This window comes from Pseudonocardia sp. CA-142604 (genome assembly GCF_050948475.1).
In the GTDB taxonomy this organism is placed as follows: Bacteria; Actinomycetota; Actinomycetes; order Mycobacteriales; family Pseudonocardiaceae; genus Pseudonocardia; species Pseudonocardia alaniniphila.
This window is the reverse complement of record NZ_CP192045.1, coordinates 4,484,570-4,945,942: the sequence shown is the minus strand read 5'-3', so window position 1 is coordinate 4,945,942 and position 461,373 is coordinate 4,484,570. Positions and strand designations below refer to the sequence as shown.

The window sequence follows — 461,373 nt, the reverse complement described above, 5'->3', positions numbered from 1 at the left end:
CCGTGGGCGCGATCGAGGAGAGCGGCGCTCCGATGGTCTCCATCGCCGGCGGCGAGCCGCTGATGCACAAGGAGATCGACGAGATCGTCCGCCAGCTCCTCGCCCGCGGGAAGATCGTCTTCCTCTGCACCAACGCCGTACTGCTGCCCAAGCACCTGCATCGGTTCACGCCCCACAAGAACTTCGCGTGGATGGTGCACATCGACGGCCTGCGCGAGCGTCACGACGCCTCGGTGTGCAAGGACGGGGTCTTCGACCAGGCCGTCGCGGCCATCAAGATGGCGAAGGAGAAGGGGTTCCGCGTCAACACGAACACCACCTTCTTCACCACCGACACGCCGCACGACGTGATCGATGTTCTCGACTACCTCAACGACGAGCTCGGCATCGACAACATGCAGATCTCGCCTGCCTACGCCTACGAGAAGGCCCCCGACCAGGAGCACTGGCTCGGTGTCGAGCAGACCCGCGAGCTGTTCCGCAAGGCCTTCGACGGCGGCCGGCGCAAGAAGTGGCGGCTCAATCACTCTCCGCTGTTCCTCGACTTCCTCGAAGGAAAGATCGACCTCGCCTGCACGGCGTGGGCGATCCCGTCCTACTCGCTCCTGGGCTGGCAGCGGCCCTGCTACCTGCTCGACGACGGGTACGTGCAGACCTACAAGGAGCTGATCGAGGACACCGACTGGTCCGCCTTCGGTCGCGGCAACGACCCGCGGTGCGCGAACTGCATGGCTCACTGCGGTTACGAGCCGTCTGCCGTCTTCGCAACTCTCGGCTCGTTGCGGGAATCCCTGCGGGCCGCAGCGGGTAGTTGAGGAGAAGGGCATAGTGGGAAGCACGGTGGAAGGCGACGAAGGACCGGTCAGAACCGGACGATGAGCCCGTTATCGCCCCGTTACCGGCCTCAGTACACTGCTTCCACCCCGCGGCCGGCCGGAGAGGCAGAGGATGCTGCAGCACCGAATTACGGTTCACCTCCCGTCGATCGGGTCGCTGATCCGCCACGCAGGCACCCCGCTGCTGGAGTCGACCCTCGTTCCCCTTGCACTGTTCTGGGTGCTCTTCACCCAGGCCGGCTTCGACGCCGGACTGTTCGCCGCCCTCGGATGGTCCGGACTCGCCATCAGCCGCAGGCTGGTCCTGCGCAGGCGGCTGCCGGCGGTGCTCCTGATCAGCACGGGCCTGCTGATCGCACGCACCGCCATCGGGTTGTGGACCGGGAGCGCGTTCTTCTACTTCCTGCAGCCCACGGTGCAGAACTTCGTCTTCGCGCTGGCCTTGCTGCTCACGCTCGGGTTCGAGCGGCCGCTCCTGGCGAAGCTCGCCGACGACTTCTGCCCGTTCCCCGAAGCGCTCACCGGGCACCCGCGCATCAAGCGGTTCTTCAAGCGGGTATCGCTGCTGTGGGCCTTCGTCTTCCTGGTGAACGGGGCCACCACGCTCTGTGTGCTCGCCACCCAGACGGTCGGCAACTACCTCGTCGTCTCGACCGCCGGGTCGTACACGATGGTCGTGATGGGGATCGCCCTCTCGCTGTGGTGGTTCCGCCGGTCGCTGGCGGGCGAGGGCATCCGGCTACGGATCGGCGCCGCCCCGGCCGTGGTCTGACGGCTCGCGCGGGTTCATACCCGCATGGCGAGCGCAGCCAGCTCCGCATCGAGATCCGCGCGGCCGAACTCGGCCGCGCGGCCGGCCAGTGCGGCCCGCTCCCCCGGGTCGTCCTGCAGCCTGCGCACTGCCGCCGTCACCTCGGAAACAGTCGGGCAGACCACCGCGAGCCCCGCCTCCGCTGTCATCGCGGCGCCCGCTTTGCCGTGCCCCGGGATGGGCGCGGCGAACAGCACGGCCCGGCCCACCGCGAGCGCCTCGGTGGCGATCACCCCGCCCGCGGTGGTGACCACCAGGTCGGCGGCGGTTATCTGCTCGGCCACCCGATCCGTCCAGCCGAGCGCCACCAACCGGTCGGCAGGGAGTCCGCGGGCGAGCAGGCGCGCCCGCAGCCGCTCGTTGCGGCCGCACAGCGCCACGACCTGCACGTTCTCGCCACCGGCCAGCACCGCGCCGACCACCGTCTCGAGGCCGCCGAAGCCCAGCGACCCGCCTGTGACCAACACCACGAACGCGTCGGATCGCAGTCCGGTGGCCACCCGGGCCGCGGCCGGGTCGCCCGGATGGAAGCGCCGATCGACCGCCGCAGGGGCCAACCGGACGTCCGCCTCGGGGGCCACGGCCTTCGCCTGCTCCCGCGACGCGGGCAGCAGGGTCCACGTCTCGTCCAGCTCGGGCCACACCCAGAACGGGTGCACGGCGACGTCGGTCACCACCGCCACGGCGCGCCCGGGCAGCCTGCCGCGACGGCGCAGCCACGCCAGGCCTCCGGAGATCATCGGGTACGTGGAGACCACGAGGTCGGGGGCCAGGTCCGTGAGCGCCGGTTCGAGCGAGCGGCCGATGCCGCCTGCGGACATCGCCTTGAACACCTCAGCGGCCTTCGGGAACCGGACGAGAAGGTCGTATCCCAGCCCATAGAGCCGCGGGACGAACCGCAGCGTCAGGTCGTAGGAGACGCGCAGCAGCACGTCCCGCCACCAGCCGCCGCGCCCGGTGCCCTCCAGCTCCAGCACCTCTGCGGCGGGCCAGAGCTCGCGCATCCGCGCCGCGAGCGCCCGCGCCGCCGCCACGTGGCCCTCGCCCACGGGCGCGGAGAGCACGAGCACGCGCGCCGGACCGTCCGCACGGGCTGCGCCCACGTCGAAACGGTCCCTCTCGGCTCGGTCCACACCGGCACGCTAGCGCGGCACCGATCTCCCGGTGGGGTGGATTACGCCACGGTCGCGCTCGGACGAGCGCAGGATGACACCAGGATGAGCGCACGATGAGTGACACACGATGAGCACCGACACCGGCACGAGCACCAGCGCCGGCCCGCTGAGCGGTTCGTCCGCGAGCACCGCGGCGGCTCCGCGGCGCATTCTGCTGGTCACCGGGGGTATCGGCGGAGGGCACCACGCTGCCGCCCGCGCTGTCGAAGAAGGTGCGCGCCAGGCATGGCCGGGCGTCGACGTGGCGTGGACCGACACCCTCGACGGGATGGGCCGGGGCACCGGCCCGCTCTTCCGGGCCGTCTACGCCGGGTGCATGCGCCGGCTGCCGTGGCTCTACGAGCTCTACTTCTGGCTGCTCTGGCACGTGCTCCCGTTCCGGGCCGGTACCCGCGCGGTGATCGGGGCCTGGAGCGGGCGGGGACTGGCCGCGCAGATCGCCCGGCACTCCCCCGACCTCGTCGTGGCCACGTTCCCCGAGGGAATCACCGGACTCGGCAGGCTGCGCCGCCGCGGCGCGCTGCCGATGCCCGCCGTCGCCGTCATGGCCGACCCGGCGCCGCACCCGCTGTGGGTTGACCCCGCACTGGACCTGCACCTGGTGTCCACGAGCGACGCCGCCGCACTGGTGCGCCGTGCCGCACCGGCCGCACAGGTCCGGGTGGCCGCCCTGCCGGTCTCGAGCCGGTTCGGCCCACCCGAGGTCGAGGCCGTGCGGGACCGCCCGCTCGTGTACGTGTCCTGCGGCTCGATGGCGTTCGGCGACCTCGCAGCGGCCTGCTCGGCAGTGCTCGACGCGGGCGCCGACGTACTGGTGACCTGCGGACGCAACTCCCGTGTCCGGCTCCGCCTGCTGCGGCTCGCGCGCCGGCACCCCCGCGGTGCGGCGATGCGGGTGGTGGACTGGGTCGACGACCCCGCTGCGGCCACCGCCGCCGCCGACATCGTCGTCACGAACGCCGCGGGCGCCACCACCCTGGAGGCGCTGGCCTGCGCCCGTCCGCTGCTGCTGTTCGCACCCATCCCCGGCCACGGCCGCGCCACCGCCGTGCTGCTCGCGGACGCCGGACTCGCCCGGGTGTGCCCGGAGCCGGAGGACCTGCGTACGGCGGTCACCGAGCTTCGCGACGCCGGACCACGCGACGCCGTCGTCCGCCGACTGCGGGCGCACCTCACCGGCACCGACCTCACCGCCGACGTCGCCGCGCTCGCCCGGCTGGGGTCGCATTCCCCCGCCCCGCCCACGCCACGGGTACGAGCGCAGGACGCGCTCTTCCTGCACGCCGCGACGCCCGAGGTGCCCCAGCAGGTGGGTGCACGCATCCTGATGGAGGACCCGGCCAACCGGGACGACTGGCCCGAGCATCTGGCCGAGCTCGTCCGTACCCGGGTGCCGGACATCCCACTGCTCGGCCGCCGGCTGCAGCGGCCCCGCCTGGCACGTCCGTTGCGCTGGCTGGTCGACCCCGACCCGGATCCCGCCCGGCACGTACACCCCGGCATCGTCGAGATCGGGGCGAACGGCGCCGCACCGACCTGGGACGACGCCCTGACCACGTTCTTCGCCACCGTGGTTGATCCGGTGTCGACGGGGTGGGAGCTGCAGGTGGCCCGCGACCGGGCGGCGGGCGAGGTCGCCGTCCTGGCCAAGGTGCACCACGCACTCGGCGACGGGCTCGCCGTCACCGACGCGTTGATCCAGTTGCTGACCGACGAGACCCCACCATCGATCGCCGGCCGCACCCGCGACGACCCCGGCCCGGCACCGGGTGTGGCCGAGCGGGCACGCCGCGCCGCGGTCGTCGTCCGGGGCGTCGCGAGCCTCGCCCTCGCCGGAGTGGCCGGGCCGTCCCCGCTGGCCGGTCCGATCGCCGGCACCGCGCATCGCCGCGCCAGTGTGTGCTTCGACGGGGCACGGGTCCGCGCGGCGGCCCGGGCCCACGGCGTCGGCACCACGGTGCTGGTGCTGGCCGTGGTCGCCGAGACCCTGCACTCCCTCCTGACCGCACGCGACCCGCGCAGCGTGCCCGCCACGGTGCGCACGATGGTCCCGATGACCACCCGCACCAGCGCCACGGTGCGTAGCCGGGCGCTCGGCAACCGCACCGCGGCGGTCTCCATCGACCTGCCGACCGGCCCCATGACCCCGGCCGAGCGGGTCGCGCGGGTGGAGAAAGCGCTGGCTGAGGGATCGTCCGCGGGCCAGCCCGAAGGCGCAGCTGCAGTTCTGCGTGTCCTCGGGCTGTTACCTTGGGAACTGCAGGCTCTGCTGGTGCGCCGGATTTACGGGCGGCGGTTCTTCCACGCACTGGCCTCGGTGATGCCGGGTTCGCGGCGACCGCTGCACTCACGCGGCGGGGTGATTCGCGAGGTATATCCCGTGCTTCCGCTGGCCGACGGTGTGGGACTGGCGGTCGGGGCACTGCACTGGGGCCGCACAACAGCGATCGGGATCACGGCGGATCCACAACTCATACCCGAGATCGGGGGAATTCCCGATCGCGTTAGGGCGTCGTTAAGCGCTATGCAGGAACGTGTGGACTGACGGGGGGCGGAGGTGACGATGGACACGGGAACCGCGCTGGTGATTGCGGTGCCGGCCGCCGTACTCGGCGCCGCCGGGTTCGGGCTCGCCAGCGCCGCTCAGCAACGCGCCACCCACGAGGTGGCCGTCACCCCGACGCTGAGCCCGCGGCTGATCGTGGAACTGCTCGCGCGGCCGATGTGGCTGCTCGGGCTGGTCGCCACGATCGTGGCCCTCTTCTTCCAGATCGTGGCGCTGGCGTTCGGGCCGCTCGCCGTGGTGCAGCCGCTGCTCGTCACCGGCGTGGCCTTCGCCGCCGTGTTCGCCGCGCTGATGTCCGGCCATCGTCCCGACCCGCTGATCCTGCTCGGCGCGCTGCTCTGCGCCGCAGGGCTCTCCACGTTCCTGCTGCTCGCGCGGCCGACGGCCGGCTCGACCGACGGGGACATCGACCTGTGGGGCGGCTTGCCTCTGGCGATCGCCCTCGCCGTCGTGGTGGTCGGCTGCATCTTCTACGCAGCCAGCGTCGAGCACCCCTCGCGCGTACTGGCGCTCGCACTGGCCACCGGCGTGCTGTACGGCGTCACGGCCGGGCTGATGAAGGTCATCACGGGCCAACTGCGGCTGGGGCTGGACGAACCCTTTCGGCACCCGGTCCTCTACATCGTCTGCATCATCGGCCCGATCGGCTTCCTGCTGAGCCAGAACACGTTCCAGGCCGGCCAGCTCGTGGCCCCCGCCGTGGCCGTGATCACCAGCGTCGATCCGGTGGTCGGTGTCCTCATCGGTGTGGGCTGGCTGGGCGAGGAACTCGACACCTCCCCCGCCCAGCTCGCGGGCGAGTGCCTCGCCGCCCTTGTCGTCATCGGATCGATCGCGCTGATCGTCGCGCGAGGCCACCGGATCCTGCGGCATCGGGCGGCCATCGCCGACTCGGCAGCACACCAGCTCCCGACGTACCTGCCCCCACGCCGTGACGCCGGCGTACAGCACGGCCGCATCTCCGGATGACGCGACTACCGCGCAACGCGGTCGTCACCGGCGCCTCCTCCGGGATCGGGGCGGCCGTGGCGGAGCGACTCGCCCACCACGGCTGCCGGCTTCTCCTCGTGGGCCGCGACCGGGACCGCCTCGATGCCGTCGCCGTTCGCACCGGAGGGCGCGCGGTGGTCGCGGACCTGCGGAACCGTGCAGGGGTCGAGACGGTGTGCGACGCCGCTGACGGCTGGGCGGAGTTGCTGGTCCACGGTGCCGGTGTCGGCGCGGCCGGTCCCCTGGCCGAGACGCCGGCCGACGTCGTCGACGAACTGCTGGCGGTCAACCTCGTCGCTCCCGTCCAGATCACCCGGACCCTGCTACCGACCCTGCGCGCCGCGCACGGCCACGTCGTCTTCGTGGCCTCCGTCGCGGCGATCGGGGTGGCGTACGAGGCCACCTACTCGGCCACGAAGGCAGGCCTGCGCGGGTTCGCCGACGCGCTGCGGGTGGAGTCGGAGGTCGGGGTCACCACCATGCTCCCAGGAGCGGTCACCACCCCGTACTACGAACGGCGAGGGCAGCCCTACCACCGGCGCTTCCCGCGTCCGGTCAGCCCGGAACGCGTGGCCGAGGCGCTGGTGGAGGCCGTGCGACGGGACCGGGCCGAGGTGTTCGTGCCCCGCTGGCTCACCGTCGGTGCCCGCGTGCACGGGGTGGCGCCCGCCGTCTTCGCCCGTCTGTCGCGGCGAATGGACCGGCGGGCCGACACCCCGGCCGTCTGAGGCGGCGCTTCGAGACGTCGCCCGGACTGCCCGCGGTCAGGGCTGGGTGTGCATGGCGAAGCCGTCGTCGGTGCCGCAGCCGATCTGCCGGCTGCTGACCGGTCCTCCGGTGTCGATAGCGCAGGTCCACTTGCCGATCTCCCGGATGCGCGACGTTCCGTCGCCGGGGACCTGGACAGCCGCATCGTGGTAGTACTGCGTGATGACGTTGATCGCCTCCGTGCACCCCACCGTGCCGGCGTCGGTGGCCTCGGCGATCAGATCCACCTGCTGACCTCCCTCGGGGCCGACCTTGCCGCAGTTCACCGCCTCCGATTCGCTGTCCGGTGCGGCAGCGGGGAACGGCGCGGCAGCGGGTGCCGGCTCGGCGGGCTCGGCCGGTGCGGCGTGCCCGGCGTGCTCGGCCGGCACGGCGGGCTCGGCGGGCGCGCCAGGCCCGGCCGGCACCGCGGAAGCGGAAACGGCCACGGACGAGCCGGCCGGCGCAACGGTCACAACCGGCTGTTGGCCTGCGCAGGCCGATGCCAGTCCGACAGTGGCGAGCATCAGTCCGATGGTCAGCAGGCGAGCAGAGCGGGCACCCACGGGAAACTCCTCATAGTCAGGTCAGGTGCCCGGGCCTCCGCGTGGTCGCGGTCGTTCGCCGTGCACTGACGGGCCGCGCGTTCCGCGCCACCCGCTGGTGATCAACGCGGGGCGCGGGGACCCGGTTCACCGGATGGCGAAGATCGTCACGCGCGCTCGGTCGTGTCCGGACCGTCAGGGCTGGGTGTGCAGGGCGAGACCGTCAGTGCTGCCGCAGACGATGTACCGCTGGCTGACCGGAAGCCCGGTGTCGATCAAGCAGGTCCACTTCCCGACCTTCCGGATGCGGGCCGTGCCGTCTCCGGCGACGGGGGCAGAGGCTCGCTTGTAGTACTGGCTGATGGCGTTGATCGCGTCCGTGCACCCCACCGTGCCGGCGGGAGTGGCCTCGGCGATCAGGTCCACCTGCTTGCCGCCGGTGGGGCCGACCTTTCCGCAGTTCACCGGCTTGCCGTCGATGTCAGCCGCCGACGCCATGGGGGCTCGGACGCTCGCCGAGAGCGCGGCCAACGTCGACGGCGCGGACGGCATGACAACGGCCACGGGACCGGTCACGACCGGCTGACCTCCGCAGGCCGCGGTCAGCCCGACGGTGGCGAGCATCAGGCCGCCGGCCAGCAACCGAGCAGAACGGGCACGCACACGAAACTCCTCATCGTCCGGCCAGATGCCTGGGCCGCCGCATCTCGCGGCCGGTCGTCGGGGCACCGGCAGGCCGCGCGCTCACGCGCCGCCTGCCCGTCATGAACGTGACTCGTGGCGATGCGGTTCACGCGACTTCGAGGGTGTGCGCGAGCGGCACACCCGGCCGGTAGGGCAGGAATCGGTACGAGGGTGCGTCCAACACGGCCATATCGGCGCGAGCCCCCACCCCGAGGTGACCGATGTCATCGCGGCGCAGGGCGGCAGCGCCGCCCCGGGTTGCGGCCAGCACGGCCTCGACGGGCGTCATTCCCATCTCCCGCACCGCCAGCGCCACGCAGAGCGGCATCGACGACGAGAAGCACGTGCCGGGGTTGCAGTCGGTGGCCAGCGCGACCGTGACACCGGCTTCGAGCAGGCGCCGGGCGTCCGGGTAGGGCTGGCGGGTCGAGAACTCGACACCGGGGAGGAGCGTCGCCACGGTCCGGCCGGACGCGAGGGCGTCGACGTCCGCGTCGCTGAGGAACGTGCAGTGGTCGACGCTGGCGGCGCCCAGCTCGACGGCGAGCTGCGCACCAGGTCCGGGGCCCAGCTGGTTCCCGTGCACCCGCAGGCCGAGCCCAGCGGCCCGGCCGGCCTCCAACACGGCACGGCTCGCCGGGCCGTCGAACGCGTGCGGCGAGGCGGGCTCGCAGAAGACGTCGATCCAGCGTGCGTGGGGTGCGCATGCCGCCAGCATCGGCCCGGTGACCAGCGCCACGTACTCGTCCGCGCGACCGGCGTACTCGGGCGGCACCACATGCGCCCCCAGGAAGGTCGTCTCCGCGGTGACCTCGCGGGCCAGCCGCAGGGCGCGGGCCTCGTCCGCCACCGTCAGGCCGTACCCGCTCTTGACCTCCACGGTGGTCGTGCCCTGGGCACGCATCTCCGCGACGACACGTTGCAGCTGCGATCGCAGCTGCTCATCGCCGGCATCGCGGGTGGCCCGCACGGTGGAGGCGATGCCGCCACCGTCGTACGGGACACCGGACATCCTCGCCTCGAACTCCGCCGAGCGTTCCCCCGCGAACACGAGGTGCGCGTGGCTGTCGACGAAACCCGGCAGCACGGCCCGTCCGCCGACGTCCACACGAGCGTCGGCCGGAGGTGCGGCACCTGCCGGGCCCACCCAGGCGACAGTGCCGCCCTGCACTACGAGAGCCGCATCGGGCACCAGCCCCAGTGGCCCGGCCCCCAGCTCCGGGTCGTTGCTGACGAGCTCGGCGACGCCGGTGATCAACGTCGCTGCATGAGTGGTCATGTCCCGCTCCAGAGGGGCTCGATCGCGGCGCGCAGCAGGGCGCCGACGTCGCCGAGCCGGTGTACCCCGCCCGTGACCACCGGCACGCCGCCGACCAGCACCGTGTCGACGTCCGCGGCGCCTGCCACCAGCACCACCTGAGCGGGGTCCGACCCGGCCGTGCGGGGGCTGTCGAGGCGCACCGCGACCAGGTCGGCCCGCTGCCCGGGTGCGATGCAGCCGGCGTCGGGCCAGCCGAGAGCGGCGTGTCCGTGCGTGGTGAGGGCGCCGAGGAGCGCGACCGGCGTGAACCGGCCCCGCTCGCCGGCTGCCAGCCGCTCGTGGCACTCGACGAGCCGCGCCTCCGCCAGCAAGTCGGCGATGACGTGCTGGTCGCTGCCGACCGTCAGCGGCGACCCGGCATCGCGCAGTGCACGGAACGGCCCGATCCCGTCGGCGAGGTCGGCCTCGGTGCTCGGGCAGGCGCACACGGTGGTGTGCGAACCGCCCAGCAGCGCGACGTCCTGCTCGGTGAGGTGGGTGGCGTGCACCGCCGTGGTGGCGGCCCCGAGGACGCCGCGCTCGGCGAGCAGGGCAGTGGGCGTGCAGCCGTAGAACGCGAGGCAGGCCTCGTTCTCCTGCGGCTGCTCGGAGAGGTGCACGTGGAGCGGACGACCGGACGCGGCCGTCGCCACGTGCGACAACCGGGGAGCAGGCACCGCCCGGACCGAGTGGATCGCCGCGCCGATGCGCAGTGACTCGCCGTCCGACAGCAGGTCGACGCGCTCGGCCCACCCCGCCGTGTCCCCGTCGGAGAACCGGGCCTGCACCTCGTCGAGCGGGGTGTGGCCTGCGGCGGTCAGACCCCCGGCCAGGTAGCAGGTGTCGAGGAGGGTGAGCCGCACCCCGGCGTCGGTGGCCGCCTGGGTCAGCGCGTGGCCCATCGCGTTCGGGTCGGCGTACGGGGTGCCGCCCGGGCCGTGGTGCAGGTAGTGGAACTCCCCGACGGTGACGACACCCGCCAGCGCCATCTCGGCGTATGTCGCCCGGGCCAGCGCGAGGTAGGAGTCCGGGTCGAGCCGCCGCGCCACGGCGTACATCCGCTCCCGCCAGGTCCAGAACGTGCCGCCGCGGTCATGGGTGCGGCCACGCAGCGCGCGGTGGAAGGCGTGGCTGTGGGCGTTGGCGAACCCGGGCAGCACCATGCCGGGAAGCCGTTCGTCGCCGGGCGCGGCGTCCACGCCGGTCTCCACCGCGGTGATCCGGCCGTCCCGGACGCCGACACGCACGCGGGATGCCGGACCCTCGCCGATCCAGGCGTGCTCGCACCACCACGTCTGCGCCGGCGATGCCACCGTCACCCGAGCTCCTCCAGGACCCGCACGAGAGCCTCGACACCACGATGGCAGTCATCCGGGTAGGCGTGCTCGTACGGGGAGTGGGACACGCCGGTCGGGTTGCGCACGAACAGCATCGCGGTCGGGACGCCGGCCGCCGAGAGGATCCCGGCGTCGTGGCCCGCACCTGTGGGCAGCACGGGAGCCGGTGCTCCGTCCTCGCCCAGCAGAGCGGCGAGCCGGTCCCGCAGCGCCGTATCGAAGTCGGTCGCCGCGGTCCAGGACTCCTCCACGGGCTCGCTTCCCGCCGCGAGACCCACCGCGGCGACGACCGCGCGGACGTCCTGCTCCAGGGGCCCGCGCGCGTCGAGCCAGGCCGTGACGGCCGACGGGATGGCGTTCACCCCGTTCGGCTCCACCGAGAGCTTGCCCACCGTGGCCAGCGCGGCATACCGCTCCGCCGCGCTGCGGGCGGTGCCCACGACCGCGGCGAGCGCGAGCATCGGGTCGTCGCGGTCGGCCAGCCGGGTGGTGCCGGCATGGTCGGCCCGGCCGCGCAGGTCGAGTCGCCACCGGCCGTGCGGCCAGATCGAGCTCGCCACACCCACCGGTGCGCCCTCGCCCTCGCGCGCGTCGACCAGGCCCTTGCCCTGCTCGACGTGCAGCTCGACGAAGGTGGCGACGCGGCGCAGGGCACGTTCATCGGGGCCGACCTGAGAGGGGTCGTGACCGGCAGCCGACATGGCCTCGGCCATGGTGGTGCCGTCGGCGTCACGCAGCGACCGGGCGCGGTCGGCGCCGAGGGCGCCCGTGATGATCCGGCTCCCGGCGCAGGCCACCCCGAACCGCGCGCCCTCCTCGTCGGAGAACACGGCGACGCCCAGCGGTCGCTGCGGCGTCCATCCCCGGGCCCGCAGCGCGTCCACGGCGGCGAGCGCCGACACGACGCCGAGCGGGCCGTCGAAGGCTCCGCCGTCGGGCACCGAGTCGAGGTGGCTGCCCACCACCAGACCGGGCCCGTCGGCGTCGGGATCGCCCCACCAGGCCCAGAGGTTCCCCGCCCGGTCGCTGGTGACGTCGAGCCCGCGCTTCTGCGCCTCGCCGGTGAACCACTCACGCAACGCGGCGTCCGTCGCCGTCCAGGCGAAGCGCCGGTATCCACCGGAACGACCCTGGCGGCCGACCTGCTCGAGATCGCTCCAGAGCGCATCGAAGCGCTGTCCGGATGATGATTCGCTCGCAAGCTCACTCATCGCACGTCTGCTTCTGCGGCGAGCGTTCCGGGCGGATAGGTCATCTCGGCCGGCACGTCCGTGGTACGCCTGGCCCACGGGTAGTAGACGGCAGCGGTGACGGCCAGGCCCACGAGCCAGGAGATGTCCGCACCGCCGAGCGCCTCGGTGACGGGGCCGGTGTAGAGCTCCTGCGCCATGAACGGGATCTGAACGAGCACACCCACCGCGTAGGAGACCAGCGCGACGACGTTCCACCGGCCGTAGCGGCCGTCGGGGTCGTAGAGCGCCGGCACGTCGACCCGCTCCCGCGAGATCAGGTAGTAGTCGATCAGGTTGATCGCGCTCCAGGGCGTGAAGACCATCAGCAGAGCGAGCATGAACTGGCGGAAGTTGTCGAGGAAGTTCGCCGAGGCGAGCAGCGCGATCAGCACGGACGCCAGGAGGAACCCCACGATGAAGGCCATCCGGCCGGCCCGCGACACCCGGGACGCCCGCGTCATCGAGGTGACCGTGGTGAGCATGCACATGAACCCGCCGTAGGCGTTGAGGCAGTTCACGGTGAGTTTGCCGACCACGATCACGAGGTAGATCGCGATCGCGGCCACTGCGCCGCCGGCAAGCTCGCCGAGGAATCCGACCTGCTGGTCAAGGAAGCTCCCACCGGCCGCAGCCGGGATGGCGGCGATCAGCGCGCCGAGCGTCATCGACCACTGGGAGCCGAGCACGCTCCCCCACAGCGTCGAATGGAACGTCACGCTCTCGCTGGTGTGGCGGGGCAGGTAGCGCGAGTAGTCGGCGACATAGGGGCCGTAGGTCAGCTGCCAGGCTGCACCGAGGGAGATGGCGAGCAGGAACGTCGCGACGTCGAAGGGGATCACCCCGAGCAACGCCCCCACGTCGTACTGCGTGACGAGCATGATCGCGAGATAGGTGAACCCCAGGATTCCGACGACGGTCGCCACGCGCCCGAGCATGTGGATGTAGCGGTACCCGAGAATCGCCACGATCCCGGTGAGCAGCCCGAAGACGATGATCCCGACAGCAGGCGCGTCGACGTGCACGATCTCGTTGATCGCCTGCCCGGCGAGCACCGTGCCCGTGGCGGCGAAGCCCAGGTACAGCAGCACGACGAGCACGAGCGGAACGATCGCACCGTAGACCCCGAACTGAGCGCGGCTCGAGATCATCTGCGGGAGTCCGAGCCGCGGACCCTGCGCCGAGTGCAGGGCCATCACAGCCCCACCTGCGATGTTGCCGATCAGGAGCCCGACGATCGCCCACAGGGCATCGGCCCCGAAGACCACGGCGAGTGCGCCGTCCACCATCGCGGTGATCTGCATGTTCGCCCCGAACCACAGCGTGAACTGGCTCACCGGGGAACCGTGCCGTTCGGCGTCGGGCACGACGTCGATGGACCGGCGTTCGATGCGCGACGGAGCGCTCACCGATCGGCTCCGACGTCCGCCATCGGCACGCGCAGGGCGTGCGCGGTCGCCACCTCCGACGCCCGCTGGTATCCGGCGTCGGCGTGGCGCAGCACGCCGCTGGCCGGGTCGTTGGTGAGCACACGCTCGATCTTGCGGGCGGCCAGCTCGGTGCCGTCGGCCACCGTGACCTGCCCGGCGTGCAGGGACCGCCCGATCCCGACCCCGCCGCCGTGGTGGATCGACACCCAGCTCGCCCCCGACGCGGTGTTGACCAGCGCATTGAGCAGCGGCCAGTCGGCGATGGCGTCCGACCCGTCGACCATCGCCTCGGTCTCCCGATACGGAGACGCCACCGAGCCGGTGTCGAGGTGGTCACGGCCGATCACGACGGGTGCGGAGAGCGCACCCGAGGCGACCATCTCGTTGAACCGCAGCCCGGCGCGGTCCCGCTCGCCTTGGCCCAGCCAGCAGATACGGGCCGGTAGGCCCTGGAACGCCACGCGGTCGCGAGCTGCCCGGATCCAGCGGTGCAGGCGATCGTTGTCGGGGAAGAGCTCCAGCACGGCGTCGTCCGTGGCGTGGATGTCGCCCGGGTCGCCCGAGAGCGCCGCCCACCGGAACGGGCCCTTGCCCTCACAGAACAGGGGCCGGATGTAGGCCGGGACGAAACCGGGGAAGGCGAACGCGCGCTCGTAGCCGCCCCGCCGGGCCTCGTCGCGCAGGGAGTTGCCGTAGTCGAACACCTCGGCGCCCGCGTCGAGGAAGCCCACCATGGCCTCGACATGGCGCGCCATCGACTCCCGCGCCCGGTCGGTGAACTCCTCGGGCTTCGACGCCGCGTACTCGGGCCAGTCGTCGAGATCCACGCCGTCGGGCAGGTAGGACAGCGGGTCGTGCGCAGAGGTCTGATCGGTCACGATGTCCACCTCTACGCCGCGGCGTAGTAGCTCCGGAAGGACTGTCGCACAGTTGCCGACCACTCCGACCGACCACGCCGTGCCCTCGTGCCGGGCGCGCTCACAGCGCGCCACGGCGTCGTCGAGGTCGTAGGACAGCTCGTCGAGGTAGCGGTGCTCGACCCGGCGCCGCAGCCGGGCCGGGTCGACGTCGACCACGAGGCACACCCCGCCGTTCAGGGTGACAGCGAGCGGCTGAGCCCCGCCCATTCCGCCGCAGCCACCGGTGACGGTCAGCGTGCCCGTGAGCGAGCCGCCGAACCGCTTGGTGGCGATGGCGGCGAACGTCTCGTAGGTGCCCTGCAGGATGCCCTGGGTGCCGATGTAGATCCACGAGCCCGCGGTCATCTGCCCGTACATGGTGAGGCCGAGCCGCTCCAGCCTGCGGAACTCGGGCCACGTGGCCCAGTCGCCGACGAGGTTGGAGTTGGCGATGAGCACGCGCGGTGCCCACTCGTGCGTGCGCAGCACCCCGACCGGACGCCCGGACTGCACCAGCATCGTCTCGTCGTCGGCCAGGGTGGTGAGGGTGCGCACCATCGCGTCGAAGGACGCCCAGTCGCGCGCCGCGCGTCCGGTGCCGCCGTAGACCACGAGGTCGTCGGGCCGTTCTGCCACCTCGGGGTCGAGGTTGTTGCAGAGCATCCGCAGCGGCGCTTCGGTCTGCCAGGACCGCGCAGTCAGGGTCGTGCCACGGGCGGCTCGGACGGGACGGGCGCCCTCCATGGCGTTCCTCCTCGTTCGTCGGGTCGGACGTGGTTTTCCTTCGCGATACGAGTAGTGCCCTGACGAGCGCCTTGCGCAAGCGCCGTCAGCGCAACGGGCCGACCACCGACTCCGCCGCAACCAGGGCCTCGCCGCTGTCCACCAGCCGGACGGCGGCGTCGATCTCGGGGGCCAGCCACCGGTCCGGGCCAGGTCCTGCGACCTCGACCCGCAGCCGGTCACGCACGGCCGCGGTGGCCGGGGCAGGCGCCAGCGGGCCGCGCATGTCCAGGGCGCGGGCGGCGGTGAGCAGCTCGACCCCGAGCACCCGTGTCAGCCCCTCCAACGCCCGTCGCAGCTTGCGGGCGGCGGCCCAGCCCATGGAGACGTGGTCCTCCTGCATCGCGCTCGTCGGGATCGAGTCCACGGAGGCGGGGACGGCGAGCCGCTTCAGCTCCGCCACGATCGACGCCTGCGTGTACTGGGCGATCATGTGCCCGGAGTCCACGCCCGGGTCGTCGGCGAGGAACGCCGGCAACCCCTGGTTGCGCGCCACGTCCAGGAACCGGTCCGTGCGCCGCTCACTCATCGATGCGAGGTCCGCCACCGCGATCGCGAGGAAGTCCAGCACGTAGCCCAGCGGGGCACCGTGGAAGTTGCCGTTGCTCTCCACCCGCCCGTCCTCCGTGACCACCGGGTTGTCGATGGCCGCGGACAACTCCCGGCCCGCCACCACCTCCGCGTGGCTCAGGGTGTCGCGGGCAGCGCCGTGCACCTGAGGGGCACACCGGAGCGAGTACGCATCCTGCACCCGCGTGCACTCGGGCGTCCGATGGCTCGCCATCACCTCCGACCCGGCGAGCAGCACCCGCAGGTTCGCCGCCGACTCCGCCTGCCCCGGATGGGGACGCAGCGCCTGCAGGTCCGGCGCGAACACCGCATCCGTGCCCAGCAACGCCTCCACACTCATCGCCACCACGACATCGGCCGTGCGCAACAGCCGCCGCAGGTCCGCACACGCCAGCACCAGCATCCCCAGCATCCCGTCGGTGCCGTTGATCAGCGCCAGGCCTTCCTTCTCCTCCAGCACCACCGGCGCGATCCCCGCGGCCGCCAGCGCGTCGGCGGCGGGCTGCCGCTCGCCCAGGGCGTTGCGAACCTCGCCCTCTCCCATCGCCGCGAGCGCGCAGTGCGCGAGCGGCGCAAGATCCCCTGAGCAGCCCAGCGACCCGAACTCCCGCACGACCGGCGTGATCCCCGCCGACAACATCCCGGCGTACACCCGTGCCGTCTCGGGCCGCACCCCGGTCCGGCCCGTCGCGAGCGTCGAGAGGCGCAGCAACATCAACGCACGCACCACCTCCCGCTCGACCTCCGGACCCGACCCTGCCGCGTGCGACCGCACCAGACTGCGCTGCAACTGACCCCGCAGCTCCACCGGAATGTGCCGGGTCGCCAACGCCCCGAACCCCGTCGACACCCCGTAGTGCGGCCGCACGTCACATGCGAGTGCCTCGACGGCCTTGCGACTTGCGGCGATCTCGTACTCCGCGTCCGCCGAGAGAACGACAGCGGCCCCCTCCCGGGCTACGGCGAGGATCTCTGTTCGGGACAGCGGGCCGGTTCCGACGGTGACTGGCTGCATCAGTGCATGGGACACCGAACGCCCACCTCGCCACCACATGCCACCCAAGATCACTGTCCGGGATCCCGGACAGTTGCTAGCGTCGCCTGGTGTCCGGTCAAGCGGTGAAGGTGCCCGCGGCGCACCAGGTGCTGGCGGTCCTGGGCTACCTCGCTCGACAGGCCACACCCGTGCCCGCGGCCGCGATCACCCGTGACCTGCAGCTTCCCCGCTCCACCACCTACCAGTTGCTCACCACGCTCGCCGAGAGCGGGTTCGTGGTACACCTCGCCGACGAACGGCGCTACAGCCTCGGAGTGGCTGCTTACGAGCTCGGCACGGGGTATGTCCGGCAAGCGCCGCTACAGCGCATTGCGAGGGTGCCGCTCGGACGGCTCGTCGACCGCACGGGGCACACGGCTCACCTGGCCGTGCTGCACGGCCGGGAGGTCATCTACGTCATCGAAGAGCGGGCGCCCGGTCGCCCGCCCCTCGTCACCGACGTCGGCGTGCGGCTGCCCGCGCACCTCACCGCCAGCGGCCGCGCCATGCTCGCGGCTCTGACCAGGGCACACGTGCGAGCGCTGTATCCGGAGCCCGACGCGTTCGTCACCCGTCACGAGGTGGGACCGCGGTCGCTGTCCGCGCTGCGCCGGATTCTGGTGGAGACCCGCCGCCGCGGCCACGCGATCGAGGACGGCGAGGTGACCCCCGGCCTCGTCTCCGTCGCCGTGGCGGTACTCGACAGCGCGGCCTACCCCGTGGCCAGCGTGACCCTCACCTTCCCCGACTACGCACCCGCCGAGGAGCAGACCGTGCTCGTCGCCGAGGTGAACCGCACCGCCCGGGCGGTCGCCCACCGCATCGGCGGGCAACTGCACTCGGCCACCGAGTGAGCCGGACGTGGAACCGGCCCAGCGGCCGGGACCCCGTCGCACGATGCGACGAGTCCGCGGACCGCCGGGCCGGCGTTCCCGGGCGTGGCGCGACCTCACGCCCCGTGGCGGTCACCCACTCCGAGCCGGGAGCACGTGGTCGCCGACCTTGTCGGTGCTGAGGCACAGCGAGCACACGTGAGCATCATGCGTGTGGCAGGCGACCATGTCGGGCCGCTCGAACTCCTGACGGCAGACGTGGCAGTCGAGCACCTCGCCGGACGGGTTGCCGTGCTCGTCGTACATCGGCTCGGCGATGCCGTCGTCGTCGCGCCGGAGGTAGTACTTCCCCCGGGTCGCGAGCGCGATGATCGGCGGCATGACAACGCCCAGGCCGATGGCGACGAGGGGCGAGAACGGCTGGACCGCCGCTCCGAGGCCACCGAAGAAGACGACGATCGACACGCCGGCGGCGATGACCATGGATCCGAAGCCGACCGGGTTGATCGCGTACAGCATCCCGCGACGGAACTCGGGCTTCTTCGGCGAGATCTTCAGCAGGTACTTGTTGATCGCGATGTCCGAGGCCACCACGACGACCCAGGCCATGCCGCAGTTCGCATAGAACCCGAGGATGGTGTTGAGGAAGTCGAACATGTTGGCTTCCATCAGGATCAGCGCGATCGCCAGGTTGACGCCGAGGAACACCAGGCGGCCCGGGTAGTGCTTCGTGACACGCGTGTAGGAGTTCGTCCACGCCAGCGAACCGGAGTAGGCGTTGGTGACGTTGATCTTGATCTGGCTGATCACGACCAGCACCACGGCGAGGGTCAGGGCGGCCCAGCCGGGCATGATGTCCTGGTAGATCTCCAGGAACTGGTGCACGGGCTGGTTGGCCACGGTGGCACCCTCGGCGACGTTGGCGATGATGTAGACGGCGAGGAACAGCCCGATGACCTGCTTGATCGCCCCGAAGATCACCCAGCCCGGCCCGGCGAGGATCATGGCCGTCCACCAGCGCCGTGAGTTCTCCGGCGTGCGGGGCGGCATGAACCGCAGGTAGTCGATCTGCTCGGCGATCTGGGCGATGAGCGACAGGCACACACCGGCCGCGAGCATCACCGATCCGAGGTTGGGCGCACCCTGCCCGTTCTGACCCTGGTAGGCGAAGAACGAACCGACCGAGTCGGGGTGCGTGATCAACAGGTAGGCGAACGGCAGCACCATCAGCACCAGCCACAGGGGCGTGGTCCAGACCTGCAGCTTCGAGAGCAACGACATCCCGTAGACGACGAGCGGGAAGATGATCAGCGTCGACACGGCGTACCCGAGCCAGAGGGGGATGTGCAGGCCGAGTTCGAGGCCCTGCGCCATGATCGAGCCCTCGAGCGCGAAGAAGATGAAGGTGAACGTCGCAAAGATGACGTTCGTGACCACCGATCCGTAGTACCCGAACCCACTGCCTCTGGTGATCAGATCGAGGTCCAGGTTGTACCGCGCTGCGTAGAATGCGAGCGGAAACCCGGTGGCGAAGATGACGACCGCGAACACCAGGATGCCCCATAGCGCATTCGTGGTGCCGTAGGAGATTCCAATGTTTGCGCCGATGGAAAAATCTGCCAGATAGGCGATGCCGCCGAGTGCGGAAACAGCCACCACGCCGGTGGACCACTTCCGGTAGCTGCGCGGAGCGAAGCGCAGCGTGTAGTCCTCCAAGGTTTCCCGGGCAGCGATACCCACATCGCCTGCCCCAGTTGCGGGTTTGGTCATCATGAGCGACGGATCATGCGACACGCACTGACCTCCGACTATTCACGCTGAGATACTCATGCGAGTATCAGTCAGCAATCGCCGGAGTCGGTTTCCACGCGATAATGGCTGTGTTAAGCCCGTGATCACGGGCGAAGCCACGGTCCAGGACCTGCGCCCATCGGCCGGCCGCCCCGGAGCGGACGCAGTCACCTCGCGGCGGCCCGGTTTCGCGGGCGACCGCCGAGGGGCGGCAGAGCCTCCTGGAGTCGCGGCCACCCTTGATCACCAATCGGGGACGGGCAACCGTGCCACACACTGCTGGACGTCCCGAAACGACGATCACCGCCCGGATCAGCAGGCACCGGCCGGACTCCCCCGACAGTCCCACCCCGGCGTTCGGTCCGGGGATGGGCCCCACCACCAGGCATGATCACCGACTGGGGACCGGCAACCGGGCCACACACGGCTCCGCGTCCCGAAGTGATGATCAACGTACGACGGCGACCGCACCACCCCCGTACCTGAGCCATGATCGCCAATCGGGGACCGACAACCGCACTACACGCGGCTCCAGGTCCCGAAATGGTGATCAACGACCGGGTCACATAGGGCAGGCCGGAGCCCCGGCCCGCACCAGGTCATGATCACCGACTGAGGACCGACGACCGGGCCACGCACGGTTCCGCGTCCCGAAATGGCGATCAACACCTGAGGCAGGGTGTGCCGGCACACGCCTGGGGCGCACCAACCCCAGCCTCTGGCCATGATCGCCAGCCGGAGGTCGGCAAACCGCGATACCAGCCTCCGACGCGCACAGTGCCGGAGAGCGAGCCAGGCGGTGGCGAGCGGCTCAGGGCGCGGCGCCGCTGGATCAGGCCTTCCGGTAGTCGACCAGCAGACCTGTCTCTGCGTCCCGAACGGCGATCACGACCGGCGGCGGGGCGACGGCGCCATGATCGCCATTCAGGGACCGGCTACCGTGCGACACACGGCCCAAAAGCCCGGCAACGGCGATCAACACTTGAGACAGCCGCGCCGGCATAGTCCCCAGGGCGCACCAGCCCGCGCCCCGGCCATGATCGCCAATCGAGGACCTGGAACCGCACCGCGCACGGCTCCGGGTCCCGAAATGGTGATCAAGGCCGGCCGGCGACCCCCGAACGGGCCGCCCGGCCGCCGCCCGGCCGCCGCGCAGCCCCACTCCAGGCCATGATCACCGACTCGGGACCGGCAACCGCGCCACACACGGTTCCGCGTCCGGTAACGGCGATCAACACCCGAGGCGACCGTGCCGGCACAGCCCCGGGAAGCGCCGGCCCCGCGCCGCGGTCATGATCGCCGACCGGGAACGGGGAACCGCGCCGCACACTGCTCTGTGTCCCAAATGGTGATCAACCTCCGAAAGGCACCGAGACCCCGCGGACCACCAACCCCCGTCCGCTGGCCATGATCACCGGTCCGGAACCGGCGGCAGGGCCACACACGGCTCCACGTCCCGGGATGATGATCAACGCGCGCGGCAGGCGCCCGCCCCTGCCCGCTGCGCGCCGGCAGCGGACAGGGTGACACTCGATCCCCATGTGCGCCGGGACCCCCGGGCTCGGTTTCGTCGGGCCGGACGCCAGCGGGCTTGTCGACCCGCCTGCCCCGTTGCCTCCCGGAAGGGGCGGCTAGCGACCCAGCCGGTAGCGGATCAGCCGCGAACTGTTGCTCACCACGGCCACGGACGACGCGTTGTGCAGGACGGCCGCCACCACTGGGCTCATCGCTCCCCCGGCCGAGACGACGAGGCCGGCCGCGTTGACCGCGATCGACATGCCGTAGTTCTGCCGGATCAGGCCGATGCTGCGCCGCCCGAGGTCTCGTAGGTCGAGGAGTTTGCGCAGGTCGTCGCCGGCCAGGGCGACGTCGGCGGTCTCGACCGCCACGTCGGTGCCCGCCACCCCCATCGCGATGCCGATGTCGGCGAGCGCCAGCGCGGGGGCGTCGTTGGTGCCGTCGCCCACCATCGCGACGGTGTATCCCTCGTCCTGCATGGATCGGACGAGATCCTGCTTCATCTCGGGCGAGACCTGCGCCCGGAACTCCTCGATCCCGAGCTCAGCGGCCACGGCGGCGGCCGTCTCCGAGTGGTCGCCGGTGAGGAGCACGATCCGGCGCACGCCGTCGGCGCGCAGCGCGTCGAGCACCTCGCGGGACTCCGGCCGCAGCGTGTCCCGCAGTGACACGAGGCCGACCAGGGTGCCGTCCACGGCCAGCAGCAGCGGGGTCTCGGCGGCCGCTTGCAGCCTGCGGACCCAGTGGTCAGCGGCGGCACTGATCGGGATCCCCTCCTGCGCCAGCAGCTCGCGGCTGCCGATCAGCAGGATCCGCCCGTCGGACTCCACCCGCATCCCCTGCCCGAGCAGCACCTCGCACTCCTCGTGCGGCGGGATCGTGATGAGCCGCTCCTCCGTGGACCGGATGACGGCCTGGGCCAGCGGATGCCGCGAGTGGATCTCCGAGCTCGCGGCGTAGGCGAGTACCTGCTCCGGTGTCCAGGCGTCGTGGAAGGAGACGACGTTGGTGACGATCGGGTGGCCGATCGTGAGCGTGCCGGTCTTGTCGAAGATCACCGCGTCCATGCGACCGGCCGCCTCGAGGTGCGCGCCGCCCTTGATCAGGATCCCGCGACGGGCGCCGTTGCCGATGGCCGCGCTGATCGCCGTGGGTGTGGCCAGCCCGACCGCGCAGGGGCACGCGACCAGCAGCATCGTCATGGCGCGCCGGACGTCACGGGTGACCAGCAGGGTGAGCGCCGACAGCGCGAACGACGTGGGCACGAAGCGGCGGGAGAAGTTCTCGCCCACGGTCTGGATCGGCGCCCGGTCCTGCTGGGCCTGCTCGACCCGGTTGATGATGCGCCCGATCGCGCTGTCGCGGCCCACCGCCGATGCCCGCACCACCAGCCGTCCGCGCAGCACCACGGTGCCTGCGTAGAGCGACCTGCCGGGCGCGACGGTGATGGGCAGCTGCTCGCCGGTGATCGCCGCCTGGTCGACGATGCCCTCACCCTCGACGATCACTCCGTCGACGGGCAGCACGACATGCTCGTGCACCACCACCTGGTCGCCGATTCCGAGCTGGTCGATGTCGACCTCGAGCTCGGTGCCGTCCGCGAGCCGGATCCAGGCCCTGGTCTGCGCGCCGGTGAGCAGCTCGGAGATCGCCCGCCGGCTGCGGCGCAGCGTCAGGTCCTGCAAGTATTCGCCGATGTTGAGCAACCACAGCACAGTGAGCGCGACGACGTTCTCCCGCAGCACAAGGCTGGCAACTGTGGCCGCGGAGACGAGTGCGTCGGTGCCGGCTCCTCTGCGGCCCGTGAGCGAGCGCAGGGCACCGCGCAGGAACGGGTAGCCGGTGAAGATCGTGACCCCGGTGGCGACCGTGCGACTGGTGGGCCCGAGCATCGGGGGCCTGCGCAGCCCGTACCGGCGCAGTCCCAGCCCGGCCAGCGCCAGCCCACCCACGACCAGGCGGACCAGACCGCCGTTGGTGGTGTCCGCCGAACGCGGAGTGCGCTCGGCGGTGGCCTGGGGGTCGGCACCCAGTCCCTTGCCGATCGCCTCGACGAGCTCGGTGCGGTCGCAGCGCTGCGGGTCGAACCAGACAACGACGTTGCCGGTGCGCGGGTAGGCGTACACCTGACGCACGTGCGGCACGGCGTCGACGGCATCCTCGACCGCGACGGCGAGGGGCGGACTACCGATCAGCTCCGGAGTATCGAACCGGACGCGGCCGGCCGCGTCCGAGACAACGGTGATCGCCACGCGTGCCTAGTGCTCGTGGTTGTGGATCGAAGCCGCTCCGCCGGGAGCAGGTGACTGTTCGCCGACCTTGTCCCGCGCCTCGCTGACGATGTCGGCGGTGGTGAGCCGGGCCTTCTCGGCTCCGGTCTCCGCGAGCCGCGCTCCTCGCAGCCCCCACGAGGTGACGGTGACCGCCGCGCCGTGGAACACGTCGCTGCGCATCAGTCGCTTGACCCCGTCGTAGGCGACCGCACCTACCGCGCCGCTGGCCACCAATCCTGTGGCCTTGCCCAGGAATCCGCCGATCATCTCACCAGCTCCTCGTCCGCAAGAAACCTGGTGAGCGTACGTGACAGCCTCCCGCATATTCGGCCTTCTCCGCCCATATGGCCGACCACAATGACATGATAACGATCACCATTTGCGGTCAGTAGTCGGTTCGTACCAGTCCGTTGAACCCGGGGACGGGCGCTCCCCTCGCCCATCTCCGGGAGTCACCGTTCAGCACAAAACACACACCGAATGTGATGGCGTTACAGCGGCGATTCCTTGCCGGCGCAGAAGAATCATGAAAATCCAGACTTAACGGTCGCCTCGCGGCCCGACCCGGGCGCTCCGAAGCGGTGGCCGCATGAGTACCCGGAAGAGCGCTCCGGGTGGACACCGCCCGGCGGCTGGGCAACGATGCCCGTGCGGGGTATAGGTATCAATCGAGTGAACGGAAGGAGTGCCGATGGCCGAGTTCCGGCCGGTGCTCGTCCTGCTCGGCGTCGTCGTGGTGACAGTGCTGCTGATCTACGGGATGTCCCGCATGCTCTCTGTACGCCCGCCGGCGCTGGAGGTCACCCCGTTCAGCGGCGGCCTGCCCCCGGCCCAGCACGCGTTCTCCCGCTTCCACGTCCGGTGGTACACCGTGACGATGGTCTTCCTGGCCTTCGACATGGAGATGGTGTTCATGTACCCGTGGACGCTCGTCGTGTCCCGGGTCGGCCCGGCCGCGGTGATCGAGATGTTCACGTTCCTGGCCATCCTGCTGGCCGGGGTCGTCTACGCGTGGCGGGAGGGAGCCCTGCAGTGGACCTGACCGCCCGCCTGCTGCGCTTCGCCGCCGCCCGGCCGCACGTGCTGGTCGTGCCGGCGGTCGGCGGCACCGCAGAGCGCCTGGCGGTCGAGGCCGAGCTCGCCAGGCGTGGCTGGCCCGTCGCTCCGAGTCCGGCCGACACCGATGTGCTCGTGGTGGCGGGAGTCCCCGGCCCGCAGCTCACAGCCGTTGTCGAACGGCTGTGGCAGCAGGTGCCCGCCCCACGTACCCGCGTGGACGTCGCAACGGCGAGCACAGCCGCGCCCGCGCTGGACCGAGCCGCAGCGGACCTCGCCGACACCGCTCGGCAACGCCGCGAACCCGCCTGGCCCTCCTCCCATGCCCGGCACGGAGAACACCGCGAACACCTGCCGAGCGAGCGCCGCGGCACGGAACACAGCGAGCACGAGCAGCACGAACACCGCGAGCACCAACCCAGCTCGCATCAGCACGCCGGTCATCAGCACGCCGGTCATCAGCAGGGCGGGCATCAGCAGGGCGGGCAGCAGCAGGGCGGGCATCAGCACGGCGGCGGGATGGAGATGCCGGGTGGGCTGCCGATGGCCGACGTCGGCCCGGACCGCGACGGGCTGATGCTCGACCGGTTGCACGTCCCGCTCGGCCCGGTTCTGCCCGACTGGCCCGCAGGCCTGGTCGTCGACGTGGTCCTCCAGGGCGATGTCGTGCAGGAGGCCAATGCCCGGGTCCTCGATCCGCCTGCCCACGACGACACTGCCCCGCCCGCGTTCTGGAGCGATGCGGACAGCAGCGCGGGGCACACGCGCCGTCGCGCGGCCCGCCACCTCGACGCCCTGGCCCGCCTCCTCGGCACAGCAGGCTGGGCCGACCCCGCGGCCACGGCCCGCCACCTCCGTGACGAGCTCCTCGCCGGCGCCCCGGCGGAGTCGCTACGTCCGCGTGCGGATGCGCTGGTGGAGAGGGTCCGGCGGTCGCGCATGCTGCGCCGGATGCTGCGCGGGGTCGGCACCGGCGCGGGCGATGTCACCGCGCTGCTCGCCGCCCGGCTCGCGGCTCTGCCGACCGCGCTGGCAGCCGTCGACAACCCTGCGCACGCCGACGACGACCCCGGCGACACGGACGCCCCCACTCCCGACGAGCTGGCCGGTCTGCTCGTCGGGGCAGAGCTCGCCGCAGCGCGGCTGATCGTCGCCGCCGTGGACCCGGACACCGACCGCGTCACCGTCACCCGAGCCGAACAGGCGCCGCATGGGTGAGCCGATGCCCATCGAGTTGCCCGGCGCTCTGCCCGTGTGGTGGGTCCTGCTGTTGCCGCTGCTCCTCGCGCTGGCGGCATGGGCGACCACCGCGTTCGACACCGCCCTCACCGCACGCGCCGCCGGGCGACCGATCGGTCCGGTCCCGGCCACGCTCGCGCCTCTGCGCGAGTCCGCGCGGCTGCTGGTCGGGCAGCGCCGTCGCACGGTCGCCGCGGATCCGGTGCTCTGGCGGCTCGGCACCGCGGTGCTGCCGGTGGCCGCGGTGCTCGCCGCCGCCGTACTCCCGCTCGGGTCGCGGCCCGTGGCCGATCTCGGGGTCGGTGTCGTCTGGTTCAACGCCATGGAGGTGCTGGCGTGGGCCGCGGTCTGGATGGCCGGGTGGGGACCCGACAGCGCGCTGAGCCTGGTCGGCGGCTACCGGTTCGTCGCACAGGGCCTGGCGTACGAGCTGCCGCACATGTTCGCGATCATCACTGCCGCACTGGGTGCGCAGAGCCTCCGGATCACCGACATCGTCACTGCCCAGCAGGGCCTCTGGTTCGTGGCGATCATGCCGGTCGCCTTCGTCGTGTACCTGGTCTCCGCCGCCGCCATGGCGTTCTGGGGCCCGTTCGACGCGCCGGTGGATCGCGGCGTCGCGGGCGGGGCCGCCGCGGAACTGTCCGGCGTCGACCGGCTCGTGTTCGCGGGCGGGCGGTGGCTGTTGCTGGTGGTCGCCGCCGCCATGGCGGTGCCGCTGTTCCTCGGCGGCGGCAACGGGCCGTGGCTGCCCGCCTGGCTGTGGGTGGCGATCAAGACCGCGGCGGTGCTCGGCGCCATGGTGTGGCTGCGCCACCGCTTCCCGACGATCCGGATGGACCGCTGGACCGAGTTCTCCTGGATCGTGCTGGTCCCGCTCATGATCGCCCAGGCGCTGGCCGTCGCGCTCGTCGTGCTCGGCCGCGGAGGAGGAGGGATGTGAATGGCCTCGACCGCCCTGTTCTGGATCCTCGCAATCGCCGCGGTGGTCTCGGGGTTCGCGGTGTTCCGGCTGGGCTCGATGGCACGGGTGACGTTCGCGCTGCTCGGCTCGTTCCTGGCCGTCGCCGGTCTCGTGCTGCTGCTCGGGCTCGGCTACCTCGGAGTGCTCATCGCCCTGATGATGGTGATCGAGATGGTCATCATGGCGGTTTTCATGATCATGTACATGATGAACCCTGCCGGGCTGATGCCGATGGCGATGTATCACAACAAGGCGGGCTCGATGGCGATCGCGATCGGCACCTTCGCCGCGCTCGCCGCCGGAATCCTGCTGGTCGACTGGCCTGTGCGCCGCGGATCACCGGCTCCGGACCTGACGTTCGCACTCGGCGAAGCCCTGATGGGTGGCCAGATGCTGACCATGATGACGCTCGGCGTGGCCCTCTTCGCCACGATCGTCACCTCCGTCGTGCTGGCCACGAACCGCGGCCGCTACGACCGGTTCGGCGACGACCTACGCACCCGGCCCGCCGACGACCCCGCGGCCGGGAGGGCCGGACGGTGATCCTCCAGCTGTTCCTGCTCGCCGCGGCCGCGCTCTTCGCGATCGGCCTCTACGGGGCGCTGTCACAGCAGTCGATCGTGATGCTCATGATGGGCCTGGAGCTGATGCTGAACGGCGTCATCCTCGCCACCGCGGCGTTCTGGTACTTCCTCGCCCCCGGCGGCACCGACGGCCAGGTCCTCATCGTCGTGATCATCACCGCGATGGCAGTGGAGATGGCTGCCGGGTTCGCGGTGGTCACCGCGATCTACCGTGCTCGCCAGGTCGACATGACCGACAGCGCGACCGACCTGCGGGGCTGACCGGATGCCCGCATCGGCGCTGTTGTGGTCGCTCGTCGCAGTCACGCTCGGGGCCGGTGGCGTCCTCGCCCTCGCCGGTCGCCGGGCCGACCGCTTCGCCGCGCCCGTCTCGATCCTGCTCGCGGCCGTCGTGCTGGCGCTCGCGATCGCCGCCGCGGTACTCCGCCCGACCGCCGATGCACCGCTGTTCGCCGGGATCCGCGCCGGGCTGGCCGTGGATGGGCTGTCCGCGACGATGGTCGTCACGGTCTCCGGCGCCCTTCTCGCGGTGCTACTGGTCGCGGCGGGCGAGCCCGGGCTGCGTACCGGCCGATTCGTCGGCCTGATGCTGCTGTTCGCCGGAGCGATGCTGGTGACGGTCACCGCCACCACTCTCGCCGTGCTGCTGATGGCGTGGGAGGTGATGGGCGCGACCAGCTGGGCGCTGATCGCCTACCACCGGGGTGACCCCGCTGCCGTCCGTGCCGCCCACACCGCATTTCTCACCACCCGCACCGCCGACCTCGGCCTGTACCTCGCCGCGGGTGCGGCGCTGGCAGGCGGGATCGGCTCGCTCGACCTCGCTGCCCTGCCCGCCACACAGGGCGGCTGGCTGCACCTGGTCGCCGCCGGTGTGATGGTGGCGGCGCTGGGCAAGTCGGCGCAGCTGCCGTTCAGCTTCTGGCTCTCCGGTGCGATGCGGGGGCCGAGCCCGGTCTCCGCGCTACTGCACTCGGCGACCATGGTGGCCGCGGGCGCGTACCTGCTGCTACGCCTGGCGCCGCTGCTCGAGGCGAGCGGATGGGCGGCCCCGGCCGTGGCCTGGACCGGTGTGGCCACCGCTGTGCTGCTCGGGCTCGTCGCGGTCGCCCAGACCGACCTCAAGCAGCTGCTCGCCGCATCCACCTGCGGGCAGATCGGCTACATGGTGCTCGCCGCAGGCGTCGGCGGAACGGCTGCCGGCACGCTGCAGCTGGTGGCGCACGCCGCCACGAAGAGCCTGCTGTTCCTCCTCGCCGGGGTCTGGCTGGTCACGCTCGGCACCCGCCGGCTGGACGGCCTGCGCGGCGCGGCCCGGCGGTTCCGGCTGGTCGGACTGACCTTCACCGTCGGTGCGCTGACCCTTGCCGGGATTCCGCCGCTCTCGCTGTGGGCCACCAAGGACGCGGTCCTGGCCGCCGCTCTCGAACGCTCACCCGCCCTCTACGTGGCCGGGCTCGCCGCCGCCGTGATCGCCGCCTGCTACAGCGTCAAGGCGCTCTGGTACGTGTGGCAGCCCGCTGTGTCCGGCACCGGGCGGGTCGAGCGGGAGCCTGCCGATCGCGTCGCCGCTGTGGTGCGTCCGCCGCTCGTCGTACTCGCCGTGCTCGCGGCAGGGCTCGGCCTGCTGCCCCTCCTCGCAACCGGCGTTCTCGCGCCCGTCCCGGCGCCGGCCGGATGGGAGCTGGCCGTGTCCGCGGTTCTCGCTCTCGGTGCCGCGGCGTTGACCTGGCGTCTGGCCTCGCGGCTCCCGGCACCCGCACTGCTGCACGGATGGCTCGGAGTCGAGCGCGCGGTGCACGCGGTGCTGGTGCGCCCGACACTCGCCCTCGCATCGGCACTCGCCCGGTTCGACGACCGGGTGCTCGACCGGGCCGTCGATGGTGCCGGCCGTGCCACGGTCCGTGCGGCGCGGATGCTGGACCGGCGGGCCGAGAACCCCCTCGACTCGGGTGTGGGCGCCATCGCCGCAGCTGCGCGGGCCCTCGGCCGGTGGGCCCGGCGGCCGCAGACCGGGCAGCTGCACCAGTACTACGCACAGATGGCCGTCGGCTTCGCCGTTCTGGCCGCGCTCGCCGTCGTGATCACGGTGCGGTGAGCGCGATGCTGTCGCTGATCGTGTTCCTGCCTGCCGCCGTCGCGGCAGCGCTGATGTGCGTGCCCGCCAGTGCCCCGCGCCGCGTGTTCGTCGCCGCGTGGATCGCCACCGGCCTCGCGGACATCGGGCTGCTCGTCGCCGTCTGGGTGGGGCTGCCCGACCCACCCGCATTCGGATTCGAGGAACAGCTCCCGTGGATCCCGACCGCCGGGATCTCCTACCACGTCGGCGTGGACGGCCTGTCGATCCCGCTGCTCATGCTCACGGCGGTGCTGTTCACGACGTGCGCGGTGTTCGCGCTGCGGGAGACCCGCCGGGTGAGGGCCTACGTGGCGCTGTTCCTCGCCCTGCAGACGGTGTGCCTCGGCGTGTTCGTGGCGCTCGACCTGATCCTGTTCTTCCTGTTCTTCGATCTCTCGATCGTGTTCATGTACTTCCTGATCGCCGGGTGGGGCCACGGCGAACGGGGGCGGGCGGCGGCGCTGAAGTTCTTCCTCTACACGTTCCTGGGCTCGCTGGCCCTGCTGCTCGGGTTCATCCTCTTGTTCCTGGCCGCCGAGCCGCACACGTTCGACATCCCGGAGCTGGTCGCGGCCAACCCGCTGGCGGGCGGCGGGCTCTACGCCGGTCTGGCGTTGCTCGCGATCGGTGTCGGGCTGGCGGTGAAGACCCCGACGGTCCCGTTCCACACCTGGCTACCGCCCGCTCATACCGAGGCACCCGCCACCGGCTCGGCGATCCTCGCCGGAGTTCTGCTGAAGCTCGGCACCTACGGGTTCGTGCGTATCGCGATGCCGGTACTGCCCAGCTCCTGGCGGCAGTACGCGCTGGTCGTGGTGGTCGTCGGGGTGGTGTCGGTGGTGTACGGAGCGCTGGTCGCGCTCGCCCAGAGCAACCTCAAGCGCATGATCGCCTACACCTCGGTCAACCACATGGGCTACGTCCTGCTCGGGATCGGCGCGGCGGGACTCGTCGCCGGCACCGACGAGCAGGCCCGCCAGCTCGCGACCACCGGAGCCGTGACCCAGATGGTGTCCCACGGACTGATCACCGGTGCCCTGTTCCTGCTGACGGGAGTCCTGTACGACCGCGGCCGCACGTACGACATGGCGGAGTACTCGGGGCTCGCGCCACGCACGCCCCGCTTCGCCACGCTGTTCGCGGTGGCCGCGTTCGCCTCGCTCGGGCTGCCGGGGTTCTCCGGGTTCATCGCCGAGTTCCAGATCTTCACCGGGTCGCTGTCCTCCGCGCCGGTGGCCACGGCGGTGGCGGTCACCGGCATCCTGGTCACCGCGGGGCTCTTCCTGCTCGCGCTGCAGCGGCTCTTCCTCGGCCCGCTGCGGGTTCCCGACGCTCCGGGCACTCCCCACCCGTTCCCCGACCTGCGCCCATCCGAAGCGGCAGCGATCATCCCGCTGCTCGTCCTCGCCACGGTCATCGGCATAGCGCCCCGGTTCCTGCTCGACGTCATCGAACCGGCCGCACTGACCGTCAACCAGCTGGTCTCGCGGTGAGCCGACGACCGGCACGGCGCGGGTGACGACGGGTGCCGATGACGAACGAGAACCCCGCCGCGCTGATCCCGGAACTGGCGCTGCTCTGCGGTGCCGTGCTCGGGCTGCTCGTGGGGGCGTGGCTCCCACGCCGGCACCAGCGGCCGGTCCGGCTGCTCGCCGCCGCAGCCTGCGTCGTCGGGCTCGTGGCGACCGGCGTGGCCGCGACCGCCCCGCCGCAGGTCGTGTTCGGCAGCAGCTACGCGGTGGACACCGCCACCAACGCCACCCGTGCGATCGTGCTCGTCGCCACGCTGCTCGCCCTCTGGCTCGCGGCCGACACGGTGGACGGGCACCCCCGGGAGAGCGAGTTCTCCGTGCTGCTGCAGCTCGGGGCGCTCGGGACGATCCTGCTGGCGGGCGCGGCCGACCTGTTGCTGTTGTTCGCGGCGTTCCTGCTGGCCAGCGTGCCGATGTATGGCCTTGCCGGATGGGCGAAGGCCGGGCGGGCCACCGAGGCCACGATGAAGTACTACCTGTCGGGTGCGTTCGCGGGCGTCGCGATGCTCACGGGCACCGCGCTGCTCTACGCGGCAGGCGGCGCCACGGGGTATGCCGCTCTGCGTGCCGGGCTCGGCACGGGTCCTGCCACCGTCGCCGCGGTGGGGCTGGTCGCCGTGCTCGTGGGACTCGCGTTCAAGGCGAGCGCCGTGCCCGCCCATTTCTGGGTGCCGGACGTCACCGACGGCACTCCGGCCCCGGTCGCGGCCGTGATCACCACGATTCCCAAGATCGGCGCGCTCGCCGGTGCCTACCGGCTCCTCGACGTCGCGATCCCCGAGCAGGTCGTCGACTGGCCACTGCTCCTGGCGGTGCTCTCCGCGCTGTCCATGACGCTCGGCAACCTCGCGGCCTTCTTCCAGAGCTCCGTGCAGCGACTGCTCGCCTACTCGACCGTCTCGCAGGTCGGATACCTGCTGATAGCCGTGAGCGTCGCCGGGCGGTCCGCCGAGGCACTTCCCGGGCTGCTGTTCTACCTCGCCGGCTACGCCGTGACGAACCTCGGCGCGTTCGCCGTGGTCGCCGCCCTGCCGGCCGCTCGCACGCTCGACGACTACCGCGGTCTGGCACGCCGCAGGCCCGGCCTGGCGGCGGCGCTCGTCGTGTGTCTGCTGGGGCTGGTCGGCACTCCGCCCACCGCGGTGTTCCTCGGCAAGCTGACCGTCTTCACCGCCGCCATCGACGGGGGCTTCGCATGGCTGGCCGTCCTCGCCGTGGTCAACACGGTGGCCAGCGTCTTCTACTACCTGCGCTGGATCGCGCCGGCATTCCGCGGCTCCGACCCGGAGCGTGCGGACGTCCTGAGCCCGGCCGGGATCCGCACCCGGAGCAGCGCTCTCACGGCAGCCGCCCTGTCGCTGCTGCTCGGGATCGCCGGTGGCGCGGTGCTGCCCGTTCTCACCGGTTCACTCCTCGGCTGACGCGTGATCATATCTGCGGCAGATTAACTCTGCTTCAGAGGTATATGCTCCCGAGCATGCCACCGCCCCGCACCCCTCCTACCAGCGACGCCGTCTCCGACGCGTTGATGCCCGCCATCGGCGCGCTGCGCAGGCTGCTGCGGCGGGCCGCCGGCCACATGTTCGAGCGCGACACGCTCTCGGTGTCGCAGCGGGAGGTGCTGGCGGCGGTCAGCAAGCGCCCCGGCAGCCCCGTGGCGGATGTCGCCCAGGAGCTCGGGCTGGCCCCCAACAGCGTCTCGACGATCGTCACGCAGCTCGTCGGAGCGGGTCACATGGTTCGCGAGACCGATCCGCTCGACCGACGCGTCGGGCGGCTCACCCTCACGCCGCGAGCACAGGAGAAGGCAACGCTCGTCAGGGAGCGGCGGCGCACCGTGCTGCACGACGCGCTGGACCGGCTCACCCCCCAGCAGGTGGCCGACCTGGCCACCGGCATCGACGCGCTGGAGGCGCTGGCCGAGGCGCTGCGGGTGCTGGAGCGCGAGCACGAACGCGAAGAGGTGAAGCCGTGAGCGAGTCGGCCACACGCTCGGACGAGGCGCCGGCGGGCGAAGCGCAACCGGCGATCGCGCTCGAGTGCACGGGGCTGGTCCACCGGTTCGGCGAGACCGTCGCCGTCGATCACCTGGACCTACGCATCAACGCGGGCGAGGTGGTCGGGCTGCTCGGCCCCAACGGGGCAGGTAAGACCACCACGATCCGCGTGCTGAACACGCTGCTCCCCGTGCAGGAGGGCAACGTCCGCGTCTTCGGGCTCGACGTCCGCCGCCATGCCACCGATGTTCGCCGCAAGCTCGGCTACGTGCCCCAGCAGCTCTCCATCGAGGCGGCGCTCACCGGGCGGCAGAACGTGATGTGGTTCGCCCGGCTGTTCGACGTGCCCCGGGCCGAGCGGCCGGCGCGGGTCGACGAGGCGCTGGCCGCGATGGACCTGCTCCCGGTCGCCGACCGCAAGGCAGGCACCTACTCCGGCGGCATGATCCGCCGGCTCGAGCTCGCCCAGGCGCTCGTGAACCATCCCCCACTGCTCGTGCTCGACGAGCCGACGGTCGGGCTCGACCCGATCGCCCGCGCCGGGGTGTGGCAGCGGGTGCGCCAGATGCGTGCTGACTACGGCATGACCGTGCTGCTGACCACGCACTACATGGAAGAGGCCGACGAGCTGTGCGACGTCGTGGCCCTCATGCACCGGGGCAGGCTGCAGGTAACCGGTTCTCCCGCCGCCCTGCGCGCCGAGATCGGCCCGGACGCCACGCTCGACGACGTGTTCCGCAAGTACGCCGGTGCTGATCTGGCCGACGCCGAGGAGCAGAAGGGAATGAGGGATGTCCGTCGCAGTCGCAACACCGCCCGCAAGCTGGGCTGAGCCCGTCCGCCTGCTCGGCGCGCGGACGTGGGCGCTCAGCCTGGTCGAGCTGCAGAAGCTCCGCAGCGACCAGACCGAGCTCGTCACGCGCATGGCGCAGCCGGTGCTGTGGCTGCTCGTCTTCGGCACGATCTTCAACCGCATCCGGGCGATCCCGACCGGCGAACTGTCCTACCTCGCGTACCTGACGCCCGGCATCCTCGCCCAGTCCGCCCTGTTCATCTCGATCTTCCTCGGCATCCAGATCATCTGGGACCGCGACGCCGGCATCCTCACCAAGGTCATGGTGACGCCCACGCCGCGGGCCGCGATCGTGCTGGCCAAGGCGTTCGCCGCGGGAGTGCGCGGGCTCGCGCCCGTCGTCGTGCTCGTGCCGGTGGCGCTGTTGCTCGGGGTGTCCATCACCGTCAACCCGCTCGAGCTGATCGGCGCCGCCGTCGCGCTGATGCTCGGTGCCGGCTTCTTCGCCTGCCTGTCGATGGCGATCGCGGGCGTCGCCCAGACCCGGGACCGTCTGATGGGCATCGGCCAGCTCATGACGATGCCGCTCTTCTTCGCGTCGAACGCGCTCTATCCGATCGAGCTGATGCCCACCTGGCTCCAGGTGATCAGCCGGATCAACCCGCTGACCTACCTCGTCGACGCCCTGCGCGGGCTGCTCGTCGGCGCGCCGGCCGACATCGGGCTCGACTTCGCGGTTCTCGTCGTCGCCGCCGTCGTGGGGATCATGGGGGCGGCATCGCTCCTGGGCCGACTGGTGCGCTGAACCGAAGCCGGCCGGGCCGAGAGGTCCGTGATCTGCCCCGTCGAGGTGCTGCCTGCCCGCCACCGAGCGGGCAACATCGGGGAGGTCCGGCCGGCCGAGAGGTGAGGGTGAGCGCGATGAGCACGGAGAACCCGTGGGTGGTGCGGCGGCGGATGGTGCCGCAGCCGCGACTGCGACTGTTCTGCTTCCCCTATGCGGGCGGTGGCGCAACCGTCTACCGGGACTGGCCGCGCCTGGTCCCGCCCGACGTCGAGGTGTGCGCCGTGCAGCCGCCCGGGCGGGAGTCCCGGCTCGGCGAGGACGCCTACAGCCGCATGCAGGACCTGCTGCCGCCGCTCGCGGGTGCGCTCGGTGAGTTCCTCGATGTCCCGTACGTGACCTTCGGGCACAGCCTCGGGAGCCTGGTCAGCTTCGAACTGGCCCGCTACCTGCGGCGCACCGGTGACCCGCTGCCACGGCATCTGCTCGTGTCCGGCCGCCGTCCGCCGCACGTCCGGAGCGACGAGCACGAGCCCATGCACAAGATGGACGACGACCGGCTACTGGACGCCGTCCTGGAGCTGAACGGGACCAGCCCGGAGATCCGCGAGCACCCGGAGCTGCTCGAACTCGCGCTCCCGCTGCTGCGCGCCGACTTCGCCATCAGCGAGACCTACGAGTACACGCCCGAGGCTCCGCTCCCCTGCCCGATCACGGCGTTCTCCGGAGCGGCCGATCCGCATGTCACCAGGTCGGAGGCGGGGGACTGGGCGCAGCACACGAGCGGCGGGTTCGAGCTTCGCATGCTGCCGGGAGACCACTTCTTCCTGACCACGGCCCAGGAGCAGTTGCTCGCCGACATCTCCCAGCTGCTCTCCGGGCTCCCCGGACAGCGCTGACCTGGCCACGTGATCCGATAGGCCACTTTCACTTCGGTGCTAGCATCGGTGCTGTCCGTTCAGCAAGGAGAAGGTGAGCAGGCACATGACCGAAGCACCGGCATTGCCCCTGCACATGCGGCGCGAGCAGTTCGACCCGGTCGAGGAGCTTCTGCAGGTCCGCGACAGTGGGGGCATCACGAAGGTGCCCACGCTCTTCGGTGGCCCACCCGCCTACCTGATCACCCGGTACGAGGACGTCCGCGAGGTCCTGTCCGACGCCGTCCGGTTCAGCAACGCCCGCACCCGCAGGTTCGAGCGGCCCGACGGCCCTCAGTTCACCGAGCAGGAGCTCGAGCAGATGCGGGCCGGGCAGATGCTCGCGTTCGATCCGCCCGACCACACCCGGCTTCGGCGGATGCTCACGCCCGAGTTCACCGTGCGCCGGATGCGCAGGCTGGAGCCCCGGATCGTCGAGATCGTCGAGGGCGCCCTGGACGACATCGAGCGGGCAGGCAAGCCCGCCGACCTGGTCGCCACCTTCGCCCTGCCGGTGCCGTCGCTCGTGATCTGCGAGCTCCTGGGTGTGCCCTACGCCGACCGCGCCGAGTTCCAGCAGCGCACCGGGCGCCTGCTCGACGTGTCGCTGTCCGCCGAGGATCGGGTCGCCGTGATGCGCGAGAACCGGGCGTACATGACGCGCCTGGTGAAGGGCGCCATGGCCGACCCCGGCGAGGACATGATCGGCATGCTCATCCGTGAGCACGGCGACGACCTGAGCTTCGACGAGCTGGTCGGCATCGCCTCGCTGCTCCTGATCGCGGGACACGAGACCACCTCGAACATGCTCGGTCTCGGCACGCTGGCGCTCCTGCGCCACCCCGAGCAGCTCGCGATGGTGCGCGACGACCCGGAGATGGTCACGCCCGCCGTCGAGGAGATGCTGCGCTGGCTGTCGATCGTGCACTCCGGCATCCCGCGCACCACCACCACCGAGGTCGAGATCGCCGGCCAGGTCATCCCCGAGGGCGAGCTGCTCGTCGTCGCGCTCCCGGCGGCCAACCGCGACCCGGGCTTCATCGAGGACCCGGGGCGTATGGACATCACCCGCGGTGCGCCCGGCCACGTCGCGTTCGGCCACGGGGTGCACCACTGCCTCGGGGCGCCGCTCGCCCGGATGGAGATGCACACCGCCTTCCCTGCGCTGCTCCGGCGCTTCCCGAACCTCGCGCTGGCGGTGCCTGACGACGAGGTCGACTTCCACGTGTACAACGCGATCTACGGGTTGCGCTCGCTGCCGGTCACCTGGTGAGCACCCCGACACGACAGACGGACAGGACGGAGTCACAGGAATGAAGATCGCTGCGGACCGCGAGACCTGCATCGGCGCGGGAATGTGCGTGCTCACCGCTCCCGCCGTCTTCGACCAGGACGACGACGGGATCGTCGAGCTGCTGGTCGAGGACGTTCCCGCGGGCGACGCCGACGCCGCTCGGCAGGCCGTCGCCCTGTGCCCGTCCGGTGCGTTACGCGCCCTGGACGACTGAGGACACGCGCCCACCACGTGGTTGTTAGCGTGCGCGGATGACGGCAACGGACGGGCACGGCCTACGAGCCGACGCCGCGCGCAACTACGAGCGCATCGTCGTCGCGGCCGGCCAGGCCTTCGAGGAGGCCGGGTCGGCCGTCACGCTCGAGGAGGTCGCGCGCCGCGCCGGGGTCGGCGTCGCCACCGTGTACCGCCGTTTCCGCAACAGGGAACAGCTCGTGCGGGCCGTCTTCCAGCACATCGTCGCCGCCGAGATCGAGCCCGCCATGGCGGTGGAGACCGACGACCCCTGGCGTGACCTGGTCAGTTCGCTGGAGGCCACCGTCGAGGTGCTCGCCGGGCGGAAGGTGGTGCTCGCGATCGCCCGCGAGACGCGCGCGCTGGACCTGGAGAGCATGCGCCGCTTCGTCGCCACGATGGACCGGCCGCTACGCCGCGCCGCCGAGGCCGGTGTCGTGCGCCCGGAGTTGGTGGCGCGTGACCTCGCCGCCGTCACGATCATGGCTCTGGCCACCGTCCACCCCCGCGATCCGGGAGGTGCCGACCGCAAGCGCTACCTCGCCCTGCTGATCGACGGGCTGCGCCCGGCCCCGACCGTTCTGCCACCGCCCTCGACCCCGGACGTGCACGGCGTCTGATGAGGACAAGACTGTCGGTAGGGGGCATGGTGGTGTGGGGCTAGCGTCGAGGTGGAGGGGACAGCCGTGGGTTTCTCGATCTGTCGGACATGCGCGGTGGAACACAGCGAAGCGATCGGGGTCTGCCGGATCTGCGCCGACGAGCGGCAATGGGTGCCGGCCGAGGGGCAGCAGTGGACCACTCTGGACGAGCTGGAGGCCGCAGGCCAGCGACTCGTCTTGGCCGAGCTGGAGCCTGACCTCTTCTCCATCACGAGCGACCCCCAGGTCGGCATCGGTCAGCACACCAAGCTGATCCGCACGTCGGAGGGCAACCTGCTGTGGGACCCGATCGGCTACCTGGACGAGGAGACCGCAGCGGTCATCCGCGAGCTGGGCGAGGTCGTCGCGATCGTGCCGAGCCACCCGCACATGTTCGGGGTGCAGGTGGAGTGGAGCCGGGCGTTGGGTGACCCCGAGGTGCTGGTCGCGGAGCGGGACATGGACTGGGTCGCCCGGCCCGACCCGGTCATCCGCCCGTGGTCGGGAAAGGTGGAGCTCCTGCCGGGTGTCACGCTGACGCAGCCGGGCGGCCACTTCCCCGGTAGCGCCGTCGCCCACTGGGCGGCGGGAGCGGCAGGCGCGGGCGTGCTGCTCAGCGGCGACACGATCATGCCCAACCCGGACCGGACGTCCGTCAGCTTCATGCGTAGCTATCCGAACCGCATCCCGCTCTCCGGCGCCGTGGTCGAGCGGATCGCCCAGGCGGTCGAGGGCTTCGAGTTCGACCGGCTCTACGGCAACTTCGGCCTGAAGATCGACTCCGACGCCCGGGCTATCGTGCGCCGCTCCGCCGACCGGCACATCGGCTGGGTCCGGGGTGACTTCGACCACCTGACGTAGGAGCGCGCTGAACGACTCCGCCCTACTGCGCGCTACGGGCGGAGTTGTCCGGCACCCTCCTGCCCGCCCGGGCCCCGTCCTACCCCGGCTCGGAGGGCCGCGGCGGCTGCTCGGGCCGATTGCCTGCCGGGAAGCCTCCGCCGACGACGAGCAGGTCGAGCAGGTGACGCAGCTGCCGGTTGTCACCGCGAAGCGCCGCAGCGGACGCGGCGACGTTGGTCGTGGGGTCCATCAGCGCCCAGCGGATGCGGTGACCGGCGTCGCGGGCGAGCTGGGCGAGGAAGGCACGCTGTGTCCGGCCGTTGCCCTCGCGGAACGGGTGCAGGTAGTTGACGTCGGCCAGCAGATCGGCGAGGCGGTCGACGAACTTCTCCCGATCCAGTCCGCGCAGGTACTGGGCGTGGGCGAGGCGGTCGAACACCTCGCTGCCGGAGGAGACGAGATCCCCCGGCAGGCAGAAGAGCCCGCCGCGGCCGATCGAGACGGTGCGCAGCTCCCCTGCCCAGTCGTAGACGTCCCCGAAGATCACCCGATGGAAGGACCGCAGGTGGTCCAGGTCGTAGTCACCGGTCAGCCGGGTGCGCTGCAGGTCGTAGAGCCGCGACGCCGTCAGGTCGGCCTCGGCCCGCGCGAGCTCCAGGCGGTCGCTGATCCCGAGCCGGTTGTGCAGGACGCCGGTGTCCAGGTCGAGGTAGGGATCCCAGCTCACCGGTGGTAGCGCGCCAGCACCCGCTCGCGGAGCTCATCGGTGTCGAGGTCGCCCGCCGCGACCGCCGTGAACAACTGCTGTGCCTCCGTGCTGGGCTCGAGCCCCTCGGCCCGCACCGAGGCCAGCGCCTCCGCCACGGCCTCGCGCCGCTCGGCGGCGGCCACGAGCGCCTCGTAGTGTGAGACGGACATGACCACGGCTTCCGGCCTGCGATGGGCGCCCACGAAGACGGGCTCACTCCCGGGGCTCTGCACGCGCTTCAGCGTGGCGGCGAGGCCGGCGCGGAACTCCCGGAACGACAGGACTTCCGGCGGTCGCATGTCCGCGAAGGTACACGAATGCGTACGCATCCCGGCGGCCTGGACGTGAGCGCATTTCTTGACAGCGACGCGAAGAGGATCTTAGCTCCGATGACCATCCAACTCGGACGACACGCATCTCGGGGACCACGGTGACGGCAGCACGGAGCGCTCCGGCGGAGCGTCGGACCGGGAGCCCACTGAGTAGATCGCCACGATGAGATCCCGCGAGACGCGCACTGCCTACCTGCTGCTCGCCCCGAGCCTGTTCGGCGTGGCGGCGTTCCTGGTGCTCCCGATCCTGGTCGTGGTCTGGCTCGCCATGCAGCGCTGGGACCTGATCGGCCCGCGCACGTTCGTCGGCTTCGACAACGTCGTCGAGGTGGCGCAGGACGGGCGGTTCGCGCGATCGTTGCTGGTCACCGCCGTCTTCGTGGCGATCGTGATTCCCGCCCAGACGGTGCTGGGGCTCTGTGCGGCGCTGCTGCTCAACCGTGGCCTTCCCGGCTCTGCCGTCTTCCGCGTGGTGTACGTGCTGCCGTGGATCTGTGCGCCGCTGGTGCTCGGCGTGGTGTGGCGCTGGATCCTCGCCCCCACCGACGGCGCCCTCAACGCCCTGCTCGGCCTCCGCGTGGAGTGGTTGGCCGACCCGGCGCTGGCGCTGCCGTCGGTCGCGGCGGTCACCGTGTGGACGCAGGTCGGGTACGTGGCCCTGTTCTTCGTCGCCGGGCTGCGCGCGATCCCGTCCACGGTGCTGGAGGCCGCACTGCTCGACGGCGCCGGCCCGTGGCAGACCTTCCGCCTGGTCACGCTGCCGCTGCTGCGCCCCACACTGTTCTTCGTCCTGGTGACCGGCGTGATCTCGAGCTTCCAGGTCTTCGACTCGGTCTACGCGCTCACCCCCCTGGGCGGCCCGCAGGGCGTCACCGACGTCGTGGCCGGACGGATCTACTACGAGGCGTTCGAGTCGCGGGCGATCGGGCAGGCAGCGGTGATGGCCGTGGTGCTGTTCCTGCTCATCGCGGTGATCACCCTCGTGCAACAGCGGTGGTTCGCCCGCCGCACGACCTACGACCTCTCGACGTGAGGGCCCCCGCCCGGTTCCGGCGGGCCGTCCCCACCGGCGCCACGTACCTGCTGCTCGTCCTCGGCGCGGTGGTGACCCTGGCCCCGTTCGTGCTCAGCATCATGACGGCGCTCAAGTCACCGCGGCAGCTCGCCTCCCAGCCGGTGCTCAGCCCGCCCGACCCGCCGACGGTGGCCAACTTCACCGACCTGTTCGGCGGGCGCTACGACTTCGTGTCGCCGATCGTGGTGACCGCGCAGGTCGTGGCCGTGATCCTGGTGGGGCAGCTGCTCTTCTCGGTGTTCGCCGCCTACGCGTTCGCCCGGCTGCGGTTCCCCGGCCGCGACGCGCTGTTCTGGGTGTATCTGGCCACGCTCATGGTGCCGCAGGCCGTGACGATCATCCCGCTCTACACGATGTTCGCCGACCTCGGCATGCGCAACACGTTCTGGGCGCTGGTGCTCCCCCAGGTGTTCGGCTCGCCGTACGCGATCTTCCTGCTCCGCGAGTACTTCCGCTCCATCCCCGGCGACCTCCTCGACGCCGCGAAGCTCGACGGCGCGGGGACCCTGCGAACGCTGCGCCACGTCGTGGTGCCGATCAGCAGGCCGATCCTCGCGACGCTGGCGATCATCACCGTGGTCACCCACTGGAACAGCTTCCTGTGGCCGCTGGTGATCACCACCGGGCGCCAGTGGCAGGTTCTGACGGTGGCCACGGCCGGGCTGCAGTCGCAGTACAACGGCAACTGGACCATCGTCATGGCGGCGACGACCGTGGCGATCCTGCCGCTGCTCGTGCTGTTCCTGGTCTTCCAGCGCCACGTCATCCGCTCGATCACCATCACCGGCATCCGGTGACGAACGCAGGAGAACCAGGAGTCCCAGCATGAGACTGAGCCGGCGGGCCGTTCTCGCGGCCACACTGCTCGTACCGCTAGCCGCGTGCTCTCCCGCGGGCCCGGACGACGGACCCGCGGCCGACGGCGTCACCACCGTCTCGATGCGGGTGTGGGACGACCAGGTCGCCGCGGCGTACGAGAAGTCGTTCGCCGAGTTCAGCACCCAGAACCCCGACATCCGGGTGCAGATCCGGACGGTGCCCTACGCCGACTACTTCACCGGGCTGACGCTCGACGTGGCCAGCGGCACCGCCGACGACATCTACTGGCTCAACACGTCCTACTTCGGCGCGCTCGCCGACGGCGGCAAGCTGATCGACGTGGGCCGGGAGCTCGCAGGCGAGAGCGGCGGCTGGGTGCCGGCCGCGGTGCAGCAGTACACCCGCGCCGGGACGCTGTGGGGTGTTCCGGCGCTCACCGACGGGCGCATCGTCGTCTACTACAACAAGGCGATGGTCGACGCCGCGGGCGTCGACCCGGCGAACCTGACCTGGAACCCGACGAACCCCGCAGCCGACACGTTCCTGCCCGCGGCCCGCCGGCTCACCCGCGACGGGGCGGGACGCACCGCGGACCAGCCCGGCTTCGACCCGGGATCCGTCACCCAGTACGGCTTCAACGCCGCGCGCGACCTGCAGGCGATCTACTACAACTTCATCGGCTCGAACGGCGGCCGCTTCCAGGCTCCCGACGACACGTTCGCGATGACCGAACCGGCCACCGAGCAGGCGTTCTCCTACCTCGTCGATCTGATCAACACCCAGCACGTGAGCCCGCCCGCTGCCGCCACCAACGACAACCCCGACTTCAGCCGCGATCAGTTCCTGCAGGGAAAGATGGCGCTGTTCCAGTCGGGCACCTACAACCTCAAGAACATCGACGACGGGGCCACCTTCGACTGGGGCATCGCGCCCCTGCTCGCCGGGCCGGCGGGTCGCGTCAGCGTCGTCAACAGCGTGATCGCCGCAGGCAACGCGGACAGCCCGCGGCACGAGGCCATCCTGCGCGTACTGCGCTGGCTCGGCTCCGAGCAGGGCGCCTCGTTCGTCGGCGCCGAAGGTGCCGCCCTTCCCGCCGTCTCCGCGGCCCAGAAGGGCTACTTCGACTACTGGACGGCGCGCGGGGTCGACACGCGGTACTTCGGCGCGGACGGCGGCACCGCCACGATCCCCGCGCCGTCGGGGCCGAAGTTCGGTGCTGGCGCCACGGCGTTCGAGCCGATCCTCAACGACGTGTTCGCCGGCCGGACGCCCGTTCCGCAGGGCCTGCAAGCTGCGCAGGACGCCGGCAACGCCGCGCTGCGCTGAACCGTTCCGTCTCCTGCGTCACCACCGGCAGCGCGAGCGAACCGGGGCGTCCTAGCGTCGAGGGCGGTCCGGATCCGGCCGACTGTCGAGGGAGGCGCCCCATGAGGCCAACGTTCGTCCATCCCACGACTCTCGGGCCGAACCGGTGAGCAGCCCCGATGCGGTGCCCGACTACCCGCACCAGCTGCGGCTGGACGGCCGTGTCGTCGTGGTGCTGGGCGCGGGCGCCGGGATCGGCCGCCAGTGCAGCCACGCGCTGGCACAGGCGGGCGCCACGGTCGTCTGCGTGGGACGGCAGATCGAGCCGGTGGAGGCCGTGGCGAAGGAGATCGGCGGGGTCCCCGTGACGGCCGACGTCATCCTCCGCGACGGCATGGAGCACGTCTTCGCCGAAGCGGGCCGGATCGGCCCGGTCAGCGGCCTCGTCGACATCGTCGGCAGGGGTCTGATGGGCCCGGTACTGAGCTACGACGAGGACCGCTACGACGACCAGTTCGACGTCGTCCTCCGGCACGCCTTCCTGGCACTGCGGGTCGGTGGCCAGGCCATCGCCGAGACAGGTGGTGGGTCCATGGTGTTCATCGGCTCCGTCGCCGGGCACACGTTCGCCCCCGGCCAGACCGTCTACGGCGCCGCCAAGGCCGCGCTCCACCGCATGGTCGAGTCGGCCGGACACGAGCTCGCTCCGCTCGGCGTCCGGGTCAACGCCGTGGCTCCCGGATTCACCCACACACCCCACCTCGACGCGCTCTTCGACGAGGCGGGCTGGGCCCGCGTGGACGCCAACATCCCCCGTGGCAGCGCCGGCCAGGCGTCCGAGATCGCGGGACCGGTGCTGTTCCTGATGTCCGATCTCGCGAGCTACCTCACCGGGCAGACGATCACCGTCGACGGCGGCATGACCGGCAACATCCCCCGCCTGTTCTGACCGATCAGCGCGGCCGCGCACCCTCCCGCGAGTCGCCCATTCCACACCCGCACGTCGTCCGCCGTCCGCCTCCCGGTCAACGCATCAACACCTGACCTGCGTGTTCCTAGCATCAGGAGCATGTGGATTGGGGGGCTGCCATGCCTTTGAAGGCCTACGGAGTGCTGTCCGGGCGTGTCGTCGACACACGCCGCGAGGGGTCGTCCGACTCCCCGCACTACCAGATCCACCTCGTCGACGACGGGGGTGTGCACTACCGGGCGGCCGTGAACGTCGAGTCGGCCGAGGCACCATCGGAGCTGCGTTACCTCGTCGTCGACGACTTCCGCCACCCGGTCACCGCAGCGCTGCCCGAGGCCGGTTCGGGTTGGACGCCACTGCACCCGGGACCGGGCGGGGCGAACCTCGACTACATCCGGGCCAACCTCTTCGACCCGGCGGCCATGCGGCTGCTGCCGCCGGATGCCAACGGGCCCGACAACGACCTCGCCGACCTGCTCGACCACTACGTCCTGCGCGCGAAGGCGAACCAGCAGGTCATCGCCTACGTGTTCGGCGAACGCTGGGGCCCGGAGGACCAGGCCGACCAGGTGTTCGGCTTCCGGCCCGGCAACGGGGTGCACGACATCCACATGAACCAGGGCAACTCCGCCCAGTTCGCACGCGACGACGGCGTCTGGCAAGACGGTGGGCTGCTCCTGCACCTCGCCGACGAGTCGCGGTGGGTGGCGATCTTCCTGGCGTTCCAGAGCCAGGCGTGGCACACCGACGACACCACGGGACACACGATCTCGGGAGCCGAGGAGCCCCATCCCGCCCCGGGCGACGGCGGGGCGGCACCGGCAGGCGATGGGGTGGCCCGCATCGTCGCCGCGCTGGTCAACCCGGTAGGCCCCGCGCCCGAGGCCGAGACCGTCACGCTGATCAACGCCTCTCCCGATCCCCTCGACCTCACCGGCTGGCAGATCGCCGACCGCGCGAAGCGGACGTGCGCCGTGCCCGGCGGACCGCTCGCCGCGGGCACGACGCTGGTCGTCGCCCTCACCGACGGGGTCACGCTCGGCAACAGCGGCGGCGCCATCACCCTGCTCGACCCGCAGGGGCTGAAGGTGCACGGGGTGTCCTACACGGCGGAGCAGGCGCACGACGAGGGCTGGACGCTCGTCTTCTGACCAGCAGTCGGCTCACTGCTCGCCCGGCTGCCGAGCCGGTGCGACGGCGGGTTGCGGGCCGTCGCCGAACCGGCCGGGCCGGAACTCGGTGAGCAGCCCCGACTCCTCACCGAACACCTCGCCCGCGACGAGACGTCGCAGCAGCGGGGCGAGCGTGATGCCGCTGTGGGTCGCGACGACGTAGAACCAGGCATCGCCGTCGGTGAACCCCGCCACCGTGAGGCCGTCACCGGGGAGCGCCCGCTGTCCCAGTCGGACGGTGGCGATCTCCGCGTCCGCGGTGGACCGGAGCACCTGGGCGAGCCTGCCGAGCAACTCCTTGCCCTCCACACCGCCCGGTGTCAGAGGGACAGCCGGGTCCGCCCGTGCATCGAGGTCGAGCCCCTGCAGCAGCAGCCGGCCGCCACCATCGGGACGGACGTTCAACTGCGGTCCGGTGAGCACCCGCGACAACCGCACCGCCACGGGCTCCGTGGCAGCCAGAAGACCGACGGCTGCCGATCCGGCCCGGGTGGCGTCGACCATGGGCACGTCGACCCCGGCCAGGCCGGCCACCGCGCCCGTCCATCGTCCGGTGCAGCTCACGACGACGTCGGCCGCATAACGGGCGCCGTCGGCCGTGCCGATCACCGCACCCGTCGCCGTGCGCTCGATCTCGACGACCGCGCTCCCGACCCGCACGCGCGCCCCTCGGTCCCGGGCGTCGCCGAGGAGCCTGCCGAGCAGCACGAGGGGCAGGACATGCCCCTCCTCCGGGAAGAACGCGAAGTCGACGTCCTCACCGGTCACCATCAGATCCGGTTCGAGCTCCCGGGCCTGCTCCGCGGTCAGCCGCTGGGCCGGGTAGCCCCGGGCGGTGAGCCGATCGAGCCTCGCCGCCAGCGACGCACGGTGCTGCTCGGTGACGGCCCACTCGAGGTTGCCGGTCGGGAAGAACCACGGCGAACGATCACCGGCGAACTCGTGGTGGGCGCGCACCCCGGCGTGGTTGAGCGCGTGGTAGTGCTTCGGCTCCTTGTTGGCCGAGTTCACCCAGGCGAACGACGTGCCGGACGTGCCGGCGCCGGGCCGGCCCGCCTCCAGCACCGTGACGTCGGCCCCGCGCTCGGCCAGCCCGAGGGTAACCGCCGCGCCCACGACACCGGCTCCGATGACGACGACCTGCACCGTCACACTCTCGCAGCCCGGTGGACCCGCACAGCGATCCGGCTCACCGGCCGCCGCCCGCACGGCCCTGCCGGGTCGCTCCGGTCCCGGTGCCGCCGGCCGCCGCGACCAGCGCGACAGCCTCATCGTTGATCGCTGCGGCCAGTACGTCGAGGTCGGCGATCACGCCCCGGTCACCACAGAGACCGAAGCACAGCCGGTCGGCCACCGAGACCACCGCCACGCGCAGCGCATGCCGCTCCCCCACCTCCGCGATCGAGTGGATCGCCTCGACCTCCGCACCGAGCACGGAGACATCCTGCCTCGGCCCGGGCACGTTCGACACGTTGAGAGCGAACGCGCGGGGGGCGGCCTGCAGTTCGGAGCACCAGCGCCGCAGCCGGGGCGACGCCCGCCCCAGCTTGTCGAGCAGCTCGGCCATCTCCTCGGCATCGTGGCTCGACTTGCGCAACGCCGTCTCGCGGCGCACCGCGCGGAGCCGCGCAACCGGCTCGGGCACGTCCAGCGGGAGACCGACGCAGAAGAAGGAGTCATGGTTACCGGCCGGCGCGCTCTCGTTCCGCAAGCTGACGGGCACCTTGACGCGGACACGGTGAATGGGCCCGTGCCGGTGCAGCATCCATGTCCGCAGCGCCCCGGCGAGCACCGCGAGTACGGCATCGTTCACAGTGGCACCCGCAAGCGACCGCGCCGCCGTCCGCAGTCGCGACAGCGAGGTCTGCGCGAAGGCGATCTGCCGGTCGGGACCGATCGGCAGGTCGAACGGCGAACGGCGCAGGCTGGGCAGGAACTCCCGTTCGATCAGGCCTGCGAGGTGGTGGCGGCGGCGGACGTCGTCGGCCGCGTGGGTCACCGGCGGCGAGGTCCGCGCGGCCGGTTGCGCGGGACCGATGTCCCACAGCACGCTGCGCGCCAGCCGCATCGCCGTGGTCCCGTCGGCCAGCGCGTGGTGCAGCCGCCAGACCAGCGCGGTGCCTCCGCCCACGAGCGGGCCGAGGAGATCCATGCGCCACAGCGGGCGGCGCCGGTCGAGGTGCTGCTCGAACAGCCGGGCCACCTCGGCCCTCAGCGCGACGCTGTCGAGCTCGGCGGGCGACCGGGTCTCCGAGATGTGGTCCCGGACGTCGAACGCCGGATCGACAGACCACTCCGGCTCGGTCGGAGGTCCGCTCAGCCGCCATGTCAGCCGGGGAGCGACTGCCAGCCGCCTGTCCACGGCGGCGTGCAGTGCGGCTGCCGTGGGCGCTCCCGGACCGAGCCTGATCACCTTGCAGGTGTGCCCGACCACCGTGGGCCCTTCCAGCTCGAGGATCGCCCTGTCCTCGGCCGTCAGCGGTGCCGTCATCCAGACACTGTCGCCCACCTGCGGCTTTGCGGACAAGACACCCGTGCGGGCGCCGTCACCCGATCACGTTCAGCCGCTGCCGATCAACTTTCAGTACCATGACAGGGTGACTTGTCCGAAATGTCGAAATGTCATGCACACCGTCAACCGCGGCGGCATCCACATCGAGCAGTGCCAGGGCTGCCGCGGCATCTTCCTCGACCGCGGTGAGCTCGAGCAGATCTCCAACGCCGAGCACAGCTACTACGGGCCGACGGGAGCCGCGCCGGGCCACTACTCGGACTCCCCGCCGCCCTACGGCTCGCACGGCCACGACCGGCACCACGGCGGCCACTACTCCGACTCCCCGCCGCCCTACGGCCACTCGGGCCACTCGGGCCACGGGCGGCGGAAGAAGAGCTTCCTCGAGGGGCTGTTCGACTGATCAGCAAGCCCACTCCTGTGGACCTTCAGATCTGCGTCGGTTGCGGCGACCGGTTCACCACCCCGGTGGTCGCACCCGACGCGGCGGTCCTGGTCTGCGCCCAGTGCGGTCACCGGCAGCCGTTCCGACGGCTGCCGCTCTTCGCGCTCACCGGCCCGAGCGGAGCCGGCAAGTCGACGGTCGGGCGGCTGCTCACGCCCGCCCTCGGCGACCTGGCCGTCGTGGTCGAGCAGGACGTCCTGTGGACGGCGGGACTGCAGGACCCCGCCGACGACTTCCGGCTGTTCCGCTCCACCTGGCTGCGGATGGCCGCGATGATCCACCAGAGTGGGCGACCGGTCGTGCTGGTCGGCACGGTCGTCCCGGCCCAGCTCGAACGCCTGCCCGAGCGGGCGTTCCTCGGCGACATCCACTACCTCGCGCTGGTGTCGGAGCCCGAGGCGCTTCGCGCGAGGCTGCGGGCGCGGCCGGCGTGGCGGGGCTGGGACGAGCGGCGCATCGACGAAACACTGGCGTTCAACGACTGGCTCCGTCGCGAGGCTCCGACACTCCGGCCGCCGGTCGAGCTGATCGACACCACCACGCTCCCCCAGGACGAGACCGTCCGCGCGGTCACGAGCTGGGTCCGGCAGGGCTGCGCCGACACCGAACAGCGAAGCCTTTCCGTCATGCGTCCGTGAGGTCGGCCTCTCCGCGCAGCCAGCGCCGGAGCAGCTCCTTGCGCACCTTTCCGATGGTGTTGCGCGGCAGTTGCGGCAGCAGTTCGAGGCGGGACGGCAGGTAGTAGTCGGTCATGCGCTGATCGCTCAGGTACTTGCGCAGCTCCTCGAGGCCGACCGGCGGCGTCGTCGCCGGACGGATCACCGCACACGCCAGCTCGCCACCCTTGCCGTCCGGGTAGCCGACCAGCGCGACGTCCGTGACGCCGGGGTGGGACAGCAGCAGTGACTCGACGTCGGTCACCGGGATCATGGCGCTGCCGCCGATCCGGTCCCCGACACGGCCCATCAACCGGATTCCACCGCGCCCGTCCGGGGCAGCCAGGTCACCGGTGTCGAACCAGCCGTCGTCGTGATCCGCGATGACGGTGAGCTTTCCGGAGTCGCGGCCCACGGTCGCCAGGCACACGCCGGGTCCCCGGACGAACAGCCGGCCCGGCTCGTCCGAGGTGACGACCGCGTCGGACCGGAGGGCGATCTCCGTGACGGGCTCCGGACGTCCGTCGCTGTGCGCGGCCCAGTCCACCGGGTCATCGGCCCGGGTCAACGTTCCCAAACCGATCTCGGTCATCCCGTAGGCCGCCCGCAACGGCACGCCGAGCGCGTCCCGCACCTCGGTCACGAGCTGCTTCGGGATGGTCGTGCCTGCCGCGATGACCACGCGCAGGGCCGGCAAGGCGGGGGCCCCTGCGCCCGCGGCCGCAACCAGGTCGAAGAAGTGGACCGGGGTCGCGGTGAACTGTGTGGTGCTCGACTCGGCGAGCACGGCCAATCCGGCCTCACCCGACCAGGCATCGAGCAACACGCTGCACGCCCCGGTGAGCAACGGGGTGAGAACGCTGTACACCACACCGAAGAGGTGGACGATCGTAATAGGCGTGAACAGCGCTTCTCCAGGCCCACCTCCGTCGATATCGACCAATTGGGACACACTGGAGTACAGGGTGTTCCAGGTATGCAGAATCCCCTTCGGCTCGCCCGACGTGCCGGACGTGAAACAGACGACGACGACCTGATCCGGATCCTCCTGCGCATCCTCCAATGCCACCGGATGACGTTGCTCCCACGGCGTGTCCTCGAAGAACGAGGTGAAGCCGATCGCGTCGCCTCCGGCCGGCCGGCCGAATACCACCCGACTCCGCAGTTGCGGCAACCGCGGCGCCATCTCCCGCACCGCAGCGGCGTGGTCGAAGTCCCTCCATCGGTCCACCGTCACGCAGAGGCTCGCACCCGTACCGGCCAGCACACGTTCCAGCTCGCGGGAACGGATGTTGGGAGGGATCAGCGTCAGCACCGCGCCGACCCGGGCGGCCGCCAGCATCAGCGCGTCGGCCTGCCACCAGTTCGGCAGTTGGAGCGCGACGACCTCTCCCGGCCGCACGCCCAGCTCGACCAATGCGCCTGCGAACCGCTCCACGTGACCAGCGAACTCGCGGTAGCTGATCTGCCGTTGCGGCTCTCCCGACCTGTGCGCACGAATCGCGATCGCATCCGGCGTCTCGTCACGCCACCAACGAAGATCCCCGATCGGCCCCGAATTGCGCCAGATGCCGGATGACCGGTATTCCTTCGCTCGCACCTCGGATGGTCGCACGGTGGAATACTGCACAGGACGAGCCCCCCACGGAAACGCGAATCGTGCTGCCGCCGAATGTCCAGCACATCAATGATCGGGATGCGCGATTTCCGTTGCCACAGTACGCCGGCGACCCCCGTGGCTGCCACGACGACAACGAGGGCCGAACCGGGCACAATTCCGTACGGCGTCGAATCGGTCGATGGACGAACGACGGCATTTCTCACCGCGGGGTCCGGCATTCAGCCGGTCAGGAGAAACCCAGCCTGCTGAGTGGCTCGACGAGCTCCCGCTCCTCGTACGAGAGGTGCGACAGCAGGGCGTCGGTGAGCAGATCCACGGCAGCGCGCAGCTCCTTCACCCCGTCCGGCCCGCTGACGAAGGAGACCAGGGCCCGGTCCACGCTGTCGAGAATGTCGTGGATGATCCCGTGCTCCTCCTGGAGCCGGTCGATCACGGGCCGGAGCCGATGGTCGGCCCTGCGTAGATGCCGGAACATGCTCTGGTCCTCGATCGTGTGGTGGACCGTGACGATCCGGCAGTACGACTCGCAGTACGCGCCGAGGGTCCAGTTGTTCTGGCGCATCGTCATGGCGTTGATGTGATCGCGCGCGGCGCCCGCATCCATGGTGCCGGCCGTGACCTGATCGAGGAGATCGTGCAGCTGCTGCAGCTCGGCACGCAGGTTGTCGTGCACCTGGACGAGGTGCCGGCCGGTGGCCTGCTCGTGGGCGGTGTAGGTGCGCCCGGGCTCGGGCGCGGGGCCCGTGGGGCGGGCGGACTCGTCCCAGACCCGGACGTCGCTGCGGCGGGTGCCGTCGTCGGGCGTGGGCACGGTCCGCAACGCAGAACGTGCCACCCCCCGGGCGGTCGGCCGCCGAGTGTCCGCACGCCTGGCCACCGGACGTTCGGTCGGGACCTCCGCGGAACCCTCGGCGGCCGCTGGCCGCACCGTTCCGGACACGGCGCCGCGCTCCGCCGCCACGATCTCCCGAACAGCAGGGGCCACCTCGGCAGCGAAACGGCGGATGACCTCGGCGTCGTCGGTCATGAGGAGGTAGGCGCTCATCCCCTGCGCCAGGGTCAGCTCGGCGAGCTGCTCGGCCCACGTGCCCGCCGGCCCCTGCAGGAACCCGCTCCCGCGCTCGGAGAAGGCGCCGGCGATGTTGTACAGCCGCCGAACCGCGGACGGCCGCCGCCCCGCCGACACAGCCGCCTCGTCGATCACGGCGTTCATCGCCGGGAGGGCGTCCGGTGCCGCGTAGGGGCTGCTGGGCAGCCATCCGTCCGCGAGGCGGCCGGTCATCGCGAGCATCCGCTGCTTGTACGCACCGAGCCAGATGCCGACGTCGTGCGCCGGGGCCGGACCGGGGTGAGCACCCCACACCCGGTGGTGGCGCCCGTCGACCCGCACGCTCCCGCCGTCCACCGCCCACATGGCGCGGATGACCGCGATCCCCTCCTCGAGGGCCCGGACGCTCTCCGCCGGGGTCAGCCGGGCGCCACCGTTGGCGGCGATCGCGTCCCAGAACGCCCCCGCACCCAGCCCGAGCTCGACACGGCCGTCACTGAGCAGATCCAGCGACGCCACGCTGCGCGCGAGCACCGCGGGCAGCCGCAGGGGCAGGTTCGCCACGTTCGGCGCGACCCGCAGCGTCACCGTCCGAGCGGCGATCACCGACAGCAGCGTCCAGGTGTCGAGGTACTTCGCCTGGTAGGGGTGGTCCTGCACCGTCACCAGGTCGAGACCGGCCTGCTCGGTGAGCCGGGCGAGCGCCACCACCTCCGCCGGCCGATCGGCCGCCGGCGTCAGGAACGTGCCGAACAGCAGGTCGTGGCCATGATCGGCCATGGGTACGCCTCGACTCTCTCGGGACGCGCACACGCGCGTCGATGCCGGTCTACATTTGGATGATATTCTATCCAGACGAGTTGCATCACAGACGATCCTGTCCGGCCGAGAGAGCCGAGGGAACCGGGCGTGGATCAGGCCTTCGGCTGCAGCACGAAGTCGTACTCGGCCGTCAGGAACGGCACCGCGGACTCCCCGCCGTCTGGCGTCGGGCCGGGCTCGTGCTCGGTGAAGGCGACGACCAGCTCCTGCTTGGTGCCGAACACCACGTCGCTGTCCAGGTACGGCGCACCCTCACGGAACAGGTGCGTGATCAGCGGCTCGTAGCCGGGCACGTTGATGAGGAAGTGGACGTGGGCAGGCCGGTTGGGGCTGATGTCGGTGCGCCCGATCAGCTCACCGACCGGGCCGTCCAACGGGATGCCGTAGCCGAGCGGGGCGATGGTGCGCACGCAGTACGCGCCGTCCTCGCGGGTGGTGTACTTCGCCCGCAACCGCGCCTCGTCGACGTCGAGCTGCGCCTCGTAAGCGCCATCGGTGTCGGCCTGCCACACGTCGAGCACCGCCCCGCCGACGAGCTTGCCGTCGAGGTCACGGACGGTGCCATGGACGTAGAGCGGAGTGCCGGGCAGGCCGTCGGACATGTCGGCGCCGTACTCCAGCTCCGGGGACCCGTCGATGTGGAACGGGCCCAGCACGGTGGCGGGCGTCGCGGCCTCGTCGAAGCGATGGTTCATCTGCACCACGAGCATCGACAGGCCCACCACGTCGGAGGCGAGGATGAACTCCTCGCGCTTCTCGTCGCTGATCTGCCCGGTGCGGGTGAGCCACTGCACGGCGGCCATCCATTCCGCCTCGGTGAGCCGGACCTCACGCGCGAACGCGTGCAGGTGCCGGACAAGTGCGGTCAGAACCTCGGCCGTGCGCGGGTCGCGGGCGGTGCCCCAGCGCGCCTCGGCGAGCTCCGTGACGTTGTCCTCGGTGACGAGCTGCATTCTCAGCGTCCCTCCTGGATCTCCGCGCGCAGGAGCGCCGCCGCGCCCGACATCGCGCGCATCTTCCCTGCAGCGGAGTCCCGCGGCAGGTACTTCATTCCGCAGTCGGGGGCGATCACGAGCTGCTCGGGCGGCAGGTAACGGAATGCCCGGCGCACGCGGTCGGCCACGATCTCCGCGGTCTCGACCTCGGGGTTCGACAGGTCGATCACCCCGAGGATCACGGTCTTGTCGGCGAGGTCGGTCAACACGCCAAGGTCGAGCCCGGACTGTGCCGTCTCGATCGAGACCTGCTGCACGGGGGAGCCTGCGAGCTCGGGGAGGAAGGAGTACCCCTCCGGCCGCTCGTGGATGATCGCGGCGTAGCCGAAGCAGATGTGCACGGCGGTGGTGCCGGTGACGCCGTCGAGCGCGGCGTTCAGGGCGGCGAGTCCGTAGGCGCGAGCGGCATCCGGACGGGCCTGCATGTACGGCTCGTCGATCTGCACGACGTCGGCACCCGCGGCGAACAGGTCCTTGACCTCCGCGTTGACGGCAGCGGCGTAGCCCATCGCCGCCGACTCCAGGTCGGGGTAATGGTCGTTCTGCGCCTGCTGGCTCATCGTGAACGGGCCCGGCACCGTGATCTTCACCGGCCGATCGGTGTTGGCCCGGAGGAACTCGAGGTCGCGCACCTGCACGGGGTGCGGCCGGTGGATCGGGCCTGTGATGCGCGGTACCGGGTTGGGGTGACCGCTGCGGTCGAGCGCCGTGCCCGGGTTGTCGACGTCCACGCCGTCGAGCGCCGTGGCGAAGTGGTTGGAGTAGCTCTCGCGGCGGATCTCGCCATCGGTCAGCAGGTCGAGCCCGGCCCGCTCCTGTGCCCTGATGGCGAGCTGGGTGGCGTCGTCCTGGGCCTCGGCGAGCAGCGCGGGCTCCACCCGCCACAGCTCCTTCGCCCGCACCCGCGGCGGGAACCGGCCCGCGAGCTTCGCGCGGTCGATCAGCCAGTCCGGCTGGGCGTAACTTCCGACCAGCGACGTCGGCAGGAACGGCAGAGGGGTCTCCGGAAGAGCTGTCACTGGGCCTCCAGATTTCAGGGCGTGAGAACGATCCGGCCGGTTGCCCGGCCTTCGGCCTGCCGGGCCCACGCCTGCGCGGCGTGGGCGAGTGGCATCTGCTCGTGCGCCACCGTCACATTGCCGGCGACGGCCTCGGCGACCACCCGGTTGAGGGCGTCGCTGCGCTGCTGCGGAGTCAGCGCGTTGTTGGTGTAGCCGAGCACCTGCACCAGTCTGCTCCGCAGCGTCGAGGAGTCGATCGGAGCGGTCTCGGCCGCCGAGCTGCCCAAGTTGACCAGCCGCCCCCCTGTCCGCAGAGTACGCACGGCCGCGGCGGCAGGGACGCCGAACACCGGGTCGAGCACGAGGTCGACCGGGCCGTCACATGCCGAAATCATCCGCTCCGCAAGGTCGTCGACGGTGTCCGACGCCTCCAGCGCGACCACCGCGTCCGCCCCGAGCCGAAGCGCCTCCTCGCGCGACTGCGCCGACCGGGCTGCGGCCACCACCCGTCCGGCTCCGGCGGCCCGCGCCAGTTGGACGCCAGCCTGGCCGACCACGCCACCGGCGCCGAGGACGAGCACCTGCTCCCCCGCCGCCAGCTCGCCCCGCCAGGTCAGCGCCATCCACGCCGCGACGGCGGAGAGTCCGAGGGCAGCGACGAGCACGGGGTCGGCCCCGTCCGGCAGCGGAACGACGTCGCGCTCGTGGACCGGCACCCGCGTGCGCATGCTCCCGTCACCGGGGCGCATCCCTGCCGTTGTGGCGAACCACACAGAAGTGCCGGGGGCGATCTGCCCGTTTCCCCGCTCCACGACGCCGACACCCTGCACCCCCGGCACGTACGGCGTCTCGGGGCGGCCGAAGTAGGACGTGCCGGAAGCACACAGCAGGTCGAGCGGGGTGATCGGGGCGGCGCGGACGGCCACCACCAGCTCGTCCGCGGCAGGCTCCGAGATGTCCCTGTCGACGACACGGGGCGGCGCCCCCAAGCTCTCGATGACGGCCGCGGGCACCGCGCTCACGGGGCTCACCGCGCGCCGTCCGAGGTCCACGGGTCCGGGGCGACCGAGCGGTTGTTCAGGTCGACCGACAGGAAGATGTCGTTGCCGACCGGGTGCCGCAGCTCCTCCGCGAGCTGCCCGATGAGCCCCGCCGTGCGGGCGAGCAGCGCGAAGCCGCGCAACAGTGGGAGCGGCAGCCCGAGATCGGCCAGCGCGGCCCCGCACACCCCGGCGCCGTTGAGCGGCAGAGTCCGCCCCAGCACCTGCGGGTGGACGCGGCCGATCGCCTCGAACAGAGCGAGGTGCGGGCCGAACTGGCCCTCCTCGCGGGCGATCTGCATCAGCCGCGGCGTGCGAGGGTCACCGTCCTTGTGCACGTGGTGCCCCAGGCCGGGCACGAACCGCTTCGCCGCCCGCTGCGCCGTGACGGTCTCCAGCGCGAGTGCGTCCCAGCCGGCGTCGTCGGACGGCACGTCCTGCGCACCGGCGAGCACGTCGTGCAGGAACCGGCCGGTGTCCTCGGTGACGCCGAGGAACCGCGAGCCGCCACCGAGCAGCCCGGCGGCGAGCGCACCTTGAACCGAGTCGGGTGCCGACAGGTACGTCAACCGCGTGACGATCGCCGTCGGCGTGAAGCCGTGGTCGGCGAGCGCGGCCAGCACCGCCTCGAAGACCCGGACCTGCCCCTTCGACGGACGTTCCTGCGTGGCCAGCCAGAACGCCAGCTCGCCGAACCCGACGTTGCCCATCACGTCCGCGGCAAGGTCCTGGCCGAGGAGCGTGATCGTGGTCGGCGTCGATGCGCCGAGCGCCGTCGGGTAGGTGGGCCGTTTCTGCTCAGCCACGCGCGTCCTCCTGCGTCGCCTGGTCCTGAGGGGTCGCGAGCCACTTGCGCAGCTCCGCGCCGTGCTCGTCCAGCTCCGGGGGCGGCAGCTCGTACCGGGCCGGGGTCTCGGAGAACCGGATGGGGTGCCGCGGGCTCGGCACGGCGCGTTCGCCCTCCCCGGCATGCACCACGGGGTCGAGCCCGAACCGCTCGGCCATGGCGAAGCCGCCGTCGATCGTCTGGATGGGCCCGCACGGCACCCCGACCGCCACCAGCGCGTCGAACCACTCCGTGGCACTGCGCTGCGCGAGTCGTTCCACGAGGATCGGCCGCAGCTCCTCCCGGTTGGCCGTGCGGTCGGCGTTGCGGGCGAACCGCGGGTCGTCGGCCATCTGCGGGATCTCGAGCACCTCGCACAGCTTGCGGAACTGCCGGTCGTTGGCCGCGGCGACGATCAGGTCGTCGTCGGCGGTCGGAAGCGGCTCGTACGGGAAGACGCTCGGGTGGGCGTTGCCCATGCGGTAGGGCACCACGCCGGCCGAGACGTAGGCCGAGCTGTGGTTGACCAGGCCGGTCAGCGCCGAGGACAGCAGGTTGACCTCCACGTGCTGGCCCTGCCCCGTGGCATCGCGGTGCCGCAGTGCGGCCAGGATCCCGATCACCGCGTGGTTGCCCGCCATCACGTCGAACACCGAGATGCCCGCCCGGTAGGGCGGACCGTCCGGATCGCCGGTGAGGCTCATCAGCCCCGAGATCGCCTGCACCATGAGGTCGTAGCCGGGGACGTGTGCCCCCTTCCCCGAGCCGAAGCCGCTGATCGAGGCGTACACCACCCCGGGGTTCGCGGCGCTCACGGAGGCGAAGTCCAACCCGAACTTCGCGAGGCCTCCCGGCTTGAAGTTCTCGATCACCACATCGGCGCGGCGGGCGAGCTCGCGGCCGAGCGCCGCATCGCCCTCGTCGCGCAGGTCGAGCGCCATCGACCGCTTCCCGCGGTTGACGCCCAGGTAGTACGTGGAGACCCCGTCGCGCACCGGGGGCATCCACGTGCGGGTCTCGTCGCCATCGGGGCCCTCGACCTTCACGACCTCGGCGCCCATGTCGGCCAGCAGCATCGTGGCGTAGGGGCCGGCAAGCACCCGTGAGAAGTCGGCCACGAGCACACCTGAGAGCGGTCCCGCTCCCCCGGCGCCCTCCGGCGTACCACCTGACATCAAATCGGCCTCTCCGTCCGCTTCACGGACGACCGTCCGCAGCTCGATCGTGACATATGCCTGGGGCGAGGCAAAGCCGTAGGGGCGGTCAGGACGCGGCGGTGCGGACCAGATGCGGCACCGTGTCGAGCCGGGCGAAGTCGGCGCTGATCTCTCCCGCGGTGTGCAGGAGAAGCGGCAGGTGCTCCTCCAGCAGTCGCTCCACCGGGGTCTCCGCCGCGTGGGTGTTGACGTTGATGCTCGCGACGACCCGGCCGGTGCCGTCGCGCAGGGGCGCGGCCACGGACCGGATGCCCAGCGCGAGCTGCTCGTCGGTGAGCGCCCATCCCCGTGCCCGCACCTCGCGCAGCTCCGTGTCGCGCTGGGCGCGGTCGGGCTGCCAGCGCGGGGTGAGCCCCGAGCGCGTGGGCTGCTCGAGCACCCGCTCGAGCTCGTCGGCCGGCAGCGCGGCGAGCAGCACCTTGCCCAGCGAGGTGGGCAGCGCGGGGAAGCGCGTGCCGATCTGCACCGACAGCCCGACGATCTTCGGCACCGCGACACGCGCCACGTAGACGATGTCCGAGCCGTCCAGCTGCGCGATCGAGCACGACTCCTCGGTGCGCGCGACCAGCTGCTCCATGTGCGGGCGCGCCACGTCCCACAGGCCGGTGGACCGGACGTAGGCGACCCCGAGCTCCAGCACGCGAGGAGTGAGGGTGAACCCGGCGTCTCCCGTCCGGACGTAGCCGAGCTCTTCCAGCGTCAGCAGGATCCGGCGGGCCGTCGGGCGGGCGAGTCCGGTGGCCGTGGCCACCTCCGTGAGTGACATGGCGGGCCGGCCCGTGCGGAACGCCGCGATCACCTCGAGACCGCGGGCGAGCGCCTCGATGAAGTCCGGTCCGGTCCCAGCCCGCGGCATGACTCACTCCCCAGCTCGATGTGGCGTCCCGATAGCGTAACGAACGTCCGTTGTGCGGACGCAGCACACGATAGGTGCCATATGGAGGGCCCCATCACGGCGGATTGACACCGCAACCACCGTCCGAGAAGGTGATCGGCAGCCCCCTGACGGCATACGGACAGGCGTCCGCAAATGCCACCCCTTGTTCGAAGGAGCGCCTGGAATGACGGACCCGCAGGATGTCGGCGCCGACCGCCCCGTGGTGCTGCGCGGCGGACTCGTCCTCACCCTCGACGACGCGCGCCGAGTGCTCCCGGACACGGACGTGCTGGTGGTCGGCGACCGGATCGCCGCCGTCGGCCCCGGGCTGGAGGTGCCGGAGGGCACCACCGAGATCGACGCCCGTAGCGGGATCGTCATGCCGGGCATGATCGACACCCATCGGCACATGTGGCAGACGGCCATGCGCGGCTACGGCGCCGACTGGACGCTCACGCAGTACTTCGTCTGGTACTACCTCGAATCGGGGAAGCACTTCCGCCCGCAGGACGTCCGCGCGGGCAACCTGCTCGCCGCGATCGAGGCGATCGACGCCGGTGTCACCACCACCGTCGACTGGTCCCACGGCCTGCAGACCACCGACCACGCCGAGGCCGCCGTCGACGCCCTCCGGGCCGTTCCCGGCCGGTTCGTGCTCGCGTACGGCAACATCCAGCAGGCTCCGTGGGAGTGGGCCACCTCCCCCGGCTTCCAGGCTTTCGCCCGCCGCCGGATCGACGCGGCCGACGACATGCTCGGCTTCCAGATCGCCTTCGACGTCACCGGCGACCCCGCTTTCCCCGAGAAGGCCGCGTACGAGGTGGCCCGCGAGCTCGGCGTACCCGTCACCACGCACGCCGGAGTCTGGGGCGCCACCAACGACGACGGCATCCGCCTCGCGCACGAAGCCGGCTTCCTCGACGAGCGCAGCGTCTTCGTGCATGCCGCCACCCTCTCGGCCGACTCGTACCACCGCATCGCCGCCACCGGCGGGTCGGTCTCCGTCTCCACCGAGAGCGAGCAGAGCGCCGGGCAGGGCTACCCGCCCACGTGGGCCCTGCGCGCACACGGCATCCCCGTGTCACTGTCGATGGACACGAGCGTCTGGTGGAGCGGTGACCTGTTCTCCGCGATGCGCACCACGCTCGGGGCCGATCGCTCGCGGGAGCACTTCGAGGCCCACGCCACGGGCGACACCGTCACCCACGTCTCACTGCGCGCCCAGCACGTGGTCGAGTGGGCCACCCGGGGCGGAGCCCACGCCCTGGGCCGCGACAGCGAGCTCGGCAGCCTCGAACCGGGCAAGAAGGCCGACGTCGTGCTGCTCAGGAACGACCGCTCGCCCGTGTCGTTCCCGGTGCTCAACCCCTACGGCCACGTCGCTTTCCAGGCCCAGCGCGGGGACGTGCACACCGTGATCGTCAACGGGCGCGTGGTGAAGCGCGACCACGAGCTCGTGGGCGTCGACCTCGCCGCCGCACGTCGCGAGGTGGAGGCCACTGTCGAGCACCTGCGGTCGGTGCTGGGCGAGGAGGCCTGGGAGAAGGGCATGAACCCCGACGTTCCCGAGACCACGATCCTCGACAACCCCTACACCTACACCGAGTACCACAGCGCCAGCACGCACGGGCGCTGATCCGCCGCAAAGATCGCCGCGAGATGCGGCTGCGCGCCCTCGTGAGGGCGGAAATCCGGATCTCGCAACGATCATGCGGCCTCTCGATCATGACCCCTACCGATCATGAGCGGGCGGAGGCCACGTCGTAACCTCCCGATCATGGAGCTGCTGCGGATGGCGTGCTGCGGCTCGTCCTGGGTCGGGGTCGAGCGAGCGCACTGCTGCAGGCGCACAGGCGGATGCGGGCACGTCTTCGACACAGCGCAGCTGTGGGACGCCCACCGCCCGCAGGCCGGGTGCATCGACCCGCGTTCCCTCGACCTCGTGCAGACCAAGAACGGCATCTGGCTGGAGAGCACCGCCTCCTGAGCGCGGTGCTCTCCGTGACCGCGGTGCCCCGCCCGGGCCGCCGGTAACGGCCCGGGCAGCGAGGTCAGTGCATCGCCACCTGCACCGTCGTGCCCTCCACGGCGGGCTTGCGGCCGAAGAAGAACGAGCCGGCGATCGCGATCACCGAGAGAACGGCGGCGACGACGAACGCGGTGTGCACCCCGCCCGCCGTCTGCTCGATCACGGACGCTCCCTCGGCGGCCAGATCGGCCGACCGGACGCTGAGCACGCTCACCAGCAGGGCCACCCCGGCCGCACCCGCGAGCTGCTGGGTGGTGCCGACGATCGCGCTGCCGTAGGAGTACAGCCGCGGTGCCACGGCGCCGAGCCCGGCGGTGAAGAGCGGGGTGAAGCTGAGCGCCAGCCCCAGGCTGAGCAGCAGGTGGAAGCCCAGCACCAGCACGACGGGCGTGCCGATGCCGAAGAGCGTGGTGGACCACAGCGCAGCGCTGGTGGCCACCGTGCCGGGCACGAGGAGCGCGCGCGCCCCGAAGCGGTCGTACAGCCTGCCCACGACCGGGCCGAGCAGGCCCATCAGCAGCCCGCCCGGCAGCAGCAGCAGACCCGTGGCGAGAGGCGTGAGCATCAGCACGCTCTGCATGTAGATGGGCAGCAGGATGATGGCGCCGAAGAGGGTGCTCATCATCAGCATCGTCATCACGGTGGCGACGGTGAACGTGCGCGCCTTGAACGTGCGCAGGTCGAGCAGCGCGCGATCGGTGCGCTGCAGCACGATCTGACGGGCGACGAAGAGCGCCAGCCCGACGATGCCGACGGCGAACGACACCCACACGGACGGCGACACGCCCGTGGCCGACTCGCCGATCGTGCTCAGGCCGAAGACCAGGCCACCGAAGCCCAGCACGGACAGCACCACCGAGGCCACGTCGATCGGTGTGTCGCTGCGCTCTCCCACGTCGGAGATCCGCTGCAGACCCAGCACCAGCACGGCGAGCGCGATCGGCAGGACGAGCCAGAACATGAAGCGCCAGCCGAGGACGCCGAGCACGAGCCCCGACACGGTGGGGCCGATCGCCGGCGCGACCGAGATGACGATCGAGATGTTGCCCATCAGAGCGCCTCGGCGTGCCGGTGGCACGAGCGTCATCACGGTGGTCATCAGCAGCGGGAGCATGATCGCGGTGCCGCCGGCCTGAACCACCCGCGCAACCATCAGGACCGCGAATCCCGGCGCCAGCGCGGCGATGAGCGTGCCGGCGCTGAACAGGGACATCGCGACGCCGTACAGCAGCCGCGTGGGCACGCGGCGGATGAGGAAGCCGGTGACCGGGATGACCACGGACATCGTGAGGAGGAACCCGGCGGTGAGCCACTGGCCCACGCTGGCGTCGACCTGCAGGTCGGTGAGCAGGACCGGCAGAGCGACGCTCATGATCGTCTCGTTGAGGATGACCACGAACGTCGAGACGAGCAACACGGCGATCACCGTGCGATCCCGCAGGCTGAGCCGGTCGGGTCTGTCGGGAGTGGACGCCGACGGATCGAGGACGTCGGATGGGTTGGTCACGATCTTCCTTCTGGGAGCGGGAGGCGCATGACCCGGGCGATCTGCGCCCGGGTCATCTGGTTCCAATCTATGAGCTAGGACCGACAGGAAGCGTCGGGTTAATCGCTCGGCGAACCGAGACCGGCGGTTCCAGGGAGCGCCACTGCCGCCCGGTGCGTCCCGCCGACCACTGAGAGCAGACGCAGGGCGCCTGGTCAGCCGCGAGATGCCAGCCGTGAGCCGAGCGTACGGGAGATCGACATCACAGACGTCCGTTCGACCGCTTCGAACCGGATCAGCGGAATCCGGCTACTCCACCCGGTTCTCTTCACCGTGTGCGATTGCGACCTCCGGCGAGGTGCCCACCTGCTCCACGCGACCCGAGGGGATCCTGCCGCCTGCTGCCGCTGCGAGCGAAAAGGAGTGAAGTTCTGCTTCATACCCACTGACGAGTGACGCGCTCCTCGGCGCAGAATGATCGAAATGCCGTCCGGCGCCCGGACGGCGCTGCGCAAAAGGGAGTGCCGCGTGTCCCAGCGGTGGGCCGTCGTCATCGCGACACTGGCGATCTTCGGCTGGGCAGCCGTATCGGTCGGGATGCTGCTGCACCGCCCCGACTCCCCGGTGCGTGCCCGCACCCGTGCCGCTCTGGCGACCGTGACCGCCCTCGTCGGGGTAGGAGCGCTCGTCGTGGTCTGGACACTCACGACATCCCCGCAGCCCGGCCCGCCGGTCGCTGCGCCCCGGCCGGCGAACGAGCCCGCCCCGTCGCGCACCACCGCAGCACCGGCTCCGTCGACCACGCCGGCACCGTCGGCGTTCGCGCCCCCGCCGCCTCCATCGCCTGCGCTCTCGCCGCCGGTGCGCTGGGCCGGCCCCACCGCCGGCCGGGCTCCGAGCGAGCGTCCGCCGCCTCCACCCGCTCCCGCGCCGTCGCAGGCCGGCGCGCTGGTCACCACCCCTGCGGCTGCTCCTGCCCCACCACGCCCGGTCGCACCCCCGCCTGCCGTGGCACGCCCCGAGCGGGACGACCCGCCGGCCGCAGCACCGGCCCCGGAGTACTCACCCGAACCACGACCACGGCCGCACTCGCCCGCCCCGCTGCCGGCCCGTCCATGGCCGCCGCCGGCCCCGCACCACCCGCATTCACCGCACCCGGAGCCTCCACATCCGGGCCCGCCCCGCCCGGCGCCACCGCATCCCGCTCCGCCGCAACCGGCACCTCCGAGCACGTCGACGCGCCCGCCTGCCCCGCCGACACCGCCCTCGACCACCAGGCCTCCGGTCACGACCCCGCCGTCCTCCTCCACCACCCCGGCTCCCCCGACCACCACCTCCGCGGCCCGGCCGACCACGACCCGGCCGACCACGCCACCCACCACGGCACCCACCTCGGCGCCACCCACCTCGGCGCCACCCACCTCGGCCCCACCGACCTCGGCCCCACCCGCCGGCACGACACCGGCCACGACGAGTCCGGTCACCTCACCGTCGCCACCGCACCCCACCCCGCGGCTTCCCCACCTCGACTGACGAGGCCCGGCGACCCGAACCACCACGCCCCGGCGGGTCCGTACCGCGACGGCGGGACGCGTTCAGCGGGTCGAGCGCGTTGCTCAGCGCATCAGCGACAGCACGCGCGGCCTCCTCCTCGGTCGCTTGTGACCCCGTCGCCTCGAGTGCCGCCTATTCGGAGATGGTCGCGGGGGTATGGCGACGGCATCGCTCGGAGCGTTGACGGCGTCGGCCGGTACGCGGCCGGGGTACATCCGGGCGATCAGGGCCTGGCGGTCATCGCAGGTCACGGGCTCGGAGCCGGGAAGCCGGGCCGGCGCCTCAGGTCCCTTCGACCAGCTGACGACGCAGCTGCGCCAAGGTCGAGCCCAGCAACCTCGAGACGTGCATCTGGGAGATCCCCGTGCGCTTTGCGATCTCGGTCTGGGTCATGTTGCCGTAGAACCGCAGCAGGACGATCTTGCGGCGGCGCTCCGGCAGCCTGTCGAGCAGGGGCGTGAGGGACTCGCGGTTGTCGACGAGGTCCAGCTCCGGATCGACGTCACCGACCGTGTCGGCGATGGGGGTGGCGTCGCTGCCCCCGTCGTCGTTGTGCCGCGTCTCGTCAAGGGAGGACGGGCGGGTCTCGTAGGCGGCCTGCAGCGCCTGGATCACCGACTCCAGGCTGACCCCCAGGTGGAGTGCGAGCTCCCTCGGCGTCGCGGCGCGTCCCATCTTCTGGCTCATCTCGTCGGCGACCTGGTACACCCGGACCTGCAGCTCCCTGATCGGGCGCGGCACCCGGATCGTGGAGGTGCGGTCCCGATAGTGACGTTGCACCTCGCCGTTGATCGTGGGAATCGCGAACGAGAGGAAGTCGACACCGCGCGCGGGATCGAACCGATCGACGGCGTTGATCAGCCCGATCGTCGCGACCTGCTCGAGGTCGTCCAGGTTCTCGCCCCGGTACTGATACCTGCGGGCGACGTTGCGCGCCACCGGCAGGTATCCCTTGATCAGCTCGGTCCGCAGCATCTGCTGCCGCGGATCGTCAGCGGGGAGCCGTACCCGCTCGGTGAACAGGGGCGCCAAGCGCGCGTAGTCGTCGTCACGGCGTCTCGGGTCCCGGGCGCCCCCTTCCACCGTCCGCTGCAGGGGAATCGCCGGTGTGAGCGCCTCCGCCACCGAGCCGTATGGCTCCAGGACCGCGGAGGCCCCGGTGACGCCGAGAATCCGCCGCACAACCGAGGGGCCGCCTGCGAGCCGGAACGAGACACCGTCCGCGTCGGCTCTGAGCTGTGCCTGGCAGAGGACCGCGACTCCCGCAGCGCTCATGAACCGGACACGGTCGAGATCCACGACGATCGACCGGGACCCCACACGGCCGGCGTCCGCCAGCGCGGCGGTGACGACGTCGTCCAGCAGGTCGACCGTGGCGAGGTCGAGGTCGCCGTCGGGCCGCAGCACGAGCACTCCGCGACGCGGCTCGTCCACGCCGACCGTCAGAGCGTTCCCCTGCCGGATCGCCCGCGGCTCGCCCTCGGACACCGCGACGCATTCGGGAAGCTCCGCCCAACCGCCCAGCACGGCGGCCAGATCACCGACCGCGGCACCCGGGACGACGTGGAGCCTCGTGCGCTCCGTGCAGGCCTGCCGGGCGGCCCGCGCCAGGGCCTCGAGACCACCGCAGTCGAAGAACGCGACGCCGCGGAGATCGACGACGAGCCGATCGGCTCCCACTGCGAGCCCGACGGACAGCGCCGCCGAGAACTGCGCCGCAGTGGACAGATCCACCTCGCCCTGGATCAGCAGACGCGTCTCCCGCCCGCGCCGCCCGACCGCCACCTCCAGCGGAGGCCGCGCATTCGACTTCGGTGTGGGCGCAGCGGCTCCATCGGCAGGCGACGCGGCGGAGGACAAGCCAGATGACATGGCAATGGCCCTTCCGGTCGGCACACGGTAGTGGTTGGCCCACTGCCGGACCGTACGAGGTCAGTCTACGGCCGGTCCTCCTCGCCGAGCCTCGTCCCGGACGCCGGAGAGGGCGATGCCGGACCCTGCACGGGAACGTCGCAGCTCGCGGGATCAGAGATCCACGGCGTAACGGTGATCACGGTCACTGCTGTTCCCGCGGTTCCGGGGCTTGCGGCCTGCTCGCATCGGTGGCCCGCGGTCCCGCTGCCTTCGTGGCCTGCTCCTCGTGCGTATCCGTGGTCGAGCCCTTCGACATAGCGGTGATCGTGAGCCACGCGGCCACGGCGGCGAGGATGGCAGGCGGCACGGCGTCATGGCCGCCGATGCCGACGAAGAGCGCGCCGAACAGCGCCGGGGAGAACAGCAGCCGCGTCGCGGCGGCCATACCGGCGGCCGCTCCGATCGCCACGGCGACGGTCGGTGACCGGTCGAACAGCAGTGCCGGGATCATCGCCGCGGCGATGCCGATGAAGATCGGCGGGAACACGGGTCCACCTCGGAAGCCACACCCCAGGCAGATGGCGTAGCCGATCGCCTTCGCGACCATGAGGATCACCAGTATCGGCACGGAGGTCGCCACGGCCAACGCCGGCAAGGAGGCCTGGCCGGAGAAGAGCACGTCCTGCGAGTCACCGCCGAGGGCACGGACGATCATGGCCAGCGCGCCCACACACAGCGCACCGATGAACAACGGGACCGCGATCCTCCCCTCCGATCGTGCCGCGACTCCCAGCGCCAGCCGGCGAGACGCTCCCACCACGACCGCGACCGCCACGCCCACGACGACGGCGATCACGAGATCCACGATGTAGGTCTCCTGGTAGGCGGGGAGGCCGGGCACCGAGAGCACCGTGGCCCCCAGCCCACCCCAGTTCCCCAGCCCGACGAAGATGAGGTAGCCGATAGCGGCCGCCACCAGGCCGGGCAGCAGCGCAGGGATCAAAGCCGCACCTGCCGCGATGCCGACCTCGACCAGGAGGAAGCTCGCGACGAGCGGGCCACCGAAGAGCGCCGAGACCGCCGAGAACGCACCCGCCATCGTGAGCAGCTGGGCCTGTTTCGGGTTCAAGCGAGCCAGCCCGGCCACCACCGCCCCGACGGCAGAGCCCAGGGCGATGAGGGGCGCCTCCGGGCCGAGCACGGCCCCGAAGACGAGCGTGCCGAACGCCGCGAGTGCAACGCTCGGCACGGCCCGCAGGGGCTGGCCCGCAATGCTCAACCCCTGGAGCGGCGGGTGCCCGCCGTCGCCCGGAAGCAGCTTCCGGGCCGCCACCACCAGCGCGGCGCCCACGAGCGGCAGTCCCATCACCAGGTACCACGGCGGCGACGACGCCCCGAGCGCGGCGGGCAGCTCGTTCCAGAGAACGTGCTCGACGGTGTGGACCAGCGCCAGGAACCCCGCCGCGACCAGCACGGCCGGCACGCCGACCAGCGCTCCGAGCACCACGAGCCGCAGGTATTGGCGAGAGCTGGGGAGCGCCATGTCCGTCGTCATCGTCGCGTTTCCCCTCGCCGGGCCCCTGCCGTGGCCCCTTCGTCGTGCCAGGTCGTGCGCCCGGGGACGCTCACGGCGGCGCCTGCGGCACGGGACGCGCCGAGACGACGGTGAGACCGAGTGCCCGCAGTTGCGCCACGATGCCGTGCAGGTGCGACTCGTCGATCACCGTGCCGGAGATGACCGTCTGCGCCGGGACCTCCTCGATCCGCATGTCGCAGAAGGCGTCGCGGCCCCATTCCGGTAGCAGGCCGTCCACCCGGAACTCGTAGTCCATGGACATCGCGCGGCGCTCTCTCGGTCGGTGCTCCCGGTCGGAGCTCTCACTGTCGGCACGCGGGACCCGCAAGGGTGGGCCGCGCGGCAGTGTCGAAGTGTCGATGTGCGAAGGCTCCGGTGGACCACCCGACGGGGGTGACTGTCGCCGCCGATGCACCCGGCACCACGCTTCCTCGCCTTTCCGGCGTCCGGAACCATGCTTCGTCGCCGGGTATCCCCACCATTCGCAAACCGGTTTCGGTTGCACCGTCACTCACTCGGCCGCAGCATTCTCCGAACGGCAGACACCGAGTCGACGTGGTGTTTGCGCGCGCGGTGACAGCGCTGGTCCCCCCGTTCCCGGTAACGGGTTCGCCGGCCGGTCGTGGCTGGTCCGCGGGCTGGACGGCCGGTGTTCGCGCTCTTAAAGTGACGCCACCAATCGCGTCCCGGTCCCCGACGCGCCGGCAGGGCTTCCCGCCCCCGCGCGTAATGGCGGAAACCCTCCGGATCCGTCACCGCCCCCGATCACGGGCGGAAGGGGGGTGTGATGGTCCACGTGCCGCGGTGCAAGACCACGCCCCCGGTGCCGCCGCCGGAATTCGTGGCGCGTCCGGCGCTCTCCGACATCCTCCAGCGCGGCCTCGAACGCCCGCTCACTCTGGTGTGCGCCCCGCCCGGTTACGGCAAGACGCTGGTGCTCGCGGACTGGGTCCGGAACAGCGAGGTGCCCAGCGCCTGGCTCGCGCTCGACGAGAAGGATGACGACCCGCGCAGGCTCTGGGGCGGTGTGCTCGCCGCGCTGCGCTGCTGCCCTGCCGTCCCCCCGTCGAGCCGGTTGTGCCTGCTGGCTCCCTCCCGCACGACCGTCGGGCTGGACTTCCTCGACGATCTCCTCGACGGCCTCGACACCCTGCCCGTACCCGTCCAGCTCGTCCTCGACGGCACTCACCACCTGCGCGCACCGGAGGCCCGGCACGGGCTGCAGGCGCTCGCGCGCGCCACCCGCAGCGGGCTGCGGCTGGTGCTCGCGGGCCGGGTGGATCCTGCGCTCCCGGTGGCCCGTCTCCGGCTGGAGGAGCGGCTGTGCGAGCTACGGGCGGAGCAGCTGAGGTTCTCCCCCGACGAGGCCGCGGCGCTGCTCGCGCGATGCGGGCTGCGCCTGACGCCGGCGCAGGCCGAGCTGCTGCACGCGCGTACCGGTGGGTGGGCGACGGGCCTGCAGCTCGCCGCACTCGCGCTGCGCGGGCATCCCGATCCCGACGCGTTCCTCGCCGAGTTCTCCGGGGACGCGCAGCCGGTGGCCGAGTACCTGGTCGGCGAGGTGCTGTCGCAGATCCCGGAGGACGAGCGGGAGCTGCTGCGCCGGACGAGCATCTGCGACGTCCTGCCGGCCGAGCTCGCCATCGAGCTGTCCGGGCGGGACGACGCCCCCGCCGTCCTCGATCGTCTCGAGCGGGACACGGGTCTCGTCGTCCGGACGGGCGGCCAGGGGGCGGATCGGAACGGCGGATACCGCACCCAGGAACTGCTGCGCTCCTACCTGCTCGCCGACCTGGAGCGGTGCACTCCGGGCGCGCGGGTCCGGCTGCACGGCCGCGCCGCCGAGTGGTCGGCGGATCACGGCAGGCCGTCGGTGGCCCTCCGGCACGCCGTGGACGCCGGTGACGCCGGTCGCATCGCCCGCCTGCTGCAGCACTCGGCCGCGGAGCTGGCGGCACGCGGGGAGCACACAGTGCTGCGCCACGCGCTCGATGCGGCGGGTACCCCGGCCGAGGGCTCCGGCGCGGACCCGCGGGCGGCGCTGGTCGGCGCTCTGCTGCACCTCGGACACGGCAATCGCGTTGCCGCCCGAGCCGCTCTGCGTCGTTCACGGAAGCCGCCCGACGACGGTGACCAGGTCGCCGCCGACCTGACGGTCATCCACCGCGCGGCGGAGCGGCTCGCCGGGATCGGCTCCGTGCCCTCGCCGGAGGAGCCCACGCCGGGCGATCCCGTTCTGGCGGCGTGGACGCTCGCCGGCCGGGCGGTCGCGTACCTCGCCACCGGAGCGGTCCTGGCCGGACAGGCGGAGCTGGAGGCGTCGCTGCAGCTCGCCCGGGACCAGCGCCTGCATCTGCTCGAGGTGCACTGCCTCACCCTCATCGGGGTGTCGGCGTGGGTACTGGGCGACCTGCCGGCCGCCGAGGCCGCCGCCACCGAGGCCGTCGACAGCGAAGCGGCAGCCGGGCACGGGGACTGCTCGGCGTGGGCCACGGCGGCACAGGCGGTGCGTGCGCACGCTGCAGTGCTGCGGGCCCGTCCCACCGTCGCCCTGCAGGCCACCGCCGACGGCCTACGTGCGGCTCCCGACGACATCGACCCGGTGGTCCGGTTCGCGATGCGCACCGCACGGGGCGCGGCGCTCGCCGACACCGGCGACCGGACCGCGGGATTGATGGAGCTGCAGCACGCCCGGACCGAGCTCGGGGAAGACCCGGTCCCGCCCCCGCTCGCCGCGGCTGCCGCGGTCCTCGAACACCGTGCCGCACTCCTGCTCGGCCACGCGACGGCCGCCCTCACCACCGCGGGCTGGTTGGCGGCCCACAGCCCCGCGTGCGGGGAGCTCGCCGTCATGCGCGCCTGGTCGGAGGCGGCATCGGGAACGGGCGCTGCCGCACCGGACGTGCTGCGGAGCGCGGTCGAGCCGGTGCTGGACGGGCGGATCCCGTCCCTGCTTCCGTACACGATCGTCGAGGCGTGGCTGGTCGTGGCTCGGGCGGCGATCGCCACGGACGAACGGCCCGCCGCCCGGCACGCGGTCCAGACGGCGCTGGAGCTCGCCGAGCCGCAGGACGCGCTGCGCCCCTTCGCCCTGGTCGGCCCCGAGCTGCGCGCGGTACTCGTCGACCAGCTCGGCGGGACGGAGGACCGCGACGCCTTCGCCGTGCGCGCGCTCGCCGCGGGCCGCGACACCGCACCACACCCCGCGGCCGAACTGAGCGCACGTGAGCGCGAGGTGCTGGCCCGGCTGCCGTCCCTGCACAACCTCGACGAGATCGCCGACGATCTCGACGTCTCGCTCAACACCATCAAGAGCCACGTCCGCGCGATCTACGGCAAGCTCGGCGTGAGCAGCCGCCGTACCGCGGTCCTCACCGCCCACGAACAGGGCCTGCTCACGTGATCGGGCACTCGCCGACCGGCACGACCCGAGGCGCCCGCGGCCATGCGGCGCGGATCCCGGGCGGCAAGACCACGGTGCCCGAACTGCCGGCCGAGTTCGTGCCCCGGCCCGCGCTGCTCGACCGGCTCGACGCAGCCGGCGCCGCGCAGCTGGTCGTGGTGAGCGCCCCCGCCGGCTACGGCAAGACGCTCCTGCTCGCCGACTGGGTCCGCAGCCGGGCGCTTCCCGACACCGCCTGGGTGTCGGTCGACGCCGACGACGACGATCCGGGCCGTTTCTGGTCGGCCGTGCTCACCGCGCTCGCCGCCCTCCCATCGGTGCCTACGGCCGTACGACACGCGGTCCAGGGCAGCGGTCCCGGCCACGACGTCCCGGACGGCGGCGTGCTCGACTGGCTGGGCGAGGCCCTCGACGTCGTCGACCCGCCGGTCCGGCTGGTGCTCGACGACCTGCAGGAGCTCACCGCGCCACGGCCGCTGCGCGAACTCTCCCGGCTCGTCGCCCGCCGCCCCGCGGGCCTTCGCCTGGTGCTGTCGAGCCGGGTGGACCCGCCGCTCGCGCTGCCACGGCTCCGGCGGGAGGGGCGGCTGCACGAGATCCGCGCCGAGCAGCTGCGGTTCGACGTGACGGACACGGTGACGCTGTTGCAGAGTGCCGGCCTGGACCTCGATCCGGTCGAGGTGGCGCTCCTGCACGCGCGCACCGACGGCTGGGTGGCCGCACTGCGGCTCGCGGCCCTGGCACTGCGGCGCAGCGAGGATCCCGCGGCGTTCCTGCTGCAGTTCTCCGGCGACGAGCGATCCATCGCCGACTACCTGACCGGCGAGATCCTCTCCGGCCTCGCCGACGACGCACAGGACTTCCTGCGCGCGGTCAGCGTGTGCTCCGTGTTGCCGACCCCGCTGGCCGTCGCGCTGTCGGACCGGCCGGACGCCGGGCGCCTGCTCGACGAGATGGGGCGGGAGACGGCGCTCGTGGAGCGGGCGGGGCCGGGTGAGCACCGCATACACGCCCTGCTCCGGTCGTACCTGCGCGCGAGCCTGCATCGGCACCGGCCCGGCCTGCACCAACGGCTGCAGACGGTGGCGGCCTGCTGGTGGGCGGAACGCGGCGAACACGTCCACGCGCTCCGCCACGCGGAACGCGCAGGCGACGAGAAGCAGCTCGCCCAGTTGCTCCGCTCCGCGGTGCCGTTGCTCGCGAGCGCCGACCTGACGCCGCTGCGCCGCGCGCTGACCGCCGTCGGCCCGACGGCCCGGGCAGCCGACCCATGGCTCGCCCTGGTCTCGGCGATCGCCCACCTCGAGGAGCGCGCGTTCGCGGCGGCCGCCGTCGATCTGCAGCACGCGCGGCTGACCTGGCCCGCAACGGCCGATCGCGAGCTCGAGGTCCTGCGCAGCACCGCCGAGCTGCTCGCGCCCGGCATCCCCACCCATGACGTGCCCGAGCCACCCGTGGCCGGCGACGGGTCGCCCGACGTCCGGCCGGAGCTCACAGCACTGCTGCACCTCAGCCGCGCTGCGGCCGAGCTGTCCCCGGACGGCCACGGGGACCTCGACGTCGCGGTCGCCGAGCTGGCGGAGTGCACGATCCTCGCGACGACCCACGACCTGGGCCGGGTCGAGGTGCAGAGCAGCACACTCGCCGCGGCCGTGGCGGCGCTCCGGCGCGACCACCGCGGCATGGTGGCCGCAGCCGGGAAGGCTGCCGCGGCGGCGCTGCGCCACAACCTCCACCCGTCCCGCTGGTCCGCCTGCGCCACGGGGATGCTCGCCTACGCCGACCTGCTCGAGGGCGACCCTGCCGGGGCACGGGCCCGTGCCGAGACCGCCCTCGCGGCATCGGACCCGATCACGCCGGAGGCCGCGTACGCATTGCGCACCGTGCGCGGCGCCGCCCTCGCCGACGAGGGCGAACGCGACCGCGGAGCCGCCGAGATGCGGGCGGCACGGCGTGAGCTGGGCGGCGCACCGGCACCGCGGGTGCTCCGCGCCGCGCTGGGCGTCCTCGAGCACCGGACAGCGTTGCTGCAGGGCAACACCCCGGCCGCCGCTGAGATCCAGCACTGGCTCGAATCCCGTATCGGCCCGACCGGCGAGGTGCTGCTGCTGCAGGCCTGGACGGAAGTGATCACCGGCCGCTACGAGATCGCACGGGCCACCGTCGACCCGGTGCGCGCCTGCGCCGTGCCCGTTCTGCTCCCTCACACCCTGCTCGAGATCCACCTGCTCGACGTCGAGTCGGCGCTGGAGAGCGGCGACGACGCCGAGGCCCACGGGGCACTCGATGCGGCACTGGCCGAGGCGGGCACGATCGGGGTCGTCCGGCCGTTCGCCCTCGCCGGGCCACGGACCCGCCAGTTGCTGGCCGACCGCGGCAGGCCCACCGGATCACCGGAGCTCGAAGCGCGGCTCGCCACGCTGGCGGTGCGCGCCGAACCGGCCGCTGTGCTCAGCGAACGCGAGCTCGTGGTGCTCGCGCTGCTGCCGTCGCTGCGCGGCGCCGGCGAGATCGCCTCCGAGCTGACCGTCTCGGTGAACACCGTCAAGAGCCACATCCGATCGATCTACGCCAAGCTCGGCGTTTCCACCCGGCGGGAGGCGGTGCAGCGGGCGTCCGAGCGCGGGCTTCTGCCCTGACGGGGAATCACCTGTGCCGGGGGAGGACGCGGCGCACGAACGGGACGATCGTTGTCGCTGTTCGGCTCTCGCCGGTGTGTCGGCCGGCGCGAGTGGGAGGAGGCCTGCCGTGCCGGGACGACGCTACGAGTTCCGCCTGGCGGGGCGGTTGTCGGAGCGCGCACGGGACGCCTTCGCCGGGATGGACGTGGTGGAGGTGCCGGCGCAGACCGTCCTCACCGGCACGGTCGACGACGCGGAGATGCACTCCGTGCTGGCACTGATCCAGTCACTCGGCCTGCAGGTGGTGTCGATGCAGCGGCTCGACGCCAACCGGGAGGACGAGGCCCGGGACGTCGAGCGGCCGGGATAGCGCCCGCGTGGTCCTTCACCCCGGCGGGGTGATGCCCGCGCGGTCCGCGGTCCGCAGAGTCGCCGCGACCGATCGCTCACGAGGAGGGCCCCACATGGCGACGCTGACGGTGTGGAAGTTCGACACGGCGGACGGTGCGCAGAACGCGCTCACCACACTCGAACGGCTGCAGAAGCAGGAGCTGATCCGCGTGGTGGACGCGGCGGTGGTGACCTGGCCCGCCGATCGGAAGAAGCCACGGACGCAGCAGTTGCACAACCTCACCGGCGCGGGCGCGCTCGGCGGGAGCTTCTGGGGTCTGTTGTTCGGCCTCATCTTCTTCGTGCCGCTGCTCGGCCTTGCCGTCGGTGCCGCCGTGGGGGCGTTGGCCGGTTCCCTCACCGACGTGGGCATCGACGACGACTTCATCAAGAAGGTGCGCGACAAGGTCACTCCCGGAACGTCCGCCCTGTTCGCGATGACCCAGGACGCCGTCACGGACCGTGTCGTCGACGCCTTCCGTGGCACCCGTGCCGAGCTCATCAGCACGAACCTGTCGGCCGACCAGGAGGCGAAGCTCCGGGAGGCCTTCTCCGAGACGGACCCCGAGAAGGTCTGATTCAGGCCCCGCCCACCGCCGTGGGCGAACGCGCCGCGGGTAGCCCGGCTCACCCCTCACGGATGAGGGGTGAGCCCTGCGGGCGAGACACGATCCCACCGAAACGCACGCCGAGGAGGAGTTTCGATGTCCACATCGCCTGAAGCCACTCCCACCAGCTCGACCGGCAGCGGCACGCCCGGCAGCGGGACCGGCAGCGGCACGGCCGGCACCGGCCCCACCGACACGACGAGCGGTTACGACAACACGACCGGTGCCGGAACGTCGCCCTGGAAGACCGGTCTTCTCGTCTTCGCCGGCACGATCATGATCGTCGGGGGCATCTTCCAGTTCCTGGCCGGGCTCGTGGCGCTGTTCCGCAACGAGGTCTACGTCGTCGGCCTGAACTACGTCTACTCCTTCGATGTCACGACCTGGGGCTGGATCCACCTGATCGTCGGCATCGTCGTCGCCCTCGCCGGTGCCGCGGTGCTCACCGGACAGATCTGGGGCCGCGTCGTCGGTGTCGGGCTGGCCGTGATCAGCATGCTGACGAACTTCATGTTCATCCCGTACTACCCGCTCTGGTCCCTCCTGATCATCGCTCTCGACGTCTTCGTGATCTGGGCGCTGTGCTCGGCCGACCGCAAGGCCCTCGCCATCTGATGCGCCGGTACCGGCACCCGGCCGCCGTCGACGCTGCCGGCATCGAGGTCCACCTCGCCGTCCCTCTGGAGGAGTGATGGTCGTCGAGTTCCTCCTGGCAGCGCTGCTGCCGCCGTCGATCATCGCGGGGGTGCTCGCGCTGGAACGGGTCGAGGAGCGTCTCGGCGGCCGGCCCGGCCGGGACGCCGGAGGGTCATCCGACACGACGCCCTCCTCCATCGGGCCCGCGACAACGCGCACGGACTGAGCCGCCCGGGACGGGCCGTGCCGAACGGGAGTGACAGGCCGAGCGGGAGTGACAGGAAGCATCGGTACCGCCGCGCTGTCGCGGTGAGCCTGCTCCGGTCGTTCCTGATGACGACGTTCCTGGTCGCCGTCTATTATCTCGCTCCGCTGCGGATGACACTCGACCTGCGCACCTGGCTCCGCTTCGCGCTCGTGCTCCTGCTGCTCGCCGTGCTCGCCGTTCGGCAGGTGCAGGCCGTGCTCAGGTCCGAGACCCCGCGGGTGCGCGCGATCGAGGCCGCCGCAACCGGGCTACCGATCTTCATTCTCCTGTTCGCCACGATCTACCTGGTGATCGCGAACAACCAGCCCGGCAGTTTCTCCGAGACGCTGGGCCGCACCGACGCGCTCTACTTCACGGTCACCGTCTTCACGACGGTCGGGTTCGGGGACATCGTGCCGCGCACCGAGGTCGCCCGGATCGTCACGACCCTCCAGATGGTCATGGGGCTGATCCTGGTCGGGCTCGTTGCCCGGATGCTGCTGAGTGCCGTGCAGGTGGCGGTACGCCGGCGCGAGCGGGGTGGCCCGGACGCCACGCCGCCCTCCGAGTGACCGGCGTCAGACGTCGGCCGCGACGAGCGGGCTCCCGTTGGTGCTCTCCACGACGACCATCGACACCTTGGCGGGGTCCATCAGCGCCGCGCCGTCCAGCGTGACTCCCTTGCTCGCGGCCTTTGCCGACACGAGCCAGCCTCCGGCCGTCTCCCGGTCGCCGTTCCGGCCGATCACGACCAGGTGGCACGCCTGACCCGCCGGAATTCCGCTCACGGCCGCGTTGAGTCGCACCCACCCGGGCGCCGGGACGAGGCGCACAGTCAAGCGGGCCCCTGTGCCCGGGTCCTGCGCGGTGACGAAGCGGGTGCCGGGCCTCATGGGAGTCGGGGACGGCACCGCGGACGCCATCTGCTGAGAGTCCGCCGTGGTCCAGCCGACGAGCACGCCGACGCACAACGCGACGGCCACGACGACCGCCGCCGCGGCAGCGGCCCACTTCGTGCGGCGGGCGGTCGTGCCCGTCTCCTCGGTCCGTACCTCGCGCAGCGTCCGCTGCAGCAGCAGATCCGCGTCGTCGGGTGGCCCGTCCAGCATCGCTTCCATCGGGACCGAGGCGAGGAGCAGCTGCACCTCGCGGAGCGACTGCACCTCCTCCCGGCAGCCGGGACACCGGGCGAGGTGCTCCTCGACGACGCGAACCTGATCCGGATCGAGCTCGCCGATCACGTAGCCGTCGATGTCAGCGTGATTGTCCGACAACCTCATCAGGCCGCTCCTTCCATGCCCGTCGGGCGCTTCGGGAAGAGGTCGCGAAGCGCCCGCAGCGCGTAGTAGGAGCGCGACTTCACCGTGCCGCTCGGGATGCCGAGTACCTCGGCCGTCTCCCCCACGGTCCGACCCTGCAGGTACATCTGCACGAGAACGTCGCGGTGTTCGCTGGACAGGCGCTCCAGCGCGTCGAGCACGACGATGTGGTCCACCACCTGCTCCGCGTGGTCACGTTCGACCGGCACGGTGTTCTGGGTCTCCGCGACCTCGGGTGGCCGTGCGTTCCGCGCGCGGGCCCGGTCGATGACGATGTTGCGGATCACGGTGAGGAGCCAGCCCCGCACCGACCCTTTGCTGTTGATCAGGCTGTCCGGGCTGCGCCACGCCCGCAGCATCGCTTCCTGCACGACGTCCTCCGCGGCAGCACGGTCGTTCGTCAGCCGCGTGGCGTAACCGAGCATGGCTTTCCCGTGCTCGTTGAACAACGAGCGGATGAGCGCCTCGTCCGCCATGTTCCGGCGGTCACGGGCTTTCGGCCCCGCCATCCCCCCACCACCTTCCCCCGCGATGCGGTCCCCTCGAGTCGTGCCTGAACGCGGCGCGGCGACGGCAGGCCACACGGCTTGCCGGCCGGCCTGTCGATCACGAACACCCACTTCGCCGCACGCCGAGCACCCAGCGGCACACGGGATGCGACTCCACCCAACGAGGCCCCGGCCTCTGGACGCGCCTGTGGAACGGAAGGGCTCCCCCGATCACCCCTGCGAGCACAGGACGTCCCCCGAAGGCGGTGGAACGAGCGCATCCACCTGCTCCGCCGCCCGGCCGGCAGCCGCCGATGCGGGCATGACGACAGGCGCGATCACGGGCAGCACCGCTCGGTGCGAGCGGCAGCCGAGTCACGGACGCCTTCATCGTTTCATCGCCCTTCGCGCATTGGCCCGATGCGAGCGGACGGGGAGCTGTGGAGCGCATCGCCTGAGATGACGGGCGCCGCAGCGAAATGGTTCACCGTCTTTCCGCGGTGACTGCGTCTACCGGCCGGTGACACCGCCACAGGAGCCCTCTCCGCGCTACTCGAACGGGACATGTCGGGCGTATTCCGGCGATTTCCCCAGATGTCGGTGGCAACACTCACGCCGTGCACTGCTGTCCGGAGTTGATGCACGAGACCACCCTGTCCATCAAAGAGTCGGGCATCACATCGATGTAGTCGCCGTGATCGCTGATGGGGCTGTGCTGTTCCTCCGGGAAACTGTCGATCGTGTAGTTGGAGCCCGGCGTGACCGTGTAGGCGATCTCCATGTGCAACTGGGGCACGGGGAACGTGTCGGACGGGCACGCACCGGCCGCGTCCGGGAACTGCAGATGCGCCCGGTGGTTCGGGCTGTCGGTCGTGCGCCCGTTCCAGCAGTTCGGGAAGTCGAAGATGCGAACCACCTGCTGGCCCAGCGGGCAGCGGGGGTACTGCTGCCGCGTGATGCGGTCCCTGGTTCCCGAACAGGTCCACTGCACGTGCTCGGAGTTGACACCGCCCTGACTGAACCCGTGGGGGTTGCCGGTGCTCGCTCGCAGGAACTCCGGCATCGGCACCACGGAGCTCACTGGGCTGCCGCGGTACTCCAGCAGCACCGAGTCCGGCACGAGGATGCGGCCCATGTTGTGGTCGGCCGAGTTGTCCAACCTGGCGGCATTGTCCGGACCGGGCTCGCGCAGCACCGGCCAGTAGTACGTCGACTTGTCGTCGTCGGGACAGGTCGTCGCCGCCGCGGCCAGGCTCTGGTCCGTGGACAACGCATTGGTGGAGACATTGCCTACATAGTCGTGGAAATGATGTGCTCCGCCGACGATTCCGGGGTCGGCGACCACGTTGTCCGAGTTGTGGATCCCCTGCATGTTGCGCCCGCAGTCGATACGCCAGGTGCCCGTCGAACCGCCCACCTGCACCGTAGGCGCGGGCGGCGCGACGGGAACCTGGGCGATGTCGACGTAGTCGGCGGGCGGAGCACCGGCGTCATCCATTCCGCCGGAATCGCCCGATGCGCTGCAGGCGGCCAGGGCAGCCACCGCCACGAAAACCACAAAGATGTGGATGAAGCTCCCGGACGATGAACTCCATGCCTCGATTCCCCGCACACTCATATTGTCGCAGAGTCACCGAGCCACAGTCCGCGCGCACTCTCGGTCACCAATTGACCCACAACATCCACGCCGATCATGGACATTTATGGCCGCCGGTCGCGGCCGCGCGTCACGTTCCGTCCGAGAAATTCACCCGTATCTCACCGATTCCGGCAAAGTTCCCGGCGTAGGCGCCCGACGGCAGCGTCCCGGGCTGCACGCGGGTGAAGCAACCCGTGATCACGCGCCCGCGTCGACGGCGGGACCGCCGCCACCTCGCCGACATCCCCGGGCCGGAGCCGCCCGCCCCGCCTCGGCCGGGCAGAGCGGACGACGTCCGGCAGGATCATGCGAACGAGATGTCGGCCCGATGTCGCGCCGACCGTCATCGCACGACCAACGAGACAGGTGATCGCATGCTCGCCGGCAGACTCGACGTGGCGACCCGGACCTTCGGGATCGATGAGCTGGCGGTACCCGACCCAGGGCCCGGCCAGGTGCGGATCGCAGTGAAGGCGGCCGGGGTCTGCCTCTCCGACGTCCACCTCATCGACGGCATGCTCAACCCGGCCCACCTCACCGGCGACTCGGTGACGCTCGGACACGAGGTGTCCGGCGTCATCGACGCGCTCGGCCCGGGGGTGACCGGCTGGCAGCCCGGTCAGCGGGTGCTGCTGCTCGCCGGCGAGCTGGACGCCGCCGGACGGGTTCTGACCAGGGGCGTCGACTACGACGGCGGGTGGGCCGAGTACACCCTCGCGTCGCAGACGACCCTCGTCGCCATTCCCGACGATCTGCCGTTCGAGCAGGCCGCGATCATCCCCGACGCCGTGTCCACGCCGTGGGCCGCCGTGACCGCGACGGCCGCGACCAGACCGGCGCAGGCCGTGGGGGTCTGGGGCACCGGTGGTCTCGGCGCTCACGCCGTCCAACTGCTCCGCATGATCGGAGCGGCGCCGATCATCGCCATCGACCCGTTACCTGCCGCCCGCGACCGCGCCCTCGAGTTCGGCGCCGACCTCGCCCTCGATCCGGACGACCCGGCCCTCGCGAAGCGCGTGTTCGCGGAGTCCGGAGGCCTCGCCGTCGCGTTCGACTTCGCCGGAGTGCCCGCGGTCCGCGAGCAGGCGGTCGGATGTCTGGCGCCTCAGGGCAAACTCGTCCTCGTCGGGCTCACGGACCAGCCCCTGACGATCACCGGCGGCACCCGCTTCAGCTACCTCCAGCAGCAGGTCCTCGGGCACTACGGCTCGCTCGCCGTGCACATCGAGGAGCTCGTCGCCCTCATCCGCCGACGGCGGCTCGATTTCTCCCGCTCGATCAGCGGCGTGCTCCCCCTCGCTAGCGCCGCTGACGCCATCGACCGGCTGGCCCACAAGAAGGGCAACCCGATCCGCCTGATCCTGCGGCCCTGATCTCTCGTCCGGATCAGGGCCGCAGGATCAGGGCCGCAGTCGGCGCTGTCGTCAGATCACCCCGCCGTTCACGTAGATCGTCTGACCGTTGATCCAGCGGGCGGGGCCGGCGAGGGAGGAGATGACCTCGGCGATGTCGGCCGGCATGCCCAGCCGCTCGATGGGGTTGGCCTTGGCCGCCCGGTCGATCGTCTCCTGGTCCTTGCCCTCGAAGTACAGGTCCGACGCGATCGGACCCGGAGCCACCGCGTTGACGGTGATGTTCCGCCCGCGAAGCTCCCTGGCCAGGATGAGACTGACCGCGTCGACGGCGCCCTTGCTGGCGGCGTAGGCCGCGTACGTCGGCAGGGCGAGCTTTGTGACCGTCGTCGAGAAGTTGATGATCGCGCCGCCGCTGCGCACCCGGCGGGCCGCCTGCTGGTTCACCACGAACGTGCCACGGATGTTGGTGCGGTGCATCCGGTCCAACGCGTCGAGGTCGAACTCGGCCAGCGGGCCGAGAAGCATGATGCCTGCGGCGTTGACGACGACGTCGACGCCACCGAACTCCTGTTCCGCCACGTCGAACGCGGCAGCGACGGCGTGCTCGTCGGCGACGTCCGCCTGCACGGCCACTGCCCGCGCGCCGGTGGCGATGATTCCGGTGACCGTCTCCTCGGCCGCTTCCTTGTTGCCGGCGTACACCGCGACCACGGCCATGCCGTCTGCGGCCAGCCGCTCGGCGGTCGCACGGCCGATGCCACGCGTTCCGCCCGTGACGATCGCGACGCGACGTGGGACCGAAGTGGTCATCTCTGTTACTCCTGTCGTGCAGAACCTTGGCTAACGCTTGAACGTTATCATTGTTACCGTAGCTTCGGTAATAAGCTAGTGTTAGCACTGCCAACACTCAGGAGTGGAGCGGTAACTTCGCCACATGTCCGTCGAAACCGACATCTCAGCTGCGCCCACCACGCGCGATCGGATCCTGCGGGCCGCGGCGGCCCTGCTCGAACGCGAGGGCCGCGACGCGGTGTCGACGCGCGCGGTGGGCACGGCCGCGGGTGTCCAGGCGCCCACGCTCTACCGCCTCTTCGGCGACAAGGCCGGCCTCCTCCAGGCGGTCGCCGCCTTCGGGTTCGAGTCCTACCTCGTGCAGAAGCACGGTCTCGACGAGTCCGACGATCCGGTGGCCGACCTACGGCGTGGCTGGGACATGCACGTCCAGTTCGGGCTGTCCCGTCCGGCGTTCTACACGCTCATGTACGCCGACTCCGCCCCCTGCCCCGCCGCACGGGAGGCGGAGGCCGTGCTGCTGCGCATGGTCTCCCGGGTCGCCGTGGCCGGTCGGCTCCGCTACAGCGTCGACCGGGCCGCCCGGCTCATCCACGGCACCGCCATGGGCCTGGTCCTCTCGCTCATCGCCACGCCCGAGGACGACCGGGACCTCGAACTGCTGACCATCGCGCGGGAGAACGTGCTGCGCGAGATCACCGTCGATGGCGTGCCGGACTCCCGGGCCGCGTCCGAACCCGGCGACGCCACCCGCACCCGGGCCGTCGCCCTCAAGGCAGCGCTGCGCTCCGAGCCCACGGCGGCTCTCAGCGCGGCGGAGCAGGCCCTGCTCGGCGAGTGGCTCGACCGGATCGCCGACGGAGCCGGCTGACCCACCGGGGCCCCGACGGCTCAGAAGTTGCCGCGACGGGCCTGTTCGCGCTCGATCGCCTCGAACAGCGCCTGGAAGTTGCCCTTGCCGAATCCGAGCGACCCGTGCCGCTCAATGAGCTCGAAGAACACCGTGGGCCGGTCACCGAGGGGCTTCGTGAAGATCTGCAGCAGGTAACCGTCCTCATCGCGGTCGACGAGGACGCCGCGCGACTGCAGTTCCTCGATCGGCACCCGCACCTCGCCGATGCGCGCCCTCAGCGCGGGGTCGGTGTAGTACGAGTCCGGCGTCGACAGGAACTCGACGCCCTTGGCCCGCAGCACGTCCACCGTGGTCAGGATGTCGTTCGTCGCCAGGGCGAGGTGCTGGGCGCCGGGCCCGCCGTAGAACTCGAGGTACTCGTCGATCTGCGAGCGCTTCTTCCCGGCCGCGGGCTCGTTGAGCGGGAACTTCACGCGGTGGTTGCCGCTCGCCACCACCTTGCTCATCAGGGCGGAGTACTCCGTCGCGATGTCGTCGCCCACGAACTCGGCCATGTTCGTGAAACCCATGACGCGGTTGTAGAACTCCACCCACCGATCCATGCGACCCAGCTCGACGTTGCCGACCACGTGATCGAGCGCCTGGAAGAGACGCTTCGGCTCGCCCGCCGGCTTGACGTAGCCGGAGCGGCGGGCGACGTAACCCGGCAGGTACGGGCCGGTGTAGCGGGACCGGTCGACCAGGCTGTGACGGGTCTCGCCGTAGGTGGCGATCGCAGCGATCCGCACCGTGCCGTGCTCGTCGGTGACGTCGTGCGGCTCCTGCAGCACCTGCGCACCCTCGCGGCGGGCGTGGGCGATGCAGCGGTCGACGTCGGGCACCTCGAGTGCGACGTCGACGATGCCGTCACCGTGGCGACGGTGGTGGTCGTGCAGCGGACTCGAGGGGTCCACCCCGCCCATGAGGACGAAGCGGACCGCCCCGGAACGCAGCACGTAGGCGTGATGGTCGCGGTTGCCCGTCTCGGGACCGGAGTACGCGACGAGCTCCATGCCGAAGACGAGCTGGTAGTACAGCGCCGCCTGCGTGGCGTTGCCGACCGCCCACACCACCGCGTCCCAGCCGGTGACCGGGAAGGGATCGCCCTCCGGGTCGTACTCGACCAGCCCCACGAGCTGGCGCAGCTGCTGCAGGTCCAGCTCGGCCGATCGCTCCTGGTCGGTGAGGGTGTGCTCAACGGTCATGGCCGCATGACACCGCGGCTGCCCGTTCTGAGCAAGAGCGGGGGATCCAAGTGGCAGGAGTGCCAGATGGGCGAGATCATTCGGTCATCTGCTGTGCATATCGACCAGATGAGGCAGGACGATGACAGCACCGCTCACGCTCGACGCCCTCGACGTCGACCTGCTCCGCGCGCTGCGTGACAGCCCGCGCGCGGGGGTCCTGGAGCTGGCGCGGACGCTGGGCGTCGCACGTGGCACGGTGGCGGCCCGGCTCGAGCGCCTGGAACGCGGCGGTGTGATCACCGGGTACGGCCCCGACATCGACGTGGTCGCCGCCGGATATCCCGTGCAGGCGTTCGTCACCCTGGAGATCGCGCAGGGCGCCCTCGACGACGTCGCCGCCGAGCTCACAGCGCTGCCGGCGGTGCTGGAGGCGTACGCGACGACCGGCACGTCCGACGTGCTGTGCCGGCTCGCGGCGTCGTCCCACGAGGACCTGCAGGACACGTTGCTGCAGCTCAACCATTCGCCCACGGTGTCCCGCTCGACGAGCGTGGTGGTGCTGTCGGTGGTGGTGGCGCCCCGCACGCTGCAACTGCTCGAGAACCGCCCCCGCACGGCCCCACGACGAGCCCCGGCATACCGCGCCACACCGTGAGTGAGCACGGCCGGCCTCGTCACTCGGTGGCCGGGAGGATCGCCACGTCGTACGCGGTGACGGCCTTGTCGGCCGTCACGATGGTGAGCCCCTCCACACGGGCCTGGGCCACGAGCATGCGATCGAACGGATCCCCGCGATGCTGGTATCGGGCTGGCACGAGCCGCGCGACGGGGCGTCCGTTCCGGGCGATGACGATCTCCTCACCCGCCTCGACGCTGCTCCAGCAACCGCGACAGATGGGCCTTCGCCTCGTAGACGTCGACCTGCTCATTGACCAGCACATGATGGCTGGCCAGGCCTGGTCAGGACCTCATGACTCTCCATCCGGCGCGTCCGGCTCGGGCCACTCCTACGCTGACGGTGTGGATCGAGTGGAGACGCGCGAGCTGAGCTATTTCGTCGCTGTGGCCGAGGAGCTGCATTTCGGGCGGGCCGCCGAGCGACTCGGCATCGCGCAACCGCCGTTGTCCCGGGCCATCAGCCGGCTCGAACGCCGGATGGGCGTGCAGCTCTTCGAGCGCACCAGCCGCCGCGTCACGCTCACGGCGGCCGGAGACGTCTTCCTCGCCGAGAGCCGCAAGGCACTCGACGCCGTGGACACCGCCGTGCTGCGGGCCCAGCAGAGCGGCCACCCGGACCGGCTCGTGCTGGCGGTCCGGCCGGGCACCGACCCCGGTCTGCTCACGGACGTGATCCGCGCCTACCGGAGGCAGCCAGGAGCCGCCGAACTCGAGATCGTCCTCACCCGTGACCCGATGTCGGCGCTGCGCGACGGCACCGCCGACATCGGGTTGATGTGCAGCCGCAACGACCTTGCCGGCCTGGATACGGTCGAGCTCACCGAGCAGAAGCCCGTCGCGCTGTTGCCGGCAGGACACCCCCTGACCGCCCGCCCCACCGTCACGGCCGCCGATCTCGCACGGGAGGCGGCATACCGCGACGACTGGCCCATCGAGTCCCTGGACCAGATCGTCGACCGGGTGGCGCTGGGAGACGTGATCGTGGTGGTCGGCGCGAACGTCTCCGACCGGCTCGGACGTTCTGTGCTGGCGGTTCCCGTGGTCGATCTTCCGCCCACCGTGCTGGTCCTCGGCTGGCCCGTGGGTGCTGCACCGGGCGCGCGCACCGCGTTCGTACGCACAGCGAGGAACATCGCGGCTGCGGCGGCACTCGACCGGGCCTCGTGACCGTGGGCGCCGAATTCACACCTGCGTGATTCCCCCGTCGACCACCAGCTCGACGCCCGTGACGTAGCTGCTCTCCGTCGAGGCGAGGAAGAGCGCAGCCGCGGCCTGTTCCTCGGGCTGGGACATCCGTCCGAGCGGCACGTCGGCCGCGTGGTTCGCCTTCCACTCGCGCCGCGCGGCCTCGTCCTCGGCGAACGTGCTGATCGCGAGGTCGACCGCAGGTGTGTCCGTGGCGCCCGGGGCGAGGGCGTTCACACGGATGTTCCGCCCGCGGAGCTCATACGCCCAGGTGCGCGCAAACGAGCGCACAGCGGCCTTGGCGGCGGAATAGACACCCAGTCCTTCCCGCCCCGTCGTGGCCGCCATGGAGGTGACAAGAACGATGGACGCCCCGTCGTTCACCAGCGGAAGCGCCTTCTGCACCGTGTTGAGTGCGCCCTTCACGTTCACCGCGAAAATCGACTCGACATGCTCGTCGGTAACGTCTTCGAGACGCGCGAAGCCACCACCGCCGGCGTTCGCGACGATGACGTCGATCCGGTGTCCGTTGTGCCGCACCGTGTCGTACACGCGTTCCATGTCCTCGGCCTTCGCCACGTCGCCCTGCACTCCGACGGCGCCGTGCCCGACCTTCGCCACTGCCGATTCCAATTCGGCCGGACGACGCCCGGTCAGGTAGACGAGGGCACCCTCCTCTGCGAATCGCTGCGCGGTGGCGAGGCCGATACCCGCGCTCGCACCCGTAACAATCGCGATCTTGCCGTCGAGCTTTCCCATGTGCCTGTCCCCGCTGAGGTATTCCGTTCCGGACACCACGAGTCCAGCAGCCCGCATACCCCCCAGCAATGACGATTCGGGTATCAGCACGATGTCGCCCGGGTATCGATCCCCGGAGTCGGGGTTTTGTCCGTTCTCGACCCGCAACGGACGATGCGACTGGAGCAAGCCGGCGGTCACGTTCGCGAGACGTCGGCAGAGAATGTCGTAGATGCACGCCGGAACGGCCGATTAACGAACACCCCGCGAATTGATCTTCGAAGGTCACAGATTAATGACCTGTCGCGCTTCTCAACGGTTATCGCGTACCGTTCGACCTGGCCACCGAGTGCACCAGCTCCCCGAAAGGATTCGTCATGGCCAACCCTACCGCGGACTATCCCCATCCGCCGCGAACTGCGTGCGGGCAAACCCGCCACACGGAAGAAATATTGCATCGCACGCTCCGGGCGTTCCGCGTCGTCACGGCGCAGCTCTGCTCGGCTATTGACCGCTATGCCTTCTTCGCCTACGGCGTGGCCACCGGTCTGGTTTTCGGTGAGCAGTTCCTCCCGTCCGACTCGCCGGTTGCGGCCGCGCTGGCCTCGCTCGGCACGTTCCTCGTGGGCTTCCTCTCGCTACCGATCGTGAGCCGGTTGATCACGGATGCCCGGTCACGCAACAGCGCTGCCTATGACCCAGCCCGCGTGGCGCGACTGCTGACACGGGTCGGTCAACTCGCCCGCCGCGTCCCGGCGGAGCTCGTCGCGGGCACCCTGGCGGCCACGATCGCACCCGCGGTCAGTCTCGTGCTCTACGTCCATCTCATCCCGCACGGGCAGCAGGTACTGCACGTCCAGATCACTCTGGCCATGCTCGTTCTCTCGGCGATCTCCGCAGTGGCCATCCTCGTGGCGATCCGGGTCTCCGCGTGGTGAGACCACCGAGCAGGCCGACCGGGCCGGGAAAGCGATCTCCGTCGGCGTGCCGGGCGATCACGGCGCGGATCACGCTCCGGTGCTCGTTCATCGCGGCCACAGCGGCGTCCTGGTCGCGCGCCCGCACCGCCTGGTAGCAGGTCGAGCTGCAGGGACTCCGCATCCAGCCGCAGTCCGGAGCAGGTGAGCACATCCTCCGGTGGCGTCACCGAGCGAGGCGACCGTGTTGCCGTCCAGCTCGGAGTACAGCCGGCTCACCTGCTCCGGTGACCTGGCCCTGGCGGCCTGCACAGCCGACCGAACACAGCATTTGCGACCTTTTTCCCGATCGATGTTTCGAGCGGTCACAGCCGCGTTTCCGCAGCGTAAACACAATATCGACCGTCCGATTCCACGTTTTCTCGCGACCTACAGTGCGCTGGTCCGACCAACGGATTTTCGATCCAGGTGACCACGCGAAGGAACTCCTCCGACATGCTCAACCGCCTGCTCCGGCCTGCCGCGCTCCTCGCCGCCGCCGGTGCCATCACCTTGCTGGCGACCGCCTGCGGCAGTGGCGGCTCGTCCCCCGCCCCCGGCGGCGGCGCTCCCGCTTACCCGGCGCTGGTGTCGTCACCGGCCTGCATGCAACTGCGCTCACAGAACCCCGATCTGAACGGCAAGACGCTGACCGACGCGATCAATCCGCACACACCCGGATACGAGTCGATCTCGGTGAACGACCCGACCAAGTACGAGGGCTTCGACATCGACCTCGCCGAGGCGATGGGGGAATGCCTCGGCTTCACGGTCGACTACCTGCCGGTGGCCTTCGACGCGCTGCTGCCGACCTTGCAGAGCGGGCAGGCCAACTTCATCGTCTCCGACATCTACGCGACCAAGGAGCGGGCTGCGTCCGCCGATTTCATCACCTATTCCAAGGTCTTCGACGGCGTCCTGGTCGCTGCGGGCAATCCGAAGAAGATCACCGGAATCGACGACTCGCTGTGCGGCACCACCACGGCGCTGAACAAGGGATTCGTCGAGGTACCGCTGGTGAACGCCCAGAACACCACGTGCCAGTCGAAGGGCAAGCCGCAGGCCCAGACGGCACTGTTCGACAACAACGCCGACTGCGAGCAGGCGATCCTCTCCGGCCGCGCCGATGCCTACATCAACGACGTCAACACGGTGAACCGGTTCGTCAAGGACCAGTCCGACAAGCTGGCCAGGGCCACCACCCTGACTCTTCCCTACTCGATCGGCATCGCCGTGCCCAAGGGCCAGACGCCGATCCGCAACGCCTTCACCGCGGCGCTCACCCAGATCCAGACGAGCGGCCTGCAGACCCAGCTCGCCCAGAAGTGGCAGCTGGACCAGTCCGCCATCCAGGCGCCGTCTCTCGTCACCGCGAGCTGATGAGCAGTTTCCTGCACTACCTGTCCATGCCCTACCTGCTGGGCGGGATCCTGGTCACGCTGCAGACGACGGCACTGGGCTTCTTCGGCGGGTTCGCCGGAGGCCTGGTGCTCTCGGGGATGGCGCTGAGCGGCAATCGCGTCGTCTCGGGGATCGCGCGTACCTACAGCGTGATCTTCCGGGGCACCCCGTTGGTGCTCCAGCTCGTCTTCGTGTTCACCGCGCTGCCGCACGCAGGCGTCGTCCTCAGCCCGGTCATGGCCGCCGGGGTCGCCCTGGCCGCGAACGAGGCCACTTTCTTCGCCGAGATCCTGCGCTCCGCGGTGCTCGGCGTCGACAGGGGCCAGACGGACGCGGCACGTGCGGTCGGGCTGCGGCCCTGGATCGTGATGCGCCGGATCGTCGGACCGCAGGCAGCGCGCGCGGCCATCCCCGCGATCGGGAGCGAAGCGGTTGCGACGATGAAGAACTCCGCGCTGGCCTCGATCATCGCCGTGCCGGAGCTGACCTTGCGCAGCAACCAACTCGCGTCGGCCACGTTCGACTACTTCAGCATCTTCTTCGCCTCCGGCCTGATGTACCTCGTGCTGACCGGGGCGATCACCGGCCTGCAGCTCACCATCGAGCGGGCCGCCGATCTCAGCCGGATCGGGAACCGGCGCCGCGGCAGACCCACGGCTCCGGACACCGGGGCCACCCCGGAGCCCGTGGAGACATCGGGTCCGCGGCCGATGAACGGCGCGGTGCGCAACGGTGCGGTCATCAACGGCAGAGTCATCAACGGCAGGGTCATCAACGGCGCGGTCACCAACGGTGCCGCTCCCGCAGGCGCCGTCTCCAGCGCTACCGTCGGCAATGGGGCCGTGTCCCGGGACGCCGCCGTCCGCCGGGCCCGGGTCGCGCTGACCATCACCGACGTCCACAAGTCGTTCGACGATCACGAGGTGCTGCGCGGCATCGATCTGGAGATCCGCAAGGGCGAGGTGGTGGCGCTGCTCGGTCCCAGCGGTTCGGGCAAGAGCACGCTCCTGCGCCTGATCAACCACCTCGAGACCCTCGATCGCGGCACGATCTCGTTCGACGGGATCGAGGTCGGCTACCGCGACGACGGCGCGACCTTGCCGGAGCGGGAGGTCGCCCGGCAGCGGGTGGACGCCGGCGTCGGCATGGTGTTTCAGCACTTCAACCTGTTCGGGCACCTCACGGCACGGGAGAACGTCGCCGTGCCGCTGCGCTGGGTGCACCGCGTGCCCAGGGACGAGGCGATGGCCGAGGCGGATCGCCTGCTGGACAGGGTCGGCCTCGCGGAGCGGGCGCACGCGCTCCCCCGCCATCTCTCCGGTGGGCAGCAACAACGCGTCGGCATCGCCCGGGCGCTCGCCGGGCGCCCCCAGGTGCTGCTGCTCGACGAACCGACCTCGGCGCTCGACCCGGAGCGGGTCCAGGAGGTACTGGAGGTGATCCGCTCGCTCGCCCTCGACGAAGGCCTGACGATGCTGATCGCCACCCACCAGCTGGGCTTCGCCCGGGAGGTCGCCGACCGGGCCGTCTTCATGGCCGACGGCCGGGTTCTCGAGCAGGGCGCGACCGCGGAGGTGTTGGACCACCCCAAGCATCCGGCCGCCGCCCGGTTCCTCCGGGCCGTACACACCGTGGAGGTCTGATCGTGATACCGCATCGGGAGTCCTTCAGCTTCACGCCCGAGCAGGGCGTGCCGCCGGCAGTGGCCCCGTTCTCCCACGTCACACGGTGGGGAACGCTGCTCTTCGTCACCGGGCAGATGCCGACCGACCCGGCCACGGGAGAGCTGGTGACCGGCGGCCTGCTCCCCCAGGCCGAGCAGGTGCGGCGCAACCTGCTCGCCTGCCTCGCACCGTTCGGGGTAGACATGGACGACGTGCTCATGGCGCGCGTCTATCTCACCGACTTCACCGAGTTCGAGGCGTTCAACGCCGCGTACCGCACCTGGTTCACCGGCGCCTTGCCCAGCCGCACCTGTGTCGGCACCACCGCGCTCGCCGTGGGCGCCGACGTCGAGATCGACCTGATCGTCGGCCTGCCGGGCCACGAGGCAGTGGACAACACCGGCCACGACAACCCTGGAGACCCCGCATGAACTCGACCTTGCTCCAGCCGGGCGAGGGCGCCATCGCCGGCCGCCATCTGCTCACCTCCACGACGGAGACGGTGAGCTGGGGCTGGCTCCCCAACGAGAAGTCCACCCCGTGCCTCACGATGGACTCGGGCGACACGGTCACGATCGACACGCTCAGCCACGAGGGAATCCTCCCCGACCAGGGGCGCAACCCCGTCGAGTTCCTGGGAAGCTACGGCGTCGAGGCCACGGACGTGCTGCACGACGCCACGGCGATCGCGGGTAGCGGTATCCCCCACGGCCCGGACGACGGGCCCCACGTCGTCACCGGGCCGATCGAGATCGCAGGCGCCGAGCCGGGCGACGTCCTGAAGATCGACGTCCTCGAACTCCTGCCCCGCACGCCGTACGGCTTCGTGAGCAGCCGTCACGGCTACAGCGCACTGCCCGACGAACTGCCCGAGGGTCCCGGAGCCACGTACGAGTTCTGCCGCGTCGGCCTCAGCGGCGGGCGGATGGTCAGTTGGATGGCTGCCTCCGACGGCAGGCAGGCCTGTTTCCCGCTGGACCCGTTCCTCGGCCTGATGGGGGTGGCCCCGGCAACCGACGAGCCGGTGCACTCGGTGCCGCCCGGCGACTTCGGCGGCAACATCGACGTGAAGTGGGCGCAGGTGGGCAGCTCGCTCTATCTCCCGGTCTCGGTGCCCGGTGCCCTCTTCTACACCGGCGACCCGCACTACGCGCAGGGCAACGGCGAGGTCGCCCTCACCGCGCTGGAAGCGTCCCTGCGCGCCACCCTCCGGCTCACCGTGCTCTCCGGGGCTGATGCGACGGCGGCGACGGGCAGTCTGCGCAACCCGCTGCTGGAGTCCCCGGGGTACTGGATCCCGACGGGCATGGACCCCGACCTCGGTGAGGCGATGCGGAAGTGCGTACGCCACGCGATCACGTTCCTGGTCGAGCGGTTCGGGTTCGAGCGGTCGACCGCGATGGCGTACCTCTCGGCCGCGGGCGACTTCGAGGTGAGCCAGGTCGTCGACAAGACCAAGGGCGTGCACTGCATGATCCGCAAGGCCGACTTCGCACAGTGGTTCTGACCTCGGTGGTTCTGACCTCGGCGGTTCTGACCTCGGCACCGGCCTCCGGGGCACCGCTGGGGTCGAGCACCGGGGTCCGGACGCCGGGCCCCCGATAGGCCGAACGACCTACGGATCCGGGACCACCGCCGCTGCCGTGGAGCATGCTCGCTCGCGAACCTGGAAGCGTCGAGCCGAGGAGGGGTCATGGCGGGCGCATGGCGACTCGCCCAACCGGTGGTCGTCGGCGTCGACGGGTCCGGTCCCGCACTCGCGGCCACCCGGTGGGCAGCGTGTGAGGCCGGGCGCCGGCGGGTCGGGTTGCGCGTGGTCAAGGCGTTTCTCGAACGGCCGTCCAAGCGCATCGGGGCACCCGGACCAGACCCTTATTACCGCGAGGTGATGCTGGAGGGCGCCCGGGCGGCCGTGGCGGAAGCGGCGACGGTGGCCGCGGCTGTGGCGCCCGGCATCGAGGTCACCGAGGACGTGGTCGACGGCCGTCCACTCTCGGTGCTCGTCGACGAGTCGAAGCACGCCGGGACGATCGTGGTCGGCAAACGCGGCCTCGGCGGGTACGGCGGACTTCTCGTCGGCTCGGTGGCCGTCGGGCTGACGACCCAGGCACGCTGTCCTGTGGTGGTCGTCCGTGGTGGAGAGCCGGAGCCTCCGCCCCGCGGACCCGTTGTCGTGGGCATCGGCATCTCCGCGACGAGCGACGCGGCACTCATCTTCGCGCTCGAGATGGCTGCTGCCCGCGACGTGCCGCTTGTGGCCGTGCACGCCTGGATGGAGTACATCGCCGACCCAGCGGTGTGGCCGGTGCAGGAATGGGGTGCGATCGACGCCGACCAGGACCAGATGCTCGCGGCGCGGCTGGCGCAGTGGGGCGAGAAGCAGCCCGACGTCGAGATCCGGCGGGTGGTGGCGAGGGACCGTCCCGCTCACGCGCTTCTCGAACAGGCCGCTCTCGCCCAGCTCGTCGTCGTGGGCTCGCGGGGGCGAAGCACCTTCCGCAAGCGGGTGTTCGGCTCGGTGTGCGACACGGTCCTGCAGCATGCGCCCTGCCCGGTGGCTGTCGTCCGCCCCCATCCGGCCGATCTGGTGGCGTGACCGTGCCGACCGACCGCCGACGACTCGCGGCAACGCCGGAGACAGCGGACGAGGACCCGCTGCTCACGCACCTCATGACCACTCGCGTGGTGGCCATCACCGCCGACGCCCCCTGCACGACGGCCCTGTACCTGATGGCCGCGACGGGCGTCCGGCACCTGCCCGTGCTCGACGGGAACCGCTGCTGCGGTGTCGTCTTCGAGATCGACCTCGCGCGCTTCGCCACGTCGGCCTGCTCGCCCCTCGTGCGCGCGACCTTCCGGGTCGGTGACCTGACCCGGCCCGCCGCGCCGCTGCCCGTGACGGCTCGCCGCTCCGATGCCGCCCGCCGCATGCAGGACGAGCACGGCGACGCCGTCCTGGTCTCCGACCATGGCCGCCTCGTCGGAATCGTGACGGCCACGGACCTCGTCCACTCACTCGCCGCCGGCTCAGGACCCGGCGACGAGGACCCGGACGAAGAGGGGTGATCCGGCATTTGACCAGGTCGTCGGGCGTGCGCGCGACCGGCAGGCCGGTACGGTGGACGGCACAGGCAGACCCGCCTCGGCTCGGAACGCCGCCCTGCCGGCCCAGGTGGGCGTCCACCGAGCGCAGGAGGTGCTCGTGTCGACCGACCACGGTGCACCGGTTCCTGAGGCCCACCGGCCGGCTGACACGCCCGCGCCGCGTGTCGACGGGCCGGGCGGCGCGGAAAGCGCTCGGGCCCGGTTGACCTTCCCGGACCTGCCGAGGCTGGAGCTGGACGAGCTGCTGGGCCAGCTCGTCGATCGCGCCCAGGAGGTGATGGCCACGCAGGGCCGGCTGCGCGGCCTGCTCCAGGCCAACCAGCTCATCATCACCGATCTGACGCTCCCAGTCGTGCTGCGGCGGATCGTCGAGGCGGCGCGGGACCTCGTCGGCGCCCGGTACGCCGCGCTCGGCGTGATCTCCCCGGCGGGCGGCCTGTCCGAGTTCATCCACATCGGGATGCCCCCGGACGCCGTCGAACAGATCGGCAACCTCCCGCAGGGCAAGGGGCTCCTGGGGGCGCTCATCCAGGACCCCCGCCCCATCCGGCTGGTCCGTATCGCCGAGGATCCCCGCTCGTGCGGCTTCCCGCCCGGACACCCGCCCATGAGCAGCTTCATCGGCGTGCCCATCCGGATCCGCGACGAGATCTTCGGCAACCTCTACCTCGCCGAGAGCACCAGGGGCGCGTTCAGCGCCGAGGACGAGGAGCTCACCACTGCGATCGCCGCCACGGCCGCGGTCGCCGTCGACAACGCCCGGCTCTACGCCTCCGCTCGCACCCGCGGCGAGTGGCTGCAGGCCTCCGCCGCGATCACCCGCAAGCTCCTGGCCTCCCCCGACGCGAGTACGAACAGCGAGGCCGTCCACCCGCTCCAGATGATCGCCCAGCGGAGCAGGGAGATCGCCGGCGCGGACCTGGTGACCGTCGCCCTCCCTCCGGGCGACAGAGATGCGGTCGGCGAGCTGAGTGTCGACGTCGCCGTCGGAATCGGGGCGGATCAGTTGACCGGCCGGTCCCTCCCGGTCGACGGATCGCTCGAGGGGCAGGTGCTCCTCACCGGAGAGCCACTGCGCCTCTCCCGCGCCGACGGCGACACCCGCCTCGGGTCGGTCGCACCGACCGTTCTGGACGTCGGCCCGATCATGGTCCTGCCACTGGTCGGTTCGCGGCGGGTCCAGGGAGTGCTCAGCGCCGCCCGGGTCCGCGGACGCGCCGCGTTCACGGCCGACGACCTGGACATGGCCGCCAGCTTCGCCAACCAGGGCGCCGTCGCCATCGAGCTCGCCGAGGCCCGGGCCGAGCAGCAACGCGCCGCCATGCTCGACGAGCGCGACCGCATCGCCGCCGACCTGCACGACCACGTCATCCAGCGGCTCTTCGCCGCAGGTCTGTCCCTGCAGAGCGTGGCCATGGGGCTCGGCCCGGGGCCGATGACCGACCGCGTGCTCTGCACCGTGGCCGACCTCGACGCCACCATCGGGCAGATCCGCACCACGATCTTCCAGCTCCACGACATTCCGAGGACGGACCCTGCCGGTCTGCGTGCCCGGATACTCGCCGTGGCCGCCGACGCCGCTCCGGCCCTGGGCTTCGACCCGGCCGTCCGCTTCACGGGCACGGTCGACGCCCTGCCCACCGAGGTCACCGAGGACCTCGTCGCGGTGGTGCGCGAAGCGCTCACCAACGTAGCCCGGCACGCGCGCGCCCGCACCGCGGAGGTCGACCTCGTCGTCCGGCCCGACCGGCTGGTCCTCACCGTCCGCGACGACGGCGTCGGCATGGTGCACGCGCGCCGTCGCAGCGGGCTCGCGAACATGCAGAGACGAGCCGAACGGCACGGCGGCAGCTTCGAGACCGGCGCCCGCGAGCCGAGCGGCACCGTGGTCATCTGGTCGATCCCGAACGGCTGAGGCGAGCACACGATCCCAGGCCCGACCGGGTCCGTTGGACAATCGACAGAGGCGTCCGGCCCTACCCCGGCGCGGTGACGGTCCGGGAAGCTCGACGCCGTGACCCGATCGGACCCGCGTGGCGCAGCCGCCGTCGCGGAGCTCGTGGAACTGGACCGCAGCGAATGCCTGAGGCTGCTGGCCCAGGTCGACGTCGGCCGGATCGTCTTCACCGAGGCCGCGATGCCTGCCGCGCTACCCGTGCATTACCTCCTCGAGGGTGAGGAAGTCCTCTTCCGCACCGGAGGCGGGCGCCACTTCGCGGCGGCCCGCGCGGCAGTCGTCGGTTTCCAGGTCGACAACCTCGACCCGGCGACGCGGACCGGGTGGAGCGTGCTGGGAGTCGGACAGGCGTACGAGGTGGTCGACTCCGCGCGACTGGCGGTGATCACCGGCGGTGTGCCCGAGGGGTGGGCGCCCGGCCCCGCCGCACACGTCGTCGCCGTCCCCCTGCAGCATCTCACCGGACACCGCCTCTGCCCTCGGCGTGCGGCCGCGGGCTGACGTTCCGATGACCACGGTTCCCGGCGCACTGGGCCTCTCCCCGGCTCAGGTCGCCGACGTGCTGCGGGCGGCGGGGCGAGCGCCCTCGCTGCACAACTCCCAGCCGTGGCTCTTCCGCGTGACGGACGACGTCATCGAGTTGCACGCCGACCCGGACCGCCGGCTCCCCGCGACCGACCCGCACGACCGCGAACTGCGTCTCGCGTGTGGCGCCGCGTTGTTCAACCTCCGCATCGCCGTGCACGGCTTCGGCTTCCGCCCGCGGGTCACCGTCCTCCCCGACCACGATCGGCCAGGCCTCGTCGCGCTCGTCCACCGTGGCGCTGCGGCTCCACCCTCGCCGGAACAGCTCCGTCTGCTCCGTGCGATCCCGCAACGGCGCAGCAACCGCCATCCGTTCAGCGACGTGCGGGTCTCCGCGGCCGAGCAGACGGAACTGTGCCGTGCCGCCGCCGAGGAGGGCGGCCGCCTGCACATCATCGAGCACCGTGGACAACGGGCGCAGATGCAGCGGATCGCGGCCGAAGCGCACCGCGTCCAGCTGGCCGACCCCCTCGTCCAGGCGGAGACCGAGCGATGGACGGGCGTCGCTCCGGACCGGTCGGACGGGGTACCCCTACCGGCAGGCGGCCCGCTTCCCGAGCCCCAGGACCGCTGGGTGCTGCGCGACTTCACGGCGGGCTCGGGCCGGGTGCGTGCGCCGGGCAAGGACTTCGAGCAGGAGCCGCTCATCGCCGTCCTGACGACCAGCCTGCCCGGCCCGGCGGGGGACGTGCAGGCGGGACAGGCCCTTCAGCATGTGCTGCTCACGGCGACCGCCGATGGTCTGGCCGTCTCACTCCTGTCGCATGTCGTCGAGGTGCCGCAGGCGCGCGCGGAGCTGGGCCGGCTCGTCGGCGACAGCAGGCCACCGCAAGCAGGGCTGCGGATCGGCCGTGGATGGCCCGTTCCGGCCACACGACGCAGGGACGTCGCCGATCTCCTTCTGACGTGATGGTCGTCCGGGTCGGGAGCGGGAGGCCAGGTGCCCGGGGGCCGGCGCTCCGTCGCTCCCCAACACGAAGCACAGCCCCCGGGCCTGTCGGAGGTGCGCGCGCGAGCCGTCCGTCACGCCTCGCGCCGCGTGACGCATCCGCGCCGTTCCGGCCGGGACGCTGATGCGACCGGCCGTCGGCCGGCGGGTGCTGCGTTTCCTCCGACACGTCGAGAATCGCTGGATCGGGCCGGAAACGAGCAGAGGCGAAAGTCCCTACTCACCAGGTGCAACTACCCGGTCGATGCCGATCGTCAGCTGATGGGCTTCGACCTCGCATTCTCGACCAACCGCGCGAACCGCTCCGCATACGCTTCCACGTCGACCGGGTATCGGGCCGTCACGATCAATCCGTCGACCACCACCAGCGGCTCCTGCCACGAGGAACCGTGCTCGATCCGGCCGGCAGGACCGACGGCGGCACGTACCTCGTCCTCGGTGTACGTCCGGTAGGTGCGGTAGCGGCGCCCGACTCGATAGAACGTCCTGCGGAAGGCGTACTGCTCGATCGGCTTGATCAGCGTGGTCACGGTACGCCCGGCGAGCAGGCTCTTTCCCGTTTTCTGGTTGCGTGCTCGCGCCGGGACGAGCACTCCGTGGCACACGGCGCCGATCGGTTTTCCGGCGGCGTCGAACGTGGCCACCTTCTCCTGCAGGAGCCGACTGTCCAGATACTGCTTCATACCCGGCGAGTGGCCGCCCGGCAGATGCACCGCGTCGAACTGCGAAGCGTCGATCTCCGAGTACCGGATCGGCCGTCGGAAGTTCGGGGAAGCCGTCATGCGGTGGTATGTGGCGACCACCGCGGGCTCCGCCGGGAACGGGTTGCGCCAACCCGGACCGAGAAGATGTCGGTCGCATTCCGCCACAGCACCGTGCTCGGTGGCGAAAACCACCTCGTGGCCCGCCGTGTCGAGCGCGTCCCACACCACCGAACTCTCGGTGGTGTCGAAGTCGCGGTCCGGCAGCGGGACCAGGATGCGACGTGGACGGTCGGTCATCGTCTCTTCACCGCTTTCTCTCGGAAACCGTGGGAAACCGGAATCAACCGTTCTCGGCGAGCACGCCGAGCCCGAGCGCCACGAGCACGGTGCCCGTGACGCGCTCCAGGACGCGCCGGACCTTCGCCCGGGAGAACAGCCCGCGGATCCGCCCCACCATCATCGCGACGAGCAGGAACCACGAGCCGTCGACGACCACCTGCACCAGGGCCAGCAGCAGCGTGCGGTGCACGATCCCGGGCCCGGCTGCGACGAACTGGGGATAGAACGCGAAGGTGAACACCGCGACCTTGGGATTGGCCAGGTTCGTCAGTAGGCCGGCGCCCGCGTCCCGCCAACGGCCGCGCGACGCCGCGGTCTGCGGCAACTCGTCGACGACGTCCTTCCGGGCGGCGCGCCAGGCCTGTATCCCGAGGTACACGAGCACGCAGGCACCGGCGATCTTCAGCCCCAGGAACGCCGCCTCGCTGACCGCCACCAGGGCCGCCGTGCCCACCGCCGTGGCGAACGCCCAGGTGAACAGCCCCAACTCCACGCCGGCGATCACCGGGACCGCTGCTGCCGGGCCGTGTAGCGCGCTGCGGCGGACGACCAGCGCGGTCGTCGCACCGGGCACCATGGCGCCGACGACGACCGCCAGCAGGAAACCACCCATCATCGACAAGCTCATGCGTCCCACCCGGATCTGTCCGACTCGAATCCGGTTGATCAACTCGGACTACATCGTGGGCCGATCACATTCGAGAGCGACAACCGGAGATGCTCAGTGTACGCACAACACTTATCGAGAAGCGATCACAATTCGCCCGGCCAATCCCACTCGTCACCTATCGGCTTCTCATGTCGCTTTTCAGCCGCAGGTTATCGGATCAGGGCTCTCATCCGGGCGAGGCGGTCCGCGTGATTACGAGGCGCGCACGGATTTCTGGGCCAGCAACCACCGAAGCGAGCGGTCGTCAGCGGCCTCGTACTCGTGCGGGAGCAGGTACACCGAGGCCCGCCCGTCGCTCACCCGGACGATGTCGCCACGGGCCCCGGGCGCCGCCGGCTGGCCCAGCGGGTTCTGCAGCAACCGCGTCGCCACCAGGTGTTGCACCATCGCCTCCACACATCACGTGCGTCCTGCCGTGGACGCCATCGATCCATCGGCACCACGTCGCACGGCGTTGCACCAGTGTGATCATGGTTGCTGCGGCGGTCACATATCGGCATCAACGCTTGCATGCGAGCAGCAAAAGGGATGTCCGCGCGTCAGGCGCGAACGTCGGCGAGGCGGGCAAGCCCGTCGAGAAGCCACTCCAGCACCTGCTCGAAGGAGTTCGGCGGCGGCTGGAAGCGACCGGGGTCGTTGGCCCACGCGATGAAGTGCGGGTAGCGGCCCTCGGCCGTGATCCGCTCCAGGTAGGGACGAGCGGCGGCGCCGAGCTGCTCGTCGGTGAGCAGGCCGACGCGCTCGCGCATGGCCCGCTCCTCGAGCAGCGCGAGCCCGGACGCCAGCGCCTGGCCGAGCACCGTGTCGATGAATCCCATGCGGGTCGCAGCGTCGAGGCGAAGCCCGGCGAGCCCGGCGAGCACCGCGTCGTACGTGGCGAGGGCGTGCGGTCCGAGCGGCGGACGACTGAAGGCGAGCCGGGCGAACCAGGGGTGCAGCTGCACGGCCTCCCACGTCGAGCACCCCAGGCCACGCAGGCACTCCCGCCAGTCGTCGGCCGGAGGCACGTCGATCTCGCCGTACACCTCGTCGACCATGAGGTCGACCAGCCCGTCCTTGCTGCCGACGTACCGGTAGAGGGCCATCGGACTGCGCACGCCGAGGCGGGCCGCGACCGCGCGCATCGTGACCTCTCCGCGCACCTCGGCGTCCGCGACGGCGATCGCGGCCGCCACGACCTTCTCGCGACTGAGTTGCTCCGTGGCGCGCGGCGGCGGGGGCTCGTCGAACCAGACGAGCCCGCCCGGCACCTGACTCGGATCGGTCGACGAGGACATTGCCGGCATCCTAGCCGTCGTGTACTAAGTACACCGTGAATGTACGACGTACACAGGTACTGGTCGCCGGAGGCGGGCTCGTCGGGTTGACGACAGCCCTCGTACTGCGCCACCACGGCGTCGAGGTGACGCTCGTGGAGAAGCGGGCCACCACGTCGCTGCAGCCCAAGGCGCGCCGATTCCACACGCGGACGATGGAGGTGTTCCGCGAGCTCGGGATCGCCGGCCTCGTGCACGAGGCCGCCCGCGACCTGGCCGAGCATCACCACATGGCCGTGGGGAGAACGCTCGCGGAGTCCGAGCAGCTGCCGCTCTGGCTACCGTCCGCTCCCGACGGGACGTACGTGGAGCCCGGTCCCGAGCTGCCCTGCCTCGTGGCCCAGGACGTCCTGGAGCCCGTGCTGCGTCGCGCGGCGGCCGAGGCCGGCGCCGACGTCCGGTTCAGCACGGAGCTGACCGGCTTCACATCCGGGCCGGACGGTGTGGTCGCCCAGCTCCACGACCGGGCGAGCGGACGGCACGAGCAGCTGCAGGCGCCGTTCCTCGTCGCGGCGGACGGCGCACGCAGCCCGGTACGTACCGCGCTCGGGATCGGCCTCTCCGGACGTGGGGCGATCGGCGGCCCCGCCGTGAACGTCTACTTCCGGGCGAACCTCGCCGACGTCGTGCACGGCCGGGAGTTCAACCTCTGTCAGATCGAGCACCCGGACGCTCCCGGCGCGCTCGCCTCCGTCGACGGTCGTTCCCGCTGGGTGTTCATGGCGAGCGGCGGGACCGAGCGGGACTGGCCGACTCTGCTTCGGACCGCGCTCGGCGTGCCCGTTCCCGAGCTCGAGGTTCTGAGCGTGCTCGCCTGGCAGCCGGAGATGCTCGTCGCCGACCGCTTCTCGGCCGGGCGGGTGCACCTGGCGGGCGACGCCGCGCACGTCATGCCACCGTATGCGGCGACGGGCGCCAACACCGGCATCGCCGACGCGCACAACCTGGGCTGGAAGCTCGCGGCCGTGCTGTCCGGCGCCGCGGCACCGGATCTCCTCGACAGCTACGACGCCGAGCGGCGCCCCGCCGGGTGGTTCGCCGCGGACCAGTCGAGCAGGCGTTCGGCCGACCTGCGCTCGGCGGCCACGGCCGACGAGACCCTCGCGCACCCGTTCGTGCTGGCCGCGGGCGGGTTCCAGTACCCGTCCGGCGCCCTCGTGGGCGGCCCCGACGAGGGCGGCGAGATCGAACCCGTCGACGTGTTCGCACCCGCGGGCCGCGTGGGCACGCGGGTACCGCACGAATGGCTCGACGAGGGCCACACGCGCTCGACCCTCGACCTGGCCGGTCCCGGATGGGCTCTCGTCGTGAACGGCGACCCGGCCGACTGGGAGCGCGGCGCCGCGGCCGCACCGCTGCCCCTGCCGGTGCACCATCTGGCGGCCGGGTTCCTCCCGGAGGGTTGCGCGCTGTTGCTGCGCCCCGACCAGGTCGTCTGCTGGCGCGGCACGGATCCCACGGCACCCGCCGCCGCTCTGCGCAGGCTCCTGACGGGCGCCGCCGAGCGCCACCGCACGAGCGGCACGGCGGTCCGGACCTGAGCGACGACAGCGCCGCTCGTACGACCGTCAGGTGGCAGACAGGCTGGTGGGACCACTCGCGAGCACGGCCGCGGCCAGCGCTTTCGCGGCCGGACGCTGCTCGGTGCGGGGGTTGGTGAGCAGCACGAGATCGATGTAGCCGAGCTCGGGAAGGCGATGCTGCGGACCGAGCGACGTCAGCTGCACCGGGACGAGGCTGCTCGCCAGCGCGGAGATGCCGATGCCGGCAGCGACCGCGGCGATCAGGCCGTTGACGCCCCGGCAGATACACGCACTGCGGTACGCGGTGTTGGTGCGCTCCAGCGCGTTCTGCATCGCCGAGCGACTGAGACTCGGCATCGGATAGACGACGAGCGGGAGCGGCTTGCCGAAGTCGAGCCTGGTGGAGCCGTTGCCCACCCACACCAGGCGGTCGCGGCGCACGAGCTGGCCACGGTGCTCGCCGCGAGGGCGCTTGCCCACGAACAAGTCGAGCCGGTCGTTCTCCAGCCTCCGGTGCAGGCTGCCGCTCTGGTCGACGGTGAGGTCGAAATCGACCAGGGGGTGGTCACGACGAAAGTCGCGCAGGATCTGCGGCAGCCGGGTGAGCGCAAGGTCGTCGGACATGCCGATTCGCAGCCTGCCGTGCGGGCGTTCGCCGCTGAAATAGGCGGCCGCCTGTTCGTGCACGGCGAGGATCGAGCCGGCGAACCCGATCATGGCCTCGCCGTCCGTGGTGATCGTGACCGAGTGCGTGTCGCGCTGCACGAGCACCCGGCCGGTGGCCTCCTCGAGCTTGCGGATGTGCTGGCTCACGGTGGGCTGGCGGATGCCGAGGCGTGCCGCCGCCTGCGTGAAGCTGCGGGTCTGGGCGACGGCGAGGAAGGTCTGGAGCTGGATCGGGTCGTACGTGATGGCCATAACGCCCCGCAATAACAGTAAGTCGGCTGATCGACGTTCACAATATCCCGTTCTCCTTCCAGACTGGAGGTGATCTTTCGACGCTATGAAGGGCTCTCTGTGACAACGGCTACGGCCGAAATACCCGCAAGCACCACCGCTACGACGCACCGCAGGGGCACATTCGCCGCGCTCCGCGTGCACAACTACCGGATCTACATCGTCGGCCACGGCGTCGCCAGCACGGGCACGTGGATGCAGAGCATCGCGCTGGACTGGCTGGTACTGGAGCTGACGGGCAGCTCCGCCGCCGTCGGCATCACGATGGCCATGCAGTTCCTGCCGATGCTCCTGCTCGGCGTGCACGGCGGGATGATCGCCGACCGCTACCCGAAGCGGGCCATCCTGATGGTCACCCAGGGACTGAACTGCAGCCTGAGCGGAACGCTCGCCGTCCTGACCCTCACCGGGCAGATGCGCGTGGAGTTCGTCTACCTGCTCGCACTCCTCCAGGGCCTGGTGATGGTTGTCGACAACCCGACCCGGCAGGTCTTCGTCAACGAGCTCGTGCCGACGCACTACGTCCGAAACGCGATCGCACTGAACGCGGCGGTCTTCCAGACCAGCAGGCTGCTCGGCCCGGCGGTCTCCGGCGTGCTGATCGGCACGGTCGGCACGGGGTGGGCGTTCGCCGCGAACGCGACGTCCTACGCGGCCCCGTTGATCGGACTCACGCTGATCCGCTCAGCCGATCTCGTGCCCGCTCCCGCCGTGCAGCGCGCCAAGGGCCAGCTCCGCTCAGCCCTGCGCTACGTCCGAGAGCGACCCGACGTCGCCTGGACGATCTTCCTCGTCGGAGTGATCGGCACCTTCGGCCTGAAGTTCCCGGTGGTCCTCACGGCCATGGCCGACACGACGTTCCACGGCGGGGCCGACCTCTACGGACTGTTCAACGTCGTGATCGCCGTCGGCTCGGTGGTGGGGGCACTCATCGCGGGCGGCCGGACGCACACCCGGCTGCGCACGCTGGTCGTCGCGGCGTTCGCGTTCGGCCTCGCCCAGACCGCCGCCGCGTTGTCACCGGAACTGTGGGCGTTCCTCGGCGCGCTCATAGTGCTGGGCGTGGTCAACCTGACCTTCCAGGCCATGGCCAACTCCTCGGTGCAGTCGTGGGTGGACCCGCAGATACGAGGCCGGGTGATGGGGCTCTACATGCTGGTGTTCGTCGGCGGCACGCCGCTGGGCGGCCCGATGATCGGGTGGATCACCACGGCGTTCGGACCGCGGGTCGCCATGGCGTTCTGCGGGATCGTCCCGGCCCTCGCCGCGGTGGCCGTGGGGCTCGTGTTGTGGCTGAAGGCACGCGGGCGGCTCGGGCGGCGCGGTCCGGTGCCGCAGGCCACGGGGTGATCGAGGGCCGGCGGAGCTACACCCGTGGTGGTACTCACGGGTCCTCCGCCGAGAGGACGCGCTGATCGTCGGCCGGGTCCTAGCGTCGCCGCCATGAGCGGTGACGGGCAGCCGATCGCACTCGGCGAGCGGGGCCTGCGGGTGAGCAGGCCCCGCTCGGCGCCGGGACCGGGGTGCGGAGCATCGAGCGCGCTGCGTACGTCGTCGCCGCACTGCTCGTCGCGAGTGGGCTCGTCCACCTGGGCGTACTGGTCGTCACCGACGGGCCCTGGCTGGGGCCGGTGTCCCTGCGCAAGGCACTGACGTTCGGGCTGTCGTTCGGACTGACGCTGGCCGCGGTCACCTGGGTGACGTCGTCCCTGGCGCTGCGGCCGGCGCTCCGAACGGTGCTGCTCGGAACGTTCACCGCGGTGAGCGTGCTGGAGACGGCGCTGGTCACGATGCAGGCCTGGCGCGGTGTCCCCTCCCATCTCAACTTCGCGACCGGATTCGACACCGCGGTCTCGATGACCCTCGCCGCAGGTGGCGGACTGATCATCGTGACGGTGCTGGGATTCGCCGCGGGCGCGGTGGTGGGCGCCCGCGGTCTTGGCCGGAGCATGCGCCTGGCGGTGCGCTCCGGGTTCGCTCTGCTGGTCGTCGGCCTCGTCGTCGGAGGCGTGATGATCGGCTCCGGCGTGACCGAGGCGCGGACGGGCAACGCGCAGCTCGCCTACAGCGCGATCAGCACACTCAAGCCGGTGCACGGCGTCGCTCTGCACGCGATCGCAGTGCTGCCCGCGCTGGCATGGGCGCTGGGACGCACGAGCTGGAGCGAACGCCGTCGCGTGCGGGCGGTTGCCGCGGCCGCCGTCGCTTACGCGATAATGGTCGCCGTTGTGGCGGTTTTCACCGGTTTGTAAGGAAATGGCGTCGCCGCCGGATCAGCCACATTTCTCCCTGCGCTTGATCAGACCCGCACAATTCCGCGCCGTTGTCAGCGCGCCGGGACCGTGCTAGCTTCATTTCCTACCGAACAGTCGGAAATACGGCGGCACTCCTTCACCTCACACGGGCTCGTCCACGCGGCGGGCCCGCGGACTGCCACGCCCGCTCCCAGCGTCGCGGTCGGCCGCGCGGCTCGAGCCATCGGAAGGTTTCTGATGACATCCACCTTCGACTACATCATCGTCGGCGCAGGATCAGCGGGATGCGTTCTCGCATCCCGGCTCTCCGAGCAGGACGACGTCAACGTCCTCCTGCTCGAGAATGGACCATATGACGTCCTGCCCGAGATTCGAATGCCGCCGATGTGGCCGACGCTACTGGGCAGCGAGATCGACTACTCGTACCGGACGACCCCACAAGTCGAGATGGGTGGTGTCCAGCACGACTGGCCCCGCGGAAATACCGTCGGCGGTAGCAGCTCGATCAACGGAATGGTCTACCTGCGCGGACATCGCAACGACTTCGATGCGTGGAGCAATGCGGGGGCTTCGGGTTGGGAATTCGACAATCTGCTCCCCTACTTCCGGCGCGCGGAATCGGTGCCCGATGGCAATCCGCGCTTTCGCGGCACGGACGGGCCCATGCGACCGGCTCCGGCGCAGGATCCGAACCCGGTGTCGGCGGCCTTCGTCGACGCGGCCGTCCACCTCGGCCACCCGCTCACCCCCGACTTCAACGCCGACGAACAGGAGGGAGTGGGGTGGCACGACCTCTCGGTCACCCAAGGGCAGCGGCAGAGCACGGCCGCCGCCTACCTGACCCCTGCCGTGCTGGAACGGCGGAACCTGACCGTCCTCACCCAGGCGCGCGCGATGACATTGCTGCTCCGCGGCGCCCGTTGCGACGGGGTGCTGGTGCGCCACGGTGGTGAGACCACGGAGATGAGGGCTGCCCGCGAGGTCATCGTGTCGTGCGGCACCGTCGACACTCCGCGCCTGCTGCTGCTGTCCGGGATCGGGCCGGGGGCGGAACTGCTCGACGTCGGCATCGACGTGGTGCAGGACCTTCCGGGCGTCGGCCGGAATCTCCACGACCATCCTCTGACGTCCGTGATCTACGAGGGGAAGAAGGAGATTCCGCCCGGAAGGACGAACCTCGCCGAGTCCTCGCTGCTGTGGCGCAGCGACGAGTCACTTGCCGGGCCCGACATGCAGATCATGTGCATCCATGTTGCGTTCCATGTGGCGGCGCTGAAGGTACCGCCGAACTCCTTCACCCTGGCTGTCGCAGCGGTACCGGACAGCCGTGGCAGGATCCGGCTCCAGAACGCCGATCCGGATTCGCCGCCGCTCATCGATCCGCGCTATCTGAGCGAACCTCGCGATATCGACCGCCTCGTCAACGGGCTGGAGGTGGCGCGCGCGATCGTCGCCGACAGCGCTTTCGACGACTGGCGCGGCCCCGAGGTGCACCCCGGGCGCTCCGTGACGGGCGCCGAGGACATCGAGGCCTTCGTGCGGCGCGGAACCGGCAGTTACTTCCATCCCGTCGGAACGTGCGCAATGGGCACCGGGGACGAGGCCGTGGTCGACCCGGACATGCGGGTGCGGGGCATGGAGAACCTGAGGGTGATCGACGCGTCCGTCATGCCCCGGATCGTCTGCGTGAACACGAACGCCGCGACGATCATGATCGCGGAACGGGGAGCAGAGCTCGTCAGGGAAGGAAGCTGACGAATGCCGTCGGCATGGTCGCGCCCGCCGCACCGCAGATCGCAGAACCTGCCCCGAGGCGTTGGAATAACATGTCTCTTGTCGCGACTTGTCGTGGGCGGTTGGCAGGTCGCAAGAGAGAGTTGGTCATGGCTGCAGTGGGCAGGCCCCGACAGTTCGACCCCGAGCGCGCGCTCGACGCCGCGCTGGAGGTCTTCTGGCGGCACGGTTACGAGGGCACGAGCCTCACCGACCTCACCATGGCCATGGGCATCAACCGCCCGGCCCTGTACTCCGCGTTCGGCAGCAAGAAGGAACTCTTCTTCCGGGCACTGGACCGCTACTACGCCGTCGACGCCGTCCACACCTTCCAGGCGCTGGAGGCCCCGACAGCACAGGAGGTCACGAGGCAGTACCTCCTGCGCAGCGTCGAGCAGCTCACCGACCCCGAGCGCCCGATGGGATGTTTCGTCCTCCAAGGTGCCTTTGTGTGCGGGCCGGAGAACCGCGACGTCGCCGACCATATGGTGGGGCTTCGCGTTGCGGCGGAACGCGCGCTCCGTGAACGGTACGAACAGGCCCAGGCCGAGGGAGAACTCCCTCCGGACGAGGATCCGGCGTCGCTCGCCCGCTACATCAGCGTCGTGCGGCACGGCCTCGCCGTGCTCGCGTGCGGCGGGGTGCCGCGCGCGGAACTGGAGGATTCCGCACACCGGGCCCTCGACGGCCTCTCCCTGCGTATGGCCGCCCGTAGCGCCTGACTTCTGCACAGCTCACGAAGTCAATTTCCGACCGAGCAGTAGGAATCTAGATCACACTCCTTGGTATGCGGGCAGTCATGCCGCGATACTCAGCACGTCTCGATCCGGCCGCTGACGCCCCGAGGACATCTATCTATCTGTTCCCGTGCAGCGTCTCGAAAAGCCGTTCAGAACACCGGCCTGCACGAGCTGCACGATCCCGCAGAAACGGACCTTACGATGGAAATGCCGAGATGGACCGACATGTCGACACCCTCACACACCGGTTCCTACATGCCCGTGTCCGACGACTCACACGGGAGGTGTCCCGCACCGGCATCGACCTGACGCCCACCGTTCACCAGCTGGAGTTCCCCGACGCAGGCATCGCGTTCTGGGAGAGCGGCGCGGGCGAGCCGCTGCTGCTGGTGCACGGAGGCCTGTGCGCCGACTGGTTCCTGCCGGTCGCGCGGGAGCTGCAGGGATACCGCGTGGTCCGCACGCATCGCGCGGGCTACGGCCGCAGCCGCAATTTGACCGGATCACTCACAGTGCTCGACCACGCACGCCACTGCGCCGAGGCATTGCGATCGCTCCGCATCGAACGGGCGCACGTGGTGGGACATTCCAGTGGCGCCAGCGTCGCCCTGCAGATGGCCGTCACGCACCCGGAGCTGGTCCGGTCGTTGGTGCTGATCGAGCCGGCTCGTCCGCACGCTCCGGACGAACCACCCGTTCCGGCGATGCCCCGCGCGATGAACGCGGTGGCCGGCGGACGGTTCGACGACGGGTTCGACCTCTTCCTGCGGGCGACGTGCGGGCCCGGCTACCGCGAGGCCTTCGTGCGGCAACTCGGCGTGGACGGGCTCGCGGAAGCGATCGGCAGCAGCGCGTACTTCTTCGGCCACGACCTTCCGGCGCTCACCGAGTGGACATTCGGGGTGCGGGAGATCGCGGCCGTCCGGCAACCGGTCCTCCTCGTCGACGGAGCCGAGAGCGTGTACTTCACCGCGTCGTACTCACAACGCAATCGCGCACTCGCCTGCGAGCTCCCGAATGCCGATCTGGTGTGCGTCCCGGGCGTCACGCATGCAATGCCGTTGCAGGACCCTGTTGCGGTCGCACGGACGATCGAGGGGTTCGTCCGTCGCTATCCGTTCACTGTCAGTCACACTGCTCGACGGTGAATGGCGATCTGTCCCCACCGGGAGCGACGGGCCACCGTAAGCACATTCACGATCGAGACCGGATCACCAGGGATCTCGCCGCACGACTGTGATGCCGACCGGCCCCGAGGCCGGGGCCGGTCGGCCGCCGGTTGAGCCCGACCTACTGACCGACCGCGAACGGGTTGGCCACGGGCGCCGACTTGCGCTTCTCCGCAGGGGCTTCCTTCTCCGCGGGGGCCTCCGCCGCCGCGGCCGACGGAGCAGCATTGCGCTGCTCGTAGGCTTCGAGCACGGAGTTGGGGATTCGTCCGCGGTCGGAGATCTCGTGGCCGTTCTGCCGGGCCCACTCCCGAACCGCCGCCGTGTGCTCGCGGTCGCTCGCAACCGCGCTCACGGCTCGACCAGCGGATCGGGTGGAGGTGGGGCGCTGACGGCCACCACTGCGCCGGGCTGCAGCGACGAACGACGCCAAGGAGTCGCGAAGCTTGGCCGCGTTCTCGCCCGACAGGTCGATCTCGTACTGGCGCCCTGCGAGTGCGAAGGTCACCGTCTCGTCGGCTTCGGAACCATCCAGGTCGTCGACAAGCCGGGTTTCAACGTGCTGCGCCACGGTCACTTCCGTTCGGTTAGATCTGTCCAGACCGGCCGATACTCTCCGGAAAACGCCGAGAACGTCAAGTTGGCATAGTGACACCCGGTACGCGCCCTGCGGCAGCACACGGAGCAACGGCAACTCCACCAGCCCAAAGCCGCCGATCATGCACTACGGCGGAGGTGCAGACGTGACGAAGTTGGTGCTCGTGGCGGAGTGCGTTCGCGCAGGTCAGACGGCCTGCGGAACAGCCTCGTGGTACCGGTGACACAATTGCGGCCCACCCAATCCGGACGAACGTCGGTGCACGAACCCGGCGTCGAGGTGTGACGGAGGCCGCCGACACTACAGGGTGCCGCGCCGGCAACGAGATGACGGTAGATGTTGCAGACGGGATTCGTGAACCAGTGCGCATCCGACGATAGCCGCCCGGCCCGTTCTCGGACTAACGGTGGCCCATGCGGGCTATCGGCAGCACTGATAGTCCGAGAATGTAGAGCACCCTCCTCCGCGGGAGCTCCTCAGAGCTCTCGGCGGGAGCTGATCCCGCGCTTCGTGAACACCTTCCGTAGGTGCCACTCGACCGTCCGGGGACTCAGGAACAGCTCGGCGCCGATCTCGTGGTTCGTGCGGCCCTCCCGGGCCAGCCGGGCGATCTGTGCCTCCTGGGCGGTCAGCTGGTCGCGCGCCTCGGGACTGCTCGGGGGCACGGCCTCGCCGCAGGCCAGCAACTCCCGGCGGGCACGCTCGGCGAACGCCACCGCCCCCATCTCACGGAAAGCGTCGTGTGCATGGCGGAGGTGCTCACGCGCAGCGCTGCGCCGGCTCTCCCGGCGCAGCCACTCGCCGTACACGAGGTGGGCGCGGACCAGTGAGAGCACCTCGCGGGTGCGGGCGAGCCGGTCGATGGCCTCCTGGTAGGCCGCTTCCGCGGCCGGGCCGTCGCTCAGTAGGGCGCGGCTGCGGGCCTCCGTTCCGAGGGCCCAATCGGTGCCGCTGGCGCGGGTGCGCTCGGCGAGGCGTCCGAGCGCGTCGGCCGCGGCGTCGGACCGCCCGCTCCGGACGGCGGCCTCCACCAGCTCGGCGAGCACCCAGCCGTACAGACTCAGATCGTCGTGCTCGCACGCCCGCCACGCGGTGAGGAACGCTTCCTCGTAGCGGCCGAGGCTGTTGTCGAGCATCGCGGCGGCGTAGTCCGCGATCGTGGTGGCACGTCCCTCACCCCTCGCGGTCGCGTCCCGGATCACGGCGCGGATCAGCTTTCGCGCCTGCCCCTCCTCGCCGCGCAGGGAGGCGAGCAGCACGGACGTGTGCCGCACCGGCGCGTTCCCGGTGATCCGCTGGATCGCCTCCACCTCGTCGACCAGCACCGAGGCCTGGGCGAACTCTCCGGCGAACACGTGAACACCTGCCCGGATCGAGCTCGCCAACGGAAGGACGGTGAGCATGCCGGCCTCACGCGCGAGCTCGACCTGGCGGCTTGCCACCTGCTCCCACGACTCGTCCTCCCACAGATCCGGCGCCACCCGGGACGCCAGCCCGTACCAGCGCAGGTCGTTTTTGCCGTGGCGCCCATCGTGCAGGAACGCCCGCACTGCTCGTCGGAGCGACGGCAGGGCCGTTGCGTAACCCTCGGTGAACCGTGTCGTCAGGCCATCCAGGAGCAGGTCGGCCGGGCGCGGCGGCGCCGGGGCCGGGGGTGCGGCGCGGGCGGCCTCGGCCACCGCGACGACTCCGTCGCCTGCCCCGAACCGGCCTGCGGCGATCGCCGCCTCGAGTGCTTCGAGATACGTCTCGCGTGCCTGCGCCGCGTCGAGTGGTGCGAGGCGCTCAGCGGCAGCGAGCAACAGCGCCGGAGCCTCCCGCCCTCCGGTTCACGGCGAACGCGATCCGGGCCCGTAGCCGACCGATCTGGGCGCGCTGGAGCTCGTCGAGCGGTCCCATCTCGGCCGTCGCGAGGAAGCCGGACGCAAGGTCCGGAGCGCCGGCCTCCAGCTCGGCCGGTGCTGCGGCGATCGCACGAACGCCGCGCAAGGATGGGTCGGGCGTCAGTTCGGTCGCTCGTCCCAGGAACGCGGCCGCCGCCGCAACGCCGCCGCGGGATTCGGCCCGCGCTGCCGAGCGCTCCAGCTCGCCTGCCACCGCTTCGTCGGGCTCAACGGTCGCGGATGCGCGATGCCAGGCCCGGCGGTCGGGGTCGGCGTCCGGATCGGTCGCCTCGGCCAGCGCGCGGTGCACCGTATGCCGGTCTCCGGTGGACGCCGCCTGGTAGACCGCCGATCGGACCAGCGGGTGGTGGAAACGCACCCGGGCGGCGCCGAAGTCGATCAGCCCGGCGTCCTCCGCCGCCGTCGCGGCATCGGGCGTGATGCCGAGCAGTCCGGCCGCGCGCCAGAGCAACATCACATCTCCGATCGGCTCGGCAGCCGCCGTCAGGAGAAGCCGCTGCGTGTCACCGGGGAGCGCCCGGAGCCTGCGGTGGAAGCTGTGCTCGATCCGGCTCACCAGCGGTTGTCCCGCCGGCACAGCGAATCCGCCGGCCAGCTCGTTCGCCGACAGCCCTCGGGGCAGCTCCAAGAGGGCCAGTGGATTGCCGCGGGTCTCCGCGATGAACCGGTCACGGACCCGCTCGTCCAACCCGCCCTGGAGCGCCGACTCCAGCAGCAGCCGTGCATCCGCATCGCCGAGCCCGGACACGACGAGCTCCGGGAGTCCGACCAGCACCGGGGAATCGCCGGGCTCACGCACCGCGAACACCATGGCGACCTGCTCGGCCATCACGCGCCGCGCCACGAACTCCAGCGCGTGCACCGAAGCCCGGTCCAGCCACTGCACGTCGTCGATCAGGCACACCAGCGGTCGCTCGACGGCCGCCTCGGCCAGGAGGGTGAGAACGGCCAAGCCCACCAGGAACCGATCCGGCGCACCCCCGTCACGCAGCCCGAACGCGATGCGCAGCGCATCCTGCTGTGGACCGGGTAGACCCTCCAGCCGACCCACCATCGGTGTGCAGAGCCGTTGCAGGCCGGCGTACGGGAGGTCCGCCTCCGACTCGACGCCCACGACGCGCGCAACGCGACACCCCGACGCCTGTTCGCTGACGACATCGAGCAACGCGGTCTTGCCGACCCCTGACTCACCGCGCAGGACCAGAACGCAGCTGTGGCCGGCCCGTACCGTGTCCAGCAGCTGATCCAGCGCCTCACACTCGCGGCGCCGACCGCGCAGCCCGGATCCGGGTGAGCTGATGGGCCTCACCATGCCCGATGGTAGGAGCGGGGCCCGTCCACCGGGCAACCGGACACCCGCGGCTGCGAGACGCCGCGATCTCGGATCGTCGCGCGCTTTGATCCCCGATTTCCCTCGGTGTCACCGGGAATTCGTCGCGGTTTCAGGTCCAGCTCCCGGATCGCCGCATCGATATGGCCGAGATCGAATCCGCACTCCAGCACGTGCCGGACGTCACTGCGGCCGCGGTCGACACGTTCGAGCCGGCATCGGACATCAGGGCACTCGTGAGCTATTACCGTGTGCACATATGCATCAGCTCCGCCCGAACCTACCAACATTTCCCTCCAGCCTGCGGGAACGGCTCCCGTCGTACATGATCCCCACGTGGTTCGAACATGTCGCCGCCATTCCGGCGACCCCGCAGAACATGGTCGGCCGGCGCGCCCTGCCCGCACCCGTCGACCGACTCGAGGCCGCCGCGCACGTCGCCCCGAGCCGATCCGGGCCCCGGACGTCACGCCCATCCCCGATCAGATGGCGCCGGTCCGAAGGGCGAGGAGCATCCGCACCACCCTGAGCAGCTTCCCCTCTGACCTGCTGGTCCACCTCGTCGCAACGGTCTGCGCGAACGTGGTGCGACCGGTGCTCGAGCAAGGCTTCGACCGGTCGGCGCTCGGACTCGACCGCTCGAGCGTCCTGGGGAGCGCGTTCGCCGTCCTCACCGCCCCAGGGCTCGCGGGACTGGTGTGCCTACTGGTACCTCTGAGAAGACAGCTCATTCACGGATAATGATGATCCTCCTATCCGGAACCGGGCGGACCTATCGCCGCTTTCCGACGAGGAGAATCTCGAGAGTTTTCGAGACCACCTGTTCACCCTGTTGGTCTCACTACTAGCACTAGGGCCGTCTTCACCCGTCAGCAAATCGAAATGAATTCTGGGCACATGCCAGAGCTGAGATCCTGCTCGATGCCACAAACAACTCCTCCCATGGACCGCGAATCCGACGAGGCGTCCGTGGCCGACCATCTGCTCAGCTCGCTCGAACGACTCGTAAAGCGGCATCGAACTCTCTTGCTGGGCGGTGGAGAAACCGCCGAACTGCACAGCGGGCTCCACGCCGAGCTCATCTCCGCCGAAGTGACGCACGAACTCGAACTGACCCGCAGAGCGTTGCATCGCCGGCTCCACCCGGCGCGCTGACTCCGCGCCGGCCCATATCGGCACGCCCGAGTTCCACCGTTCAGCCCCGGAACGGAAGAAAGGCATCTCTGCCCGGTTCCGGCGCGGTCACCTCGATCGGGATCGGCATGCTCCCGGCGGCCCGTCTCGACGACGGGCCGCCGCTCGTGCTGTTCGCCGACGGAGGCCGAGTTCATGCGCACCGGGCGTGTGATCGACCGGGGACCGCACTGCCGGAACGTGGCCTCTACCAGGGCAACTCTCGTCGTGCCGTGCACGCTGGGCATGGCCGCACCCGCCCACGGCGCGGCCGCGCCGGGGCGGCCGCCGACACCCTGGTCCGGCCCGCCAGGGTATCCACCAGGGACAACTCCTGGGTGGGAAAGCCGTCGCGGGCACCATTGTGGGACCCGCAGGCCGGCGGGCTCGAGTGACGAGTCGAGAATCAGGACCCCGAGCCGTCTGGAAACAGGAGAACAGGATGCGTCGTGGCAATGTCGTGGCCGCGAAGGGCGACTTCGTCGTGCTTCCGGACCATCGCGGGGCTCCCCCCTGCGACACGGACGAGCCGGGGCGCCGAGCGTGAATCCCGAAGCACGACAGCGCCATGAACTGGGCGCCTTCCTCAAGGCACGCCGCCGGCAACTCGTGCGCACCCAACTGGGCCTGCCCCCGGTCGTGGGGAAGACCGCGTCCGGCGTACGCCGCGAGGAGATCTCCTACCTCTCCGGCGTGAGTGTCACGTGGTACACGTGGCTGGAACAGGGCCGCGAGATCAAGCCGTCCCGGCAGGTGCTGGATGCGCTCGCCCGCACCCTGCGCCTGTCGGCCACCGAACACAACTACATCCTGTCGCTGGCCGGCTACTCCGCCCCCCAACCCCTGCCCGAGCCGGATTCCCAGGCCGCACCCGCACCCGTAAAGCGGCTGCTCGAGGCGCTCGGTGGATTTCCCGCTTATGCCATATCTCCGGACTGGGCGATTTCGGCTTGGAACGCGGCATACACAGCCCTCTACCGGGACCTGTCGACCATCCCGATCGCGGACCGGAACCTGCTGTGGCTGATCTTCACCGACCCCTACGTGCGCGAGATGACGCCGGACTGGGAGCGCGTGAGCCGCAGCCACCTCGCCCAGTTCCGCGCCGAGGCCGGACCGCGGTTGGGCCACCCGTCGTGCGCACGGCTGGTGAAGCGACTAATGGAGGCGAGTGAAGAGTTTCGCGCCGGTTGGGAGAACCACGACATCGAAGGGTTCTCCTCACGGGAACGGCTTCTTCACCATCCGGTCGTGGGCGACCTCCATCTGGAGCAGCACCGGCTCGCACCGTCGGACCACCCGCATGTGCGCCTGCTGATCTATACGCCGGTGCTGACCACCGACGCTCCCGAGCGGCTGCGGCGCCTGCTTGCCACGAACATCCCGAATCTGCAGTCCATCCCATCGACGGCCGAAAGAAGCGATGACCCACAACAAGAGTGAGATCCGTGACGGGATGCGTATCGAGTGGGATGTACCGATACCGATGGACGACGGCGTGGTGCTGCGGGCTGACGTGTTCCGCCCCGTGGCGGACGGCCGCTATCCCGTGATCATGACCCACGGCCCGTACGCCAAAGGGCTGTCGTTCCAGGACGGATTCCCGGGCATGTGGGAATCGCTGTCCACCCGCTACCCCGATGCCGTCACCGGAACGACCAACAAGTATCAGAACTGGGAGACCGCGGACCCCGAGAAGTGGGTGCCGGACGGCTACGTCTGCATCCGTGTGGACTCCCGCGGCGCCGGTCGCTCCCCGGGCTACCTCGACATCTTCTCCCCGCAGGAGACCCGCGACTACTACGAGTGCATCGAGTGGGCGGGCACCCAGCCCTGGAGCAACGGCAAGGTCGGGTTGCTGGGCATTTCCTACTACGCGATGAACCAATGGCAGGTCGCCGCGTTGCAACCCCCGCACCTCGCGGCGATCTGCCCCTGGGAAGGAGCCAGCGACTACTACCGGGAGTTCACCCACCACGCCGGCATCCTCAACACCTTCGTCTCCGTCTGGTACCCGGTTCAGGTGTCCGCCGTGCAACACGGTGGCGGCGGCCGAGGGGACCGGAACGCGAACACCGGAGAACCGATCGCCGGGTCCGCCATGCTCCCGGCCGAGGAACTGGTGGCGAACCGCGCGGACTCACCGGCCGAGCTGCTGGTCCACGGCTTCGACGACCAGTACTACCGGGATCGCTCCGCCGAGCTGGAGAAGATCACCGTCCCCGTGCTCTCGGCCACCAACTGGGCCCACCACCTCCACTCCCGCGGCGGTTTCGAGGGGTACCGCCGCGCCGGCTCGGAGCGGAAGTGGCTGGAGGTCCATGGCCTCGAACACTTCGCGGAGTTCTACACCGACTACGGGGTGGCCCTGCAGAAGCGGTTCTTCGGTCACTTCCTCAAAGGCGATGACACCGGCTGGGACCACCAGCCGCCGGTGGAGCTCAACGTCCGCCACGTCGACGGCACCTTCGAACTCCGCCCCGAACAGGAGTGGCCCCTCGCTCGCACCCGTTGGACGGAACTCCACCTGCACCCTCACGACCACCGCCTGGCCACACAGCCACCGACGGCCACCACCGGCGTGCGGTTCGAGGCCCTCGGCGACGGGCTGACCTTCACCACCGAGCCGTTCAGCGAAGACACCGAGATCACCGGACCCGCCGCCGCCCACCTCCACGTCTCGTCCAGCACCACCGACGCCGACCTCTTCCTCACCCTGCGCGTGCTCGACCCCGACGGCACCGACATCACCTTCCGCAGTGCGCTCGACCCCGCCGGCGTCGTCGGCGCCGGCTGGCTGCGCGCATCCCACCGCGCCACCGACCCCGACCGCAGCCTCCCCCACCGTCCCTGGCACGCCCACGACCAGCCGGCCCCGCTGGTTCCCGGGGAGACTGCGGCACTGGACGTCGAGATCTGGCCCACCTCGGTCGTCGTCCCGGCCGGCTACCGGCTCGCGGTCACCATCCAGGGCCGCGACTTCGAGGTACCCGGTGACGGGCCCTGGCCCGAGACGTACGGCGTGCCGATGAGAGGTCACGGCATGTTCCTGCACAACGATCCCGACGACCGCCCGGCCGCCGTCTTCGGCGGCATCACCACCCTCGTCTCCGGCCCCGACCAGCCCTCCTACCTTCTGCTGCCCGTGATCCCCCGCACCGCAGGGAGCCCCGCGACCCGCCGCGGACCGTTCCCCACGCCGAGGCCCTGAGGACCGAAGGAACTGCGCCGGCCTGTCGCTACAGCGCCAGTGCCCGGCGCAGTACCGCGACCTCCTCGGCGCGCTCGCGCTGAACGATCGCCGCCTGCTCCACCATTGCGGAGCCGTGGAACGTGCCCGGGAACAGGTGCAGCTCGACCGTGATCCCCGCGGAGAGCAGCGCCAGCGCGTAGGCGATCCCCTCGTCGCGCAGCGGGTCGAAGTGCATCACCGAGACGTACGCAGGCGGCAGCCCGGTCAGGTCGGTCGCGCGCGCCGGTGCGGCGTAGGGCGGGACGTCGGCGCTGCCCGCCACGCCGGCACCGAGGTAGGAGTCCCAGCTCACCACCGCGTTGGGCCGGTTCCAGACCGGCGTGTCGGTGTAGGCGACCATGCTCGGGGTCGACAGCCGGTCGTCGACCTCGGGGATGGCGAGGAACTGGAACGCGATGTCGGGACCTCCGCGGTCGCGCGCCAGCAGAGCCAGGCCTGCGCACAGCCCACCACCGGCGCTCACCCCGTGGATCGCGATCCGCTGGGCATCGACGCCCAGCTCGGCGGTGTTCTTCGCCGTCCAGACCAGCCCCGCGTAGACGTCCTCGAGCGGTCCCGGGTACGGGGTCTCCGGCGCGAGCCGGTAGTCGACCGACACCACGACGACACCCAACTCGCGAGCGAGCTCGAGGTTGCGCGCGTGGTCGATCTCCAGGTCACCGATGATGAACCCACCGCCGTGGACGTGGTAGATCGCCGCCGGGGCCGCCTGCCGCTCGGGGCGGTAGATCCGCAGGGTCACGTCGGGGTCGCCGTCGCGGCCGGGGACGGCCCGGTCCTCCACGTGCACGCCCGTCGCGTCGGGCTCGGGAAGCTCGGCCCGGAGCTCGGCGCCGCGAGCGCGGGCGGCGGGCAGATCGTTGACGTCGAGAACAGGCAACATCGAGATGGCGGCGGCGAGCTCGGGATCGAAGGCGTACGTCATGCGGGGATTCCTCCAGATCGATCACGGGACGACCCGATCATGCGCGCTCCCGTCAGCACCGGCATCCGCCACACGTCGGAAATTTCATTCATGATTACGCGGATTCACTCGGGCACCGCGGTGAAGAACTCGTAGCTGTGGCCGTCGGGATCGCCCACGTAGACGCCCCGGCCCCCGCAGAGCCGGTTGATCCGGCGGTCCCACCCGCCCTCAGGTCCGGATCCGAACGGGATCTGCGGACGGTCGTGAAGGCGCTCCAGCAGTACGTCGAAGGTGGCGTCGTCGACGAGGAACCCGAAGTGGCCTGCCGCCACCGGCCCACGGTGGTCGAAGTCCAGTGTCAGATCGGCGTTGACCTGAACCGGGGTGAACGGACCGACCGGCGCGCCGACGTCCAGGCCGAGCAGGTCGGCGAAGAACCGTGCGGCCCGCTCCTTGTCACTGGCACGGACGACGGTGTGGTTCAGGATGAGCGTCACGGTTCCCTCTCGGCACATCGCATGCGTATCGCATGCATATTATCTGCGATACGCATACGTTGGCTAGGGTGTGATCATGACGAGCGAGGAGGGAGGGCCGGCGCTGTTCCGGCTCGTGAGGTTCTGGTCTCGACGATGGGTCCGCGGTGTCGCTGCGGGAGCGGGCGACACCGCGCAGCACGTGCTCACCGTCGAGGCCGTCATCGCCTGCGCGCGCGGCGCAGGCGACCCGGACGGTGCCACGGTCGGTGACGTCGCCCGCCGGCTCGGCCTCGATCAGTCGGGAGCGAGCCGGATGGTGGCAGCCGCGGCGGCCGCAGGGTACGTCGAGCGCTCACGGGCAACGGCCGACGGCCGGCGCAGCGTCCTGCGTCTCACCCCCGCTGGGCGAACCCTGATCGACTCCTCGCACCGCTGGCAACGCGCCACGTTCGCCGAGCTCACCGCCACCTGGGACGAGAAGGACCGCGCGCAGTTCGCCGGGTATCTGCAGCGACTGGCGTCGGAGGTCGGGGCCTGAGCACGGGCTGACACGCGGCCGGGCGGGCGATCACTGCCGCTCATCCCGAGACGGCCGTGCATCACGTCGGCCGGTGCCGGAAGCCGGGACCTCGCCGCTGCGCAGAAGCGGGGATCGGGCCAGCACCGCCGTGGACGCCGCGATGACCAGGGCGCCGGCGACGGCGAGGGCGAGCCAGCCACCGGTGCGCACGCGCTCATCGAACACGACCACCCCGAACGCCATGGCGACCACAGGATTCGACAGCGTCAGTGCCGGTTGAGCGGCGACGAGACTGCCCGCCTGCAAGCTCTTCTGCAGCAGGAAGAAGTACGCCGGGCCGAGCACGATCAGCAGATAGGTCTGCGGTGAGCCGGCGACACCGCTCCAGCCCGACGTGGAGTAGACCGCGCTGATGCTGGTGAGCAGCACGGCGGTGAGGGCGAATCCGACTCCCGTGGCGAGTCCCAGGAACGCGGCTCGCCGCGATGCCGTGGAGCGGTACCCGATGACGGCGAAGATGGCGCTGACCGCGAACGTGACCCCGATGCCCAGGACCCAGGCACCTGCGGCGGCACGTGCGGGGTCTCCCCCACCGGGCTGCAGCGCGTACAGGAGGACGGCGAGCCCGGCGGACATCCCGATGACGGCGCCCCACTCGCGCCTGTGCAGCCTCGATCGGAACACCACCTGGGCGAGGATCAGGGCGAACGCCAGCTCCAGCACCAGGATCGGCTGCACGAGCGCGATCGGACCGGTCGCCAGCGCTGCCGCCTGGCACAGGAACCCGACGATGATCGCGGCGATGCCACCGAGCCAGTCGCGGCGGTGGGCGAGCCGCCAGAGCATCGTGATCGGGCCACCGGACTGGTCCTCCGGCAAGGCGGCGGCAGCCCGGCGTTGCAGCACGGAGGCGACAGCGTTGCCGATCGAGGCGAGCACTGCGAGGACGATGCTCAGCATCGGCGGCCGTTCCGGCGGCTCCCACGGCAGTGCGCGGAAAGATCCACGTGGCGTCCCTTCCCTCGCCCGAGCGCAATCGAAACAGCTGTGGCCGACATTCACCTGCTCGACACGAGGGCGACGGCGCCGGGCGGCGCTGCTGCGACCGGCCGGATGAGTCCACAACGGCCGGCGCGGGTAGCCGGGGGCATGACCGCAACCACTCGTGCGCCCACAGTCACCCCGCCTCCCACACAGTCGCGAACGCCCACCGCGTCCGAGCCGCCTGAGCCAGGGCCGAACCCGCAGCCGCCGCCGGTACCGGTACCGGTACCGCCCCCCGGGCCGGAACCCGGACCGCCGATCCCGGCGCCCGAGCCCCCCGGCCCGGATCCGGAACCAGGACCGCCCATTCCGACACCGCCACCGATCCCGGGTCCGGGACCGGTGCCGACACCTCCCGTCCCGACGCCACCGCCCGTCCCGACGCCGCCACCCATCCCGACGCCGCCACCCGGCCCCGGACCAGTACCCACACCTGTCCCACCGCCACCACCCGGTCCCGGACCACTCCCTCCGCCCGAGCCGGGCCCGGAGCCCACACCGCCCGTTCCGCCACCGGGACCGCCACCGGCCCCCGGACCGCGGCCCACACCGCCCATCCCGCCTCCTCGTCCCGGGCCGGAACCGGCGCCCGGGTGGCCCGGTCCTCCGCTGCCTGCACGACCCGCGGGTGCGACCGTGCTCGGACCGGAATGATCCGCCCGGAAAACACGCCGGCCGGGCCGGCACACGAATTGCGTCGCACCACGGCGGGTATGCCGCGGTCATACCGGTCCGAAGCGCGTGAACCGGAGGTGTTGTGACCGCTGAACGAGCTCGTGCCCTGATGGTCGAGCGGCTGCGCGCCGGCGGGATCGTCGATCCCCGGGTGCTCTGCGCGATGCGTGCACTCCCGCGGGAGCATTTCGTGCCGGTCGGTCTCGCGTCCGCGGCCTACCAGGACGAACCGCTCGACATCGGGCTCGGCCAGACCATCTCGGCCCCGATGATCGTCGCGTTGAGCACGGAGGCTCTGGAGGCCCGCGCCGACGCCCATGTCCTCGAGATCGGCACCGGTTCCGGTTACGGCGCCGCCGTGCTCGCGCGGTGCCACCGTTCGGTGGTGACGATCGAGCGTCATGCGGAGCTCGCGGAACGGGCGTGGGCATCGCTCGCAATGGCCGGCTGCCACAACGTCGAGGTTCGCACGGGCGACGGGTCGCTCGGCGCTCCCGACCGCGCCCCGTTCGACGGCATCGTGGTCACCGCCATGGCCGACACCGAACCGCCACCGGCGCTCCTCGACCAGCTCGCGCCGGGCGCAGCGCTGATCTGCCCGGTCGGGCACGGCCAGGAGGGGATCCTCGTCCGGTACCGCGACGGCCGCGCCGAAGAGCTCGCCGAGGTCGTCTTCGTTCCGCTGGTGAGCGGGCTGCCGGCGAGGCGTTGAGCCGTACCGCCGGCAACGCGCCGAGGATCAGTGCTCCTCCCCCAGTGCTCGCTCCACGTCGGCGGCGGACGTGAACCGCTCGTTCTGCAGGTTGCGCACGAGGCTCACGATCGCCTGGTCCGCCCCTTGCCGCCGCGCCCGGTCCACCAGCTCGTGCCGGCTCGCCGGGTAGTCACCCATGAGGTACTTCTGCACCACGGTGCTCGCCGTCATCGCCATGCGGATGCCTTACCCCCGGCGGCCATGCGCGATGCGGCATGGTGGTCGAGTGATCACCGGGCGCTGCCCGCCGCCTGGGGCTCGTCCACGCGGTCGCGCAGCTGTGCCCCCACGCCCTCGGCCTGCGCGCAGTGCACGCAGCAGAAGAACCTGCGGTCTGCCTGCACGCCGTGCCCGACCACCTTGCATCCGCAGTGCTCGCACACCGGTGCCATCCGGTGGATCGCGCACTCGAAGCTGTCGAACACGTGCACGGCGCCCTGGGCGTGCACCTCGAACGCCATGTCGTAGTCGTTCCCGCACACCTCGCACTGAGCCATCGCGGTGCCTCCGTTCGCTCGGCCGGGCCGCACGCCTCCGCGATGCGGCACGGACAGGGGTACCCGCGTCCGTCACCGGCAACAGCGAGGTCGCTCGATCGTGAGCGAATCACTCCCAGTGGATCGGCGGCTCGTCCGACGAGGAGCGCTCGGACAGGAAGACGCCCAGCTCGGACAGGGTGAGGGGCGCCGGTGGATCGACCCGGGGCAGGGCGGACAGCTCGCGGTGGAAGCGCCCGACGCCGCTGGTGTCCCGGGAGAAGGCGTCCGGATCGATGCCGAGGAACGCACCGCGGCGGCGGGCGCGGCCCATCAGATCCCGCCACCGTTTCGCCGGAGCCACGACGGCTTCCTCCGTTCCGGGTGGGAACAGCGTCATGAGGATCTCGTCGAAGGGTTCGGTGTGGTCGAGGTAGCGCTCGAGCGCGTCGGCGGACCGCTCCACGGGGAACTGCGACCAGTACGGCACCGAACCCGTCGCCAGCGCGAGGTGCGGGTCGAGCCGCACGAACGACTCGACCAGGAGTCGCTGCGCCGGGCGCCCTCGACGGAGGTACCACCAGCGGTAGAGGTCGGCGATCAGCGGGCTCAGCGCCGCGGGCTCGTCGAAGGCCACGCGGCGCAACCGCCATCCCCGTGCGGCCGCGAGGGCGGCCAGGTCGTCGCCGAGCGCCGCATCGAACCCCCACTCGGCCTCCGGGGCTTCCTCGTCGGCCGGTGGCACGTCCCACCCGCGGCACTCGCTCTTGCTGCGGAACTCCGCTGATGACGTGCCGCGTGACGCCCCGAACTGGAAGACATGCTGATCACCGAGCCGGGTGACCGGCCACCTCAGCCGGCAGTCGGCGACGAGCAGCGTCGCGCCCGGCGGCAGCGTCTCCGTGAGGAACCCGGTGAACGCGGCGCCGAGGCGGCGCCGCTTGAGACGGAAGTACGTCATGCGCGCCTGCGACAGCCGATCCTGGTCCGGATCGTGCGTGTGGTGCAGCGCCACCTCCGGGTTGGCGTCGAGCAACAGCTCGGCCGGGCCGATGCCGGCGGTCATGCCACCGCGCGGATCGTCCCGACCCACGTCCGGCCGCGCGACGGGGAGCAGGAAGGTCTGTGGGAGGAAGGGCGCGCCAAGGGCGGCGGCCAGGTGAGCCATCGCCCCGCTCGTCGAACCGACGATCGCCACGGGGTAGGACCGCCGCGGGTACTGCGCCACCATCCACCGCGCCACCGCCTCCGCGCTGACGGCGTGCAGCTCAGCGGGCGGCACGGCCTTGGTGCCGCGGCCGAACCGGTGCACCTGCTCCCGCACCGGGGCAGGCAGCGCGTCGATCAGCGGAAGTACCCGTTCGTGCAGCGGGGCGAGTGGCCGCGGCACGGCGCCGAGCGCTGGCAGGTCGTGGCCGTGCAGGGCGGTGGCCGCCGCGCGGAGGACGACCGTGGCGGAGTCGAAGGGGGCGATGCTGTCGGCCGCCTGCCGGGTGGTCGGCACGTCAGGACCAGGCGGCGGCCCACCGAGGAACGGCCCGATCGCCGCTGCGAGCGGCCCCGCCGCGGAATGACTGAGGCTGTGGCTCTGTCCGGGCAGCACGGCGAGCCGCCCGTCCGGCAGCGTCTCGGCGACCTCCTCGGCCCACCGCTGCGGCACGACGGCGTCGGCGCCGCCCCGCACCACCAGCACGGGGACCTCGATCTCCGGCAGGTCGTCCTCGATCGGGTGGGCGAGCGCGTGCCATGCCGTGGCCAGTGCCCGTCGGGCGCCGCACGCCAGGTAGTCCCTCCCCAGGACGATGGCGAGCGCGGGACTCTCGTGCAGGCCGGTGCGCAGCAGCCGGCTCACCTCGGCCACGGGGTTGCGGCCGCGCCGGTCGACGGTAGGGCTGATCAGCACCGCCCGTCCGAACGCTTCCGGCGAGCGACGCATCGCGGCGACGGCCACCTGACAGCCCACCGAGTCGGCGACCAGCGCAGGCGCGGTGAGCTCGGCGGCGTCGATCCAGGCCAGCAGGGCATCGGCGAGTCCGGGCACGTCCAGCGCCGCAGGCGGATGATCGCTGTGACCGAACCCGGGAAGATCGGGGACCGACGCACGGAAATGTGGCGCGAGCTCCCGGGCCAGCGGGAGCATGTAGCGGCTCGACACGCCCAGTCCATGGAGCAGCACGACATCCGGTGCACCGTCCGGAGCGGCCGTCGTCACCCTGGCATGCATCCGCAGTTCGTCCACCCGCGTCCAGCGACTCGAGATGCCGTCGCGCGTCCTCGGCCGCCCGGTCAGCTCCAGCACCGTCACCACATGCCCCCATCCGGTTCCACGGCCCGCTCCGGTCATCCGTGGACGACGTCGCGCCGTCCGAAACCTATGGGAGGAACGACCCGGGCGCGGGACGCCCCGACGGGCCACGCCGACGGTCGCGCCCTCGCGCGCCAGAATTCGGGTGCTGTCCGACGGGCCGTCAGAAGCTCGTTGCCGGGCGTGTTCGATCAGCCCCGAGCGGGTAGACCAGCTGAGCGCTCGCGGCGCCATGCGAGCGCGCGCCCGATACGACCTGCTGGGGGAGCCGTGAGGAAGCAGGAGAAGGTTCTGGTGCCGGCGCTCGTCGGGCTGGAGGTCAGTGACGCCCACCAGCTCGCCTTCACAGCGAGAGTTGTCGCCGTCGCGCCCGACCCCGACGATCCGTTGCCCATCACCGGCACCGTCACCGCTCAGGCCCCGGCGCCCGGCACCCGGGTGGAGCCGGCCGCGCCGGTCGTCATCGCCGTCGACCCCGGTGGTGGCGGCGGTGGTGGCGGCGGGAGCCTGGCCGAGCCGCCCCCGCCGGGACCGATGGATCCCGCCGGAACCAAGTAGGCCACCGAACCACCGGCACAGGTCGAACGGTGAGTGATCGCTCCCCCGGTCGCCGGGCCGCGACGGCACTGCGCCGGAACGCCGATGGGCGGCGCCCTTCTCGGAGGACGCCGCCCATCGTGCGGATGTAGCCGTCCGCTCAGGCGAACTCGGGCATGATCCGGTCGTGAATGAGCCGCAGCTGGGTGTTCACATCCGCGACCCCCTCGATCTCCCGGCCCATGAACGTCTTCACGAGGGTTGCGTCGGTGATCGCGAAGATCATGTGGTTGACCCCCGCAGCCTGGATCTCCTTGAGCTTGGCCACGCACTCCTCGGGCGTGCCGGCGATCGAGAGCGTCTCGCCGATCTCCGGCGTGGTCGCGTCGATGGAGCCCGCGAGGTCACCCGCGCCCAGCGCGTCGATGATCGGCTTCATCGCAGCGGGTGACACGCCGTTGCGCTCGAGTTGCTCGTCAGGCATGGCCGAGGCGTACAGGCCGACCATCGAGCGGGCCGCGTCCTTGGCGATCGCGGAGTCCTCGCCCGTCGCGAACACGACCCAGGCGCCGATGTCCAGGTCGTCGACGTTCTTCCCGGCGCGGTCGGCACCGATCTTCATGTTCTCGTACATGTACTCGTACGCGCCCCTGGTGTAGCTGAGCGCGTGGTGGCAGCCGTCGGACAGCTCCGCCGCCGCCTGGAACGACTTCGGGCCACGCATCGCGCCCATCTTGACGGGCAGCCGCTCCTGCACCGGGCGGGCGAAGCTGAACAGGCCCTTGTAGCTGAAGAACTCCCCGTCGAAGGTGATCGCGCCGTCGTCGAGCAGCGTGCGGACGACCTTCACGCCCTCCTTCGTCCGCGACAGCGGCTTCTGCGTGCTCCAGTCCATGCCGTACTGGGCGAGCAGCCCGAAGTTGCCCGAGGACAGCACGACCTCCGCACGACCGCCGGTGAGCTCGTCGAGGGTGGCCGCGGCCTGCGCAATCAGGCTCGGCTCGCGCAGCACGACCGGCGAGACGCTCGGACCCATGCGGATGTTGCTCGTCTTGTCGGCGGCAGCCGCGAACAGCAGCCACAGGTCCTTGTGCCACGTCTCGTCCGCCGCGTACACGGCGTGGAACCCGAGCTCGTCCGCGAGCTTGATCGACTCGATCGACTCGGTCAGCGGGTAGTCGGGCAGCATGGCGTAGCTGAACTTCACGATGAACTCCTGGTGGGGGGTGTGTCAGGAATCAGGGGAGCCGTCCTCGCCGTCGACCTCCGCGAGCAGCTCGGATCCGGAGAGGACCTTGTCTGCGAAGTGCCGGTGCATCCAGTCGAGGTGGTCGTGGCGTGCATTCATGATTCGCAGCGTGTCCCAGTTCGGGAAGGTTTGCTGCAGCACCCACCGCTGCATGAGTCGAGGGTCGACCTCGTACACGTGCTCGAACGTGGTAAGCGCGACATCACTCACTCGGTACGGTGCGGGTGGGGTGTGTTGCTCACCGTAGCGGTACCCGTTCGTCCCATTCATCCTGACCCTCCCCGGAGTGCGGCCAGTACCGTCTCGGCGTCGGGCGTGTAGGCGAGATCGAGGTGGTACTTGCCCGGGTTCATGATGTTGTGGGGGTCCAGAGCCCGTTTGACCTGCAACATCACCTCGAACCCGCCGCCCAGTTCCTGCGGCACGAGGTCGACCTCGCCCTCGCGGCAGGAGCCGTGGCAGGCGCTGATCGAGCCGCCGTGGCGCAACGCGGCCGCGGCGATGTCACGTTTCGCGTTCACCCACAGCTCCCACGCCGCATCACCTAGTTGCTGTTCCCAGATCCCGACGTCGATCTCCGTGAGGTAGTCCACGCCGGTGTCGGCGGAGGTGTAGGCGAACATCCCCCAGTCGTCGAACACGTCGGTGCGACGCCGGAGGTCGGCGACGATCTCGTGCCAGGCCTTCGTCACGGCAGGCACCTGCGTGTAGTTGATGGCGGCGTCCTCGCAGTGCCAGCTCATCGGCACCACCTGCCCGGCCTTGGTGCGCCCGTGCAACGGGGTGGCGTAGCGGTCGTGCCGCGCTGCCCAGTCGCCTTGCGAGATCTCGTCCCCCAGGTAGCGGGCCCCGTGCTGTTTCGCGATCCGGAACAGTCGCCGCCCGGCCGGGCGGACCTCGTCCTCGTAGCCGTAGAGCACCGCGCACACCAGCGCGCGCACGTCGGCGGGCTGGGGGATGTAGGCCTCGTCGTCGCGGCGCAGGTAGGCGACCTTCCACTCGTCGAACAGCACCCCACCGGCGAACGTCGCCACCCCCGCCCGGGCCAGTGCCCCGACACACCGGTAGGCGTCGTCGTAGTTGTCGAACGCCCAGAACGGCGAGAGTTCCGCTTCGGGCTTGGGGTAGAGCTTCAACGTGGCCCGGGTGGCTATACCCAGCGTGCCCTGATGCCCCATGAACAGGTGCTTGAGCTGGTATCCGCTGGAGGACTTGGAGATCTTCCCGCCGATCCCGTCGCCGACGTGGATGACCTCGCCGGTCGGCAGGACGTGGTCGAAGGAGAGCACCAGGTCGCGGGTGTGCCCGTAGCGGGCACCGATCAGCGACCAGCCCGAGGTGCCGATCCGGCCACCGACGAGCGAGCACGGATACGAGGCGGGATTGTCCGGGTAGATCAGCCCATGAGCGGCCAGCTGCTCGTTGAGCTTGAGCATGTTGATACCGGCCCCGACGGTCACCGTGCGGTTGTCCAGGTCCAGCTCGTGGATCTCGTTGAGCCGCTTGACGTCGACGACGATGCCGCCCCGCAGCGGAACGGCCCCGTCGGTCAGGCCGGTGCCCCCGTCCCGCGGCACGACCGGCACCCGCAGCTCGTTGGCGATCCGCACCACCGCCGCCACCTCCTCGGTGGAGGCCGGCAGGACCGCCAGATCAGGCACCCGCTCGGCCCACCGGTGCACCGGAAACGGCGCCGGCACCCGAGCCCGGTTGTAGCGGTCGGTCTTCGAGGTGAGGATCTGCTCCTCGCGCAGCACGGTGCGCAGCCGCTCGACGACTCGGTCGACCTGCTCAGCGGACAGGCGCTCAGGGGTGAGCGTCACGATCCGCACCCCCCCGCACCGCCGCAGTTCCCGCCGCCGCAACCGCCGCCCGACCGCCGGTCGCCGACCTCGCCGCGGCTCCCGCCGACCGTGATGCCGAGCGATTCGGCGAGCAGCTCGTGGATATCCACGACATCGATGTCGCGGGCCTCCCCCGCCGTGGAGAGCGGGCGCTCCGACCAGGGACAGGCACTTACGAGCGTGTCGACGCCGAGGGTTGCCGCGGCGTCGACACGCTGTTCGCTGATCGCCGCCGTCAGGTCGGGCTTCTCCACCGGCAGGCCCCCACCCCCGCCGGAGCAGTACGACCATTGGGTCACGCGATCGACGTCGTTGAAGGCCAGCCCCGGGATCGCGCGCAGGATCTCCCGCGGCTGCTGCCAGATACCCTTGCGCTTGTTGAGCCGGCACGGATCGTGATAGGTGATCGTGCGTTCCACCGGCACCGACGGCGTGATCCGCCCGTCGCGAAGCAGCTCTGCGAGCAGTTCCACCACGAGCACGATCTCGATGTCGAACTCCGCCCCGAAATAGCGCGGGTAGTCCTCGGTGAAGGAGATGTAGTCGTGCGGGTCGAGCACCAGCACCCGCCGCGTGCCCGTGGACCGCCAGTTGTCCAAGTTGTGGCGGGCGAACCGCTGCGCCTGCTCCACATAACCCATCTCGGCGGCCGGGCCCCCACAGCACCACTGCTCACCCATCAGCCCGAACTCGTACCCGGCCCGCTGCAGAGTCTGCGCCACCGCCCGGGGTACCGACGTGCGGTAGAACGCGGCCTCGCAGTCGACGAACAGCACCGTCTCACCGCCGATGGGCAGCTCCAGGCCGTCGGCCCAGTCCCGCACGGCGTCCTGGCTGACCTCGACATCCCCCAGCACCGGCTCATGGGTCCGCTCGTCGGTGCGCGCGTTCCAGGTACGCCACCCCGGCTGATGGACCCCCTTGTCCACCGCCAGCGCGCGCACCGCCTTCACCACATCGACCGTGCGCGTGCGGAACCGGTAGAAGTCCCCGGTGAACAACGTGTTCGGACACCGCAGCTCACACGCACCGCACTGCGTGCAATTCACATAGTCCGCGGCGATATCGCCCACCTCGAGCTCACCACGCTCCAACGCCACGATGTTGGCGTGAAACGCAGTGGGCGTCCAGGACTCGTTGCGCGTCACCTGCATCACCGGGCACACCTCCCGGCAGAACTTGTGACCCGACGAATAACAGTTGTACGAGGCGTTACGCCACTCCCCGACGAACTCACGCGTCTCACGATCGACGATCTCGACCTCGACCGGAGCCGCGACCGACTCGGGGTACGCGGCCAGGCCGGGGTCGTTGGACGCCATCCCGGGAGTGAACGGCCGCGTGAGCGCGTCACCAGCGAGATGCCCGTCGGGGTCGATCGGAGTCACGACGTCTCCTGGATGTGAGGTAGGACACGAGCACGCGAAACCTATGAGATCACATTTCAACGGTCAAGCCGCACACCGCCCCCGACCCACGCCCGGTCTCGTGCCAGACTCCACCGCGAGACGAAATGTGCGGGAGGTGCGCTGATGCGGCTGCTCCCCGGCGATGCGCGACAAGCGGTGTTCGCACCACTCGACGACGGCTCGGGACGCAGCGAGGCGGTGGTCCGCCGGCTGGGGAGCGCGATCGCGCTCGGCATCATCGTCGACGGCGAACAGCTGCCGTCCGAGACCCAGCTGGCCGCCATGCTGAACGTCTCCACCGTCACCCTGCGCGACGCACTGTCCGAGCTGCGGGCCCGCGGCCTGGTGTCGACACGTCGCGGCCGAGGCGGGGGCAGCTTCGTGCGCGCCTCGGAGGAGGCCCTCACCGAGCTGTCGCTCGGGCGGCTGCACGAGATCGGCAGCACCGACCTGCGCGAGCTCGGCGACGTGCACGCCGCGGTGGCGGGCACCGCGGCGCGGCTGTGCGCCCAGCGGGCCACCGCGAGCGAGATCGCCCGCCTGCGCGAGATCCTCGACCGGATGGCGGCCTCCCCGGAGGGCATCCAGCAGCGCCGGATCGAGAGCCGCTACTACATCGACACGGCAGCCGCCGCCCAGTCCGTCCGGCTCGCGCGCAAGGAGATCGAGCTGCAGGCCGAGCTGGGCCAGCTGCTGTGGGGCACCCCGCGCTCGGCCCCCGAGCTGGCGTCGACGGTGGCGCACCACCGGCAGGTCGTCGACGCGATCGAGGCGCGCGACGGCGACCTCGCCCGGCGGATCACCGAGGACCACATCGGCGAGGTCACCGGGCACCTGATCGACGTGCACCTCCGCCTGACCCGCCGAGGACAGCAGCACAGCGCCAGGCACGGTTCGCACTTTCCTCCCGCAGCGGCAGGGGCAGGGTGATGAGTGAGCATCAGGTGAGTACGTCCGACCGCGTGGACGACGCCGCTGCCCGGCAGGCGGCGGCGCTGATCGGCACCGTCGTCGAGCGTGTCTTCCATTCCGTGGCGACCGTGCGGGACAGCGTGCTGGACGCTCACCGCGCGGCGCGGGAGCGCGGCGAGCCGATGGCCGACCGCGACGTCACCGCGATGCGCGACACACTGGTGGACCTGCTCCATGAAAAGCGTGAGATCGCGGTCGGAATGGGCGTGATCGTCGCGCCGGGCTTCCTCGCCGATCAGCCGCTGCGCCTGGAGTGGTGGCAGTGCGAGCCGGAGCGGGGCGCCACGAGACAGCTCGAGGTCGACCTCAACCCCCACAGCGTCGGCTTCTACGACTACGCCGCGGCGGAGTGGTTCGTCGTGCCGCGCCGGACCGGCCACCGGCACGTCGTCGGCCCGTACGTCGACGTGCACGGCACGGACCGGTACCTGCTGACGCTCACCGTGCCCGTCGTCGCCGACGGGGAGTTCGTCGGCGTCGCGGGTGCTGACGTCCCGGTGGCGCGCTTCGAGACGCTGGTGCTGAGGGAGCTGTGCGACCTCGCCGTCGACGTCGTGGTGGTCAATCCCGAGGACCGCGTGGTGCTGTCGACGTCGGCGCGATGGCTGGCGGGATCGCTCGCGACCCCCGGCGCCATGCAAGATGCGGACCGGGCCAGGACGGTGACGCTGGCCGATCCGCCGTGGCAGGTCGTGGTCTTCCCCGGCTGAGCCGTCGGCTCTCGCGCGTCAGGGCCGGGGGAACTCACCGCCCACGCGGCATCGCCTCCCTCTCCTCGACGAGCGCCGCGAGGTTGTCCAGCGCCATCCGCGTTCCCGTCTCGTTGTCGGCGGCGGGCACGCTGTCCGGAATCCCCTCGTGCACGATGAGGACCTCCGTGCCGCCGCCGGCATCGTGCAGGCTGGTCGTCATCGTCATGGTGCCGCCGAGTGCGGGGTCCACCGACTCGAACTCGAACACTTCGACCACCTGCTCATCCGGCACGAGCCTGGCGAAGTGCCCGTGATAGGTGTCGGTGTTCGAGTCGGACTTGCCGGTCCCGCTCGGAACGTCATAGGTGAGCGACACACGGAACGAGCCGCCCTCACGGGCGTCGAACTCGTGGACCTGACTGCTCATCCCGGCCGGAACCCGCCATCTCGCGATCGCGTCGGCATCCAGGAGTGCCCGATAGACAGCTGATCGAGGCGCCTTCACGTGGCGGGAGACCTGCGTCGAATACATGGCCGACGACCCTAAGGGAATGGGAGTGCACGCCGGGTATGTCGACCCCGAACTCGTGTCCCACATCCGCGGGCCCGGGATCTCCGCGAAGTCGGTGGCCGATCAGACGATGCAGGCGATCCTCAACGACCGGCCCGAGGTTCTCGTCGACGAGACCACGCGGTGCGTCAAGGCGACCTGTCGCCACATCGTGCAAAGCGTCGATCCGGTCGGCGCCGCAACGCGACAGCCGTTCGACGCTCCCGATCGGCCACGCGACGACGTCCGCCACAGCTCATTCATAGCCTCCCCCTCACCACCGTTAAACTAAACTAGTCGTTTAGTTCGTAATTCGGTCGATCCGCCATCAGCGACACCTCCTTGCACAACCACGCCGTAAGGCGGAGAGGTGATCCGCAGACGACCGGAACGGTCGCGGGAGACAAGGAGCACGATGGCCACTGCACGCGCCGAGCATGATTACGTGGTGGTGGGCGCAGGCTCATCGGGAAGCGTGATCGTCCGAAGACTGCTCGACCATGGCCACTCGGTCCACGTCATCGAAGCCGGGCCGGACGTCCAGAGCCCGCTGGTGACCAACCCGGCCAGCTGGCCGGCCCTTTTCGGCAGCGAATTCGACTGGACGGTGATGACCACGCCGCAGACGCACATCAACAACCGGTCGTTGCATTTTCCCAGGGGCCGGATCGTCGGCGGATCCAGTTCCCTCAACGGCATGATCTACATCCGCGGCGTCCGCAGCGACTACGACACGTGGGCCTATGAAGGAGCCACGGGGTGGGACTGGGATTCGGTTCTTCCGTACTTCCTCCGGTCGGAGGACCATGAGGACGGACCGGGACCGTGGCACCACAGCGGAGGCCCGCTGCACGTCAGCCGCGTCGCCGACCCACACCCGACGTCCACGGCGTTCGTCGAAGCCGGAACGTCACTCGGATTCCCGCTCACCGACGACTTCAACGGCGAGCAACCGCTGGGCGTCGGGTACCACCACTTCACCATCCGCGACGGGAAACGGGCGAGCGCGTGGGTGTCATTCGTGGAACCGGTGCGCGCAATGCCCTCACTGCACGTGACAGCGAACGCCCGGGCGCATCGGGTGCTGTTCGACGGCACCCGCGCCGTCGGCCTCGAATACGTCGTCGACGGTGAGATGCGTCAGGCCTACGCGTCCGGCGAGGTGGTGCTCAGCGCCGGCGTGATGGGATCACCGAAAGTGCTGATGCTGTCCGGAGTCGGACCGGCGGATCATCTGCGCGAGGTCGGCGTCGAGGTCAGACACGATCTCCCCGGCGTCGGGGAGAACCTGCACGATCACACCCTCGCCTCGAACCTCTACGAGTCGAAGCAGCCCATGCCGGCGGGGCGGTACAGCAGCATGGAGAGCAGCATGCTGTGGAAGAGCGACCCACGGCGCGTCGCGCCCGATCTGCAGCCACTGTTCCTGCACCTCGTCTACCCGGCAGACGGATATCCGGTACCCGAGCACGGATACACGATCGCGCCCGGCATGGTCCGGCCACTGTCCCGCGGCACGCTGAGACTGGCCTCCGCCGACCCGGACACCCCGCCACTGGTGGACCCCAACATGTTCGGCGAGCCGCACGACCTGGAGCGGATGGTCGACGCACTGGAGATCTGCCGGGAGATCGGCCGTGCCGACGCGTTCAAGGACTGGCGCAAGACCGAGGTGGCGCCAGGCCCCGACGCGAAGACTCGCGACGACCTGCGCGAGTTCCTGCGTCGCACCGTCTCCACCTACCACCATCAGTGCGGGACCTGCCGGATGGGTCAGGATGCGCTCTCGGTCGTCGACCCGGACCTGCGTGTGCACGGACTGCAGAACCTGCGGGTCGCGGACGCGTCGGTGATGCCGGCCGTGCCGTCCGGGAACACCAATGCGCCGTCGATCATGATCGGCGAGAAGGCGGCCGACCTCATCCTCGGCAGAAGCCCCGGCCAGGCTCCGTAGGCGAGCTTCGCCGTCGCGTGACTATACCCCCTAATTGGGGGTATATGTTGGGGGTATAGATCCGCGGCGGAGGTGGCCGGCGATGCCCAAGATCAACGTGTACCTGCCCGACGACCTGGCCGATGCTGTGAAGGAGGCGGGGATCCCCGTCTCCGCGGTCTGCCAGAGATCGCTGGAGGAGGCGGTACGCCGCGTCGCCGACGTGCGCGCAGCCGTTGCCGGCGAGCCGGCCCCCGAGGAGGCGCTCGCCCGGCTGACCGCACTCACGCCACGAACGCGCCAGGCGCTCACGCTCGCGATCGAGCAGGTCCAGGCCGACGATGTGCCCGCCGTCGACACCGGGCACATCCTGGGAGGGATCCTGTCCGAGGGCACCAACCTGGCCCTCCACGTACTGCGTGCCGTCGATGTGGACCTCGACCAGCTCGCGCGCGACCTCGGCTCGCGCTCCACGGCCGAACCGCTCGCGGGCGATGCCGCCGACGGCGTCCGGCGGTTCAGCGCCCCGGCCTCCGCTGCGTTGCAGGCGGCCGTCACGGAGGCGATCTCGCTCGACCACAACTACATCGGATGCGAGCACCTTCTCCTCGGGCTGGCGGCGGAGACCGACGGGATCGCCGGACGGGCGCTGCGTGCACAGGGAGCGGAGCACAAGACACTCCGGCGCGCGGTCGTCGCGGCCCTCGCGGGCTACGTCCATCTCCGTGCCCAGACCTCGGCGACCCCCACGACCGCCGAGGGCCTCGTCGCCGCAGCCGTGCGGCGCGAGCTCGCGCCCCTCACCGAGAGGCTCACCGTCCTGGAGCGCCACGTCGGCGTCGGCCGGCCCTGACCGCGGCCGGGCGGGGCCAGCTGGGGAGCCAGGCTCGGCGTCAGATCCGTTCCAGGATCGCGGCGGCGAACTCGCCCGGCGCCTCCAGAGGGGTGAAGTGCCCGACGCCGTCGAGCGACCGCACCTGGACGTCGGCGAAGTGGTCATCGAGCCGGTCGGACCACGCGCGCGGGAAGAGCGGGTCGTGCTCCTGCCACAGCACGGTCGTGGGCACCGCGATGCGCTCGGAGGGCGCGGGTGGACGTTCGGCGAGTGACATCGCCACGGTTCCCGACCCGGAGCGGTACCAGTTGATCGAGGCGACGAAGGCGCCCGGACGTGCGTAGACGTCGGCCAGCCGGTCCAGCTCGGCGGGGGCGGGCACGTAGTCCGGCCCGGACCAGTGCGTCCAGAAGTGCTCCAGGTACGAGCGCACTGCCGCCCGGTTCCCGTCCAGCAGTTGCTCGGCGAGCTCGAGGCGGTGGAACGCCTGGTACCAGAACTCGCGCTGTGCGTCGGGCGAGAGCACCCGGTCGCCCGCGCCCGGCAGTGGCGGCGAGACGACGAGCGCCCGCACGAGATCGGGTCGTGACCGCGCGGCGGCCTGCGCGATTCGCGAGCCGACGTCGTAACCGGCGATGACGGCCGGCCCGAGCTGCAGCTCGTCGATCAGACCCAGGACGCTGCGCGCCTGCGCGGCCGCCGCGTAGTCGGCCGGGGACGTGCCCTCCGGTGTCTCGGACGCGCCGAAGCCGCGCAGATCGGGAACGACGACCCGGCACCGGCCCGTCAGCAGCGGCACCACCGCACGGAAGTCGCGCCGGTCCCCCGGCCATCCGTGCAGGAGCACGGCGGCGGCCACCTCGGGAGATGCGTGCGGACGGTGATCGTCATAGGCCAGCCGGAACCCGTCGACGGCAGTGCTGCGCCGCATTTCCGTGGGCTGCATCCCCTCACCGTAGATCGTCCGTGGTGAGCGATCCGAGGAACCGAAGGCGAGGGGGCCGAGGGCGAGCCGGTCGCCCCGATGCACTCAGCTCCAGCGGCGCAACAGCCGGCGCTCGGTGAGGCCGAGCAACCCGTCGGTGACCTTCCCGATCACCGCGAGCAGCACGATCGCGAGGAGCAGGATGTCGGTGCGGCCGGTGTTCTGGCTGTCGATCAGGAGGAACCCGAGCCCGATCGAGGACGCAATCAGCTCCGCCGCCACCAGGAACAGCCATCCCTGGGCCAGGCCGAGGCGCAGCCCTGACAACGCGGCCGGGGCGATCGCCGGCAGCTGGACCTGCAGGAACAGCCGCACGCCGGAGCGTCCGTAGGCGCGGCCGACCTCGACGAGGTGGCGGTCGACGTGGGCCAGCGCGGCCGACACGGTGGTGTAGACCGGGAAGAACGCGCCGATCGCGACGAGCACGATCTTCGGGGTCTCGCCGATGCCCAACCAGAGCAGCAACAACGGCACCCAGGCCAAGGACGGCACTGCCCGGAGCGCCTGGATCGAGGGCGCCAACAACGCCCGGACCGGACGGGAGAGCCCGACCACACCGCCGAGCACGAGCCCGAATCCGGCACCCGCGGCGAAGCCGAGGAGCACCCGCTGGGTGCTGATCGCGATGTGCTGCCAGAGCTCACCGCGTGTCACCAGCTCCACGAGCGCCGCCAGTACCGCGCCCGGGGTGGGCAGCTGGGACGGCGAGAACTCCCCCGATGTCGCGAGCATCTGCCACACCAGCACGAAGAGCACCGGGACGAGCGCTCCGAGCACGATCGCGCCCGCCGCTCCCCTGACACGGCGCCCCCATCGGGGAGTCGAATCGCCAGGGGCCCGCGGGCTGCTCGGTGCAGGTGCCGTGGTGTCGGGGTCGGTGAGCGTCACGAGCCAGCCGCTCCACCGGCGGACGAGGTGCCCTTCGCCTGCTCGGCGAAGCGCGGCTCGAACAGGGATGCGAGCGCGGCAGTCGCCTCCTGCTCCGAGCGCACCAGCCCTTCGGCCACGAGCAGCGGCAGCAGCCGAGACAGGACGGCGTGCTGCGGTTCGCCGGGCACCGGGTCGATCGCGAGGTCGGTGCGCGTCAGGAGCTGCTGGCGGGCGATCTCCGGCTTGATGTTCGCTGCGGTCACGAGCGTCTGGACAGCCGCGTCAGGGTTCTCCGTGATCCATGCGCGAGCCCGCTCGTACGCCGTCACGACGGTCTGGGCGACCTGCGGCTTCTCCTGGAGGAACTTCTCGTTGGCGTTCAGCAGGCCGTAGGAGTTGAAGTCGAGGTTGCGGTAGATCAGCCGCGACCCGGCCTCCAGCTCGGTCTGGGCCATGAACGGGTCGAGGCCTGCCCACGCAGCGACGTCGCCGCGTTCGAGCGCGAGCTTCCCGTCCGAGTGCTGCAGGTTGACGATCTCGACGTCCGACGCGGAGAGCCCGGCCACGGCGAGGGTCTGCATCAGGAAGAAGTACGGGTCGGTGCCCTGGGTCGCCGCGATCTTCTGTCCACGCAGCTGTGCGGGCTCGGTGATCGGCGAGTCCTTCGCGACGACGATCGCCGACCACTCCGGTCTGCTGAAGACGTCGATCGCCCGGATCGGCGAGCCGTTGGACCTCGCGAGCAGGGCCGGGGTGCCCGCTGTGGAGCCGATGTCGATCGCGTCGGCCCGCAGGTTCTCGTTGGCCTTGTTGCTGCCCTGCGACAGCACCCACTCCACCGAGCCGGGGCCGAGCTCCTGCTCCAGCCAGCCCTGTTCCTTGATCACCAGGCTCTCGGGGTTGTAGTAGGCGTAGTCGAGTCGCACCTGGACCCCGGACGCGGCCGGTGCGCCGACGGAGCCGTCGGAGTTCTCACCGGAGACGCAGCCGGCGAGCACCCCCACGAGCACGGCGAGCACGCCGAGGCGGGCGAGGGCAGGCAGGGCACGGGGCATCACTGTCTCCTGGGTGGAGGCGGGTCAGGCGGGGAGGGGGCGCTGGCGGGGCACCCCGAGACGGTCGAGCAACTCCACGCGGAGCGCGGCGAGCACCGGATCCGCCCGGTCGCGCGGGCGCGCTCCGGGCACGTCGAGCAGATGGGCGATCCCGGAGCCGGCCGCGCGGTCGGCGCCCGGCGCCAGCACCACCACCCGGTCGGCCAGCTGCAGCGCCTCGTCCACGTCGTGGGTGACCAGCAGAACGGTGGCGCCGGTGGTGCGTTGCAGGTCGTCGACGAGATCCTGCATCCGCAGGCGGGTGAGCGCGTCGAGCGCCGCGAACGGCTCGTCGAGCAGCAACACGCCGGGACGCCGCACCAGCGCGCGGGCGAGAGCCGTGCGCTGCGCCATGCCGCCAGACACGGCCCGCGGGCGGTACCCGGCGAACGACCCGAGGCCGACGGTGTCGAGCGCGTGGGTCACCTCGCTGTGGCGCGAGGCCCTCGGGGAGCCGTCCGGCAGGCCGAAGGCAACGTTCTCGGCGAGCGTGCGCCACGGGAGCAACCGCGGCTCCTGAAAGACCACCGCCGCCCGCGCCTCGATCCCGTCGACCCTGGCCCCGTCGATCATGACCTGGCCCGCTGACGGCCGGTCGAGCCCTGCGACCAGGCGCAGCAAGGTCGACTTGCCGCAGCCCGAGGCTCCGAGCAGCGCCACCACCTCGCCCGCCTCGACGTCGAGATCGATCCCGCGAAGGACGTGGTGAGCGCCGTCGGCGGCGCCGAACGTGCGGTCGACGCCACGCAACGTCACGGTCACAGCGGCCACTCGCGTGGCGGTGGTCTGCACGAGGGGTTCAGTTCCTTGTCGGGGAGTGCTGAGGGGAGCGAGAACGTGCCTCAGGCCCGACAGGCAGCGCTGGCGGCGTAACCCAGATCCAGCCAGAGCCGCGCGGCGAGATCCTCGCCGACTCCGCGAACCGTGTGCGCCACGTGATCACGCTATGGGGTGACTGTTGAGCGGCGCAAGGCACGAACCGCCGGCCTCCGGTGACACGAGGAAGCGGCACCGACCGACGGGTTCAGTCGGTCACCGGTGCGACCGCCGTGTTGCGCAGGTGCTCGTAGACCACGCTCGTGCGCACGTCGGCGACCTCCGGCCGCTCGGTGAGCCGGTCGATCACGAAGGCGTAGAGGTTCTCGTTGTCCGCGACGGCGACGTGGATGAGGAAGTCCTCGCCGCCCGTGACGACGAAGACGCCGATCGTCTCGGGAAGCGCGCTGACCCAGTTGCGGAAGGCGTCGATGTTGCGGCGCGATGGCGGCCGGATACGCACCGCGATCAGGGCTTGCACGGGCCTGCCGATCTTGGCGAGATCGAGATCGAGGATGGCGCCGCGGATCACGCCGCGCCGGCGCAGTGCCCGCGTGCGGTCCAGCGCCGTGGTCGGGGAGACCCCCACCGCCGCGGCGACGTCGCGGTTCGTGCGCCGTGCATCTGCCTGCAGCTCGGCCAGGATCGCCGTATCAAGTTCGTCGAGATGCGACACGACGGTCTCCCTATCGGATTATATACGGATTTATTGATCCAGCCCCTTACGCCTTCATAGCATTGAGCTCGCTTCCCGCACAAATGGAGGTTCCAGTGGCAGCTGAGCTTGTTCCTGTTCATCACCGGCTCGGGTACGCGCCCCACGAGGTCGTCACCAGCGAGCCGACACGCTCGACGCGCCTGAAGTGGGTGGTCGTGGTCGACGAGTCGCTCTCGGCGGGACGAGCGGCGAACGCTGTCGCCTGTGTCGCCGCCACCACCGGCTTCGCTGTCGAGGGGCTGATCGCCCACGGCGGGCCGGACGCGTCCGGCGACGAGCACCCCGGCCTGCCCTGGGCAGGCTGCACGATCCTGGCCGCGACGGCCGAGGCACTTGCTGCCACGCGCACCGCAGCCGCCGCTGCGGACGGCGTCCTCGTGGTCGACATGCCCGAGGCGGCGCAGTCCCACCGCGTGTACGACGACTACCTTGCCGAGCTCGCAGACACGGAGCCGGAGAAACTCGCCTGCAGCGCCGTCAGCATCATCGGGCCGCGCAACCGTGTGAGCAAGCTGGTCAAGAAGCTCGCGCTGCTCACCTGAGCCGGGCGCCGGCTGCCACGTGAGACCTCGGGCAACCCGATCCGGGCACGGTCGCCTCCTGGCACCCGGCAATTGGGCCGATCTGGGTCAGCTCCATGCGGACGTCAGCGGCAGGAACCCGCGCGCAGGGGGTGTGCGGCGAGTTCACATACCGGGTTCAGGCCGTCGCTCGCAGGGCAAAGCCGGGTCACCGGACGGAACCGGTGGCGGTCGGGGCGTCCCCGCTGGTTGCAGCGGTCGTGCCCAGGGCCTTCCGCTTGAGCGTCTCGTACTCCTCGGCGGTGATGTCCCCGGAGTCGCGCAGGCGCTTCGCCGTGGCGATCTGGTCGGCCGGCTGGCCGGCGCTTCCCGCAATGGACCGGACATCGGTCTCGTACGCCTCACGCGCAGCCGCGTACTCCTTCCCGCGCCGTTCGGCCATCGACCTGCCTTGTGCGATCAGGTAGGTGAGGATGCCGATGAACGGGAGCACGATCACGAAGATCGTCCATCCCGCCTTGGCCCAGCCCGACATGTCGTGCCGGCGGAACAGGTCACTGAACACGACGATGAGGAGCCAGAACCACAGCACGAAGCCGAACAGGACGAACATGGTCCAGATCAGTTCGAGGAACGGGTAGCTGTTGTCCTGGTTCGCCGCCAGCACCATCTCGATCACTCCAGCCATTGAGCCGCAGGTGGATTTCGCCTCGCACCACAGTGGCCGCGCGGACGTCGTCCGACCTCACCCGCAACGGAGGAAACACGGTTCCGGCACCCGGCGGGACGGTTCCGCGGCTCGTATCGCCCGCTCGGGCCAGGGCCGAACCGGACACACCGGTAGACGGTCTCCCGCGATGCGCGCGCTCCGTGCCGGAGCGGTCACCCGCAGCGGGTGAGGCCGAACGGGTCGCCCGGCACAGATCCTCGTCTCGTCACGAGCTGGGGACCGTGCGCCGACGCCCTATCACCCGGCCCGGACGAGGCGGCCACCGAGTCGAGTGGCGCAGTCTCGGCTGCCGGTGTCAGTGGGAGGGGCTGGTTGGGATGACCGCCAAGCAGGCCAGGCGGATCGCGGAGTTCATCGACCCGCTGCGCGTGCGGCCGGGGAGAAAGGTGAACCTGGCGAAGGACTTCGACCCCGCCTTCCGGCCGCTCGGGCTCCGCCGGAAGAACTCCGCCGGGTTGCTCGACCAGGGGATCGCGCTTCTGGCGGATTACCAGCGGCGCCTCGCCGCCGAGAACACCCACGGCGTGCTCCTCTGCCTTCAGGCACTCGACGCGGGCGGCAAGGACGGCACGATCCGGCACGTCATGAGCGGGGTGAACCCCCAGGGCGTGCGTGTCGAGGGCTTCAAGGTGCCGTCGACCGAGGAGCTCGACCACGACTACCTGTGGCGCTACGCCTGCCGGTTACCCGCGCGGGGCGACATCGGGATCTTCAACCGGTCGCACTACGAGGAGGTCCTCGTCGTCCGGGTGCATCCGCAGAACCTGGACCGCCAGAAGCTGCCGCCGTCGGCGAAGGGCGCGGACGTGTGGGAGCGGCGCTACCGGGAGATCAACGACTGGGAGCGCTACCTGAGCGACAACGGGTTCTCCGTCGTGAAGCTGTTCCTGAACCTGTCGAAAGAGGAGCAGCGCACGCGGTTCCTCAAGCGGATCGACGTGCCGGAGCGGAACTGGAAGTTCTCGGCCGCCGACGTGCACGAACGCGGGTACTGGGACGACTACCAGCGGGCCTTCTCGGAGATGCTGTCGGCGACCAGCACGCCGTGGGCGCCCTGGTACGTCGTGCCTGCCGACCGCAAGTGGCTCGCCCGGATCTGCGCCGCCGCGGTACTCGTCCACACCCTGATCGGGATCGATCCGCAGTATCCGACCGTCAGCGACGAGGTCCGCCACGACCTCGCCGAGGCCCGCAAGGAGCTCGAGGCGGAGGCCCCGCGCGGCGCCGCGCGCGATCCCTACCTCGCAGAACACGAGGGCGCGTCACGTGACGGGAAGAAGGCCGAGAAACGAAATGCCGAGAAACGAAAGAAGGTGCGGACGTGACCGGGCCGGTCCGGCCCGCGTCGGAGACCGGCAGCGCCGACCGGGAGGAGTGGTACGCGCGGTCGCCGGACGCCGTGGCAGAGGCCGTCGGAGTCGACCCCGGGACCGGCCTGTCCTCGGCGACGGCAGCGGAGCGGTTGCGCGCGAACGGCCCCAACGCGCTTCCCGAGGAGCGCCGCAAGCCCGGCTGGCTGCGGTTCCTCGAGCAGTACCGCAGCTACATGCAGGTCATCCTGATCGCCGCAGCCGTCGTGTCCGCCGTGATCGCGGAATGGGGTACGGCCCTGCTCCTGCTCGTGCTGACCATCCTGAACGCCGTGGTCGGGCTGCGCCAGGAGGGCAAGGCCGAGAGCGCGATGAACGCCCTGCGGTCGATGATGAAGGCCACGGCCAGGGTGCGGCGCGACGGAGACGCGGCGGAGATCCCGGCCGAACAGGTCGTCGTCGGGGACGTCGTGCTCATCGCCGCCGGGGACCAGGTTCCGGCGGATGGGCGCATCGTCGACGCCAGTGCGCTGCAGATCGACGAGTCGTCGCTCACCGGCGAAAGCACGCCCGCGGCCAAGGACGGACGCACCCTCGACGGCAGCAGGCTCGGCCCGGGCGATCAGACGAACATGGCGTTCATGAACACACCGGTGACCCACGGCGGCGGCACGATGATCGTCACCGGTACCGGCTCCGCCACCGAGCTCGGCCGGATCTCGGCGATGCTCTCGGCCACGGCGAGGGAGAAGTCGCCGCTCACCAGGGAGCTCGACCGGCTGACCCTGTGGATCGCGGCGGCCGCCGGCATCACGATGGTCGTGATGTTCGTGCTGGGCCGCACCCGCGGTGAGGCCTGGGACGTGCTGTTCATCAGCGCCGTCGCGCTGGCGATCGCGGCCATCCCCGAGGCACTGCCGACCGTGACCCAGATGATCCTCTCGCTCGGCGGCGTCGACCTCGCGAAGCGCAACGCGATCGTGAAGGAGCTGCCGTCCGTCGAGACGCTCGCGTTCACCTCGGCGATCAACTCGGACAAGACCGGGACACTGACGATGAACCAGATGACGGCCGCGGAGGTGGTCACCCCGAGCGACCGCTACACCATCTCGGGAACCGGCTACAACCTGGAGGGCAAGGTCCACCACGCCGCGGGGACGGCGCCGTCGATCGAGGCCGCCGTTCTGCCCTACCTCGTCGCGAGCGATGCCCAGCTGGTGGACGGCCGGGTCGTCGGCGACCCGACGGAGGGGGCGCTGCTCGTGCTCGCCCACAAGGCCGGGCTCGACATCGACGCCACGCGCGAGACGCTGCCCCGCATCGCCACCCTGCCGTTCGACCCGATCTACAAGCTGATGGCCACGTTCACCTCCGCGACCGATGACACGGGGCGCCCGGTCGTGCGGTGCTTCGTGAAGGGCGCCGCACCAGCCGTGATGGCCCGGGCGGCGACCGCGCTGTGCCCAGGCGGGAGCATCCCGTGGGACGCCGGGCTCAAGGACCGGATGAACGCCCACATGAACCGCATGGAGCAGGACGGCAGGCGGGTGATGGCGGCGGCCGTGCGGGACATCGACCCCGCCCGGTTCGACCCGAACGGCGACCTGCTCGCGTGCGTCCGGGATCTCGAGGTGACGAGCCTGGTCGGCATGGTCGACCCACCCCGGGACGAGTCGAAGGGGGCCGTGTCCAGCGCGCAGGCCGCCAACATCCGGGTCCGGATGGTCACCGGCGACGACGTCACCACCGGTGCGGCCATCGCCGGGCAGCTCGGGATTCCCGGTGAAGCCGTCCTCGGCGCCGACTTCGCGGCGCTGCCCGAGCACGTGCGGCTCGCCCGCATCGACGAGATCGGTGTGGTCGGGCGGGTCGCCCCGGAGCACAAGGTGCTCCTCGTCGACACCTTGAAGAAGAAGGGCGACGTCGTCGCGATGACCGGCGACGGCGTCAACGACGCGCCCGCCATCAAGGCGGCGGACATCGGCATCGCCATGGGCACCGGCACCGAGGTGGCGAAGAACGCCGGGCGGATGATCCTGTCCGACGACAACTTCGCGACGATCGTCTTCGCGGTGGAACAGGGCCGCAAGATCTACGACAACCTGACGAAGTACATCCGGTTCGTGCTGATCCTGCTGGTCGTGTTCGTCCTGACGTTCCTCGGGGCCAGTTTGCTCAACATCGCCGCAGGCGAGCCGTTCACGCCCGCCCAGGTGCTCTGGATCCACTTCTTCGTCAACGCCGCGTTCGGGTTCGCGCTCGGCTTCGACCGCGAGACCCCCGGGCTCATGAGGATGAAGCCGCGTCCTCGCGGCCAGTCCGTGCTGACGCCGAGACTGATGATCACCGTCGGCCTCACCGGCCTCGCGATCGCGGTCGGGCTGCTCGGGCTGATCGTCGCCGGCACGACGCGCTTCGGTGACCTCGAGATCGGCCGATCCATCGCCTTCACGTCCTTCGCGCTCTGCCTGATCGTCGCGGCCCTGGAGTGCCGCAGCGAGACGGAGACCGTGCTGACCACGTCCACGTTCGACAGCAAGCAGATGAACTGGGCGATCCTCGGAGAGTTCATTCTGGCGGTGCTCGTCACGCAGATGGACGGGTTCCAGCGGCTGCTGGGCACCGTCGACATCAACTTCCAGCAGTTCCTGTGGGCCCTGGTGCCACCGGTGGGGCTGCTGATCCTGTGGGAGGCCGGGAAGTTGGTGGCGCGGCGACTCGAGCGGCAGACGACGACGCCACAACCGGTCGCGGCGTGACCGGGTGCCGTGCAGCCGGTGACGGGTCACAGGATGGCCGGCAGGCTCGAGTCGACCTTCGCCCCGGGGCTGGCGACGCTGTTCTCCTACGAGGCGCGCTGGCTGCCGAAGGACGTGGTGGCAGGCCTGGTCCTGACCGCCCTGCTGGTCCCTCAGGGAATGGCCTACGCGGAACTCGCCGGCCTGCCCGCGATCACCGGTCTGTACACGTCGATCCTGTGCCTTCTCGGGTATGCGCTGTTCGGGCCGTCGCGGATTCTGGTGCTGGGGCCGGACTCCGCGCTCGGCCCCATGATCGCGGCCACGGTGCTGCCCCTCGTCGGAGCGAACGGGGACCCCGCGCGGGCGGTCGCGCTCGCGTCTGCGCTCGCGCTCATGACCGGAACGATCACGGTGCTCGCGGGAATCGGGAAACTCGGGTTCGTCGCGGACCTGATCTCGAAGCCCACGATGATCGGCTACATGAACGGCCTGGCCCTGACGATCCTGGTCGGCCAGCTCCCCAAGATCTTCGGGTTCTCGGTGGACGCCGATAGTTTCCTCGGCGAGATCGCGGCATTCGTGGGTGGCGTGTCGAGCGGCGAGATGGTGCCGGCCGCCCTGGCGATCGGTGCAGGCGGGCTGATCCTGATCCTGGCACTCCAGCGCGTTGCTCCGCGGATCCCCGGTGTTCTGGTCGTGGTGGTGCTGTCGATCATCGCGGCAGGAGTGTTCGGTCTGGCGGCACGCGGAGTGGCACTCGTGGGCGTGCTTCCCCAGGGCTTCCCGCCGCTCACGGTGCCGCACGTCGGACTTTCCGACCTCGCGCTGCTCGTGGGGGGCGCCTTCGGGATCGCGCTCGTGTCGCTCGCCGACACGATCTCGACCTCCACCGCGTTCGCTGCCCGTGCCGGTCGGACGGTCGACGGGAACCGGGAGATGACCGGGATCGGGGTGGCCAACATCGCCGCCGGGCTGTTCCAGGGGTTCCCGGTCAGCACCAGCGGGTCACGCACGGCGGTGGCGGAACAGGCTGGCGCGAAGACGCAGGTCACCGGGCTGGTCGGGGCGGCCGCGATCACGCTCATCCTGCTGCTCGCCCCCGGGCTGCTCCGCAACCTGCCCCAGCCGACGCTCGCTGCCGTCGTGATCGCTGCGTCCCTCTCGCTCTCCGACATCCCGGGCACGCTCCGCCTCTTCCGCGTCCGGCGAACCGAGTTCTACCTGTCGATCGCGGCCTTCGCCGGCGTCGTGGCATTCGGTGTGCTCCTCGGCATCCTGGTGGCCGTCGCCCTCTCGATCGGCAATGTGTTCCGCCGCGCCTGGTGGCCGTACCAGACGATCCTCGGGCGGGTTCCCGGAATTCCCGGATATCACGACATACGCAGCTATCCGCACGCCGAGCAACTCACGGGATGCCGGATCTTCCGGTTCGACGCACCGGTATTTTTCGCGAACGCACGCACGTTCCGCGAGCAGGTGATCCGCATCGCGCACTCAGCGCCCCACTTGACATGGATAATCATCGCTGCCGAGCCGATCACCGACGTGGACACGACTGCCGCCGACATGCTCCGCGACCTCGACCGCACCGTGTCCGCGAGCGGAATCGCCCTCGTCTTCGCCGAGATGAAGGACCCCGTCCGTGGCAAGCTCGACCGGTACGAGCTCATCCCGACGATGGGCCCGTCGCACTTCTTTCCCACTCTCGACGCAGCAATCGACGCATTCCGCAAGCAGACGGGCGGGCAGTGGGTCCCACCCCGACCAGGTGCATGACCGGCATCACGCGGGTGGTCCCACCACGTGCCGGGTGCAGCATTCTGAAAACGCTCCGGAATTGCCGGAACAGGAAGGCTGGTGGACATGGGCGAGACGCAGACGGTGGCGGTCCCGACCGGAACAGCGGCCGCGGCTCCGCTGAACGACGCACAGCTACGCCGGATCGACGCCTGGTGGCGTGCGGCGAACTACCTGTCGGTGGGGCAGATCTACCTGATGGACAACCCGCTCCTGCGGGAACCGTTGCGCCCCGAGCACGTGAAGCCCCGGCTGCTGGGGCACTGGGGGACCACACCCGGGCTGAACTTCGTCTACGCCCACCTCAACCGCTGCATCGGCGAGCGGGACCTCGACATGATGTACGTGATGGGTCCCGGGCACGGCGGGCCCGGCCCGGTCGGGGCGTCGTGGCTCGAGGGCACCTACAGCGAGATCTATGCCGACGTCCCGCAGGACGAGCTCGGGATGAAGCGGCTGTTCACACAGTTCTCGTTCCCCGGGGGGATTCCCAGCCACGTGGCGCCCGAGACGCCCGGCTCGATCCACGAGGGCGGCGAACTGGGGTACGGGTTGTCCCACGCCTACGGCGCCGCGTTCGACAACCCCGGCCTCGTCGTGGCTGCGGTCGTCGGTGACGGCGAGGCCGAGACCGGCCCGCTCGCCACCAGCTGGCACTCGACGAAGTTCGTCGACCCGCAGCGCGACGGGGCCGTGCTCCCGATCCTGCACCTCAACGGCTTCAAGATCGCGAACCCGACGGTGCTCGCGCGGATCGAGCCCGAGGAGCTCGACCACCTGCTGCGTGGCTACGGGCACACCCCCTATGTCGTGGAGGGCTCCGACCCCGAGCAGATGCACCAGCAGTTCGCAGCCACTCTCGACCGCTGCCTCGACGACATCGCCGAGATCCAGCGCCGGGCGCGGACGGAAGGCGTCACCGATCGGCCGCGCTGGCCGATGATCGTGCTGCGCACGCCCAAGGGGTGGACCGGACCGAAGGAGGTCGACGGCCTCAAGATCGAAGGTTCGTGGCGGGCGCACCAGGTTCCGTTCAGCAACGCCCGCGGCAACGACTCCCACCGGGCCGTGCTGGAGCAGTGGATGCGCAGCTACCGCCCGGAGGAGCTGTTCGACGCCACCGGCGCCCCGGTGCCCGAGATCCGCGACCTGCATCCCGTGGGACATCGGCGGATGAGCGCAAGCCCGCACGCCAACGGCGGTGTACTGCTCCGCGACCTGCGGATGCCCGACTTCCGCGACTACGCGGTGCCGGTCGAGCATCCGGGCACGGGCGCGGTGGAGTCGACCCGGGTGCTGGGCGGCTTCCTGCGTGACGTGATGCGCGACAACATGACGAGCTTCCGGGTCTTCTCCCCCGACGAGAACAACTCCAACCGGCTCGACGCGGTGCTCGAGGCGACCGCGCGGACGTGGAACGCGCGCACGGAACCGGACGACGTCGGCCTCGCCGTGGACGGGCGGGTGATGGAGATCCTCTCCGAGCACACCTGCCAGGGCTGGCTGGAGGGCTACCTCCTGACCGGCCGGCACGGGTTCTTCTCCTGCTACGAGGCGTTCATCCACATCGTCGACTCGATGTTCAACCAGCACGCCAAGTGGCTGAAGACCACCAACGGCATCTCCTGGCGGCGCCCGATCGCCTCGCTGAACTACCTCCTGACGAGCCACGTGTGGCGCCAGGACCACAACGGGTTCTCGCACCAGGACCCGGGCTTCATCGACCACGTCGTGAACAAGAAGGCCGACATCACCCGGGTCTACCTGCCGCCGGACGCGAACACCCTGCTGTCCACCGTGGACCACTGCCTGCGCAGCCGCCAGTACGTCAACGTGATCGTGGCGGGCAAGCAGCCGCAGCTGCAGTACCTGAACATGGAGGACGCGATCGTCCATTGCACCAAGGGCATCGGGATCTGGGCGTGGGCCAGCACGGACGCGGGCACCGAGCCGGACGTCGTGCTCGGCTGCGCTGGCGACGTGCCGACGATGGAGGTCCTCGCCGCGGCGCAGCTCCTTCGCGGCTGGTTCCCGGACCTGCGGATGCGGGTGGTGAACGTGGTGGACCTGATGCGGCTGCAGGACGACCGGGAGCACCCGCACGGGCTGTCCGACCGCGAGTTCGACGCGCTCTTCACCACCGACAAGCCGGTGATCTTCAACTACCACGGCTACCCGTCGCTGATCCACCGGCTGACCTACCGGCGCAGCAACCACCACGAGTTCCACGTGCGCGGCTACGTGGAGGAGGGCACGACCACCACCCCGTTCGACATGTGCGTGCGCAACCGGACCGACCGGTTCAACATCGCCATCGACGTGATCGACCGGGTGCCCCGGCTGCGGCCGATCTCGGCCCACTACCGGGAGTGCCTGCGCAACAAGCTGATCGAGCACCGCCAGTACATCCACACCCACGGTGAGGACATGCCCGAGATCGCCGGTTGGCAGTGGTCACCGGTTTCGGAATCGGCCGCCGGCATCGCGAAGTCGCCGTTGCAGGAACCGGTGTAGCGATGCGGGTCCTGGTGGTGAACGCGGGCTCCAGCAGCCTGAAGCTCTCCCTCGTGTCCGCCGACGGGTCGGTTCACGCCGCGACCACGGTGGAACGCTGGGAGGGCCACGGCCACCGTGACCCGGTGAAGCAGTTCCTCGACGGCCTGGAGGGTGTCGACGCGGTCGGGCACCGCGTGGTGCACGGAGGCCCGCGCTATCGCGCCGCGGCGCGCGTCGACGAGGAGCTGCTCGACTACCTGGAGTCCATCCGGGACCTCGCCCCACTGCACAATCCCCGCGCGGTCGCCGGGATCCGGGTGGTGAGCGAGCTGTCGCCGGACGTACCGGCGGTGGCGTGTTTCGACACCTCTTTCCACGCCACGCTGCCGGCCGAAGCGTCCACGTACGCGCTGCCGAAGGAGTGGAACGCGCGCTTCGGCCTGCGCCGCTACGGCTTCCACGGTCTCTCCCACGCCTACGCCGTCCGTCAGGCGGCGGCGGTGGTCGGCGCGGCCGTGCCGGACCTGCGGATCGTCTCCTGTCACCTCGGTGCCGGAGCGTCGTTGGCCGCGGTCCGGGACGGCATCTGCCGGGACACGACGATGGGGTTCACCCCGCTCGCCGGCCTGGTGATGGTCACCCGTTCCGGCGACGTCGACCCGGGTCTGCTCCTGTGGTTGCTGCAGCACGGCGGCCTGTCCGTGGGCGAGCTCGACGAGGCACTCGAGAACCGGTCCGGCCTCAAGGGCCTCTCGGGCACCTCCGGTGACCTGCGCGACGTGCTGGCCGGCCGGGCGGCGGGCGACCCGGACTGCGCACTCGCCCTCGACGTGTTCGTCCATCAGCTGTGCCGGGAGATCGCGGCGATGACGGCCGCTGTCGGTGGACTCGACGTCCTCGTGATGACCGGCGGCATCGGAGAGCACAACCCGCTCGTCCGAGCCCTGGTGGCGAAGCGGCTGAGCTACCTCGGCGTCGACATCGACCCGGCCGTCAACGAGAAGGCCGATGCCGATGCCGACATCACCGGCCACGGGGCGGCGGCGTGCACCGTGGTCGTCGCGGCGCGGGAGGACGTCGAGATCACCCGCCAGGTCGCGGAGCTCGTGACCGGCGGCGCGGGTCCTGCGCACGCGGGCGAGGGTTGAGCGGTCCTACACGCCGGACTCGGCCTCGATCCGGCCCGAGGCGATGGCGTCCATCAGCGCCTGATGGTCCTGCTCGTTCTGGTCGGCGTACACACGGGCGAACTCGGCGATGGCTCGCTCGAACGTAGTGCCGGCGCCGAGATAGGAGGCGATCGCGACGCGGTCGCCGGTGCGGGCGTGCGCCCTGGCCAGCGTCCAGCCGCAGAGCTCGCCGTAGGCGAGCATCCCCTTCGGCACCATCACCTCGACGTCGGCCGAGCCCTTCCAGTCCCGTAGCTGGCGCAGGTAGAAGCTCCGGCTCTGCCCGTCGAAACCCTGCACGCGCACCCAGCCGAGGAAGATGTCGCTGACCGCCTGCATGAGACGCTGCCCGACGACCACCCGGCGGCCGGGGTCGTACTCGCTGGCCCCGACGAACTCCTCGAGCACCGACGGGCAGGCCTCCTTCGCCTGCAGGAACAGCGGGTCGCGGTCGTCGTCCCCGAGCAGGAGCGCGATGAACGCGCGGGTACCCACGCTGCCCACCCCGACGACCTTGCGGGCGAAGTCCACGAGCCGGTACTGGTCCAGCAGCGCGCGCCGCTCGGGTTCCAGGCACTCCCGGTAGTCCATCAACATGGCGGACAGCTGGCTCAACAGCTGTGCCGGATCCGCCCCGGCACCGGCGAGGTCGGAGATGGGCACGACCAGCGGCGGGTCGGCGAGGATCGCGGCCTGACCGTCCTTCACCCCCGCGTACCGGCCGAGCGCTCCGAGGTTGTCCCGCGTTCGCGCCTTCGCCATGCTGCGGGCGAGCCGCTTGCGCCGTTCGCGGTCGAGATGCTCGTCGACGCGGGCCTGCACGCTGTCCATGTCGGCGTGGGCGTACCAGACCTCCAGCGTGGTCGTGTCCGCGAACTCGCGCATCGCCCGCCGATACGCGGCCACCGTGGCGGTCACGATCTCCCGGCGCGTCTTCGTCTGGTAGCCGTTGTCACGTCCGGCGATCTCGATGCTCGTCGCGAGCCGTTTGACGTCCCACTCCCACGGCCCGGGCAGGGTCTCGTCGAAGTCGTTGACGTCGAAGACGAGACGGCGCTCCGGGGAGGCGAACACACCGAAGTTCGTCATGTGGGCGTCGCCGCAACACTGGACGACGAGCCCGGTGCTCTGGGTGCCGGCGAGGTCACTCGCCATCGGCAGTGCGGCTCCGCGGAAGTACGCGAACGGGGAGGCGGCCATCCGCCCATAGCGGATCGGGAGCAGTTCCTGCACCCGCTGCTGTGCCTGCTTCTCGAGGAGGCCCAGCGGATCGGGGCGGTCGGGGGCAGGCGTGAACTCCGCCTGGCTTGCCCGCGGGATGTCCCGGCGGGCCGACCGACCCCGTTCCATCCGCTCTTCCCGCGTCGGGCGGGTCGTTCCCTCCGAGTCGGAGACGTCGCGGAGTCGTGCGCTGGTCGCCTGGCCCATCGCCGGGTCCCTCCTCGGTCAGAGCCCCGTTCGCGCGGCTTCAGCGGGGCGGGCGCTCCCACACCGGACGCGCGGGTACCCACGGTGGGCCACGAACCGGTCGACGGCATCGTCCGCACCGGGTGAGGGCCGCGGTGCTGCGTGCGAGGTTCAGACGAGCACCGGTCAGACCCGGCCGGCTCAGCGGCCGGATCGAGCCGCAGCAACGTTGTTCGTGCTGCGTGCCCCGGATGATCCGGACGAGCTGCGGCCGGACTTCGTCGCTGCCGCCGGCTCCGTCACAGGCCTCGCCGCCGCAGCAGGCTTGACCGCAGCCGCCGCAGGCTTCCCGGCGGGCGCAGGCCTCGCCGAGGCCGTCGCAGGCTTGGCCGCTGCGGGAGGCTTCGCCGCAGCCGCCGGAGGCTTCCTGGCGGGCTCGGGCTTCGCCGCCGCACGCTTGGCAGCCGCCGAAGACCTAGCCGCAGCCGCCGCAGGCCTCCTGGCGGGTGCGCGCTTCGGCGTCGCACGCTTGGCAGCCGCCGAAGACCGAGGCGGGGTCGCTGCCTGCTTGGCCGCCGCCGCAGACTTGGCCGGGGTCGCTGCAGGCTTGGCAGCCGCCGGCTTCGCCCTCGACCACGTGAGTTCGATCTCCAACTCCACTTCATCGCCATCGACCTCCACCTCGACCTCGTAGCTGACCTGATCGGGGACATGCATCTTGAGAGCGCTCGCACCCAGCTCGACCTCGACGCCTGCGCCCTCGGAGAGCGCGGCGGCGAGCGCCGAGAGCCTGTTGGCCGCCTCCCGGCGGCTGAGGGTCTCGGTGCGGCTGACTTCGACGTCCGACATCGGGTGCTCCGTTCCGCGTGCGATGGCTTCCGGACCCCGCAGTGTCGGCCGGGCGGCGCCCGGCGGCATCGCCTGCTACGGATGGTCGAGCGTCAGTTGGGGGGATACAGCAGGCCGAGCACGCCGATGACGAGCAGGTAGCCACCCAGCCCGACGAGGAACACGATGGTGATGACGCGCTGGTGGCGCCGGATCCACGTACCGACCTCCGCGAGGCTCTGCTTCGCCAGCTCCGGGTGGTAATGCGCAAGTACGAGCGCCGTGATCGGAAGGCTGAACCAGATGGCGTTGTAGAGCACCACCTGCACCACCGCGTCCACCGTTCCCGTGGCATCGCCCACGATCGCGTTCAGCGCCGCCAGGTACACCAGGCCGGGCAGATGGGTCACCACGCCCGCCATCGCGGCGGCCGTCGGGGACAGGTGCTGCAGACGCTTGCGCATCCACTCCGAGCCGTTCCTGCTACCGGCCCGGCGCCGGGGAAGCCACCCGAACGCGGCGGCTGCGGCGTAGGCGAGCGCCAGCGCGCCCAGGGCGGTGTCGACATAGGGACGCCCGCCGGCATCCGTCGCCGGGCCGAGCCCCTGGACGAGGAGTACCACCACCGTGCCGACGGCCAGGCTGAAGGCGAGGCCGGCGACGATGTAGAACACGAGCAGGCGCCGCGGGTGCGCCGTCGAGAGCATCGCGACCACCGCGGCCGCGCTCATCGGACGGACCACCGTGGTCAGGGCGAGGACGAGCGCCTCCGTGCTCACGTCGCCCTCCTCGCTGACGCTCGTCGGTCGCGTTCGCAAAGCTGCTGTGTCTCATGGCTCGCTCGCAAGCTCGCTCACGCCGCCCGCACGGGTGTCAGGACCTCAAGCTCCCATCACTCTGCTGCCGCTCCGATCGCACGAGGTCAGGTCGGCGCCGGCGGCACGGGCGGCGCGGGCGGCAGGTCCGGCGCGGGCTGGCGTCGTTCGCGTCGCCGCTCGCGGCGCGACTTCTTCGGGGGCGCCTCCGGATCCGGTTCCGTCGGGCTGTCGCGCAGCAGCACGGCGGCCCACTTGGCCTGCGGATCGATGTCCACCAGCAGCGCCTTCGCCAGGAGGGTCAATGGGATCGCCAGGATCGCGCCGAGCGGGCCCAGCAGCCACGCCCAGAAGAACAGCACCAAGAACGTCACCGTGACCGACAACCCGACCGCGTCCCCGATGAATCGCGGCTGGATGATCGACTGCACCACGAAGTTGATCACGCAGTAGAGGACGATGACGATCACCATGAGCTTCGGGCCGCCGGTCAGCAGCGCCAGGAGCGCGGGTGGTATCACGCCGAGGACGAACCCGATGTTCGGGATGTAGTTGGTGATGAACGACAGCAGGCCCCAGGTGAACGCGAGCGGGATGCCCAGCAGCGCGAGCGCGATCGTGTCGAGGACCGCGACGATGAGCCCGAAGACGGTGGTGACCAGCAGATACTGGCGGGTGCCCCACGCGAAGTGCTCCAGCGCCGCGGTGATCCGCGGGCGGTCCGCCTCGATCTGGGCGAGCCGCTGGCCGTATCCACCGGACTCGACGCTGAGGAACAGCAGCAGCGCCAGCAGGAACACCAGGTTCGTCGCGAGTCCGGCCACGCTTCCCAGCAGCGCCGTGAGCACTCCCGTCAGGTTGCTGATGTTCAGCGAGCTCGCCGCCTTGTGGAGCTGCTCCGGGCCCACACCCCACCTGGCCAGCTCAGCGGTGGCCGACGCCACCAGGCCGTCGAACTTGTCGGCGTACTGCGGCACCTCCGTGGCCAGCCGGGCCACCGAGATGACGATCCCGAGGGCGAGCACGACCAGGATCCCGTAGACGAGCAGGATCACCACGACAGTCGTCGCCCATCCCGGCCAACCGTGGCGTTTGAGCCAGCCCTGCACCGGCGCCACAGCGATCACGATGATCAGCGCCATGAATGCCGGCCCGATCAGCCAGGCGACGGCCTGCACCCCTGCGGCGACGATGACCGCGGCGGCGATGCCGAGCAGGATGACGAGAGCACGGGGGAACACACTCCGCTGCCCGCTCTCCTCACCCGGGGGAGGAGCGTTGGGGACGACAGGTGTGGCCACCGCGAAACGGTAGGACCGGCGTCTGTCCGCCTACGTCACCCGCGACGGGCGAAACCGGGTACCGATGGTGTCCTCGCTCCCCTACCGCTGGGCCGCAGGCCGTGGCCCCGAAGTGCGGCCCGCACCGGAGCGGCCACCGCGCCCCCTGAACAGGGCGACCGCCAGCGCCGCCGCCCAGGACAACACCCACGCGGCGAACCGGAAGCCGCGACGGTAGGAGCTCTCGGGCTCGGCCGGGGGCGGGTCCTGGCCGTTGCGGCCACCCTCACGCTCGGCACCGACGACGGCCTGCGCGATGGGAGGCGCGGTGGGCGGCGGACCGTGCCCGCCACCGTCCTCCGGCAGGTCCGCCCGGGTCACGCGGTTGCGGAAGACGTGGAGCGTCCAGCCCTGGTAGATCAGGATGACCGGCAACAGCACGACGAGTACGACGGTCATCACGGCCAGCGCATAGGACCCCGATGCCGTACCGGCCACCGTCAGGTCGTTCGCGGCGCCGAGGCTCGACACCATCACGCGGGGGTAGAGCTCCGAGAAGAGCGACACCACCACACCCACCGTCGTGGCACACGTCGCGACGAACGCGGCGACCTCCCGCTCCACGTGCACCAGTAGTGCGGCGGCGATCACGACGATCGCGGTGGCGAGCTCGATCACCGACAGCAGCGCGCCCCCCGAGTCGAAGCGGGTCAGCGCGACCCAGGCGATGACGACCAGCGCGACGACGGGTCCGAGGATCTTCGCGACGCCCAGCGCCCGCATGCGGATGTCCTCCGTGGTGCGCATGGCGAGGAACACCGCGCCGTGCAGCAGGCTGACCAGCGTGATCGTCACACCGGTCAGCACGGCGTAGGGCCGGAACAGGTCACCGAACCCTCCGACGAACTCCTCTCGGGCGTCGATCGGGATCCCGCCCAGGAAGCCGCCGAGCATGATCCCGAGGCCGAGCGGCGCGACCAGGCTCCCGACGACCAGGGCGCCGGACCACAGGTTCTTGCTCCGATCCGACGTCGTGTGCGACCGGAACTCGAAGGACACCCCACGCAGGATCAGTGCCACCAGCACGATGAGGATCAACGGGTAGAAGGCCGAGAGCGCCGTCGCGTACCAGGAGGGGAACGCGGCGAAGGTCGCCGCGATGGCGACGATCAGCCAGACCTCGTTGCCGTCCCACACCGGACCGATCGTCCTGATGGCCAGCGACCGGCCCTGCTCGTCCCGGCCCACCACACGGTGCAGCATCCCGACGCCGAAGTCGAAGCCCTCCAGCAGCAGGAACCCCGTCCAGACCACGACCAGGACGATGAACCAGAAGATCTCCATCGGGCCTCCCGCTCAGTAGCTGGGCGCGTGGACCGGCTGCTCGGCCTCGTCCGGGGCTTCCTCGGGCTCGAGCTCCCGAGCGGCGTAGCGCGCCATCAGCGTCCAGTCCACGACGGCGAGTACGCCGTACAGCACGACGAAGACCACGAGGCTCACGACGATGGTGCCCGCGCTCACCGACGGCGACGCGGCGTCGCGGGTGAGCTGCAACCCCTGCACGATCCAGGGCTGGCGGCCGTTCTCGGTGAGCACCCAGCCCGCGGTGTTGACGATGAACGGCAGCGGGAGACTCCACAACGCCACCCGCAGGAACCACGGCGAGGACTCCAGCCGCTTCCATCGCCACAGGCCCCACAGCGATATCAGGAGGATGAGGCTCGCGAGGTAGGCCATCACCCGCATCGCCCAGTACTGGATGAAGACGTTGGGGATGTAGTAGCCCGGCCCGTACTGCTGCTCGTACTGGGCCTGCAGCTCGTTCATGCCCACCACCTTCCCGTCCCACGAGTTCGTGGCGAGCAGGGACAGGAGATGCGGGATCGCGATGATCTTGTCCGGGGTCTGGTCGTTGTTGCCGCCGCCGATCTGGAACATCGAGAACGAGCACGGCTGGCAGGTGTCCCACTGCGCCTCGGCCGCCGCGATCTTCATCGGCTGGAACTCGCCCTCGGTGACGCCGAGCTCGCTGCCGACCAGCAGGTTGATCATCGTGGCCGGCGCCAGCACCACCAGGGCGAGCTGCGCGGAGCGGCGGAAACCGGAGTCGTCGGGCCTGCGGCGCAGGTGCCACGCCGAGATCGCCAGCATGACGACGGCCGCGGTGATCAGCGACGCGAGCAGCACGTGCAGGTAGCTGCGCAGGAACACGGGGTTGGTCAGCACGGCCCCGATGTCGGTGAGCTGCGCACGTCCGGTGTCCGGGTTGATCGTGTAGCCGACCGGGTTCTGCATCCACGAGTTCGCCGCCATGATGAACGCGGCCGAGAGCACGCCACCGAGCGCGACCATCCAGATCGTCGCGAGATGCACCCGGCGCGACAGCCGGTTCCACCCGAAGAGCCACAGCCCGAGGAACGTCGACTCGAGGAAGAACGCGGCGAGCCCTTCCATGGCGAGCGGGGCGCCGAACACGTCGCCCACGAACCGCGAGTAGCCCGACCAGTTCATCCCGAACTGGAACTCCTGCACGAGGCCGGTGACCACCCCGACCGCCACGTTGATCACGAGCAGGATGCCGAAGAACCTGGTCAGGCGCAGGTACTCCGGCCGGTCGGTGCGGTACCACTGCGTCTGCAGGAGCGCGACGAGCAGCGCCAACCCGATCGTGAGCGGCACGAACAGGAAGTGGTAGATCGACGTGCTCGCGAACTGCAGGCGCGCCAGGTCGACCGCGTCCACCTCAGTCCCCCATCAGTGCCGGACGGCCCCGGTCGAGCGCCTCGTCGAGCGTGATCGCGGCGTCGATCAGGGCGAGGTGGGTGAAGGCCTGGGGGAAGTTGCCGATCTGCTCGCCGGAGAGGGCGATCTCCTCGGAGAAGAGCCCCACGTGGTTGGCGTAGGTGAGCATCTTCTCGAACGCGAGCCGCGCGTCCTCCAGTCTCCCCGCCCGCGCGAGCGCGTCGACGAACATGAACGAGCAGAGCGAGAACGTGCCCTCCGAGCCCCGCAGCCCGTCGGGCGAGGCCTCCGGGTTGTACCGGTAGACGAGACTGTCGGTGACCAGCTGGTCCTCCATCGCCCGGAGCGTGGAGGCCCACATCGGGTCGTACGGTGAGATGAACCCGACGCTGGACATCCGCAGCAACGAGGAGTCGAGCGTGTCGCTGCCGTAGTGCTGGACGAACGCCCGGCTCTCGGGGTTCCAGCCCTTCTCCATGATCTGCTCGTAGATCGCGTCACGTGCCTCGGTCCACCGCATGAGAGAGGCCGGCCGCCCGTGCACGGCCGCCATCCGGATCCCCCGGTCGAACGCCACCCAGCTCATCAGCCGCCCGTAGGTGAAGTCCTTGCGGCCGCCGCGGGTCTCCCAGATGCCCTCCTCCGGCTGGTCCCAGTGCTCCGTGAGCCAGTTCAGCAGCTCTCGCACCGCCACCCACCCGCGATGCCCGACCTCCAGACCGCGCCGGTCGGCGAAGAAGATGCTGTCGAGCGCCTCGCCGTAGATGTCGAGCTGGAGCTGGTCGGCCGCGCCGTTGCCGATCCGGACCGGGCGCGAGCCCCGGTAGCCCGACCAGTGGTCCAGCGACTCCTCCTTGAGGTCGGAGGACCCGTCGACGCGGTACATGATGTTGAGCGGGCCGCCCTCTCCACCCACTCGCTCGTCGGCACGGTCCCGCAGCCATTGGCTGAACTGCGCGGACTCCTCCAGGAACCCGAGCCGCAGCAGCGCGTAGACCGAGAACGACGCGTCCCGCACCCAGGTGTAGCGGTAGTCCCAGTTGCGCTCGCCGCCGACCTGCTCCGGCAGCCCGGTCGTGGGTGCGGCCACCAGACCACCGCTCGGTGCGTAGGTCATGAGCTTGAGGGTGATCGCCGAGCGCTGGAGGACCTCCCGCCAGCGTCCCTTGTAGGTGCTGCGGTGCAGCCAGTTGCGCCAGTGCCGGACGGTCTCGTCGTGCATCTGCTGGAACTCGGCCACCCGGATCTCCCGCGGTGGCCCCTCCGCGGCCGACTCCAGCACGACACCCCGGACATCACCCGCCTTCAACGCGACCGAGACGTGCAGGTCGTTCTCGTCGATGCGGACCTTCGCCAGCAGTTCGTCACCGGGCTCACGCACGACGTGCAGGGTCAGCGTCTGCGTGTCGGTGCTGAAGACCACCCCGTTGCGCGTCATCTCCGTGCGGTGGGCCTTGCGGCCGTAGTCGAAGCGCGGCGCGATGTCGAAGTCGAAGGTCATCTCTCCGCGGACACAGCGCACCATCCGGACGAGCCGGTGGTTCGCGGTCGCCACCTTGCCCGCCGGCGGCATGAAGTCGACCACCTCGCCCATCCCGCTCTCGGTGGTGAATCGGGTGATGAGCACGGCGGTGTCCGGTAGGTACAGCTGTCGCGAGTCGTAGTCGGCGTGCGGCCGGATCCGGAAGTGGCCGCCCTTCTCGTCGTCGAGGAGGGCGCCGAACACGCTCGGCGAGTCGAAACGCGGGCAGCAGTACCAGTCGACGGAACCGTCCGTGCTGACCAGTGCAGCCGTCTGGAGATCACCGATCAGGCCGTGGTCGGAGATCGCTGCCTCGGTCATGGTGGCCTCCTGCGTCGTGGAGCCGGCAGGCCAACCGTCGCGGTTACCGGTGCACCGATGCATCACCCGATAAGGAGGAGACCGGAGCGCGTACACCGCTGCGGGACCCGCCGCAATCCGACGCGGGTCCGCGTCGCTCAGGACGGGGAGGCCGTGTCGGCGTCGAACGCCTGCTGGTGGCGACGGATCTCGCCGTGCCGGTCGGCCGACCACGCAGCCAGCGCCAGCACGGTGGACAGCAACGAGGTGCCCAGCTCCGTCAGGGCGTACTCGACGCGCGGCGGGACCTCGGGGTAGGCGGTTCGGGTGACGAGCCCGTTGCGCTGCAGCTGCTTCAGCGTGAGTGTCAGCATCCGCTGCGAGATGCCGGGGATCAGGTCGGCTAGGTCGGAGTAGCGGGTCGGGCCCCGCTCGAGGGACCCGATGATCAACACGCTCCACTTGTCGCCGACCAGGTCGAGGATCTCCCGGATGAAGTCCGCGTCCTCGTCGTTCCAGTGCGCGCAGGGACCCGGCACCTCCCGCACAGCCCTCCGGACGCCGGTGCGTGCCGCTCGCACGGTCTTCCCGCTCACAGCTGCTCCCAGCTCGTCGCCGCCACGCACATGAATGTGCCTTTTGTAGGCCTGTCGAAACTAATAGAGGATGCGGCTACGCACAAATCGTAAGTAAGGAGCGAGATGAACATCGAATTCTGGTCGGACATCGTCTGCCCCTGGTGCGGGCTGATGGACCACCGGCTGCGACGGGCTGTGGACCGTTTCGAACACGGCGCGGACGTGCGGATCACTCACCGGTCGTTCCAGCTGCATCCCGACCTGCCACGTGACGGGGTCACGCAACGTCGGCTGTTCGAGATGTTCGGTGTGGAACGCGCCGCTGGTGAACAGCTCGTGGGATCGACCGAGAAGCTCGCCGCAGCCGAAGGCCTTTCGCCCTACCACGCGCTGGATCGCACGCTCGGCCCCACCGACTTCGCTCACGAACTGCTTGCGTACGCGGCCGAACAGGGCCGTGGCAACGAGATCTGGTCGGCGATGTTCCGGGTCCACTTCGGCCAGGCCCGGAAGCTGTGGACAGCCGAACAGGTGCTCGGCTTCGCCGAGGAGGTGCACCTGGATCGCGACGGCGCAGCCGAGGCACTGCACAGCAGGCGTTATCGCATGCAGGTGGCGGCCGACCAGGTCGCAGCCCGACGACGCGGCGCTCACGGCACGCCCTTCATCGTCCTGGACGGCCGGTACTCCCTCGCCGGCGCGATCGGAACCGACGAACTCCACTCGGCCATGACCGCGGTGTGGCAGGAGGTCCGTTCGACCGGCGTCACGCCGCTGCTGCCCGTGACCGGAGCCGACGGGGTGTGCACCCCGGACGGCTGCGCGACGTCCGCCGCCAGTGGCAACTGAGCCGGCGCGCCCACCGAGGAGCCGAGACATGTCAGTCGCATTCGAACCGACCACCGTCGGCCGCTACACCCTGCGCAACCGCGTGGTGATGGCACCGATGACACGCAATCGCGCGTACGGGCCGGGACGCGGCCCGACCCCGCTGATGGCGACCTACTACGCCCAGCGAGCCGGTGCCGGGCTGATCATCGCCGAAAGCGCTCAACCGTCACGGATCGGCCAGGCCCATCCGAACACGCCGGGCCTGCACTCCGGAGAACAGGTGGCGGCGTGGCGCGCGGTGACCCGCGGTGTCCACGAGCAGGACGGGTTGATCTTCGCCCAGCTGATGCATGCAGGCCGCGTCGGGCATCCCAGCCTGCACGAGGACAACCTGAATCCGGTCGGCCCGTCGCCGGTGAAGGCGGCCGGCACGACGTTCACCCCGGACGGTCCGCAGGAGTTCGTCACCCCACGAGCGCTGGACGCAGCGGGCATCCGGGCGACGATCGAGGACTACGCGGCGGCGGCGCGCAACGCGATCGCAGCAGGCTTCGACGGCGTCGAGGTACACGCGGGCTACGGATTCCTGCCGCACCAGTTCCTGTCGACGAATGCCAACCAGCGCGACGACGGGTGGGGCGGCACCGTTCAGGGGCGGATCCGGTTCACGGTGGAAGTGGCCACGGCGATTGCGGATGCGATCGACGCCGACCGGCTGGGAGTGCGGATCTCGCCGGTCAGCGGCTACCAGGACATCCTCGAGGACAACCACCGCGACACCTATCTCGCACTGCTCGATGCGCTCGGCCCGATCGGCCTGGCCTATCTGCACATCGCCGAGGGAACCGACACGGAGTTCACCGAACATCTGCGGGAACGCTGGAACGGAACGTTCATCCTCAATCCGTACACCCCGGGCGGATACACCGGACCGGAGGCATTGAAGCTCATCGAGACCGGCGCGGCCGACCTGGTGTCCTTCGCCTCGCTGTTCCTGGCCAACCCGGACCTGCCGCGACGGCTGCAGCACGGCGGGCCGTTGAACACCCCCGACTTCAGCCTGGCCTACGGCGGCGACCACAGGGGCTACACCGACTACCCGACCCTGTCGCACGCGACGCCTGACGACGACGGGCAGACCGGTTAGCCGAAACCAGCGGTCCCGCCCGGCCCGCGAACCGACCGCTCAGTCCACCGATTCCGACCACACCTGCGACGGCCGTGCCGTGACGGTGACGGCGCCGCCGCAGTTCCAGCAGCTCGGCTCCGACTCGGGATCACGGCCTGCGACGTCACAGGATCCGCAATGCCAATGCGCGACGATTCGAGCTGTCATGACCGCCTCCCTCTCGTTCTCGCCGACGACGTCACGACCGAGCATCCTCGACGGCGCATCTCGGGAGGAGGGAGGCCGCCCCCGATCCGGCGGGGTGTACCCACCTCCGTGGTGGTAGGGGTGCCCCACCACCACCGGGTGCGGGGAACGTCGCGGTCCGGTCCCACCCAGGGCCGGGAACCGACTGCCATGGGCCGGTGACGGCGGCTCCGGCTGCCGGATCCCGCTCACCTCACGCAGGTGATGTGCCGCCCCGCGGCCCAGCGCACCGTGGGCGCGCCCGCGCCACTCGCCGGCGCGCCCACCACGAGGAGGCCCGGTGCCTGAGGATCCGCGCTCCGACATCACGCCCTCGGCCACGACCCGCTCGGACGGCACCCACTACGACGTCATCGTCATCGGCACGGGTGCCGGCGGCGGCACGTTCGCGCATCGGCTGGCCCCGTCGGGCAAGCGGATCCTGATGCTCGAGCGCGGTGGCTACCTGCCACGGGAGCGGGCCAACTGGGACTCGACCGAGGTGTTCGTGAAGGGCCGCTACCGGGCGCCGGAGTTCTGGCTGGACAGGAACGGCAACGAGTTCCCGCCCGAGGTGAACTACTACGTTGGGGGCAACACGAAGTTCTACGGGGCCGCGCTGTTCCGGCTGCGTCCGCAGGATTTCGGCGAGCTGCACCACTACGACGGCATCTCGCCGGCCTGGCCGATCGCGTACTCCGACCTGGAGCCGTACTACACCGAGGCCGAGCACCTCTACGACGTGCACGGCCGCCACGGTGAGGACCCGACCTGCGGCGACGCGACCTCCGACTACCCCTTCCCCCCGGTCATGCACGCGCCCCGGATCCAGCAGCTGGCCGACGACCTCGAGAAGCAGGGCCTGCACCCGTTCCACCTCCCGATCGGGGTGCGGCTGACCCAGGAGCCGAACGGCGCCGCAGCCCACGGCAGCATCTGCATCCGCTGCGACCGGGTGGACGGGTTCCCGTGCCTGGTCGACGGCAAGTCCGACGCCCAGGTCATCTGCGTCGACCCGGCGCTGCGCCACGAGAACGTCCAGCTCATCACCGGCGCCCACGTGACCACGCTGGAGACGGATCCGAGCGGCCGCACGGTCACCGCCGTGGTGACCGAGCTCGGCAACGGCGAGGTCGTCCGCTTCAGCGCCGACATCGTGGTGGTCTCCTGCGGCGCGGTGAACTCCGCGGCCCTCCTGCTGCGCTCGGCGAACGACCGGCACCCTGACGGGCTCGCCAACGGGTCGGGCGTGGTCGGGCGGCACTACATGCGTCACAACAACCTGGCGCTGATGGCCGTGTCGAAGGAACCGAACCCCACCCGGTTCCAGAAGACCCTCGCGCTGCACGACTGGTACCTCGGCTCCGACGACTTCGACCACCCGATGGGCGGCATCCAGATGCTCGGCAAGTCCGACGCCGAGCAGATCCGGGCCAACGCCCCGCACTGGGCGGGACGGATCAGCCCGGAGATGCCCTTCGACGAGCTCGCCCGCCACGCCGTCGACTTCTGGCTCTGCGGCGAGGACCTCCCGCTGCCCGAGAACCGGGTGACCCTCGACCGCGACGGGCGCATCCGGCTCACGCTCGATGAGAACAACAACCTCGAAGGGCTCAAACGGCTGCGCAAGGAGCTCGAGTCACGGCTCTGCGACCTGGGGATGCACGAGAACCTGCTGCACCACAGCATCTATCTTCACAAGGGCATGCCTATCGGCGCGACGGCGCACCAGGCCGGCACGGTCAGGTTCGGCGTGGACCCGTTCGCCTCCGCGCTCGACGTGAACTGCCGGACGCACGAGGTCGACAACCTCTACGTCGTCGACACGAGCTTCTTCCCGAGCATCGGAGCCGTGAACCCGTCGCTGACGGCGATGGCGAACGCTCTGCGCGTCGGCGACCACGTGCTCGAACGCCTCGGCTGACCACATCGGACGGACAGGAGCACACATCATGGCGACGGACCGAGTCGACGCGTTGGTCATCTTCGGGGCGACCGGCGACCTGGCCAAGCTGGAGACCTTCCCCGCGCTCGTCGGGCTGGTGGACAGGGGCGTGCTCACCGTCCCGGTGATCGGTGTGGCGAAGAGCGGGTGGAACCTGGACCGGTTCCGCGAGTACGCGGCGCAGTCCCTGCGCGACAACAACATGGACCCGGCGTCACCGCCGGCCCGGAAGATGCTCGGCCTGCTCCGCTACGTCGACGGCGATCTCGACGATGCCGCCACCTACGAGGCGATGTCGCAGGAGATGGGCAAGGACTGCGGGCGTGCCCTGTTCTACCTGGAGGTTCCCCCCGTTCTGTTCGGACGCATCGCCGAGGGGATCGCGGGCGCGGGCCGGGCGGACGGAGCCCGGGTGATGGTTGAGAAGCCGTTCGGCACCGACCTGACGAGCGCCATCGCTCTCGACCGGACGATGCACGACCACTTTCCCGAGAACGCGATCTACCGGGTGGACCACTGGCTCGGCCTGGACCCGCTCAACGACGTCCTGGTCGCCCGGTTCGCCAACTCGATGTTCGAACCCCTGCTCGACCGCGACCACGTGGAGAGCATCCAGATCACGATGGCCGAGGCGTTCGACGTGGCCGACCGCGGCCGGTTCTACGACCACACCGGCGCGATCCGGGACGTCGTGCAGAACCACATGCTGCAGGTGCTCGCCACCGTCATCGCCGACCCGCCGGACGGCTCGGGGCCGGACTCGTGGCTCGACGCCAAGGCACGGGTGATCTCCGCGCTCCGCCCGCTGACCCCCGCCGACACCGTCCGCGGCCAGTACGAGGGCTACCACGACGTGGAGGGCGTCGACCCGCAGTCGACGGTGGAGACCTATGTCGCGGTCCGGCTCGCCCTCGACTCGTGGCGCTGGTCGGGCGTGCCGATCCTCATCCGCGCGGGGAAGACGATGCCTGTGACCGCCACGGAGGTGAGCATCCGGTTCCGGCCCGTTCCCTTCGACGTCTTCGGGGTCAGCCGCACTCGCCTGCGCAACACCTTGCGCTTCCGGATCTGGCCGAACACCGAGATCGGACTCGCCCTCGCGGGCAAGAAACCCGGCGCCGGACACGAGCCTCAGCTGCAGGACCTGGTGTTCGCGGAGGACAGCGGGGCGGACATGCGACCCTATGACCGCCTCATCGGCGCAGCGCTCGACGGAAACCGCGTGTTGTTCGCCCGTCAGGACACCGTGGAGGCCGCCTGGCGGGTGGTCGATCCGGTGCTGGGCGACGTCGTCCCGGTGCACCTCTACCAGCGGGGCACGTGGGGCCCGAAGGAGGCCGATAGCCTGCTGTCCAATGGCGACGACTGGCACGACCCCACGGGTTGACGGGCAGAGCAGGGAGTTCGGGTACGAGACCGGAGGACACCGTGTCGGCAGATGATCTGAGTCGGAGCACCGCACACCGTGTCGTGATCGTCGGGGGCGGCTTCGCCGGGCTGTTCGCTGCCCGCGCGCTGCGCCGCGGGGACATCTCCGTCACGCTCGTCGACTCCGCCCAGCACCACTTGTTCCAGCCGCTGCTCTACCAGGTCGCCACCGGGATCCTGTCCGAGGGCCAGATCGCCGCGCCCCTGCGCGACGTCCTGAAGCGGCACACCAACGTCGAGTGCGTGCTGGCGGAGGTCGTCGACGTGAACCCGGCGGGCCGCGAGGTCGTCGCTCTGCGCCCGGGCGGCGAGCGGATGACGCTGCCCTACGACGACCTGATCATTGCCGCTGGTGTGCAGCAGTCGTACTACGGGCACGACGAGTTCGCGCAGTGGGCACCCGGGATGAAGACCATCGCCGACGCACTGGACATCCGGCGCCGGGTGTTCGGTGCGTTCGAGCTGGCCGAGACCGCCTCGGACCCCGACGAGCAGCGGCGCTGGCTCACCTTCGCCGTGGTCGGTGCCGGGCCCACCGGGGTGGAGCTGGCGGGGCAGATCCGCGAGCTCGCCACCCGGACGCTGCGGTCGGAGTTCCGGCGCATCCGCCCGGAGGACGCCCGCGTCCTGCTCTTCGACGGCGGCACCGCGCCGCTCCCGTCCTTCGGCAGGTCGCTGTCGGGCAAGGCGGCCGAGGCGCTGCAGGAGATGGGCGTGGAGCTGCACTTCGGCTCGATCGTGAGCAACGTGGACGCCCGCGGCATCGACGTCCGGGACAAGGCCGGAACGACCGCCCGCTACGAGGCGGGCACCGTGATCTGGGCCGCGGGGGTGGAGGCGCCGCCGCTCGCCACCGCGCTCGCCGCCGCCACGGACGCCCAGCAGGACCGCGCCGGGCGCATCCAGGTGGGGCCAGATCTCACGATTCCGGGACATCCCGACATCTCCGTCGTCGGCGACATGATGAGCCGCGACGAGCTGCCCGGCGTGGCCGAGGTCGCGATGCAGGCGGGGCTGTATGCCGGGCGCCGGGTCAAGCACAAGGTCGAGAACCCCGGTGGCAGGGAGGTCGGCCCGTTCCGCTACCACGACCTCGGATCGGCCGCCTACCTGTCGCGCGGCAACGCGATCGTCTCCGCCGGGCCGCTGCGCTTCGCGGGGCTTCCGGGCTGGCTGGCCTGGCTTTTCATCCACCTCGCCTTCCTCACCGGCTACCGCAACCGGCTCAGCGCCGTGATCACGTGGGCCTCCTCCTTCATCCGCGACCAGCGCCACGAGCGCACCTACACCACGCAGCAGATCGACCAGCTGCGCGACGTCTATCAGGCGCAGCCGGGGCAGGGCCGGCCCGCCGTCGAACCGGCGCCCCGGCACACCCCGGCGAGCACACCGGACGGGCCTGCGCGCAGCCAGTAGGCGCCTAGCCTCCGGAGCATGCGCGTACTCGTCACGGGCGGAGCGGGCTTCATCGGCTCGCACGTCGCTGATCGCCTGACCGCCGACGGACATGACGTCCTGCTCCTCGACGCCCTCCTGCCCCAGGCCCACGCCGGTGCGCCGCCGGCGTGGGTCGAGGGGCACGAACTGGTGCACGGCGACGTCCGCGACGCCGAGCTGCTCGGCCGGCTGCTCCCGGGGATGGACGCCGTCTGCCATCAGGCCGCGATGGTGGGGCACGGCGTCGACCCCGCGGACGCACCCGACTACGTCGCGCACAACGACCTCGGCACCGCGGTGCTGCTCACCGCCATGTACAACGCCGGGGTGCGCCGGCTGGTGCTCGCCGGGTCGATGGTGGTGTACGGCGAGGGCCGGTACGACTGCCCGGAGCACGGCGTCGTGCGGCCCGGCCCGCGCGCCCAGGAGGACCTCGACGCGGGTCGCTACGAACCGAGGTGCCCGCGCTGCGGCCGCGACCTCGTGCCGGGGCTCGTCCCGGAGGACGCCCCACTCGATCCACGCAGCACCTACGCCGCCACGAAGGTGGCCCAGGAGCACCTGGCGGGAGCGTGGGCGCGGCAGACGGGCGGCAGCGTCTGGTCGCTGCGCTACCACAACGTCTACGGCCCGCGCATGCCACGCGACACCCCCTACGCGGGCGTGGCATCGCTCTTCCGCTCCGCGCTGGAACGGGGTGAGGCGCCCCGGGTGCTGGAGGACGGCCGCCAGCGGCGCGACTTCGTCCACGTCACGGATGTGGCTGCCATGAACGTGGCCGCCCTCTCCACCGAGCCGCCCGGACCCGGCGTGAACGCCGTGAACGTCTGCTCGGGTGAGCCGCACACCGTCGGGGAGCTCGCCGCTGCCCTCGCCGCGGCGATGGACGGCCCACCGCCCGTCATCGCGGGAGGCGCGCGGCCGGGCGACGTCCGGCACGTCGTTGCGGACCCGGCGAAGGCCGCCGCCGTGCTGGGTGTGCGGGCGGCGACGACCTTCGCCGAGGGCGTCACACGGTTCGCCCGCGATCCGATGCGAGCCCCGGCTGGATCATCCACAGGGGCATGACCAGCGCAGACGTCACGGATCGGTAAGGGCGGAATGGCCACACCAGACACTGATCCCGTCCACCATCAGGGTCGTGTACGGCTCTCTCGAGATCATCCTGCCCTGCCTCGACGAGGCTGAGGCCCTGCCGGCCGCGCTGGCCGGGCTCCCCGACGGCTGGCCGGTCCTCGTCGTCGACAACGGCTCCACCGACGCCACCGGCGACGTCGCCCGCGCCTGTGGTGCCCGCGTGGTGGTCGAGCCACACCGCGGGTACGGCGCCGCGGTCCACGCCGGCCTGCTGGCGGCGCGCGCCGACGTCGTCGCGGTCCTCGACGGCGACGGCTCCCTCGACGCCGGTGTGCTGCCCGCGATGGCCGACGCCGTCCACTCCGGTAGGGCCGACCTCGCCGTGGGGCGCCGGGTTCCGGACTCGGCCTCGGTGTGGCCGTGGCACGCGCGCGCCGGGAATGCGGCCATCGCCGCGGTGCTGCGTCACCGCGGCGTTCCGGTCCACGACATCGCACCGGTACGGGTGGCGCACCGGCAGGGCCTGCTCGACCTGCAGATCACGGACCGCGCCTTCGGCTACCCGCTCGAGATGCTGCTGCGGGCCGGAGCGGCCGGCTGGCGGATCGAGGAGATGCCCGTGCCGTACCGGGCGCGCGCCGGGGGGCGGTCGAAGGTGTCGGGATCGGTGCGCGGTTCCCTGCGCGCCGCGAGGGACATGGCCGGGCTGCTCCGGTGAGCCCCGCGAGACCCGGCGTCGCGCTCCTGGTGCTCGCCAAGGCACCGCAGCCACACCACGTGAAGACCCGGCTCTGTCCCCCCGCCACCCCCGACGAGGCCGCGTACCTGGCCGCCGCGGCGCTGCTGGACACGCTCGACGCCGTACGTGCGGTCCCCCGCGGCTGCCCGGTCGTCGCGATGACGGGGAAGCTCGCGGAGTCCGCCAGGGCACGGGATGTCGGCGCGGCACTGTGCGGCATCCCGATCGTGATCCAGCGCGGCTGCGACCTGGGACACCGCATCGCCGCCGCACACGACGACACAGCCGCACTGGCCCCCGGGCTGCCGACGCTGCAGCTCGGGATGGACACCCCGCAGGTGGATGCCGCCCTGCTGAGCGACTCCGCCGCCCCGCTGATCGCCGACGGCCCGAGGCCCGTCGACGCCGTTCTCGGCCCGGCCGCCGACGGCGGCTGGTGGGCGCTGGGCCTGCGGGACCCGCGCGCCGCGGCCGTCATCGCCGACGTGCCCACGTCCCGGGCCGACACCGGCGAGCGGACGCTGCGAGCGTTGCAGGACGCCGGGCTTCGGGTCGGTCTGCTGCCGATGCTCACCGACGTCGACACCGCCGCCGACGCTCTGGCCGTGGCCTCGGCTGCCCCGGCGACGAGGTTCGCGGCGACTCTCGGAGCGATCCCGGCATTCCGTACCGCGAGGGGCTCGTGCTGATCGCAGGCTTCGACCCCGCGCTCACCGGTGCAGCGGCGCGGCTCGTCCGCAGCGACGGGATCGAGGTCGAGCTCGCTGTGCATCGCTGGCGGCACCAGGCAGGGGGCGAGGACCGGTGGCTGCTCGACCACTGCACGGGCCCCACACTCGACCTGGGCTGCGGTCCCGGCCGGCTCGTCGAGGCACTGGTCGGCCGTGGTCTCCCGGCGCTCGGCGTGGACATCTCGGCCGTGGCGGAGACCGCGTGCCGCAGGCGGCGGGCACCGATGGTGCGCGCCGACGTGTTCGGTCCTCTCCCTGCGGAGGGGCGGTGGGGCCACGTACTGCTCGCCGACGGCAACATCGGCATCGGCGGCGACCCGCTACGCCTGCTCAGGCGGGCCGCCCAACTCGTGCGCAGGGGCGGCACGGTACTCGTGGAGACAGGCGGCCGACCGGAGGAGTTCTGGCGCGGAACGGCCCGCGTCCACACCGCCGCGGTGGCGGGCGCTCCGGTGCCGTGGGCGGCGGTGGGCGCCCGCGCGGTCACCCGGATCGCCGCGGAGGCCGACCTGTGCCTGACCCGGTGCCACACGGGGGCGCGCAGCTTCGTGGAGCTGACGGTCGGCCGCGGCCGTCAGCCGGTCACCAGACGGTGAGCAGCAGGTGGTTCACGGCCAGCGCGAGCAGTGCCTGAGCGGCGAGCCAGTACCCGATCTGGCGCCGGGGCAACAGCCCGCACGGCACCACCAGCCACACGGCGAACGGGAGCCAGATCCGCTCGACCTCGCCCTTGGACATCCCGGAGACGTCGGCGAGGAGGACCGCGGCCACAGCGGCTGACGCGAGCAGCGCCGGCCCCGCGGGCAGGGCTCGCGGGGCGGCCGCCGCGCGGCGCAGCCCGGCGACGACGGCAGGCCCGACGGCGAACGCCAGCGCGGCGAGATCGGCCCACACGAAGTACCAGTAGGGACGGGTCTGCGCGATGCTCGCCGCATAGATGACGCGGACGTCCTCATACCCGGTGAACCACCAGAACCCGGCCGCGGTGAACGCGGCCACCACGAGCGCCGCGCCGAGCACCGCGAAGCCCGCCGACCGCCACGCGCGGGTCAGTGCGACGACGACGAGCGGAAGCAGTCCGCCCAGCGCGAGACCGTAGGAGAGGTAGAGCACGTAGCCGAGCAGTAGCCCGCCTGTGAGCGCCGCCCCATCGGCGCGGCGCCCCCGGCGGGTCGCGCCGAGCGCGAGCAGCGCCACCCCCCAGGCGAGCACACCCGCGAACATCCCGTCGGCCGAGACCCCGACCCACACCGCACCCGGCAGCAGTACTCCGAACGGCAGCGTGCGCCGGGCCAGGTCCTCGGCGCCGAGCGCGCGCAGCGCGACCGCCACCGCGACGCAGGCCGACGAGCCGACCAGAATCACGAACAGGCCTGCCGCCCCTCCGCCGCCGAGCCCGATCCGGTCCAGCAGGACGAAGAGCAGGAACACGCCCGGCGGGTGGGCGCCCACATGGGTCGTCCAGTGCACCGGCTGGTTCGTGAGGATGTGGTCGGAGAACGTGCGGAGCATCCCGAGCACGCTCCCCACCTTGGGAACGTCGTAGAGGTACTCCTGGTCGCTGGTCAGCCGCCCGACCACGCCGCGCTGCCAGCCGTCGACGAGCGCGAGGGAGAGGGTCCAGACCACCGCGGTGCCCCAGGCGGACGCCGCGAGCAGCCGCCAGTCCATGCGCGCGGCGAGCCGGGGCCCGTGTACGACTACGAGCAGGGCCGTGACCAGCGCGACCGGAGTGCCCGGGCCCACGTGCGGCAGCCATTGCGCCAGCAGGGGCGGGAAGCCCAGGAAGATGTTCACACCTGCGTGCAGCAGCTGCCATCCGACCAGCGCCGCCGCAGCGACGAGACCGGCGGCGGCGCCGACCGCCATCAGGTCCCACCGCAGGTCCGGAGTCCGGGTCACGCGCGCGGCCCGGGTGGCAGGTGCACTCACACCAGGACGCTAATGCGGCGGCACCGGGGCAGGCGGGCTCGCCGGCGATCCGTAAGGATTTGCGAACCCACTGATCTCCGTCGACGGGCGACGTCACACGTCCGTGCAGAAGCCGCCTTCCGCGGGTGTTGTGCCAGGTGGCACATCCCCGGTAGGCGGAGGGGTATGGCGGCGAACCGGAGCGGGGCGGTGGCTCGGCGGCTGCTGCACCATGCCCCGGCCGTCCGCGGATTCATCGGGCTCGGCGCCGCGATCGGGGTGGTCACGGCCCTGTTGGTGATCGCCCAGGCCGAGCTGCTGTCGAGCACCGTCGCCCGGGCGTTCCTCGGTGGCGCCGGTCTCGCCGAGCTCGCGGTGCCGCTCGTCGCCCTCCTGGGTGTCGTGGTGGGCAGGGCGGCGCTGGGCTGGGGCGGGGAGGTGGCGGCCCAGCGGGCGGCGGCGGGCACGGTCGCGCAGCTGCGGGCCGCCGTGCTCGACCACGTGCTGCGGCTGGGGCCGCGCCATCCCGGGCTGCCGCCCACCGGGGAACTGGCGACGCTGGCGAGCCGCGGGGTGGACGGTGTCGACGGGTACGTCGGGCGCTATCTCCCCCAGCTGGTGATCGGCGCCATCGTGCCGCTCGTCGTCGCCGTGCGAATCCTCACGGCCGACTGGGTCTCTGCGCTGGTCGTCGGCGTCACGATCCCGCTGATCCCGCTGTTCATGGTGCTGATCGGGTTGCACACGAAGGCCCGGACGGCCCGGCAGTGGCGTGCGCTCTCGGTGCTCGGCCACCACTTCCTCGATGTCGTGGCCGGGCTCGACGTGCTGACCGCGTACGGGCGCGCGCGGCGGCAGCGCGGGCAGATCGCGGAGATGTCGGAGCGGTATCGCGCCGAGACGATGCGCGGGCTGCGGGTGGCGTTCCTCTCGTCGCTGGCATTGGAGCTGTTGGCCACGCTCTCGGTGGCGCTGGTCGCGGTGTCGGTGGGGCTGCGGCTCGTGGGTGGTGACCTGGACCTCGCGACGGGGCTGCTGGTGATCGTCCTGGCTCCCGAGGTGTATCAGCCGCTGCGGGCCGTGGCCGCCCGTTTCCACGACAGTGCCGAGGGCGCCGCCGCCGCGGGGAACGTCTTCGCGGTGCTCGACACCCCCGTCGACGCGCCGGCGCCGGGGCAGGCCGCGGCCGCACCCGACCCGTCGACGGGGCCGGTACGGCTGGACGCGGTCGGGGTGAACGGACGGTCCGGCCCGGTCCTCGACGCCGTGACGATCGCGATCGCCCCTGGTGAGGTTCTCGGCATCACCGGTCCCAGCGGGGCGGGCAAGTCGACGCTTCTCGACCTCCTGCTCGGCTGGCGGCGTCCGGACGCGGGGGTCGTGTCCGTCGCCGGGACCGACCTCGCCGACGTCGACCGCGACGCCTGGCTGCGCCATGTCGCCTGGGTGCCGCAGCGTCCGGTGCTGGTCGCCGGCACCGTCGGGGAGAACCTGCGGCTGGGTGCCCCCGACGCCACCGACGCCCAGCTCAGCGCCGTCGCTGCGACGGCCGCGCTGGACCTGCCGCTCGACACCCCCGTGCACGAGCGCGGCGAGGGGCTCTCCACAGGGCAGCAGCGGCGCGTCGCGCTCGCCCGGGCGCTTCTCGCCGACCGTCCGCTGCTCCTGCTCGACGAGCCGACAGAGGGCATCGACGCCGACACGGAGTCGGCCCTGCTCTCTGCCCTCCCTGCGGCGCTCGCCGGGCGCACTGCCGTGGTGGTGAGCCATCGGCCCACGGTGCTCGGCCTGTGTGACCGGGTGATCGCGCTCCCCGGCGCACCCGCTCCCCCGGGCCTGGCCCCTCGCGAGCCGGCGCCCAGTCCGGGCGCAGCGGCGCCGACCCGCCCGCCGGATCCGGTCCTCGCCGAGCCCCCCACGCCGGATGCACAGCGAGCGGGACGCAGCGGTCTGCTCGCCCTGGTTCGCCCCCACCGCGGGCGGCTCGCCCTCGCGGTGCTGGCGGGCAGCGGGGCGCTGGGAAGCGCCGTTGCGCTCGCGGCCACCTCGGCATGGCTGATCTCGGCCGCAGCGCTGCACCCTCCGGTGCTGACGCTCATCGTGGCGATCGTCGCGGTGCGCACGTTCGGGCTGTCGAAGGGCATCCTCCGCTACGCCGAGCGGCTGGCCTCCCATGACGTCGCACTGCGGGTGCTCGCAGGCCTGCGGGTCCGGCTGTGGGACGCGCTCGTGCGGATGGGGCCTGCGGTGAGCGCCCGGCAGCGGTCCGGCGAGCTGCTGTCGCGGATGGTCGGCGACGTCGACGCGCAGCAGGACGTGCTGGTTCGAGGGCTGGTGCCCGCGGCGTCGGCCGCGGTGGTGGGCGTGGGCACCGCAACGCTGCTCGGAGTGCTCCTTCCGGAGGCGGGAGTCGTGCTCGCGGCAGGCCTGGTCTGCGCCGGAATCATCGCGCCCGCCGTCACCGTGGCGCTCGCCCGGCGGGCGGCCCGGCGCACCGCGGCGGCCCGGGGCGCGGTCGTGAGCGCCGTCGTCGAGTTGCTCGACGGGGGCCCCGACCTGATCGCCTTCGGCGCCGCGGGCGAGCGCCGCCGCGCGGTGGCCACGCTCGACGGGCGGCTCCTCGCGCTCCACCGGCGGGCGGCCACCGCCACCGGCCTCGGGATCGCGCTGACGGTGCTGGCCGTCGGGGTCGCCACCGTGTGCTGCACGGCGCTCGGGGTGGCCGCGCTGCGGGCGGGCGTGCTGCCCGGCACGGCGCTGGCCGTGCTGGCACTCACCCCGCTGGCCACCGCCGAGCTGGTGGCGGCACTGCCGGACGCCGCGATGCGCCTGGCCACAGCACTTCCGGCCGCGCGCCGGCTGGCCGAGCTGGAGCGGGCTCCCGCTGCCGTGTCGGAACCGGACGACCCGCGGCCCGCCCCGCCCGGGCGACGACTGGACACCCGCGCCCTCGCCGTCCGGTGGCCCGGCTCCGATCGCGACGCCGTGACCGGCCTGGACCTGCGGCTCGGCCACGGCGAGCGACTACTCCTCACCGGCCCGACGGGCAGCGGCAAGACCACCGTGCTCGCCGCGCTCCTGCGCACCCTCGACCCGTCGGCCGGGGCCGTGCACGTCGACGGCGTCGACACGCGCGAGGTGCTCGGGGACGACCTGCGCGCCCGCATCGCCTGGTGCGGCCCCGCCACGCACCTGTTCGACAGCACACTGCGGGAGAACCTGCTGCTGGCCCGGCCCGACGCCCGAGAGGACGAGATCACCGACGCCCTGCGCCGCGCCGGGCTCGGCGACTGGTCGGCCGCCCTGCCCGAGGGACTCGACACCCGGGCGGGGCTTCACGGTGGCGCCGTCTCCGGTGGGGAGCGGCAGCGGATCGGGCTCGCCCGGGCCCTCCTCGCCGACCGCCCGGTGCTGCTCCTCGACGAGCCGACCGCACACCTCGATGCGGACACCGCCGCACTCGTGTGTGCCGACCTGCTGCGCGTGACGACCGGGCGCACGGCACTCGTGGTCACCCACCGCCCCCAGGAGCTGCCCGGACTCCCGAGGGTGTACCTGCCCGTCCGGCACGAAATCCCTGCGGGGATCGGCCAGGCGTCCGGTGCGGACCGCTCCCCTGTCTCGGGCAGCGGTCACGACGACTCCAGGTCAGAACGAAAATGACTGGAACGGGTTGGCAGCGCCCGCTGCGCTCAAATTGTCGGCGGAATTCGCGGCGTCGAGGTGGGCGGTCCGCTCCACGATGTGGGTGTTCTTGAACGGGTTCGCGGATCCGGGTTTGACCTTCCGGGTCCGACCGTCGAGGAAATCGCGAATCTCACGCCGGTCGATCAGCAGCGCTGCGGGATTCTCGGCCTCGACGAGTTCCAGCGTCTTCCGCCCTATCCAGTCCCGACCCGTCGCGTTCACGTCGTATCCGGCTGTGTGCTTCGTCTCCACCTGCCTCGCGAGATAGTTCGAGAAGTCTCGCCAGCTCTGCGGACTTGCCGTGCTGAACGACGAGATGAATGGCGTCTGCACCTCCCGCTCGAGGTCGGGGTGGGCATTACCTGCTCCATCGACGAGGTAGTCGAGCTCGTCGTCGATGGCGTTCCTCCAGGTGTCGCCACGGCCGGCGAGTTCGAAGTTGACCTTGAGTCCGTTCAGGTCCGCCTCGATCAAGGTTGCCCATTCGTCCCATTCGATGGCGAGCGCGCGTGCGGCCACGTAATACTTCTGCGCGCGCGCCTGCTCGAATGCAGGCATGGGCGGGCCGCCCATCGAGCGGGGCAGGTGCGGGGCGAACACGCTGCCCGTGCGCACGGCCTCTCCTCGGTTGAGGGCGTTGTGCATCTCCCACATCAGGTTGCTCCGCAACGCACTGGGATGCGCCCCACCGGCGGGCGCCAGGATCGCATGCTGGTTCCCGACGTAAGCGACCGTGCCACGCTGTCGCCCGGCAAGTTTCAGGGAGTCCATGAGCCGAATCTGCCCGTGCGACTCCGTCAATTGTGCATCGAGCGATCGAAACGTTGGGGAGCGCACCAGTAGCTCGTCATAGATGGCCTTCAGATCTGAGTCTGAATCCTCCGTGGCGGCCCGCTGGATCGTGCAGGAGTTCGCGTGGGTCGACAGGAGGGTGGACGACATCGACGTCAGCGGCGCGGACCGGGGCTCATGCTCCGACGACGACACGGCGGGGCCGTCATCCATCGTGCCTTCGAGCGCCCTCACCGCGGCGACGACCGAGGCATTTCCCGCCGATCGTTGCAGAGCCAGAATCCGGCGGAAGCGATCCGACTCGCTCCCATACCTCCGGCGTGTCGTGCCACTGTGATGCAGTGCTCTGTCCGCGTCGCGTTGTATGCGCTCCATCGCCATTAATGTACGCACCCTCCTACTGGGCCCATCATGATCTTAGGTCCAGGGGAAGAAGAGAGGATTCTGTGGGCGCCGTCACAGCAACGCAGGGCCACGGATACCGTCCCGCACCAGTCATCACGTCCGATGCCGAACGTTTCCGTTCATATCCGGCAGACCGCACGTAGACGCATTCTCATGGTGTTCCCCGACGCTCGGCCTATCCACCCAAGGCGACTCGGATGTCGGGACGCCGTCAGGCGAATCGGGCGAACACCCAGTCCCGTGGAAGCCGGCGAGGGTTTCCAGCGCGCCGAGCCGCAGCAAGCCACCGTTCGCCTCTTGAGACCGCGCACGAACAGGGACGGCCTCGAAGGTCCTAGATCTCGAACGTCACGTCATCGCTTCCCGCGCGACCGCGGGGAGTAGCCGGACCGCTCTGCGTCGCTCCACGCTCCCGCGCCTGCCCCCATCGCCGCCCTCGCCTGTCGCCACTTCAGGTTCGCGATCTCGTGGGGCGGCAGGTCCACGCGCTGATACCAGCGTCTGCTCGCGGTGATCACCGCGATGCCGCACATCACGAAACCGGCCAGCCCGGCGATGCTCGCGACGGCGAGCGCCACACCGGCGCCGAGCAGCAACGTGCCGTCGAGATCCTGCAGGGACGGGTCGGTCCTGCGGTCAGTCATCTCCCGCCTCCTCTGGTTCGGCACCATCACGACGCGCGGCAGACCCGCTCCGCCGCTCAGACCCTCGCAACGACTGCCGCATGTCCGCATCACCCGGCAGGGATGACCAGCGCAGCGGCGGACGGGTGGGCGAAGCCCGCAGTCCGAGCCGGTCGAGCCAGACCACGAGCTGGTGATGCACGGCGTCGGCCCCGACGAGGGACGATTCGACCGGCCACTCCGCCGGGTGGATCAGTACCGCGCGGGACTGCCAGCCGCCCAGCCCGCCGTGACAGCCGACGAGCTCCTCGAACGCGGCCACCTCGGCGGTGGAGGCGTCGATCCGGCTGTTCACCAGGATGTCCCCGACGTGCGGCAGCCCGTCGTGGCGGCGCAGGTCATCCGCCGCGTAGAGCCCGAACGGCACGAGTGGGTCCACGCCCTCCACGTGGTCGTCGTCGAGCCTGCGGATGCCGGCAGAGCCCAGCACGAGCGGACCGTGGGTGCGGGAGCGCACCATGACGAACCCGATCCCGGGATGCGCCGCCAGCCCGCTGAGCAGCCGCGGATGTGACTCCTGGATGTCCTCGAGCGTCAGGCGTCCCGGCACCCTGGGGAAGTAGACGAGGCCGAGGTTGCCGGACGCGGCCACGACGAGCTCCGGGAGCGGACCGTCCGGCGGCGGCTCCGCAGGCGCTCGCGTCACCGCGTGCGCGCGGCGACGCCGCTGGACGCGCCCGGGCAGACCGGCCGCCATCCCACCCTCCGCGCCCAGCTCGTCGATCAGTGTGTTGACCCGTCCTTGCTGTTCGCTCGTCTCCTCGTCCGCCGCGGTGAGCACGTCGGCCTCCGAGCTGAGCAGTTGTCGCACGACATCCTCCAGCCGCTCGCCGTAGCGCTGCAGGAACGTGGCTCCTTGGCTCTGCCCGTGGTCGGACAGCACGACGAACCGGTACGGCCGGGGCGAGGCCAGGGCGATGCGCTCCAGGGTGCCGAGCACCCGGTCGATCCCCTCGAGCGAGGCGAGCGACTCCGGCCGTGTCGGACCGGCGTGGTGCGCGATCTCGTCGTAGTCGACGAAGTCGCAGTAGAGCACCGGCACGCCACGCCGGAGGTGCTCCGCGACGAGGTAGGTGTTCAGCTCCCGCAGCAGCACGTTCGTCACGCCGCGCAAGAGCACATAGGTCCCGCCGCGGTGGACGCGTGGCTCGATCCGGTGCGCCCGCTGGCGGCGACCCTGGTAGAGCTCCTTCACCATCTCGCCGCCGGTCAGCACCAGCGAACGGGTCAGCCCGAAGGGGTCCATGACGTACGTCGAAAGCGACCGGGCGGGCCCGCGGCGTGCCCGGTTCGCCTGGACCGTGCTCATCGTCAGCATGCTGGTGGCCGCGTCGCCGGAGAAGATGTTGGAGAGGCTCACCCCGCCGTCGGCGAGCAGCCCGCGGCCGTCGGACATCCGTGACTCGAGCAGCGCGCTGTCCCGCGGGTGGTTGGTGACGACCAAGCGCCCCGACCTCTTCTCCCACCAGCGGAACGCCGGGACCTGCGCGCTCGCACCGTGCAGGAGTCCCGCCTGGCTCGCCGGCGTGGTCGCGGGAAGCTCGGCGTGCCACTCCGCGAGCAGGTGGCCCCCCGACCGGATCCAACGGCTCAGCGTCGGCAGGTTGCCCGCCTGGACGGCCCAGCGTGCGAGCGGCGCGGACAGCCCGTCGATCTGGATCATGACGACGCCGGGGACGTCCGTCCTCGGGGCTGTGCGGGTGGACCTGCGTGTGCTGCGCAGCAGGTGCGCCGCCACAGCGCCGTCGTCGCCCGCGGTGACGAACCAGCTCACGATGCTGACCAGGATCGCGTACAGCCACGATGCCCAGAAGGCGTCCCAGAACCCGTCGACCCGCATGCCCGGCGTGACGGAGAGGACCAGGTACATCAGCGCGGCCTGGGTCAGGAGCCAGGCCACGAAGACCCCGGCCCACCCGAGCCACGCGGCCACCGCCGTGAAGACCGGGCGCAGCGTGGCCGCGAGCACTCCGAGGAACGCAGCGGCGAGGAGGACGTCCCATTCCGCCCGAGCGGACACCCCCGGTAACAGCGCGATGGTGAGTGCGAGTGCGCCCCATCCGGCGAGGAGCAGCAGGACCACACGGAACACCGCGGCCCCGAACTCCCGCCGCCCCGGCCACCAGTCGGACGGCACGGTCAGGTCGCGCCCACGCGACACCACGTGAACAGGCACACCGTGGTCCTCCCCGGGAATGGCGCGCCGACCGGCCACGCGCACGTTGCGAACCGATGCTGCGGCGCCGGCCCGCTGAACGCCTCATCCCTCGCGGATGAGGCGTTCACGCGGCGCTCACTCCACGAACCACACATCGGCCAGGTCTACGGCCGCCATGCCCTGATCGGTGGCGATCCGCTCGAGGGCGGATGCAAGTTCCAGCGACAGTCCCACGACGACGTCCGCCAACACGACGGCACCGGCTTCCGCGACGACGGCGGCGGCGACGCGCCGGGCCGCCGCGACCCCTTCGGCGTAGTTGTGGTCGTCCGAGAGCACAGCCCGTACCGACTCGTACGCCCGCGCCCGGACGTAGACATCGACCGACTCGTTCCGACCTGTGCTGTTCTCGCTCACGGCGCGCTCCTTCGGGCCGGTCACGACCACCGGCCCGGCGCGGGCGGCCCCCGCGCCGGGCGGACACGTCGTTCACCCGCGACGCCTGCTCACTCGCCGGGCAGTCCTTCGCGCGGTGCGTCGCGCAACCCTGCGTGATCCGAACATGGTCCACCTCCTCTCGATGTCCGTCGGGCCGGCCCCGGGGCGAGGCACTCAGGAACTGCCGACGCCGGCGGTCTCCATGGCGTGCATCTCCGCTGCCTCGGCTGCGGACACCAGCCCGACCGCGACGAGGTCGAGTGGGCTGATGAAGCCGTCGCCGATGCGGAAGCCGCCCGCGGCCGCCACCGCGTTCCGGAGCGGGATGGCCCAGGTGTGCTCGAGCAGCAGCAGCGCCGCCGCCGAGCCGTTGGGGATCTCGTCCAGCACGTCCCATGCGTCCTCTTCGGAGAACACGTCGGCGCCGCCCTCGGCCGCAGCCATGGCACCGGCCTCGGCACCGGCCTGCATACCTTCCTCACCGTCGATCCCCAGCCCGATCAGGGCGCCGACGACACTGCCGAGCTCGATCGCCTCGTCCTCGGTGAGGTTGCTGAGATGGGCTACCTCGACCTCGCCGTCGGCGTCCTTGTGCACCGCGAGCGCGTCGATCACGCGAACGGTGTCGGTCTCCCGCAGGCGCTCCAACTCGGCGATGATCTCGCCGTGGAAGTTCGGTTGCGGGAAACCCAGCACGATCAACTGAACAGGTCCGATACTCATATCTCTCCTCTCCCTGGGGCCGGTCGATCCGAGCCACGAGATCGGACGACCGGGCACAGTCAGGATCACCGAATACCGCCTCCCACGCCTCATCCACGTCAGGTGAGCCCTCATCGGACGTACCTGTCCCGGCCGCCCCGAAACGGCGACAAAGGGAACTACACAGCGAATCGTCCGCCACGGAAAGTGTTCCCACGGTGACGGAGCGGACATGCGCAGGAGACCTCTCACCGCGGCGTAACGTGCCCCCTCCGACCTGCGAGTTCACAGCGAACGCTCCGTAGTCACACGTCGACTACTAGGCCGAAAGTCGCAATTTTCCGATGCATGGACATCACTCGCGGATCGCTATAACCTGCTCGCCGGGGGTTACTGCCGTATAGATCGAGTTGCTGATCCGGACCGCCGAAAGATCTATTCGAAGGCCGCACCACGAAATTGCACCGACAGCGGGGCCGGACGATCAGTTCAGGGGATGATCGCCGTGCCGCTCGTGCCGCAGGCAAAAATTGCGGTTCCACCACTCCCGTCCGAGTTCGTCGTGCGCACAGCGCTCCGTTCGGCCCTTGACGCCGGCGCCGCTGCCGACGTTTCCCTCGTCTGCGCCCCCGCCGGTTACGGCAAGACGCTGCTGCTGGCGGACTGGTCGCGCTCGAGCACTGATGTGGACACCGCATGGGTGTCTCTCGATCGCGACGACAACGACCCGGGGCGACTCTGGGCGGCGATCGTGGCGGCGCTCTCCGCATGCCCGTCGATCCCCGGCGGGAACCGGCTCCGCGACTCGTGGGTCTGGCACCACGACGAGCTGCCGGAGTGCCTCGCCGAGCTGGTCCACGCCATCGGGGCCCTGCCCCGGCCGATCCGGTTGATCCTCGACGACGCCCACGAGCTGGTCGAACCCGATGCCCTGCACAGCATCGGGGCCCTCACCCGCAACCGGACCGCGGGCCTGCAGCTGGTGCTCTCCAGCCGACGCGATCCTCCGCTGTCCCTGCCACGGCTGCGGCTCGCGGGCCGACTCTGGGAGCTGCGAGCGTCGCAGATGCGGTTCACCCCCGCCGAGGCGGCCACGCTGCTCGAGAACTCGGGCCTGCAGCTCACGCCGGCCCAGATCGAGACGTTGCACCGACGCACCGGTGGGTGGGCGGCCGGGCTGCGCCTGGCCGCGCTCGGAGTGGCCGAGTCCGCGGATCGTGACGCGTTCCTCGCGCAGTTCTCCGGCGACGAGCGCTCCGTCGCCGACTATCTCGTCGGTGAGATCCTCTGCGCGCTACCGGACGACGTGCAGGAGTTCCTGCGGGTGATCAGCATCAGTCAGCCGGTGCCCACCAGGCTCGCCACCGCTCTGTCGGGCCGCGAGGACGCGGGCTGTCTGCTCGACCGGCTCGAGCACCAGACGTCCCTGCTCTCGCCGATCGGCAGGGGGCGTGACTCCTACACCATCCAGGAGCTCCTCCGCACCTACCTCCTCGCCGATCTCCGCAGGCAGGGCGTGAACCGGGCGGAGGCGCTGCACGCCGTGGCCGCACGGTGGTGGGCGGCCGAGCCCGAACCGGTCCGGGCCCTCGATCACGCCGCACAGAGCCACGACAGCGACCTATTGACGGACATGCTGCGTCGGCTCGCGATTCCCCTCCTCCTCTCCGGCGACCACACTCCGCTGCGAGAGGCGCTGACCTGCGTCAGCGCCCAGACCGTGGCGGCGGACCCATGGCTCGCGCTGACCTCGGCCATGATCCGGCTCGAAGCAGGAGAGCTCCCGGCCGCCCGCAGCGATCTGCGGCACGCACAGCAGGTGTGGCCCACCGACGGCCCGGCCGGCCTGGCGGTGCTGCGTGACATGGCGGAGCAACTCACCGCGGGCGTGGCCGATCCCGCACAGCCGGGCTCGTCGCATACGGCCGTCGGCTACACCGGCGAACTACCCGCCGAGCCCGAACTGGAGGCGCTCGCCCGCCTCAGCCGCGGCATCTCCCACCTCGAGTGCGGCGACCGCGTCGATGCGCGCGTGGAGTTCGAGGGAGCGCTGTACCTGAGCCGCATCCATCGTTTCGACTACGTGACGATGCAGAGCCTGGCCCTGCTGGGCATCGTCGAGGGCGGCACGGGCGACATGCACTCGATGCGGGCGGTGAGCATCGAGGCCGCGGCCACCGCGGCCGAACACGGCTGGGAGAACTCCATCTGGGCCGCGGTCTCCACGGCGATGCTGGCCTACACCGCTCTGATGCGCACGGACACCGCCGACGCCGAGCGATCTGCCGCGGAGGGCCTGGCCCTGGATGTCACGGCGTCCTCGCCTCGGCTGCGGTTCGCCCTGAAGGCCATACACGGCGCCGCCGCGTTCGACGCCGGTGGCCGTGCCAGTGGGCTGGCCGAGCTGCAGCAGGCCCGCTCGGAGTTCGGCGGCCGTCCGGCACCGGCGGAGCTGGTCGCCGCGCTCGCCATGCTCGAGTTCCGCACGGCCCTGCTGCTCGGACACTCCGCGGCGGCGCGCACCGTGCAGAGCTGGCTCGCCGAACGCACCGGTGACACCGCCGAGCTCCTGATGATGCAGGCATGGGCCGAGACGGCCGGATGCCGCCACGACCACGTGCGATCACTCCTCATGCCGGTGCTGGAAGGGGCAGCCACCATGGTGCTCCCGCAGACCGTGGTGGAGGCGTGGCTGCTGGAGGCGTCGCTCGCCGTCTCCGCGGGCAAGCGATCCGCCGCCCGCGCGGCCCTCCGCAGGGCGCTCGCCGTGGCCGAGCCGCTCGACGCGCTCCGGCCGTTCGCGTACGCCGGGCCGAACATCCGGGAGCTTCTCGTGCACCAGCGGGGCAGCTTCGGGGCATCGGACGCGTTCGCCGAGCGCGCGGTGGCGGCGGGTGCAGGTGGTCGCGGGAAGCGTGAACCCATGCTCAGCGAGCGCGAGCTCACGGTTCTCGGGCTCCTTCCGTCGTTGCTGTCGCTCGACGAGATCGCCACCGATCTCGCCGTATCGGTCAACACCGTGAAGAGCCACGTGCGGTCGATCTACACGAAGCTCGGCGTGAGCAGCAGGCGTCTGGCGGTGCTCGCCGCCCACGAGCACGGCCTGTTGAGCGGCGGCGTGCGGCAGGCGTGACCCACACGGCCGCTCGCGGTCATTCGACTGCTGTCATTCGAGGTGCGGCTCGCCCGACCCGGCGATCGCGTGCTGGATCCAGCGGCGAGCACCGGGCTCCAGCGTCATCTCCTCGACCTGCTCCGGTTCGAACCAGCCCGCGTCGACGGTCTCGATCTTGTCCGGGCGAGGCGACCCCCACTCGGCCACGCCGTGGAAGCACACGACGAACGGCTGACGAATGCCGCCGTCAACAGCCCGGATGACGAATGCCGGATCGCTGAACAGCCCCACCAGCCCGGTGATCCGCACGCGCACCCCCGCCTCCTCGGCGGTCTCGCGCACCGCAGCCGCCATGGCGGTCTCCCCCACGTCCATGCGGCCCCCGGGAAACTCCCATGCCCCACTGTCGCAGCGTTGCACGAGCAGGAACCTGCCCTGTCCGTCATGGACGGCGACGAATACGGAGGGCGTGACGATGGTGGCCGCCGGGGCGTCGGGATCATGGAAGTGCACGCTCCGCACCGCCACCTGCTCATCCCACGTGAACTCGGGCCCCACGTCCATCTCCGTCATCGCCTGCCGCCTCCCTCTGCTCCATACGACGGCTGCATGCCAACGGTCACCCTGAGGATGAAGCGGGACATCCCCTATCTGAGGTGACTCTCGACTCATTCCGGCCGGGTGACGACGGAGGGATACCGGAGCGCCACCGTGGGGTCCGATAGCACCGGGAGCCCGTGGCGGACATCCGTGGCATTCGGATCGAGGAGGTCGGCACCCATGAAGCTCGGCGAGGCGGGCCGCACGCCCCCTGACCTCCGACGACGAGCGGCAGCCGCTTTGGCGCTGGCCGCGCTCCTCGCCGCACTCGTGGTCGTGATCGTGCACGTCCTGCAGAACCCCGGGCGAGTCCTGCTCGCGCTGGCCCTGGTCGTCATCGCGGTGATCGCCGGATGGACCGCGCTGGTGAACCGCCGTGGGCGCCGGATCGCGGCAGCGGCCGCGGGGGTCCTGGCGCTTGCGGGGATCGTCGTGCTGCTGATCGGCTCGGTGGCGGAGCTCGCGGTGCTGATCGGTCTGGTGGTCCTGTCGACGGTCTCCGCCCGGGCAGCACTCGGCCGGGACCTGGCGCCCGTGCGGAAAGGTGCCCGGTCGGTCGGGCCCTCCCGCCACGGCGTCCTCCTGATGAATCCGTGGTCGGGCGGCGGGAAGGTCAAGCACTTCGCCCTGGAGGACGAGGCGATGCGCCGGGGCATCAGGCCGGTCGTCCTGCACCACGGCGACGATCTCCGGTCCCTGGCCGAGCAGGCGGTGGCCGACGGGGCGGACGTGATCGGCATGGCGGGCGGTGACGGCTCACAGGCGCTGGTCGCGGACGTGGCGCGACAACACGACGTGGGGTTCGTCTGCGTACCCGCGGGCACCCGCAACCACTTCGCGCTCGACCTCGGGCTCGACCGCGACGACGTGGTGGCCGCGTTGGACGCCTACGACACGGCGGTGGAGTGGCGCGTCGACCTCGCCATGCTCGGCGAGCGCGTCTTCGTCAACAACGCCTCGCTCGGCGTCTACGCCACCGTCGTGCAGTCCGACGCCTACCGTGACGCCAAGCTCGCGACCACGGCGCAGTTGCTCCCCGAGCTGCTCGGACCGAACGCACAGCGCTTCGACCTGCGCTTCACCGGCCCCGACGGTGCGGACACCCGCTCGGCCGACATCGTTCTCGTCTCCAACGGCGTCTACCGGCTCGACCGGCTGTCCGGCTTCGGCACCCGGGAGCGGTTGGACGCAGGCGTCCTCGGAATCGTCTCGATGACGGTCGACCGCGCCCGTGACGTCCCGGGCCTGATCGCGGCCGAGGCCACAGGACGCATCGCGGACTTCCGTGGCTACAAGGAGTGGACGGCACCGGAGTTCGTGGTGCGTTCCGGCGACGAGCTCGTCAACGTCGGCGTCGACGGGGAGGCGCTCGCACTGCCACCCCCGCTGGTCTTCCGCTCGCTTCCGGGCGCGCTCCGCGTGCGCACACCCCTCCATGCGCCCGGTGCATCCCCCGCGGCCGTCGCGGCGCCGGGGATCTGGGGTGCAACCGCCGCGCTCACCCGGGTGCTGGCCGGACGCCCGGCGGGACGGCCGGCTCCGGCGGACGCCTGACCTCGTCGAGGACGACCCCCAGTCGATGCGCCGGACGCACCGATGGCGTGTCCGATCTGTCCGAACTGCTCTGTTGAAGTGACTTGATCCGTTCGTTCGTCTGTAACCACACAGTGTCTGGCCGGGCATGCGACCGCTCCACCCTCGCTGCCGTCCGCTTCCGGCGCGCCACCAGCGCGCAGCGGACGTGGAGGAGCCACGATGGGATTCACGGTCCGACGTACCGCCGCCGCGGCAGCGGCAGGCGCTGCGCTACTCGTGCTGAGCGCCTGCGGTCAGAGCGCGGTCGAGAGTTCAGGGGCAGCCGGGGGCGAATCGGGCACCGTGGTGTTCGCCGCCGTGCCGTCCGAGGAATCGACATCGCTGCAACAGAGCTATCAGTCGGTCATCAGCCTGCTCGAGAAGGAGACCGGCCAGAAGGTCCAGTTCCAGAACGCCACGGACTACGCGGCGGTCATCGAGGGCATGCGCGCGGGTCAGATCGACATCGCCGGGTTCGGCCCGTTCTCCTACGTGCTCGCCAAGAACCAGGATGCGGGTATCACGCCGGTGGCGGCCCTGGTGGACAAGAAGGGCGACGAGCCGGGCTACCAGTCCTACGCGATCACGGTGAACGACTCCCCCATCACCGATCTCGCGGGATTCGCCGGACAGACGGTCTGTTTCGTCGACCCGAACTCCACGTCCGGATACCTCTACCCGACGGCAGGCCTGATCGAGGCGGGGGTGAATCCGGCCACGGGCGTCACTCCCGTCTTCGCCGGCGGACACGACGCGTCGGCCCTCGCCGTTGCGAGCGGGCAATGTGCGGCGGGCTTCGCCTACGACTCGATCGTCGACACCCAGCTCATCGAGTCCGGGCAGTTGAAGCCCGGCCGGCTGCGCACGGTGTGGAAGTCGGAGACGATCGCCGGATCGCCCGTGGCGGTTGCCAGTGACGTCGACCCGCAACTACGGCAGAAGATCGCCGACGCCTTCACGCAGAAGGCCAACGTCGACTACCTGACCGCCAACGGATTCTGCGCCTCGGCGGACACGTGCGAGGTCGGCGAGGAAGGCGGCTGGGGCTACGTCACCGTCGACGATGCCTTCTACAACGGCGTGCGCCGCGTCTGCGACATCACCAAGGCCGAGTCCTGCACGAGCCTGGGCTGAGCCCGGTGCCGCAGGAGGGGATTCGCATGCACGGCGACAGCATGATCGAACTGACAGATGTCGGTAAGCGATTCGCGCCCGACGTCGTCGCATTGGACGGTGTCTCGCTCAGCGTCCGCGCCGGGGAGATCGTGGTGTTGCTCGGGCTCTCCGGTTCAGGGAAGTCGACCCTGCTGCGGCACATCAACGGTCTGCACCAGCCGTCGACCGGGACGGTGCGGGTGCTCGGCAGCGATGCCGGCCGCGCCCGTGGTGCGGAGCTGCGCCGCTTGCGCACCCGCATCGGCTTCGTGTTCCAGCAGTTCCACCTCGTGGGGAGCGCGAACGTCCTCGAGAACGTCTGCACCGGCGCACTGGGTGGGCTGCACGGACCGCGTCTCGGGCTGCTGAGCTACCCACGGCGTATCCGCCGCGCCGCGCTCGAACAACTCGACCGTGTCGGGCTCGCGGACCAGCGGTTCCAGCGCGCCGACACGTTGTCGGGCGGGCAGCAGCAACGCGTGGCGGTGGCGCGGGCCCTGCTGCAGCGGCCCCGGATCCTGCTCGCCGACGAGCCCGTCGCCTCACTCGATCCAGAGTCCTCCGCACAGGTCATGCAGCTGATTGCCGACGTCAGCCGCGAGGACGGCCTCACCGTGCTCTGCAGCCTCCATCAGGTCGAGGTGGCGTTGTCGTTCGGCGAGCGGATCGTCGGGTTGCGGTCGGGGCGGGTGGTGCTCGATCGGCCTGCCGAGGACGTCGGCCGCTCCGAGGCGATGGCCGTCTACGCGGACGCGCCATTGCCTGCCGTGCTCGCCGGTGCGGAGCGATTCGGCCGGTGAGCGCGCTCGGCACCTCGCCGCCCGATCCGCGTCCCCGCCATCCGGGCACAACGGTCGCACCGCCGTCGCGGACGGGCACCGCGGCCGCCCTCGTCCTCCTCGTGCTGCTGTGTGCGGCGGTCTGGTCGGTCGGCGAGCTCCGGCTGAATGTCGCCACGCTGGTGGACAGCGTGGGCAACGCGGCCGATTTCCTCTCCATAACCCTGCCGCTGGACTTCCCGCCGCTGGGCGAGCTCCTGTCGCTGACCGGGCAGACGATCGCGATCGTCGTTTGCGCGACCCTGCTGTCGGTGCTGGTCAGTGTGCCGATCGCGGTGCTGGCCGCGGGCAACACCACGCCCGCGCTCGCCGCACGCTACGGCGGCCGCACCGTGATCGTGGTGGCCCGGGCGGTGCCCGACGTCGTGCTCGCGATCGTGTTCTTCCGCCTCTTCGGCCTCGGCACGCTCGCCGGCGTGCTCGCGATGGGCCTGCATTCGGTGGGCATGGTCGGGAAGCTCTACGCCGATGCGATCGAGCAGATCGACGAAGGCCCACGCACCGCCGTCCGCGCGACGGGAGCGCGCCCCGTGCAGGAGCTGGTGGCCGGCGTTCTCCCGCAGGTGCTTCCCGCGTTCGTGGCCACGGCCCTGCATCGTTTCGACATCAACCTGCGGATCTCCGTGCTGCTCGGGTTCGTCGGGGTCGGCGGCCTGGGCTTCGAGATCGCGAACGCGCTGCGCCGGCTGGACTACCAGCGGGGTGTCGCGCTCGCGCTGGTCGTCCTCGCCCTGTGCGTGGCCGCGGAACTCGTGTCCGGAGCCGTCCGCCGAGCCCTGCTCGGTGGGCACGGTGAACAGGCCCACCGGCGGGGCGGTGTCGCCCGCGCCGTGGGGCGACGCATCGACACCCTGCGCGCGCACCCGCTGCCGGGACCGGGCAGGGCCGTGCCCGATGCCGGACGGGTGACCCCGCCGTGGACACCGCACCGCGTGCGGGGCGCGCTCTTCGGCGGGGTCACCGTGCTCGTCGTCGTCGCGTCCGTGGCCGGGGCGGACCTCTCGCCGTGGCGGATCGTCACGGGCCTCCCGGACATGGTCGACACGCTGGCCCTGTTCTGGCCGCCGACGACGGGCGGGATCCTGCCCATCCTGCTCGCCGAGCTGGCGGTCACCGTGCAGATCGCACTCGCGGCGACGCTCCTCGGCGCCGTGCTGGCGCTGCCCGTCGGTGCGTTCGCCGCGCGGAACGTGAGTCCCACTCCGGAGACGGCCGCCGTGTTCCGGATGGTCATCGTCGTGGTGCGGGGCGTGCCCGAGCTCGTGCTGGCCATCGTCTTCGTCGTGATCACCGGCCTGGGGCCGGTGGCAGGAGCGCTCGCGCTGGCAATCGGCGCAACGGGGTTGCTGGGCAAGCTCGTGGCCGACTCCCTGGAGGAGACCGACGTGCACGTGCAGCAGGCCGTGCGGGCATCGGGCGCGTCCCGTTCGCAGGTGTTCGTCGCCGTGACGCTGCCCCAGGCGGCGCCCGCCATCGCGGCGCACCTGCTCTACCAGCTCGACGTCAACATCCGTTCGGCCACCCTCCTGGGCATCGTCGGCGCGGGCGGGATCGGTTTCTACCTGCTCAATGCCTCGCGAGTGATGGAGTTCGGCGTCGTCACCACGATCACGTTGATGGTGTTCGCCACGGTCATGGCCGTCGAACTGCTCGCGCTGTGGCTGCGCCGTGCGGTGTCGTGATCCCGCGGCGCTACGGCGTCGCGGACTCGGCGCGCACGCTCTCGATGATCCGATCGATGTCCTCCGCGCGCTCGGCGGTGGCGCCGCCGTCTCGGGAGTACGTGTCGAGCTCACGAGCCGCGTAGGTGACCAGCTCGTGGACGTTGCGCCTGTCCTGCGCACCATCGCCGGCGCCGTGAGCGACGGCGTCGAGATGGAGCCGCCAGCCGTCGAGTTCGAGCCGGGAGCAGTGGACGAAGAGCACCTTCTCCAGCTCCGCCCCGTCATCGCCGGGATCGGTGGTCCGGGCGATCTCGGTCCGCAGGTCGTCGAGGCCGATGTCGAGACGCGCCCGATAGTCGGCCCAGTCCTGGTCCACGACGTCCTGGCAGCGGTCGTGGGCCCGCACGAGGTGCGTCAGCAGGGTGTCGAGGGCCGCTCTCACGCGCCCGGCCGCCCTGGTGTCGGAGGCCCCGTCAGCCGCAGCCCGGACAGCGCGCGTGACCTCCGCCAACCGATGTTCCCGCGGATCCGGCGATGACGAGATCGTGGTCACGAAGAGTGAGAATATGACGACCGCGCGAGCAGATACCACGACGGAAAGCTGAACAATGGATGACGGGAAGCGTCCGATCAGTACACGTAGGACTGTCCGGCTGGCGTAGTACCAGTGGCGCCGTTCGGACAAATAGTGCTACTCCGCATGTCGGCAGCCGGTATGTCCGGCCGGATCGCCTTTATGTCGGTCATCGGACCCGACGGGAAACCACCCTGGGCTGCGGTGCGCCCGCTGTTGACAGCGCGGCCGTGGTCGTCACAGGCTCTGCGTCGCCGGCTCAAGCAGCGAGGATGGGATTCGATTGACTTCCGTTGACCAGATCGTGAGCTCGTTTCGCCAAACGCCGCGGGCCGCGGGTCACTCCGAGCGGACCCGCCGGGAGCTCCGGGACGCGCTGGCGGCCGTCGACCTCCTCGACGGCCTCGACGATCTGACGATCCAGGAGCTCGACGACGACGAGGTTCTTCTCATGTCGCGGGACGGGCGCGAGATCGCCACCTGGCAGCAGGACTACCCCTACGACGAGCGGATGACCCGCGACGAGTACGAGATCCGCAAACGCGCGCTCCAGATCGAGCTGCTGAAGATGCAATCCTGGGCCAAGGACACCGGGCAACGGATCGTGGTGCTGTTCGAAGGCCGCGACGCCGCCGGTAAAGGCGGCACGATCAAGCGATTCATGGAGCACCTCAACCCGCGTGGCGCCCGGGTGGTGGCCCTCGAGAAGCCGTCGCCGCGCGAGCAGTCGCAATGGTACTTCCAGCGCTATTTCAGCCAGCTGCCCTCGGCAGGGGAGATAATTCTCTTCGACCGCTCCTGGTACAACCGCGCCGTTGTCGAACCCGTCATGGGATTCTGCACCGACGACGAGTACGAGGAGTTCATGCAGCAGACGCCCGCGCTCGAGGAAGCGTTGGTGGGCACCGGCATTCATCTGGTGAAGCTCTGGTTCTCCGTCTCCCGCGCCGAGCAGCGCACGCGATTCACGGTTCGGGTCATCGACCCGCTGCGGCAGTGGAAACTCAGCCCGGTCGACCTGGCGGCTCTGGAGCGCTGGGACGACTACACGCGGGCGAAGGAGAGGATGTTCGCCCGCACCGACACCGCAGTGTCGCCGTGGACCGTCGTGAAGAGCAACGACAAGAAGCGCGGCCGGATCGCCGCACTGAGCTGGGTACTGTCCAACCTGGACTACCCCACGAAGGACCCGGACGTCGTCGGCACGCCCGACCCGCTCATCGTCGGGTCGCCTTCCGACGTCTACGAGGTCAGCGAACGCCCCTCGTAACCCGCGCTCATCGTCGGGCCGGCTTCGGTTTGGTGCCGTTGTTGCGCAGGGATCCGAGCCGGTTCAGGACGTCGAACCAGAACGGGGCACCGAAGGCGGCCGCAACCGCGGTGAAGGCGAGTCCGAGGGCTGTGGCGAGCCAGTCGGTCACGCCGGGTGCCGCCGCGGTGCTCGTTCCGGGCTCGCGGACACACGCGGCAAGGTCCAGCGGACAGCCCGCAGGCCAGCCCACGGGAAGTCCGACCGTGTCGAGCTGCTCCAGAACGCCCCGCGCGCAGTCGGCCGCTCCCGACCCGGCGATCTCCTCCCCCTCCCCGTCGCCGGGGTTCGCGGCCGGCGCGCCGCCGGTCGGCGGTGGGGCCGGGGTGCCGCATACGGCCGGGTTGGCCGCCACCTGTGCGACGGCTTCGCGGACGATCCCGTCGCCGTAGAGGGCGGCGGCGATCCGGACCGAGTCGACGTTGAACGCGATCGCGATCAGCACCCCGACCACGACGATTCCGCGCTTCGTCCAGCGCTTGTACCAGCCCGACACCCGCTCCATCTGCGACTCGTACCAGTGTTCGATCGCGGTCAGGAACTGCTCAGGGTCACCCTGCGCGCGCTTCCACAGCCCGTCGAGCGAGCGGGCCAGCGCCGGCGAGTCGAGCCCGGCGATCCGCTCCTCGATCCGGCCATCGGTCACTCCACCCAGCAGGACATCCACGAGGGCGGTGGCCACATCGGAGGCCGGGAGGTAGGACGGTAGCCGGGTGTAGCGGCCGTCCGGACCGCTCTGCCGCCGGGCCCGCAGCAAGGGATGGGCCATCACCCGCACCAGATCCGACTCCGCCGCCTGCCCCACCGTCGGACGGAGCACCGACTGGTAGAGGGCATCCTCCGCCCGGGCCGCCTCGAACAGCGCGAGCGGCGACCACCAGTACCGCGGGCGGTGGCCTCTGTCCTCGACGAGCATCGCCTGGACGCCGCGCAGCAGGAACTTCGCACGCTTCCGTTGCAGATTCGCCCACCACTCGATGACCGCCGAACTCAGCAACGCCACCAGGAAGAACACGAACGACAATCCGATGACGGTGTCCAGGACCGCCGAACCCAGCACACCCACCCCCAGCATCCCCGCGGCCGGTTCGATGAGCAGAGCAGATGCGGGTGCGCGCCGTTAAGGCAGGTCTCGGCCCGCAAACGGCTCGTTCACGCCCGTACACCTGCACACCATGGATCGGCAATCTGTGCTGATGCGGGGCGCGTTTCATCGGTGGGCCGCAGCCACCGAGTAATCAGGAGCGCTCGGGTCACGATCGCGGAGTGCGGTCGATCTCGGGTAGCCAGTCGCGCCTCGCATCGAACCGCCGGTTTGCGCGGTCGATCGCGAGCAGACACCGGAGGAAGCGCGCGAGAACCGGGTCGGCGTCGTCGCGTCGCCACACCACCGACCAGGGATACCGAGGCACCGGGTCGACCAGCCGGACGACGCGGCACCCCGACCCCGCCGGGACGGGAATGTCGGCCGGTACGAGCGTCATCATGTGCGCTCGCTCGCCGAGCTGCCTCACCACCTGGTCGATCCCCAGGTTCGTGCCCGTCGCGTCGACCCGGGCCCCGAACGATTCGGCGAACCGGCGGATGTAGCCGCTGAACTCCGGGGCGTCCCGGGTGGTCGGCGCCCACAACGTGGTGCCCTCGAGATCGGCCGGCCGGAGGCTCGTGCCGGCGAGTGGATGCTCGTCACGCAGGAGAACCCCCTGAGCGTCCAGATGCACCAGGGCATGCCGCAGTGATCGTGGCCATGGCGTGCCGAGGTCGTGCACCCTGCCGAAGGCGGCGTCGACCTCGCTGCGCAGAAGGGCGGCAGTGGCTGCGGCGAGGCCACGCCGCATGCTCGGCTCGACCTCGAGACCGTCGTCGGCGTCGAGCACGCGGCCGACCAGGCGCAGCGGGGCGAGAAGCTGGCCCCAGACGTCGACGCGCAGCCGCGCGTTCCCGTTGCGTGCCGTCGCGGCCGCGGAATCGGCGAACACGAGGAGCCGGCGCGCCTCGGGGAGGAATCGTCTGCCGGCGTCGGTGAGCTCGACACTGCGGCCGCTCCGGGAGAAGAGCGGACCGCCCAGCGCGTGCTCGAGGCGTTGCACCCGCTTCGACAGCGCCTGCTGGGTGAGGTGCAGATGGGCGGCCGCGCGGCTGAAGTTCAGCGCATCAGCGGCCGCGACGAAGGCGCGGACCTGCGCAAGGTCGAGATCCACCTGGCCGTCGCGCACGCTTCTACTCCCCCCGCCACCGCCCGGCGGATGTCTACGCGGACAACCGATGGTTGTGCAAGCGGCCGGAGATCTGTTGGACGCCGCGCACTCGCCGTTGCTTCGCTGGACGCGGCGGTCCGGGACGGTCCGCGTGACCCGCGAGGAGGTGGCCCGGTGGCCGAGCGAGATGCACGTGTTCACACCGTGGTGCTGGGGGCCGGCTACACCGGAACGCTGACGGCGATCCGCCTCGCGCGTCGCGTGCGGCGGGGAGCGGTCACGCTCGTGAACCCATCGCCGCTGTTCACCGAACGGCTGCGGATGCACCAGCTCGCCACCGGCCAGCGACTCGCCGAGATCGCGCTGCCCGACCTCCTGGCCGGGGCGGGCGCCACTTTCGTCCAGGGCCGGGCACGCGGCATCGACCTCGCCGCCCGGCGTATCGACATCGACACCGCCGAGGGAGTCACGCAGATCGGCTTCGACCACCTCGTCTGCGCGACGGGCAGCGCAACCAACAGTGCGGCCGTGCCAGGGATCGCCGAGCACGCGCACACACTAGATGGGCCGAGCGCTGCCGCGGCCCTGGCCGCCCGCTTACGCGATCTGCCCCGGGGCGGGGCCGTCGTGGTGTGCGGCAACGGGTTCACCGGCGTCGAGGCCGCCACGGAGATCGCGGAGTCGTTCCCGCACCTGCGGGTGATGCTGCTCGGTCGGGGAGAAGCCGGCGCGACGATGGGTCCGGGGGCCCGCGCCCACCTCGACGCGGCCCTGAACCGTCTGCGTATCGGCGTGCGCAGCGGCATCGAAGTACGGAAGATCCTCCCGGACGCGGTGGAGCTGGCGGGCGGTGAGCTCGTGCGCTTCGACGCGTGCCTCTGGACGGGCGGGTTCGTCGCCCCGCCCCTGGCCCGGGACGCGGGCCTCCACGTGGACGGGCAGGGTCGCGTGATCGTCGATGCCTTCCTCCGCTCCGTCTCACATCCGGAGGTCTTCGCCGTCGGCGACTCCGCCGCCGTGACCATGCCCTGGGGTGTGGTGCACGGAACCTGCCAGAGCGGGATCCCGTCCGCCGCCCACGTGGCGGACAACGTGGCACGCACGATCGACGGGAAGACTCTGCGCCCGTTCCGGTTCGGGTACATCCATCAGCCGGTGAGTCTCGGCCGGCGAGATGCGGTCATCCAGTTCACCCGCCCCGACGACAGCCCGCGCCGCTGGTACCTCTCCGGAAGAGCAGCGGTTGCGTACAAGGAGCTCGTGACGAGCAGCCCGCCGATCACCTTCCGGCTGTCTCGTCACCTCCGCGTTCCACAGCGGCTTCTCGCGTCCCGTGGCGGGAGAACGAGCGGCTGAGGCCTCTCACCGCTCTCACGGGACGAGGACGGCCGCGCCGGTCACGCGGCCCGCCGCGAGGTCGGCGAGCACGCGGTCGGCCTCGGCGAGGGGATGCGGCGTGACGGTGGCCTGCACCCCCAGCGCGACCGCGAGCTGCAGGAACTCCTCCCCGTCTGCTCGCGTGTTGGCCGTGACACTGCGCAGCTGCTTCTCCCGGAACAGCTCCTCGGCGTAGCCGAGACGCGGGATATCGGACAGGTAGATCCCCGCCACGGCGAGGGTGCCGCCCTGGTCGAGGGCCCGCATCGCCACCGGCACGAGCCCACCTGCCGGCGCGAAGAGCACGGCGGAGTCGAGCGGCTCGGGCGGCGGGTCGTCGGACGATCCGGCCGAGGCGGCCCCGAGGTCGAGGGCGAGCTTCCGCGCCTGCGCCGATCGCGTGAGCACGTGGACCGTGGCTCCCTGCGCGATCGCCACCTGCGCGACGATGTGCGCGGACGCCCCGAAGCCGTAGATCCCCAGCCGCCCGCCCGGAGGCAGCTCAGCGCGCTTCAGCGCCCGATACCCCACGATCCCGGCGCACAGCAATGGGGCCGCCTGCGTGTCCCCGATCCCCTTGGGCACCCGGTAGGCGAACGCCTCGGGCACCACGGCGTGCTCGGCGTAGCCGCCGTCGGCGTCCCAGCCGGTGAACGTCGCAAACGGGCAGAGGTTCTCCCGGCCGGTGCGGCACCACCGGCAGCGGCCGCAGGTGCCCCGCAGCCAGGCGACCCCCACGCGATCGCCGACCGCGAACCGATCCGCGCCTGCGCCGAGCGAGTCGACCACTCCGACGACCTCGTGGCCGGGCACCGTCGAAGGCCGTCGCGGCGGGAGATCACCCTCGGCGAGGTGCAGATCCGTGCGGCACACCCCGCAGGCCAGCACCCGCACCCGTACCTCTCCCGGCCCGGGCTCCGGCTCGGGCAGATCGACGGGACGCAGCGGACCGGTCTCGATCGGCCCGGGCTGTTCCACCACCCATGCACGCATGTCACCACCATGCCCGGTGACACCGCCGCGCTGTATCACCGCAGGCAGCACGCCACTCCTCCCCCTGATCCACCCGCCGACAGGGGGTCGAGATGTCAGCACCGGGCAATCGCGTACGGCTGGCAGTCGTGACGCTCCTCAGTGCGCTGGCGCTGGCCTGCGGCGCCGCGGCCGAGCCGGCTGCGGCGCCGCTGCCGAGAGCCTCCGATGTCGCCGCAGCAGAAACGACCGGCGTCGCCCCGCCGGAGCCACCCCCGGAAAGCCCGGCGCGGCCGGGAGGCGCACCTGTCGTCCCGCGACCGGGGAGCGGCCAGGGGCGGCCCGGCGGTGCCCCGCCCGGAGTGCGGCATGACATCCCTCAGCCGGAGAGCAACCTCGCCGACCAAGAGAACTGGGAGGCAGCAGCGAGGGACGCCTGCACGGAAGCAGGCTACGAGCCAACCTGCGTGACGCTCACGTACGACGTCCACTCGATCGACGGGCAAGGGACACGCCGGTCCATCCCGAACCCGGACCGGGCTACTTCGAGATGGAGCCGCAGCTCTACTACTACTGCGCCGTGGAAGCGATCTCCCCGCCGACCGGGGACGGTGTGAAGGTGCCTCCCGACACCCGGGTCACCGTCACCGTCGGATGCGAGGCCAACGATCCCGTGGGGCCCACAACCGATCCGATCCCGACCGACGAACCCACCGAGACGACCGCGACCACCGAGACGAGCGAGACAAGCGAGTCGGCCGGATGACCGCGGGCACGAACCAGACCGCAACCGCGCGCTCGGCTCCCGAATCCGGACCGGTCGACGCACCCGCCGCGCCCCCTCACCCGGTCGTCGAATCCTCTCCCCCCGGGGGACTCGACACGGCCGACACATTGCCGCGGGTGCTACGGCTCGTCGGCTCGATCGTCGCTCCGACGACGTTGCTGACCGGGCTGCTGTTCTACTTCGGGCTGCTCTACGCGGTCGGCTACTACCGCCACCTCGGCCTGAACTTCACGGCCCTCGACCTGCCTGCGCAGGCCTACCTGATCAACAGCGCGGACGCGGCGGTGGTTCCGCTGGCCCTCCTCGCGGTTGCCACCCTCGTAGCCATCTCGATCCATCGGCTGCCTGTCGAGCGCTGGTCGGGTCGGCCCCGGCGCGTGGCGCTCTGGGGGCTGCTGCCGGCAGCGGGCCTGCTCGGCACGGCGCTGCTCGCCCTCGTCACGGCCGACGCGATCTTCGCCCTGCCCGTGTTCCCGGCCTCGTTCGCAGAGGCAAGGGGCGTCAGCCTCACGGTCGGCGTGCTGCTCCTGGGATACGCCGCTCGGCTGTGGCGGCTCCTCGGCCCGGCCCGCCCGGGCCTGCGCACCTCCGACCCGCTGGCCGTCGCGAGAGCGGGCTGCGTCTTCCTCCTGGTGAGCATCGGACTTTTCTGGACCGTGGGGACCTACGCGGTCGGTGTCGGCATCGGGAAGGCACAGGCGTTCGCCGCGGATCTGGCATGTGTCGGGGACGTGGCCGTCTACAGCGAGACGAGCCTGAACCTGAGCACCGCAGGGCTGACGGAGGAGCCGGCGCCGAACGGCGCCGGGTTCCGGTACCCGGGTCTCAAGCTCGTGCCCCAGGCCGGGTCGCGGTACTTCCTCCTGCTCCCGGCCGACTGGGCACAGGGCCACCGACCGGCCATCCTCCTGCCACGATCGGACAGCCTTCGGCTGGAGTTCCTCCCGCTGCCGGCTGATCGCGTCGCGTCCTGTTGACCGAGCGGCCAGAGGTGATCACGGGGTTAGAGTCGGATCTCGTGCATCTCGATCGACGGGTTCCGGCATGACCGGCTACGCCACCTACCCGAGCCTGCGCGACGCCGTGGTCCTCATCAGCGGAGGTGCGAGCGGCCTGGGCGCGGAGTACGTGGCCCAGTTCGCGGCGCAGGGCGCGCGGGTCGGATTCGTCGACATCCAGACGCAGGCCGGGGACGCGCTCGTCGAGCACGTGACCGCGCAAGGCCACCCCCGGCCCCTCTTCCGCGAGTGCGACATCCGCGACCTCGACGCCTACCGGGCAGTGATCCGGGAGATCGCCGCCGAACTGGGCGACGTGCAGGTGCTCGTCAACAACGCGGGCAACGACACCCGCCACGCAGTCACCGAGATCGAGCCTGCGTACTGGGACGAGCGGATGCGGGTGAACCTCGACCACATGTTCTTCGCCGCGCAGGCCGTCGCCCCCGCCATGCGCGCCGCGGGGCGCGGATCGGTCATCAACATCGGCTCGATCAGCGCTCACATCGACTTGCTCGACCTCACCGCTTACATGACGGCCAAGGCCGCCATCGAAGGCCTCACGAGGTCCTTGGCCCGCGAGTTCGGCGCCGACGGTGTGCGCGTCAACTGCGTGCTGCCCGGCTCGGTGATGACACCACGGCAGCGGGAGACCTGGCTGACCCCTGAGGCGGACGCCTTCCGTGCCGCGGCCCAGGCCCTGCCGCACGTCCTTCATCCCGACGACATCGCGCGCATGGTGCTGTGGCTCGCCGCCGACGACAGCCGGGCATGCACGGGCCAGCGCTGGATCGTCGACGGCGGGTGGATGCACATGTAGGGCGAATTCGGTCGCGGCGCCGGCGGCGGCCGCCCTAACGTCGCGGCCGTGACCTACCGGCCCGCTATGTCCGACGACCGGATCGCGGACCTCCGACGCTGGCACGAGCGCGCCTACCGCGCGATGAGCAGCGCCGGGGAGCAGCGGTTGTCCTACCTCGGGCTCGACCTCGTGGTCCCGCCAGGCGTCTTCGCCCCGACCCCCACGTCCGACCTGCTGGGCCGGGCCGTGCTCGACGAGGTACGCGCCGGCGACCGCGTGCTCGACATGGGCACCGGTTCCGGGGTCAACGCGATCCTCGCGGCCGGCGTCGCGGCGGACGTCGTGGGTGTGGACGTCAACCCCGCCGCTGTCGAGGCGGCGACGGCGAACGCCACCCGCAACCGAGTGCACGCCACGTTCTGCGTCAGCGACGTGTACTCGGCTGTGGAGGGCAGCTTCGACCTCATGGTCATCGATCCACCGTTCCGCTGGTTCGCCCCGCGGGACATGCTCGAGTGCGCGATGGCCGACGAGGGCTACGCCGCCGTGGGCCGGTTCTTCTCCGGCATCGATGCACGCCTGCGGCCGGGCGGTCGCGTGCTGATGTTCTTCGGCACGTCCGGTGACCAGGATCATGTGCTCGGCCTCGCGACGGCGGCCGGGCTCCGGACCGAGGTGATCGCCTCCCGCGACCTGACGTTGCGCGGGGCGACGGTGACGTACTCCACCTTCCGTCTCGCGCGCTGATCCCCGGCCCGGGGCTTGACCTTGTCGCAACGTCAGGGTTTGTGATTGCTGCATGCGCATCGGCGAGCTGGCGGAGGCGGTCGGGGTGTCCACCCGCGCCGTCCGCCATTACCACCGCATCGGGCTGTTGCCCGAGCCTCCACGGCGGGTCAACGGGTACCGGACCTACGGCGTGCGTGACGTGCTGCGGCTCGCCCGGGTGCGGCGCCTCACCGAGCTGGGACTGAGCCTGGACGAGGCGGCCGACGTGCTCGCCGACGACGAGGGCCGGGAGCTGGGCGAGATCCTCGCCGAGATCGACGCCGACCTCGCCCGTCAGGAGGTGGAGATCCGGCGGCGCAGGGAGCGGCTGGCGGAGCTGCTGCGCCGGGCCGCCGATGGCCCGCTGGACGCCGACGACGCGGTGTCGGTGCCCACCGCCGAGCTGCTCGACCGGATGACCACGGCGTTCCCCGGAAGCGACGCCGCCCGGCGCGACCGGGAGTTCCTCGCGCTTCTCGACACCAGCGGGGCCGCTGCGCTCGTCGCCGAGCAGTATCGAGAGGTCCTCCATGATCCCGAGGTGGTGGCGCGCACGGCGGAGCTGTACCGCCGGTTCGACCAGCTGACGACGCGGTCCGTCGACGACCCGGACGTCACCGAACTCGCGCGGGACTTCGCCGCGGCCGTCCCCGCCGAGCTCGTGGCCGGAATCGACCCGGGCCTGGACCTCGACGCCCATCCGTTCGCCGCCGCCTTCCTCCGCGACCTCGCCCCGGCGCAGGCCGAGGTCGTCCGCCGCGTGTACGGGATCTGGAGCGGGCGATGACTCCCCTACCGATCCTTGCGCGGCGCGCCGCGGAGTTCGAGGTCGCCGGGTGGCGCAGCCTCGCCCGGTGGGTGCTGCGGCGCCCCGACGCCGGGCCCGGCGACGCGGCCTTCGCCTACCACGGTCCGATGCTGGCGCCGATCGTGGTGATACTCGTCCTGTCGGTCATCGAGGTCGTGGCGCTGGACCTGATGGTGCCGTGGCCGTGGCAATGGTTGCGCGTGGTGTTGCTGATCCTCGGCGTCTGGGGCGCGGTGCTGGTGCTCGGGATGCTCGCCGGGGTGATCGTCCACCCGCACACGGCGGGGTCGTCGGGGTTGCGCGTGCGCTACGGAGCAGGCCTCGACGTGCGCATCCCGTGGGACGCGGTCGCGGGTGCCCGGCGGGTGCGCCGCAGCCGCGACGGCCGCACGGTGCAGGTCGATGGAGCCACCCTGCACGTCGTGGTGTCCAACCAGACCACGGTCGAGGTCACGCTGAACCGGCCCGTCACCGTCGCGCTGACGGGGGGTCGCACGGCGGAGATCACCGAGCTCCGCTTCCACGCGGACGATGCCGCCGGGCTCGTGGCGGCGATCCGGGCACGAGCGGACGTGATCCCGGACCGAGCCGCCTGAGAACTCCTCGCCGCACCTGCCAGGTACGAGGTGGTGGTACGTCGAGGCCGGCCGCAGCACAGACGCTCCGGCCGGCCCCGGTGATCCGGTGCGGTGGCCTCAGGCCTTCGGACCGCCGGCCGCGTACACGACCTGGCCGGAGATGAACCCGGCGCCTTCGCTCACGAGGAACGACACCAGGTGGGCGATGTCCTCGGGCTGGCCGACCCGCCCCACCGGGATCTGCTTCGCGGACGCGGTGATGAAGTCCTCGAACGGCACACCCAGCCGATCCGCGGTGGCGCGGGTCATCTCGGTGGCGATGAATCCCGGCGCGATGGCGTTGGCGGTGACGCCGAACTTGCCCAGCTCGATCGCGAGCGTCTTGGTGAAGCCCTGTAGACCGGCCTTGGCCGTGGAGTAGTTCAGCTGGCCGCGGTTGCCCAGCGCCGACGTGCTCGACAGGCTGACGACCCGGCCCCACTTCGCCTCGACCATGTGCTTCTGCACGGCCCGGGTCATGAGGAACGCGCCGCGCAGGTGCACGCCCATCACGGTGTCCCAGTCGACCTCGGTCATCTTGAACAGCAGGTTGTCGCGCGTGACGCCGGCGTTGTTCACCAGCACGGTGGGCGCGCCGAGCTCGGCCGCGACACGGTCGACGGCCGCCTGCACCGCCTCGGGGTCGGACACGTCGACGGCCACCCCGAGCGCCCGCCCACCGGCGGTGACGATCTGCTCGGCCACGGCCTTCGCCCCGGGCTCGTCGAGGTCCAGCACAGCGACGGCCATCCCGTCGGCAGCGAGCCGCTGCGCCGTCGCGGCCCCGATGCCACGCGCTGCTCCGGTGATGATGGCGACACGGTTCGTCGCAGTGGTCATGCTCTTCCCTCTCGTCCTCCCCGCGCGCCGTCGCAGCGGGGGTCCAGCCCCGGTGGTCGCAGGCTCCAGCACAGCTCCAGGCGGCCGTGTTCGATCCCGGCCGTCCCCGACATGATGATGCGCGAGGCACGTGCCTCGCATGCCGGTACGTCCCGGATCAGACCCTGCACTGCGCTGCTGGTCCATATGCCGTGGTCGAGATCACCGGTTTCGCGGGCCTGCGACGAGCACTGACCGCTCAGCACCGCGAGATCCGGGCACGACCTCCGGGAGCAATCGCCGGACTCGTGCCCGGAATCCGGGCGACGCGCGGGCTATTCGGCGCCGGTAAGGCGGGCGAGCTCGTGGCGCCACGCGGTGGACTCGGTGAACCCGCTGCCGAGATCGGGGAGCTCGGCGAGGTCGGCGTCGGGGAGGTCGACGGGTGTACCGCCCGCGTTCGCGACGGCGAGCGCCATGCGGGCGAGGGTGTCGACGCTGATCGCGCGCAGCACCGCGTGTGCCGGGTTGTCCCCGGTGCTGGTCAGCCCGTGCCCGCGCAGGACGACCACGGGCCGGTCGCCCATCGACGCCACCATCTCGGCCGCGAGGCGCCGATCGCGCACCAGGACGGCCCGCGGGTGGACGGGCACGCCGCCCGCGGCCAGGTGGGCGCCCGGGATGTCGTAGGCCCCGAGCATCGGCCGGATCGCCAGGCCTGCGAGGTCGGCTGCCACCACGGCGAAGGGATGGGCGTGCACCACCGAACGCACCTCGGGCCGGCTGCGCAGCACCTCGGTGTGCAGCGGCAGCTCGTTCGGGACGCTGTAGCCGCCGTCGAGGTCGCCCTCGCCGTCGAGGTTCACCAGCCGGACGTCGGCGGGCTCGGTGAACGCCAGGCCCCGCTCGCGCGGGCCCCGGCAGCGCACGAGGAGGTGCTCGGCGTCGACGCGCACGCTCACGTGTCCCAGCACGCCGTCGGCGAGCCCGCGGGCGGCCATGACGCGACACGCGTCGGCGATGTCGTGGCGGACCGCCTCCAGATCCATCGTCGCCGTCCCCATCAGATCACGTAGCTCTCGAGGGTCTCGCAAACGAAGAGCTCGTCCGGCGTGAGGCGGCGTGCGGTCAGGCCCTGCTCGTGGGCGTAGCGCAGGAACACCTCGAGGGTGGCGCGGTTGCGCTCGAGCCCGTACGGCCAGAAGTCGGGGCCGAGGACCCGCCGGGTGCGCTCGACCTCGTCGTACTGCCACGGGAGCATGTAACGGTTGGCCGCGGTCTCGGACATCCGGCTCTCCGTCAACGCCTTGGCCTGCTCGAACGCGGCGAACAGCGACTGCGCCACCCACGGCCGCGCCTCGTACACGTCCCGGCGCACCACCACGACGTGCATGATCGGGAAGATCCCTGTCTCGGCGGCGTACTGCTCCTCCACGGCGCGCGGGTCGGCGAACAGGCGCCGGACCTCGGGCCGCCCCTCCAGCAGCGGGCGCGGTGTGCGCGGGGCGTAGAGGGCGTCGATCTCGCCCGTCACCAGCATGTCGGCGAGCGTCCGGTCCGGCGCGATCGGCGCGATGTCGATCTCCGGCGGCAGGTTCAGCGCCTGCTTCTCCACCCGGCCCGGCTGGTGCATCCCCCCGGTCCGGTACTTCACGGAGGACACCGGCACGTCGTGGTGGTCGGCGAGGATGCCGCGGATCCACACCACGGCCGTGAGCTGGTACTCGGGCACGCCGACGGTGCGGCCCACGAGGTCGGCCGGCTTCTCGATGCCGCTCCCGCTGTGGATGTAGATCCCGTTGTGCCGGAACGCGCGTGAGGGGAACACCGGGATCGCGACGAACGCCGTGCCGTCGGGATCAGCGGCCAGGTTCGTGACGTAGGACCCCAGGGACATCTCCGCCGCCTCGAACTCGCGGTGGCGCAGCATCCGGAAGAAGGTCTCCTCCACCGGCAGGCACAGGTAGGTGAGGTCCAGCCCGTCCGGACGGACCGATCCGTCGGCGAGCGCCTGCGTGCGGTCGTAGTCCCAGCAGGCGAGGGTCAGTGGGATGCGGCTCATGCGGCTCCTTCGTGGAGAGGGGAACGGGAGGACGGTCCGGCGTCGCGGACGGGTCGGAGCGCGGCCGCCGCACCGCCGCCCACCAGGCATGCGGCCGCGAGCACGGCGAACACGCCGACCACGGCCCACGCGGCCGCGGCCAGCGCGCCGACGACGAGAGGGCCGGCGAACGAGCCGACCCGGCCGATGCCCAGCGCCCATCCGACACCGGTCGAGCGGATCGCGGTGGAGTAGGCCACGGCGGCGAGCGCGATCACTCCCGAGCTCGCGCATCCGAGCCCGAGGCCGACGAGCACCTCCGCCGAGGCCACCCCTGACGCCGACGGGGCGAGCACACCGACCCCGACGAGCCCGATGGCGGCGAGCAGGAACGCGGCCGGCAGCACGCGGCGCGCGCCGTAGCGGGTGATCAACCAGCCGCCTGCTGCCGTGGCGACCACACTGCCTGCGTTGAACAGGGCGAGTGCCAATGCCGTGCGGGCGACCGGCAGCCCGAGGGGTGCGAGCAGGGTGGGCGCCCACGACGTGTTGACGACGAGCACGCCGAACGCCACGAAGGACGCGGTCCACAACAGCGCGGTCCCGAGCCGGCGGTCGGCGGCGAAGAGGCGGGCCACCGGAGCGCCCGCGGTGCGGTCACGCGCGTCGGCCACCAGCAGCGAGGGATCGATGGAGACGTCGGGCGCCACCCGGGCCATCGACCGCGCGACGCGCCGACGCGGTGCCCGGCGGGACACCAGGAAGATCAGCGACTCGGGGAGCGCAATCACGAGCACGACGGCCGTGAGCAGCGGGCCGACGCCGCCCACCACGAAGAGACTGTGCCAGCCGCTGGCCGGGATCAGGGCACTGCCCAGCAGCCCGGCGAGCACGCCGCCGAGGGGGAAGCCGGCGAAGAGGAGCCCGGCGACCGCGGCACGCCGCCGGGCCGGAACCACCTCGGAGGCGAGACTGATCGCGCAGGGCACCGCGGCGCCCAGTCCGAGGCCGGTGAGGAAGCGGTAGACCAGCAGTGTCGTCACCGTGTTCGCGGTGATGGTGGCGAGCGTGAACACGCCGAAGGTCACGACCGCGGCCACCAGCACCGCCTTGCGGCCCAGGCGGTCGGCCCACGGCGCGATCACGAGCCCGCCGACGGCCAACCCGGCGAGGGCGACGGAGAACACCGCGCCCAGGGCTCCCACCGGGATGTGCATCGTGGCGGCGATGGAGGGCGCGGCGAGCCCGATGATCTGCAGATCGAGACCGTCGAACAGGGCGACCAGCGCGCAGAGCGCGACGCAGAGCACCCGGACCGGGTTGAGCCGGGCCTTCTCGATCACCTCGCCGACGTTCACGGTCGCCGTTCCGGTCATCGTCGACCCTCCCGTTGCCGCCGCCGACATGAGTCACCGTATACGTAAAGACGTACATAAAACAGTGCCGGGGAGCACCGTCGCTCGCGGCGGAATCAGGTGGTGGACCGTTTCGGCGGGGTCGGGCGGTTGACGGTCTCGTCGGCCGGGAGTCCGGTCTCGCTCTCGAGCCGATCGACCAGCTCCAGCCCCTGCCGGGCCCACCGCACCTCGGTGTGGGCCCGCTCGGTCAGGCCCCGGTACACGTGCACCTTGAAGGCGACGATCGCGGCCTGCGCATGCCGTGGCGCATGCGCGAGGCGCTGTCGCAGCAACAACGTGTCGCGCCGTTCGAGCTGGTCGGCGTGCAGCTGCCACCGCACCGCCATCCGCTCGTAGTGCTCGAGGTGGCTGCGCAGGTGGCGGCGCGCCAGGTCGAACGAGCCGAACTCGAAGTAGGTGGCCTTGAGGTACGCGGCATCCCGCTCACGGGCGGGCTCGGCCACCTCGGAGACCCAGCGCAGGAGCTCGTCGCACCCGAGGTCGGTGATGAAGTAGTGCCGCTTCGTCGCGCCGGCTCCCCGCGGCGCCTCCTCGGCCTCGACCAGTCCGTCGGCCTCCATCCGGCGCAGCTCCGTGTAGATCTGCGGATGGTGGGCGTGCCACACGTAGGCGGCCGAGGCGTCGAACTGCCTGGTCAACTCGTAACCGCTCATCGGCGTGGCCTCGAGCAAGGCCAGCAGTGCATACCGCAACGCCACGGGGTCGACCTCCTGCACTCGCGCGTGGGCCACGATCCTGGCACGCGGGCGACATCCACCCATGCTGCCCACAGCCGTGTGACCGGGCTTTTCCGCCACGGCGGCGTGACGCCGCTCCACATCGGCAGGCGCCCGGCGCCCGTGACAAGATCGCGGACCCGCCCGATTGACCAGGGATCGGAGCCGGGCCAACCGGTGCCAGGTGAGTGTGGCCTTATCATCAGGCCATGAGCGCTCACTCCGACGCACCTGACACGTCGGCGCCCGACCGGTACGGCGACATGTTCAACCGCGTGAACGCGGGGCGGGTCTCGAGGCTCATCGTCGACCAGATCCGCCTGCTGATCCGCGACGGCCAGCTCAAGGCCGGCGATCGCCTACCGTCCGAGCGGGAGCTGGGCGAGCGGTTCGGCGTGAGCCGGGTGACGGTGCGCGAGGCGCTGCGAGGTCTCGAGGCCAACGGTCTCGTCACCATCCGCGTGGGCGCCCGCGGCGGGGCGTTCGTCACCGCACCGACGAGCGCACTTGTGGGAGAGGGCATCTCGGACCTGCTCACGTTCTCCGTGATCGAGCCCGGCGACGTCACGGAAGCCCGGCAGGTGTTCGAGGTCGGGATCGTGTCCCTCGTGTGCCAGCGTGCCGACGAGACGGACATCGCCGACCTGCTGGAGATCTGCGACCGCGCGGAGGCCCACCTGAAGGCGGAGAACACCTACCCCGCGGCGCTCTCGGCCGAGTTCCACGTCCGGGTTGCGCGCGCCACCCACAACGCAGCCGTCGAGATGCTCGCCCGGTCGTTCCACGGACCGATGCTGATGTCGCTGATCCGTGCACAGGAGGAGGACCCCCACGTCGGGATCCGCGGCACGGCGGAGCACCGCGAGTTCGTCCTCGCGGTGCAGCGCAGGGACGAGGCCGCAGCCGTCGCGGTGATGACCGAGCACCTCGCCCGCACGGCCCAGCGTCTCAGGAACGACCGCTCGGCTCACAAGGACGGGGGCTCGGCCACCGACAGCTAGGAGCGCGCTGAGCAACTCGGCCCTACTGCGCGGCGCCCAGGCGCGCCCTCGCGGCGTTGTCGTCGGGCCCGATACAACAGCGGTATCGGCCCCTCCTCCGCCTCGCGATCGCCCGGGCGCGGGCGTCCCGCAAGGACACTGCACCTGGATCACCGCTCGCTACGGGCGGAGTTGCTCAGCACCCCTCCTGATATGTCGGCCGGTTTTGTCAAGTGGGCAAGGTGGGGCGGTGTCCACGGCGCGCCGCTGTGGACACCGCCCCGGGGCCCGGATGGGTCAAGCTGGTGACGAGCGTGTCGGTAATCGACGCGTCGTCAGTCTGATATTCGCGGGTTGGTCACCGCAGGACGGACTGTTCGGCTCGAGCGGGGACCGCGGGTCTAGTAGCGAGCGTCGCCCCCTCGCGCTCCCCAGCGATGGGTGTGGGTAGGGGGGTGCTCATAGGAGGGTCGCGGGTCTCGCTCGCAGGCGCTGCCGTCACCGGCTCGGCTTATCCGGACGTGTGTGAGGTCCGCGGGTTAGTCGTGCAGGACGGCCAGTGACCAGCACCAGCCGGCCAGTTCACGGGCGATTGCGGTGTTGGCTATCACGGGTTGCTTGTGGCGGGCGTCGAAGCGGGCCCAGCGGGTGTGCAGGCGCTGGTTGGCGCGCTGGCCGCGGTCGCGGGCGGCCGGGGTGGCCCGATCCTGTCGGCGCCGCAGCGCCGCTGCGGGCCGGTAGCGGCGGCGGTGGTGCCAGGCCGCTTCGATCAGCAGCCGGCGGGCGTGGGCGTTGCCGGTCTTGGTGATCGAACCCTGCGACCGCGACGCCCCGGAGGAGGACTCGGTGGGCACCAGCCCGAGATAGGCCCCGATCGAGCGGCCGGTCAACCGCTGCCAGTCCCCGATCTCTACCGCGAGCCCGAACGCGGTCAACGTCGAGACCCCACGCAGGCACCCGAGCCGGGTCACGACCGGAGTGAACACACTGTCGGCGGCCATCTCGGTGATCGCGGCGTCGAGCCGGTCCCGACGTGCAACCGTGGCCAGCAAGGTGTCGTAGGCGATGTCAAAGGCCAGCCCCAACCCAGGCGCGGTGAACACCTGCGAGCGGCGTTGGGCGCGCAGCCACTGCTCGTGCACACCGGTCCACGGTTTGCCGCCGTAGTAGACGATCCCTTGGCGCAGCAACAGCTTCGACAACCGGTGCCGCGCCGACATCAGATCCCCGCGCACATCGTCGCGGGCCCGGATCAGATCGCGTGCTGCCTCCCGCTCCACGCTCGGCACCGTCACCGTAACGATCTCCCCGAGGTGCAGCAGCCGGGCGAGGTGCCGGGCGTCACGCTTGTCTGTCTTGACCCGATCCCCCGACGGCCGCTGCAGCTTGGAGGGCGCCGCCACCCAGCACTGGATCCCTTGCCCGGTCAAGAACCGGGCCAGCCCGAACCCGGTCGGCCCGGCCTCATAGGCCACAGCGACCGGGCCCGGCAGCAACCGCAGCCATCCGGCGATCTCGCCGTGATCCGGGGTCAACCGGCGCTCGAACAGCTGCCCGGTCTCCGCGTCCAGCCCGCAGGCCAGCACCGAGCGTGCGTGCACGTCCAGCCCGACACTCGTACGATTCCGCTCCACTGGGGCCTCCCACATCTTGTGGCTCTACCGGCCAGGACCCACTCCTGCCCGGCAACCCACGCTCACATGTGGTGAGGCCCCAGCCCAGGCCTCCATACCGTCTAACGCCCCGCGGCGGTGAGTTGGGCGTCGAGTCGTGGGTAGACGCGGCGGGTGTTGAGTTCGAAGATCTTGCGTCGGTCGTCCTCGGTGAGGCCGAGTTGGTCGATGTAGCGTTTGGTGTCGTCCCAGTGGTGGCCGGTTTCGGGGTCGATGCCGCGGACGGCGCCGATCATTTCCGAGGCGAACAGGATGTTGTCGGTGTCGATGACCTCGTGGAGCAGGCGCACGCCGGGCAGGTGGTAGACGCAGGTGTCGAAGAAGACGTTCTTCATCACGTGTTCGTGCAGTGGGGGGCGGCCCAGTCGGTCGGCCAGTCCGCGGTAGCGGCCCCAGTGGTAGGGCACCGCGCCGCCGCCGTGGGGGATGACGAATCGCAGGGTGGGGAACCGGGTGAACAGGTCGCCTTCGATCAGCTGCATGAACACGGAGGTGTCGGCGTTGATGTAGTGCGCGCCCAACGCGTGGAAGGCCGGGTTGCACGAGGCGGAGACGTGGATCATCGCCGGGACGTCGAGCTCGACCAGTGCTTCGTAGATCGGGAACCAGTAGGGGTCGGTCATCGGCGGTGAGGTCCAGTGCCCGCCGGAGGGGTCGGGGCTGAGGTTGGCCCCGACGAACCCGAGCTGTTCCACGCACCGGTGCAGCTCGGTCACGGAGTCATCCAGGGATCCGCCGGGGGTCTGGGGCAGTTGGCAGACTCCGATGAAGTGCTGGGGGAACAGCCCGACGACCCGGTGGATGAGGTCGTTGTTGACCCGGGCCCATTGGCGGGCGACGTGGGGGTCGGGGACGTGGTGCTGCATGGCGGATGCGCGTGGGGAGAAGATCATCATGTCGCCGCCGCGTTCGCGCAGCAGCTTGAGTTGGTTGTTCTCGATGGCGTCGCGTACGGCGTCGTCGCTGGGGTCCGACAGCGCGGGCTCGGGTAGCGAGGGGTCGGCCAGGCGGGCCAGCTGGGCGCTGCGGAAGTCGGTGTGATCGGTGGGGACGGTGGTGAAGTGTCCGTGACAGTCGATGATCATCGGGCCGTCTCCTGTCCGGTGGGCGCTACGACCGCGCCGTTGCTGTCGGGATGATCGACATAGCGCAGGCCCTTACGTGCCAGCGGCTCGCGCATCCCCTGGACATCCAGGCTCAGCTCGCCGTTGCGATAGCGCTGGCGGGACTGGGCCTCCTTCTCCTCCCGCGCCACCGACGCCGCGACCACCACCTCCACCTCGCGGCGGGGCACGACGACCACACCGTCGTCGTCGGCCACCACCACATCACCGGGGTTCACCAACTGCCCGGCACACACCAGCGGGACGTTCACGCTGCCGAGGGTCTCCTTCACCGTGCCCATCGCCGAGATCGCGCTGGCCCACACCGGGAACCGCATCTGCGTCAGCTCCGCGATGTCCCGGCACCCGGCATCGATCACCAGACCCCGCACGCCCCGCGCCGCCACCGCCGTGGCCAGCAACTCGCCGAAATACCCCGCATCCGAACGCAACGTCGGCGCCACCACCAGGACATCACCCTCCTGGCACTGCTCCACCGCCACGTGCAACATCCAGTTGTCACCCGGCGGCACGCTCACCGTCACCGCCGTTCCCGCGACGTGAGCCCCCGGATAGATCGGCCGCAGCCGCGGCTCCAACAACCCCGTACGACCCTGCGCCTCATGAATCGTGGCAACACCGAACCGCGCCAGCGCTGTGACACTGGCCCCGTCGGTGCGCGGAGGGTTCCGGACGACGATCGACATCTGACTCCTCACCTGCTCGCTTCGTTGCGGATCTTCTTATCCGACCACGGAAGGAGTGAGACATGCACGACACCGTCGTCCACCTCACCCCCGACCGCCCGGATTGCCCGATCGACGTCGTCGAGCCCGAAGGTGTGGGTGGTCAGCCGCTCCAAGGGGAAGCGCCCCGACGCCAGCTGCTCCAGCGCCAGCTCACACGCCCGGTAGCTGTGCCCGCGGGCGCTCTTGATGGTGATCGCCTTCTCGGTCATCTTCTTCATCGGGAAGTCCGGGAAGGCCGCGAGCTCGCCCTGGATCACCATCGTGCCCTCCCGGCGCTTGAGCGCGTCCACGCCCAGGAGCACCGGCGCCACTCCGGCCCCGGCGGTGCAGTCCAGCACGACGTCGACGCCCTTGCCGTCGGTGATCTCCTTGATCCGCGTGAGGGGATCCTCCTGGCGGACGTCGATCGTGTGATCGGCCCCGAGATCGGTGGCGAGCTGCATGCGGACCGCGTCGCGGGTCGTGCCGGTCACGATGATCTGCGAGGCGCCTGCCTGCTTGCAGGCGACCACCTGCGAGAGCCCCTGCTGTCCCGGCCCCTGGATCAGCACGGTCGAGTTGTAGCCGACCCCGGCGGCGAACAGCGCCCACTCGATCCCGTTCGACAGCGGGGTGACGATGCCGGCGAGCTCGGCCGAGACCCCGTCGGGGACCTTGTGCAGCACCGCGTTCCACGGCAGGTACAGGTACTGGGAGAAGCCGCCCCAGAGGTGGAAGGGATTCTCCGCGGACGTGTAGCCGTACCGCCGGGCGTCGGGGTTGGTGCGCCAGTCGGTGTTCTCGCAGTGCCGGTACTCGCCCCGGTGGCACCACTCGCAGTGGAAGCAGCCGACGTAGTGCTCGACGAACACGCGGTCGCCGTCGACCACGCCGTGGCGCCGGGTGAAGTCGCGGCCCGCGTAGGCGATCGTCCCGACGTTCTCGTGCCCCATGATCACCGGGTCGGGAAACGGGGGCTTGGCGTACATCTTGACGTCGGTCCCGCAGATGCCCGCCACCTCGACCTTCAGCAGGGCGCTGTCGTCGGGGACATCCGGCATCGGGAAACTGCGCATCTCGGTCCTGCCGGGAGCCATCCGCACGGCGGCCAGGACGTCCTCAGCCATCACGATCCTCACTCCCGGGCGGTCACGCCGCCACTAGTTCGGTCTTATGGTCTGCTGTCTTACCATAATGTGACCAAGCGAGCACGAGAGGAAGCCGATGCCGGCACTGCAGCTGAGAACCGTCACGCGCACCCAGGGCAACAACGCGGCGCTCAAGGACGGCACGGTCGCGCCCCGCGGGCTGGTCTTCGACTTCGAGGAGGTGCCGGTCCTCGTCTCCGCATTCCGCCGCATGGTCCGCTCGCTCGAGTTCGACGTCTCCGAGATGGCGTTCACGACCTACCTGGTGGCGAAGGCGCACGGCGTGCGGTTCACGGCGCTGCCCGTCTTCCTCGTCCGGGCCTTCCACCACGGCGCCATCCGCTTCAACACCGCGGTCGGCATCCGGACGCCCACGGACCTCGAGGGACGGCAGGTCGGCGTCAACCGCGGCTACACGGTGACCACCGGCGTGTGGGCACGCGGCGTGCTGGCCGACGAGCACGGCGTCGACCTGGACAGGGTGACCTGGGTGCTCTCCGGCGACGAACACGTCGCCGAGTACCGCCCACCGGCCAACGTCGTGCCGATGCCCGCAGGTGGCGACCTCGCCGCCATGCTGGGTGCCGGCGAGATCGCCGCGGGAATCGGGGTGGACGGCGACCTCGCGGACGTCGCCCCACTGATCCCCGACGCGCGGCAGGCCGGACTGGCCGCGCTGCGCCGCAACGGGTACTACCCGATCAACCACCTCGTGGTGGTCAAGGACGAACTCCTCGAGCAGCACCCGCACCTGGCACGGGACGTCTTCACGGCGTTCGCGGAGTCCAAGAATCTCTACGTCGACCGTCTGCGGACGGGTGCGATCACCGACCCGAGCCCCGTCGACCGCCTGCACGAGCAGGTGATGGCGGTGACGGGAGCCGACCCGCTCCCCTACGGCATCGCCCCGAACCGGAGCAACATCGAGAAGCTGCTCGACCTCGCCGTGGCGCAGAAGATCCTCGACCGGCGTCCCGCTGTCGAGTCCCTCTTCGCCGCGGGGACCCACGACCTGACCGCCTGAGCCGCGGGCCACTCAGACCCCGAGCGACCCCACGGTGTCGAGGAGCCGCACGGCGTCGAGGAACCGGAGCACGCGGGCAGGCGCCGTCTCCTCCGTCTGGTCGGCCACGGGTACGTCCCAGTACTCGGAGCCGGCCAGGCACTCGTGCAGGTACCGCGCCGCCGACGTGGCGTGCGACCTGTCCTGTCCCGGCACCACCAGCGTGGGCACGTCGAGCTGCATCAGGTCCTCGGGCTCCGGGCCCGGCACGGTGTCGCGGTCGAACATCGTTCGCACCAGTCCACTCAGGATGAACTGGTAGCGAGCCTGGTCGAACGTGGCGTAGCCGGCCGCGAACTCGGGATCCGTGCGGATGACGGTGGCCCATGGCCCGACGCAGGGGTCGTCGCTGAAGCTCGCCGTCGAGCTTTTCGCGCGGTCGACGACCTGCTCCAGCCCGTGCTCCGCGACGAACGCCGCATGCTGCTGGAACCGCGAGTGCTGCGTGAGGCGGTATTGGGCGCCACCTGCCGGCGAGTACAGCACCATGCTTGCCGCCGTGCCGGGGTGGGTCACGGCGAAGCGGGCGGCGATGGAGCACCCCACGCATCCGCCCATCAGGTGTGCCCGCGCGATGCCCAGGTGGTCGAGCAGCCCCTTGCCCTGCCGCACGTAGTGGCCCCAGGTGACCCGCTCGATCCGCCCGCCCGACGATCCCGACTCCCGGCGGTCGAACGTGATGCACGTGTACCGCTCGGTGAGGTGCGCGAGCATGTTGGTGCGCCGGTAGATGCCGTGGGAGGCCCAGTTGCCGAGAGTGGCGTTGAAGCCGCCCGGGGAGAACATCAGCAGCGGCGGCCCGGTGCCGCTCACCTCGTAGTGCGTGGTGATGCCGTCGATCGTGGTGCTGGGCACGAACCTTCCTCTCAGGTGACGGGGATGCCGCCTCTGATCTGCTGCCCCGCCCGGACGTCCGCCGCGTACTCGGCGATCGCGTCGTGGGCGATCCGGGCCACGTTGGCGTAGGTGTCGGGCGGATCGTCCACGCCCGAGGCACCGTAGCCGATCGCCGCGGTGGCCAGCCGGATGCGTCCGTCGAGCCACGGGCCACCGCCGTGCCCGCCGAGCACCGGTATCGAGACGGCCCGGACGACCTCGGGGCCGACGACCGCGCCGGAGTTGGTGAAGTTCAGCAGCGCGGCCCCCGCCGCCTCCAGGCTCTTCGCCTGGGCCACCATCTCGTCCGTCATCTCGACCGGCACCTCACTGCCCTTGCCGGGGGTGGCGCTGTAGGTGATTCCGAAGCGCAGCGCCGTCTGCGGGGTGATCCCGAACTGGGCGAACACCGGGATCCCGGCTCGGTTGACCGCGGCGACCGCGTCGAGGTGATCGGCTGCGCCGTCCAGCTTGACGAGGTCGACACCGCCTTCCTTCACGAGCCGGATCGCCGCGCGCACGGCGCTGTCCGGGCCCTCCTGCAGCGGCCCGAACGGGAAGTCGCAGGACACCAGCGCGCGCTTCACCCCGCGCCGGACGGCCTGGCAGACCACCAACAGCTGGTCCATCGTGATCTCGAGCGGGTTGGGCTGGCCCCACAGGTTGATCCCGACGGTGTCGCCGACCGAGACGATGTCGACGCCGACGCGGTCGACGATGCGGGCCATCTGGTAGTCCCACGCGACCACGCAGACGATCTTGCGCCGCTCGCGCTTCATCGCCTGCAGCCCGGGCAGGGTCACCTTCTCGTCCATCGTGCCTCCGTCGTCCGGGGGTCGGGCAGGGGAAGAGTCGCTCACGCCCTGAGCGCGGTCAGCACCTCGTGCACGTCCTGCTCGTCGGCGGTCACGAGCAGGACCTGGGCGTACGGCCGGAGGGCGACGACGACGTCGCCGACCTCGTGGCGGTCACCGAGCACCAGGCCGGCGGTCATGATGCCGCGCCGGGCGCAGGCACGCCCGATCGCCGAGGCGGCGGCCGCCGCGCCGCCGTCCGCGGTGGCGAGCATGACCGCGACGTCCGCGGCCATGAGCTCGTCGGCGAGCCGCGTGTCCGTGCCGTTCGTGCGGTGCAGGGGCATATCGTCCGGGTCGTGGCCGACACCGTTCCGGACCGATCCGGCGCCGGCCACGAGGGTGAAGAACCGGGCGCCGTTCCACTGCTGCAGGGCGAGACGCCGGACGATGGTCGCGGCGTCGTCGTCCAGGGCCACCACCCGTGCGCCCCGGCGGCCCTCGATCGGCACGTCGATCCGGAACCGCGCCTCGGCGGCGGTGGTCGCCTTGGCGCAGCTGCTCAGCAGCACGGGTCGCATCGTCATATCACTGTCTTCCCAGGACGTCGGGTCGCTCAGACGGTGGCGTGCGGCTTGCCGGGAGCGGCCGTGAGCGCGTCGCGGCTCGACTCGATGAAGGACTCGTCCCGCGGCAGGACGACGGCGGCCGAACGCACGCGGTGGTGCTGCGGGTCGACACCGGGGGGCACGACACCCTCCTCACGCAGAGCGAGCGCGGCCTTCCGCAGCTTCTGCCGGGCCTTGATGATGCCGGCGTCGGCGGAGACGAGCCGCTCCTTGGACCTGTTGACGATCGGCCCCATGCTCTCCTGCAGGGAGGAGTCCTGAATGGCGATGCCCTTGATGCCCGAGAAGTACTCGCCCCGGCGCTGCGCGTCGCGGTCCATCAGGTAGTCGTTGTCCTTGTTGGCCGTCGGGCGGTAGGTGCCGGGGATGTTCTCGCTGTGCACGCCGTGGCCCGCCTTCATGTTCTCGACCTCGGTGGTCGTGAGCGCGCGGGTGGGGTGGTAGTCGAACGAGTAGGCCCAGCAGTTCTCGTCGTCGATCGGGATCCACCAGTGCCCGTGGACGGGGTGGTCGGCACGCGGCGCGATCATCGTGAAGCTGGGCATGACCCACGGGGTGATGCGCCAGTAGTAGCTGTCTGCCTCGGCGTTGCGGCGCGCTCCCACGAACAGTCCGCCGTCGGCTTCGGCGACCTCGAAGAACGGCTTGAAGTCCGCGAGGTTGTACTCGTTGCCCTTGGAGCCCTTGAACAGCGGGTCGTTCTTCAGACCCCCTGCGTGCAGCCAGGACACGTGGCTGGAGTCGATGCCGCCCTCGAAGGCCTGCAGCCAGTTGCACTCCTGCCAGCGCTTCGAGATGTAGGTCTGCTCCGGTGCCACCTGGGCGAACTCGAACTCCGGCAACGGAGGCCGCTTGTCCGGGTCACCCATGTGCGTCCAGAGCACGTCACCGATCTTCACGAGCGGGTAGGACGTGAGCTTGACGTGCGCGCAGAAGTTGCCGTTCTCCGACTCGGACGGCACCTCGATGGCCTGGCCGGTCACGTCGAACTTCCACCCGTGGTAGGCGCACCGCAGTCCGCCCTCCTCGTTGCGGCCGAACCACAGCGATACACCGCGGTGGGCGCAGAACTCGTCGATCAGCCCGTAGCGGCCCTCGCTGTCGCGGAAAGCGATCATGCGCTCCGAGAGGAGCTTCACCCGGACCTGCGGACAGTCGTTCTCGGGAAGCTCCTCGGCCAGGAGAGCCGGTATCCAATACTGACGGAAGAGGTCGCCCATCGGAGTTCCCGGCCCCGTCTGCGTCAGAAGCTCGTTGATCTCCTGCTTGAGCACCGTTGGCCTTCCTTTCGCCTGCTGCATCGCGGGGTGGTCCGTGTCGTCCGGCGTGCGCCGGGCGGGTCACTCTCGAATCTCGAAAACAATAAGACCATTAGACCCTTCTCGTCCACCTGTGGGAACACCGTGCTCACGGTCGGGTCACGGCTGGTCCGGCGGGATCTCGACGGCGAGGCCGTCCAGCTCCTCGGTCATCACGATCTGACAGGACAGCCGGCTGCCCGCTCGCCGTTCCGTCACCGCGAGGTCGAGGAGGTCCTCCTCGACGTCACCCGGCTCCCCCACCCGCTCGACGAACTCCTCGCGGACCCAGACGTGACATGTCGCGCAACTGGCGTTGCCGCCGCACTCCGCCACGATGCCGGTCACGCCGTTCTGGGTCGCCGCCGTCATCACGGAGTCGCCCACCCTGGCGTCGACACCGGTCTCGGTGCCGTCGGCGGAGATGAAGACAACTTTGGGCACGGCGCCCCCCTCATCAGATCGGGCCGACGCTGCGGCATTGGTCTAACATCATACCTCAGACCGGCGAGGGGAGCATAGATGCGCGCGATACGGCCGCGACCCGGCGGCGCACACACGCTGCTCCTGTTGCGCCACGGGCAGAGCGCGGCGAACTCGGAGGACAGCTTCAGCGGCTGGCTGGACGTACCTCTCAGCGATCGCGGCCGGCGGGAAGCGGCGCGCGCCGGCGAGCTGATGACGGAGCAGGCCCTCCTCCCCGACGTCGTACACACCTCGGTGCTGACACGGGCGATCCACACCGCGGACATCGCACTCTCGACGATCGGACACCCACGGCTGCCGACGAGGCGCAGCTGGCGCCTGAACGAGCGGCACTACGGCGCCCTGCAGGGCCGCAGCCGCACGGCGGTGCGCGCCGAGTTCGGGGACGAGAGCTACGCGCTCTGGCGCCGCTCGTACGAGCACGCGCCACCGCCGCTGCCCGAGGACGACCCGTCGAGTGCCCGGCACGACCGCCGCTACGCCGGCGTGCCGGCTCGCGAGCTGCCCCGAACCGAGGCGCTCTCCGACGTGTACCGCAGGGTCGTGCCCTACTGGCAGGACGCGATCGCCGCCGATCTGCACGCCGGTCGCGTCGTCCTCGTCGTGGCACACGGCAACTCCCTGCGGGCGCTGTGCATGCACCTCGACGCCCTCACCCCGCGCGAGGTGGAGACGCTGAACATCCCCACCGGAGTGCCGTTGCACTACGAGTTGGACCACGAGTACCGGCCGCACGTGCGAGGCGGCACCTATCTCGATCCCGCCTCGGCGGCGGCGGGCATCGCCGAGGTGCTGGCCCAGGGCACTCGCAGGCCGCCCGAACGCGACTCCGCCTGAGTGCGGCGACGGATCACCCGGGCACAGCGAGTCGTGTCCCCGCAGGTCCCGCCGGTTCCGGCTGCGAGCACCTGCACCTGCCATGAGCGAAGTATTGCATCGGTATGACGTCAGTCCGTAGCCTCCGATTCATGTCCCGCAGACGTGGCCTGGCGGTACCGCAGTTGGTAGGGGTGTCCTCCGGACCACGGCGGGCGGGAGCCGGCCCGTCGCGTCCGGCCCACCTGACGGCGTCGAACGTCCGTATCGAGTACCGCGCTCCGGGCACGGCCGACTCGGACATCACGCTCGCGGTCGACAACGCGAGCCTCGAGCTGTCGCGCAGCGACTTCGTCTGCATCGTCGGGCCGTCCGGCTGCGGTAAGACCACGTTCCTCAACGCCATCGCCGGCTTCATCCCGATCAACGGCGGCACGCTGCAGCTGGACGGCGCCGACATCCCCGGTCCGGGGCCGGACCGCGCGATGGTGTTCCAGCAGGCCAGCCTGTTGCCCTGGCGCAGCGTTCTCGACAACGTCACCTACGGCCTGGAGCTCGGGAGGAGGATGAAGCGCTCGCAGGCACGGGACCGGGCACGCGGCCTGCTCGACCTCGTCGGGCTGTCGGGCTTCGCCGACCGGTACCCGGCGCAGCTCTCCGGCGGTATGCAGCAGCGGGTCAACCTGGCGCGGGCCCTGGCCGTCGAGCCGGAACTGCTCCTGCTCGATGAGCCGTTCGCCTCGATCGACGCGCAGACCCGCGAGGTCATGCAAGCGGAACTGCTGCGCGTCTGCACCGCACAAGACGTCACGGCGCTGTTCGTCACGCACGACATCGCCGAGGCGGCCTTCCTCGCCGACCGCGTCTGCGTCTTCAGCCCCCGGCCCGGCCACATCGTCCGCGAGGTGGCGGTCCCGTTCGAGCGGCCCCGCCACCAGCGGCTCCGCCGGTCACCGGAGTTCCTCGCGCTCGTCGACGAGATCGCCGACGTGCTGTACGGCGGTGGCGCCGAGGACGAGCCGGAAGCCGCCGCGTCCGAAGGAGACGTCCACTGATGGCCCCACCGATCGCCACAGCCGCCTCCACCAGGCCGCCGCGCGTACCCACCGCCCGCAAGCGCGCCCCGTCACGGCGACCGAGCCCGCAGCTCCTGTACGGGACCGCCGCCGTCGTGGTGGTGCTCGGCCTCTGGCAGCTCGTCGCCGCGCTGCGGGTCAAACCGGCGATCGTGCTCCCGGGGCCGCTCGACGTCGTGGGGGCCTTCGAGCAGCTGTTCAGCAGCGCCACGATCTGGGACGACCTGCTGACCAGCGGCAAGGAGCTGCTCTACGGCCTGGTGATCGCGACCGTCATCGGACTGCCGCTCGGGCTCCTGATCGGCTGGTACCGCAGGCTTTCCTACGTCGCGAACCCGCTCGTCACGTTCCTGTACGCGACCCCGCGCATCGCGCTGACGCCGCTGCTGATCATCTGGCTGGGCATCGGCGACACGTCCAAGATCGCGATCGTCTTCCTGATGGCGGTCTTCCCCATCCTGATCAACTCGGCCAGCGGCGTGCAGAACCTCGATCCCGCGGTGCTGCGGGTGGCCCGGTGCTTCGGCGCGGGAGACCTGCAGATCTTCCGGACCATCGCGCTTCCCGGTTCCGTGCCGTTCATCATCAGCGGGCTGCGGCTCGCGGTCGGGCAGGCCCTGATCGGCGTCTTCGTCGCCGAGCTCAGCGGGGCCATGCACGGCGTCGGCATGTTGATGAACAACGCGGGCCAGCAGTTCCAGACGTCCGTCGTGTTCGCCGGGCTGTTCATCTTCGCCATCACCGGTGTGGTGCTGACCGGCCTTCTACGCCGCGTCGAGCAGCACTTCGCCGCATGGCGCCCCGATCGCTGACGACAACCACTACAGGCAATCCACCGCTCCCACCACCAAGGAGATCGACGATGACGTCGCACGCCCGGCGAAGGAACTTCGTCGGCGCCCTCCTCGCCGGCACCGTGGCCCTGTCGATGACGGCCTGTGGCGGTTCGGGGTCCTCGGACGCCGACGCCAACACGATGACGGTGAGCTACAGCCAGGTCGTCGCCGACCAGCTCCCGCTCTGGATCGCGGACGAGTCGGGCCTGTTCACGGCCCAGGGCCTCAAGGTCACGCTCACGAACCTCAGCGGTTCGGACGGCTTCCCCGCCCTGGTCTCGGGCCAGACCCAGCTCGCGTCGATCGGCGGGTCCGAGATGGTCTCCGGGGCCGCGTCGGGCGGCGAGGTGAACTACCTCGCGACCCTCACCCCGGTCTTCCCCTACGAGCTCTTCGCCAAGGTCGCCGACCCGCAGCAGCTGAAGGGCAAGCGCATCGGCGTGACGTCCACCAGCGGGTCGCTGTACGTCGCCACGCTCGAGGCGCTGAAGCAGATCGGGCTCTCGCCCTCCGACGTGCAGCTGACGCCCCTGGGCTCCGTCACGAACGTCAACAACGCGCTGGTCGCCGGCACGATCGACGCGGCGCTGTCACACCCGCCGGCGACGACCCAGATCGAGGCCGCGGGTTACCACTCGCTGGTCGACCTGGCCAAGGACAAGATCCCCGCCTCCAACGTGGGCATCGCGGCCACGACCGACTACGTGAACGGCCACGGCGACCAGATCCGGCGGTTCCTCGCGGCCGTGCAGCAGGCCATCACGCGGGAGAAGTCCGACGAGGCCTACTCGACGAGCGTGCTGTCGAAGCATCTCAACGTGACGGACCCGGCGGCGCTGCACGAGACCTGGCAGTACTACGCACAGGAGGCCCTCCCCGACGTCCCGACCCCCACCGTGGCGCAGCTGCAGACGTCGGTGACCGAGCTGGCGCCGTCCGTGCCCGCCGTCAAGAGCCTCGACGTCGCGAAGATCGTGAACACATCGTTCGTCACCCCCGCGGGATGACTCCGAGAAAGGTTCGAACACAGTGACTTCTGCTTCGCGTACCACCACTGAGGTGACGCATTACCACATTCAGAAGAAGCGTCGAGCCGCCTTCGTCGAGGAGTGGCGCAACTACCAGAAGACCGTGATCGCACTCGCTGACGTCGACATGGCGGAGACCGCTCGCGGCACCCGCGTCGGCGTGTACGTCAGCGAGGACGGTGACCGGCCGACCCGCACGATGGACGCGTTGGCGCACGAGATCGACCCGGGCGTCACCTCGACGATCCACCGCCACTCGTGGGACGCGATGGTCCTCGTCGTGGCCGGGCGGGGCTGGACGGAGATCGACGGGCAACGGATCGACTGGGGCCCGGGTGACTCGCTGCACCTGCCCGCATGGTCCTGGCACCGCTCCGGGAACGACGGCGCGGAGACCGCCCGGTACCTGAGCTTCTCGAGCGAGCCGATGCTCGCCACGATGGGCATGTCGGTGCTGGAGGACCAGGGGCACACGCCGTTCGCGAACCTTCCCGGCCGCCCGGCCTTCTCCTCCGAGATCGACGGTGCCGACCCCTATTCACGGCGGATGCGGCGGCTCGCCCGCGAACAGCGCAAGCGGCGCAGCGGACGGCTCCACACGAACTGGGACGAGCTGGAGCTGCTCCCGACACCGCGCGGCACCCGCACGACGTTCCTGCTGGACCGGGCGATCGGCTACGAGGCGTCCGGGATCACGATGGCCATGTTCGAGATCGGACCGGGCCGCGGCCAGTCCATGCACCGCCACCCCGGCGAGGCCTGGCTCTACGTGCTCGAGGGCGAGGGCCACAGCTACATGGGAGAGGAGCCGGAGGGCGGGAAGAACCACCCCTGGCGCAAGGGCGACCTCATCGTCGTCGACCACTTCCTGTGGCATCAGCACTTCAACGACTCCCCCGACGGCACCGCCAAGGTCGTCCGGATCCACATGTTCGACAGCCTGCTCGAGACCATGCGCGTGCTGATGGACCCGAAGGTGCTGTTCGAGGAACCGCCGGACCACATCCGGGACGCCCAAGCCGGCAACCCCCACGACATCGACTGGCCCGCCGTCGAACGGCCGACCTGGCCGTGACCACCGCGCATCTCCCCCCGGGTCTCCTGTCGATTCACGTCCTGCCTGCCGACCATCACGACGGGCCGTGGGACCACATCCTCGTTCCGCCCGGCACCAAGGAACGGCTGCTGAACCAGACGCTGCTGCGGCTGCGCCACGGCCGGGCACTCGCCACGTTGCCGGGGCTCCCGCACGGCCTGATCGTCCTGGCCGGTCCCCCGGGTACGGGGAAGACCACGCTGGCCAGAGGCCTGGCGCAGTCGGCGGCCCGCGCACTGGCCCCGCACGGGTCCACGACCTACGTGGAGATCGATCCCCACGCCTTTCCGAGCGAGATGCTCGGCGAGAGCCAGCGCAACATCACGCGGCTGATGACGGACACGCTGCCCGAACTCGCCGCGCGCCGACCGCACACGGTGGTGCTGATCGACGAGGTCGAGAGCTTCGCGGTACGCCGGTCGACGGCATCGTTCGGCAGCAACCCCGTGGACGTGCACCGCGCGACGGACGCCGTGCTGGCCGGGATCGACTTCCTCGCCGAATCCCACCCGCGCATCGCCTTCGTCGCGACGACCAACTTCCCCGAGGCCGTGGACGAGGCCTTCCTCTCGCGATCCGACCTGGTGCTCACCCTCGGCCTGCCGGACGAGGCGACCATCGCGGCCATCCTGCAGCGTTCGCTGGCGGAGCTGGCCGGCATCTGGCCAGGCACCCGCCCGCTCGCGGAGGACACCGTGCTGCACCGCAAGCTCGCCGCCCACAGCGCCGGGTGGGACGGGCGCCGGGTGCGCAAGATCGTGCTCACGGCGCTGGCGCAGCGACCCGAGGTCGCACTCGACCCGAACCTGCTGGAACCCGCCGACCTGCTCGCCGCCGTCGAGGCGGCCTGACGGGTCGGCCCGTGCCGAGAGTGGAGGAACACCATGGCCCGCGGTGACAGCGAGGCAGCGCAGAACACGGTCGGTGTGATCGGACTCGGGGCGATGGGCCTGCCGATCGCGGGCCACCTCATCCGGTCCGGGCTCGCCGTGACCGTCCACGACACGGATGCGACGCGCAGCGAAGCGGCGGCCGAGCGCGGCTGCGACGTGGCGGCCGACGCGGCCGGGGTCGGCGCGACGAGTGCGGTGACGCTCGTCCTCGTACCGACCGACCACGACGTACGTGCCGTCTGTCTCGACGTGCTCGACCGGGCACCGGGCTCGACACTCGTCATCTGCAGCTCGGTGCACCCCGCGACGATCCGCGAGATCGCGGCGGCGTCGGCGGAGCGACCCGGACACGGTGGAGTGCTCGACGCCGCCTTGACCGGCGGGGTGCGGGCGGCGGAGGACGGACGGGTCAACCTGCTCGTCGGCGGGGAGAGCGCCGACCTCGCGCGGGTGCGGCCCGCTCTCGACCCGTGGTGCGCGTCGGTTCACCACCTCGGTGGGCTCGGAGCGGGTCAGATCGCCAAGAGCGCCAACAACCTCGTGCACTGGGCCCAGATCTGCGCGATCGAGGAAGCCCTCGACCTCGCGCGCAGCCACGGTCTGTCCGTTCCGGCGGTCCGAGCGGCGCTGTTCGACGCGCCCACCGACAGCCGGACGCTGCGCGAGCTCGAACGGATGCGGCTCACCTGGTGGGCGAAGGATCTCGACTCCGTCGAGCGGCTCGGCCACGAGATCGGCCGTCCGATGCCGGTGGCGGACATGTGCCGGGCGCGGATGCCCTCGATCACGGTCGGCAGCCTCGCCGAGCTCCTGGTGTGGGAACCGACCGACGACCCGACCCCGGAAATCCGCGATTCCACGCCATAGCAGACGAATTCGCGCAGTTCCGTGACGAACTCGTGTGGGTCGACCGCAGCTATGCTTGCCGGAGCGGAATCCGGCAATGAGGTGGGGTCGAAACGTTGATGAGATGTGTGGAGATCGTCGCCTGCGGTTCGCCCCCCGCACGAGGAATCAGCGAACTCGTGTCGCTGGCCAAGGCCGACCGGTGGGACCCATTCGTCACATTGTCACCGAGCGCCACGAAATGGGCCTCCATTGCCCATCTGGAACGGCAGACCGGTTATCCGGTGAGAACCGAGTTCCGCACCCCGGACGAGGAGTTGCCCGTTCCCGCGAGCGATGCCGTCGTCGCCTGCCCGGTCACGGTCAACACCGTCAACAAGTGGGCCGCGGGGATCTGCGACACCCTTGCTCTGGCGACGCTCGTCGAGGCGATCGGCCGGGGTGTACCGATCGTTGCCGTGCCGTTCAGCAACCCCGCGCATCTCGCGCATCCGGCGTTCCGCAGGAACCTCCGCGAGCTCAGCGACTGGGGGGTACGGGTGGTCATGCTCGACTCGCCGTACATGGACAGCAGCGTCTGGGACAGCGGCCGCTCGCCCGACCAGACGCAGAGCCCGTGGGAGATCGCCATCGCCGAACTGCGGCGAGCGGCCGGCGATGGCGTCCCCCCGAAGGCGCCCCTCTGACGCCCACGCAACGCCTAGGACGCGATCGCGTCCTGGAGGACGAGCGCCTCCGCGAGCTCGCCCCGCTCGGCCGAGCGCGCGTCAGCGACGGGCAGCAACTCGAAGCTCACGATCGTCTGGTTGGACAGGGACATGTACTCGGCGCGAACAGCCTCGTAGAGGTGGCCTTCCTTGTTCGGCCCGACCCACTTGCCGACGACACCTTCGGTCCGGTTGCCGAGGTAGATCAACTGCATCTTCATCAGTCCTTGATCAGTTTCCCGAGGATGGGGACGGTAATGGAGCAGGCATCAGCGCCACACCGATGCCTTGGAGCACAGCGGTAAAGCCCCGGGGAGCCCGGCTTCCCTGCCAGGTCGGCAGCACCGCCGATGCGCGTGAGCGCCTCGCCCTCCGTCAGGCCCGCGTCGGCCTCGGTCAGGACTTGAGCTTCGACCACTTGGATCTGATCCGGCCGGACGGCCGGAGATCTTGACGAGCACGGCGCCCGTGCCGTCCTCCCGGAAGTCTAGGCCGCCGACCGACGCCTTTTGCACCGATCTCGACGATCCAGCCGGTGTTGTCTGTCACCTGAACCTTGACGCGGCCCCGCACGTTTACTAGGCAACCCGTCGATTCTTCGGCGCATCGTCCTCGGCGGTGCAGAAATCCAGCACAAGGTCATTCACGGTGCTCGACGGAATCGAACGACAGCCGATGCGTCGCCGTGAGAAGGCGACGTGTGCCGACGGGACCTCGATCAGGCTGTAGCCCTACCCGCGGACCCATGTGAGTCCTGGACCTGCGACGTCGTGCGCTCGAGCGGCATGTGCCGCGAGCAGGTGCAGGTCGACAAGGGCAGGTCGGGCGCGAACAGCTCTCCGGACGCGCCGCCGACGTCGACGAATCCGCGACTTCTCGCCGAAGTGACAGCCGGCGGCGATTCCGCAGTTGGTCACGCGCTCACCGAAACCACTCGCGGGAGGCGGCCGTGGATTCGGCCGCCTCCCGCGGGATGCGATCAGGAGGCGATCAGGTCAGATTGAGAACGGCCTCGACGTTCGTGGATCGGATCCGGGCGTGCTGCTCGTCGCTCAGCCCCGCCTCCTCGAGGACGCCGACTGCCGCTTTCGGGCTCCAGCACGGGTGGTCGGTGCCGTAGATCACCTTGTCCGGCCCGTAGAACTCCAGTGCCGTGCGCACCGTCAGTGCCTGCGGCGTGACGGTGTCGACGAAGATCCGCTTCAGGTAGTCGCTCGGCGCCAGCGGCAGGGACTCCTGCCGGGCGTTCTTGTCGATGCGGCCTGCCTGGTACGGCAGGAACCCACCGCCGTGCGTCTGGATGATCTTCAGGTCCGGGTACCTCTCCATGACGCCCGCGAAGATCAGCCGCAGGACGGTCACGCTGGAGTCGAACAGCCGGCCGACCGTGCGCTGGAGGGCGTCCCCGTAGTCGGCCAGCATCTCGCCGAAAACCAGGTCTGTCGGGTGGATGATCAACGGCACGCCGAGCTCGGCCACCCGCGCGTAGAACGGCTCGAGCCGGGCGACGTCGATCGGGTTGCCCGCGGTCACCGGCGGGAGGTTCACCGCGCGCAGGTCCAGCTCCCGCACCGCGTGGTCGAGCACGGACAGAGCCAGCTCGGTGTCCTGCAACGGCACGGCCGCCGTGCCGAAGAACCGGTCGCGGTGGGTGCGTTGCGCCTTGGCGATCTCCTCGTTGTAGGCGTAGGCCGTGTCGATCGCGTCCTTCGCGGGCAGCTGGTCGAGCAGCCCGCTCAGCACTCCCGTCGTGCAGACGACAACCGTCTCCGGGCCCGTCGCCGCCTCCGATGCGGCGAGCCCGGCGTCGAGGTCGAACCAGATCGCGGGCAGCGGCAGGAAACCGCGGCCCTCGTTGTAGTAGTACCGGTAGCCGTCCCCGACGCGTTCGGTGCGCGGGTGCTCCGCACGCGCGGCCATGTGCTCGAAGTGGGACCGGGGGAACCAGTGGAAGTGCGAGTCGACGGTGCGCAACGAGAGCTCCCTTTCCTCAGACGTCTCCTCGGTGGGCCGCGAGGATCTCCGTGAACAGTTCGGCGGCGGCGGGTTCGTACCGGGCGTGCAGCGTGCGGAACAGCTCCTGGCACCGGCCCGCCGGCCAGTCGGAAGGCACGTGCTCGGCAGGCAACCTGGGCGTCTCCCTGAGCAGCTGGCGCCACGTGCTGATCAGGAGCAGTTCCCGGCCGAGCTCGTCGGTGGCGGCCGGGGCCGGGGCCGGCACGTCCCACTCCCGCAGGAACTGCTCGTAGAGCTGCACGAGCTCGTCGAGCGCCCAGACGCGGGAGACCATCTCGTGCACGTCGGCGAACTTCGGGTAGCCGGTGAAGGCGTCGATGTGCTGGTCGATGCCCATCTCCGCGAGCCCCTTGCGCAGCTCGGTCAGGTCCTGGTCACCGGGCGCGATCCATACGCCGTCCCGCAGCAGGCCGAACCCCTCCCATGCGAGCCGGCGCCGCAGCAGGTGCCGCTCCTTGCGCTGGGCCTCCGGGATCGTGAAGCTCAGGATCGTCCAGGCGCCGGCGGGACCAGGAGTGCCGCCCTGCTCGTGGAAGGTGTGCGCCTCCTGGTTGCGGACCACGGTCAGTCCCACCTCGGTGGCGCGGAAGAACGCGAGCCGTCCCCGGCGCAACCGCTCCAGCAGGCCCCGCTCGGTCATCCGGGACAGGGTGAGCCGGCTCGCCTGCTCGGCCAGCCCGATCCGCGCCAGCACCTCGATGTAGCCCTGGGTCGAGATGGCCGGGTTGTCCGGGAGGCAGTAGCGCCCGAGCATGGTCATCAGGACCGCCTGCGGTGTCGGCGCGCGGACCTCTCCCGCCATCAGACCTCCTGAAACGCGTGCGAGCGGTGCAGCAACGGCAGCACCACGTCCAGGAGCGCCGTCCGCGGCGCCACGCCTTCTGCGCCGAGCAGGATGCCCACCAGGTCTCCCGCCGGCCCGTCACCGAGCGAGGGACCGGCCAGGGTGACGAACTTGGCCACCAGCTCGGACGTGCTCAGTTCATGGCCGGGGTCGCCCCGGGCGTCGCGGCGCTCGACGCGGACCGTACCGGAGGGGGTGCTCACCTCCAGCCGCGCGCCCCAGCTGGCCGGATACGCCGCGGAGAGATCATCAGCCGGGACCACCGTGACGCGCTCGGCCAGGCCGACGATCTCCGCGTCCGCCAGCAGTTCCGGTCCGAACTCCCACGGTGAGCAACGCCCTCGCAGCACCGAGACGGCCAGCATGAACTGCCCGCTGGCCAGAGCGTTGAGGGACGAACGGAACGGCGGGGGCCGGTCCACGGGACGGACCAGCTGCGCGGGGAGTGCACATCGGATGCCGAGCACCCCGCCGGCGACGTCCACGGTGGATACCGCGTCGATCGCCGCCTGCATGTGCTTGGCGCCGGCGTGGACCTTCATGCTCGTCTCCGGCAGCAGGAAACCGCTGCGCAGCGCACTCTGCCTGCGCATCGGCGACCTGATGTCGTCCAGGACGTCCACCGGGCCACGCCACCCCGCCCCCACCGCCAGGACGGCACCGACAGCGCGGTCGGCAGCCATGCCGCTGAGCAGGTAGCGCCCGTCGGCGGCGGCCGTGCTCCCTGCGACCACCCCGCCGGCCTGCTGCGCCGCCAGCCCGATGGCAGCGGCGGTGTGTTCCGGAGGGTGACCGAGCAGGAGGGAGACGGCGGCGGCACCACCGAGCGGCGCGACGAGCGCCGTCGGCCACCAGCCCTCGGCGATCAGCTGGTCGCCGCCGATGGCGAGTGCCGCGGCGAGCGCGACCTCGTAGCCCGCCGCGTAGGCACGCAGGAACTCCTCCCACGCCACGTCGGGCCGCAGCTCCAGGGCGGCCAGCGCGGCGGGCAGCACCACACAGCCCGGGACCAGCACCGCGCCGCGGTGGATCCCCGCCACCTCCCATGCGTTGGCATAGATCCCGGTGATGAAGGCGGTGCGGCGGGGCCCGGGCCGCAGACCCACGCCGTCGGCAAGCCGCCGGGCCGGCTCGTGCAACGTGGTGTGGCCGGCGAGCACCGCCCCCACCGTGTCGGCCAGGTGCGCCCTGGTGGCCTCACGGACCCGCTGGGGAAGCGGGTCGCAGGCCATCGCGTGCGCACGCTCGGCCAGCTCAGTGACGAGCGACATCGGCCGCCTTGCGCAACGCCTCTGTGGCGGCCACATCGACCTCGCCGGCCTCCGAGACGACCACGCCGTACTGCTCCCGTGCCGCGTCGCGCGAGACGAACCCGTCCAGGACGTCCTCGAGCACCTCGGCGACCGGACGGTCGAACGGGATGCCCCAGCCACCGCCGCCCGCTGTGCGGAAGCTGATCGACGAGCCGGGCTCCAGCCGCAGCCCCGTGTGCTTCTTGACGTGCACGGGCTCGGCACCGGGCTGGACGACGACCGTGTCGTTCACCGCGCCGGGCTGCCCACCGTGCAGACCCCACGGCGGGCAGGTGGTGCGCTCGTTGGCGATGTTGGTGAACACCACCTGCTGCGGCAGCGCCTCGATCTCCAGCCCGAGGCCACCCCGGTGCTGCCCCGCACCGCCGCTGTCGGACCGCAGCTCCTGCTTGGTGAACACCAGCGGGTAGCGCGACTCCTGGATCTCGATCGGGATGTTGCGGACATCGCCCTGGCACACCGAGACGCAGGCACTCGGGCCGTCGCCGACGGGTCGCCCGCCCCAGCCGCCGCCGTTGATGTTCAGGCAGACGAACCGCGAGCCGCTCCGCTCGTCGACGCCGTAGAAGGTGAACCCCGACATGTCGCCCTTGTGCCCGGCGGGCACCTGATCCGGCAGGGCAGGGGCGAGCGCCTTGATGATCGTGTCCACAACGGTCGGCAGCGAGATGCTCCACTGGCCGAGCGCGGCCGGCGGCTTCGCGTTGAGCAGCTTGCCCTCGGGCAGGATGACGTGGAGGTTGCGGAACGACCCCTCGTCCACGGGGTGCGTCGGCAGGGTCAGGGCCTTGAACGCCACGCGGGCGGCCGCGACGCCGCCCGACTTCCCGGAGTTCAGTGGGCCCTGCACCTGCTCGGCGATTCCGGAGAAGTCGATGGTGAGCTCCTCGCCCGCCACCACCACCCGGATGTCGAGGGTGATCGGCTGGTCCAGCTTCTGCCCGTCGTTGTCCATCCACGACGAGGCGAAGTACTCGCCGTCGGCCATCCGTGAGACCGCGTCACGCGAGAGGCGTTCGGACTGGTTGCGCATCTCCTCGATGCAGGCCATGACGGTGTCGAGACCGTAGCGCTGCGCGAGCTCGGCGATGCGCCGCTCACCCAGGCGGCAGGCTGCGATCGCCGCGCGCAGGTCACCCAGCGAGGACTCCGGCATCCGGATGTTGTCCTTGAGGATCTGCATGACGTCGTCGTCCCACCGGCCCGCCTTGAGCACCTTGATCGAGCGAAGCTGCAGGCCCTCGGCGTAGATGTCGGTGGTGGCGGTGGAGCCGAAGCCGATGCGGGAGCCGCCGATGTCCACCCAGTGCGCCCGCACGGCGGGGAACGCCACGACCTTGCCGTCGACGAAGATCGGCGTGTAGACCACCACGTTGTTGAGGTGCTGGCCGGCGACGTACGGGTAGTTCATCACGATCGCGTCGCCGGGCTCGAACCCGTCGAGCCCGTAGCGCGCGATGCCGTCGGCGACCGAGACACCGAGGTCGGCCAGGAAGATCGGCAGCCCGCCGAGGTTCTGCGCGATGAGCTCGCCCGCCGTGTCCACGAGGCCGACGCAGTAGTCCTGGACCTCGAAGATCATCGGGTTGTACGCCGTGCGACGCAGGGCAGAGGCCATCTCGTCGGAGTACGCGACCAGCGCGCATCGAACGACCTCGAGGGTGATCGGGTCGGGTGCGGTCGCGGTGGGCGGGGTGGTAGTGGGCACGGTGGTGGGCGCGGTCATGCCGGGCTCCCTACTGCGATGACGAGTGACTGGTCGGGAGCGACGGTGAGCACGTCGCCTTCGTAGAAGACCACCGACGAGGTGGCCTCCTGCACCACTGCGGGGCCGGTGATCCGGTGACCCGGGCCGAGGGCCTCGCGGTCGTAGACCGGGCAGAGCACCGGGTCCGGACCGCCACCGTGGAGCACGACCGGCCGAGTGTCGACCGGAACAGCAGGCCCGGCTGCAGGCGCCGCAGCGGGCATCTCGCCTGCGCTGCCCCCCAGCGGCAGGGAGATCACCGTACGCACGCCGATCGCCTCGACGGCCTCCTCCGGGGCCTGGTGGCCGTAGAGCCGGTCGTGCATCGCGTCGAAGTCCGCGCGGACGGCCGCGTACGTCGCCGTGGACAGCCCGTCTTCCGGAACCGGCACCGCGATCGTGAACTCCTGGCCCCGGTAGCGCAGCTCCAGGAAGTGGTGCACGGCCGGGGTCTCGGCCGGCTCGCCGACGTCGGCCCGGAGCCGGGCGGCCGCCTCGGCGGCGAGCGACTTGAGCGTCACCGCGTAGTGCTCGATCGTGGCCGGCTCGAAGGCCGCCAGCTGCGTCCTGGTCAGGTCGTGGCGCACCTGCGAGGACAGCATGCCCTTCGCGGAGAACTGGCCCGGCAGCACGGGCACGACCACCGTGCCGATGCTGAGCTCCCGGGCGATCGAGACGGCGTGCAGCGGGCCCGCTCCTCCGGTGGCCACGAGCGCGAACTCGCGAGGGTCCTCGCCCTTCTCCACCGACACGGCCCGCACGGCGAGCGACATCTGCGCGTCCGCGATCGTGACGATGCCCCGGGCCGCGGCGACGACGTCCAGCCCGAGCGGCTCGGCGACGTGCTCGCGGATCGCCGCCTCGGCCGCCGCGCGGTCCAGCTGCATCTCACCGCCGAGGAACCGGCTCGCGCCGAGGCGTCCCAGGATCAGGTTGGCGTCGGTGACCGTCGGGCGGTCACCGCCCAGTCCGTAACAGGCGGGGCCGGGCGACGCGCCGGCGCTGCGGGGACCGACCTTCAGCGCGCCCGCCGCATCGACCCACGCGATGCTCCCGCCGCCGGAGCCCACCTCGACGATGTTCACCACGGGCAGCGACATCGGATGCCCGGTGGCGTAGCCGCCGATGTAGTAGCCGGGGCTGATGTCGACCTCGCCGTCCTTGACGAGGCTGGTCTTCGCGGTGGTCCCGCCCATGTCGAAGGGGATAAGCCGCGGCCTGCCCAGCGCATCTGCGAGCGCGGCCGCACCGATCACGCCTGCGACCGGGCCGGACTCCATCATCCGCACCGGGCTGCGCCGGGCGGTCTCGACGGACATGATCCCGCCGTTGGACTGCATGATGAGCAACCGCCCACGGAAGCCCCGCTGGGCGAGCCGGTCGGTGAGCGAGTCGAGGTAGCGCGAGACGACCGGACCGACGTACGCGTTGAGCACCGTGGTCGAGGTGCGTTCGTACTCGCGGTACTCGCGCATGATCTCGTGCGAGAGCGTCACGTACGCCTCGGGCCACAGCTCGGCGAACAGGCGGCCGAGCGCGAGCTCGTGCTCCGGGTTGGCGTAGGAGTGCAGCAGGCACACCGCCACCGACTCGACTCCGGTGCCCCGCAGCTCCTCGATCAGCGCGGTGGCCGCTGCGATGTCCAGCGGGGTGCGCACGCTGCCGTCGGCGAGCACGCGCTCGCGGACCTCGCGGCGCAGCCTCCGCCGGACCAGCGGCGTCGGCTTCCCGAAGAACAGGTTGTACGGGTCCGAGCGGTTACCGCGTCCGATCTCGTAGACGTCCCGGAACCCCTCGGTGGTGATCAGGGCGGTGTTGGCGCCGACCCGCTGCAGCACCGTGTTGATCGCGATGGTGGAGCCGTGCAGGAACAGCTCGGTGTCCGGCAGGTGCGCGCCGAGCTTGTCGAGCCCGTCCAGCACACCGACGGCGTGGTCGTGCGGAGTGGTCAGCGTCTTCGCCGTGCTGAAGACGCCGTCCCCGTCCACCCCCGTCAGGTCGGTGAACGTCCCGCCGATATCGGCGGCGATCTGCTTCATCGTCTTTCTCCTGGGTCAGTCGAGGTCGGCACGCCACGAGTCGGCGAGGCCTTCCAGCCGCCGGGCGAGCAGGTTGAGGGCAACACCGGCGACGACCACGACGAGAACGGAAGCGAGGACGTCGGTGGTGCCGAGATGGCCGGCGAAGGAGCTGATGTTGTAGCCGATCCCACCGTCGCCTGCGAAGAACTCGCCGACGACCACGCCCACGAGCGCACGTCCGACGCCGAGTCGCAGGCCGGCCATGATCGTCGGGATCGACGCCGGGAGGATCACCTTGCGCAGCAGGGCGGTCTCCCCTGCGCCGAACGACCTGGCTGCCTGCACGAGCTTCGGGTCGACGTTGCGCACGCCCTGCATCGAGTTGACGATCACGGGCACCACGGACATGAGGAACGTGATGGCGATGACGGTCGGGCTGCCGAGCCCGAGCAGCAGCACGAGCAGGGGGAACAGGGCGATGATGGGGGCCGAGTACAGCAGCCAGACGTACGGCTCGATCGCGTACTCGACATAGCGGTAGCGGCCCATGACGAGGCCGAGCACCACACCGACAACGGCGGCGACGACGAACCCGACCAGCAGTTCGACCGCGCTGGTGCCGATGCTCTTCAGGAGCAGTCCCGAAGTGGCCTGCTCGACGAGCGACTCCCCGATCAGCTGCGGCGACGAGGTGAGGAACGAGTTCACGAGCCCGAGGGACACCACAAGCTGCCAGACGACGGCGACTGCGACGAGGAAGCCGCCGCCGAGCAGCACCGGCACGAACCGGTCGCCGCGTCCGGTCGCCTGTCTGGTCGCCGCTTCGGCCGAGGCTGCCATCACGCCGCCTTCCAGGAGGAGACCCTGCGCTCGGTGGCCCGTAGCACCGTGGTGACCGCGTAGCCGAACACGGCGACGAGCAGCGTGAGGAACAGCAGCGGCGCGATGATGAAGCTCTGTCCGTAGGTGGAGATCTGCAGACCGAGGCCCTGCGTACCGCCGTAGAGCTCGGCGACGATCACCGCGATGACACCGCGTCCTGCGCCCAGGCGCAGGCCGGCCACGATGGTGGGGAGCGCGCTGGGGAAAAGCACCTTGACGAACACGTCGAGGTCGCCGGCACAGAACGACCGCGCCGCCCGGACCAGCCGCGGATCGGTCTCGCGGATGCCCGCCATCGAGTTGACGACGATGGTGATCACCGCCTCGACGAACACCATGGCGATCTTGGACACCGGCCCGATGCCGAGCGCGAGCACGATCAGCGGCAACAGGGCGAGCGACGGGGTGACGTAGAGCGCCACGAGCGCCGGTTCCAGCGTCTGGCGCAGCCGCAGCCGCCAGCCCATCAGCATGCCCAGTGGCACCCCGACCACGACGGCCAGCACGAACCCGACGATGAACTCGATGAGGGTGATCTGCGCGTTGCTCCACAGCTCACCGGAGCCGGCCATGTCCACACCGGCCTCGACGATCGCCAGCGGCGTGCTCGTGTAGCTCGTGTCGATCACCGCGAGCATGCCGGCCGCCTGCCAGACGGCCAGGACCACGACGACACTGCCCGTGATCCACCTGGCCTGCACCGGAATCCGTGCGATCACAGCGCCACCGGGGCCTGCACGGCTCCGCCAAAGAGCAGGCTCGCCAGATGCGTGCGGTACTGGCCGAACGCCGCGCTCGCCCGCACCGCGGAGTCGCGGGGCCGTGGCAGGTCGATCTCCATCACCTCGGTGACCCGGCTCGGGCTGCCGCCCATGACCAGCACGCGGTCCGCGAGGAAGATCGCCTCGTCGATCCCGTGCGTCACGAACAGCACCGTCTTGCGGTCGAGATCCCAGATCCGCAGCAACTCGCCTGCCATCAGCTCGCGGGTCTGCGCGTCGAGTGCGCCGAAGGGCTCGTCCATCAGCAGCACGGCGGGATCCATCGCCAGTGCGCGTGCGATCCCGACCCGCTGCCGCATTCCGCCGGACAGCTGGTGCGGGTGGCTTTCCTCGCGCCCGCCGAGCCCGACCAGTTGAACGAACTCCCGCGCGGTGCGCAGCCGTTCCGCCTTGCCGACGCCGGTGAGCTCGAGCCCGAATGCGACGTTGTCCAGAACCGTGCGCCACGGCATCAGCGAGGCGTCCTGAAAAACCATCGCCCGGTCCGGGCCGGGCTTGGTGACCTCGGTGCCCTGAATGCTGATCCGCCCGCCCGAGATCGGGATCAGACCGTCGGCGGCCATCAGCACACTCGACTTGCCGCACCCGCTCGGGCCGACGATCGTGACGAACTCGCCCTCGGCGATGTCGGCGTCGAAGCCGTCGACCGCGACGAACGAACCAGCCTTGCCCGGGTACGAGATCTGCAGTTTCTCGAAGGTGATGTGTCCCATTGCGACCCCCTCAGCTCGCCGCGGGCAGGAATCGGGGGTCGAGCCATTTCTCGTCCGGGATCCGGGATTCGAAGAGCTTGCCCTGCAGGCCCATGTTCCAGAACGCGTCCATCGCCTCGGCCGACGGCATGCGTCCGTCGGGATAGAGCTTGTCGATCCACTCGCTCATGCTGGCCTTCGCGTCGTCCAGGGAGATCTTCATCGCCCCGGCCATGGCCTGAGCAGCGACGTCGGGCTGATCCTTCGTCATCTGCATCGCCGCGCTGAGGGTATCGACGAACCGCTTGGCCCGGTCCGGGTTGCCGTCCACGAAGGACGAACTGCCCCAGGCAACGTGCATCGGGTAGGTGTCGACGACGTCCTTGAGGTCGAGGATCTTGTTGTATCCGGCCTTCTCGGCGAACACGGTCTGCGGCTCGGTGAAGATGTTCGCCTGCAGTTGTCCTGCCTGCATTGCCGCCAGCCGGGCCGCCGACGCGCCGCCCTGGATGATCTTGATGTCGGTGTCCGGGTTCAGTCCGGCCTTTGCCGCCGCATACCGGGTGAGCAGGTCGGTCGAGGAACCGAGCGTGGTCACGCCCCAGTTGCGGCCCTTGCCTTCGGCGACGCTGTGAATCTCCGGAATGGCGAACCAGGCGAAGGCCGGCATGTCGAAACCGCCGTAGAACACCTTCGCGTCCTGGCCTGCCTCCACGGCCGTGAGCGGGCCGGTGAGCGAGCCGATGGCCACGTCGACGTCACCGGAGAGCACCGCCTTGGCCAACTCGGCATCGCCCTTGAACGTCACGACCTTGACGTCCAGGCCGTGCTGAGCCCACATGTTCTTGTCGTCGGCCAGATACACCGACGCCAATGTGGTGGCCTCGACCGGCAGGCCGAGCGTGATCGAGTTGCCGGTGTTCGCCGACCCGCCCCCACATGCGCTGAGAGCGAATGCGAGCGCAGCGGCGATCAGGATCACGGGCGACCGGACGAGCCAGGACGACCTTCGAAAAGGCATGACGAAACCCCGTTCTGTCCACGGAGAAGAGCGAGGTGCCGGACACCGTGGGTCCTACGGGGGAGCACCTCGTCGTGTGCGGCACATGTTGCACGCGATCGCGACGACCGTCAAGATCCTGATAAACGTGACGTGGACCGACGGGAACCCAGACGGCACACACCTTGTGGCCACCGTGCACACGTTCGGACATGTGCGCGGTGGCCAACTGGTGTGTGCGGTGCGGGCCTACTGTTGGGCCGGGACGGCTTCGATCAGGCTGTTTCCCATGGCCAGCGGCATCACTTTGCTGATCGTGAAGCCCGCCGACCCGAGCAGGTCCCGGAACTGCAACTCGGTGCGCTCCAGAGCCGCGTGTGCCACAAGCATGTGCAGGTCGGCGCGGGCGAGCAGCCGGTGCTCCGGGCTCGGTTCCATCACTTCCGGAACGAGCCGTTCGATCACCAGCAGCTTCGACGAGCCGGTCATCGCACGACGGCAGGTGGTGAGGATGTCGTGGCTGTGCTCGTCGTCCCAGTCGTGCAGGACGTGCTTGAGCATGTAGGCGTCGGCATCCGCGGGCAGTTCCTCGAAGAAATTGCCCGACAGGAGCGTGCTGCGGTCGGCGACGCCGCATTTCTCCAGGTACGGGCCGGCCTTCTCGATCGCATGCGGGAGGTCGAACAGCACCCCCTCGACGCTGGGGTTGGCCGTCAGGACGGCCGCGAGCAGCTCCCCGTACCCGCCGCCGACGTCCACGATCCGCGACGTGGCGCTGAAGTCGTAGCCGGTGACGATGCTGCGCGTGGCCAGGCGGGTGTTCTCGGCCATCGCGGAGTTGAAGATCGCGGCGCGAGCCGGATCGTCGCGCAGGGGGTCGAAATGCGCGCTCCCGCTGACGAGCTCGCGGGCGCTGCGGCCCGTGGTGACGCTCTCGAGCAGGTGGGCCCACTCGGGCCACACCTCGCGGCCCCAGTAGATGGTCCAGGAACGGACCGTGCCGTCGGCGTCGGTGCGGAGCAGCTCGCCCATCGGCGTCAGCTCGAAGGTGCCGTCCGCGTTCTCACGGCAGATGTCGAGCGTCACGAGGGCGCGCAGCAAGCGATGCAGCGACGGGGCGTGGGTGTTCGTGGCCGCAGCAAGATCGTCGGCCGTGCACCTGCCCGCGGCGATGAGATCGGGCAGGCCGAGCTCGGCAGCCACGCGGGTGGCCTGTGTCATCCAGCTGGCGTTCACGATCTCGAGCAGCCGCGACGCATGCGACAGCACGTCGTCGCTCGGGTCAACCTCCGACATGTGGGCTCCTCTCCCCCTGCGGCAGTGCAGTCGACCCATCCTCAGTTCGGAGTGGACAGCAGCCAAGCCCTGTTCCGCATGGCGACCGTCACGATCTCGGCGAGCATCGCATCCGGGTCGGCATGCTGGCCCGGTGAAGGCCGTGATGAACGACGTGACGGTTCGGCCGGCAGACGTCGCCGACCTGCCCGTGCTGGCCGAGCTGCGCTGGCAGTTCCGCACCGACGGCACCGAGCCGAACGAAGATCGCACGGCGTTCGAGAAGCGCTTCTGCGAACGGGTGAGTCCCTCCTTCGAGGACGGCAGCTGGCGGGCGTGGGTGGCCACGGACGACGGTGAGGTGGTCGGCCACATCTACGCCTCGCGGATCGCGAAGCTGCCGAACCCGGTGGACGAGGCCGAGACCCACCTCTACCTCAGCAACCTCTACGTCCGCCCCGAGTACCGGGGGCGTGGTCTCGCGGCGGCCCTGCTCGATGCCGCGCTCGCCGACCTGGATGACATCGACGCCACGATCCTGTGGGCACGCCCGGGGACGGCGGGCCTCTACGCGCGTTACGGCTTCGGCGAGTCACCCGAGATCCTGGAGCGCCGCCCCCTCACCGCGACCGTCGACGGCTAGGCCGGGGGCCCACGGTCAGGTGCTCGTTCCGACGGAGCTCGCGGGCGACCTGTCGCCGCCGGTCACCTCCGGCCGCATCCGCAGAACGGCTCGGGCCCGGGTGACGTCGAAGTCCTTCTCCCACTTCCCCACCACGATCGCCGCGACGGCGTTGCCGAGAACGTTGATGAAGACCCGGCCCTCGTTGAGCAGACGGTCGACACCGACGATCAGCGCGAGCGCCGCGAGCGGCACGTGCCCGATGGCGGTGACGCTGCTGGCCAGCACGATGAATGCGCCACCTGCGATCCCGGCGGTTCCCTTGCTCGTCAGCATCATGATCCCGACCATCGTCAGCTGCTGCTGCCACGACAGGTCGATCCCGACGGCCTGCGCGAGAAAGAGCGAGGCCATCGTCAGGTAGATCGCCGAACCGTCGAGGTTGAAGGAGAACCCGGCGGGAATCGTGATGCCCACTACGGGACGGCCGACGCCGAGGGCTTCGAGCTTCTGCACCACCTGCGGGAGCACCGCCTCGCTCGAGCAGGTGCTCAGCGCGACCAGCAGCTCGGCCCGCAGGAAGCGCATGAGGCCGAACAGGCTCAGCCGGCACGCCCGCATGATCGCCCCGAGCACCACGACGATGTAGACGACGCACGTCGCGGTGAACAGGACGACCAGGTAGCCGAGCTGTTGCAGGCTGGCCGCGCCGTACGTGCTGACCACCGTGGCCAGCGCTCCGAACGTGCCGATGGGCGCGAGTCGCATCACCCACGAGACGATCTTGAAGACGACCTCCGACAGCGCCCCGATGCCCTGGGTGAGGATTTTCGCCCGCTCGCCCGAGACGTTGAGGGCCACTCCGAACAGGATCGACACCAGCAGCGCCGAGAGGATGTTGTCGCCGGTGAGCGCGCCGAACAGCGTCTCCGGGATCAGGCTCGACACGAAGTCGGTGAAGCTCGCGTGTCCGCCTCCGCTCACGCCGGGGATGTTGCCCGCGTCGAGGGTGGCCGGGTCGATGTTCATCCCCGAACCGGGATGGAACACGTTGGCCACCACGAGGCCGATCACCATCGACACCAGCGAGAAGACGATGAAGTAGACGATCGCCTTGATCCCGATCCGGCCGGCCTTGCGCAGATCCTCCATCGCGGCGATACCCGTGGTGACGACGCAGAAGACGACCGGGACGACGATCATCTTGACCAGCGCGATGAACCAGTCGTTCAGGGGTTTCATCGCGGCGCCGAAGCCGGGGAAGAGAACGCCGACGGCGATTCCGAGCACCGCACCCAGGACCACCTGGAACCACAGCTCACGCAGCAGCCGGACGGGGCGGGACCGAGATGGAGGGTCGGCGACGTTCGACTGGGACATACCGAACTCCTTGCACAGCAGTGTGTGGCGTTTCAGCAGGGAAGGCAGAGAAGCGCGTCAGCTGTGCAGCTCGCGCAGCACCGGGTGGAACGCGGCCTTCGCTTCGAGGCCGATCCCCGGCAGGTCCGTGAGGCCGATGTATCCGTCGCGCACCACGGCGCCGTCGGCGAAGCCGCCTGCGGGCTTGAACTCCCCGGGATAGGACTCGTTGCCACCGAGCTTCAGTGCGGCCGCGATGTGCAGGGAGAACTGGTGGCCGCCGTGCGGGATGCACCGGCGGGAGTCCCAGCCGTGCTGCCGCAGCATGTCCTGGATACGCAGGTACTCGACCAGCCCGTAGCTCAGGGCCGGGTCGACCTGGATGGTGTCGCGGTCCGGCCGCATCCCCGCGTACCGGACGAGGTTGCGGGCGTCAGGCAGCGAGAACAGGTTCTCGCCGGTGGCCAGCGGACCCTGGTAGTGCTCGGCCAGGGTGGCGTGCAGGTGGTAGTCGAGCGGGTCGCCGGGCTCCTCGTACCAGAACAGGCCGTAGGGCTCGATCGCGCGGCCGTACTCCAGGGCGGTCTCCAGGTCGAAACGGCCGTTGACGTCCACCGCCAGCCGGGATCCGTCGCCGCCGACGACGTCGAGGACGGCCTCGATCCGCCGCAGGTCCTCCGCCAGGTCGGCGCCGCCGATCTTCATCTTGACCACGCGGTAGCCGAGTTCGAGGAAGCCCTTCATCTCGTCCTGCAGTTCGCGCAGGCCCTTGCCGGGCGCGTAGTAGCCGCCGGCGGCGTAGACGAAGACCGACTCGTCGGGCCTGCCGTCGCCGTAGCGCTCGGACAGGAACCGATAGAGCGGCTGCCCGGCGATCTTCGCGGCGAGATCGAACAGCGCCATGTCGACGGCGCCGACCGCGACCGAGCGTTCACCATGACCGCCCGGCTTCTCGTTCCGCATCATCACGTCCCACGCCTTCGCGGGATCGACGAAGGTGCCGTCGTCGGCGAGGAGATCGTCCGGGGAGGCCTGCAGCAGCCGCGGCAGCATGCGCCGGCGCAGGATCTCCCCCGCGCTGTAGCGACCGTTCGAGGTGAACCCGTACCCCACGACGGGCTCACCGTCGCGGACGACGTCACTGACGACCGCGACGATCGAGCAGTCCATCGAGCTGAAGTCGATCCACGCGTTGCGGATCGACGAGCTGATCGGCACGACACCCTCATGCACGGAGACGATCTTCATTGGCGCTCCTCGTAACTTATAAGATGTTCCAGACGCTAGGCTCCGTATGAGTCCGAACGCAAGGGCGACCTGGTCACGACAAGAAGTGGTGGGCCGATGGCCAGCACGAACGTCTTCTCGAGCAAGAGCGAGGTCGCGTACGCCGAGATCCGCGACCGCATCCTCTCCGGAGCCCTCGCCCCCGGCTCACGACTGGCACAGTACGAACTCGCCGAGTCCCTGAACATGAGCATCACGCCGCTGCGTGAGGCCATCCGCCGGCTCAGCAGCGAAGGCCTGATCGACCTCGACACACACCGGGACGCGCGCGTCGCCCGCATGGACGCCGCCGAGGCCCGGCAGCTCTTCGAGGTGCGCCTGTCGCTCGACCCCTCGGCGGTCGAGCTCGCGGCCGCCCGCCGTACCGAGGCCGACATGGACGCGATGCGGGCCGCCGCCGAACGACTGTTGCCCGTGACCAGGCAGTGGGGCGAGGAGGCGCTCACCGCGCACCGGGAGTTCCATCAGGCGCTGTACCGGGCGTCCCGCAACGACGTCATGGTCCGGCTGCTCGACGACCTGTGGGACAAGTCGGACCGCTACCGGCGCATCGGTCTCGTGCTGCCACCGGGCGACGAACCGCGCACCCGCGACCTCGACGAACACCGTCAGATGATGGAGCTCGTGATCCGCGGTGACGGCGAGCGGGCGGCCGAGCTGATGCGCAACCACATCCGGCTGAGCCTCACGGCGTCGGCGATCGAGGTGCTCGAAGCCCGCTGAGGGGGTCAGCGTCCGGTCGGCAGCCGCGCTGCGTTTCCGATGTGTCCGAGCTGGCCGGAGAGCTGCGCGGCGCCCTCGGTGACCAGCTGCGCCCATTCCATGTCGCTCTTGTGGTCCCAGCGGCTGGAGGGCACCGAGATGCTCATGGCGGCCACCATGCTGCCGCCGTGGTCGTAGACCGGGGCGGACACGCACGAGACGTCGTCATTGGACTCGCCGTGCTCGAAGGCCACCCCCTCGGCGCGGATCCTCTCCAGCTCGCGCTCGAGCTTGCGGACCGAGGTCAGTGTTCGGGGTGTCAGCGCCGGCAGCGGCCGGTCCTGGGGCAGACGCGCGCGTACCGCGCTCGACGGCAGCCCCGCGAGCAGCATCTTGCCCACCGCCGAGCAGTGGGCGGGCAGCCGGCGACCCACGGCGGAGACCATCCGGACCGATCGCGTGCTGTCGACCTTCGCGATGTAGACGACGTCACTCCCGTCGAGCACGGCCACGTGCACCGTCTCGTCGCAGCGGCCGGCGACCTCCGCGGCCACGCGCCGGCCCTCGCGGGCCAGGTCGAGCCGCTCCGAGTAGGCACTGCCGAGCTGGAAGACCCGCACGCCGAGGCGGTAGCGCGAGGAGTCCTCGCCGGCGCGGGTGAGGTAGCCACGCGAGACGAGGGTGTTGAGCAGTTCGAAGACGGTGGTCCGGGGCAACCCGAGCCGGGCGGCGAAGTCGCGCGGGCTCAGCTCCGCGTCGGCGTCGAGGAACAGCTCCAGGATGTCCATGGCGCGGACGACCGCGGGGACGGTGCGGGTCATGATCGGCTTCCCCCGCTCGTCGTCGACGTCCGGCAGATCGTCGCTGGTCGCCCGATGTCGAACTCCTGACTGCGCAGTTCGGACATTCCCTCCCCCACTCGTCAGCCCGTTGACCTCTGCAGCCCGCACGATCTACCGTCGAATTGGTCGATCTGCCGACACACGTTCGAAATATCGAACGCGTCGGGCATCGTAGCCGAGGTGGACGGGAGCACCGTGGATCCCACTCCGTACGAACCAGGAGGAAGCACACCGCTGATCGCCCGGGAGGTGCGGGCGTGACCGAGCGGCACAACGACGTCGTGTACGAGGTCGACGAGCACGTCGCCTACCTGACCATCGACCGGCCCGAGCGACGTAACGCGATGAGCACCGGTGTGGCGAGCGAGCTCGTGCGGCGGTTCAGCGAGGCGAGCATCGACGACGACATCTGGGCGGTCGTGCTCACGGGAGCAGACGACAAGGCGTTCTGCGCCGGTGCCGATCTCAAGGAGTTCGACGAGCTCGCCCGGCAGGGCAAGCAGATCCCGGTGCCGATGACCGGCGCCGAGCGCAACGTGTACGAGACGATCACCGAGACGTACAAGCCGACGATCGCGGTGATCAACGGTCCGGTCCTGGCCGGCGGCTGTGAGCTCGCGCTGGCCTGTGACCTGCGCATCGCCGCTGATCACGCCGTCATCGGCATGCCGGAAGCCAAGCGCGGCATGGGCGCCAACTTCGCGACGGTGCTGCTCCCCCGGCTCATCCCGCGGGCGGTCGCGCTGGAGATGCTCTACACCGGCGAACCGTTGAGCGCCGAGGAGGCGCTCAAGTGGGGCCTCTACAACAGGGTGGTCCCCTCGGCCGACCTGCGTGATGCGGCCGAGAAGCTGGTGCGCTCGGTGGTGGCCAACGCGCCGCTCACGCTGCGCCGCTACAAGGAGATGGTCACCAAGGGCTGGGAACTGCCGGTGCACTCCGCATTGCGGCTCTCGGTCGGTCCCAACCCCTACCTCTCCCAGGACCGCGAAGAGGGCATCCGCGCCTTCCTGGAGAAGCGCCCGCCGAACTGGCAGGGCCGCTGACCCGGTCGGACCACGTGTCCTGACTCCCGCGATCAAAGGTGATGCGAAGGAGGCCGATCCATGCGCGTGCCCAGATCCGCGGCAGCGTGGATGGCGTGTTGCATGGCGCTCGCTCTCGCCGGCTGCGGTGCCGACAAGGTCGAGGCCAGTGGAACCACCGACGAGAACGGCGCGTGTGTGCTCACGATCGGCACATTGGGCCCGCTCGCCGGGCCGGCCGCCGACTTCGGGCTGTCCATGAAGGGCACGGCCGACCTAGCTGCGGCGGAGGTGAACCAGCAGGGCGGTCTTCGGGTCGGCGAGCGGACCTGCCACGTCCGGGTGTCGCCCTACGACACCGGCTACACGAGCGCCGGGGCCGCCAACGGGGCGGGTGAGTTCATCGGCCAGGGCATCCGGTTCGTCATCGGACCGATGGGGGCCACCGAGGTCACCGGAATGAAGCCCCTCGCGGGGCGCAACGACATGCTGCTGGTGGCGAACGGGTTCGGGCGCGACGCACTGCAGCCCCGGTACCCACTGGTGTTCCACGTCGCCCCGGGGCCCTCGGTGTGGGCGGCCCCGATCATCGCCGAAGCGCGCAAGCACTTCAGCTTCAGCAAGGTCACGATCGTCGCCACCAGCGACCAGAGCGGCTCGGACATCGCCGACGTGAACGAGATCCGGTTCACGCAGGCCGGGCTCCCGGTGAGCCGCGAGAGCTACCAGCGCGGGACGCAGGACTTCGCACCGATCGTCTCGCGGATCCTCGGCCACGACCCCGACCTCGTCGACCTGGCGTCCACGCCCGCGGCCGACGCGGGCACGATGGTCAAGCAGCTGCGGCAGGCCGGCTACACGGGCACCTTCTGCCGGTTGGGCGGCGAGAGCACGGCCGAGATCGCCCGGGTCGCGGGCGGCAACGACGTGCTCGGCAACTTCTTCTACTACTCGATGGTCGATCTCAGCGACCCGAGGATGCAGCAACTGTCGGCCGAGTACGAGCAGATCGCCGGCCGCCCGGCCACCTCGCTGACGCTGGGCTGGTTGCCGGCGGCACGCGCACTGCTGCGGGCGATCTCCGCCGCCGGCACGACGACCGACACCCAGGCGGTCGCCGCACGCCTGCGTCAGGATCCGCTCGAGGACCCCGACCTGGGACGTGGCGTGTGGACGGGGCAGCAGGAGTTCGGGGTCGACCAGGAGATGTCGTTCCCGTTCTACATGGGCTACATCCGCGACGGTCAGCCGCAGCCCCTGGTGCGTCTGGAGGCGACACAGCCGTGAGCGATGTGCTGCAGGCCGTGTTCGGAGGGCTGACGCTCGGCGCCCAGTACGCCCTCATGGCGCTCGGATTCTCGATGATCTTCGGGATCCTCCGCGTGATCAACTTCGCGCACGGCGCCTTCTACACCCTCGGCGGCTACATCGGTTACTACGTCTCCACGGAGATGGGGATGCCCTTCGTCGTGGGACTGATCGTCGCAGCGCTCGTCACCGCCCTGCTCGGGTACGCCTTCGAGATCACGGTCATCGAGCAGCGCATCGACGACCACCTGGCAACGATCGTGCTCACCCTCGGGCTCGGCCTGATGATCACCGCGGGGGTGCTGATCCTCTTCGGTCCCCAGGCCGTGGCCTACAACTTCCCGCTGGACGGCACGCTGCGGATCGGCGGGGCGGCGGTTCCCTACGGCCGCCTGGTCGTGATCGGGGTCGCCGTCGTTGCCGTGATGCTCATCCACCTGTTCCTCTATCGCACGCAGACGGGGCGCGGGCTGCGCGCGATGGCCGACGACCGTCACATCGCGGTCATCCAGGGGATGCGGCCGAAGATCCTCTTCCCGCTGGCGTTCGGCATCGCCACGGGGATCGCCGGGCTCACCGGCGCCCTCGTGACGCCGTTGTTCTCGCTGGCACCCTCGATCGGCGACCAGGTCCTCATGGTCTCGTTCCTCGCGGTGATCCTCGGTGGGCTCGGCAGCCTGTCCGGGGCGGTCCTCGCCTCGTTGCTCATCGGGATGGTCGAGTCTTTCGCCGGGATCTACATCGGAGGCACGGTCGCGCCGCTCCTGCTCTTCTGCCTCGTTCTGGTGCTCCTGGTGGTCCGGCCGACCGGGCTGCTGGGCCGGGAGGTGAAGCATGTCTAGCGCCGAACTGACCACGCGGCCGCGACAGCTCGGCCGGCTCGCCGGCGCCGAGGTCGTGGCGCTCGCGCTGCTGCTACTGGCGTTCACGCTGCCGAAGATCACCGCCGACCCGTTCCTGCTGTTCTTCACGCCGACCGTGATCGTCGCGGTGCTGGCGACCCTGCACGTGTGGATCCTGCTGCGCGTCGACCTGCTCTCGTTCGCCTCGCCGTCGTTCATGGCCATCGGCGGCTACTGCGCCGCACTGACCGCGACCCATCTGACCGACAACGCGATCGCGCTGGTGGTGCTCTGCTTCGCGATCCCGGCCGTGGTCGCGCTGCCGATCGGGGCGCTGGTGCTGCGGCTGCGCGGCACCTACTTCGCACTGGTGACGTTCGTGCTCGCGCAGGTGACGGTACTGGTCATCCAGATGAGCCCCGCCTGGCTCGGCGGCAACAGCGGTATCTCCGGCTTCCCGGCAGCACAGCTCGGAACCGAGACGTTCGGGGCACGCGGACCGCTGCTGCGTTACTCCGTGATCATCGGCATCGTCGGCGTGCTCGTCGTCGCCGCCGTGACGATCCGGTGGCGCAGGCACTTCGCCGGCATCAAGGAGAACGAGCCGCTCGCCGCCAGCTTCGGGCTGCTGCCGTGGTGGCACAAGACGCTGGCCTTCGTCGCGGGCGCCGGAGTGGCAGGGCTTGCCGGGCTGGTGCTGGTGAACCAGATCGGCAACGCCCACCCCGAGTCGTTCAGCCCGTTCAGCGCGGTCAACCACGTTGCCGGGGCGGTGGTCGGCGGGGCGGGGTCGATCCTCGGCCCGATCGTCGGTGCAACCGTGCTCTCCTGGCTCACGCACACCTTCGCCGAGGAGGCCCAGTACGCGCAGCTGCTGCTCGGCGGGGTGATGGTGCTCGTGGTGCTCTTCGCCCGCGATGGCCTCACCGGGCTCGTCGCCGCGGCCGCCCGCGTGCTCACCCCGGCGACGGCGCACGAGCGTCCGACACCGACGCATCAACCTGTGGCCGTTACCACCGAGCAGCCGACGCCTGCAGGCGCGCATCCGGACCGGCCGCCGGTGCTGGACGTCGAGGGGATCGCGAAGAGCTTCGGCGGGGTCGCGGCGGTCTCCGGGATCAGCCTCGGCGTGGCGCCCGGCGAGGTCCTGGGCGTGATCGGCCCGAACGGCGCCGGCAAGACCACGCTCGTCAGCATGCTCGCCGGACAGCTCACCCCCACCGCGGGCACCGTGCGTCTCGCAGGCCACCGCGTCACCGGGATGTCGTCGGGCAGGCTCGCCCGCCAGGGCATCGCGCGCAGCTACCAGCACGTCTCGGTCTTCGCGGCGGTGACGGTGCGGGAGAACCTGGCCCGCGCGCGGGCGTACTCCTCGCGCTGGATGGACGCCGCCGACCTCGACCGCCTCCTGGCCCGGATGGGGCTCGCCGAGCGGCTCGACGACAGGGCGGGAGACCTGCCGTACGGGCTGCAGAAGACCCTCGGGCTGGTGATGGCGCTGGCGATCGAACCTCGCGTCCTGCTGCTCGACGAGCCCGCGGCCGGGCTGGAGAGCTCCGAGCGGCGCCGCGTGGACGAGATCGTGGCGTGGGCAGTGGCGCGCAACTGCGCGGTGCTCCTGGTGGAGCACGACATGGACCTGGTGCGCCGGATCTGCGATCGCGTACTCGTGATGGACACCGGACGGCCCCTCGCCGCGGGCGTCCCGGACGACGTGCTCGCCGACCCCGCGGTGATCAGCGCCTACCTGGGTACAGACGAGCCGGAGGTCGTCCGGTGACCGCGCTGCTGGAGCTGGAGAACGTCGACGTCCGCTACGGCGGGGTGCACGCCGTGCAGGGGCTCTCGCTCACGGTGGCGCAAGGCGAGACGGTCGTACTCATCGGTGCCAACGGCGCGGGCAAGTCGAGCGTGCTGCACACCGTGATCGGCACCGTCAGGGCTGCCTCCGGCGCCGTGATCTACCGCGGCCGGGACATCACCCGCTCCTCGACCAACCACCGGGCATGCAACGGGATCCGACTGTCCCCCGAAGGCCGGCGGGTCTTCGCGAGCCTCAGCGTCGAGGACAACGTGTTCAGCGGCTGCTACGGCACCTCGCGTGCCACGCGTCGGGCGACGCTCGACTGGCTCTTCGACACGTTCCCCCTGCTCAGGGAGCGGCGGCACCAGGCCGCCGGAACGCTCAGCGGCGGCCAGCAACAGATCGTCGCGCTCGCCAGGGCTCTGGCCGCCGCACCGGACCTGCTGCTGCTCGACGAGCCGTTCCTGGGCCTGTCCCCGATCGCGATCCGGGACACCAGCGCGGCCATCCGCGACGTCCAACGCCGCGGCACGGCGATCCTGCTGTCCGAGCAGATGGCCCGCCCGGCGCTCGCGCTCGCCGACCGGGGATACGTGCTGCGCACGGGGTCGCTGCGGCGCAGCGGGCCGGTGGCGGAGATCCGCGGTCTCGCACTTGCGGAGGACTACCTGTGACGACACCACTGGGACGACACCACCTGGGACGACACCACCTGGGCACCGAGCCGGAAGGATGGACGTGGACTTCGAACTGACCGACGACCAGCGGGCGATCCGGGACGCCGTCGCCGAGCTGTGCTCGCGCTTCCCGTCGGAGTACTGGCGGGAGCGCGACGCGAAGCTCGAGTACCCCGTCGAGTTCGTCGACGCGCTCGGCAAGGCCGGGTGGCTCTCCGTGCTGATCCCCGAGGAGTACGGAGGTGGCGGCGGAACCGTCGCGGACGCGGCGCTCATCCTGGAGACGATCAACCGCTCCGGCGGCACCGGGGTGCCGGCGCACGCGCAGATGTACACGATGGGCACGGTGCTGCGGCACGGCAGCGACGAGCAGAAGCAGCGGCTGCTGCCCGAGATCGCGGCCAACACCCTGCGGCTGCAGGCCTTCGGCGTCACCGAGCCCGACGCAGGCTCCGACACCACCCGCATCCGGACGTTCGCCGCCCGCGAGGGCGACCACTACGTGGTGAACGGCGCGAAGATCTGGACCTCGCGCTTCCAGCACTCGGACTACATGCTCCTGCTCACGCGGACCACCCGCTACGAGGACGTCGAGAAGAAGACCGACGGCCTGTCCGTGCTGCTGGTGGACCTGCGCGAGGCAGGCGATGCCATCTCGGTGCGGCCGATCCGGACGATGACCTCGCACGAGACCAACGAGGTCCGCATCGAGAACCTGCGCGTGCCGGTGCAGAACCGGATCGGCGAGGAGGGCAAGGGGTTCCGCTACATCCTCTCCGGACTCAACGCCGAGCGGATCCTGGTCGCCTCCGAGGTGCTCGGCGACGGTTTCTGGTTCATCGACCGCGCCACGGAGTACGCCCGCGAGCGGGTGGTGTTCGGCCGCCCCATCGGCCAGAACCAGGGCGTGCAGTTCCCGCTCGCGCAGGCCTACGCCGATCTCGAGGCCGCGAGCCTCGTGCGATGGAAGGCGGCGGCGAAGTTCGACGCCGGGGAGCAGCCGGGGTTCGAGGCGAACGCGGCGAAGCTGCTCGCCTCCAAGGCGAACTGGGCGGCGGCCAACGCGGCCATGGACACCTTCGGCGGCTACGGGCTCGCCGAGGAGTTCGAGATCGAGCGCAAGTTCCGCGAGGCCCGCCTGCCGATGGTGGCGCCGGTGAACAACAACCTGATCCTCGCCTACATCGGCCATCAGGTTCTCGGCCTTCCGAAGTCGTACTGAGCCTCGAGAGGAAGACAAGCATGGATCTCGGCCTGACGGACAAAGTCGTCGTCATCACGGGGGGCAGCAGCGGCATCGGACTCGAGACCGCCCGGCACTTCGCGTCCGAGGGCGCCCGGGTGGTGATCGCGGCGCGCCGTGAGGAGCAGTTGGCCAAGGCGGCGGCCTCGATCGCCGAGTCGACGGGCGCGACGGTCGACACGCTCAGCACCGACGTCACGAACCTCGCCGACCTCGACCGGCTCGTCGCCCACGTGACGACGACCCATGGCCGGATCGACGTGCTGGTCAACAACGCCGGCAACGGCACCTACAAGCCGTTCCTCGAAGTCACCGACGAGGAGCTGGTGCAGGGTATGGAGATCAACTTCTTCGCCCAGTTCCGGCTCACGCAGCGGTTCGCGCCGATGATGATCGAGCAGGGCGGCGGCGTGGTGGTCAACGTGACCGGCGAGACGGCGATCCGGGTGACCCAGCCGCCGTTCCGCTCGTCGTGCACCGGTCCGGCGAAGGCGGCGGAGAACCGGCTGAGCAAGATCCTCGCCACCGAGCTGGGTGAGCACGGCATCCGCGTGGTAGCCGTGGTGCCCGGGTTCGTCAACACCGAGGAGCGCTTCGCACGCTGGGGCGAAGGCCTCGGCGATGGGCTCGACGCGCAGAACGACCGAGCGGCCGCCGCCGAGCGCAGGCGGGAGTGGGGCCGCGGCATCGCGCGTCCCGGCCACGAGTGGGGCACGCCGCAGGAGCTGGCCGACCTCATCGTCTTCGCCGCCTCGAAGCGGGCCACGTTCGTCAACGGCGCGGTGCTCGTCGCCGATGGAGGGGATGACAAGTCGTGACGGTCAAACTGAAGATCCACGCCCTGCCGGCCGGGGTGCTGCGGGGGTTCCCCGCAGCCGCATTGCAGTACCAGCGCGGCTGGGGCGAGTTCCACGACGTCCCGCAGATGATGTTCGTGATCACCGGCGGCGACCACCCGATCATCGTGGACTCCGGCACACCGGAGCCCGAGTTCGTGCGGGAGCACCACGGGTACGACTTCCACCGCTCGCCCGACGAGGATCCACTTCGGACACTGCGGGGAATCGGCGTGGATCCCGAGGACGTGCGGACCATCATCCACACGCACCTGCACTGGGACCACTGCGGCAACAACCACCTGTTCCCCAACGCGAAGTACGTCGTGCAGAAGGCGGAGCTGCTCTACGCCGTCGACCCGGCCGCCCCCACGCGCACCGCGTTCGAGAACACCGACCGGATCAGCCCGCCGTGGGCGCCGATGCTCAACCGCTTCTCGACGGTGACGGGGGACGTCGAGATCGCGCCCGGAGTCGAGGTCGTGGCGCTGCCCGGGCACACGCCCGGCTCGCAGGGCGTGCTCGTGACCAGCGGGGGCGAGCGGTACCTGCTCGCCGGCGACACCTGCGACACCCGGGCGAACTGGGAGGGCGACGACCGGCTCGCGCACATCCCGTCCGGGTCGTTCACCAATCTCCTGGACTACATGGAGTCCTTCGCGAAGATGGACCGGCTCGGCGCCGAGGTGATCCCCAGCCACGACCCGGCCGTGCTCGAGATCGCGGAGTTCGGCTGATGCTCGGCTCGCTCGAAGGGATCAGGGTCGTCGACGTCACGATGAGCGTGGCGGGACCGTTCGCCACGCTCATCCTCGCCGACCTCGGCGCCGACGTGATCAAGGTCGAACGCCCGGGAATCGGCGACGACACACGCAGCTGGGGGCCGCCGTTCTGGGAGGGCGAGAGCTGCCATTTCTCGGCGCTGAACCGCAACAAGCGCAGCGTCGAGCTGGATCTGAAGGACCCGGAGGGGGCGGCGCACTTCCGTGAGCTGCTCGCCTGCGCCGATGTGTTCGTACAGAATCTGCGGCCGGGTTCGCTCGCCAAGCTGGGCTTCGGCTACGACGACGTCGCCGCCATCAACCCGCGCCTCATCTACTGCGACATGACGGGCTACGGCTCGGACGGGCCGCTGGCCTCCTCCCCCGCGTACGACCCGCTGATGCAGGCGTTCAGCGGCTTGATGAGCCTGACGGGCGAGGACGGCAGGCCGCCCTCGCGGATCCCGGTGTCGGTGCTCGACCAGGGCACGGGGATGTGGACGGCGATCGCCGTGCTCGACGCGCTGCGCACCCGCGACCGCACGGGCCTCGGCACGCACCTGGAGACCTCGCTGCTCAGCACCGCGCTGATGTGGCTGCCCGGCCAGTTCACCGGCTACTTCGCGGCGGGAGAGGTACCGAAGCGCCTCGGCTCGGGCACCGTCGGCATCTACCCCTACGCGGCGTTCCCGACGGCCACCGGCCACGTGATCATCGCGGCCGGCAACCAGAACCTCTGGACCAGGCTCTGCACGGCGCTCGACCGCACCGACCTGCTGTCCGATCCGCGCTTCGACCAGAACGCCGACCGGGTGGACCACCGCGACGAGCTCTTCGCCGAGCTGTCGGCGACGCTCGCGAAGCACGACTCCGACCACTGGGTGGGCGTTCTCGGTGACGCCGGGGTGCCGATCACCCCGATCCAGACGCTCGACGAGGTGGCCGCACACGAGCAGGTGGCCGCGATCGGCGCGTTCCAGCAGGTGCCACACCCGCGGATCCCCGGCTACACGTCGATCGCGCTGCCCGTTCGCGGCCCGGAGGGCCGGCCCGAGTTCCGCATGGCACCGCCGCTCTTGGGCGAGCACACCGACGAGGTCCTCGCGGAGCTCGCCGGACGCCGGAAGGAGGTCGAGAAGTGACCAGCACCGAAAGCACGCTTCCCACCCCACTGCCGGGGACGATCGCCGGACCGCCCGGCTTCCCCGACGTCGTCCTGGTCGAGGAGGGCATGCGCGAGGGCCTGCAGATCGAGGACGCCGGTGTGCCGGTGAAGGACAAGATCCGACTCCTGGACGCGCTGTCGGCCACCGGCTTGCGGCGGATCGTCGTCGGCAGCTTCGTCAGTCCGAAGTGGACGCCACAGATGGCGGGGATCGACGAGATCGTCGAGGGCTTCACTCCTGCGCCCGGCGTCACCTACACCGCCCTCGCGCTCAACTCGCGGGGCGTGGAGCGGCGGGCTGCCTACATCCCGCACAAGCTCTCGCTCGAGGACGAGCGCCCGTTCACACGGGTGCACCTGTGCGACGTCTTCGCGCGGCGCAACACCAACCGCTCGCAGCAGCAGGAGATCGACACCTGGTCCGGGATCGTCGAACGTGCGGCGGCCGACGGCGTGACCGAGGCGGAGATGGGCGTCAACGCGGCCTGGGGCTCGAACTGGCTGGGCCCGTTCCGCCACGAGCAGCGGATGGAACTGCTGGAACGGCAGTACGCGATGTGGACCGATCACGGCATCGCGGTCACGAAGGTCTTCCTCGGCGACCCGATGGGCTGGAACCTCCCCCACCACGTCGAGGCGGACCTGCACGCGATCCAGGAGCGCTGGCCATCGGTCAGCACGTTCCACCTCCACCTGCACAACACCCGCGGCATGGCTCCGATCAGCGCGTACTCCGCACTGCGGACCGTCCACGAGCGGTGCACGGTGGTCCTGGACGCGAGCATCGGCGGCATGGCCGGCTGCCCCTACTGCGGCAACGGCCGGGCCGCCGCTCTCACCCCGACCGAGGACCTCGTCCACCTGCTGGACGGCCTCGGCTTCGAAACCGGCGTCGACCTCGACAAGCTGATCGAGACCGTGGCACTCGCCGAGGAGATCCTGGGCCACCGGCTGTACGGCCACGTGTCCAAGGCGGGCGGCCGCCCGAAAGCCGACGCGCTGTACCCGATGGACCTGCCGTTCATCGAGACGCTGGAGCAGGCGCAGCACTTCCGGCTCGGCCCGCCGAGCTACGAGGGGGCGATGTCGCCCTGGAAGGAGCCGATCACGTCGCCGTTCCGCACGGACTCCATCACGCCCCGGAAGGACGACGCCTGATGCGGCCCGGCGCCCGCGCCACCGTGCCCACGCTCATCACCACGACGCCTCAGGGAGGCAGCCGATGACCGAGAACGTTCCCGAGGTGACCCACGGCATCGCCGAGTACGCCGTCAAGGCGGACGTCTCCGCCGCACCACCCGACGTGCTCGACCTCGCCCGGCGCACCCTCGTCGACACGGTGGGGATCAGCATCGCCGCGCGCGGCGAGGAAGCCGTGCAGATCCTGGAGCGGACGCCGGGTACCGCGCCCGGCGCGGGCACGTCCACCGTGCTGCCGACGGGGGCCCGGACCGACGCACCCACAGCGGCGCTGATCAACGGCACGGCGGCGCACGCGCTGGACTACGACGACGTCACCGAGCAGATCTACGGGCATCCCAGCGTGGTGCTGTGGCCGGCGATCCTCGCTGCGGGCGAGCAGGCCGGGGCAGGCGGGCGCGATCTGCTCGACGCCTACCTCATCGGGTTCGACGTCGTGACGGCGCTGGCCGAGGGTTTCGCCTTGCGCGAGCACTACGGGCGGGGCTGGCACTCCACCGCGACGCTCGGCGTGGTCGCCGGGGCCGCCGCGGTGTCGCGCCTGCTCGGCAGCGACGTCGAGCAGACCCGCTCCGCGCTCGGTCTCGCCGCCACGATGGCGGGCGGGAGCCGGCAGAACTTCGGCACGATGACCAAGCCGCTGCATGCGGGCCTCGCCGCTCGCGACGCCGTGCTCGCGGCGTCACTGGCCGCGGGCGGATTCACCGCCGACCCTCAGCAACTGGAGTCGCCGCTCGGCTACTTCAACCTCTACGGCGACCGCACCCGGCTGGGCGGCGTGCTGGCTGCGCTGGAGCAGCCGTGGGCGCTGCGCCGCCACGGGATCAACGTCAAGAAGTACCCCGCCTGCTACAACACCCAGCGCACCGCGGACGCCACACTCCGATTGGTGGAGCGGGACCAGCTCGACCCCGCCGAGGTGCGCCGGATCCGCGTCACGCTGGAGCCCGGTGGGATGGACCCTCTGATCCACCATCGCCCGGCCTCCGGGTTGCAGGGCAAGTTCAGCGGCGAGTACGTCGCGGCGGCAGCGGTGCTCGACCGGTCGCTCGGCCTGCGCACGTTCACCGACGAGTCGGTCACCCGGCCCGAGGCGCGCGAACTCGTGGAGCGCGCGGAGCTGACCGAGTCGGCGACGCCGCCGGTGGGGGCGCCGGAGTGGGAGTACTCGTTCGCCGTCGTGGAGGTGGAGACCGTCGGCCGGGGCACGCTCAGCGAGCGCTCGGACGTGCCGCGGGGAGACCACCGCGCTCCACTGACGCGCGACGAGCTGGAGGCGAAGTTCCGTGACGCGGTGGACTTCTCCGGCACCGGATGGGACGCCGACGAACTGCTCACCCGCCTCTGGAACATCGACACGACCAGCCCGTTCGGTGGCCTCGTGAGCGTGTAGTCGCTCCCGTGCGGCGATGGGCGCTGGCGGCGGTGTCGCTCGCGATGTCGCTGCTGCTGGTCGGCTGCGGCTCGGCCGCGGCCGACCAGAACTCCGCCCTCGCCGGGACCATCGTGCAGGCGCTGCGGGCAGGCGGGCTTCCCCTGGACTCCGTGGGGCGCTGCGCCGCGGGTTCGCCCGGGGCTCCCGCGGATCCGGGCGCCGTGGTGGTGGCGTTCCACGACCGCCGCCTGCCGGGGCCGCAGGATCCCCGGCGCGTCACGGACGGCGGAGTGATCGAAGTACTGGCCGGCCCGCCACAGGCCGAGGCACGCCGGGCACAGCTCGCCGAGCAGGTCCTGATCGCCGGCGAGTTCGGGTACGACGAAGGCGGCCAACCACTCGTGGACGAGCACGTGGTGGTCACCGGCCGCGTGGTGCTGCGGCTGGCCGGAATCCTGTCGGAGGAGCAGGTGTCCGCCTACCGCACCGCACTCGCCCACCCGCCGCACGGGGACGACGAGCCCGGACCGTGGCCGACGATCAGATGCCTGACCTGACCGCGGCCGCCGGTCGACCGTCAGCCTCCGGCCTTCTCGCGTGGCGGATGAGCGTCGCTTTCCCCCGGCAAGACCGGTGTTGGAGACGATGTAGGCGTCGGCGAGATGCCGGTCGACCGCATTGACGAGGAACCGGTCGCGGTCGGCCGACGCCCCGACGGGCAGCACCACCGACGGGCAGCACCACGAGATCGAGCGACCGGGTGGCGAGCGTCTGCTGCAGGCCGTCGCAGAGGCTGAAGTAGAAGGTCTCGCCCATCTCGGTGCGCGCCGTGACATCAACAGCATCGCCGGCTACTTCATCGCGATCATCGACCGCGCCAACCTCGGGGTCGCGGCGTTGACCATGAACGCCGACCTCGGTATCAGCGCGGCCGCGTTCGGCGTGGCCGCCAGCGTGTTCTTCGTTCCGTACGTCCTGCTCGAGGTCCCGTCGAACCTCGCGCTACAGCGGTTCGGTGCCCGCTGGTGGATCGCACGGATCATGGTGACGTGGGGCATCCTCGCTGCGGCCCACTCCCTGGTCTGGGACGTCCCGAGCCTCTACGTCGCCCGCGCTCTGCTCGGCGCGGCCGAAGCCGGCTTCTTCCCCGGCGTGATCTTCTACCTGACGCTCTGGTTCCCCGCGGCCTACCGCGGCCGCATCATGGCGATCTTCACCGCGGGCATCCCGGTCGCGCTGATCATCGGGACCCCACTGTCCGGCCTGATCCTCGAGATGGAAGGCCTGCTCGGCCTCCACGGTTGGCAGTGGGTCTACCTCATCGAGGGCCTGCCGGCCGTCGTCCTCGGGGTCCTGATCCCGTTCCTCCTCCCGGCGAACCCCGACAAGGCGAAGTTCCTCACCGCCGAGGAACGCACGTGGATCACCGACACACTGGCCGGCGAACGGGCCGAACGTGAAGCGGCCGGCGGGCACACGGGGCACGGTCGCGCGGTCCTGCGGACGCTGCTCAGCCCGCAGGTGCTCATGTTCGCCCTGGTCTACTACGGCCTCACGAACCTCAACGGCGCCGTCAGCACGTTCCTCCCGCAGATCCTCCAGCCGTTCGGCCTGAGCACCACCGAGACCACCTTCGTGGCGGCGATCCCGTACGTGTTCGGGCTGATCGGGATGCTCGTGCTCGGGCGGCTCGCCGACCGGCCGGGCCTGCGCGCGGGGAGCGTCTACGTAGCACTCGGCATCTCGTTCGTCGGCCTCGTCTGCTCGGCGATCGTCGACGAGCCGATCATCAAGCTCGTGGCGCTGTGCGTGGCGTCCGTCGGAGTCTTCGGCGTCCTGCCGACGTTCTGGGGCGTGCCCACCGCCGTCCTCACCGGAGCGGCCGCGGCGGGCGGGATCGCCCTCATCAACGCGCTCGGCAACCTGTCGAGCGTGGTCAACCCGGCGGTCATCGGGGCCATCAGGGAGAGCACAGGTGACTTCAACGGCGGCCTGCTCTGGCTCGCCGCCATGTCGCTGGTGGCGGTGATCGCGCTGGCGATCACCCTCGCTGTCTGGAAGCCGGCGACGCAGCGCCCCGTACCGGCGGCGGAGAACGGAGTTCGAGCGTGATCATCTCGCAGGTCCGGCTGCGCCGCCTGACGAGCACGATTCCGACCGACGGCGACTACTGGGAGGAGCGCCTGGTCCGCCCGATCGACGTCTACCCCGAATACCGCTCCCGGGACGACCACGAAGGCGGCGTGCAGACCCCGGACGGTTTCGAGATCACCGCCCACTTCCTCGAGATCGAGACGGACGACGGCCTGGTCGGACGCGCCGGTCCCGTCCCCGAAACCGTCGCCTGGCTGGTCGCCCGCGAGCTGCGCCCTCTATTGATCGGACGTGACCCGATCGCCGGCGAGAAGCTCTGGGACCAGATGCACCGCAGCCAGGTCCACGGGCGCCAAGGCATCTCGATGCTCGCGATCAGCGCCGTCGACTGCGCGCTGTGGGACCTGCGGGGCAGGTGGCTCGGCCAGCCAGTGTACCGCCTGATCGGCGGCCCCACGCGCGAAGCCGTTCCCGCGTACGCATCCATGCTCGGGTTCTCGGTGCGCGATCCCGACCTCGTCCGCAAGCGCGCACTCGAATACCGCGACCTCGGCTACCCGGCGCAGAAGTGGTTCTTCCGCTACGGGCCCACCAGCGGCTACGAGGGGTTGCACGCGAACGTCGACCTGGTGCGAACCGTCCGGGACGCGGTGGGCGACGACTACGACCTCATGTTCGACTGCTGGCAGTCGATGGACGTCTCCTACGTCACCGCACTGGCGTCACGCATCGCGTCCTACCGTCCACGCTGGCTCGAGGAAGTGGTCATGCCCGACCGCGTCGACGGGTACCGGCGGCTCTGGGACCGATGCACCATCCCCATCGCCGGGGGCGAGCACGAGTACACGCGCTGGGGCTTCCGCCGGTTCATCGACAGCGGCGCGCTCGACGTCGTCCAGCCGGACATCTACTGGTGCGGCGGGCTGTCCGAGACGTTGAAGATCGCGGCCTACGCGACGGCCCACGATCTCGTGGTCATCCCCCATGGCCACTCGGCGGCAGCGACTCTGCACTTCTCCCTCACGCAGTCGCCGATGCACACGCCGTTCCAGGAAGACCTCGTCAAATGGAACGGCATCCACCAGTTCTTCCTCGCCGATCCGGTGGTGCCGGTCGCCGGGACGCTGCGTCCCACCGACACCCCGGGCATCGGCATGGATCTCGACACGTCCCGCGCGACCACCGACGAAATCGTCCTGGAGTGACCGCCGATACGTGGTGGCGGACGGCCACGGTCTACCAGATCTACCCCCGCAGCTTCGCCGACTCCGACGGTGACGGCGTGGGCGACCTTCGGGGAGTCATCTCCCGGCTCGATCACCTCGTCGCTCTCGGTGTCGGCGCCCTCTGGCTATCCCCGGTCTATCCGTCCCCACAGGACGACAACGGCTACGACATCAGCGACTACTACGACATCGACCCGATGTTCGGCACGCTCGACGACTTCGACGAGTTGCTCCGCGAGGCGCACGCCCGCGGGATCCGGGTCGTGATGGATCTCGTGGTCAACCACACCTCCGACGAGCACCCGTGGTTCGTGGAGTCGCGTGACCCCGAGAGCCCGAAGCGGGACTGGTACTGGTGGCGGCCGTTGCCCAACAACTGGGGATCGCGTTTCTCCGGGCCGGCATGGGAGTTCGACGACCGATCCGGCGAGTATTACCTGCACATCTTCTCCCGCAAGCAGCCGGACCTGAACTGGGAGAACGCCGATCTCCGGCAGGAGATCCACCGGATGATGCGCTGGTGGCTCGACCGTGGAGTCGACGGCTTCCGCATGGACGTCATCAACTTCATCTCGAAGCCGGTCGGCCTCCCCGACGCCCACCTCACCGACGGCGCCCTGTACGGCGACGCCGAGGCGCTCTACACCAACGGCCCACGGCTGCACGACTTCCTGCAGGAGATGCGCCGCGAGGTGTTCGCCGGTCGGGAGGCCGTGCTCCTGACCGTCGGCGAGACCCCCGGAACGTCGGTGGACGACGCGCGCCTGCTCACCGACCCGTCCCGCGGGGAGCTCGACATGATCTTCCAGTTCGACCACGTGGAGATCGACCAGGGACGGGACAAGTGGGATATCCGCCCGCTCGACCTCGTCGCGCTGAAGCGGACGTTCGAGCGCTGGCAGCACGGGTTGTCCGACACCGGATGGAACAGCCTGTACTGGAACAACCACGACCAACCCCGAGTGGTCTCCCGGTGGGGCGACGACACGACGTATCGGGAGGAGTCCGCGAAGCTCCTGGCAACGGTCCTTCACCTGCACCGTGGCACGCCCTACGTGTTCCAGGGCGAGGAGATCGGGATGACGAACACGCGTTTCCGCTCGATCGACGACTTCGCGGACATCCAGTCACGCAACTACTACACCGAGGCCGTGACGCGGCGCGGCGAGCCCGCGGACGTCGTGCTCGACGCGCTCCGCGCACGCTCGCGGGACAACGGCCGCACGCCGATGCAGTGGGACGACACCGAGAATGCCGGGTTCAGCACCGGCACGCCGTGGCTGCGGACCAACCCCAACTTCGTGCACATCAACGCTGCCGCGCAGCTCCATGACCCCGCTTCCGTCTTCGCGCACTACCGGGCGCTGATCGCCCTGCGCAGGACGGAACCGCTCGTCACGGACGGCGCCTTCACCCTGCTCCTGCCCGACGACCCGGCCATCTACGCGTTCACGCGCACCCAGGCGGAACGCGGACTGCTGGTGCTCGCCAATTTCTCGTCCGACGCCGTCGTCGTCCCGGACGGGGCGGTGGCCGGTTGGCCGGGATCGCGGTTGATCATCGGCAACTATCCCGACTCACCGCCGACGCTGCATCGCTCGGTGCGGCTGCGTCCGTGGGAGGCGGTCGTCGTGCGCCGCGACAACGGCTGAGACCGTTGCCGATCAGCTCACTGTCGGCAGAGTGCTCTGATCGGGTGCGCTACGAGCCGAAACAGGCCCTGCAGCCTGGGCATTCCAGGCAGCGACCGCCTGGGTGAAATCGGAGCTGGGCTTGTTGAATACTCGGAACGGCGTCACAGTGACCGTGAGATTCTCATCGACGGTGAAGCCCCAGAGAACAACCGCGTAGACCTTGCCTTCATCAGCGCCCTTGCGGCATACCACCGACGCTTCGAACTGGTAGTCGCGGTTGCCGCGATCCGAGCTCGGGCCGTCGTGCAGCCAGGCACGCGAGCTGCCACGCTTCCAGATCGAGCTCTTACGCACCCACACCTCGACGTTGTCGTAGGTCTTCTTCCCGTCGTTCTTCATGCCGTACCAGCCCTGGCTCATACCACCGGTACGGTCGATCGCCACGTAATTCGGGGTCATTCGCGCGGTCCCCTGGGAAGTGACGTTGTCACGGGTGACGGAGTCGACGACCCGTACGGTCTGAATGAAGCCGATCTCATCAGCGCAGGCGGCCGGCCCGGGCCGGAACTCGAACTCGAACACGTACTTGAACGGCGTCCGCCGCTGGGCGCGGGCATCACCGTGCTGAACCTTCGACACCAACACCCTGACCGTGCCGTAGCCCTCGCCAGGTTCGGCCTGCTCGGCACCTACACCGGCCGCGCTCAGCTGCGCTCCGATCGCGGTGCGAAGGCGGGAGCCCGAGAGGCCCGAACGCCGCACCGCGTCGTCGAGGTAGCGCAGCTGATCAGGTTCGAGTGACGCCAGCTTGCTGGTCTGCCATTCCTCGAGTCGCCGATCCGACGAGTCACGGATCTGCTCCGGGGTGGGCGACGATGGCAGCCCGGAAATCAGCTGGACGACGTGATCCCAGTCGCCGGCCGCGATCGCTGTCGTACACTCCGCTTCCGTCGCATCGGGCGCAGTGTCGACAACCCGCTGCACCGTCAGCCCGTTCTCCGGCGAATTGCTCGCCGGGAGTTCGCCACTGGTTCGGTCAGCCGAAAGGCGACGGAGGAGCTGCACGACAGCAGCGTTTCCCGCGCTGCGCTGCAGCGCCAGAATTTCGGTCGCCGACCCGGCCGTCGAACGCGGAAGCGGTGCCGCACGAACGGGCCGACCGTGCACCATTCCTCGTACATCAGGGTGATCGCGCCGCCTGACCACGTCGTTCATCGAGGCGACGGCTCTGCAGAAACGTGACTGCGGGCCACGCATCGAGAGTAACCGGACAACGGTCGGCAGAAAAGACAGCCGCAACAGCACCAGTTTCACTGCTAACACCGGGAAGACCTGTATGCCAGGCTGACCGGTGGGCCTCGACGACGGCGGAGGCCTGCAGCCGGCGTCAGACTCCAGGTGCTGCGGTCATCGCTCCGACGACCTTCGCCGGGCTCAGCGGCAGCTCGGTGATCCGGGCCCCGAACGGGCGCAGGGCGTCCTCCACGGCGTTGGCGATCGCGGCGGGCACCGGGATGGTGCCGCCCTCACCCGCGCCCTTGGCACCCAGCGGGTTCAGGGGGCTCGGGGTGTGCAGGTGCACCAGTTCGACCGGGGGCACCTCGACGGCGGACGGAAGGGCGTAGTCCAGGTAGCTGGTGCTCTGCGGCTGTCCCGCCTCGTCATAGAAGGGTTCCTCGTAGAGGGCGTTGCCGATGCCGTGGGCGAAACCGCCCAGCACCTGTCCGTCCACCAGCAACGGGTTGATGACCGTGCCGCAGTCGTGGCCGATCACGTACTTGAGGATCTCGATCCCCCCGGTCTCCGGGTCGACCTCGACGACCACGGCGTGGGTTCCGCTGGCGTACGCAGCTCGCTCGGGAGCGAAGTAGGAGGTGGTCTCCAGTCCCGGCAGGATCCCCGGAGCCAGCGTGATCCCGTGCTTGCCGACGTTCGCGGCCTGGGCGATCTCCCGCAACGACACGCCACGTTCCTGCTCGTCCGCCACGCAGATCCGGTCGCCGACGAGGACCAGCCCCTCCGAACTGGTCTTGAGCATCGCCTCGGCCACCAGGAAGAGCTTCTCGCGCATCTCGCGCCCGGCCTGCAGCGTGGCCGGGCCGGCGGTGGCGGTGTTGCGGGAGGCGAACGTGCCTTGGCCGAACGGGATCCGGCTGGTGTCGCCGGTGGTGACCCGGATCAGGTCCATGTCCATGCCGAGGGCGTCGGCGGCGATCTGTGCGTAGACCGTCTCGTACCCCTGGCCCTGCGGCGCGGCGGCGAGCGTCACGATGATCGTGCCGTCGTTGGCGAGCCGGAAGCGCGACCCCTCGTACGGGCCGAGGCCGCAGCCCTCCACGTAGGCGGCGAGGCCGATCCCGATCAGGCGTCCCTGTGCCTGCAGCTCGCGCTGCCGCTCGCGCTCGCCGTCGTAGTCCAAGCGGGCGAGCACCGCTTCGAGCAGTTGCGGATAGTCGCCGCTGTCGTAGGTGAGCGGGCTGCCGTCGCGGAAGGTGAGCCCGACCCGGTAGGGGAACTCGTCGGCAGGCACGAGGTTGCGGCGCCGGAACTCGGCGGGGTCCATGCCCAGGTGCTCTGCCGCGCGGTCCACCATCCGCTCCATGGCGACCACGGCCTGCGGACGGCCCGCGCCGCGCACGGAGCTGGTCGGCACCATGTTCGTGTAGCAGGCGATCAGCTCGGAGTGGATGTTCGGGATGCGGTACTGGCCGGGCAGGGTGCTCAGCGTGATCATGGGCACCTGCAGGCCCGCGCAGTACGCCCCCTGGTCGTGCTGGAAGACGTTGCGGACGGCCAGGATGTGGCCCTCGTCGTCGAACCCGATCTCGACGTCGTGCACCTGGGTGCGCTCCATCATCGTGGCGACGAAGTTCTCCTGGCGGTCCTCGATCCACTTGACCGGGTGCCGCAGGATCTTCGCGAGGTAGGGGATCACCGCCTCCTCGCCGTAGAACTGGGCCTTCGGCCCGAACCCGCCGCCGACGTCGGGAGGCGCGACCACGCGAATCTCGTCCTCGGGTACCTCGTAGAGGTAGGCGAGCTGGTTGCGCACGTAGTGCGGGGACTGCGTGGTGTCCCAGACGGTCAGCTGCCCGGTGGCGGCGTCGAAGGACCCGACGACCCCGCGGGTCTCCATCGAGTGCCCGCCTCCGCGCGCCACCGTGAACCGTTCGCGCAGCCGATGCGGGGCGGCGGCCAGTGCAGCGTCCGGGTCGCCCGCCGTCTGGATGACGTGCACCGCGACGTTGCTGTCCATCTCCTCGTGGACGAGCGGAGCGCCGTCGGCCAGCGCCGCCCCGGTGGACGAGACCGCCGGCAGCACGTCGTACTCGGCGTCGATCAGCTCGAGCGCGTCCTCGGCGACGTGCCGGGAGACGGCGACGACCACCGCCACCGGCTCCCCGACGAAGTGCACCGACTCGGGCGGGAGCGGCAGGCGGGGGATGTCCCGCAGCTGCGGGTGGGTGACCTTCGGCGGGATCCCCTTCGCGAGCACCCGCAGATCGGCGCCTGTCCACACTCCGAAGACACCGGGCAGGGCAGCGGCGGCGCTGGTGTCGATCGCGACGATGCGGGCGGAGGCGTGCGGGCTGCGCAGGAACGCCGCCTCGTAGCAGCCGGGCAGGTCGAGGTCGTCGAGGTAGCGCGCGGCGCCGGTGAGGAGCCGGTGGTCCTCGCGGCGCCGCAGCGGCGCGCCGATCTGCGGGTTCGCCACCCGCGCGGCGCGGTCAGGCGTGGCTGTGGTCAACACGCTGGTCATCGCGACCCTTCCCCTCCGAGACCTCGAGCAGCGCCGCAACCATCCCGGCGTAGCCGGTGCAGCGGCAGATGTTGCCCGCGAGCACCTCACGGGCCTCCGCGGCGGACGCGACCGGCCCTTCGCGCAGGGCGGCCGTGGTGCTCATCAGGAATCCGCTCGTGCAGAACCCGCACTGGACGGCGTGGTGCTTGCGGAACGCCGCCTGCAGATCCCCCAGGTCGCCGTCCTCGCCCGCCAGGCTCTCGACGGTCTCGATCTCGACGCCGTCCGCCTGGGCGGCGAGCAGAAGGCAGGACCGCACCGCCGCGCCGTCGACGAGCACGGTGCAGGCGCCGCAGACACCGTGCTCGCAGCCGAGGTGGGTGCCGGTCAAGCGCAGGCGGTTGCGGAGGAAGTCGGCCAGGCTGAGGCGGCTGTCGACGATCTCGTCGTGGCGAACGCCGTTGACGGTCGTGACGACCCGGACCACGTCGTCCTGATCGGACAGGTCAGGCGGCATGGCTTCGTCCTTCCCGGTTCTGCTCGCCATGAGAGATGTCGCTGAGCACCTGGCGTGCGAGGGCCGCGACCAGATCGCGTCGGTACTCCGCTGGGGCGTGGACGTCCCCGGTGGGCTCGACCTCCTGGCGCACGGCCCGCTCGGCGGACGCGAGCGCGCGGGGTTCGAGCCGGCTGCCGATCACGACCTGCTCGGCAGCGGTGAGCCGCTGGGGGGTCGCGCCGATCCCCGCGGCGACGAGCCGGCAGGCCGTCACGGTCCCGTCGTCGTCGCGGGCCGCGACGCCCGCCACGCCGGCGAGGGCGAAGTCGCCGTGCCGCGCGGCGAACTCCCGGAAGGCGGTCGCGGTGCCGGGCGCCAGGTCGTCGATCGAGACGCCCATGAGCATCTCGTCCTCCTCCAGAGCGGTCGTGAGGTGGAAGACGAAGAAGTCGTCGGCCGGCACCATCCGTTCCCCGCGCCGGGAGGCGATGTGCAGGTGCGCCCCGAGCGCCGTCATGACCGCAGGCAACTCGGCCGCCGGGTCGGCGTGGGCGAGGCTGCCGCAGACGGTGCCGCGGTTGCGGATCTGTGGGTGGGCGACCTGCGTGAGCGCCGTGCACAGAAGCGGAAGGTCGGCGGCGAGCTCTGCCGACCGCTCCACCACGCGCTGCCGCACGAGTGCGGGGATGTGCCATCCCGTGTCCGTCCGGACGGGCTGGTCGAGTCCGGGCAGGCGGTTGATGTCCACGAGGTGCTCGGGGGCCGCCATCCGGAAGTTGAGCAGCGGCATCAGGCTCTGCCCGCCCGCGAGCACCTTGGCCTCGCCTCCGTGGTCGGCGAGCAGGTCGAGCACGTCGGCCGTCGACCGTGGCGCGTGGTAGGCGAAGCGGCCCGGCTTCATGCGACCACCGCCGCATGTCCGGCCGCCCCGGCGAGACAGCAGGTGCCCACCGAGTCGGGTTCGGCCGGTTCAGCGCCGTCGAGGTGGGCTCGCACGAGCCCGGCCAGATCAGGGCGCTCCACGAGCGACAGGTGACGGAGCCCGCTCAGAGTGCGGTGACGCCCATCGGCGACGCCCTCGGCAATCTCCCGGCCCATCGGCACGGGCGTGGCGTAGTCCTCCTCGCCCGTCACGGACAACGTCGGTGCGGTGATGCCCGCCAGCAGGTGGCGCGCGTCGAGCCGGCCCAGCGCGAGCGACGCCTCCGCGTGCGCGCCGGAGTCGGTCTCGACGAAGATCCCGGCTATGCGGCGCACCTCGTCATGCCTGGTGCGCCGGAACCGCTCGGTGAACCAGCGGTCGACCTGGAACGGCACCTGCCGCCTGCGGGGCAGCGCGACCGCCCGCTCGGCGCGCTCGGTCCAGGCGCCCCGCGCCGTCTCGCCGTACCACGCGGTGGTGTCGGCGAGCACCAGCCGGTCCACGCGTGCCTGGTGCGTTCCGGCGAACTCGATCGCGACGCTGCCACCCATCGACATGCCGAGCACGTGGGCGCTCGGCAGCCCGAGCCCGTCGAGGAGGGCGGCTAGGTCGGCCGCGAGATCGGCCGTGTCGAACGGCCCGCCGTCCCAGCCGCTCCCGCCGTGCCCGCGGGCGTCCGGCGCGATGACGTCGAAGTGCGGAGCGAGCCGCGCGGCGTACGGACCCCACATGCGGCCGTCCAGGGCCAGCGAGTGCAGCAGCACCAGCGGATGCCCACGTCCCGTCCGGCGGTAGGCGATCGGGCCGACGGGCCCGTCCACGGAGTCCGGGTTCATGCCGAACGCGGCGGCGGGGGGTAGCAGCTGATCAGGCACGAGCATTCCTGGTGAGCAGCCGGTCCAGGTTGCCGCCGAGCACCGCGGTCGTCACGTCCGCTGCGAGGCCCGCCTCCCGCACCCTTTCGACGGGTTGCGGGTCGCCCAGCGGGAACGGGAAGTCGGTGCCCAGCAACACCTGCTCGGAGCCCACGGTGTCGACGAGGTACCGAATCGCATCCGGTGTCATGGTCACGGTGTCGAAGTAGAGGTCGCAGAGGTAGTCCGACGGCCGGTCCCGATCGATCGGGTAGGACGAGAGCCGCTCGCTGCGATGTGCCCCGTCCAGCCGCCCGCCCTGGTAGGGCAGGAAGCCACCGCCGTGCACCGTGATCAGCCGCAGCCCGGGGAACCGGTCCAACGCCCCGGACAGGATCAGGCGCGCGAAGCCGAACGTGGTGTCGACGAGCCGGCAGTAGGCGTTGGCGAACTCGGCGCTGTCGGGCAGCCCCTGGGCAGCCGGACCGATGCTCGGCGGGTGCACCAGCACCGGGACGCCGAGTCCCTCGACAGCGGCCCACAGCGGATCGAGTCGCCGGTCGGCGAGGTCGTGGCAATGAACCGGATTCGTGCTGAAGACGAGGCCTGCCATCCCGTCGTGCACGACAGCGGACTCCAGGTCCTTCGCCGCCTGCTCCGGATCGTCGAGCGCCACGACGGCGAGGGTTCCGGGCCCGGCTCCGCCCGCCTCGGCGAGGACCGCTTCGTTGACCCTGTGAGCCCAGCTGCGCGCGTCGGCAGCCGACATACCGGGGGCGGGCAGCACGCCGTCCCACGGTGAGAGGAGCTGCCCGTCGATGCCGGTCCGCGTGCGGTACTCCTCGCGGAGCTCGCTCTTGGACAGGAACGGGGCGACGACGGTCGGACCCGCGCCGGGAAACTCGATGGCCCATCCCCGCTCGAGCTTGCGAGCGCTGACGCCGTCGAGATCCGATCGTCGGGCGACCTCCTCCAGCAGGGCGAGGGGCACGGTGTGCGCGTGTGCGTCGACGACGCTGTGACCGATGCTCTCCACGACCCGACCGTATGGCCGCCCACGCATGCCGACCAGCGCGAAGATCTAATGCCGGAGATTAGCCTGGCTAATGAACTACGCCATACGCCCGTCGCGGAAACAGGCGCCGTCAAGGGTAGATCGGAAAGGACTGGTCACCAGGACCGGCGTGCTACCACGCGGCCGTCACGACCTCGACCGCGGCGATGGGCACGACGAGGACCGCCAGGGCGATCACCCCCCACCGCGCGCGCTTCACGAGGCTTTCGTGAGCTGACCATGCGGCCCGGTCCTCCAGCACCCACAGGAGCCCGTACACCGCGGCGAGGCCCACCGCGATCAGCAGAATCACGAACACGTTCATGGGACTCCTTCCGACGCTGCTGGCAGGAGCACCGGCGGAGCCGCCTGATACGTGACGCCCGGGCGAAGGGCTGCGGAGTCAGAGGCCTTCCGCGCCCGCGGCCAGTTCGACGGAGGCGGCCGACACCTCCCGCAGCACGTCGAGCAGTTGTCCGACCAGCGGGTCGCGGCGGGTCTCCGGCAACGTGGCGGCGTGGATCCGGCGGCTGAACGCCGGCTCGTCGAAGGGCACGGCAACCACGTCCGGGCGCTGCGCCACCAGCGACAGCCGCGGGGCGACCGCGAGCCCCACGCCTGCGGCCACAAGACCTTGCAGCGACGGGTAGTCCTCCGTGCGGAAGACGATGTCGGGCTCGAATCCGGCGATGCGGCACATCACCTCGAACGCATCGGTGTACGGGGCACGGTGCGGGCGCGCCACCCACGCCTCCGCGCCCAGGTCGCGCAGCCGCAGCGGCTCGGTGTGGTCGGCGAGCGGATGGCCTGCCGGGAGCAGCACACACATCGGGTCGTCGAGCAGGTGGTGGCGCTCCATCATGTCCAGCGGTCGGGGGGCGAAGTCGTAGTCCCACGTCAGGCCGACGGTGACGGCACCGTCGGCGAGCTGTGCCGCGAGCTCGTCGGGCTGGCACGGGTGCAGGACGAGACGTGTCTCGGTGTGGCGCTGGCGGTACTCCTGCACCACGAGCGGGATCAGGTACGCACCCGCGGTGGAGAAGACGCCGAGGTGCACCGACGCGGGGCGCTCACCGAGGCGGTGCAGGTCGTGTTCGAGGCAGGCCAGCTCGCTCAGCAGCAGTCGGGCGCGGTCGGCGAGCAACCGTCCCGCGGCCGTCAGCCGGATCCCGCGCGGGCACCGCTCGACGAGCGCCGTGCCGACCTCCCGCTCGAGGATCGCCATCTGCTGGGAGATCGCCGACTGCGTGAGGTGCAGCCGCGCGGCCGCAGCCGTGAACGATCCCTCCTCCGCCACCGTGCAGAAGATCCGCAGCCTCCTGGTGTCGAGCACGGCCTTCCTTCCCGGCGCTCAGCGGCGCCGCCGACGTTCAGCGTCCATCCGCTGATCCGAGCCCCGTCCATCCGGACCGTTCGATCGCGCCGAGCCCGCGCATGACCAGCCCGGACGTCAAGGCCGCGGCGAGGTCGGCGTCACGGTCCTCGTAGGCGCGCACGAGACGGTCGTGGTCTTCCACCGAACGCTGGATGCGGCCCGGGAGCGACAGGCTGACGTGACGCAGCTGCAGCATCCGCAGCCCGAGGCTGTCGAGCACCCGGCACAGCGTTCGGTTGCCGGCGATCTCCGCTTCGGTGTTGCGGAAGTGGACGTTGATCCAGAAGTAGCGGTCGACGTCGTCGTCCTCCACCGCTTGTTCCAGCTGTTCCTGCAGCACCCGCAGCCGCGCGATGTCGGCGTCGCCCGCGACCTGCACCACCTCGCGGCTGACCAGCGCGTACAGGTGCGCGCGCACGCGGTAGAGCTCCCGCACCTCCTCGATCCGCAGGGGCGCGACGCGCGGCCTGCGGTGGGCGGAGATCTCGACGAACCCTTCGCGTTCCAGCGTGAGCAGGGCCTCCCGCACGGGTGTGCGGCTGCTGCCGAACGTGCGGGCGAGCTCCACCGAGTTCAGGTCGTCACCGGGCAGCAGCCTGCCCTCGATGATGTCCGTTCCGACCTTCACGATGATCTCGTCGACGATGCTCGTGCCACCGGCTCGGTTCAGCACCCGGAGCAGCTCCCGCCGCCCCAGGCTGTGCACCGGACCCGACATCGTCGTCTCGGCCGTGCTCATCGCCACCTCCACATTCCCTGTTCCCGGACCCGCTCCCGCGTCAGCCGAGCACGTCCGGCCACTTCGCCAGAACCTGGTCGCGCAGCTCCCGGCTGGTCTCCGCCACCCGCGGGAATCCCGCGAGCCTCTCGAACGGCCGGCAGGCGTCGATGACCGCCCTCGTGTTGTAGGGCGGTGCGCCCGGCTCGCGCAGCGGGTCGACCCGGCTGCCCCAGGTATAGCGCTGGACGTCGATGTCACGCCCGGGCTCGGTGCGCGTGCACACCGCCCACATGACGTCGTTGAGGCTGCGCGGGTCGACGTCGCCGTCGACCACGATCACCAGCTTGTTCATGTACGCGGCGGCGGGCAGCTGGGCGGTGAGGTGCCCCGCCTGCCGGGCGTGCCCGGCGTAGCGCTGGTGCACCGAGACGGCGAGCAGTTGGCGCCCGCCGCCGACCTCGTGGGCCCACACGCCCTCCAGCCCGGCCAGACCCGTGGAGACGAGGGCGTCGTGGATCATCGCCGACTTCATCACGCTGCGCATGTAGGAGTAGTCGTGCGGCGGCTTCCCGGGAGGCGCGCCCAGCAGGATCGGGTCGTTGCGGTAATAGACGCGCTCGACGTCCATCGTCAGGATCTGCTCGGAGCCGCCGCTGTAGTAGCCGGTCCACTCGCCGAAGGGGCCCTCGTCGGCCTTGCGGTCCGGGTACAGCCAGCCCTCGACGGCGACCTCGGCCGTGGCCGGGATCGGCAAGCCCGTCACCTCGCCGCGGATGATGTCGACCGGCCTGCCGAGCACCGCACCGGCGTAGTCCAGTTCGGAGAGATCGCGGGGCACCTCGGTGCCGGCGACGATGAGCAGCAGTGGATCCTGTCCGAGCGAGGCCGTGACCGGGGCGCGTCCCTCCTTCGCGAACCACTCCCGGACGTGCATCGCGCCGTGCTTGCCGGCCTCGATGTTCACGCTCACCGCGCGGCCGTCGTCCTGCACCTGCATCCGGTACGCCCCGGCGTTGACCTCACCGGTGTTCGGATCGGTGGTGAAGACCGCGCACCCGGTGCCGATGTAGCGGCCGCCGTCGCCCTCGTGCCAGCGCGGTACGGGGAACTTCAGCAGGTCGACGGCATCTGCATGGTCGACGTTCTCCAGGACGGGCCCCGAGTCGACCACACGCGCCCGGTGGCGCGGAGCGTTCTCGATCCACTGGTTGGGCTTGCTCCGCAGCGCCTGCACCAGTGCCCGGTCGTCGAGGTCGGTGCCCAGGCGCAGCGTGAGGCCGAGCCTCCGGGCGTTCGACATGCTGCCGGAGAGCACGCGTGCACCCTGCGAGTAGCCCACGACACGGTCGAACAGCAATGCGGACGGTGACGTGCGCCGATAGTTCACGTCCGACGCCGCACCGATCTCCAGATCCCAGTGTGCGCCCTCGACGACCTTCAGCTCGCCGAGCTCGTTCACCAGTTCCAGCCAGCTTCGCAGGTCGTCGACCTGATCCAGCGAGGTTCCCATGATGCTCGTGACTCCTTGCTAAGGCTTCTTGTAGAGCGAGTCGATGAATCCGCTTCGCTGCAGGTCGTCGACCATCGTGTTGTCCAGGTAGGACGAGATGTCGGCCGGTGGTGGGTCGTGTCGCTGCGCCGCCGCGTCGTCGAAGGCCGCTTTCGCCAGCGCGGGATCCACGGTGGGCACCTTCGCCCACAACGGGTCGAAGAAGTCGTACGCGTACTCGGCCAGGCTCGGGTCCGTGGAGCCGCTGTGCTTGCGGATGCTCGCGATGGCGGCCGCCTTGTCGGTGTGCAGGATGGCCAGGCACTCCACCTCCGACTTGACGAACGCCGCCACGGCCGCGGGATGCGACTTCAGGAAGTCGGTCGTCGTCACGTAGGCGTTCGCCGCCGACGGGTACTGCGTGAAGTCCATGACCTTGTGGAAGCCCTGCGCGCGGGTCTTCGTCCCGGTCGGCGGCTGGGTCACGATCACGTCGACGGCCCCCGTCTGGAGCGCTGTCACCTCGGCCGAGGTGCTCTTGAGGAACGTCTTCTGCACGTCGTTCTCCGTCCAGCCCTTGTCGCGCAGCAGAGCGTCCACCGACGCGTCGCCGAGCGAGCCGGGAGAGCTCAGCCCGATGCGCTTGCCCTTGAGCTGGTCGGGTGAGGTGATGCTCGGCGGGCCCCACATCTCGAGGTAGTAGCGGGGTATCGGCAGGGCGATGTAGCTCAGGCCGAAGCCGGCGAGCGCGCCCGCCGCGGTCGTGCGGGCCTCACCTGCGCCGATCTGCACACTGTTGCTGGCGATGGCCGGAAAGAGCTGCGAGCTGCTGTTGAGCAGCGTCAGCGTGACGTCGAGGCCGTTCTTCGTGAACACCCCCTTGTCCTCGCAGACGTAGAGGTCGTCGTAGGCGGCGCCGACGGCGGTGTAACCGATCGTCATCGACATGTCCGACGAGGGGGCGGCGGCGCCCGCGGTGCCACAGGCGGTCGACGCGGCCGCGACGACGACAGCGACGGCGGTGAGGAGAAGTCGTGGACGGATGACGATGCCCTTCGTGCGGGGCGCAGCACTGCGCGCCGGGGTTGGCACGGGTCAGACCGAGCTGGACCAGAAGGTGAGGCGGCGTTCGAGCCAGGCGACGCTCCGCGTGAGCAGCACGGCGAGCACCGCGATCACGACGATCGCGGCCATGGCGTTGTCCATCTCGACGTTGGAGGTCTGCGTCTGCACGACGTAACCGAGGCCCGAGTTGCCCATGAACAGCTCTGCCACGATCGCCCCGACGAGAGCGCGGCCCACGGCCTGCCGCACGCCGGCCAGGATGAACGGCAACGTGGCGGGGAAGGCGATGGCGCGCAGCGTGAGCAGCCGCGAGGCGCAGAACACCCGTGCAACGTGCAGGTAGTTGCTGTCGATGTTGCGTGCCCCGGCGATCACGTTGATCAGGAGCGGGAATGCCGCGCTCCACACGACGATCACCAGCCGCGCCTCGGCACCGATGCCGAACCAGAAGATCACGATCGGGAGGAAGACCACGAACGGCACCGCGTACATGATGCTGACGACGGGCTCGGTGAGGTCGAAGAGAATCCGGCTGCGCCCGATGATCAGGCCGAGGGGAATGCCGACCACGATCGTGATGATCATTCCGTAGACCACGCTCGACACGGTGGACAGCAGCGGGAGCCACAGGTCCCCGGTCCGGATCATCTCGACGAGCCCACCGATGGCGCCGACGGGTGAGCTGGTGAACCTGTCGTCCACCACGCCGGTCCACGCGCAGAGCTGCCAGGCGCCCAGCACCACGACGAGCCCGATGAGGCCCAGCGTCCCCGACTTCAGCCGACGCTCGCGCCGCGGACGCCGGGGCTCCACCGGGGATGCCGCGGACCTAGCCGGCGAGACGTGCGTCGTCATCGGACGTCATCCTCCGTACGGGCTGGGACTGATTCATGACGAGACCGGTGATCTCGTCGACGAGTGCCAGGAACTCGGGCGACCGCTTCACCGCGGGAAGCCGCGGTCGTGGGAGCCCGACACGGATGTCCGCGACGAGGTGCGCCGGTCCTGTCGAGAGCACGATGACCCGGTCCGCGAGGAACACCGCCTCCGGAACGTCGTGCGTGATGAACATGGCCGTCTTGCCCGCCTGGATCCCGTCGGCCTGCCAGATGCGCGTCAGCTCCTCCTGCATGACCTCCCTGGTCTGGGCGTCGAGGGCCGAGAACGGTTCGTCGAGCAGAATCAGCTCGGGATCGGTGGCCAGCGCGCGGGCCAGGTTGACCCGCTGGCTCATCCCGCCCGACAGCTCGCGTGGGTACTTCTCACCCTTTCCCTCGAGCCCGACGAGTTCGAGCAGCTCCAGCGTCCGCCGCCGCCCGTCCGCATCGAGGCGGCCATGGGCCTTGAGGCCGAACTGGATGTTCTCGACGACGGTGTGCCACGGAAACAAGGAGGCCTGCTGGAAGACCAGCGATCTCTCCGTGCCGGGGCCGACGATCTGCTGCCCGTCGAGGCTGAGCTCGCCGGATGTGACGGGGGTCAGTCCGGCGACCGCGGTGAGGAAGGTCGTCTTGCCGCAGCCGCTCGGGCCGACGACGGCGATGAACTCGTTCGCCGCGACGTCGAAGGTCAGCCCGTCGACGGCGAGTGCAAAGGTGCCCTTTCGGCCCGAGCTGTGGCCGATCTGAATATCCCGAATGCGAAGTTTCGTCACGGCTGATGCCATGTGCTCGTCCTCCTTGATCGAGCTGGTCTTCCACGAGACATAAGTCAAAGTGTCGACACTTGAAGTGAATCACTCGGATTTCAACCCGTCCAGACCCGAGATGGCCGTCCAGACGCCGCATGGGACCCACAAGTGTCGACGCGACTGTAGGGTGACGAGATATCCCCAGCGACTCGAGAGGAGCCGAGGTGGACCGCGCGACGAGGGGCTGGAACCGCTTCCTCACCGAACAGGACACGCAGTTGCTCGCCCGGACATCGTGGGCCAAACGCGAACCGTTCGGGCTGGGCACGACTCCTGCGATAATCGTCGTCGACGCTTACCGCGCCGCGCTCGGCGACTCCCGCAGACCACTTCTGGAAGCGGTCGACGCCTGGCCGTCCGCGTGTGGTCCCGCGGGCTGGGCCGCCGTCGACCGCATCGTGCCGGTCCTCGCCGCCGCCCGCGACCGGCGTGTCCCCGTCTTCTACCTCACCGGCCTCGTCGCGAACCCGAACCCGTGGAACCGCAAGCGCCGCGACCGGCCGAGAGACCCCGTCCGAACGGCCCGGGACATGCGCATCGTCGACGAGCTCACACCCGCCGACGGCGACGTCGTTCTGGAGAAGTGCACGCCGAGCGGGTTCACGAGTAGCCCGCTCGACGCGCTGCTCACCGCCGCCCGGATCGACACGGTCCTGCTCTGCGGCGAGGCGACCAGCGGGTGTGTCCGTGCCACCGCGATCGATGCCTGCGTGCTCGGCTACCAGGTCGGCGTCATCGAGGACTGCTGCTTCGACCGGATCGAGGCCAGCCACTGGATGAGTCTGTTCGACCTGGACCAGAAGTACGGAGACGTGATCGACTCCGCCGCCGCCCTCCGCTACATCGAGGGAGCCGGCGCCGCGGCAGTGGGCGCCGACGAGGTCGGGGCATGAGGATCATCGTCGGGATGACCGGGGCCAGCGGAGCGCCCTACGGCGTGCGGATGCTCGAAATCCTCCGCGACAACCCCGCCGTCGAGACGCACCTGGTGATCTCACGGGCGGCAGCACTGACGATCCGCCACGAGTGCGGCCTCGACGTGCGCGCGGTCGAGGAGCTGGCCGACGTCGTGCACAAACCCTCCGCCGTCGGGGCGACGATCGCCTCCGGCTCGTTCCCCGTGCACGCGATGCTCGTTGCGCCGTGCTCGATCAAGACGCTGTCGGCGGTCGCCCACTGTTACGCGAACGACCTGATCTCTCGCGCGGCGGACGTCTGCCTCAAGGAGGGTCGCCCACTCCTGCTCATGGTGCGTGAGACACCGCTGCACCTCGGCCATCTCCGCACCATGACCGCGGCCGCCGAAGCGGGCGCGATCCTGATGCCCCCGGCCCCGGCGTTCTACGCCCGTCCGACCTCGGTGGAGGACATCGTGGATCACACGGTGCGCCGGGCCCTGGCCCGCGTCGGGGTTCCTGGCGCCGCTCCCGCCGAATGGGACGGCAGGGTGGAGAACCGGCAGGACCGAGGCGACGCCGATGACCCGGGCGACACCGCCAACGGACACGTGATCCCGTTGCGCGACGGCCGGTGACGCCGGTGGGCTGCTAGTCCACCCGTGCCGGCACGCGGCCGAGGGCGTCGAGTGCCTCGACCACGAAGTAGATGCCGCGGAAGAAGCGCAGGACGTTGCCGCGTTCGAGCCGGATCCGCCGGTACATCACGAGCTGCCCGGCGTTGGCGCCACCGACCAGCTCCCGCCACACCTCGTGCGGAGCGGCCAGGACGTAGTCCGCCCCTTCCACCTCGGCCGCATCCACCACCGCAGCGCGCACACAGCGCCCCTGCTGCCACTCCAACAGCAGATGCGCCGGACCGCCGCCCAGCGCGGCGGGCAACTCGGCGTCCGACAGCACCCACGTGGCGTCGTATCCGGCGCGGACCTGCTCGATCCACTCCCAGTAGGTGGGCAGCTTGCTCGCCCGTAGCTCCTCGCTCGGTTCGGCGTCGACGGCCTCGCGCACTGCCTGCGCCCACTCCGGGCCGAACATGTCGGGCGCCTGCGTCACGGTCGTGGTCACCGTCAGCCTCCGGCCAGTTCGGGCTCGATGCGCTGGATCATCTGCTGGATGTCGGGCGGGAGGTCGATGCCGACGTCGGAGAGCTTCATCGACAGCTGCCGGATCATCAGCCTGCGCACCTCCTCCGGTGTCCACCCCAGGGCCTCCAGCGCGAGTCGCCTGCTCACGGCCCCGTTCATGGACAAGATCGTGCGAAGCGTCTCGTGGATCTCACGCAGCTGCGCGGGATCGGACTGCACCGCGTCACGCAGGAACCGCATCCCGCCCTGCACATGGCGCGCCTCGTCCCGACAGGTGGCGGTGAACCCCGCATAGTAGGCGGGCAGGAACTTGCGGGTGCGGCAGTAGGTGAGGGTGATCTTCATGACCGAGAGCGCGAGCACGCCCTCGATCCACAGGAAATACGTGGTGCCGTACCGGGTACGTGCCGCGAGGTCCTCCGGATCGCGCCGCAGCTCGTCGGCCTGGTACGCGAGCAGCCCGAACGGCCCCACGAACGTCTCCGACACGTAGGGGTAGGAGGCGTCCAGCACCTCCTGCACCGTGCTGCCCGGGAGCGCGACGACCTCCCGGTAGAACCGGTCGAAGAACACCGTGTGCCGAGCCTCGTCCTCGATCTGGCTCGACATGTAGATCTTGGACTCTTCACTGCCGCCGAGCATGAACACCGGCAGTTCCACCTCGACCTGACGCTCGCCGTGGTGGAATCCCGAGGAGATCGCGACGAACGCGTCGCGCTCCTCCTGGCTCATGCGCGTGCGCCAGTCGACCACGTCCTGCGTGAAGTCCAGCTCGTAGACGTCCCAGCGCTGACGCAGGTACCGCCGGTAGAGCTCCATGTGGTCCGGCAGCCGCTTCAGGTCGGCGTGCACGTAGTCGAGCACGTCGTCGATGTCCACGGCACCGATCTGCGCCAGGCTGGATCGCTCCACCGCCTCCTGCCGCGTCTGCGCCGGCAGTGCCTGTCCGATGCTCATGCCTTACCCGCCCCCCTTCGAACTCGTCGATCCGGACTGCCGTCGGCGGCCGAATTCGGGCGTTCCACCCAATATCCCGCATCGCTCCGATATGCCGGGGAACGGACGCCGATAGCCGAACCCAGCAGATCATTTCGGCTCACGCCGCGCAATGGCCCTCGGGCGCTATCTCGCCGGCACGATGAGCGCCTTCACCACGCGCTGGGCGGCGACGTCCTCGAGCGCGGCCTGGGCGCTGTCGAGACCGTACTCCCTGCTGATCAGCTCGGTCCACGGGAACTGCCGCCCGTAGCGGGCCATCACCTGCACGGATCGGTACACATGGCCGACATCGCTTCCCCAGCACCCGCGGATCTCCAGATGCTTCTGGTTGAGATCCAGATGGGGATTGAACGTGGCGTCTCCCGCGTCGGTGTACTGCCCGACGACGACGTAGCGCCCCGCATCACGGGTGAGCCGCATTCCTTCGGGAACCGCTCCCGGCACCCCCGTGGCCTCGATGGTGACGTCCGCTCCCCGCCCCTGCGTCGCATCGCGGACGGCAGCGAGCCGCTCCTCCGGGGTGGTCGAGCCGATGTCGATGACGGCGTCGGCGCCGAACCGTGTTGCCGCGTCGAGCCGGACCTCGGGACCTCCGACGACGATCACGGACCCCGCCCCCCGCAGCTGCGCGAGAACGGCAGCGCACAGGCCGACAGGCCCGGCGCCCTGGACGACGACGGTGTCACCGAAGGCGATCTCGCCCAGCGTCACGGCGTGGAGCGCGGTCGGCATCCCGCATCCACCGGCCAGGAACGCGCGCCAGTCCAGCTCGGCGGGCAGCGGGACGACGTGCACGCCGGGCCGCAGGTAGATGTACTCCGACCAGCCCCCGAGGAGCCCGTCGTCGGCCGAGAGGGTGACTCCGTAGACCTTGCGGGACGGGCAGCGGGTGGTGGCGTGCCCGACGGTGCAGTACCAGCAGCGCCCGCACGTCCCGTACACGTCGAGGAACGTGACGATCTGCCCCACCTGAAGCGGCGCTCCCGACACGTCCCTCGCGACGTCCGCTGTCGGGCCGGCGGGGCCGAGCTCGGCGACCTGGCCGACGCTGACGTGCCCCGGGATGATCGGGTACGGCACGCCCGCGAGCTGCCCCTTCCAGAGGTGCGCATCGGTTCCGCACACCTCGCTGCCGAGGGTTCGCACCAGGACCCCGCCCGGCTCGAGCTCGGGGCGTTCGAAGGCGCGCACTTCGAGCGGGGCATCCGGGGCCGTCATCACCACTGCCGAGATCACGAAATTCCTGTTCCTTCCGGCCACCTGCGAACGTCTGGGACTGCGGGGCCGTCGAACAGCGCTGGTCTCGAACCCGGGGCGACAGTATCCGTGCTCGGAGTCGCCGCGGAGATCAGCGAGCCGTCACGCGGCCGAGAGCACCGACCGTCCGGTGTCGGTGAGGCGGGCTGCGACGCGCTGCCCGACAGATCCCGGCTCGGCCACGGCGATGAGCCCGGCGCGGAACAGCTCGTGCGCTGCAAGGTGGTCGCAGTATCGCTACCACGAATCCACCGGTTCATTCAGGCCAGACGCCGCAAAACCGCACCGAGCGTGGCGACTGCCTCCTCGATCTCCGAGACCGGGCGCGCGGCATAGCCCATGACGAGCCCGGGCGCCCCCGGGCGCTGGCGATGCCACGACAGCGGCTGCACCTTGACGCCCTGCGCGAGCGCCCCCGAGGCGAGCTCCATGTCGGGGACGTCGTCCTCGAAGGTGACGGTCAGATGCAGGCCCGCCGCGGCGCCGTGCACGGTGGCCCCCGGGAGCTGCGTCTTGATCGCGCGGATCATCGCATCGCGGCGGCGACGGTGGCGTCCGCGGAGCAGGCGCAGGTGGCGCTCCAGCTCCCCCGATTCCATCAGCCGGGCCAGCACCATTTGCGGTAGCACGGCGTTGCCGAGATCGGCGTTGCGCTTGGCCGCGACGAGGTCGTCCCTGTACTCGGACGGCGCGAGCAGCCAGCCGACGCGCAGCGCCGGAGCGAGCAGTTTCGAGACGCTCCCGGTGTAGAAGACCTGCCCGAGCATCGAGCGCAGCGCAGCGACCGGCGGGCGGTCGTAGCGGTGCTCGGCGTCGTAGTCGTCCTCGACGACCAACCCGCCCTCACCCGCCCACCGCATCAGCTCACCGCGGCGCCCACCGTCGAGGACCACGCCGGTGGGGAACTGGTGTGCGGGAGTGAGCAGAACCGCAGGGGCGCCGCCGTCGCGGAGGACGTCGACGCGCAGTCCGCCGCTGTCGACCTCGATCGGCGGGGTGTCGACGTTCCAGCTCTGCAGGTGCTGGCGGACCCCGAGGGACCCGGGATCCTCCACGGCGATCTCCGTGATGCCGCGCCGGCGCAGCACCTGCGCGATCAGGCCGAGCGCCTGGGTGACCCCGGCGACCACGACCACCTCGACGGGATCGACCCGGATCCCGCGGTTGCGCGCGAGCCAGCGGGCCACGGCGAGACGCAGCACCGCGCTCCCCCGCGGATCGCCGTATCCGAAGTTCGCCGCCGACAGCTCGGCGAGCACGGATCGTTCCGCACGCACCCAGGCCGACCGGGGAAAGGCCGCCAGGTCGGGGACGCCGGGTGTCAGGTCGATCCGGGCAGGGACGGCGCGCAGCGCATCGAAGATGTCCACGCCGGGCGGTGCAGCGAACAGCGCGGCAGGCGGGGCGGCGGGCTCCTCCGACAGGGCGTCGGTCGGGCACGCCACGGGCGCCGCGACGACGACGGTGCCTGCGCGACCACGCCCGGCGACGTGCCCGTCCTCGGTGAGGCGCTGGTAGGCCTCGGTGACCACCCCGCGCGAGACGTGAAGCTCGCTCGCGAGCACCCGCGTGGCCGGCAACCTGCTTCCCAGCGGCACCCGCCCGTCGGCGATGGCTTCCCTCAGCTGGACGGCCAGCCAGTCGGCCAGACCCCCGGCCGGGGCGCCGTCGACGTCGAGCTGGAGGAAGTCTGATCCCCGACTTATGGTCCGGTTGTCCGGCTCGCGTTTGGCCCTGCCCACAGGGCCATACTGGCATCAGGGTGACGGACATGGACACAACCACGCCGACCACCGGATATGTGCACGGGTACTCGACGCATGAGGCCCGCCGGTTGAGCGACCAGGCCGACACGCTTGCCGAGCTGCTGCACTCCGACACGTTCTTCCCGCCCGGCAGCCGCGTGCTCGAGGTCGGGTGCGGGGTCGGCGCACAGACCGTGCACCTGGTGAGGTCGAGCCCGGACGCTCATCTCGTCGCCGTCGACATCTCGGAGGACTCGCTCGCGCAGGCCCGGGCCCGGGTCGCGGCACGCGCCCCGGGGGCGACCGTGGAGTGGCACCGGGCCGACCTGTTCGACCTACCGTTCGCCGACGCGGCGTTCGATCACCTCTTCCTCTGTTTCGTGCTCGAGCACCTGTCCGATCCGCGGCGCGCACTGGCCGATCTCCGACGTGTCCTTCGGCCAGGAGGAACCATCACCGTGATCGAGGGCGACCACGGGTCGGCGTTCTTCCACCCCGACAGCCTCTTCGCACGTGCGGTGATCGACTGCCAGGTCCAGCTACAGGCCGAGGCGGGCGGGAACGCGCTACTCGGCCGGCAGCTCCAGCCCCTGCTGGAGGACGCCGGCTTCGTCGACGCCGTGACCCGCCCGCGCACGGTCTACGCCGACCACACCCGCCCGGCCCTCGTCGAAGGCTTCATCCGCAACACCTTCACGGCGATGATGGAGTCGGTGCGCGATGCCGCCCTGATCACCGGCCTCCTGGCCGCGCCCGCGTGGGACCGGGGCATCGCCGACCTGCGACGCACAGCAGAGCCCGACGGGTCCTTCCACTACACGTTCTTCAAGGCACGCGCGGTGAACCCACCGTCGTGCCCAGAAACACCAGCCGCGCAGGCAGGGAGATCGGGCCGTGGTTGACGAAGCTCGGCAGGTAGGGCTGCTGCTCGTGGGGAAGCAGCAATTCGACGGACTCGATCCGCTCGAGCAGGGCCTCCAGGACGACGCGGCTCTCCAGGCGCGCCAGTGACGCCCCGATGCACGCATGCGCGCCCTTGCCGAAGGCGAGGTGCGCGGAGCCGTTCCGCCGGTCCAGCACGAGGTGCGGGCATTGCTCCCACACCTGCGGGTCGCGATTGGCGGAGCCGTAGAACACCAGCAGGCGTGACCCGGCCGGCACGTCCACGCCTCCGACGAGACTGTCGACCGTGACCAGCCGGTAGAAGCACTGGATCGGCGCTTCGAGCCGCAGGGACTCCTCGATGAACCGTCCGATCAGCTGCGGCTCGCGGCGCAGCTGCTCGAAAAGGCCCGGCGTGCGACCGAGAAGGGCCATGTTGCTGGCGAGGTGGTGGGTGGTGGTGATGTTGCCGGCGATCAGGAGTTCGATCACGAACCTCACGCACTCGCGCCGCGAGAGCTCCCCCTGGCGCTCGGCCTCGCCGATGAGCGACAGGACGTCCTCACCAGGCGTGCCGTCGCGCTCGTCCAGCAGAGTGCCGATGTACTCGGTGAACTCGTTCTGCACTCGCTCGCGGCGGGCGGCGTCTCCGGAATGACCGCCCAGTGAGCTCGTGATCTCCTCCGACCACGCACGGAACCGGTCGACGTCGCGTTGCGGCACGCCGAGCACGAGGCTGATCACCCGGATCGGCAACAGGGCCGCCAGGTCCCGGACGAGATCGATGTCGGTGCGCCCCCGCAAGCCGTCCACGAGCCGGGCACAGACCTCGCTGATCTGCGGCTCCCACGCCGCCACCCGAGCGGGGGTGAAAACGCGGTTGACGATCGACCGCCGCCGGGCGTGCAGGGGATCGTCGGACAGCAGCAGGAGCGGCCGCAGGCCCGTGCCGTCGTCCTCCGGGCGCACGGGCGGGTTGCCGACGGTGTTGGCCGACGAGAACCGTTCCCCGTCGCGCAGCACCGCGACGACGTCGGCGTGCCGGCTGACCACGTAGGCGTCCACCTCGGGGGCGTAGTGCACCCCGCGCTCCCGCATCCGCTCGTACGCCTCAGCGGGGCAGCGCAGCCCGTCCTGGTCGAGGGCGACAAGATCCGCCAGTTGCACGGCCGCTCCTGTGAGGTCCGCGCGAAGGCCACTCCCCCGCACCCCGACGACTGTGATCGCCCGGGACCGGGTCGGGGAAGCATTTTCGGCAGAGAAGAACAGTCGTCGGGATTGCTCCGCAGGATGCGACAGGGCATTTAGTGTCCGCTCGTCTACGGCGGGCAGCTCGGCGAAGGGACACCCATGATCATCGACGTGCACGGCCACGTCAGCGCACCCAGCGAGCTCTACGCCTACAAGGCCGGTCTGCTCTCCCACCGTGGTGCGCACGGGCGCGGCGGCGCCGGCATCTCCGACGACCAGCTGCGCGTCGCTCTCGAAGCGCCCAACCCGAGTTTCGGCAACCAGTCCCACCTCGCCCACCTCGACGAGGCCGGCGTCGACCTGCAGCTGATCTCGCCACGGCCGTACCAGATGATGCACAGCGAGTCTCCCGCCAAACTCGTCGAGTGGTTCACCGCGGAGACCAACGACGTCATCGCCCGTGTCTGCGCGCTCGTACCGGGCCGGTTCCGCGGAATCGCCGGGCTGCCACAGAGCATGGAGCGCTCCCCGGCGGACTGGGTCGGCGAGCTGCGCCGCTGTGTCCAGGAGCTCGGATTCGTCGGTGCGACGTTCAACCCGGACCCCTACGAGGGCACTCAGCAGCCGCCGAACCTCGGCGACAGGTTCTGGTACCCGGTGTGGGAGGCGCTGTGTGAGCTCGACGTCCCGGCGTTGATCCACTCGGCAGGCTGCCGCGCGCCCGCTCGCGAGACGTACTCGTTGCATTTCATCCAGGAGGAGACGCTCGCCGTCGTCGGGCTGCTGAACTCCAGCGTCCTCACCGACTTCCCCGACCTGAAGATCATCGTCTCCCACGGCGGCGGCGCGATCCCCTACCAGCGCGGCCGGTTCCAGCCCGGGGCCATCCGCGGGGGCGGCCGGTTCGAGGACCGGCTGCGCAGGCTGTACTACGACACCTGTCTCTACACGCAGGACTCCATCGAGCTGCTGCTGCGCGCAGTCGGGGTCGACCGTTGCCTGTTCGGCACGGAGAAGCCCGGCACCGGCTCGGTCCGTGATCCCGAGACAGGCCGTTGGATCGACGACATCCACCACCTGATCGCGGACATCGACTGGCTGACCGCGGGCGAGCGCAAGCAGCTCATGGAGACGAACGCACGCGAGCTGTTCCGGCTCTGAGAGGCGAAGGGAACATGGCCGAGATCGTGGCCGGCATCGGGACCTCGCACGGTCCCCTGCTGAACACCCCGCCCGCGAGCTGGGGAGAGCGCGGCAAGGCGGACCGGCGCAACCCGGCGCTGGTCTACAAGGGGCAGGAACACACGTTCGCCGAGCTCGACCGGCTGCGTGGCGTCGGCACGTTCGCCGACGAGTGCCTGCCCGACGTCTGGCAGAACCGGCACGCCTCGTGCCGTCGGGCGATCCGCACCCTCGGCGACGTGGTGCGCGGCGCGGGGCTCGACGCGCTCGTGGTGGTGAGCAGCGACCACAAGGAGACCTTCGGCGACGAACTGCTCCCCGCGTTCGCGATCTATCACGGCGATACCGTCGAGCACGTGCCGTTCACGCAGGAGCACCTCGACGCGATGCCGCCGGGGCTGGCGATCGCCGAGGTGGCGAACGTCCCGGACGCCCCGATCACGCGCACGTGCCATCCGGAGCTCGCTCTGCACCTCGTGAAGCACGTGGGACAGGCGGGATTCGACCCGGCCGCCTCAAGCGCGCTCCCGGCCGGACGCTACGGCGACCACGGGATCCCCCACGGCTGGGGCTTCGTCTACCAGCAGGTGCTCGACGGCAGCGGGGAGATCCCGTTCGTCCCCGTCTTCGTCAACACCTTCTGGGAGCCCAACCCGCCGACCGCAGCGCGGTGCTACGCCTTCGGGCGCGCGCTCGGCGCAGGCATCGCGGCCTTCGCCGGCGCGGATCGAGTGGGAGTCGTCGCCTCCGGTGGGCTGAGCCACATGGTCGTGGACGAGGAGCTCGACCGGGCCTTCCTCGACGCCCTGGTCGAAGACGACTCCGAGTACATGACGCAGCTTCCGGACGCACTGCTGCGCTCGGGGACGTCCGAGCTGCGGAACTGGATCGTCGTGGCCGGCGCGATGTCGGGCACCGGTCTGCGTCCCGAGGTCGTGGATTACCAGCCCTGCTACCGGACCGAGGCGGGAACGGGATGCGCGATGGGTTTCGTCACCTGGACCCCCGTCGCGGCGGCTGCGGCGTGAGCGAGCCTGCGAGCGAACCGTCAGACACAGCAGCTCTGCGAACGTGGCCGACGAGCCTCAGCGAGGAGGCGACGTGAGCGAGCCTGCGAGCGAACCGTCAGACACAGTAGCTCTGCGAACGTGGCCGACGAGCCTCAGCGAGGAGGCGACGTGAGTGACCGGACAGAACCGAAGGTGGACCTCCTGAACCTCCTGGACCGGCTGCGGGCCCTGGACAGCTGCGCGGTCTCGGACGCGCTGGACACGCTGGGGCTCGCCGGAGCCACCACCGGCCTGCGGCCGCTGTGGCCGGTTCCGGGTGTCGTCGCAGGGTTCGTCCGGACCGTGCGCGCCGGACCCCGCCCGTCGGAGGGACCCGCCGACCACATCGCCACCGCGGCGATCGAGGCGGCCCACGCCGACGACGTGCTCGTGATCGCGAACGCCGGGCGCACGGACGTCTCCTGCTGGGGCGGCATCCTGGCCGTCGCGGCTCAGGGACGGGGCCTGCGCGGAGTGGTGATCGACGGGGCGTGCCGCGACATCGCGGAGAGCGAGGAGCTCGCATTCCCGGTGTTCGGCCGCGCTGTCGTACCGGTGAGCGCGCGCGGCCGCATCGTCCAACTCGCGATGGACGAGCCCATCGACGTGGCCGGCATCCGCGTCAGCCCCGGTGACCTCGTTCTGGCCGACCGCAACGGCGTGGTGTTCGTCCCCCATGACCGCACCGGGGACGTGATCGGACTCGCGGAGCGGATCGTCGAGCGTGAGGCGGCGATGGTGGCCGCGGTCCGCGCCGGGCGCCCGGTCACCGACGTCATGCACGACTCGCGGTTCCCGTCGATCGCGTCCGAGGAAAGTGAGCGATGACCACCCCACCCACTCATCCCCTGGCCGGGTTCTCCACCGCCACGGTCTCGGACGCACTCGACCGCCTCGGTCTGCCCGGTAGCGCCTACGGGCTGCGCCCGCTCTCCGACTCGTCGGCCCGGTTCTGGGGCCGTGCGTTCACCGTTCGATACGTGACGGCAGGGGCCTCGCCAGGCACGGTCGGCGACTACCTCGACGACGTGTCCCCGGGAGATGTCGTCGTGCTGGACAACGCCGGGCGTACGGACTGCACGGTCTGGGGCGACATCCTCACCACGATCGCGGCCGACCGGGGTGTCGCGGGCACTGTGATCGACGGGGTCTGCCGCGACGTGGCGCGGGCGCTTCAGCTCGGCTACCCCATCCACAGCCGCGGCCGGTTCATGCGCACGGGCAAGGACCGTGTCGAGGTGTCCGACGTGGGCGGCCCGGTGTCGATCGGGGGCGTCCAGGTGAAGGCGGGCGACCTCGTGCTCGGTGACCCGGACGGGGTCGTCGTCGTTCCCTCCGATGTGGAGGACACGGTGCTGGGGACAGCCACGCTCATCGCGGCGGGCGAGGAGGCGATCCTGGCCGACGTCCTCGCCGGCAAGTCGACGTTGGCCCAGGCCAGGGTGCGCCACGGCTATCACCACATGCAGCGGCCGGACGAGCGGATGTGACCACCCACCGCCCCGGAGGTCGAGGCCCGTCATGCCGAACCCGATCAATCGACTGTCCTCGGTGGACAACGCCCTCCACCTGCTCAAACTCGTCGCCGAACGCGGGCCGGTCCGGCTGTCCGACGCGGCGGACTCGCTCGGCGTCGCCCGCTCGACGGCCCACCGGCTGTTGTCCTCGCTGATGCAGCACGGGTTCGTCGTCCAGGACCGGCCCAACACCCCGTATCGGCCCGGCCCGGTGCTCGCCGAGCTCGGCTTCGCGGTGATCGGTCGCATCGACCTACGCACCGTGGCACGTCCTGCGCTCGAAGCCCTCAGGGAGGCCACGCACGAGACGGCGAGCCTGCTCGTGCTCGAGCGGGGCTGCGTGCGGTTCATCGACTGCGTGGAAGGCCGCCGCACCGTCCGGGTCGGCAGCCGCACCGGTGTTCTGCTCCCCGCCACGTGCACCGCGGGTGGCAAGTCGATCCTCGCTGCGCTGCCGACGGAGCAGCTCGCCCACCACGTGCCCGAGCTGGTCCTGCCGACTCCGACCCCGCATTCGCTGCGTACGTTCGACGAGCTCGGGGCCGAGCTCGAGGAGATCAGGCGACGCGGGTACGCGATCAACCGCGAGCAGGCGGAGATCGGCATCAGCGCGGTCGGCGCATGCCTGCGGGACCGGATAGGCACGCCGATCGCCGCCCTCAACATCGCCGTTCCGTCGACCCGCATGACCGACTCCGCGGCCGAACGCCGTTTCGCCGACGAGCTGCTCGCTGCGGTGGAAGACGTCCACCGGCTGATCGAGCAGTCAGGCCCATGATTCCTCCGCACCGAACTCACCGCCCGGCGCGACTTTTTTCTTCCATGCGGAAACCGACCAAGGCGTCTTGCCGCTGAAAGGAAACCGTCCGTAGCTTGATCCGGGAGTCCTCCCGTGTGGTGCTGCTCAAGGAGGAGCGATGACCGCGACGGAACCGCCTCGGGCAACTACGGCTCACGATCCCTTCGATCACCCACCCCGCTCGCGAACGGCGTCTCGCGCCACGCACGAGCAACTCGCCGCACCCGAATCCGCCGCGCTGCCGCCGTACGCGCTCGAGTCGGTGGACCGGGCCCTGCGCCTGCTCGCGCTGCTGCCGGAACAGCGGCAGCTCCGGGTCACCGACGTCAGCCGCGAGCTCGGCGTCGCCCCGTCCACCGCCCACCGACTGCTGTCGACGCTCGCCCACCGCGGGTTCGTCACGGCGGACGTGAACACGCGGACCTATCGGACCGGTCCGGCCTTCTGGGCCCTCACCACCGCGGCCCAGCCCGCAGACGATCTTTCCTTCCGGTTGCGCCCGCACCTCAGACGGCTCTCGGAATCCGTCGAGGAAACGATCACCTTGATCGTGCTCGACGGACTGTTCTGCCGATTCATCAGCGGCGTCCGCGGGGCGCGTCCACTCCGCACCATCGTTCGGGTGGGCACGGTCCTGCCGTGTCACACCGTCTCGGGAGGAAAGGCCCTGCTGGCCGAGCTGCCTCCACGGAAGCTGCGGGCCCTGTTCGCCGGCCACCGGCTGCTGCCGATGACCCGGCGGAGCATCGCCACACTCAACGAGCTCAGCGACGAACTGGAGATGGTGCGCGAGCTGGGCTACGCCACCAACGTCGGCGAGTCCGAGGACGGAATCACCGCCGTCGCCATGCCGGTCCGGCGCCCCGACGGTACGGCCCTCGCGGCGGTCGCCGTGTCCGCTCCCACCGCACGTATCGGCGCCGTGCCCACCCGCGCGCTGCTCGACCCGCTCCAGGAAGCCGTCTCCCGGATCGGCGAGGACCTGCTGGCCGACGCGGGTTCGCTGTGACGCCCTCCGCCCGTCGGGACGCGTACGCCGGCTGAGAGGGCCCGAAACCCGACTTATTCGCGCCAGCGGAAAACAGGGTCCGATCCACCCTGGACTGTTCCGCCTGCGCATACGTTTCCTTCATCCCGCAACGCCGGATCCGCACGATCCGCGCCGCGCCTCGATGTGGAGGAACCGCATGCCGGGTGGAACACCAGTGACCACCAGACCGCCGAGCCGTGCCCGCAAGTCCGCGTTGCCTGCGTCGCTGCGCCGCCGCGGTGCGCGGCCGCTGGCCTTCCTCGGGGCGGCCGCACTGGGTCTCGTGATCCTCGTTCTCTTCGTCTACCCGGCCGTCATGGTCGTGGTCGGCGCATTCCGGACCTCCTCCCCCGGTTTCCCCGGCGAGTGGTCGTTTCAGGGCTTCGTCGACGCCTACACCGAACCCGCCACGTACGAGCTGCTCTGGAACTCGACGGCCTACTCGTTCTCGGTGATGGTGATCTCGCTGGTCCTCGCCGTCTTCTTCGCCTGGGTGGTCACTCAGACGAACACGCCGGGACGCCGGTTCGTGACGCCGATGATGATCACGCTGATCACGCTGCCGTTCCTGTTCTTCGGGATCAGCTGGGCCATGCTCGGCAACTCGAGCACCGGCCTGCTCAACCAGATCCTGAGGCTGGTCGTGCCCGTCGAGGAGGGCCCGCTCGACGTGCGGTCCTGGCCCGGAATCGTGGCCGTCGCCGTCCTCAAGATCACGGCGATCAACTACATGCTCATGCTCGGCGTCTTCCGCACGCTGGACCCGGCGCTCCGGGAGGCCTCCCTGATGGCGGGCGTGAGCAGGACGGCGACGTTCTTCCGCATCGAGCTGCCGGTGCTCGCGCCGGTGCTCCTCGCGCTCGCGCTCATGGGGTTCGTGCGTGGGCTGGAGTCGTTCGACGTGCCGCTCCTGCTGGGAGCGCCGGCCGGTATCGAGGTCTTCTCGACCCAGATCTACGACTACCTGCGCAACCACTTCCCTCCCGCGTACGCCCAGGCGAGCGCCCTGTCCGTGCTGGTCATGGCCATCATGGTCGTCCTGGTCGTCCTGATGTGGCGCTTCCTCGGCAGGCGGGACTTCACCACGCTCGGCGGCAAGGGCCAGCGCATCGAGCTCCTCGACCTCGGGCCTCGCAAGTACCTCTGCACCGCGGCCGTCGTCGCCTTCGCGCTCCTGGCCCTGGCCTTCCCGCTGGTGCAGCTGGTGCTCGGCTCCGTCCAGTCCGTGTTCGGTGTGCTGTCCTCCGGGCTCACCCTCGATCACTACCGCACGGTCCTCGGCGAGCCCGGGGTCATCTCCGCGCTGCGGAACACGGCGTTCGTCGTGGTCGTCGGCGGGTTCCTCGCGGTCGCGCTGGCCACGCTCATCGCCTACATCGTCCAGCGCGGCACGTCGAAGCTGCGGTGGGTGCTGGAGGGCGCGACGTGGCTGCCATGGGCCGTCCCGGGTGTCGTGCTCGGCCTCGGGATGCTCTGGGCGTATCTCTCGGTCCCCGGGCTGCGCACGCTCTTCGCCTCGATCTGGCTGGTCATGCTCGGCCTCATCGTCGTGGCCACGCCGGTGGCCGTACGGCTGGCCAACGCGGCGATCGCGCAGGTGCACAGGCAGCTCGAAGAAGCCGCGCGCGTGCACGGCGCAGGCCGGCTGCGCGCCGTGATCGGGGTGGTCCTGCGCCTGATCCTGCCGAGCCTGCTGGCGGGGTGGCTGATCTGTGGTGTGGTGATGGCCGGCGAGCTGGCGGTTCCGGTGCTCCTCTCCGGACCGGGCAGCCAGACGGTCCCGGTCGTGCTGCTGGAGATGACCGAGTCCGGCCGCTCGTCCGAAGCGGCCGCCGTCTTCACGCTCATGCTGGCGGCGATGGCGGCGGTGCTGGTCCTCGCGCTCGCGGTGCGCGCGGTCGGCACCCGCGTGCTCCGCGCGCGGCCGGCACCGGCGACGCGCGCTGCCCCGACAGCCGAACCGTCCCCGCTCGCCGGGTCCGTTCCGACCGCTGCGCCGGCCCGGGAGCCGTCGCCTGCGGTGCCCATCCGCACGGCGGCCGAAGGAGACTAGCTGTGGCGCAGATCGACATCGCCGGACTCACCAAGCGGTTCGACAGCGGCGCTGCCGCCGTCGACGACCTCGACCTCACCGTCCAGGACGGCGAGTTCCTCAGCCTCCTGGGGCCGAGCGGCTGCGGGAAGACCACGACCCTGCGCTGCGTGGCGGGCCTCGAGCGGCCGACGAGCGGGGAGATCCACTTCGACGGCGAGCCCATGGTGTCCCGCGGTGTGTTCGTGCCGCCGGAGAAACGGAACATGGGAATGGTCTTCCAGAGCTATGCCCTGTGGCCCCACATGACCACTTTCGGCAACGTCGCCTATCCCTTGCGGCGGGCGCGCCTGGACGGCACCGCGGTGGCGGCTCGGGTCGCCGAGATGCTCGACGTGGTCGGGCTCGCCGAGTACGGCGAGCGGCTGCCGAGCAAGCTCAGCGGCGGGCAGCAACAGCGCGTCGCGCTCGCACGTGCGCTGGTCAACCGCCCCCAGGTGGTGCTCTACGACGAGCCGCTGTCCAACCTGGACAGCCTGCTGAGGTCCCAGATGCGCCGTGAGGTGCGGAGGCTGCACGACGCGCTCGGCTCGACGTCGATCTACGTCACGCACGACCGCACCGAGGCCATGGCGCTCTCCGACCGCATCGCGGTGATGCAGGCCGGTGTCGTCCAGCAGATCGGCACTCCGCGGGAGATCTACACCTGCCCGGCCAACCGGTTCGTGGCCGACTTCATCGGGTTCGACAACCTCCTGAAGGCAGAGGTGGTCGCCTCGGACCGGGACGGCGCGCTGGTTCGGCTCGGCGGCGACGGCCCCCTCGTCCGGTGCGCGACCACCAGCGTGCGCCCGCCCGGCAGCATCGTGGAGCTCGCGGCGCGGGCCGGTGCGTTCCGCCTCGCGCCGGCGGCACCTGAGCCCGGACAGTCGTTCCGCGCCCAGGTCACGACGGTGACCTACCTCGGAGAGGACCTCGAGATCCAGGTGCAGGCGGGCGAGGTCGGGCTGCTTGCACGGATCCGCGACGCGGACGTCCGGGCCGCCACCCAGGGCACGGTCCCGGTCAGCGGTGACCAGGTGGACCTCAGCATCCGGCCAGAGGAGCTCGTGGAGATCGGCGCCTGAGCGGAGCTCGTGGCGAAGAGAAGGCGCGACGGAGGAGACGGCGATGAAGTCGGCAGCGACGAAGCTGGGACGACGACGATCCCGCTGGTTCTCGGCAGCCGTGGCGGGGGCCGTCGGCCTCCTGCTCGCGGCGTGCGGATCAGGAGGAGACACGGGAGGGGGCGGCGGGCAATCGGCGGTCGGAGCGCCGGTCCAGGAGTTGTACGCCGCGGCGCAGGCAGCGGGTGAGGACAAGGTCGTCGTCTACGGGATCAAGGGCAACGCCTGCTACGACCGGTTCTCGGAGCGCTTCCCGGGCATCACCGTGGAGTCGCAGTACATGGTCGGGGAGACCCAGGCCCGGCTCGAGCAGGAGCACGTGAGCGGTCAGAACGTCGGCGACGTTCTCCGCACCGGCTCCACGACGATGCTCGCCCTCACCAAGAGCGGGATCCTGACGCCGTTCACACCCGCGGACGTCGACGGCATCCCGGAGGAGGCGTGGGGCCCGGACCATGGGTTCGTCGTCGACTCCAAGCGCGTGGCCGGGATCGCCTACAACACGGCCCAGCTCTCCCCGGAGGAAGCTCCGAAGAGCTGGACCGACCTGGCCGACCCCCGGCTCAAGGGCAAGATCGTGATGCCGGACCCGACCGGCCCCGGGGCCGGACTCAGCATCCTGCAGGAGCTCCTGCAGACCGGCGGCGCCACCGACGACGCGTGGCTGGAGCGCTACGCCGCCAACGAGCCCGCGCTGATCCAGGGCGTTCAGCCCGCCATCGAGGCGCTCCGCAGCGGCGAGTACGCGGTGATGATGGGCGGCCTGGACCAGATGACGGGACCGCCTCTCGCAGAGGGCTCCAGCCTGAAGTGGGTGTTCCCCGTGGCGGGCGCATCGCCGGTCACCGGCCATTTCATCGGCGTCATCACGAACGCCCCGCACCCCAACGCGGCCCGGTTGCTGGAGAGCTGGCTGCTCAGCGAGGAGGGGCAGACCTGCCTCTCCCAGGAGGGCAACGAATACCCGGTACGCGACGGCGTGCCCGGCCCGCCCGGCTTCCCCCCACTCGACGAGCTCGACGCCGTCACCCCGCCCCGCCCGGTCGACTACACCGAGCTGGAGCGTCAGCAGAAGTACCTCGAACAGTTCCAGACCGTCTTCGGGCGGTCCCGATGACACCGGCCACCTGCACGGGAGGACGCGCACATGCTTCGGCCTGAGGACAACAAGCTGATCACGGAGGTCGGGCCGGGGACCCCGATGGGCGAGCTGTTCCGGCGCTTCTGGCTCCCGGTCGTGGCGAGCGAGGACATGGAGGATCCCGACGGCGCTCCGGTCCGGCTCCGGATCCTCGGTGAAGATCTGGTCGCGTTCCGCGACACCGACGGGAAGGTCGGCGTCCTGTCGGCCTACTGCCCCCACCGGCGGGCCAACCTGTTCTACGCCCGCAACGAGGAGGGCGGCCTGCGGTGCATCTACCACGGCTGGAAGTTCGACGTGACGGGCCGCTGCCTGCACATCCCGTCGGAACCGGCCCGGTCGAACTTCAAGGACAAGGTGCGCGCCCCGGGATATCCCACGCAGGAGCGCGGCGGGCTCGTGTGGGCCTACATGGGCCCCCCGGACAAGCAGCCGGAGTTCCCGGAGTACGAGTGGGCCGAGGTTCCGGCGAACCAACGCGTGATCAGCGCGAGCCTCGTCGAGTGCAACTGGTTGCAGACCCTCGAGGGCGACATCGACACGGCGCACGTGTCCTTCCTGCACCGCACGCTCAATCCGGGCACCACGCTCAAGTGGGCGCGGTTCGTCGAGAACTTCACCGAGTACGTCACCAAGGACCGGTCGCCGTCCCTGACGGTGAAGAGCACCGACTACGGCTTCGTCTACGGCGGCCGGCGAGTCGGTGGTGAGGACGACTACTACTGGCGGTTCTCACACTGGCTCGTGCCGTCCACGTCGGAGACACCGGGGTCGGCCGAGCGCCCCGGGCGCATCGTCGTCCCGATCGACGACCACAACTCGATGTCGTTCTCCTTCGTCTGGCACCCGCACCGTGCGCTCTCGGCAGAGGAGGCCATCGCGAACGGGCGGAACAACGGACAGCCGCTGCATCCGTGGGAGCTCGCCGACGGGTACGTGATCGACACGCGCCGGTCCCCGCTCAACCGCGACAACGACTTCAAGATCGACAGGCACGTGCAGCGGACCAAGCGGTTCAGCGGAATCCTCGGGACGCCGCCCGAGGAGGACCGGGCGATGACCGAGACGATGGAACCGGTGCTCGACCGCAGCAAGGAACACCTCGGGACGAGCGACATCGCGATCATCGCGATGCGCCGCCGCCTGATCAAGATGGCCAGGGACCTCGCCGACGGGGTGGAGCCTGCCCTCGCCAAGCAGGCGTGGGCGTTCCGTACCCGGGGCTACGACGTGGTGTCGCAGCACGCCGAGTTCGAGGACGTGCTCGCGGAGCACATGTCCGAGCTGACGCCCGGGCGCGTGACGCCGGCATCGAGCGGATGAGCGTCCGATCGATGACCAACGGGGAGACGAACGGGGCCGACCCGTGGCACATCGTGGACGTGGAGACGCTGGACGTCGACACGGTCGCCCTGGTCATCCACCAGGTCGAGGTCTCGCCGCGGCCCGATCAGCTGGCCTACCGGGAGTCGGAGATCGACGCGCTCTGGACCCTCGCCGACATGGCGGCCCAGGCGGGCGACACGGATGCCTCCGAGTGGCTCGAGCTCCTCTGGCAGGCGCACGACCACGTCGGCGACGGCGACCGAACACAGGCGCTCGCCACGCTCACGCGCCTGCGGGACCGGCTCGCGGAGACGGAACGGAGGCGGGGCCGACACAGCGCATCGATGTGACTCCCGTTCGGGACCGAGCTTCTGCCGATTCAGCGAATTCCGCTTCGCTGTACATCGGTCGACGTCAGTGATTTCGGACCCGCCCCGGAAATCATTGTGATCACGCCGGCCGGGCCGTGACCGGAAGCGCGTGCAACGCGTTCATCAGCAGGCCCGGCTCGGCCACGATCTCGCGCGGTGGCACGGCCGGCCGCAGGCGCGGGAACCGGGTGAGCAGGCCGGTGAATGCCGTCTGCGCCTCCAACCGCGCCAGCGGCGCCCCGAGGCAGAGATGGATGCCGTGACCGAACGCGACGTGCTGGTTGGGAGAGCGGGTCAGGTCGAGATCCTCCGCGTCGGGCCGGGTGGTGGTGTCGCGGTTGGCCGCCAGCAATCCCACCAGCACGGTATCGCCCTCCTTGATCGTGACACCGGCGAACTCGAAGGTCTCCACGGCGGTCCGCAGCGTGCTGGTCTGCACCGGCCCGTCGATGCGCAGCAGCTCTTCTACCGCGCTGGGCACACGTTCCGGTTCCGCGCCCAGCAACGCCCACGCCCCCGGCCTGCGCAGCAGCGTGTACACGCCGTTGGCGATGAGGTTGACCGTGGTCTCGTGCCCGGCCACCAGCAGCAGGTAGATCATCGAGGTGAGCTCGTCCTCGGTCAGCTGGTCGCTGCCGTCACGGGCCCCGACCAGGGCCGATGTCAGATCGTCTGCGGGCTCCCGGCGCTTGAGCGCGATCAGGTCGCGCAGGTACTCGACGAACGCCGTGGCCGCCTCGGCGTACGCCTCGACCCCGATCACGGACGCGTTGACGTCGGCGAACGACCACTCACGGAATTTCTCCCTGCCGCTCTCCGGCACGCCGAGCAACTCACAGATCACCGCGACCGGCAGTGGATAGGCGAACTCCGCGACGAGATCGAACGAGGAATCGGCCGCCCGCGCCACGAGCGGATCCAGCAGTTCGTCGGTCAGCTGCCGGATGCGCGGAGCGAGCCGTTCCACCCGCCGCCGGGTGAACGCGGCGGCCACGAGCCGCCGCAGCCGGCCGTGCTCGGGCAGATCGACGTTGAGCATGTTGCTGTTGATGGCGGAGCGCAGGGCCGGATCCAGCTCGGCGGCGAAGGGCGGTCCGGCCTTGGCAAGCCGCGGATCGGTGAGCGCGGCGCGCGCCTGCTCGTAGCGGACGACGAGCCAGGCCCATTCACCGTGGGGCAGCACGACCCGGTGCACCGGGCCGGACCTGCTGAGCGCCCGGTACAGCCGATGACGCTCATCGACATCGGTGGTGAGAAAAAAGGGTGCGGGCGGGATGGATCCGGACAATCGAGCCTCCACCGATAAGCCTGACACCGATCCACGCTGAGCTGGTGACTTTCTGTCAGCATCTCAGGACGCCGGGATGCGACCGCACGGGATGCCCCGAATTCGCCGAGAGTCAATCGGTACCATTCCAGCCGAGAAACCGGGATGAATCGTCCATCACGGACGCATTGCGCTCTCGAAATCGGGCGAGGCGAGACGCCGGCCCGGTTGACGGTGCCCGACGCACTGCACGCCGTGATCGCGTAGCACCGTGCCGGCGTCCCACCCCGCGATGGAAGGCTGGGCGGGTGTCCGACGCGATGCCCGACCCGTACCTGGCCGCCGGTGCCCGCACGAGTCCCGAGATGCGGCGTGAGGCGGTACGGCGGCGGGTGGCCGAGTCGGGCTTCGTACGCGTGGACGTGCTCGCGGGCGAGTTCGGCGTGAGCATCATGACCGTTCACCGCGATCTCGACGAGCTCGAGGAGCGCGGTTTCCTGCGCAAGGTGCGCGGCGGCGCCACGAGCGCACCCACCGCCACCTTCCACGGCGACCTGCCGCACCGCATGCAGGCCGAACAGGTCGAGAAGCAGGCACTGGCCGTCGCGGCCCTCGCCGATGAGGTCTACGCGGGGCAGGTCGTGGCGCTCGACGACAGCACCACCGCACTAGCACTGGCCCGGCTCCTGCCGGAGAAGGCACCGCTCACGGTGGTCACCCACTTCCTGCCCGTCGTCCGTGCGCTCGCGGGCCGGGCAGGTGTCGAGATCATCGGGCTGGGCGGTCGCTACGACCCGGCGTACGACTCGTTCCTGGGCCAGGCCACGGCCGAGGCGGCCGCCGACCTGCGCACCGACCTCCTCGTCATGTCCACCACCGCGGTCACCGACGGCGTCTGCTACATCCAGTCACAGGACACCGTGATCACCCGCCGGGCACTCATCGCGAGCGCGGCCCGCACCGTTGCGCTCGTCGACCACACGAAGTTCACGAAGCGTGCCCTGCACCGGCTCGTCGAGCTCTCCACGCTCGACCGCGTGCTCGTCGACAGCGCGACGTCCCCCGCCGTGGTGTCGGGCCTGCGCGCCCGCGGGGCACGGATCGACATCGTCGCGCTCCCTTAGATGGGATCGGATGTGAAGTTCGGGCCCTGATCAAGGTCTCGATACCCCTCTGAGCTGCATATTATCGACGGCACTCGATCATCGGATGTTAAATATTGCGAAGTTGAGGCCATCGCCGGTCTACTGATCGTTGCCCCGCACCCGAGCGGGGGAACGGAGGAACCATCGATGACCTCGGACGCCGTGGCGGTCTGCGTGGACGCCGGCACCACCGTGATCAAGGCGGTCGTCTTCGATGCCGACGGCCGCGAGCTCGCCGTCACCCGCCGCGGCACGGCCGTGGCTCATCCCACGCGCGAACGCTCCGAACAGGACATGGGCGAGGTATGGGACGCCGTGGTCGCCACGGTGCGCGAAGCCGTGCAGCAAGTGGCGCGCCCTGTCCGGCTGATCGCCCTCACCGCCCAGGGCGACGGCGCGTGGCTGGTGGACGCGGCGGGGAGCCCTGTCCGGCCCGCCGTACTCTGGAACGACGGCCGCGCAGCCGACATCGTCGCAGGCTGGCGCAACGAGGGCGTGCTCGACGAGGCCTTCCACACCAACGCCTCGCTGACCAACGCGGGGCTCCCCAATGCCGTGCTCCGCGTCCTCGACGTCGAGGAGCCGGACGTCCTGGACCGGGCAGCGGCCGTGCTGACCTGCGGCAGCTGGCTCCTCCTGCGGCTGACCGGCGTGCTCGGGATCGACACGTCCGAGGCGTCAGCGCCGTGGCTCGACATCGGGCGCGGCACCTACTCCGACGCGCTCGTCGCGCTCTACGGGTTGGAGCACCGGCGCGATCTGCTCCCTCCGCTCATCCCCGACTCCGACCGCGTGCACCCGCTCAGCGCCGACGCCGCCGCTCAGCTCGGGATCCCCGCGGGCACGCCTGTCGTGATCGCACCCTTCGACGTCGTCGCCACCGCGGTGGGCAGCGGAGCCACCGATCCCGGCCAGGCCACGAGCGTGCTCGGCACGACGCTCTGCACCGAGTCGGTGATCGAACGGGCCGACACCGCAGTCGAGCCGAGCGGCCTCACGCTCGCACTCGGCCGTCCGCAGCGGCTGCTACGTGTCTTTCCGACGCTCGCCGGCACCGGCGTGATCGACTGGGCCGTCGCGCTGCTCGGCCTGCCTGGCCCCGCAGCGCTGTCCGACCTCGCCGCGCAGGCACCCCCGGGTGCCGACGGGCTGCGCATGCTGCCCTACCTCTCCCCCGCGGGCGAGCGCGCCCCGTTCCTCGACGCCGCGGCGAGCGGCCTGCTCACCGGTGCGACGTTCGCGCACGGCCGGGAGCACGTCGCACGGGCGGTGCTGGAAGGCCTCGCCCACGTGATCCGGGACTGCCTCACCGCCGTCCGCAGCGGCAGCGCAGGGCCTACCGAATCCGCTGCGCCCACCGACCTGCGACTCTGCGGCGGCGGCACAGCGAGTCCACTGTGGTGCCAGCTCATCGCCGACATCACCGGCGTCGAAGCCGTGTGCACCGAGGACACCGAGACCGGTGCGAAAGGCGCGCTGCTCACGGCGCTCGCCGCGCTCGGCGACCATGCGGACGTGTCCGCGGCCGCGGCGGCGCTGGTGCGCGAGCGGCATCGGTTCGTTCCGGACAAGACCGTCCAGGATCTGCACGACGCCGAGCACGCCGAGTTCCTCGCCACCCGGGCCCTCGCCGCACAGCGATGGGCGCACTGGCGCGCGGCCCGCCCGGGTGCGCTGCATGTCTGAGGATCTCGCCTGGATCGGCGTGGACCTCGGCACGCAGAGCGTCCGGGCGCTCGCCGTCGCCGACGACGGCACCCCGCTGGCCGCCGCGTCGCGGCCGCTCACCAGCCACCGTGCCGGTCCACGCCACGAGCAGGATCCTGAACAGTGGTGGTCCGCCACATCCGCCGCGCTGGCCGAGGTAACGGCCGCGATCGCCGCCACGGCGGACACGCGCGCGATCGGCGGACTGGCCGTCTGCGCCACGTCCGGGACCGTGCTGCTCACCGGACCCGACGGCACCCCCCGCACGCCCGGCCTCATGTACGACGACATCCGCGCAGGCGACCTGGCCGACGAGGCCCAGGACGCCGGTTCGGACCTCTGGGGCCGCCTGGCCTACCGGATGCAGCCCGCCTGGGCGCTGCCGAAGCTGCTGTGGTGGCGGGACCACGGCCTGCTGCGTGACGGCGCCCGCCTGGCCCACCAGCCCGACGTGATCACCACCCGGCTGGTCGGCCGTCCTGTGGCCGCCGACTCGAGCCACGCGCTCAAGACCGGGTACGACCTGCTCGACGAGTGCTGGCCCCTCGACGTGCTCGCCCGGCTGCACCTCGACCCCGCCGTGCTGCCGCCCGTGCAGCGGGCGGGCTCGTTGCTCGGGACCGTCGGTACCGCGGCCGCCGAGCGGACCGGACTCCCGCCCGGCACCCCGGTGGTCGCGGGAATGACGGACGGATGTGCCGCCCAGCTCGGTGCGGGCGCGCTGGAGCCCGGCGAGTGGAATGCGGTGCTCGGCACCACCCTCGCGCTCAAGGGGGTGAGCAGAACGCTTCTGCACGACCCGACCGGCGCCGTCTACTCCCACCGGGCCCCGCACGGGGATCTCTGGCTTCCCGGCGGTGCGTCCAGCACGGGCGCGGGCGTGATCAGCGAGCTGTTCCCGGACACGGATCTCGACCGGCTGACGGCGGCCGCCGCCCGGGTCCACGACGTTCCACTGTGTTATCCGCTGGCGGGCACGGGCGAGCGGTTCCCGTTCGTGGCGCCGGACGCGCGGGGGTTCGGCCTCGACATCCCGGACCCGGCCACCCGGTTCGCCGCCGTCTGCCACGGCGTGGCGCACGTCGAGCGGCTCTGCTTCGACCTCCTCCATCACGCCGGTGCCGACGTATCCGGCCCTGTGAGCACCACCGGCGGCGGCGCCCGCAACCCCTGGTGGAACCAGCTGCGCTGCGACCTGCTCGGCGTGCCCGTCCGGGTACCGGCCGACGCGGAGGCCGCGCTCGGCATGGCGGTGCTCGCCGCCGGCGCCCACGACAGGGACATCGCGGGCGCCGCGAAACGGATCGTGCGCCTGCATCGCACGCTCGAACCCGATCTCACCCGTACCGCCGCCCTCGCTCCCGCGCACCGCGCGTTCGTCGACGCGCTGGAACAGCGGGGGTGGCTCGACCCAGGGCTCGCCGGCCACGCGCGGGCACGCACCGAGAGGAACGACGCATGACCACCCGGGCTCGCGCCCTCGTCGCCGGCGACCGGTTCGTGCTGAACCGGTTGCTGGCGACGGACCTGGCCACCGAAGGAGCGTTCGACGTCCGCGAGCTCGAGCTCCCGTGGCCACACGTGCCCTTCGGCCCCGTCGCGGAGGTGGACGAGGCCTCCGGCTCCGAGGACGAGCTGATCACGGCTCTGCAGGGCGTCCGCGTGTGCCTGACGCAGATGGCGCCGCTCACCCGCCGGATCCTCGCGGCCTGCCCCGATCTGGAGCTGTTCGCCGTGTCCCGCGGGGGGCCGGTCAACGCGAACCTGGAGGCGGCCACCGAGCACGGCGTCGCGGTGACGTTCGCGCCGGGACGCAACGCCACCTCCACCGCGGAGTACGCCGTCGGCCTGGTGCTCGCCGCGATGCGCCGCATCCCGCAGAGCCACCTCGGCGTCGTCGAGGGGCGTTGGGAGAGCTCGCTCTACGCCTACGAGGAGACCGGGCTCGAACTGGAAGGGGCAACGGTCGGGCTCATCGGAGCCGGGGCGGTGGGCTCGCGGGTGGCGAGGATCCTGTTGGCGTTCGGTGCCGACGTGCTGGTGGCCGACCCCTACGCCGATCCGGCCACCCTGCCGGCCGGGGTGCGGCTCGTCGAGCTGGCCGAGCTGGTCGCGACGTCGCAGGTCGTCTCGCTGCACGCGCGCGTCACGGACGAGACCCGTGGCCTGATGAACGCCGCGCGCATCGCCGCGATGCCTGCGGGATCCGTGCTGGTCAACTGCGCGCGAGGAGCGCTGGTTGACCACACCGCGCTCGCCACGGCGCTGACCGACGGGCACCTGTTCGCGGCGGGCCTCGATGTGTTCGACGTCGAGCCGCTGCCCCCCGACCATCCGCTGCGCCAGGCCCCGCACGTCGTGATGACCCCGCACCTCGCCGGGGCCAGCCGCGCGGTCGCGGAGCGGGCGAGCCGGATGGTGGCGGCCGAGGCCGGCCGATGGCTGCGTGGCCGACCACCGCTGCACTGCGCGAACCCCGACGTCCTCGTGCGGGTCCGATGACCCTGCTGCTCGCCCGGCACGGGCAGACCGTCTGGCACGCCGAGAACCGCTACGCAGGCGGACACAGCGACATCGACCTCACCCCCGCGGGTGTGCTGCAGGCCGAGCGGCTCGCCTCCTGGGCCCGCAAGCGCGGCGTCGACGCCGTGGTCGCCTCACCGCTGCGCCGAGCCGTCGAGACGGCCCGCCCGAGTGCACTGGCCTGCGAGACCGAGCTGGAGATCATCGACGACCTTCGCGAGGTGGGCTTCGGCGTCGCCGAGGGGCACACGCTCGACGAGCTCGATCCGGATGTCGCCGCCCGGTTCCGCGCCGATCCGGCCGCCCACCCCTTCCCAGGAGCCGAGCATCCCGCCGCGGCCGCCCAGCGGGCCGCCGAGACGCTGCGTGCTCTCGCCGCGCGCAGATCCACCGTGCTGGTGGTCGCGCACAACACGCTGCTGCGGCTCGGGCTGTGCACGCTGATCGGCCTGCCTGTGGCCCGCTACCGGCACGTCTTCCCCCGGCTGGAGAACGGTGCCGTCACCGAGGTGGCCGTGCCCGCCGACCGCGCGGCCCCCGCTGCGCTGCTCTCCCTCAACGTCCCCGTCCCGTGATGTTCCCCGTCCTGTGATGTTCCCCGTCCTGTGGTGTTTCCGTGCAGAGGAGTGGTCATGAGCAGTGGTGCTCGCCGTAGTCGTCATCTGGGCAAGGCCCTCGCCGTCGCCCTAGCGGCCGTGGTGACCGCAGGTCTCACCGCGTGCGCGGACGTCGACGAGGGCGGCGGCACGCCCGCGGCGGGCGGCGGCGAGACGCAGAACGCGAAGGTCGCGTTCCTCATGCCCGACATCGCCTCCACGCGCTACGAACTGGCCGACCGGCCGTTGTTCGAGGCCAAGGTCAAGCAGCTGTGTGCGGGCTGCGAGGTCGTCTACGCCAACGCGAACAGCGACGCAGCCCAGCAACAGCAGCAGGCGAACTCGGCGCTTGCGCAGGGTGTCAAGGCGATCGTGCTCGACCCCGTGGACTCGACGGCGGCAGCGAGCATCGTCACCACCGCGCGAGCCCAGGGTGTGCCGGTGATCGCCTACGACCGCCCGATCCCGGACGTGCCTGCCGACTACTACATCTCGTTCGACAACGAGGCGATCGGCGCCATGATCGCGAAGTCGCTGGTGGACAAGCTCAAGGCCGACGGTGTGCAGGGCGGGCTGCTTCAGGTCAACGGCTCGCCGACCGACGCGGCAGCGGGCCTGATCAAGAAGGGCATCCACTCCTCGATCGACCCCAGTGGCCTGCCGCTGCTCGCCGAGTTCGACACCCCCGACTGGGAACCGTCCAAGGCGCAGGACTGGGTGAGCGGCCAGATCACGAAGTTCGGCCCGCAGATCGTGGGCGTCGTCGCGGCCAACGACGGCACCGGTGGCGGCGCCATCGCCGCGTTCAAGGCCGCGGGCGCCTCGGTGCCGCCGGTGACGGGCAACGACGCCGAGCTCGCCGCCGCGCAGCGGATCATCGCGGGCGACCAGTACAACACCATCTCGAAGCCCATCAAGATCGTGGCCGAGTCCGCCGCTGTCACGGCGCTCCAGTTCGTCAACGGTGAGCGCCCGGCCGGCAAGACCACCCTGTTCAACACCCCCAGCGAGCTGTTCACGCCGACCGTGGTGACCAAGGAGAACCTCAAGGAGGTGTTGATCGACTCCGGGGAGATCAAGGCCTCGGACCTGTGCACCCCCGAGTACGCCACCGCCTGCAGCCAGGCCGGGCTCGCATGACGGCCGGTGGTCCGGCGCTGGCGCTGCGCGGCATCAGCAAGAACTTCGGTGCGGTCGCCGCGCTGACCGATGTGGACCTGGACGTCGCACCGGGCCAGGTGGTGGCTGTCGTGGGCGACAACGGTGCCGGCAAGTCCACGCTGGTGAAGGTGCTCGCCGGCGTCCACCCACCCGACTCCGGAACGATCACGTTCGGCGGCGAGCCGGTGAGGATCACCGACCCGGCGGCGGCCCATGCGCTCGGGATCGCCACCGTGTTCCAGGACCTCGCCCTGTGCGAGAACCTCAACGTCGTCGAGAACCTGTTCCTCGGCCGCGAGCTCCGCCGTCGACGCCTCGACGAGGTCACGATGGAGACGCGGTCCTGGGAGCTCCTGCGCCAGCTCTCGGCGAAGATCCCCACCGTTCGCGTGCCGGTGGCGTCGCTCTCGGGCGGCCAGCGCCAGACCGTGGCGATCGCCCGGTCGCTGCTCGGCGACCCGAAGATCATCATTCTCGACGAGCCGACGGCGGCGCTCGGCGTCGCGCAGACCGCCGAGGTGCTCAACCTCATCGAGCGGCTGCGCGAGCGCGGCCTCGGCGTGATCATGATCAGCCACAACATGGAGGACGTCCGCGCGGTGGCCGACTCCGTGGCCGTGCTGCGGCTGGGACGCAACAACGGCGTCTTCGACGTCGCCTCCGTGACATCCGAGGAGATCATCGCCGCGATCACCGGGGCCACGGACAACGCCGTGACCCGTCGGGCCGCCGCGCAGGCGGGAGGCATGCCGTGACCGACATCCACAGTGGTCCCCAGGCCGCGCCGCCGGCCTCGGAAGAGGCGCTCGACCGGCAGGACGAACGGCTGCGCCGGTCCGTCGGGGTGCGTGGCGCCGTCGCCGGGGCATTGGAGCGGATCCGGTCCGGCGACCTCGGCGTGGTGCCCGTCGTGGCCGGGCTCGTCGTGATCTGGACGGTCTTCCAGGTGCTCAACCCGATCTTCCTGTCGCCGGCCAACCTCGTGAACCTCGCGATGGAGAGCGTCGCGGTCGGCGTGATCGCCCTCGGCATCGTGGCGGTCCTCCTCGTCGGGCAGATCGACCTGTCGGTCGGCTCGGTCAGCGGCCTGGCCGCGGCGATCCTCGCCGTGACGTACGTGAGCCGGCACCTGCCCGTGTGGGTCGCGCTCTTCGCCGCGGTCGCGGCGGGATGCGCGATCGGGTTCCTCTACTCGCAGATGTTCACGCGCTTCGGGGTACCGAGCTTCGTCGCGACGCTGGCCGGGCTGCTCGGCTTCCTCGGCGCGCAGCTCTGGCTGCTCGGCGCGGCAGGTGCGATCAACCTGCCCTTCACCTCCGGGTTGGTGTTCTTCGCGCAGCTCGCCTTCGTGCCGGAGGTGCTGTCCTACGTTCTCGTGCTGGCCGCGGCGGCAGGACTGTTCGCCAGCCGGTTCCTCCTGGCGCGGGAACGCCGACGGGCCGGGCTGTCGGCGCGCTCCACGCAGCTCATCGCGGCCGAGAGCGCCGCCGTGCTCGTCGGGCTCGGGGCGGCGGTCTGGTACCTCAACCGGGGTCGCGGGGTCGGCTGGATGTTCGTGCTGTTCGTGGCGCTCGTCGTGGTGATGCACTACCTGCTCAAGCGCACCGGGTGGGGACGGTCGGTGTACGCGGTGGGCGGCAACGTGGAAGCGGCCCGGCGCGCCGGCATCAACGTGAACCGGGTCTACATGTCGGTGTTCGTGCTCTGCTCGGGGCTCGCCGCGCTCGGCGGCGTGCTCGCGGCGGCGCGGCTGGCGGCAGCGAACCAGAGCAGCGGCGGCGGCGATGTCAACCTCAACGCCATCGCGGCCGCGGTGATCGGCGGCACGAGCCTCTTCGGCGGGCGCGGCAACGCGTTCGCGGCACTCCTCGGGATCCTGGTGATCCAGTCGATCTCCAGCGGCCTGACGCTGCTGAACCTCGACAGTTCGTTCCGGTTCATGGTGACGGGGCTGGTGCTCGCACTGGCGGTGGCCCTGGACTCGGTGGCGAGGCGCAGCCGCGCGTCGCACGGACGGGCGTGACCGGGAGGCACGCTCGGTCGGACGAGCGGGGGCGGGGGCCACGGGGGCGGCCACCGCCCCCGCGACGTCTCCGGCTGTTTCGGGCATTCCGGCAGCCGATGAACAGAGCGCACCGAAGAATGGTGATTCAGACAATTCTTCGACATTGACGCCGGGCCTGCCGGATGATGTACTGGAGAAAGTAAAGTACAGTATTTCACATTTCCCGGTGCAGGATTTCCCACAATGACGTCGAAGGCGGACCGTGTCGCGCAGTTCCTGGCGCCGTCCGTCGGGCTGCGCATACCGCAGTGCCCTCGCATTCCCCCGAACCCCCTCACCGGCCCGACGGCCGGACAGCACACGACCTGAACCGCCCACACCCGCATCAGCCGCGATTCGCCCCGCTGCACACGGACGTGCCAGGAGGATCAGCTCATGTTCAGAACCCGCAGGCGCTGGCTCGTCGCGGCCTTCGTTCTCGCGATCACCGCGATCGCGTACATCGACCGGGTCAACCTCTCGATCGCGGCTCCCGTGCTCACCGAGGAGTTCCACACCAACGCCGCGGTCATGGGTCTGCTGCTGTCGAGCTTCACCTGGACCTACACCCTGCTCAACCTGCCGGCGGGCATGCTCGTCGACCGCGTGCGCACGCGGATCCTCTACTCCGCGGCACTCCTGATCTGGGCGGTGTCGAGCTTCCTCACCACGCTGGCCGGGTCCGTGGCGGCGATGTTCGGCCCTCGCCTGCTCCTCGGCGTCGGCGAGGCGCCGTTCGCTCCCGCCGCCATCAGGACGCTCGCCGACTGGCTGCCGAAGTCGGAGCGCGGCACGGGGAGCAGCATGTTCATCTCCGGCGTCGCGCTCGGCACCGCGGTCGGACCGCCCGGGCTCGCCTTCCTGGTCAGCACGTACGGCTGGCAGAGCTGCTTCATCGCGTCCGGCACGCTGTCGCTGCTGGCCGCGGTGATCTGGTACTCCTGGTACCGCCATCCCCTCGAGGACAGCAGGCTGACCGGGCGCGAGCGCGAGCTCATCCTCGCCGATCAGGAGCCCCCACAGCAGGAGGGCCGGGCCCCGTGGAGCGCGATCATCAGGCACCGCGACATCTGGGCGATCACGAGCGGGTACTTCTGCCTGCTCTACATCCTCTACACGTTCATCACCTGGCTGCCCAGCTACCTGGTGCAGGACCGGGGCATGACGGTGCTGAGCTCGGGCTTCACCACCTCGATCCCGTGGATCTGCGCGTTCGTCGTCGGGCTGCTCGGCGGCCGGATCTCCGACGCCGCCGTACGCCGGGGTGTGTCCGCACTGGACGCACGCAAGATCGTGCTGGTCACAGGGATGCTGGCGGCACTGGCGATCCTGGGCACCGCGTTCTCCGCGTCGGCGGCCGTCGCGGTGCTCTGCTTGTCCGTCTCCACCTCCGGCATCATCTTCTCCAACGGCGCGGTCTGGGCCGCCACCACGGACGTCATGCGGAGCCTGAACCTGTCCGGTTCGGCCACGGGGTTCGTCAACGGGCTGGGCAACGTCGGGGGCATCCTCGGCCCGATCGTCACCGGGGCGCTCGTCTACGCGACGGGCTCCTTCGTCGTCCCGCTCGTGGTGGCGGCCGGGCTCGCGCTCGTCGGCGCGCTCGCCTGGGCGTTCGGCATGCGCAGCGCGCCCACGGCGGCGGTGGCGGGTCGACCGGTGGCGGGGATGGGAGACGCGCGGTCGAGCGCGGCCGGAGCCGGATCATGAGGAGGAATCGATGACCACCGAGAGCGCGCTATCCGGGATCCGGGTGGTCGACGCCGCTACCCTCGCCGCCGGACCGCTGGTCGCCACCTGGCTCGCCGAGTTCGGCGCCGAGGTGATCAAGATCGAGCAGCCCCGCGGCGGCGACCCGCTGCGGCAATGGGGCGCGCAGAAGGACGGCGTCGGGCTGATGTGGAAGAGCCTGGGACGCAACAAGAAGTCGGCCACACTCGACCTGCGCCAGGAAGCGGGACGGGACCTGCTGCGTGAGCTGGTGAGCCACAGCGACGTCCTGATCGTGAACCTGCGGCCGTCCACGCTGAACCGGTGGGAGCTCGACTATCCCCGACTGCAGGCCGACAACCCGGGCCTGGTCATGCTGCACGTGTCCGGGTTCGGGGCGGGCGGTCCCAAGAGCGACCGCCCCGGGTTCGGCACGCTCGGGGAGGCGATGAGCGGGTTCGCCCACATCACCGGGCATCCCGACGGCCCGCCCACGCTGCCCTCGTTCATGCTCGGCGACGGCGTCGCCGCGCTGACGGCCACCTACGCGGTGATGATGGCGCTGTACCACCGTGACGTGCACGGCGGTGGAGGTCAGCACATCGACATCAACCTGATCGAGCCCCTCGCCCGGCTCATCGAGCAGCCCGTGCTGACCTACGACCAGCTCGGCACCGTGGCCGGGCGCACGGGCAACCGCTGGGACATCAGCGCGCCGCGCAACGCCTACCGCACCAAGGACGGGTACTGGCTGGCGATGTCGGGCAGCGCGCCCACCATCGCGATGCGGGCCCTGCGGGCGGTCGGCCGCGCCGACCTGACCGAGGACCCTCGATTCGCCGAGGCGCAGCAGCGGCTGGCCAACGCCGCCGAGATCGACCGCGTGATGGCCGAGTGGATCGGCGAGCGCACCCTCGACACCGTGATGGACGTGTTCGACGAGGAGCAGGTCGCCGCCGCCCCGATCTACGACGCCGAGCAGCTCCTCGCCGACCCCCAGATGCAGGCCCGCGGTGTCTACGCCGCACATCCCGATCCCGAGCTGGGCTCGATGCGCATCCAGGGCCCGGTCCCCCGGTTCTCCGAAACACCGGGCCGGGTCGAGCATCTGGGTCCCGCGCTGGGCGAGCACAACGACGAGATCTACCTGAACCTCCTCGGCCTCGACGCCGACCGCTACCGCCGGATGCAGGCCGACGGTGTCATCTGACGCCGTGCCCGCGACAACGCCAGTGCCGAGGAAGAGGTGCGAGAGATGACCGTCCGGGCCCGCCGCTCCGAGCTCGCCACGCCCGCGAGCAACGAGTGGATGTTCGCGAAGGCCGCCGCCTCCGGAGCCGATCTGGTGTTCCTCGACCTGGAGGACGCCGTTGCCCCGGCCCAGCGGGAAGCCGCGCGGGGGAAGGCAGCTGCTGCTCTGCGGGATCTCGACTGGGGCCGCACCGTACGCGCGATCCGCATGAACGGCGTCGACACCCGCTGGGCGCACGGCGACGTGATCGAGGTCGTCACACAGGCGCGCGAGGCCCTCGACGTGATCATCGTGCCGAAGGTCCGCAGCGCCCGGGACGTGTGGTGGGTCGACGTGCTGCTCACCCAGCTCGAGGAGGTGCTGGGCCTGCAGAAGCGCATCGCGCTCGAGGCGCTCATCGAGGAGACCGAGGGCCTGCAGAACGTCGCGGAGATCACGACGGCCAGTGACCGGCTGGAGGCCGTGATCTTCGGTGCCGGCGACTTCTCGGCGTCGCAGGGCGCACGCGTCGACACCAACTTCGATCCGGTCGTCGACTATCCCGGCGACATGTGGCACTACGCCAGGGCGCGGATCGTCGTGGCCGCCCGGGCAGCGGGTATCGACGCGATCGACGCGCCGTTTCCCGCCTACCGCGATCCCGAGGCCTATCGCACCGCCTGCGACCGTGCCGCGGCGATGGGATACGTCGGCAAGTGGGCCATCCACCCCAGCCAGGTCGGGCCGGCGAACGAGGCCTTCGCACCCACGCATGACGAGATCGCACATGCCCGGAAGGTCGTGGCGGCCTACCGCGAGGCGGAGGCGACCGGCCGCGGCGCCACCGGGCTCGACGGGATGCTCGTCGACGCCGCCCATCTGCGCCTGGCCGACAACATCACCCGCCGCGCCGAACTGCTCGGGCTCTGACCAGGAAGGGGCGCACATGTCGTCAGCACCTCGGCAACGCCGGATGACCCTCGTCGGCTTCATGCAGGCCGGCAACGTGACCGTCTACTCCGGGTCCTGGCGGTACCCGTCCGCGGACCTGTCCTTCCTGGACCTCGGGTACTACCGGAAGATCGCGCGCACCCTCGAGGAGGGGAAGTTCGATCTCGTGTTCTTCGACGACCGGCTCGCCATGCCCGGCGTCTACGGCGACTCGGTCGCCGAGGCGGTCCGCTACGGTGCGCGGCCGATCAAGCTCGACCTGACGGCGATCCTCGGCGGGATCATCGGTGCCACCGATCGGATCGGGATCGGGGCCACCTACTCCACCACCTACTACGACCCGTTCCACGTGGCCCGCACGTTCGCCACCCTCGACCACCTCTCCCGCGGCCGGGCCGCCTGGAACGTCGTCACGTCGGTCAACGACTCCGAGGCACAGAACTTCGGGCTGGAGCAGCACCTCGGCCACGACGAGCGCTACGACCGCGCCCAGGAGTTCATCGAGACCGTGGTCGCCCTCTGGGAGTCCTGGGATGACGACGCCCTGGTCATGGACCGTGAGACGGGGATCTTCGCCGATCCCGACAAGGTTCACGAGATCAACCACCGCGGGAAGTGGTTCAGCGCCCGCGGGCCACTCACCGTGCCGCGCACGCCACAGGGCAGGCCCGCGATCCTGCAGGCCGGCCAGTCCGGTCGCGGCCGGGAGTTCGCCGCGCAGTGGGCGGACCTGATCTTCACCGGCGACCCCGGCCTCGCGGTCGCCCAGCAGCACTACCGCGACCAGCGCGACCGCATCGCCGCGGCGGGCCGCTCGCCCGACGACGTGAAGTTCCTCCCCATGGCCTACACCGTGATCGGCGAGACCGAAGCGATCGCCGCGGAGAAGGAACGGCTGTTCCTCGAGAGCTACGTCCATCCGATGGCATCGCTGACGCTGCTCTCCGAGGTGCTGAACTACGACTTCTCCCAGCACGATCTGGACGACGTCGTCACCGAGGAGATGATCAACGCCGCCTCGGGGATCCGCGGCCTGGCCGACGGCGTGCGCCGGCACCTGGGCCGTCCCGACGTCACGGTGCGCGATCTGGCCGCGCATCGCGCCACCCTGCTCCAGGGCCCGCGTTTCGTCGGCACCGCCGAGCAGGTCGCCGACCAGATGGAGGAGTGGTTCCTGGGCGGGGCGTGCGACGGGTTCGTCATCGCGGCCACCCACCTCCCCGGAGCGTTCGAGGACGTCGTGCGGATGGTGGTGCCGATCCTGCAGCGCCGGGGCCTCTTCCGCACCGAGTACGAGGGCGTGACGCTGCGCGATCACCTCGGGCTCGCCCGGCCCTCATGACACCCACGGCGTTTCCCGTGTCCGTGAAAGGTGTGGTGGTGCGGGCGAACCAGGTGCTGCTCCTGAGGAACGAACGTGACGAGTGGGAGCTGCCGGGCGGCCGGATCGAGATCGGCGAGACGCCCGAGGAATGTGTGGCACGCGAGATCCGCGAGGAGACCGGCTGGACGGTCAGCATCGGACCGATCCTCGACAGCTGGATGTACTACATCGGCACTGCCCCACGGCACGTCTTCATCGTGACCTACGGCTGCCGGCTCGACACCGACGCAGAACCTGTGCTCTCCGGTGAACACCGGGAGCTCGGGCTGTTCGGCCTCGACGAGACGGCGCGGTTGCGCATGCCCGCGGGGTATCGCCGGTCGATCGCTTCCTGGTTCGTGCGACTCGGCACCTGACGACTGGGCGCCCGAACGGACTGAGCCACGGTGCCGACGCAGGCAGCGTCGGCACCGTGGCTCAGTGGGCCCGATGTCCTAGCGGGAGCGTGGATCCGCGTCGGGCTGCGTCTCCCCCGCCGTGCCCTGCGCCGCCACCTCGTACGGCGACGGGCGGTGCCCGACGTGTGCCTCGTTGCGGAAGCGTTCGACGAGGTGCGGGTAGTGCAGCTCGAACGCCGGACGCTCCGAACGGATCCGCGGCAGCTCCGTGAAGTTGTGCCGCGGCGGCGGGCAGCTCGTGGCCCACTCCAGCGAGTTGCCGAAGCCCCACGGGTCGTCCACGGTCACCACACGGCCGTAGCGGTAGCTGCGGAAGACGTTCCAGATGAACGGAAGCGTGGAGGCACCCAGCACGAACGCACCGATCGACGAGATCGAGTTCAGGATCGTGAAGCCGTCGGTCGGGAGGTAGTCGGCGTACCGGCGCGGCATGCCCTCGTTACCCAGCCAGTGCTGCACGAGGAACGTCAGGTGGAATCCGATGAACGTGAGCCAGAAATGGACCTTGCCCCAGGTCTCGTCCATCATCCGGCCGGTCATCTTCGGGAACCAGAAGTAGATGCCGGCGTAGGTGGCGAACACGATCGTGCCGAACAGCACGTAGTGGAAGTGCGCCACCACGAAGTAGGTGTCCGAGACGTGGAAGTCCAGGGGCGGGGACGCCAGCAGGATGCCCGTCAGACCGCCGAACAGGAACGTCGCGAGGAAGCCCAGCGCGAACAGCATGGGCGGCTCGAACGTGATGTGGCCCTTCCACAGCGTGCCGATCCAGTTCACGAACTTGACGCCCGTGGGAACCGCGATCAGGAACGTGGTGAAGGAGAAGAAGGCCAGCATCACGGCCCCGGTGGCGTACATGTGGTGCGCCCAGACCGCCACCGACAGCGCGGCGATGCCGAGCGTGGCGTAGATGAGGCCCTTGTAGCCGAAGATCGGCTTGCGCGCGAACACCGGGAAGACCTCGGACACGATGCCGAAGAACGGCAGCGCAACGATGTAGACCTCGGGATGGCCGAAGAACCAGAACAGGTGCTGCCACAGGATGACGCCGCCGTTGTCGGGGTCGAACACGTGGCCGCCGAGGTGGCGGTCGACCAGCAGGCCGAACAGCGCGGCGGTGAGCAGCGGGAACGCGATGATGATCAGGATGGCCGTCACCAGGATGTTCCAGGTGAAGATCGGCATCCGGAACATCGTCATGCCGGGCGCGCGCATGCACACGATCGTCGTGACGAAGTTGACGCCGCCGAGGATCGTGCCCAGACCGGACACGGCCAGACCCACGATCCACAGATCAGCACCCGCGCCCGGTGAGAACGTCACGTCGGACAGCGGGGTGTAGGCGAACCAGCCGAAGTCGGCGGCCCCACCCGGCGTCAGGAAACCGCTGATGACGGTGAGCCCGCCGAACAGGAAGAGCCAGTACGAGAACGCGTTGAGCCGCGGGAACGCGACGTCGGGCGCCCCGATCTGCAGCGGCACGATGTAGTTGGCGAAGCCGAACAGGATCGGCGTCGCGTACAGCAGCAACATGATCGTGCCGTGCATGGTGAACAGCTGGTTGTACTGCTCGTTCGACAGGAACTGCAGCCCCGGTACGGCCAGCTCACCCCGGATCAGCAGCGCCATCGCGCCGCCTGCCAGGAAGAACCCGAACGACGTCACCAGGTAGAGGATGGCGATGTCCTTGGGGTCCGTGGTCCGCAGCATCTTGAGCAGCACGGAACCCTTGGGGGTGCGCCTCGCCGGGTACGGGTGTGCTGCGATCGGCTTCGGTGCGACCGCGGTCAAGGTGCGACCTCCTGCGCGAGGGCTGGTGTCTGCACTGGCATTGCCTCCTGCACTGGACCTCCGCTGCACTGCCCGGCGATCGGACATATCGGGTGATCGCAGCTTAGCTCTACCAGACGTAGAGAACCCAGCCGGGTCGGGGACGGATCGCCCATCCCTCGCCGAGGCCGCAATACAACCATCCCGCCCGGGGTGGGCCGCAGGGTGGTCACCCGCGACCGCGGTCGCAAGCCCCGGACAGGGGCACCTGTGGTGGACGAGCAGACCTACCGGGGCGCCTGGTCCAGACCGGCGAGCATGATGTCCAGCCCGCGGGCGAACAGCTCGTCGTCGCTCCACGCTTGGTCACCGAGGTGGCCGGAGGCGACCAGCGTCGGGTAGGTCGCCGGGCTGTCCTCGATGTGCCTGCGCGCTCCGCGGCGGGCGTCGGGATCGTCGGTGCGCCGCCATGTGGTCTCGGTGAGCGCGGATCCGATCACGTAGTTGGCGAGGCCGTGGGTGGCAGCCGCGAGCCCGACGCCCGTGAACCCGGCCCGCGCGAGCGTGGACTGGAGGTACTCGGTTCTGGCGAGCACGTTCGGTCCGAGCATCGGCCTGCCCAGCAGGCCGGGCGCCCACGGGTGACGCAACATGGCGGCCCGCCAGCCGTGGATCAGCCCCCGCGCGTCGGCCCGCCAGTCCTCGCTCACCTGCGGCAGCGCCACCTCGCCGAAGATGTGGTCCAGAGCGAGGTCGAGCACGTCCTCCTTGGTCGTGACGTGCCAGTAGACGGTGGTCGCACCCACGCCGAGATGCTCGGCGAGCCTGCGCATCGTCAGCCGGTCGGCGCCCTCCCCGTCGAGCAGTTCGACCGCACCCGCGACGATCCGGTCCCGGGTCAGCGGAGGCGAGTTGCGGTAGCGACGGGGCTCGCGCAGCCACACCGCACCGGCGGTCCCGCTGGTCCGCCCACCTCGTCCGCCGGCAGGTGAACGGGAATCGGTCGCGCCCACGCCCCACACCCTAGTACGGTGCACCGTCTCTAGACCAACGTTCGAGAACTAGTCCAACGTTCGAGGAGTGGAGATGACGCAGCCGTCCGGTCGATGGTGGGTGCTGGTCACGGCCGGCCTGGCCCAGCTGGTCGTGGTGCTCGACTCGACGGTCGTGACCATCGCGCTCCCGTCCGCCCAGCAGGACCTGGCGATGACCGATGCATCCCGCAGCTGGGTCGTCACCGCGTATGCCCTCCCCTTCGGCGGCCTGCTCCTCCTCGGGGGAGGGCTCGTCGCCCGCCTGGGGCAGCGACGCGCCTTCGTCGCGGGTCTCGCCGGTTTCGCCATCGCGTCGATGGTCGCCGGCTCGGCGCCCACCGCGGCGCTTCTCTTCGCCGGCCGGGCCGGGCAGGGAGTGTCCGCCGCCCTCCTGGCCCCGGCAGGCCTCGCGATCATCTCGACGGTGTTCGTCGAACCCCGTGAGCGAAGCCTCGCGTTCGGCGTGTTCGGCGCCCTGACCGGAGCGGGGGCCGCGGTAGGCCTGCTGCTCGGCGGACTGCTCACCGAAGCCCTGGGCTGGCGTTCGTGCCTCTGGATCAACGTCCCGATCGTCGCGGCCGCTGTCGCCGGCGCGTGGCTGGTCGTCCCCTGGTCGGCAGGACGCGCGGTCCGGCTCGACCTACTCGGCACGGCGACCAGCGCCATCGGGATGAGTGCTGCGGTGTTCGGGCTCACGGAAGTCGCCACACGCGGATGGACCGATCCGCTGGTGCAGGGATCTCTGGTGCTGGGGGTGATCGGCCTGGTCGCGTTCGGCGTCGCTCAACTCAGGGTCGGCGCGCCCCTGCTGCCACCCCACGTCGTTCTCGACCGGACGCGCGGCGGCGCCTTCCTCGCGATCGGGCTGCCCCAGCTGGCGATGTTCGGGTTCTTCCTCGTGCTGACGTACTGGTTCCAGGAGATCCTGGGGTACCGGCCCCTCCAGGCCGGTCTGGCGTTCCTGCCTCTCGCCCTCACCATCGCGATCGGCTCGACCGTGATCGCGGGCGGTCTCGGCCCCCGCCTCCCCACCCGCGTTCTCATCCCGGCGGGCCTCTTGGTCATGGCGGCAGGCACGGGGCTGCTGATCGGACTCGACCCCACCGATCCGGCTCTCTACCTGATCCGGTTCCTGCCGGCCGAAGCCCTCATCGGCCTCGGCCTGGGCTGCGCCCTCACCGCCGCGGTCAACGCGTGTACCCACGGTCTCCGGCCCGACGACACCGCAGCGGCGGCCGCCGCCGTCAACGCCGTGCAGCAACTCGGCGGATCCGTCGGAACTGCCCTGCTCAACACGGTGGCCGCCGTGGTCACGATGCGCGGACTACAGCGCTCCCCGGACTTCGCGTCCTCCGATCGCCTCGTCCCGGCCACCGTCGCCGGGTTCGATGCCGCGCTCGTGACCGCGGCGACCATCCTGGCCGCCACCGCCGTCACCGTCGGGCTGGTCATTCCCCGGCGCCCGCCCGCCGATCACCACTCGGCGGCCGCCCGCGACGAGAACTGACCGAGAAATCGGCTACGGCCACGTCCGTCCACGGCGAAGCACCGACGCAATTCGTCGAATTACGACCGATCGCGCATTCGATGCTCGCAGTGATTGACCTTGACGCCCCCCGCCACCTCCGGCATCGTCGGAACCGGCGTCGCCCACCGGAGAATAGCGCGCCACCAAACGAGCACCCATGAGCCGGTAATGCGCCCCTGCAATGAGGCAGCGGATCCGGCTCTTCGACCGGCTCCGGCAATCTCTTCGATCCGACCGAGTGGGTGCACGCGCAATCCGTCGTCCATGGCTACTGGAGGTAGTTCTTACATGGCCAGCACACTCGCCGCCGGCGCCGACGCCCTCCGTGCGGCGCTGACCGGACAGCTCGTCACCCCGGAGTCGTCCGAGTACGACGACGTCAGGCGGGTGTGGAACGCCGACACGGACGGCCACCCAGCGATGATCGTCCGGTGTGAGTCGGACGCCGACGTGGTGGCGGCGATCGGCTTCGCCCGGGACGCCGGCCTGGAGATCGCGGTGCGCGGCGGCGGCCACAGCATCGCCGGGTTGTCCACCGTCGACGACGGACTGGTCATCGACCTCAGCCTGATGAACAGCGTGGAGGTCGACCCGGCTGCCCGGCGCGTCACGGTCGGTGGTGGTGCGCTGCTCAGCGACATGGACGCTGCCGCCCAGAAACACGGCCTCGCCGCACCCGCCGGAATGATCAGCCACACCGGGGTGGCCGGGCTGACGCTCGGCGGCGGCCTGGGGTGGCTCACCAGGAAAGTCGGGCTGAGCATCGACAACCTGGAGTCGGTGCGGCTGGTCACCGCAGCCGGACAGGTGGTGCGGGCCGCCGCCGACGAGAATCCCGAGCTGTTCTGGGCCGTCCGCGGCGGTGGCGGCAACTTCGGGGTGGTCACGCAGTTCGAGTTCCGCCTCCACGAGGTCGGCCCGAACATCCGGTTCGCCATGCTGTTCTACGGCCAGGAGCAGGCCGCCGAGATGTTCCGGCTCGGCCGTGAGGTGCTGGCCGACCTGCCCCGGCAGTTCACGCTGCTGATGGCAGCCACGAACGCCCCGGTGGCTCCGTTCGTCCCCGAGCAGTTCCACGACCAGCGTGGTTACGCCATCCTGCTGGCCGACGTCAGCCCGGAGGAGCAGGGCGCCGAGGCGCACGACCAGGTGGTCGCCCGGATCCGGGAGCAGTTGCCGCCGCTGTTCGACTCGGTCGGTCCGATGCCCTTCGTCGAGCTGCAGAAGCTCTCCGACGAAAGGACGGCCTGGGGCCACTACTGCTACGAGAAGAGCGCGAACTTCACCGAGCTGTCCGACGAGGTCATCGAGGTCCTCGTCGAGCAGGCACCGCTGCGGACCTCACCACTGTCCATGTTCCTGATGGCCCGGCTGGACGGCGCCTACAGCGACGTTCCTGACGGCGACACCGCGTTCGGCGGTACGCGCACACCCCAGTTCGGCGTGTTCATCACCAGCGTGTCGCTCGATCACGAGCAGATGGCCACCGACCGCGACTGGGTGCGGTCCTGCTGGAAGGCTCTGCAGCCCCACGCCATCGGGATCGGCAGCTACATCAACGCGATGTCCGAGTTCGAGGACGACCGCGTACGGGCCTCCTATGGTGAGAAATACCCCCGACTGGCGCGGATCAAGGCCGAATACGACCCGCAGAACATCTTCCACCGGAACCAGAACATTCTGCCCGGCTGAGCGTCCCGCACCCCATTTCCGGACGCTTGCGAAGCGTTGTGGCGGCATAGAGTGGAGGGAAACCGCCGCACGAAACGGAGCACCCGGTGCCGGAGAACGACATCGCATCCGCACGGCCGCTGCAGGAACAGCTCGTCGGCGCATGGGAACTGGTGTCCTACGAAGCGCGCAGCGACAACGACGAGCAGACGGTCCATCCCATGGGCGACGACGCCTCGGGGTACGTCATGTACACCCCGGACGGTCACGTGTCGGTACAGATCATGCGACCCGGCCGGGTTCCCTACCAGGTCGCCGGCCCCGGCGAGGGGACGGCCGCGGAGCGTGCCGAGGCCGCGGGCGGGTACCTGGCCTACTCGGGCTCGTATCGCGTCGTCGACAACTCGGTCGTCGTCCACGAGATCGACGTGAGTCTCCTGCCCAACTGGGTCGGGGAATCCCTCCGCCGCAAGGTGACGCTCGACGGCCCGAGGCTGGAGCTGACCACGATCACGCCGATAGTGATCGACGGCAGGCCGCACACCGCGGTGCTGACCTGGGATCGGGCGGAGGCGTCCGGCGCACGCAACGGTGGTGGCGTCCGAGCGTCCGGGAAGCGCTGACCTCGCACATCGTGCTGGTCAGGGCCTCCCGGCGCTCCGGCCCAGCACCGGGCTCAGATCGAGATCGGCTGCGCCGAGCGGTGCGAAGTGCCTGTCGACCATCGCCTGTGTCACGTCGATCAGCCGCCCCGGGGACCAGACCGGGGATCGGCTCTTGTCGATCACCGCGGCGCGGATCCCCTCGACGAGGTCGGGGCCGTCCAGGAAGCGGTAGCTGACCCGGAGATCCTGGACGAGGGTCGGTCCGAGCGCGTCAGCCTTGCGGGCTTCGTCGAGCCCGCACCAGGTGACGCACAGCGCGAGCGGTGACATCCGCGTGATCGCCTCGGCCGCGGCGCGCGCGGCCGGCTCGCGGTGGGCGGCGAGCCGCTCGACCACGGCGGGCACCACATCGGCGTCGTAGCAGGTGTCGATCCAGGAGCGGTGCGCCTCGAGCTCACCCTCCCCCAGCGCCGACGGTGCGACGGCCAGCGTCGCGATCGCATCGGCCGGATCCATCCGTTGCAGCAGGGGCACGAGTTGCCCCAGCCGCTCCGACGGCACGACGGCGTCGGCGAACCCTGCGCGCACGGCGTCCACCCCGCCCATGCGGGCCGCCGTCAGCGCGAGGTGCGCGCCGAGCCTCCCGGGGGCGCGCGCGAGCAGGAGCAGCCCCCCGACGTCCGGGGCGAGGCCGAGCGCGACCTCGGGCAGCGCGAGCACGGACCGCTCGGTGACGATCCGGTGCCGGATGTGGCAGCCGATTCCGATCCCGCCGCCCATGGTGATCACGTCGAGGACGGTCACGACCGGTTTGCGGTAGTCGGCGATGAGGGCGTCGAGCAGGTACTCGGTACGCCACAGCCGTTCGGACACCCCGCGCCGGTTCTGTGCGTCCTCGTAGATGACCCGAATGTCCCCGCCCGCGCAGAACCCGCGGCGGCCGGTGCCGTCGAGCACCACGATGTCGATCTGCGGGTCGGCTTCCCAGCTGCGCAACACCGTGTCGAGGGTGGCCATCATGCGCAGGGACAGCGCGTTGATCGCCTCGGGGCGATCGAGGGTCAGTCTGCCGACCCGGCCGTGGCGGCGGACCCGGACGTGCCCGGGGTCGTCGCCGGCGTCAACGACATCGACGAATCCGTCGGATCCGCCGGAAGGCGCCGACGGGCTCAACCGGCTCCCGTTCCCGGAGCGGCCGCCCGATCACCCCGCGCGACGTGCTCCTCGTAGAAGCGCCTGATGTGTTCCTCGACGAGCCGGGAGGCGCGGACGCGGTCGCGCGCCTCGATCGCCGCGATGATCCCCTCGTGTTCGTCCACCAGTTGGTCGGCCACGGCCCGCCAGTCGTCGAGCAGGGTGAACGCCGCGACCATCTCCGACTTCACCGCGGCGCGCAGCGCCTGCATCAAGGTGGCGGCGAGAGCGTTGCCGGAGGTCTTGGCGATGCTCACGTGGAACTCGGCGTCCAGCTCGTTGAACTGGTCGGACGGGAGGCTGCGCGCCCGCATCCCGTCGTTGAGCTCGCGGAGCCGCGCGATGTCGTCGGCAGTGCTGTGCTGTGCGGCGCCTGCGGCAGCAGGCCCTTCCAGCTGCACACGGATCTCGATGAGCTCGCCGAGGCTGATCTCGGCCAGCGCGACGTGCAGTCGCAGAAGGTTGCCGAGAGCCTCGGACGAACGGCCGGAGACGACCGACCCCGAGTCGCGTCCGGAACCCGCCTGCGCATCGATCACGCCCATGGCCTCGAGCGCCCGCAACGCTTCACGGACGCTGGTGCGGCTCACACCGAGGATCTCGACGAGCTCGCGCTCACTGGGGAGCTTCGCCCCGATGCGCAGCTCACCGTCCAGGATCTTGTCCTGGATCTGCGCGAGCACCTGCTCGTGGTTACGAAGGCGCCGCACCCGCTCCCACCCCGTCTCGGCGGTCACGACGATCGCTCCACCGCAGGATCGGAGGGGCTGCTGGGCTGGATGAGCACGGTGGGCTCGCCTTCTGGGGCACGGGACCCGTTGCGGAGCTGTGACGGAACAGGACTCGGCAGCCCGCGACCCGACGGCTGTGGCGCGATCCGGCATTCCTGGCACCGTCGACGACTTCGGCAGCGTACATCAGGACCTCAGTGTGGTCTAACCACGCCTGGACAACCAGGCATGAGTCTCGCGCCGCGGCACGATTGGGGTGAGGTCCATGAGGCCGGATCCGTCGCCGCACCACCCCACCGGGAGCTGCTGCCGCTCGAGCAGCTCGCTCTCGAAGGCCAGAACGAGCAACAGCTCGGCGAGAGCGTCGAGGTAGGCGCCGGCACAGCTGAGGCTCGGCGCCGCCCCGCCGTGCTCGAGCCGGCGGACGCTACGGGCGGCCCGGCGCACCGTCATCCGCGCGAGCCGCAGGAGCCCGACGGCGCTGGTGCTGCCCCCGAGCACGGCGAAATCGGTCGGCACGGGTTCGCTGCGGTGCTCGTCGACGGCGGCGAGCACCCGCTGCACGGCCGCAGCGTCGATGGCGCGACCAGAGCCGTCCGATCCGACGGCGGACAGATCGGCCGCGAGAGCCAGCAGGTCGTTCTGCACGTCGCGCAACAGCAGGACGAACCGATCGGGCACCGTGCCGCTGCACAACGCCGCGCCGACCGTGGCGTTCGCCTCCTCGACCTCCCCCGCCGCGCCCTCACTCATCGCCGCGGCCGAGTGCGTGCCCGGCGCAGACATGCCCCGCTCTCCCTTCATCGCACGACCATCCACGACAGGACGGGCGTCGACTGGAGATAGACGAGTAGGCACATCGCCGCCACGAAGAGCGCCGTGGGAACGAGCACCCGGCGCAAGAGCTCGCCCTCGCGCCCGGCGAGCCCGACCGCGGCCGCGCCGATCGCGAGACTCTGCGGGCTGATCATCTTGCCGAGCACACCACCGGAGGTGTTGCCCGCGGCCAGCAGGATCGGCGAGATTCCGGTGCTGTGCCCGACGCTGGCCTGCAGGGCACCGAAGAGCGAGTTCGACGAGGTGTCCGAGCCGGTGACGGCTGTGCCGAACCAGCCCAGCAGCGGCGCGAAGAGCGCGTAGAGGCTGCCCGCTCCGGCCAGGAACAGGCCCAGCGTCGCCGTCTGGCCGGAGAGGTTCATGACGTAGGCCAGCCCGAGGACGGCCATCACGGTCACCCCGGCGCCGCGCAGCTGGTACAGCGTGTGGCCGTACGCCCGGACGAGACGGAGCGGCGAGATCCGCAGAGCCGCCCCCGTGAGGAGCCCTGCGATGAGCAACACGGTGCCGGAGGCGATCAGCCAGTCGAACTTGAACATCGTCAACGAGACCGGCGCCCCGCTGGGCGTGCGAACGTCCAGTCCCGGCCACCCGAACGTCACGGTCGGCGCGGAGAGCACCGCCTTCAGCACGGGGACCACCGAGAGCGCGAACAGCACGATGACGATCAGGTACGGCACGAAGGCGAGAAGAACCTGCCCGCCGCTGTCGCCGCCGGTGACCCCGGGTACCGCGGGCCGCGACGCCGCGCCCGGTCCCTCCGGTACGAGCCTGGCGCCCGCCGGCATGCGGCCGCCGTCCGGGCCGTCGTCCGGGATGCCTGCCGGCTGCCACACCTGCAGCAGGAGCAGCACGGAAGCCGCTGAGACCAGCGACGCCACGATGTCGACGAGCTGCACAGGCCCGTAGCTCGCCACCAGGAACTGCGCCACGGCGAACGTCACCCCCGCGACGAGCCCCGCAGGCCAGGCCTCCCGCAGGCCTCGCCTGCCGTCGAGCACCACCAGCATGACGAGCGGGACGAACACCGCGAGTATCGGCACCTGGCGGCCGGTCATCCCGGCGAGGTCGTCGAGCGGCAGGCCGGAGACCTGCGCGAGCGTGGTGATCGGCAGCCCGACGGCCCCGAACGCGACCGGTGCGGTGTCGGCGATCAGCGCCACCGCACCCGCCTTGAGCGGCTTCATCCCGATCGCCACCAACATCACGGCGCAGATCGCGACGGGTGCGCCGAACCCGGCGAGCGCTTCGAGCAGCGCACCGAAGGAGAACGCGATGATGACGCCCTGCACGCGCTTGTCCGCGCTGATCCGCGCGAAGGCGCGGCGCAGCACGTCGAAGTGACCGGACTCCACCGTCAGGTGGTAGATCCAGATCGCGTTGATCACGATCCACAGGATCGGATACAGCCCGTACGCCGCACCTTCCGCGGCAGCGTCCGCCGCAGCCGGGACGGGCATGCCGTCGACCAGCACCGCGATCACGAACGCGACCAGTAGCCCGATCAGCGACGCCAACCAGGCCCGTACCCGGAAGACCCCGAGGAGCAGGAAGAGCACGAGCAACGGGATCGCGGCGGCGAGGGCCGACCACCCGAGGCTCCCTCCGAGCGGGGCGATGACCTGCTGGTACACGACTACCTCCGACATCATCGGTGGAGTGCTGTGTCGGCCGTCGGCGCGGCCGAGGTGGGAAAGGTCAGAACACCGGCGTCTCGGTGTAGGAGCCGAAGACACCGCGCAGCGCGCCCGTGATCTCACCCATCGACAGGTGCGCGCGTACGGCCTCGATCGTCGCGGGCATGAGGTTCGCGCTGTCGTCGCGCGCGAGAGTGAGGAGACGCTCGAGCGCCGCCTCGGCCCGCTGCGGGTCGCGGTTCTCGCGCACCTGCTTCAGGCGGCTGATCTGGCGGGCCTCCGACTCCGGGTCGAGCTTGTGGACCTCGACCTTCTGGTCGTTCTCGGCGTCGACGTACTTGTTCACGCCGATCACCGGCCGGTCACCACTGGCCTTGCGGCGGGCGAAGTCGTAGGCGGTGTCGGAGATCTCGCGCTGGAAGAAGCCCTGCTCGATCGCCGCGACGACACCGCCCATCTCGTCGATCCGCGCCATGTAGTCGTCGATGCCCCGTTCGAGCTCGCTGGTGAGGTTCTCGACGTAGTACGAGCCACCCAGCGGGTCGATCACCGACGTCACACCGGTCTCGTCGGCGAGGATCTGCTGCGTGCGCAGCGCCACCTTCATCGCCAGCTCGCTCGGGATCGTGTAGGCCTCGTCCAGCCCGTTGGTGTGCAGCGACTGGGCGCCGCCGAGCACGGCCGACAGCGCCTGCAGTGCGGTGCGGACGATGTTGTTGAGCGGCTGGGGCTTCGTCAGCGTCGCCGCGGCGGTCTGCGCGTGGAACCGCAGCCGCATCGACTGCGGGTTCGTCGCACCGAAGCGCTCGCGCATCATCTTCGCGTAGTAGCGGCGCACCGCCCGGAACTTCGCGACCTCCTCGAAGAGGTCGGCCTGGCTCACGAAGAAGAACGACAGGCGCGAGGCGAACTTGTCGACGTCCACGCCTGCGGCGACGACGTCCTCCACATAGGCCCGCGTGACGGCCATGGTGAAGGCGATCTCCTGCAGCGCGTTGGCCCCGGCCTCGCTGATGTGGTAGCCGCTGATGTTGACCGGGTTGTACCGGGCCATGTGCTCCGAGCAGTAGACGACGGTGTCGCGCACGATCCGCATGCTGGGGCGGATCGGGAAGACCCACTCCTTCTGCGCGATGTACTCCTTGAGGATGTCGTTCTGGATCGTCCCGGAGAGCTTGTTCAGATCGCAGCCGCGGTCCTCCGCGACGGCCACGTACATCGCCAGCAGGATCCAGGCCGACGGGTTGATCGTCATGGAGACGCTGATCTTCTCCAGGTCGATCCCGTCGAACAGCGCCTCCATGTCCGGCAGCACGTCGATCGCCACGCCCTCGCGCCCCACCTCGCCGAGGCTCATCGGGTCGTCGCTGTCCAGGCCCATCAGCGTCGGCATGTCGAAGTCGACCGACAGCCCCGTCTGCCCCTGCTCGATCAGGTACCGGAACCGCGCGTTGGTCTCCTCCGCCTGCCCGAACCCGGCGATCTGGCGCATCGTCCAGTTCCGGCCGCGGTACATCGTCGGGTAGGGCCCGCGGGTGTAGGGGTAGCGCCCGGGCAGCCCGATCTCGTCCCAGCTGTCGGGGAGGTCGGCGGGGGTGTAGACGCGCCTGACCGGCAGCCCGCTCCCGCTGCGGTAGTCCGTGCGGGACTCCGGGGCGCGCGCCACGAACGCGGCGAGCTCGTCGCCCTCCCAGTCCGCCAGGTCGTCGTTGACGGCCTTGATCAGCTCGTCGCCCGCCAGCCTGCGGGTGGGGTCGGATCGGCTGTCGCTCATGGTGCTCCTCACTGATGTCTCGCCGCCTGAGATCAGGGCCTGCCGACCAGCCGCCGCGCTGCGCTCACGGGGTCGCACCGACGTTCGGTGACCGCGTCCACGGCGTTGTCGAAGTCGGGTAGGCCGGGCCGGAGCCGTTCGAGTACCAGCTCCTCGGCCATCCAGCGGATGCGTGTGGCAGCGTTGCGCCGCTCCCGCGCCAGCCCTTCTCCGCTGCGTTCCATCCACGCCCGGTGCTCGTCGAACCGGTCGGCCAGGTCGGGCACCCCCGCCGCCGTCGCGGCGACCGTCTGCACGATCGGCACGTTCCACTGGCCGGCCTCGCGATGGGAGAGCCGCAGCATCTCGCGCAGTTCCGCGACGACCTTGTGCGCGCCCTCGCGGTCGGACTTGTTGACGACGTGCACGTCGGCGATCTCCAGCAGGCCGGCCTTGATGGCCTGCACGTCGTCGCCCATCCCGGGCACGCTGACCACGGCCACCGACTGGGCCGCGCTGATCACGTCGACCTCGGCCTGGCCCACGCCGACCGTCTCGAGGATGATCACGTCCTTCCCCGCGGCGGCGAGCACGGTGATCCCGTCCAGGGCAGCGCGTGAGAGTCCACCCAGGGCGCCACGAGTGGCGATCGACCGGATGAACACGCCCCGGTCGCCGGACAGCTCCGACATCCGGATCCGGTCGCCGAGGATGGCGCCGCCGGTGAACACGCTCGACGGGTCGATCGCGATGATCCCCACGGTGCGGTCACGTCTGCGGTACTCAGCGGTCAGAGCGCTGACGAGCGTCGACTTACCGCTGCCCGGCGGGCCCGTGACGCCGAGCACGTGAGCGCCGCGGGCGACGGCATGGAGTTCGGCCAGCATCTCGTTCACCCCGGCCGAGCGCCGCTCGACGAGGGTCAGGGCCCGGGCGACGGCGGCCGGATCACCGTCCAGGATCCGGGCGACGAGGCTGCGCCCGTTGGTCATCATGCGGTGCCGCCGGCACCTGTTCGCAGGATCTCCCCGAGCAGGTCCCGATCGTCGATCACGCGCCGGGCCTTGAAGTCGGTGCGCGGCAGGGTGTTGTGCTGCACCGGGACGACGTTCGCCCCGACGCCGAGCACGTGCCGGAGCCGGCCGGAGAGCCGGTCGGCCCACTCCTGACAGGCGTCCGCGGCGAGCCCCGGATGGTGCTCCACCTGCACGGCCAGCACGTCCATCGCCGTCCCCCGGCTGATGACGATCCGGTGCTCCCCGCCGTAACCGGGATCGGCCATGACCACGTCGTCGATCGCGCTGGGGTAGATGTTCTCCCCGCGGATGATGAACATGTCGTCAATGCGCCCGTAGATGCCGCGGGGCAGGTACGGATAGGTCCGGCCGCGGTCGGGCGACGGGGCTTCCCAGCGCGTCAGGTCGTTCGACAGCAGCCGGATCATCGGCTGGCTGGTGCGTTCGAGGGTCGTGTAGACGGGCGTGCCCTCGCTGCCGTAGGGCACCCGCCGCATCGACACCGGGTCGCACACCTCGGTGTAGACGAGGTCCTGCCAGCACAGCACGCCCGGCTCGGTGGAGCCGGAGCCGAGGTGCATCCACGGGCTGACCTCGGCCATGCTGCCCGAGTCGTGGACGTCGGCGGCGAAGGCCTCGGCGATGCGCGAGCGGATCGACGGCACACTCGCTCCGGGTTCACCGGAGAAGAACAGCTTCCGCAGGCCCAGCCCGGCCGGGTCGATGCCCTCCTGCCGTGCCGTCTCCGCCAGGTGCAGGGCATAGGACGGCGTGCCGTAGAAGACGGTCGCGCCCATCTGGCGCATCCACTGGACGGTCCGCGCGGTCTGGCCCGTCTGGCCCGCCCCGAACGGGAACACGCGCGCGCCGAGTCGCTCCGCGCCGATGTAGGCCCCCCACGAGCCCCAGTACAGGCTCAGTGGCGACCCGACGATCACGGTGTCCTCCGGCCGGATCCCCATCGCCCACATCACCCGGGCATGGGCGTTGGCCACGCTGCGCCAGTCGCGCTCGCTGATCCCGAACGCCGTGGGCCGTCCCGTCGTGCCCGACGTGCCGTTGACGTGCTTGACCTCGGCCGGGTCGACGCACAGGTAGCTGCCGAACGGCTCGTGCGCCGCCTGGTCGGCGCGAAGCTCGACCTTGAGTACCACCGGGACCTTCTCGAAGTCCTCCAGCGAGGCGATCGACGACGGGTGGATTCCCGCCTCGTCCCACTTGCGCCGGTAGAACGGCGAGTTGTCCCAGGCGTAGCTCATCACCTCACGGATCCGGGCCAGGATCGCCTCGTCGCGCTCGTGCGCCGGCATCGTCTCCCGGCGGGGGAACCAGTGCTCCTGACCCGCGGGCGGACGGTAGGTCTCGTCGTAGCGCGGCGGCCAGGACCACTGCTCCATCACGCGTCCCTCCCCGTCACGCTGCCGACAGCCCGGTCGCGCGCGAGGCGCCGGATCGTCGTCACGATGGTGTCGGGGGTGGTGTCCTGCCCCAGGACCTCGGCCACGCCCATCTCGCGCAGCGCCGCTTCGTCCTCGTCCGGCATCACGCCACCGGCGACGATCGAGAACGTCGGCCGGTCGGGCATCTCGGCCAGGAGCGCGAAGATCTTCGTGAAGATCGGCATGTGGGCCCCGGACAGGAGGCTCACGCCGAGGACGTCCACGTCCTCCTGCACGGCTGCTTCGAGCACCTCCTCCGGACTCCGGTGCAGGCCTGTGTAGATGACCTCCATACCGGCATCGCGCAGCGTGCGGGCCACCACTTTCACCCCACGGTCATGCCCGTCGAGGCCGATCTTGGCCAACATTACGCGGATGGGCTGTTCTCCGTCGTCGGAGTTCACGGCGTCTCCTTACTCGGCCTGACCGCGATGTGGTTAGACCATAAGTGGCCGTTCACCTTCTCGCAACGGTGCGACGACAGTTGTGGTCAGACCACAGCGTTGCTAGCGTTCAGTCCACTCGATGGCAGCGTCCGGCCATGCCGAGGGAGGGGACGCGATGCTGCGGAATGAGCACGCGGAGGTGCGGAGGATCGCGCCACTGTCGCAGGTCGTGTCCGAGGTCGAGACGCAGCTCCTGCAGGTCGGACCGCGGGTGGGCGCAACGGCCCCCACCGAGGACGAGCTCGTCGCCGACCTGCGCGTGAGTCGCCGCAACGCCCGGGATGCCCTCGCGGTTCTCGAACTGTTCGGCGTCGTCGACGCCGGGGGCGCGCTCGCAAGCACGTCCGGACCGGAGAACGGGATCGGACGGCTGCTCCGGCTCTCGCTCCGGTGCGCACAGATCCCGGCCGACGAACTCCTCGCCGTCCGCACACGGCTCGAACGCACGGCATCCGCGCGCGCTGCCGTCAGCGCCGCGGACGACGACAAGGCCGAGCTGCGCCGGCTCGCCACGGAGATGGCGCACCCGAGCATCCCGCCGGACCGGTTCCAGGATCTCGACACGGCGTTCCATCTCGTGATCGCCCGCGCATCGGGAAGCCACTTGTGCGCTCAGCTCATGCTCGGACTGCGCGACGCCATGGCCGATCAGATGGCGTCCCGCTTCGCGGCCGTCGAGAACTGGCCGGAGACCGCGAGACGGCTCAGCCGTGAGCACCAGGGGGTGACCGTGGCGATCACCCACGGCCTCGACGGTCTCGCGGCGCGGCGCGTCGAAGCCCACCTGCACGGCTTCTACCAGGGATGGGGCTCGTCCCGATCGGCGTGACGGTCACGCGGTGCTCGGTACACGCCAGGCGTGGCGCTCTCGCGCCCTACCCCTCAGGCCAGCGCCACATGGGCACCTCGCGCAACGGATGCAACTGCTCGTCGGTCTCGGCATGGGAGTTCTGCATGGCGACGCGGGAGCCGAACTCGACGTGGGACCGCAGCGCCTCCCGGAAGGGGGCGTCATCGGGGAGCCCGGCGAGATCGGCCGCGCGCAGGTAGAGCTCGACGAACCGCTCGCGCTGCGGCTCAGCGATCTTCAGGCCGCGGTGCACCTCGATCAAGTGTGCGAACCCGCCCATCGTCAGGCTGAACTCCTTGGGGCCGCCGAAGGACTCGGCGTCGAACGCGGTGAGGTGGTCGACGTGCTCGGGACGCCCTTCGCCGAACAAGGGCTGGAGCACGGGATCGGCCAGCACGCTGCTGTAGAAGATGTCGACGAACCGGTGCAACGCGGCATACCCGCCGGCGTGGTCGTAAAGCGACGTCACGATTACATGGTTGCACCGGACGACGCCCGGCGGCAGGCACAATTCGATCTCCGCGGAGTCATCGGACAGATTCTGAAGGGCCTGACATGAGCATCGACGACGACGTCATCTCCGCCGAGCAGCACCGCAGCCCGGCCGATCAAGCGTCCGCGTCGGGCACTGCCGATCGCATCCACAGCCTGCGCCTGCGCACCGTGCGGCTACCGCTGCCGACGCCGATCAGCGACGCGAAGGTCCTCACCGGGCGCCAGCGGCCCATGACCGAGGTCGCGATGCTGTTCGCCGAGGTCACCACCACCGACGGCATCACGGGTCTCGGCTTCAGCTACTCCAAGCGCGCAGGCGGGCCGGCTCAGTTCGCGCATGCCCGCGAGGTCGCGCCGGTGCTGATCGGCGAGGACCCGAACGACATCGCCCGCCTCTGGACCAAGCTCGTCTGGGCGGGCGCCTCCGTCGGTCGCAGCGGCGCGTCCACGCAGGCGATCGCCGCGATCGACAACGCCCTGTACGACGTGAAGGCCAAGCGGGCCGGTCTCTCGCTGGCGAAGTTGCTCGGCTCGCAACGCGAGAGCGTCCGCTGCTACAACACGTCGGGCGGCTTCCTCCACACGCCGATCGAGGGCGTGCTCGAGAACACGAGCGCTTCGCTCGCCCGCGGGATCGGCGGCATCAAGCTCAAGGTCGGCCAGCCCGATCCGGCGATCGACCTCGCCCGCGTCGCCGCCGTACGGGAGCACGTGGGCGCCGGGGTGCCGCTCATGGTGGACGCGAACCAGCAATGGGACCGCGCCACCGCACTGCGCGTCGGGCGCACGCTCGAGGAGTTCGACCTGGTGTGGATCGAGGAGCCCCTCGACGCCTACGACGTCACCGGCCACGCCGGGCTCGCCGCGGCGCTCGACACCCCCGTCGCCTCCGGCGAGATGCTCACCAGCGTGCGCGAGCACGTCGAGTTGATCACCGCCGGAGCCGTCGACACGATCCAGCCCGACGCACCGCGCATCGGCGGAATCACGCAGTTCATGAGACTCCTGGTGCTCGCGGACGAGGCGGGCCTGGCGCTCGCCCCACATTTCGCGATGGAGCTCCACGTGCATCTGGCGGCCACCTACCCCACCGAACCGTGGGTCGAGCACTTCGAGTGGCTGGAGCCGCTGTTCGAGGAGCGCATCGAGATCGTCGACGGCCGCATGGTCGTGCCGAACCGGCCGGGTATCGGCCTCACGCTCAGCGACAAGGTGCCGGGGTGGACCGTCGGCGACGTCACGATCGCCGAGTAGGACGGGCGAACGGCGTGAGCCGGCCCCGGCGGGCGGCCGGCCGACGCACGAGCTACCAGGAGCCGAGCCTGCGTTCGAAGTCGGGCCGGAACCGGCGCATGTAGCCGGTGTCGTCGCGGGAGTGCAGACCGGACGCGAGGTACTGCTCGTGCAGCGTGCCGAGCGCGTCCTCGTCGAGCTCGACGCCCAGCCCTGGCCCGTCCGGCACGGCGACCGCGCCGTCGGCGAACGTCAGTGCACCGGGCCGCACCACGTCCTCCGTCTTCCATGGCCAGTGGGTGTCGCAGGCGTAGGTGAGGTTCGGGGTGGCGGCGGCGAGGTGCGTCATCGCCGCGAGCGAGATGCCGAGGTGGGAGTTCGAGTGCATCGACAGCCCGAGGCCGAACGTCTCGCAGGTGCCGGCGAGCAGCTGTGAGCGCCGCATCCCGCCCCAGAAGTGGTGGTCACTGAGCACGACCTGCACCGCATCAGCCGCGATCGCCGGTGGCAGCTGATCGAACGCCACGACCGCCATGTTCGTGGCGAGCGGCATCGGCGCCTCCGCCGCCACGCGGGCCATCCCCCTGATCCCCGGCGACGGGTCCTCCAGGTACTCGACGAGTCCCTCGAGCGCCTTCGCGACCCTGATACCGGTCTCGACCGTCCACGCGGCGTTGGGATCCAGACGCAGAGGCACGCCCGGGAACTCCGCGGCCAGCCCGTGAATCGTCTCGATCTCCTCGTCCGGCGGCAGCACCCCGCCCTTGAGCTTGATCGCGGTGAAGCCCCACCTGTCGATCATGTGGCGGGCCTGCTCGACGAGCTGCTCCGGTGTGAGTGCCTCGCCCCACTCGTCGGCGTCGGCGCCCGGATGCTCTGCCCACTTGTAGAAGAGGTAGGCGCTGTAGGGCACCACGTCGCGCACGCGGCCGCCCAGCAGATCGACGACAGGGCGTCCGGTCATCCTGCCCGCCAGGTCGAGGCAGGCGACCTCGAACGGCGAGAACACCCGGTCGACGGTGCTCGCGCCGTTGATCATGGCGGCCACACCGTCGCCGCCCGCGGAACCGGACCGGCCGAGCACGTCGCGCACGAGCCACAGCAGGCGGCTGGTCTCGAACGCGTCGACGCCGGGCAGAGCGGCCGCCACGGCGTTCAGGCGTTCGAGGTGGGCGTCGTCGGCGTAGGTCTCACCGAGGCCGACCAGTCCGTCGTCGGTGTGCACACGCACGATCGCCCGCAACGCGAACGGCTCGTGCACCCCGACCGCGTTGAGCAGCGGCGGGTCGGCGAACGCGACAGGCGTGACGTCGACCCGGCTGATCCGTGCGGTCGCGCCTACCCGCTCGGCCTGGGACAAGAACCGCCCGTTCATCCGCCCTCCTCGTCGCCCGGCCGCCGCCGGGCGGCATGTCCTCCACACTCGATGAGGATCTTGGCGAGCGGGAGGAGCACCACAAGCAACACGATCATCGCGATGATGCCATTGAGCGCGCCGCGTTGCCGATGCTGCGCGCGCATCATTCGATGCCGAGAAGCACTTAGACGGCCATCGGCACCCGACCTACAGTGACGTGACCGGCCGTTCAGCCCACGACGTCGTGACTTCCCGGAGGTAGGCACACGTGCCCGCACCAGCCCCTTCCGCACTGGCCGCAGCACTCGGTGCCGGGCTCCTGTCGTTCCCCGTCACGCACTTCACCACCGATCTCGAGTTCGACGAGCCCGCGTATCGCAAGCACCTCGGCTGGCTCGCGGGGTACGACGTGGCCGGCCTCTTCGCTGCCGGGGGCACGGGCGAGTTCTTCTCCCTCTCCCCCACCGAGGTCGACCGGGTCGTACGTGCGGCCGTCTCCGAGGTCGGCGGCGCCGTGCCGGTGCTCGCGCCCGCGGGCCACGGCACCGTGCTCGCCGTCGAGCAGGCAAGGGCGGCCAAGGCCGCCGGGGCCTCCGGCGTGCTGCTCTTCCCGCCCTACCTGACCGAGGCACCCCAGGACGGCATCGTCGCCCACGTCAAGGCCGTCTGTGCGGCCACCGACCTCGGAGTCGTCTTCTACAACCGTGCGAACGCCCGTATCGGCGTCGATGCCCTCGCCGAACTGGCCGATGCCTGCCCGAACCTCGTCGGGTTCAAGGACGGCGTCGGGGACATCGAGCTGATGACCCGGATCTATGCGCGCTTCGGCGACAGGTTCACCTACATCGGCGGCCTCCCGACGGCCGAGACGTTCGCCTTGCCCTACCTCCAGCTCGGCGTCACCACCTACTCGTCGGCGATCTTCAACTTCGTGCCGCGGTTCGCGCTCGACTTCTTCGCCGATGTACGAGCGGGCGACCGCGCCGCGGTCTATCGGAGGCTCAACGACTTCGTGCTGCCCTATCTCGACATCCGCGACCGCCGGAAGGGCTACGCGGTGTCGATCATCAAGGCAGGGCTCACCGCCGTCGGTCGGTCCGGTGGGCCCGTGCGACCGCCCCTCACCGACCTCACAGCCGACGAGAGGTCCGCGCTCACCGAGCTCGTCCGGCGCATTGCGTCGCAGGCATGACCGGCGGCAGGCCGACGCTCGACGCGGTTGAGGTCGTGCCGGTGGCCGGCCACGACAGCATGCTGCTGAACCTCAGCGGCGCTCACGGCCCGTTCTTCACCCGGAACGTCGTGATCCTCACCGACAGCACCGGCCGCACGGGCCTCGGCGAGACGCCGGGTGGCTCCGCGATCCAGCGCACCATCGAGCAGGCCGGGGCGGACCTGATCGGCGAGCCGATCGGCGAGTACCGCTCGCTGCTGCGCCGGGTGACCGAGCGGTACGGCCACCGCGACGCAGCCGGGCGCGGCGAGCAGACCTTCGACCTGCGCACCACCGTGCACGCCGTCACCGCCCTCGAATCGGCGCTGCTCGACCTGGCAGGCCAGCAGTACGGGGTGCCCGTGGCCGAACTGCTCGGCGACGGGCGGGTCCGCGACCGGGTGCCGGTGCTCGGATACCTCTTCTACGTCGGCGATCGCACGGCCACCGATCTGCCCTACGTCGCGGGCGACGAGGGCGGCGACACCTGGTCCCGTGTCCGCCGAGATCCCGCGCTCGACCCGGACGGCGTGGTGCGCCTCGCCGAGGCGGCGCGCGACCGCTACGGCTTCCGCGACTTCAAGCTGAAGGGCGGGGTGTTCACCGGCGACGCCGAAGCGGACGCGGTATCGGCGCTGAAGGAGTGCTTCCCCGATGCGCGGATCACCCTCGACCCCAACGGCGCATGGCTGCTCGACGACGCGATCCGGCTCGGCCGCCGGCTCAGGGACGTGCTCGCGTACGCGGAAGATCCGTGCGGCCGCGAGGGAGCGTTCTCCGGCCGGGAGACGATGGCCGAGTTCCGGCGTGCGACCGGGCTGCCGACCGCCACGAACATGATCGCCACGAGCTGGCGGGAGCTCCACCACGCCGTGAAGGCGGACGCGGTCGACATCCCCCTCGCCGACCCGCACTTCTGGACGATGGCCGGATCCGTGCGCGTCGCCCAGCTCTGCGCAGGCTGGGGTCTCACGTGGGGCTCGCACTCCAACAACCACTTCGACATCTCGCTCGCGATGCTCGCCCATGTCGGCGCCGCCGCGCCCGGCGCGATCACCGCCCTCGACACCCACTGGATCTGGCAGGACGGCGAACACCTGCTCACCGACCCGCCGAAGATCATCGACTCGCACCTGGAAGTGCCCGCCGGACCCGGCCTCGGCGTCACGCTCGACCGCGCGGCACTGACGAGGGCGCACGATCTGCACAGGGAACACGGACTCGGTGCCCGGGACGACGCTGTGGCGATGCGGCAGCTCGTGGACGGGTGGACCTTCGATCCCAAGCGCCCGTCGTTCGTGCGCTGACCTCTTCCAGCGTCTCGCCCGTCGGCGCGGACACCAGCGACGTCGCAGCCCGTCGCGCACCCTCGCAGCACGCCGGGGCGCTGCGAGGTGCCAGGGATGACCTGTGCGGTTCGTTTCGCCGGTGGCGGAAACGAGATCCGCGGCCCGTCGAGGTCTCTACGGTCGCCTGGCAGGCCACGAAACCGCTGGAGGACACATGGAAACGATCACCGGTACCGCGGCGGGCGTACCGTTCACGGCGCTCCCACCGACCGGCGCCACCGACAGACCCGCGCCGTTGATCGTGACCTGGCACATGCTGGACGCGCCCCGCACGGACGCGGCCTTCGCGGCCGCGTTGCCGATGACCGGGGTGCCCGCCTGGCGGGTGCACCTCGGCATGCCGATGTGTGGCGCACGGATGGTCGACGGCCGTGTCGACGCCATCCTCGAACTCGCCCGCAAAGACGCCTTGATGGCTTTCCTGGCCCCGTTCGTCCGCCAAGCCGCCGACGAGTTCCCGGCCGCGCTGGTCGCGCTGCGCGATCAGCTTCCCGTCGACGACGAGCCGATCGGCATCCTGGGCGGTTCGCTCGGCGGTGCCGTGGCGCTGGAGGTGCTGGCCACCCACCGAGCCCCGATCAAGGCGGTCGCGCTGGTCAATCCGGCTGTGCGGGTTCGGTCCGTCATCGGGCTCGTCCACCGCGACATGGCCGGTTCCGAGCAGGAGTATCCGTGGACCGCCGAATCCCGCACGACCGCAGACGAACTGGACTTCGTCGCCCACGCCGGAGACATCGCAGTGGACACTCCGCTGCTGCTCGTCAGCGGCGAGCTGGATCACCCCGCTCTGCGGACGGACGCGGCTGCCCTGGTCGACGCGCTACAAGGGCGGTACACGCGCCCGGACGAGGTCGAGCTGAGGACCGTGCCGGGCCTGGCGCACCCGCTGGCCGACGAGCCCGGCCTGGAACCGGCCCCGCAGCTGCCCACGGCCAAGGCGGTCGACGAGATCCTGACGCAGTGGTTCCTCCGGCAACTCACGGCGAAGTGAGCGACGCCGCGCGAACGTGGATCTGACGCACGGCAGTCACGGGCGGCACAGCAGCCGGATTTGTCGGTGACCGAGGTTAGACTCGAACATATGTTCGAACATGGTGTGGAGACTGCGCCCGACCCGCAGACCACACCGCTGTCCTGGTCCGGGTACACCCCCGACGGGATCATGACCATGCTCCTGGCCCAGGCCGAGCCGACCTCCGACCGGTTCGAACTGCTGGAACGGATCGGGGGCTGGGAGAAGATCATCGCCTGGGCCCAAGCACGCCAGTACGAGGAGATCGCCCAGTTCGTCGCCACCGCCGAAACCGCTCCTCCGCTGGGGCTGAACGCGGTGCAGGCGGTGGAGTCCGCGCAGGCCGAGGTCGCCTTGATGCTGCGGCTCTCCCCGGGTGGGGCGGCGTGGCGAGTGGGTGAGGCCCGCCAACTGGTGGAGGAGTTCCCGGCCACGTTCGCCGCGCTGCACGCCGGGGCGATCACGCTGACCAAGGCGCGGATCATCACCGACGGCTGTGCCGACCTCGAACCCGCCGCGGCGGCAGCGGTCGAACAAAAGGTGTTGCCGCGGGCGCCGGAGCAGACCAACGGCCAACTGCGCGCCGCGGTCCGACGCGCCGTCCTGCGCGTCGACTCCGAGGCTGCGCTGCGACGGCGGGAACGCAAGCGCCGCGAGCGTGGGGTGGTGCTCTACCCGGAACGCGGCGGCATGGCCACCCTCTCCGCGACCCTGCCCGCGGCCGAGGCGGTGGGCACCTTCGCGGTACTGGATCAACACGCCCGCGGCTGCGGCAGCACCGATGAACGACCGATGGCCGCCCGACGCGCCGACGCCCTGGTCGATCTGGTGCTGCGCGAGACCGGGTTCTGCAGCAACGCCAGCCAACGGACCGCCGAGAAGAGCACCGCCACCCCGCGACCGGGCTCGCAGAGCGGGACGGACTCCGACGCAACCCCGGCAACGACCCCGATCCCTGCCGCGACCGTCGCGAGCGGCTCCATTCCGGGCACAGCCCACTCCCGCCATGCCACCTCGACCGCCGCCAGGACCCGCGCAGCCACACCCGAGACCACGACAGCAGCCGCAACCACGACCACCGCCGGCGCTGTTCCACAGCCCGCCACCGCGACGAGCGCCGCGTCGACCACTCCCACATCTGCCCTCGGGCCCACCGAAACCAAGCGGAGTGGCGTCGGGGCAGCTGACACCCAGACAGCCGCCGCCCACACCCCAACCGACACCGCCACAACCCCGGCCAGCTCCCTGGATGACAGCCTCCCGATCACCGAGTCGGGCTCGCCGATACCGGGATCGGAGCGACTACCCGGAGTCGCACCCGACGGCGGGGTGCCCGCGGTGACCAACAAGGTGTCGGTGCAGATCCGGGTCACCGTCCCGCTCGACACCCTGCGTGGAACCAGCAACGAACCCGGCGAACTCGCCGGCTATGGCCCCATCCCCGCCGAACACGCCCGAGAACTCGCCGCCGATCCCGACAGCGTCTGGCGCCGACTGGTCACCGACCCCCTCAGTGGCGCCCTGCTCGACTACGGCACCACCCGCTACCGACCACCACCACACCTGACCGAACACCTCATCGCCCGCCACCAGCACTGCCAACACCCCGGCTGCCGCGTACCCGCACACCTGTGCGACCTCGACCACAACCAGCCCTACGACCCGGCCAACGGCGAAGGCCCCACCTCGGCCGCGAACCTCGGGCCGAAGTGCCGCCCGCACCACCGGTTGAAGGGCTATCCCGGGTGGAGCGTCACGCAGTACGTCGACGGGTCGATCGTCTGGACCACACCCAGCGGCCACACCTACCGGGTCGACCCACCACCACTCACCGAACCCCGCCCCACCACGGCAACCGACGATGAACCACCACCGTTCTGAGCACGCGGTGAACCGTGATGGGTCGACGTCAGGCGTCGATGTCGATCGCGAACGGTCGCTCGAGGTGGTGGCCGCCCGTCCACCTGTCCTCCAGCGCGTGCAACGCCTGTTCCTCGGTCATCTCGCCGAGCACGGGGCTGCCCCGGGTCGGGAGCCGCGGCGCCTGCCCGTGCACGACCTCCCGGATCAAGGACCGGTACTCGTCGGTCGAACCCGCGCCCGAGCCCCAGCCCGGGCGCGGCACGCCTCGTGCACCGGTCATCCGATCGTTGTCCGCGGCGCTGTCGTACCTGCCGCGCATCGCGTAGTTCGTCAGGGCCGACTGCACCATCACGTCGACGAGCAGCCGGCTGTTCTTCCCGGCCCTCGCTCCGAAGTCGTACTCGCGGAACAGCCGCCCGCCGTGCTCGCGGAGCGCACGCGCAGGGGCGCCCGCGTCGGGCTTGACCCAGATCCCCAGCTCGTTCTCGGAGATCAGGAGTGCGTTGAAGGTCCCCTCCAACCACAGCATCCGTTGCTTGATCACCTCGCGGCGAAGCGGCCGCACGATCCAGAACCCCATCACCGGCGAGGTGAGCCCTTCCACGATGCGCGCGTACTCGCCCGGCGTCTCGGAGATCAGAGGCAGGACATGAGCGGCAGAGACGCACGTCGTCGTGTCGAGCTGTCCGCCCGTGAACTCGACGTTCACGATCTGCGTGTTGCTCGCCGGGCGGTGGATCCGCTCGAGCAGGCCCCAATAGACATGGCGCCGGTCCATCCCCCGGGCGCGGGGCTCGGTCAGGCACTTCATCAGCAGCTCGGCCAGGGACTGGCCGGACTCCGCGGTGATCGGATGCAGAATGCCCCGGCGTTGGAGGACGTCGATCACCGGGCGGGACGCGGGCTCCAGACGCCGCAGTTCGCCGCAGTACTCGCGGCACATCAGTCCGCGCCCCAGTCGAGTGCCGCGTCGCCCCGTCCCACGCTCACGAGGAGCCGGATGGGCGAGATCGGACCGGAGACGAGGCTGACGAGATCACGGGCACTGCGCTCCTGGTCCACGGCGGTGCACTCGACCGCTGACCACGGTCCGTTACAGGGTTTCCACGCTCCGAACAAGCCACGCGCACGAAGTTATCGCGAACCGGACAAAACGGGTGTCACTTCGGGTCTTCTTTTTCACACCCTTCACGCCCGTATCCAGCAGATGGCCGCCGTCCGCCGGTTGTCACGAGCGGGTCGTCGTCCTCGGCCGCAGCCCGGAGGGGAAGGATGGGCGCTCATCACAGCTGATGAGGCGTCGAGACGACCAAGTCCGGCGCAGATCATGCCCACAGCTCGATCCGAAGGGCCCGATGTCGTGACCCCCTTGCCCGACTTCCAACTCGAGACCTACTTCTCGCGCTGGGAGTTCACGGCCCGGTACCACCTCACCGCGTCCGACGCGCAGACGATGACGATGACCGAGCTGCTCGCGCTGGCGGATGACCACGACCGCGCGGCGTGGGAGACGCTGTCGCTCGGGTACACCGAGACATTCGGCGACCCTGCGCTCCGGCAGGCCATCGCCGACATGTACTCGGCGGCCGAATCCGACGACGTCCTCTGCTTCGCCGGCGCCGAGGAAGGCCTCTACCTCGCGATGCAGGTGCTGCTCGGCCCCGACGACCACGCCGTCGTCATCACACCCAACTACCAGGCGGCGGAGACGGTGCCGCTGGCCTTGTGTTCCGTCACGGGTGTCGCCCTCAGACCGGAGAACGACTGGAACCTCGACGTCGACGAGGTCAAGGCCGCGCTACGACCCGGCACGCGGGTGGTCTCGGTCAACTTTCCGCACAACCCGACCGGCAAGGTCATGGACGCAGCGGAGTTCGCCCGGCTCGCGCAGCTGTGCGACGAGCGCGGAATCCATCTGTTCAGCGACGAGGTGTATCGCGGCCTCGAGCTCGACCAGCGCCGCACCCTCCCCAACGCGACCGACCTCTCGGAGCGGGCGCTCTCGCTGAACGTCACGTCGAAGTCGCTCGGGCTGCCCGGATTGCGCGTCGGGTGGATCGTCTGCCGGGACCGGGAGCTGCTCTCCCGCCTGGAGCGCGCCAAGCACTACACCACTATCTGCAACTCGGCGCCCTCCGAGATCCTCGCCCGCATCGCCGTGAAGGCGCGGGAGACGATCCTGGAGCGCAACCGCGCGATCATCGCCGCCAACCTTCCGGTCTTCGAGAGCTTCTTCACCGAGTTCGACTCGCTGTTCGACTGGCACGCACCGGACGGCGGGTGCGTCACGTACCTGCGTTACAAGGGTGCCGACGGGGTCGAGAAGTTCTGCGCCGACCTCGTGAACGAAGCTGGTGTTCTTCTCCTCCCGGCGAGCATCTACCGCTCACAGCTCACCGCGACCCCGCCCGACCATTTCCGGGTCGGCGTCGGCCGGAGTGATCCCGAGCCGGGGCTCGACGCGTTCCGCACCTGGCTGCGGGCACGGGCCTGAATCCTGCGGTGTGGGGGTGATGCCCCAGCGAGCGCATTCACCGAATCCGGTGATCCCCACCGGCGGTTGCGCCGGATCCCACAACTCGTCAGGCTTCTCCGTGGACGCGGAAAGCTTTCGGGGAATATTCCGCAGAAACGGAGTAACGGAAAGCAGATGGCACCCACAGCGGATCGCAGCGCGGACGAAGCAGAGCGAGCCCGGCAGCTGGTCGAGGCCGAGGAGAAGGCGGAGTCGCTGTTCGCCGAGGTCGCGCGGCGGGGCATCATCGCCCCCGGCCGCCGCGAGGCCCAGGTGAGCGACGACGTGCGGGATCTGGCCGCGGACCTGTTCGGGGTGAGCCGCCACTGGCACAAGCGGATCGTGCGTTCCGGCCCGAACACCCTGCAGCCCTATCGGGAGAACCCACCGGACCGCGCCCTCGCCGCGGACGACATCGTCTTCCTCGACTTCGGGCCCATCTTCGCGGAGTGGGAGGCCGACTTCGGGCGGACGTTCGTGCTCGGCGACGACCCGCGGAAGCTACAGCTGCAGGCCGACCTGCCGCGGATATTCGACGCCGGTCGCTCCTTCTTCGAGACGCACGACGAGATCAGCGGTGCGGAGCTCTACCAGTACGTCGTCGGGGCGTCCGAGGAAGCCGGGTGGCGCTTCGGGGGCGTGCACAGCGGCCACCTCGTCGGCGAGTTCCCCCACGAGACGATCGACGGAGAACGGATCGACAGCTACATCGCCCCGGGCAGCACCGGGCCGATGCGCAGGACCGACCGTGTCGGCCGGGTGTGTCACTGGATCCTCGAGGTGCACCTCGTGGATCCGGATCGTGGGTACGGCGGGTTCTACGAGCAGTTGCTCACCCTGCGGCGCCCCGCAACCGCGGCGGGCTGAGGGAGCTCGCTCTTACAGCAGGTCCTCCAGGCGGATGGGCAGGCGCCGTATCCGGCGTCCCGTCGCGTGGAACACCGCGTTCGCCACGGCGGGCGCCACACCCACCATCGAGACCTCGCCGAGGCCCTTCACGCCAGGCCCGTTGAGCAGCGGATCCGGCTCGTCGATGAACTCCACGTGGATGTCGGCCAGTAGGTCGGCGTTCACGGGCACGGGGTACTCCTCGAGCGAGGTGTTGAGGAAGCCGCCGTAGCGCGGGTCGACCTCGGTGGCCTCACGCAGCGTCGCGCCGATGCCCCAGACCACACCCCCGCGCACCTGGCTCTCGGCGGTGCGCGGGCTGACGACGCGACCGCAGTCGGCAACGCTGACCACGCGCGACACGCGCACCCGCCGCGTGGTGGCCTCGATCCTGACCTCCACGAAGTGAGCGATCCAGCTGTAGGAGCTGAACTGCGGGTACTCGGGCCCGGCGAGCGCCACAAGACCACGGCGCAACTGGTCGAGGCTCTCGGGTGGCTGTCCCGGCGCGGTGCGGGTGGTCTCCACCTCGACCGGTGCGCCGCCGAGCGCTGCCACCGCTGCGGCGAGATCGACGGGCCCCTGCGCCGGCACGCCCAGCTCGCGCCGTAGCTCGGCGAGGGCGTCCACGACCACCGGCAACGCGCTGGCGGTACCCCACGATCCGGCAGTGAGGTGCTGCGGCACCGAGCGGGTGTCGCCGACGACGACGGTGATGGTGTCGGTCGGGATCCCGAGGTCGGCCGCGACGGTGCGCACGATCGCCGTCCGGATGCCCTGGCCCATCTCGTGGCCACCCGCCTCGACGCGCACCGTGCCGTCCGCCTCGACGCGAGCCCTCGCGACGGCGGCGACCGTGTGGGCGGGATAGGCGCCACCGGCGACTCCCCACCCGATCTCGGTGCCGTCGGCCGCGCGCATCGATCCGGGCTCCGGGCTCCGTCGGGACCAGCCGAAGCGGTCGGCGCCACGGCGCAGGCACTCGGCGAGATAGCGGGACGAGAACGGGTGGCCGGTGACCGGGTCGGTGGCGGTGTCGTTGGCCAGCCGCAGCGCGACGGGATCGATACCTGCAGCGTAGGCGACCTCGTCCACAGCGGACTCGATCGCGAACGCGGCCGGGTGCTCGTGCGGGGCGCGCATGTACCCCGGCGTCTGTACGTCGGTGCGCACGAGCCGCTGCCGGCCCCGGAAGTGGGGGATGCCGTAGAGCCGGGATGCGATATCCGTGTAGGTGGCCGGGAAGAGGTCGTGACGCGAGGTCTGCTGGTCGATCTCGTACACGGCTGCGCGCAGCACGCCTGCCGCGTCGGCTCCGAGTCGCACGCGGTGCCTGCTCAACGGGCGGAAGCTCGCTGCGTGGAAGCACTGCTCCCTGGTCAGCACCAGCTTCACCGGGCGGTCGAGTCTGCGGGCGGCGACCGCGGCGAGGCAGGTGTGCGGCTGCAGCGAGTTCTTCTGCCCGAACGCTCCCCCGGCGGACGGCGAGATCACCTCCACCTGCGCGGGGTCGATGCCCAGCTGTGTGGCCAGCCCGTTCCGAACGGCGCCGCTGTTCTGGGTGCCCTCGTGCACCACGAGTGTGTCGCCCCGCCACTCGACGACGGTGTGGATCAGCTCCATCGGGTTCTGGTGCTGCACAGGCAGGTCGAACACGGAGTCGACCTGCACGGCGCACTCTCCGAGCACCGTGTCAGCGTTGCCGATCACCACGTCGGCGAGGAAGGGCAGCGGGATCGCCTCGGCCTGCACCAGCGTCTCGGCGCCCGGGGCGTCGAGGTCGAGGCTGCTGTCCTCGGTCTCGTACACCGCCTCGACCAGCGCGGCCGCCTCGTTCGCCGCGACGAGGGTGTCGGCCACCACGAGGGCGATCGGCTGGCCCCAGTAGGCGATCCGATCGTCGGTCAGCGGCTGCCGGCTCTGGAACCCGTACCCACCGCCCATGATGAAGCCACCGGACTTCACGCCGGGGTCGCTCTCGTGCGTGAGCACGAGGCGCACTCCCGGCACGGCCTCGGCGTTCGCGACGTCCAGGCGTGCGATCCGGCCCTTCGGCACCCGCGCGATGGCGAACGCGGCATACAGCACCCCGGGCGGGTTGCGGTCCGCGCCGTAGCGCAGCGCACCCGTCACCTTGGCGTGGGCGTCCACCCGCTCGGTGGGAACAGCGGCGCCGGTCGTCGTGGTGGTCATCGTGTCGCCCGCTCTCCGGCGATCCGCAGCGCGTCGGCGACGGTCCGGATCCCGAGTTCGATCTTGAAGCCGTTCTCCCGGCCCGGCCTGGCCGCTGCGAATGCCGCTTCGCCCGCCTGCCGGGCGGTCTCGGCGGTGAGGGGTTGCCCGAGGAGCGCCTGCTCGGCTTCGGCTGCGCGCCACGGCCTCGTGGCCACACCGCCCAGCCCGATCCGAACGTCCGCCACCGTTCCGTCGGCGTGCAGCGCCACCGCCGCCGCGGCGGACGCCAGCGCGAACGCGTAGGACTCCCGATCGCGGATCTTGTGATAGGTCGAGCCGCGCCCGGTCGGGGTGGCGGGCACCCGGATCCGCAGGAGCAGCTCCTGCGGTCGCAGGGTGGTCTCCAGGTCCGGGCGTTGCCCCGGCTCCCGGTACAGGTCGGCCAGCGCGACCGTCCGGGCTCCATCGGGCCCGAGCACGTCGACCTGCGCGTCGAACGCCAGCAATGCCACCGGCCAGTCACCGGGGAAGGTCGCGATGCACGCGTCGCTCGTGCCCAGCACCGCATGGGCACGGTCGAGCCCGCCGATCGCCGCGCAGCCGCTGCCCGGCTCGCGCTTGTTGCACGCGAACGGCTCGCCGTGGCGGAAGTAGGTGCACCGCGTGCGCTGCAGGAGGTTGCCGCCGACCGTGGCCATCTCACGCAGCTGCTGCGACGCCGCCTTGGCCAGCGACTCCGCCAGGGCCGGGTAGTCCCGCGTGACGACCGGGTCCTCTGCCACGTCGGCCATCCGAGCCCCGGCACCGAAGACGAGCTCATCCGTGCCGGTGCTGTCGATCTGCGACAGTTCGGGGAGACGGTGAACGTCGACCACAGCCGGCGGTGCTTCCACTCCCAGCTTCATCAGGTCATAGAGGGTGGTGCCGCCGGCGAGGAACTTGGCACCCGGCCCGGCGGCGGCGAGAGCATCGAGCGCGTCGGCGACGGTGTCCGGCGCGTCGTACGTGAACGGCCGCACGTCAGCCCTCCACGTCGTCGGCGACGGAGCGGACCGCGGCGACGATCGAGGTGTAGGCGCCGCAGCGGCAGAGGTTGCCGCTCATGTACTCGCGGACCGACGCGTCGTCCCGTGCGTGCCCTTCGGCGATGCATGCCAGCCCGGACATCACCTGCCCGGGGGTGCAGTAGCCGCACTGCAGCGCGTCGTGGTCGACGAAGGCCTGTTGCAACGGGTGCAGCTCGCCGTCCGGCCCGGCCACGCCCTCGATCGTCGTGACGGAGCATCCGTTGACCTGCACCGCGGGGGTCAGGCAGGACACCACCCGCCGGCCGTCGAGATGCACGGTGCACGCGCCGCACTGGCCGTGATCGCATCCCTTCTTGGTGCCGGTCAGCTCCAGCCGTTCGCGCAGAACGTCCAGCAGGGACTCACGGGTGTCGATCTCGACCTCGACGTGTTGCTCGTTCACACGGAACGAGGCGCGCACCGTGGTGGCCGGCGGGCCGGTCCGGGTGGGAGTAGCCATGCCCGAGAAGGTAAACGAGCTCTCCCGGCTGCGCATTTTCCGTATTGCTGCCGACCATCGCCGAATTGCGATCGGAAGTGAGGTGGACCACACCCCGCCCACCGGGTCGAGCGCCTGGTCGAGCACGGTTTGCTGATGCAGACGGGCTTGCCGGGTCCACCATTCGCCGCAACCGCGGAGGATTTACCGGACCATTACGCGCGGCGCGCTTCCGGACCGGTGGAGCGAATCGGACGAATTCGCGTCCCGGAGGTTCGGGAACGAACCGCGACCGCAGGGCTCCGATTTACCCGGGTGGAGCACTCGCGCGGCGAGCGACGAACACGAACTCGCGACAGGGCCGGTCGGGCGCGTCCCGGACCTCGTCCACGACGTAGCCGTGCCGGATCAGGTCGGATTCGATCTCGGCGCGCTCGCGGAAGCGCAAGGTGGAGTCCGAGGTCAGCACGGCGCCGTCGGAGCCGAAGACCCACGTGCCGCGGAAGCTGACCAGCGGCAGGGCCACCTCCGTCAGTTCGGTCCAGCATTCGACCCGGCCGACGCCGGCGATCTCGGCGACCCGGTAGGTGTCCGTGCGGTTCCACGTGCGCCACTGGCGTCGAGCCGGGTCTCGGCTCTCGACGACGAGACGTCCGCCGGGCCGAAGCGCGTGGTGCACGCCGCGGAGAGTGGCGTCCCAGCCGAGCGGATCGATGATCGCCTGGGCGACGTTCCCGGTCATCGTGGCGAGATCGACCGCCATCCCGGGAAGGGCTGCGGCGTCCCCGTGGATCCAGGTGACACGGTCCGCACCGTCTCGCCCGCGGGCGTACGCGTGTGAGCCCGCCGCGGGGTCGAGACCCGTCACCTGCACCCCGCGGGAGGCAAGGAGCAGCGCGAACGTGCCGGTGCCACAGCCGACGTCGAGCACGCTGCGTGCGCCGAACTCGTGCACGATCGCCGCGTACACGTCGAGGTCGCTGCGGTCGGGGTCGAGCGCGTCGTAGACCGCCACCAGGCGCGGGTGCTCGAAGATCGCGTCGGCCATCGACCTCGCCCTCGCGCCGGCAGGTACGTCCGGTGCCCTGCTCCGGCCGTGATCTTCACCCGGCTCCGCGGGGGCGGTCAACGCGATTAGCGCCGGAAGAGCTCCGGGTTCATCGCGACGTAGTCCGCGACGCCAGACGCGGGGCGTCCGAGGATCTTCTCGACGTCGTGCGTGGCGCGGTCGTAGCGGTTGGACCGGTGCAGCCGGGCCATCGTGCGGATGTGGTCGAGAACGTGGTCGGGGAGCTTGGCGGCTGCGAGTTCCTCGGTGAACTCATCGAACGGCACGTCCTCGTACACGACGGGCCGACCGAGCGCCGCAGAGAACTCCTCGGCCATGGCTGCCAGATCCCGCGACACGGGACCGGTGAGCTCGTAGGTCCGGCCGATGTGTCCGGCAGGCTCCGCGAGGATCGTCGTGACGACATCGGCCACGTCCTGAGCGCTCACCGGTGACGTGCGGCCCGCGCCGAACGGCAGCCTGATCTTTCCCGTCCTCGCGATGGACCCGTACGCGAAGATCATCATGAGCGGGTTCTCCATGAAGATCGTGGGGCGCACGTGCGTGACCGGAAGACCGGACCAGTCGAGCACCTGCTCGGCGAGCCAGTGCAACCGCTGGTGGCGCGACTCCTCGGTGCTGGTCAGATCCATCTGCGAGACGGTCATCTGGGACATGCTGACGACGATCTCGAGGTTCCCGGCTGCCCGTCCGGCGCTTGCCACGGTGGCGGTCGCCTCCAGGTACTCCGGCGACACCGACATCCCGAAGTACACGCGGCGGCATCCGTCGAGTGCCCGCACGACGTCGGGGGCGCGCGTGAGGTCCGCGACGACGACCTCGACCCCGCGTGCGCGAAGCGCGTCGGCGCGTTCGTCCTCGCGGTGGACGAGAGCGCGCACCGGAAGTCCGCGCTCCTGCAGCCGTTCGACCACCCGGCCGCCGATGCTGCCTACACCGCCGCCGGCCCCGGTCACGAGAATCGGCATTTTGCCTCCTCACGATAGTGAGGCTCACCAGCTGAGTCTCATCAGCAGACTAACCCAATGTCAGACGAGAACGGTCCCGCCGTCGACGGTCAGAACCGTGCCGGTGGTGAAGGTCTGCGTCATGCAGTACAGGTACGCCTGCGCGGCGTCACCGACCTCACCGATGCGGCCCACCGGAATCGCCTCCGCGATGTCCCGGTACATCTGCTCGCGTTCAGCCTCGCCCATCCCCGCCCACAGTGGGGAGCGAAGGACGCCCGGGCTCACGGCGTTCACCCGGACAGGCGCGAGCTCCACCGCCAGTGCCTTGGCCAGCGCCTCCACCGCACCGCAGATGCTCGCCGGCACGGCCCAGCCCGCGCCTGGACGGTCTTTGGCCGTGCCCGTGGTCAACGTGATCGAACCGCCCGGGCGCACCAGCGGTGCCGCGGCCGAGACCGCGGCGAGAGCGCCGAAGAAGCGCAGTCCGAAGAACCGGCGCGCCTGCTCCACGTCGAGCCCGATCACCGGCATCAGGGCCAGCGGCTCGCCTGCGGTGTAGACGAGATGATCGAGCTCACCGACCTCCTCGAGCACGGCACGGACGGTGGCCGGGTCACTCAGGTCCGCGACCCGGCCCACGGCCCCGCCGGGAAGCACCGAGAGCGCCTTGTCGACGCCGGAGCGGCGGCTGGAGACGACGACGACCTCGGCTCCGGCGGACCCGGCACCGGCCGCGACCGCGAGCCCGACGCCCGACGTCCCGCCCAGAACCACGACGCGCTGCCCGTGCAGATCCATGAGGAACCTCCTGGTGGCGTGCTGGTCAGACCCCTTCACGATGTGCCCGTGGGCGCCGCGACGTCCAAGACTCCTTACCGCGCCTGCAATACCCTGGGGGCATCCGGCCTCGTCGCGGACGGGAGGCGCGAGCATGGATGTGGACCTGCGCAAGCTGCGCTACTTCGTCGCGGTCGCCGAGCACCTGCACTTCGGCCGCGCCGCGGCGGCGCTGCACATCGCCCAGCCCGTGCTCTCCCGCCAGATCCGCGCGCTGGAACACGAGTTGAAGAGCCAGCTGTTCGACCGCACCAAACGCGCCACCGCACTCACCCGCGCCGGCGAACAGCTTCTCGCCGACGCCCGGCCCCTGCTCGCCGGCGCCGATGCCCTCCAACGACGGGTCCAGCGTGCCGCACGCGGCCCCGACCACTTCACCGTCGGGTTCATGCCCGGACTCATCGTCACCCCCGCCACGCGCGTACTGGCCGCGCGCCACCCGGACCTCACCGTCGACGTCCTGCGCACCGGCTGGGACGACCAGACCGAGGTCGTGCTCGACGGGCGTGTCGACGTCAGCTACGTCCGCCTGCCCGTCGACCAGCAGGGCCTACAGATCCGCCCGCTGCTCGCCGAACCTCGCGTGGCCGCGCTCCCCCTCGATCACCCCCTCGCGGCGAAGGACGGCATCAGCATCAGCGACCTCGCCGACGAGCACCTCCTGCAGAACCCCGACGCCGTGCCCGAATGGCGCGACATCGCCGTGGAGCTGCGGAGCGGCACAGGAGAACCGCCCCGACCCATCCGCACGGTGGAGGAGAAGCTCGAACACGTCGCGGCGGGGCACGGGCTGGTGGTCCTCCCGCTCTCCACCGCCACCTTCTACACCCGACCGGACGTCACCTGGGTCGCCATCGACGACATCGGACCCAACCGCGTCTGCCTGGCCTGGGACGACGCCCGCACCGACCCCCTCATCCACGAGTTCGTCGAGATCGCCACCGCCCAGGCGGAACAGCTCTCCGCCCCTGCCTGAGCGGCAGGGGCTCCGATCATGGGGTCCCGGCAGGCGCGCCGCCGTCGTGCACCGCGGCGCGTAGGGCGTCCGCGAGGCGGGCGGCGGGTTCGGCGAGCGGCTGCGGGAGTCGCGCCAGGAGGATGCGCCGCTGCTCGTGCGGGCCGCCGCGCACCGCGAGGACCCGCACTCCGGGCGGCACCGCGGGTACGAGAGACGCGGGAAGAGTGGTCAGCCCACATCCGGCCGCGACGAGGCTCAGCTTGGCCAGCCAGTCGGTGGCGGTGTGCGCGATCTCCGGCCGTTCGTCGAGCCCGGGCCAGACACCCAGCCGCTCCTGCTCTCGGGTGGACGGGCTCGCGATCCAGCGCTGACCACGCAGATCGGCGACGTCCACGGAGTCCGCCCCGGCCAGCGGGTGGGTGGCAGGCACCGCGAGGCGGAGGCTGCGTTCGGCGAGCACCTCGAACTCCAGGTGTGGCGACTCGGCGTCGGGCGGCCGGAACGGCGGCAGGGACGCCACCACCGCGAGATCGATGCTGCCGGCGCGCAGGGCGCGGACCAGTGCAGGCGTGCCGCCCTCCTGCGTGATGACGGTGATGGCGGGGTGGGTCCGGCGCAGCGCGGCGAGGGCGCGCGGCACCAGGAGAGCGCCGGCACTGCTGTACCAGCCGAGCCGGACCGTTCCCGCCTCGGCCGGCATGCCTGCGAGATCTCGCGCGGCGGCGTCGATCTCGTCGAGCACTGTGACGGCCCGGCGCAGCACGAGGTGCCCGGCTGCGGTCAGCCGCACTCCGTCGTGGCGCCGCTCCAGCAGGCGGGTCCCCGCCGCGCGCTCGAGCGAGGCGATCTGCCGGGAGACCCCGGACTGGGTGAAGCCGAGCGCCTCCGCGGCTGCGGTGAGCGTCCGGCGCTCGGCCACCTCGCGGAAGACTCGCAGCGCGACCAGCGAGACGTCGCCGAGGTCCATGAGCTTTACGCATACCAGGTCTGCGTAACTCGCGCTGGTCGCATGATTCTCACCTTTCTAGCCTGGCCGCGTGGTAGATACGCGAATTGCGCTGGTCACCGGGGCGAACCAAGGCATCGGCTTCGCGCTCGTCGAGGGGCTGGCCGCCCGACTGGATCCCGGCGATCTGGTGCTGCTCACCGGACGCAACGCGCAACGGGTCGCGGACGCCACCGCGATCGTCGCAGCCATGCCCGGCACGAGGAGCCGGGTGGAAGGCCGCCTGCTCGACGTCACCGACGCGGACGCCGTGGCGCGCCTGGCCACCGAGCTCGAGGAGCGCCACGGTGGGGTGGACATCGTCCTGTCCAACGCGATCGCCCGGATCACCCCGGATCGGCCCCAGTCCGAGCAGGCCGACGAGTTCATCGACGTCGCGAACGGAGGCACGCACGCGATGCTGCGCTCGTTCGGCCCGGTACTGCGCCCCGGCGGACGGCTGATCGTCGTGGCCAGCTCACTGGGAACGCTCGGTCGTCTCGACCCGAAGCTCCATCCCATGTTCGACGGGGCCTCGCTCGACGAGGTCGAACGCGCCGTCGAGTCCTGGCGTGCCGCCGTCCACGACGGAACAGCCGAGGAGACGGGCTGGCCGCGGTGGATCAATGTGCCGTCCAAGGTGGCTCAGGTTGCCGCGGTCCGAGCGGTCGCGGCGCAGCGCCGGGAGACCGATCTGCCCGCAGACACCCTGGTCGCGGCGGTCTGCCCCGGACTCGTGGACACACCGACCTCGCGGCCGTGGTTCGACGACTTCAGCCGGGCACTCACCCCGGCACAGGCCGCACAGGCCGTGCTCGACCTGGTGCTCGCGGACCACGTCGACCCGACCCACTACGGAGAGCTCGTCCGCTTCGGCCGCGTGTTGCCCTGGCACAGCGGAACGCCCAGCCGGGAACAGGATGAACTTCTCAGTACGTAAGAAGTTCTCGCCGAGTCCCTACTGGCCGCTGTCCGCTGACCACGGTGTGGTGCGACCAGCGGGACAGCCGTGTGGGTGGCATGCGAGCATTCCTCGCCGTGACCAGACCCGTGATCTTCGTCGGCGGCCCCCTCAATGGACAGGTCGCCGAACGCATCGGCGAACAATGGGACCAGTACCGCGACGACTCCGGCGACCCCCTCTCCCGCGAGATCGGCGAGAAGATCAGGTACAAGCAGCCGGCCAGCGAGCGGCAGCACTACTACCTGGCGTTCATCGCCGGACAGAGCGACGTCCTCGGCGACTGGGTGTACGTGCACCTGCCGCTCGTGGGCTACTACAACGCCGCCGGGACGTGGAAGGCCAGCCTCCACGCAGCGGTGGAAGCGATGCAGTCGGAGCAGGTGAAAGCCGAGTAGGCGGTTGCGGGCGTAACACGCTGGGCGCCGCCGGGCCGATCAGGTGCCCGGTGGGGCCAGGCGGGGCTCGACGCGCTCGGCGTGCTGTGCGACCGGCCGGCGCAGCGTTCCCCCAACCCGCCGTCCCGACCGGTCAATCGCGCACGTCTGCAGGTCCCCCTGGTGCGCCGAGATGACGAGGCCGGACGAAGCGCGACGAACCTGAAGATCATCCTGAGCAGACGGAGCAGTACTCTAGGCCGAACAGACCAGCGCCAAACCACTCATCGCGGCCCAAAGGGCGCACACCGCCGACCGGACTCAGCTTGGCAACCCCGACACCCCCCACCTCCCTAGATTTCCGCCGTGGCCGCACCTCCCTCCGTCCAGGATCCGCCCCTCACCATGACCAATGCCGGGCGCGTCGCCGCCTTCCTCGTGGTGCTCGCTCTCACCGTGGCGGGTGGTTGGCAGGCAGGCCGCATCCTCGATCCGCCGCCCCCGCCCGCCCCCGACTCCGCGCACGGCCACCCGTGACCGCGGTCCTGTCCGCACCGACTGCGGACACCGAGCTGATCGTCGAAGGCATGACGTGCGGAGCGTGCGCGGCGCGCGTCGAGCGGACGCTGCGCAAGCTCGGCGACGTGCAGGCGAGCGTCAACTACGCGACGGGCCGCGCGGCAGTCACGCACGGCGGCACCGTGAACGTCGACGATCTCATGGCCGCGATCGAACGCGCCGGCTACACGGCCCGGCAGCCGGAACCGGCCACCCGCGACGACGAGGCCGAGCTGGCCCAGGACCTCGAGCTCGACGGACGGCGGCTGCAGCTCGTCGCGTGCGCAGCGCTCGCCGTGCCGGTGATCGTGCTGTCGATGGTTCCCGCCATCCAGTTCCCGTACTGGCAGTGGACCGCACTCGGCCTCACCGCACCTGTCGTGCTGTGGGGCGCGCTGCCGTTCCATCGCGCGGCGCTCACGAACCTGCGACACGCGACCGCGACCATGGACACCCTGGTCTCGGTCGGGACGCTCGCAGCGTTCCTCTGGTCGGTCTACGCCATGGTCTTCGGCACGGCAGGCAGGCCGGGCCTCACGCACTCTTTCGACCTGACGCTCTCCCCGAGCCGCGCGCCAGGACAGATCTACCTGGAGGTCGCCGCAGGGGTCACGACGTTCGTGCTCGCCGGGCGTTACCTGGAGGCGCGGGCCCGCCGGCGCTCTGGAGCCGCGCTCCGCGGCCTGCTCGCGCTCGCCGCGACGGACGCCCGGCTGCTGGTCGACGGGCGGGAACACCTCGTGCCGGCCGAGCGGCTGGCCGTCGGCGACACCTTCGTGGTGCGACCAGGTGAGAAGGTCGCCACCGACGGCGTGGTGGTCGAGGGTTCCTGCGCGGTCGACACCGCGGCGATCACCGGGGAACCGGCGCCCGTCGACGTCACAGCGGGCGATGACGTGATCGGCGGGTGCGTCGTGCTCGGCGGACGCCTCGTCGTGCGGGCCACCCGTGTCGGGGCCGACACCCAGCTCGCGCGCACCGCCGCCCTCGTCGAGCGCGCGCAGACCGGGAAGGCCGCCGTGCAGCGGCTCGCCGACCGCGTCTGCGGCGAGTTCGTGCCGGTCGTGTTCATGCTCGCCGCCGCCACCTGGGGCTTCTGGGCCGGCTCCACAGCCGGAGCGGGCACGGCATTCGCCGCCGCCACGGCGGTTCTGATCGTCGCCTGCCCGTGTGCCCTCGGGCTCGCCACACCCACCGCACTTCTGGTCGGCACCGGCCGCGCCGCACAGCTCGGCGTGCTCGTCACAGGGCCGGCGGTGCTCGAGTCCACCCGCCGGGTCGACACCATCGTGCTCGACAAGACCGGCACGGTCACGACCGGCGAGATGAACGTGACTGCCGTCGTGCCCGTCGACGGCGAGGATCGCGACGACGTGCTCGCCGTGGCCGGCGCACTGGCCGGCACGTCGACGCACCCGGTGGCCCAGGCGGTCGCCCGCTACGCCGCCGAGCAGGGGGTGGACGCCACCGCCGAGGTGCGCGAGGTCGTCTCGCTGGACGGGCTCGGCATGCAGGGCGACATCGGCGGCAGCGAGGCGCTGCTAGGGCGGCCCCGCCTGCTGCGGGAGCGCGGCATCGCGCTTCCCGACGCCTTGGAGGGGCTGCTCACGGACGCCGCGGCGTCGGGACGAACGACCGTGGCCCTGGCCTGGGCCGGTCGCGCCCGTGCTGTGCTCGTCCTGTCCGACACGATCAGACCGACCAGCGCCGAGGCGATCGCCGAGCTGCGTCGGCTCGGGCTCGAACCCGTGCTCCTCACCGGCGACGGAGAGGGCGCCGCACGCGCGGTCGCCGACGCGGTCGGGATCACCACCGTCGTGGCCGACGCGCTGCCGACCGACAAGGTCGAACTCGTCGCGCGGTTGCAGTCGCAGGGCCGGGTCGTCGCGATGGTGGGCGACGGCATCAACGACGCCGCCGCGCTGGCTCAGGCCGACCTCGGCATCGCCATGGGCACCGGCACCGACATCGCGATGTCCGCCGCCGACATCACGCTCGTTCGCGCCGACCTCACGGCGGCCGTCGACGCCATCCGGATCTCCCGCCGCACCCTCACGGTGATCAAGGCCAACCTGGCCTGGGCTTTCGGCTACAACATCCTCGCCCTGCCCATCGCGGCCGCGGGGATGTTGCATCCCATGCTCGCGGGGGCCGCCATGGCGGCAAGCTCCGTCCTCGTCGTCACCAACAGCCTCCGGCTCGCCGGGCGGCGGCGCACCGCGTGACCACGGATCTCCCGACAGCGCGATGGGCGGCTCCCCGAGTGGGGAACCGCCCATCGGCAGCCCTACCGTGTTCGACGCGCGGTGTTCACCGTGTGGCCGACGCTGCCCTGCGCTTCGTCCAGATGTCGTAGGCGACCGCAGCGAGCAGCACGAGGCCCTTCACCAGCATCACGCGCTCGCTCGGAGCGCCGATGAGCGACATGCCGTTGTTGATCACGGCCATGATCAGGCCACCCGTGATCGCCCCGACCACCTTGCCGACACCGCCCTGCACCGCCGCACCGCCGATGAACGCGGCGGCGATGGCGTCGAGCTCGAAGTTGGTGCCCGCCGTCGGACCGGCCTGGTTGAGCCGGCCGGCGAAGATGACGCCCGCCAGCGCCGCCAGCACCCCCATGTTCACGAAGATCCAGAAGGTGACCGACTTGACCTTCACACCGGACAGGGTGGCCGCCGAGAGGTTTCCGCCGATGGCGTAGATGTGCCTGCCGAAGACGGACCGGGTGGTCAGCAGCGTGTACCCGAGCACGAGCACCGCGAGCAGCACCAGCACCCACGGCAGGTTCCGGAACCGCGCCAGCTGCACCACCACGGCCATCACGACGACGGCCGCTACGACGATCTTGAGCACGAAGATGGGCATCGGGTCGACGATCTGCCCGTACCCGAGCCTCCCCGCCCGCTGCCGCCACTGCGTGAAGGCGTAACCGGCCACCACCGCGAGACCCACCAGCAGGCTCAGCAGGTCGGCACCGCCCAGCGGACCGAGCCCGATGTTGCCCAGGTAGCCCTCGGTGAAGCCGTTGGACAGCGTGCGGATCGGGTCCGGGAACGGCCCGATCCCCTGGTTGCCGAGCACGGTGAGGGTGAGCGCCCGGAAGAGCAGCATCCCCGCGAGCGTCACGATGAACGCCGGGATCCCGAAGTACGCGACCCAGAATCCCTGCCAGGCCCCGACAAGGGCGCCCGCCACGAGCGTGATGAGCACCGCCAGCGGCCACGGCACCTCGAGGTTGACCATCAGCACCGCGGACAGCGCTCCCGTGACCGCCACGACCGAGCCGGCCGAGAGATCGATGTGCCCCGCGATGATGATCAAGATCATCCCGATCGCGAGGACCAGGATGTAGGAGTTCTGGACGATGATGTTCGAGATGTTCTGCGGCGTCAGCAGCGCGCCGTCGGTGAGCACCGAGAACAGCACGACGATCAGCACGAACGCGACGTAGATGCCGCTCTGCCGGGGGTTGATCGAGAACCGGCGCAATGCGGGTGACGACGGCGGGGCCGGGGGCAGGCCCGTCCCGCCCGGAGCGGCGGCCCCGATGTCTGCGGAGGTGGTGCTGGACATGGGTTCGCCTACTCCTGTTCCGTGGTCATGTACTGCATGAGCCGTTCCTGGGTCGCGTCCTCCCGGCTCACCTCACCGGTGATCCGCCCGCTCGAGAGCGTGTAGATCCGGTCGCACAGGCCGAGCAGCTCGGGCAGCTCCGAGGAGATGACCAGCACCGCTTTGCCCTCGGCGGCGAGACCGTTGATGATCGTGTAGATCTCGTACTTGGCCCCGACGTCGATGCCCCGGGTCGGCTCGTCGAGGATCAGCACGTCCGGGTCGGTGAAGATCCACTTCGCCAGCACGACCTTCTGCTGGTTGCCGCCGCTGAGCTTCCCGGTCACGCTCTGGACGTTGCGGGCCTTGATGTTCAGGCTGCGCCGGAACCCCTCGGCCACGCGGTACTCCTCGTTGTCGTCCACCCAGCCGCGGCGGGCGAGCTTGCCCAGCCGGGCTGCGGAGACGTTGCGCTTGATGTCCTCGATGAGGTTGAGGCCGTAGCGCTTGCGGTCCTCGGTGACGTAGGCGATGCGATGACGGATCGCGTCCTGCACCGTGCGCACCTGGATCTCCCGGCCGTCCTTGATGAGGCGCCCGGAGATGTTGGTTCCGTAGGACCGGCCGAACACGCTCATCGCCAGCTCGGTACGGCCTGCGCCCATCAGGCCCGCGAGCCCCACGATCTCGCCGCGGCGCAGGGCCAGGTTCGCGCCCGAGACCACGACCCGATCGGGCTGGCTCGAGCTGTGCACCGTCCAGTCCTCGATCCGCAGCACCTCCTCCCCGACGTTCGGCTCGTGGGGCGGGAAGCGGTTCTCGAGGGCCCGGCCGACCATCAGCGAGATGATCCGGTCCTCGGTCACCTCGTCGGCCTTCATGTCCAGCGTCTCGATCGACCGCCCGTCCCGGATGATCGTGATCGAGTCGGCGACGGCGGCGATCTCGTTGAGCTTGTGGGAGATGATCACCGAGGTGATGCCCTCGTCCCGCAGCCCGCGGAGCAGGTCGAGCAGGTGCTCCGAGTCGTCGTCGTTGAGGGCCGCGGTCGGCTCGTCGAGGATGAGCAGCCGCACCTCCTTGGACAACGCCTTGGCGATCTCCACGAGCTGCTGCTTGCCCACGCCGAGGTCCAGCACCGGGGTCACCGGGTTCTCCGCGAGACCCACCCGGGCCAGCAGGGCCGCCGCCTGGTGGTTGGTGCGGTTCCAGTCGATCAGGCCACGGGTCGCCTGCTCGTTGCCCAGGAAGACGTTCTCGGCGATGGAGAGCTGCGGGCACAGCGCCAGCTCCTGATGGATGATCACGATCCCGCGCTGCTCGCTGTCGCGGATGCTCGAGAACGTGCACAGCTCGCCGTCGAAGTGGATCTCGCCCTCGTAGTCGCCGTGCGGGTACACCCCGGAGAGCACCTTCATCAGCGTCGACTTCCCGGCGCCGTTCTCCCCGCAGATGGCGTGGATCTCCCCGCGGCGCACCGACAGGTTGACGTCCTCCAGCGCGGTCACGCCGGGGAACCTCTTGGTGATCCCCCGCATCCGCAGGATCTCGTCGACCATGACCCCTACCTCAGCTGGTCGGCGGTGTAGTAACCGGAGTCGATCAGCACCTTCTGGTAGTTGTCCTTGTCGACCACCACCGGCTGCAGCAGTTCCGAGGGCACGACCTTGTTGCCGTTGTCGTAGTCGGTGGTGTTGTTGACCTCGGGCTTACCGCCCTTGATCACGGTGTCGGCCATCTTCACGGTCACGTCGGCGAGCTGCCGGGTGTCCTTGTAGACCGTGGAGTACTGCTCCCCGGCGATGATCGACTTCACCGATGCGACCTCGGCGTCCTGGCCGGTCACCACGGGGTACGGGTGATCCTGGGTGCCGTAGCCGTTGCTCTTGAGGGCCGAGAGGATGCCGATGGACAGGCCGTCGTAGGGCGAGAGCACGCCCTGGACGGTGGCGCCGCCGCTGTAGGTCGAGGTGAGCAGGTCCTCCATGCGCCGCTGCGCCGTGGCCGGGTCCCACCGCAGGATCGCGACCGTGTTGAAGTCGGTCTGCCCGCTCTTCACGACCAGCGTGCCCTTGTCGATGTAGGGCTTCAGCACCGACATCGCGCCGTTGAAGAAGAAGGTGGCGTTGTTGTCGTCGGGCGAGCCGCCGAACAGCTCGATGTTGAACGGGCCGGTGGCCGTGCCGTCGGTGCCGTCAGCGTTCTTGAGCCCGAGGCCGGTGAGCAGCGACGTCGCCTGCTGCACCCCGACGGTGAAGTTGTCGAACGTGGCGTAGTAGTCGACGTTCGGGCTGTTGCGGATCAGGCGGTCGTAGGAGATCACCGGGATCTTGCTGTCGGCGGCCTCCTGGAGCTGGGTCGTGAGGGCCGTGCCGTCGATCGAGGCGATCACCAGCAGCTTGGCGCCCTTGCTGATCTGGTTCTCGATCTGGTTGACCTGCGTCGGGATGTCGTTCTCCGCGTACTGCAGGTCGACGGTGTACCCGAGCTTCTCCAGCGAGCTCTTGATGTTGTCACCGTCGTGGATCCAGCGCTCGGACGCCTTCGTCGGCATGGTGACGCCCACCAGGCCTCCGGCGGCGGAGGTGGCCCCACCGCTCTGCTGATCGATCGTCTTCTCGCTCGATCCACAGGCCGCGAGCGCCGTGGCAAGCACGATGCCTGCGGCCGCCGTGGCCAGCCGTGCCAGCTTCATTTTCTCTCCCGTGACTAGATGGATCATCCGTGAACCGGAACCGGGCGCACGCCGGGGAAATCCTGGGATCGGGCGTGCGCGGTGCCGGCCCGGATCACGTCGGCGGACGGCCGCCGGACGCAGGGCGGCGCGAGCCGCGGTGCGACCTGGATAGCCGCCGCCGGAGGGGAACTGCCGTGCCCAGCGGAACGGGAGCGCGCAGCAGATGGTGGTCCACTTGCGGTCGATCAGGCCGTGGGCGTGGCCGGAAACGCTGTACTCCGCCATGCCGGCCGTGCCCGGGCGTCCACGGCCCACACCCGCGGTGAGCGCGCTGTGCGGGGTGGATCGATGCCAATGGGACACCCTCGTCCGGGGAGCAGGCGGAGCCGTGAAGGATCACGCGGGGGGAGATGTTAGCGCTCACAACTTCGCGCGGGCAACCCACCCACCGTGGCGGGCACGCCCTGGTGGCTGAGCGCCATCGGACGCGATCAGCCCGTGAACACCGTGCTCACCAGGATCACGTTGACGACAGTTCCACCGGCGATGCTGATGATCACGTTCCGGAGCATGAGGTGCAGAGCCACGGTGGCGATCAGGGCGAGGCAGACCGGCAGGCCGAACGGGTACGCCGACAACGGTACGTCGCGGAGCGTGTGGCCGACGAGGATCACCATCACACCCACCGGCATGGTGGCACCGAGGTACGGGACGATCTTGCTCTCGCGCAGCGGCGCGAGAAGGGCGAAGGGCACCGCGCGCAGCGTCCACGTGATCGCCGCGCACACGAGAACGGCCGCGATCAGATAGCCGGTCTCAGGCACGGCGGCCGACCTTCCCGGCGATCACGTACCTGGCGACGAGGAACGCGGTGAACATGCCCATCGCGGCAAGGACCATCTGCCCACCGAACAGCAGATGCCCGATCAGGGCGCACGCGACGGCGACGATCGCGGCCGGGACGTCGCGGCGGGCGCGGAACGCGTCGATGCCCAGCACCACGAACAGGGCGGTCACCGCGAAGTCCAACCCCACCAGACCGGGCGGGATCAGGGCGCCGCCGAGCGCGCCGACGGTCACGCTGCCCACCCAGAAGATCTGGACGAACGCCTGTACCCACACGATGCGCGCCCGGCTCCAGTTCCGGGCCTCCGGCCTCGCCGTCAGGGCGAACGCCTCGTCCGTGAGCGCGAAGGTGCTGTAGGCCTTCCCCGCCACGCCGTGCACCCGGTGCAACGGGAACGTCAGCGCGTAGAACACGTGCCGGACGTTCACCACGAAGGCGGTGGCGGCGATCTGCCCGAGCGGGGCGAGCGTCATGACCAGGCCGAGGAGCAGGAACTCGAGCGACCCGGCGAAGATCACCGCGGAGAAGATCGTCGACCACCACCAGGGCAGGCCCGACTGCGACACCAGCACGCCGAATGCCAACCCCATCGCGGCAGCCGCGACGGCCACCGCGAGTGAGTCCTTCAGCGCGAGCAGTACGGCCGGCCGAGGGGCCGTTCCAGAGGCCTCGTCAGGGGCATGAACAGCGTCATCGCTCTCCGCCTCGCGCACTAGGTAATTTTATGTCGTTCATCGGGACATTTGGTTTCCTGTTGTACCGATATCCTTGCCAGATGCGCAACAACCGCCATCTCGACGCCATCGATCGAGACATATTGTTTCACCTCCAGAAGGACGGGCGGCTGAGCAACGTCGAGCTGGCCAGGCGCGTGGGCCTGACCCCGCCGCCGTGCCTGCGACGGGTCAAGCGACTCGAGGAGGACGGGATCATCACCGGCTACCGCGCGGTGGTCGATCCTGCAGCCGTCGGGCGGGGCTTCGAGGTGACGGTCTCGGTCGAGATCCGGGTCACCGATCGCGAGACGCTGCGCGACTTCGAGGACACCGTCGCCACGTTCGACGAGGTGGTCGAGCTGCGCCGCGTCTTCGGCACGCCCGACTACTTCCTGCGGGTGATGGTGGCGGATCAGACCGAGTACGAGACCCACCACATGAAGCTGCTCGGCCTGCCGGCCGTGTCCCGGGTCGTGTCGCACCAGACCATGAAGCGCATCAAGTCGCAGGACTGAGTCTCGTCAGGTCGCGGAGGTCGCCCACCCGCCGGATTCACGTCCCGCTCGGCGCCGCACGCGGCGAGCGCCATGCCCGCGCCGACCACTCCCGCGCCGAGCAGGAGGTCCGCCGGCGACGACCGCGCCGTGCGACGGGGACGCCGAGCGGCCCCCGGTGGATCACGTGGCACTTCTGGGGCACGGACGGTGCGATCACAGCAGGCCCACTTCCGCGAGCTTCGCCTCGTAGATGTCGAGTACCTCCTCCTCGTCGCCGCCAGCCGCCTCGGCCTGTTCCCAGATGCGCTCGAACACCGGCTCCGACTTCTCGTACTGCTGCCTCCACCGCTCCGCGTCGCGGCGCCAGTAACCGATCACGCCGTAGCTGCCCACGGGCATCCCGCGTTCGTGCCGCAGGTACTTCCGCACCGCCCTCGTCGCGGCCGCCTCCCCTGCGACGTAGATGTAGCCGGGGCCGTCCGGCAGCCCGATCCCGCGCGCCATCTCCTCGAGGATGCTGTTCGACGCGAGATCGGTGTTGTGCACCCACGTGGTCATGGCCCCGGGTAGTGGGATCTCGTCCCCGGGATCGGGGATCTCGATCGCCGCGACCGTGCGCACACCGAGCGGTGCCGTCTCGGCGATGCGGGAGAGCGCAGGCAACGCCGCCACATCGCCCAGCAGCACCTGCCACACGGCGTCGGCGGGACGGCGGAACCAGCTGTTGCGGACGGACATGCTCACCGTGTCGCCCGGCCGGGCGCGTCGGGCCCAGCTCGCTCCGATCCCGCCCTCGTGCGTGACCACGTCGAACGTCAGCCGCACCGATGCCGGATCGAAGGCGCGAATCGTGTACCACCGGCCGTGGTCGTCGACCCCTCCGCCGGGAAGCGGCAGATGCAGGAGGCACGCCTCGTCGGGCACCCCCGACACCGCGAAGTCCACGAGCCCCGGCCCCTCGAACACCACCCTGATCAGGCTCGACGACATGCGCCGTACGTCGACGGCTTCCATCTCGATGGTCTCGAGCTGCTGGCCTGCCATCCCACCCCCGCTATCCGCTCACTGAGTTAGCGCAGCCTAAGCTAAGGCCCGGTGTGGAGGCCAGAGTCCGGTTCGATCTCGTCGCCCCACACTCGGCGCAGAGATCGCACACCGCCGCCCGGGCCCCCAATTGCGTGAATGGGGCATCCATTCCTGGCTCGGGCGAGATCCCGGGATGCCGAGGCCACCGACGCACCCTCCGAACCCCTGCGGCCTACGCTCGGCTCGAGGCCGACCAGCAGCACACCGCCGCGCTCGCCCCGGCCGGGCCGTCGACGCCTGACCACATCCGACAAGAAGGACCACTATGCAGTTCGGGATCAATGCGTTCGTCACCGACGAGGGCCTCAGGCCAGGCCCCCTCGGTAAGGCGGTCGAGGAGCGGGGGTTCGACGCCCTGTTCCTCGCTGAGCACAGCCACATCCCCGTCTCGCGCCGCACCCCCTACCCCGGAGGAGGCGACCTTCCGAACCAGTACTACCGAGCCCTCGACGTGTTCGTCTCGCTGACCGCCGCCGCCATGGCCACCACCACGCTCCGGCTCGGCACCGGCGTGGCCCTCGTGACCCAACGCGACCCCATCAGCACCGCGAAGGAGGTCGCCTCCCTCGACCTGGTCTCCGACGGCCGCGTCATCTTCGGTGTCGGCGTGGGCTGGAACCGCGAGGAGATGGAGAACCACGGCACCGACCCCGCCACCCGCGGCCGACTCGCCAACGAACGGCTCGAAGCCATGCGTCAGATCTGGACCAACGAACAGGCCGAGTACCACGGCGAGTTCGTCGACTTCGACCCGATCTACTCCTGGCCCAAGCCCGTGCAGCGCCCCCATCCGCCGATCTACGTCGGCGGCGGAACAGCAGCCTTCCCGCGCATCGCGCAGCTCGACGCCGGCTGGTTCCCCAACACCTCGTCGCCCGAGCAGCTCGCGCCGCAGATCACTCAGCTGCGCGAGACGGTCGGCGCCCACGTCCCGGTCACGGTGGGGCACATCGCGCCGGTTCGGCCCGAGCTCATCGAGGGCTACCGCGAGCTCGGCGTCGAGCGCGTGGTGTTCCACGTGCCCGCCTCACCCGAGCAGTCGACGTTCGAGCGCCTGGACCTGCTGGCCGAGACGGTCGCGCAGGCCACTCCGGCATAAGGACGGACGCCGCCATTCCATGAATGGGTAGGTCTCTGTCGCCGAATACATGCGTCGATCACATCGCGGCGATCAACCGATCTCTGCGATGTGATCGAGGAGCGATGCCAGCGTTCGCTCGTCGGTGGCCGGGGCGATCACGGTGATCCGGAGGTAGCGACTCCCACCGAGGTCCGTGGAGGACAGGTGGAAGCTCCCCTCGTCCATCATGCGCTCACGGATCACGGCCTGGTCCGCGGTGCCGTACCGGAAGCAGACGATGTTGCTCTCCGGCTCGTACGGACACTCGAAGCCGGGACGCTGCGAGGCCAACTCCCAGAAGCGGTGCGCGGTGGCGTACTGCCGCGCCACGTAGTCACCCAGCCCGCGCTCGCCACGCCAGGCGAGATTGAGGAAGAGCTTCAACCCCTGCTCGGCCTTGGTGCCCTCGACGGTCCTTCCGATGAGGTCGAAACGCTGGTCGCCGTAGAACAGGTACGAGCCCTCCTGCTGGAAGGCCGCATCGAGATCAGCACGGCGTCGCGTGAGGACGGCCGCCGCGAGGCTCGACGTCCGCAACATCTTGTGCGCATCCCAGATGACCGAGTCGGCGAGCTCGATCCCGTCGAGCAGCCGCCGGTGCTCCTCCGACAGGAGTGCCGACGCGCCGTGAGCGCCATCGACATGGAACCAGATCCCGTGATCGCGACAGAACTCGCCGACGCCGCGCAGGTCGTCGTAGAGACCCGTGCCGGTGGCGCACGCATTGGCGACGAGCGCGATCGGGCGCCGACCGTGCTGGAGGGACTCGGGGAGCCGGACCACGTCGATCCGGCCGAGATCGTCCACCGCGAGCGGGACGACACACCTCGTCCCGAGACCGAGGATGCCGGTGGCGCGGGTCAGCGAGTAGTGGGCCGAGGGCGGCGCGAGCAGCGCGAGATCGGCCGGGTTGCCGTCGGCCCATGCGTCGGGCGCTGCGGCAGCCCGTGCGGCCAGCAGCGCCGTGAGATTGGCGAGCGAGCCCCCATGGGTGAGCACGCCGCCGCTGTCGGCACCGAAACCGACCTTTTCCAGCATCCATTCGAGCACCGCGAACTCGACGGTGGAACCCGCCGCTCCCATCTCGTAGATCGCCGTCGGATTGTTGGTGGCTCCATGGATGAAGTCGGCGAGAGCGGCGGGAAAATCGGGCGATGCGTCCTGATGGGCCAGATAGGCCGGATGATGCAGCCGGGTGCCCTCGGCGAGATAGGTGCGGAGGAAGTCCCGGTAGCTGTCCGCGGTCATGCCGCCCTCGCTGATGTACCGCCGAAGATCCAGCCTCGTCTCGAGCTCCTTCGGCGCCCGGCGCCGGAGAACGGGACCGAGGCCCCGCTGGCTGTCATCGACGTATGCGGCCAGTTGCTCGGTTGTGACCTCGGCGACCTTGGTGAACTCCTCGATGTCCCAGCGTCCGACGGGGCCGTGACGCTCCTCCCCGTGGGTCCGGAAGTTGTGCGGCATGCGTCGAGCCTTGCACCAGCGAGCGCAAAAAGACGCTGCTCTTGACGATATGACTACCCCTCCCCGGGGGCGCGGGAAGCGGAGAGAAAATCCGTCCACGTCCGTGCGATCCACGGATCGAACGCGACGAGTCGTCCGGACAACCGGTACCACGGACACCCGGCCCCGGGCCGCGGCCGCCACTAGGCTCCGGAGGGAAGAGCCACGCCCCATCGACGTCGTGGATCCGTCCCGCATCGCACAGCGAGGAAGACATCGTGCCCGTGCTCTGCCCTCTCCACGCCTCCCCGGCCTCTGGTCCCGCCCTGCCCGCCGGCCATGCGGTCACGGCATGACCGCCCCCGACGAGTTCGACGCGATCGTCGTCGGCGCCGGTATCAACGGGATGACCGCGGCCGCGCTGCTCGCGCGGGAGGGCTGGTCGGTGGCGCTGCTCGACAGTGCCGACGAGATCGGTGGGTTCATCGGGTCCGCCGAGCTGATCCGGCCCGGCTACGTGCACGACATCTGGTCGTCGTGGCATCCCCTGTTCGTCACCGGCCCGGCCTACGCGAAGCTCGGCCCCGACCTGCACCGCCACGGCCTCGCCTACGCCAACACCGACGACGCGCTCACCGCTTCGGTCGCCGACGACGGCTCGGTCACCATGGCCTGGCGTGACCCCGCCGCCACCGCCGCCCAGTTCGCCGATCAGGCCGACGGCGCTGCGTACCTCGCCGCGCTGAACCGCTTCGGTGCCCACGTCGGGGCGATCGGCGGATTGCTGGGCAGCGAGCTGCGCGGCACAGCGCTGGTGCGCCACACCCTGGGTCTCGGCCGTCCCGGCGGCGCCACGGAGCTCGAGGCCTACGCCCGCGACGTCGCCACCAGCGGGCGAGCCTGGTGCCGCCGCGAGTTCCGCGGCCACGAGGTCGATCACCTGTGGGCGCCCTGGCTGCTGCACGCGGGCCTGGCCCCCGACAACGCCAGCGGCGGGCTGATGATGCCGGTGTTGGCGGCCAGCATGCACGGAGCGGGATTGCCGGTGGTCGTCGGCGGTGCCGGACGATTCGTCGCCGCCTTCCGTGCGCTGCTCGAGGAACTGGGCGTCACCTTGCGGACCGGCACACGCGTCCACGCGATCGACGTCACCGGCGGGCGCGCCACCGGGGTACGCGCCGCCACCGCCGAGGGCGAGGTGCGCCTGCGCGCCACCCGCGCGGTGCTGGCCTCGGTCACCCCGTCCGCGCTCTACCTCGACCTGTTGCCGACCGGCACCGTGCCGGCCGCGGCCCGCCGCGACGCCGTCGGGTACCGCGCGGGGCGTGCCGCGGCGCAGCTTCACCTGGCGCTGTCGGGCCCCGTGCCGTGGAACGACGAGCGTCTCGCCACGGTTCCGCTGCTCCACCTGTCCGACGGGTCGGCCGGCATCGCGATCGCCTGCGCCGAGGCCGAAGCGGGCCTGCTGCCACGCCGCCCCACCGTGGTCGTGGGCCAGCAGCACGTGCTGGACCCGAGCCGGGCCCCGGAGGGCGCAGCGACGCTGTGGCTTCAGCTGCAGGAGCTGCCACGCCGGCTGGTCGGCGACGCCGCCGGCGAGATCGACACCAGCGAGGGCTGGAGTTCGGCCGTCGTCGAGGCATTCGCCGACCGGGTCATCGCCCGTATCGAGCGCCATGCACCCGGACTCGGGTCACGCATCCTCGGCCGCCATCTGGTCGGCCCGGCGGATCTGGAGGCCCGCAACGCCAACGCGATCGACGGCGACCCCTACGGCGGTGCCACCGAGCTGGACCAGAACCTGATGTGGCGACCCGGCCCCGCCACCGCCCGCCACAAGACGGTTGTGCCGGGCCTCTGGCACATCGGGGCCTCGACCCACCCCGGCCCCGGGCTCGGCGGAGGCTCCGGCCACCTCGTCGCCGAGCAGCTCACCCGCCCCAGCCGCGCCGCGACCGTGCTCGACGGCGCGCGCCGGGCCGTGACCAGGAGCCGCGGGACGGCAGCCGCCACGTGACCATGGGTGCACCCGACGCGTCGACGCTCCCTCTGGTGACACTCGATCTCTTCAGCGCGCTGATCGACTCGCGCACCGGTGGCAGCGCCTTCCTGTCAGAGCTTGCGCGGAAGCGGGCCTGGAGTGTTGCCGGTGAAACGGTCTACGCCGCATGGGACTCCACCAACAAGGAGCTGCAACGGCAGTGCGTGTCGTGGACCCCGTTCCGTGAGTTGTCCCGGCAGGCGCTCGCCGTCACCTACCGCGACCTGTGTCTCGCAGGTGATCCCTCGCAGGACACCGAGGCGCTCCTGTCCGGCGTCGCCGACTGGCCACTGTGGCCGGATGTCTCCGACGGGTTGCGGATCCTGGCCGGTCAGAGCCGAGTCGGCGTCTTGTCCAACGTGGACGACGACGTATTCGCCCGCACCCGGGTGGCCCCGCTCATCGATGCGGGCACCGTGTTCACCTCCGAGAAGCTGCGCAGCTACAAGCCCTCCCCCGCGATCTACCACGAGGCATCCCGACGAGCCGGACCCGGATACGTCCACGTCGCGACGTCGGCACGCGACGTTCGCGGTGCCCTCGGCGCCGGCATCAGCACGATCCGCTTGCGCCGGCCGGGCCACACGATCGACCCCGACGGTCCGACTCCCACGTTCGTGGCCGCCACGCTGAGCGAGGCCGCCGCGCTGCTCCCGAGGCTTCGCTGAGACTCCAACTCCGGCCGGCCCGAACGAGCGCGATGCAGGATGCATTTCTCACCCGTTCGGCGCTCCCTGCCACCTGCCGTCCTGCTTAGCCTGTGATGCAGATCATCTTCCCCGACTCAACGACGAGGCGGCCATGGCTCTCGACGAAGCGACCGCGGCGTTCCTGTCCCAGATGGCTGAGAGCGGGATGAAGCCGCTCCACGAGATGACGCCCATGGAGGCTCGCGGGCTCGGCGCCGCACTCCTCGAGATGTACGGACCGGGCCCGGACGTCGCCCGCGTCGCCGACGACACGGTGCCCGTCGAGGGCGGGCAGATCGGGGTGCGGATCCTCGCCCCGGAGAACCCTCGAGCGACGATCGTCTACTACCACGGCGGCGGGTGGGTGATCGGCGCCATCGACGAGTTCGACACCCTCGCCCGGCGGATGGTGGAGCGCACGGGCGCCGCCGTGGTGCTCGTCGACTACCGGCTCGCGCCCGAGTACCGCTACCCCACTGCCGCCGAGGACGCCTGGGCGGCGTTGCAGTGGACCGCCGCGCATCTCGGCGAACACGGCATGACGCTCCCGTTGATCGTCGCCGGTGACAGCGCGGGCGGAAATCTCGCGACGATCGTCGCCCGGCGGGCGGCCGAGGAGGGCGGACCGGAGATCTCGCTCCAGGTCCTCGTCTACCCGGTCACCGATGCCGACCTCGACAACGCCAGCTACGTCGACCCCGAGAACCAGCTCATGCTCAGCCGGGACTCGATGATCTGGTTCTGGGACCACTACGCCCCCGACCTCGCCGCCCGGAAGCACCCGGACGCCTCCCCGCTGCAGGCCGCCGACGTCTCCGGGCTCCCGCCTGCCGTCGTGCTCACCGCGGAGCACGACGTGCTCCGTGACGAGGGCGAGGCGTACGCGGAGAAGTTGCGCGCGGCCGGGGTTCCCGTCGTGCACCGCCGCTTCCCCGGTCAGATGCACGGCTTCTTCACCCTGCTCGTCCTGCCTGGAGCCGCCGCCGCGCTGGAGTACGTCGGCGAGCAGGTCGACCACCACCTCGCCACGACCACATCCCTCGCCGACAACCAGGCTCGTTAGCAGCCGGCTTCTCAACGCTGTAGGCAGCCCGGGCGCACAGCCGCCCCGGCGTGGCGTCCCCGACCATGCGACCGCTCCCCGGAGACCTCGCAACGGCGCAACGAACTGCGGCCAACGGAGGCCGCGATCGGGAGGAAGTAGATGACCGAGTCTCGGAAGGTCGACGCCGTGGTCGTCGGCGCGGGCATCGCCGGGCTCTACCAGCTCTACAAGCTGCGAGAGCGTGGCATGAGCACCCGCGTGTTCGAAACCGGCGACGGCGTCGGCGGCACCTGGTACTGGAACCGCTACCCCGGCGCCCGCTGCGACGTCGAGAGCCTGTCCTACTCCTACTCGTTCTCCCCGGAGCTGGAGCAGGAGTGGAACTGGACCGAGCGTTACCCGACGCAGCCGGAGATCCTTCGCTACGTCAACCACGTCGCCGATCGCTTCGACCTACGCAAGGACATCACCTTCAGCACGCGGGTGGTGTCGGCGGTCTACGACGAGTCGACGCAGCGGTGGAGGGTGGACACCGACACGGGTGAGATCGTCGACGCCCAGTTCCTCATCATGGCGACCGGGTGCCTGTCGCGGTCGAAGCTGCCCGAGGTGCCCGGGCTCGACAGGTTCCAGGGCCCGACGTACCACACCGGACACTGGCCGCACGAGGGCGTCGACTTCACCGGCATGCGCGTCGGGATCATCGGCACCGGCTCGTCCGCCGTCCAGTCCATCCCGGTCATCGCGGAGCAGACCGCCGACCTCACCGTCTTCCAGCGCACCCCCGCCTACTCCATCGCCGCGCTCAACCGGCCGCTCGAGCAGTCCGAGATCGACTCGATGAAGACCGGCTACCGGGCATGGCGCGAGGCCCAGCGCACCTCCGGGTTCGGCGTGCCGGTCGAGATGCCCACCCAGTCGGCGCTGGAGGTGTCGGAGGAGGAGCGCTTCGCCAAGTACGAGTCCGGCTGGAAGAAGGGCACCCTCGTCTCGATCCTCGCCGGTTACACCGACACCCTCACCAACCGGGAGGCGAACGACACCGCGGCCGAGTTCATCCGCCGCAAGATCCGGGAGCGGGTGAACGACCCCGAGGTCGCCGAGACGCTGTCGCCGCGCAGCTACCCGTTCGGCACCAAGCGTCCCTGCCTCGACACGAACTACTACGAGACGTTCAACAAGCCCGACGTCCACCTGGTCGACCTGCGCAAGACCCCGCTCGTCGAGCTCACCGAGAACGGTCTGCGCACCTCCGAGCAGGAGTACGAGTTCGACGCGATCATCTTCGCCACCGGCTTCGACGCGATGACCGGCGCCCTCACCGCGATCGACATCCGCGGCAGAGGCGGGATCGCCCTGCGGGAGAAGTGGGCCGAGGGTCCGCGGTCCTACCTCGGGGTCGCCGTCGCGGGCTTCCCGAACCTGTTCACGATCACCGGACCGTCGAGCCCGTCGGTGCTGTCCAACATGATCGTGTCGATCGAGCAGCACGTCGACTGGATCACCGACTGCGCCGCCTACATGCGCGAGCGGGGTATCGGAGCGATCGAGGCCACCGGTGAGGCCGAGGACGGCTGGGTGGCGCACGTCGAGGAGGCGGGCAACGCCACCCTCTACCCCACCGCCGACTCCTGGTACATGGGCTCGAACGTGCCCGGCAAGCCGCGGGTCTTCATGGCCTACATCGGCGGAGTGGGCGTCTACCGGCAACTGTGCGACGAGGTGGCGGCGAAGGGATACGAGGGCTTCACTCTCCAGGGGGCGATGAGCCCGGCCTGATCCACTCCCCGGTTCATCCCAGCGACCGGCGTGCGGCCCGACGACGTGCCGCGGGTCGGTCGCTGTGGACGACCAGCATCGTGACCTCGGCATTAGGAGGACCGCGCGATGTCGTTCGCCGTCCCGTTGACCCGCCGCGAGGCGATCGTCCACCACCTGCGGCACGAAATCGTCACCGGCGCACTCCCGCCCGGCACGGTGATCAAGGACGCCGAGGTCGCCGCACGGCTCGGGGTGAGCATCACCCCGGTCCGCGAGGCCATCGCCCAGCTCGCGGCCGAGGGACTCATCGACATCGCACCGAACCGCACCCGGCGCGTCACCCACGTCACGCAGAAGAACGCGCTCGAGCTCATCGACGTGATGGGCGTGCTCGCCACTGCCGGCGTCGAGTGGGGGGTGGACAACCTCACCGAGAGCCATCTGGCGCGGATGCGGGAGCGGCTCGACGAGTTCGTGGCCGGGCTGGAGCGGGGCGACGTGACGGCTGCCGCGGCCGCGGGTGCGGACTTCAGCACCATCATGATCATGGCGGGCGGCAACCGGGAGTTGCAGACGCACGTCGACCTGGTGGTCGCCCGCACGCGCCGCCTGCTCGCGCTCAACGCCGAGAGCGACCTGTGGCAGGTCTGGATAAACGGCTACCGCGACGTCCTCGACCTGCTCGAACGCGGCGACCGGCCAGCGGCTGTCGAGCGGTACCGCGCGATCTACCAGGAGTACCGGCCGCGTGTGCAGGCCCTGCTGGCCGACCCACCCGCCGACCCGAGGGTCGGCCGCTGAGTGAGGTAACGGGAGCGGTCAACCGACGACGAGCCGCCACGGTCGCTGCTCGCTCACACGGCGAGTCGGTTGCGGTGGGCCAGTGCCGGCCAGGCGATGGCGACGATCACGAGCCACGCAACCGAGAGGCCTGTGTTCCCCGACGCGAGCAGGCCGCTCACGATCACTATCAGGTAAAACGGGTCCAAGGGGTCAGCTCCTCCGGTCTCCTCCCCCAGCAATTGTGCGCGTCTTTCGCGGGACCCGCGGGCCGGCGATGCGCCGATCGGGGCGCCTTTCGCGGAGGTGATCTATCGGTTCCGGAATCGGTGGTGGCCCTGCACCGTCGCCGCGCGGATCACTTTTCACGGGACAGTTCCAGCCCGGGGAGATCTCCGCGAGGTGCACGAATACGTGCTCCACCTCGGTGTTTCCCCCCGTTCCCGCGATGGCCGGGGCGACCTGCTCGATCGTCGCCTCCTCCGCGGAACGGCGACCCATCCCGGTCATGGGCCGTTGCCGGCGGCCGCACTGGACTCCCGGCCACTGACGGGTCACAACCGGGTGTCGCCGCCGCACCCGACCGTCGGCTCCCCACGGTGCCGAGCGGCGTCGAACGAGCCCGAACGTCGTAGATCAGCCTAGGATCGGTGCGCTGGCGGCTTACGGGACGAGCGTTGCGGGTGGTGGTGTGAGCACATCCGGCGTCGAGCCCGAGCACGCCCCCGCCGTGGGGGGAACACGGCGCCTCGGGGCCGGCCCAGCGCCGTTCGCCGGTCTGATCGAATCCGGCCTGCGCTACTTCCTCGCGGTGGCACAGGCGGGCTCGATCACCGAGGCGTCCGAGCAGCTCCACGTGGCGGGCTCGGCCATCAGCCGGCAGATCGCGCGGCTCGAGCACGAGATCGGGGTGCCGCTCTTCGAGCGTCATCCCCGCGGCATGGTGCCGAGCGAGGCCGGCATCCGGCTCGCGGGTTTCGTGCAGCGCAACATGATGGACATCGAGCAGGTGGTCGGCGAGATCCGGCGGCTTCCCGGTGGCCGCCGCTCCCAGGTCCGGCTCGTCGCGGCGGAGGGCTTCGCCTGGGACCTCCTGCCCGAGGCGATCGCCTCCTTCCGGCGCGACCACCCCGAGGTCGACTTCAGCCTGCACGTCACGTCCTCGACCGCGGCCAGCGAGCACGTACGCGACGGCAAGGCGGACATCGCGGTCACGTTCAGCCTTGCGCCGATCAAGGGCATCTCCGTCGAGTACTCCCAGCGCGAGTACGTGCACGCGGTGGTCAACGCCCGGCATCCGCTCGCCCAGCGGTCCTCGGTGTCGCTCGCCGAACTGCTGCCCTACGCGCTGGCGATCGTGGACGAGGGCACCACGGTGCGGCAGCTGTTCGACGTCTGTTGCAGCGCCGAACAGCTGAGCTTCGAGCCGGTCTTCGAGACCGACTACTGCGGTGCCCTCTACACGTTCACGAAGTTCGCCGACGCCGTGACCCTCACCGGCTATCTGCCGGTGCGCAGACGCCTCGCGACCGACGGGCTCGTGGCGATCCCGCTGTCCGACCAGGGGATGCACCGTCGATACCTGCAGATCCAGTCGATGGCCGGCCGGTCGCTGCCGCCCGCGGCAGGCGACTTCGTGACGCACCTGGTGCAACGCGTACAGGCCCCCTGACCCGTCACCACTCGGTTTGCCGTGCGGGCAACGGCGCCTTGCCCAGACGGAGATGGTCATCGGGCCGCCCGCTGCCTACTCTTCGCCGAAACGCACCATTCGATCACGTGTGCGGCCTTCTTGCCGGAAGGGAATCAGCGAATGACCCGTGGCGACGTTGTCCGAAAGTCGGCGAGATATGTCGATTCCGGCGCTTTCCTCGACGATCTGAGAAGACGGGTGGCGTTACCCACCGAAAGCCAGGACCACAACTCACTTCCGGTACTGCAGAGCTATCTCTCCGGGGAGATGTCGGCCGCTCTCGAACGGCTCGGAGCCGTCTGCTCGATCGTCGAGAACCCGGTGCCCGGAGGTGGTCCGTTCCTGATCGCCCACCGACACGAGGACGACTCGCTGCCTACCGTGCTGGTCTACGGCCACGGGGACGTCGTGCTCGGCCAGCCGGAGCGCTGGCGCAGCGGGCTCTCACCGTGGGAGATCGTCATCGAAGGCGATCGCTGGTACGGGCGGGGAACGGCTGACAACAAAGGCCAGCACACCATCAACATCGCCGCACTCGAACACGTCATGGCGGCCAGGGGCGGCCGGCTGGGATTCAACCTCAAAGTGCTGATCGAGACAGGCGAGGAGTCGGGCTCCCCCGGCCTTCGTGAGATGTGTGAGCAGCGGGCCGACGACCTCGCCGCCGATCTGCTGCTGGCCTCCGACGGTCCCCGGCTGGCGGCCGAGCGGCCCACGGTGTTCCTCGGTTCCCGGGGCCAGGTCGCGTTCACGCTCAGCCTGGATCTGCGCGAGGGCACCTACCACTCCGGCAACTGGGGTGGCCTGCTGCGCAACCCCGCCACGGTGCTGGCCAACGCACTGGCGAGCATGGTCGACGGCCGTGGCGTCATCGCCGTCCCCGAACTGCGTGCACCGGAGATCCCCGATGCCGTGCGCGCGGCGCTGGCGGACGTGTCGCCCGGCGGCGGCCCGACCGATCCGGACATCGACGACAGCTGGGGCGAACCTGGACTGACACCGGCCGAACGCGTGATGGGCGCCAACTCCCTCGAGGTGCTGGCGTTCGTCTCCGGAACGCCGGACGCGCCCGTCAACGCGATCCCGGCGACGGCACGGGCCCACTGCCAGCTGCGGTTCGTCGTGGGCACCCCGTGGCAGGAGCTGGAGCGGATCGTGCGCGAGCACCTCGACGCGCAGGGCTACCCGATGGTCCAGGTCCGGGTCGACAGCACCATGGCGGCCACCCGCCTCAGCCCCGACGACCCGTGGGTGCGGTGGGCCGTCGCCTCGATCGAGCAGAGCACCCAGAAGGTGCCCGTCATACTGCCCAACCTGGGCGGTTCGCTGCCGAACGACGTCTTCGCCGACGTCATCGGCATGCCCACGGTCTGGGTGCCGCACTCCTATCCCGCCTGCGCCCAGCACGGGCCCGACGAGCACCTGCTCGCATCCGTGGCCCGCGAGGGCATGCAGATGATGTGCGGACTCTTCTGGGATCTGGGCGAGCTGGGCAGCACCCGGCCCGGCGCCACCACGGCAGCGGAGTAGCGAGATGGCCACCTCCGCCGCAGCGAAGCAGCTGAGGCCGTACCAGATCATCGCCGCCGCCTGCGTGGGCAACGCGCTCGAGTGGTACGACATCGCCGTCTACAGCTTCTTCGCGAGCTACGTCGCCCAGGTCTTCTTCCCGACAGCCGACCCGGCGAGCTCGCTGCTCCTGGCGCTCGGAACGTTCGCGGCGTCCTTCCTGATCCGCCCGGTCGGCGCCATCGTCCTGGGCTCGTACGCCGACCGTGTGGGCCGCAAGCCCGCGTTGTCGCTCTCGATCGGGCTGATGGTGGTCGGCACGTTGCTGATCACCGTGATGCCGTCGTACGAGACCATCGGCATCATCGCTCCGATCGGGATCCTGGTCGCGCGGCTCATCCAGGGCTTCTCCGCCGGCGGCGAGTTCGGCAGTGCCACGGCCCTCATGGTCGAGCATCTTCCGCACCGCCGGGGCTACGCGGCGAGCTGGCAGTTCACCAGCCAGTCGATCTCCACCCTGCTCGCCGCGGCCCTGGGCACGTACCTGACCTCCACGCTGTCCGACGAGCAACTGCTGTCGTGGGGATTCCGCATCCCGTTCGCCGTGGGCCTCCTGGTCGGGCCCGTCGGCTACTACATCCGGCGGCACGTTCCCGAGGCTCCGGAGTTCGTCGACGCCACCGCCGACCGTGACAGCGGGTCACCGGGCGGCAAGGTACTGCGCGAACAGAAGGGCCGCGTACTGCTCACGATCGGCGTTCTCGCCGTGACGACCTGCCTCAACTACCTGATCAGCTACATGCCGACCTATGCGATCAGGACACTGGATCTGCCCGCCTCGACGGGCTTCGCCGCCACCCTCGTGAGCGGGATCGCCCTGCTGGTCGCCACCCCGCTCGCGGGTCACTGGTCGGACCGGCTCGGGCAGATCAGGCTCATGATCCCGGCGGCCGGCCTCATCCTGGTGCTGATCTACCCGCTCTTCGCGCTGCTGGTCGCCTTCCCCGGCCTCGGGATCATGCTCGTCATGATGGCCGTCCTCGGGGTGCTCAAGGGCACGTACTTCGGGCCCATAGGCGCGGTGATGGCGAACCTGTTCCCGCCGGAAACGCGGGCCACGGGTATGGCGGTCGGTTACAACATCGGCGTGGCCGTGTTCGGCGGGTTCACGCCGCTGATCGCCGCGTGGCTGATCAGCGCCACCGGCAACGATCTCTCCCCGAGCTTCTGGGTGATCCTCACGGCCGTGATCAGCCTGACCAGCATGGCGGTGATCTGGCGGAGGATCGGACTGAGGTGAGAGGGCGTCCGGTGATCAGAGCAGCGGCACGATGATCAGGCCCGCCCCGACCATCACGTCGAGCGCACCGCACCACTCCGCGAAGGACCGGGAGACGACCCGGTCCTTCGCCAGGTGCACCCAGTCCCACACGCCGTGGGCGAGCCATCCCGCGGCCACCAGATACCGCGCGAGATCGGGATCGACCGCCAGCCCGGCGAGGGCGAGCGCTCCGAACGCGGCCATGCCGACGAGCTGCAACCGGAAGTCCCGCTCGCGGTGGCGCCCGTGGCCGCTGCCCCAGATCACCACGGCAAGGGCGACGGCGAGGAGGACGACGAACGGCTCGACCCAGTTCTGCAGGCGCAGCGCGACCACCAACGCGCTGAGCACCGCGAGCACCGGCCAGGTCGCGCGGCGACGGCCCAGGGCCGCCACGATCACGTAGCCCAGCGGCAGGATCAGCAACGCCTCGGCGTAGGACCGCGCCGTGTCCTGCGTGACCGCGCCGATGAAGATGTCGACCCCGAGGCCGACTCCGAGGATCGTTGGCCAGCGCTTCGCGACTGCGGCCAGGGCGCCGCGGCCTGTCGTCCAGGGCCGGGCGGGGCGGGGAGTAGTGGTCATGAACCCAGGTTCTCGGCGACGCTGCGCACGCCACAGATGCGCGATGTCATCGTCCGCCCATGCGCTGCGCATGGTCCGGGCATGCACGCGGCGCGCGTCAGAGCCAGCCGTGCTCGCGCGCCTTCGCGATCGCCTCGGCGCGGCTGCCTGAGCCCAGCTTCGCGACGGCCGCAGCCAGGTAGTTGCGGGCCGTCCCGGGCGACAGGTGCGCCTGCCGGGCGATGGTGGCGACCGGGACACCGCCGTCGGCCAGGCGCAGCACGTCGAGCTCGCGGGGCGTGAGCGGACACTCCGGTGCCATCAACGCCTCGGCCGCCAGGGCGGGATCGACGTACCGCCCGCCTTCGTGAACGCGGCGGATCACCTCCGCAAGGACGGCGGCGGGCGACCCCTTCGGCACGAACCCGCGCGCTCCGCTCAGCAGTGCCCGCCGCAGCAGGGGCGGGCGACCGTGGCCGGTCAGGATCACCACGGCGCACGACTCGAGCGCCACGGCCACCTCGGCGGCGACCTCCAGGCCCGACAGTCCAGGCATCTGGAGGTCGACGACAGCGACGTCGGGCCGGTGGGCCAGCACCTTCTCGACGGCACCCCGGCCGTCGCCGGCCTGGGCCACCACCTCGATGTCGGGCTCGAGCTCCAGCAGCGCCGCCACCGCTCCCCGGATGAGCTCCTCGTCGTCGGCGAGGAGGACACGGATCATGCCGGCACCGGAACGGTCGCGGTGAGTGTGAACGTGCCGGGCCGGGCATCCGCGCTCACCGTGCCGCCGACCTCGGCGAGTCGGTCGGAGAGCCCGCGCAGGCCGTGGCTGTAGCGGTCGGGCGCGCGCTCGGCGACCCCGTCGTTGGTCACGACCATCCGTACCTCTCCGGGCGTCACATCCACGTCGATCGTGCAGTGCTGAGCGCGGCTGTGCCGCAGCATGTTCGTGGTCGCCTCGCGGAGGACCGGCACGAGGTGCGACGCCTCGCCGGGCAGATCGGAGCCGGGAAGGCGCACCACGCAGTGGACGCCTGCCGAGCGGAGCACGTGCTCGACCGCCGAGAGCTGGTCACGCAGATCGACCGCCCGGTACCCGTGCACCGCCTGCCTGACCTGCGCGAGAGCCGAGGCCGCAAGCCGCTGGATCTCCGCGGCCTGCTCACCGGTCCGTTCCGGGTCGACCGGCGCCAGCCGCTTGGCCAGCTCGGCCTTGAGCGCGATCACCGACAGGTCGTGGCCGAGCAGGTCGTGCACATCGCGGGCGAACCGCAGCCGCTCCTCGGCGGCTGCCAGCCGCGCCAGGGCGTCTCGCGCGTCGCGGGCCTGGACGACCAGCCGCCACAGCCCGATCTGGAGACCGTTGATCAGCGCGAGGCTCGTACCGATGCCGGCCGTGATGACGACGTACTCGACCACGCCGCCGCCGTTGGCCCAGGCGACGCCTGCCGACACCGCGACGGACAGCACGACCACGACGACCGCCGCCGGCATCCCGTGTGCCAGGAGGGGAATCGCGCCGACGACGGCGGCACCCAGCCAGGCCCAGCTCGCCCACGCGCCCGACTCCGCTCCCAGCGGCCCGACCAGCGGAACGGACGCCACGGACGCGGCGACGAACGCGATGGACGCCCGGCGACGGGTGCGGTCGGAGCGTCCTGGCCGGAACTCACTCCAGAGGGCCCACCCCAGGCCTGCGGTGAACACGGCGATTCCCGCCGCACCGAGGATCCGCCACGGGAGCCGCTGCTCCACTCCGAGCCCGATCGCCGGCATCGCAGCGCTCGAGACGAACATGATGGCCAGGGCCGTGAGCGTCACGAGCCGGGCACGTCGGTATCCCGCGTCGGCCCCGACCTCCGACCACGCGACCGGCGGAACAAGTCGGATGTCCGGGCGGGTGGCCTCGCCTGCAGCGGACCGCACCCGACCACCTCCCGCCGGCATCGTCGTCGGCCGAATCGTTGCATACCGGGGCAGGGTATGAACAGCGACCCCGCTCCGGGACGCCCGTGGTCAGCGCACCGGGGTGAGCCGGAAACCGTCGTAGCCCGCCGCGGCCACCTCCTCACAGTGGCGGGCGTAGGCGGCGAGCCCACCGGCGTAGGGCATGAACACCCGCGGCTTCCCGGGAACGTTGGCGCCCAGGTACCAGGAGCTCTCCGCCATCGGCAGCAGCGTGCGGTGCGCCGCCTCGTTGACCTGCACGCCCCAGGCGTCCGCGGCATCGTCGGTGGTCTCGATCCGCGCCGACCCGCTCGAGCGCAGGTGACGCAGACACGCAGCGATCCAGTCGACATGCTGCTCGATCGCGGTCGGCATGTTCGTCAGCACCGACGGGCTGCCCGGGCCGGTGATCGTGAACAGGTTCGGGAAACCAGGAACCTGCAACCCGAGGTAGGTGCGCGGCCCCTGCGCCCAGACATCGCGCAGCGCCCGCCCGCCGCCTCCGCGGATGTCGATGTTCAGCAAGGGGCCGGTCAGCGCATCGAAGCCGGTGGCGAACACGAGACAGTCCAGCGGGTACTCCCCCGCCGACGTACGCAGCCCGGCCGGTGTGGCCTCGACGATCGGCGACTCCCGCACGTCGACGAGCGTGACGTTGTCGCGGTTGTAGGTCTCGAAGTAGCGGGTGTCGATCGGCGGGCGCTTGGTGGCGAAGGGATGATCCCGCGGCATCAGCTTCTCCGCGGTGGCCGGATCACGCACCGTCTCACGGATCTTGGTGCGAATGAACTCCGCCGCCGTGTCGTTGGCGTCCTTGTCGGTCAGCAGGTCGGCGAACGCGGCCCGGAACCGCAGCCCGCCACGACCCCACAGCCGTTCGTAGATCGCGGTGCGCTCCTGCGCCGAGACCGAGAACGCCGGCCGGTCACTCACATGGAACGGATGCCCGTTGATCGTCGCGCGCTGGGTGTCGCGGATCTCGGCGTAGTTCTGCCTGACCTCCCGCTGGAACGCCGCATCCATCGGCCCGTTACGCGCAGGGATGCTGTAGTTCGCGGTGCGCTGGAACACCGTCAGATGCGCCGCCTGCTCCGCGATCACAGGAATCGCCTGGATACCCGTCGAACCCGTGCCCACCACACCCACACGCAAGCCGCTGAAGTCGACACCCTCGTGCGGCCACCGGCCGGTGTGAAACCACCTGCCCCCGAACGTCTCCAACGCCGGTATTCGAGGAATGTTCGCCGAGGACAGACACCCCACCGCCGTCACGAGGAACCGCGCCGCGAAGCGCTCGCCGGCGTCGGTCGACACCGTCCACGTACCGGCGTCCTCGTCGAACACCGCCTCCACGACACGCCTGCCCAACCTGATGGAACGCCGCAGGTCGAACCGATCGGCGACATGGTCCAGATATCTCAGGATCTCCGACTGCTCGGCATACCGCTCGGTCCACTCCCATTCTTGCTGCAGCGCCTCGTCGAACGAATAGGAGTAGTAGTAGCTCTCCGAGTCACACCGCGCACCCGGGTAGCGATTCCAGTACCAGGTGCCGCCGACCCCGTCGCCCGCCTCCAGCACGGTCGCCGAGAACCCGAGGCCACGCAGGCGGTGGAGCATGTAGAGGCCGGCGAAGCCCGCCCCCACTACGAGCACGTCGGTGGTTTCCGTGCTCTCCTGAGCAATAGTCATGGTCCCTCCTGCTGCCTACTCTGATCGTCGAAGCCCGGTAACGCACGCGATGGGGGACGACGTGGCGCTCGATCCACAGTTCCGCGACGTGATCGACCGTCTGACCAGTGCCCGGGCGTTGCCGCTGGTCCGCGGGACGGCCGAGGAGACCCGGGACCACTACCGCTCTCTCGCGATGGCCCGCCGGGGCGAGGGCTACGCACCGGAGCCGGTGGCCGAGGTCACGGACCGCACCGTCGACGGCCCGGCCTGTCCCGTTCCGGTGCGGATCTACACGCCGCTCGACGATCGCGGGCGAGTCGTCACCTACCTGCACGGCGGCGGGTGGGTGGTCGGCGACCTCGACACCCACGACCCGGTCTGCCGGCGGGTGGCCAACGCGCTCGGGGCAGTCGTCGTCTCGGTCGACTACCGGTTGGCGCCGGAGCATCCGCATCCGGCCCCGCTCGACGACGCGATGGCGGCGGTGGAGTGGGTAGCGGGCGCCTTTCCCGGCCGCCCGCACGTCGTCGCAGGCGACAGCGCGGGGGCCGGCATCGCCGCGGGCGCCGCGCTGCGGGCACGCGACGGGGCCGGCCCGGCGCTGGCAGCGCAGCTGCTCGTCTACCCCGCCACCGACCCGGCGATGGATCTGCCCTCCACCCACGACAACGGCAACGGGTACTTCCTCACCCGCGCCGACATGGAGTGGTTCTACGACCAGTACGTCCCCGAGCCCGGCACGCGCGCGGCACCCGAGATCGACCTCGCGCACGCCGACCTGACCGGGCTGCCGCCTGCCGTCGTCGCCACGGCCGAGTTCGACCCGCTGCGCGACGAGGGCGATGCCTACGCCGAGCGCCTGCGTGCCGCCGGCGTCACCGTGCGGCACCTGCCCGGTCCGGGGTTGATCCACGGCTACTTCGCCTTCCTCGGTGTGGTGGACGCGGCGGATGCGCGCAGCCGCGAGGTGCTCGGCGCGCTCGACGACCTGCTGCCCGGACGGCGCGCCGCCAGAATGAGCAGGTGACGACGGCAGGCGGGGCCGGTGGGGTCGCAGCGCGCTCGCGCGCGGAGCATGCGCGCCGCGTCGCCGACGTGCTTCGCCAGCAGATCACCGGCGGACGGTTCGGCCACGGGCTCCTTCCCGACGAACGCACACTCGGCATGGAGCTCGCGGCGTCCCGCAACGTCATCCGCGAGGCGCTGGGGCTGCTGCGATCCGAGGGGCTGATCACGCGCCGCCAGGGCGTCGGAACGATCGTGGTGATGCCGAAGTACGGCCACGGCCTCGACCGCCTCGCCGGTCTCGCGGAGGCCCTCACCGGGTACGGGCCGGTGACCAACGAGGTCCGCGCCGCCCGCACCATCTCGAACCCGCCCGCTGCCGTGGCCGAGCGGCTCGAGCTGGAGCCCGGCACCGACGTGGTGTACATCGAGCGGCTGCGCAGGCTCGGCGGGCTGCCGCTCTCGCTGGACACGACCTATCTGGCCCCCGACATCGGCACGAACCTGCTCGGTCACGACCTCGCGGGCCGTGACCTGTTCGCGCTGATCGAGGAGACCACCGGACGTCAGCTCGGGCAGGCGGAGGTGTCGGTGCACGCGGTGAACGCCGGCCCCGACACGGCGGGGCTCCTGCAGATCGATCCCGGCGCCGCGGTGTTCGCGATCGAGCGGCTCACCCGCCTCGCCGACGGCAGGCCCGTCGATGCCGAGTCCGTGCACATCCGTGCCGACCGGCTCATGCTCCAGGCGACGCTGCACCGCTCGGCCCCGGACTGAAGCCCGGGGTGGCGGATCTCGCGCTGGGCGGGCAATCGCCGCAGCTCACGGGTTTCCGCTGGTAGAGAGGGTGGCGTAACTTCGCCGAAACATTCGAGCGCCTAGAGTCGGCACTCAGAGCTATCGCTTCCCGGGCATCCCGAACCGGCCGGTCGGCCGGGCCGCCCCGGCACGGGCGTGGGCACACCGAGGAGGTTCATCTGTGGGTATCGCCGTGCCCGATGCCGGCCTCGCCACTCGTCGCACCTGGCCTCTCAGCGCAGCGATGTGCATGTGCGTGGCATTGGTGGTCGGCATGGTGTCGGCGATCAATCTCGCCATCCCGTCGCTGGCCGCGAGCGAGCTGCGCCCGGGCGCCACCGAACTGCTGTGGGTCGTCGACGGCTATGTCGTCGTCTTCGCCTGTCTCCTCGTCCCGGCCGGTGCCGCCGCCGACCGCTTCGGACGGAAGGGCACCTTGCTGTGCGGGATGGCGATCTTCGCGGGAGGCACCGCCGTCTGCGCGGTCGCTCCCACCGTCGCCGTGCTCATCTGCGGCCGCGTGATCGCCGGGATCGGCGCGGCGGCCACTCTTCCGACCACGCTGGCGCTGCTGGTCGGCTCCGTGGACGCCGGGCAGCGGACGCGGCAGATCGCCGTGTGGGCCTCGATGACCGGGGTGGCCGCCGTGCTGGGCAACGTGGGCGGCGGGGCGGCCGTGCAGTACGGGTCCTGGCGCGCGCTGTTCGCCGCCGTCGTCCCGCTGGCCCTCGTCGCGCTCGCCGCGGCCGCCCGTGTCGCCCCACGCCAACCGCACCACCGCCGGAGGATCTCGGTCCGCAGCAGCCTGCTGTTCACGGGCGGCTGCGTCGCGCTGCTGTACGGGCTCGCATCCGTGGCGGCCTCCGGCGTGGCGTCGGCCGAGGTGCTCGCCGGGCTCGGCGCCGCCGCGCTGCTCCTCGGCATCTGGACCGTTCGCGAACGACGTGCCGAGCATCCGCTCCTGGACCCGCGCCTGTTCGCGATCCCCGCCGTGCGTGCCGGCACGCTCGGGATGGCGGTGGTGTTCGTCGGCATGTTCGGGCTGATGTACGTCAACGGCCAGTACCTGCAGTACGCCAAGGGCTACTCGGTGCTCGACGCCGGCCTACGCCTGCTGCCCATGGCCGCCGCGCTCTGGATCGCCCCGCGCGCCACCCTGCCCGTGTTCCGCCGGCTCGGATCCCCGGCGACGGTGGGGCTCGGCCTGACCACGCTCGTCGCCGGGCTCATCGGCGCGTCGTTCGTCGGCCCGGGCACGCCCTACCCGTGGTACGCCGTGTGCATCGTGCTCATCGCCGGCGGCTGCGGCACCGCGACCCCACCGCTGTCGGGCGGGATCATGGCCGCGCTCCCGCCGGATCGCGCCGGCACCGGGTCGGGCCTGCAGAGCGTGGCCCGCGAGCTCGGAAGTGCCCTCGGCGTCGCCGTCGTCGGCAGCGTGCTCAACGCCCGCTTCACCGCGCTGCTGCCGCCCGCACTCCGTACGCCGGACGCCCCGTCCACTGTCGCCGCGGCCCATCAGCGCACCACCGACGCCGCCGTGCTGCACGACGTCGCCGCCGCGTTCACCACGGCCATGAGCACGGGTCTGCGCACCGCCGCTGCGATCGTCGTCGTTCTCGGGATCGCCGTGGTCGCCTGGCTCCCGCGGACGGCCGTTGACAACGGCGAAGCAGCGCGACTAAGAGTGGGCTGATCATTCCAGAATCTCACGAGGTGGCAACCGCATGACGAGCACGATCGAGAACCTCAGCCCTACCGGCCCCTACCTCGGCTGATCGTGTACCGGACGATCGCGGACCTGCCACCGGGCATCAGCACGCGCTATCCGTACCGATCGCAGTTCGTGTCGGTGAACGGGTGGCGAATGCACTACATCGACGAAGGCCCCGCGGACGCGCCCCCGGTGCTGTTGCTGCACGGCAACCCCACGTGGGGATTCCTGTGGCGTGACGTCATCAGGCCGTTGCTCACCGCCGGTCACCGAGTGGTCGTACCCGATCAGATCGGGTTCGGACTGTCCGAGAAGCCACGAGCCCACGGTGTGCACACCCTCGACAACCACACCGCCAACCTCGTCGCCCTTCTCGATGTCCTCGACCTGCAGAACGTGACTTTCGTCTGCCACGACTGGGGCGGACCGACCGGCCTCGGAGCCCTGCTGACCCGGCCGGACCGGGCAGCCGCCGTCGCAGTGATGTCGACGTGGGCCTGGATCTCGCCTGCCTCCTCGTTCCACCGGAGCGTCCTTCCGTGGCGGCTCATGCACGCCCCGCTGGTCGGGCCCTACCTGCTCGGCACCCACGCAGCGATGCCCGGCCGAGGGATGTATCTGTCGGTCGTCGACCGTCGGCGCTTCGCCGCGCAGTCCATGGCCGGTTACACCGGCGTCCTCCGGGATCCCGACGATCGAATCCTCACCTGGACCTGGCCGCGGTCCATCCCCCTCGACCGCTCGACCGACATCACCACCGACCGGTTCGCCTGGCTGGAAGCCGGTGTACGCGCCCTGCGGTTGCCGGCCACCGTGATCTGGGGCCGGGAGGACGACGTCTTCGCCCCGGACGTCTTCGCCGCCAACTGGCACGACGTCTGGCCGCACGCCGAAGGAACACACCTGGTCACAGGGCGGCACTTCCTCCAGGAGGACTCCGGCACCGAGATCGGCAGGTTGCTGGCCGACTTCACCGGCCGCGCCATCCCCGGAGGCGCGAGGTGACCCGAGTCCCGATCATCATGGCCGCCGCCGAGCGCCCGATCGGCCATCGATCCGTGCCCCTGCTCGTCGAACCGTCGCTCGGCCACTATCCGGAGTTCCGCTCGTTCCTCGCCACGGCCTTCGGCCTCGACGCCCCGGAACCGGGAGAGCCTGGCCTGCTGAACGTCGAGGGCAGGACCTACGAGCTCGTGTTCGTCGCTCGCTCGGGACAGCGGTTCCCGGCAGGCGTGGAGATCAACGCCCTCGTCGCCGGGCTGGCGCCCCTGGACGAGTCGGCCGCTGACGCCGATCTCTGGGCCATCTTGCAGTGGCTGGTCGAAGGCGCAGGTGGTGAGTGGAGTGCCGACGCGCTCGTCACCACGGGCGAGATCTACCGCATCCCTGCGGTACGGCCGCGGCAGCCAGGCCCGCCGGCCGGGGACGCACGGCGGGAGACGCTGGTGTTCGACCTGTACGGGACCCTGGTCGATCCCCTGTCGGTTTCCGACGAGTTGGCACGGACGCTCCCCCGCGGCGATGCGCAGCGCGTTGCCGTCGAATGGCGGCGCAAGCAGATCGAGTACTCGTTCCGGCTGACGGTGATGGGACGCTACGAGCACTTCGCCTGGATCACCGAACGCGCGCTCGAGTTCGCGCTCGCCGAGTGCGGCTGCACACTTCCGCCGGGCGCCCGCTCGGCGGTGATGGCCCACTACTCCGCACTACAGCCGTTCGCCGACGTCGTGCCCGGCCTGGAGATGCTGTCGGAGGCGGGCTACCCGACCGTCCTGTTGTCGAACGGCGACCCGGCCATGCTGCGAGAGTGCCTGGAGAACAGCGGACTGCAGCGGTACTTCCCCTCGGTCATCAGCGTCGACGCCGTCCGCGCTTTCAAACCCCACCCCGCGGTCTACCGCTGCGCGGCAGACACGATCGATCGTCCGATCGGCGAGACCCGGATCGTCTCCTGCAACCCCTTCGACGTCGTCGGGGCTGCAACCGCGGGCATGCGGACGGCGTGGATCAACCGCGCGGGCGGCCCGTTCGACACGATCGGCGATCCGCCCGGCGTCACCGTCGGCTCGCTCACCGAACTGGCTTCCGCGCTCAGCATGATCGAGATGTGAGCACGGACCCCGGTCAGGGGCGCGGGATGGAGCGCAGGTTGCTGCGGGCGAGCTCGACCATCTTGCCGACGCCGCCGTCGAGGACGGTGCGGGTGGCGGCCAGTGCGAACCCGCGGACCTGACCCGCGGTGATGTGAGGTGGGATGGACAGGGCGTTGGGGTCGGTACGCACGTCGAGCAGGTAGGGCCCAGGCGTGTGGAGAGCGTTCCGCAGCGCCTTGGGCAGCTCGGCGGGATCGTCGACGGCGCCGGCCGGCACACCGCAGGCGCGCGCCACGCCGGCCAGGTCGGCCACCCCGTGGTCGGTCTCGAAGAACGGGTAGCCGGCCACCATCATCTCCAGGCGGATCATGCCCAGCGATCCGTTGTTGAAGACCACGATCGTGATCGGGAGGTCGTGCTCGGCCACGGTGAGCAGCTCACCCAGCAGCATGGTCAGCCCGCCGTCGCCCGACATCGACACCACTTGGCGCCCGGGCTCGGCGTACGCGGCGCCGATGGCGTGCGGGAGCGCGTTGGCCATCGTGCCGTGGCGGAACGAGCCGATGATCCGCCGCCGCCCCGTCGGGGTGATGTAGCGGGCGGCCCAGACGTTGCACATGCCGGTATCGACGGTGACGATCGCGTCGTCGTCCATCGCCTCGTCCAGCAACGCTGCGACGTACTCCGGATGGATCGGGCGCATCCGCTCGACCTTGGTGGTGTAGGCCGCGACGACCTTCTCCAGCTGCTCGGCATGACGGCGGAGCATCCGGTCCAGGAACCGCCGGTCGGTCTTCTGCGTGACCAACGGCAGCACCGCGCGCAGCGTGGCCGCCACGTCGCCGTGCACTCCGAGATCGAGGCGCGTGCGGCGACCCAGGTGAGCGGCCTCCCGGTCGACCTGCACGGTGTGCGCCTGAGGCAGGAAGGTGTCGTAGGGAAAGTCCGTGCCGAGCAGGATCAGCAGGTCGGACTCGTGGGTGGCCTCGTAGCAGGCGCCGTAGCCGAGCAGCCCGCTCATCCCCACGTCGTAGGGGTTGTCGTACTGGATCCACTCCTTGCCGCCCAGCGAGTGCCCGATCGGCGAGTGGACCCGCGAGGCCAGTTCGAGCACCTCCGCACGAGCGTCCCGGACCCCGGCGCCGACGAAGAGCGTGACGGCGTCGGCGGCGTTGATCTTCTCGGCCAACGCCCGCACCTGCTCGGGATCCGGCTGTGCCACGGCCCGCGGCGTGACGAGGTCGCTGTGCCCGGTCGGGTGCGGCGCCGGCTCGCCGCCGAGGTCACCGGGCAGCACCAGAACGCCGACACCCCGGCGGGCCAGCGCCGTCTGCATCGCGATGCGTTGCAGGCGCGGCAGCTGCTCGGGGCGCGAGATCAGCTCGCAGTACACGCTGCACTCGACGAACAACTGCTGCGGATGGGTCTCCTGGAAGTAGTTCGTGCCGATCTCCGTGGACGGGATGTGCGAGGCGATCGCCAGCACCGGGGCGCCGCTGCGCGACGCGTCGTACAGGCCCTGCACCAGATGGGTGTTGCCCGGACCGCAGCTGCCCGCGCAGACCGCCAGCTTCCCCGTGAGCTGGGCCTCGGAGGCTGCGGCGAGCGCCGCGGCCTCCTCGTTGTGCACGTGCACCCACTCCATGTCCGGATGACGCCGGACCGCGTCCGCCACCGGGTTCAGGCTGTCCCCCACCAGCCCGTAGATGCGGTGTACTCCCGCCTGGACGAGGATCTCGATCATCTGATCGGCAACCGTGGCAGCCATGGCTTCTCCTTGGGGCAGGGGCTCTACAGCTAATTGTCCGAGCCAGGGCCGATCGCCATTCCCGAGACGACGTCCCTCATGCGGTGTCGCGCACCCGAAGCCGGTGCGGGAGCACCTCCTCGACCGGCGGCCCGGAGTCGCCGTCGATCCGCCGGAGCAGCAGCTGCACGCCACGTCGCCCCATCTGCTCCCGCGGCACACTCACCGTGGTCAGCTGCAGTGGCCCCACGCTGGCGAAGCTCATGTCGTCGATACCGGTGACGGCGACGTCCTCGGGCACCGCGCGGCCGGCATCGCGGCAGGCGTCGAGCACGCCGAGCGCGATCAGATCGTTGCCGCACGCCACGGCATCGACCCGGGTGTCGCCGGCGAACAGCTCGTGCGCCCGCTCGTAGCCCGAGCGACGGCTGATACCACCCCAGAGCCCCTGATCGAGGTTCGCGGGTTGCAGGCCCGCAGCGCGCAGCGCGTCGACGAAGCCGGCGGCGCGAGCCGTCGACGCATAGGACGAGCGCTGCCCGCCGAGTACCACGATGTGGCGGCGCCCGGTCGCGATCAGGTGGTTCATGACGTCCCCCGCGGCGGCGTGGTCGTCGATGCCCACCCAGTCCGACGGCTCACCGGGCACCCTGCGGTAGAGCTGCACCACCGGAACGTGCGTGCGGCGCAGCTCCTCCAGCAGCGGCCGGTCGCTCGCCAGCAGCGAGGTGAGCATCAAGCCGCTGGTGTACCGGTCGATGTGCGCACGCGCCACCGCGGCCAGCCGGGCAGCTTCGCGCTCGCCGTCATCGTCCCCGTCGGTGTCCTGCCCGAGCCCGACGTGCGAGATCAGCACCTCGTAGCCCTCGTCCCCCGCAGCGGCCACCGCGGAGGCCGCGATCTCCGTGTAGAAGGGGTTGCTGATGTCCGCGAGCAGCAGGCCGATGCTGCGGGCGCGGCCTGTCTTCAGGCCCTGGGCCACGAGGCTCGGCCGGTAACCCAGCTCGTTCGCGATCGCCCGGATCCGCTCGCGCAGCTCGTCGCTCACTCCTGGCGCCCCGGTCAGGGCGTAGGACACCGAGGCGGACGACACGCCGGCCACGCGCGCGACGTCGTTCATCGTGGTGCGGCGAGCCCGCTCCCGGCGTTCGACCATGTCACAAGCGTAGAAGACCTCGATCCCCCCGGACCGGGCCCGACGCGCCCTCCGGCACTGCGGCCGCGGCGGGACCCTCTATGACCCGCTGCACACGTCCTTGCCCCGCCGCGGTCCCGGGTGCAAGTCTGGATTCACTTATACGTATAAGCGCCTTCGAGCGAGACCCGGAGGGACCGACGATCCGAGGAGTGGAGATGTCAGCGAAACCGCAGGACGCAGACGTGATCGGATACCTCCAGACGCTGTCGAACTGGGGCAGATGGGGCGACGACGACCGTCTGGGGACGCTGAACCTGATCACCGACGACGTTCGACGCGCCGCAGCAGGCACGGTGCGCGACGGCACCGCCGTGTCGCTGTCGTTCGACATGGATCCGCAGAACCCGGACCCACTCGGACACGGCACACAGATCCAGCGGTTCATGGAACTGAACGAGGTCGAAGCCCTGTTCGGCCAGGCGGGGCGGTTCGACGCGGTGCGTGAGTACGTGGGCCTGATCGCCCACGGTTCACCCACGCACCTCGACGGCCTCGCCCACTTCTCGTGGGACGGAAAGAACTACAACGGCTTCGACGCGTCGGACGTGCGTACGGTCGGCGGCGCCACCAAGCTGTCGGTCCACCAGGCAGCCCAGGGCATCATCACCCGGGGCGTCCTGCTCGACATCCCCGCCGTCCACGGCACGCCCTGGCTGGAGCCCGGCCACGCCATCACGCCGGACGAGATCACAGCCGCCGAGAAGCGCCAGGGCGTGACGGTCCGCGCAGGGGATGCCCTGTTCGTGCGCACGGGCAACTTCGCCCGCACCGCAGCCGAGGGGCGACACCCCGACGACCACGCGGCCGGACTGAGCGCCGCCACCCTGCCCTTCCTGCGGGAGCGGGACGTCGCACTGCTCAGCACCGACGGTCAGCAGGAGGTCGTGCCGGCCGAGTCCGCCGACTTCGACCTCCGGATGCCCATTCACGTCGTGGGACTGGTGGCGCTGGGACTCTGGCTCGTCGACAACGCGGCGCTCGACGAGCTCGCCCGGACCTGCCAGGAGAAGAACCGCTGGGAGTTCCTGCTGTCACTGGTGCCGTGGCGAATGATCGGCGTGACGTCGAGCGCGGTCAATCCCGTCGCCGTCTTCTGAGCCGCGCGCCGGTCGATCCAGCACGAGGAATTCATTGCTCGGAAACGTTACCGCGATCGCGTATAGCGCACCGACAGAACTCGATGTCCACGGTGGAGCGCGAGATCACAGTATTGGGATGCACACCCCGGTGATCAGGCAACCCATGTTCGCCAGGGTTGTATCTCGTACCAGCGCGTGGTGTGCTGGAGAACGGTTGCACTGGCGCGCCGTGATCGCCTCTTGATTCATCTCCACCGGATGGAGAAGCACATGAACGTGCGTCGTCTGCTCGAATCCTGGCCGGTATACCGGCAGCTCTCGGGTGCCGACCCACTGGGCCGGGGCGCGGCGGCGGAGTCGGCGAGATCAGAGGCGATGCAACCACGCACCGCAACCGCCGATCGCGTTACCAAGTCCATTTGTCCGTATTGTGCTGTTGGTTGTGCTCAAGACGTTTTCGTCGCCGACGAGAAAGTGATCCAGATCGAGGGCAACCCCGACAGCCCGATCTCGCGCGGCCGGCTGTGCCCCAAGGGATCGGCGAGCAAGCAGCTCGTCACCGGCCCGCAGCGGGAGCAGAAGGTGCTCTACCGCGCCCCCTACGCCACCGAATGGACGCACCTGGACCTCGACACGGCCATGGACATGGTCGTGGACCGGGTGCTGGACGCCCGGGCCAAGGGCTGGGAGGAGCACGACGACAAGGGCCACCGGCTCCGTCGCACGATGGGCATCGCCCACCTGGGCGGAGCCACGCTCGACAACGAAGAGAACTACATCATCAAGAAGCTCTACACGGCCCTGGGCGCGATCCAAGTCGAGAACCAGGCCCGTATTTGACACTCCGCCACGGTTTCCGGTCTGGGAGCCTCGTTCGGGCGCGGCGGCGCCACCACCTACCAGCAGGACCTCATCAACTCCGACTGCATCGTGATCATGGGCTCGAACATGGCCGAGGCGCACCCGGTGGGTTTCCAGTGGGTGATGGAGGCCAAGGAACGGGGGGCGCGGGTCTTCCACATCGATCCCCGCTTCACCCGCACGAGCGCCGTGGCCGACACGCACGTGCCCCTGCGTGCCGGGAGCGACAACGCGTTCCTCGGCGGGGTGATCAACTACATCCTGACCAACGAGCTCGACTTCCGTGAGTACGTCACCGCGTACACGAACGCGCCCCACGTGATCCGCCCGGACTTCCGGGACACCGAGGACCTCGACGGCCTGTTCAGCGGCTACGACCCGCAGACGGGCACGTACGACCCGGCGAGCTGGCACTACGAAGGGGCGATGATCGACCCCTCGGCGGCCCCGGAGATCCCCCACCACTCCCGGGGTGACGTGCACGGAGCCGGTGGGCCCACGCTGCGCGGAGTGGCGGGCGAGGTCACGTCCGACCCCACGCTGCAGCACCCACGGTGCGTCTACCAGGTGCTCAAGCGGCACTTCTCCCGCTACACCCCCGAGGTGGTCGAGGAGATCTGCGGCACTCCCAAGGAACAGTTCCTCGAGGTGTGCAAGGCCTGGACCGCCAACTCGGGCCGCGACCGCACGACCGCGTTGGTCTACAGCCTCGGTTGGACCCAGCACACCGTCGGCGCGCAGTTCATCCGTGCCGGTTCGATCGTCCAGCTGCTGCTCGGCAACATCGGCCGTCCCGGCGGTGGCGTCCTCGCGCTGCGCGGGCACGCGAGCATCCAGGGCTCCACAGACATCCCGACGCTCTTCAACTTGCTGCCCGGCTACCTTGCGATGCCGTCCGCGGGCGCCCACCCCGACCTGCAGCACTACCTCGACAGCATCTGCGGAGGGGAGGGCCAGAAGGGCTTCTGGTGCAACGCCAACGCCTACATGGTCTCGCTGCTCAAGGAGTACTGGGGCGACCGGGCCACACCCGAGAACGACTTCTGCTACGACTACCTACCGAAGATCACCGGCGACCACGGCACCTACCGCACCGCGATGGACATGATCGACGGCAAGGTCTTCGGGTACTTCCTGATCGGCCAGAACCCCGCCGTCGGCTCGGCACACGGACGGCTGCAGCGGCTCGGGATGGCCAACCTCGACTGGGTGGTGGTCCGCGACCTCGCAATGATCGAGAGCGCCACGTTCTGGAAGGACTCCCCGGAGCTCGAGACCGGCGAGATCGTCCCGGAGAAGTGCCGCACCGAGGTGTTCTTCTTCCCCGCGGCGTCCCACGTCGAGAAGTCGGGTTCGTTCACCCAGACCCAGCGGATGCTGCAGTGGCGCGACAAGGCTGTGGAGCCCAGCGGCGACCAGCGCTCCGACCTGTGGTTCTACTACCACCTCGGCCGGCTGCTGCGGGATCGGCTGGCCGGGTCCACCGACGAGCGCGACCGGCCGCTGCTCGACCTCGCATGGGACTACGAGCTCGAGGAGGACGGGGACGAGCCCTCCGCCGACGACGTCCTCAAGCACATCCACGGGTACGACCTGACCACCGGGCAGCTGGTGGACGGCTACCTCGACCTCAAGGCAGACGGCAGCACGTCGAGCGGTTGCTGGATCTACAGCGGCGTCTACGCCGATGGGGTCAACCACGCGAGGGACCGCAAGCCACGGTTCGAGCAGGACCACACCGCCCTCGAGTGGGGCTGGGTCTGGCCGTACAACCGGCGGATTCTCTACAACCGCGCCTCGGCGGACCCTCAGGGCCGTCCCTGGAGCGAGCGCAAGGCCCTCGTCTGGTGGGACCCGGAGCGCGGCGAGTGGACCGGCGTCGACGTGCCGGACTTCGAACGGAACAAACCGCCGAGCTACCGGCCCCCGGCAGGTGCCTGGGGCGTGGAGGCATTACGTGGCGACGACCCGTTCATCATGCAGGCCGACGGGAAGGGCTGGCTGTTCGCGCCGCGAGGGATGCTCGACGGCCCGTTCCCGACGCACTACGAGCCGCACGAGTCGCCCGTGCGCAACCTGCTCTACACCCAGCAGGCCAACCCAGCGCGCCTGGTGTACGGGCGCAAGGACAACCCGTCCAATCCCTCGCCACCGGAGTCCCACTCCGACGTCTTCCCCTACGTGCTCACCGCGTCCCGGCTCACCGAGCACCACACGGCCGGTGGGATGAGCCGCACGCTGTCCTACCTCGCGGAGCTGCAACCCGCGTTGACCATCGAGGTCTCGCCCGAGCTCGCCGCCGAGCGCGGGCTCACCCACCTCGGCTGGGCGCACGTGATCACCAGTCGCACCGCGGTGGAGGCCCGGGTGATGGTGACCGACCGGCTGGCGCCGCTGCGCGTCCAGGGCCGGACCCTGCACCAGATCTGGCTGCCGTTCCACTGGGGCGCGAGCGGGCTCGTCACCGGGGACGGCTTCAACGACCTGCTCGGGGTGGTCCTCGACCCGAACGTCTTCATCCAGGAGAGCAAGGTCGCCACGTGCGACATCCAGCCCGGCCGCAGGCCCCGTGGGGCCGACCTGCTCGGCTACGTCGCCGCCTATCGCGACCGCGCCGGCATCACGGCCGACACCGGTGCACGACTCGTCACCGCGCGGGCCGAGGAGGAGCCATCGTGAAGCGCGACAACAGCCTCCACGGCCCCTTGGACGACGTCGCAGGCGACGCGGGCCATGTCGACCATCCACCGCGGGTCGGTTTCTTCACCGACACGTCGGTCTGCATCGGCTGCAAAGCCTGCGAGGTGGCCTGCAAGGAATGGAACGACGTCCCCGACGACGGGTTCGACCTGCTCGGCATGTCGATGGACAACACCGGCTCGCTCGGCGCCAGCACCTGGCGGCACGTGTCGTTCGTCGAGCAGCCCGTAGCGCTGGGCACCCAGAGCGCCGGACTGGCCGGGCTGCCGACCGGGAGATCCGCAGGCGACGGGCCGGCCGAGATCGTCGCGAGCAGACTGCGCGCGGCCGAGCGGGGTGGCGCCGAGCTCGGCACGTCACCGCTGGACGTCGCCACCGCGCCCGCGGACCTCGGCATGCCGACGTTCCAGCGGCCGGGCGACGGCACGGGCGCGGAGAGCCGCACCGATTTCCGCTGGCTGATGTCGTCGGACGTGTGCAAGCACTGCACGCACGCCGGCTGCCTGGACGTCTGCCCCACCGGAGCCCTCTTCCGAACCGAGTTCGGCACCGTCGTCGTCCAGCAGGACATCTGCAACGGCTGCGGCTACTGCGTCTCCGGCTGTCCCTACGGCGTGATCGACCGGAGCATCACCCTCGGCACGGCCAACAAGTGCACGCTCTGCTACGACCGCCTCCACGACGGCCTCGAACCGGCGTGTGCCAAGGCCTGCCCGACCGACTCGATCCAGTTCGGCGAGCTCGACGAGCTGCGCGAACGTGCGGCGAGCCGGGTCGAGCAGCTGCACGAGCGCGGCGTGCCCGAGGCCCACCTCTACGGCGCCGATCCCGAGGACGGTGTCGGGGGCACGGGCGCGATCTTCCTGCTGCTCGACGAGGCCGAGGTCTACGGACTTCCCCCCGACCCGCACGTCCCCACACGCGATGCCGTCGCGATGTGGCGGAGCGCCGGCGCCGCCGCTGCCGCCTTCCTCGCCGCGGGCGTCGCGGCGTTCGTCAGGAGTCGTCGATGACCGAGCACCGCTCCGCCCCGCGCGCTGCCACCACACGCAGCCCTGGTCACGGCGGCACGCGTGAGCAGCCGATGGTCCCGAGGGCGGAGTTCCGCTCCTACTACGGCCGCCCGGTGCTCAAGGCACCGGTGTGGGAGTGGAAGGTTCCTGCCTACCTGTTCACCGGCGGGCTCGCAGCGGGGTCCGCGGTGCTCGCGGCAGGGGCGGACGTGACGGGCAGGCCCAGCCTCCGGCGTGCGGGACGGCTCGGCTCCGCCGCCGCGCTCGCCGCCAGCACCGTCTTCCTGGTCGGCGACCTCGGCCGTCCCGAACGCTTCCACCACATGCTCCGCGTCGCGAAGCCCACCTCCCCGATGAGCATCGGCACGTGGATCATCACCGCCTTCGGCCCCGGCTCGGGTCTGGCCGCGATCGACGAGCTGATGCCGGGTCGCTGGCGTCGGAGCCTGCTCGGCCGGCTGGTGCACGGCCTTGCCCGCCCGGCCGGCATGTCCGCAGCGCTGGTCGCGCCCGCACTCGCGTCCTACACCGCGGTGCTGCTCTCGCACACGGCCGTGCCGGCGTGGAACGAGGCGCGCCTGATCCTCCCGTTCGTGTTCACCGGATCCGCGGCGGCCAGTTCCGGCGGCCTCGCCATGGTGGTGACACGGGTGGACGAGGCAGAGCCCGCTCGCTGGTTCGCGGTCTGCGGAGCGGCAGCGGAGCTCGCGGCGTCACGGCTCGTGGACACCCAGCTCGGTGTGGCCAGCGAGGCCTACACGACGGGCCGGGCCCACCAGTGGCGCCGCCGCTCCGAGCTGTTCACCGCCGCAGGCCTCATCGGCACCCTTCTCGGCGGACGCCGCAGCCGGACGGTGGCCATGGCCTCGGGGCTCGCCCTGGCCGCGGGCAGCGTCTTCCAGCGCTTCGGGGTGTTCGAGGCGGGCGTCGAGTCGGCCAAGGACCCGAAGTACACGGTCGTGCCCCAACGGGAGCGACTGAACCGCAGCCGATTCTGATTCCCGGGGGTACGAGCGGGCCATTCGACCGATAGGTCCGTGCCGCAGTGCCGTTCGTACGGACGCCCATCGCGCTCGGTTTGCCGCCGCGATTCCCGGGCATCCGTCGAGAACGGCGGGATTCACGAGCGGAGTTCGCGATGAGGCTGCTGGACCGGTTGCTCAAGCCGACCGTTGATCGGCTGCTGGACGAGCGCATCGAGGTGGAGGGGCTCGAGGCCCTCTACCGCTATCGCGTCCACAGCGATCCGGCCCGGCTGCACATCGACCCCACCGCGGTCGTCAACAACGCGATCTTCAACACCGGCGGCGGCCACATCACCGTCGGTCCGTACGTGTTCTTCGGCCACAACGTGTGCGTGCTCGCCGGCGTGCACGACGTCGAGAAGTTCGGCCTCGAACGACAACGGGCCATTCCCCGCAGCGGTTACGACATCGACATCTGCGAAGGCGTGTGGCTCGCGACCAACGTGCTCGTCGCCGGACCGGTGACGATCGGTGCGCATGCCGTCGTCGGCGGAGGGTCGATCGTGCGCAAGGACGTCGAGCCCTACAGCGTGGTGGCCGGCAACCCGGCGAGGTTCATCAAGTACGTGAGCCGCCCCGCCGGTGAGAACCCGCAGGGCGGCTGACGCGGCTCAGTCGACCAGCGCGACCGCCCGGGTCGGGCCGCCGTGGGCACCCTGGAGCTTGAGCGGGAACCCGACGAACGTGAACCGCGTGTTCACCACCTGATCCAGGTTCGCCAGGTTCTCGTAGTGGGTGATGTGCTCCCGGCGGCACATCATGTGGCAGGGGTAGCTCGTGCTCACCGGGTTGTCCGGGGTGGGGCTGTCCACGCCGAACGTCTTCACCCCGCGCCGCACGATCCACTCACTGGCCGACTCGCCGAGCCCGGCGAACTCGGTGAGGTAGCGCTTGTCGCCCGCGTACCGGTTCCAGGTGGCGGTGTGGAACAGCACGATGTCGCCTCGGCGGACCTCCACCGGCGACTCGGCCTCCACCCTGTCGAGGTCTTCCGCCGTGATGTCGGTCTGGGGCTTGAACTCGCTGACATCCAGGCACACGGCGGTTCCGTAGAACAGCTCGAGCGGCATCTTCTCGATCGTCTCCGCCGACGGATCGGGGTCCAGGTGCGAGAACGAGTCGACGTGCGTGGGTCCGTTGTCGTTGAGCATGAACCCGGTGGTCTGGAACGAGAAGCCGCTGTCGAACCGCGGGGCCGTCTCCTCGTGCGTGGCGTGCTCGAACTGCACGGTCTTGAGGTGGCCCGGGTAGACCTTCATCCCCTCGTAGATGTCCTGCGACAGGTCGATGATGTTCATTCCACTCCCCAACCTCGGTGGGCGGACTAGTACATGACGACGCCGGCGCTGACGTTCACGTCCTCGCCGGTGATGGCCGCGGAGGCGTCGGAGGCGAGGAACGCGCACGTCCGCGCCACCTCGTCGGCCTCCACCAGCCGGCCCAGCGGGGACGACCCGGTGAACACGGCCAGCGCCTCGTCCTCGCTGATCCCGCGCGCGGCGGCCTGCTTGCGGATGACGTCCTCGATGCGCGGCCCCGCAACCGCTCCGGGACAGACCGAGTTGGCCCGGATGCCGTACGGACCGAGCTCCAGGGAGAGCGTGCGCACCAGCCCGATCACGCCCATCTTCGACGCGGCATAGGGCGTGCGGCCCGTCAGCGGTCGCTTCCCCGTCATCGACGAGATCGCGATCAGGCTGCCCGCCCGGGCGCTGATCATCGACGGGATGAACGCCCGGAAGGTGAGGAACACCCCGTCGAGGTCGGTGGCCACGCAGTCGCGCCACTCGTCGAGCGTGATCTCGTGCAGCGGCGCCGTGGGGCCCGCGACTCCCGCGTTGGCGACGACGGTGTGCACGGGGCCGATCGCGGCGGACGCGTCCGCCATCGCCGCCACCGACGCCTCGTCCCGCACATCGCAGGCCAGCGCCACCGCCGTGCCACCCGCCTTCTCGACCTCGGCGACGGTGTCGGCGAGCGTCGCCGGGTCGCGGGCCGTGACGGCCACGTCGAACCCGTCGGCGGCGAGTGCCACCGCGATCGCCCGTCCGATCCCTCGGTTCGCCCCCGTGACGACCGCGACGCGACTGCTCACGCTCCCCCGCTTCCTCCGGCCTTCGGCCGATCGTCATCAACCATGCATCATCGAGCGGCCCGAAGGGCAGAGAGAATGCGCTCCGGGGTCATCGGCAGCTCCGTGAGGCGGACGCCGAGCGGGGCCAGCGCGTCGTTCACCGCGGCGTTGAGCGCGGCGGGCGCCATCATCCGGCCGCCTTCGCCGCCGCCCTTGATGCCGTGCGGCGTGTACGGCGACGGCGTCTCGACGTGGCCGATCGTCAGCTCGGGAACCTCCATCGCGGACGGGATGAGGTAGTCGAGGTAGCTCGATGAGAGCAGCTGCCCGTCCTCGTCGTAGACGAACTCCTCGTAGAACGCCGTGCCGATGCCCTGTGCCGTGCCGCCGACGATGTGGCCGGCCAGCGACCGCGGGTTGACCAGCGTGCCGCAGTCGTGCACGGCGACGTAGGAGAGGATGCGGACGGCTCCCGTCTCCACGTCGACCTCCACCACCGGCACGTGGCAGGCATGCCCGACGAACGGGTAGAAGACGCCCAGGTCCTTCCGGTCGGCCGACGGCATCGTGGTGTAGGGGTGGTCGTAGACCTTGCTGTCCTCCAGGCCCGACTCCATGTCGTCGGGGAAGCTGTGCTTGAACAGGTGAAGCATCACCGCGATCTCGGCCAGGCTCTTGCGCTGCTCGGGCACGCCCTTGACCTGGAACCCGCCGTCGACCCACTCCATGTCGTCGGGGTTGGCCTCCAGCAGGTGCGCGGCCGCCCGCAACGCCTTGGCCTTGATCTTCGCCGTGGCACCCTCCACGGCCCCGGCCAGCATGACGGTGGTGCGGGAGCCGCCGGGGCCGGTGGCCGGCAGACCGTTCTTGCTGCCCTGGTAGACGACCGCGACGTCGTGCGGGTCGCAGTCGAACTCCTCGGCGACGAGCTGCGCGACCATGGTCTCCGGGCTGTTGCCCCAGAACGCGCACGAGTAGAGCGTGGCCGTGATGCCACCGGTGGCGTCGACCTTGAGCGTGACGCTCTCGGGCATGCTCGTGACGGGCGCGCCCGGCTCGTCGAACCAGAACCAGAACTCGGTGGCCGAGAAGACGCTGCGCTCCTGGGCGGTGATCAGCCCGATCCCGATGTGGCGACCCTGCTCGCGGGCCTTCGCCTGCTCGGCACGCCAGTGGTCGTACCCGGACAGCTCCAGCGCCTTGGCGAGCACCGCGTCGTAGTCACCGGAGTCGTACACGTTGCCGGTGGGGATGAAGTGCGGGAACTCGCGGATGAAGTTGCGCCTGCGGATCTCCACGGGGTCGATGCCGAGCTCGCGCGCGGCCTTGTCCACCATCTGTTCGAGCATCCAGTTGTTGACCTCGGAGCCGAAGCCCCGGTAGGCGCCCTGCTGGTTCTTGTTGGTCAGCGCCGCGCGCACGCGGTATCGCACGCTGCCGATCGTGTACGGGCCGACGACCTGCGCGAGAGCGTTGCCGTGGTGCCCCACACCGAACTGGATGTAGGCGCCGTAGTCGTCGATCGTGTCGATCCTGATGCCGCGCATCGTCCCGTTACGCATCAGCGCGAGCTCAACCTCGTACACACGGTCGGAGCCGTGGTGGTCGCAGTTGGACATGTTGTCCACGCGGTCTTCGAGGAAGACCACGGGCTGCCCGACCGCTCGGGAGCACATCCCCGCGATGACCAGCGGCTTCGTGACGAACAGCTTGGAGCCGAAGCTGCCGCCCGCGGGCACCTGCCGGACGTCGAGCTTGTTGGCGGGGATCTTCAGGGTGGCCGCCGCCATGAACAGGTAGCTGGTGAAGCTCAGCGAGTTGGTGTGCACGGTGAGCTCACCGGTGGAGTGGTCGAAGTCGGCGATCGCCCCGACGGTCTCCAAGGGCTGGCCGCCCGAGCGGTGCCAGCGGAGCCGATCCCTGACGATCACGTCGGCCTCGGCGAAGTCGCGCTCGACGTCTCCGAAGTCGAAAGTGCGCTCGTAGGCGCAGTTCGTACCCAGCGACTCGTGCACCAGTGGAGCACCGTCGAGCAGTGCGGCCTCCAGGTCGACCACGGCGGGCAGCGGCTCGTACTCGACGTCGATCAACGCGAGCGCGTCCTCGGCCAGGTACCGGCTGTCGGCGACCGCGACGGCCACGCCCTCACCGACGTAACGCACCTTGTCCACGGCGAGGCAACGCCAGACGTGCTTGGCGGGGTCGGGCCCGAAGTCGGGCAGTGGGTCGGTGAGCTCAGCGGCCTGCGCGCCGGTGATCACGGTGTGCACCCCGTCGAGCGCGGCCGCGGCCGACGTGTCGATCGAGACGATGCGGGCGTGCGGGTGCGGGCTGCGCAGCACGGCGGCGTGCAGCATCCCGGGCGTGACGAGGTCGGCGATGTAGCCGCCGCGCCCGCGCAGGAACTTCGGGTCCTCGACGCGGCGGATCGACTTGCCGACCCACGTGCGGGTCTCGGCATGGGTGCGCACGGGTGGGGCGGCGGACGAGCGGTCGACGGTGGTCACGGCGTCTCCTCGCTCACGCTCGTCGCGGCGGTCGGCCGGGTCGGATCCCAGGACCGTTCGCCGCGCATACGCCCGGCCGCGGCCATGACGGCCTCGGTGATGAACTGGTAGCCGGTGCAGCGGCACAGGTTGCTCGCGATCCCCTCGCGCACCTGCTCGGCCGTCGGATCGGGATTCTGCTCCAGGATCTCGCACGCCCGCATGAGCATTCCCGGCGTGCAGTAGCCGCACTGCAGGCCCTGCTTGTTCCAGAACTCGTCCTGCAATGGGTGCATGTCCGGCCCGGTGGCCAGCCCTTCGACCGTGCGTACCTGCGCGCCGTCGGCCTGCACGGCGAACGTGATGCAGGACCGGACGCTGCGGTCGTCCAGCAGGACCGTGCAGGTGCCGCAGACGCCGTGCTCGCATCCGATGTGGGTGCCCTTGAGCCCCAGCCCGTCGCGCAGGAAGTCGACGAGCAGCGTGCGCGGCTCGACGTCGGCCGTGTGCGCGCGACCGTTGACGGTCACGGTGATGGCGTGCTTCTCGGTCATCCCCGGCTCACCTCCTGTCCTGGGCGCGGGCGAGCGCCTGTTCGACTGCTCTGCGGACGTGGACCCTGGCCAGCTCGATCCGGCTGCTGGATCCGGCGTGCACGTCGCCCGCCGGGGTGAGGCCCTCGACCGCCGCATCGGCCGCAGCGGCGGCGTCCGGGACCGCGCCCTCGAGAACGCGCTCCGCGGCCGTGGCCCGGATCGGGACCGGCGCGACACCGGTGAGCGCGATCGAGGCGCGGGAGACGTGATCGTCGTCCATCTCGATCAGCGCGGCCACCGCCACGACGGCGAAGCTGCCGTGCGTGCGGGCGAACTCGACGAACGCGTGTCCACCGCGCCGGTGGGGCAGCCGCACCGCGACGAGGATCTCGTCGGGCGCGAGCACCGTGCTGAAGGGACCGCGGAAGAACTCGGCGGCGGGGATGACACGAAGGCCGCCCGGACCGGCGGCGACGAGGTCGGCGTCCAGTGCGAGCGCCACGGCCGGCAGCTCGGCGGCCGGATCGGCGTGGGCGAGGCTGCCCCCGACCGTGCCGCTGTTGCGGATCGGCCGGTGGGCCACGAACCCCACGGCCTCGGCCAGCAGCGGTGCGGCCAGCGCGACCTCGGGTGAGTCCTCGACCGCCGACTGCCTGGTCATCGCGCCGATCACGAGGGTGTCACCGTCGAGCCGGATCCCGTCCAGCTCGGGGACCCGCCGCAGGTCGATCAGGTGCCCTGGCTGGGCGAGCCGGAAGTTCATCAGCGGGACGAGGCTCTGCCCGCCGGCGAGCACCCGCGGCTCGGCGTCGGCGTGCTCGACGAGCAGCGCCACCGCCTCCTCCACGGTGGTCGGCGCGGCGTAGCGGAACGGTGGGGGCTTCACGACGTCCTCCGGAACACAGCGGCCTCCTCGACGCGGTGCGGACAGGTGGCGCACGGCCGGCTGTGAGCGCGGTCACGGCACTGCGCCGATCCTGCGCCCGACCACCCACGAGCGGCCATGTGTGTCACCCCAGTAACCGCGGAAGAACGCTGGGTGCCCACACAAGGCACTGAGCGGCGTTGGCGGCATGCGCGACCTCGCTGACGGCGACCATCCACGACAGCAGCGAGGCGGGCATCCGCCGCAACCACATGTGCACTGTCGCCAGCCGAGGTGTGGTGGGCAAGACCCGCTGGGGTGCTCCCTGCGCGGGCCCACCGGTCGTACTGTGCTGGACATGACCACCGGCACGTCCCCGGTCCACGGCGGAACCGACCGGACGGCGGCGGCGCGTGACGTCGCCGACCGGATGGCTACCGCCGCCACCACCTGGCTCGAGGCGCTGGACGCCGAGCAGAAAGCCAGTGCCAGCTGGGCCGCCCCCGGCTCCGACGCGGAGACCGAGGCGGAGCGGCTGCGCTGGTACTACACACCCACGGACCACGGCGGGCTACCGATCGGCGCGATGCGCCCGCACCAGCAGAGGCTCGCGATGCAGCTGGTCGCGAGCGGTCTCTCGACTCCGGGCTACGTCACCGTGGCCACGGTTCTCGGCCTGGAGAACGTGCTGGACCTCGAGGAGGGCTGGGGGGTCGACTGGGGGCGCGAACGCGGCCGCGACCCGGGGATGTACTACCTGCGGGTGTTCGGGGAGCCGGGCGGGCAGGCGCCGTGGGGGTGGCGGTTCGGCGGGCACCATGTGTCGCTGAACAACCTCGTCGTCGACGGGGTCGTGCGCTCGACCACGCCGTGCTTCCTGGGCACCGACCCAGCGACGTCGCCGCTGCTGGGCGGCACCTCACTGCGACCGCTCGGCGCCGTCGAGGACCTCGCACGGGAGCTGGTCCGGTCGCTCTCCCCCGCGCAAGCGGCTCGTGCGGTGCTCCTCCCCCGGGCTCCGTCCGACATCATCGGAGGCAACCGCGCCCGGATCACCCACGGCGACGAGATGCTGCCCCTGACCGACATCTGGCGCAGCCGCTTGGAGAACCAGCTGGCCGACCGCGTGGCGGAGATGAACTCGCGCGCCGAGAACGCCTCGGGCCTCGACGCCTCCGACCACACCACGCTCGCCCTGACCACGACGCCCAAGGGACTGCCCGCCGCCGAGTTCGACGCCGGCCAGCGTGAGCTGCTGCGCCACCTGCTCGCCACCTACGTCGACCGTGTGCCCGAGGGTCTCGCTCCTCCCCCGCTCGACGACGCGGCGCTCGGCGCCGTGCACCTGGCCTGGGCGGGCGCGACGGAAGCAGGCAAGCCGCACTACTACCGGCTGCAGGGCCCCGGCCTCCTCGCCGAGTACGACAACACCCAGCGCCAGGCCAACCACGCACACTCGGTCTGGCGCGATCCGGAGGCCGACTTCGGCGTCGACGCGCTGGCCGCGCACCGGGCCGCGCACCACGGCGGTTGAGACATTCCCCGGCCGCGCACACCTCGTGGCCACCGTGCACATGTCAGGACGTGTGCGGCGGGGCCATCGGGTGTGCGCGGCCGTGGTCCTGGCCTCGTCACCGCGGAAGCGACGCTGCGGGGCCCACCCTCTCCACGGCCCCGCTCCGAGCAGACCGGCTGATGGCCTCGAACGCCCGGACGTTGGCCCGGATCTCGGCGGTGGTGACGGGGTAGTCACCGACGCCCGCCACCGCGTCGGCGAAGCGCTCGAGGTTGTCGCGCACCGCAGCGCCGGGCGGGACGAAGCGCTCCTCCCGCCCGGCGCGGCGGTGCATCGTCGTGACGTCCCACCCGGCCTGGCTCTCGGGATGGCTCCGGTCCCGGATCTCCATCCACCCGTCGGACCCGAGAACACAGACACGGCCGACGAACGGGGTGGTGAGGATCGCCGTGATCGTGGCGGTGGCCCCACCCGGGAAGCCGAGGGTGATCGACAGCGTGTCGCCGTTCTCGAACGAGGTGGCGCGCGTGGACAGCCGTGCCCACACCTCGGTCGGCTCACCGAGAATGCTGATCGCCAGGTCCACGAGGTGGATCCCGGTGGCGGACAGCGGGCCCACGGGGGCCTCGGTCGCCGACAGCCGCCAGTTGTCCGGTGGCAAGGCGAGGAACTTGTCCTGGCTGAAGTTGCCCTCGAACACCAGCGGCACGCCGAGCTCACCCGTGCGGCACCGGGTCTGCAGCTCGATCACCGGTGGCTCGAATCGCCGTTCGTGCCCGATGCCGAGCCGCACTCCCGCAGCCTCGACGGCCGCGATGGCCGCGTCCGCCTCGGCCGAGGTGGTGCAGAACGGCTTCTCGCAGAAGACGTGCTTGCCGGCCTGCGCCGCCGCGATGATCTGCGCCGAGTGGAACCGGTGCGGCGAGCACAGGACGACGGCATCGACCCGCGGATCGTCGAGGGCGTCCCCGAGCTTCGCCGTGGCGTCGAGGCCGAGCGCCTGCGCCCGCTCCCTGCCCGCCGGCTCGGGATCCACCCCGAGCACCGGCCGGATGCGCTCGCTCGAGGCGAGCTCACGAGCGATGTTCTGCCCCCACCACCCGAGGCCGACGATCGCGGCGCCGACCACGGTCAGCCCTTGATCTTGAGCAGGCGGGACGCCGTGGCGCTGCGGATGAGCTCCTTGTCCTCGTCGCTCAGCCCGCGGACGCCGTCGATCTGGCCGAGCGGGTCGTAGTGGCCCATGTCGAAGGGGTAGTCCGTGCCGACGACGACGTGGTCGGCGCCCATCTGCTGGACGAGGAACTCCAGGTGCACGGAGTCGAAGACCAGGCAGTCGACGTAGACCTGCTTGAGGTAGGTGCTCGGTGGCCGCGTGATGTGGTGGCGACCCTCGGGGCGCAGCTCGTAGGAGTGGTCCATCCGGGACGAGTAGAACGGCAGGAAGCCACCTCCGTGCACGAGGCAGAGCTTCAGCGCCGGGTACTCCTCCAGCACTCCGCCGTGGATCATCCGAGTGATCGCGACGGTGGTGTCCAGCGGGTTGCCGACCACGTTCGTCATGTAGTACTTCTGCAGCCGCTCGCCGTGGGTGAACCCGTTGGGGTGCAACATCACGACGACGTCGAGCTCCTCCACCTTCGCGAAGAACGGCCGGTAGCGCGGGTCGTCGAGATCGAGCCCGAAGACGTTGGTGTTGATCTCGACGCCGCGGAAGTCGAGCTCCCGGATGCAGTACTCCAGTTCCGCGATCGCCGACGACACGTCCTGTAGCGGAACGGTGGCCAGCCCGACGAAGCGGTCGGGGTTGTCGTGGACGATCGACGCGAGGTTCTCGTTCTGCATCCGCGCGAGCCGGCGGCCCAGCTCCACGTCGGTCCAGTAGTAGTACTGCGGCGGCGCCACGGAGATCGCCTGAATGTCGATGCCCATGGCGTCCATGTCGGCGATGCGGACGGCCGGGTCGGTCAGCTTGGGCACGATCTCCGCCATGTGCCGGCCCTGGTACTCGTTGGTCTCCGCACCCGCCCAGTAGGAGAACGGCTCGTACTCGGGCGACATCAGACCCGCGACCAGCTCCTGGCATGCAGGAGTGACGACGTGGGCGTGGATGTCCACCGTGCGGCCGTGGGAGCCGGTCATACGCGTGTCCTCTCGGTCGGTGGATCGAAAGTCGGTCCGCTTCAGTGTCGTGCCGACCCGCACGCACGTAGTGGGCTCGAGCGAAGGCCATATGCCCTGCCGCGGCCGGTGCGAGCTTCCTGATGTTCGTTCGAGTCCGGCACCGCATCGTGTGATGCATACGCATTCATGTCAAGCCTGCCCCATCACCTGCAGGTATACGTTGACCAATGCTTGACTTGTGCATAGGACGGCAGGCACAGTCATGACGCCGGTGCGACCCAGGTCACACCCGACTCTCGGGGCAACCCAGCGAGACAGCCCCGCCCACCGCCGAGTCCGGCGGCAACCACACCCATCACCCACGCAGGACGCAACGTCGCATCCCAGGAGAGGGCGAGGACATGGGCGAACGAGCAGGAAAGCCACGGGCGGCCCGAGCGTTGCGAATCGCGGCGGCCGCGGTGGCCGGCGCGGTCGTCGTCGCGTGTGGCGGAGGGCCGGGCGCCGCCGGCACCACGGCACAGGACGCGAACGGGACCGTGCAGCTGGTGATGGCGCCGGACCCGGTGTGGAAGTGGCTCGAGGACCAGGGCATCAAGCAGGAGATGGAGCAGGCGGCCGGCATCCAGGTGCTGGCCTCCTCCTCGTGGGACGAGTTCGGCGTCTACGCAGGTGGCCACGCCGACGTGATCTCGGCGGCCACGTACGAGGTGCCCGACCTGGAGGAGGCGACCGGCGAGCCGGCCACCGTCTTCGGCATGTACAACGGCGACCGCAGCATCCTCGCCGTCGCGGCAGGCAGCCCGGAGCAGAACCTGTGTGACCTCAAGGGCAAGAAGATCGCGACATACACGTCGGTCTCGATCACCCTGATCTGGGGCATGTACGCGAAGAAGTTCTGCGACCTCGACCTGCGCGCCGGAGGCGGCGACTACGAAGTGGTCGTCACCGACGTCCAGAACATGTCGAGCCTGGTCGCGCGGGGCGACGCCGACGCCTGCCTGTGCCTGCCCGACTTCGCCATCCCCGACCTCGCGGGCGGCGCCCTCCGGCCGCTCTACGACAGCAAGGCCGCCGCGCAGCTGTACGCGGAGCACTTCGGCAGCAACAAGCAGGCGGACTCGCACCCGCAGACGAACGTGTTCGTCGCGCGCAAGGCCTGGGTGGAGCGCAACCCCGAAGAGGCCAACTTCCTCATCGCGCTGTGGGACCGCGGCATCAAGGAATGGGAGGCGAACCGCGACGCCATCATCGACGCCTACCCGGAGGACTTCGCCGTGCGCAGCCCGGAGGAGTCGGCGTTCCTCAAGGACTGGCTCGCGAACCGCTACGACTGGTTCGCCCCGACGGCCTTCCTCGACCAGCAGTGGGTCACCGAGGAGACCGAGCTGTTCGACCTCATGAAGGAGACCGGCTTCATGGACGAGGACGTCGCGGCGCCGAACTTCACGGTCCTGACCCCGAGCACCTGAGCCGGCGACCCGCGGACGGAGTTGGCACATGTCGAACCCGGTGCTCGACCTGCCCCCGGGCCCACCCACGCCCTCGTGGCAGGAGGGCGAGGTCCGCGAGCGGCGGTCGGCCTCGCGGCGCAGGTGGCGCAGGCTCGCCCTGCTGGCGGCCGGCTGGGTGGCCATGCTGGCGATCTGGCAGCTCGCCTCCTACCTCCTCTCCCCCACCGTCCTGCCCTCGCCCGCGAGGGTCGGCGACGAGATGTGGGAGATCGTCGAGAGCGGCGACTTCCTCGAGGACTTCCTCGCCAGCGTGGGAAAGACGTTCGCGGGCTTCGGGGTGGCCGCGGTGGTCGGGGCGCCCGTCGGCTATCTGATGGGCCGCTACACCTACTGGCGCGGCTTCTTCCACGACGGCGTGACGGTGGCGGGCACGATTCCCGCGCTCGTCTACGCGGTCATGTCGCTCATCATCTTCGGCCTCTCGGACATGGGCCCGATCCTCGCGGTCGCACTGGTCTCGGCGCCCTACGTCGCGATCAACGTGGCGGAGGGCATCCGGGGGGTCGACCGGTCGCTCGTGACGATGAGCAAGGCCTTCGGCCGCTCGCAGCGGCAGATCCGCCGCGAGGTGTTCGTCCCGACGATCGTCCCGTTCGTCTTCGCGGCCGTGCGGATGTCCTTCGCCGTCGCGTGGAAGGTGGAGGCGCTCACCGAGGTGTTCGGCGGCAGCAGCGGGGTCGGGTTCCAGATCCGCACCCAGTACCAGCTCTTCTCCATCCGCGGGGTGCTCGCCTGGATGCTGCTGTTCATCGCCTTCATGCTCATCATCGAGCGGCTGGTCCTGCGCAGGCTGGAGAACCGGATGCTCGCCTGGCGTCCCACCGAGAGGGTCGGACGATGATCGTGGGCGAGCACCCGCCGGCAGCGGAGAAGGAGAGTTCCGCGACGCGCTGGTGGCGCACCCTCACCTCGGGCGTCGCCGCCCGGGTCACGTTCTACGTGACCGCGATGCTGTTCTGGCTCCTCCTCGCGGCCCTCTTCGATCGCGTGCCGACGCCAGTGGAGGTCGTCGCCTCCCTCGTGGAGGAGTTCAGCCGCGGCGAGGTGTTCGGCAACTTCGCCGACACGATGTACCGCTTCGGCGCAGGCGTGGCGCTGGCCACCGTCGTCGGCATCGTCGTCGGGGTCCTCATGGGACTGTCGCAGCTCTCGCGGGCATTCCTGGAGAGCCCCGTCATGGTCGGGCTGTCGATCCCCGCGATGATCTGGGCCTTCCTCACCGTGATGTGGTTCGGGTTCGGGCACCTGTCCCCGATCGCGACCACATTTCTCACCGCCGTGCCGTTCGTGATCATCAACGTGGCCCAGGGCGTGCAGGGCGTGTCACGGGACCTGCGCGACATGTCCTCGTCCTACGGGGTTCCGCTCGGGCGCCGGGTGCGCGACCTCGTGCTGCCCGCGGTGGCGGGTTACGTCATGGCAGGTGTGCAGTTCGCCGTGATCATGGGATGGAACGGTGTGCTCCTCGCCGAATGGTTCGGCGGATCCGGCGGCGCCGGATACCGCGCTCGGTACTGGTACGACGCCAACCAGTTCGCCGGGTTCGCCGCGTGGGTGGTGCTGTTCGTCGGCGTGATCATCGTCCTCGACCGCCTCGTCTTCGACCGGGCGGCGCGGCGCGCCTTCCGGTGGCGCGACGCGACGTCCTGACTCCCACGAAGGGCAACGACATGGCCGTCCTGACCGTGAAGGACCTCTGCAAGACCTTCGGCGCGGGCACCGCACGCAGCAACCGCGTGCTGGACAACATCTCCTTCGACGTCAGCGGACAGGTGTTCGTCTCGATCGTCGGGCCGTCCGGATGTGGGAAGAGCACCTTGCTCAACATCATCTCGGGGGTCGAGGACCACACGTCCGGCGACGTCTCGGTGACGAGGGACGGCGGTGGCCCGGCCCGGATGGGCTACGTCTTCCAGGACCCTCGGCTGCTCCCGTGGCGCAGCGTCCACCGGAACATGATGTACGTCCAGGACGCCGCGGACGAGGCGACCACTGCGCGGGTCGCGCGCTACCTCGACATGGTCGGTCTCGCGGCGTACGGCGACTACTTCCCTGGTCAGCTGTCGGGCGGGATGCAGCAGCGCGTGGGTATCGCCAGGGCGTTCGCGGTGGAGCCCGACCTGCTCATCATGGACGAGCCGTTCAGCCACCTCGACGCGATCACAGCGCGCGGCCTGCGGGCCCAGCTGCAGGAGATCTGGGCGCAGTCCCGCAAGACGGTCGTGTTCGTGACCCACGACGTGGTGGAGGCCGTGGAGCTGTCGGACCGCATCATCGTCCTGCAACCGGGCGGGCGGATCTTCGAGGACATCCCGATCGACCTGCCCCGGCCGCGGCGGCAGTCCGATCCGGCGGTGGCGATGCTCCAGGCCGAGGTACTCGCCCGACTCGAAAGGATGACTGCCACCGTGACGGCGCCCGCCCGCTCGATGTGACCAGGCTGCTGGTGGTTGACTCAGGCGACGGGCGTCCTGTCCGTGATGATCACGACGACCTCGACGCCCGCCCGTCCTGAGGAGGCGACAGCACGACGTGACGGCCGCTGACTCCGCGGCGCTCCACGCTGCCGAGGGATCCACCGGCCCGGACGCGACAGCCCGGGCCGCGTCACCGCACACGCCTCCCGCCGACGAGGTGATCACGAGCTGGACGGTCGCCCGTGAGGCGGGGGTCTCGCAGTCGACCGTCTCCCGCGCGCTGCGGGCCGACCCGCGCGTCCGGGAGCAGACCAGGCAGCGGGTCGAGGACGCCGCACGGCGCCTGGGCTACGTCCCCAACTCGCTGGCGAGCAGCCTCGCCTCCCGGTCCGGCCGCACGGTCGGCGTGGTGGTCTCGGATCTGACGAACCCCTTCTTCCCGTCGCTGCTGTCTCCGATCCACGACGAGCTGCAGCTCATGGGCTACCGCGTCGTGCTGTTCGCCGAGCGCACCGACATCCCCAGCGGACAGGACGCACTCAACCGCCTGCTCGACCGGTCGATCGACGGGGTCCTGGTCACCACGGCCACCCTCCGTTCACCGCTGGCCGACACGCTGCGCATGCGGGACCTCCCGCTCGTCCTGCTGAACCGCTACATCGACGGGCTCGACGTCGACAGGGTGATCAGCGACAACCGCGGAGGGGCTGTCGCAGGCGCACGGCACCTGCTCGAACTCGGGCACCGGCGCATCGGCGTGGTGCGCGGCCCGTCCAACACCTCGACCAGCCGGGACCGCATGGCAGGACTGCAGGAGGCCCTCCACGCCGAGGGCGTCGCGCTCGATGCGGCGCTCGTCCGCGAGGGGAGCTACTCCCACCAGAGCGGATACCAGCACACCCGCGACCTGCTCCGCCTCGCCGATCCGCCGACCGCGATCCTCTGCGGCAACGACATCGTGGCGTTCGGCGCGATCGACGCCGCCCGCTCTCTCGACGTCCGGGTGCCACAGGACGTGTCGATCCTCGGCTTCGACGACGTGCCCATGGCCTCGTGGGAGGTCTTCCGGCTCACCACCGTGAGCCAGCCGTTCGAGGAGATGGCCACCGTGGCGGCCCGCATGCTCGCCGAGCGCATCGACCAGCACGCGCAGATCGGCCCCGGTCGCGAGCAGGTCTTTCCGGCCACGCTGGTGAAGCGCTCGACGGTCGGTCCGCCACGTTCGTGATCTCACGGCCGCGCTAGGTCAGCCGGTTGCCTCCGAGGGGCGCCGCTCGGTGCGGGCCGGGACGCCGTCGCCGCCACCGACCAGGTGCCCCGCCCTGCGCTCGGTGGCGCGCAGAGCGAAGAGGTGCGCGACGCTCTCCTGCCCCGGAGGCTTCTCGGCGCGCTCGACGACCACATCGGACCGGCGCCGGTACTCGACGAGATCGGCGATCGTGATCATCGGCAGGCCGTGCTCCGCCGCGAAACGCACCAGGTGGGGCCTGCGGGCCAGCGCGCCGTCGTCGTCGACGATCTCGCTCAGCACGCCGGCGGCGCCGAGACCTGCCATACGCGCCAGGTCCAGCGCCGCCTCGGAGCGTGCTGCGTGCTCGAGCACCCCTCGTGCCCGAGCACGCAGCGGGAAGACGTGACCGGGGCGGGCGAAGGCGGCACCGGTCATCGTCCGGTCGGCGAGGGCACTGATCGTCGCTGCCCGGCCGGCCGCGGAGACGCCCGTGGTGGATCCGCGGGCGAGGTCGACGGTGTGGGTGAAGGCCCTCCGCGGCTGTCCGTCGTGGTGATCCGGGATCATCAGCGGCAGGTCGAGCGCATCGCAGCGCTCAGGCGGGAGCGCGACACACACCACGCCGGAGGTGTGACGCACGAAGAAGGCGACGTCGGCAGCCGTGACGTGGCCGGCCGCCATCACGAGATCGCCCTCGTTCTCGCGGTCCCCGTCGGGGAGGACCACCACCATGCCCCCGTCGGCGATCTCCTGGAGGGCTTGGTCGATCGAGCTGAACACCGTGCTGGTACCCGGGAAGCGACCGCTGCCGTCCACGTCGGTCCCGCCCTCCGCTCAGGTCGCGTAGTCGGTCAACTCGTCGAGTGCGGGCTTCACGTGCTGCATGAACAGCTCCAACTGCCGGATCACGCTGTCGGCAGGCTGCTGCGCGAAGTGGTAGATCAGCACCACGTACTCGGCAGGCAACTGCTGCCAGAGCCGCACGTAGTCCTCACGCACCTGCTCGGGTGTGCCGACGACCCACAGGCCCGAGTTCAGCACCGAGCCCACGGGGTCGGCGGGGTCGAACCTCATCGGGGTGGTGCCGGCGTAGAGGTCGCGGAAGATGTCCACGTCGTACTCGGCGACCATCCGCCGCGCCTCATCAGCGGTGTCGGCGATCTGGCCCCAGCGCACCAGCGCCTGGTTCTGCCCGAGGGCGTAGATGCGGCCGCCTGCGGCCGCGGCGTCGACATAGGCGCCGCCGAACTCGGCGGCTCGTTCGATCTTCGAGAAGTACGTCGGGATGAACCCGCGCGGGCCGCAGTACTCCACGGTCTCCTTGCTGGCGTTGCTGGAGACGAAGACCGGCGGATGCGGTTGCGTGAGCGGCTTGGGCACGACGCTGACCCGGCGGATCCGGCCTTCGGCGTCCATCTCGCCGATCGCCCCCATCTCGCGGGTCGCGCTCATCGTCCAGTCGACGCCGTCCTCGTAGGGGTAGGGCACCTGCCACCGGCCCTTCGAGTCCACGCTGTCCTGGGTCCACGCCTGCTGGACGAGCTCGACGTTCTCCTCGAAGATCTCGCGGTTGATCTGGTCGTCGGAGATCCGCGTCGCCTGCGTCGCCGCGTCGAGCTGGGCCATCTGCTCGGGCGTCCCCTGCGGCGACAGCGTCGCCCTCGCGCCGAGGTGCTGGCCGAGGATGTTGGTCCAACGGGCCTGGTACCCGCGCGCGAACCCGCAGAAGGAGCGGCCCCCGGCGAGGTGGTCGAGCACCGCGACGTCCTCGGCGACCCGGAACGGGTTCTGCGCGCTCATCGTGTAGCCCAGCTGCCCGACCCGGATGCGCGTGGTGATCGCGGCCCAGTGCGCGTTGAGCAGCCCAGGGTTGGGGCCCACCTCGTAGCCCTCGCTGTGGAAGTGGTGCTCGATCGACGAGATCCCCCACAGGCCCAGGTCGTCGGCAGCGGTGACGATCTTCGGCAGCTCGCGGACGAGCGCCTGGTAGCGCTCCGCGTCGCGGCCGAGCGGACGCTTCTCGATGCGCTCCTCGCGGGTGCCCGGGATCTGGGGGTAGAGCTGCAGGATCACATTCACCATCGTCGCCGGGCTCCGCTCTCGATCGTCGCGCCTGGGGCCTGTCACGTTTCCCGTGCTGGACGCTACGGACAGTGGCCGCCCCTGACACGTGAGTGAGACACAGTGTGTGAGTGCCCCCGTTGTGGGCCAGAACAACGCGGCGACCAGCACGAACGTCCGAGACTTGGCCCTCCCGGCACGAGGGGGAGAGCCGATGCGGGCTGCTGCCGAGCGAGCTGGCAGTCGGGTGAACGGCACCGAGTTCGAGCGCGATCGTCCAGGTAGGAGCTAGTGTGCCGAACGACCGAACCCACACACCGCCGTGGGAGGGGGGTCGTGTAATGGTGCACGCCCAGTCGCCGAATCCGACCGTCCTCTTCGCGGACGAGCCCCTGTCGGCCGAGCTCTGCTCGTGGCTCGACGCGATCGCGGAGATCACGCGCGCGGCCAACCGGATCGTTCCGCTGGAGGAGCTGCTCGAGCTCATCGCCGGCGCCACGGCCCGGCTCACCGGCTACGAGTTCTGCGCCGTCTTCGTGGAGGACCAGGAGCGCGGATCGCTGGTGATCAGGGCGTCCTACGGGCTCTCGCCGGAGTACGTCGCCGCGATCAACGCCCAGACCCCCATCCCGGTGGGTCCCGGCGACACGGGTGAGGGCCCGTCGAGCCGTGCGTTCCGCTCGCAGCGGCCCACCACGGTCTACGACATCTCCGCCGACGCCGCGTCCCGTGCCTGGGAGACGGTGGCCGCCCAGCAGGGCTACTACTCCCTGCTGTCGGTGCCGCTCGTGGTCGGCCAGGTCCCCTTCGGTGTGCTGAACTGCTACACCGCGGACCGGCACGAGTTCAGCGCACGCGAGATCATCCTCATGGAGAGCATGGCCAACCAGGCCGGCCTCGCCATCGAGACCATCCGCAAGCTCGCCGAGGCGCAGGAACATGCTCGCGTGCTCCGGCACGGCTCGGCGGCACTGCGGGCGGAGCTCGAGGCGGCCCAGCACGCCGAGGCCAACCACGGCGAGCTGCTGCGCGTGGTGCTCAAGGGCGGCGGCGTGGGCGCCATCGCCGAGTCCCTCGCCACCAGACTCCGCTGCACGGTGCTCGTCGACGACGCTGCGGGACGACTGATCACGGCGGCCTCCGTCGACGGACGGCCCGCCACCCGCGACGGTCGCTGCGCGGCGCTGCACGAGCAGGCGAGGTCGCACCTCGCCGACGATCCCGATCTCGGCATCGCGGCCCTGCCTGCCGAGCTCGGCCCGGTGGACGGCTCGCCGGGTCTCGTCGTGCCCGTCGTCCTCGACGAGGACGTCGCCGGCCACCTGTGGGCGCTGTGCCCGCGCGCGCCGCTGGGGCCGCCGCACCGGCAGGCCCTGGTCCGCGCCGCCGCCGTGGTCGCGTTCGCGCTGCTGAAGGAGCGCACGGCGCAGGAGGTGGAGTGGCGCCTCTCCCGCGACTTCTTCGACGACCTGCTCGACGCGGAGGGGCAGTCGAGCCAGGCGCTGCACGCCCGGGCCCGCCAACTCGGCGCCGACCTCACCGAACCCCACACGGTGCTGGTCATCCGCCGTGACGCGCCGCAGGACGAGCCGACCGCCGTGCACGAGGACCGGGAGGCCTACGCGCAGCGCTCGCTGCTCTCGCTCGTCCAGCGCACCGGCGCCACCTGGAAGGGCGCGACGCTCACCGCCACCCGCAGCGACCACGTGGTGGTGCTGTGGCGGGAGAACGGGCAGTCACGCTCGGCGGCCGAGTTCGCCCACCACCTCCGGCGGGAGATCCTCGCCTACGCCGGTGGCTGGACGGCCACCATCGGCGTCGGCCCCACGTGCGTCGACGTGCAGGAGTACGGCGACGCCTACCGGCTCACCTCCAGCGTGCTCGACCTGGTGCAGCAGTCGGACCGTCGCGACCGCGTCGTGACACTCGACGAGATCGGCGCCTACCGCCTGCTGCTGCAGGTGAAACGCCCGCGCGAGCTGCGGTCCTTCGCCCAGGCCGTACTCGGCACCGTGCACGCCTACGACGAGCAGCACCAGTCGAAGCTGGGCCTGACCCTGCGCACCTACACCACCCACCGCTGCAACGCCGCCCTCACGGCCGGCGCGCTGCACGTGCACCCCAACACCGTCAGCTACCGGCTACGGCGGATCGAGCGGCTGCTCGGCATCGAGCTCGACGACCCACAGACTCTGCTGCACGTGCAGCTGGCCCTGATGATCGAGAACATCCTCGGCGACTGAGGCTCGCGGGCCGGGGCGATGGGCGAGCGGCCCGCCGAACGCTGCTCGAGATCAGCGGATCAGTACGGGCAGCCGTGCCGGGGAGGGGCTAGAGCTGTAGATACTGCTGCATCCATGTCGGGTCGGCTCGCATCGCCGCGGCCTCGCCCGAGGCGACGATGACACCTTGGTCGAGCACGTACACGCGGTCGGCCAGTTCGAGCGCCATCTGGCTGTTCTGCTCCACCAGCAGCACCCCGAGCCCCTCGTCGGCGACACGGCGCAGGGTGCGGGCCATCTCGGTGGCGATGATCGGGGCAAGGCCCTGCGTGATCTCGTCGACGAGCAGCAGGCGCGTGCCGCAGATGAGGGCGCGCCCGACGGCCACCATCTGCTGCTGGCCGCCCGACAAGCGGGAGGCGTCCCGGTCGAGGTGGGGTTCCAGCTGCGGGAACACCTCGAGTACCCGGCCCTGGGCTGCCGCGTGCTCGCCCTTGGGTACGCGGGCGCCGAGCGCGGCCAGCCGGAAGTTCTCGCGGACGGTGAGGCCGGGGAACATGCGCCGGTCCTCCGGCACGTATCCGATGCCGAACTGGGCCACCCGCTCGGTCGCCAGGCCGACGACGTCGTGGCCTGCGGCGCAGATGTGCCCGCCGCGCACCGACACCATCCCCATCACGGCCTTGACCGTCGTGGTCTTCCCGGCTCCGTTACGCCCGAGCAGGGCGACGAGCTCGCCGGGCTGCACCGTGAGCGACACGCCCTGCAGGACGTGCGCGAGACCGTAGTAGCCCTGCACCCCGCCGACCGCCAGCAGCGGTGCGTCGACAGGAGCGCGCCCGGGCGCCGCGGCGGTCACAGGCTCCCCGTCAGGTAGACCTCTTGAACCTCCGGATGCGACTTGACCTCGTCCGGTGTGCCCTCGAACAGCGTCGAGCCCTGGTGCAGCACGGTGATCGTGTCGGCAATGCTCAGGATGACGTCCATCTTGTGCTCGATCATGAGAACGGTGAGATCCCGGTTCAGCTCGCGGACGAGCTCGATCGTGGCGGCGGTGTCCGCGGGGCTCATCCCGGCGGTCGGTTCGTCGAGCAGCAGCAGCCGGGGCGACGTCGCCAGTGCGATAGCGAGGTCGAGCCTGCGCTGGTCGCCGTGCGACAGGTTGCTGGCGATCGTGTGGCGCTCGTCGGCCAGCCCGGTGCGTTCGAGCACCTCCTCGGTGTGGCGCACGACCGCCTTGATGCCGTCGGCCGGGCGCCAGAACACGTAGGAGTGGGCGGCGGCCTGCGCGGCGATCCGCACGTTCTCGAACACGGTCAGCAGCGGGAAGACCGTGGTGATCTGGTAGGACTTCGCCAGGCCACGGCGCGCCACCTTCGAGTAGGACATCCCGGTGATGTCGTGCCCGTCGAACTCGACGCGGCCCGCGTGCGGGCGGGTGTGCCCGGTGATGAGGTTGAACAGCGTGGTCTTGCCGGAGCCGTTCGGCCCGATCACCGCGTGCAGGCTGCCGCGCGGAACCTCGAGCGTGACGTCGTCGATGGCGTGGATCCCGCCGAACGACCGGTCGAGCCCGACGGCCCGCAGGATGAGGTCGCGCGCGGGTTCACTCATGACGACCTCCGGATGCGCGCCCGCAGGTACGCCGCAACCGACATGACCAGCCCCCACAGGCCCTGCGGGAACGCGAGCACGCACACCACGAAGATCGCGCCGACGAACAGCTGCCAGGACGCGAACTCACGGCTCAGCGTGCTCTCCAGCAGCAGGTAGACGACCGCACCGAGGAACGGTCCGAACAGCGACCCGCGCCCGCCGAGGATCGCCATGATCAGGACGATGCCGGACAGGAGCCAGTACGGCTGCAGGCCCACGAAGTTGTTCAGCATCGCGAACAGACCACCGGCCAGGCCCGCGACCGCGCCCGCGACGACGAACGTGACGAGCTGGACCAGGCGGGTGTTGTAGCCGCAGCCGCGCGCCCGCTCCTCGCTCTCCCGGATCGCCTGCAGCACACGTCCCATCGGCGACTCGGTGTAGAGGATGAGGCAGGCGAACACCGCGATGACGACGGCCGCGGTGAAGAGGAAGAACGTCAGCGGATCGGCGAGCGCACTGAGCCGCAACGTCGTGCCGGGCAGCCACGCCGTGGCGACCGGGATGCCCCCGAGCCCGTCGTCGCCGCCCGTCACGCTCCTCCACTGCAGTGCGATGAAGAAGCCGAGCTGGGCGAACGCCAGCGTCAGCATGGAGAAGTAGACCTCGGTGCGTCGCAGGCATATCGCCCCGACGAACACCGACAGCAGCGCCATCGCGACCGTCGCCACGAGCAGGGCGACCCAGGCGCTGGTGGTGACGTTCAGCAGCACCAGCCCGGCGGCGTAACCACCCCAGGCGAAGGGCAGCGCGTGGCCGAAGGAGACGAGTCCGCCGTAGCCGACGAGCAGGTTGAGCCCGGCTGCCCAGAGCCCGTAGATCAGCATCCCGATGGCGAGGCTCGGGTTCGGCACGGTGAACATCACGATCGCGGCCAGCACGACGAGGAGCCCCAGCTGCCCCCAGCTCCACCGACCGTGCGCCGGCACCGGCCGGGCCGCGGGCGGTGTGACCGCCTGCTCGGCGGGGCCGCCACCGGTGCTGCTGCGCGCGCTCACGTCGGTCATGTCGTCCCCAGCAGGCCGCGCGGACGGAACGTCATCACGAGGATCATGAGCACGAACGGCACGATGCCTGCGTAGATGCTGGCGTAGAGCGTGGTCAGCGAGACGAGCACGCCGATCAGCAGCCCCGCCACGACGGCTCCCCAGAAGCTGCCCATGCCCCCGACCACCACGACGACGAACGCGAGGATCAGGATGTCGGCGCCCATCTCCGGATAGACGCCGGTGATGGGTCCGGTGAGCACTCCGGCGACGCCGGCGACCGCGACGCCGAGCGCGAAGACCAGCGTGCGGTAGCGGTCGAACCGCACCCCGAGCGCGCGGATCATCACGTGGTCGCGGATGCCGGCGCGCACGATGAGCCCGACGTTCGTGCGCTGCAGGAACAGCCACAGCCCGGCCACCACGAGTCCCACGGCGACCACCACGAACAGCAGGTACGCGGGAACCGGACGGCCCACCCCGACGTCCACCTGGAAGTCGAAGATCGCCGGTGGGGGCACGCGGCGGCCGCCCGAGCCTGCGATCACCCGCACCCCCTCGATGATCACGTAGGTGAGGCCGAAGGTCAGCAGGAGCGCGTCCACCTGGTCGCGCCCGTACATGGGGCGGATGAGCCCCCGTTCGAGCACCACGCCGAGCAGGCCCATGACGATCGGCACGATCAGCAGGGCGGGCCAGATGCTGCCGGTCGCCACCGCGACGTAGGACGTGATGTAGGCACCGACCATGTAGAGGGCGCCGTGCGAGAAGTTGATGAACTCGAGCAGTCCGAAGATGAGATTGAGCCCCAACGCGAGCAGCACGAGCAGGGCTCCGCTGACCAGCCCGAGGATGAGCTGAGAGATCAGCTGGTCCATGTGCGGGTCTCCCCGTGGTCGACGTCGTCGGTGACGGTCGGCGCCGCGGTCAGGACGCCCTCCGGAACTCGGTGGCGACCTCCTGGCAGGTCGGTGCGAACTCCTCGGTGCCCGGCACCGTCCTGACCACCGCACGGAGCCCGAACCGGGCGTCGCCGCCGCGGCTCGCCGCCTCGTCGGTGCTGAGGCCTTCGAGCAGGTACACCGGCGCGAGCGCCTGGTGGTCGCACCCACGGATCGTCATCGGGCCCTGTCCGAGGGTGACCTCCTTGCCCTCGAGCGCCTGCCGGAACCCCTCCGGCGCGCCCTTCCCCGCCGCCACCTGCTCGCCGATCAGGTTCAGCGCGTTGTAGGTGTACACGCCGTAGCCGCCCGGGGGCCGGTCGTACTTCGCGCGGTAGGCCTGGACGTACTTCTGGACGCCCTCGTCGGGGACGTTCCAGTAGAACGCGGCCATCGCGTAGGTGCCGTCGATCAGGTCGTGGCCCAGTTCCTCGTCGAAGGTCAGGTCCTCGAGCGTGAGGAAGGTCCTGAGGCGGTCGGTCAGGCCGAACTGTGCGGCCTGGCGCAGGAAGCTCACCTGGTCTCGGCCCACGCCGCCGAAGACCAGCACGTCAGCGCCGGAACCCTCGATCGTCGGGATGTAGGGGTTGAAGTCCGTGGTGCCCAGCGGGAAGTACGCCGTGCCGGCGACGCCGCATCCCGCTTGTTCGGGGATCGCCGACGTGTAGGCGGCCTCCTGCTCGTGGCCGTAGGCGTAGTCCGGCAGGAGCATGAAGACCCGTTTGCCCAGGTCGCCGCAGATGTAGGGGGACGCCGCCTTGATCACCTGCGACGGCGTCGGCGCCAGGTGGTAGGTGACGGCGGGGTCGAAGTTCGGCGGCCGGTTGAGCTGCTCGGTCTGGCAGGCGCCCAGATAGGGCACGCCGGCCTGCTTGGCCACCTGGTTGATGGCAAGAGTCGTGGCGGCGGAGACGCAGCCGACCAGGAAGTCGACCCGTTCCTCCTGGACCAGGGCCTGCGCCTCGCGCAGTGCGATATCGGGTTTGAGCTGGTCGTCACGGACGATGAGCTCGATGGGCCGCTCCCCCGCCTTGCCGCCCATCTGCTCGACGGCCAGTTCGGCGCCGTTCTTCTGCTCCTCGCCCAGCTGCACGTACGCACCGGTGATGCCGGTGATGAGCCCGACCTTCACCGGCTCCGTGGACCCGGCACCTTCGCCGCCGGCGCCGCCTGCCACCGTGCCCCCGCATGATGTGATCAACAGCGCCGCGCACGCCAGGACGACCGCCTTGGCCCGCATGTGGTCCACCTCTCGCCGTCGACAGGTCCGGCGACCATACGAAAGATCACGCGGCACCAGGTCCGTGGCGCAGACAAACCCGGGTGGCGGAACTTGTCGGCTCGCACAAGCTGCACCCGGGGCTGATCGTGCTGTCATCGGCGCGCACCACGGCACGTCCACCGCAGTACGGCCGAGGAGAACTGGGGCGCGGATGCAGATCGGGCTGTTCCACTCCGTCCAGTGGCCGGAGGGCAGCGACCAGTCGGACCGGTACGCGCAGGCGCTGACGCAGGCCTGCCACGCCGACGCACTCGGCTTCGACTCCGTCTGGCTGACCGAACACCACTTCAGCCGGCACGGCATCGTCTCCGACAGCCTGATGGTGCTCGCCCATCTCGCAGCACGGACGACCACCGTGCGGCTCGGCACAGCGGTCTCCGTGCTCCCCCTGCACCACCCGCTGCGCTTCGCGGAGGCGGCGGCGACCGTCGACCAGCTCAGCCAGGGCCGTCTCGACCTCGGGATCGGGCGCGGGTACCAGCCGGGCGAGTTCCGCGGGTTCGGCGTCGACATCGCCGAGAAGCACGCCCGCTTCGACGAGGCCCTCGACGTGATCCGGACGGTGTGGGCGGCGGACGGGCCGGTGTCGCACTCCGGCCGGTACTTCTCGTTCACCGACGCCGCACCCCAGCCTCGCCCGTACCAGCAGCCGCACCCACCGTTGTGGGTCGCCACCGACAGCCCCGACGGCCTCGCCGCGTGTGCCGCGCAGGACTGGGGCGTGCTCCTGCCACAGGGCACGTCGCTGACCGTCACCGCGGGCCAGATGAAGCGCTACGTCGACGCGCTCGCCGGCGCGGGTCACGGTCCCGAACGCGCACGCGTCCACCTCGCCAGGGCCGCCTACGTCGCACCGACCGACGAGCAGGCCTGGGCCGATGCCGAGGGCCCGTACAAAGCCTTCCTCGGTTACGCCGACAAGCTCCGGCGGGCGACGGACGCGGGCGGTGAGAGCGGCCGCAGCCCGTTCGACCTCGACGCCGACCTGCGCTCGAGCGCGCTGTTCGGGAGTCCCGACACGGTGATCGCCGGGCTGGCGGCGATCCGCGAGCTGGGCATCGACCGCGTCATGCTCTTCATGCACATGGGCGAGCTGCCGCATCACAAGATCATGTCCTCGCTGGAGCTGTTCGCTCGCGAGGTGCTGCCCGTGGTTCGCGAGATGTGACCCCGGCACGACATCCGATCACCGCAGCCAGGAGGGACGCATGGCCGGTTCGCCCACCGAGGAGGTCGCCTTCCGCGGCGACGACACCATCCGCGACTACATCGAGAAGTACTCCAACTGGGGCCGGTGGGGCGAGGACGACGAGCTCGGGGCGTTGAACCACGTCGGCCCCGAGCAGATCCGGGCGGCGGCGGCACTCGTGCGTACCGGCAAGGCCATCTCGATGGGGCTGCCGCTCGATCTGAAGGGGCCGCAGTCCGGCGGGTTCCGCGCCAACCCGCTCAACATGATGACCGCGACGGGCACCGACTACCTCGCCGGCAAACAGGCCGTCCTGCCCGGTGGGTTCGGCCCGTCGAAGGGCTTCGGGTTCTCCGACGACGTGCTCGTCACGCCGAACCAGGCCGGCACCCAGTGGGACAGCCTCGCGCACATCTTCTGGAAGGGCCGGATGTACAACGGCTTCGACGCAGGCCACGTCACGGCGGGCGGCTCCACCCGGTGCGGCGTCGAGGTCCTGCGCGAGAGCTTCGTGATGCGTGGGGTGCTGCTCGACGTGGCACGCCACCACGGCGTCGACTGCCTGGAGCCGGGCTACCCCATCTCCGCCGACGACCTCGACGCCACGGCGTCCGCGCAGGGCGTCGAGATCCACACCGGCGACGCGATCATCGTCCGCACGGGGATGACCGAGACGCGCCGCGGCAACTGGGGCGACTACAACGGCGGCCCCGCCCCCGGCCTGTCGCTGCACACCGCACCCTGGCTGCACGCCCACGACATCGCGGCCATCGCCACGGACACCTGGGGATGCGAGGTGCGCCCGAACGAGGTCGACCTGTTCCAGCCGCTGCACGTCGTGGCCCTGGTGAACATGGGCATCCCGTTCGGCGAGATCTGGGACCTGCAGGCGATCGGCGAGGACTGCGCGCAGGACGGCACCTACGAGTTCCTGTTGTCCGCGGCGCCACTGCCCATCACCGGAGCGGCGGGCTCACCGCTGAACCCGCTGGCGATCAAATGAGTTCGGGCGGCCGGGGGTCAGCTGACGCGCATGTCGGCGGAATCCCCCGGTTCGCGCAGCCCGAAGGCGAGGGCCGGGTCACCGGGCACCCAGTCACCACGGAACTGCGCACCCTCCCCCAGGTCGCGGTTGCGGTGCAGCAGCGCACGACCCAGCTCCAGCCGGCCCGGCTCCCACGCCCGCAGCGCCGCATCGACGTCGCCGTCAGACGCGACCAGCGCCTCGGCCAGGGCCCACACGTCGTCGGCACCCTTCGCCGTGGCCGCAGCGGCGTGCGGACGCACCGTGAACGCCGCGTCCCCCACCAGGCAGACCCGCCCGAACGCCATCCGTGGCACCTCGACGTCGATCATCACCTGCAGGAACGGCGCCGGGATCCGGTCCACCACCTCCGTGAACGCCGGAGGCAGACCGCCTGCGGCAGCGCGCAGCTCGTCCACGTACTCCTCACGGACCGCGCCGGGAGGCATCGACACCTCGCGGCGGCGGCCCGTGCGGTCGGTGAGCAGATCGGCCAACGGCTTCCCGTCCGGCACGTTGCGGTACCAGACCAGGTTCATCAGCCGCTTCCCCCGCTCGACCGCGCCGTCGTAGTGCGGGATCGGGTAGGTGAGCGCGTGCGTCCCCCCGGGCGCGAAGTAGCTCAGGGCGTCGTCCAGCGCAGCCACCGTCTCCGCCGACAACGCCTGCTCGTCCACCACCCCGCGCCACCCGACGTAGCCGCCGTAGCTCTGCTCGACATCCGGCAGCAGGATGCGGCGGGCGAACGACGAGACCCCGTCGGCCGCCACCAGCAGGTCCGCGCCGGCGGAGCGGCCGCCTGCGAGTGCGAGCTCGACCCGGCCGTCGCGCTGCGCGATACCCACGACCTCGTGACCGAGGTGGTAGCGCGCGCGGCCGAAAGCACCCAGCAGAGCCCCGTACAACGTGTTGTAGCCGGTGAACCGGTGTCGCCGCTCCAGCTCCGCGAGCACGGCGCCGTCCGCGTTCAGGTAGCGGTGGAACCGGGCGGACGTGCTCACTGTGGCCAGGTCGAGCAGCGCGTGCTCCAGGAGGTAGCGCGCGGTCATCGGGTGCAGCACGAGGCCCACGCCGCGGCCCTCGAGCGGGACGTCCGAGCGCTCGTACACGTCGACGTCACAGCCGATGTCGCGCAGCACCAGCGCGGCGGTCAGCCCGACCAGCGAGCCACCCATCACGGCGACCTTCGGACGCGTCTTCACGAGCGGTCCCGCGTGCCCGGCGCAATCATGGCTACGACCTCCACGTGTGTGCAGCGAGAGGCCGGCATGACGAGGAGGTGGCCACATCTTCGGTGACGTCGACCCCTTCCGGGGGGATCAGGACAGCGAGCCGTTGCCCGACTGGGTGCGGGAGATGGCCGCCTGCGTCGACCTGCAGGAGCTCGCCGAGCGGGTGGTCGTCCGGGACATCACCGTCGCCTTCCCGCGCCTGGCAGGGGACGCGGACTTCGCCGAGCACCTGCGTTCGAGCGTGCGGGAGAACCTGCACGTCCTGCAGCAGGTGCTGTGCGGGCGGCTGGCGCTGTCCCAGGTGCGCCTCGAGCAACCGCTGGAGTTCGCGCGTGTCCAAGCCCGCCTGCGCATCCCGCAGACGGCGCTGCAGCGTTCCTACCGCGTCGGTTTCGTGACCATGTGGCAGGCGTGGGCGCAGCAACTGCGGGACGTCGCCGAGGCGAAGGACGTGCCGCGCGAGGAGGCCACGGCGGCGCTCGCGCGGCTCACGACCATGATCTTCGCCTACCAGGACCACGTGGCGTCGCAGGTGGCCGAGCAGTACGCGCGGGTCGACGACGCCCTCAACCGGTCGCGCGCCCACGTCCGGCACGGGCTGGTGCGCGAGATCCTGCGCACCGAGCTCACCTCGCTGCCCCCGTCGGACCTGCTCACGCTCGACTACGACCTCACCGCCCACCACGTCGCCGTCGTACTGCCCGCCGTCGCCGAGGGCACGGCGACCCAGCTCCTGGTCGGCCTGCGGGCCGCCACCGGTGTCCGGCACAGCCTGCTCCACCCCCTCGACCTGCGCTGCACGGCGGTGTGGCTCGGGCGCCCGCGAACCTGGCCCCGGCGCACCATCGGACAGCTGCGCGAGGTGCTCGAGACCGCGGGCGTGGAAGCCTCGCTCAGCGACCCGCTGCGCGGCCTGGCCGGATTCCGCCGAGCGCTGGAGCAGGCACAGGACGTCGAGAAGGTGCGTGCGGCATGGGGCCGCACCCAGGCGCCACCGGTGCTGGAGCACGGCGACGTGGCGCTCGAGATCCTGCTGCTTCGCGAGCCCGAACGCGCTCGCGGCTTCGTGCGGACGGAGCTGGGCGCTCTCGCCGACGACACGGCGGAGGCGGCCCGGCTGCGCGAGACGCTCGACGTCTCGTTCCGCCTCGGCACCCACGTCGCCGCTGCGGAGCGGCTGCAACTGCACGAGCACACGGTCCGCAACCGGCTGCACCGCGCCGAGGAGCACCTCGGCCATCCGCTGCACGAGCGCCGCACCGAACTGCAGGTCGCCCTGCGCCTGCTGCGGCTGCTCGGCGACGAGCGATAGCACCGGCCTCGTCCTCATCCTCCGGCCAACCGCTGCAGCACACCGAAGACGCACGCCGTGTCCTCGTGTACGCGGTCCTGCGCGACCGCGGCCTGGTAGAGCATGGCCGCCACGGAGAACAGCGGGGTCGGGCTCGCCACGCTCGCGGCGAGCTCTGCGATGAGCGCGTTGTCCTTCTGCATCGTCGCGACGGTCGCGGTGGCCTCGGCGTACTGCCCGGCCATCATCAACGGACCGCGCACCGCGAGCATCCGCGATCCGCCGGCCCCGTCGCCGACCGCGGTGAGCACCAGGTTCAGATCCAGGCCCGCGCGCTCGGCGAGCAGCAGCGCCTCCGCGGCGGCCGCGTTGTGCACCGCGACGAGCAGGTTCGCGACGAGCTTCATGGTGGTGCCCTGCCCGAAGGCGCCGACGTCGTACTGCGCCCTGGTGAAGGCCTGGAGGACCGGCATGGCCCGCTTCTTCGCCGCCTCGTCGCCGCTGAGGTAGGCGACCAGGTCACCGTCGCGCGCCTGCTGGCCCGTGCCGCTCATCGGGCAGTCGAGGAGCGTCGCGCCCCACTCCTGCGCGCGGCCGTGCCCGTCCCGCTTTGCCTGGGCCGAGAGCGTGCTCGTCTCCACGACGACGAGTCCCGCCCGGCCGCGGGCCCGCAGGCCGCCCTCGCCGTCCAGCACATCCATGAGCGCCCCGGCACTCGGCAACGAGGTGACGACGACGTCGGCGCCGTGGGCCACGCCGGCCGCGCTGTCGCACACCGTGCCGCCGCGCGCCTCGTGCTCGGCGCGCCGCCGAGGGTCGATGTCGAAGCCGAGAACCGGGAAGCCGGCTCCCAGGAGATGCGTGCTCATCGCCGACCCCATGACCCCCATGCCGACGACACCGACCGGCTCCTGCGGCACCGTCAGGCTCCCGCCCCGCTCGACCTGATGGCGGCGTTCACCTGCGGCATCACCTTCGTCGCCATCAGCTCCATCGACTGCTTCGCCAGATCAGGATCCACCCAGTCGAGGCCGGCGTAGACGAGCTCGCCGAAGTCGCCGGTCTGCTCCCGGAAGGCGAGCACCTGCTCCGCCACGGAGTCGGGCGTCCCCGCGATCACGAGGTCGTCGAGCACGCGGTCGAGGGTGACCGCGTCGTCAGGCTCGTCCTTGTCGTGCTTGAACAGCGCGAGCCGACCCAGCGCACGCATCTTGGCGAGCATCTTCGCGTAGTAGAAGCGGTACGGGCTGTTGGCGTCGGCGCGCCCGTACCGCTCGGCCACCGCAGCGTCCTCGGCCACGAAGACCGTGCGGGCGATGCGCCAGTCGTCGCTCGCCACGGGCGCGCCGGCCGACTCCTTGCCCTGCACGTAGTTCGGCCAGTGCGTGGCCACCCACTGCGGCAGCAGGAAGTTGGCCGACAGCGGGTGGAAATCGCGCGCCCCCATCGCGACGACGCCCTTCGAGAACGGCGCCACGACCGTCCCCACGATCTCCGGGCGCGGCTGCTGCAGCGGCCGCCCGACGATCCCGACGCCGAGCTCGTCGTTGTACGTGGTGGCCGTCGTGACGGTGAACCGGTTGCCGGGCAGGTCGATGTCGTAGGGCGCGTCGAGCTCCCACATCCGCAGGATGATGTCGATGGCCTCGCCGAACAGCTGGTTGCGGTCCTCCCCGAGGATGCCGAGCACCTCGGCGTCCGAGGGCAGGGCGCCGGGGCTGACGCCGAGAATGAGACGCCCGCCCGACAGGTGGTCGAACATCGCGGAGTGCACGGCCACGAGGGCCGGGTGCTGGTGCGAGAGGTTCGTCGTGCCGGTGGCGAGCTTGATCCGGTCGGTCTCCGGCACGAGCGTGGCGAGGAAGATCAGGCTGTTGGTGATGTTCTCGTGGCGGTCGGTGAGATGCTCACCGATGAACGCGTCGTGGAAGCCCAGCCGGTCGGCCAGCACGACCGCCTCCCGGTCCTCCCGCAGCGTCTCCGCCCACTCCCGTCCTTTCGGATGCATGGGCATGGCGAAGTAGCCCAGTCTCACGGCGCTCTCCTTCGGCAGCGGGTCCGCGGTCACGTCGAGCCAAGGCCGGGGAGCGTCCGAACGCAGTGGCGGCCACCGTGAAGTTGGCCGACGGCCGATGACGTGCTCCGTGAGCCCTGGCGGCGCGGTCACGGCACCTGGCACCCGACGCGTGCTCATCTGACGCCTTCCGACATCCCCATCGTCCTGGCATGTCGGTGTACTGGCACGCGGCCGATGCGCCTTCCGGAAAGGACGGTTCCGGTGATGGCTCCGACGACCGCAGGTCCCCCGGCGTTCGACGCCGACACGTTCCGCCATGTCGTGGGGCATCTACCGAGCGGCGTGACGGTGGTGACGACCAGGACGCCCGAGAGCGCGTTCGGCATGACCGCCAGCTCGGTGACGTCACTGTCGCTCGACCCGCCGATGATGGTGGCCTGCCTCAACAGGAGCTCCCCGACGTCGTGCGCGGTCTCGCAGGCCGGTGCCTTCGCGGTGAACGTCCTGGGCGAGGGCCACGAGTACCTGGCCCAGCAGTTCGCCGTCCGCAGCGACGACAAGTTCACCGGCGTGGCCGTCGTGGAGGGCACCCTCGGTGTGCCGGTGCTCGCCGACGCGCTCGCCCACATCGAGTGCGAGGTCGTCGAGGAGGTCACCGGCGGCACGCACACCGTCTTCCTCGGCCGGGTGGTGGAGGCGAAGGCGGAGGAGGGCAGCCCGCTCACGTACTTCCGCGGCGGCTTCGGCCGGTTCGAGTTCGCCCGTGACGACGAGGTCTACCAGCGTGCACGCCAGCAGCTGCTCGAACGGATGTACGCCGCCGACGCCGTCCTCCAGCTCGACGACCTGGCCTACCGCCTGCGGGTGGAGAAGCCTGCCGCGTTCTACGCGCTCACGCGTCTCACCGCCGACGGGCTCATCCGGCGCGACCCGGACCGCGGCTACGTCATCGTCCCGTTCGACACCCGGACCTCCGACGAGACCTTCGACGCGCGGTGCGCCATCGAGCTCGGCGTCATCGACATGGTCGTCGGCCGCGTCCCCCAGGACGAGCTGGCCGATCTGCGCGCCCGCTTCGAGACCATGGCCGCGCTGCTCGTCGGCGATCGTTTCGTCGACTTCGACCGCTACCTCGACGCGAACTACGCCTTCCACGAGGGCGTCGTGTCGCTGGCCCACAACGGCGCACTCACCGCGGCGTTCGGGCGGTTGAGCATCAAGACCGTCATGACCCGCAGCTTCGGCGTCACCCCTGTGACCTCGCAGAAGTTCATCGACGTCCAGCGTCGGATCACCGAGGGGATCGAGCAGGGCGATCCCGACGCGGCAAGTGCGGCCGTCTACCACTACACCCGCCTCGCCAAGCAGCGCGTGCGCCAGATCCTGGCTCAGACGGGCGGCAGGCTCTGACGTGCCGGGCAGCACGCCGGCCCCACTCGGCCGATTGACCCTGCCCTGCCGCCACACGCACTGTCGGCAGCAGAGCTGAAGGGAGCAACGATGCAACTCAGCGAAGATCGCATCCTGACGACCCACACGGGGAGCCTCCCCCGGAGCGCGGAGCTCGAGGACATCCTGATCCGCAAAGAACGCGGCGAGACCGTGCCCGACGACGAGTTCGGTCGCGTCGCGCACCAAGGCGTCGACCACGTCGTCGGTGAGCAGATCGACGCGGGTGTCGACGTCATCAACGACGGCGAGCAGCCCCGCGTCGGCTTCCAGACCTACGTCGCACTGCGCATGTCGGGGTTCGGCGGCGCGAGTTCCCGCCCGGCGTTCGCCGACTTCGTGCGCTACCCCGACTACGGCGAGCTGTGGCAGAAGCGCGGCTGGGTCACGTCGAAGGTGTTCGACGCCCCGCAGGCCGTCGCGGAGGTGCAGTACACCGGTCTCGGCGAGGCCGAGCAGGAGTGCGATCTCTTCCACCGGGCCAGCGATGCGCGCCACGGGCAGTACCGCGACCGCTTCATGACGGCGGCCTCCCCCGGCATCGTCACCACCACCATGCTCAACGGCTACTACGACTCACACGAGAACTACGTGCGGGCGGTGGCCCGTGAGCTGCGCAAGGAGTACGAGTTCATCCACGGCCAGGGCTTCCTGCTCCAGCTGGACTGCCCCGACCTCGCCATGGAACGCGTCGGGTTGTTCCAGGACGATCCGCTGTCGCGCTTCCTGGAGGTCGTCGAGCTCCACATCGACGCCATCAACGAGGCCGTCCAGAACATCCCTCCGGAACACCTGCGCCTGCACGTCTGCTGGGGCAACTGGGACGGCCCGCACGACAACGACGTCGCACTCGCCGACATCCTGCCGCTGCTGTACGAGGCGCGCGTCGGAGCGTTGTCGCTCGAGCTCGCCAATCCGCGCCACTACCACGAGTACGAGGCGTTCAAGCGGCACCCGCTTCCGGACTCGATGGTGCTCATCCCCGGCGTCGTCGACGTGAAGACCAACTTCGTGGAGCATCCGCAGGTCGTCGCGGAGCGGATCCTGCGTGCTGTGGACGCGGTCGGCGACCGGACCAGGGTGATCGCGAGCACTGACTGCGGATTCGGGACCTTCGCCGGATGGACGCTGGTGGCTCCCACCGTGGCCTGGGCGAAGCTCCAGGCACTGCGGGCGGGCGCGGACATCGCCAGCCGCGAACTGTGGGGCACCTGACGGGTCGACGAGGCCGTGCCGCGGTTCCGGTTGCCGAGCACTTGACTTCATGTGCACATGAACCGGCACCGTCAACGCATGGATCTCACCGTCACACGGGTCGCCAACGCGTGCGTCCTGCTCGAACTGAACGGGCACACCGTCCTCACCGACCCCTGGTTCACCGAACGCTGGTACCTGCGCCGCGGCGAGCCACTCGGCCTGCCCGTCGCCGACCTTCCGCCGTTGACGGCCATCGTCGCCACCAGCTTCGCGGCGAACCACTGGGACCTGCGAGCGCTGAAGGAGTACCGCCACAAGGACTCCACGCCCGTGTACGTCAGCGCACGGCTGATGGAGCGCCAGGCTCGCGCCCTGGGGTATCGGAACGTGGAGCAGCTGCGCTGGGACGAGAAGCGTGAGCTCGCACCGACGCTGTCGATCGAGGCCGTTCCCGCCGGGCGAACCCTGGTGTGGCGCAACAACGCCTACGTGCTCAGCAGTGGGCCCACTCGCGTCTTCTTCGGCGGCGAGATCGCGGACGTGGGGCTGCTGGAGCGCTACCGCACAGGGGCTCCGGCGGTATCCGTGGCGCTGCTGCCGGTCAACGGACTGCGGCCGGTTCTCGGGCCACCGCTCGTGATGGGACCGAGGGAGGCGGTGGCCGGCGCGAACGCGTTGGGTGCGCGGGTGCTCGTTCCCGTCCACGACGCCCACGCCGACGACCCGCTCTCGCTGATCTTCCGCCGCCACGGGTCGGGTGAGGACGCCAAGGCCCTCGCGGCCACGGCATCGTCGAGGCTCGAGGTCGTCTGCCTGCCGCCGGGAGAACGCTGGGAGTACGAAGCGCCGGCGCGCAGCGTCTAGCCCGCGCTCTGGGGTGCGGTCACGACCATGGAGTCCTCCGCGGAGACCCCCTTGATGAAGACGGAGAAGTCCTTCAGCCGCATGAAGAGGTCCTCGAAGTGGCCGCAGACCTTGGCACCTCGGGCGTGGTCGTGCATGACGAGCACGCCGTGCAGGCCGAGCGCGGCGCCGTAATGGTCGCCGGGCTGGTCGATGCGGGTGGGGATCGTGAACTGCATCTCGCGCCTGTCGACGAGGAGCAGGCTCGGACAGTTGGGCAGGAACGGTATGAGGCGAAGGTCGATGTCGACCTTCGCCCCGCGGATGCGGTCGGCCGACGCCTTGATGTCGAGGATGCGCTGGCAATGCTCGAAGATCTGCTCGTCGCCCGCCATGTCGTCGCGGGTGAGGATGATGCCGTGCTGCTGGCTGGCCGTCTCCCGGCTCTTCACGCCGTTGTAGATGTCCAGTGGCCGCTGCACGTACCGGCGGTAGACGAGACGCGGCAGCGAGGCGTCATGGGCGTTCAGCCGGTCCGTGAGGATCGTCTCGATCGCTGACAGGTACTCGGAGCGCTTCGCAGGCGGTTGGCGGGTGAATCCCGGGCCCTCGTCCGGGGGCGGCGAGTAGTCGCCGATGACGAAGATGCTGTTCCGCGCCTGTCTGACGGCCGCGGTCGCGGTGTCGTAGCCCAGCTGCCCTCGCCGTCCGCGCCCGTTGCGACGCGCTTCCTCCACGAAGAACACCGCCGCGTGGACGTAGTCCAGGTGCGCCTCGAGCTCCTCACGCAGCTGCGCATGGTGATCGTCGATCTCGCTCTTCACCTCAGCGAGCTGTTGAGCCGCCGCCTCCTGGGCATCGTGCAACGCGGTGGCGGCCTCGGACCGCAGACGGGCCACCGAGATGCCGCTCACCACGGCCAGGCCGGCGGCGGCGAGCATCAAGGCGCCGAGGGACGGGTCGTTGTCGATCAACGTGTCCAGGCCGAACCCGATCGCCGCACCGGCGACCACCAGGAAGATGTCTTTTGCCGTTATCCGCTGCCGAGTCTCACGCAACCAGTCGCCAACAGAAGCGCCGCTCAAGTCCGTGTGCTCCCCTCCGGCCGAACAATCCGCTCAGCCGGCGGCTGAAACGCGGAACCAGCAGCGAAGTAACCACGTCTTTCCTGCACGTCCCGGAAGCGCTCCTGGGTGCGCTCCGCGACCCTGGCGAGGAGGCGGCGCTCGAGCGGCCCGAGGGCCAGCGCGCCGGTGTCCCAGTCGGTCGCCCGGAATCCGATGGGCGCAGCCCCCTCGGTAGCCGCGTCCTGCTGGCGGTCCCGCATCCGGCCGACGACCAGCAGGGCGTCGCGCGCCCCGGTGAGGCTGCGGGTGCCGGTACCCGCTCCGCCGAGGTTGTTCCTGGGCAGGTTCAGGTGGGCGAGGCGCCAGCGGTCGAGGTGAAGACCGATCGACCGCACCTGGCTTCGCACGAGTCCCGTGCCCGGGTCGTGCGCGTCGTGCATCCCGGCAACGGTCTCCCGAAGCTGGGGGTACAGGTCGCGCATCAGGTGGTAGTGCAGGCCGACCGAATGGCTGCCACTGGTCAGGCCCAGGTTCTCCCGAATCTCGTGGTATTCGCTGCACCGGAGGTTGTCGGCCAGCAGGCCCGCGGCGACGACAACGGCATCGAGCAGCCGGTCGGCGCGCCGGAGGATCGGTAGCGACGCCATGCAGTCCTTCGCCTGGAGGCGGCCGACCGCCACCTCCAGGTGGTCGTTCACCGCCTCGATCAGGATCTCGGGGATCTGGTGGGCCGTACGGAACTGCAGGAAGACCGTTTCACTGTCGTGCTCGAGCCTGCGCTCGAGCACGACCGCGCGGATCGCGTCGGGCCGGAGGAACTCGCCGTAGGGGGCGGGAGCTCCCTCCACCACGGCGTACTCCAGGCCGATGCGCTGGAGCATCAGGTAGTTGAGCAGGTCGAGAGTGAGCCGTTCGCGCAGCTGCGGATCGAGGTCGATGCGTTCGACCAACGGGAGCAGGAGCTCGTTCAGGCCCGCCTCCGCCTCGTGCAGCCGCTTCCAGTTCGGCGAGATGGAGACGTCGATGCGGTGCCCGTCGCCACCGGACTGGAGATCGTCCGCGACGTCGCGCATCCGCCACGCGAGGTCCACCCACGTCCTGCCGAACGCGTCCAGCCACTCCGTCGCTCGCGCGACGCCGGGCGGGTCGTCCTCCGTGCAGGACCGCCTCAGCACGGCGGTCACCTGCTCCAGCGCGACCAGGGCTATCTCGATGCCCTGGAACAGCGCGCGCACGGCTTGCCAGGCCGATCCGGGGGCGATCCCCTGCGTGCTGCGTGCCACGGCGAGAAGTTCGGGTATGGACTGCAGCTCGTCGTAGGAGTCGGCGATCGGACCGAGGGAGTTGGAGACAGCGCGCCGTTCGTCCACTGTGGTCCCTCGCTCTACCCCGTCCAGCGAGCCCTGACGGCTGACGACCCGACCCGGACAAGCGTAGCCGGACGACCACCGACCGTGCATCAGGCAGGAATTCGCCCGTCCGGGGCCGGGCGGGGGCTCCGTGCACCGGGACATTCGACGTACCCGGCGCGGGACACGCGGCCGGGCAACTGGCGTCAAAGGCGCGAGTCGCACATCTCGGGAGTTTTCTAGGGTGACGGCGTGACGCCCCGTACTTCTCCGCCCTTCCGAGCCGACCACGTCGGAAGCCTGCTGCGCCCGCCGGAGCTCCTGCGCGCACGGGCCGACCGCGCCGAGGGCCGGATCACCGCGGCCGAGCTACGCGTCGTCGAGGATGCCGCCATCCTCGGCGCGGTGCGGATGCAGGAGGAGCTCGGGCTCCACGCCGCCACCGACGGCGAGTTCCGCCGGACGTTGTGGCACATGGACTTCATCCACCAGCTCGGCGGCATGACGACCACCGACGGCATCCGTCCGGTGCGCTTCGAGAACGCCGAGGGCGTGCTGGAGTGGACCCCGGCCGCGCTGCGGGTGGCCGAACGGCTGCACCTGCGGCACACGATCTTCGGCGACGACTTCACCGCGCTGCGTGCGATGACCACCACCGCCGTGCCCAAGCAGACGATCCCGTCCCCGAGCATGGTCCACTACCGAGGCGGGCGCGCCGCCATCGACGAAGCCATCTACCCCGACATCGACCAGTTCTGGGACGACCTGTCCGCGGCGTACGCCCAGCAGGTGCGCGGCCTGTTCGAGCTCGGCTGCCGCTACCTGCAACTGGACGACACCAGCCTCGCCTACCTGAACGACCCCAAGCAGCGGGCGCTGCTCGCCGAGGAGGGCGGAGACCCGCAGACCCAGCACCTGGTCAACATCCGCCAGATCAACGCCGCCCTGCGCGACCGTCCCGACGAACTGACCGTCACCGTCCACCTCTGCCGGGGCAACTACCGCTCGTCCTGGGCCGCAGAAGGCGGCTACGACTACGTCGCCGAGGCGCTGTTCACCGAACTCGAGGTCGACGGCTTCTTCCTCGAGTTCGACGACGCCCGCTCGGGCGGGTTCGAGCCGCTGCGGTTCCTGCCCCCCGGAAAGGTGGTGGTGCTCGGCCTGGTCACCACCAAGCACGGACGACTCGAGAGCAAGGACGACCTCAAACGCCGGATCGATCAGGCCGCGAAGTACGTACCGATCGAGCAACTGTGCATCTCCCCGCAGTGCGGGTTCTCCTCGACCGTCGACGGAAACGACCTGACCCGCGACGACCAACGCGCAAAGCTCGCACTGCTCGTCGAGACGGCCGACGAAGTCTGGGGATGACGACGCCCCCACCGCCGTACCGGGGTAAGAGGCCGGCCGCATAACGGCCGGACCGAGACACGGGACGAGACGTCACTCTCTGCGTCCGGGTGACGATCCGGCGGACGGCTCCGCGAGGCGCGATCGTGTTGACGACAGGGCGCATCGCTCGAGTGGACGAGCGGTGCGCCCTTCCGTCGCGTCGGCCCCGTCGTAGAGACGAACTCGACCTGGGATACGGAGCAGCACAGGTCGGCCCCGGCCTCGTGCGAGTGGAGCAGGTCCACGGCCGTGCCGTCGCTGGTCCCGCCGGGACCCGGGCAGGTTTCGGAACCGGACCGTCACGGCCGACCCGCTCGCACTGCAGAACCCCCGGTGTGCGGCGACTACGGTGCCGTACACACCCGGCAACGCGCGCAGGGGGCGCTCGATCCACGGAGATCTACGCATTTCATCGAGGAAAGCTGGATTCCGCGGACCTCCCACTCGATCTCCGCTCATCGATACGGACGTGTTCGTGCTGGTGATCCAAACTCCGGCGCAGTGGTGCCGACAGCGGAGCGACGGGCACGCCTTCTGCCAGCGCCGGCAGCGCCGAATGGAGTCGCAGGTATCCGGTCAATTGCGCGGAACCGACCTTTCCGCGCGATCGATCAGAATCACCGGCGAGCGAATCGAGGATCTTTCCACTCCGCGTGCACAGCTCGAGAAATTGCCTGTGCGATACGCGAGGTTTGCTGCCTCTTGAGGGTGGGACGAGTACCCTGCTCTCGGTCACGTGACTCGAAACGCAACTACCCGGACAACCGTCATCGTCACTGACAGTGCGGCCGCCAACATCCCGTGAAGCCGATCGTCGGGTAGGCCGTCGGTGAGATCGCTATTTGTTGACGAAGAGGAGCGACGTGGGTTTCGACCGATCACGACCCGACCCCTCAGATCCTTGCGAATCAGGGCGCGTGCTCGCCCGGCGCACAGTGCAAGAACGTAGAGAGCTCGCGGCGAGCTTGAGCACCGGGGGATCGATCTCGTCGTCGCCGACACGGCACGTGCGCACAACATCGCAGGTAGAGCCCATACCACCGGCCGCAACCCGGCCGGGTCGCGCTGACCGGCCTCCCGTGACATGGTGTGAGGACAGTTCCATGAGACGGACGCGAGGGCATTCGCCCGGCGTTTCTCCACGGCTGATCGAATCCTCAGCGGAGTCGTCCACATCGGTCCGGACGGCGCACGATCCACATGCGCTGTGGTCGGTCCAGGAGCCGCCGGATGGCCACCCGCGCAGTTAAATATGCCAACCGGGAATGGATGCGGAAGAGATCGCGTTGGACAGCTTCGGGTTGAACGTTGTACTACGGCAGCACCGGCAGGGATTCGCACCGGCGCAGTTCAGCCATCCGTCTGCTGCCGATGCGAGGGGACCTGCCGAGAAGTACGCGTTCAGGCAGAGGTATGACCACCACGAACTTCAGTCGGACTTCTGTGGGGGGTTCGGACCCGAGGCCACCTCATGAGCAGAGGTGGGCCGTGAGCCCGAAAATCTTGTTCAGCGCCTCGGGGAGGGCGGAGTGATGCAGCAGTTTGCGGATGCGAAGTGGAGTTATGTGACGCGGGGGGTCACGGATCGGGGGGCGGTGTGGTTGGGGGGTGTTGATCGTGAGCCGCGGTTGGGTGATCTGGTGGTTGCTCGGGTGGTGAGTGTGGGGGCTCATGATCATTTGGAGAATGTGCATGGTCGTCGGGTGCGGTTGTATCCCGGTGATGTGGTGGTGGGGGCGTTGGGTAATCGGTATGCGACTGACTTTTATGAGGGGTATCTGCCGTCGGGGTCGGTGGCGCATCTGTTGACTGCGGGTGGGGTGGTCGGGGTGGTGGCCTCGGCGCATGTGCGGCGGAGTGAGCCCACGCAGTTGGAGGTGGTGGGGTCGTTGGTGGGGGTGTCGGGGGTGGGGTTGTCGTTGGATGACTTCGCGCTGCCGGTCCCGGCCCCTGCTCCTGCGCCTGCTCCGGAGTTGGGGACGTTCGTGGTGGTGGGGTCGTCGATGAATGCGGGGAAGACGACCACGGCGGCGGCGTTGATCCGGGGTTGGGCGCGGGCGGGGTTGCGTGTGGGGGCGGGGAAGGTGACCGGTTCGGGCAGTGGGAAGGACCGGTGGATGTATGAGGATGCCGGGGCGGGGGAGATCGTGGATTTCCTGGATTTCGGGATGGCTTCGACGTTCGGGTATCCGTTGACGCGGTTGGCGCAGACGATGGTCGGGATCCGGGACACGCTGGTGGCGCGGGGGGCCTCGGTGGTGGTGTTGGAGATCGCGGATGGGTTGTTGCAGGCCGAGACGCGGGGGTTGGCCGAGCGGTTGGCCGGGTTCGCTGATGGTGCGGTGTTGGCGGTGGCTGATGGGCTGTCCGCGGTGGCCGGGGCGCAGATCATGGGTGAGGTGGGGGTCCCGGTGCGGGTGGTGTCGGGGTTGGTGACCGCGAGTCCGTTGGCGGCGCGGGAGGCGGCGGCGGCGACCGGGTTGGCGGTGTTGTCCCCGGCGGAGTTGATCGCTGGTGGGGCGTTGGACCTGCTGGGTGAGCACGCGGCGGCGGTCCCGGCATGAACCAGCGGGGGGACACCGCACCACACACCGCACAACACACCGCAGGACACACCGCAGGACACACCGGGGGAAACACGGCAGGGAACAGGGCAGGGAAGAGGGCAGGACACATCGGGGGGACCACGGGCGCGCAGATCACGGGGGTGAACGACCCGACCGAGCCGCTGACCACCGAGCCGCTGACCACCGAGCCGCTGACCACCGAGCCGCTGACCACCGAGCCGCTGACCACCGAGCCGCTGACAGCCGGGATGCCGGGCGAGGTGGCGGCGGGGGTGTATCTGCCTGATGGGCGTGGTGGGCCTGGGGTGTATCGGGAGGTCGGGCTCGAGGTGGTGGCGGTGCGGGCGGCGGGGTTGGTGTTGCCCGAGGTCACCGTGCTGGATGAACGCGGGGGTGAGTTGTTCACGGGTGGGTCGTTGGTGTGTGACCCGGCCGGGGGTGGAGGCCCGCTGGCCGGGGCCGGGGCGGCGCGGTCGGCGCGGGCGTTCGGGGTGGTGCACACCGGGTTTCACGTGCAGCGGGCGTTGCGCTGGTGGGGGCGGGTGCTGGGGCGGCGGTTACCGCCGCTGGTGGTGCGGATCGGGCTGCACGAGCACCCGCGCCGCTGGGGCGGGGGCCACTACCGGCTGCCCGGCGGCGGCGCGCAGGCCGACCCGGACGCGCTGACCCCGACCGGGGAGATCCACCTGGGCGGCGGCGCCGGGTTCGTCGCGATACCGCAGACCGGCCGGACCACAACCGATGCCGGGGGTGGTGGGGGCCGCTATTTTCATGCCCCCGCGCACAACACGGCGATCATCTATCACGAGGTCGGGCACCACGTGTGCCGCCACACCGCGGACTTCCGGCTCAACCGGCTGCGCCCCCCATGGGCACAGACCAACAAGAAGACCGCCCTGGACGAGGGCACCGCGGACGTGCTGACCGCGATCCTGCTCAACACCCCCGACATCTACGGCTGGCACCGCGGCGACATCCCGACCAACGACCAACGCCGCCGCCGGCTGGATCCGCGCTGGACCATGGCCCACTTCCACGGCGGCGCCGGCCAGGACCCCCACGCCGATGGCACCGTCTGGGCCTCAGCATGCTGGAGCGCCCGCCACCACCTCATCACCACCGGCACCGACCCCGCCCGCTTCGACACCCTGCTCCTACGCGGGCTCGACCACACCGGAACCGACACCACCGGCGGGCTCACCGACGACACCCTGCGCAAGCGCCGCCACTTCTCCCGACTCCTCACCGCCATGACCCACGCCGACCCCGACCTCGCCCCCCACCTCCTCACCGCCATGGCACACCACGGCATCCACCCCGGCCTCAGCAACCACGACCTCAGCCAAGCCGCACGCGCGGACCACAACCGGCTGGTCCGCGCATGACCGGCACCGTGGCGGCCTGCAGCGACAGGTCGGAGGCCTAGCCGCGGCCACCCTCGTCCGGACCACCTCGACCTCACCATCCGAACCGGCGAGCGCGTCGCCCTCGACACCCGACTCTGCGACGGTGGGATCGAGCTGACCGGCGGCCGGCGTCGACGCGGCGGCGTCCCGCTCCTCGACCAACTCGCCGCAGGCTTCGACTCCCACGCCGAACGACTTGTCGTCCGGGCCCTCACCCGCCTTGTCCAGGGCCGCACCGTCGTCATGACGACCCACCGCCCCGCGCTCATCCGCCCCGCCATCCGCACCGTCGACATCCACGACGGCGTCGTCCAGCAGCTCGCCGGATAGCTCGAATACTCTCGGTCGACTCGGAAATCGTAGCCGCACATGATCGCGGCGCGAATTATCGATCAAGCCGAAAAAACTCGGCGAGTAAACCGAGATATTCATTGTCGATCGTTGCAGTATCACCTGGGCGCGATTACGCTCGGATTCGGGTGATCCGGCGGGGTGCATCGTGTGCCGGGCACGATTATATGGGAGGTATCTTCATGTCGACGGCCATGTCGACCACAAGCATCGTCGAGCTGGATCTAGCCGGCGAGCGATCCTGGTGGGCCACGGAAAAGGACGGAATCGTTGCGGCGCTGGTCGATCACTACGGTGACGACGTCGACGGTGAGGACTTGGCTCCACCACGTGATCCTGCCGCCCTGCGAGCACGTCTTCGAGAGGTCGCGCCGCGACTGGCCGCCATCACCGCCCGCATACGCAGCGCATTCGACCACGACCTGGCCGCCGGGGTGTTGATCCCGGAGCTCGGCCTGGGCGAGGCGGACCTCGACGGCAAGCGCAAGGGCGCCTTCGCACTCGCCGTGCTGCTCGGCGACCCCACCGCGAACATCCCGTTCAGCCATGTGATCTGGGACGTCCGCAACCGTGGCGACGAAAAGTCGGGGCACACGAGCTTCTCGGAGAACGACCTCAAAGCTGGTTATCACACCGACAATGGGTCGATTCCCATCCCCGAGCGATTCTTCTTCCTCTACGCCGTGCACGCTGCCGAGTGCGGCGGCGGGCTGTCTCTCCTGCGCGACGGCCGGGTCGTCAAGAAGCAGCTCGAGGAGACCCCGGAGGGCCGGGCAGCGGTTCACGTGCTCACCGAGACGAGCTTGCCGAGGCGGATTCCCGAAGTATTCAAGCAGTACGGGAACGTCGCCGATGACGGCTACCTCTACGCACCCGTTCTCGCCGAGACGCCGATGTGGCGCTGGCGGAAGAACGGGATCCGCAGGGGCATCGCGGCGCACCCGGAGTTCCAGACCCCCGAGGTGCAGCAGGCTCTGGACGCCGTGCTCGACAAGCTCGACAACGGCCCCGACGAGATCCGGCTGGTCATCCCCACCGACGGGATCCTGATCATCAACAACCACATCGCGTTGCACGGACGCACGGCCTTCACCGACCCTGAACGCCATCTCCTGCGCGTACGCCTCCACGAGCCGACCGCGTAGTTCGAGGAGTCAGGCGGTCACCTGGCCCGGCGGTCGTATCGCTCCGGGCCAGGTCCGCCATCGGCTCAACCCACCTTCAGTTCGGTCGTGCGTCCCGTCATGCGCAGCACGACCAGCACCACCACCCCGACCGCGAGCCACACCAGCCCGCCGATCTTGGCGTTGGCGTCGGCGTTGACCAGCACATAACCGATGATCACGAACCCGAGCAGCGGCACGATCAGGTGCAACCCGTAGGTCCGCTGCCGCTGCTTGATCAGGTACCACGCGGCGACCGAGACGTGCAGTAGCAGGAACGAGAACAGCGCACCGAAGTTCACCAGCGACGACAACAACCCGATCTGCCCCACGAAGAACAGCCCGAGCACCAGGCTCACCACCGAGACCAGTAGCACCGCCCGCTCCGGCACGCGGCGGGTCGGGTGGACGTGGGCGAGGAACCGCGGCAACTGCCGGTCACGGGCCATCGAGAACAGCAACCGCGACGTCGCGGCCTGGGCCACCAGGGCGTTCGCGATGGCCGATCCCAGCGCGACGGCGATGGCGACCACCACCTTGAACCAGGCTCCGCCCACCAGGTCGGCCACGGTGTAGAACGCCTCGTTGGTGGCCGTCTCCCCGGCGAACTCCGTCTGGCCCGGCAGCAGCAGCGCCGCCAGGTAGGTCTGCACGATGAACAACGCGGCCACCATCGCCAGCGCGATCACCGTCGCCCGCCCCGCCACCCGGGCCCCGCCCTTGGTCTCCTCGGCCATCGTGCTGATCGCGTCGAAGCCCAGGAACGACAGCACCGCCACCGACAACGCGGCGAAGATCAGGCTGGGCTGGAACACCTCCGGGTTGAAGAACGGTGTGAACGTCCAGCTCGCCCCGTTGACCCCGCGGGAGATCGCCACCACCGCCAGCACCACGAACAACGCCAGCACCAGCAGCTCGCCGACCAGGAAGATCTTGTTCGTCCGCGCCGTGGTCTCGATCCCACGCAGGTTCACCACCGTGTTGACGACCACGAACAGGATCACCCACACCGCCGCCGGCACCCCCGACAACACCGAACCCAACGCAGCCGCCCCGGTGACATAAAGCAGGGTCGGCACCAGCAGGTAGTCCAGCAGGATCGCCCACCCCGCCAAAAACCCGGCCGCCGGGTGCAACCCACGCCCGGCATAGGCATACACCGAACCCGAGATCGGGAACGCCCGCGACATCTCCCGATAACTCAACGCCGTGAAGATCATCGCCACGAACCCGATCACATACGTCAGCGGCACCATCCCCATCGACGCGTTGAACACCACACCGAAGATCGCGAACGGCGCGATCGGCACCATGAACACCAGCCCATAAACCAGCAGGTCACGCAACGTGAGACTGCGCCGCAACTCCTGCCGGTAACCGAACTCGCGCAGCCCGCCGTCCTCGCAGGCCCCGCCGACCGGACGCTCGGTGGTCACCCTGCCTTCGCCGCTGCGATGTTCGCGCTGACCACGGCCATCGTGGTATCGAGCGCATCCGTCGGGCTGAACTCGATCAGCTCCGTGTCGGGGAACATCAGCGGCAGGTGCCCGGGCGCACTGTAGTAGGCGTCTCCCGCGACGTAGGTCTCCTCGCGGTCGGCATACCGGTAGATGACCTTGCCGCTGACCACGACACCGAAATGCGGGCACTGGCAACGATCATCGGGGAGGCCGCGGAAGAGCGGCGCCGGGTCGAACTCCATCTTGTGGGTCTCGAACGCAACCGTGTAACCGCCCAGCTCCACGTAACGAGCCTCGATCATGGGTTCATCGACGGTCAGCGGGGCCTCGGTCTTCGACGTGCGTGGCATCTCGATCTCCTCTCGGCGAGCCGGTCTGGCTCACTCATGAGGCGTGAGATCGAAGGACACGATGTGTGGGAACTACGAACGCCACGTCGTCGGCGACTCGGGCCGGTAGCTGCACAACGTGCCGGTGCTCACCGAGTGCCGCAGATGCGCGCCCAGCTCGGGATGCACGGATTCGATCCGGCGCATCACGTCGCGAATCCGTGCGGTGACCGCGGTACGCGCACGTTCGGCCGGCTGCCCGGCCCGGCGGACCCTGCCCCCGAGGCCGTAGGCCGCCGACAGCTGGGCCACCAGCGCCTCGCGTTCCGCGGAGAGCGCGACAGAACGCTCCTGGTCGCCGCGGGCGTCTGCTTCCGTCTCCTCCTGGTCGAGCTCCAGAAGCCGCCGCCGATAGGCCGCCCGGGCGGTGGCGTCGACGACCTCCCCCAGGTCGCCCGGCTCGTGCAGCTCGCCGACCGGTACCACTGCCGCCGCGGTGGCCGACGGCGCAGCGGCGAGCTCGATGGCGGGGAACTCCCGGCCCGGAGCCGCGAGCAGCACGGCCAGGTCCCGCAGGCCCTTGCTGTCGCGCAGCCGGACCTCCCGGCGCTGGTACCGCAGTGTCCAGAACTCGCCCTCGCGCCGGAACAGGTTGTCCGACGCGCCGAGCCCGTCCGCCCCGCCGCCCTCCGTGGCAGATCCCAGCTCGTCGGCACGTCTCGTGACGCCCAGCGCGCGGTAGAGATCCCGTGCCTCGGCCAGCCGGGCGGGATCCGAGAGCGCCAAGCCGGCGTCGCGAAGAGTGCGGGCGACCAGCAGGGTGGCACCGATCCCCCAGGCCTGCTCCAGCGCACGGTCGAAATGGCCTGCCGCGGTGGCCGTCTCGCCGCCGGCGGCGGCGAGGATGCCGAGATGTCGATGCACCGGCCCGCGGAGGGCGGCACCGATGCCCTCGACGACGAACAGCCCGGCCAACGGAAGCAGCTGGTCGTACGCCCAGCGGGCCACCGGATGACGACCGATCGTCCCGACGGTCTCGGCCAGCTGGGCCATCATCGGCAGCCACTCGGAATCGCGCGGCGCGGCGGTGAGCTGGGGCGTGACCGCGTCCAGCCGGGCTGCCGCCTCACCGGCCCGGCCCTGGTGAGCGGCGACGTGCGCCATGGTCACGAAGGGCCACACGCCGGCGAAGCCGCTGAGGTCCACCGCGGCGAACAGCTCGGTGATGCCCGGCTGGTCGTCCAGCTCGGTGAGAAGACACCAGCGCGAGGTCAGGACGAGCGCCTGTGCATTGTCACTGCCCGCGCCACGGCCGAGCCGCTCGGCGTCGGCGAGATGCGCCTCGCAGTCGGCGATCCGTCCCTCGGACAACGCGCGCATGCCCTGCCACATCGGGACGTACCAGGCGTAGGCCGGCTGCCGCAGGCCCGCGGCCGTGACCGCGTACGCCTGCGCCTCGGCATGGGCGCCGACGACGTCCCCGACCTCGAGCAGCGCCACCAGGCGGAACCTCCGGCCCAGCAGCTCCAGCGCGGGTGAGCGCCTGCGGGCCGCCGTCGCGACGATCTCACTCGCCCATTCCGCCCGCGACCGGCTGTGCTCGGGCCCGGCCAGCACGTCACAGCGAGCGGCGAGTGCCTGGCCGAGCGCGTCGTCGTCGCCGGACGCGCGGGCGAGCGTGACGGCCTCCTCGCTCAGCTCGGCGCGGCGCTCCTCGCTCGCCAGCAGGGTGAGTGCCACCGACAGCCGGGCCGCCGTCAACGACCGGAGCACCGTCTCCTGCTCGGCGAGCGCGGCGCGGGCCTCGGTGAGCAGGTCGACCTGCTCACCGTCGAGCAGCGCGACCTCGAACCCGACCCCACCGGCGAGTCCGAGCGCCGCCCTGGCCACCAGCGTCGCCGACCCGAGCCGCCGGCCCAGCCCGGCCGCCTCCCTGAACGCCCCCCGTGCCGTCGCCGGGTCGCCCGCCGCCACCAGCGCCTCCCCCTGAGCGACCAACATGTCGGCCCGGCGCGCAGGCGGAGCGCCGTCGGTTCCGCCCTCGAGCGCGGCGGCCGCCCGCGCGTACCACTGGGCGGCGTCCTCATAGGCGGCGACCGCCGCGGCGCGCTCACCGGCCTGCGCGGCCGAGCCCGCCGCCTGAACCCGGTGCTCCGGGCCGGCCTGCAGGAGATGATGGGCGATCACCGCCGGGTCCGCCTCCGAGCGCGCGAGCTCTGTGGCGATCCGGCCGTGCAGCGCCTGTCGCTCGCCCACCGGAAGGGCGCGGTGGACGGCGTCCCGCAGGAGGTCGTGCCCGAACGCCACCCGGCCCGGCCCCGCGTCGACGATCAACGCCTCGGCTCGCGCGGGGTCGAGGAGCCGGTCCAGCTCGTCGGGCCCGGTCCTGGTCAGCGCGGAGAGGGTTGCGATGTCGACGTCCCGGCCGACTGCCGCGGCCGCTGCAACGGCCTCCGCGCTGGGAACGGGGAGGCGCGCGAGCCGCCCCGCCACCAGTGCCCGCACCGACTCCGGCACGGCCAGCGCGGTGACCGGGTCGCCCAGCCCGCCCCGGCTGCGCAGGAACGTCACCAGCTCGGTGACCAGCAGCGGGCTACCGCCGGTGCGCTGGGCGACCACACGCAACGTGTCGGGCTGGGGCGACGACCCCGACGCGGCCATGAGCTGCGCAACATCGCCGGTGGACAACGTCGCCAACGGCAGCGACCGGCCCGCTCGGACCAGCTCGCCACGGATCCGGCCCCGCCCCTGCCAGGCCGCCTCCCCGTCGCGGGACGTCGCGAGGATGACCACATGGGTCGCGCGCAGCTGCCGGGCCACATGACCGAGCAGTTCCAAGGACGAGGCGTCGGCGTCGTGCACGTCGTCGAACACCAAGAGCAGCGGCGTGTCGGCGGCCGATGTCGCCAGCAGATCGACGACGTCGTCGAACATCCGCTCCCGCATGCCCTCGGTCGCCGGGCCGCCGTCCGGGAACATGTCGGCGCTGTCGGGCACGACCGTGCGCAGCAGCCGCGCCCACGGCCGGAACGCCGCGGCGGCCGGCTCGCACCCGTGCCATGCGGTGCGGTAACCGGCGGCCCGCGCCACGGCCTCCTGCGCCAGCCGCGACTTGCCGACTCCGGCCTCCCCCGTGACCAGCACCAGCGTGCCGCGCCCCGCTCGGCCCGCCGCCAGCACCGCCTCGATCTCGGCAACCGCCTCCGACCGGCCCACCAGCGGATACGAGGTCACCGCGCGCGCCGCCTCCTCCCTGATCGTGTTCAGTGCCGCGAAGCGTGCACCGCGGGCGTGCGACCGGCCCATGGCCTCGCCCGCTCGAGCTGTCCGGCCAGCCGGAACAGGGTGGCCTCGGCACCGAACCTACCGAGGAAGTGCACGCCGATCGGCAGTCCGTCGGCGTTGTGCCACAACGGCACCGACATCGCCGGGTTGCCGGTGATGTTGGCGACCACCGCGGGGTACTCGACCGTGCGTCCGCCACGGCGGTACGCGCGCAGCGGATCGTCCGGTGTGGACATGATCTGCCCGAGCGGCGCCGGCGGCTCCGACATCGTCGGGGTGAGCCACATGTCGACCCCGCTGAGGAAGCGCGCCACGCCACGGGCGAAGACCTGCAGGCGCTCCACGGCCAGCAGGTACTCCCCACCGGTGGTACCGCGAGCTGCCTCCCACGAGACGCGGGTGATCGGCTCCAGCTCATGCGGCCCGGGCTCCCGGCCGAGACGGCGGATCCACGTTCCGATCAGCCACGCCAGAGTCGCGTTGAAGACGGTGCCGATCGCGTCACCGGCCTGCTCGAGACCGGGCATGTCCGCTTCGACGACCTCGTGGCCCAGCTCGGCGCACAGCGTCACCGCGTCCATGAGCGCCGCGACGCAGTCGGGGTGGCCGAGCTCGCCACCTGCCGTCCGCGGCGTGTACGCGATGCGCAGCCTCCGTGGGTCGGCACCGACCTCGGCGGCGAACGGCCCTGCCTGGGCCGGGGCGGGGTAGGGGTCGCCGGGCTCCGCGCCTGCGGTGGCGTCGAGCAGTGCGGCGCTGTCCCGCACCGAGACCGTCATCGCGTGCTCGGCGATCCACCCATTGACCATGTCGCCGTACTGCGGTCCCAGCGGCACCCGCGCACGTGTCGGCTTTAACCCGAACAGGCCGCAGGCGGAAGCCGGGAAGCGCAGCGATCCGGACAGATCATTGCCGTGCGCCATCGGCACCATCCCCGATGCCACCGCGGCAGCCGATCCGCCCGACGACCCGCTCGTCGAGCGGTCGGGGTTCCACGGGTTGCGCGTCACCCCGAAACGAGCCGGCTCGCAGGTCGGCACCATTCCGAACTCAGGGGTGCTCGTCTTGCCCAGCATCACGAGCCCCGCCGCCTGCAGCCTCTTGACCAGCTCGGAGGTGTGCCCGGACACGTAGCCGCGCAGGAACGCCGAGCCGGAGCTCAGCGGAACGCCCTCCTCCTCGGCGATCAGATCCTTCAACAGGAAGGGGACTCCGGTGAAGGGGCCCTCCGGCACGGCCCGCGCCCTGGCCCGCGCACGTTCGTACGTCGGGGTGACCACCGCGTTGATCAGCGGGTTCAACCGCTCGATCCGCTCGATCGCCCAGTCCACCAGCTCCAGCGGTGTCACCTCACCCCGGCGCACCAGTTCGGCCTGGCCCGTCGCGTCCAGCATCGCGATCTCCGCCGCCGGGCCCATCGTCTCGACGGTCATCGCATGGCCCCCACAACGGAGTGCTGCACGTCCCCGACCTGCTCCACCCGCGGCTGCGGCAGTCCGGCCGCCGCGAGTGCCGCGCGGAGGGCATCTCCCCCGCTGAACGCCTCGAACTCCGCGCGGGACGGGCAGGTGTCGAAAAGGGTCAACCCACGCGCGGTGCCGACGCAGAGCTGTAGCTGCACCGCGCCCGGCGGCAAACCCTCGAGCAGTCGGTGGTACGCGGGCAGCAGATCGTCTGCGTGCCCGTCGAAATGGTAGGCGCCCAGGAACATCGTGATCCCTCCCGTGAGCGGACCGGCGGTCCGTTGCTCCTAGGGCGTGAGATCGGTGTGCGAAAGGCTCGCACGACGTGACCGGGCCGGTACGGCTGAAGCGCACAGAGGAGAGCTGCCGGCGGGTGGGATGCCCGCGACGGGACGGCCGAACGGCCGCTCTACGCGAGTCGGCCCGCGCTCATGATCCGTTCGGTCTCCTTGCCGATCTCCCAGAGCCGGCACGGCCATACGGGCGCTGCAGTGGTCGGATACCGGCAGCCGCGGCAGTGGCCGGTGGAGTCGGCGCTGTGCTCGACCAGGATCCGGCGCAGAGCGCCGGCAGAATACGTGGCCGCGAGTATCTCGGCGATGCTCTGAATCTGGTCGGACCTCGACTGCTCCGCCACGTGGACGCCCCCTGTCGGCTCGTGCGCGAGGCCCGCCCGGCGCCACGAATCGTGCAGCGGCAGCCGCGGGCATTCACTCCGTGTCAGCCCTCGTCGTTTCGTCTCCATCGTGTGGTGCAGCAGCGCGTTCCCAGTTGTCACGGAGGGTATGCGCACGGATCACCACAGTGACTTACACCGTTGGCAGTGTGCCGCTCACGGGATGCATATGCAAGATGCAGCTGCATGTGCACGATCAAGAAGGAACAAGAACCAATCCGCCGGGTGATCCGAGCGCCGAGTCGCGGGATGTCAAGGCGCCCAAACTCCAGCTCTGAGCTGCATGAATCCAGTAGTTGAACATTCATCTCAAGGCCGTCCAGCGCCCTATACAACTGTCACGTGCGGGCGCACGTACGGCGTCCACCGTGCATATGCACGTGCATATGCACGATGCTACGTTCTCCCCGGCCTACTGACTCTGCACGAGCGGAGATGATCAATGCCGAACGAGGATCTCAGCGGCTGGTCCGCAGAACGACTTCGTGCCGCCACATGGCGAAAGAGCAGCTTCAGCGGCCAGAACGCCTGCGTGGAGGTTGCGACGCTGGACTCCGGCGACGTGGCCGTGCGCCATTCCCGCCATCCCTCGGGGCCCGCGCTCGTCTTCACCGCCGCCGAATGGTCGGCGTTCCTGACCGGCGCACAGCACGGTGAGTTCGCCGTGCCCGCCGGTCCCGGCAGCGCCATCACGTGAGGGGGACGAACCGGCGCCGGACGTGTCATACGTCCGGCTCAGATCTCCGAGATCACCTTGCTGAGCAACTGACGCGACCGGTCGGGCGTCTCGGCGTCCACGGACAGGCGGTCGATCGACCGGCTGTACGTCTCGATCTCCTCCTGACTGTCGAGATACAGCGCACCGCTGAGGTGCTCGATGTAGACGACGTCAGGGAGTTCGGGCTCCGCGAAGCGCAGGATCATGAACGGGCCCTCCGCCGCGTAGCCGCTGAGGGCGTTCGGCACGACCTGCACCGTGATGTTGGGCTGGCGCGACGCTTCGAGCAGATGGTTGAGCTGTTCCCGGAGCACGCGCCGGCCACCGATCGGGCGGTGCAGCACGGACTCGTCGATCACCACCCACAGCTTCGTGGGGTGCACGCCCGTGAGGATCTTCTGCCTCTGCATCCGTAGCGCGATGCGGCGCTCGGTGTCGGCGGGTGCGTGCTCGGGCCGCCCGCGGGTCATGATCGACCGTGCGTACTCCTCGGTCTGCAGCAGACCCGGGACGAACTGCAGCTCGTAGGCCTGGATGCGCTCGGCCGACTCCTCCAGGCCCACGAAGTCGTGGAACCAGCCGGGCATCACGTCGTTGTACCGGCGCCACCAGCCGGGCTGGTTGGCCTGCCGGACCATCTCGAGGAAGGCCTCGCGCTCCGCGGCGTCCTCGACGCCGTAGGTGATCAGCAGGTCGGACACGTCGCGTTCCTTGAACGCGACCCTCCCGAGCTCGAGGCGGGAGAGCTTCGAGTCGGACGCGCGGATGACGTAGCCGGCCTCGGACCGGGAGAGTCCCGCAGCCTCCCGGAGGCGCCGAAGCTGGGCTCCGAGCACGATGCGCCGGGCGGTGGATCCGCGAGTGGGTTCGCCGCTCGCGCCGGTCTCGGATTGGCCGCGTTCGACCATCCGCTCCTCCCGTTCGAGCCGTCGGAACTCTCCACCTCTCTCGCGGCGGACGGAGGGCCGTGCCCTACCCGCCGGTGAACCGTACACGCGACGATGCCAGTGGCAGAAGTTTCGGCTGAGGTTCATCTGGGTGACCCCTTGCCCTACACTCGCACCGCCCGAGCGAGATTGCGGGCCACGACCAACCACGTAGTGAGGCACGTATGCCTGGTGCTGAGGCTCCCGCTTCCCACGAAGTCGTTCCGCCTTATATCGACGTGTCGAAGGCGAGTGTCGCCCGGGTCTACGACGCTTTCCTCAACGGCAAGGACAACTACGAGATCGACCGTGAGGTCCTGCGCCGGATCCAGCAGGTTGCGCCGGAGGCCACTCTGCTGGGGTGGGACAACCGCGAGTTCCTCATCCGCGCCACCCGCTTCATCGCGAGCCAGACCGGCATCACCCAGTATCTGGACTGCGGCTCCGGCCTGCCCACCGCGGAGAACACCCACCAGGTCGCGCAGCGGCTGGCCCCCGATTCGCGTGTCGTCTACGTCGACAACGACCCGGTGGTGCTGGCTCACGGCCGAGCCCTGCTCGAGGAGAACGACCAGACACACCTCATCGCTGCCGACATCTTCGAGCCGAGAGACGTGCTCGAGAACGAGGTGGTGCGCAAGCATCTCGACTTCTCGCAGCCCATTGCGCTCCACCAGTGCGGCACGATGCACCACTACACGGGCGAGCGGTACGGCGAGATCATGCAGGAGTACATCGAGGCCCTGCCGTCCGGATCGTATGTCGCACTCAGCCACTTCTTCGACCCCGAGACGTCCGAATACAGCGGCCTCGCGCGAAAGATGGAAGAGATTTTCATCCACAGCCCGATGGGCAGTGGAGCCTTCCGCACGAAAGCTCAGATCGAGAGCATGTTGCACGGGCTCGAACTGGTCGAACCCGGTTTGGTGCGGTGTACGGACTGGTGGCCCGACGGTCCGCACGTGAAGCCGATGGCTCCTGTTCAGTACTGCATCGTCGGCGCCGTCGGCCGAAAGCCCTGACGCTCACGCAAACCCCGAAATCGCCATACCACCCATGACCAGTGCAGACTGGCTCGGATGACGGACCGTTCACCGCCGAGCACAGGCGACCCCCGGCTGGACCTCGTGGCCGGGTCGATCACGCTGCGACGCGGGCGGATCGAGTTCGTGCACCCGCGTGATCCCGCGGCGCTGCTGTACGAAGAGGACATTGCCGCCGACGAGGCCTACCCGCCGTACTGGGCTGAGCTGTGGCCGAGCGGCGTCGAACTCGCGTACGCCGTGTCCGCACAGGACTGGCGCGGTGTGCCGGTGCTCGAGCTGGGATGCGGTCTGGGTCTTCCGTCCATCGCCGCCGCGCTGGCCGGGGCCCGCGTGCTGGCGACCGATCGCTCGGCCGATGCCGTCACGTTCGCCGCCGTCAACGCCGAGAGCAACGGGGTGTCCGTGGAGACGGCCGTGTGCTCGTGGGCCGACCCGGCCCCACTCATCGACCGGGGGCCGTGGCGGCTCGTGCTGGCTTCCGACGTGCTCTACGGGCAGCGCAACGTCGACGAGCTGCTCACCCTGCTCCCCCGGCTGGTCGACGACGAGGGCGAAGCCTGGATCACCGACCCGCAGCGTCCGCTGACCGACGAGTTCCTGGAGGCCGCCACGGCGACATGGCGGTTCGTCGAGGCATCGCCCAGCCGCTTGCCGCAGATCCAGATCATCCGTCTCAGCGGACCTCCACGGCCGGGCCGATCGACGTCGTGATCGCGGTCAGAGCAACGGCTTCTCCAGACCTGACCCGCGCGAGCCCTCCGCTCGGTGCTGCTCGTCGTGACCGCTGCCGGGCGTGCGGCCGTGACGCGGAGCAACCTCACCGATGATCGCGGCACCGAGCAGCAGCGGCACGACGATGAGATAGACCGAGGTCACCGCGTCGGGCGCGACGAAACCGACCGGCAACCACAGGCTCGTGGCGAGCATCAGCCAACGCGTCCGGGCCGGCCACCTGCGGCGAGCGACGACCGCGCCTGCGATCGCGACAAGTCCGAGCATGCTCAACGGCCATGCCGTGTCGAGCACCAGCAGCGCACCGGCGAGTTCGTAGTCCGGCGACGTCGGTGTGATCACCGTCGAGAGCGCTGCGAGCGCGAGCATGACGAGCTCGGCCGCGAGGAGGCCGCCCGCCCACCTCCCGTCACCCGTGGCACGGGTAGCTCTCACCACGCTCACCAGCGCGATCACACCGAGCAGGAACGCCCCACTGGCCCACACCTCGACCGGTCGCACCACTCCGTCGGTTGTCGGTGCGATGAGGCCCGCCGTCCCCCAGATCACCCCGCCGAGAGCGACCGCCGCGCCGCAGGCCCGGATCGTCGCGCTGCCCATCTGTTGCTCCTTCTCGTTCGCGACCGCCGCGTGCCGGCGGGCGGCGACGAGAGTGCCGGGCTCCCCTGCCGTTCGTCGTCCTTCCCGGTCCGGATCCGACGGTCCTCCGCGCGGTGGAGAGATCTCCGCGACGAGATCGCCCGTGGGGCGGACGTCGGCGGACGCAGGCTCCGCTAGCGTCACCGCGCATGCGCTCCCCGACGATGGTCGACTCGGCCTTCGCCGCCGCGCTGGCCGTCGGCGGGATCACCGAGCTCGTCGTGGGAGCACAGGACGAAACGCAGGTCGTGCCCGCCGTCGCCTTGGTGCTCATCGGTGCCGCCGCGATGCTGCTGCGCACCCGCGCACCACTGCCGGGATTCGGACTGGCCGTACTGGTCTTCGCCACGTCGGAGGTGCCGTCCACCGGGACCATGCTCACCGCCTCCATGGGGCTCGGACTCCTGGTCGCACTGAGCAGCGTGGCGCAGCGGTGTTCGTACGGCGCTGGGATCGCAGCCGCGACCGGCACGTTCGTCGCGTTCGGTGCCCTGAGCGTGCTGGGCGACCGGCCGTGGGACGTGATCGCATTGCTGCTGGGCATCGGCACCGCCTGGGGGATCGGCCGCCTCGTGCGCCGCGAGCAGGAGCGCAGCGCCGAGCTCGCAGCGGTCGCCGCTCAGCTCGCGCTGGAACGCGAGGCGCGTGCCGACGAGGCCGTTCGCGTCGAGCGGAGCCGGATCGCGCGCGAGCTCCACGACGCGGTCGCCCACATCGTCAGCGTGATGACGCTGCAGGTGGGAGGTGTGCGGAGAAGCCTGACCGTCGGCGGGGGCCACGACCGTGAGACCGACGTGCTGCGCACGGTGGAAGACCTCGGCCGGGAGGCGGTCGCCGAGCTGCACCGTGTGGTCGGTGTGTTGCGAGCACTCGCCTCCGAGCCGGACCAGTCGGAGGGGTCGCCGGAGCACGGGCTCACGCCGCCACCCCGGTTGGGACAGGTCGAGCAGCTGGCGGAACGCGTCCGCGCCGCCGGGCTCCTGGTCGACCTGCGCGTCGAGGGCGAGCCGCGGACGCTGCCGGGCGGGCTCGACCTCGCGGCCTACCGCATCGTGCAGGAGGCACTCACCAACGTGCTCAAGCACGCCGGACCGGCCCGGGCCAGCGTCGTGGTGCGTTACGAGGACACCGAGTTGACGGTGTCCGTCGCCGACGACGGCCCCGGCGGACCGGGCGGGCAACCCGGCCACGGGCTGACCGGGATGCAGGAACGGGTGAGCATGTACGACGGTGAACTGGTGACCGGCGCCGGTCCGGACGGCGGCTGGTCGGTGTGCGCGCGGCTGCCGGTACCCCGCGCATGATCCGCGTCCTGCTCGCCGACGACGAGGCGATGGTCCGCGCCGGACTGCGCCTGATCCTGGAAACCGAACCGGACATCACGGTCGTCGGGGAGGCTGCCGACGGCGCCGCCGCGGTAGCGGCGACCGACGGGCTGCGACCCGACGTCGTCCTGATGGACGTTCGCATGCCGGGGCTCGACGGTCTCGCGGCGACCGAGCGAATCCTCGATGCGCATCCCGCGGTCCGCGTCGTCGTTCTCACCACGTTCGACCACGACGAGAACGTGCATGCCGCGCTGCGGCTCGGCGCCTTTCCTGCTCAAGGTCGCCCCGCCCGAGCGTCTGGTCGACGCCATCCGGATTGCCGCCGACGGCGGCGCCCTGCTGGACCCTCTCGTCACCCGCCGCGTCATCACCGCCTTCGCGACGCTCCCCGCGCGCGACCACGGTGGCCGGCCCGCCGAGCTGGACCGGCTCACCACGCGCGAGCAGGAGGTGCTGCGCATGCTCGCCCGCGGCCGGTCCAACGCCGAGATCGCCGTCGAGCTCGTGGTCGGCGACGCAACGGTCAAGACGCACGTCGCCCGGGTGCTCATGAAGCTGGGCCTGCGCGATCGGGTGCAGGCGGTGATCTACGCCTACGAGCACGGTCTCGTGAAGCCGGGAGACTGAGCTACGCGACGGCGGTGAGGAACCTGCGCAGGGTGTCGTTGAACAGGTCGGGCTGGTCGAGGTTGGGCATGTGCCCGGAGTTCTCGATGACGGCGAGCCGCCCCGTCGGCACGATGTCGACGAGCTCGCGGACCATGCGGACGTGGTCGGGAGAGTCGATCGCACCGACCACTCCGAGCACCGGCACCGCGATCTTTGCGGCCCGCCGGGCGGCGTCGGCGACGGGGGTCGGCGACGGGGTCGGCGGCGGCCCGCCGTGCAGGACGTGCGTCGTCAGCGTGTCGCTGATCATCTCCCGGCACAGCGCGACGACCGCGGGGGCGACGTCGGAGAACTCCCGGTACGGGCCGACGAGCCCGAGCTCGAGGAACGCCTCGGTCCAGGCCCGCGCGTCGAAGGCGGCCTGCGCCGCGGCGAGTGCGGCGAGGCGCCCGCGGCTCCACGGGTCGCTGAACATCCGCTCGTCGAGGGGCGCCATGCTGCTCGCGCCGGCGCCGCACGAGACGACCGCCGTGACGAGCGCAGGGTGCTCCAGCGCGGTGTCCAACGCCGTGGCGGCGCCCATCGAGAGCCCGACGAGCACGGCTGACCCGATCCCGAGCCCGTGCAGCGCGGCCGCGACATCGTCGCACTGCCGGAACGGCACAGTCGGCGTCGACGACGAACCGTGCCCGCGCGCGTCGAGCCGGACGACCGTGTGATCGGCAGCGAGCGCGAGCTGCGGCTCCCACATGCGCATGTCCATCGCGCCGCCGTGGAGGAACACCAGCGGGGAGCCCTCCCCGGTCAGCTCGTACGCGATGTGGCCACCCTCGACGGGAACCGTGCCGGTCAGGATCGTGCCGGTCATGACAACTCCTCGCTGATCGGGGGGATGTCGCTGGTCAACCGGGTGACACCGGTGGCGAGCGCGTCGAGCACGCGAATGGCCGCGACGATGTCGTCCGGGTCGAGCCCGGACGCGATCGAGGCGAGGTTGCGCAGCTCCGCCTCGTGAATGCGGTCGAACGCCGCTCGCCCGGCTTCGGTGAGGCTGACGAGCGGCGACCGCTTGTGCGCCGGGTTCGGCTCGGTGGCCACGAGGCCCAGCACCAGCGCCTGGTCGACGAGACGCTGGATCACCTGCCGCGGCATCGACAGTGTGCGACCGATCGCCGGAACCGGGGCGGCGCCCCCGGCGTCGATGGTCTCCAGCAGTGCGCGGACGCCCATGGTGATCTGCTCGTCGGCGAGCGCAGCAGTGACGGCCCTGGCCGACAGCAGGTGCAACGGCCGGACGTAGCGAAGCACCGCGTAGAGCTGGCGAGCGTCGGCCGACATGGAACCGACGGTGTCAGATTGACATCGATGATGTCAATCTGATGTGGCTAGACGACCGGGACGTGCTGTTCCGTGATGCCGAGGAGCGCCCGCCCGTAGATCTCCCTGTTCAGGGACGGCGACACCAACGCGTGCCTCGTGGCGGTGGCGAGGTCGCGCCAGTACCGCTGGAGAGCGTTGGTGCGTGCGAAGGCCGATGTCCCGCCCAGATCGAGAAGCCGTTCGACCGCCTCGCGGCATCGGAGCATGACGACACCCGTATCCATCCTGATCCGGGCACGAGCGGCCACGTCCAGGCGCTCACCGCGAAGCGACGCGGCCTCGACGTCGTCGGCGGCCCGATAGGCGTGCAGCTCGGCCGTGTCGATCAGCGAAGCGACGTCCGCAACGGCCAGCTGGACGCTCGGGAAGTCGATGGCGTTGGTGTAGGTCGTGCCGGTCACCGGCCTGCCTTGTTCCAGCATCGACATGACGTGCTCCAGCGCGCCACGAGCCATCCCGATGACCGGACCTGCGACCGACAGCCCGAGCATCGACGGCACGGACGCGCGGTAGACGCTCTCCACGTCGTCCTGGGAACGCGGCGAATCATCCAACGCCGCCAGCGGAAGGGTGCGGTGGGCCGGGACGAAGAGATCTCGAACCGTGAAGCTGTCGCTGCCCGTGCCTTCCATGCCCGCCATGTCCCAAGTGCGCACGATCGAGACCTCGGACGCCGGGATCAGGGCGAGTCGGAGATCCTGCTCGCCGGAGCCCTCCTGCTCGACGGCCAACTTGCACACCAGCCACTGCGCCTGGTGGACACCGGAGGCGTAACGCCATTCGCCACTGATCGTGAAGCCACCCGGAGCGGCGTGTGCCGTGTTGGACGCGGACCCGTTGAGGCTCGCGCTCACGACAGCACTGCCGTCCTCCCCCCAGACGTCTTGCCTGGCCTCGTCGCAGAACAGCGACGCCATGTGCGCGGCACCGCAGTGGATCTTCCCCACCCAAGCGCTCGAGCCGCAGCCACGGCCGAGTTCCGAGTACACCTCGATGATGGTGCGCACGCCGGCTTCGCGGCCACCGAACTTCCGGGGCGCCGTGAGCGTGTAGAAACCACCCGCACGAAGGGCCGCGTCGACCGCAGGAGCCAGGTCGCGCAGTCGTTCGGTTTCCGCCGCATGGGAACGGAGTAGCGGCACCAATTCCCGGGCCGCCGAGCGAAGTTCGGCCCGTTCGCGCGGATCGTTGAGATTATCGCATTCCAATACGGAATCGTTCATGGCTCGAACCACCCGAAAACACCCCCGTAGCGCGGCACCAGAAACCGGCCGCAGCCGATCCGGACCGCGTCCAGTGAACCACAGACCTGGGCGGCGTTCACAGAAACCCGGCCGTAACATATATGAATCAGAATTGCACCAAACGCTCAGCCACCAGCATTACGGGCGAAACGCTGATCATATTCTCGGGGGCACCACCGGCAGCGGCCGCCGCGGCGTAGTCGATCCGCGGCGGCCGAATCATCCGGATACGACACCCGGCGTGCCGGGTGCGAGCAGCAATCTCAACCAGTGCGGGTCATCGCGTCATCGAGACCTGCGCGCCGCCGACGGTGCCGCCCTTGACCTCGTCGACATCGATCAGGACGGCGACCCCGAGGCGCTCGGGATCGTGGTCCTGCTCCACCTTCGGGCTGGCATCGAAAACAGCGCGCCGGATGCTCTCGTCGCCGGCGACACGGGCACGTCCACTGACGACATAGGTCGTACGGGAGTCCGCATCGCGGTAGAGCAGCCCGATCGCGGGATTGGAGCCGATCGCATCCACGATCCCTCCCTGGCTGTGCCGCACCCAGATCGCGAGCTGATCAACCGCGTACACGTGAACGGACCCGCGCAGGGACATGTGCGGGCGATTGTCGAGCCCCACATAGCTGACCGTGAGCGGCTTGCGGTTCTCCAGGGCACTGTTGATGCGTTCGGCGATCTCACCGGTGAGCGCGATGCCCGACTCCGTTGCCATGAATCTTTTCCTTTCCTGGTTGTGATCGTGCACTATCGAGGGGAGGCCGGACTGATCGGTCACCGATCGAGCCAGGTGGTGGCGTACCACATGGTTCCGGCCTGGTACCGGTCCATGCCGTTGACCTCGCGACGGGTGATGGTGGATCGGTAGCTGCGGCTGAACCATGCGACCGCGAGGTCCCGGCCGGACAGCAACTCGACCTGCTGATACAGCTTGGTCCGCTCGGCATCCTCCGTGGTGACCACGGCCTGGTCGAGCAGCCGATCGACCTCGGGGTTCGAGTATCTGCCGTGGTTCCCGCTGCCCCCGGTGCTCAGCAGCCTGGAAACACCGGGATATGTCGAGTTGACCTCGCCGACCCACGTCGTGAGCTGGAAATTGCCGCTCTGCGCAATGGCGGACGTGAACTGCGCGATGTCGTAGAACTGGGTCTCGATCGTGATCCCGACCGCCGCCATCTGCGCCTGGACGAACTCGGCGAACGCGACCCGGCTGTTGGTGGTGGTGAAGGTGAACTCGGGGTTCCCACCCGAGGACCGGTAGTCCTCGATGAGTTGCTTGGCCCGCTCCGGATCGTACTGTGGCCACGCGTCCGTGGCCGCCTGCGTGTGGTAGGGGCTGCTGTCGCCGAACAAGCTTTTCGCCTGAATGAGCCGCCCGTTGTACTGACTCGCTCCGAGGGCATCGAGATTGATCGAGCGGATGATCGCTTCACGCATGCGGTGGTCGTCGAACGGGGGCTGCGCGAAGTTGTATCGCAGGAACTCCCCGCCGTCGCCAGGCCCGAAGTAGACCTCCAGGTTCGGATCCGCGAGACCGCGGACCAGTTCCTGGTTGTAGCCGGCGAAGATGACGTCCACGTCGCCGTTGGCGATCGACGCGTACCGCGACTCCGTGTCCGGCAGCGGCCGGAACTCCAGGCCGTCGAGATGGGGCATCCCCTGCTGCCAGTAGTCGTCGTTGCGGGCGAACACGCTCTTCGAGTCGGGAACCCACTCGACGAACCTGAACGGCCCCGCGCCCACCGGATTGCGGCCGATGTCCGCGCCGTACTTCGCGAGCGCTGCCGGCGAGACCACCATCCCCAGCGTGCCGTCCGTGAACGGCAGCGCGAAGAGGGTGGCGAACTCACCCATCGGTTGCGCGAGCACGAACTCCACGGTGAGTGGGTCCACCGCGCGCATCGACGTGATCATGCTCGCGCCCGCGTGGGCAGGCGACGATGCGGTGTCGATGTGCCGTTGGACGTTGACCACCACCGCGTTCGCGTCGAAGACCGTGCCGTCGTGGAACCTCACCCCGGACCGCAGCCCCATGCGCCACGTCGTGCCGCCGTCGCGGCTGTCCATCGACTCCGCCAGGTAGGGCTCCACTCCGCCACCGGGCGTCATCCGCATCAGCGAGTCGTACACAGCAGTCGCCGCCACGTTGCCGTTGTAGACGGTCGGATCGAAGCTGGTGATCTCGCTGGTCATCCCCAGAAGAAGCGTTCCGCCTCGGTGCGGTTCGCCTTCGGCCGCGAGGTCTCCTCCGTAGGGATTCACCGCCGCCAGTGGCGGACGTCCGGCGGCGGCCGGCCCCTGCGCCGCGCCGCACGAGGCCGTCAGCACGGCCAACCCGCCCGCCGCGAGGACGACGAGAGCCCGCCGCCGAGGAATCGGTATCACTGCGCTCCTCCTGATCGTGTGGAGGCAGCGGGCTGTCGAGCGACCCCGCCACGCTGCGGGTAGGACGACGTGCGCACCCGGACGAGGCCTACCGGGCGGGGACGGGCCGACGCCGGGGACGTCAGCCGCGGACGGTCAGGAGCCTGCGATGGGAGTGCGGTCGCGGACCCCGTGGACGTCCATCTCCCGCACCAGCGGGTCGGCATCGGTGCCGAGTACGCGCCAGTCCTCGCCGTCCTCGAGAATCTTCTCCGCCGATCGGACCTCGAAGTAGTTGTGCTCCGCCGACGTCGCGGGCGCTTCACCACCGTCGGCCACGCTCTTGGCCGCGGCCATCAGCAGCCGGCGCATCCGGATGATCGCCTTGTCCGAGGTGCCCAGCCGCTCCTGGCTGCGGTCGTAGATCGGGCCCATCGACTCGGTGACCATCAGGTCCTGGCTCACGAACTCCGCCACACCGGAGAACGTGAGGTTGCGCTGTTCCTCACGGTCGATGCCGTAGTCGTTCTCGGCCGTGTACTCGCGATGGATCACACCGTTGCCGCCGACCTCGGCCCGGGCGAGCTTGAACGGCGCCACCGAGAACAGCGGCGCCCCACCCACGCCACGGGAGTTGTCGAGCGGGCGGGTGTTGAGGAGGTAGCGGTGGGTGTTGTGGTCGTCGACCGGCACGAAGATGCCGTGGCGGACGCCGAGCGGCACGGTGGCGATCACCGTGTGGTACGGGTAGCAGAACGCGCTCATCCGCACGTGCGTGTGCCCGTTGGGCGTCTCCCGGATTCCGACGTACTTGAACCCGTACCACGTGTCCTCGACCTCCAGGCGCGGCGCGCGGTCGTGGCGCCAGAACTTCCACGACATCGGGTTGGAGGGGTAGCCGGGCTTGTCGCTGCCGTCGTCGGGGATGTCGTCGACGCCGTTGAACTGGTGCAGCCAGGAGATGTGGGAGGTGTCGAGGTTGCCCTCCATCGCCTGCACCCAGTTGCACGTCGAGTGCATCTTCGTGGCCTGCACGTGCTCGGGCTCGAGGCTGTCGCTGCCGAAGTCGCGGAACGGCGTCATCGTGTCGGCCGGGCCCATGTAGGTCCACACGATCCCGCCCGACTCGTGCGTCGGGTAGGCCGTGATCCGGACCTTGTCCTTGAACACGCTCGTGGGCGGCTCGCTCGGCATGTCCGTGCACGCGCCGTCGGCGTCGAACTTCCAGCCGTGGTACGGGCAACGCAGCCCGCACTCCTCGTTGCGTCCGAAGTAGAGGGACGCACCGCGGTGCGGGCAGTTCTCCTGCACCAGGCCGACCCGACCGTTCGTGTCGCGGAACGCCACGAGGTCCTCACCGAGCAACCGCACGCGAACAGGATCACTGTCCGGCGCGGGAACCTCGCTGATCAGCAGAGCCGGCGTCCAGTAACGGCGCAACAGCTCACCCATGGGAGTGCCCGGCCCGACCCGGGTCAGTAGCTCGTTGTCCTCGGTTGACAGCATCGTCATCCCCTTTCGGTGTGGGCTACGACAAGGTCGTCCGGTCCCCGTCTCGGCGGAGTTGGTCCTCGACGCCGGCGATCACGGGGCGTTCGTGGTCCGGCAGGCGCTCGTGCAGCTCATCCCCCGCGCCTCCTGCCGGCCCTCGTGGCCCTCAGTCGCCCATGAACGGTTGACCCGAGCTAACCATGTTGTCCGAAGTGTGGTCAACGAAATTGTTAACGATCCTGGCGCGCAGACGCTCCCGCTGCCGGGCGCGCGACGACGCCACGGTCCGACGAGGCACGAGGCCTCATCGGACCGTGGCGATCAGCCTGCCTGGTCAGTCGTCCATGGGGGGAAGCCCGGGCAGCACCTTCTCGAGCGTGATCGGGAAGTCGCGCACCCGGACGCCGGTGGCGTTGAACACGGCATTGGCCATCGCGGCGCCGGCCCCGCAGATACCCAGCTCTCCGATGCCCTTCGCCCCGAGGACGTTGGCCTTGTCGTCGAAGCCCTCCAGCAGGACGGCGTCGAGATCGGGAATGTCGGCGTGGACGGGCAACAGGTACTGCGCGAGGTCACGGCTGACGAACCCGCCGGTGTCCTGGTCGATGATGAGTTCCTCGTCCAGCGCCGCGCTCACCCCCCAGATCATCCCGCCCATCAGCTGTGAACGCGCTGTCTTCGCGTTGAGCGCACGACCGGCCGAGAACACCCCCAACATCCGCCGGAGACGAATTTCGGCGGTGTCGGCATCGACGCCCAGTTCGACGAAATGGGCTCCGTAGGTGTGGATCGCGTAGTCCCGGTAGTTGGGCTCGTCGGACATGCCGAGGATCTCGCCCTCCGCCTCCACGCCCTCGGGGTGGTCGCGCGCGACGATGTCGCTCAGCGACTCGGAGGCGCCGCCGATGCTGACGCTCCCGTCCGCGAACACCGCGTCCGCTGCGTCCCGGCCGTGCAGCGCGGACCGTGCGTCGCCACACGCCGTGGCCAGCACCTTCTCGCGCAGGGCCGCGCACGCGCGATGGACCGCAGTGCTGGTGTTCGCGGCACCCCAGGACCCACCCGATCCCGCGCTCAGGGGGAACTCGGAGCGCCCGAGTTCGACCCGCACGCGATCGGGAGGCAGTCCGAGTCCGTCGGCCGCCACCTGGGTGAGGATCGTGTATGTCCCCGTACCGATGTCCGTCATGTCCGTCCGGACGACGGCGGCACCATCGGGCCCCAGCCGCACCAGCACCTTCGTCTCTGCCTGCAGATGGACGCGGATGGCCGAGGCCATGCCGTAGCCGACCAGCCATCGGCCGTCGCGCATGCTCGCGGGCTCGGCGTTGCGGCGCTCCCAGCCGAACCGGCGAGCGCCTTCACGCAGGCACTCCACCAGCTTCCGCTCGCTGTAGGGCACACCGCGCTCGGGATCGACCTTCGGCTCGTTGAGGATCCGCAGCTCCACCGGATCCATCCCGAGCTCGTGGGCCAGCTCGTCCATCGCCGACTCCACGGCGAGCATGCCCGGCGCCTCCCCGGGTGCGCGGACGTCCTCGCCGCGCACCAGATCCAGCGGCACCATGCGGTGGCTCGTCGACCGGTTCGGAGCGGCGTAGAGGCTACGGGTGGTGGTTGCCGTCGGCTCGACGTACTCCGAGTGGCGGCTCGTGTGCATCGTGACGTTGTGGGCGATCGCGACCAGCCGCCCGTCGCGTCCCGCGCCGAGGCGCATCCGCTGGTTCGCCATGGGACGCACCGCGGTGAGGTGGAAGACCTGCTGCCTGGTCACCGCCACCTTGACCGGACGGCCCAGCGCGCGAGCGGCCAATGCCGCCAGGATCGTCTCGTAATGGATTCTCAGCTTGGACCCGAATCCCCCACCGATGTACGGGGAGACGATGTGGATGTGTTTCGGATCCATCAGCAGGGTGTTGGCGACCGAGGAGCGTGCCGCATCAACGATCTGCGCGCTGGCGTAGACGACCAGGTCCTCGCCTCGCGGCACCACCAGGCACGCCTGCGGCTCCAACGGCTGCGAGAGGACACACGGCGTGGTGTAGCGCTGGTCGATCGTGACCTCGGCGGCGGCGAACCCGGCATCGAAGTCGCCCACCGCGGTATCGGCCGGGATCCCGAGAATCAGCGATTCCGGGGTGTACGCCTGATCTTGCGCCGCGGCGAAGTCGTAGGAACCCGGCCCACCTGCGTACTCGACATCCACCAGCTGTGCCGCCGCCCGTGCCTGCTCGAACGTCGCGGCGACGACAAACGCCACCGGCTCCCCGTAATGATGGATATCGGGGCCGCTCAGCGCCGGGAACGCGCGCCAGTATTCGAAAGGTATGGACAGGTCGGGGGTGCCTTGCTCCTGCGTGTTGTGGTGGGTCATCACCGTGTGCACGCCGGGCGCGGCCTCGGCGCGAGCAGTGTCGACGCGCGTGATGCGTCCGGTGCCCACCGTCGCACCGACGACGAAGCCGTAGAGGGGCTGGATGCCGTCGACCCAGTGCTCGTAGGCGTAGGTGGCCTTGCCGGAGACCTTCAACGGGCCGTCGACGCGGTTGAGTGCCTGCCCGATCATCGTCATCGCCGTCTCAGCTCCCCTCGGCGAGCTGCGCCAAGGTGCGGCACAGCGTCCGCTGGGCCAGCTCGATCTTGAAGTCGTTGTGCCCCCGCCCCACGGCCCCCCGCATCGCCGCCTCCGCCGCCTCGCGATAGGTCGCCATCGTGGCCGGACGCCCGACCAGCACCGCCTCCGCTTCGGCCGACCGCCAGGGCTTGTGCGCCACACCGCCGAACGCCACCCGCGCCCCGCTGATCGTCCCCTGATCCGTGGCGACGATCGCCGCCACCGAGACCAACGCGAACTCGTACGACGCGCGATCCCGGACCTTGCGATAGAACTGCCGACCCGCGGGAGCAGGCGGCAGAACCACCGCCGTGATCATCTCTCCGGGCCGCACCACCGTCTCGACATGCGGTGTGTCACCCGGCAACCGATGAAACTCCCCGATCGGCACCCGGCGCTCCGCACCATCCGCATCGAGCAGTTCGACCTCCGCATCGAGCACGGCCATCGCTACCGCCATGTCCGAGGGATGGGTAGCGATACACGCGTCACTCGCGCCCAGAATCGCGTGGATCCGATTCACACCACCGATCGCGGAGCACCCCGACCCCGGATCCCGCTTGTTGCACGGCGCGGCCGTGTCGTAGAAGTACGCACACCGCGTGCGCTGCAACAGGTTGCCCCCGACCGAGGCCTTGTTCCGCAACTGACCCGACGCACCCGCCACCAGCGCCTGGGTCAACACCGGATACCGGGTGCGCACCCGCTCATCACCGGCAGTGTCGGAGTTGGCCGCCTGCGCACCGATCCGCAACCCCCCATCCGGCAACTCCTCGATCTCCCGCAACGGCAACCGGCTGATATCCACCAGATGCCGCGGCCGTTCGATCTCTAGCTTCATCAGATCCAGCAGATTCGTGCCACCGCTGATGAACTTCGCCCCGGGCCGGGCCGCCGCGGCAACCGCTGCCTGCGCGTCCACCACTCGTTCATAGGTGAAGGACCTCATCGCCGGTCTCCTTCCGCAACGAGGCGAATGGCCGCGACGATGTTCGGATACGCGGCGCATCGGCAGATGTTGCCGCTCATCCGCTCGCGGATCTCCTCACCGGTGGCCGCGATCTCGGTCGCCGATACGTCCGCGGTGACATGGCTCGGCCAGCCGTCCTCGACCTCGGCGAGCATCCCCACCGCCGAACAGATCTGGCCCGGCGTGCAGTAGCCGCATTGGAAACCGTCGCATTCGACGAAGGCCGCCTGCATCGGGTGCAGGTCACCGGGCTCCCCCAGGCCTTCGATCGTCGTGACCTCGTCGTCCTCGTGCATCACGGCGAGCGTCAGGCACGAGTTGATGCGCCGGCCGTTCACCAGCACGGTGCACGCGCCGCACTGCCCGTGGTCGCACCCCTTCTTGGTGCCGCTCAGCTGCAGATGCTCGCGCAGCGCATCCAGCAACGACGTCCGCGTGTCCACCTCCAGACGCTGCGCACGGCCGTTGATCCTCAAGGTGATGGCCGCGATCTGGGGCATCTCTTGCTCGCTCGATCCGACCGCGGTGGATGCGCCACCGCTCAGCCCGGAGGACGAGGCCCCTTGGAGACGCGTTGCTGACTCACTGTTCACAGTCCCTCCTCATCCTGACCGTGGGGTCACACGATCAGCGTTCGTCGAGATCGGTGGACGGGCGGCACGGCTGAGGTCGCGGCTCCGGAGCGATCCGCGTGCGGCCGACATATGATCGTCGCCCGATTTGTTGATTATTGGCACGGCGCGCGGGTCATGCTACAGCGACTCGGATGCATGGTTTCGGCACATTGCGCGACGTCCGATATGATCATCCGTGATCATATCGAGATACGGAAACCTGACCGAAGAGGACCACGCAGGTAGAGAGAACTGAGGCTCGTCAACATCGACGTGGGGTCGACGACCGCCCCGTCGGGTCACGGTGCGCGCGGACCGCTCAGCCCTCGATCAAACCGCCCGTACGGCGCACGGCACACTCATCAACTTCCATCCCTCCCGCGGCCCCGCGCATACAGCCGAAGCTTAGCGATGGACGGGCGCGCCACAATAGAGGGAATTTGCGACCGGCTCCCGATCCCCCGCAAGAAGGTATCGAAAACGTGAGCGTGAGCCGAACGGACGAACATCACGAATGACGCACGCGTGAGATCGCCGTGCGACAGCGCCTGGGCTCCCGGAGGTGCCGGCTTGCCCTCGACTAGCTGATCAGCTCGTGCAGCGCCCGCTGAGCAGCCTCGAGTTCGGCACTCAGGCGCTCCACCCGTTCGAGCTGCCGCTGGCGCGCTGCCTCCAGCGACGCATCGATCGCCTCGGCCACCACGGAGGGCAACGCCCTGGCGGCCTTGGCCACGTCACCAGGCTGTACCGGGGTGGGCCGTACGGTGCGCTTCTTGCCGATCATGACCTCGACGGTCCACTCCCCCTCCGCTGTGGCGTTGAGGGTGACCGTGACCTCTGCGGGACGCCCGGCCGAACGGCTGCCCGTGGAACGCGGGCGATCGGGCGCCTTGACCGGCGCCGGCGGGGGTGGCGGCGCCTTCTGGGGCGCGGGCGGGGACGGCGCAGGCGTCCACTCCGGTTCGGGCTCGGACCGCGGCTTCTCCGGCGTCGATGCAGCCTGAGGCGCCTCTTCCGACGGCACGATCGGCTCGGGAGCCCGCTCGGCAGGCCGTTGGACCTTCTTGCGCGCCGGTCGTGTTCTCGTGAGCTCGCTCGGCGAGCAGAACATCGTGTCGCGCGAGCCCGCGGGTTTGACCTGGATGAAGTCGCCCTCGGCGACCTCGTCGATCGAGATCACCTTGGCCGAGCCGTTGGCCGGCACACCGACCGCGGCCGGGGTGAACCACACCGTGAGCGGCCTCCCGGCCGCCAACTCCTGACGCGCTTCCGCCAGGTCCTGCTCCGACAGCGGATTCGCTGCGACCATCGTCCGTAACTCCCCTTGCCTCAACTGCGGTGCATTCTGCACAGGGGTACCGACAGAACCGGTGGCGGCATCGTCGATCCACTCGGAGCCGATCGCAACCGGCTCGATCAGGCCGTAGCGGGCGGGGCCGACCGTAACTCGAGACCCTCGAACGTGCCGCTGGTGCGCCACTCGTCGAGGTACCGGAAGTAGGCGCTGGGCCCTGCCGGATAGCCGACGTTCAGCAGCGCCCGCCGTCCCGGATCCTGCCCCTCATTGTTGTAGTAGCCCGGAGTGCAGTCAGGGGACCGCCGCATCCGCCCCGGCCCGGTCAGCAGGAGCGCGATCCACCGGTCCTCGGCCTCCTGGCTGACCTCGATCTCGTCGGCGCCGCTGTCCAGGGTGTGCTTGATGGTGGTCGCGATCGTCCGGGCCGACTCCGTGAGGTTGTGTGGGACGTTGGAGAGCAGGTTCGCGCCCTGCGTCGGCTGCACGAAGAACGCGTTCGGGAAGCCGCGGACGTGGATGCCGTGCAGCGAGCGCATCCCGTCGGCCCAGTGCTCGGACAGCGTGACGCCGTCGCGTCCGATCAGGTCGTAGCCCGCCCGCCGCGTGTAGGCGGTGCCGACCTCGAAGCCGGAGGCGTAGATGATGCAGTCGACCTGGTACTCGGTGCCCGCGACCACCACCCCGTGCTCGGTGATCCGCTCGACGCCCTTGCCGTCGGTGTCGACCAGATGCGTGCCGGGCACGTTGTAGGCCTGCAGGTACTCGTCGTGGAAGCAGGGCCGTTTGCACAGCTGGCGGTACCAGGCCTTGAGATGCCCGGCTGTGGCCCGGTCCTCGACGATCCCGTCGACGCGGGCCCGGATCTCCTCCATCTTCTCGTGGTCGGAGTCCTCGAAGGCGGCCAGCATCGTCATCGGGGTGCGTTCCCCGGCCGGGAGCGTCATGACTTTCGCCCGCACCCGCCTGGCGATCTCGGTCCAGCCGTCCATCACCAGGTCCTCGGTAGCCACGCCGCCGGTCTGGTTGGCCGTGAAGTTCTCCAGCCAGCGTCGCTGCCAGCCCGGCGTGGCGATCCCGGCGAACCACTCGGGGTCGATCGGATGGTTGCCGCGGACGTCGACCGACGACGGGGTGCGCTGGAACACGAACAGCTCACGGCACGACCCGGCCAGATGCGGCACGCACTGCACGGCCGTGGCACCGGTGCCGATGATCGCCACCCGCTTGTCGGCCAGCCTGTCCATCGGCGCGCCGGAGGGGTCCCCGCCGGTGTAGTCGTAGTCCCAGCGGCTGGTGTGGAACGAGTGCCCCGCGAACGCGTCGATACCTGGGATGCCCGGCAGCTTCGGGACGTGCAGCGGCCCGATTCCCATGGCCACGAAACGGGCCGTGAAGTGATCGCCGCGGTTGGTGCTGACGACCCAGCGGGAGCGCTGCGGATCCCACTGCAGTCCGGTCACCTCGGTGTGGAACAGCGCGTCCTCGTACAGCCCGAAGTGCTTTCCGATGCGCTGGCAGTGCTCGAGGATCTCCGGCGCGTGCGCGTACTTCTCAGTCGGCATGTGACCGGTCTCTTCGAGCAACGGCATGTAGACCATCGACGCCGTGTCGCACTGCGCACCCGGATACCGGTTCCAGTACCACGTGCCGCCGAAGTCGCCGCCCTTCTCGATGATCCGCACGTCGTCGATCCCGGCTTCCTTGAGCCGCGCGCCGGTGACCAGGCCGCCGAACCCACCGCCGATGAACACGACCGTGCAGTCGTCGGTCTTCGGTTCGCGTTCGGTCCGCGGGGTGTACGGGTCCTCCAGGTAGTGCGCGAACCGCCCGGTGAGGCGCTGGTACTGGTCGTTGCCGTCGGGCCGTAGCCGCTTGTCACGCTCCTCGAGGTACTTCCTGCGCAGCGCCGTCTTGTCGATGACAGTGCCGTCCGGCCTGGTCAGCGGCCCGGTGACGCTCATGCACCCTCCGGAAGTGACGTGCGGAGAGACAGGCGCCCCTCACTAGTGCCAGGATGTCACTCATCAGTGACAGCCTTCAAGGCCGGCCCGGTACCATCCCGGCGTGACCCACGACGCCGGCAGCGCCACCTCGCTCGCCGACGAACAACGCGACGTCGCCCGCTCCCGGATCCTGCGGGCCGCTCGCACTGTGCTCGCCGAACGCGGCCTCGCCACCACCGTCGACGACGTCGCCGCAGCGGCCGGCGTCAACAGGCGCACGGTCTTCCGCCACTTCGCCACCCGCGACGGGCTCCTCGTGGCCGCCATCAGGGACGGCGTGCGCCGCTACGCGCTGCAGATCCCACCTCCCCCCGAGGACGACGACCTGCGAGCCTGGCTGCTCGACCTGCTGACCGTCACCCATCGCCTGAACGCCCGCAACGGCCGCATCTACTGGGAGCTGGCCGTGCTCACTCCCGACGACCTGTCGGCCGAGCTGGCCGAGGCGGCCGCGGAGCGGCGAGCCAGCCGCAGGCGTTTCGCGACGAACGTGACGTCCCGCGTCTGGCAGGCCCGCGGCGGCCGCGGCGAGCCGCCTCCGTGGCTCGTCGACGCCGTCGCGGTGCACCTGTCGGGATTCAGCACGCAGTCCCTGGCAGGCGACTTCGGTCGTACCCCGGAGGAAGTCGCCGTCGTGTCGGCCCACGTCATCGAAGCTTCGCTGGCCGCGGCCCTGGCTGCAATGCGCTGATTCGACGCCTCGGCCCGTTCCATCTCATATCGTAGGACCCCGCGCGATTCAGGGCCACGAAACGGCGTTTTGCGTGATCTGTGACGTTTTCAGGAGCCTCCGGGGCGCACGCCACATGCGCATACGACCACAATGTGCGGCGCCGATCCGCCGGCTCCGTCATCATGGCCGGAAGTCTTCAGCGGCGTGCCCGCCGGTAGCATTCGTCGGCGTCAGCAAGTGCCGGCGCGGGACCGATTCGGTCCTCACCGAAAAAACCCACAACACGTCAAGGCGGCGAAATCGTGCACCAGAAGCGACCGTTCCGGCGGCCCGGCCATCTCGGAGGAGTGTGTTGATGACCAGCGCCACCGTCGACGCCCCATCACAAAGCAGAATCGCCATCGCCAGCTTCATCGGCACCGCGATCGAGTTCTACGATTTCTACATCTACGGCACCGCCGCCGCACTCGTGTTCGGCACCCTCTTCTTCCCCTCGTTCTCCGCGACTGCCGGCACCCTCGCTGCGCTGGCAACGTTCGCGGTGGGCTTCATCGCCCGCCCACTGGGCGCGATCCTGTTCGGCCACTTCGGCGACCGGCTCGGCCGCAAACGGATGCTGATCACCTCACTGCTGGTCATGGGCATCTCCACGGTGCTGATCGGCTGCGTGCCCTCGTTCGCCGCGATCGGGGTGGCCGCCCCGATCCTGCTCGCGGTTCTGCGATTCCTGCAGGGCATCGGACTGGGCGGAGAGTGGGGCGGGGCCGTGCTGCTGGCCACCGAGTACGCCCCCGCCGGCAAGCGCGGGCTCTACTCGGCATACCCCCAGCTCGGCCCGGCCATCGGATTCGCGCTGGGCAACTTCCTGTACCTCGTGCTGAGCGCGAGCATGAGCCCTGAGTCGTTCACGTCCTGGGGCTGGCGTATTCCGTTCTGGGCCTCGGCTGTGCTGCTGGTGGTGGGCTTCTACATCCGCATGCGGATCGCGGAGACCCCGGTGTTCCGCGCGGCGGTGGCGCAGGCCCACCAGCAAGCCCGGGTGCCGTTCCTCGAGCTGCTGCGGCGCCAACCGGTGGTGCTCATCCTCGCCACGCTGTCGTTCATCCTGGCGTTCACGATGTTCTACACGATCACCACCTTCTGTCTGACCTACGCCACCACCCAGCTGCACGTCGACAAGACCACGATGTTGACCGAGGCAATCGTGGCGTCACTGTTGATGGGAGCAGCGACGCTGTGGTTCGCCGCGGTCTCCGATCGCGTGGGCCGGCGCAAACTGTGCATCACCGCGGCGGTGCTCTCCGGGGTCTGGGCCTTCCCGCTCTTCTGGTTGATCCAGACTCGCCAGCCGATACTGATCGGGATCGCGATGACGGTCGGGCTGGTGTGCTTCGCGCTGCTGTACGGCCCGATGGGTGCCTACTTCCCGGAGCTGTTCCGCGTGCGCTACCGCTACTCCGGCTCCTCCTTCGCCTACAGCGCCGCCGGAATCATCGGTGGCGGCATCAGCCCGCTGATCGCCACCGACGTGCTCGCCCGCACCCACGCGACGACGGGGGTGTCCTGGTATCTGATCGGGATCGCCGTCCTGTGCCTGATCTGCCTGTTGTTCATGGCGGAGACCCGCACCGCCGACTTCACCGAGTAGATCCCCCGTCGTGTATTCCGAGAAGTTCACCCGTGGTCCACACCGCATTTCCGCTGCACACAGGGATCGCCCACTACCAAGGGCTGCATGACGACCACCCACCGCCGGAGACGCCGTCGCCGGGGCGCACCCCGGGCACGCACAGAGGCGCCTGCTCCGGGCGCACCAGCGCAGCCCGGCGTCTCGGCCGGTGACGGTGGGGCCGAAACCGGCGACTCCGGGATCGCGCTCCGGTTCGCGCGGATGTGCGCCACCGTCGCGGCCGTTCTTCCCTTCGGCCTGTCGCGGGTGGTCGACCCCACCTTCATCGGATTCGCCCTGATCAACGGGTTCACCTTCGGCGTGGACCTCCTGCTCCTGACCGCGATGCACGGGTGGCTCGGCTGGCCGATCGAGGTGTCGATAGCCCTCGGGTACGCGGCAGCATTCGGTCTCGGCTTCGTGCTCAACCGCACGCTGAACTTCCGGTCCCACGCCCCGGCCGGTCGCCAGGTCCTGCTCTACGTGCTCGTGGTCGCGATCAACTTCGGCGTGATCCTGCTCGGCGTCGGCGCGGGGCTCGCGGCCGTGGGGGTGGAGTACCACCTCGCGCGCATCGCGGCGGGGGTCTGCGAGGGGATCTTCATGTACTGCGCCATGCGTTGGGTCGTGTTCGGCAGGCGGGGCAACGCTCCGGCGTGACCGTCAGCCGAGCCCGCTCTGCTCCAGCCAGCCCTTGGCCACCACAGCGGGATCCGGCTTGTCCGGGGCGGCCAACCGACGGTTCAGGTCGATCAGCGACTGCGTGGTCAACTTCGCCGACACCGCGTTGAGCTCCTGCTTCACCGCGTCCGTCACCTTCGAGGAGTTGATCAACGGCACCACGTTCTGTGCAGCGAAGTTGTTCTTCGGGTCGTCCAAGGCCACCAGGCCATCGGCCGCCACCGACGGATCCGTCGTGAACACGTCGGCGGCCTGCACCGTGCCCCCGGTCAACGCCGACAACGTCAACGGCCCACCGGCGTCCAACGCCATATACGCATGGAACGAGCACCCGTAGTTCTTCTGCAGCCCGGGAATACCGTCCGAGCGCGTCTGAAACTCGGACGAACCACCGAACGCCAGCTCACCACAGTGCGGCGCCAGGTCCGCGATCGACGTCACATGCAAGCGCTGCGCCAGATTTCGGCTCACCACCACCGAGTCCTTGTCCTGTGCCTCCGACTCGTCGAGCACCGTCAACGGCGCAGGCACCGCTTTCTGCAACGCCGCGTACACATCCCCTGGCGCCGTCTGCGGCGCAGAACGGTCCAGATACTGCAACAGATTGCCGCTGTACTCCGGAATCAGATCGATCGACCCGTCCTCCAACGCCGGGATGTAGGTCTCCCGACTGCCCAGGTTCAGATGCCGCTCGACCTTCACCCCCTTCGCCTCCAAGGCCTGCGCGTAGATCTCCGCCACCAGCGTGCTCTCGGTGAAATTCGCCGACCCGATCCGGATCGTGTCGCCCGGTGCCCCGGACCCGCCGCCCGCTCCATTGCCCAGTGGGTCTGCTCCGCCACCGCAGGCCGACAGGGTCAATGCCACGACCGCAGTGGCTGCGAGCGTGGCCAGAACGCGTTTCATGAGTTAGCTCCTGTCATCGCACAGGCCCGGCCCGACACTTCTCGTCGCGCGTTCCGCAGCCGCCGCCACAATAATGCCGCTCCGCGTGCGGGCAGCGAAAAGTTGTCGCGAATCGTGGGATGACGCAGGGAGATTTTCCCGAAACAGCAAGAATGTAGTCGTTTCCGTACGAAGGTGGCTACCAGTCGAGCTGGGCCAGCATGAACGGTTCGCTCTCGGGCGCCTCCTTGCGGGCCTTCAGCGCTCGTTCGGCGGGGGCGCCGGCGGGCACACGCAGTGGAGGCTGCGCGTGCTCGATCGTGTCGGCGACGACAGCGGCCACCTCGTCGACGGTGATGACCGCACCGCGCAGGGCGCCGAGTTGGTGATACAGCGGAAGGTAGGGATCGTCGTCCGCGAAGAGCGCCTTTGCCTGCTCGGCGCCGTTCGTGGACACGGCGCCGGGTTGCACGATGCTCACCTTGATGCCGAAATGACCCGTCTCGATGGCCAGGCCCTCGGCGATCGCCTCGAGCGCCCACTTGCTGGCGCCGTAAGAGCCGATGATCGGCAACATCAGTCGCCCTTGGATGCTGGAGACGAAGACCAGGCGCCCCGATCCCCGTTTCCGCATCGCCGGCAGAACGCCCTGCGCGACTCGCAGCGCGCCCAGGGTGTTGAGTTCGAAGAGCCGTTCGACCTCCGCGAGCGGCACACTCTCCAGCGGCGCGCGGAGCGTCGCGCCTGCATTGCTGACGAGCACGTCGATCTCGCCGGCGTCCGCAATGGCCTGATCGACGCTGCCCTGATCGGTGACGTCGAGGCGTAGGCGCTGGTCAACGGTGAGGTCGGCCAGGGCCTCCGGCCGGCGGGCGGTGGCGATCACTCGATGGCCGCGGTTCGCCAGTTCGACGGCGATGGCTCGGCCGATTCCCTTGGACGCGCCGGTGATGAGCACGGACGACATGATGATTCTCCCCAACGTATGACGGGCGTGCGGGTCAGGACGACAGTTCCGGCGCGAAGGCGAAGCCGGAATCCCAGGTACTGGAGGGCGCAGGTGTTCACCGGCCATCGCCACCAGACGACTCTTCCGGCGGATACCCAGGTAGGTCCCCATCTCGATCGTGCGCGGCAGGAACGGCCCGGGCTTGGTGCGTTCTGCCGATTCGAGCATCGGTCACCACAGTGCCGGCCAGGGCTACATCCTGCTGACTTTCAAAGACATAGCGAGACCCTATGCGACCGGACCGGGCCTACGAATAGTCAGGCGGGTGATGTGCATGACACGATGCCGACGGTGATGCCGAAAAATCGACAGCGCTCTTTGCACCACGGGAAAATTCCGTGGAGCACGGGCCGATCATTCTGGTTTGCCGGACACGCAGAAGGCGCTTCCCCTCCTGCCGCCGGAAGAGCCGTCAGCCGCGCGGGATCGTGAGCGGTTCGAGAAGCCGCCGCGGAGAGTTGAACATGGCGGACACGCGATCAGGATCAGAGCCGCTCGGCTCGAAACCGGGGCCTGGTTCGATCCGGGTCTCCGAAACCGGGATGACCGAGCCGCACTGCTGACAGCGTCCCTCGTCGTCGAGCAGGCCGCCGTCCTGGTCGTGACGCAGGGCACGCTTCACACCGGCCGGGGAGTAGAACGCGTCGCCCCAGCTCATCAGGGAGCGCACGACCGGCCACAGGGCGATGCCCTTGT

General features: G+C 70.4%; 414 protein-coding genes and 6 pseudogenes (2 of these 420 only partly in view). 216 read left to right on the top strand and 204 right to left on the bottom strand.

Annotated features, from left to right (window positions below; all coding sequences use genetic code 11):
- Both hpnH and ACQPZQ_RS22355 read left to right on the top strand, forming a co-directional pair.
- Window positions 1-815: the 3' portion of an adenosyl-hopene transferase HpnH gene (gene hpnH, locus ACQPZQ_RS22360; protein WP_241035444.1), read on the top strand. The gene continues 190 nt to the left of window position 1, outside the view; the window shows 815 of its 1,005 coding nt (coding positions 191-1,005); its start codon lies off the left edge, out of view; it ends in the stop codon at window positions 813-815.
- A 133-nt stretch (window positions 816-948) separates the two neighbouring features.
- On the top strand, window positions 949-1,608 hold the full coding sequence (locus tag ACQPZQ_RS22355) for a VC0807 family protein (protein ID WP_433298924.1): 660 nt from the start codon (window positions 949-951) through the stop codon (window positions 1,606-1,608).
- A gap of 14 nt (window positions 1,609-1,622) precedes the next feature.
- On the opposite strand, the gene ACQPZQ_RS22350 is transcribed toward ACQPZQ_RS22355, so the two are convergent.
- Window positions 1,623-2,780 carry an MGDG synthase family glycosyltransferase gene (locus tag ACQPZQ_RS22350; protein ID WP_433298922.1) on the bottom strand — a complete coding sequence of 386 codons (1,158 nt, stop codon included), beginning with the start codon at window positions 2,778-2,780 and terminating at the stop codon, window positions 1,623-1,625.
- Window positions 2,781-2,889: 109 nt separating this feature from the next.
- Between ACQPZQ_RS22350 and ACQPZQ_RS22345 the strand changes: the two genes are divergently transcribed.
- The 3 genes from ACQPZQ_RS22345 to ACQPZQ_RS22335 are packed head-to-tail and all read left to right on the top strand — an operon-like array spanning window position 2,890 to window position 7,106.
- Entirely contained in the window at window positions 2,890-5,367 is a 2,478-nt protein-coding gene (locus ACQPZQ_RS22345; RefSeq protein WP_433298920.1) for a WS/DGAT domain-containing protein, read from the top strand.
- 18 nt (window positions 5,368-5,385) lie between these two features.
- Window positions 5,386-6,357 carry a DMT family transporter gene (locus ACQPZQ_RS22340; protein WP_433298918.1) on the top strand — a complete coding sequence of 324 codons (972 nt, stop codon included), beginning with the start codon at window positions 5,386-5,388 and terminating at the stop codon, window positions 6,355-6,357.
- The gene (locus tag ACQPZQ_RS22335) at window positions 6,354-7,106 is read left to right on the top strand and encodes an SDR family NAD(P)-dependent oxidoreductase (protein ID WP_433298916.1); all 753 of its coding nucleotides are present in this window, start codon (window positions 6,354-6,356) and stop codon (window positions 7,104-7,106) included. Before ACQPZQ_RS22340 ends, ACQPZQ_RS22335 begins: the two co-directional genes overlap by 4 nt.
- A 36-nt stretch (window positions 7,107-7,142) precedes the next feature.
- Here ACQPZQ_RS22335 and ACQPZQ_RS22330 read toward each other — a convergent pair whose 3' ends face one another.
- The 8 genes from ACQPZQ_RS22330 to hutH form a co-directional block, all read right to left on the bottom strand.
- Entirely contained in the window at window positions 7,143-7,691 is a 549-nt protein-coding gene (locus ACQPZQ_RS22330; RefSeq protein WP_433298914.1) for a hypothetical protein, read from the bottom strand.
- 174 nt (window positions 7,692-7,865) lie between these two features.
- Window positions 7,866-8,333, bottom strand: coding sequence for a hypothetical protein (locus ACQPZQ_RS22325; RefSeq protein ID WP_433298912.1), 468 nt, complete (start codon window positions 8,331-8,333; stop codon window positions 7,866-7,868).
- Between the two features lie 127 nt (window positions 8,334-8,460).
- Window positions 8,461-9,633: an imidazolonepropionase gene (hutI, locus tag ACQPZQ_RS22320; RefSeq protein ID WP_433298910.1), complete on the bottom strand. Its 1,173-nt coding sequence runs from the start codon at window positions 9,631-9,633 to the stop codon at window positions 8,461-8,463.
- Window positions 9,630-10,973: a formimidoylglutamate deiminase gene (locus tag ACQPZQ_RS22315; protein ID WP_433298908.1), complete on the bottom strand. Its 1,344-nt coding sequence runs from the start codon at window positions 10,971-10,973 to the stop codon at window positions 9,630-9,632. The genes hutI and ACQPZQ_RS22315 overlap by 4 nt, the downstream gene beginning before the upstream one ends.
- A complete protein-coding gene (locus ACQPZQ_RS22310) occupies window positions 10,970-12,202 on the bottom strand; it encodes an allantoate amidohydrolase (protein WP_433298906.1) in 1,233 nt (410 codons plus the stop codon). Before ACQPZQ_RS22310 ends, ACQPZQ_RS22315 begins: the two co-directional genes overlap by 4 nt.
- On the bottom strand, window positions 12,199-13,629 hold the full coding sequence (locus ACQPZQ_RS22305; protein WP_433298904.1) for a purine-cytosine permease family protein: 1,431 nt from the start codon (window positions 13,627-13,629) through the stop codon (window positions 12,199-12,201). The genes ACQPZQ_RS22310 and ACQPZQ_RS22305 overlap by 4 nt, the downstream gene beginning before the upstream one ends.
- The gene (gene hutU / locus ACQPZQ_RS22300) at window positions 13,626-15,293 is read right to left on the bottom strand and encodes a urocanate hydratase (RefSeq protein ID WP_433298902.1); all 1,668 of its coding nucleotides are present in this window, start codon (window positions 15,291-15,293) and stop codon (window positions 13,626-13,628) included. The genes ACQPZQ_RS22305 and hutU overlap by 4 nt, the downstream gene beginning before the upstream one ends.
- An 85-nt stretch (window positions 15,294-15,378) precedes the next feature.
- Window positions 15,379-16,917, bottom strand: coding sequence for a histidine ammonia-lyase (hutH, locus tag ACQPZQ_RS22295; RefSeq protein ID WP_433298900.1), 1,539 nt, complete (start codon window positions 16,915-16,917; stop codon window positions 15,379-15,381).
- 89 nt (window positions 16,918-17,006) lie between these two features.
- On the opposite strand from hutH, the gene ACQPZQ_RS22290 reads away from it, so the two are divergent.
- Window positions 17,007-17,792 carry an IclR family transcriptional regulator gene (locus tag ACQPZQ_RS22290; RefSeq protein WP_433298898.1) on the top strand — a complete coding sequence of 262 codons (786 nt, stop codon included), beginning with the start codon at window positions 17,007-17,009 and terminating at the stop codon, window positions 17,790-17,792.
- Window positions 17,793-17,903: 111 nt separating this feature from the next.
- Here the strand turns inward: ACQPZQ_RS22290 and ACQPZQ_RS22285 are convergent, their stop codons facing one another.
- The 3 genes from ACQPZQ_RS22285 to ACQPZQ_RS22275 all read right to left on the bottom strand — a co-directional run bounded on the left by ACQPZQ_RS22285 (window position 17,904) and on the right by ACQPZQ_RS22275 (window position 23,620).
- Complete coding sequence (locus ACQPZQ_RS22285) at window positions 17,904-19,544, bottom strand: purine-cytosine permease family protein (RefSeq protein ID WP_433299311.1); 1,641 nt, start codon at window positions 19,542-19,544, stop codon at window positions 17,904-17,906.
- 1,649 nt (window positions 19,545-21,193) lie between these two features.
- Window positions 21,194-23,332, bottom strand: a complete 2,139-nt coding sequence (locus ACQPZQ_RS22280; RefSeq protein ID WP_433298896.1) for a heavy metal translocating P-type ATPase — start codon at window positions 23,330-23,332, stop codon at window positions 21,194-21,196.
- Window positions 23,333-23,338: 6 nt separating this feature from the next.
- The gene (locus ACQPZQ_RS22275; RefSeq protein ID WP_241040841.1) at window positions 23,339-23,620 is read right to left on the bottom strand and encodes a DUF1490 family protein; all 282 of its coding nucleotides are present in this window, start codon (window positions 23,618-23,620) and stop codon (window positions 23,339-23,341) included.
- A 424-nt stretch (window positions 23,621-24,044) separates the two neighbouring features.
- Here ACQPZQ_RS22275 and ACQPZQ_RS22270 point away from each other — a divergent pair, with 424 nt between their 5' ends.
- The 16 genes from ACQPZQ_RS22270 to ACQPZQ_RS22195 all read left to right on the top strand — a co-directional run bounded on the left by ACQPZQ_RS22270 (window position 24,045) and on the right by ACQPZQ_RS22195 (window position 38,368).
- Entirely contained in the window at window positions 24,045-24,395 is a 351-nt protein-coding gene (locus ACQPZQ_RS22270) for an NADH-quinone oxidoreductase subunit A (RefSeq protein ID WP_433298894.1), read from the top strand.
- The gene (locus ACQPZQ_RS22265) at window positions 24,386-25,627 is read left to right on the top strand and encodes a hypothetical protein (protein ID WP_433298892.1); all 1,242 of its coding nucleotides are present in this window, start codon (window positions 24,386-24,388) and stop codon (window positions 25,625-25,627) included. Before ACQPZQ_RS22270 ends, ACQPZQ_RS22265 begins: the two co-directional genes overlap by 10 nt.
- A 4-nt stretch (window positions 25,628-25,631) precedes the next feature.
- Window positions 25,632-26,591, top strand: coding sequence for a complex I subunit 1 family protein (locus tag ACQPZQ_RS22260; protein ID WP_433298890.1), 960 nt, complete (start codon window positions 25,632-25,634; stop codon window positions 26,589-26,591).
- Window positions 26,592-27,155: an NADH-quinone oxidoreductase subunit J gene (locus tag ACQPZQ_RS22255; RefSeq protein WP_433298888.1), complete on the top strand. Its 564-nt coding sequence runs from the start codon at window positions 26,592-26,594 to the stop codon at window positions 27,153-27,155.
- The gene (gene nuoK, locus ACQPZQ_RS22250) at window positions 27,152-27,457 is read left to right on the top strand and encodes an NADH-quinone oxidoreductase subunit NuoK (protein ID WP_433298886.1); all 306 of its coding nucleotides are present in this window, start codon (window positions 27,152-27,154) and stop codon (window positions 27,455-27,457) included. Before ACQPZQ_RS22255 ends, nuoK begins: the two co-directional genes overlap by 4 nt.
- Window positions 27,458-27,461: 4 nt before the next feature.
- Complete coding sequence (locus ACQPZQ_RS22245) at window positions 27,462-29,294, top strand: proton-conducting transporter transmembrane domain-containing protein (protein WP_433298884.1); 1,833 nt, start codon at window positions 27,462-27,464, stop codon at window positions 29,292-29,294.
- Window positions 29,295-29,299: 5 nt separating this feature from the next.
- Window positions 29,300-30,808: a complex I subunit 4 family protein gene (locus tag ACQPZQ_RS22240; RefSeq protein WP_433299309.1), complete on the top strand. Its 1,509-nt coding sequence runs from the start codon at window positions 29,300-29,302 to the stop codon at window positions 30,806-30,808.
- A gap of 38 nt (window positions 30,809-30,846) precedes the next feature.
- Window positions 30,847-32,268, top strand: a complete 1,422-nt coding sequence (locus tag ACQPZQ_RS22235) for an NADH-quinone oxidoreductase subunit N (RefSeq protein WP_433298882.1) — start codon at window positions 30,847-30,849, stop codon at window positions 32,266-32,268.
- Window positions 32,269-32,324: 56 nt separating this feature from the next.
- The gene (locus tag ACQPZQ_RS22230; RefSeq protein ID WP_433298880.1) at window positions 32,325-32,822 is read left to right on the top strand and encodes a MarR family winged helix-turn-helix transcriptional regulator; all 498 of its coding nucleotides are present in this window, start codon (window positions 32,325-32,327) and stop codon (window positions 32,820-32,822) included.
- On the top strand, window positions 32,819-33,676 hold the full coding sequence (locus tag ACQPZQ_RS22225) for an ABC transporter ATP-binding protein (RefSeq protein ID WP_433298878.1): 858 nt from the start codon (window positions 32,819-32,821) through the stop codon (window positions 33,674-33,676). The genes ACQPZQ_RS22230 and ACQPZQ_RS22225 overlap by 4 nt, the downstream gene beginning before the upstream one ends.
- The gene (locus tag ACQPZQ_RS22220) at window positions 33,636-34,442 is read left to right on the top strand and encodes an ABC transporter permease (protein WP_433298877.1); all 807 of its coding nucleotides are present in this window, start codon (window positions 33,636-33,638) and stop codon (window positions 34,440-34,442) included. Before ACQPZQ_RS22225 ends, ACQPZQ_RS22220 begins: the two co-directional genes overlap by 41 nt.
- A gap of 116 nt (window positions 34,443-34,558) precedes the next feature.
- Window positions 34,559-35,320, top strand: a complete 762-nt coding sequence (locus tag ACQPZQ_RS22215) for a thioesterase II family protein (protein WP_433298875.1) — start codon at window positions 34,559-34,561, stop codon at window positions 35,318-35,320.
- 85 nt (window positions 35,321-35,405) lie between these two features.
- The gene (locus tag ACQPZQ_RS22210; protein ID WP_433298873.1) at window positions 35,406-36,611 is read left to right on the top strand and encodes a cytochrome P450; all 1,206 of its coding nucleotides are present in this window, start codon (window positions 35,406-35,408) and stop codon (window positions 36,609-36,611) included.
- Window positions 36,612-36,651: 40 nt separating this feature from the next.
- On the top strand, window positions 36,652-36,846 hold the full coding sequence (locus ACQPZQ_RS22205; protein ID WP_433298871.1) for a ferredoxin: 195 nt from the start codon (window positions 36,652-36,654) through the stop codon (window positions 36,844-36,846).
- A 37-nt stretch (window positions 36,847-36,883) separates the two neighbouring features.
- On the top strand, window positions 36,884-37,486 hold the full coding sequence (locus ACQPZQ_RS22200) for a TetR/AcrR family transcriptional regulator (RefSeq protein WP_433298869.1): 603 nt from the start codon (window positions 36,884-36,886) through the stop codon (window positions 37,484-37,486).
- Between the two features lie 96 nt (window positions 37,487-37,582).
- Window positions 37,583-38,368 carry a hydrolase gene (locus ACQPZQ_RS22195; protein WP_433298867.1) on the top strand — a complete coding sequence of 262 codons (786 nt, stop codon included), beginning with the start codon at window positions 37,583-37,585 and terminating at the stop codon, window positions 38,366-38,368.
- Window positions 38,369-38,447: 79 nt separating this feature from the next.
- Here the strand turns inward: ACQPZQ_RS22195 and ACQPZQ_RS22190 are convergent, their stop codons facing one another.
- A complete protein-coding gene (locus ACQPZQ_RS22190) occupies window positions 38,448-39,077 on the bottom strand; it encodes a Fic/DOC family protein (RefSeq protein ID WP_433298865.1) in 630 nt (209 codons plus the stop codon).
- Window positions 39,074-39,397, bottom strand: a complete 324-nt coding sequence (locus ACQPZQ_RS22185; protein ID WP_433298863.1) for a type II toxin-antitoxin system Phd/YefM family antitoxin — start codon at window positions 39,395-39,397, stop codon at window positions 39,074-39,076. The genes ACQPZQ_RS22190 and ACQPZQ_RS22185 overlap by 4 nt, the downstream gene beginning before the upstream one ends.
- A 196-nt stretch (window positions 39,398-39,593) precedes the next feature.
- On the opposite strand from ACQPZQ_RS22185, the gene ACQPZQ_RS22180 reads away from it, so the two are divergent.
- The 5 genes from ACQPZQ_RS22180 (at window position 39,594) to ACQPZQ_RS22160 (ending at window position 44,750) form a co-directional block, all read left to right on the top strand.
- The gene (locus ACQPZQ_RS22180) at window positions 39,594-40,463 is read left to right on the top strand and encodes a carbohydrate ABC transporter permease (RefSeq protein WP_433298861.1); all 870 of its coding nucleotides are present in this window, start codon (window positions 39,594-39,596) and stop codon (window positions 40,461-40,463) included.
- Entirely contained in the window at window positions 40,460-41,302 is an 843-nt protein-coding gene (locus ACQPZQ_RS22175) for a carbohydrate ABC transporter permease (protein ID WP_433298859.1), read from the top strand. The genes ACQPZQ_RS22180 and ACQPZQ_RS22175 overlap by 4 nt, the downstream gene beginning before the upstream one ends.
- 28 nt (window positions 41,303-41,330) lie before the next feature.
- Window positions 41,331-42,650 carry an ABC transporter substrate-binding protein gene (locus ACQPZQ_RS22170; RefSeq protein WP_433298857.1) on the top strand — a complete coding sequence of 440 codons (1,320 nt, stop codon included), beginning with the start codon at window positions 41,331-41,333 and terminating at the stop codon, window positions 42,648-42,650.
- 145 nt (window positions 42,651-42,795) lie between these two features.
- Window positions 42,796-43,578 carry an SDR family NAD(P)-dependent oxidoreductase gene (locus ACQPZQ_RS22165; RefSeq protein ID WP_433298855.1) on the top strand — a complete coding sequence of 261 codons (783 nt, stop codon included), beginning with the start codon at window positions 42,796-42,798 and terminating at the stop codon, window positions 43,576-43,578.
- A gap of 140 nt (window positions 43,579-43,718) precedes the next feature.
- Window positions 43,719-44,750 carry a DUF2278 family protein gene (locus tag ACQPZQ_RS22160; RefSeq protein WP_433298853.1) on the top strand — a complete coding sequence of 344 codons (1,032 nt, stop codon included), beginning with the start codon at window positions 43,719-43,721 and terminating at the stop codon, window positions 44,748-44,750.
- Between the two features lie 12 nt (window positions 44,751-44,762).
- On the opposite strand, the gene ACQPZQ_RS22155 is transcribed toward ACQPZQ_RS22160, so the two are convergent.
- Window positions 44,763-45,917: an NAD(P)/FAD-dependent oxidoreductase gene (locus ACQPZQ_RS22155; protein ID WP_433298851.1), complete on the bottom strand. Its 1,155-nt coding sequence runs from the start codon at window positions 45,915-45,917 to the stop codon at window positions 44,763-44,765.
- Between the two features lie 43 nt (window positions 45,918-45,960).
- Window positions 45,961-47,262 carry a wax ester/triacylglycerol synthase domain-containing protein gene (locus ACQPZQ_RS22150; protein ID WP_433298849.1) on the bottom strand — a complete coding sequence of 434 codons (1,302 nt, stop codon included), beginning with the start codon at window positions 47,260-47,262 and terminating at the stop codon, window positions 45,961-45,963.
- Window positions 47,263-47,368: 106 nt separating this feature from the next.
- Between ACQPZQ_RS22150 and ACQPZQ_RS22145 the strand changes: the two genes are divergently transcribed.
- Entirely contained in the window at window positions 47,369-47,686 is a 318-nt protein-coding gene (locus tag ACQPZQ_RS22145) for a zf-TFIIB domain-containing protein (RefSeq protein ID WP_433298847.1), read from the top strand.
- Window positions 47,687-47,703: 17 nt separating this feature from the next.
- On the top strand, window positions 47,704-48,366 hold the full coding sequence (locus ACQPZQ_RS22140; RefSeq protein WP_433298845.1) for an AAA family ATPase: 663 nt from the start codon (window positions 47,704-47,706) through the stop codon (window positions 48,364-48,366).
- On the opposite strand, the gene ACQPZQ_RS22135 is transcribed toward ACQPZQ_RS22140, so the two are convergent.
- From ACQPZQ_RS22135 to ACQPZQ_RS22100, 8 genes are all read right to left on the bottom strand, one after another.
- Window positions 48,353-49,984 carry an AMP-binding protein gene (locus tag ACQPZQ_RS22135; RefSeq protein WP_433299307.1) on the bottom strand — a complete coding sequence of 544 codons (1,632 nt, stop codon included), beginning with the start codon at window positions 49,982-49,984 and terminating at the stop codon, window positions 48,353-48,355. The two genes, ACQPZQ_RS22140 and ACQPZQ_RS22135, sit on opposite strands and share 14 nt — an antisense overlap.
- A gap of 247 nt (window positions 49,985-50,231) precedes the next feature.
- Entirely contained in the window at window positions 50,232-51,833 is a 1,602-nt protein-coding gene (locus ACQPZQ_RS22130) for an LLM class flavin-dependent oxidoreductase (protein WP_433298843.1), read from the bottom strand.
- Window positions 51,834-51,967: 134 nt separating this feature from the next.
- The gene (locus ACQPZQ_RS22125; RefSeq protein WP_433298841.1) at window positions 51,968-52,828 is read right to left on the bottom strand and encodes a dioxygenase; all 861 of its coding nucleotides are present in this window, start codon (window positions 52,826-52,828) and stop codon (window positions 51,968-51,970) included.
- A 2-nt stretch (window positions 52,829-52,830) separates the two neighbouring features.
- Entirely contained in the window at window positions 52,831-53,889 is a 1,059-nt protein-coding gene (locus ACQPZQ_RS22120; RefSeq protein ID WP_433298839.1) for a 5-methyltetrahydropteroyltriglutamate--homocysteine methyltransferase, read from the bottom strand.
- A gap of 14 nt (window positions 53,890-53,903) precedes the next feature.
- Window positions 53,904-54,893 (bottom strand): zinc-binding dehydrogenase, encoded by a 990-nt coding sequence (locus ACQPZQ_RS22115; protein WP_433298837.1) that lies wholly within the window; start codon window positions 54,891-54,893, stop codon window positions 53,904-53,906.
- Window positions 54,894-54,898: 5 nt separating this feature from the next.
- On the bottom strand, window positions 54,899-55,717 hold the full coding sequence (locus tag ACQPZQ_RS22110; RefSeq protein WP_433298835.1) for a citryl-CoA lyase: 819 nt from the start codon (window positions 55,715-55,717) through the stop codon (window positions 54,899-54,901).
- Window positions 55,710-56,912 carry a CaiB/BaiF CoA transferase family protein gene (locus ACQPZQ_RS22105; RefSeq protein ID WP_433298833.1) on the bottom strand — a complete coding sequence of 401 codons (1,203 nt, stop codon included), beginning with the start codon at window positions 56,910-56,912 and terminating at the stop codon, window positions 55,710-55,712. The genes ACQPZQ_RS22110 and ACQPZQ_RS22105 overlap by 8 nt, the downstream gene beginning before the upstream one ends.
- An 88-nt stretch (window positions 56,913-57,000) precedes the next feature.
- Window positions 57,001-57,810 carry an IclR family transcriptional regulator domain-containing protein gene (locus ACQPZQ_RS22100; RefSeq protein WP_433298831.1) on the bottom strand — a complete coding sequence of 270 codons (810 nt, stop codon included), beginning with the start codon at window positions 57,808-57,810 and terminating at the stop codon, window positions 57,001-57,003.
- A gap of 205 nt (window positions 57,811-58,015) precedes the next feature.
- Here ACQPZQ_RS22100 and ACQPZQ_RS22095 point away from each other — a divergent pair, with 205 nt between their 5' ends.
- Window positions 58,016-59,467, top strand: a complete 1,452-nt coding sequence (locus tag ACQPZQ_RS22095; protein ID WP_433298829.1) for an amidohydrolase family protein — start codon at window positions 58,016-58,018, stop codon at window positions 59,465-59,467.
- A gap of 141 nt (window positions 59,468-59,608) precedes the next feature.
- The gene (locus tag ACQPZQ_RS22090) at window positions 59,609-59,818 is read left to right on the top strand and encodes an FDXHR family putative zinc-binding protein (protein WP_241040768.1); all 210 of its coding nucleotides are present in this window, start codon (window positions 59,609-59,611) and stop codon (window positions 59,816-59,818) included.
- A 64-nt stretch (window positions 59,819-59,882) separates the two neighbouring features.
- On the opposite strand, the gene ACQPZQ_RS22085 is transcribed toward ACQPZQ_RS22090, so the two are convergent.
- The 5 genes from ACQPZQ_RS22085 to ACQPZQ_RS22065 form a co-directional block, all read right to left on the bottom strand.
- Complete coding sequence (locus ACQPZQ_RS22085; protein WP_433298827.1) at window positions 59,883-61,367, bottom strand: DHA2 family efflux MFS transporter permease subunit; 1,485 nt, start codon at window positions 61,365-61,367, stop codon at window positions 59,883-59,885.
- A 194-nt stretch (window positions 61,368-61,561) separates the two neighbouring features.
- Window positions 61,562-62,830 carry a hypothetical protein gene (locus ACQPZQ_RS22080; protein ID WP_433298825.1) on the bottom strand — a complete coding sequence of 423 codons (1,269 nt, stop codon included), beginning with the start codon at window positions 62,828-62,830 and terminating at the stop codon, window positions 61,562-61,564.
- A 352-nt stretch (window positions 62,831-63,182) separates the two neighbouring features.
- On the bottom strand, window positions 63,183-64,772 hold the full coding sequence (locus ACQPZQ_RS22075) for a SigB/SigF/SigG family RNA polymerase sigma factor (protein WP_433298823.1): 1,590 nt from the start codon (window positions 64,770-64,772) through the stop codon (window positions 63,183-63,185).
- A 184-nt stretch (window positions 64,773-64,956) separates the two neighbouring features.
- Window positions 64,957-66,309: a chloride channel protein gene (locus tag ACQPZQ_RS22070; protein ID WP_433298821.1), complete on the bottom strand. Its 1,353-nt coding sequence runs from the start codon at window positions 66,307-66,309 to the stop codon at window positions 64,957-64,959.
- A 70-nt stretch (window positions 66,310-66,379) separates the two neighbouring features.
- Window positions 66,380-66,592 (bottom strand): hypothetical protein, encoded by a 213-nt coding sequence (locus ACQPZQ_RS22065; RefSeq protein ID WP_241040764.1) that lies wholly within the window; start codon window positions 66,590-66,592, stop codon window positions 66,380-66,382.
- A gap of 525 nt (window positions 66,593-67,117) precedes the next feature.
- Here ACQPZQ_RS22065 and ACQPZQ_RS22060 point away from each other — a divergent pair.
- From ACQPZQ_RS22060 to ACQPZQ_RS22030, 7 genes are all read left to right on the top strand, one after another.
- Window positions 67,118-69,733, top strand: a complete 2,616-nt coding sequence (locus ACQPZQ_RS22060) for a LuxR C-terminal-related transcriptional regulator (protein WP_433298819.1) — start codon at window positions 67,118-67,120, stop codon at window positions 69,731-69,733.
- The gene (locus ACQPZQ_RS22055) at window positions 69,730-72,372 is read left to right on the top strand and encodes a LuxR C-terminal-related transcriptional regulator (RefSeq protein WP_433298817.1); all 2,643 of its coding nucleotides are present in this window, start codon (window positions 69,730-69,732) and stop codon (window positions 72,370-72,372) included. The genes ACQPZQ_RS22060 and ACQPZQ_RS22055 overlap by 4 nt, the downstream gene beginning before the upstream one ends.
- Before the next feature lie 109 nt (window positions 72,373-72,481).
- Window positions 72,482-72,724 (top strand): hypothetical protein, encoded by a 243-nt coding sequence (locus ACQPZQ_RS22050; RefSeq protein WP_433298815.1) that lies wholly within the window; start codon window positions 72,482-72,484, stop codon window positions 72,722-72,724.
- 94 nt (window positions 72,725-72,818) lie between these two features.
- Window positions 72,819-73,322, top strand: coding sequence for a DUF1269 domain-containing protein (locus ACQPZQ_RS22045; RefSeq protein WP_433298813.1), 504 nt, complete (start codon window positions 72,819-72,821; stop codon window positions 73,320-73,322).
- 126 nt (window positions 73,323-73,448) lie between these two features.
- Entirely contained in the window at window positions 73,449-73,967 is a 519-nt protein-coding gene (locus tag ACQPZQ_RS22040; protein ID WP_433298811.1) for a DUF7144 family membrane protein, read from the top strand.
- Between the two features lie 76 nt (window positions 73,968-74,043).
- The gene (locus tag ACQPZQ_RS22035) at window positions 74,044-74,214 is read left to right on the top strand and encodes a hypothetical protein (protein WP_433298810.1); all 171 of its coding nucleotides are present in this window, start codon (window positions 74,044-74,046) and stop codon (window positions 74,212-74,214) included.
- An 83-nt stretch (window positions 74,215-74,297) separates the two neighbouring features.
- Window positions 74,298-74,807, top strand: a complete 510-nt coding sequence (locus ACQPZQ_RS22030) for a potassium channel family protein (RefSeq protein WP_433298808.1) — start codon at window positions 74,298-74,300, stop codon at window positions 74,805-74,807.
- A 6-nt stretch (window positions 74,808-74,813) separates the two neighbouring features.
- Here the strand turns inward: ACQPZQ_RS22030 and ACQPZQ_RS22025 are convergent, their stop codons facing one another.
- From ACQPZQ_RS22025 to ACQPZQ_RS22015, 3 genes are all read right to left on the bottom strand, one after another.
- The gene (locus tag ACQPZQ_RS22025) at window positions 74,814-75,515 is read right to left on the bottom strand and encodes an anti-sigma factor family protein (protein WP_433298806.1); all 702 of its coding nucleotides are present in this window, start codon (window positions 75,513-75,515) and stop codon (window positions 74,814-74,816) included.
- Window positions 75,515-76,063, bottom strand: coding sequence for a sigma-70 family RNA polymerase sigma factor (locus ACQPZQ_RS22020; RefSeq protein ID WP_241040752.1), 549 nt, complete (start codon window positions 76,061-76,063; stop codon window positions 75,515-75,517). The genes ACQPZQ_RS22025 and ACQPZQ_RS22020 overlap by 1 nt, the downstream gene beginning before the upstream one ends.
- Before the next feature lie 589 nt (window positions 76,064-76,652).
- On the bottom strand, window positions 76,653-77,660 hold the full coding sequence (locus ACQPZQ_RS22015) for a DUF1996 domain-containing protein (RefSeq protein WP_433298804.1): 1,008 nt from the start codon (window positions 77,658-77,660) through the stop codon (window positions 76,653-76,655).
- Window positions 77,661-78,055: 395 nt separating this feature from the next.
- On the opposite strand from ACQPZQ_RS22015, the gene ACQPZQ_RS22010 reads away from it, so the two are divergent.
- Window positions 78,056-79,054, top strand: a complete 999-nt coding sequence (locus tag ACQPZQ_RS22010; protein WP_433298802.1) for a zinc-binding dehydrogenase — start codon at window positions 78,056-78,058, stop codon at window positions 79,052-79,054.
- A 51-nt stretch (window positions 79,055-79,105) separates the two neighbouring features.
- Here ACQPZQ_RS22010 and ACQPZQ_RS22005 read toward each other — a convergent pair whose 3' ends face one another.
- The gene (locus ACQPZQ_RS22005) at window positions 79,106-79,846 is read right to left on the bottom strand and encodes an SDR family oxidoreductase (protein ID WP_433298800.1); all 741 of its coding nucleotides are present in this window, start codon (window positions 79,844-79,846) and stop codon (window positions 79,106-79,108) included.
- Window positions 79,847-79,970: 124 nt separating this feature from the next.
- On the opposite strand from ACQPZQ_RS22005, the gene ACQPZQ_RS22000 reads away from it, so the two are divergent.
- Window positions 79,971-80,699, top strand: a complete 729-nt coding sequence (locus ACQPZQ_RS22000) for a TetR/AcrR family transcriptional regulator (protein WP_433298798.1) — start codon at window positions 79,971-79,973, stop codon at window positions 80,697-80,699.
- 20 nt (window positions 80,700-80,719) lie between these two features.
- On the opposite strand, the gene hppD is transcribed toward ACQPZQ_RS22000, so the two are convergent.
- Entirely contained in the window at window positions 80,720-81,925 is a 1,206-nt protein-coding gene (gene hppD / locus ACQPZQ_RS21995) for a 4-hydroxyphenylpyruvate dioxygenase (protein WP_433298796.1), read from the bottom strand.
- Between the two features lie 121 nt (window positions 81,926-82,046).
- Between hppD and ACQPZQ_RS21990 the strand changes: the two genes are divergently transcribed.
- A complete protein-coding gene (locus ACQPZQ_RS21990; RefSeq protein WP_433298794.1) occupies window positions 82,047-82,562 on the top strand; it encodes an Lrp/AsnC family transcriptional regulator in 516 nt (171 codons plus the stop codon).
- A 157-nt stretch (window positions 82,563-82,719) separates the two neighbouring features.
- Here the strand turns inward: ACQPZQ_RS21990 and ACQPZQ_RS21985 are convergent.
- A pseudogene (locus tag ACQPZQ_RS21985) lies at window positions 82,720-82,836 on the bottom strand (type II toxin-antitoxin system Phd/YefM family antitoxin); the annotation flags it as partial.
- 91 nt (window positions 82,837-82,927) lie between these two features.
- Here ACQPZQ_RS21985 and ACQPZQ_RS21980 point away from each other — a divergent pair.
- On the top strand, window positions 82,928-83,752 hold the full coding sequence (locus ACQPZQ_RS21980; RefSeq protein WP_433298792.1) for a LysR family transcriptional regulator: 825 nt from the start codon (window positions 82,928-82,930) through the stop codon (window positions 83,750-83,752).
- Window positions 83,753-83,767: 15 nt separating this feature from the next.
- Here ACQPZQ_RS21980 and ACQPZQ_RS21975 read toward each other — a convergent pair whose 3' ends face one another.
- Window positions 83,768-84,529: an SDR family NAD(P)-dependent oxidoreductase gene (locus tag ACQPZQ_RS21975; protein WP_433298790.1), complete on the bottom strand. Its 762-nt coding sequence runs from the start codon at window positions 84,527-84,529 to the stop codon at window positions 83,768-83,770.
- Between the two features lie 431 nt (window positions 84,530-84,960).
- Here ACQPZQ_RS21975 and ACQPZQ_RS21970 point away from each other — a divergent pair, with 431 nt between their 5' ends.
- The 11 genes and pseudogenes from ACQPZQ_RS21970 to ACQPZQ_RS21920 all read left to right on the top strand — a co-directional run bounded on the left by ACQPZQ_RS21970 (window position 84,961) and on the right by ACQPZQ_RS21920 (window position 95,086).
- On the top strand, window positions 84,961-85,446 hold the full coding sequence (locus ACQPZQ_RS21970; RefSeq protein WP_433298788.1) for a hypothetical protein: 486 nt from the start codon (window positions 84,961-84,963) through the stop codon (window positions 85,444-85,446).
- Between the two features lie 447 nt (window positions 85,447-85,893).
- Window positions 85,894-86,844 (top strand): ABC transporter substrate-binding protein, encoded by a 951-nt coding sequence (locus ACQPZQ_RS21965; RefSeq protein ID WP_433298786.1) that lies wholly within the window; start codon window positions 85,894-85,896, stop codon window positions 86,842-86,844.
- Window positions 86,844-87,461 (top strand): annotated as a pseudogene (locus ACQPZQ_RS21960) (amino acid ABC transporter permease); the annotation flags it as partial. The gene ACQPZQ_RS21965 and the pseudogene ACQPZQ_RS21960, both read left to right, overlap by 1 nt.
- Before the next feature lie 246 nt (window positions 87,462-87,707).
- On the top strand, window positions 87,708-88,508 hold the full coding sequence (locus ACQPZQ_RS21955; RefSeq protein ID WP_433299305.1) for an amino acid ABC transporter ATP-binding protein: 801 nt from the start codon (window positions 87,708-87,710) through the stop codon (window positions 88,506-88,508).
- A gap of 2 nt (window positions 88,509-88,510) precedes the next feature.
- Window positions 88,511-88,960 (top strand): RidA family protein, encoded by a 450-nt coding sequence (locus tag ACQPZQ_RS21950; protein WP_433298784.1) that lies wholly within the window; start codon window positions 88,511-88,513, stop codon window positions 88,958-88,960.
- A complete protein-coding gene (locus ACQPZQ_RS21945; RefSeq protein ID WP_433298782.1) occupies window positions 88,957-90,036 on the top strand; it encodes an acetamidase/formamidase family protein in 1,080 nt (359 codons plus the stop codon). The genes ACQPZQ_RS21950 and ACQPZQ_RS21945 overlap by 4 nt, the downstream gene beginning before the upstream one ends.
- 186 nt (window positions 90,037-90,222) lie before the next feature.
- Window positions 90,223-91,125, top strand: coding sequence for a universal stress protein (locus tag ACQPZQ_RS21940; protein WP_433298780.1), 903 nt, complete (start codon window positions 90,223-90,225; stop codon window positions 91,123-91,125).
- Entirely contained in the window at window positions 91,122-91,595 is a 474-nt protein-coding gene (locus tag ACQPZQ_RS21935) for a CBS domain-containing protein (protein WP_433298778.1), read from the top strand. The genes ACQPZQ_RS21940 and ACQPZQ_RS21935 overlap by 4 nt, the downstream gene beginning before the upstream one ends.
- A 136-nt stretch (window positions 91,596-91,731) precedes the next feature.
- Window positions 91,732-93,549, top strand: a complete 1,818-nt coding sequence (locus ACQPZQ_RS21930) for a sensor histidine kinase (RefSeq protein WP_433298776.1) — start codon at window positions 91,732-91,734, stop codon at window positions 93,547-93,549.
- 99 nt (window positions 93,550-93,648) lie between these two features.
- Window positions 93,649-94,092, top strand: a complete 444-nt coding sequence (locus tag ACQPZQ_RS21925) for a pyridoxamine 5'-phosphate oxidase family protein (RefSeq protein WP_433298774.1) — start codon at window positions 93,649-93,651, stop codon at window positions 94,090-94,092.
- Window positions 94,093-94,099: 7 nt separating this feature from the next.
- On the top strand, window positions 94,100-95,086 hold the full coding sequence (locus ACQPZQ_RS21920) for an Acg family FMN-binding oxidoreductase (RefSeq protein WP_433298772.1): 987 nt from the start codon (window positions 94,100-94,102) through the stop codon (window positions 95,084-95,086).
- Window positions 95,087-95,379: 293 nt separating this feature from the next.
- On the opposite strand, the gene ACQPZQ_RS21915 is transcribed toward ACQPZQ_RS21920, so the two are convergent.
- The 4 genes from ACQPZQ_RS21915 to ACQPZQ_RS21900 form a co-directional block, all read right to left on the bottom strand.
- Complete coding sequence (locus tag ACQPZQ_RS21915) at window positions 95,380-96,126, bottom strand: type 1 glutamine amidotransferase domain-containing protein (RefSeq protein WP_433298770.1); 747 nt, start codon at window positions 96,124-96,126, stop codon at window positions 95,380-95,382.
- Window positions 96,127-96,169: 43 nt separating this feature from the next.
- Complete coding sequence (locus ACQPZQ_RS21910) at window positions 96,170-96,796, bottom strand: LysE family translocator (RefSeq protein WP_433298768.1); 627 nt, start codon at window positions 96,794-96,796, stop codon at window positions 96,170-96,172.
- 234 nt (window positions 96,797-97,030) lie between these two features.
- On the bottom strand, window positions 97,031-97,225 hold the full coding sequence (locus ACQPZQ_RS21905; RefSeq protein WP_433298766.1) for a hypothetical protein: 195 nt from the start codon (window positions 97,223-97,225) through the stop codon (window positions 97,031-97,033).
- A 152-nt stretch (window positions 97,226-97,377) separates the two neighbouring features.
- Complete coding sequence (locus ACQPZQ_RS21900; protein ID WP_433298764.1) at window positions 97,378-98,115, bottom strand: TetR/AcrR family transcriptional regulator C-terminal domain-containing protein; 738 nt, start codon at window positions 98,113-98,115, stop codon at window positions 97,378-97,380.
- Window positions 98,116-98,147: 32 nt separating this feature from the next.
- On the opposite strand from ACQPZQ_RS21900, the pseudogene ACQPZQ_RS21895 reads away from it, so the two are divergent.
- Window positions 98,148-99,191, top strand: a pseudogene (locus tag ACQPZQ_RS21895) (FAD-dependent monooxygenase); the annotation flags it as partial.
- A gap of 78 nt (window positions 99,192-99,269) precedes the next feature.
- Complete coding sequence (locus tag ACQPZQ_RS21890; protein ID WP_433299303.1) at window positions 99,270-99,695, top strand: hypothetical protein; 426 nt, start codon at window positions 99,270-99,272, stop codon at window positions 99,693-99,695.
- Window positions 99,696-99,722: 27 nt separating this feature from the next.
- Here the strand turns inward: ACQPZQ_RS21890 and ACQPZQ_RS21885 are convergent, their stop codons facing one another.
- Complete coding sequence (locus tag ACQPZQ_RS21885) at window positions 99,723-100,595, bottom strand: LysR family transcriptional regulator (protein ID WP_433298762.1); 873 nt, start codon at window positions 100,593-100,595, stop codon at window positions 99,723-99,725.
- A 99-nt stretch (window positions 100,596-100,694) separates the two neighbouring features.
- On the opposite strand from ACQPZQ_RS21885, the gene ACQPZQ_RS21880 reads away from it, so the two are divergent.
- The 5 genes from ACQPZQ_RS21880 (at window position 100,695) to ACQPZQ_RS21860 (ending at window position 106,550) form a co-directional block, all read left to right on the top strand.
- On the top strand, window positions 100,695-101,984 hold the full coding sequence (locus ACQPZQ_RS21880) for an MFS transporter (protein WP_433298761.1): 1,290 nt from the start codon (window positions 100,695-100,697) through the stop codon (window positions 101,982-101,984).
- Window positions 101,985-102,157: 173 nt separating this feature from the next.
- Window positions 102,158-102,886 carry a hypothetical protein gene (locus tag ACQPZQ_RS21875; RefSeq protein WP_433298759.1) on the top strand — a complete coding sequence of 243 codons (729 nt, stop codon included), beginning with the start codon at window positions 102,158-102,160 and terminating at the stop codon, window positions 102,884-102,886.
- Window positions 102,887-103,126: 240 nt separating this feature from the next.
- Window positions 103,127-104,644 (top strand): GMC family oxidoreductase, encoded by a 1,518-nt coding sequence (locus tag ACQPZQ_RS21870; RefSeq protein WP_433298757.1) that lies wholly within the window; start codon window positions 103,127-103,129, stop codon window positions 104,642-104,644.
- Between the two features lie 128 nt (window positions 104,645-104,772).
- On the top strand, window positions 104,773-105,384 hold the full coding sequence (locus ACQPZQ_RS21865; protein ID WP_433298755.1) for a TetR/AcrR family transcriptional regulator: 612 nt from the start codon (window positions 104,773-104,775) through the stop codon (window positions 105,382-105,384).
- Between the two features lie 302 nt (window positions 105,385-105,686).
- On the top strand, window positions 105,687-106,550 hold the full coding sequence (locus tag ACQPZQ_RS21860) for an alpha/beta fold hydrolase (RefSeq protein ID WP_433298753.1): 864 nt from the start codon (window positions 105,687-105,689) through the stop codon (window positions 106,548-106,550).
- 247 nt (window positions 106,551-106,797) lie between these two features.
- Here the strand turns inward: ACQPZQ_RS21860 and ACQPZQ_RS21855 are convergent.
- The 3 genes and pseudogenes from ACQPZQ_RS21855 to ACQPZQ_RS21845 form a co-directional block, all read right to left on the bottom strand.
- Window positions 106,798-107,142, bottom strand: a pseudogene (locus ACQPZQ_RS21855) (histone-like nucleoid-structuring protein Lsr2); the annotation flags it as partial.
- 503 nt (window positions 107,143-107,645) lie between these two features.
- Complete coding sequence (locus ACQPZQ_RS21850; protein ID WP_433298751.1) at window positions 107,646-108,971, bottom strand: helix-turn-helix transcriptional regulator; 1,326 nt, start codon at window positions 108,969-108,971, stop codon at window positions 107,646-107,648.
- A complete protein-coding gene (locus tag ACQPZQ_RS21845) occupies window positions 108,955-110,385 on the bottom strand; it encodes an AAA family ATPase (RefSeq protein ID WP_433298749.1) in 1,431 nt (476 codons plus the stop codon). The genes ACQPZQ_RS21850 and ACQPZQ_RS21845 overlap by 17 nt, the downstream gene beginning before the upstream one ends.
- 987 nt (window positions 110,386-111,372) lie before the next feature.
- Here ACQPZQ_RS21845 and ACQPZQ_RS21840 point away from each other — a divergent pair.
- From ACQPZQ_RS21840 to ACQPZQ_RS21830, 3 genes are all read left to right on the top strand, one after another.
- Entirely contained in the window at window positions 111,373-111,558 is a 186-nt protein-coding gene (locus ACQPZQ_RS21840) for a hypothetical protein (protein WP_433298747.1), read from the top strand.
- A 561-nt stretch (window positions 111,559-112,119) separates the two neighbouring features.
- Window positions 112,120-113,019, top strand: a complete 900-nt coding sequence (locus ACQPZQ_RS21835; RefSeq protein WP_433298745.1) for a helix-turn-helix transcriptional regulator — start codon at window positions 112,120-112,122, stop codon at window positions 113,017-113,019.
- Complete coding sequence (locus tag ACQPZQ_RS21830; RefSeq protein ID WP_433298743.1) at window positions 113,000-114,787, top strand: CocE/NonD family hydrolase; 1,788 nt, start codon at window positions 113,000-113,002, stop codon at window positions 114,785-114,787. The genes ACQPZQ_RS21835 and ACQPZQ_RS21830 overlap by 20 nt, the downstream gene beginning before the upstream one ends.
- A gap of 28 nt (window positions 114,788-114,815) precedes the next feature.
- On the opposite strand, the gene ACQPZQ_RS21825 is transcribed toward ACQPZQ_RS21830, so the two are convergent.
- Together ACQPZQ_RS21825 and ACQPZQ_RS21820 are read right to left on the bottom strand one after the other, a co-directional pair.
- Entirely contained in the window at window positions 114,816-115,754 is a 939-nt protein-coding gene (locus ACQPZQ_RS21825; RefSeq protein ID WP_433298741.1) for an alpha/beta hydrolase, read from the bottom strand.
- Window positions 115,755-115,858: 104 nt separating this feature from the next.
- Window positions 115,859-116,233 (bottom strand): VOC family protein, encoded by a 375-nt coding sequence (locus ACQPZQ_RS21820; protein WP_433298739.1) that lies wholly within the window; start codon window positions 116,231-116,233, stop codon window positions 115,859-115,861.
- A gap of 76 nt (window positions 116,234-116,309) precedes the next feature.
- Here ACQPZQ_RS21820 and ACQPZQ_RS21815 point away from each other — a divergent pair, with 76 nt between their 5' ends.
- A complete protein-coding gene (locus ACQPZQ_RS21815) occupies window positions 116,310-116,753 on the top strand; it encodes a MarR family winged helix-turn-helix transcriptional regulator (protein ID WP_433298737.1) in 444 nt (147 codons plus the stop codon).
- Between the two features lie 30 nt (window positions 116,754-116,783).
- Here the strand turns inward: ACQPZQ_RS21815 and ACQPZQ_RS21810 are convergent, their stop codons facing one another.
- Together ACQPZQ_RS21810 and ACQPZQ_RS21805 are read right to left on the bottom strand one after the other, a co-directional pair.
- Window positions 116,784-117,695, bottom strand: a complete 912-nt coding sequence (locus tag ACQPZQ_RS21810; protein ID WP_433298735.1) for a DMT family transporter — start codon at window positions 117,693-117,695, stop codon at window positions 116,784-116,786.
- A gap of 217 nt (window positions 117,696-117,912) precedes the next feature.
- Complete coding sequence (locus ACQPZQ_RS21805; RefSeq protein ID WP_433298733.1) at window positions 117,913-118,398, bottom strand: hypothetical protein; 486 nt, start codon at window positions 118,396-118,398, stop codon at window positions 117,913-117,915.
- 138 nt (window positions 118,399-118,536) lie between these two features.
- On the opposite strand from ACQPZQ_RS21805, the gene ACQPZQ_RS21800 reads away from it, so the two are divergent.
- Complete coding sequence (locus ACQPZQ_RS21800; protein WP_433298731.1) at window positions 118,537-119,166, top strand: protein-L-isoaspartate(D-aspartate) O-methyltransferase; 630 nt, start codon at window positions 118,537-118,539, stop codon at window positions 119,164-119,166.
- Window positions 119,167-119,193: 27 nt separating this feature from the next.
- Here ACQPZQ_RS21800 and ACQPZQ_RS21795 read toward each other — a convergent pair whose 3' ends face one another.
- The 3 genes from ACQPZQ_RS21795 to ACQPZQ_RS21785 all read right to left on the bottom strand — a co-directional run bounded on the left by ACQPZQ_RS21795 (window position 119,194) and on the right by ACQPZQ_RS21785 (window position 122,028).
- Window positions 119,194-119,379: a DUF2795 domain-containing protein gene (locus tag ACQPZQ_RS21795; protein WP_433298729.1), complete on the bottom strand. Its 186-nt coding sequence runs from the start codon at window positions 119,377-119,379 to the stop codon at window positions 119,194-119,196.
- A 59-nt stretch (window positions 119,380-119,438) separates the two neighbouring features.
- On the bottom strand, window positions 119,439-119,705 hold the full coding sequence (locus tag ACQPZQ_RS21790) for a hypothetical protein (RefSeq protein WP_433298727.1): 267 nt from the start codon (window positions 119,703-119,705) through the stop codon (window positions 119,439-119,441).
- Between the two features lie 109 nt (window positions 119,706-119,814).
- Complete coding sequence (locus ACQPZQ_RS21785) at window positions 119,815-122,028, bottom strand: alpha/beta fold hydrolase (RefSeq protein WP_433298725.1); 2,214 nt, start codon at window positions 122,026-122,028, stop codon at window positions 119,815-119,817.
- A gap of 231 nt (window positions 122,029-122,259) precedes the next feature.
- Here ACQPZQ_RS21785 and ACQPZQ_RS21780 point away from each other — a divergent pair, with 231 nt between their 5' ends.
- On the top strand, window positions 122,260-122,547 hold the full coding sequence (locus tag ACQPZQ_RS21780; RefSeq protein ID WP_433298723.1) for a PASTA domain-containing protein: 288 nt from the start codon (window positions 122,260-122,262) through the stop codon (window positions 122,545-122,547).
- A 139-nt stretch (window positions 122,548-122,686) separates the two neighbouring features.
- Here ACQPZQ_RS21780 and ACQPZQ_RS21775 read toward each other — a convergent pair whose 3' ends face one another.
- Genes ACQPZQ_RS21775 through ACQPZQ_RS21760 form a run of 4 tightly spaced genes read right to left on the bottom strand, consistent with a single transcriptional unit; the run spans window position 122,687 to window position 127,007 of the window.
- A complete protein-coding gene (locus tag ACQPZQ_RS21775; RefSeq protein ID WP_433298721.1) occupies window positions 122,687-123,733 on the bottom strand; it encodes an LLM class flavin-dependent oxidoreductase in 1,047 nt (348 codons plus the stop codon).
- Between the two features lie 24 nt (window positions 123,734-123,757).
- The gene (locus ACQPZQ_RS21770; protein ID WP_433298719.1) at window positions 123,758-123,985 is read right to left on the bottom strand and encodes a hypothetical protein; all 228 of its coding nucleotides are present in this window, start codon (window positions 123,983-123,985) and stop codon (window positions 123,758-123,760) included.
- 56 nt (window positions 123,986-124,041) lie between these two features.
- Window positions 124,042-125,598: an FAD-binding oxidoreductase gene (locus tag ACQPZQ_RS21765; protein ID WP_433298717.1), complete on the bottom strand. Its 1,557-nt coding sequence runs from the start codon at window positions 125,596-125,598 to the stop codon at window positions 124,042-124,044.
- Complete coding sequence (locus ACQPZQ_RS21760) at window positions 125,595-127,007, bottom strand: (Fe-S)-binding protein (protein ID WP_433298715.1); 1,413 nt, start codon at window positions 127,005-127,007, stop codon at window positions 125,595-125,597. The genes ACQPZQ_RS21765 and ACQPZQ_RS21760 overlap by 4 nt, the downstream gene beginning before the upstream one ends.
- Before the next feature lie 144 nt (window positions 127,008-127,151).
- Here ACQPZQ_RS21760 and ACQPZQ_RS21755 point away from each other — a divergent pair, with 144 nt between their 5' ends.
- Together ACQPZQ_RS21755 and ACQPZQ_RS21750 are read left to right on the top strand one after the other, a co-directional pair.
- Window positions 127,152-127,958, top strand: a complete 807-nt coding sequence (locus ACQPZQ_RS21755) for a FadR/GntR family transcriptional regulator (RefSeq protein ID WP_433298713.1) — start codon at window positions 127,152-127,154, stop codon at window positions 127,956-127,958.
- Window positions 127,959-127,972: 14 nt separating this feature from the next.
- Entirely contained in the window at window positions 127,973-128,710 is a 738-nt protein-coding gene (locus tag ACQPZQ_RS21750; RefSeq protein ID WP_433298711.1) for a PDC sensor domain-containing protein, read from the top strand.
- Window positions 128,711-128,744: 34 nt separating this feature from the next.
- Here the strand turns inward: ACQPZQ_RS21750 and ACQPZQ_RS21745 are convergent, their stop codons facing one another.
- Complete coding sequence (locus ACQPZQ_RS21745) at window positions 128,745-129,224, bottom strand: SRPBCC family protein (protein ID WP_433298709.1); 480 nt, start codon at window positions 129,222-129,224, stop codon at window positions 128,745-128,747.
- Here ACQPZQ_RS21745 and ACQPZQ_RS21740 point away from each other — a divergent pair.
- The 3 genes from ACQPZQ_RS21740 to ACQPZQ_RS21730 all read left to right on the top strand — a co-directional run bounded on the left by ACQPZQ_RS21740 (window position 129,223) and on the right by ACQPZQ_RS21730 (window position 132,028).
- Window positions 129,223-129,534, top strand: coding sequence for a hypothetical protein (locus tag ACQPZQ_RS21740; RefSeq protein WP_433298707.1), 312 nt, complete (start codon window positions 129,223-129,225; stop codon window positions 129,532-129,534). The two genes, ACQPZQ_RS21745 and ACQPZQ_RS21740, sit on opposite strands and share 2 nt — an antisense overlap.
- A 123-nt stretch (window positions 129,535-129,657) precedes the next feature.
- Window positions 129,658-131,196, top strand: coding sequence for a GMC family oxidoreductase (locus ACQPZQ_RS21735; RefSeq protein WP_433298705.1), 1,539 nt, complete (start codon window positions 129,658-129,660; stop codon window positions 131,194-131,196).
- An 82-nt stretch (window positions 131,197-131,278) separates the two neighbouring features.
- Window positions 131,279-132,028, top strand: coding sequence for a Clp protease N-terminal domain-containing protein (locus ACQPZQ_RS21730; RefSeq protein ID WP_433298703.1), 750 nt, complete (start codon window positions 131,279-131,281; stop codon window positions 132,026-132,028).
- 40 nt (window positions 132,029-132,068) lie between these two features.
- Here the strand turns inward: ACQPZQ_RS21730 and ACQPZQ_RS21725 are convergent, their stop codons facing one another.
- From ACQPZQ_RS21725 to ACQPZQ_RS21705, 5 genes are all read right to left on the bottom strand, one after another.
- Entirely contained in the window at window positions 132,069-132,956 is an 888-nt protein-coding gene (locus ACQPZQ_RS21725; RefSeq protein WP_433298701.1) for an alpha/beta fold hydrolase, read from the bottom strand.
- Between the two features lie 84 nt (window positions 132,957-133,040).
- Window positions 133,041-133,883, bottom strand: a complete 843-nt coding sequence (locus tag ACQPZQ_RS21720) for an ABC transporter permease (RefSeq protein ID WP_433298699.1) — start codon at window positions 133,881-133,883, stop codon at window positions 133,041-133,043.
- A complete protein-coding gene (locus tag ACQPZQ_RS21715) occupies window positions 133,880-134,920 on the bottom strand; it encodes an aliphatic sulfonate ABC transporter substrate-binding protein (RefSeq protein WP_433298697.1) in 1,041 nt (346 codons plus the stop codon). The genes ACQPZQ_RS21720 and ACQPZQ_RS21715 overlap by 4 nt, the downstream gene beginning before the upstream one ends.
- 24 nt (window positions 134,921-134,944) lie before the next feature.
- Entirely contained in the window at window positions 134,945-135,751 is an 807-nt protein-coding gene (locus ACQPZQ_RS21710; protein WP_433298695.1) for an ABC transporter ATP-binding protein, read from the bottom strand.
- Between the two features lie 232 nt (window positions 135,752-135,983).
- On the bottom strand, window positions 135,984-136,451 hold the full coding sequence (locus tag ACQPZQ_RS21705) for an Lrp/AsnC family transcriptional regulator (protein WP_433298693.1): 468 nt from the start codon (window positions 136,449-136,451) through the stop codon (window positions 135,984-135,986).
- 95 nt (window positions 136,452-136,546) lie between these two features.
- On the opposite strand from ACQPZQ_RS21705, the gene ACQPZQ_RS21700 reads away from it, so the two are divergent.
- On the top strand, window positions 136,547-137,035 hold the full coding sequence (locus ACQPZQ_RS21700; RefSeq protein WP_433298691.1) for a DUF2000 domain-containing protein: 489 nt from the start codon (window positions 136,547-136,549) through the stop codon (window positions 137,033-137,035).
- A gap of 187 nt (window positions 137,036-137,222) precedes the next feature.
- Here the strand turns inward: ACQPZQ_RS21700 and ACQPZQ_RS21695 are convergent, their stop codons facing one another.
- Entirely contained in the window at window positions 137,223-137,702 is a 480-nt protein-coding gene (locus ACQPZQ_RS21695; protein ID WP_433298689.1) for an SHOCT domain-containing protein, read from the bottom strand.
- Between the two features lie 359 nt (window positions 137,703-138,061).
- On the opposite strand from ACQPZQ_RS21695, the gene ACQPZQ_RS21690 reads away from it, so the two are divergent.
- The 5 genes from ACQPZQ_RS21690 to ACQPZQ_RS21670 all read left to right on the top strand — a co-directional run bounded on the left by ACQPZQ_RS21690 (window position 138,062) and on the right by ACQPZQ_RS21670 (window position 147,236).
- Complete coding sequence (locus tag ACQPZQ_RS21690; RefSeq protein ID WP_433298687.1) at window positions 138,062-139,069, top strand: polyphosphate kinase 2 family protein; 1,008 nt, start codon at window positions 138,062-138,064, stop codon at window positions 139,067-139,069.
- Window positions 139,066-141,813 (top strand): cation-translocating P-type ATPase, encoded by a 2,748-nt coding sequence (locus ACQPZQ_RS21685; RefSeq protein ID WP_433298685.1) that lies wholly within the window; start codon window positions 139,066-139,068, stop codon window positions 141,811-141,813. The genes ACQPZQ_RS21690 and ACQPZQ_RS21685 overlap by 4 nt, the downstream gene beginning before the upstream one ends.
- 18 nt (window positions 141,814-141,831) lie before the next feature.
- A complete protein-coding gene (locus tag ACQPZQ_RS21680) occupies window positions 141,832-143,571 on the top strand; it encodes a SulP family inorganic anion transporter (protein WP_433298683.1) in 1,740 nt (579 codons plus the stop codon).
- A gap of 87 nt (window positions 143,572-143,658) precedes the next feature.
- A complete protein-coding gene (locus ACQPZQ_RS21675) occupies window positions 143,659-146,106 on the top strand; it encodes a phosphoketolase family protein (RefSeq protein ID WP_433298681.1) in 2,448 nt (815 codons plus the stop codon).
- A gap of 2 nt (window positions 146,107-146,108) precedes the next feature.
- On the top strand, window positions 146,109-147,236 hold the full coding sequence (locus ACQPZQ_RS21670) for an acetate/propionate family kinase (RefSeq protein WP_433298679.1): 1,128 nt from the start codon (window positions 146,109-146,111) through the stop codon (window positions 147,234-147,236).
- Window positions 147,237-147,242: 6 nt separating this feature from the next.
- On the opposite strand, the gene ACQPZQ_RS21665 is transcribed toward ACQPZQ_RS21670, so the two are convergent.
- The 8 genes from ACQPZQ_RS21665 to ACQPZQ_RS21630 form a co-directional block, all read right to left on the bottom strand.
- Window positions 147,243-148,685 carry a DUF2252 domain-containing protein gene (locus ACQPZQ_RS21665; protein ID WP_433298677.1) on the bottom strand — a complete coding sequence of 481 codons (1,443 nt, stop codon included), beginning with the start codon at window positions 148,683-148,685 and terminating at the stop codon, window positions 147,243-147,245.
- A 180-nt stretch (window positions 148,686-148,865) separates the two neighbouring features.
- Entirely contained in the window at window positions 148,866-149,513 is a 648-nt protein-coding gene (locus tag ACQPZQ_RS21660; protein WP_433298675.1) for an amphi-Trp domain-containing protein, read from the bottom strand.
- 92 nt (window positions 149,514-149,605) lie between these two features.
- Window positions 149,606-150,271 (bottom strand): GAP family protein, encoded by a 666-nt coding sequence (locus ACQPZQ_RS21655; protein WP_433298673.1) that lies wholly within the window; start codon window positions 150,269-150,271, stop codon window positions 149,606-149,608.
- 143 nt (window positions 150,272-150,414) lie between these two features.
- Entirely contained in the window at window positions 150,415-151,608 is a 1,194-nt protein-coding gene (locus ACQPZQ_RS21650; RefSeq protein ID WP_433298671.1) for an AI-2E family transporter, read from the bottom strand.
- 81 nt (window positions 151,609-151,689) lie between these two features.
- A complete protein-coding gene (gene cydB, locus ACQPZQ_RS21645) occupies window positions 151,690-152,931 on the bottom strand; it encodes a cytochrome d ubiquinol oxidase subunit II (RefSeq protein WP_433298669.1) in 1,242 nt (413 codons plus the stop codon).
- A gap of 12 nt (window positions 152,932-152,943) precedes the next feature.
- A complete protein-coding gene (locus ACQPZQ_RS21640) occupies window positions 152,944-154,329 on the bottom strand; it encodes a cytochrome ubiquinol oxidase subunit I (protein ID WP_433298667.1) in 1,386 nt (461 codons plus the stop codon).
- A gap of 1 nt (window position 154,330) precedes the next feature.
- Window positions 154,331-156,172, bottom strand: a complete 1,842-nt coding sequence (locus tag ACQPZQ_RS21635; protein ID WP_433298665.1) for a glycoside hydrolase family 15 protein — start codon at window positions 156,170-156,172, stop codon at window positions 154,331-154,333.
- 137 nt (window positions 156,173-156,309) lie between these two features.
- Complete coding sequence (locus ACQPZQ_RS21630; protein ID WP_433298663.1) at window positions 156,310-156,747, bottom strand: winged helix-turn-helix transcriptional regulator; 438 nt, start codon at window positions 156,745-156,747, stop codon at window positions 156,310-156,312.
- 105 nt (window positions 156,748-156,852) lie between these two features.
- Between ACQPZQ_RS21630 and ACQPZQ_RS21625 the strand changes: the two genes are divergently transcribed.
- The 9 genes from ACQPZQ_RS21625 to ACQPZQ_RS21585 all read left to right on the top strand — a co-directional run bounded on the left by ACQPZQ_RS21625 (window position 156,853) and on the right by ACQPZQ_RS21585 (window position 166,867).
- Window positions 156,853-157,578, top strand: coding sequence for a DsbA family oxidoreductase (locus ACQPZQ_RS21625; protein WP_433298661.1), 726 nt, complete (start codon window positions 156,853-156,855; stop codon window positions 157,576-157,578).
- Window positions 157,579-157,606: 28 nt separating this feature from the next.
- The gene (locus ACQPZQ_RS21620) at window positions 157,607-158,707 is read left to right on the top strand and encodes an alkene reductase (RefSeq protein ID WP_433298659.1); all 1,101 of its coding nucleotides are present in this window, start codon (window positions 157,607-157,609) and stop codon (window positions 158,705-158,707) included.
- A 508-nt stretch (window positions 158,708-159,215) separates the two neighbouring features.
- Window positions 159,216-160,838: a GMC oxidoreductase gene (locus tag ACQPZQ_RS21615; RefSeq protein WP_433298657.1), complete on the top strand. Its 1,623-nt coding sequence runs from the start codon at window positions 159,216-159,218 to the stop codon at window positions 160,836-160,838.
- A 28-nt stretch (window positions 160,839-160,866) separates the two neighbouring features.
- Window positions 160,867-162,246: a glucose-6-phosphate dehydrogenase gene (gene zwf / locus ACQPZQ_RS21610; protein WP_433298655.1), complete on the top strand. Its 1,380-nt coding sequence runs from the start codon at window positions 160,867-160,869 to the stop codon at window positions 162,244-162,246.
- 41 nt (window positions 162,247-162,287) lie between these two features.
- Window positions 162,288-163,703 (top strand): NAD(P)/FAD-dependent oxidoreductase, encoded by a 1,416-nt coding sequence (locus ACQPZQ_RS21605; RefSeq protein WP_433298653.1) that lies wholly within the window; start codon window positions 162,288-162,290, stop codon window positions 163,701-163,703.
- A gap of 18 nt (window positions 163,704-163,721) precedes the next feature.
- Window positions 163,722-164,792, top strand: a complete 1,071-nt coding sequence (locus ACQPZQ_RS21600; protein WP_433298651.1) for an NAD-dependent epimerase/dehydratase family protein — start codon at window positions 163,722-163,724, stop codon at window positions 164,790-164,792.
- 73 nt (window positions 164,793-164,865) lie between these two features.
- Window positions 164,866-165,519, top strand: a complete 654-nt coding sequence (locus ACQPZQ_RS21595; RefSeq protein WP_433298649.1) for a glycosyltransferase family 2 protein — start codon at window positions 164,866-164,868, stop codon at window positions 165,517-165,519.
- The gene (locus ACQPZQ_RS21590) at window positions 165,516-166,229 is read left to right on the top strand and encodes a TIGR04282 family arsenosugar biosynthesis glycosyltransferase (RefSeq protein ID WP_433298647.1); all 714 of its coding nucleotides are present in this window, start codon (window positions 165,516-165,518) and stop codon (window positions 166,227-166,229) included. Before ACQPZQ_RS21595 ends, ACQPZQ_RS21590 begins: the two co-directional genes overlap by 4 nt.
- On the top strand, window positions 166,223-166,867 hold the full coding sequence (locus ACQPZQ_RS21585; protein ID WP_433298645.1) for a methyltransferase domain-containing protein: 645 nt from the start codon (window positions 166,223-166,225) through the stop codon (window positions 166,865-166,867). Before ACQPZQ_RS21590 ends, ACQPZQ_RS21585 begins: the two co-directional genes overlap by 7 nt.
- Here ACQPZQ_RS21585 and ACQPZQ_RS21580 read toward each other — a convergent pair.
- Window positions 166,854-168,203 carry a hypothetical protein gene (locus tag ACQPZQ_RS21580; RefSeq protein ID WP_433298643.1) on the bottom strand — a complete coding sequence of 450 codons (1,350 nt, stop codon included), beginning with the start codon at window positions 168,201-168,203 and terminating at the stop codon, window positions 166,854-166,856. The genes ACQPZQ_RS21585 and ACQPZQ_RS21580 overlap by 14 nt on opposite strands.
- Before the next feature lie 165 nt (window positions 168,204-168,368).
- Here ACQPZQ_RS21580 and cydD point away from each other — a divergent pair, with 165 nt between their 5' ends.
- Complete coding sequence (gene cydD, locus ACQPZQ_RS21575; RefSeq protein ID WP_433298641.1) at window positions 168,369-171,845, top strand: thiol reductant ABC exporter subunit CydD; 3,477 nt, start codon at window positions 168,369-168,371, stop codon at window positions 171,843-171,845.
- On the opposite strand, the gene ACQPZQ_RS21570 is transcribed toward cydD, so the two are convergent.
- From ACQPZQ_RS21570 to ACQPZQ_RS21550, 5 genes are all read right to left on the bottom strand, one after another.
- On the bottom strand, window positions 171,831-173,042 hold the full coding sequence (locus tag ACQPZQ_RS21570; RefSeq protein ID WP_433298639.1) for a hypothetical protein: 1,212 nt from the start codon (window positions 173,040-173,042) through the stop codon (window positions 171,831-171,833). The genes cydD and ACQPZQ_RS21570 overlap by 15 nt on opposite strands.
- A 377-nt stretch (window positions 173,043-173,419) precedes the next feature.
- Window positions 173,420-173,710, bottom strand: coding sequence for a hypothetical protein (locus tag ACQPZQ_RS21565; RefSeq protein WP_241040607.1), 291 nt, complete (start codon window positions 173,708-173,710; stop codon window positions 173,420-173,422).
- Complete coding sequence (locus tag ACQPZQ_RS21560) at window positions 173,703-175,925, bottom strand: phage holin family protein (protein ID WP_433298637.1); 2,223 nt, start codon at window positions 175,923-175,925, stop codon at window positions 173,703-173,705. The genes ACQPZQ_RS21565 and ACQPZQ_RS21560 overlap by 8 nt, the downstream gene beginning before the upstream one ends.
- A gap of 117 nt (window positions 175,926-176,042) precedes the next feature.
- Window positions 176,043-176,324 carry a hypothetical protein gene (locus ACQPZQ_RS21555; RefSeq protein ID WP_433298635.1) on the bottom strand — a complete coding sequence of 94 codons (282 nt, stop codon included), beginning with the start codon at window positions 176,322-176,324 and terminating at the stop codon, window positions 176,043-176,045.
- A 195-nt stretch (window positions 176,325-176,519) separates the two neighbouring features.
- Window positions 176,520-177,068, bottom strand: a complete 549-nt coding sequence (locus ACQPZQ_RS21550; RefSeq protein ID WP_433298633.1) for a hypothetical protein — start codon at window positions 177,066-177,068, stop codon at window positions 176,520-176,522.
- Window positions 177,069-177,543: 475 nt separating this feature from the next.
- On the opposite strand from ACQPZQ_RS21550, the gene ACQPZQ_RS21545 reads away from it, so the two are divergent.
- Window positions 177,544-180,180 (top strand): LuxR C-terminal-related transcriptional regulator, encoded by a 2,637-nt coding sequence (locus ACQPZQ_RS21545; protein WP_433298631.1) that lies wholly within the window; start codon window positions 177,544-177,546, stop codon window positions 180,178-180,180.
- Window positions 180,181-180,213: 33 nt separating this feature from the next.
- Here ACQPZQ_RS21545 and ACQPZQ_RS21540 read toward each other — a convergent pair whose 3' ends face one another.
- Entirely contained in the window at window positions 180,214-180,735 is a 522-nt protein-coding gene (locus tag ACQPZQ_RS21540) for an NUDIX hydrolase (RefSeq protein WP_433298629.1), read from the bottom strand.
- Between the two features lie 207 nt (window positions 180,736-180,942).
- Between ACQPZQ_RS21540 and ACQPZQ_RS21535 the strand changes: the two genes are divergently transcribed.
- The 4 genes from ACQPZQ_RS21535 (at window position 180,943) to phnE (ending at window position 186,013) form a co-directional block, all read left to right on the top strand.
- Window positions 180,943-182,316 (top strand): diacylglycerol/lipid kinase family protein, encoded by a 1,374-nt coding sequence (locus tag ACQPZQ_RS21535; protein WP_433298627.1) that lies wholly within the window; start codon window positions 180,943-180,945, stop codon window positions 182,314-182,316.
- Window positions 182,317-182,517: 201 nt separating this feature from the next.
- Window positions 182,518-183,471: a phosphate/phosphite/phosphonate ABC transporter substrate-binding protein gene (locus ACQPZQ_RS21530; RefSeq protein WP_433298625.1), complete on the top strand. Its 954-nt coding sequence runs from the start codon at window positions 182,518-182,520 to the stop codon at window positions 183,469-183,471.
- Between the two features lie 26 nt (window positions 183,472-183,497).
- Window positions 183,498-184,292: a phosphonate ABC transporter ATP-binding protein gene (gene phnC, locus ACQPZQ_RS21525; protein ID WP_433298623.1), complete on the top strand. Its 795-nt coding sequence runs from the start codon at window positions 183,498-183,500 to the stop codon at window positions 184,290-184,292.
- Window positions 184,289-186,013, top strand: a complete 1,725-nt coding sequence (phnE, locus tag ACQPZQ_RS21520; RefSeq protein ID WP_433298621.1) for a phosphonate ABC transporter, permease protein PhnE — start codon at window positions 184,289-184,291, stop codon at window positions 186,011-186,013. Before phnC ends, phnE begins: the two co-directional genes overlap by 4 nt.
- 10 nt (window positions 186,014-186,023) lie before the next feature.
- On the opposite strand, the gene ACQPZQ_RS21515 is transcribed toward phnE, so the two are convergent.
- Entirely contained in the window at window positions 186,024-186,548 is a 525-nt protein-coding gene (locus ACQPZQ_RS21515) for a hypothetical protein (protein ID WP_433298619.1), read from the bottom strand.
- A gap of 304 nt (window positions 186,549-186,852) precedes the next feature.
- On the opposite strand from ACQPZQ_RS21515, the gene ppk2 reads away from it, so the two are divergent.
- Window positions 186,853-187,839: a polyphosphate kinase 2 gene (ppk2, locus tag ACQPZQ_RS21510; RefSeq protein WP_433298617.1), complete on the top strand. Its 987-nt coding sequence runs from the start codon at window positions 186,853-186,855 to the stop codon at window positions 187,837-187,839.
- A gap of 7 nt (window positions 187,840-187,846) precedes the next feature.
- Here ppk2 and ACQPZQ_RS21505 read toward each other — a convergent pair whose 3' ends face one another.
- Together ACQPZQ_RS21505 and ACQPZQ_RS21500 are read right to left on the bottom strand one after the other, a co-directional pair.
- Window positions 187,847-188,944 carry a hypothetical protein gene (locus tag ACQPZQ_RS21505; RefSeq protein WP_433298615.1) on the bottom strand — a complete coding sequence of 366 codons (1,098 nt, stop codon included), beginning with the start codon at window positions 188,942-188,944 and terminating at the stop codon, window positions 187,847-187,849.
- Between the two features lie 187 nt (window positions 188,945-189,131).
- Window positions 189,132-190,094 carry a LysR family transcriptional regulator gene (locus ACQPZQ_RS21500; RefSeq protein WP_433298613.1) on the bottom strand — a complete coding sequence of 321 codons (963 nt, stop codon included), beginning with the start codon at window positions 190,092-190,094 and terminating at the stop codon, window positions 189,132-189,134.
- A gap of 156 nt (window positions 190,095-190,250) precedes the next feature.
- Here ACQPZQ_RS21500 and ACQPZQ_RS21495 point away from each other — a divergent pair, with 156 nt between their 5' ends.
- Window positions 190,251-191,432 (top strand): NAD(P)/FAD-dependent oxidoreductase, encoded by a 1,182-nt coding sequence (locus ACQPZQ_RS21495; protein WP_433298611.1) that lies wholly within the window; start codon window positions 190,251-190,253, stop codon window positions 191,430-191,432.
- Between the two features lie 15 nt (window positions 191,433-191,447).
- Here ACQPZQ_RS21495 and ACQPZQ_RS21490 read toward each other — a convergent pair whose 3' ends face one another.
- A complete protein-coding gene (locus ACQPZQ_RS21490) occupies window positions 191,448-192,446 on the bottom strand; it encodes a zinc-dependent alcohol dehydrogenase family protein (protein WP_433298609.1) in 999 nt (332 codons plus the stop codon).
- 529 nt (window positions 192,447-192,975) lie between these two features.
- Between ACQPZQ_RS21490 and ACQPZQ_RS21485 the strand changes: the two genes are divergently transcribed.
- The 6 genes from ACQPZQ_RS21485 (at window position 192,976) to ACQPZQ_RS21460 (ending at window position 197,184) form a co-directional block, all read left to right on the top strand.
- Complete coding sequence (locus tag ACQPZQ_RS21485; RefSeq protein ID WP_433298607.1) at window positions 192,976-193,191, top strand: hypothetical protein; 216 nt, start codon at window positions 192,976-192,978, stop codon at window positions 193,189-193,191.
- The gene (locus ACQPZQ_RS21480) at window positions 193,188-194,189 is read left to right on the top strand and encodes a hypothetical protein (RefSeq protein WP_433298605.1); all 1,002 of its coding nucleotides are present in this window, start codon (window positions 193,188-193,190) and stop codon (window positions 194,187-194,189) included. Before ACQPZQ_RS21485 ends, ACQPZQ_RS21480 begins: the two co-directional genes overlap by 4 nt.
- A gap of 67 nt (window positions 194,190-194,256) precedes the next feature.
- Window positions 194,257-195,030: an SDR family NAD(P)-dependent oxidoreductase gene (locus tag ACQPZQ_RS21475; protein ID WP_433298603.1), complete on the top strand. Its 774-nt coding sequence runs from the start codon at window positions 194,257-194,259 to the stop codon at window positions 195,028-195,030.
- A gap of 48 nt (window positions 195,031-195,078) precedes the next feature.
- The gene (locus ACQPZQ_RS21470; protein WP_433298601.1) at window positions 195,079-195,759 is read left to right on the top strand and encodes a methyltransferase; all 681 of its coding nucleotides are present in this window, start codon (window positions 195,079-195,081) and stop codon (window positions 195,757-195,759) included.
- 52 nt (window positions 195,760-195,811) lie between these two features.
- Complete coding sequence (locus tag ACQPZQ_RS21465) at window positions 195,812-196,567, top strand: MerR family transcriptional regulator (RefSeq protein ID WP_433298599.1); 756 nt, start codon at window positions 195,812-195,814, stop codon at window positions 196,565-196,567.
- Window positions 196,564-197,184: a hypothetical protein gene (locus ACQPZQ_RS21460; protein WP_433298597.1), complete on the top strand. Its 621-nt coding sequence runs from the start codon at window positions 196,564-196,566 to the stop codon at window positions 197,182-197,184. Before ACQPZQ_RS21465 ends, ACQPZQ_RS21460 begins: the two co-directional genes overlap by 4 nt.
- 99 nt (window positions 197,185-197,283) lie before the next feature.
- On the opposite strand, the gene fabG is transcribed toward ACQPZQ_RS21460, so the two are convergent.
- The 5 genes from fabG to ACQPZQ_RS21435 form a co-directional block, all read right to left on the bottom strand.
- Window positions 197,284-198,045 carry a 3-oxoacyl-ACP reductase FabG gene (fabG, locus tag ACQPZQ_RS21455; protein WP_241040561.1) on the bottom strand — a complete coding sequence of 254 codons (762 nt, stop codon included), beginning with the start codon at window positions 198,043-198,045 and terminating at the stop codon, window positions 197,284-197,286.
- Between the two features lie 314 nt (window positions 198,046-198,359).
- Entirely contained in the window at window positions 198,360-199,073 is a 714-nt protein-coding gene (locus tag ACQPZQ_RS21450; protein WP_433298595.1) for a class II aldolase/adducin family protein, read from the bottom strand.
- A gap of 14 nt (window positions 199,074-199,087) precedes the next feature.
- Window positions 199,088-200,086, bottom strand: coding sequence for an ABC transporter substrate-binding protein (locus ACQPZQ_RS21445; protein WP_433298593.1), 999 nt, complete (start codon window positions 200,084-200,086; stop codon window positions 199,088-199,090).
- On the bottom strand, window positions 200,083-201,441 hold the full coding sequence (locus ACQPZQ_RS21440; protein WP_433298591.1) for an MFS transporter: 1,359 nt from the start codon (window positions 201,439-201,441) through the stop codon (window positions 200,083-200,085). Before ACQPZQ_RS21440 ends, ACQPZQ_RS21445 begins: the two co-directional genes overlap by 4 nt.
- 95 nt (window positions 201,442-201,536) lie before the next feature.
- Window positions 201,537-202,214 carry a PadR family transcriptional regulator gene (locus tag ACQPZQ_RS21435; protein WP_433298589.1) on the bottom strand — a complete coding sequence of 226 codons (678 nt, stop codon included), beginning with the start codon at window positions 202,212-202,214 and terminating at the stop codon, window positions 201,537-201,539.
- A 194-nt stretch (window positions 202,215-202,408) separates the two neighbouring features.
- Between ACQPZQ_RS21435 and ACQPZQ_RS21430 the strand changes: the two genes are divergently transcribed.
- Window positions 202,409-203,200, top strand: a complete 792-nt coding sequence (locus ACQPZQ_RS21430; protein WP_433298587.1) for a FadR/GntR family transcriptional regulator — start codon at window positions 202,409-202,411, stop codon at window positions 203,198-203,200.
- A gap of 518 nt (window positions 203,201-203,718) precedes the next feature.
- On the opposite strand, the gene ACQPZQ_RS21425 is transcribed toward ACQPZQ_RS21430, so the two are convergent.
- The 4 genes from ACQPZQ_RS21425 to ACQPZQ_RS21410 all read right to left on the bottom strand — a co-directional run bounded on the left by ACQPZQ_RS21425 (window position 203,719) and on the right by ACQPZQ_RS21410 (window position 207,810).
- The gene (locus tag ACQPZQ_RS21425) at window positions 203,719-204,813 is read right to left on the bottom strand and encodes an IS110 family transposase (RefSeq protein ID WP_433298585.1); all 1,095 of its coding nucleotides are present in this window, start codon (window positions 204,811-204,813) and stop codon (window positions 203,719-203,721) included.
- 101 nt (window positions 204,814-204,914) lie between these two features.
- On the bottom strand, window positions 204,915-205,937 hold the full coding sequence (locus ACQPZQ_RS21420) for an amidohydrolase family protein (protein ID WP_433297165.1): 1,023 nt from the start codon (window positions 205,935-205,937) through the stop codon (window positions 204,915-204,917).
- On the bottom strand, window positions 205,934-206,662 hold the full coding sequence (locus tag ACQPZQ_RS21415) for a 4-carboxy-4-hydroxy-2-oxoadipate aldolase/oxaloacetate decarboxylase (RefSeq protein WP_433298583.1): 729 nt from the start codon (window positions 206,660-206,662) through the stop codon (window positions 205,934-205,936). The genes ACQPZQ_RS21420 and ACQPZQ_RS21415 overlap by 4 nt, the downstream gene beginning before the upstream one ends.
- 8 nt (window positions 206,663-206,670) lie before the next feature.
- Window positions 206,671-207,810: a zinc-dependent alcohol dehydrogenase gene (locus ACQPZQ_RS21410; protein ID WP_433298581.1), complete on the bottom strand. Its 1,140-nt coding sequence runs from the start codon at window positions 207,808-207,810 to the stop codon at window positions 206,671-206,673.
- A 97-nt stretch (window positions 207,811-207,907) separates the two neighbouring features.
- Between ACQPZQ_RS21410 and ACQPZQ_RS21405 the strand changes: the two genes are divergently transcribed.
- Window positions 207,908-208,855, top strand: coding sequence for a hypothetical protein (locus ACQPZQ_RS21405; protein WP_433298579.1), 948 nt, complete (start codon window positions 207,908-207,910; stop codon window positions 208,853-208,855).
- A gap of 12 nt (window positions 208,856-208,867) precedes the next feature.
- Here the strand turns inward: ACQPZQ_RS21405 and ACQPZQ_RS21400 are convergent, their stop codons facing one another.
- The 5 genes from ACQPZQ_RS21400 to ACQPZQ_RS21380 form a co-directional block, all read right to left on the bottom strand.
- Complete coding sequence (locus ACQPZQ_RS21400; protein WP_433298577.1) at window positions 208,868-209,749, bottom strand: alpha/beta fold hydrolase; 882 nt, start codon at window positions 209,747-209,749, stop codon at window positions 208,868-208,870.
- An 11-nt stretch (window positions 209,750-209,760) separates the two neighbouring features.
- Window positions 209,761-210,585 (bottom strand): 3-methyl-2-oxobutanoate hydroxymethyltransferase, encoded by an 825-nt coding sequence (locus ACQPZQ_RS21395; RefSeq protein ID WP_433298575.1) that lies wholly within the window; start codon window positions 210,583-210,585, stop codon window positions 209,761-209,763.
- 41 nt (window positions 210,586-210,626) lie between these two features.
- Window positions 210,627-211,151 carry a hypothetical protein gene (locus ACQPZQ_RS21390; RefSeq protein WP_433298573.1) on the bottom strand — a complete coding sequence of 175 codons (525 nt, stop codon included), beginning with the start codon at window positions 211,149-211,151 and terminating at the stop codon, window positions 210,627-210,629.
- A 29-nt stretch (window positions 211,152-211,180) separates the two neighbouring features.
- A complete protein-coding gene (locus ACQPZQ_RS21385) occupies window positions 211,181-212,467 on the bottom strand; it encodes a Rieske 2Fe-2S domain-containing protein (protein WP_433298571.1) in 1,287 nt (428 codons plus the stop codon).
- A 144-nt stretch (window positions 212,468-212,611) separates the two neighbouring features.
- Window positions 212,612-212,935: a 2Fe-2S iron-sulfur cluster-binding protein gene (locus ACQPZQ_RS21380; RefSeq protein WP_433298569.1), complete on the bottom strand. Its 324-nt coding sequence runs from the start codon at window positions 212,933-212,935 to the stop codon at window positions 212,612-212,614.
- 78 nt (window positions 212,936-213,013) lie between these two features.
- On the opposite strand from ACQPZQ_RS21380, the gene ACQPZQ_RS21375 reads away from it, so the two are divergent.
- From ACQPZQ_RS21375 to ACQPZQ_RS21335, 9 genes and pseudogenes are all read left to right on the top strand, one after another.
- A complete protein-coding gene (locus ACQPZQ_RS21375; protein ID WP_433298567.1) occupies window positions 213,014-213,814 on the top strand; it encodes a 2,3-bisphosphoglycerate-dependent phosphoglycerate mutase in 801 nt (266 codons plus the stop codon).
- Window positions 213,815-213,945: 131 nt separating this feature from the next.
- Window positions 213,946-214,848 (top strand): ABC transporter ATP-binding protein, encoded by a 903-nt coding sequence (locus ACQPZQ_RS21370; protein ID WP_433298565.1) that lies wholly within the window; start codon window positions 213,946-213,948, stop codon window positions 214,846-214,848.
- Window positions 214,848-215,681: an ABC transporter permease gene (locus ACQPZQ_RS21365; protein ID WP_433298563.1), complete on the top strand. Its 834-nt coding sequence runs from the start codon at window positions 214,848-214,850 to the stop codon at window positions 215,679-215,681. The genes ACQPZQ_RS21370 and ACQPZQ_RS21365 overlap by 1 nt, the downstream gene beginning before the upstream one ends.
- A 50-nt stretch (window positions 215,682-215,731) precedes the next feature.
- Entirely contained in the window at window positions 215,732-216,712 is a 981-nt protein-coding gene (locus ACQPZQ_RS21360; RefSeq protein WP_433298561.1) for an ABC transporter substrate-binding protein, read from the top strand.
- A gap of 52 nt (window positions 216,713-216,764) precedes the next feature.
- Complete coding sequence (locus ACQPZQ_RS21355; RefSeq protein ID WP_433298559.1) at window positions 216,765-217,808, top strand: cupin domain-containing protein; 1,044 nt, start codon at window positions 216,765-216,767, stop codon at window positions 217,806-217,808.
- Entirely contained in the window at window positions 217,805-218,680 is an 876-nt protein-coding gene (locus ACQPZQ_RS21350; protein WP_433298557.1) for an ATP-binding protein, read from the top strand. Before ACQPZQ_RS21355 ends, ACQPZQ_RS21350 begins: the two co-directional genes overlap by 4 nt.
- Window positions 218,681-218,710: 30 nt before the next feature.
- Window positions 218,711-219,208 (top strand): annotated as a pseudogene (locus tag ACQPZQ_RS21345) (NAD(P)-binding domain-containing protein); the annotation flags it as partial.
- Window positions 219,209-219,238: 30 nt separating this feature from the next.
- The gene (locus tag ACQPZQ_RS21340; protein ID WP_433299301.1) at window positions 219,239-219,589 is read left to right on the top strand and encodes a hypothetical protein; all 351 of its coding nucleotides are present in this window, start codon (window positions 219,239-219,241) and stop codon (window positions 219,587-219,589) included.
- Window positions 219,590-219,687: 98 nt separating this feature from the next.
- Entirely contained in the window at window positions 219,688-220,254 is a 567-nt protein-coding gene (locus tag ACQPZQ_RS21335; RefSeq protein ID WP_433298555.1) for a flavoprotein, read from the top strand.
- Between the two features lie 14 nt (window positions 220,255-220,268).
- Here the strand turns inward: ACQPZQ_RS21335 and ACQPZQ_RS21330 are convergent, their stop codons facing one another.
- The 11 genes from ACQPZQ_RS21330 to ACQPZQ_RS21280 form a co-directional block, all read right to left on the bottom strand.
- Complete coding sequence (locus ACQPZQ_RS21330; protein ID WP_241041000.1) at window positions 220,269-220,496, bottom strand: hypothetical protein; 228 nt, start codon at window positions 220,494-220,496, stop codon at window positions 220,269-220,271.
- 769 nt (window positions 220,497-221,265) lie between these two features.
- Window positions 221,266-222,249 carry an amidohydrolase family protein gene (locus tag ACQPZQ_RS21325; RefSeq protein ID WP_433298553.1) on the bottom strand — a complete coding sequence of 328 codons (984 nt, stop codon included), beginning with the start codon at window positions 222,247-222,249 and terminating at the stop codon, window positions 221,266-221,268.
- A 16-nt stretch (window positions 222,250-222,265) separates the two neighbouring features.
- On the bottom strand, window positions 222,266-223,093 hold the full coding sequence (locus tag ACQPZQ_RS21320; RefSeq protein ID WP_433298551.1) for a PaaX family transcriptional regulator: 828 nt from the start codon (window positions 223,091-223,093) through the stop codon (window positions 222,266-222,268).
- On the bottom strand, window positions 223,093-224,406 hold the full coding sequence (locus ACQPZQ_RS21315) for an MmgE/PrpD family protein (protein ID WP_433298550.1): 1,314 nt from the start codon (window positions 224,404-224,406) through the stop codon (window positions 223,093-223,095). Before ACQPZQ_RS21315 ends, ACQPZQ_RS21320 begins: the two co-directional genes overlap by 1 nt.
- The gene (locus ACQPZQ_RS21310; protein ID WP_433298548.1) at window positions 224,390-226,174 is read right to left on the bottom strand and encodes a hydantoinase B/oxoprolinase family protein; all 1,785 of its coding nucleotides are present in this window, start codon (window positions 226,172-226,174) and stop codon (window positions 224,390-224,392) included. Before ACQPZQ_RS21310 ends, ACQPZQ_RS21315 begins: the two co-directional genes overlap by 17 nt.
- Entirely contained in the window at window positions 226,171-228,234 is a 2,064-nt protein-coding gene (locus tag ACQPZQ_RS21305; protein WP_433298546.1) for a hydantoinase/oxoprolinase family protein, read from the bottom strand. The genes ACQPZQ_RS21310 and ACQPZQ_RS21305 overlap by 4 nt, the downstream gene beginning before the upstream one ends.
- A gap of 15 nt (window positions 228,235-228,249) precedes the next feature.
- Window positions 228,250-229,056 carry an ABC transporter permease gene (locus ACQPZQ_RS21300; protein WP_433298544.1) on the bottom strand — a complete coding sequence of 269 codons (807 nt, stop codon included), beginning with the start codon at window positions 229,054-229,056 and terminating at the stop codon, window positions 228,250-228,252.
- Window positions 229,056-229,817, bottom strand: coding sequence for an ABC transporter permease (locus tag ACQPZQ_RS21295; RefSeq protein ID WP_433298542.1), 762 nt, complete (start codon window positions 229,815-229,817; stop codon window positions 229,056-229,058). The genes ACQPZQ_RS21300 and ACQPZQ_RS21295 overlap by 1 nt, the downstream gene beginning before the upstream one ends.
- Window positions 229,814-230,593 carry an ABC transporter ATP-binding protein gene (locus ACQPZQ_RS21290; protein WP_241040992.1) on the bottom strand — a complete coding sequence of 260 codons (780 nt, stop codon included), beginning with the start codon at window positions 230,591-230,593 and terminating at the stop codon, window positions 229,814-229,816. Before ACQPZQ_RS21290 ends, ACQPZQ_RS21295 begins: the two co-directional genes overlap by 4 nt.
- 10 nt (window positions 230,594-230,603) lie before the next feature.
- Window positions 230,604-231,593, bottom strand: coding sequence for an ABC transporter substrate-binding protein (locus tag ACQPZQ_RS21285; RefSeq protein WP_433298540.1), 990 nt, complete (start codon window positions 231,591-231,593; stop codon window positions 230,604-230,606).
- 228 nt (window positions 231,594-231,821) lie between these two features.
- Window positions 231,822-232,868: a methyltransferase gene (locus ACQPZQ_RS21280; RefSeq protein WP_433298538.1), complete on the bottom strand. Its 1,047-nt coding sequence runs from the start codon at window positions 232,866-232,868 to the stop codon at window positions 231,822-231,824.
- A 133-nt stretch (window positions 232,869-233,001) separates the two neighbouring features.
- On the opposite strand from ACQPZQ_RS21280, the gene ACQPZQ_RS21275 reads away from it, so the two are divergent.
- Complete coding sequence (locus tag ACQPZQ_RS21275; RefSeq protein ID WP_433298536.1) at window positions 233,002-233,490, top strand: N-acetyltransferase family protein; 489 nt, start codon at window positions 233,002-233,004, stop codon at window positions 233,488-233,490.
- 15 nt (window positions 233,491-233,505) lie between these two features.
- Here ACQPZQ_RS21275 and ACQPZQ_RS21270 read toward each other — a convergent pair whose 3' ends face one another.
- Together ACQPZQ_RS21270 and ACQPZQ_RS21265 are read right to left on the bottom strand one after the other, a co-directional pair.
- Entirely contained in the window at window positions 233,506-234,849 is a 1,344-nt protein-coding gene (locus ACQPZQ_RS21270; RefSeq protein WP_433298534.1) for a cation:dicarboxylate symporter family transporter, read from the bottom strand.
- Between the two features lie 57 nt (window positions 234,850-234,906).
- Window positions 234,907-236,076: a mandelate racemase/muconate lactonizing enzyme family protein gene (locus ACQPZQ_RS21265; protein WP_433298532.1), complete on the bottom strand. Its 1,170-nt coding sequence runs from the start codon at window positions 236,074-236,076 to the stop codon at window positions 234,907-234,909.
- A gap of 96 nt (window positions 236,077-236,172) precedes the next feature.
- Here ACQPZQ_RS21265 and ACQPZQ_RS21260 point away from each other — a divergent pair, with 96 nt between their 5' ends.
- Window positions 236,173-236,838 (top strand): GntR family transcriptional regulator, encoded by a 666-nt coding sequence (locus tag ACQPZQ_RS21260; RefSeq protein WP_433298530.1) that lies wholly within the window; start codon window positions 236,173-236,175, stop codon window positions 236,836-236,838.
- Window positions 236,839-236,843: 5 nt separating this feature from the next.
- On the opposite strand, the gene ACQPZQ_RS21255 is transcribed toward ACQPZQ_RS21260, so the two are convergent.
- Window positions 236,844-237,638, bottom strand: a complete 795-nt coding sequence (locus tag ACQPZQ_RS21255; RefSeq protein ID WP_433298528.1) for an IclR family transcriptional regulator — start codon at window positions 237,636-237,638, stop codon at window positions 236,844-236,846.
- Window positions 237,639-237,916: 278 nt separating this feature from the next.
- On the opposite strand from ACQPZQ_RS21255, the gene ACQPZQ_RS21250 reads away from it, so the two are divergent.
- The 15 genes from ACQPZQ_RS21250 (at window position 237,917) to ACQPZQ_RS21180 (ending at window position 254,867) form a co-directional block, all read left to right on the top strand.
- On the top strand, window positions 237,917-238,705 hold the full coding sequence (locus ACQPZQ_RS21250; RefSeq protein ID WP_433298526.1) for an enoyl-CoA hydratase/isomerase family protein: 789 nt from the start codon (window positions 237,917-237,919) through the stop codon (window positions 238,703-238,705).
- Between the two features lie 60 nt (window positions 238,706-238,765).
- A complete protein-coding gene (locus ACQPZQ_RS21245) occupies window positions 238,766-239,971 on the top strand; it encodes an ABC transporter substrate-binding protein (RefSeq protein WP_433298524.1) in 1,206 nt (401 codons plus the stop codon).
- On the top strand, window positions 239,968-240,834 hold the full coding sequence (locus ACQPZQ_RS21240; protein ID WP_433298522.1) for a branched-chain amino acid ABC transporter permease: 867 nt from the start codon (window positions 239,968-239,970) through the stop codon (window positions 240,832-240,834). Before ACQPZQ_RS21245 ends, ACQPZQ_RS21240 begins: the two co-directional genes overlap by 4 nt.
- Complete coding sequence (locus tag ACQPZQ_RS21235; protein ID WP_433298520.1) at window positions 240,827-242,614, top strand: branched-chain amino acid ABC transporter ATP-binding protein/permease; 1,788 nt, start codon at window positions 240,827-240,829, stop codon at window positions 242,612-242,614. The genes ACQPZQ_RS21240 and ACQPZQ_RS21235 overlap by 8 nt, the downstream gene beginning before the upstream one ends.
- Window positions 242,611-243,312, top strand: coding sequence for an ABC transporter ATP-binding protein (locus tag ACQPZQ_RS21230; protein ID WP_433298518.1), 702 nt, complete (start codon window positions 242,611-242,613; stop codon window positions 243,310-243,312). Before ACQPZQ_RS21235 ends, ACQPZQ_RS21230 begins: the two co-directional genes overlap by 4 nt.
- A 64-nt stretch (window positions 243,313-243,376) precedes the next feature.
- Window positions 243,377-244,537, top strand: a complete 1,161-nt coding sequence (locus ACQPZQ_RS21225; RefSeq protein ID WP_433298516.1) for an acyl-CoA dehydrogenase family protein — start codon at window positions 243,377-243,379, stop codon at window positions 244,535-244,537.
- Between the two features lie 20 nt (window positions 244,538-244,557).
- Window positions 244,558-245,376 carry an SDR family NAD(P)-dependent oxidoreductase gene (locus tag ACQPZQ_RS21220; protein WP_433298514.1) on the top strand — a complete coding sequence of 273 codons (819 nt, stop codon included), beginning with the start codon at window positions 244,558-244,560 and terminating at the stop codon, window positions 245,374-245,376.
- Window positions 245,373-246,131, top strand: coding sequence for an N-acyl homoserine lactonase family protein (locus tag ACQPZQ_RS21215; protein WP_433298512.1), 759 nt, complete (start codon window positions 245,373-245,375; stop codon window positions 246,129-246,131). Before ACQPZQ_RS21220 ends, ACQPZQ_RS21215 begins: the two co-directional genes overlap by 4 nt.
- On the top strand, window positions 246,131-247,297 hold the full coding sequence (locus ACQPZQ_RS21210) for a CaiB/BaiF CoA transferase family protein (RefSeq protein ID WP_433298510.1): 1,167 nt from the start codon (window positions 246,131-246,133) through the stop codon (window positions 247,295-247,297). Before ACQPZQ_RS21215 ends, ACQPZQ_RS21210 begins: the two co-directional genes overlap by 1 nt.
- A complete protein-coding gene (locus ACQPZQ_RS21205; RefSeq protein WP_433298508.1) occupies window positions 247,294-248,478 on the top strand; it encodes a citramalate synthase in 1,185 nt (394 codons plus the stop codon). The genes ACQPZQ_RS21210 and ACQPZQ_RS21205 overlap by 4 nt, the downstream gene beginning before the upstream one ends.
- Before the next feature lie 64 nt (window positions 248,479-248,542).
- Entirely contained in the window at window positions 248,543-249,913 is a 1,371-nt protein-coding gene (locus tag ACQPZQ_RS21200; protein ID WP_433298506.1) for an MmgE/PrpD family protein, read from the top strand.
- Window positions 249,914-249,921: 8 nt separating this feature from the next.
- Complete coding sequence (locus tag ACQPZQ_RS21195) at window positions 249,922-250,452, top strand: hypothetical protein (protein ID WP_433298504.1); 531 nt, start codon at window positions 249,922-249,924, stop codon at window positions 250,450-250,452.
- Window positions 250,453-250,573: 121 nt separating this feature from the next.
- A complete protein-coding gene (locus ACQPZQ_RS21190; protein ID WP_433298502.1) occupies window positions 250,574-252,007 on the top strand; it encodes an MFS transporter in 1,434 nt (477 codons plus the stop codon).
- Window positions 252,004-253,194, top strand: coding sequence for an enolase C-terminal domain-like protein (locus ACQPZQ_RS21185; protein ID WP_433298500.1), 1,191 nt, complete (start codon window positions 252,004-252,006; stop codon window positions 253,192-253,194). Before ACQPZQ_RS21190 ends, ACQPZQ_RS21185 begins: the two co-directional genes overlap by 4 nt.
- Window positions 253,191-254,867, top strand: a complete 1,677-nt coding sequence (locus ACQPZQ_RS21180; RefSeq protein ID WP_433298498.1) for a glycoside hydrolase family 13 protein — start codon at window positions 253,191-253,193, stop codon at window positions 254,865-254,867. The genes ACQPZQ_RS21185 and ACQPZQ_RS21180 overlap by 4 nt, the downstream gene beginning before the upstream one ends.
- 12 nt (window positions 254,868-254,879) lie before the next feature.
- Here ACQPZQ_RS21180 and ACQPZQ_RS21175 read toward each other — a convergent pair whose 3' ends face one another.
- From ACQPZQ_RS21175 to ACQPZQ_RS21115, 13 genes are all read right to left on the bottom strand, one after another.
- Entirely contained in the window at window positions 254,880-256,163 is a 1,284-nt protein-coding gene (locus ACQPZQ_RS21175) for a hypothetical protein (protein WP_433298496.1), read from the bottom strand.
- Window positions 256,164-256,236: 73 nt separating this feature from the next.
- Window positions 256,237-258,609 (bottom strand): xanthine dehydrogenase family protein molybdopterin-binding subunit, encoded by a 2,373-nt coding sequence (locus tag ACQPZQ_RS21170; RefSeq protein ID WP_433298494.1) that lies wholly within the window; start codon window positions 258,607-258,609, stop codon window positions 256,237-256,239.
- Entirely contained in the window at window positions 258,578-259,108 is a 531-nt protein-coding gene (locus ACQPZQ_RS21165; RefSeq protein ID WP_433298492.1) for a (2Fe-2S)-binding protein, read from the bottom strand. The genes ACQPZQ_RS21170 and ACQPZQ_RS21165 overlap by 32 nt, the downstream gene beginning before the upstream one ends.
- Entirely contained in the window at window positions 259,098-259,991 is an 894-nt protein-coding gene (locus tag ACQPZQ_RS21160) for an FAD binding domain-containing protein (RefSeq protein WP_433298490.1), read from the bottom strand. Before ACQPZQ_RS21160 ends, ACQPZQ_RS21165 begins: the two co-directional genes overlap by 11 nt.
- Entirely contained in the window at window positions 259,988-260,887 is a 900-nt protein-coding gene (locus ACQPZQ_RS21155) for an alpha/beta fold hydrolase (RefSeq protein WP_433298488.1), read from the bottom strand. The genes ACQPZQ_RS21160 and ACQPZQ_RS21155 overlap by 4 nt, the downstream gene beginning before the upstream one ends.
- Complete coding sequence (locus ACQPZQ_RS21150; RefSeq protein ID WP_433298486.1) at window positions 260,880-261,902, bottom strand: amidohydrolase family protein; 1,023 nt, start codon at window positions 261,900-261,902, stop codon at window positions 260,880-260,882. The genes ACQPZQ_RS21155 and ACQPZQ_RS21150 overlap by 8 nt, the downstream gene beginning before the upstream one ends.
- Window positions 261,903-262,053: 151 nt before the next feature.
- Window positions 262,054-262,245, bottom strand: a complete 192-nt coding sequence (locus ACQPZQ_RS21145) for a hypothetical protein (RefSeq protein WP_433298484.1) — start codon at window positions 262,243-262,245, stop codon at window positions 262,054-262,056.
- A gap of 78 nt (window positions 262,246-262,323) precedes the next feature.
- Window positions 262,324-263,253, bottom strand: a complete 930-nt coding sequence (locus ACQPZQ_RS21140) for a LysR family transcriptional regulator (RefSeq protein WP_433298482.1) — start codon at window positions 263,251-263,253, stop codon at window positions 262,324-262,326.
- Between the two features lie 37 nt (window positions 263,254-263,290).
- Window positions 263,291-264,034, bottom strand: coding sequence for a GntR family transcriptional regulator (locus tag ACQPZQ_RS21135; protein WP_433298480.1), 744 nt, complete (start codon window positions 264,032-264,034; stop codon window positions 263,291-263,293).
- Between the two features lie 40 nt (window positions 264,035-264,074).
- Window positions 264,075-265,526: a UbiD family decarboxylase gene (locus ACQPZQ_RS21130; protein WP_433298478.1), complete on the bottom strand. Its 1,452-nt coding sequence runs from the start codon at window positions 265,524-265,526 to the stop codon at window positions 264,075-264,077.
- A gap of 18 nt (window positions 265,527-265,544) precedes the next feature.
- Window positions 265,545-266,597: an ABC transporter substrate-binding protein gene (locus ACQPZQ_RS21125; RefSeq protein ID WP_433298476.1), complete on the bottom strand. Its 1,053-nt coding sequence runs from the start codon at window positions 266,595-266,597 to the stop codon at window positions 265,545-265,547.
- 3 nt (window positions 266,598-266,600) lie between these two features.
- Complete coding sequence (locus ACQPZQ_RS21120) at window positions 266,601-267,425, bottom strand: ABC transporter permease (protein ID WP_433298474.1); 825 nt, start codon at window positions 267,423-267,425, stop codon at window positions 266,601-266,603.
- Entirely contained in the window at window positions 267,400-268,236 is an 837-nt protein-coding gene (locus ACQPZQ_RS21115) for an ABC transporter ATP-binding protein (protein ID WP_433298472.1), read from the bottom strand. Before ACQPZQ_RS21115 ends, ACQPZQ_RS21120 begins: the two co-directional genes overlap by 26 nt.
- A gap of 188 nt (window positions 268,237-268,424) precedes the next feature.
- Here ACQPZQ_RS21115 and ACQPZQ_RS21110 point away from each other — a divergent pair, with 188 nt between their 5' ends.
- Together ACQPZQ_RS21110 and ACQPZQ_RS21105 are read left to right on the top strand one after the other, a co-directional pair.
- On the top strand, window positions 268,425-269,153 hold the full coding sequence (locus ACQPZQ_RS21110) for an isochorismatase family protein (RefSeq protein WP_433298470.1): 729 nt from the start codon (window positions 268,425-268,427) through the stop codon (window positions 269,151-269,153).
- Entirely contained in the window at window positions 269,150-269,794 is a 645-nt protein-coding gene (locus tag ACQPZQ_RS21105) for a UbiX family flavin prenyltransferase (RefSeq protein ID WP_433298468.1), read from the top strand. The genes ACQPZQ_RS21110 and ACQPZQ_RS21105 overlap by 4 nt, the downstream gene beginning before the upstream one ends.
- A 13-nt stretch (window positions 269,795-269,807) precedes the next feature.
- On the opposite strand, the gene ACQPZQ_RS21100 is transcribed toward ACQPZQ_RS21105, so the two are convergent.
- The 4 genes from ACQPZQ_RS21100 to ACQPZQ_RS21085 form a co-directional block, all read right to left on the bottom strand.
- A complete protein-coding gene (locus ACQPZQ_RS21100; RefSeq protein ID WP_433298466.1) occupies window positions 269,808-270,281 on the bottom strand; it encodes a hypothetical protein in 474 nt (157 codons plus the stop codon).
- Window positions 270,282-270,283: 2 nt separating this feature from the next.
- Window positions 270,284-271,258, bottom strand: a complete 975-nt coding sequence (locus tag ACQPZQ_RS21095; protein WP_433298465.1) for a ribonucleotide-diphosphate reductase subunit beta — start codon at window positions 271,256-271,258, stop codon at window positions 270,284-270,286.
- Window positions 271,259-271,423: 165 nt separating this feature from the next.
- On the bottom strand, window positions 271,424-272,536 hold the full coding sequence (locus ACQPZQ_RS21090) for a zinc-binding dehydrogenase (protein WP_433298463.1): 1,113 nt from the start codon (window positions 272,534-272,536) through the stop codon (window positions 271,424-271,426).
- Between the two features lie 281 nt (window positions 272,537-272,817).
- Window positions 272,818-274,299 (bottom strand): PLP-dependent aminotransferase family protein, encoded by a 1,482-nt coding sequence (locus ACQPZQ_RS21085; RefSeq protein WP_433298461.1) that lies wholly within the window; start codon window positions 274,297-274,299, stop codon window positions 272,818-272,820.
- A gap of 29 nt (window positions 274,300-274,328) precedes the next feature.
- On the opposite strand from ACQPZQ_RS21085, the gene ACQPZQ_RS21080 reads away from it, so the two are divergent.
- A complete protein-coding gene (locus ACQPZQ_RS21080; protein ID WP_433298459.1) occupies window positions 274,329-275,204 on the top strand; it encodes an L-histidine N(alpha)-methyltransferase in 876 nt (291 codons plus the stop codon).
- On the opposite strand, the gene ACQPZQ_RS21075 is transcribed toward ACQPZQ_RS21080, so the two are convergent.
- Window positions 275,128-276,351 carry a cytochrome P450 gene (locus tag ACQPZQ_RS21075; protein ID WP_433298457.1) on the bottom strand — a complete coding sequence of 408 codons (1,224 nt, stop codon included), beginning with the start codon at window positions 276,349-276,351 and terminating at the stop codon, window positions 275,128-275,130. The two genes, ACQPZQ_RS21080 and ACQPZQ_RS21075, sit on opposite strands and share 77 nt — an antisense overlap.
- A gap of 183 nt (window positions 276,352-276,534) precedes the next feature.
- On the opposite strand from ACQPZQ_RS21075, the gene ACQPZQ_RS21070 reads away from it, so the two are divergent.
- From ACQPZQ_RS21070 to ACQPZQ_RS21020, 11 genes are all read left to right on the top strand, one after another.
- On the top strand, window positions 276,535-277,536 hold the full coding sequence (locus ACQPZQ_RS21070; RefSeq protein ID WP_433298455.1) for an amidohydrolase family protein: 1,002 nt from the start codon (window positions 276,535-276,537) through the stop codon (window positions 277,534-277,536).
- A 14-nt stretch (window positions 277,537-277,550) separates the two neighbouring features.
- Window positions 277,551-278,585, top strand: coding sequence for a hypothetical protein (locus ACQPZQ_RS21065; RefSeq protein WP_433298453.1), 1,035 nt, complete (start codon window positions 277,551-277,553; stop codon window positions 278,583-278,585).
- A 150-nt stretch (window positions 278,586-278,735) separates the two neighbouring features.
- The gene (locus ACQPZQ_RS21060) at window positions 278,736-279,434 is read left to right on the top strand and encodes an RraA family protein (RefSeq protein WP_433298451.1); all 699 of its coding nucleotides are present in this window, start codon (window positions 278,736-278,738) and stop codon (window positions 279,432-279,434) included.
- Window positions 279,431-280,096 (top strand): RraA family protein, encoded by a 666-nt coding sequence (locus ACQPZQ_RS21055; RefSeq protein ID WP_433298449.1) that lies wholly within the window; start codon window positions 279,431-279,433, stop codon window positions 280,094-280,096. The genes ACQPZQ_RS21060 and ACQPZQ_RS21055 overlap by 4 nt, the downstream gene beginning before the upstream one ends.
- A gap of 31 nt (window positions 280,097-280,127) precedes the next feature.
- Complete coding sequence (locus tag ACQPZQ_RS21050) at window positions 280,128-280,901, top strand: IclR family transcriptional regulator (RefSeq protein WP_433298447.1); 774 nt, start codon at window positions 280,128-280,130, stop codon at window positions 280,899-280,901.
- A 139-nt stretch (window positions 280,902-281,040) separates the two neighbouring features.
- On the top strand, window positions 281,041-281,931 hold the full coding sequence (locus ACQPZQ_RS21045; protein WP_433298445.1) for an IclR family transcriptional regulator: 891 nt from the start codon (window positions 281,041-281,043) through the stop codon (window positions 281,929-281,931).
- A 196-nt stretch (window positions 281,932-282,127) separates the two neighbouring features.
- Window positions 282,128-284,005: an ABC transporter permease gene (locus tag ACQPZQ_RS21040; protein ID WP_433298443.1), complete on the top strand. Its 1,878-nt coding sequence runs from the start codon at window positions 282,128-282,130 to the stop codon at window positions 284,003-284,005.
- A 2-nt stretch (window positions 284,006-284,007) separates the two neighbouring features.
- Window positions 284,008-285,111, top strand: a complete 1,104-nt coding sequence (locus tag ACQPZQ_RS21035; RefSeq protein ID WP_433298441.1) for an ABC transporter ATP-binding protein — start codon at window positions 284,008-284,010, stop codon at window positions 285,109-285,111.
- 43 nt (window positions 285,112-285,154) lie between these two features.
- Window positions 285,155-286,267, top strand: a complete 1,113-nt coding sequence (locus ACQPZQ_RS21030; RefSeq protein ID WP_433298439.1) for an ABC transporter substrate-binding protein — start codon at window positions 285,155-285,157, stop codon at window positions 286,265-286,267.
- Between the two features lie 30 nt (window positions 286,268-286,297).
- Window positions 286,298-287,614, top strand: a complete 1,317-nt coding sequence (locus ACQPZQ_RS21025) for a Rieske 2Fe-2S domain-containing protein (protein ID WP_433298437.1) — start codon at window positions 286,298-286,300, stop codon at window positions 287,612-287,614.
- 11 nt (window positions 287,615-287,625) lie between these two features.
- Window positions 287,626-287,967: a hypothetical protein gene (locus ACQPZQ_RS21020; protein ID WP_433298435.1), complete on the top strand. Its 342-nt coding sequence runs from the start codon at window positions 287,626-287,628 to the stop codon at window positions 287,965-287,967.
- 100 nt (window positions 287,968-288,067) lie between these two features.
- Here ACQPZQ_RS21020 and ACQPZQ_RS21015 read toward each other — a convergent pair whose 3' ends face one another.
- Window positions 288,068-289,276: a cytochrome P450 family protein gene (locus ACQPZQ_RS21015; RefSeq protein ID WP_433298433.1), complete on the bottom strand. Its 1,209-nt coding sequence runs from the start codon at window positions 289,274-289,276 to the stop codon at window positions 288,068-288,070.
- A gap of 287 nt (window positions 289,277-289,563) precedes the next feature.
- Between ACQPZQ_RS21015 and ACQPZQ_RS21010 the strand changes: the two genes are divergently transcribed.
- The 13 genes from ACQPZQ_RS21010 to ACQPZQ_RS20950 all read left to right on the top strand — a co-directional run bounded on the left by ACQPZQ_RS21010 (window position 289,564) and on the right by ACQPZQ_RS20950 (window position 304,063).
- Window positions 289,564-290,379 (top strand): DeoR/GlpR family DNA-binding transcription regulator, encoded by an 816-nt coding sequence (locus ACQPZQ_RS21010; RefSeq protein ID WP_433298431.1) that lies wholly within the window; start codon window positions 289,564-289,566, stop codon window positions 290,377-290,379.
- Between the two features lie 168 nt (window positions 290,380-290,547).
- Entirely contained in the window at window positions 290,548-292,086 is a 1,539-nt protein-coding gene (locus ACQPZQ_RS21005; protein WP_433298429.1) for an FGGY family carbohydrate kinase, read from the top strand.
- On the top strand, window positions 292,079-293,569 hold the full coding sequence (locus tag ACQPZQ_RS21000; protein WP_433298427.1) for an FGGY-family carbohydrate kinase: 1,491 nt from the start codon (window positions 292,079-292,081) through the stop codon (window positions 293,567-293,569). The genes ACQPZQ_RS21005 and ACQPZQ_RS21000 overlap by 8 nt, the downstream gene beginning before the upstream one ends.
- Window positions 293,566-294,609, top strand: a complete 1,044-nt coding sequence (locus ACQPZQ_RS20995) for a 2-hydroxyacid dehydrogenase (RefSeq protein WP_433298425.1) — start codon at window positions 293,566-293,568, stop codon at window positions 294,607-294,609. The genes ACQPZQ_RS21000 and ACQPZQ_RS20995 overlap by 4 nt, the downstream gene beginning before the upstream one ends.
- Window positions 294,606-295,205: a histidine phosphatase family protein gene (locus ACQPZQ_RS20990; RefSeq protein ID WP_433298423.1), complete on the top strand. Its 600-nt coding sequence runs from the start codon at window positions 294,606-294,608 to the stop codon at window positions 295,203-295,205. Before ACQPZQ_RS20995 ends, ACQPZQ_RS20990 begins: the two co-directional genes overlap by 4 nt.
- Before the next feature lie 57 nt (window positions 295,206-295,262).
- Window positions 295,263-296,366 carry a substrate-binding domain-containing protein gene (locus ACQPZQ_RS20985; RefSeq protein WP_433298422.1) on the top strand — a complete coding sequence of 368 codons (1,104 nt, stop codon included), beginning with the start codon at window positions 295,263-295,265 and terminating at the stop codon, window positions 296,364-296,366.
- Complete coding sequence (locus tag ACQPZQ_RS20980) at window positions 296,363-297,142, top strand: ATP-binding cassette domain-containing protein (protein ID WP_433298421.1); 780 nt, start codon at window positions 296,363-296,365, stop codon at window positions 297,140-297,142. The genes ACQPZQ_RS20985 and ACQPZQ_RS20980 overlap by 4 nt, the downstream gene beginning before the upstream one ends.
- Complete coding sequence (locus tag ACQPZQ_RS20975) at window positions 297,139-298,410, top strand: sugar ABC transporter permease (RefSeq protein WP_433298419.1); 1,272 nt, start codon at window positions 297,139-297,141, stop codon at window positions 298,408-298,410. Before ACQPZQ_RS20980 ends, ACQPZQ_RS20975 begins: the two co-directional genes overlap by 4 nt.
- A 417-nt stretch (window positions 298,411-298,827) precedes the next feature.
- The gene (locus ACQPZQ_RS20970; protein WP_433298417.1) at window positions 298,828-300,141 is read left to right on the top strand and encodes an MFS transporter; all 1,314 of its coding nucleotides are present in this window, start codon (window positions 298,828-298,830) and stop codon (window positions 300,139-300,141) included.
- A gap of 10 nt (window positions 300,142-300,151) precedes the next feature.
- A complete protein-coding gene (locus ACQPZQ_RS20965) occupies window positions 300,152-301,351 on the top strand; it encodes a CaiB/BaiF CoA transferase family protein (RefSeq protein WP_433298416.1) in 1,200 nt (399 codons plus the stop codon).
- Between the two features lie 45 nt (window positions 301,352-301,396).
- Window positions 301,397-302,302, top strand: coding sequence for an HpcH/HpaI aldolase/citrate lyase family protein (locus ACQPZQ_RS20960; RefSeq protein ID WP_433298414.1), 906 nt, complete (start codon window positions 301,397-301,399; stop codon window positions 302,300-302,302).
- Window positions 302,303-302,318: 16 nt separating this feature from the next.
- Window positions 302,319-303,665: an LLM class flavin-dependent oxidoreductase gene (locus tag ACQPZQ_RS20955; RefSeq protein WP_433298412.1), complete on the top strand. Its 1,347-nt coding sequence runs from the start codon at window positions 302,319-302,321 to the stop codon at window positions 303,663-303,665.
- A gap of 17 nt (window positions 303,666-303,682) precedes the next feature.
- Window positions 303,683-304,063, top strand: coding sequence for an NUDIX hydrolase (locus ACQPZQ_RS20950; protein ID WP_433298410.1), 381 nt, complete (start codon window positions 303,683-303,685; stop codon window positions 304,061-304,063).
- A gap of 78 nt (window positions 304,064-304,141) precedes the next feature.
- Here the strand turns inward: ACQPZQ_RS20950 and ctaD are convergent, their stop codons facing one another.
- Both ctaD and ACQPZQ_RS20940 read right to left on the bottom strand, forming a co-directional pair.
- Entirely contained in the window at window positions 304,142-305,896 is a 1,755-nt protein-coding gene (ctaD, locus tag ACQPZQ_RS20945; RefSeq protein WP_433298408.1) for an aa3-type cytochrome oxidase subunit I, read from the bottom strand.
- Window positions 305,897-306,162: 266 nt separating this feature from the next.
- The gene (locus tag ACQPZQ_RS20940) at window positions 306,163-306,888 is read right to left on the bottom strand and encodes a TetR/AcrR family transcriptional regulator C-terminal domain-containing protein (protein ID WP_433298406.1); all 726 of its coding nucleotides are present in this window, start codon (window positions 306,886-306,888) and stop codon (window positions 306,163-306,165) included.
- Window positions 306,889-306,961: 73 nt separating this feature from the next.
- Here ACQPZQ_RS20940 and ACQPZQ_RS20935 point away from each other — a divergent pair, with 73 nt between their 5' ends.
- The 3 genes from ACQPZQ_RS20935 to ACQPZQ_RS20925 all read left to right on the top strand — a co-directional run bounded on the left by ACQPZQ_RS20935 (window position 306,962) and on the right by ACQPZQ_RS20925 (window position 310,731).
- Window positions 306,962-308,416: an MFS transporter gene (locus ACQPZQ_RS20935; RefSeq protein WP_433298404.1), complete on the top strand. Its 1,455-nt coding sequence runs from the start codon at window positions 306,962-306,964 to the stop codon at window positions 308,414-308,416.
- A gap of 309 nt (window positions 308,417-308,725) precedes the next feature.
- On the top strand, window positions 308,726-310,129 hold the full coding sequence (locus ACQPZQ_RS20930) for an FAD-binding oxidoreductase (protein ID WP_433298402.1): 1,404 nt from the start codon (window positions 308,726-308,728) through the stop codon (window positions 310,127-310,129).
- A gap of 86 nt (window positions 310,130-310,215) precedes the next feature.
- On the top strand, window positions 310,216-310,731 hold the full coding sequence (locus ACQPZQ_RS20925; protein WP_433298400.1) for a lipocalin-like domain-containing protein: 516 nt from the start codon (window positions 310,216-310,218) through the stop codon (window positions 310,729-310,731).
- An 18-nt stretch (window positions 310,732-310,749) separates the two neighbouring features.
- Here the strand turns inward: ACQPZQ_RS20925 and ACQPZQ_RS20920 are convergent, their stop codons facing one another.
- From ACQPZQ_RS20920 to ACQPZQ_RS20885, 8 genes are all read right to left on the bottom strand, one after another.
- A complete protein-coding gene (locus ACQPZQ_RS20920; protein ID WP_433298398.1) occupies window positions 310,750-311,886 on the bottom strand; it encodes an enoyl-CoA hydratase/isomerase family protein in 1,137 nt (378 codons plus the stop codon).
- Window positions 311,883-312,644, bottom strand: coding sequence for a FadR/GntR family transcriptional regulator (locus tag ACQPZQ_RS20915; protein WP_433298396.1), 762 nt, complete (start codon window positions 312,642-312,644; stop codon window positions 311,883-311,885). Before ACQPZQ_RS20915 ends, ACQPZQ_RS20920 begins: the two co-directional genes overlap by 4 nt.
- 198 nt (window positions 312,645-312,842) lie before the next feature.
- Window positions 312,843-313,424 carry a hypothetical protein gene (locus tag ACQPZQ_RS20910; protein WP_433298394.1) on the bottom strand — a complete coding sequence of 194 codons (582 nt, stop codon included), beginning with the start codon at window positions 313,422-313,424 and terminating at the stop codon, window positions 312,843-312,845.
- A gap of 14 nt (window positions 313,425-313,438) precedes the next feature.
- Window positions 313,439-315,127, bottom strand: a complete 1,689-nt coding sequence (locus ACQPZQ_RS20905) for an L-lactate permease (RefSeq protein WP_433298392.1) — start codon at window positions 315,125-315,127, stop codon at window positions 313,439-313,441.
- A gap of 46 nt (window positions 315,128-315,173) precedes the next feature.
- Window positions 315,174-316,886, bottom strand: coding sequence for a methylmalonyl-CoA mutase family protein (locus ACQPZQ_RS20900; protein ID WP_433298390.1), 1,713 nt, complete (start codon window positions 316,884-316,886; stop codon window positions 315,174-315,176).
- Between the two features lie 32 nt (window positions 316,887-316,918).
- A complete protein-coding gene (gene meaB / locus ACQPZQ_RS20895; RefSeq protein ID WP_433298388.1) occupies window positions 316,919-317,860 on the bottom strand; it encodes a methylmalonyl Co-A mutase-associated GTPase MeaB in 942 nt (313 codons plus the stop codon).
- Window positions 317,857-319,278: a phenylacetate--CoA ligase family protein gene (locus ACQPZQ_RS20890; protein WP_433299299.1), complete on the bottom strand. Its 1,422-nt coding sequence runs from the start codon at window positions 319,276-319,278 to the stop codon at window positions 317,857-317,859. Before ACQPZQ_RS20890 ends, meaB begins: the two co-directional genes overlap by 4 nt.
- On the bottom strand, window positions 319,278-319,724 hold the full coding sequence (locus tag ACQPZQ_RS20885) for a cobalamin B12-binding domain-containing protein (protein WP_433298386.1): 447 nt from the start codon (window positions 319,722-319,724) through the stop codon (window positions 319,278-319,280). Before ACQPZQ_RS20885 ends, ACQPZQ_RS20890 begins: the two co-directional genes overlap by 1 nt.
- A gap of 157 nt (window positions 319,725-319,881) precedes the next feature.
- Here ACQPZQ_RS20885 and ACQPZQ_RS20880 point away from each other — a divergent pair, with 157 nt between their 5' ends.
- Window positions 319,882-320,595, top strand: a complete 714-nt coding sequence (locus ACQPZQ_RS20880; protein WP_433298384.1) for a FadR/GntR family transcriptional regulator — start codon at window positions 319,882-319,884, stop codon at window positions 320,593-320,595.
- A gap of 46 nt (window positions 320,596-320,641) precedes the next feature.
- On the opposite strand, the gene ACQPZQ_RS20875 is transcribed toward ACQPZQ_RS20880, so the two are convergent.
- Complete coding sequence (locus ACQPZQ_RS20875) at window positions 320,642-321,085, bottom strand: group II truncated hemoglobin (RefSeq protein ID WP_433298382.1); 444 nt, start codon at window positions 321,083-321,085, stop codon at window positions 320,642-320,644.
- A gap of 86 nt (window positions 321,086-321,171) precedes the next feature.
- On the opposite strand from ACQPZQ_RS20875, the gene ACQPZQ_RS20870 reads away from it, so the two are divergent.
- Complete coding sequence (locus tag ACQPZQ_RS20870) at window positions 321,172-322,365, top strand: L-talarate/galactarate dehydratase (RefSeq protein ID WP_433298380.1); 1,194 nt, start codon at window positions 321,172-321,174, stop codon at window positions 322,363-322,365.
- 52 nt (window positions 322,366-322,417) lie between these two features.
- On the opposite strand, the gene ACQPZQ_RS20865 is transcribed toward ACQPZQ_RS20870, so the two are convergent.
- Window positions 322,418-323,719 carry a glucarate dehydratase family protein gene (locus ACQPZQ_RS20865; protein ID WP_433298378.1) on the bottom strand — a complete coding sequence of 434 codons (1,302 nt, stop codon included), beginning with the start codon at window positions 323,717-323,719 and terminating at the stop codon, window positions 322,418-322,420.
- Window positions 323,716-323,868, bottom strand: a complete 153-nt coding sequence (locus ACQPZQ_RS20860; RefSeq protein WP_433298376.1) for a hypothetical protein — start codon at window positions 323,866-323,868, stop codon at window positions 323,716-323,718. The genes ACQPZQ_RS20865 and ACQPZQ_RS20860 overlap by 4 nt, the downstream gene beginning before the upstream one ends.
- A gap of 101 nt (window positions 323,869-323,969) precedes the next feature.
- Here ACQPZQ_RS20860 and kdgD point away from each other — a divergent pair, with 101 nt between their 5' ends.
- The 4 genes from kdgD (at window position 323,970) to ACQPZQ_RS20840 (ending at window position 329,156) form a co-directional block, all read left to right on the top strand.
- Window positions 323,970-324,893 carry a 5-dehydro-4-deoxyglucarate dehydratase gene (gene kdgD, locus ACQPZQ_RS20855; RefSeq protein ID WP_433298374.1) on the top strand — a complete coding sequence of 308 codons (924 nt, stop codon included), beginning with the start codon at window positions 323,970-323,972 and terminating at the stop codon, window positions 324,891-324,893.
- Complete coding sequence (locus ACQPZQ_RS20850) at window positions 324,890-326,221, top strand: enolase C-terminal domain-like protein (RefSeq protein ID WP_433298372.1); 1,332 nt, start codon at window positions 324,890-324,892, stop codon at window positions 326,219-326,221. The genes kdgD and ACQPZQ_RS20850 overlap by 4 nt, the downstream gene beginning before the upstream one ends.
- Window positions 326,222-326,417: 196 nt before the next feature.
- Entirely contained in the window at window positions 326,418-327,254 is an 837-nt protein-coding gene (locus ACQPZQ_RS20845) for a prolyl oligopeptidase family serine peptidase (protein WP_433298370.1), read from the top strand.
- A gap of 90 nt (window positions 327,255-327,344) precedes the next feature.
- The gene (locus tag ACQPZQ_RS20840; RefSeq protein ID WP_433298368.1) at window positions 327,345-329,156 is read left to right on the top strand and encodes a DUF222 domain-containing protein; all 1,812 of its coding nucleotides are present in this window, start codon (window positions 327,345-327,347) and stop codon (window positions 329,154-329,156) included.
- A 28-nt stretch (window positions 329,157-329,184) separates the two neighbouring features.
- Here ACQPZQ_RS20840 and ACQPZQ_RS20835 read toward each other — a convergent pair whose 3' ends face one another.
- A complete protein-coding gene (locus tag ACQPZQ_RS20835) occupies window positions 329,185-330,081 on the bottom strand; it encodes a hypothetical protein (protein WP_433298366.1) in 897 nt (298 codons plus the stop codon).
- Window positions 330,082-330,498: 417 nt separating this feature from the next.
- Here ACQPZQ_RS20835 and ACQPZQ_RS20830 point away from each other — a divergent pair, with 417 nt between their 5' ends.
- Window positions 330,499-331,632 carry a pyridoxal phosphate-dependent aminotransferase gene (locus ACQPZQ_RS20830; RefSeq protein WP_433298364.1) on the top strand — a complete coding sequence of 378 codons (1,134 nt, stop codon included), beginning with the start codon at window positions 330,499-330,501 and terminating at the stop codon, window positions 331,630-331,632.
- Between the two features lie 156 nt (window positions 331,633-331,788).
- Entirely contained in the window at window positions 331,789-332,520 is a 732-nt protein-coding gene (locus tag ACQPZQ_RS20825) for a M24 family metallopeptidase (RefSeq protein WP_433298362.1), read from the top strand.
- A gap of 12 nt (window positions 332,521-332,532) precedes the next feature.
- Here ACQPZQ_RS20825 and ACQPZQ_RS20820 read toward each other — a convergent pair whose 3' ends face one another.
- The 6 genes from ACQPZQ_RS20820 to ACQPZQ_RS20795 form a co-directional block, all read right to left on the bottom strand.
- Complete coding sequence (locus ACQPZQ_RS20820; protein WP_433298360.1) at window positions 332,533-334,734, bottom strand: xanthine dehydrogenase family protein molybdopterin-binding subunit; 2,202 nt, start codon at window positions 334,732-334,734, stop codon at window positions 332,533-332,535.
- The gene (locus ACQPZQ_RS20815) at window positions 334,731-335,735 is read right to left on the bottom strand and encodes an FAD binding domain-containing protein (RefSeq protein WP_433298358.1); all 1,005 of its coding nucleotides are present in this window, start codon (window positions 335,733-335,735) and stop codon (window positions 334,731-334,733) included. Before ACQPZQ_RS20815 ends, ACQPZQ_RS20820 begins: the two co-directional genes overlap by 4 nt.
- Before the next feature lies 1 nt (window position 335,736).
- Window positions 335,737-336,243, bottom strand: coding sequence for a (2Fe-2S)-binding protein (locus ACQPZQ_RS20810; protein WP_433298356.1), 507 nt, complete (start codon window positions 336,241-336,243; stop codon window positions 335,737-335,739).
- Window positions 336,244-336,529: 286 nt separating this feature from the next.
- Window positions 336,530-337,270 carry a class I SAM-dependent methyltransferase gene (locus ACQPZQ_RS20805; protein WP_433298354.1) on the bottom strand — a complete coding sequence of 247 codons (741 nt, stop codon included), beginning with the start codon at window positions 337,268-337,270 and terminating at the stop codon, window positions 336,530-336,532.
- A gap of 86 nt (window positions 337,271-337,356) precedes the next feature.
- On the bottom strand, window positions 337,357-338,259 hold the full coding sequence (locus ACQPZQ_RS20800) for an NAD(P)H-binding protein (protein WP_433298352.1): 903 nt from the start codon (window positions 338,257-338,259) through the stop codon (window positions 337,357-337,359).
- 60 nt (window positions 338,260-338,319) lie between these two features.
- Window positions 338,320-339,039, bottom strand: coding sequence for an SDR family oxidoreductase (locus tag ACQPZQ_RS20795; protein ID WP_433298350.1), 720 nt, complete (start codon window positions 339,037-339,039; stop codon window positions 338,320-338,322).
- Window positions 339,040-339,172: 133 nt separating this feature from the next.
- On the opposite strand from ACQPZQ_RS20795, the gene ACQPZQ_RS20790 reads away from it, so the two are divergent.
- Window positions 339,173-340,054 (top strand): LysR family transcriptional regulator, encoded by an 882-nt coding sequence (locus tag ACQPZQ_RS20790; RefSeq protein WP_433298348.1) that lies wholly within the window; start codon window positions 339,173-339,175, stop codon window positions 340,052-340,054.
- A 16-nt stretch (window positions 340,055-340,070) separates the two neighbouring features.
- Here the strand turns inward: ACQPZQ_RS20790 and ACQPZQ_RS20785 are convergent, their stop codons facing one another.
- Window positions 340,071-341,003 (bottom strand): LysR family transcriptional regulator, encoded by a 933-nt coding sequence (locus ACQPZQ_RS20785; protein ID WP_433298346.1) that lies wholly within the window; start codon window positions 341,001-341,003, stop codon window positions 340,071-340,073.
- 70 nt (window positions 341,004-341,073) lie between these two features.
- Between ACQPZQ_RS20785 and ACQPZQ_RS20780 the strand changes: the two genes are divergently transcribed.
- The 4 genes from ACQPZQ_RS20780 to ACQPZQ_RS20765 all read left to right on the top strand — a co-directional run bounded on the left by ACQPZQ_RS20780 (window position 341,074) and on the right by ACQPZQ_RS20765 (window position 345,142).
- Window positions 341,074-341,961 carry an SDR family NAD(P)-dependent oxidoreductase gene (locus ACQPZQ_RS20780; protein ID WP_433298344.1) on the top strand — a complete coding sequence of 296 codons (888 nt, stop codon included), beginning with the start codon at window positions 341,074-341,076 and terminating at the stop codon, window positions 341,959-341,961.
- A gap of 98 nt (window positions 341,962-342,059) precedes the next feature.
- Window positions 342,060-342,380, top strand: a complete 321-nt coding sequence (locus ACQPZQ_RS20775; protein ID WP_433298342.1) for a hypothetical protein — start codon at window positions 342,060-342,062, stop codon at window positions 342,378-342,380.
- Window positions 342,381-342,725: 345 nt separating this feature from the next.
- The gene (locus ACQPZQ_RS20770) at window positions 342,726-342,896 is read left to right on the top strand and encodes a hypothetical protein (protein ID WP_433298340.1); all 171 of its coding nucleotides are present in this window, start codon (window positions 342,726-342,728) and stop codon (window positions 342,894-342,896) included.
- Window positions 342,893-345,142, top strand: a complete 2,250-nt coding sequence (locus ACQPZQ_RS20765; RefSeq protein WP_433298338.1) for a heavy metal translocating P-type ATPase — start codon at window positions 342,893-342,895, stop codon at window positions 345,140-345,142. The genes ACQPZQ_RS20770 and ACQPZQ_RS20765 overlap by 4 nt, the downstream gene beginning before the upstream one ends.
- Window positions 345,143-345,227: 85 nt before the next feature.
- On the opposite strand, the gene mmsB is transcribed toward ACQPZQ_RS20765, so the two are convergent.
- From mmsB to ACQPZQ_RS20740, 5 genes are all read right to left on the bottom strand, one after another.
- Window positions 345,228-346,493 (bottom strand): multiple monosaccharide ABC transporter permease, encoded by a 1,266-nt coding sequence (gene mmsB / locus ACQPZQ_RS20760; RefSeq protein WP_433298336.1) that lies wholly within the window; start codon window positions 346,491-346,493, stop codon window positions 345,228-345,230.
- Between the two features lie 8 nt (window positions 346,494-346,501).
- A complete protein-coding gene (gene mmsA, locus ACQPZQ_RS20755) occupies window positions 346,502-348,031 on the bottom strand; it encodes a multiple monosaccharide ABC transporter ATP-binding protein (RefSeq protein WP_433298334.1) in 1,530 nt (509 codons plus the stop codon).
- A 5-nt stretch (window positions 348,032-348,036) separates the two neighbouring features.
- Entirely contained in the window at window positions 348,037-349,167 is a 1,131-nt protein-coding gene (gene chvE, locus ACQPZQ_RS20750) for a multiple monosaccharide ABC transporter substrate-binding protein (RefSeq protein WP_433298332.1), read from the bottom strand.
- A 473-nt stretch (window positions 349,168-349,640) separates the two neighbouring features.
- Window positions 349,641-349,973 (bottom strand): branched-chain amino acid transporter permease, encoded by a 333-nt coding sequence (locus ACQPZQ_RS20745; RefSeq protein WP_433298330.1) that lies wholly within the window; start codon window positions 349,971-349,973, stop codon window positions 349,641-349,643.
- Window positions 349,966-350,709, bottom strand: coding sequence for an AzlC family ABC transporter permease (locus ACQPZQ_RS20740; protein WP_433298328.1), 744 nt, complete (start codon window positions 350,707-350,709; stop codon window positions 349,966-349,968). The genes ACQPZQ_RS20745 and ACQPZQ_RS20740 overlap by 8 nt, the downstream gene beginning before the upstream one ends.
- Before the next feature lie 62 nt (window positions 350,710-350,771).
- On the opposite strand from ACQPZQ_RS20740, the gene ACQPZQ_RS20735 reads away from it, so the two are divergent.
- Window positions 350,772-351,227: an Lrp/AsnC family transcriptional regulator gene (locus tag ACQPZQ_RS20735; protein WP_433298326.1), complete on the top strand. Its 456-nt coding sequence runs from the start codon at window positions 350,772-350,774 to the stop codon at window positions 351,225-351,227.
- A 195-nt stretch (window positions 351,228-351,422) separates the two neighbouring features.
- Here the strand turns inward: ACQPZQ_RS20735 and ACQPZQ_RS20730 are convergent, their stop codons facing one another.
- Window positions 351,423-352,253, bottom strand: a complete 831-nt coding sequence (locus ACQPZQ_RS20730) for a siderophore-interacting protein (RefSeq protein WP_433298325.1) — start codon at window positions 352,251-352,253, stop codon at window positions 351,423-351,425.
- A 307-nt stretch (window positions 352,254-352,560) separates the two neighbouring features.
- Between ACQPZQ_RS20730 and ACQPZQ_RS20725 the strand changes: the two genes are divergently transcribed.
- Window positions 352,561-353,394, top strand: a complete 834-nt coding sequence (locus ACQPZQ_RS20725; protein WP_433298323.1) for an LLM class F420-dependent oxidoreductase — start codon at window positions 352,561-352,563, stop codon at window positions 353,392-353,394.
- Window positions 353,395-353,466: 72 nt separating this feature from the next.
- Here the strand turns inward: ACQPZQ_RS20725 and ACQPZQ_RS20720 are convergent, their stop codons facing one another.
- Window positions 353,467-354,879 carry a pyridoxal phosphate-dependent decarboxylase family protein gene (locus ACQPZQ_RS20720; protein WP_433298321.1) on the bottom strand — a complete coding sequence of 471 codons (1,413 nt, stop codon included), beginning with the start codon at window positions 354,877-354,879 and terminating at the stop codon, window positions 353,467-353,469.
- Window positions 354,880-355,210: 331 nt separating this feature from the next.
- Between ACQPZQ_RS20720 and ACQPZQ_RS20715 the strand changes: the two genes are divergently transcribed.
- The 5 genes from ACQPZQ_RS20715 (at window position 355,211) to ACQPZQ_RS20695 (ending at window position 361,195) form a co-directional block, all read left to right on the top strand.
- A complete protein-coding gene (locus tag ACQPZQ_RS20715; protein ID WP_433298319.1) occupies window positions 355,211-356,875 on the top strand; it encodes a phytoene desaturase family protein in 1,665 nt (554 codons plus the stop codon).
- A 35-nt stretch (window positions 356,876-356,910) separates the two neighbouring features.
- The gene (locus ACQPZQ_RS20710) at window positions 356,911-357,567 is read left to right on the top strand and encodes a haloacid dehalogenase (RefSeq protein WP_433298317.1); all 657 of its coding nucleotides are present in this window, start codon (window positions 356,911-356,913) and stop codon (window positions 357,565-357,567) included.
- A gap of 133 nt (window positions 357,568-357,700) precedes the next feature.
- Window positions 357,701-358,651 (top strand): alpha/beta hydrolase, encoded by a 951-nt coding sequence (locus ACQPZQ_RS20705; protein ID WP_433298315.1) that lies wholly within the window; start codon window positions 357,701-357,703, stop codon window positions 358,649-358,651.
- Between the two features lie 141 nt (window positions 358,652-358,792).
- Entirely contained in the window at window positions 358,793-360,412 is a 1,620-nt protein-coding gene (locus tag ACQPZQ_RS20700; RefSeq protein ID WP_433298313.1) for a flavin-containing monooxygenase, read from the top strand.
- Between the two features lie 108 nt (window positions 360,413-360,520).
- The gene (locus ACQPZQ_RS20695; protein ID WP_433298311.1) at window positions 360,521-361,195 is read left to right on the top strand and encodes a GntR family transcriptional regulator; all 675 of its coding nucleotides are present in this window, start codon (window positions 360,521-360,523) and stop codon (window positions 361,193-361,195) included.
- Between the two features lie 53 nt (window positions 361,196-361,248).
- Here the strand turns inward: ACQPZQ_RS20695 and ACQPZQ_RS20690 are convergent, their stop codons facing one another.
- On the bottom strand, window positions 361,249-361,383 hold the full coding sequence (locus ACQPZQ_RS20690) for a hypothetical protein (protein WP_277398858.1): 135 nt from the start codon (window positions 361,381-361,383) through the stop codon (window positions 361,249-361,251).
- A gap of 482 nt (window positions 361,384-361,865) precedes the next feature.
- Between ACQPZQ_RS20690 and ACQPZQ_RS20685 the strand changes: the two genes are divergently transcribed.
- The 3 genes from ACQPZQ_RS20685 (at window position 361,866) to ACQPZQ_RS20675 (ending at window position 365,676) form a co-directional block, all read left to right on the top strand.
- Entirely contained in the window at window positions 361,866-362,846 is a 981-nt protein-coding gene (locus ACQPZQ_RS20685) for a LysR family transcriptional regulator (RefSeq protein ID WP_433298309.1), read from the top strand.
- 141 nt (window positions 362,847-362,987) lie between these two features.
- The gene (locus tag ACQPZQ_RS20680) at window positions 362,988-364,397 is read left to right on the top strand and encodes a M20 family metallopeptidase (RefSeq protein ID WP_433298307.1); all 1,410 of its coding nucleotides are present in this window, start codon (window positions 362,988-362,990) and stop codon (window positions 364,395-364,397) included.
- Between the two features lie 4 nt (window positions 364,398-364,401).
- On the top strand, window positions 364,402-365,676 hold the full coding sequence (locus tag ACQPZQ_RS20675) for an MFS transporter (protein ID WP_433298305.1): 1,275 nt from the start codon (window positions 364,402-364,404) through the stop codon (window positions 365,674-365,676).
- 15 nt (window positions 365,677-365,691) lie between these two features.
- Here the strand turns inward: ACQPZQ_RS20675 and ACQPZQ_RS20670 are convergent, their stop codons facing one another.
- The 4 genes from ACQPZQ_RS20670 to ACQPZQ_RS20655 form a co-directional block, all read right to left on the bottom strand.
- Entirely contained in the window at window positions 365,692-366,282 is a 591-nt protein-coding gene (locus tag ACQPZQ_RS20670; protein WP_433298303.1) for a hypothetical protein, read from the bottom strand.
- 97 nt (window positions 366,283-366,379) lie between these two features.
- Window positions 366,380-366,985, bottom strand: coding sequence for a response regulator transcription factor (locus ACQPZQ_RS20665; protein WP_433298301.1), 606 nt, complete (start codon window positions 366,983-366,985; stop codon window positions 366,380-366,382).
- A complete protein-coding gene (locus tag ACQPZQ_RS20660) occupies window positions 366,982-368,190 on the bottom strand; it encodes a sensor histidine kinase (RefSeq protein WP_433298299.1) in 1,209 nt (402 codons plus the stop codon). The genes ACQPZQ_RS20665 and ACQPZQ_RS20660 overlap by 4 nt, the downstream gene beginning before the upstream one ends.
- A gap of 90 nt (window positions 368,191-368,280) precedes the next feature.
- A complete protein-coding gene (locus ACQPZQ_RS20655; RefSeq protein ID WP_433298297.1) occupies window positions 368,281-369,903 on the bottom strand; it encodes a flavin-containing monooxygenase in 1,623 nt (540 codons plus the stop codon).
- Window positions 369,904-369,952: 49 nt separating this feature from the next.
- Between ACQPZQ_RS20655 and ACQPZQ_RS20650 the strand changes: the two genes are divergently transcribed.
- The 5 genes from ACQPZQ_RS20650 (at window position 369,953) to ACQPZQ_RS20630 (ending at window position 375,513) form a co-directional block, all read left to right on the top strand.
- Window positions 369,953-370,912 carry an alpha/beta hydrolase gene (locus ACQPZQ_RS20650; RefSeq protein WP_433298295.1) on the top strand — a complete coding sequence of 320 codons (960 nt, stop codon included), beginning with the start codon at window positions 369,953-369,955 and terminating at the stop codon, window positions 370,910-370,912.
- Window positions 370,909-371,667, top strand: coding sequence for a GntR family transcriptional regulator (locus tag ACQPZQ_RS20645; protein ID WP_433298293.1), 759 nt, complete (start codon window positions 370,909-370,911; stop codon window positions 371,665-371,667). Before ACQPZQ_RS20650 ends, ACQPZQ_RS20645 begins: the two co-directional genes overlap by 4 nt.
- A 202-nt stretch (window positions 371,668-371,869) precedes the next feature.
- The gene (locus tag ACQPZQ_RS20640) at window positions 371,870-373,384 is read left to right on the top strand and encodes an MFS transporter (protein WP_433298291.1); all 1,515 of its coding nucleotides are present in this window, start codon (window positions 371,870-371,872) and stop codon (window positions 373,382-373,384) included.
- Between the two features lie 84 nt (window positions 373,385-373,468).
- Entirely contained in the window at window positions 373,469-374,407 is a 939-nt protein-coding gene (locus tag ACQPZQ_RS20635) for an alpha/beta fold hydrolase (protein WP_433298289.1), read from the top strand.
- The gene (locus ACQPZQ_RS20630) at window positions 374,404-375,513 is read left to right on the top strand and encodes a haloacid dehalogenase type II (protein WP_433298287.1); all 1,110 of its coding nucleotides are present in this window, start codon (window positions 374,404-374,406) and stop codon (window positions 375,511-375,513) included. The genes ACQPZQ_RS20635 and ACQPZQ_RS20630 overlap by 4 nt, the downstream gene beginning before the upstream one ends.
- Before the next feature lie 13 nt (window positions 375,514-375,526).
- On the opposite strand, the gene ACQPZQ_RS20625 is transcribed toward ACQPZQ_RS20630, so the two are convergent.
- Window positions 375,527-377,263 (bottom strand): pyruvate dehydrogenase, encoded by a 1,737-nt coding sequence (locus tag ACQPZQ_RS20625; RefSeq protein ID WP_433298285.1) that lies wholly within the window; start codon window positions 377,261-377,263, stop codon window positions 375,527-375,529.
- A gap of 76 nt (window positions 377,264-377,339) precedes the next feature.
- Window positions 377,340-378,398, bottom strand: a complete 1,059-nt coding sequence (locus tag ACQPZQ_RS20620) for a LacI family DNA-binding transcriptional regulator (protein ID WP_433298283.1) — start codon at window positions 378,396-378,398, stop codon at window positions 377,340-377,342.
- A 197-nt stretch (window positions 378,399-378,595) separates the two neighbouring features.
- Here ACQPZQ_RS20620 and ACQPZQ_RS20615 point away from each other — a divergent pair, with 197 nt between their 5' ends.
- From ACQPZQ_RS20615 to ACQPZQ_RS20595, 5 genes are all read left to right on the top strand, one after another.
- Entirely contained in the window at window positions 378,596-379,537 is a 942-nt protein-coding gene (locus ACQPZQ_RS20615; RefSeq protein WP_433298281.1) for a cyclase family protein, read from the top strand.
- Between the two features lie 252 nt (window positions 379,538-379,789).
- A complete protein-coding gene (gene fdh / locus ACQPZQ_RS20610) occupies window positions 379,790-383,059 on the top strand; it encodes a formate dehydrogenase (RefSeq protein ID WP_433298279.1) in 3,270 nt (1,089 codons plus the stop codon).
- Complete coding sequence (locus tag ACQPZQ_RS20605) at window positions 383,056-384,093, top strand: 4Fe-4S dicluster domain-containing protein (RefSeq protein ID WP_433298277.1); 1,038 nt, start codon at window positions 383,056-383,058, stop codon at window positions 384,091-384,093. The genes fdh and ACQPZQ_RS20605 overlap by 4 nt, the downstream gene beginning before the upstream one ends.
- Window positions 384,090-385,091 (top strand): NrfD/PsrC family molybdoenzyme membrane anchor subunit, encoded by a 1,002-nt coding sequence (gene nrfD / locus ACQPZQ_RS20600; RefSeq protein ID WP_433298275.1) that lies wholly within the window; start codon window positions 384,090-384,092, stop codon window positions 385,089-385,091. Before ACQPZQ_RS20605 ends, nrfD begins: the two co-directional genes overlap by 4 nt.
- Window positions 385,092-385,231: 140 nt before the next feature.
- Window positions 385,232-385,723: an acyltransferase gene (locus ACQPZQ_RS20595; protein ID WP_433298273.1), complete on the top strand. Its 492-nt coding sequence runs from the start codon at window positions 385,232-385,234 to the stop codon at window positions 385,721-385,723.
- Between the two features lie 6 nt (window positions 385,724-385,729).
- Here ACQPZQ_RS20595 and ACQPZQ_RS20590 read toward each other — a convergent pair whose 3' ends face one another.
- Genes ACQPZQ_RS20590 through ACQPZQ_RS20570 form a run of 5 tightly spaced genes read right to left on the bottom strand, consistent with a single transcriptional unit; the run spans window position 385,730 to window position 391,100 of the window.
- The gene (locus ACQPZQ_RS20590; RefSeq protein WP_433298271.1) at window positions 385,730-386,416 is read right to left on the bottom strand and encodes a cyclase family protein; all 687 of its coding nucleotides are present in this window, start codon (window positions 386,414-386,416) and stop codon (window positions 385,730-385,732) included.
- A 26-nt stretch (window positions 386,417-386,442) separates the two neighbouring features.
- Window positions 386,443-387,213 (bottom strand): SDR family NAD(P)-dependent oxidoreductase, encoded by a 771-nt coding sequence (locus ACQPZQ_RS20585; protein ID WP_433298269.1) that lies wholly within the window; start codon window positions 387,211-387,213, stop codon window positions 386,443-386,445.
- Between the two features lie 47 nt (window positions 387,214-387,260).
- On the bottom strand, window positions 387,261-389,699 hold the full coding sequence (locus ACQPZQ_RS20580; RefSeq protein ID WP_433298267.1) for a xanthine dehydrogenase family protein molybdopterin-binding subunit: 2,439 nt from the start codon (window positions 389,697-389,699) through the stop codon (window positions 387,261-387,263).
- Window positions 389,696-390,232: a (2Fe-2S)-binding protein gene (locus tag ACQPZQ_RS20575; protein WP_433298265.1), complete on the bottom strand. Its 537-nt coding sequence runs from the start codon at window positions 390,230-390,232 to the stop codon at window positions 389,696-389,698. Before ACQPZQ_RS20575 ends, ACQPZQ_RS20580 begins: the two co-directional genes overlap by 4 nt.
- 7 nt (window positions 390,233-390,239) lie before the next feature.
- Window positions 390,240-391,100: an FAD binding domain-containing protein gene (locus ACQPZQ_RS20570; RefSeq protein WP_433298263.1), complete on the bottom strand. Its 861-nt coding sequence runs from the start codon at window positions 391,098-391,100 to the stop codon at window positions 390,240-390,242.
- Window positions 391,101-391,437: 337 nt separating this feature from the next.
- Between ACQPZQ_RS20570 and ACQPZQ_RS20565 the strand changes: the two genes are divergently transcribed.
- Window positions 391,438-392,613, top strand: a complete 1,176-nt coding sequence (locus ACQPZQ_RS20565) for a DUF3500 domain-containing protein (RefSeq protein WP_433298261.1) — start codon at window positions 391,438-391,440, stop codon at window positions 392,611-392,613.
- Between the two features lie 97 nt (window positions 392,614-392,710).
- On the opposite strand, the gene ACQPZQ_RS20560 is transcribed toward ACQPZQ_RS20565, so the two are convergent.
- Window positions 392,711-393,724: a Gfo/Idh/MocA family protein gene (locus ACQPZQ_RS20560; RefSeq protein ID WP_433298259.1), complete on the bottom strand. Its 1,014-nt coding sequence runs from the start codon at window positions 393,722-393,724 to the stop codon at window positions 392,711-392,713.
- Window positions 393,725-393,726: 2 nt separating this feature from the next.
- Window positions 393,727-394,737, bottom strand: a complete 1,011-nt coding sequence (locus ACQPZQ_RS20555) for an amidohydrolase family protein (protein WP_433298257.1) — start codon at window positions 394,735-394,737, stop codon at window positions 393,727-393,729.
- Window positions 394,738-395,120: 383 nt separating this feature from the next.
- Here ACQPZQ_RS20555 and ACQPZQ_RS20550 point away from each other — a divergent pair, with 383 nt between their 5' ends.
- The 5 genes from ACQPZQ_RS20550 to ACQPZQ_RS20530 all read left to right on the top strand — a co-directional run bounded on the left by ACQPZQ_RS20550 (window position 395,121) and on the right by ACQPZQ_RS20530 (window position 399,878).
- Window positions 395,121-396,191: an ABC transporter substrate-binding protein gene (locus ACQPZQ_RS20550; RefSeq protein WP_433298255.1), complete on the top strand. Its 1,071-nt coding sequence runs from the start codon at window positions 395,121-395,123 to the stop codon at window positions 396,189-396,191.
- Between the two features lie 28 nt (window positions 396,192-396,219).
- Entirely contained in the window at window positions 396,220-397,074 is an 855-nt protein-coding gene (locus ACQPZQ_RS20545) for an ABC transporter permease (RefSeq protein WP_433298253.1), read from the top strand.
- Complete coding sequence (locus ACQPZQ_RS20540) at window positions 397,071-397,883, top strand: ABC transporter permease (protein ID WP_433298251.1); 813 nt, start codon at window positions 397,071-397,073, stop codon at window positions 397,881-397,883. Before ACQPZQ_RS20545 ends, ACQPZQ_RS20540 begins: the two co-directional genes overlap by 4 nt.
- A gap of 20 nt (window positions 397,884-397,903) precedes the next feature.
- A complete protein-coding gene (locus ACQPZQ_RS20535; protein WP_433298249.1) occupies window positions 397,904-398,668 on the top strand; it encodes an ABC transporter ATP-binding protein in 765 nt (254 codons plus the stop codon).
- A gap of 97 nt (window positions 398,669-398,765) precedes the next feature.
- Window positions 398,766-399,878: a LacI family DNA-binding transcriptional regulator gene (locus ACQPZQ_RS20530; protein ID WP_433298247.1), complete on the top strand. Its 1,113-nt coding sequence runs from the start codon at window positions 398,766-398,768 to the stop codon at window positions 399,876-399,878.
- 18 nt (window positions 399,879-399,896) lie between these two features.
- Here the strand turns inward: ACQPZQ_RS20530 and ribB are convergent, their stop codons facing one another.
- Together ribB and ACQPZQ_RS20520 are read right to left on the bottom strand one after the other, a co-directional pair.
- Complete coding sequence (ribB, locus tag ACQPZQ_RS20525) at window positions 399,897-400,697, bottom strand: 3,4-dihydroxy-2-butanone-4-phosphate synthase (protein WP_433298245.1); 801 nt, start codon at window positions 400,695-400,697, stop codon at window positions 399,897-399,899.
- 18 nt (window positions 400,698-400,715) lie between these two features.
- The gene (locus ACQPZQ_RS20520) at window positions 400,716-401,963 is read right to left on the bottom strand and encodes an LLM class flavin-dependent oxidoreductase (protein WP_433298243.1); all 1,248 of its coding nucleotides are present in this window, start codon (window positions 401,961-401,963) and stop codon (window positions 400,716-400,718) included.
- Window positions 401,964-402,235: 272 nt separating this feature from the next.
- Between ACQPZQ_RS20520 and ACQPZQ_RS20515 the strand changes: the two genes are divergently transcribed.
- Window positions 402,236-404,185, top strand: a complete 1,950-nt coding sequence (locus ACQPZQ_RS20515; RefSeq protein ID WP_433298241.1) for a helix-turn-helix domain-containing protein — start codon at window positions 402,236-402,238, stop codon at window positions 404,183-404,185.
- Between the two features lie 88 nt (window positions 404,186-404,273).
- Here the strand turns inward: ACQPZQ_RS20515 and ACQPZQ_RS20510 are convergent, their stop codons facing one another.
- Genes ACQPZQ_RS20510 through ACQPZQ_RS20490 form a run of 5 tightly spaced genes read right to left on the bottom strand, consistent with a single transcriptional unit; the run spans window position 404,274 to window position 408,987 of the window.
- A complete protein-coding gene (locus ACQPZQ_RS20510) occupies window positions 404,274-405,023 on the bottom strand; it encodes an ABC transporter ATP-binding protein (RefSeq protein WP_433298239.1) in 750 nt (249 codons plus the stop codon).
- Window positions 405,020-405,778 (bottom strand): ABC transporter ATP-binding protein, encoded by a 759-nt coding sequence (locus tag ACQPZQ_RS20505; protein ID WP_433298237.1) that lies wholly within the window; start codon window positions 405,776-405,778, stop codon window positions 405,020-405,022. Before ACQPZQ_RS20505 ends, ACQPZQ_RS20510 begins: the two co-directional genes overlap by 4 nt.
- A complete protein-coding gene (locus tag ACQPZQ_RS20500) occupies window positions 405,775-406,827 on the bottom strand; it encodes a branched-chain amino acid ABC transporter permease (RefSeq protein WP_433298235.1) in 1,053 nt (350 codons plus the stop codon). The genes ACQPZQ_RS20505 and ACQPZQ_RS20500 overlap by 4 nt, the downstream gene beginning before the upstream one ends.
- On the bottom strand, window positions 406,824-407,684 hold the full coding sequence (locus ACQPZQ_RS20495) for a branched-chain amino acid ABC transporter permease (RefSeq protein ID WP_433298233.1): 861 nt from the start codon (window positions 407,682-407,684) through the stop codon (window positions 406,824-406,826). Before ACQPZQ_RS20495 ends, ACQPZQ_RS20500 begins: the two co-directional genes overlap by 4 nt.
- 49 nt (window positions 407,685-407,733) lie before the next feature.
- A complete protein-coding gene (locus ACQPZQ_RS20490) occupies window positions 407,734-408,987 on the bottom strand; it encodes an ABC transporter substrate-binding protein (protein ID WP_433298231.1) in 1,254 nt (417 codons plus the stop codon).
- 193 nt (window positions 408,988-409,180) lie between these two features.
- Here ACQPZQ_RS20490 and ACQPZQ_RS20485 point away from each other — a divergent pair, with 193 nt between their 5' ends.
- Together ACQPZQ_RS20485 and ACQPZQ_RS20480 are read left to right on the top strand one after the other, a co-directional pair.
- Window positions 409,181-410,197 carry an LLM class flavin-dependent oxidoreductase gene (locus tag ACQPZQ_RS20485; protein ID WP_433298229.1) on the top strand — a complete coding sequence of 339 codons (1,017 nt, stop codon included), beginning with the start codon at window positions 409,181-409,183 and terminating at the stop codon, window positions 410,195-410,197.
- A 40-nt stretch (window positions 410,198-410,237) separates the two neighbouring features.
- A complete protein-coding gene (locus ACQPZQ_RS20480; protein ID WP_433298227.1) occupies window positions 410,238-411,221 on the top strand; it encodes a cyclase family protein in 984 nt (327 codons plus the stop codon).
- Between the two features lie 17 nt (window positions 411,222-411,238).
- On the opposite strand, the gene ACQPZQ_RS20475 is transcribed toward ACQPZQ_RS20480, so the two are convergent.
- A complete protein-coding gene (locus tag ACQPZQ_RS20475) occupies window positions 411,239-412,444 on the bottom strand; it encodes an NAD-binding protein (protein ID WP_433298225.1) in 1,206 nt (401 codons plus the stop codon).
- A gap of 133 nt (window positions 412,445-412,577) precedes the next feature.
- Here ACQPZQ_RS20475 and ACQPZQ_RS20470 point away from each other — a divergent pair, with 133 nt between their 5' ends.
- The gene (locus tag ACQPZQ_RS20470) at window positions 412,578-413,786 is read left to right on the top strand and encodes a PucR family transcriptional regulator (protein WP_433298223.1); all 1,209 of its coding nucleotides are present in this window, start codon (window positions 412,578-412,580) and stop codon (window positions 413,784-413,786) included.
- A 14-nt stretch (window positions 413,787-413,800) separates the two neighbouring features.
- Here ACQPZQ_RS20470 and ACQPZQ_RS20465 read toward each other — a convergent pair whose 3' ends face one another.
- Both ACQPZQ_RS20465 and ACQPZQ_RS20460 read right to left on the bottom strand, forming a co-directional pair.
- Window positions 413,801-414,685, bottom strand: a complete 885-nt coding sequence (locus ACQPZQ_RS20465) for an NAD(P)-dependent oxidoreductase (protein ID WP_433298221.1) — start codon at window positions 414,683-414,685, stop codon at window positions 413,801-413,803.
- 2 nt (window positions 414,686-414,687) lie between these two features.
- On the bottom strand, window positions 414,688-415,800 hold the full coding sequence (locus tag ACQPZQ_RS20460) for an LLM class flavin-dependent oxidoreductase (protein ID WP_433298219.1): 1,113 nt from the start codon (window positions 415,798-415,800) through the stop codon (window positions 414,688-414,690).
- 246 nt (window positions 415,801-416,046) lie between these two features.
- On the opposite strand from ACQPZQ_RS20460, the gene ACQPZQ_RS20455 reads away from it, so the two are divergent.
- The 3 genes from ACQPZQ_RS20455 to ACQPZQ_RS20445 all read left to right on the top strand — a co-directional run bounded on the left by ACQPZQ_RS20455 (window position 416,047) and on the right by ACQPZQ_RS20445 (window position 419,292).
- On the top strand, window positions 416,047-417,192 hold the full coding sequence (locus ACQPZQ_RS20455; RefSeq protein ID WP_433298217.1) for a flavin reductase: 1,146 nt from the start codon (window positions 416,047-416,049) through the stop codon (window positions 417,190-417,192).
- 90 nt (window positions 417,193-417,282) lie between these two features.
- On the top strand, window positions 417,283-418,446 hold the full coding sequence (locus ACQPZQ_RS20450) for a cobalamin-independent methionine synthase II family protein (RefSeq protein ID WP_433298215.1): 1,164 nt from the start codon (window positions 417,283-417,285) through the stop codon (window positions 418,444-418,446).
- A gap of 78 nt (window positions 418,447-418,524) precedes the next feature.
- The gene (locus ACQPZQ_RS20445) at window positions 418,525-419,292 is read left to right on the top strand and encodes an MBL fold metallo-hydrolase (protein WP_433298213.1); all 768 of its coding nucleotides are present in this window, start codon (window positions 418,525-418,527) and stop codon (window positions 419,290-419,292) included.
- Here ACQPZQ_RS20445 and ACQPZQ_RS20440 read toward each other — a convergent pair.
- Window positions 419,289-420,356: a hypothetical protein gene (locus ACQPZQ_RS20440; RefSeq protein ID WP_433298211.1), complete on the bottom strand. Its 1,068-nt coding sequence runs from the start codon at window positions 420,354-420,356 to the stop codon at window positions 419,289-419,291. The genes ACQPZQ_RS20445 and ACQPZQ_RS20440 overlap by 4 nt on opposite strands.
- Entirely contained in the window at window positions 420,353-421,708 is a 1,356-nt protein-coding gene (locus ACQPZQ_RS20435; RefSeq protein WP_433298209.1) for a hypothetical protein, read from the bottom strand. Before ACQPZQ_RS20435 ends, ACQPZQ_RS20440 begins: the two co-directional genes overlap by 4 nt.
- Window positions 421,709-421,939: 231 nt before the next feature.
- On the opposite strand from ACQPZQ_RS20435, the gene ACQPZQ_RS20430 reads away from it, so the two are divergent.
- The 4 genes from ACQPZQ_RS20430 to ACQPZQ_RS20415 all read left to right on the top strand — a co-directional run bounded on the left by ACQPZQ_RS20430 (window position 421,940) and on the right by ACQPZQ_RS20415 (window position 428,548).
- A complete protein-coding gene (locus ACQPZQ_RS20430) occupies window positions 421,940-423,058 on the top strand; it encodes a 5-methyltetrahydropteroyltriglutamate--homocysteine S-methyltransferase (protein ID WP_433298207.1) in 1,119 nt (372 codons plus the stop codon).
- Window positions 423,059-424,872: 1,814 nt separating this feature from the next.
- Window positions 424,873-425,643: a hypothetical protein gene (locus ACQPZQ_RS20425; protein WP_433293464.1), complete on the top strand. Its 771-nt coding sequence runs from the start codon at window positions 424,873-424,875 to the stop codon at window positions 425,641-425,643.
- Window positions 425,644-425,786: 143 nt separating this feature from the next.
- Window positions 425,787-427,031: a hypothetical protein gene (locus ACQPZQ_RS20420; protein WP_433298205.1), complete on the top strand. Its 1,245-nt coding sequence runs from the start codon at window positions 425,787-425,789 to the stop codon at window positions 427,029-427,031.
- Window positions 427,032-427,597: 566 nt separating this feature from the next.
- Entirely contained in the window at window positions 427,598-428,548 is a 951-nt protein-coding gene (locus ACQPZQ_RS20415) for a TauD/TfdA family dioxygenase (protein WP_433298203.1), read from the top strand.
- A 65-nt stretch (window positions 428,549-428,613) separates the two neighbouring features.
- On the opposite strand, the gene ACQPZQ_RS20410 is transcribed toward ACQPZQ_RS20415, so the two are convergent.
- From ACQPZQ_RS20410 to ACQPZQ_RS20385, 6 genes are all read right to left on the bottom strand, one after another.
- The gene (locus tag ACQPZQ_RS20410) at window positions 428,614-430,002 is read right to left on the bottom strand and encodes an APC family permease (RefSeq protein ID WP_433298201.1); all 1,389 of its coding nucleotides are present in this window, start codon (window positions 430,000-430,002) and stop codon (window positions 428,614-428,616) included.
- Entirely contained in the window at window positions 429,999-430,376 is a 378-nt protein-coding gene (locus tag ACQPZQ_RS20405; protein ID WP_433298199.1) for a hypothetical protein, read from the bottom strand. Before ACQPZQ_RS20405 ends, ACQPZQ_RS20410 begins: the two co-directional genes overlap by 4 nt.
- A gap of 72 nt (window positions 430,377-430,448) precedes the next feature.
- Window positions 430,449-433,589 (bottom strand): ATP-binding protein, encoded by a 3,141-nt coding sequence (locus ACQPZQ_RS20400; RefSeq protein ID WP_433298197.1) that lies wholly within the window; start codon window positions 433,587-433,589, stop codon window positions 430,449-430,451.
- Between the two features lie 29 nt (window positions 433,590-433,618).
- Window positions 433,619-435,073 (bottom strand): amidase, encoded by a 1,455-nt coding sequence (locus tag ACQPZQ_RS20395; protein WP_433298195.1) that lies wholly within the window; start codon window positions 435,071-435,073, stop codon window positions 433,619-433,621.
- Entirely contained in the window at window positions 435,070-435,351 is a 282-nt protein-coding gene (locus tag ACQPZQ_RS20390; RefSeq protein ID WP_433298193.1) for a hypothetical protein, read from the bottom strand. The genes ACQPZQ_RS20395 and ACQPZQ_RS20390 overlap by 4 nt, the downstream gene beginning before the upstream one ends.
- A 161-nt stretch (window positions 435,352-435,512) precedes the next feature.
- Window positions 435,513-435,881, bottom strand: a complete 369-nt coding sequence (locus tag ACQPZQ_RS20385; RefSeq protein WP_433298191.1) for a hypothetical protein — start codon at window positions 435,879-435,881, stop codon at window positions 435,513-435,515.
- A 340-nt stretch (window positions 435,882-436,221) separates the two neighbouring features.
- Between ACQPZQ_RS20385 and ACQPZQ_RS20380 the strand changes: the two genes are divergently transcribed.
- Window positions 436,222-436,476: a DUF397 domain-containing protein gene (locus ACQPZQ_RS20380; protein WP_433298189.1), complete on the top strand. Its 255-nt coding sequence runs from the start codon at window positions 436,222-436,224 to the stop codon at window positions 436,474-436,476.
- A 38-nt stretch (window positions 436,477-436,514) separates the two neighbouring features.
- On the opposite strand, the gene ACQPZQ_RS20375 is transcribed toward ACQPZQ_RS20380, so the two are convergent.
- Window positions 436,515-437,405 (bottom strand): helix-turn-helix domain-containing protein, encoded by an 891-nt coding sequence (locus tag ACQPZQ_RS20375; RefSeq protein WP_433298187.1) that lies wholly within the window; start codon window positions 437,403-437,405, stop codon window positions 436,515-436,517.
- 203 nt (window positions 437,406-437,608) lie between these two features.
- Between ACQPZQ_RS20375 and ACQPZQ_RS20370 the strand changes: the two genes are divergently transcribed.
- A complete protein-coding gene (locus tag ACQPZQ_RS20370; RefSeq protein WP_433298186.1) occupies window positions 437,609-438,445 on the top strand; it encodes an SAM-dependent methyltransferase in 837 nt (278 codons plus the stop codon).
- 57 nt (window positions 438,446-438,502) lie between these two features.
- On the top strand, window positions 438,503-439,180 hold the full coding sequence (locus ACQPZQ_RS20365) for a class I SAM-dependent methyltransferase (RefSeq protein WP_433298184.1): 678 nt from the start codon (window positions 438,503-438,505) through the stop codon (window positions 439,178-439,180).
- Window positions 439,181-439,186: 6 nt separating this feature from the next.
- On the opposite strand, the gene ACQPZQ_RS20360 is transcribed toward ACQPZQ_RS20365, so the two are convergent.
- The gene (locus tag ACQPZQ_RS20360) at window positions 439,187-439,984 is read right to left on the bottom strand and encodes a hypothetical protein (protein ID WP_433298182.1); all 798 of its coding nucleotides are present in this window, start codon (window positions 439,982-439,984) and stop codon (window positions 439,187-439,189) included.
- 5 nt (window positions 439,985-439,989) lie between these two features.
- Between ACQPZQ_RS20360 and ACQPZQ_RS20355 the strand changes: the two genes are divergently transcribed.
- Window positions 439,990-441,144, top strand: coding sequence for a sensor histidine kinase (locus ACQPZQ_RS20355; protein ID WP_433298180.1), 1,155 nt, complete (start codon window positions 439,990-439,992; stop codon window positions 441,142-441,144).
- Window positions 441,141-441,795 (top strand): annotated as a pseudogene (locus tag ACQPZQ_RS20350) (response regulator). Before ACQPZQ_RS20355 ends, ACQPZQ_RS20350 begins: the two are co-directional and overlap by 4 nt.
- Window position 441,796: 1 nt before the next feature.
- Here ACQPZQ_RS20350 and ACQPZQ_RS20345 read toward each other — a convergent pair.
- The 11 genes from ACQPZQ_RS20345 to ACQPZQ_RS20295 form a co-directional block, all read right to left on the bottom strand.
- Window positions 441,797-442,645 (bottom strand): alpha/beta fold hydrolase, encoded by an 849-nt coding sequence (locus tag ACQPZQ_RS20345; protein ID WP_433298178.1) that lies wholly within the window; start codon window positions 442,643-442,645, stop codon window positions 441,797-441,799.
- Window positions 442,642-443,115, bottom strand: coding sequence for a MarR family winged helix-turn-helix transcriptional regulator (locus ACQPZQ_RS20340; RefSeq protein ID WP_433298176.1), 474 nt, complete (start codon window positions 443,113-443,115; stop codon window positions 442,642-442,644). Before ACQPZQ_RS20340 ends, ACQPZQ_RS20345 begins: the two co-directional genes overlap by 4 nt.
- A 47-nt stretch (window positions 443,116-443,162) precedes the next feature.
- Window positions 443,163-444,380, bottom strand: a complete 1,218-nt coding sequence (locus tag ACQPZQ_RS20335) for an acyl-CoA dehydrogenase family protein (protein ID WP_433298174.1) — start codon at window positions 444,378-444,380, stop codon at window positions 443,163-443,165.
- 298 nt (window positions 444,381-444,678) lie between these two features.
- Entirely contained in the window at window positions 444,679-445,185 is a 507-nt protein-coding gene (locus tag ACQPZQ_RS20330; protein ID WP_433298172.1) for a pyridoxamine 5'-phosphate oxidase family protein, read from the bottom strand.
- The gene (locus ACQPZQ_RS20325; protein ID WP_433298170.1) at window positions 445,182-446,792 is read right to left on the bottom strand and encodes an ABC transporter substrate-binding protein; all 1,611 of its coding nucleotides are present in this window, start codon (window positions 446,790-446,792) and stop codon (window positions 445,182-445,184) included. Before ACQPZQ_RS20325 ends, ACQPZQ_RS20330 begins: the two co-directional genes overlap by 4 nt.
- 135 nt (window positions 446,793-446,927) lie before the next feature.
- Window positions 446,928-448,283: a Rieske 2Fe-2S domain-containing protein gene (locus tag ACQPZQ_RS20320; RefSeq protein ID WP_433298168.1), complete on the bottom strand. Its 1,356-nt coding sequence runs from the start codon at window positions 448,281-448,283 to the stop codon at window positions 446,928-446,930.
- A gap of 313 nt (window positions 448,284-448,596) precedes the next feature.
- On the bottom strand, window positions 448,597-450,834 hold the full coding sequence (locus ACQPZQ_RS20315) for a molybdopterin cofactor-binding domain-containing protein (RefSeq protein WP_433298166.1): 2,238 nt from the start codon (window positions 450,832-450,834) through the stop codon (window positions 448,597-448,599).
- A gap of 7 nt (window positions 450,835-450,841) precedes the next feature.
- Window positions 450,842-451,825 (bottom strand): FAD binding domain-containing protein, encoded by a 984-nt coding sequence (locus ACQPZQ_RS20310; RefSeq protein WP_433298164.1) that lies wholly within the window; start codon window positions 451,823-451,825, stop codon window positions 450,842-450,844.
- Window positions 451,822-452,346 (bottom strand): 2Fe-2S iron-sulfur cluster-binding protein, encoded by a 525-nt coding sequence (locus tag ACQPZQ_RS20305; protein ID WP_433298162.1) that lies wholly within the window; start codon window positions 452,344-452,346, stop codon window positions 451,822-451,824. Before ACQPZQ_RS20305 ends, ACQPZQ_RS20310 begins: the two co-directional genes overlap by 4 nt.
- A gap of 694 nt (window positions 452,347-453,040) precedes the next feature.
- Window positions 453,041-453,769: a DUF6319 family protein gene (locus ACQPZQ_RS20300; protein WP_433298160.1), complete on the bottom strand. Its 729-nt coding sequence runs from the start codon at window positions 453,767-453,769 to the stop codon at window positions 453,041-453,043.
- Window positions 453,770-453,876: 107 nt separating this feature from the next.
- The gene (locus tag ACQPZQ_RS20295) at window positions 453,877-455,718 is read right to left on the bottom strand and encodes a flavin-containing monooxygenase (protein ID WP_433298158.1); all 1,842 of its coding nucleotides are present in this window, start codon (window positions 455,716-455,718) and stop codon (window positions 453,877-453,879) included.
- 103 nt (window positions 455,719-455,821) lie between these two features.
- On the opposite strand from ACQPZQ_RS20295, the gene ACQPZQ_RS20290 reads away from it, so the two are divergent.
- The 3 genes from ACQPZQ_RS20290 to ACQPZQ_RS20280 all read left to right on the top strand — a co-directional run bounded on the left by ACQPZQ_RS20290 (window position 455,822) and on the right by ACQPZQ_RS20280 (window position 458,762).
- Window positions 455,822-456,451, top strand: coding sequence for a TetR/AcrR family transcriptional regulator (locus ACQPZQ_RS20290; protein ID WP_433298156.1), 630 nt, complete (start codon window positions 455,822-455,824; stop codon window positions 456,449-456,451).
- 337 nt (window positions 456,452-456,788) lie between these two features.
- Window positions 456,789-458,081, top strand: a complete 1,293-nt coding sequence (locus ACQPZQ_RS20285; RefSeq protein ID WP_433298154.1) for an MFS transporter — start codon at window positions 456,789-456,791, stop codon at window positions 458,079-458,081.
- 87 nt (window positions 458,082-458,168) lie between these two features.
- The gene (locus tag ACQPZQ_RS20280) at window positions 458,169-458,762 is read left to right on the top strand and encodes a GtrA family protein (protein ID WP_433298152.1); all 594 of its coding nucleotides are present in this window, start codon (window positions 458,169-458,171) and stop codon (window positions 458,760-458,762) included.
- A 3-nt stretch (window positions 458,763-458,765) separates the two neighbouring features.
- Here ACQPZQ_RS20280 and ACQPZQ_RS20275 read toward each other — a convergent pair whose 3' ends face one another.
- The 3 genes from ACQPZQ_RS20275 to ACQPZQ_RS20265 form a co-directional block, all read right to left on the bottom strand.
- The gene (locus ACQPZQ_RS20275) at window positions 458,766-459,689 is read right to left on the bottom strand and encodes an ABC transporter substrate-binding protein (protein ID WP_433298150.1); all 924 of its coding nucleotides are present in this window, start codon (window positions 459,687-459,689) and stop codon (window positions 458,766-458,768) included.
- Between the two features lie 178 nt (window positions 459,690-459,867).
- Window positions 459,868-460,845: an SDR family oxidoreductase gene (locus ACQPZQ_RS20270; RefSeq protein ID WP_433298148.1), complete on the bottom strand. Its 978-nt coding sequence runs from the start codon at window positions 460,843-460,845 to the stop codon at window positions 459,868-459,870.
- 244 nt (window positions 460,846-461,089) lie between these two features.
- Window positions 461,090-461,373 carry the 3' portion of a winged helix-turn-helix transcriptional regulator gene (locus tag ACQPZQ_RS20265; RefSeq protein ID WP_433298146.1) on the bottom strand. 247 nt of this gene lie beyond the right edge of the window, so 284 of the gene's 531 nt are visible here — the last part of the coding sequence; its start codon lies off the right edge, out of view; the stop codon is at window positions 461,090-461,092.

Bases quoted from the DNA above. Each gene is read 5' to 3' on its own strand.
- ACQPZQ_RS20375 (WP_433298187.1), bottom strand. From the start codon at position 437,405: ATGGTCGAACGCGGCCAATCCGAGACCGGCGCGAGCGGCGAACCCACT.
- ACQPZQ_RS21530 (WP_433298625.1), top strand. From the start codon at position 182,518: ATGGGATTCACGGTCCGACGTACCGCCGCCGCGGCAGCGGCAGGCGCT.
- ACQPZQ_RS20535 (WP_433298249.1), top strand. From the start codon at position 397,904: ATGGCCGTCCTGACCGTGAAGGACCTCTGCAAGACCTTCGGCGCGGGC.
- ACQPZQ_RS21000 (WP_433298427.1), top strand. From the start codon at position 292,079: ATGTCTGAGGATCTCGCCTGGATCGGCGTGGACCTCGGCACGCAGAGC.
- ACQPZQ_RS20625 (WP_433298285.1), bottom strand. From the start codon at position 377,263: ATGGCTGCCACGGTTGCCGATCAGATGATCGAGATCCTCGTCCAGGCG.
- ACQPZQ_RS20380 (WP_433298189.1), top strand. From the start codon at position 436,222: ATGCCGAACGAGGATCTCAGCGGCTGGTCCGCAGAACGACTTCGTGCC.
- ACQPZQ_RS20490 (WP_433298231.1), bottom strand. From the start codon at position 408,987: ATGCGGGCCAAGGCGGTCGTCCTGGCGTGCGCGGCGCTGTTGATCACA.
- ACQPZQ_RS21160 (WP_433298490.1), bottom strand. From the start codon at position 259,991: ATGAAGCCGGGCCGCTTCGCCTACCACGCGCCACGGTCGACGGCCGAC.
- ACQPZQ_RS21540 (WP_433298629.1), bottom strand. From the start codon at position 180,735: ATGACGGAGATGGACGTGGGGCCCGAGTTCACGTGGGATGAGCAGGTG.
- ACQPZQ_RS21910 (WP_433298768.1), bottom strand. From the start codon at position 96,796: ATGAGCTTGTCGATGATGGGTGGTTTCCTGCTGGCGGTCGTCGTCGGC.
- ACQPZQ_RS20335 (WP_433298174.1), bottom strand. From the start codon at position 444,380: ATGAACGATTCCGTATTGGAATGCGATAATCTCAACGATCCGCGCGAA.
- ACQPZQ_RS20455 (WP_433298217.1), top strand. From the start codon at position 416,047: ATGGCTCCGACGACCGCAGGTCCCCCGGCGTTCGACGCCGACACGTTC.
- ACQPZQ_RS22090 (WP_241040768.1), top strand. From the start codon at position 59,609: ATGGAGCTGCTGCGGATGGCGTGCTGCGGCTCGTCCTGGGTCGGGGTC.
- ACQPZQ_RS21200 (WP_433298506.1), top strand. From the start codon at position 248,543: ATGACCGAGAACGTTCCCGAGGTGACCCACGGCATCGCCGAGTACGCC.
- ACQPZQ_RS21795 (WP_433298729.1), bottom strand. From the start codon at position 119,379: ATGACGGCGAGCACCGTGGTGCAGAAGTACCTCATGGGTGACTACCCG.
- ACQPZQ_RS21390 (WP_433298573.1), bottom strand. From the start codon at position 211,151: ATGACGATGCGACCCGTGCTGCTGAGCAGCTGCGCCAAGGCGACCACC.
- ACQPZQ_RS20275 (WP_433298150.1), bottom strand. From the start codon at position 459,689: ATGAAACGCGTTCTGGCCACGCTCGCAGCCACTGCGGTCGTGGCATTG.
- ACQPZQ_RS22095 (WP_433298829.1), top strand. From the start codon at position 58,016: ATGACGGACCCGCAGGATGTCGGCGCCGACCGCCCCGTGGTGCTGCGC.
- ACQPZQ_RS20500 (WP_433298235.1), bottom strand. From the start codon at position 406,827: ATGACCGACGTGAGCGCGCGCAGCAGCACCGGTGGCGGCCCCGCCGAG.
- fabG (WP_241040561.1), bottom strand. From the start codon at position 198,045: ATGACCACTGCGACGAACCGTGTCGCCATCATCACCGGAGCAGCGCGT.
- ACQPZQ_RS21220 (WP_433298514.1), top strand. From the start codon at position 244,558: ATGGATCTCGGCCTGACGGACAAAGTCGTCGTCATCACGGGGGGCAGC.
- ACQPZQ_RS21900 (WP_433298764.1), bottom strand. From the start codon at position 98,115: ATGTCCTCGTCGACCGATCCGAGTCAGGTGCCGGGCGGGCTCGTCTGG.
- ACQPZQ_RS22200 (WP_433298869.1), top strand. From the start codon at position 36,884: ATGACGGCAACGGACGGGCACGGCCTACGAGCCGACGCCGCGCGCAAC.
- ACQPZQ_RS20700 (WP_433298313.1), top strand. From the start codon at position 358,793: ATGACCGAGTCTCGGAAGGTCGACGCCGTGGTCGTCGGCGCGGGCATC.
- ACQPZQ_RS20705 (WP_433298315.1), top strand. From the start codon at position 357,701: ATGGCTCTCGACGAAGCGACCGCGGCGTTCCTGTCCCAGATGGCTGAG.
- ACQPZQ_RS22310 (WP_433298906.1), bottom strand. From the start codon at position 12,202: ATGAGTGAGCTTGCGAGCGAATCATCATCCGGACAGCGCTTCGATGCG.
- ACQPZQ_RS21620 (WP_433298659.1), top strand. From the start codon at position 157,607: ATGTCAGTCGCATTCGAACCGACCACCGTCGGCCGCTACACCCTGCGC.
- ACQPZQ_RS21600 (WP_433298651.1), top strand. From the start codon at position 163,722: ATGCGCGTACTCGTCACGGGCGGAGCGGGCTTCATCGGCTCGCACGTC.
- ACQPZQ_RS20650 (WP_433298295.1), top strand. From the start codon at position 369,953: ATGGGGGACGACGTGGCGCTCGATCCACAGTTCCGCGACGTGATCGAC.
- ACQPZQ_RS22340 (WP_433298918.1), top strand. From the start codon at position 5,386: ATGGACACGGGAACCGCGCTGGTGATTGCGGTGCCGGCCGCCGTACTC.
- ACQPZQ_RS20485 (WP_433298229.1), top strand. From the start codon at position 409,181: ATGCAGATCGGGCTGTTCCACTCCGTCCAGTGGCCGGAGGGCAGCGAC.
- ACQPZQ_RS20550 (WP_433298255.1), top strand. From the start codon at position 395,121: ATGGGCGAACGAGCAGGAAAGCCACGGGCGGCCCGAGCGTTGCGAATC.
- ACQPZQ_RS22285 (WP_433299311.1), bottom strand. From the start codon at position 19,544: ATGATGACCAAACCCGCAACTGGGGCAGGCGATGTGGGTATCGCTGCC.
- ACQPZQ_RS20340 (WP_433298176.1), bottom strand. From the start codon at position 443,115: ATGTCGGCCGACGCTCGCCAGCTCTACGCGGTGCTTCGCTACGTCCGG.
- ACQPZQ_RS21005 (WP_433298429.1), top strand. From the start codon at position 290,548: ATGACCTCGGACGCCGTGGCGGTCTGCGTGGACGCCGGCACCACCGTG.
- ACQPZQ_RS20365 (WP_433298184.1), top strand. From the start codon at position 438,503: ATGACGGACCGTTCACCGCCGAGCACAGGCGACCCCCGGCTGGACCTC.
- ACQPZQ_RS20405 (WP_433298199.1), bottom strand. From the start codon at position 430,376: ATGCCACGCACGTCGAAGACCGAGGCCCCGCTGACCGTCGATGAACCC.
- ACQPZQ_RS22130 (WP_433298843.1), bottom strand. From the start codon at position 51,833: ATGGCCGATCATGGCCACGACCTGCTGTTCGGCACGTTCCTGACGCCG.
- ACQPZQ_RS21395 (WP_433298575.1), bottom strand. From the start codon at position 210,585: ATGGACGAGAAGGTGACCCTGCCCGGGCTGCAGGCGATGAAGCGCGAG.
- ACQPZQ_RS20495 (WP_433298233.1), bottom strand. From the start codon at position 407,684: ATGGACCAGCTGATCTCTCAGCTCATCCTCGGGCTGGTCAGCGGAGCC.
- ACQPZQ_RS22065 (WP_241040764.1), bottom strand. From the start codon at position 66,592: ATGTCCATGGACTACGAGTTCCGGGTGGACGGCCTGCTACCGGAATGG.
- ACQPZQ_RS22025 (WP_433298806.1), bottom strand. From the start codon at position 75,515: ATGAGGTTGTCGGACAATCACGCTGACATCGACGGCTACGTGATCGGC.
- ACQPZQ_RS20865 (WP_433298378.1), bottom strand. From the start codon at position 323,719: ATGAACGGGCGGTTCTTGTCCCAGGCCGAGCGGGTAGGCGCGACCGCA.
- ACQPZQ_RS20835 (WP_433298366.1), bottom strand. From the start codon at position 330,081: ATGTGCCGCGAGTACTGCGGCGAACTGCGGCGTCTGGAGCCCGCGTCC.
- ACQPZQ_RS20670 (WP_433298303.1), bottom strand. From the start codon at position 366,282: ATGACCACTACTCCCCGCCCCGCCCGGCCCTGGACGACAGGCCGCGGC.
- ACQPZQ_RS22345 (WP_433298920.1), top strand. From the start codon at position 2,890: ATGAGCACCGACACCGGCACGAGCACCAGCGCCGGCCCGCTGAGCGGT.
- ACQPZQ_RS21300 (WP_433298544.1), bottom strand. From the start codon at position 229,056: ATGGCAGCCTCGGCCGAAGCGGCGACCAGACAGGCGACCGGACGCGGC.
- ACQPZQ_RS20295 (WP_433298158.1), bottom strand. From the start codon at position 455,718: ATGAGCGTCACCGGGCCGCTGACCAGGCCGGACGGCACTGTCATCGAC.
- ACQPZQ_RS21260 (WP_433298530.1), top strand. From the start codon at position 236,173: ATGGCCAGCACGAACGTCTTCTCGAGCAAGAGCGAGGTCGCGTACGCC.
- ACQPZQ_RS21055 (WP_433298449.1), top strand. From the start codon at position 279,431: ATGACCACCCCACCCACTCATCCCCTGGCCGGGTTCTCCACCGCCACG.
- ACQPZQ_RS21430 (WP_433298587.1), top strand. From the start codon at position 202,409: ATGAGCGCTCACTCCGACGCACCTGACACGTCGGCGCCCGACCGGTAC.
- ACQPZQ_RS21290 (WP_241040992.1), bottom strand. From the start codon at position 230,593: ATGGGACACATCACCTTCGAGAAACTGCAGATCTCGTACCCGGGCAAG.
- ACQPZQ_RS21990 (WP_433298794.1), top strand. From the start codon at position 82,047: ATGACAGCACCGCTCACGCTCGACGCCCTCGACGTCGACCTGCTCCGC.
- ACQPZQ_RS20270 (WP_433298148.1), bottom strand. From the start codon at position 460,845: ATGCTCGAATCGGCAGAACGCACCAAGCCCGGGCCGTTCCTGCCGCGC.
- ACQPZQ_RS21845 (WP_433298749.1), bottom strand. From the start codon at position 110,385: ATGGTGAGGCCCATCAGCTCACCCGGATCCGGGCTGCGCGGTCGGCGC.
- ACQPZQ_RS20310 (WP_433298164.1), bottom strand. From the start codon at position 451,825: ATGAGGTCCTTCACCTATGAACGAGTGGTGGACGCGCAGGCAGCGGTT.
- ACQPZQ_RS20720 (WP_433298321.1), bottom strand. From the start codon at position 354,879: ATGCCGCACAACTTCCGGACCCACGGGGAGGAGCGTCACGGCCCCGTC.
- ACQPZQ_RS22240 (WP_433299309.1), top strand. From the start codon at position 29,300: ATGCTGTCGCTGATCGTGTTCCTGCCTGCCGCCGTCGCGGCAGCGCTG.
- ACQPZQ_RS22255 (WP_433298888.1), top strand. From the start codon at position 26,592: ATGGCCTCGACCGCCCTGTTCTGGATCCTCGCAATCGCCGCGGTGGTC.
- ACQPZQ_RS22125 (WP_433298841.1), bottom strand. From the start codon at position 52,828: ATGCAGCTCGTCACCGAGGACAACGTCACGGAGCTCGCCGAGGCGCGC.
- ACQPZQ_RS21625 (WP_433298661.1), top strand. From the start codon at position 156,853: ATGAACATCGAATTCTGGTCGGACATCGTCTGCCCCTGGTGCGGGCTG.
- hutI (WP_433298910.1), bottom strand. From the start codon at position 9,633: ATGACCACTCATGCAGCGACGTTGATCACCGGCGTCGCCGAGCTCGTC.
- ACQPZQ_RS22220 (WP_433298877.1), top strand. From the start codon at position 33,636: ATGTCCGTCGCAGTCGCAACACCGCCCGCAAGCTGGGCTGAGCCCGTC.
- ACQPZQ_RS21255 (WP_433298528.1), bottom strand. From the start codon at position 237,638: ATGACCCGCACCGTCCCCGCGGTCGTCCGCGCCATGGACATCCTGGAG.
- ACQPZQ_RS20735 (WP_433298326.1), top strand. From the start codon at position 350,772: ATGCGCAACAACCGCCATCTCGACGCCATCGATCGAGACATATTGTTT.
- ACQPZQ_RS20800 (WP_433298352.1), bottom strand. From the start codon at position 338,259: ATGCCGATTCTCGTGACCGGGGCCGGCGGCGGTGTAGGCAGCATCGGC.
- ACQPZQ_RS21885 (WP_433298762.1), bottom strand. From the start codon at position 100,595: ATGGCCATCACGTACGACCCGATCCAGCTCCAGACCTTCCTCGCCGTC.
- ACQPZQ_RS22210 (WP_433298873.1), top strand. From the start codon at position 35,406: ATGACCGAAGCACCGGCATTGCCCCTGCACATGCGGCGCGAGCAGTTC.
- ACQPZQ_RS21465 (WP_433298599.1), top strand. From the start codon at position 195,812: ATGCGCATCGGCGAGCTGGCGGAGGCGGTCGGGGTGTCCACCCGCGCC.
- ACQPZQ_RS20890 (WP_433299299.1), bottom strand. From the start codon at position 319,278: ATGGAGCAGTGGTCCTGGCCGCCGCGCTACGACGAGACCTACCGTCCG.
- hppD (WP_433298796.1), bottom strand. From the start codon at position 81,925: ATGACCGTTGAGCACACCCTCACCGACCAGGAGCGATCGGCCGAGCTG.
- ACQPZQ_RS21825 (WP_433298741.1), bottom strand. From the start codon at position 115,754: ATGACGTACGCCTTCGATCCCGAGCTCGCCGCCGCCATCTCGATGTTG.
- ACQPZQ_RS21975 (WP_433298790.1), bottom strand. From the start codon at position 84,529: ATGGGAAAGCTCGACGGCAAGATCGCGATTGTTACGGGTGCGAGCGCG.
- ACQPZQ_RS20960 (WP_433298414.1), top strand. From the start codon at position 301,397: ATGACCGTCCGGGCCCGCCGCTCCGAGCTCGCCACGCCCGCGAGCAAC.
- ACQPZQ_RS21265 (WP_433298532.1), bottom strand. From the start codon at position 236,076: ATGAAGATCGTCTCCGTGCATGAGGGTGTCGTGCCGATCAGCTCGTCG.
- ACQPZQ_RS22205 (WP_433298871.1), top strand. From the start codon at position 36,652: ATGAAGATCGCTGCGGACCGCGAGACCTGCATCGGCGCGGGAATGTGC.
- ACQPZQ_RS20575 (WP_433298265.1), bottom strand. From the start codon at position 390,232: ATGACCGAGAAGCACGCCATCACCGTGACCGTCAACGGTCGCGCGCAC.
- ACQPZQ_RS22235 (WP_433298882.1), top strand. From the start codon at position 30,847: ATGACGAACGAGAACCCCGCCGCGCTGATCCCGGAACTGGCGCTGCTC.
- ACQPZQ_RS21785 (WP_433298725.1), bottom strand. From the start codon at position 122,028: ATGACCGGAGCGGGCCGTGGAACCGGATGGGGGCATGTGGTGACGGTG.
- ACQPZQ_RS21285 (WP_433298540.1), bottom strand. From the start codon at position 231,593: ATGCCTTTTCGAAGGTCGTCCTGGCTCGTCCGGTCGCCCGTGATCCTG.
- ACQPZQ_RS21025 (WP_433298437.1), top strand. From the start codon at position 286,298: ATGCTTCGGCCTGAGGACAACAAGCTGATCACGGAGGTCGGGCCGGGG.
- ACQPZQ_RS21830 (WP_433298743.1), top strand. From the start codon at position 113,000: ATGACCCACAACAAGAGTGAGATCCGTGACGGGATGCGTATCGAGTGG.
- ACQPZQ_RS21120 (WP_433298474.1), bottom strand. From the start codon at position 267,425: ATGACGACGCACGTCTCGCCGGCTAGGTCCGCGGCATCCCCGGTGGAG.
- ACQPZQ_RS22335 (WP_433298916.1), top strand. From the start codon at position 6,354: ATGACGCGACTACCGCGCAACGCGGTCGTCACCGGCGCCTCCTCCGGG.
- ACQPZQ_RS20590 (WP_433298271.1), bottom strand. From the start codon at position 386,416: ATGAACATCATCGACCTGTCGCAGGACATCTACGAGGGGATGAAGGTC.
- ACQPZQ_RS21545 (WP_433298631.1), top strand. From the start codon at position 177,544: ATGATCGCCGTGCCGCTCGTGCCGCAGGCAAAAATTGCGGTTCCACCA.
- ACQPZQ_RS20480 (WP_433298227.1), top strand. From the start codon at position 410,238: ATGGCCGGTTCGCCCACCGAGGAGGTCGCCTTCCGCGGCGACGACACC.
- ACQPZQ_RS21735 (WP_433298705.1), top strand. From the start codon at position 129,658: ATGGCCACTGCACGCGCCGAGCATGATTACGTGGTGGTGGGCGCAGGC.
- ACQPZQ_RS20595 (WP_433298273.1), top strand. From the start codon at position 385,232: ATGAGGCTGCTGGACCGGTTGCTCAAGCCGACCGTTGATCGGCTGCTG.
- ACQPZQ_RS21480 (WP_433298605.1), top strand. From the start codon at position 193,188: ATGACCGCGGGCACGAACCAGACCGCAACCGCGCGCTCGGCTCCCGAA.
- ACQPZQ_RS22045 (WP_433298813.1), top strand. From the start codon at position 72,819: ATGGCGACGCTGACGGTGTGGAAGTTCGACACGGCGGACGGTGCGCAG.
- ACQPZQ_RS20795 (WP_433298350.1), bottom strand. From the start codon at position 339,039: ATGGATCTGCACGGGCAGCGCGTCGTGGTTCTGGGCGGGACGTCGGGC.
- zwf (WP_433298655.1), top strand. From the start codon at position 160,867: ATGGCGACGGACCGAGTCGACGCGTTGGTCATCTTCGGGGCGACCGGC.
- ACQPZQ_RS21635 (WP_433298665.1), bottom strand. From the start codon at position 156,172: ATGACCGAGGCAGCGATCTCCGACCACGGCCTGATCGGTGATCTCCAG.
- ACQPZQ_RS21570 (WP_433298639.1), bottom strand. From the start codon at position 173,042: ATGGCGATGGAGCGCATACAACGCGACGCGGACAGAGCACTGCATCAC.
- ACQPZQ_RS20990 (WP_433298423.1), top strand. From the start codon at position 294,606: ATGACCCTGCTGCTCGCCCGGCACGGGCAGACCGTCTGGCACGCCGAG.
- ACQPZQ_RS20930 (WP_433298402.1), top strand. From the start codon at position 308,726: ATGGCCAGCACACTCGCCGCCGGCGCCGACGCCCTCCGTGCGGCGCTG.
- ACQPZQ_RS21020 (WP_433298435.1), top strand. From the start codon at position 287,626: ATGACCAACGGGGAGACGAACGGGGCCGACCCGTGGCACATCGTGGAC.
- ACQPZQ_RS21745 (WP_433298709.1), bottom strand. From the start codon at position 129,224: ATGTATTCGACGCAGGTCTCCCGCCACGTGAAGGCGCCTCGATCAGCT.
- ACQPZQ_RS21415 (WP_433298583.1), bottom strand. From the start codon at position 206,662: ATGTCGATCGTCGTCCGGAACCCTCCGCGCACCGACGGGGCCAGTGTC.
- hutH (WP_433298900.1), bottom strand. From the start codon at position 16,917: ATGCAGCCAGTCACCGTCGGAACCGGCCCGCTGTCCCGAACAGAGATC.
- ACQPZQ_RS20825 (WP_433298362.1), top strand. From the start codon at position 331,789: ATGGCACCCACAGCGGATCGCAGCGCGGACGAAGCAGAGCGAGCCCGG.
- mmsA (WP_433298334.1), bottom strand. From the start codon at position 348,031: ATGGTCGACGAGATCCTGCGGATGCGGGGGATCACCAAGAGGTTCCCC.
- ACQPZQ_RS21725 (WP_433298701.1), bottom strand. From the start codon at position 132,956: ATGCAGCCCACGGAAATGCGGCGCAGCACTGCCGTCGACGGGTTCCGG.
- ACQPZQ_RS20555 (WP_433298257.1), bottom strand. From the start codon at position 394,737: ATGACCGGCTCCCACGGCCGCACGGTGGACATCCACGCCCACGTCGTC.
- ACQPZQ_RS21080 (WP_433298459.1), top strand. From the start codon at position 274,329: ATGGACACAACCACGCCGACCACCGGATATGTGCACGGGTACTCGACG.
- ACQPZQ_RS20840 (WP_433298368.1), top strand. From the start codon at position 327,345: ATGTTCGAACATGGTGTGGAGACTGCGCCCGACCCGCAGACCACACCG.
- ACQPZQ_RS21370 (WP_433298565.1), top strand. From the start codon at position 213,946: ATGTCCCGCAGACGTGGCCTGGCGGTACCGCAGTTGGTAGGGGTGTCC.
- ACQPZQ_RS20280 (WP_433298152.1), top strand. From the start codon at position 458,169: ATGACGACCACCCACCGCCGGAGACGCCGTCGCCGGGGCGCACCCCGG.
- ACQPZQ_RS22150 (WP_433298849.1), bottom strand. From the start codon at position 47,262: ATGACGGCACCGCTGACGGCCGAGGACAGGGCGATCCTCGAGCTGGAA.
- ACQPZQ_RS20730 (WP_433298325.1), bottom strand. From the start codon at position 352,253: ATGGCAGGCCAGCAGCTCGAGACCATCGAGATGGAAGCCGTCGACGTA.
- ACQPZQ_RS22020 (WP_241040752.1), bottom strand. From the start codon at position 76,063: ATGGCGGGGCCGAAAGCCCGTGACCGCCGGAACATGGCGGACGAGGCG.
- ACQPZQ_RS20880 (WP_433298384.1), top strand. From the start codon at position 319,882: ATGCTGCGGAATGAGCACGCGGAGGTGCGGAGGATCGCGCCACTGTCG.
- ACQPZQ_RS21920 (WP_433298772.1), top strand. From the start codon at position 94,100: ATGACCACGGTTCCCGGCGCACTGGGCCTCTCCCCGGCTCAGGTCGCC.
- ACQPZQ_RS22040 (WP_433298811.1), top strand. From the start codon at position 73,449: ATGTCCACATCGCCTGAAGCCACTCCCACCAGCTCGACCGGCAGCGGC.
- ACQPZQ_RS21305 (WP_433298546.1), bottom strand. From the start codon at position 228,234: ATGAAGCAGATCGCCGCCGATATCGGCGGGACGTTCACCGACCTGACG.
- ACQPZQ_RS21360 (WP_433298561.1), top strand. From the start codon at position 215,732: ATGACGTCGCACGCCCGGCGAAGGAACTTCGTCGGCGCCCTCCTCGCC.
- ACQPZQ_RS21450 (WP_433298595.1), bottom strand. From the start codon at position 199,073: ATGGATCTGGAGGCGGTCCGCCACGACATCGCCGACGCGTGTCGCGTC.
- meaB (WP_433298388.1), bottom strand. From the start codon at position 317,860: ATGATGACCAACGGGCGCAGCCTCGTCGCCCGGATCCTGGACGGTGAT.
- ACQPZQ_RS21410 (WP_433298581.1), bottom strand. From the start codon at position 207,810: ATGGCTGAGGACGTCCTGGCCGCCGTGCGGATGGCTCCCGGCAGGACC.
- ACQPZQ_RS20355 (WP_433298180.1), top strand. From the start codon at position 439,990: ATGCGCTCCCCGACGATGGTCGACTCGGCCTTCGCCGCCGCGCTGGCC.
- ACQPZQ_RS22010 (WP_433298802.1), top strand. From the start codon at position 78,056: ATGCTCGCCGGCAGACTCGACGTGGCGACCCGGACCTTCGGGATCGAT.
- ACQPZQ_RS20965 (WP_433298416.1), top strand. From the start codon at position 300,152: ATGACCACCGAGAGCGCGCTATCCGGGATCCGGGTGGTCGACGCCGCT.
- ACQPZQ_RS21245 (WP_433298524.1), top strand. From the start codon at position 238,766: ATGCGCGTGCCCAGATCCGCGGCAGCGTGGATGGCGTGTTGCATGGCG.
- ACQPZQ_RS21315 (WP_433298550.1), bottom strand. From the start codon at position 224,406: ATGTCGCTCGTCACTGAGCTGGCCGAGCGTGCGCACGCGATGGCCTGC.
- ACQPZQ_RS22160 (WP_433298853.1), top strand. From the start codon at position 43,719: ATGCCTTTGAAGGCCTACGGAGTGCTGTCCGGGCGTGTCGTCGACACA.
- ACQPZQ_RS20540 (WP_433298251.1), top strand. From the start codon at position 397,071: ATGATCGTGGGCGAGCACCCGCCGGCAGCGGAGAAGGAGAGTTCCGCG.
- ACQPZQ_RS20395 (WP_433298195.1), bottom strand. From the start codon at position 435,073: ATGACCGTCGAGACGATGGGCCCGGCGGCGGAGATCGCGATGCTGGAC.
- ACQPZQ_RS22230 (WP_433298880.1), top strand. From the start codon at position 32,325: ATGCCACCGCCCCGCACCCCTCCTACCAGCGACGCCGTCTCCGACGCG.
- ACQPZQ_RS20320 (WP_433298168.1), bottom strand. From the start codon at position 448,283: ATGACGATGCTGTCAACCGAGGACAACGAGCTACTGACCCGGGTCGGG.
- ACQPZQ_RS22070 (WP_433298821.1), bottom strand. From the start codon at position 66,309: ATGACGACGGACATGGCGCTCCCCAGCTCTCGCCAATACCTGCGGCTC.
- cydB (WP_433298669.1), bottom strand. From the start codon at position 152,931: ATGGAGATCTTCTGGTTCATCGTCCTGGTCGTGGTCTGGACGGGGTTC.
- ACQPZQ_RS20305 (WP_433298162.1), bottom strand. From the start codon at position 452,346: ATGCCCCAGATCGCGGCCATCACCTTGAGGATCAACGGCCGTGCGCAG.
- ACQPZQ_RS20665 (WP_433298301.1), bottom strand. From the start codon at position 366,985: ATGATCCGTGTCCTCCTCGCCGACGACGAGGAGCTCATCCGGGGAGCG.
- ACQPZQ_RS21485 (WP_433298607.1), top strand. From the start codon at position 192,976: ATGGAGCCGCAGCTCTACTACTACTGCGCCGTGGAAGCGATCTCCCCG.
- ACQPZQ_RS20935 (WP_433298404.1), top strand. From the start codon at position 306,962: ATGACGCAGCCGTCCGGTCGATGGTGGGTGCTGGTCACGGCCGGCCTG.
- ACQPZQ_RS21810 (WP_433298735.1), bottom strand. From the start codon at position 117,695: ATGCTGAGCATCGTCCTCGCAGTGCTCGCCTCGATCGGCAACGCTGTC.
- ACQPZQ_RS21865 (WP_433298755.1), top strand. From the start codon at position 104,773: ATGGCTGCAGTGGGCAGGCCCCGACAGTTCGACCCCGAGCGCGCGCTC.
- ACQPZQ_RS21065 (WP_433298453.1), top strand. From the start codon at position 277,551: ATGGCCGAGATCGTGGCCGGCATCGGGACCTCGCACGGTCCCCTGCTG.
- ACQPZQ_RS20715 (WP_433298319.1), top strand. From the start codon at position 355,211: ATGACCGCCCCCGACGAGTTCGACGCGATCGTCGTCGGCGCCGGTATC.
- ACQPZQ_RS21130 (WP_433298478.1), bottom strand. From the start codon at position 265,526: ATGGGAACCTCGCTGGATCAGGTCGACGACCTGCGAAGCTGGCTGGAA.
- ACQPZQ_RS20520 (WP_433298243.1), bottom strand. From the start codon at position 401,963: ATGGTGAATGTGATCCTGCAGCTCTACCCCCAGATCCCGGGCACCCGC.
- ACQPZQ_RS22270 (WP_433298894.1), top strand. From the start codon at position 24,045: ATGGCCGAGTTCCGGCCGGTGCTCGTCCTGCTCGGCGTCGTCGTGGTG.
- ACQPZQ_RS21365 (WP_433298563.1), top strand. From the start codon at position 214,848: ATGGCCCCACCGATCGCCACAGCCGCCTCCACCAGGCCGCCGCGCGTA.
- ACQPZQ_RS21420 (WP_433297165.1), bottom strand. From the start codon at position 205,937: ATGATCATCGACTGTCACGGACACTTCACCACCGTCCCCACCGATCAC.
- ACQPZQ_RS21870 (WP_433298757.1), top strand. From the start codon at position 103,127: ATGACATCCACCTTCGACTACATCATCGTCGGCGCAGGATCAGCGGGA.
- ACQPZQ_RS20370 (WP_433298186.1), top strand. From the start codon at position 437,609: ATGCCTGGTGCTGAGGCTCCCGCTTCCCACGAAGTCGTTCCGCCTTAT.
- ACQPZQ_RS21460 (WP_433298597.1), top strand. From the start codon at position 196,564: ATGACTCCCCTACCGATCCTTGCGCGGCGCGCCGCGGAGTTCGAGGTC.
- ACQPZQ_RS21535 (WP_433298627.1), top strand. From the start codon at position 180,943: ATGAAGCTCGGCGAGGCGGGCCGCACGCCCCCTGACCTCCGACGACGA.
- ACQPZQ_RS20900 (WP_433298390.1), bottom strand. From the start codon at position 316,886: ATGAGCGACAGCCGATCCGACCCCACCCGCAGGCTGGCGGGCGACGAG.
- ACQPZQ_RS20910 (WP_433298394.1), bottom strand. From the start codon at position 313,424: ATGTCTGCGCCGGGCACGCACTCGGCCGCGGCGATGAGTGAGGGCGCG.
- ACQPZQ_RS21715 (WP_433298697.1), bottom strand. From the start codon at position 134,920: ATGCCCCGTGCCCTGCCTGCCCTCGCCCGCCTCGGCGTGCTCGCCGTG.
- ACQPZQ_RS21440 (WP_433298591.1), bottom strand. From the start codon at position 201,441: ATGACCGGAACGGCGACCGTGAACGTCGGCGAGGTGATCGAGAAGGCC.
- ACQPZQ_RS21235 (WP_433298520.1), top strand. From the start codon at position 240,827: ATGTCTAGCGCCGAACTGACCACGCGGCCGCGACAGCTCGGCCGGCTC.
- ACQPZQ_RS21405 (WP_433298579.1), top strand. From the start codon at position 207,908: ATGCCGGCACTGCAGCTGAGAACCGTCACGCGCACCCAGGGCAACAAC.
- ACQPZQ_RS20725 (WP_433298323.1), top strand. From the start codon at position 352,561: ATGCAGTTCGGGATCAATGCGTTCGTCACCGACGAGGGCCTCAGGCCA.
- ACQPZQ_RS20790 (WP_433298348.1), top strand. From the start codon at position 339,173: ATGGATGTGGACCTGCGCAAGCTGCGCTACTTCGTCGCGGTCGCCGAG.
- ACQPZQ_RS21335 (WP_433298555.1), top strand. From the start codon at position 219,688: ATGAGATGTGTGGAGATCGTCGCCTGCGGTTCGCCCCCCGCACGAGGA.
- ACQPZQ_RS20315 (WP_433298166.1), bottom strand. From the start codon at position 450,834: ATGACGATGATCGGGCAGGCACTCAACCGCGTCGACGGCCCGTTGAAG.
- ACQPZQ_RS22180 (WP_433298861.1), top strand. From the start codon at position 39,594: ATGAGATCCCGCGAGACGCGCACTGCCTACCTGCTGCTCGCCCCGAGC.
- ACQPZQ_RS20620 (WP_433298283.1), bottom strand. From the start codon at position 378,398: ATGGTCGAACGCCGGGAGCGGGCTCGCCGCACCACGATGAACGACGTC.
- ACQPZQ_RS22000 (WP_433298798.1), top strand. From the start codon at position 79,971: ATGTCCGTCGAAACCGACATCTCAGCTGCGCCCACCACGCGCGATCGG.
- ACQPZQ_RS22035 (WP_433298810.1), top strand. From the start codon at position 74,044: ATGGTCGTCGAGTTCCTCCTGGCAGCGCTGCTGCCGCCGTCGATCATC.
- ACQPZQ_RS21145 (WP_433298484.1), bottom strand. From the start codon at position 262,245: ATGAACGTGTTCGTGATTCTGCTGATCGCGGTGGGCCTCGCCGCGGTG.
- ACQPZQ_RS21330 (WP_241041000.1), bottom strand. From the start codon at position 220,496: ATGAAGATGCAGTTGATCTACCTCGGCAACCGGACCGAAGGTGTCGTC.
- ACQPZQ_RS21490 (WP_433298609.1), bottom strand. From the start codon at position 192,446: ATGCGTGCATGGGTGGTGGAACAGCCCGGGCCGATCGAGACCGGTCCG.
- ACQPZQ_RS21670 (WP_433298679.1), top strand. From the start codon at position 146,109: ATGCGGGTCCTGGTGGTGAACGCGGGCTCCAGCAGCCTGAAGCTCTCC.
- ACQPZQ_RS20450 (WP_433298215.1), top strand. From the start codon at position 417,283: ATGCAACTCAGCGAAGATCGCATCCTGACGACCCACACGGGGAGCCTC.
- ACQPZQ_RS22105 (WP_433298833.1), bottom strand. From the start codon at position 56,912: ATGTCAGGTGGTACGCCGGAGGGCGCCGGGGGAGCGGGACCGCTCTCA.
- ACQPZQ_RS20860 (WP_433298376.1), bottom strand. From the start codon at position 323,868: ATGATGCGCGCGCAGCATCGGCAACGCGGCGCGCTCAATGGCATCATC.
- ACQPZQ_RS20995 (WP_433298425.1), top strand. From the start codon at position 293,566: ATGACCACCCGGGCTCGCGCCCTCGTCGCCGGCGACCGGTTCGTGCTG.
- ACQPZQ_RS21095 (WP_433298465.1), bottom strand. From the start codon at position 271,258: ATGAGCATCGGACAGGCACTGCCGGCGCAGACGCGGCAGGAGGCGGTG.
- ACQPZQ_RS20805 (WP_433298354.1), bottom strand. From the start codon at position 337,270: ATGGCCGACGCGATCTTCGAGCACCCGCGCCTGGTGGCGGTCTACGAC.
- mmsB (WP_433298336.1), bottom strand. From the start codon at position 346,493: ATGTCCAGCACCACCTCCGCAGACATCGGGGCCGCCGCTCCGGGCGGG.
- ACQPZQ_RS22355 (WP_433298924.1), top strand. From the start codon at position 949: ATGCTGCAGCACCGAATTACGGTTCACCTCCCGTCGATCGGGTCGCTG.
- ACQPZQ_RS20905 (WP_433298392.1), bottom strand. From the start codon at position 315,127: ATGATGTCGGAGGTAGTCGTGTACCAGCAGGTCATCGCCCCGCTCGGA.
- hutU (WP_433298902.1), bottom strand. From the start codon at position 15,293: ATGGAGGGCGCCCGTCCCGTCCGAGCCGCCCGTGGCACGACCCTGACT.
- ACQPZQ_RS20810 (WP_433298356.1), bottom strand. From the start codon at position 336,243: ATGGCTACTCCCACCCGGACCGGCCCGCCGGCCACCACGGTGCGCGCC.
- ACQPZQ_RS22170 (WP_433298857.1), top strand. From the start codon at position 41,331: ATGAGACTGAGCCGGCGGGCCGTTCTCGCGGCCACACTGCTCGTACCG.
- ACQPZQ_RS22215 (WP_433298875.1), top strand. From the start codon at position 34,559: ATGAGCACGGAGAACCCGTGGGTGGTGCGGCGGCGGATGGTGCCGCAG.
- ACQPZQ_RS20545 (WP_433298253.1), top strand. From the start codon at position 396,220: ATGTCGAACCCGGTGCTCGACCTGCCCCCGGGCCCACCCACGCCCTCG.
- ACQPZQ_RS21905 (WP_433298766.1), bottom strand. From the start codon at position 97,225: ATGGTGCAACACCTGGTGGCGACGCGGTTGCTGCAGAACCCGCTGGGC.
- ACQPZQ_RS21945 (WP_433298782.1), top strand. From the start codon at position 88,957: ATGAACTCGACCTTGCTCCAGCCGGGCGAGGGCGCCATCGCCGGCCGC.
- ACQPZQ_RS20415 (WP_433298203.1), top strand. From the start codon at position 427,598: ATGTCGACCACAAGCATCGTCGAGCTGGATCTAGCCGGCGAGCGATCC.
- ACQPZQ_RS21695 (WP_433298689.1), bottom strand. From the start codon at position 137,702: ATGGCTGGAGTGATCGAGATGGTGCTGGCGGCGAACCAGGACAACAGC.
- ACQPZQ_RS21375 (WP_433298567.1), top strand. From the start codon at position 213,014: ATGCGCGCGATACGGCCGCGACCCGGCGGCGCACACACGCTGCTCCTG.
- ACQPZQ_RS22015 (WP_433298804.1), bottom strand. From the start codon at position 77,660: ATGAGTGTGCGGGGAATCGAGGCATGGAGTTCATCGTCCGGGAGCTTC.
- ACQPZQ_RS22075 (WP_433298823.1), bottom strand. From the start codon at position 64,772: ATGTCATCTGGCTTGTCCTCCGCCGCGTCGCCTGCCGATGGAGCCGCT.
- ACQPZQ_RS20505 (WP_433298237.1), bottom strand. From the start codon at position 405,778: ATGAGTGAACCCGCGCGCGACCTCATCCTGCGGGCCGTCGGGCTCGAC.
- ACQPZQ_RS21045 (WP_433298445.1), top strand. From the start codon at position 281,041: ATGACCGCGACGGAACCGCCTCGGGCAACTACGGCTCACGATCCCTTC.
- ACQPZQ_RS21475 (WP_433298603.1), top strand. From the start codon at position 194,257: ATGACCGGCTACGCCACCTACCCGAGCCTGCGCGACGCCGTGGTCCTC.
- ACQPZQ_RS20870 (WP_433298380.1), top strand. From the start codon at position 321,172: ATGAGCATCGACGACGACGTCATCTCCGCCGAGCAGCACCGCAGCCCG.
- ACQPZQ_RS20980 (WP_433298421.1), top strand. From the start codon at position 296,363: ATGACGGCCGGTGGTCCGGCGCTGGCGCTGCGCGGCATCAGCAAGAAC.
- ACQPZQ_RS20285 (WP_433298154.1), top strand. From the start codon at position 456,789: ATGACCAGCGCCACCGTCGACGCCCCATCACAAAGCAGAATCGCCATC.
- phnC (WP_433298623.1), top strand. From the start codon at position 183,498: ATGCACGGCGACAGCATGATCGAACTGACAGATGTCGGTAAGCGATTC.
- ACQPZQ_RS20845 (WP_433298370.1), top strand. From the start codon at position 326,418: ATGGAAACGATCACCGGTACCGCGGCGGGCGTACCGTTCACGGCGCTC.
- ACQPZQ_RS20565 (WP_433298261.1), top strand. From the start codon at position 391,438: ATGACCACCGGCACGTCCCCGGTCCACGGCGGAACCGACCGGACGGCG.
- ACQPZQ_RS21675 (WP_433298681.1), top strand. From the start codon at position 143,659: ATGGGCGAGACGCAGACGGTGGCGGTCCCGACCGGAACAGCGGCCGCG.
- ACQPZQ_RS21815 (WP_433298737.1), top strand. From the start codon at position 116,310: ATGACGAGCGAGGAGGGAGGGCCGGCGCTGTTCCGGCTCGTGAGGTTC.
- ACQPZQ_RS21740 (WP_433298707.1), top strand. From the start codon at position 129,223: ATGGCCGACGACCCTAAGGGAATGGGAGTGCACGCCGGGTATGTCGAC.
- ACQPZQ_RS21790 (WP_433298727.1), bottom strand. From the start codon at position 119,705: ATGGCTCAGTGCGAGGTGTGCGGGAACGACTACGACATGGCGTTCGAG.
- ACQPZQ_RS20785 (WP_433298346.1), bottom strand. From the start codon at position 341,003: ATGGACCTCGGCGACGTCTCGCTGGTCGCGCTGCGAGTCTTCCGCGAG.
- ACQPZQ_RS21030 (WP_433298439.1), top strand. From the start codon at position 285,155: ATGAAGTCGGCAGCGACGAAGCTGGGACGACGACGATCCCGCTGGTTC.
- ACQPZQ_RS20675 (WP_433298305.1), top strand. From the start codon at position 364,402: ATGGCCACCTCCGCCGCAGCGAAGCAGCTGAGGCCGTACCAGATCATC.
- ACQPZQ_RS22260 (WP_433298890.1), top strand. From the start codon at position 25,632: ATGCCCATCGAGTTGCCCGGCGCTCTGCCCGTGTGGTGGGTCCTGCTG.
- ACQPZQ_RS21165 (WP_433298492.1), bottom strand. From the start codon at position 259,108: ATGCCGCCTGACCTGTCCGATCAGGACGACGTGGTCCGGGTCGTCACG.
- ACQPZQ_RS21115 (WP_433298472.1), bottom strand. From the start codon at position 268,236: ATGGCATCAGCCGTGACGAAACTTCGCATTCGGGATATTCAGATCGGC.
- cydD (WP_433298641.1), top strand. From the start codon at position 168,369: ATGGCGGCGAACCGGAGCGGGGCGGTGGCTCGGCGGCTGCTGCACCAT.
- ACQPZQ_RS20345 (WP_433298178.1), bottom strand. From the start codon at position 442,645: ATGACCGGCACGATCCTGACCGGCACGGTTCCCGTCGAGGGTGGCCAC.
- ACQPZQ_RS21050 (WP_433298447.1), top strand. From the start codon at position 280,128: ATGCCGAACCCGATCAATCGACTGTCCTCGGTGGACAACGCCCTCCAC.
- ACQPZQ_RS21730 (WP_433298703.1), top strand. From the start codon at position 131,279: ATGCCCAAGATCAACGTGTACCTGCCCGACGACCTGGCCGATGCTGTG.
- ACQPZQ_RS21105 (WP_433298468.1), top strand. From the start codon at position 269,150: ATGAGGATCATCGTCGGGATGACCGGGGCCAGCGGAGCGCCCTACGGC.
- ACQPZQ_RS21320 (WP_433298551.1), bottom strand. From the start codon at position 223,093: ATGGCGGGAGAGGTCCGCGCGCCGACACCGCAGGCGGTCCTGATGACC.
- ACQPZQ_RS21550 (WP_433298633.1), bottom strand. From the start codon at position 177,068: ATGAGTATCGGACCTGTTCAGTTGATCGTGCTGGGTTTCCCGCAACCG.
- ACQPZQ_RS20820 (WP_433298360.1), bottom strand. From the start codon at position 334,734: ATGACCACCACGACGACCGGCGCCGCTGTTCCCACCGAGCGGGTGGAC.
- ACQPZQ_RS20985 (WP_433298422.1), top strand. From the start codon at position 295,263: ATGAGCAGTGGTGCTCGCCGTAGTCGTCATCTGGGCAAGGCCCTCGCC.
- ACQPZQ_RS21915 (WP_433298770.1), bottom strand. From the start codon at position 96,126: ATGACCGACCGTCCACGTCGCATCCTGGTCCCGCTGCCGGACCGCGAC.
- ACQPZQ_RS20655 (WP_433298297.1), bottom strand. From the start codon at position 369,903: ATGACTATTGCTCAGGAGAGCACGGAAACCACCGACGTGCTCGTAGTG.
- ACQPZQ_RS21665 (WP_433298677.1), bottom strand. From the start codon at position 148,685: ATGGGCCAGGCGACCAGCGCACGACTCCGCGACGTCTCCGACTCGGAG.
- ACQPZQ_RS20850 (WP_433298372.1), top strand. From the start codon at position 324,890: ATGACCGGCGGCAGGCCGACGCTCGACGCGGTTGAGGTCGTGCCGGTG.
- ACQPZQ_RS21310 (WP_433298548.1), bottom strand. From the start codon at position 226,174: ATGACCGCGCCCACCACCGTGCCCACTACCACCCCGCCCACCGCGACC.
- ACQPZQ_RS20615 (WP_433298281.1), top strand. From the start codon at position 378,596: ATGTCAGCGAAACCGCAGGACGCAGACGTGATCGGATACCTCCAGACG.
- ACQPZQ_RS21210 (WP_433298510.1), top strand. From the start codon at position 246,131: ATGCTCGGCTCGCTCGAAGGGATCAGGGTCGTCGACGTCACGATGAGC.
- ACQPZQ_RS20445 (WP_433298213.1), top strand. From the start codon at position 418,525: ATGGATCTCACCGTCACACGGGTCGCCAACGCGTGCGTCCTGCTCGAA.
- ACQPZQ_RS22100 (WP_433298831.1), bottom strand. From the start codon at position 57,810: ATGCCGCGGGCTGGGACCGGACCGGACTTCATCGAGGCGCTCGCCCGC.
- ACQPZQ_RS21135 (WP_433298480.1), bottom strand. From the start codon at position 264,034: ATGAGCACGGCCGAGACGACGATGTCGGGTCCGGTGCACAGCCTGGGG.
- ACQPZQ_RS20390 (WP_433298193.1), bottom strand. From the start codon at position 435,351: ATGTTCCTGGGCGCCTACCATTTCGACGGGCACGCAGACGATCTGCTG.
- ACQPZQ_RS21690 (WP_433298687.1), top strand. From the start codon at position 138,062: ATGACCGCCAAGCAGGCCAGGCGGATCGCGGAGTTCATCGACCCGCTG.
- ACQPZQ_RS21565 (WP_241040607.1), bottom strand. From the start codon at position 173,710: ATGACTGACCGCAGGACCGACCCGTCCCTGCAGGATCTCGACGGCACG.
- ACQPZQ_RS20695 (WP_433298311.1), top strand. From the start codon at position 360,521: ATGTCGTTCGCCGTCCCGTTGACCCGCCGCGAGGCGATCGTCCACCAC.
- ACQPZQ_RS22275 (WP_241040841.1), bottom strand. From the start codon at position 23,620: ATGATCGGCGGATTCCTGGGCAAGGCCACAGGATTGGTGGCCAGCGGC.
- ACQPZQ_RS22245 (WP_433298884.1), top strand. From the start codon at position 27,462: ATGCCCGCATCGGCGCTGTTGTGGTCGCTCGTCGCAGTCACGCTCGGG.
- ACQPZQ_RS21940 (WP_433298780.1), top strand. From the start codon at position 90,223: ATGGCGGGCGCATGGCGACTCGCCCAACCGGTGGTCGTCGGCGTCGAC.
- ACQPZQ_RS21755 (WP_433298713.1), top strand. From the start codon at position 127,152: ATGCGGCTGCTCCCCGGCGATGCGCGACAAGCGGTGTTCGCACCACTC.
- ACQPZQ_RS22005 (WP_433298800.1), bottom strand. From the start codon at position 79,846: ATGACCACTTCGGTCCCACGTCGCGTCGCGATCGTCACGGGCGGAACG.
- ACQPZQ_RS21070 (WP_433298455.1), top strand. From the start codon at position 276,535: ATGATCATCGACGTGCACGGCCACGTCAGCGCACCCAGCGAGCTCTAC.
- ACQPZQ_RS21445 (WP_433298593.1), bottom strand. From the start codon at position 200,086: ATGAGCCGCATCCCACTGACCCTCGCCTGCTGGGACTACGACCGCACG.
- ACQPZQ_RS21170 (WP_433298494.1), bottom strand. From the start codon at position 258,609: ATGACCAGCGTGTTGACCACAGCCACGCCTGACCGCGCCGCGCGGGTG.
- ACQPZQ_RS20300 (WP_433298160.1), bottom strand. From the start codon at position 453,769: ATGGTCGCAGCGAATCCGCTGTCGGAGCAGGACCTGGCGGAAGCGCGT.
- ACQPZQ_RS21270 (WP_433298534.1), bottom strand. From the start codon at position 234,849: ATGTCCCAGTCGAACGTCGCCGACCCTCCATCTCGGTCCCGCCCCGTC.
- ACQPZQ_RS21280 (WP_433298538.1), bottom strand. From the start codon at position 232,868: ATGTCGGAGGTTGACCCGAGCGACGACGTGCTGTCGCATGCGTCGCGG.
- ACQPZQ_RS20970 (WP_433298417.1), top strand. From the start codon at position 298,828: ATGTTCAGAACCCGCAGGCGCTGGCTCGTCGCGGCCTTCGTTCTCGCG.
- ACQPZQ_RS21660 (WP_433298675.1), bottom strand. From the start codon at position 149,513: ATGTCGGACGTCGAAGTCAGCCGCACCGAGACCCTCAGCCGCCGGGAG.
- ACQPZQ_RS20680 (WP_433298307.1), top strand. From the start codon at position 362,988: ATGACCCGTGGCGACGTTGTCCGAAAGTCGGCGAGATATGTCGATTCC.
- ACQPZQ_RS20955 (WP_433298412.1), top strand. From the start codon at position 302,319: ATGTCGTCAGCACCTCGGCAACGCCGGATGACCCTCGTCGGCTTCATG.
- chvE (WP_433298332.1), bottom strand. From the start codon at position 349,167: ATGAAGCTGGCACGGCTGGCCACGGCGGCCGCAGGCATCGTGCTTGCC.
- ACQPZQ_RS22185 (WP_433298863.1), bottom strand. From the start codon at position 39,397: ATGCGACCGCCGGAAGTCCTGTCGTTCCGGGAGTTCCGCGCCGGCCTC.
- nrfD (WP_433298275.1), top strand. From the start codon at position 384,090: ATGACCGAGCACCGCTCCGCCCCGCGCGCTGCCACCACACGCAGCCCT.
- ACQPZQ_RS22060 (WP_433298819.1), top strand. From the start codon at position 67,118: ATGGTCCACGTGCCGCGGTGCAAGACCACGCCCCCGGTGCCGCCGCCG.